Raw genomic sequence first — 461,373 nt, 5'->3', positions numbered from 1 at the left:
TACTGGACCAATAGTGCTTTTGGTGGGATGCCCACCTATCAATTAGGAGCAAGATATCCACACAATTACATCAAAAAACTGGATTCTGCCTTACGGTTTTTGCCAAGGCCTGCAGATTATTTGTTTTTATACCTGTTAAGTTTTTATATACTGCTCTTGGTGTTGAAGGTCGATTTTAAATTGGCGGGGTTGGGGGCGCTGGCTTTTGGGTTTTCCACCTATTTAATAATTATTTTGGGGGTTGGGCACAATAGTAAAGCACATGCGATAGCCTACATGCCTTTGGTACTCAGTGGGATTTTGCTCGTTTTTCAAAAGCGATATATTTGCGGTTTTCTTCTCACAGCTGTTGCCATGGGCTTAGAGTTGGTGGCCAATCATTTTCAAATGACCTATTATTTGTTGCTTTTAGTTATTGTTTTGGGGATTGCCTATTTGATAGATGCCTATCGGAAAAAGGTGTTGCCTCATTATTTCAAATCTATTGGCATCATGGTTTTGGCAGTTGTTTTGGCCATTGGTTTGAATGCTACGAATGTGATGGCCACCCAAGAGTATGTCAAGGAAAGCACGCGTGGGAAAAGCGAATTGACCATTAATCCTGATGGAACGCCTAAAGAAGTGACTGCTGGGCTGGATAAGGATTATATTACGCAATTTAGCTATGGCTTTGCCGAAACGTTTAACCTGTTTATTCCGCGATTTATGGGTGGAGGAAACGCTGAAAATGTTGGCAAGAATTCCCATACATACGAGGCATTTAGAAAGCTAGGCGCTTCCCCAAGTCAAGCTTTGGAACAGGCCGAAAATGCGCCCATGTACTGGGGAGACCAGCCGATTGTGGAGGCACCGGCTTATATTGGGGCAGTAGTGCTGTTCCTTTTTGTATTTGCACTGTTTTTGGTAAAGGGGCGTTTAAAATGGTGGTTGTTGGGAGGTATTATTTTGTCATTATTGCTTTCCTACGGAAAAAATTTAAACTTCCTCACCAACTTTTTTATCGATTATGTGCCGCTCTACAACAAGTTTAGGGCGGTAACTTCCATTCAAGTGATTTTGGAATTATGTGTTCCCGTACTTGCCGTATTTGGAGTAGTAAGATTGTTTAATGATTTCAACAAAGAAGAAGAGAAATTGAAAGCCTTAAAAATGGCCACTGGAATTGCTGGAGGTCTATCACTAATCTTTCTGTTTTTTGGTTCTTCACTGTTTGATTTTGTAGGGCTTAGAGATGGGCAGTATATTCAGGCGTACGGACAAGACTTTATTAGGGCTATAAAGGATGATAGGAAATCTATTTTTAAGGCCGACACGATTCGCACATTGATTTTGGTACTGCTTTCTGCTGGACTTATTTGGGGGTATCTCAAAAATAAAGTGAAAGAGCAGTGGGTCGTTGGTGGCCTACTGCTATTGATTCTTTTTGATTTGGTTGGTGTTGGAAGACGTTATGTGAATGAAGGTGATTTTGTGGCATCCATTAAAATGAGCAAGCCTTTTTCGGCAAATGAAGTGGATAAGGAAATACTGCGGGATAAAGGACATTTTAGGGTTTTTGATTTAGTTTCCGGGCCGTCAAAACCGTCTTATTTTCATAATTCATTAAACGGTTATAATGCCGCCGAATTAAAGCGCTATCGTGAGGTGTTCGATTGGTACATTTCTCAAAATAACATTAATGTGATGAATATGTTAAATACCAGGTATATCATTGCACAAGATGAAAAGGGAGGCTTGTTTTCATATAAAAATGAAGAAGCCAATGACAATGCTTGGTTTGTAAATAAACTTGAAGAAGTGCCATCAGCTAATGAGGAAATTAAGCTACTGGATAGCTTGGACAATAAAACCACGGCAATTTTTAGGAAAGAATTTGTTAAATCTGAAGCATTAGACCTGAATTATGAGGTGGATTCCATTGCTAGTATTCAACTTAAAAAAGCACAACCAAATTATCTAAAATACGAATCCAATAATTCAAATAATGGCTTCGCGGTGTTTTCCGAAATTTATTACCCCCACGGCTGGAAGGCTACCATAGATGGTGATGAAGCGAATTTCATGCGTGTCAACTATATTCTAAGAGGTATGGAAATTCCTGCTGGTACTCATACCATAGAATTCAAGTTTGACCCGGATGTGGTTAAAACAGGGAGTTCTATTTCCTTAGCCAGTTCGGTTGTATTGGGGCTACTGCTTTTGGCTGGATTATTTTACGAGTTTAAGCAAAGAAAGAGTGCGTAAAAAAGTACTCATAATCACGTATTATTGGCCGCCTGCGGGAGGACCCGGTGTGCAACGTTGGCTAAAATTTGTTAAGTATTTACCTGATTTTAAGGTGGATCCAATTGTTTTTGTTCCAGAGAATCCAAATTATCCAATTATGGATAAAAGCCTTGAAACCGAAGTCGCTTCAGATTTGAAGGTTATTAAATTTCCTATCAATGAGCCCTATAAATTCGCCAAATGGTTTTCAAAAGAAAAGTCAAGTACCATTAGTAAGGGCATTATCAGTGAAAACAAAAGGCAAACCATGGTTGAAAAACTGATGCTTTTTATCCGTGGCAATTTTTTTATCCCTGATGCCCGGGTAGGCTGGGTCAATCCTTCAACTGAATTTTTGCTGAAATACATCCCTGAAAACAACATTAAAACTGTTATTACTACAGGGCCACCGCATAGTGTGCATTTAATTGGGTTGAATTTGAGAAGGAAACTTGACATAAAATGGCTGGCCGATTTTAGGGACCCGTGGACTACTATTGGTTACCACAAACAGCTCAAGTTGACCAAAGCCTCACAAAAGAAACATAAAAACCTTGAGAAACAGGTGCTTTCAAACACCGATCAAATCATTGTCACAAGTACGGTCACCAAAAAGGAATTTCAGGGAGGAATTACATGGCAACCTATCGAAGTCATTACTAATGGCTACGACGACGAAGTTTCTGAAAAGGCTGAAATGGATTCAAAATTCACGCTCTCACATATTGGTTCTTTGCTGTCAAAACGAAATCCTGAAATACTATGGAATGTCCTTTCGGAATTGGTTTCGGAAGTGGAAGGGTTCAAAAGCGATTTTCAACTGAATTTGGTCGGTTTTATAAGTGATAATGTACTTCAAACCATTGAAAAATTTGATTTAACTGATTATGTAGATAAGGTAGGTTATATTTCACATAAAGAATCAGTTATGTTTCAGAAAAAGTCTCAATTATTGTTATTAATTGAAATCGATTCCGAAGACACAAAATGCATCATCCCAGGAAAACTATTTGAATATATGGTTTCAAATCGACCTATTATCGCCATTGGGCCAAAAGATTCGGATGTGGAACGGATTATTAAAGAAACCAACACTGGCAACTATTTTGACTACACCGAAAACGATTCTTTAAAAAAAACTATCTTAGAGCATTATAGTGCCTATAAAAGCAATACTTTGAAATCTCACCCCATAGGGTTGCAAAAGTATCACAGAAAGGCATTGACACAATTGTTATCTCAGTTACTGTAATGGGAATTGTAGCGTCGCAGTCGTTTAAAAATGTAATTTCTACCTATGGCGGTTTCGCTATTGGCGCGATAAACACGCTTTTTCTCTACACAGAATTTATGAGTGATGAATATTACGGCATGGTTGGCTATATGCTTTCCTTGGCGTTTGTCGTCATGCCCCTATTGGCTTTCGGGGCGCATAATACCTTGGTGAAATTCTATTCTTCATTTAAAACCCGAATAGCACTGCATAGTTTTTTAACCTTGATGCTCTTTATGCCTCTGTTGTTTATCATCCCATTGGCATCGATCAATTTTATAGCTTATGACACCATAGCATCATTTCTTTCAAAACAGAATGATATCATACAGCATTATTTGTGGCACGCGCTCATCATATCTGGTGCCCTAGCGTATTTTGAAATTTTCTTCTCTTGGGCAAAAGTACAGATGCAAACAGTTTTCGGGAATTTTATGAAAGAGGTGTTTCATCGGGTAGGCACGATGCTCTTGTTGTTTTTGCTGTATTTCAGAGTTATTTCCATTGAGCAATTTATGACGGGGCTGGTGGTAATGTACGTGTTGCGTATGCTTACCATGATGCTTTATGCGTTCAGTATTAAGCTTCCAGTAATTATGTTTAGAAGGGTTATCAGTCTCAGAAAAATATTGAGCTATTCGATTTTGATAATTATAGCAGGTTCCATTGCCACTATACTTTTGGATGTGGATAAGGTAATGCTGGGCTATTATATTCCAATTGAGGAGATTGCATACTATAATGTGGCCATTTTTATCGCCGCTGTTATCTCCGTGCCACAGCGCTCCATGCATCAAATACTATTGCCATTGTCGGCAAAATTTTTAAATGATAGGGATTTTGAGTCGTTAGGGGATTTGTATAAAAAAAGTTCTTTGAACCTTTTTGTGGTCGGGGGAGGCATATTTTTGTTGATTATCCTGAATATTAATCAATTGTATCTCATTATCCCTGAAGAATTTAGTGGTGGCCTGATTGTAGTGCTCGTCATTAGTTTGGCAAAACTTTACGATTCACTTTTGGGGAGCAATAATGCCATATTGTTTAATAGTGACTATTATAGAATGGTACTGCTTTTTGGGGTGGTTTTGGTAGTGGTTATGATTTTATTGAATATGCTATTTATTCCAATATATGGTATTAATGGAGCGGCCTTGGCCACCTTTATCGCTATTTTTTTATATAATTCGATTAAAGTGATTTTTGTCTACAGGAAATTTAAAATACTGCCGTTTTCGGCCAATACGATTAAAGTAGGATTATTGTTGACCATTATCGTTTTGGCGGGCTATTTTTGGGATTTTAGTTTTCATCCTATTTTGAATATTGTTTTGAAATCAATGCTAATAGCTGTGGTTTATTGGGGAGTGGTTTACACGATGAATTTTTCAGAAGACCTCAATACTTTAATAGATAAATTCCTGAGGAAAAAGACATAAAAAAGAAACCCCACGATGTTGCTTTGAGGCATACTTATCGCGGGGCTTCCAACTAACCAACCAAAAATTATAGTCTTCGTCTAGATGAAGTATTAGTGCTTTTGCTTCTGGAGTTGCTTCTGTTTTGTGCAACTCTAGTGCTTGTTTGACTTGACCTTGAGGTTGCCTGCCTGGTAACCTTAGGTTTGCTTTGAGAAGACCTACTTACGGTCTGTCTACTAGAACTTCTGTTTCCATTATATATACGAGAATTGTTTGTCGTTGGTTTTTTTACCGCTGTCCTGTTTCTCGTAATTTGAGTACTTCGGGTTCTATTTTGAACCTGCCTACTATTATTGTTTGTGTTTACCCTAGTACGCTGATTGCTATCATTAATCCTAGTTTTAGTCTGAACTCTTTGGTTCGACATGGTTTCACGCCTTACGTTATTCGAGTTTACTCTTGTTTTGGGCTGAGTATTTCTAATATTATTATTTCGAACGCTTTCTCTTCTGATCACCTCCTTATTGGCATTCGAATTTCGAGTTGTTGCAATGTTATTGTTTCGCCTTACATCAGAATTTCTTTTGAAATTATTGTTATTGCGCAATTGACCTCTATCATTTGAAGACAATCTTCTAGATGATTTAAAATTGTTAACAGCCGTTCTATTTCTTGAGCTTCTATATGCCGTTGCGTAACTTCTGTTTCTGTTTACAGCAAATCCTCTTCGTGTTGCCACAGCCGTTCTGGGCCTATAATTGTTGTAAAACGGTCTTGAATAAACATAACGTACAGGGTTGTAAAAACGTCTGTAAGGCCTGTTGAAAACCACACAAAAATCAATTGGTGGTATCACATAGAAACGGTGCCATGGTCTGAAAATATAGTTTCTGTTGAATACATTTATAAAACCTGTACAGTGCGAAAAACGATTAAACCTATTATAGTGCACATACAGCCCGCCAACACGTGATATGTAACCAAAATTATTGTAATAGATGTTTACATTTCCAACTTGAGCAATACGACCAAAATGATCGTAAAAAATTGGAATATTTTCAATTTGAATAATGGCCCCAAACTCGTCATACTGCACATAAGCATTATAATCAAAACCTGAGTTAAAGCTGATACTGACGTTTGGTGAACCAAACGAAGCGCCAAATCTTGGATTGTTCCTTAAAATATTAAAATCGAATTGCCCATCGGGAAATACCGAGAATTCGATACCGCCTTCAACAAATATGAAAGAGTCTCCATAACCTCTGTAATAGTTTGCCGTAAGGCTAGTTTCGGTAACATCCGGGGTAGCATTGACGGTGAACCCGCTAAGGATTAAACCTGCTAATAAAAAAACTAACTTTTTCATAATTGTATGTTTTAGGTACTGAATTTTTCCAGTATTTAAGTTCATGCTTTATGAATTACAAACAGCGTGCCAAAAAAGGATATCAAAAAAGTTCTGGTGATCAATTAAAAAATTAGGATACTGGATTTTGCGGTTAGACCAAAGGTTGAGACCTTTATTTAAAAAGAGATTTATTTATAATTAAAGCCTTCTGAGCATTGTGGTTGAAGCCTAAAAGAATGCACTTGGTAAAGAGCCGCTACTGGTGTACTAAAACATGTGGTTTTTATACTGCTTTATTTGTACATTTATCTCATGTAAAATAACTCCAAAAACTTTAGAATTTTTATTTTTTTTCAGTAGTGTCAAATTTTGGTAGTTTCAGAATTGGTGCCTAATTACAACTAACTATAAATTTCTGATGGCTGCCTTCCGTAAGGGCAAAGGTTGTTGGTAGTGTATATTTTATTAGCATGAAAAGCAGATAAGTTTTTAATTGGCTAAAAATCATTAAAAAGTACTATATGGCTTCATTTCATTTCGCCTTCAAAGTAAAAGACATTGATTCAACCCGCAGGTTTTACATTGGTGTGTTGGGTTGCGAGGAAGGAAGATCGACAACATCATGGATCGATTTTAATTTTTTCGATAATCAATTATCCGCACATGTAAGCGACAACTTTCCCTCATTGGATTATTGTGGCAGCGTTGATGGGGTTAATGTTCCTATTCCTCACTTCGGCTGTTTGCTTTCCATTGAGCAATTTACAGAAATACAGAAGAAACTGGAAGATGCTAAAGTTGAATTCGTAATTAGGCCACAACAAAGGTATCAGGGTAAAACAGGTGAACAGTTAACCATGTTCGTGTTTGATTATAGTGGCAACCCACTTGAATTTAAGGCATTCACTAATACAAATGAAATTTACAAATAATGAAAGCTTTTATTGAAAAAGAGTTCGGTTTTACTGTTGACAAGATAAAGCATCTAAACGGTTATGATAATGAGAACCACAAGATTTTAGGTAAATCTAGTAACTACGTTTTTAAGACTTATGCATTTTCGGACAGCCTTCACGATATCGTAAAAGCAGAAAATGCAGTGCTTGTATTTTTGGAAGAGAAAATGGATAAAGGTACACCTAGTATCGTTCCATTTAATGATAATATGCACACCAAGGTCCTTGAAGTTGACAACGAAAAGAGAATTTGCAGAATGTTATCCTTTTTAGAAGGGAAATTTATGGGAGATGTAGAGCATACGCCAAAGTTATTTGAATCTTTCGGTTCTTTTTTGGCCAAAATGGATAAACATCTTGCGAATTTTAAAAGTCATACTATTCAAGCAAGGCAATGGGAATGGGATTTACAATATTTTGACTTAAATAAAAAGTTTATCGGTGATATATCCAATCCAAGAGATAGAAGCGTAATTATCTACTTCTTTGAACAATTTGAAGAAGTCGTTAGGCCGCACATGCCCGAGTTAAGAAAGCAAATCATACACAATGATGCTAACGAATGGAATGTATTGGTTCAGGGAGATAAAGTAGCAGGAATAATTGATTTTGGAGATCTTGCACATTCGTTTCTTATCAATGAACTTGCTATTGCAATAACATACGGATCTTACGATAAAGAAGAGCCATTACAATGGGCGACAATTATATTGCAATCGTATAATGCTATTCTTCCATTGAAGCAAGAGGAGGTTAAAGTGCTTTACTACTTAATAGCAGCGCGTTTATGCACGAGCCTCTGCAATTCCGCGCATGCAAAAAAGACCAACCCCGAAAACACTTATGCATCAGTAAGTGAAAAACATGCTTTAAAAATGCTGCATAAGTGGTTGGCTATAAATCCAGTTCATGCTGAAAATGAGTTTAGAAAAGCAATTGGCTTGTCCGGGCTTAAGCCTGTTTCGGTGCAACAGTTAATTGAAAGAAGATTGCAGCACGTTAGTAAAAACTTATCCTTAAGCTACGATCATCCAATACATATGGTGCGTTCTGCATTTCAGTACATGTACGATGCTTCCGGAAACACATTTCTAGATGCTTACAACAATATTCCACATGTAGGCCATGCTCACCCGAAAGTTGTGAAAGCTGGGCAAAATCAAATGGCTAGGTTAAATACAAACACGCGTTATTTGTATGATGAATTAAATAACTATGCCGAGAAGCTTCTTAGCTATTTCCCAAAGTCCTTGAATAAAGTGTTCTTTGTCAACTCCGGGAGCGCAGCAAGTGATTTGGCAATGCGCATGGCACACCATCATACCAAGGCAAAACACATTATGGTAATGGAATCAGGTTACCATGGGAATACACAAACGTCAATGGATATAAGTGATTATAAATTCAACAATCCTAAAGGGGAAGGGCAAAAAGCCCATGTTATAAAGACACCCTTGCCGAATGTTTATAAAGGAAAATATGCTGAAGAACAAGATGCTGGGGTGTTTTACGGGAAAGATGCTGTGCGTCAAATACAGAATAGTGCTGTGCCTATTGCGGCCTTTATAAGCGAGCCAATTGTGGGTTGCGCAGGACAGGTGCCTCTTGCAGATGGCTATTTAAAGCAAGTGTACCCTGCCATAAGAGCCCAAAATGGTGTGTGCATTAGTGATGAAGTTCAAACTGGTTTTGGACGGCTTGGCGAATACTTTTGGGGTTTTGAAGCACAAGATGTGATTCCCGACATGGTTGTTTTGGGAAAACCGATTGCCAACGGACACCCAATGGGTGCTGTAGTATGCACTGATGAAATAGCGTCATCATTTGAACAAGGTGTGGAGTTTTTTAGTTCGTTTGGTGGTAATCCCGTATCGTGTGCAATCGCTTCCGCAGTTTTAGATGTTATTGAGGAAGAAAACCTTCAAGAAAATGCCAGGGAAGTGGGCAATTACTACCAGAGTCTTTTAAAGAAGCTTTCTAAAAAGTATGAATGCATAGGTGATGTTAGGGGAGGAGGGTTATTTATAGGAGTTGAAATTGTAAAAGATGGAACAAAAGACCCTGACACTAAATTGGCACAATTCATTAAAAACGAAATGAAAAATAGTTACATTTTAGTTAGTACGGATGGGCCTTTTGATAATGTTATAAAAACAAAACCTCCTTTGTGTTTTACTAAAAAGAATGTAGAAACGGTAATAAATATATTTGATAAAGTATTGAAAACGTACTACAAAAAGTTTAAATAGCCTTAAATTCGGTTTAGTCAAATCGTTACAATAAATCACAAAAAAAACCTAAAGCTACTAATGCGGCTTTAAGTTTTTTTGTGACTTTTAAGATTATACAAATTACCTCCTATTCTTTTTGTGTTTCTTTACTTTGCCATTTTGTTTGTAGTAATAGTAGTTGTCATCGTTTTGGTAAATACCGTCGTCTTCGTACCTATTGTCATCTCTGTTGTCAAACCAGCGGTCGTCCTCCTCGTACCTATCGTCATCTCTATTGTCAAACCAGCGGTCGTCATCATATTGTCTGTTTCTATTGCCAAATTGGGGCCCTGTTGTGGCGTTACCAAAACCATTAAAATTGCAATAGCCCCTAACTCGGTTTACCTGTCCATGGGTATTGACAATTTCTCCCCATCGGTTGAAGTTTACTCGCAATCCGCCAACTTGAATTAAGGCCGCGTGGGGACGGCCAAAGGCATAATTCATATATACCGATCCTGCACGTTTTATCCTGCCATACCTGTCGTAATTCAAAAACACATTGCCAATACGCCTTACCTTGCCATCCCTATCATGAGCTATAAATACGCCCCTATTTCTTCGGTAGAGTGAATTTGGTGCACCATAAGTGGTGCTGACGCCACGGCGACTGTTCCAATTGGGCCTGTTGTTATAAAAATCGCGATACGTATCGGTGTTAAAATCAAAACTTCCGTCCGGGAAAATCAAAAACTCAACACCGCGCTCAATAAATAGGATAGGTTGTGCGTAGCGGTAAGTCTCGGACACATGTTTTTTATGCTTTGGTTTATGGTGATTAGCCTCAAATGCACTTACGGATGTTAAACTCATCAACATGGCCGTAAAAAATAGTACTGTTGTTCTCATCGTTTTTTGATTTAAATTTTACCTACTCTTTAGCTTTTCGGTTTACGCTATTGGAACTACGATTTTCAATTTGTGTGCCAAAAATGTAACTATTTCAAAAACAATATTTAGCAAAAGGTTTATTTCATAAATCTTTTTTTATTTTTAACTAAACAATGAAGTTCAATGTCAGACACATTAGAAACTTGCAAGAATTGTGAGCAGAAGTTTGCGGGGCATTTTAAATTTTGTCCCCATTGTGGGCAACAGGCTAAGGATGAACTGACCGTAGGGGTACTGTTTTATAATACGATTAGCAACTATTTTTCTTTTGACGCCCGTTTTTTTAAAAGTTTTTTTCCGTTGCTATTTAAGCCTGGTTATTTAGCCAGTAAGTTTATAGAAGGTAAACGCCTATTGTACCTGCACCCGGCGCAGATGTATCTTTTCATTACGGTTGTTTTTTTCTTTCTGTTTTCATTTGTGCAGCGGCAACAGGTGCAAGCAGTTGACAAAAGTTTTGCTAAGGCATTTAAGCCCAATAGGGTTAATGTTGATTCAATTTTGAAAAACCAATCCGTGGATTTGCAGTATCTGCCAAAATCCTACAGTAAGCAAATCGATTCTTTAACTTCAGCAAAAAATTCAAAGAACACCAATGCGTCTGATTTCGGTTTTAGTTCAAAGAAGTTGGATTCCTTAATTGCCATTGATGCGCCAAAAGATGAAATGTATAAGGCTATAGGGATGCCTGATGACGCTGGCGTCTTTACAAAACGGATATATGCTCAAGGATTGAAGTTTTATAAATCTAGAAAAGGGGGTAATATACTACAGGCGTTTTATGATACCATACCCATAGCATTATTTTTTCTTTTGCCGATTTTTGCTTTGATATTAAAACTGTTATACCGAAAAGGCATTTTTTATGCTCATCATTTGGTGTTTAGTTTCTATTACTTTTCTTTTCTTTTTCTGGTTTTCAGCATAATTTTAGCCATCAACTTCATTTTTGATTTGCCGGATTGGATCGATTTTTTGATTATGCTATCCACTTTTGTCTATTTGATTTTAGCATTAAGCAAATTCTATGCGCAGGGAAAGCTGAAAAGTTTCTTGAAAGCCAGTATTATTTCTGTGTTGTTTTTATTAATAGTGGCACCCATAACTGCATTTATTTTGGGTGTTTATGCGTTTATGTTTTTCTAGCAAAGTAGAAAAATCAGCAAATTCTATGAAGTTGAAATTGAAGTTAAAGTTTTTCCTCAAGATACGCTCCGGTAACTGAGGATTTGTTTTTTGCGATATCCTCAGGAGTGCCAAAAGCAACAAGATTGCCGCCCTCTTGTCCACCGGTAGGGCCTAAGTCAATAATATGGTCGGCACATTTGATAAGTTCCAAATTATGCTCCACCACAATAATGGAATGCCCTTTTTCGATCAAAGCATCGAAAGACTTCAATAACTTTTGAATGTCATGAAAATGTAGTCCAGTAGTGGGTTCATCGAAAATAAAAAGGGCTTTGTCTTTTGTGTTGCCCTTTCCTAAAAAAGATGCTAATTTAATCCGTTGCGCCTCACCGCCAGAAAGGGTAGAGGAGCTTTGCCCCAAAGTAACGTAGCCCAATCCAACATCTTGAAGGGGTTGCAGTTTGTTTTTGATTTTGGTTTGTTCCGTGGCCTCAAAAAAAGTAATGGCATCGTCAATCGTCAAACTTAAAATATTGTGGATGTTTTTATCGGCAAAAGTGACTTCCAATACTTCTTTTTTAAAGCGTTTACCTTTGCAGGTCTCACATTCCAAATGCACATCAGCCATAAATTGCATTTCAATGGTTACTTCACCTTCGCCCTTACAAGTCTCACAACGTCCGCCATCTACGTTAAAAGAAAAATGTTTCGCCTGGTAATTTCTAATCTTGCTCAATTTCTGTTTTGAAAACAGTGCGCGAATGTCGTCGTAAGCTTTGATGTAGGTAACGGGATTAGATCGGGAGGATCGTCCAATCGGGTTTTGATCCACAAATTCAATCTGTTTGATATTGCTGAAATTTCCGTCTAAAGCTGAAAATTGACCCGGTTTGTCTCCAAAATCCGTTAGTGCTTTTTGCAACGCTGGAAATAGAATCTTTTTGACCAATGTGCTTTTGCCACTACCGGAAACTCCAGTTACAACGGTCAGCATTCCCAATGGAAAGCTAATATCTATATTTTTTAAGTTGTTTTCACGAGCCCCCTTAATATCCACATGGTATTTTGAGGTTCTTCTGGTTTTTGGCACTTCAATTTTGAGATTTTCATTGAGGTATTTTGCGGTGAGCGATTCCGAAGCCAAAATGTCTTGGTATGTTCCCGTGGCCACAATCTGTCCGCCAAAAGTCCCAGCTTCGGGGCCGATATCGATAATGTGGTCGGCCATTTTCATAATATCCTCATCGTGTTCTACGACGATTACTGTATTGCCTAAATCCCGTAGAGATTCTAATACTGAAATCAATCGTTCGGTGTCCTTTGGGTGCAGACCAATACTTGGTTCATCTAAAATATACATAGAGCCGACCAAGCTACTGCCTAGTGAAGTGGCCAAATTAATCCGTTGACTTTCGCCTCCGGAAAGGGTATTGGACTTTCGGTTTAAGGTTAAATAATCGAGCCCAACATTAGACAAATAGGATAGCCTATTATTGATTTCTTTCAACAGGCGTGTTGCGATATTGGTATCATGGTCGCTCAATTCTAGCTCCTTAAAAAATTGAACCAGTTTCTTTATTGGCATTTCCACGAGATCCGTAACGGTAACCCCGTTTATTTTGACATACTTCGCTTCTGGCCTTAAACGTTTGCCGTTACAGACTTTGCATTTGGTTTTGCCCCGATAGCGCGATAGCATTACCCGGTTTTGAATTTTATACGCCTTAGATTCCAATTCAGCAAAAAAGGAGTTCAGGCCTTCAAAATATTGGTTTCCTGTCCAAATCAGTTCCTTTTGTTCCTCCGTCAATTCAAAATAAGGTTTGTGGATAGGAAAGTCGAATTTATGCGAATTGTTCACCAACTGGTCTTTATACCAGCTCATGCTTTCCCCTCGCCATGGAAATATGGCACTTTCATACACAGACAATCCTGTGTTCGGAATCACTAAATCCTCATCAATCCCGATAATATCGCCGTAGCCCTCACATTTCGGGCAGGCACCATAAGGATTATTGAAGCTGAATAAATGCACGTTCGGTTCCAAAAAACTTATACCGTCCAATTCAAACTTATTGCTGAATTTAACAGCTTTATTGTCATTCAAACTTTCAACAATACATTCCCCTTTGCCTTCAAAAAAAGCCGTTTGTATTGCATCAGCCAACCGATTATAAAAATCTTCCTCGTTTTTCGTGATTACCCTATCAACCACTAATAAAACCGTTTGGTTTTCAAAAATAGCATCGATTTCATCAATCCGTACCACCGCATCTTCAAGCTTCACCCTTGCATAGCCCTGCTGTTGCAAAGTCTTTAGCTTATCTTCCATGGAACGTCCTTCTTCTAGATAAATAGGAGAGAGCAGTAAAAGTTTCTCACCCTCCGAAAAGGATTTAACGTGCTTCAAAACATCACCAACCCTATGTTTTTTCACCTCATTACCAGAAATAGGGGAGTAAGTTTTTCCGATTCGGGCAAACAATAATTTTAGATAATCATAGATTTCAGTAGTCGTCCCAACTGTTGAGCGTGGATTGGTAGAATTTACCTTTTGCTCAATCGCAATGGCTGGAGCAATCCCTTTGATGTAGTCTACCTTGGGCTTGTTCAATCGTCCTAAAAACTGGCGCGCATAGCTGGAAAGGCTTTCTACATAACGTCTTTGGCCTTCGGCGTAAAGCGTATCAAAGGCCAAACTGGACTTCCCTGAGCCCGATAACCCTGTGATAACCACTAATTTATTCCGAGGGATTACCACATCAATATTTTTGAGGTTATGCAATTTCGCACCTTTAATAATGATGTTTTCTTTCGGGTTTACTTCAGAAATGGCAGTGTTCATAGGTGTTTTAAGGGAATAATTTTGCAAAGATACTACAACTAAATGAGCCGAAAAAATGAGGTCAAACTAAACAATTTGTTAAAAAAACTTACGATTTTTTGCATTTTAGGAATGATTGTTGTTATATTTGGACTGTTGCTAACGTATTAAAACACTACTATATAGCGTAAAATTACTTTTAAACTAAAATAACCCCAAGCTACGAAGTACTGCTTCGAGCATTAAAAGTAATTACTATGCAACAACAACTTATCACAGATGCTGTATTGGTCAGCGACTACATCAAGGGACAGGAAAGTGCATTAGAAACTTTAATCACCCGACACAAGCACAAAATTTACAGTTTTATTTATTCAAAAGTATATGATAGAGATATCGCCGAGGATATTTTTCAGGATACTTTTATTAAAGTGATTCGCACTTTAAAACGAGGCGCCTATAATGAAGAAGGCAAATTTTTACCTTGGGTAATGCGCATTGCCCATAATTTGGTCATCGATTATTTTAGAAAGAGTAACCGAATGCCGAAGTTTGACAATGCTGGAGAATTCAGTATTTTTTCGGTGTTGAGTGATAGCTCCCTAAATGCTGAAAAAAGTATTATTAAAGAACAGGTCGAAAACGATGTGCGTCGTTTGGTAGATGAATTGCCGGAGGATCAAAAGGAAGTTTTGATGATGCGCATCTACAACGACATGAGTTTCAAGGAAATATCAGAAAGAACAGGAGTTAGCATTAATACCGCACTCGGCCGAATGCGATACGCGCTGATTAATCTTAGAAAGATTATTGACAAGCATAATATCGTTTTGACGAATTGATACAATAAAGCATACTTGCCTGCGTTATTAATTTGAATTAACCCTTAAATTAGTAAAATGGCAAAACTTTACTCCGAACATTCAATTGAAAAAACAAAAAATTTGAAGCCTAAGGATGAGACGGTTAAGTTTCTACTGGACTATTCAAAAGCTTTAAATGTCATAACTGGTAAAAACGAGAAATACGAAACGTTTCTCAATTAAAATTAAAAATCCTGATGGCGACATCAGGATTTTTTTTGCTTCAAATAGTCGTTTATCACGGATTTTCTGCCAATCGTTTTGGTAATCACATCCTTTTCCAAATCCCAGCCACGAGCAGGGGAGTATTCCCGTCCGTACCAAATAATCTGCAAATGTAAATCGTTCCATAATTCCTTTGGAAATAAACGTTTAGCGTCTTTTTCCGTCTGCACCACATTTTTACCATTGCTTAAATTCCAACGGTACATCAATCTGTGAATATGTGTATCAACAGGAAAGGCGGGAACTCCAAAGGCTTGAGACATCACCACACTTGCTGTTTTATGGCCAACTGCCGGAAGTGCTTCCAAAGCCTCAAAACTTTTGGGGACTTTGCCGTCGTGCTTTTCAATCAAAATTTTTGACAATCCATGAATACCCTTGCTTTTCATAGGTGATAGCCCCACAGGTTTTATAATATCCCGGATTTCCTCAACCGATAGCTTTACCATATCATAAGGGTTGTCGGCCACTTCAAATAGCAAGGGCGTTATTTTATTCACTCGAACGTCCGTACTTTGCGCCGACATTAAGACCGCTATCAACAGGGTGTAAGGGTCTTTATGATCTAAAGGGATTGGGATATGAGGGTAAATCTTGTTTAACGTTTTAATAACAAAGTCAACGCTTTCTTGTTTGGTCATTCGGTCGTATTTTTGCAAAAACGAAGTTAGTAAATTCAAAAACAAAAAAATTGATATGAACACATTAAAAGTAGGGGATAAAGCACCAAATTTTGAAGCCTTTGATGAACAGGGAAACACCATAAAATTAACGGATTATACAGGAAAAAAGTTAGTTGTTTTCTTTTATCCGAAAGCCAATACGCCAACTTGTACGGTTGAAGCTTGCAATTTGCGAGACGAATATGCTGAATTAAAGGAAAAGGGTTATGAGATTTTGGGTGTTAGCGCAGATTCCCAGCGTAAGCAGTCTAACTTTAAGAAGAAGTTTAATTTTCCATACCCGTTATTGGCTGATGTCAATAAAGAAGTTATAGATGCCTTTGGTGTTTGGGGCGAAAAGAAATTCATGGGAAGGGTTTTTGATGGGATTCACCGTGTCACCTTCGTGATTGATGAAAATGGCGTGATATCAAAAGTCATTGATAAGGTAAAAGCGAAAGAACACGCTTCGCAAATCTTGGAAAAGGATTAAAAAAAAGAGCCTTTTGAAGGCTTTTTTTTCTATTTCTTTTTGGCGGCAGCTCTCCTTTTTAGGGTTAAGGGTTTTAAAGGCCTTCTTGTGTATCCAAAAAGCCTGTAATCCTTTATTAAATCGGCTGTGCCTTCAGGAAGCATGGCTTCCCATCCAGGCTCTCCTTTTTCTATCATCCTTAGAGCTTCTCTAGAGAAAATATTCATAATGCTTTCGTCGTAATCCGTGATATCTATCACTTTTCCATTGTACTTGAAGAATTTATATAATTCCTTCATACGAGGATACACTTTAAGGTTTTCACTGTTAATAAGCTCTCCAGTTTTTGGATCTAGCATTGGGTATAGGTAAACTTTTAAGTCCTTAAAGAATAATTTTCCAAAGGCTTCCAAAATGCCCCCGCTTATATGGCGATAATACTTTTCATCAAAAATATCTACTAAATTGCTGACGCCCATGGCAAGACCCATTCTGGCTTTGGTGTAATTTGAAAAGTATTCTACAACCTTATAGTATTCCTGGAAGTTGGATATCATAACAGACTGTCCTAAAGCACATAACAAATCCGCTCTGTCAATAAAATCTTGTTCATCAATTTTTCCTTCTGCACGTAAATTTGATAATGTAATTTCAAAAACAACCTCTGTTTTATTAGGGTCTACCTTATTTTCTTTGACAAACATTTCGTATGATTTCTCATACATAGCCATATTCACTTTGGTTACCGGTCTAAAACTTCCTCGTAAGGCCAAAATGTTTTTCTTATAAAAAACGCGAGCAGGCAGTACGTTGTTGCCATCGGGCCCGAACATCACCGCGTCAGTCATGCCGTTTTTCACCAGTTGCAGACTCATCAGTCTGTTGTCCACATTCTTGAAAACAGGCCCAGAAAAGTTTATCGTGTCAATTTCCAATTGGTCTTTATCCAAATGGTCATAAAGGTACCTCAATAACTTTTTTGGCTCATTATATTTGTAAAATGCCCCATAAATCAAGTTGGTGCCCAGAACCCCCAAAGTTTCCTGCTGCAAACGGGCGTCGGTTTCCTTAAATCGGACGTGTAGGATGATTTCGTTATAACCTCCACCAGCTTCTACTTGGTATTTGATGCCAACCCAACCATGACCTTTAAATTGTTTTGCAAAATCAATAGTGGCTACAGTATTTGCGTAAGTGAAAAATATTTTATTAGGGTTTTTATCTCGGGTAATGCGCTCTTCCATCAGAGCCATTTCGTGAATCAGCATTTTTCGCAATCGAGACTCTGTCACATAACGTCTGTCGTCTTCAATTCCATAAATGGCATCACTAAAATCCTTGTCATAAGCAGACATCGCCTTGGCAATAGTTCCGGAAGCACCTCCAGCCCTGAAAAAATGACGCGCGGTTTCTTGTCCCGCGCCTATTTCGGCAAAAGTGCCATAGATGTTTTCATTGAGGTTTATCTTGAGGGCCTTGGATTTTAATGAAGGAATATCATCAAATTCTCTATCTCCTTGAATGCTGATTTCCATAGGCAATATAGGTTAATAACATTTTTGTGTAAAGATATTAAATAAGGATAGCATACAAAAAAATAACCCTATTTTTGTCAGTAAAAAACTAACATTTTGGAAGTGACTTTTCTTGGCACGGGGACATCCCAAGGGATTCCAATTATTGGGAGCAACCACCCCGTTTGCCTAAGTGAGGATAGCAGGGATAAACGCTTAAGGTCTTCCGTTTTGATTGAGTGGGGCGATTTCAGTTACGTTATCGATTGCGGCCCCGATTTTAGACAACAGATGCTGCGCAGCAATTGCGAAAAAATAGATGGTATTTTATTTACTCATGAACATTCGGACCATGTGTTAGGGTTGGATGATATTCGCCCATTTTATTATAAACAAGGTGCAATTTCCTTGTATGGGCACAAACGGGTTTTGAAATCTCTAAAACAGCGTTTCGATTATATTTTTAAAACCGAAAATAAGTATCCCGGCGCACCATCTGTCGATATTCACAGAATAAAGAACAAAATTTTTAGGTTGGGAAATTTGGATGTGGTCCCGGTGAAGGGGTCGCATTATGAGCTTAATGTTTTTGGTTTTCGCTTTAAGGATTTTGCATATTTGACAGATATGAAAACCGTGGAGGAAAAGGAGGTTGAGAAGATAAAAAACGTAAAGGTATTAGTGGTAAATGCTTTACGGATTGAAACACATATTTCTCATTTTAATCTTGAGGAAGCTTTACAATTTATTGAAAAGGTAAATCCCGAAAGGGCCTATTTAACGCACATTAGCCATATGCTTGGTTTTCACTCCGAAGTGGAAAAACAATTGCCCTCTAACGTTTTTCCGGCTTATGATAACCTAAAAATAACGATATAACATATGAAGCAGAAAATTTTCATGTATCTGTTTGTGTTTTCAATTCTATTGGTTTTATTCCAATATGTGAATTCCAAACGCATTTTTGAGGATCAGAACAATAAATTGGAAAAGGCCAAAGCTAAAGTTGCAATGCTGAAAGATTCTCTAGCAACAATGAATGATTCGTTTTTACGTCAATCCCATTTTAATTTGGAGCGCAATGAAGATGCCATAAGTTATTTTGAGGACGAGGGCCATAATGTTTCTGCACTAGTGCCTTTAATCAAAGATGAATTGTACAGCCTTAACACTGCAAAAGGGCAACATCCTGTTGTGCCCTATGCATCTTCAGATGGCAAAAAAATGCTCATAAATACAGTTAAATTGCTCAATCACAAATGGATTATTGCAGATTTTTCGGATGGGCAGTATTGGGGCGAAGTGTTATTGGCTTACGAAGTTTCCAAAGACGAAAAAGTAACATTCAGTTTGATAGAGTCCTTTTTGTATCCTTTCGATTAATCAATTCTTATAGCGGTTCCCTTTTCGACACGGCGTTTTTCGCCTTCGTTTAGAGAGGCTTTGGCATATTCAAAAGTGTATGAACTGTCGGTTGTGCTCAATATTTTCATATGGATGGGGTCTTTTTCCGAGATGGATTTTGGGTTTATTTTGTGCAATACAAATTCACAATCGTTGATCCATCGTATTTTTGAGCTGTCCACTTTGTTATCGTAATAATTAATGTTTGTTGTTGCGGTCCGCTTAAATTGCGCGGTTTTGGTAACTCCGTCAACCGTGTATTCGAAACGAAACAGGCCTGTTTTAAAATCGGTGCAATTCCGTTCGCTTTGGTAGCACGAGGTCAGAAGGATAGAAGCAGCAATAATAAATAATTTCCTCATTTAACTATTTTCTGGCAAAGCTATAAAACCTGAGGCTATTTTTCGAAATTTTCAAAACTTCCATCGGAATAAAAGATTACGATACGCTCTATTTCTTTGGATTTGTTGTCTTTATTCGAGATTTTTTGAAGAGGAGTCGGCAACGATTTAGATACTGATGATGTTTCTGTAACAGTTTCGGATTTCGGAAATGTCCCTTTTCCATTCAAAAGCCAATACAATTCCACTTCTGGATAGGAGGTGAGTACCTTTAGTACAAAATCCAAACTTGGTTTATTTCTGCCACTCAAAATGTGAGAAATACTAGAGCGTTGCACACCTATTTTTTCGGCAAAAGAAGAGGCGGATTCGCCATAATAATCCATCACTTTTTGTAGGCGATTCGCAAAATCCGTACTGTTTATCATTGTAAAATAGATTTAAGGCAAAAACATGTTACAAAAGTAACAAATCAATCTAAAACTGTGGTGTAGAGTATGGTATTAATTTATAAAAAACTAACTTTATACTTTAAATAAAGTAATTTAAAATACTGAATATTATTCATTTAAATAATTATTATTGGATATGATGATAATTTTTCAATAACATCATTTAAGCAAGGCATTAAATGTTTACAATATTATACAATTCTGAGAAAATAAGGTGTTTACAATTGTAAAATCATAAATGTTTACATTTGTGTCCTAAAGAAAATTCATGGATAACATCGGCATACAATCGATCTATAATTTGAATAAGGAAAAGTCACTTTTTCACCGTTATATTACCAATGAAAAAATTGCACCCCTTCTTAAAAAAGTTAAGAGCAAGGCGGAAGTTAGGGAAATTGGTAAATCTGTTTTAAATGATTCCATTTATGCTATTACTATTGGAAAAGGACCAAAGAGAGTGCTCATGTGGTCTCAAATGCATGGTAACGAATCCACTACCACAAAGGCGATTTTTGATTTTCTCAACACCTGTTTGGCTGAAAACAAGTTGACAGATACCATTTTAGAATCCTGTACGCTTTGTATCATACCAATTTTAAACCCCGATGGAGCCAAGGCGTATACCAGGGTTAACGCCAATGAAATTGACTTGAACAGGGATGCGCAACAGCGCTCTCAACCTGAAAGTGTTGCTCTTAGAAAAGTTTTTGAGACGTTCAAACCTGATTTTTGTTTTAATCTGCATGGGCAACGTACCATATTTAGTGCGGGGAAGGCTAAGAAGTCTGCAATAGTATCTTTTTTGTCTCCTGCACAGGACGAGGCCTGTTCAGTAACGCCCAACAGGAAAATTGCCATGGAAATTATTGCTGAAATGAACAGGAACTTACAGGAAATCATTCCCAATCATGTTGGTGTGTACGATGACGCTTTCAACTTAAACTGTGTGGGGGATACGTTTCAAAGTGAAAACATACCGACCATATTATTTGAAGCGGGCCATTTTCCCGATGATTATGCACGGGAGAAAACCCGTGAATTGATTTATTTATCTTATATGACAGCCTTGCACCACATTGCTACTAATGATTTAAAAGGCGACAATTATGAGGCTTATTTTGATATTCCTGAAAATGAAAAATTGTTTTATGATGTGATTATCCGAAATGCAAAAACATTTGAAAATGAAGAAATTACGGATATTGGCATCCAATTCGAGGAACGATTGATGGTTTCAGAAGTGAAATTTGTTCCAATTGTGAAAAAGGTCGAAAATTTATCTGGATTTCACGGACATAAAGAACTTGATGCTAATGGTGCAGTAGTACTGGGTGAAAATGACGAAATGCTTAAAGTAGGCAACGAAAACGTTTGCGTAAAATTGAATAATGAGGAAATCGCATTTTTTTCAAAATAAAACGCACTAAAAATGCGTAATCTTTAAAGAGAATGTATTAATTTTGCCTTTTATCTAACAAAATTTCATTATGGGGAAAATTAAACTAGACGAAATAGACCATCAAATTCTTGACATGTTGATCGACAACACTAGGATACCATTTACCGACATTGCAAAGAAATTATTGATCTCTGCTGGAACGGTACACGTTCGTGTAAAAAAAATGGAGGAATCAGGAATTATTAGGGGTTCTTCGTTGACTCTAGATTACAAAAAACTTGGTTATTCGTTTATCGCTTACGTAGGTGTTTACCTAAACAACACCTCTCAAACCCAGTTTGTGTTGGAGCGTATTAATGAAATCCCTTTTGTGACTGTTGCGCACATCACCACCGGAAAATTTAATATCTTTTGTAAAATAAGGGGCAGAAACACCGAGCACGCCAAGGAGGTAATTTTTAAATTAGATGAAATTGAAGGTGTTTACCGCACCGAAACTATGATTTCTTTAGAAGAGAGTATTAATGATAAAAAACGTTTAATGCATTCCATTTTTAATGAAATGTAATTTGCTTTCGGCAATATATAGAGAAGAGGCCAATACGGCCTCTTTTTTTTTTTTAAACGTGCTCTTTAAGTCTGTAGAGAGGGAAAAAGTCAGAATCAGTATTTGTGATATTGTTTCGTTTACAAATATTCTTGTAGGCGCCTTTTCTCGTAATAAGCTTCCAAACAAAAAATGGATGGAACTCGTCCGAAAATGAAGATTTGAACTTAAAAAGGGAATTATTTTCATCGGCTCCCAAACCACCACCAAGATTAAAATTAAAATAGCCTTCTTGGTGGGCTTTAATGCGCATTTGATCTATTAGGAACTTGGTGCCATTAAGGTGTAAATGCTCGTTTGAAGAACCCGAAAGATGGTATTGTACGGTCGACTTTGTTTTAATAAACATTGCACCAGCAATGACCTCGCCCGAGGCTTCTTCAGCAGCCAGAAGTATTTCTGTTTTAAAATCTTTTGCCGATCTTAAATTTTTAAAATATTCGTCATCAAAATAGTAAATACTTTTCGCATTTAACCGGTCCATATTTTGATAATATAACGACTTGAATATTTGGTGGTCCTCGTCAGTCTGGGCGTACTTAAGTTTTAGAAGCCTTTTTGCCTTATTCACATAGGTTTTTAGCCTCCTTTGGTAATGTCTCCTTTGTTTCTCCAAACTCAAAGTGAGATTAATGTTTACAACTCGACCTAAATACGATAGGTCACCAAAACCATAAAGAATAATATTTTGAAAAGGCAAAAAGGGGTGAAGCCTTACAAATACACTAATGATGTTATTTTCTATGAAAAAGCGTCTCAATCGCTTTTGAAAATCGATTGGATTAAAATTAAGGGGGATTCTATTTGAAATAGGGCCAGAATAACCATAAACAGAAGTGGCGTCAAAGTATGCCGAACCACTAATTTTTCTTATCAACAATGGCAGTCCAATGAGCACGCCATCTTGCTCGTATTTGATTAAAACAGCCGAATCGGAAGATTCTTTGGCAATTTGATGATAATCATAGGTATGATATACATCGTAATCGTCTACCGAATCCAAGAAGTGATTCCATTCAGGTTTGGACGTAATTATCTCTATGTTTGACTTTGAAATAGCTATTTTTTTTCTTTTTCTCGTTAACTAATTTATAACAATAATATAATTAGTCCAAATAAAATAACCCTATTGGATGTAAGTGTATATTAAGTCTTTTAAAGTTGACGTATTTGCTTTTAGGTAGGAAATTATGTCGTGTAGTAAAGACGAATTATTAATTTTTGTTGCCTTTCCATTCTGGCATTAATACCTCTTTTTCGCCTTCAGAACCGCTATTAATGCCTTCTCTCTGCACCACTTTTTGGACTGTTTTGACAAGTATTTTAGCGTCCAATGAAAACGAAAGGTTTTCAACATAGTATACATCCAATTCAAATTTTTGATCCCAGCTAATAGCATTTCTGCCATTAACTTGTGCCCATCCTGTTACCCCTGGTTTTACATCCAGCCTTTTACGTTGCCTTTCATTATAAAGAGGCACATATTGGGTTAGTAATGGTCTTGGCCCGATAATACTCATGTCTCCCTTTAAAACATTAAACAATTGGGGGATTTCGTCAATGGAGTATTTTCTCAGGAAGCCGCCTACTTTGGTTACCCTGGCCATGTTGTGCAGGTCATCTGATTTGGTAGATTTAATGTCCCGCATGGTTTTGAATTTGACTATTCTAAATGGATTTCCATCTTTTCCGGGTCTTTCCTGAAAGAAAAACGGGGAACCATTATTAACAACAATCAATATCAATATAACGGCTATAAGAACTGGAGAAAATATTATTATTCCGAAAGCGGATAACAATATGTCCAAAATTCTTTTGATTGCGCTTTTGTACATACGAAGTAATTCTAAGTGTTGTTTTTGATTATATCCAGCAAATTCTTATTAATAATATTAACATCAAATCGCTCTTCAGCATACTGCCTACTTTTTACTCCCATTTTGTCAATCATTTCAGGTGATTTGAGGAAAAATTCCATAGCAGAAATGAGTTCACCCAGATTTCTAGGCTCTATTAAAATTCCATTCTCTCCCGTTTTGACGGTTTCTTTACAACCAGGGGTGTTGGTAATAATAATTGGCATTCCAACTGATAATGCCTCCAGGCTGGACCTTGGTATGCCTTCTCTATAATAAGTAGGGAGAACAAAAACATCAGATTTGTACAAAAACTCTTGAAGATTACTAACAGAGCCGTGATGAATGATCGAATTATTTTCTTTGGCCTCATTTAGAATTGATTCCTCTATAGCAGATCCAGAATTTATTGGAATACCCCCGAAAACATGAAACTCGGCATCTGGGTAACGCGTTTTGAGAGTACTGGCAGCCTCTATAAATAATTTAATTCCTTTTTCTTCAATAAGCCTAGCCACAAAAACAAAAACTATTTTTCCGCTGGTATAAGCCTTTCTTCTAAACTTATACTCATCCAAGTTTACCCCAGATCCGCTGACGATTCCATATTTTTGGCTTTTGGTTAATATTTTCTTATCAAGAAATAATTGATGATCGTCTCGGTTCTGAAAAATAACAACTTTGTTTTTTTTCAATGCTATCCGGTACAATGTTCTGGAAAAAAATTGTAGAAAATCTGATCTTAGTGATGTTCCACTAAACGTGTATCCTAAGCCGGTAATTAATGAAAAAGTGGCGATATTCAATGAACGTGCGGCAATAGAACCGTAAATAACAGGTTTAATGGTATATGAAAAAACAATGTTTATTTCATGTTTCTTTATCTTTTTTCTTAAAGACATAATGGATTGAATATCTTTGATTGGATTTAAACCGGTTCTACTAAGTTCGATATCCACAGGAACTGCACCGGTCGATTTTACCATCTCAAAGTTTTTTGGAATGTCCATGTTTGGTGCTGCGCCGTAAACGGCATAACCATTTTTAATTAAATGTTTAATCATATCTCCCCTAAACTGGTTTAAAGAAAAGGCAAGAGAGGCAATTAACATTATTCGGGGCTTTTTATCCATAGCTAGAACATTAATTATTTAGATAAATATAATTATACCATTTTTGAAAACAGAAGTACGCCCAAACCCTAAAGGTGTTGTCCCTTTTACTGCTAAGGTGGTTTTTTACAAGAGGAATAATCTTATCAGGGTTAAAGATGCCTTGTTTCAAAAGAAAATCTTTTTCAATATAGGATTCCAGCTCTTTCTTTAAACTCGATTTTAGCCAGTCCCCCACGGGAGAACCAAACCCACTTTTACTTAACTCCAGAAAATCCTCAGGAAATTGGTCTTTGAAGGCTTCCTTTAGGATATGCTTTTTGTTCCACCCTTTCATTAAGTAACTTTCGGGAAGGGTATTGGTGTAGTCCCATATTTTCTTATTTAGAAAAGGGGCCCTGCATTCCAATGAGTTTTGCATGCTGGTTCTATCTACTTTGGCGAGCATACCACCTTCCAAACTCAGAATTTTGTCAACATGCCTAAAATCCGTTAAAGATTCCACCAATGGCGATTCCAATTTTTCCTTATAATCGTCAAAAAGTCCATGTTCATAAACTTCTGGTAAAAGAATTTCCTCGAGTTCCCTTTCGGTATTGGCCAATGAAATAATGTCCCAATAACTATTACCGCCATAGTCTACCGCCTTGAGCATTTTTTTGATTTTGAAGCGTCTGCCCCTGTTATCGCTCTTTGTGGCCAATAATACTTTTGATGAATTCAAAATGACATTATGAATAGGTTTAGGAACAACGCTGGTATACCGACTGTTCATCTTTCCAACATAGTACTTGTTATAACCACCAAAAACTTCATCACCACCATCGCCGGTAAGCGCTACTTTTACATGATCCTTAGTTTTTTTGGACACAAAATAGGTGGGCAGGGCGGCGGTGTCTGAAAAGGGTTCATCAAAATTCATCAATATTTCATGAATATTGTCCTCTAAATCCTCTTCACCAATTTTAAATAAATGATGATTACTATTAATCAGTTTTGCAACGGTTTCGGCTTTTTCCGATTCATCACTCGATTTTTTAAACCCAATGGAAAAGGTGTCGATTTTTTTACTTGTGGCTTGAGACAGGCACAACGATACAATAGATGAATCTACACCGCCTGATAAAAAAGTGCCTAATGGTACATCGGCAATTGACCTACTGTCCACGCTCTCATAAACTAGTTCCTTTACATCAGCCTTAGCTTTTTCAAAGTCAATCTCTTGTTCTTTGGGAGGCGTCTCTTCACATATCTCATAGGTTTCAAAGGTATGGGTGTTCAAATCATATTCAATATAATGGTTGGCTTCCAGCTTAAACACATTTTTATAAATGGTATATGGGGCAGGTACGTAGGTAAGTCTTAAAAATAGATTTACCCCTTTTTTAGAAAGTTCGGGCTTTACATTAATAACATCCACAATGGATTTTAATTCTGAAGCCCAAATAAATTGAGAATCGTTCTGTGTATAATACAAAGGTTTTTCCCCAAAGAAATCACGCGCTATGTATAGCTTTTCCTTGTTTTTGTCATGAATGCTAAAACCAAACATCCCGTCAAGCCATTTGAAGGATTCCACACCGTAAGCCTCATAAAGTTTTAAAATCACTTCGGTATCACTTGTGGTGTGAAATTTGGTGTTCTTTTCCTTTTCTAATTTGGATCTTAAGATTCTGTAGTTATATATTTCACCATTAAAAACTATAACGATCTTTTTATCATCAGAATAAATGGGCTGTTTTCCTGAGGTAAGGTCGATAATAGATAATCGTCTCATTGCCATACCTAGGGTGTAATTTTCCTCTTGGGCAGCAACAAAACCATCCTCATCTGGTCCACGATGAATAATTAAATTATTCATTTTTGTTAGGGCCGAGGATATCTTTTTCTTGCTGCTCTGTTTTTCTATTATTCCGTTGATTCCGCACATACTTTGGGGTTTACTAGTTCCTAATGAAATGATTTAATTCTTTGTAAACGCTGTTTAAAAGATATTTTTTTGACCGTTGGACGCCAAGTTCACTATATTTCGATCTTTCCTTTGGGTTATTGTGAAAATAGTCAAGGGCATTTTGAAGTGCCACATGGTCATCATTGTTAATTAAAATTCCATAATCTCCTTTAAAAAATTCACCATTATTGATCTCAATTGTCTTATTGTCATGCAGGAGTTCCAAAGGTCCCGAAAGACAATTGGTCGATATGCATGGCAAACCAACTGACATAGCCTCCAATAATGCGTTTGGGAAGCCTTCTGTAAATGATGATAATACGAAAATATGGCTTTTGGCTAGGTGTTCATTTACATTTTTGACCATACCGCTGAATTGAACTTGTTCATTAAGGTTTCTTCTAGAAACCTCATTGTAAAGAAAACTTTTTAAAGGCCCTCCGCCAAGTATATTCAGTTGATAGCTTAGCTTTGATTTTTCAATTGCCCTAATAATCATAATCTGATTTTTTCTGGTATTTAGTGTCCCAGCAGTGATTAATTTAAGAGAATTTATCTCCTTATTTAGAGCCAAAGGATCAACTATGCTTTTAGGAACTTCAATTGGATTGTATATAACTTGCATTGGAATTTTAACTCCAAAATTATTCTTTAGATCAGCATTTATGAAATAAGAATTTGAAAAAAGTTTATCGCATTTATTATAAAGAATTGGATAGAATATTTTTGAAATATAAAATGATGCCTTGCTGGTAGTATTATCTGTTGGGAAACCTCTTTCGCTAATAATTGTTTTAGGTATTTTATTGACAGACGCTATAATGCCATTAATTAAATTAGGAAAGGCTAAAAATGAAATAGAGTAAAGGATGTTATATTTTTTAATGAGCCTGCTATAGCGGACTATAAATTTAAAAAAATCCACGATTTTAAGATAAAGAGGTTTGTTGGGATTGTCATCGCCCAAAATTTCTACATTTACCTCCCGAGGGATATCAAAATGGATATGATTATGAAACAATACCAAATGTACTGTATAATCTTTAATTAGTTCTTTAAGCAAGAGGCTAACAACTTTTTCGGCACCTCCACTGGTTAAACTAATGGTTATTATACTGAGATTGGGCTTTTTCATTACAAAACGCGCGTTATTTAATGGAGAATCCTTTTTGATTAGTTTCAAGCCATTGCTGAAGCACTATGAGCTTCCATAGCGCATGATAATTGTTCCATGACCCATTCATGTGCTGATCAGTAATTTCAGCGACTTTTACAGGGTCTATGCCAGGGATAACGCTAATACTATCTTTGTTCAATTTTTGATATACAAAATCTTTTAACTCATTTCTAAACCATTCTTTGAAAGGCATTGTGAAGCCGGCCTTAGGTCTATTGAAAATATCCTCAGGAAGATATTTGTAAAGAATGTCTTTTAAAATTCTTTTTTGATTTCCTTTTTTAAATTTATAATCCGTAGGTATGGATCTTCCAAACTCTACTACTGTGTAATCCATGAAAGGGGACCTAGATTCAAGGGAATAGGCCATTGATGCTCTATCAACCTTGGTATTGATATCAGAGTTTAAGTATGTTTTTAAATCAAAATCTGATATACGTTCAAAAATATTCTTGGAATCGTGGAATAGATACTTTAATTCGTCGGGCTTGATATCCCTGTCATAAGTATCATCCAAATATGAAGGTTTTCCGCCGAACATAATTGATAAATAAGCATTATTGAGGTCTGAATTATTGATAACGCCTCCCACGATCTTTGCTTTGTAGTAAGGGAATTTTCTTAAGAGATATGCGCCAGTATATCTAATCGGTTTAGGTAAACCATATATCATGGACATATATTTTGCCCAGTTATAGCGATGGTAGCCTATAAAGTTCTCGTCTCCAGCGTCACCAGATAAAGCCACGGTAACGTGTTGCTTAGTATGTTTTGCTAAAAGCATTGAAGGTACTGCCGAAGGGTCAGCAAAAGGCTCATCGTAGTAATAATTAAAATTTTCAATTAAGTTTAGACCTTCTTCATATTGACATTCAATTACATGATGATCTGTGCCTAAATGATCAGCTACTTTTTGGGCATAAACACTCTCATCAAATCCTTTTTCGTTAAACTTTACCGAGAAAGTCTTTACTTTTTCGGAAGAACTTTGGGTAGCCAGGGCTGCAATCAGTGATGAGTCAATCCCCCCTGAAAGAAAAACACCCAGTGGAACATCTGAGATGAGCCTTCTCTTAACCGCTCCTCTTAATAATGTTTCAAGCTTTTCTTGGGCTTCATAGTAGTTGCCCTTAAATTGTTTTTCACCCTTGAAATCAATATCCCAATATTGTTCGAGCTTTATGGAACCAGTAGAAACGTCATAAGTAAAAAAATGACCGGCCTTTAACTTTTTGATTTCGTTGAATATGGATAAAGGCTCATGCACGTAATCCCATGATAAATAATTCTGAATTGCTCGTTTAGAAATTGATAGTTTATTATTGAATAATTGAATAGAAGATATTTGACTGGAAAACTCAAAATCTAATCCATCATGGTAATAATAAAATGGCTTTTGACCCAACCTGTCTCTAGCCCCAAAAAAAATATTTTTATCTAAATCATGGATTACAAAGGCGAACATGCCATTGAACTTTTCTAAACATCCTCTGTCGTAGGCTAAGTAAGCAGCGCATATAACCTCTGTATCGCTAGTTGTTCTAAATTCATAGCCTTTTTTTCGCAAATCTTCTTTTAGCTCCAAGAAATTATAAATCTCTCCGTTAAAAACTATTTTGACTTTATCCTTATAATTGAAGGGTTGATTTGATCTGGGGTCTAAATCGATGATAGATAGTCTATTATGGCCAAAGGTAATCGAAGCGTTGCCTTTTTCATATGTAGAATAATCCGATTGATCGGGGCCCCTAAAAATGGTTCGCTTTAATTTTGCCTTTACTTGGTCATCATTATAACGAATAGTTGTTCCATATATGCCGCACATAATAAATTTGGGTATTTAAATTTTTTAAATTAAAACTAAATCATTCGAGAAAACAAATTCTCATATTTCTTCATAATCTTTTCTTTCTTAAACTTGTCGACAACAGATTTTCTTACTTCGAATCTGTCAAAGCTGTAATTTGAGTCTTTATTTAGCTCTTTTAGAAATTCTTTTTCATTCTCTACAAGTTTTCCGTTAACATTGTTAATAATAATTTCCTTAGTTCCCCCAGGAACATTAAAACCAATAACAGGCGTTCCAACCACGCAGCTTTCCAGGACAGCATTAGGAAAGCCCTCTACATAAGAACCTTGTAAGAAAATATCATGTTGAGACAAATAATTGTTGACTTCTCTGGTAAATGGTATATGCTCTATTTTATCAAAAATGCCAAGCTTTTTAGCTTCTGTAAATAAAACCTCTTTTTGGTCGCCATTTCCAACAATCGTATATTTGTAGTCGAACTTTACCTTAGATAGGATTTTTAATAATCTAATATGTCCTTTTTCTAGTGATAAACGACCTACGGTTATAAATCGTCTAGTGCTTTTACTAGAGGTATACTCAGTATTAATAGGAGGAAGGCTAGAAATAGGATTGTTTATAACCTCAATCTTTTCCTCAGAAAAACCAAAAGTTTTAATCATATCGTTTTTCATGTCGAATGATTGGCATACCAGAAAATCTAATTTTCTATATAAAGCTTTGGTGATTTTTTGAATGACCCATACAATAATAGATTTATTCTCGACAGTTCTATTGTCAGAACTTAATACTGTGGCCTCTCTTCCAATAAACTTAATATTGGGGAAGAATAGCGAGACAAGCCCCATTACAATATTCAAATGTGCCATACAACTGAACACGATATCGGGTTTGAATTTTGAAATAGAAGAAATTAGAGCAAATATGGAGCTAGACACTCTTGGTTTATTAAGAAAAGTAACATTACTACCCAAAGAATCATACACAGAATCTTTTTCAAAACCTATCACTAATAGATGAGATTCAAACTTTTCCTCATTTAGATTTCGGGAAATAAAAGATACAACCCTTTCTGCCCCTCCTGCTACTAGGGATGGGAGTATAAAGAGAATTTTGGTGTTCTTTGGGTTTTTTTTAACCATAGTTATATTCTGAAATTAAATATGTCTTATGATTCTTTTAATATTGATATTCTTTATTTTTTTTGCAGGGTTTCCTGCAAGCATTGTATCGTTTTCGGTAAATGATTTATTTACAACTGCATTTGCGCCAATGGCTATGTTATTTCCAATTTCTATATCGCCGTAAATCTTTGCTCCAGGTGCGATGTAAACGTTATTACCAATTATTGGGGCTTTATTGGTGCCTCCGGAAGCACCAATATTAGTACACGCATGAATCCTACAATTTTTGCCAACTTTTGCATTGCTGTTGATGACTATAGTGCCATAATGTACAATGGATAATCCGGGTCCAAAAACATTAATGGGGATTGAAAACCCGAGTTTCACTGATATCCTTCTAAATCTATACTTTAAATAGTACAAATATAATTTGGTCATACCCTTGTTGTGGCAGTTGCTGTAATATTCCATCTTTCTTAGCCTTTTTTGAAAAGACCAGATCAAATTAGGGAATAAGGTCTCCTTCAGCTTGAACCCAAAATTATTGTTATCCATGCCCAGCGCCACCTTGTCCGCTTTTAAGTAACGATGATATGTTTCTTTGGAATCAATCATATATTTTTTTCCTGTAAATTGTACTATCAAAAAAGGCCAAACAAATTATTAATGTTCTGGTGTACCAAATATTATGGGCTATAAACCCTTCAAATACAATGAGCGCCACAAAAATAGCATAGTAGGCCTGTGGGGTTTCAAAGGCCAGTTTGATGCCATAAACCAAATAAATCAAAAACACAATCAGGGTCAAAATTCCAAAGTTTACGGCCAATGATAAAAAATAATTATGCGTGTTAAGATGGTTAAACCTTTGATCGGCAGTATAACCAGTACCGTAACCTAAAGGATTGTCTTGGAATTCATTCCAGTATTTTACCAATAATAAAGACCTTCCGCCAGCTCTTCCGCCCTCATCAATTGTAACCTTGCTTTTGCCCAAAAACATGTCCATTCTTTCACCGGCCGCTCCTCTTGAAAATTCAGGAAAATTCTCTTTAATCACTTCAGAAAACGATACAAGCGCCATAAAAAGGATTGACATCATCAAAACTAATTTGAGACCACTTACAAAAACTGTTCTGGGCTTGATTTTAAACTCGGAACTCCATTCGTTCATTGTTCCAAATATTAAAATAAGAATCACCGATGCCATGCCGCTTCGTGATAGGGTAAGGAATACGGCAACTAGCATGAAGACGATAACCAAATACCTCCAAGTTTTGTTTTTATTGACCAATACCAGTACACAGAGTGCCAGAAACTTAATTCCGCTAGCTGCCTGGTTCGGGTTTTCCCCAAAACCTCCTTTCCTGACTGCTTCGCTTAATTTTTTGCTGTATTCCGGTAGGCCGATAAAGAAGTCGTACAGTAGGCTTCCTCCTAAAACCAGCAAGGCTCCGCCAACAACGAAAAGCACCTTTTCTTTGCTTTCAACGGTAAAAAAATGAAGGGCAAAGGAGTATAAAATCAACGTAATGATATTTAATACAATTTCCTGAGTAATTATAAACATCTCCGCTCTAGTTAATGCCGAGTAGACAATTGAAATTATTATAATAAAAAGCAGAAATTTGAAGCTGTGGCTTTTAAAGGTGTTTGAAAAGTCCTTAATGGAATAGTTCATTATAAACAGTCCAAAAAATAGAGGGATTAGAAAAGAAGCCGGAGGCACCGGAATGATATGGATACGATGAAGAAAAATATCGGCATATGAAGCAAACAAAATCAGAAGGGTGCCTAAGATATATTTCATTTCATAAAATTTTTTTCGCAGTAATGCTCCTGTTGTTCTAAATTTTTGCTCTTACAAGCGAATATAATCTATTTATCAAATCTTTAAATCCTTTACTGAACAGCCTTAAAACTATAAGATAAATACATAGAAAAGCTGCCCCCAAAATGGACAGTTTTACAATCAACATCAAAATGTTTTCGCTTCTTGAGGTATCAAATAAATGGAATATAAAATAAAACAGGCTACTTGCGAGCACAAAGTAAACCAAATGCAGGCTAAATCCTTTCCAATACACCACGGAGTTCAAATTGAAACCCTTGGCAAAAAGATAGTAAGGCCTCCAAAGCATTACAATTGCAATCTGACTTATTATTGTGCCCATAAAAACACCAATTATACCATATTTCAGCACAAAAATAACGGATAAAAGTAAATTTATGACACTCTGCACCACAGGAGACCAGATATCATCATAAAGTCCGTATGCCTGCTTAAAACTATCAACAGGTTGCCTTACCTGCAAAATAAAAAATATGATTGCCAAAGCTAATAGAATGTTTGGCGATAACAAATACTTTTCGCCCAGCCATAAAATGATAAAATCGTCTAGGCCAACATAAATCAAAAGGGAAGTGGTTCCTGCAAAGAAAAAGCGAAGGGCCATCATTTCCCAGAAAACCTTTAGCATGTTGTTTATATCATTTTCCGCAACCAGATTGCCTACACTGGCATTGGTGCCGCTAAATAACTTGCTGACCAAAATATTGACGTTGCCCATTACCATTTGATAATTGCCTACGTAAGCTACCGTTGCCGGGTTAATCAAAGCGAATATCAAAATATTATCAGTTCCGGTTGACACAAAGCTGCCGAATTTGTGGAAGCTTACTTGTTTTATCTTTCGAAGAATGTATTTATTTCTTGTTTTTACATCATCATCTACCTTGTAATTGAAAGCTAGCCATGGATAAATCTGCTTAATTTTCATCCTCAACACAATTACCTGTAGTACCGCGATTAACAACTCAGTACTAATCCACAGTATGACACTTTCAAAATAGATAAGTACAATACATTGTATTACCAGTTTTAAAATATAGGAGGTAGTCCCAATGGTAACATTAACATATGATTTTTGATCTGCTTCAAGCAGAAACATGTGGTAGGTAAAAAAGTAGTTGATCAAATTCCCGACCAGAAGGGAGAAGAACAGGAATATAATTACTCCAATGTTCATATCAGTATTCTTAAAAAATAGCGGAAAGAAAAGTGCCAATGTTACACCTCCTATTAAAATGAACAGGCCAATTTTCTTGTAAAGGTAACCTAGATAACCAATGATTTCATTTATTTTATCCCTTTCGTTATTGAAAATAGGATTGTAAAGAGCAAACCCAATGGCTGTGCCTATTCCTAGTTCGGATAAATTTAAAAACATCAGCATGCTTTTTAATGTGCCCTCCGAACCGATGAATTCATCACCTAAGTTGTCCAAAAATATGTCTCGGGAAAAAAACTGAACGACAATATAACCCAACTGAAAGACAAGGGCTATCCATCCATTTTTTACTGTTAAGTTTAACCTAGACATTTTTAAGTTTTAAATTTTTTAAAGGACACTCCAAATCGTGAAATTACTTCCATAATTCTGATTGGGAGGATTTTCACCATGGTAGTCCGTAAATTTTTATTGGCACTACTTGATGTTCTGAAAATTTCTTTTTTGATCTTTTTTCGATAGCTAAGATCGGGGTCGACATGTGTATTTCTGCTCAATAGGAAAAAGTGGTCTGTGTAATAATACGTTACGTAATTATTAATTACCTGATTCAATTCAGGTATTTTCGGGGTATTTTTCATGATATACTCTGTAGCCCGAATTCCTGCTTTTATCTTTTCGGTAGTGTACTTGCTTCTGATAACACTTAAGTTGTCCGTATTGTAGAGATAAAGAGGGCTTTTTATATATCCAAGTTTGGAGATGCGGTTTAGGACATCAATTGTATAATACACATCCTGATGTATTATACCAGGAATAAATCGAAGTCCTTCAACCAGTTTTCTTTTGTAAATCCTTCTCCAAACAGAAAACCCAGTCGAAGCAATGATTCTTTTGGTTGCCGAGAGTGTGTCTTCAATCCGACGTTCAATATCATGAGATGAAGGTTTTTCAGTCCTAGGATCGATTTCAACGACATCTAGATCATTTTTTTTCATAAAATGAACCATCTCGTCCAGCATTGAGACGTCAATATGGTCATCGCTATCCACAAAACAGATAATATCTCCTTGAGCTACATCAAGGCCATTATTTCTCGCAATACTGGAACCGCTGTTTTTTTGATTGAGTACAATGATTCTTGAATCCTTTGAAGCATATTGCTCACATATTGATTTGCTGTTGTCAGTGGAACCGTCATTTACTAAAACAATTTCCAGATTCCTGTAAGTTTGGTTCGCCATGGAATCGAGACATCTTCGTAGGTAGGGTTCTACGTTATATACGGGTACAATAATGCTAACTAAAGGTTTCATTTTTTGCGTTTACGGAATTTGGGGAAATAAAAAAAGTACCAGTAGGTTATAGGCGTCCGTGATGGTCCTTTATAATGCCTTTTACATCATAAATAATTCCGTTTGGTTTTATATAATCACTTAAATTCAAATCTAAATATTCCTTATGGGCCACGGTAAGGACTATGGCGTCATATTTTTCAGCCAGGAATTCTTTTACGGTTGTTAGGTTATATTCGCGCATTACTTCCTCTGGATTTGCCCAAGGATCGTAAACAGTTACCTCCGTATCATAACTTTTAAGTTGGTTAATGACATCCACGGCTTTAGTGTTCCTTACGTCCGGACAGTTTTCTTTGAAGGTAATACCCAAGGCCAAAATCTTGGCTCCTTTAATTCTGATATCATTTTTCACCATAAGCTTAATGATCTCGGATGCCACATATTCACCCATTCCGTCGTTAACACGTCTTCCCGCCAAAATAATTTCGGGATGGTAACCTACTTCCTGTGCCTTTTGCGCTAGATAATAAGGGTCAACACCAATACAGTGCCCACCAACTAGCCCCGGCTTAAACGGCAAGAAATTCCATTTTGTACCGGCAGCTTCTAAAACTGAATGGGTGTCAATATCCAACAAATTAAATATTTTGGCCAGTTCATTTACAAAGGCAATATTTATATCCCTTTGCGAATTTTCAATAACTTTTGCCGCTTCTGCAACTTTTATTGTTGGTGCTAAGTGTGTCCCGGCTGTGATGACGCTTGCATAGAGCGCATCTACTTTTTTTCCTATTTCCGGAGTAGACCCAGCGGTTACTTTCAAAATTTTATCAACCGTATGCAATTTGTCTCCCGGGTTAATACGCTCTGGAGAGTAGCCCGCAAAGAAATCTTCGTTAAATTTCAGGCCGCTAACTTTTTCCAGTACGGGGATACATTCATCTTCGGTAACACCAGGATATACAGTAGATTCGTATATTACGATATCTCCCTTTTTGAGCACTTTGCCCACTGTTTCGCTTGATTTATACAAAGGTGTTAAATCTGGCCTGTTATTTTTGTCTATTGGAGTGGGTACGGTAACCACGTAATAGTTGCAATCCTTTATATCGTCAAGGTTTGCAGAGCAGTATAGTCCAATTTTATAATCAGGGGTGTCCTTTAAAACTGATTTTAGAACTGAGGATTCAATCTCAAGAGTAGCGTCCTCTCCTTTCATAAGTTCTGCAACTCTGCTCTTGTTGATATCAAAACCTACAACAGAATATTTTGTTGCAAAAAGCCGGGCTAAAGGCAGGCCAACATATCCTAGGCCTATAACTGCAATTTTATCTTTTTTCATAATAGTATTATTGTCCGATAGAATAGTATTCAAATCCGATTTGATTCATTTTATCTTTATCCAATAAACTCCTGCCGTCAAAAACAAAGGCAGGTTTTTTCATGTTATCATATATTTTTTGCCAGTCGTAATCCTTAAATTCATCCCATTCTGTCATAATGGCTACGGCGTGGGCATCTTCCATGGTTTCATAAGGTGATAAAGTACTGGTGATTCCCGAAGCATTTTCTTCTTCAGTTCTCGTGTTCAAATAGTTAAGGTCGGCAAGAACTTTTTGCTCCGAAACTTGAGGGTCATAAACTGCGATTCGCGCTTGTTCGTTTAGCAAATGATCTGCTACATAAATAGCGGCGGATTCCCTTGTATCATTGGTGTCCTTTTTAAAGGCCCAGCCCAACATTGCAATTTTTTTGCCCGAAACGGTATTATAAAGTGTTTTAATCAGGTTATCAGAAAAGCGTCTTTTTTGGTGGTCGTTCATAATCACCACTTGTTCCCAATAATCGGCAACTTCCTGAAGGCCATAACTTCTGGCGATATATACCAAGTTTAAAATATCCTTTTGAAAGCACGAACCTCCAAATCCAACGGAAGCTTTTAAAAATTTCGGACCAATTCTGGAGTCCATGCCAATGGCTTTTGCAACTTCGTTGACGTTAGCCTCTGTATGTTCACATAGTTCGGAAATGGCATTTATGGAAGACACACGTTGTGCTAAAAAGGCATTGGCCGTTAATTTTGACAACTCTGAAGACCACAGGTTAGTGGTTAATATCTTATCATCCGAAACCCAGCTTCCGTAAACTTTTGACAAGCTGCCAATTGCTGCTTTAGATTCACCACCGATCAATACCCTATCCGGACTTAGCAAGTCCTGCACTGCGGTACCTTCGGCCAAAAATTCAGGATTAGAAAGTATATGAAAATTGATCCCATTTCCTGTATTGTGCAAAATGCTTTTGATGGCTTCGGCAGTTCTTACTGGCAAAGTAGATTTTTCGACTACAATCTTGTCCGTTTTTGCAACTTCGGCAATTTTTCTGGCACACAGTTCCACATATTTTAAATCGGCAGCCATGCCTTTTCCTTTACCGTATGTTTTGGTCGGTGTGTTTACCGAAATGAAAATCATTTCAGAATTATCGATCGCAGCATCGACGTTTGTGGAAAAAAACAGGTTTTTATTCCGGGTTTCCTTAACGATATCGGCCAAACCAGGTTCGTATACCGGTAGTTTGGATAAGTCGGCATTGTTCCAAGCCGCAATTCTTTCTGCGTTAATATCCACAATGGTGACTTTAATGTTTGGGTTTTTCTTTGCGATTACGGCCATAGTAGGCCCGCCGACATAGCCGGCCCCAATGCAACAAATGTTCTTTACAGTCATTTTATAAGTTTATAGGTTGTTCCAATACCAGGAAACAGCTTCTTTCAATCCGCCGCTGATATCGTATTTTGGGTTATAATTAAGTAATGTTTTAGCTTTTTCTAATGATGCCAGGGAATGGGGGATATCCCCAACTCTGTTTTCCCTGTATTTTACTTCAACATCTTTGATTTTAGCATCAAATTCAGAAAGATATTCCTTTAAAAGCGATGTCAGTTCGGTTAACGTGGTACGCTCCCCATAGGCTACATTGTACACAGTGTTTAAAGCCTCTTTATTCTGAGTGGTTAAGGCTTTTATATTCATTTGAACTACATTGTCAATATAGGTGAAATCCCTTGAATACGAGCCATCTCCGTTGATATATGGAGATTCGTGCTTGATATATTGTTGCACGAATTTAGGAATTACCGCGGCATAAGCCCCGTTTGGATCTTGCCTTCTGCCAAAAACATTGAAATAGCGCAATCCGATAGTGTCTAAACCATAGGTTTTGTGGAAAATATCAGCATAAAGCTCATTTACATATTTCGTTATGGCATAAGGAGATAACGGTCTTCCAATTTTATCTTCAACTTTAGGTAAAGATTCCGAATCGCCATAAGTAGAGGAGCTTGCAGCGTAAACAAAACGAGTAACACCTGCATCTCTTGATGCTACCAACATATTTAAAAAGCCGGAGACGTTTACGTCGTTGGTAGTAATGGGATCGTTTATGGAACGAGGTACAGAACCCAATGCAGCCTGGTGCAGCACATAGTCTACTTTTTCGCAAGCCGTGTGGCAATCTTCAAGTTTCCTAATATCTCCTTCAATCAGTTTGAAAAGAGGATTTTTTAAAAAAGGCTCAATGTTTTCGTGCTTTCCGGTAGCAAAGTTGTCTAAGCAAACAGTCTTTATATTATTGGATAAAAGGGTTTCGCAAAGGTTAGATCCTATAAATCCTGCTCCACCAGTAACTAATACGGTTTTGTCGCGCAGTATTTCTATCATTCGATTTGGGTTATTTGTTAATAGGTTGCGCAAAGATGTGAAAAAATATCTAAACAAAGTATATTATTATACTAAGTAATAGTTTTTCACGATAAAAATCACTCAGAGGCAGGTTAAGGTTAATTTTATCGATAAAACTATGTTTTTCAACTATTTAAAATTCATTTATAATAGTTTTGATACCAATCAACAAAAGATTTTACACCGTCACCTATAGATGTATTTGGTCTATAATTGTAATCATCTATTAAATCATCTACGTTGGCCCATGTTCTTTCAACGTCACCGGGCTGTATGGGCATCATTTCCTTTTGGGCTTCTTTTTTAACATTAGCCTCAATTTCCTCAATAAAATCCATGAGCTTAACAGAATTGTTATTGCCTATATTATAGATTTTATAGAATTCATTGTTATTAATTCTTTCAGTCTGCGGTTTTTCGATTATCCTGACCACTCCCTCAACTATATCATCAATGTATGTAAAGTCACGTTCCATCTTCCCATAGTTAAATACTTTAATAGGTTTATGGTTTACTATGGCATCTGTGAACAGGAACATGGCCATATCCGGCCTTCCCCATGGCCCATAAACTGTAAAAAACCTTAGTCCCGTAGTGGGTAACTTGAATAAATGGCTATAAGTGTGTGCCATTAATTCGTTGCCTTTTTTTGTGGCCGCATATAGGCTTATAGGATTGTCTACATTATCAGATGTTGAGAATGGAATCTTTTTATTCAGTCCATAAACACTGGAACTACTGGCGTATACTAGGTGTTTTATGTTATAGTTCCTGCAACATTCTAGAATATTTAAAAACCCGACTAAATTGGAGTCCATATAGGTTTCAGGGTTTTCCAAACTATATCTTACTCCGGCCTGAGCGCCCAAATTACAAACGATATCGAAGCCTTCTGAGTTGAACAATTTAGGAAGTTCCTTGCGGTCTTCAAGATTCATCCTAACAAAGTAAAAATCTTCATAGGTTTGGCTTATGCATTTATTTGCGAAGATTTCTGCTTCATTTCTTGAAATGCCCAGCTCTTTCAACCTGGCATATTTTAGGTTAACATCGTAATAATCATTGATGTTATCTAAACCAACAACTGTGTGGCCATTTTCTAATAGTGCCTTGGAAGTGTGAAAACCAATAAATCCGGCGGCTCCAGTGACTAAAATTTTCATCCGAAAGGTTATTTATATATAAAATCAAACGCCAAAGATGAAAAATGTATTTAAAAATAACTAAAAGTTTGATGAAAATGTTAGCTTTTTTGATATTAAGGGATTTTATAAGTAAATCTTTCTCGCGTTTTTATGTTTCTTTTTAACGTTGAATAGTAGGGTGTTAAACCTCAGAATGTCGGTCAACCCAAAAGACTTTGTTTTCATCTTTTTTTTCTTGTTGGTAGCGATTATATTTATATTTTAGTCGTCGTTTGACCCCTTATTTATCACATAAACGCTATTATGATTTTTAATTCATTAGCCTTTTTAACTTTCTTTCCAATAGTATTTATACTGTACTGGAGCATAAACAAAAAAGCATATAAAACCCAGAATGTTTTATTGCTTATAGCTAGTTATGTATTCTATGGCTGGTGGGACTGGCGATTTCTGTCCCTTATCGCTTTTTCTACCATAATAGATTATACCCTAGGCTTACAAATTGAAAAGAGCCAAACTAGAAAAAAGGCATTTTTAATATTAAGTCTTATTACTAATTTGGGGCTATTGGCCGTATTCAAATATTTTAATTTCTTTATTGATTCTTGGGTAGGCTTGTGGTCCATGTTCGGGTATGAAATGTCCGTATCAACCTTAAATATCATTCTGCCTGTTGGTATTAGTTTTTATACATTTCAAACGATGTCATACTCAATTGATATATACAGAGGAGAACTAAAGCCGACCAAGAATTTTATTGATTTTGCCACATTTGTTAGCTTTTTTCCTCAATTGGTAGCTGGACCAATTGAACGCGCCTCAAATTTGTTACCACAGTTGCAAAGCTCAAGGGATTGGAGCCATACCCGTTTTAAGAACGGCCTTTTTCAAATAGGCGTAGGGTTTTTTAGAAAAGTGGTGGTGGCCGATGCCATTGGCGCTACCATTGATGGCATCTATAATGCCCCGGAAATATATAATGCTTCAAGTATTGTAATGGCGGTGGTTCTGTATTCTTTTCAAATTTATTTTGACTTTAGTGGCTATTCCGATATCGCTATCGGTACGGCAAAACTTTTGGGCTTTGATTTTAAACGAAATTTTAACCTTCCCTATTTCTCGGTTTCGATTACCGAATTTTGGAGGCGGTGGCATATGTCTTTATCTACATGGCTGAGAGACTATCTTTATATTCCTCTAGGAGGCAACCGGAAGGGCATAAAAATGCAGTATAGAAATTTATTTTTAACGATGTTGCTTGGTGGCCTTTGGCATGGCAGTTCCTGGAATTTTGTAGTCTGGGGCGCCATTCACGGCATACTCCTTGGCATTGAAAAGAGGTTTAAGCTTATCCCCGAAAAATATAATTTCGTTAAGAACCTCTTTATTTTCGGTTTGGTAAGCCTTATTTGGATATTTTTCAGGTCACTAAGTTTTAGCGATTCCAAGCTGATGTTTTCAAAACTTGTTACAGGTTCCTACGGCATGCCCTTTATAGGAAACATCAATGCGTTTGCCGCATTACTATATGGCCTGGTTTTGGCTATGATTTTTGACATTACATTATTTAGAAAGAATATCGCGCTGGAAAACTTTGGATCTACTTTAAAGCGGAGCCACTACATCTTGCTGTTCAATTTTATATTGATCAACATCATTTTGTTTTTCTCCAGTGCCAGTAACTTTATTTATTTCCAATTTTAGATGAAAAAGTCATTTAAACTATTTTTAGTACTCTTGTTAGTCTTTATTATTGTTGATAGGCTGATCAGTTTTGGATTGGGTAGCATGGCTAATAAAGTGGTTACCGGACAGGGGGTAGGTAAGGTGAACCAGTTTTTGAAAATTAAAGACTCTGTTAACCTTCTTGTTTTTGGTAGCTCCAGGGCGAACCATCATGTGGAAAACCAAATGCTGGACACTGCTTCATTTAATATGGGGGTAGATGGCACGAAGCTTGGGCAAAGTGCTGGTTTAATTTCCACTTTGAATAAAAAAAACCAAATTATATTGGTTCATATTGACCAAAGTACGGTGTTTGACGAGGCCTATCAAGCATCGGATATACTGAATCTTATCAATATAACCTCGGACTATAAATCAGTAAAGAGTTTAATCTTTGATTTTTTCCCCGAGGAAATTTATGTCACCAACGCTATCAACTCGTATGCCTACAACGGAAAAGTGCTTTCTATATTCAAGAATTATTTTATGCCAGATGGCGGTTACATGAAGCATAGGGGGTACGACCCTCTTGTTCCCTCGGAGGCTCAAAAGGAGATATTCGAGGCTTTAATAAAGAACAATGATTTTGTGAAAGATAAAAGAAGTAAATTTGAAATTAATGGTGCTGTTGACATTTTGGTAGGGTTCATCAAAAATAAAGGGGAAGAGTTGAATTCTAGGGTAATTTTTTTCACATCCCCTTCTCTGAGGCCAATTTCAGGTCAGATGCGCTCGGCTACTGAAAACTATTTCAAATCGAAAGAGGCAGAGTACTATGATTATTCAGATTTTGACGATGGTAGCAATAAGTCGTATTGGAAGGATTTCACTCACATGTCGGCAAAAGGAGCAAGGGCATTTACCAAGGAGATTGAAGTCTTGATAAAAAGAAAATAGGGTCTTGGGTAAAAATATACAAAGCTTCTCCCAAAAAAATAAGTTGAGCAAATTGAATTTTTTTAATAAAAATCGTGAAAAAATAAAAAAATATAGCTCTTAAAATCTATCTTCAAATACTTGTTTATCAAATCTTTATATGTGATTGTTTTTTGGCATTATCATATCCCTATAAATTTAATCGGATTATTAACAAATTCGTAAAGTCCAAATTTCAATCCCATTCGTAACTACTAACAATTGATTGAAACAGTAATTATTTTTATCGTTGAATTATGCGTTTAATCGTTGAAAATGGTAACAGATTATGTATTTCATCGAAAAAATAATACAAAATATATCGCATTTCGTCGAAAAAAAATGTATTTGAACGATATTTATTAATTTATGCCTTAGTTTTGCATCTGTTAATAATGTCCGAATCATTGTTAAACCCAAAATTCTAAAACCTACTACATTGTTATGAAATCTACTTTGCCTACTTTTAAACCCATGGTTATTTTTTCATTTTTAATTATTTTACTTACTTCTTGCAATAAGGAGGAACTTTTTATTCCAAAAGAATTACTTCAAGAGGAAGAGGAAATTACTACCGAGGAAGAAGAAATTGGGGATAATGAGTTCACTGTCATTTTGAATGACGATTTTTATGAGACGTATGAGAACACGGCAATAACAATCGATCCATCCGAAAATGATGGTGAAATCAACTCGGATATTATCTTATCCTATACCGATCCTTCCAATGGTATTTTAATCATAGAAAACGAGTCTATTGTATATACACCAAATGACGGTTTCACTGGAGAAGACTCCTTTATATATGAAGTATGTGATGGCGAAACCGGATTGATTTGTTTTGAGGCCAATGTCAATATAATGGTTAATGTACATGAAAACACAGGTATCGAAGGAGAATTTAAAGCTTTTCCTTCCGCTTATGGAGCCGGAGCTTACATTACTGGAGGAAGAGGAGGTAGAGTTTTGCACATAACTAGACTGGACGATGCCTATGAGCCGGGCACTTTAAGATGGGCTTTAAATCAAAAATACCCTAGGATAATTGTTTTTGACGTTTCTGGGGTGATTAATATAAATACTCAAACAATTCACTTAAATGGTGATGATTACGGAGACGTTTCCATTTTGGGGCAAACAGCACCTAGAGGAGGGATAACAATAACAGGTGGGAGAATTTGGTTTGAGTATACTAGAAACCTAATTATTAGATATATAAAGTTTAGAAATGGTCATACGTCGAACAATGGAGATTGTTTAACGATTGCAAGGTCCACTGACGTTATAGTAGATCATTGTTCATTTTCCTATTCAAAGGATGAGGCTCTGGACGTAGCCGGTTCCTTCGATCCTACGGATGGCAACATTACTTTATCCAATAATCTATTTGGTGAGTGTAAAACAGCTATGATAGTAGGCCATGACAATGTAGGGCCTTATGGGAGTGTTTCGGTACTTCGAAATGCTACAGCAAATGTTGGTTGGAGATTTCCGAAGACGGGAGGTGCATTGGAAATTGATATTATTAATAATGTACATCACAATTGGAAGAATAGGACGATTCGAATGGACGACAATGATTTTACCGTAAATCAAATAAATAACTATTATCAAGCAGGTTCAGAAACGGGTTTTAACGCTTTAGCCAAAATGTGGACCAATCCGAATATGTCACCTAGAATCCATACATCTGGAAATTTTGTTAGCCCGTCAATTAAGCCCGATGGATTTGATGAAGACCAAAGCTTGGGATGGCAGAAATTTCATACTAGTACTGTGGAATTGAAGCCTGAGTGGTTTTCTGATGTCAGATTGCCCATCCAAGGGGCAGCTCTACCTATATTGTCTTCAGAAGAGGCTTTTGATGATGTACTTTCTAGTGTAGGGGCATGTCATTCTTTGAATTCCGATGGCTCTGTTGACTTTTTTAGAGACTCTTTAGACGAAGGCTATGTTGATTTGATACGAAATAAAAGTAATCAAAGAGCTATGGGCTTGGACGCATATGGCGCGATGCCGACATCAATCCCAAGTAATATAAGGCCGGATGATTATGATACAGACGGCGATGGCATGCCTGATGAGTGGGAAAGACTAGTCTTTGGCGATCTTACTAAAGAAGCCAATGGAGACGAAGACGGAGATGGTTATTCAAATCTTGAAGAGTTTTTATACCAAATTTAATAGCTACTCAGGAGTATAAAATAGTAGTTCACTAAAAGCTTACAGTTTAATCTAAACTGTAAGCTTTTAATGTACTTGGTATGTTTAATACAATATTTAATCCATCACTACTCCAAACTCACCATACCACTTACTTAGTACATAAAGCTTCCAAATATTGGCAGTATGGTCATCTTGTCCATTCATGTGCTCATTTAAAAGTCTTTTGAATTTTTGAATGTTTAGATTGGGAACTTTTTCAAGGAATTCATCATTCAAAGCACCAAGGAACTCATCTTTCAACTCATTTCGCATCCATTCGCCAATAGGGACAGCAAACCCTCTTTTAGGCTGATTGAATACTTCTTCAGGGATAAATTCTTTCAGAAGGTCTCTTAAAATCTTTTTTTGCCTCCCCTTTTCATACCTGAAAGACATTGGAAGTGTTCTTGCAAATTCAACCACCCGGTAATCCAAAAAAGGACTTCTAACTTCTACCGAATAGGCCATACTTGCCCGATCAACCTTGACATTGCTGTCATTTTCAAGCCATAATTTGATGTTTAAGTCGGCCGCTTTTTGTAAAAATATGTTGGACCATTTTTTATAGCCTTGATAATGCTTCATATAGTCCTGTCTTTTCTTGTTTAAAAGAAAACCTTTTCTGGAAAAAATGTTCTCTATAAAGTCGTTCTTGGTTTTGGTGTTAAGGGCATTTTTTACCCTGTGTGAATTCATGCCGAATAGTTTTAACAAAAATGGCTGAGAGACCATTTTTCGAATGAAAAATGGAATTTCTATGATAGATTTGTTCCTAACCAGCGAATCAAAATGATTGTAACCAATAAAACTTTCATCTCCACCGTCGCCAGACAGTGCCACTGTGACGTGCTTCTTTGTAACTGAATTCAACAACAAAGAGGGCAGTGCGGAACTGTCGGCAAACGGCTCATCATATACTTCAGTGAGTTTTGGCACCAACTTTAGGATATCATTGGCACTACAAATAGTAGTTTTGTGGTTTGAACCGATAATTTCGGCATACTGTTCGGCAATCTTGCTTTCGTCAAACTTTGGGTTTTCAAAACCGATAGAAAAGGTGTTTATTTTTTCTTTGGAAGCTTCTGCCGCCAAAGCGGAAACCAAAGCAGAGTCTATTCCTCCCGAAAGAAAGGAACCAATCGGAACATCGGACTGCAATCTGATTTTTACGGCGTCCGAAAGTAAATCATGGAGTTCTTTCATTGCATCTTCATAGCTTATGTCTCTAACTTCAACGTCCTTTAAATTCCAATACTCCTGAATCTCCAATTTGCCAGTTTCTAAACTGATTGTCATGAAGTTGCCGGGAGGTAATTTCATGATGTCATCTGCAATGGTATAAGGGCTTGGGATGAACATGCAGTCAAGGTAAATGGAAATAGCCTCTTCATTAATTTTTTTACCCTTGAGCATTGGTCTTATTTGGCTGCATATTTCAATTTTCCCATCTTTAAAACAATAGTAAAACGGCTTTACGCCCAGGCGGTCTCTTGCCGAAAAAATTTCGTTGGTGTCTTCATTATAAATACTAAAAGCAAACATCCCGTTGGTTCTTTCAAGTAAACCTTTGCCCCATTCATAAAATCCAATAAGAAGCACTTCGGTATCACTTTCGGTTTTAAAGGTATAGCCCAAGCCTAAAAGCTCCTCTTTGAGGTCTAAATAGTTATAAATTTCACCATTGAAAACAATATGGAGGTTTTTGTAAACCATGGGCTGGTTTGAACGCGGATCAAGGTCTAAAATGGCCAACCTTAAATGGCCTAAAGTAACATCGTTCACTTTTGAGAGTCCAGTATAATCAGGGCCTCTGAAAGAGATGGAATCGAGTTTTGATTTTACTTCCTTTTCCTCAAAAGGTATATTGGTTAAGTATATGCCGCACATGGTAGTCTCATTTTGCTGTAAAGCACGCACTTATTTTTTATAAATACAATAATAGGCCTCAAAAATCTATGAAACGACCAAAAGTTTAGTTGTTTGATACAGTGCTGCGTTCATCTTGGAATTAGTCTAAAAAAATGGTTCATTTTAAGAGGGTTAATATGACGTAAATTCAGTTCCATCAGAGGTTATTGACATTTCTGTTTTTTTTGAATTTTTAAATATTTGGTTACAAGCATTAGTAGGGTGGATCCTACCCCAAGATATTATTGGTTTACTATGCATTTGATACCTTGATCTTGAATTTTATTTTTCGAGAAAGTGTTTAAAAATATTCTAATATGATAACACTCCTATCGACTATCTACAAAGATTTCCCATGTAAAATGTAAGGGCGTGCATTTAGCCGATTTTAATGAATGTTTTAGCGAAATAAGCAATATCTTTTACTTTCGCTTTAAAACAATTGCTAAATTTACCCCATCAAACACAAAATTAAATTGATTAATAGCAAAATGTTGATTTAATGTGTGAATGTCAAATTATTGAAAATTGCATCCTACTTCCCTCAATAGGTTTTGAATTTTAGGTAGTGACATTAACATTTTTGAATTTTTGAAATTTTGAAATTAATTATTGATTTTGACATCTTCATCTCTTGGGGGAGGTTCAATACAATACTTAATGGAATTTGATTATTATCACAGCCTTTTTTGGCTTTAATTGATAATGGATTTATGTTGACAAAAACTAGAATATATTTATCATCACCTCACATGGGAGGACGAGAACGCGATTTTGTTGCTGAGGCTTTCAGTACAAATTGGATAGCGCCCTTGGGGCCAAATGTTGATGGGTTTGAAAATGACCTGAATGGTTATTTAGGGGGTGATAAGCATGTAGCTGCCTTAAGCTCTGGAACGGCTTCAATACATTTGGCTTTAGAACTGCTTGATGTCTATAAAGGTGATGAGGTACTGTGTCAGAGTTTTACATTTTCAGCTTCGGCAAATCCGATTATATATCAAGGAGCCACTCCTGTTTTTATTGATAGTGAGCCTGATACCTGGAATATGTCTCCAGAACTTTTGGAAATAGCTATAAAGGATAGAATTGAGAAATATAAAAAGCCGAAGGCGATAATTGCGGTACATTTATATGGAATGCCTTACAAAGCAAATGAAATTAATGCAATTGCCGAAAAATATGATATTCCAGTAGTTGAAGATAGTGCAGAAGCACTGGGTAGTAAATATTTTAACCGCCCATGTAGTACCTTGGGAACCTTAGGCATCTTGTCTTTCAACGGTAATAAAATAATTACAACTTCCGGTGGAGGTGCATTAATTGCCTCTAGCGAAGCTCATAAAAAGCGAGCCATTCACCTGTCAACTCAGGCAAGAGATAATGCGCCGCACTACGAACATTCTACAATAGGCTTTAATTATAGGCTGAGCAATGTTTTGGCTGGTATTGGTCGCGGACAGATGCTAGTATTGGATGAAAGAGTAGAGGCCAGAAGAAAGAATTTCGAATTTTATAAGGAAAGATTGTCGGGTCATGGCAGTATAGAGTTTTTGGAAGAGCCTAACGGCCTATTCTGCAATCGCTGGATTACCTGCATTCTTACCAAATCTTATGAAACACGAGAAAGGATACGTCTTGAGTTATTGAAAGATGATATAGAATCTCGACCACTATGGAAGCCAATGCATATCCAGCCTGTATTCAAGGATAGTTTGCATTTTAGCAATGGCATTTCCGAAGATTTATTTGAAAGAGGTCTTTGCCTGCCAAGTGGTTCAAATTTAACAATTAATGAATTAGAAAGAATCGTAAATATTATTTTAAAGACCCCCAACTTATGATAAAGAACTACTTTACTTATTATTCCCAGAAATATGCCTCTAAATGGCTTGTTTTTGGTATTGATTTATCCATTGTATTATTAACGTTTGTTCTTGCGTACTACGTGAGGTTTAATTTTACATTTGGTTTTGACTTAAGCCAACTGAAAATACAAATGCCGTTGTTGCTCATAATTGCGTCGTTTAGTTTTCTAGTGGTAGGGTCCTTTAAAAGTGTTATCCGACATACTGGATTTACGGATGTAATGAATGTGTTCAAGTCGGTGGTGCTTATGTCCATTATATCAATACTTTTTGTATTGGTTAACAGAGTTACCGGTCTTTTAGGTAGTTTTACAATCCCGCTTTCCATTATAGTGGTACATGCATTATTTAGTTTTGTAACATTATCTGGGTGCCGATTGCTTTTCAAACTAGCTTACAAACAGTTGAAAGTGCAACTATTATCTTCAAGAAACATAATTATATATGGAGCAGGAGACTCAGGCATCTTAACCTACAATGCCTTATTGAACAATACAAGCGTAAGCTATAATGTTATTTGCTTTGTGGATGATAATGAGAAAAAACAGGGTAAGCTTATTAATGGGACGCCTATTTATACCCTAGATAAGTTGAGCCATGACTTCGTAAATACTAACGGTATTGAGGAGATAATAATAGCTTCGCAGAGCATAGACTCCAGACGACTGATTTCTTTGGTTGACAACTTCATGAATTTTGATATAGAAATTAAGAAAGTTCCTCCTTTTGAGACTTGGATAGATGGCGAGCTTAATGCAAACCAGATTAAGCAATTTGAAATTGAGGATCTTTTAGGAAGAGCACCAATTGAGATTGACAATCCAAATCTTCTAAATGAGTTTAATGGAGAAGTTATTGTTGTTACTGGTGCAGCAGGTTCTATAGGAAGCGAATTGGTGAAGCAATTAGCAAATTTCCAAGCGCGCAAACTGATATTAATAGATCAGGCAGAATCCGCACTTTACGACTTGCAGCAAGAACTTATAAGAAACGGCAAAAATAATTTTGTGGCCATTGTAGCAGATATCAGGGACGGCGTTAGAATTGATAGCATATTTCAGATGTACAGACCATCCATGGTTTTTCATGCTGCGGCATACAAACACGTGCCCTTAATGGAGAAGTCTCCATATGAAGCTATAAAAATTAACGTAAATGGGACGAAGTTATTGGCTGATACTGCTTCTAGATATAACATAAAAAAGTTTGTTTTTGTTTCAACCGATAAGGCCGTTAACCCAACTAGTGTGATGGGAGCTACCAAACGAATGGCAGAAATGTATATAAGCTGTTTGCAGAAAGAAAGCAAGACCAAGTTTATTACAACACGATTTGGAAACGTTTTGGGGTCTAATGGTTCAGTAATTCCTTTGTTTAAAAAACAAATAGAAAAAGGTGGCCCTTTAACATTGACGCATAAGGAAATTACAAGATATTTCATGACAATCCCCGAAGCCTCTCGTCTGGTTTTAGAGGCTGGTACTATGGGTAAAGGTGGTGAGATTTTTATATTCGATATGGGAGAGTCAGTTAAAATTTATGACTTGGCAAAAAATATGATTAAGCTTTCCGGGTTAAGATATCCTGAAGATATTGATATTGAAATCACTGGATTGCGTCCAGGAGAAAAGCTTTATGAAGAGTTGTTGGCAAACGGAGAAAATACACTCTCTACTTACCATAAAAAGATTATGATAAGTAAAACGAGAGAGCTGGAGCATAATAAGGTTAAATCCGAAATAGAAGAACTTTGTATCACTAATCGTTTTCAGAGCAACAATATCGTTATGAAAATGAAAAGCTTGATCCCAGAGTACAAATCGAACAACTCGGAATATGAGAAATTCGATACAAGAGTTAAAATTTATAAAAAAGCTAAAGGAATTTTAGATACCAATTCAGAAAATCAAGTAGAATATAAATCTATATGATTTTAAGCATATTATGACTACATTTGAAGTTTGAATGTAGTCATAATTATGTTTTTGAATCCTTAAGCTTGCCCCAAATTGAATAATAATGAGTGAATTTTTAAGATTTCGACGAATAGTTGTTTATGTTTCTTTATTAGCGTTATTCGTCACCACTTCATGTAGTTCTAGAAAGAAAGTAGTTTACTTTCAAAACGCAAAAGATTTTGAAACCGTAGTTAATACCGATACATTTACCCCAAGGCTTAAGGTAAATGACATCGTAACTATTTATGTGTCTACTTTTGATCTCGAGGCCGCAAAACCCTTTAATTTGGTCAAAAGCCAAACCACTTCAGCACTCGAACTTGTTGATTATATTATTGATATAGAAGGCAATATTGATTATCCAGTACTTGGTAAGGTAAAACTTCTTGGATTAACAGTGGAAGAAGCCAAAGAATTGTTCAAGAAAAAGTTGGAGGATTACCTTAAAGACCCAATTGTTAATATTAGAATTTTAAACTTTAGAATATCGGTTTTAGGATCGGTAAACAAACCAGGTATTTACGAAGTATCAGGAGAACGGATTACTCTTTTGGAGGCTGTTGCCCTTGCAGGGGACTTGAATATAAAAGCTAAAAGAGATAATGTTATGGTAATCAGGGATTTTAACGGCACCAAAACCTATACTAGAGTAAATTTATTGAACAAGGAGTTGTTCAATTCTCCAGTATATTATTTGACCCAAAATGATATTGTTTATGTTGAGTATAACAGATCAGGTTCATCGGCCTCGGTTCTTGACGGCAGAATTAGTGTTATTCTGGGAGTCGCCTCTATTATAATACCTTCATCAATCATACTACTAACCAGAAATTAGATTTTTAAATGGAAAAAGGGGTTAAAAAGCATAATCAAGATGTTGCTAATTCAAAAGTAGACTTTGATTTAAAAAAACTGGTTTCAAAGTACACCAAGCATTGGAAGTGGTTTGCACTTAGTTGCATCTTTTTCTTGGTACTGGCCTATTTTCACCTTCGCTATGCTGAACCAGAATTTAACGCTTATGCCAAAATAATGCTGGTTCACAATAAGGGAAATATTAACCCTGCCCAAAACTTACTTCAAGATTTAGGCCAAAACACATCAGAAATGGTAGCGATTGAAGATGAGATAGAAGTGCTGAAATCTAGAAAATTGATGACTGGCGTTGTAGAAAAATTAGACCTTAACATTCGCGTCTATGCTAAGGGCAGGTTACACGACACACAGTATTTTCCTAATGACAGGGCTCCTATTACTATTAATTTTATAGAAACCGATTCGGTAATCAGAAAATCAAATTTTGTTTTTAGTTTGATTATTAAAACAGAAACTACTTTTGATTTTATTTACCATCCAGTTGGGGCTGAAGAACCATTGGTGCAGACCAAATCCTTTGGTAATAATATTTCTTCTCCTGTTGGTGATATCGTCCTTACCCCCAACTTTAAAAACCTTTCTTACATCAAGGACCGGCTTATTTATGTTAGAATTACACCGGTGAAAATGTTGGCAGAACAGTATAAAAACAGTATTCTTATTTCACCGGCTGGAGAGTTTTCTAATGTGATTAATTTATCCTTGGACGATACTTCTGCCGATAGGGCGAAGGCTATAATTGACACTTTAATTGAGGAATACAATGATTTGTCCGTTCAGGAAAAGAGTAATATTTCTAACAATACAGCGGAATTTATTGACAAGAGAATTAACTTGATTGCTACTGATCTTTCAAAAGTTGATGATGAAATTGAACGATTTAAAACCGGTAATAAGTTAACAGATATTACATCTGAAGCACAAATATATCTGGATAATAATGCGCTAACAGAACAGGAACTGGCCAAGGCTCGAACGCAGTACAGTACCGTTAATTTTATGAAGGAGCAGGTAAATGATGATAGTTTCCAACGTATTCCGACTAATCTTGGACTTGAAGATGGAGCCATAAATTCATTGGCTTCTAAGTATAACGAATTATTGGATCAGAGGCAGAAGCTATTGCAAAGTTCTAACGAAAAAAACCCAATTATTGTCAACCTAGACGAACAAATCAAGAATATAAAAGACAATTTACGTCAAACTTTGAATAATTCCTCTAGCGCTGTTGATTTGAGAATTAGGAGTTTGCAAAACCAAACATCAAAGTTTAGTCAAAAAATATATGCTTTGCCTGGGCAAGTTAGAAAGTCTAGGGATATAGAAAGAGAACAGAGTATTAAGGAGTCTCTATATCTTTATCTTCTCCAAAAAAGGGAAGAGGCCACTATTTCTTTGATTTCAGCAGCTCCGAACGCCAAGATTGTCGACCAAGCACATTCTGATGGAACTCAGGTTTCTCCGAAGGTCCCCATGGTTTATGCAGCGGCAATAATGCTCGGACTGTGTATACCCTTCGCCTTTTTCTATGTGAAAGATCTTATGGATAATAAAATCCACAACAAAGAAGATTTAGAGAAAGTGATCAACAATATTCCTGTTTTGGGAGAAATCCCTAGGATTTCTGGAAGTGATAAAGATTTAATCCAGCGTAATGATCGCTCCATTTTATCCGAATCTTTCAGGATTATTCGGACCAATCTAGACTATGTAAGAAAACGTGATGATGCTAAGCCCTATAGTAATGTCGTATTTGTTACTTCAACTATTAATGGCGAGGGAAAATCGTTTTTTAGTTTGAACATGGCACTTACAGTGGCCAATACAGGAAAAAGGGTTTTACTGATTGGTGCTGATATTAGGAAACCTAAGACTCAAACTATATTAAAAGGTCAGAAATCTAAAGCCTCGGATATAGGCCTGACTGAATTTCTTGCAGATAAATCTGTAACTATTGGAGATGTTACCAATACGCACGAAGTTAACAGTATTAGTTTGGATTTATTAGTTTCTGGAAAAGTACCACCAAACCCAGCTGAATTATTGATGAGTGATAGGATGAAACAATTGTTTGACAAAGTTTCAAACGACTATGATTATATTATCGTTGACACTGCACCCTCAATGTTGGTGACAGATACTTTATTGTTTAGTCAATATGCAGGTTATACTATTTACATGACCAGAGCTGGTTATACTGAAAAAGAAGTACTGAATTTTGCTAAAGAATTACATGCCGATAAGAAACTAAATGGTATGATGCTCGTGGTTAACGATGTAAATCAGTCTAATTTTGGATATGGTGCGAAATATGGATACTATGGCGCTCCAAAAAAGAAAGGATTGTTTAGATGGAAGAAAGCATCAGCATAACTCTACTATAAAAATAAAACCTTAATCCTCTGATATTTATTATATTAAGAGGATTTTTTATTTAACTTTTATAATATTCAAAAGCATTGGTGATAAGTTGTTCCTCGACCCTGCAATCTATTTTGGTGGTACCGATATCTTCAAGAAGCACAAAATTGATGTTCCCATGTGAGTTCTTCTTATCGTATTTTAGCAGATCAATTATCGGAGCGTAATCATTGGCTTCGATATTTACCACACCATAATACTTGATAAAGATTGATTTTATTAACGCTAACTTATCCTGAGGGAACCCAAGAATTTTGGACGAAATATAAGTTTCTAAGATCATCCCGATGGCTATGGCTTCTCCATGTAATAAATCAGATTTGTTAGGATTGCTCAAAAAATAGGATTCTATCGCGTGACCAAGAGTGTGGCCAAAATTCAGTGTTTTCCGGAGTCCACTCTCAAAGGGGTCTTCGTCCACAACAGCCTTTTTAATGAGCACGGATTCATAAATCAAACTGTCTAAATCTTTAAGTGTCAATTTAGATAAGTCATTGAATTTATTCCAGTAGGATTCGCTAGTTATTAAGCCATGTTTTAGCATTTCTGCCATTCCAGAACGCATTTGGTCGGAAGGCAAAGTGTTTAAATACTGGGTGTCTATCAATACTATATCGGGCGTGCTAATTACTCCTATTTGATTTTTTAGGGTGCCCAGATCTACTCCTGTTTTGCCACCAACCGATGCATCAACCATGGCCAGCAAAGAGGTTGGGACATTAACGTATGCGATACCCCTTTTAAATGTTGAGGCCACGAAACCTCCCAAATCTGTTACTACGCCACCGCCAATATTTATCATCAGACTTTTTCGATCACCATCCAATTCGGAAAGGGTATCCCAAACCCCAACGCAAGTATCTATGGTTTTATGTATTTCCCCGGCTTCAATTTCAATGATTTCAATTGGTATTTCGGTATCCAAATTAGATAAAAATAAAGGCAGACAGTGCTTATGGGTATTACTGTCAACAAGGACAAAAATCTTAGAAAAATTGTGGCTTTTAATGTGATCGTTCAAGGAAGGGTAACACTTGTCATTAAAGTGAATAATACCGTTATTGGCCGTAATGGAATCCATATAGGTTCGATAGATTGATTTGGCTGCGAAATTAAGGAGTTTTTAACTAAAATGGTAGTTTAGCAATAATTATCTTTGTTGGAAATAATTTGAAATGACGAACAGAAATACGTTTGACAATACCGCTATAGCATTTGAGCTGAAGAACGATTCTGAATTGGAACGTGCCTATTTTTTATTCAAAATGATATCGGTTGAACCTCTAGTTAGAATCGGTACGGCGGCTACAAATTTTGCCTTAAAAGCTAATTTGCCCATTGAAGGTCTGATTCGCTCTACAGTATTTGATCATTTTTGTGGAGGCGTAAACGAGGAGGATTGCTTACCTGTAATCGATAAGATGTTTGAAAAAGGCGTGTGTTCCGTTTTGGACTACTCGGTTGAAGGTAAGGAAAGCGAGAAGGAGTTTGATAATGCTCTAGACACAGTATTAAAAATTATTGATTTTGCAACTGAAATTGATGCCATTCCTATTGCAGTGTTCAAACCATCTGGTTTTGGAAGGTTTAAGCTCTTTGAAAAGGTGAATCAAGGGCTGGCCCTTAATGATATTGAAAAACAGGAATGGCAAAAAGTTGAAGACAGGTTTGATCAAGTTTGCAGGAAAGCCAAGGATAGTGATGTTGCGGTTTTGGTGGATGCCGAAGAAAGCTGGTATCAGGATGCTGCGGATGGCTTGGTAACCAGAATGATGCAAAAATATAATATCGAAAAGCCAATTGTGTATAATACACTTCAGATGTATAGACACGACCGAATGGATTTCATGAAGCATCAGCATGATTTGTCCAAATCCGGGAATTATTATTTGGGATTCAAATTGGTCCGCGGAGCTTACATGGAAAAAGAGAACGAAAGGGCAGAGGATAGGGATTACATATCCCCAATATGCCCTAATAAACAGGCAACGGATGAAAATTTCAATGATGCTTTGCGCTATATGATAGATAATTTGGATTGCATGTCGATATTTGCCGGTACTCATAATGAAGAGAGTACTTATTTATTAATGGATTTAATGCAAGAAAAAGGTATTTCAAATAACGACCCAAGAGTTTGGTTTGGACAGCTCTATGGCATGAGTGATCACATTAGCTATAATTTGGCACATTTGGGTTATAATGTTGCAAAGTATATGCCATTTGGGCCTGTTAAGGACGTTATGCCATACTTGACACGAAGGGCGGAGGAGAACACATCAGTAGCAGGCCAAACGGGACGGGAACTAACCCTGCTTAAGAAGGAAAGGCAAAGAAGAAAACTTGCCTAAAATTGACATAGTGTGCTCAAAATAACCTTTATTTTTTGGGCTTCCATAAAAGGGGAAACAGCTTCCAGTTTATTAAGATCAAAAAGGGTTTTAGTTTTTGCTTTTTTATTTAGAATAAGATAGATTTCTTCAGTTTTGCTGGGAATAAGGACTTCATTTTCTGATATCATTTCTTCTACTAGTTTCTCTCCCTCTTGTAGTTGTGTGATTGATATGCCTGGTGAAATATTGCATTTATGGATAGAATTATAATTATCAATTAACAATTTAGCCAAGTCTAAAATTTTAATTGGCTTTCCCATATCAAAGGACACTTTGATATTCTCGGAAGTTTCAAACATCGAAGTCTGCAAAATGAAATCGCAGGCCTTGTCCTTATCGATAAACAATCTCGAAATATTTGAATCCGTCAGGCTTAAGTCTTCTCCTTGTTCAAGTTGTTTTATAAACAAAGGCACCACTGAGCCATTAGATCCAAAAATATTTCCAAAACGGGCTGTAATAAATACAGTGTTATTGGTGTCTACCAGATTAGTTAAATAGTTTTCGGCAATATTCTTGGTCATGCCCATGACTCCCATTGGATTAACCGCTTTGTCGGTTGAGATGAAAATAAATTTTCTCGCATTATACTGGACGGCCAATGTTGCCAAATAAATTGTGGCGTTAATATTTACTTTAACCGCTTCGTAGGGATGTAGCTCCATTAAAGAGACATGTTTGTAGGCGGCTGCATGAAAAATTAGGGTAGGCCTGTATGTTTCAAACAGTGCCTTCATGGCCTTTTTGTCACTTATATCGCCTAAAATAAATTTAATCGAGTGGTGTTGCTTTAAACTAAATTCCTTTTCAAGGTAGTAAAGGGGTGTTTCAGCATTGTCCAAAAGGATAAGTTTTTTGTACTTAGAATTCACCAAGCTTTGTACTAAACCACTTCCAATGGAGCCTGCTGCACCAGTGACCAAAATAGTTTCTTTTGAAAAGTCATAGGATGGATAGCTTTTTTTGGGCTTTGTTCCAAGTAAAAGATCGGAATTATCCAGTAGTTTTTGAATTTGGAGTAAAGAAGCTTTATCCATTATTGAACGATCAGAATTTATAATGCGCTATGAAAAGTATGGACTTTGCAGTGGTATTCCAAATTTACTTTGTAATGACCCGTATAATTGTCAATAAAATCAATTTCAAATCCAAGAAAAAGTTTCGATTTTTGATATACAGCTTATTATATTTCAACTTGTCAGGGATAATGGTATTGATAAAATATGCTTCTGGGTTTTCAGCTTTTTTCAAAAGCTCGACCTCATTGCGATATTTCAATGATGCTAGGCCAGTTATGCCCGGGCGCACCTTAAAAATTTCCAGATCTTCATCCTTGTAATAATTGACATAGTGCCTTAGTTCAGGTCTTGGGCCAACAAAGCTCATGTCGCCTTTGATAATGTTCAAAAGCTGTGGGAATTCGTCAATTTTATATCGCCTAAGAAAATAGCCCACTTTGGTTACCCGTGAGTCGTTGTTTCCAATAGTAAGCAATCCTTTTTTATCGGACTGTGTCCGCATGGTTCGGAATTTGTAGATTTTAAAATCTTTATTTCCTTTTCCGACCCGTCCCTGAACAAAAAGTACCGGTCCGGGAGAATCCAGTTTAATTAAAAGTGCAATCAATATCAGAATAGGGAAGAGTAACACTAAGCCTATGAAAGCAAAAGTAAAATCAAAACCGCGCTTAATCATTGGACTTGGATAAGGCTATAATTTTCACGTTGTTTTCACAATTTTCGACAGATAGTTCTACATTTTCTTCGTTTATCTTGCCTTCTACAATATAAATACCGCATGGTTCGCGACGGGTATCGCTTTTGGAAAAATCTACTTTTCCAGTTTTCAATAATTCCTTTACTAAAGGCGTATCAATTTCAATAGTTGAGTTTTCTATTTGAAATTTCAAAGGCTTTGAATTTATATTTTTCAAAACTCTGGCTTCTGGTCCATAAGCGCACGATGTTTTTTTGCCACTGAAGAAAAACGCCAAAACAATTAAACCAATAGAAAAACCACCTAGGTAATACCCGATTCTTTGTATTAATCTCATTTAAAGGATTTTGCAAATTAGTGGAGGCTATTCTAAAAAATCAGCAGGTTGACATCACTATACTTTAAATCAAACCACTCTCCAACAGATTTGCTTGTTAAAATACCGTGGTAAAAGTACAATCCATTTTTTAAACCTTTATCAAATCTTAAGGAATTTTCTATGCCGCCATCTTCCGCAATTTTCATCAAATACGGCGTAAAAATATTACTAATGGAAACCGAAGCGGTTCTGGAATACCTAGCGGGAATATTGGGAACGCAATAATGGATTACTCCATGTTTAACAAATGTTGGTTGCTTAAGGGAAGTGACTTCACTAGTTTCAAAACATCCTCCCATGTCGATACTAACATCAATTATAACTGCACCTTTCTTCATGTGGTGCACCATGGCTTCAGAGACAACTACTGGAGCACGATTGACGCCCCGAACGGCTCCAATGATAACATCGCAACGTTTTAGAGCCTTTACCAAGTTTTTAGGTTGAATGGTGGAGGTAAACAAAGGCCTGCCCACACTTTTTTGAATTCGCCTTAATTTAGTAATAGAATTGTCAAACACTTTAATCCCCGCACCCAAACCAATTGCGCTTCGAGCAGCATATTCACCCACGGTTCCTGCACCAAGAATTACAACTTCGATAGGAGGGACACCACTGATATTTCCTAACATCAATCCCGTACTGTATTTATCATTAGATAGCAATTCCGCGGCAATTAACACAGAAGCCGTTCCTGCAATTTCGCTTAATGAGCGCACGGCCGGATAAGTGCCGTCCTCGTCTTTGATAAATTCGAAGGCCAGTGCGGTAATTCGCTTTGACGCCAATGCCTCAAAGTATTTTTTGGACTGCGTTTTTAGTTGAAGCGCTGAAATCAGGATAGCTTGAGGATTCAATAATTTTATCTGCTCTAAACTTGGCGGTTCAACCTTCAACACCATCGGACAGGAAAACACCTTAGCCGTATCATTTGAAATTTCGGCTCCAGCTTCACTATAATCCTTATCACTAAATCTGGCCCCTTTACCAGCTCCCGATTCCATTAATACTCTGTGCCCATTGCTTACAAGGGCAGAGACAGCATCTGGTGTTAAACAAATCCGGTTTTCCTGATAGGAAGTCTCTTTGGGAACGCCAATAAATAGTCGTTTCTTGTGCTTTAAAATCTCAAGGGTTTCTTCCTGGGGTAACAATTGTTGCTTGGTAAAGGGCGACAAGGATTTTGACATAGATGGTAAGTTTATTAAGTTTGAAATTACAACTATTTTTTCGGTTTTAAAATGTAGGCTACGATTTTTATTTTGGGGGCGTACCCAAAGAATCAAAAATTTGTAGGCAAAATCTTTTAATTAGATGTGGTCTGACCTCATACTTCTTTAGATTTATTGTTCTAATTTTGTATTTAGAAGACCGTTCATGTTGCTAAAATATATTCTCTTATTTTTTCTCTTCTTTTCACTATCGTTTTACGCTCAAAACTTTACCCTAATTGGTGCCATAAATGACGAGAGCAATATGCCTGTAGCGTTTGCCAATGTGGTATTAAAACCTCAAAAAGCTAACGGTTCGGTATTAGGTACTATTACCGATGACGGCGGAGGTTTTTCCTTTGAAAATTTAGAGAGTGGTCTTTATGCTGTTGAAATAAGTTATCTCGGTTTTGAGACCTATACCAAAGAAGTAAACCTTACGCTGAGTACAAATCTTGGCGTGATAATTTTAAAACAAAAGGCCGAAAGCCTTGATGGAGTTACCGTAACAGCTAAAAGACCAACCGTGAATCGGCTAGTAGATAGATTGGTTTTTAACGTTGAAAACTCCACACTTTCTAACAACAATGCTCTTGATGTTTTAAAGCATACTCCTGGGGTTATTGTCCAAAATGGCAGTATTTCTGTTAAGAACACAACACCAATTGTTTATATTAATGATAGGCGAGTACATCTTTCCATTGAGGAAGTCCAACAGCTTTTGGAAGCCACTCCGGCCAATAATATCAAGCAAATTGAAGTTATCACCAATCCTCCTGCTAAATACGAGGCAGAGGGTGGAGCCGTTCTAAATATTGCCACTAGCAAGAATCTTATTGCGGGCTATAATGGTAGTATTTTCGGTAATTATAAACAGGGACCACAATTTCCAAAATACAGCTTTGGAACCAGCCATTTTTTCAAGGCCAAAAAATTAAGTGCGTATTTGAATTACAATATTAGCCCTCGAAAGGACTATCATCAGAACAGGGAGCTCATCAACTTTTTTGAAAACAATAGCATTACTTCAAACTGGGATACGGACTACAAGAGGACTCGGGAATCTGCAAACCAAAATATCAATGCAAATGTTGACTATAATTTTGATGATTACAATAGTTTGAACTTTTCTGCTAATACCCTTATAGTTCCTCGCGAAAATTCCAAAACGGGCATAAATTCGTTGACCGAAATTTTTAATGTCAATAAGCAATTGGATTCCACCTTTCAAACCTTTAACAATTCCGTTTTAGAAACATTTAATCTGGCCTTCTCATTGGGTTATACCCATAAATTTAAAAGGGAAGGTGAGCAAATCTCGGTTGACCTCCATCATACCAACTATGATTTTTCTGAATTCCAAGATGTGAACACGGGCTATTTTCTGCCCAATGCCAGCAGTTCATTTAGGGACAATAAATTCCAAACTTTTACTAGCCAGGATATTGAATTGATGACAGGCCAAATTGATTACACCTTGCCAATATCGGGTTCTGCTCTCTTTGAATCTGGAATAAAAGCTTCTTTCATTAATTCAGACAATATCTTGAACCAGTTTATTTTTGAAAACGGTGATAGGATGGAAGACCAGCAAAATTCGGATATATTTCTATACGATGAAGCAAATTATGCAGGCTATGTAAGCTTTGAAAAAGAGTGGGGCAAATGGAGCTTAAAATCTGGTTTAAGGCTGGAGATAACAGATATTGAGAGTCAATCGCAATCCACTAATGCCTCAAACAAGAATAGTTACTCCAATTTATTTCCCTCGCTATATATTCTACATAGAATGGATAATGAAGATCAAGTTTATTTCAGTTATAACCGTCGTATTTTTAGACCCAGGTATAGGCGTTTGAATCCTTTTCGATATTTTTTGAATGACAATAAATTTGTTACTGGAGACCCAAATTTACAGCCGGAAATAGATGATAATTTTATTTTGGGCTATACGATCAAGAACACCTATACCATTGAGCTGTACTATCGCTATGAAAGAGACCCTACCCTAGAAATTACCTTTCAAGACAATGACGAAAGGCTGATTAAGCAAACATATACGAATATTGACAATAATATTTCCTATGGCTTGGATTTTACAACTTATAAACAAATCGCAAAGGGTTGGAGTCTTTACGTATTGTCCTCTCTGTTCTATTTTGAAAATAATTTTTTCGCCTTAGAAAGCAATAATGAATTGTTGAAAAATGAGCAGTGGTCCCTATATGCCCGTATGGTAAACTATTTGAATTTTTTAAAAGATAATAGCTTGAACGCCGAAATATCTTTGGATTATATTTCCAAGGTAGTCTACGGCCCGACTAATGTAAGCGAAAGATTGGGTTTTGATATCAATTTGAATAAAACATTCTGGAATAACAGGGCGTCATTAAGTATCGGAGTTCAAGATATATTCAATACTAGAAACTTTACTAACACCACGAGGTATTTAGATCAGGACGTTTTTGTAGACTCAAGAATGGAGAATAGACTTTTTACCGTAGGTTTCAATTATAAGTTTGGAAACTTCAGGCTTAAAGAGTCGAAAAAGGATATCGAAGTTAAGGAAAGGGACAGACTCGAATTTCAATAATTCTTAAAAGTACTGCTTAACTTTATCCCAAAAGTTTTTAGGGCTCATTTTTAACTCGTCTTCTAATTCTTGCATAGACTTTTCGGCTTCATTGATTTTATTGAATATCCTGGCTCTGATCAAGTAAATGGATGGTATTACTATTGCCATTACAGGTATCATATAGATCAATTCAAACTCATCCAGATAAACCTGCTCTGCATTAAAAAGATTGAAAACTTGATATAAGTACATGGCAATGGGCACCAATAAAGTGTGGTACCACCAATGTCTATTGGTGAAGAACCAGATAAATAAAAGTAATAATGGAATTAGTTTTCCAGTAAGTACCCACATTGCTGCATTGGCATTAGCATATAGGTTACTGTGATATGTAAATAAAAAAGTGTTCCAAACTTTTGTGTCAGGAACACTTTCGTGCAAATAAAATAAATAAGGTGTAACAGCTATTATGGTAGCTATTATACTCCCTACAATCAGGTTTTTTTTACCTGGCTGGTGGAGGAGCGATGATTCTTTTGTCGATTTTAACGGTCTGTCCATCTTGGATTGTCGCTGTAGCAGCTTGCGCTGTAAACAACATTCCTCCGAAAATTGCTAATGCAATTACATACTTTTTAGTTTTCATTTTAAAGGGATTTAATTAATTAATTATATCCCAAAAGTAGATAAACAATAGGGCTAAGCTTTTAGATAAATGTTAAAATTATGTTAAAAACATTGTTTTTTCATTTTTCTGCTGTGGCTTTCCCGTAATCCATGTTCAATCGAAGGTAAAACTGTTGCTTGGTGCAGGTTTGGCTACATATTTAATAGGTTAATGTTCATTATTCTAAGCTCAAAATTCTAACATCTTTTGCATCTACATCAAGATATATTTTGTTAAAATTTTCTGGTAAAATGGGTTCTATCAACTCAGGCCATTCAATCAGAATCCAATGATTTGAAAACAAATAATCTTCAATGCCAAAATTATAAGCTTCCTCCAAATCATTTATCCGATATAAATCAAAATGATAAATAAGACCGTTGTCAGCTTCATACTCATTAACTATTGAGAACGTTGGGCTACTAGCCTCATTCGTGCTACCTAAAGCTTTTGTTAAGCTTTTTACCAAGGTTGTTTTTCCAGTACCCATGGTGCCGTATAGCAGTACAATTTTCGAGGACAATTGCTCGAGTAACTTCAGCGCAACATCGTCAACTTCATGTAACTCATACGTAATTTTCAAATCAACTCAATAATTTAGTGCAATTATAAGGATATAATTTTAAAAAAACTAATAAAAAGTGCATTTCGTCGATGTTTTGTGTATTACGTGGAGTTATTTTGGTATAAAAACGGTAAAAGGAATAATCATTTCCTCTAATGAAACTCCGCCGTGTTGATAAGTATTGCGGTAATAGCTAACGTAATGATTGTAGTTGTTTGGATAGGCAAAAAACAGGTCTCCCTTTGCAAAAATAAAGGAACTGCTCATGGTTATAGCCGGAAGATGAATTCGTTTTGGATCCTTGGCTAGGAGTACGTCCTTGTCTTCATAGGTTAGACTTCTGCCTGTTTTGTAACGTAGATTCAAACTAGTATCTCTGTCACCAATAACTTTAGATGGATTCTTCACGTTTATAGTACCATGATCCGTGGTCAAAATCAATTTGAAACCAAGGTGGTGTGCTTGTTGGATCATCTCCAAAAGCGGGGAATTTTTAAACCAGCTTAAAGTTAGCGAACGGTAAGCTTTGTCATTGGATGCGAGTTCTTTTACAACTTCCATTTCAGTTTTGGAATGTGACAGCATATCAACAAAGTTGTAAACTACTACGGACAAATCGTTGCTTTTCAAGGATTTGAAATTCTCGACTAGTTTCTTTCCAGTTTTCAAGTTGGTGATTTTATGATATCCGAACGTTAAATGGTTTAGGCCCAAACGTTTCATCTGTGCTTCTAAAAACTCTGCTTCGTAAAGATTTTTGCCTCCTTCGTCGGTGTCGTTTTTCCAGTATTTTGGATACAATTTTTCCATTTCACTTGGCATCAACCCAGAGAAAATGGCATTTCGGGCATATTGGGTAGCCGTGGGCAGAATGCTAAAAAAGGCTTCTTCCTGTTCTTTTTTGTAATAATTATTGATGATTGGCTCAAAAACTTTCCATTGGTCATAACGCAAGTTATCAACAACTACCAGCAACGTGGGCTGTTCCTTACTCAATTCAGGGACTATTTTTTCCTTAAAAAGGGTATGACTCATCACAGGCGCATTCGCCCCTTGATCAAACCATCCCGAATACCTTTTATCAATAAATTTTCCAAATTGGATGTTGGCCTCTGTCTTTTGGGATTCCAAAATCTCGAACATACCGGCGTCTTCGATATCTTCCAGTTGTATTTCCCAATAAATTAGCTTTTGATATAGGTTTACCCAATCTTCATAGGAATTTACCATCGCCAAATCCATCGCAATCTTCCTAAATTCCTGCTGATAATTTGATGTGGTTTTCTCAGAAACCAATCTTGAATGATCCAAATTCTTTTTAAGACTTAATAAAATCTGATTGGGATTAACGGGCTTAATCAGGTAATCGGCAATTTTGTTTCCAATGGCCTCTTCCATGATATATTCCTCTTCACTTTTGGTGATCATTACCACGGGAAGACTGTCCTTTTTTTCCTTGATTTCGTTAAGGGTTTCCAAACCTGTCAGCCCGGGCATGTTTTCATCCAGAAATACTATGTCAAAATTATTATCCTCAATAATATCGATGGCCTCGGTACCGCTATTACAGGTAGTTACCTGATAATTCTTTTTCTCAAGAAAAAGGATATGTGGCTTCAGCATGTCTATTTCATCGTCAACCCAAAGTATGTTTATCATAATGTATTCAATTTTGAAGGGAATGTCCGCAGTGTGGACTTCTAATAATTATATTTGTAAAAATTTAAAGAAAATTCAAAGTTTGAACAAACTTAAAATCTTAAACGACCCAATTTACGGATTTATTACAATTCCAAATTCGTTAATTTTCGATCTTATTCAGCATAAATACTTTCAGCGTTTGAGAAGAATAACCCAAATGGGGATGTCTTATTTGGTCTACCCTGGTGCACACCATACGCGCTTTCATCATGCTATAGGTTGTGTGCATTTAATGCAGAATGCCGTTAATGTACTTCGTTATAAAGGAGTTACAATTTCGAAAGCAGAGGAAGAGGCATTGTATTCGGCCATTTTGTTACATGACATTGGGCATGGACCATTTTCGCATGCGATGGAGCACAGCATCGTTAATGGAGTGTCGCATGAACAGATTTCACTACTTTTTATGGAGCGGTTAAATGAAGAATTTAACGGAAGTTTAACGCTTGCCATCCAAATTTTTAAAGGTGAATACGAAAGGCCATTTTTATGCCAGCTAATATCAAGTCAATTGGATATTGACAGGGCGGATTATTTGAAGCGGGATAGTTTTTACACCGGTGTGGCAGAAGGTAATGTGAATAGTGAGCGCCTGATTACCATGCTTAATGTAAAGAATGAAGAGTTGGTGGTTGAAGAAAAAGGGATTTACAGCGTTGAAAAGTTCATCATTGCTAGGCGGTTTATGTATTGGCAAGTGTATTTGCACAAAACCGGCTTGGTGGCCGAGCAATTGCTGATAAGAGTTTTGCAAAGAGCCAAGGAATTGACCAAATCTGGTGCGATGTTATCGGGGAGCGAACCATTATTGTTCTTTTTGAAAAACGATATTTCCATTGATGATTTTGAACCTAATACATTAGGTGTTTTCAGTGAGCTAGATGATTATGACATTATATCAGCAATGAAAATATGGAAAAACCACGACGATTTTGTTTTGAGCAATTTGTGTAAAATGATTATCGATCGCGAGCTGTTAAAAGTGAAAATAAAATCTAAAATTATCAAAGAGAAAAGTTTAGAGAAACACAGGGAGGAGTTGAAATCTAAGCATAATATTAGCGATACCGAAGCTGATTATTTTGTGTTCTCTGGCAGTGTGTTCAATCAGGCATATCAGATTAAAAAACAGAATATTAACATTCTTTATAAATCGGGAAAAACTGAAGACATTGCCAAAGCATCTGATCATTTAAATCTAAAGGCACTTTCAAAGCCAGTAACAAAATATTACATCTGCTATCCAAAATGATTCTGAAGCTAACAAAACTTGGTCAAAACAATGCCGATTATTCAATAGCCGACTTTAGCACTTTTTTCCTATTTTTGCTGAAATTAAGTAAAAACTAGACTAAGGCAAACTTTTGTGAAGTTCACAGCACAGCAAATAGCAGAGATTTTAGAGGGAGATGTTGTTGGCGATTCTAATGTTAAGGTTTCAAAACTTTCAAAAATAGAGGAAGGCGTTGAAGAATCCCTTACGTTTCTCGCAAATCCAAAATACACACCGTATATATATAGTACTAAGGCATCCATTACGATTGTTAACAAATCATTTGAACCCGAGGACGCACTGTCCACAACCCTTATAAAGGTAGACGATGCTTACAAATCCTTTTCAAAATTATTAGAGTATTACAACCAGGTAAAGCTAAATAAACTAGGGGTAGAGGAACCGTCTTTTATTGCAGAATCTTCCAGCTATGGCGATAACGTTTACATAGGTGCCTTTTCATACGTAGGCGAAAATGTGATCATAGGGGACAATGTCAAGATATTCCCAAATGCATTCATTGGAGACAATGTAAAAATAGGGGATAACACCGTAGTTTTTGCGGGTTCCAAAATCTACTCCGAATGTGTGATTGGGAAGTATTGCGTGATTAATTCTGGTGCTATCATAGGTGCGGACGGTTTTGGGTTCACGCCCAATGAAAAAGGCGAATACAAAAAAGTCCCGCAAACGGGTAATGTAATTCTAGAAGATTTTGTTGATATAGGTGCTGCCACTACTATTGATAGGGCAACGTTGGGCTCTACAATTATTCGCAGGGGCGTTAAATTGGATAATCAAATCCAAATTGCACACAATGTTGAAATTGGCAAGAACACAGTGATTGCCGCGCAAACAGGTATTGCCGGCTCAACCAAAATTGGTGAAAATTGCCAGATAGGAGGGCAGGTAGGCATTGTAGGGCACATAACCATAGGTAACAATGTACGCATACAAGCGCAATCTGGAATTGGAAGGAATGTTAAGGACAATGAGGTGCTTCAAGGTTCGCCGGCATTGGCTTATGCGGATTACAACAAATCCTATGTACATTTTAAGAACTTACCGAAGATTGTTAATCAAATTAATGATATAGAAAAAAATAATGGCAATAGTTAATACTGAGGATAAACAAAAAACCATAAAAAAAGAGGTGTCCTTAACCGGTGTGGGATTGCATACCGGAAAAAAAGTAACACTTACTTTTAAGCCTGCGGAACCCAATTTTGGTTTGGCATTTAAGCGCGTGGATTTAGAAGGCTCACCTGTAATTGAGGCTGATGCCAACTACGTTACCAACACGCAACGTGGGACTTGTCTTGAAAAAAACGGTGTTAAAATCCAAACCTCGGAGCATGTTTTGGCAGCATTAGTTGGACTTGATATTGATAATGTTGTAATCGAACTTAATGCTTCCGAACCGCCAATAATGGATGGTTCTTCAAAGTTTTTCGTTGAAGCTTTGGAAGAGGCCGAAGTTGTTGAACTGGACGCTTCTAGGGAGGTATTTGAAGTTACCGATGTTATTTCTTATACAGATGAAGAAAGCGGTAGCGAAATTTTGGTAATGCCTTCTAAAGAGTACCAAATTACTACCATGGTAGATTTTGGAACCAAAGTTTTGGGTACCCAAAACGCTACATTAAATCAGGTTTCGGACTTCAAGAAAGATATAGCTAATTCCAGAACTTTTAGTTTTTTACATGAGATTGAAATGCTCTTGGAGCATGGTCTAATAAAAGGAGGGGACTTGAACAATGCTATTGTCTACGTGGACAAACCGCTCTCTCCTGAAACTATGGAAAAACTAAGAGTTGCCTTCAATAAAGATAATATAGCAATTAAACCAAATGGAATTTTGGATAACTTGACTTTGCATCATCCCAACGAAGCGGCTAGGCATAAACTTCTGGATGTCCTTGGGGACCTTGCATTGGTGGGTACTAGAATTAAAGGAAAAGTTATTGCGAACAAGCCGGGCCATTTTGTAAATACCCAGTTTGCGAAAAAACTATCCAAGATAATTAAGAACGACAGGCGCAACAACGTGCCAAATGTTGATTTGAATCAAGAACCTTTAATGGACGTTACCCAAATAATGAAAATGTTGCCGCACAGACAGCCATTTTTATTGTTGGACAAAGTTTATGAATTGACCGATCAATATGTCGTCGGCATGAAAAATGTCACCATGAATGAAGAGTTTTTCCGAGGGCATTTTCCTGGAGCCCCCGTCATGCCAGGTGTTTTGATTGTTGAGGCGATGGCTCAAACTGGTGGGATTTTAGTTTTAAGCACTGTGCCTGACCCTGAAAATTACTTGACGTTTTTTATGAAAATGGACAACGTAAAATTCAAAAGAAAAGTTAGTCCGGGAGACACCTTGATATTCAAGTGTTCGCTGATAACACCTATACGCAGGGGTATTTGCCACATGCAGGGATATGCCTATGCCAATGGCATGTTGGCCGCCGAAGCAGAATTGATGGCCCAGATTTCAAAAGTAAAATAAGAAAATTATAAGATGAATCAACCTTTAGCATACGTTCACCCCGGAGCGAAAATTGCCAAAAATGTGGTAATTGAACCTTTTGCAACCATAAATAATAATGTAGTTATTGGAGAGGGAACGTGGATAGGGAGTAATGTAACCATCATGGAAGGTGCCAGGATTGGCAAGAATTGCAATATCTTTCCTGGTTCCGTTATTTCGGCGGTACCGCAGGACCTTAAGTACAACGATGAGGAAACCACTGTTGAAATTGGAGATAATGTTACCATACGCGAGTGTGTTACAATAAATAGAGGGACGGCTGATAGAATGAAAACAGTAATAGGTAATAATTGCCTCATCATGGCATATTGCCATGTTGCCCACGATTGTATTGTTGGGAACAACTGTATTTTCTCGAATAACAGCACCTTAGCCGGGCACATAACAGTAGGAGACTATGTGGTATTGGCCGGTATGACTGCGGTTCATCAATTTGTTTCAGTGGGCAATCATGCTTTCGTAACAGGGGGTTCTCTTGTTAGAAAAGATGTGCCGCCCTTTGTAAAAGCTGCGCGAGAACCTCTGTCTTATGTGGGTATTAATTCCGTTGGATTAAGAAGAAGGGGCTTCTCTACAGAAAAAATTAGGGAAATTCAGGACATCTATAGGATACTTTATCAAAAATCATATAACAACTCTCAGGCTGCTGATATTATTGAGGCCGAAATGCAAGCCACTCCCGAGCGAGATGAAATACTTCAATTTATCAAGAATTCGCATAGAGGAATTATGAAGGGCTATTTTAAATCAAATTAATTCATATGGTTACAACGAGTGACATCAGAAATGGACTATGTATAAGATATAACAACGATATTTATAAAATCGTTGAGTTTTTGCACGTGAAGCCAGGTAAAGGACCTGCTTTTGTAAGAACAAAATTAAAAAGTGTGACCAACGGAAAAGTTATTGATAACACCTTTTCAGCTGGGCATAAGTTGGACGACGTTCGTGTAGAAACCCATAAATTTCAATATTTATATAATGACAGTGAGTGGTATCACTTTATGAACGAAGCGGACTATACGCAAATTAGATTATTGGAGGCTGCCTTAGATAACCCTGGACTCATGAAAGAAGGGGAAGTTGTTACGGTCTTAATCAATACGGAGGACAATATGCCTCTTTCTGTTGAAATGCCGGCGAGTGTTATTTTGGAAGTTACGCACACCGAACCAGGTGTAAAAGGAAATACAGCTACGAACGCTACAAAACCGGCTACTGTTGAAACTGGTGCTACGGTAAATGTACCTTTATTCATTAACGAAGGTGACAAAATAAAGGTTGAAACTGAAAAAGGGACTTATAAAGAACGAATTAAAGAATAATTTTCATTGAAATTTCCACAAGCTCAAACCCTAAAAAATATTGCACAATTAATTGATTGCAAGTATGTCGGAGATGCTGATTTTCCTGTTTTAGGGATGAACGAAATTCATGTTGTGGAACCGGGAGATATCGTTTTTGTGGATCATCCCAAATACTACGACAAGGCGCTTCAGTCTGATGCAACTATTGTTTTAATTAATAAAGAAGTAGAATGTCCGGAGGGGAAGACACTTTTAATAAGTGATGACCCTTTTAGGGATTTCAATAAGTTGTCTAATCATTTTAGACCATTTCAGCCTTCAAATGCTTCAATTTCTGATTCGGCGATTATTGGGGAGGGAACGGTAATTCAACCAAATTCATTTATCGGAAATAATGTTACTGTTGGTAAAAACTGCGTCATCCATTCCAATGTCAGTATTTATGACGATGCGATAATCGGTGATAACGTAACCATCCATGCAGGAACTGTTCTGGGAGCCAATGCGTTTTATTACAAAAAGAGACCAGAGGGCTTTGATAGGCTTTTATCCTGCGGAAGGGTTGTTATTGAAAATAATGTTGATATCGGTGCATCATGCACCATTGACAAGGGCGTTACAGGAGATACAATTATAAAGGAAGGCACTAAAATTGACAATTTGGTTCAAATTGGTCATGATACTGTTATTGGAGAGAAATGTTTGATCGCCTCTCAAGTTGGGATAGCCGGCTGTGTTGTTATTGAAGATGAAGTTACTGTTTGGGGGCAAGTCGGGATTACAAGTGGTATTACCATAGGTAAAAGAGCCATAATCTCGGCCAAAGCCGGGGTCAGTAAATCTCTTGAAGGCGGCAAGGGGTATTTTGGAATTCCAGCGGATGATTTCCGTTCAAAATACAAGGAAATTGCTTCTATCAAAAAAATCCCTGAAATTCTTGAAATCCTAAAAAAACAAGAGAATAAGTAGTTTATTTTTCAAGCAAAATCAATTACATTTGCTAGAGTTTTTAATAATCAGAAAAAATCTTCTATGAGCGTTTTAGTAAACAAAGATTCAAAAATAATTGTACAAGGCTTTACCGGTAGTGAAGGTACGTTTCACGCCAGTCAAATGATAGAGTATGGTACCAATGTAGTTGGTGGTGTTACCCCAGGTAAAGGAGGACAAACCCATTTGGATAAGCCTGTTTTTAATACAGTTAAAGAGGCTGTTGAAAAAGTTGGTGCCGATACTACCATTATTTTTGTACCACCTGCTTTTGCGGCCGACGCTATTATGGAAGCGGCCGATGCCGGTATCAAAGTTATTATTACAATTACCGAAGGGATTCCAGTTGCAGATATGATTACTGCTTCAAACTATATTAAAGGAAAGGATTGTCGTTTAATTGGCCCTAACTGTCCAGGCGTAATTACCCCTGAAGAAGCCAAAGTAGGCATCATGCCAGGCTTTGTGTTTAAAAAAGGAAAGGTTGGAATTGTTTCAAAATCAGGAACATTAACATATGAAGCGGCTGACCAAGTTGTAAAACAAGGTTTAGGAATTACAACAGCTATAGGAATTGGAGGTGACCCAATTATCGGAACCACGACCAAGGAGGCTGTTGAACTTTTAATTAACGACCCCGAAACCGAAGCAGTCGTGATGATAGGTGAAATTGGTGGACAGTTGGAAGCAGATGCAGCAAACTGGTATAAAGCTAGTGGTAGTAAAAAACCAATTGTAGGTTTTATTGCTGGAGAAACGGCTCCTGCTGGACGAACCATGGGGCATGCTGGGGCAATTGTAGGCGGAAGTGATGACACGGCTCAAGCCAAAAAGAAAATCATGAGAGCTTCTGGTATCCATGTAGTGGATTCACCTGCCGAAATTGGCAAAAAAGTTGCTGAAGTACTCGGCTAAATAGATATTTTAAAATTTTTGAATCCGTTAATCTTTTTAAGGTTAACGGATTTTTTTTGTTCTTTTCTCAAAAAGGAGGTAACAAAATAGGACTTGGGTGTATATAAGGGTGTAACAATCAAAACCTAAAGTCATGAAAACTATAAAAGTATTTCTAACGGCCCTAGTCATCACAATATCACTAAGCAGTTGTTCTAAAGACGACGATGGTATGCCACCTGTTCAGGCCGACCCACAATATCCCATGAAAACATTATTGGAAAATGGTATTATGGATCTTAAAAACACGAAAGTTAACTGGGTAAATACCTACGAACTGGGTTATGAATTTAAGGCCTTCAAAAATGGAAAAATCACCGCTCTTGGTGTACGTATCCCTGATAACGGAGAATTTAGAGTGACTCTATGGAATTCAGATACTGAAGAAATTTTGGTAACACAAAATATTACTTCTACATCTGGTTTAATGTCTTTTGAAGATATAGCGCACGTGCAAATTACCTCCGGAACCCGATATTTCATTGCCGTAAACACCAATAGCTATTATCAATTTAACGATTCCGGGAATATTGTCTTTCCGGCAGAATCGGATGATATTATGGTTCTGGCGTACAAAGGTAGTTTGGGTAACGCACAAGTTTTGCCTCCAAACGATATTAAAACAGCGTATGCCGGAATTGTGGATATAAAATTTGTACCCAATAATTAATCTTAGATCATTTCGAAATAAATGCTTCAACTTATAGAACCTCACGATTTTGTGAGGTTTTTTATTTTGAAACACTCAGTATTTCTTATATTTGATTGAAATTGAAAATCCATAAAGGACTTATAAAACTAACCACAACTATATGAAACTATTAGAAGGTAAAACGGCAATAATTACAGGTGCTAGTCGGGGTATTGGGAGAGGGATTGCTCAGGTTTTTGCAGAGCAAGGCGCTAATGTCGCCTTTACTTACAGTTCTTCCGTTGAAGCGGGAAATGCTTTAGAAAAAGAATTGAAGGATGTTGGCGTAAATGCCAAAGGCTACCAAAGCAATGCAGCAAGTTTTGAAGAAGCACAAAAATTGGCCGATGATGTTGTGAACGATTTTGGAAGCATTGATATACTAGTGAATAATGCTGGAATCACAAAGGACAACCTTTTGATGCGTATTTCTGAGGAAGACTTTGATACCGTTATTGAGGTCAATTTGAAATCTGTATTCAATATGACCAAGGCTGTGCAACGTACTATGTTGAAACAGCGCAAAGGCTCCATCATCAATATGAGCTCTGTGGTTGGCGTAAAGGGGAATGCAGGGCAAACCAATTATGCAGCGTCAAAAGCAGGGATTATTGGCTTTTCAAAGTCCGTAGCATTGGAATTGGGCTCAAGAAATATCCGGAGTAACGTGATTGCTCCTGGATTTATTGAGACTGAAATGACAGCAAAATTGGATGAAGCAACTGTAAAGGGATGGCGTGAAGGAATTCCATTAAAACGCGGTGGTACACCAGAGGATGTGGCTAATGCTTGTGTATTTTTGGCAAGTGATTTGAGCGCATATGTTACTGGGCAAACCTTAAATGTTGATGGCGGTATGTTGACTTAATTTATGAATTTAGATTTTCGATATACTTTTTTCCGAGAATAGTAAATCCAAAATCGTAGGTCTAAAATCTCAATGCAAACAGAGACACTTTTATACATTATATCATCTGGAATATTAGCGCTATTTATAGCGCTTTTTCAGTATAGGTATAAGTCGAAGCATAAATCTAGTTTATCGATTGTTTTTACGTTTTTGAGATTTTTGACGCTTTTCGCATTATTGCTCTTAATAATCAATCCGAAATTTGAGCAAATAAAAGTGTTCACTGAAAAACCAAAATTAGTTTTGGCGGTGGACAATTCAAGTTCGGTCAAACACTTAAAGCAAAGTGAAAAAGCTTTGGATTTTGTCAATGCCATTAAAAACAATGAAGAACTAAAAAACAAGTTTGATCTTGAGGTGTTTACCTTCGATAGGCAATTGATCAATTCGGATTCCATTAGTTTTAGTACTAACGAAACGAATATCAATAGTGCGCTACACCAACTTTCAGAAATCTATAAAAACGAGGTTGCGCCAATGGTGTTGCTTTCCGATGGCAATCAAACGTTTGGTAGCAACTACGGAATTTCAAATCAATATAAGCATCCCGTATATCCCATTATACTTGGAGATACCATCACTTACACCGACTTAAAAATCCAGCAACTCAATGTTAATAAATATGCCTTTTCTAAAAATAGATTTCCTGTTGAGGCTATTTTGGTGTATCAGGGCAACGAAGCTGTTGAGGCTAATTTTTTTATTAAACAAGAGGCCAGCACGGTGTATTCCAAGAGGATTAGTTTTTCTAAAATAGATAATTCAAAAGTGATTAATGCCACTTTACCTGCCAATCGAGTGGGAGTGAATAGTTATAAGGCTATTTTAGAACCTTTGGCAAACGAAAAAAATACAGTAAATAACGCCAAGAATTTTGCTGTTGAAGTTATTGACCAAAAGACAAAAATTGCATTGGTGAGCGATTTTCCGCATCCAGATTTAGGTGCATTCAAAAAGAGCATAGAAAGCAATGAGCAACGTTCTGTCAATATCTTGAGTCCAGTCGAGGCTGTAAGTAAAGTAAATGATTTTCAATTATTTATAATTTATCAACCAAATAATAAGTTTACGCCTTTTTATGAAACTCTAAATAAGGAAAATAAGAACAGGTTTACAATAATTGGAGCCAAATCAAATCTCAGTTTCATAAACAATATTGATAATAATTTCACCCATGAAATTACGGGTCAGGATGAAGACTATCAATCGAAATTAAACCTAAATTTTTCGCCTTTTATGGTGGAGGATATCAATTTTGAATCTTTCCCTCCATTGAAATCTCATTTTGGAGAGGTTTCATTTTCTGTTCCATTTGAAACCATTTTAGAAAAAACAGTGCTTGGAATTTCAAATAACCAGCCTTTGCTGGCCACATTTGAAACTAACGGAAGGAGGGAAGCTGTACTTTTTGGTGAAAACATCTGGCAATGGCGTGCCCAAAGTTATTTGAATGAAAAGTCGTTTCAGCCTTTTGATGATTTCATTAGCAAATTGATGCAATATTTGAGTTCAAACAAGAAAAAAAGTAGGCTCAATGTGGAATACGAATCCTTTTATAACGGTAATGTAAATCTCGTTATTAAGGCTCAGGTTTTTGACAAAAGCTACGTTTTTGATGCCCGTCAGTCTATGGAAATCGTTTTAAGGGATAATGTCTCGGAAAAGGCTCAAACCTTGCCTTTAGTGCTAAAAAACAATAACTATCAAGCAGATTTAAGCGGTTTACCAGCTTCCAATTATAGCTTTTCTGTAAAAACAAAAGATGGTAGTGTTTCTCGATCAGGTACTTTTGAAGTACTGGAATATAATATTGAACAGCAATTTTTGAATGCTGATGTAACAAGCCTCCAACAATTGGCTACTAACACAGACGGGAAGGCGTTTTTTGTTGACGATGCTGGTGGATTATTTTCAGAGCTTTCCAGCGATAATCGTTTTAAACCCATTCAGAAAAGTAGCAAAAATACCATACCTTTGATAGACTGGAAATACCTGTTGGCTATTATCGCTTTTACGCTATCTGCCGAATGGTTTTTGAGAAAATATAACGGATTAATTTAAATAAAAAATAATGGAAAGATTACCAAAAATTGCATTACCTATCATCATTACAGTTGTCATACTTTTTGTTTTACTGGCAAAATCTGCCATAACTATAGGCTCCGGTGAAGCAGGGGTTTTGTATAAAACATTTGGAGGAGGTGTAGTAACAGATGAAGCACCTATGGGAGAAGGGTTCCATATCGTAGCACCTTGGAATAAAGTTTATGTTTATGAGGTGCGTCAGCAGGAACTATTTGAAAAAATGAGAGTGCTATCATCAAATGGTTTGGAAATCCAAATTGATGGTTCGGCTTGGTACCAACCCGTGTATGAAGATTTAGGTAAGTTACACCAAACATTAGGCGAAAATTATTTACAAAGGGTAATACAGCCGGCCATCCGAAGTGCCGCAAGAAGTGTCGTTGGCCGATATACACCAGAACAATTGTATTCTACCAAAAGGGATGCGATTCAGGACGAAATTTTTGTTGAAACAAAGAAAATTTTAGAAAAACAATTTGTGCAATTAAATGAATTTTTAGTGCGGGATGTAACATTGCCACCAACTATTAAGGAAGCAATTGAGCGTAAACTAAAACAAGAGCAGGAGTCTTTGGAGTATGAATTTAGATTGGTGACGGCGGAAAAAGAAGCAGAAAAGCAACGAATTGAGGCCCAGGGTAAGGCAGACGCCAACAAAATTTTGAGTGCTTCTTTAACGGACAAAATTTTACAGGACAAAGGTATTGAAGCAACAATGAAATTATCAGAATCTCCAAACAGTAAGGTGATTGTTATTGGTTCTGGAGATAGTGGATTGCCAATTATTCTAGGAAATCAGTAATCATAAGTTGTATTTAGACTAAAGTTCGGACTGCAAAAGTGTGCCTTCAAACTTAACTCTAGCGATTTGCTAGTAGTTGTGGTAGGTGTAATTTTCCTTAATTTTCTTTGCGTTTAGAAAATACTGACCTTGCCCTAAGTTTTTGTCGTATCCAAAACAAACGTTGACTCAAAGTGGGGTATACAAAGAATACGGTGCCACCGCCTACCCATCTATCCCATGTGGCTTGATCGGTTCCTCCGTATTGTCTAAACTTGAAGTCGCCAGGGATAAAAACACTTAATTGTTTTGGAAAGATATTCTTGATGATTGCAACTTGAGAAGATCTATCACCCTCTATAAAAACGATGCCATTTTTGGAAATATATTGTTTAACAATAGAAAGGCTGTTGTCCGTCCCATCAACAATGATAAGATCGAAAAGTTCATGTTCACCGATTTCGTCAATATCGTACAATAATGTAAAGTTATCTTTTATGTGCGCTAAATTGTGTGCTATTGCTTTTCTACAAAAATCATTCGCTTCTGTGCCAGTATAATTAAGTTGGCCTTCAAAAGACAATACAGTATCAGCAATTGTACCTATACCGACGCCCAATTCTAGAATCTTTTTGGTATTGAATGAGGAAATTAATTGAAGTATGATGTACAGTGCAAATTCACTTGCTATTAATTCACTGCCTTCTTTATGGCAATATAATTCGTACTTTTTCGACGCAAATTCTTGTAGATCCATTATGGCTTTATTAAATTGGGCGCAAAATAACTAAATTAATCTATCGATTGCAGGGTCAATGAAAAAAAAAGGTCTGCTTTTTGAACAGATGCGTCACTAATTATTGAATCCTCAGGTATCATTAACTTGGGTATAATTTTGCACCTAAAAAAGATTAATAATGCAATGCTAAATATTGGATATTTTAAGATTTAGTATTTAATCTTCAATTATTAACAGGATTTGTCATTCTAAACCGTTTAATATCTAAATGTTTTAAAAATTGCCGGTATTATTTGGAATTTTAACTAGATTTTATTGATATTTGCACCAAATAAACGAAATGAACATTACTCAAACACATCATCATTTTTACATTTGCTCTCAAGCGAAGTAAAAATGTATTGAGTAATATCAACATATATTTTAAACCCGTTTGAGACTCATCAAGCGGGTTTTTTAATTTAATTTCAGCTTGGTAGTTTCAAACTCAGAAGAATAACAAAAATGAGTAAATTAAGAATTGCAGTGCAAAAATCGGGTCGTTTAAACGAAGATTCGATGCGGATTTTAAAAGATATAGGTATTTCAATTGACAATGGGAAAGATCAATTAAAGGCCTCGGCCAAAGGATTTCCTGTAGAAGTTTTTTATTTAAGAAATGGAGACATCCCGCAATATTTAAAAGACGGAGTTGTGGATGCCGCCATTATTGGAGAAAATGTATTGATTGAAAAAGGAGAAGGTATTGATGTAGTAGAAAAACTAGGCTTCTCTTCTTGTCGTGTTTGTATTGCTGTGCCTAAATCGGACAATTATTTAAGTATTAAAGATTTGGAAGGAAAGCGTATTGCAACTTCTTACCCAAATACCGTAAAAATGTATTTGGATAAAAATGGCGTGAATGCAAATCTGCACATCATTAATGGTTCTGTTGAAATTGCACCAAATATTGGGTTAGCGGATGCTATTTGCGATATCGTATCAAGTGGAAGTACACTTTTCAAAAATAATCTAAAAGAAGTGGATACTATCTTGAAGTCTGAGGCAGTCTTGGCAGTTTCGCCTAAAATGGATGAAGATCGAAAAGCAATTTTGGAGACCATTCAATTTAGAATTCAATCGGTTTTAAAAGGAAGACAATCTAAGTATATCCTACTCAATGCTCCAAATGACAAAGTACAAGATATCATCAATATTTTACCAGGAATGAAGAGTCCAACTGTATTGCCTTTGGCAGAAAAAGGTTGGAGTTCGATACACTCTGTAATTAGCAAGAATGAGTTCTGGGAAGTCATCGATGAATTAAAGGTAAACGGCGCCCAAGGTATTTTGGTTTGCCCAATTGAAAAAATGGTGTTATAATATAGCTTTTAGCCTTTTGCAATTAGCGATTAGCTAGTAGCCAAAAGCCAAAAGCCAAAAGCCAAAAGCTAATTAAAATGCAAGTCATTAAAAATCCAAATAAAAGTGAATGGTCTGAAATTTTAAAAAGGCCTACCCAAACTGTTGGAGATATTGAGGGGATAGTCAATGCCGTTTTTCAAGATGTTTCAGAAAATGGTGACAGAGCTATTCAGCGATATACAAGCAAGTTTGATGGAGTTTCTTTGGATTCCAGTGTGGTGACTTCTGAAGAAATTGATGAGGCAATTCAGAAAGTGCCTCAAAAATTACAGAATGCCATCAGACAAGCCAAAGAAAATATTGAAGTCTTTCACAAAGCACAAAAAACACCAAAAGTTGAAATTGAAACTACAAACGGTGTTCAATGTTGGCAGGAAAAAAGACCAATTCAAAAGGTTGGGCTTTATATTCCTGGAGGTACGGCTCCTTTGTTTTCAACGGTTTTGATGCTTGCGGTTCCTGCTCAAATAGCGGGTTCTAAGGATATTGTGTTGTGTTCGCCACCAAATAAAGAAGGTAAACTAGCACCAGAAATTTTGTTTACGGCTAAATTATGTGGTGTTACCAAAATTATCAAGGTTGGAGGTATTCAAGCCATAGCAGGATTAACTTTTGGTACGGAAACCATTCCGAAAGTGTATAAAATTTTCGGACCCGGAAATCAATACGTAACGGTTGCAAAACAGTTGGCAACAAAATATGGTGTAGCTATTGATATGCCTGCAGGGCCAAGTGAATTATTGGTGGTAGCAGATGAGTCAGCTAATGCTTCATATATCGCTTCAGATTTATTGAGTCAAGCAGAACATGGAACCGATAGCCAAGTAATTTTGGTTTCAACTTCAGAAAGTATTATCGAAGCAATTGCGGATCAAGTTGAACGGCAATTAGATGTGTTGCCACGTAAAGCTATTGCTGAAAAAGCTATTGCAAATTCTAAACTAATCTATGTTGAAAATGACAATATAGCTTTAGAAATGATTGATGAATATGGGCCAGAGCACTTCATTATTTGTTCCAAAAATGAAGCATTATATGTTGAAGGAATTAGTAATGCAGGTTCAATATTTATCGGAGATTATACTCCTGAAAGCGCGGGAGATTATGCCTCGGGAACCAATCACACGTTGCCAACGAATGGATTTAGTAAAGCGTATTCTGGAGTGAATTTGGACAGTTTTATGAAGAGTATGACCTTTCAAAAAATTTCTAGGGAAGGTATTTTAAATATTGGTGAAACCATTGAGTTGATGGCCGAAGCAGAAGGTTTGCAGGCGCATAAAAATGCGGTAAGTATTCGTTTAAAGGATTTGAAATAATGAATATTCAAGATTTAATAAGACCAACGGTTAAAGCACTTAAGCCGTATTCATCAGCAAGAGATGAATATCAAGGCAATAGTGCTGATATGGTGTTTTTGGATGCGAATGAAAATCCTTTTGAAAATGGTGTAAATCGATACCCAGACCCTCAACAACGTACGGTTAAATCTCTACTTTCAGAAATTAAATCCATACCTCAAAAGAATATCCTATTGGGCAATGGAAGTGACGAAGTTTTGGATTTAATTTATCGCGCGTTTTGCGAACCAAATCAAGATAATATCATTACTCTGCCTCCAACATACGGGATGTACAGTGTTTTAGCCAATATCAATGCTGTCGGGATTAAAAGTGTTCAGTTGGATGTTAGATTTCAACCTAAAGTTGATGAGATCTTAAGTATTGCAGATTTAAATTCAAAGTTGTTGTTTCTGTGCTCACCAAATAATCCAACGGGCAATAGTTTTGAGGCAGTGGCTGTTGAAAAGTTAATCAGATCCTTTAAAGGCATTGTTGTTATTGATGAAGCATATATTGATTTTTCTAATGAGGAAAGTTGGGCGAGTAGATTGAATGAATTTCCAAATTTGATTGTGACACAAACCTTGTCTAAAGCATATGGAATGGCAGGAATCAGACTAGGAATTTGTTATGCATCCGAGGAGATTATTTCGGTTTTAAATCGGATTAAACCGCCATATAATGTCAATGAGTTAACGCAACAAAAAGCTATAGCTCAGTTAGAACAAAATGAACTAACTCAAAACCAAGTTAGAGAAATTTTGGAAGAGCGGGATGTATTGGTAAAGCAATTACAAAACGTTGGCTTTGTATCAAAAATTTATCCAACAGATGCCAACTTTGTTTTAGCTAAAGTTGATGATGCGACAAAGCGTTACAATCAACTTATAGAAAAAGGTATTGTTGTTAGAAATAGAACCACCCAGCCAGGGTGTGAAAATTGTTTACGTTTTACAGTTGGTACGCCTGAAGAGAACAAAATATTATTAGATACTTTAAAATCAATAGGATGAAAAAAGTACTATTTATAGACAGAGACGGCACTCTAGTTTTAGAACCGCCATTAGATTATCAATTGGATAGTCTGGAAAAATTAGAGTTTTATCCCAAGGTGTTTCAATACATGTCAAAAATTGCGAATGAATTGGATTATGAATTGGTTATGGTGACTAATCAAGATGGCTTGGGCACCAATTCCTTTCCGGAAGACACCTTTTGGCCTGCTCAGAATAAAATTATTGACGCATTTAAGAAAGAAGGAGTTGAGTTTTCTGCGATTCATATTGATAAAACCTTTCCGCACGAAAATGCTGAAACCCGAAAACCAAGAACTGGTTTGTTAACCGAATATTTTTCGGAGGATTATGATTTGGAAAACTCTTTTGTTCTGGGTGATAGAATTACCGATATGGAATTAGCTAAAAACCTTGGAGCTAAAGGTATTTATCTGTCGGAAGATCCAAATTTAGGAGCGGATGAAATCGAAGCATCGAAACAAGAAATTCTAGATTGTATAGCCCTGACCAGTACAGATTGGAAAGAAATATATGAGTTTTTAAAATTGAAAGATAGGGTTGCGGAAATTACCCGTAATACTAATGAAACTCAAATATATATCAAGTTGAATCTTGATGGCTCAGGTAAGAATAAAATTGATACAGGATTGTCATTTTTCGATCACATGTTAGATCAAATTGGACGCCATGGTGCAATGGATTTAACCATTAAAGTGGATGGTGATTTAGAAGTTGATGAGCACCACACTATTGAAGATACGATGATTGCCTTAGGCGAATTGTTCAATAAGGCTTTAGGTAACAAACTAGGTATTGAGCGTTACGGATTTTGCCTACCAATGGATGATTGTTTAGCCCAAGTAGCTGTGGATTTTGGCGGAAGAAACTGGCTAGAGTGGGATGCAGAATTTAAACGTGAAAAAATAGGGGATATGCCAACGGAAATGTTTTTCCACCTATTTAAGTCGTTTACTGATGGTGCCAAGTGCAACTTGAATATAAAAGCTGAAGGTAAAAACGAACATCATAAAATAGAAGGCATATTTAAAGCCTTTGCAAAAGCAATGAAAATGGCGGTAAAAAGAGACCCAAATAGGATGTTTTTGCCGAGTACAAAAGGAATGTTGTAGGCCCCACCCAACCTCCCCGTAGGGGAGGAGAAAAAATGAAATTAATGAATAACAATATAAATAAGAGTAAGAGTTCCTCCCCTTCGGGGAGGCTAGGAGGGGCTTCTGTTGTAATTATAGATTACGGCGCAGGAAACATAAAGAGCATCCAATTCGCATTTAAACGTTTAGGATATGATGCGGTACTGTCCAATAATCCTAAGGAGATTGAATCCGCAGATAAAGTAATTTTTCCGGGTGTGGGGGAAGCAAGTTCTGCAATGAGAATGCTCAAGGAAAGCGGGTTGGATAAATTGATTCCTAAGCTTAAACAACCCGTTTTAGGCATCTGCTTAGGGATGCAATTGATGTGTTTGCACACCGAAGAAAATGATACCGAAGGTTTGGGTATTTTTCAAACGAATGTAAAACGCTTTTCAAATGAAGTGAAAGTACCTCAAATGGGCTGGAACGTCATAAAGGATTTGAAATCTAATTTGTTTAAAGGTATTAAAGAGAACGAATACATGTATCTCGTTCATAGCTTTTACGCTGAGCATTGTAATGAAACCATTTCAAAAACAGATTACGGAATTAATTATGCTTCGGCCTTACAACACGAAAATTTTTATGGCACACAATTTCACCCTGAGAAGAGCGGAAATGAAGGTGCCAAAATATTGAAGAACTTTATAAATATGTAGGTGTTGGCCTTTGGCCATTAGCTAAAAGCTAAAGACCAACTGCTAATTGCTAAAAGCTATAAAAATGAGAATAATACCAGCCATAGATATCATAGAAGGCAAATGTGTCCGCCTCACCAAAGGCGACTACGAAACTAAAAAAGTGTACAATGAAAACCCATTGGAGGTTGCCAAAATGTTTGAGGGTGCAGGTATTGAATATTTACACTTGGTGGATTTGGATGGCGCTAAGGCTAAGCACATAGTCAACTATAAAGTTTTAGAGCAAATTGCCTCAAAGACAAAATTAAGAATTGATTTTGGCGGTGGTTTAAAAGCTGATGAAGACCTGCATATTGCCTTTAATTCTGGTGCTAAACAGATTACAGGTGGGAGTATTGCAGTAAAAGACCCTAAGACATTTAATGGTTGGGTCGAAAAATACGGTAATGAAAAAATCATTTTGGGAGCCGATAGCAATGCCGGGAAGATTGCCATTAGTGGTTGGCAGGAAGATAGCAATGAAGATTTGATTCCATTTATTAAGGGTTATCAAAAAAAAGGCATCAAATATGTCATTTGTACCGATATTTCAAAAGACGGGATGTTGGAAGGGCCTGCCGTGGAATTGTACAAAGGCATCATTTCCGAATGCAGTAACAAAAGCGGACAATCCATCAAATTAATCGCTTCAGGAGGAATTTCTGATATTGGAGAATTGCCGATATTGAAGGAAATAGGTTGCGAGGGAGTGATAATTGGAAAGGCTATTTATGAAAATAGAATTAGCCTTTATCAACTGGAAAAATTTTTGTAGAACATGTTGACAAAGCGAATTATTCCATGTTTGGACATTAAAAATGGACGCACCGTTAAGGGTGTCAATTTCGTAGATTTACGAGATGCTGGAGACCCTGTGGAATTGGCAAAGCAGTACGCCGATTATGGTGCGGATGAATTGGTGTTTTTGGATATCACCGCAACACTTGAAGCCCGGGCAACAACTCTTGAAATGGTATTGCATGTGGCCGAACAGGTCAATATTCCATTCACAGTAGGTGGCGGTATTTCTTCTGTGGAGCATGTGGATGCCTTGTTGAAAAATGGAGCGGATAAGGTTTCTATTAATTCCTCAGCCGTAAAGCGACCTGAATTAGTGAATGAATTGGCGGATAAATTCGGGAGCCAGTGTGTTGTGGTTGCTATTGATGCAAAGAAGGTAGATGGCAATTGGAAAGTGCATTTAGCAGGAGGCACCATCCCAACGGAGATTGATTTGTTCGAATGGGCTAAAGAAGTTGAAGAACGCGGTGCTGGCGAGATTTTGTTCACTTCAATGAACCATGATGGTACAAAATCAGGTTTTGCAAATAAAGCTTTAGCCAAACTATCGGATATGCTGAATATTCCAATTATAGCCTCAGGTGGTGCTGGGAACGTACAACATTTTGTAGATACATTTACTGAAGGAAAAGCCGATGCGGCCTTAGCTGCAAGCGTATTTCACTTTGGTGAGATTCCAATTCCGGATTTGAAAAAGGAGTTGAAAGAACATAATATACAAGTGCGACTATAATTTAATGTTCGCATTTGTCATTCCGCACTTGATGCGGAATCCATATCAGAAGAAACAATAAATAGATTCCTGCTTTCACGGGAATGATACGAAAATGGAAATAAAATACGATCAAAACGGTTTAGTCCCCGCTATTATTCAAGACGCCACCACAAAAAATGTGCTAATGCTGGGCTATATGAACGAAGAAGCCTATCTAAAAACTTTGGATACCAAAAAAGTCACCTTTTTCAGTAGAAGCAAACAACGCCTTTGGACCAAAGGTGAGGAAAGCGGTAATTTTTTAAATCTGGTTGACATTAAAAATGATTGCGATAACGATACGCTTTTGGTTAAGGTAAGCCCCGTTGGGCCAACGTGCCACACGGGCACCGATACCTGCTGGAAAGAAGAGAATAGCTCTAATTTTGGTTTCTTTTCTACTTTAGAAAATGTGATTGCAGAACGTGTTGCCAATAAAGATACCGCCAAATCTTATGTGGCCAGTTTATTTTCAAAGGGCATCAATAAAGTCGCTCAAAAAGTAGGAGAAGAGGCTGTGGAAACAGTGATTGAAGCGATGGACAATAACGACGAGTTGTTTTTGTATGAATCGGCAGATTTATTGTTTCACTATTTGATGTTATTACAAGCCAAAGGCTTTACCTTAAAAGATATTGAAGCCGAATTAAAAGGAAGGCATAAGTAAATGCAATTTCAACCCAAAAAGTACTACTACCTTATAAATTTTCAATATTTGGGCTATCGGTTTCATGGGTGGCAAAAACAACCTAATTTAAAGACGTTGCACTTGATGGTGGACCGCACCCTAAATTATATTTTCGAGGGTAAATACTTTAAAACCTTGGTTTCGGGTAGAACCGATGCCATGGTGTCTGCTGAAAATGCCACGTTCGAATTGTTTTTGCAACATGAATTGGAGGACTTAAATGGGTTTTTAGAACTTTTCAATTTCAACCTGCCTCAAGACATTCGAGCTCTTGCCATAAAAGAAGTAGACGAGAAATTCAATATTATAAATCATCCTAAAACCAAGGAATATTTGTATTTGTTTACTTATGGCGAAAAGTGCCACCCATTTTGTGCACCCATCATGACAACCATTTTGGATGACTTGGATATCGATATCATGAAACAAGGCGCAAAACTATTTGAGGGCGAATATTATTTATGGAGTTATTGCTACAAACCCACTGAAAATGGCATTTATACCAGAGAAATTTTACAATGTGAATTGGTTGAAAACAACATCTATACCGCCAATTATTTTCCCAAAAAGTCATACTTGTTAAGGGTAAAAGGCAAAGGCTTTATGCGAAACCAAATCCGATTGATGATGGGCACTTTGATTGATTTGGGAAAGGGAAAATTAACACTTGAAGATATTAAAGATAGCCTTGTTCCAGATAGCAAAATTAAGATGGACTATATTGCACCGGCTTCGGGATTGATTTTAAATTCGGTGGAGTTCGAATAACGAGCCCCTCTTAATCTCCCTAAGAAGGGAGAAACTCTTACTAAATAAAAAATAAGTCTATTCCCTTTATTTGATTAACTTTTTAGGCATGGGTGGCGTTCCTCTCTTTTGGGAGGCTAGGTGGGACCTCGGCGGAGTTGCTCGCGTTAGGGATTGAACGGCATGTTTGAGCTCCTCTCCCGATAGTTATCGGGAGAGAGCGAGTAGTGAAAGCCCGACCTCCCGATAGCTATCGGGAGTGGTAACGCCCAAATTATCTTCAAATATTTTCTTAAAATCCTTTAACATTTTGTTGGCTTATTAACTTAAAATTATGTTAATGCATCTGCTAAATGGTTAAACCCTGTTAAAGCACTTGACAAAACTGCCATTTCCTATAAGTTGTTAGTGAGTTTAATTAATAAAAACAAAAGAAATGAGCTATTTAAACATGAATGATGAAGAGTTAATACCTGTGGTGGTTGAATTAAATGTTTTATTAGCTGACTACCACGTGTATTATCAAAAATTAAGAAGTAAACATTGGAACATTATCGGGAAGAATTTTTTCGATCTTCATGAGCAATTTGAGGACATGTACAATGATGCAAAAGTTAAAATCGACGAAATTGCCGAGCGTATTTTAACATTGCGTTACCACCCGATGAGTAAGTTGGAAGATTACTTAAAAACCTCGAGTATTTTAGAGGATGCGCCGATTAAAACCGATGAGGATATGGTGATTGAAACCCTAAAAGACCATAAGCTATTATTGGCGCAAATGGGGAAAGTGATCGAAAAGGCCGAAGCAATTTCTGATGAAGGTACTATCGATTTGATGGGTGCATACATACGAGAACTTGAAAAGACAAGTTGGATGCTAAATGCCTGGACGAAAAAGACTTCGGGGAGTTTAAAGGAAACTGTTGTTGAGGCTTAATTGCTGTATAGATTGAACCTCAGAAAACAATATTAACCTTTAAAATCGAATGAAAATGAAAGATACAATGTTAACGGCATTTAACAATTTAATTGATAAACTTCAAGGTTGGGTAAGTGCCATCATAGAAAATATACCAAATTTAATTCTGGCCGTTGTGGTCATGGTAACATCCTACTTTGTGGCGAGATATACCCGAACACTAATTTTAAAACTAGTGGAAAAACGAGTGCCCCAGCAATCCATCGCTAAGATTATTGCCAAAATTTCGGCAGTAGTGGTAGTGGTAGCAGGACTGTTTTTGGCACTTGGCATCATGAACCTAAGTAAAATGCTAACCTCCTTATTAGCAGGTGCTGGTGTTGCAGGTTTAGCTATTGGTTTAGCATTGCAAGGTACATTATCTAACACTTTTGCGGGTGTAGTAATTTCGTTTAGAAAGCGTATACAATTAGGCAATTGGGTAGAAACCAACGGGTATTCCGGTGAGGTAATTGATGTAAATCTGAAGGAATTTGTTTTAAAAGAAGCCGACAATAATATTGTTGTGATTCCTAATAAAATGATTCTTGAAAACCCATTGAAGAACTATTCCCTGACCACACGAATGCGAGTGTTTTTAGAATGTGGAGTGGGCTACGAATCTGATTTGGAAGAAGTAGAGCGATTGACGAAAGAGGTGATTGCCAATACTTTCAATCAGGTGGAAAGTACCGACGATGTCGAGTTTTATTATACCGAATTTGGAGATAGTTCCATTAATTATCTATGCAGGTTTTGGATTGATGCCGAAAGTATGCTGGAGAAGTTAAAGGCCAAAACCAAGGCTATCATTGAGATTAAAAAAGCTTACGATAAAGCAGGGATTAACATTCCGTTCCCAATCCGTACATTGGAATTTAACAACAAGTTATCTTTTGATGATGCCGTTATGGAAAACCAATTCTCTAATAACTAGAGTAGATGTATCGATTCCGATAGATCATTAAGTTCAATTATTTAATACCAAAACTATGTTACGCTGGACGATAACATTTGTAATCATTGCATTAATTGCGGGAGTATTAGGTTTTGGTGGTATTGCAGGAGCATCTGCAGACATTGCAAAAATATGTTTCTACATTTTCATCATACTATTTGTATTCTCACTATTAAAAGGATTACTGAAAAAATAGAAAACCATTAATTAACCATTAAAAATTAAAATCATGAAAAAAGTCATATTAGCATTAGCCTTATTATTCACAGTATCAACTGCGTTTACAAGCTGTAGAGAGAAGAAACCTAAAGATAAAATTGAAGAGGCAGTGGAAGAAGTAAAAGATGAAGTTGGCGATGCTGTTGAAGAAGTTGAAGACGAAATTGATGACGCTACACACTAATATTAAGTCAGTCAGTTTAAAGATAAAATAGAAGTTTAACCATTAGAAATGAAAACAATGAAAAATTATATATACATGTTGGCCATATTAATTTGTGGTCCAGCAATGGCTCAAGAAAAGCCAACGGAAATTATGAAAGAAACCACCGTAAAAGAAGTCAAATATAAAGACGGCGATACTACTAAAGAAGGTAAAATAAAAGTGGTTACCAAGGAAACGGCAAGCGTAAAATTGGATGCTGACGATAAGCATAAGTTAAATCAAGACAGGGTGCCTGCCACTAAAAAGGTGCAGACAACAATTATGATTGACAATGATGCAGATACCGCTTACGATGTGTTGACCAAGGAAACTTATTTTATTAGTGAAGACAAAGATTATAAGTTCAGTCCAAATAAATCTGGGTTTATGATAGCCTTGACGGATGATAAAAACGAATTTGTAGAAATAGGAAAAGCGTGGAATACGCATACCCCTGGAAGCTATATTGTAAGGGGTGAAACCTATAACGGCATTGGCTATTTTGAAGGTGATACTTTTGTGGTGGAGTACTACGATGAAACGTCTGAAAGTATTAAAACCATCAAGTATAATAAAAAGCAAGTGGAAATGTAATACATATTTCGTGTTAAGATAATTACAAAGTCTCGAGGGTAACTCGGGACTTTTTGTATTTTAGAAGCTATTTAACTTTAAGATTCAAAAATGAGCGTCACTGTACCAAAATCCGTTTTCCCATTTTTCAAAAAACTAGAAAAGAACAATAACCGTGATTGGTTTAATGAAAACAAGCCAGAGTTTAAGGCCATTGAAGCCGAAGTAAAACAGTTTTACAACGCTATTTTTGAAAACTTAAACAAGCACGATGAGATTGATAAACTCAAGATTTTTAGAATATATCGGGATGTACGTTTTTCAAAAAATAAGTTGCCGTATAAAACCCATTTTGGAGGTTCGTTTCACAGAACAAAACCACGCTTAAGAGGCGGTTATTATTTGCATATTCAGCCGAATAACGAAAGTTTTATAGCTACAGGGTTTTGGGAGCCAGCACCAACGGATTTATTGCGCATCAGAAAAGAATTTGAAATGGATGATGCGGAAATTCGTGAGATATTGGCGGATAAAAAATTCAATTCGGTTTGGGGTGATACCTTTGTGGGGGATGAAGTAAAAACGGCACCAAAAGGTTTTAGTAAAGAACATAAAGCCATAGACTTAATTAAGAAGAAACAATATATCTTCACAAAAAAGTATACTGATAAGGAAGTGTTGGATGATAATTTTTTAGATGAAGTAGATAGGTCCTTTAAAGCCATTCGCCCATTTTTTGATTATATGAGCGATGTGCTAACTACAGATTTGAATGGGGTGTCTTTGATTGATTGATTGATTGAAGGCAATGCTTAACTTTTTTGCAATTTCTTTTAAAAATGAAAGTAAGTACAAGAGATAAAATTAACCAAGAGGCTTATAGGAAAGTGGTCGAATTGCTAGTAGAGTATAATTTGAACAAAAAAAAGCATTTAGAAAATTCCGTAAATAAACCAATTGAAATTATTGCCAGAAATAATGCAGGCGAAATAATTGGTGGTTTGTACGGACGTTCTATTTGGGGTACATTAGAAATAAAGACTTTTGCCGTAAAGTCTGAATACAGAAATGAAGGAATTGGTGAAAAACTTATAAAAGAAGCTGAAATAGAAGCAAAAAAGCGAAATTGTCGCTTTATAAGTTTGGACACATTTTCATTTCAAGCACCAAAATTTTATGAGAAATATGGATTTAAAAAAGTTGGAACCGAAACTGATTTTCCTTTAGGTTTTGAAAAGTATTATTACCAAAAGAAAATCGATTAAATTTAAACCACCGCCAACAATTCAGGTCTTTCAAACAACTGAATATTACTAATCAAGCGTTGCTTTACAATATTCATCATACGTTTATTTAATGCCGAGGAGTTTTGAATGTAAATCTCGTAATCTTCAATCGTAAACAAGCCTATTATCATTCCTTTCATGGAATTACGCAGTTTCATGTCTTTCTGAATCGCATTTTCAATATAATCCATCCGCTTTTCAATAGACAGATCATAAAATACAGACTTGTGTTTTTCGATGTAATTTTTAAACACCGCAATCAGTAAATCGTTTTGAAATTTGATGATTGGGCGCAGTACCATATTCTGAAAGCGCTCATCGGCACTCATGTTTTCAGAGATGGTGGTGCTTAAAATTTCGGGTCTGATACCTTTTAGGTGGAATTGTCTGGAGTCCATGTGAAGTAGATTTGGACTTAAAATTATCGAAATAAAAACTTGGAGTATTAACAATGTTGTCGGAGTTATTAACTGTGTTATTAACAAATGGTTAAAAAGCTTTATGGATAAATTAGGTTAACTTGTAAGCAACTGGAAAATAAACGACGAAACACGAAAATCTAACATTTTATAAAAAATCCAACACGATGAATCGCAACTTAAAATTTTCTTTCGCTATCAGTTTGATAACACTCCTTTTTCTAGGCCATTCAAACATAAATGCACAGGTATATGCTGACGAAAAATCTAAATCCTTAATAGACGCGATGGTCGAAGTCAATGGTGGTTATCAAAAATTGGCAAGCAAAAAGGATATTCAATTCAAATATGTTTATGATAATTATGATGCAGGAAAAGATGTGTCTTTAGAGCGTCATATTATAAATGGCGAACATTCATGGGCGCAGTACGACGTGCACCAAAGAAACGTTTTGCCAAAGCAAAAAGGTGTTGCTCAACAGGCTTTGGTAGATGGAAAGCCAATGCTAACTTTGGATGGAAAGCCAATAACGGATGAAAAGGCTTTGGGCGGTACGGTTTTTCTGAGAAAAGTGAACTTTTATTGGTTTACCATGATGTACAAATTGCAGGATCCCGGCACTAACTATAAATATTTGGGCACCGAAGAGGCCAATGGCATTACGTATGACAAAGTGAGTTTGACCTACGACGCGGATATCACCAAAAAAGAAAAAAATGACGAGTACATTTTGTACTTCAATCCCGAAACCCATTTGGTGGATTGGTTTTATTTTTCTTTACCAGATTGGGGTATTAACGACCCCATTCTTAAAATGACACTACAATATGAGATTGTGGATGGATTGCACATTTCAACAGTTAGAAAATCTTTTGTACCCAACGAAAAAGGAGAGTATCACGATAACGGTACCTATACGTTTAGCGAAATCAAATTTAATAATGGTTTTAAAAAGGAAGGTTTTATTTTGAAATAATCTTTGAACCCTACTAAAATGAAAAGGCTCTTTTTTTAAGAGTCTTTTTTTATGAATTAATATCTTTACATAAAAGAATAAAAATGAAATTCGGAAGCGTTGACAATCCTCAGGATATTGATTTTGCATTACCACAAGATCATCCAAAAACAAAGAAAGTCTTAAACAAAGTGAAGGATGATAAAGTGCCTGAAATTTATGTAGGATGTGCAAAATGGAATAGGGCTGATTTAAAAGGGTTTTATCCGAGAGGCACTAAAGATGAATTAGGGTATTATTCCTCGCAATTCAATTCTATTGAGTTAAACGCCACCTTTTATCGCATTTTTCCAGCAGAACAGTTTTCAACTTGGTATGATAAAACACCCAATGGTTTTAAATTTTTCCCAAAACTGAATCAGGAAATCAGTCATTGGAAAAGGTTGAACGAAACGAATGAGGTTGTAGAACACTATTTATACAACGCTTCAAATTTGAAAGAGAAATTGGGGACGGTCTTTCTTCAAATGCACAACAACTTTGCACCAAAGGATTTTGATAGAGTTGTGAATTTTGTTGAAAGGTGGCCTAAAGAAGTGCCTTTAGCAGTAGAGTTCAGGCATACTAATTGGTATAACGATGAAGCTATTGCAGAGGATTTGTATCAATTGTTAGAAGACAACAATATTTCTAACGTGATTGTGGATACGGCTGGAAGACGGGATTTAATGCACATGCGGTTGACCAATCCTACAGCTTTTGTACGATACGTAGGTGCAAATCATGCAACGGATTATACGAGGTTGGACGATTGGGTGGAACGCTTAAAAATTTGGAAGGAGCAAGGTATTAAGGAAATAGATTTCTTTATTCATCAAAATATTGAAAAAGAGTCACCTCTACTATCCGCTTATTTTATTAAAAAGCTGAATTCAGAATTAGGCTATTCACTTAAAGTTCCTAATGAAGAGGACGCGCAAAACTTACTATTTTAAAACTCAAAAATTATTTAAATGAGATTTCATACACGCAAATGGATTAAACCAGAAGATTTAAACGCAAACGGTACCCTTTTTGGAGGGAGGCTTTTGGAATGGATTGATGAAGAAGCCGCTCTTTACAGCATTGTTCAGTTAGAAAACCAAAAGGTGGTTACAAAATATATTAGCGAAATCGATTTTAAGGCTTCAGCAAAACAAGGGGATGTCATAGAAATTGGGATAAAAGCCGTGAAATTCGGTAAAGCCTCCCTTACTTTGAGCTGTGAGGTGAGAAATATGATGACAAGGGAAACAATAATCACTATTTCCAATATAGTAATGGTAAATGTTGGGCAAGACGGTAAGCCTTTGCCTCATGGCAAAACTGAGGTGGAATTTGTGAAAGATAGATTATAACGGAGCACTTTGATAGTGCATTGAAAATTATAACTTAATTTTCTGTTTTGTTGCATTAAATTCAATTAATATGGACTTACTTGTATTTTTTGTAAAAATAAAATAACAATACGGTCTAAACTTTCGATTAAATGTAATTAAGCATAACTTTGTAGCCTGCTATAACTTTTGGGGCTACATTGTATTCACTTTTTATTGGTTATAGCGTCACAAAACCTTTATTAATTATGAGTAAGACATTGTTTGACAAGGTGTGGGATTCTCACGTTGTTAGAAAAATAGAAGATGGACCGGACGTGTTTTTTATAGACCGTCATTTTATACATGAAGTTACGAGTCCAGTTGCTTTTGTTGGATTAAAAAGTCGTGGAATTGGGGTAATGTATCCGGAGCGTACCTTCGCTACTGCCGACCATAACACTCCGACTTGGAACCAGCATTTGCCTGTTGCAGATCCTTTATCTGCAAACCAGTTGGAAGCATTGGCAAATAACGCGGCTGAATATGGTATTTCTCACTGGGGGTTAGGCCACAGAAATAATGGTATTGTTCATATCGTAGGCCCTGAAAACGGGATTACGTTACCAGGTTCAACTATTGTTTGTGGAGATTCGCATACGTCAACGCATGGTGCTTTTGGTGCTATTGCATTTGGTATCGGTACGTCAGAGGTTGAAATGGTGCTATCTACACAGTGTATCATGCAACCCAAGCCAAAGAAAATGCGTATAAACGTCAACGGGAAATTAGGGTTTGGTGTCACTCCGAAAGATGTGGCATTATATATTATTTCTCAACAAACTACTTCAGGTGCTACAGGCTATTTTGTGGAGTATGCCGGTGAGGTTTTTGAAAATATGTCCATGGAAGGCCGTATGACAGTGTGCAACCTTTCTATTGAAATGGGGGCCCGTGGTGGTATGATAGCTCCGGACGCAAAGACTTTTGAATATATCAAAGGTAGAAAGCATACACCAAAAGGTGCTGATTGGGATAAGGCCATGGAATATTGGAAGACGCTCAAAACGGATGATGGTGCCGTATTTGATTTAGAATTCAATTATGACGCAGCCGATATTGAACCGATGATTACCTATGGTACCAACCCTGGGATGGGCATTGGTGTTACCGAATCGATTCCAATGGCAGAAAACGTACAAGGTGCGGTGGCTACCTACAAAAAGTCATTAGGCTACATGAAGTTTGAAGAGGGTGATGACATGATCGGAAAGCAAGTGGACTATGTATTCTTAGGATCTTGTACTAACGGACGAATTGAGGATTTTAGAGCATTTTGTTCTATTGTTGAAGGGCGCAAAAAGGCAGATAATATCACTGCTTGGTTAGTACCTGGATCTCACAAAGTTGTGGATCAAATCAAGGAAGAAGGTTTGGACAAAATTCTAAATGCTGCTGGATTTGTATTAAGAGAACCAGGTTGTTCTGCATGTTTGGCAATGAACGATGATAAGGTGCCTGCTGGAAAATTGGCAGTATCCACATCAAATCGAAACTTTGAGGGGCGTCAAGGTCCAGGATCAAGAACTTTGTTGGCATCACCGCTTGTGGCTGCCGCTACAGCAGTATCAGGTGTTGTGACAGATCCGAGAACTTTATTAGAAGAAGTTACTGCCTAATTTAAAAATGAAATGAATACTGCCAACTTAACACTGGCAACTGAATACTAGAAAAATATGGCTTACGATAAATTTGAAGTATTAACAAGTACAGCATATCCACTTCCAATTGAAAATGTGGATACCGACCAAATCATTCCTGCTCGTTTCTTAAAAGCAACCGAGCGTAAAGGTTTTGGGGATAACTTTTTCCGTGATTGGAGATATGATTCAGAAGGAAATCCGATTGCTGATTTTCCTTTGAATGATGCTAAATATGAAGGTTCTAAAATATTGGTAGGAGGAAAAAACTTTGGTTCTGGGTCTTCTAGAGAGCACGCGGCCTGGTCCGTTTATGATTTTGGATTACGCTGTGTGATTTCATCTTTCTTTGCAGATATTTTTAGAAATAATTGTTTGAATATTGGCGTATTGCCTGTGCAGGTTTCGGCCGAATTTGCTCAAAAGTTGTTCGATGCTATTGAAGCAGATCCGAAGACGGAAATAAAAGTAGATTTACCTAGTCAGACTGTAACATTATTATCAACTGGTGAATCTGAATCCTTTGATATCAATGGATACAAAAAAGACAATATGTTGAATGGTTTTGATGATATCGATTACCTTCAAAATATGAAGGATGAGGTAAAGGCTTTTGCCGAAACAAGACCATTTTAGTCATAAAAAAATATAAGCATAAAAACCTGAACTAGTTTCAGGTTCTTTTGTTTAAAGTTAATAGATTTGTGAGATTTTGAAATAAGACTTCGGTTGACTTTTCAGAATTGGAGATAATGGATACGATTTAACCTTTTATGGCTACGAAACGAATAGAAATAATGGATACGACATTGCGTGACGGGGAGCAAACCTCTTCTGTGTCGTTTTCTGCTTCTGAAAAATTAACCATTGCCAAACTCTTACTGGAAGAATTAAAGGTGGACCGCATTGAAGTGGCCTCTGCTCGAGTTTCAGAAGGGGAGTTTCAGGCAGTAAAGGATATCACCGAGTGGGCTTCCGAAAATGGCTATTTGGATAAAGTTGAAGTATTGACGTTTGTGGATGAAGGGGTTTCTATTTCATGGATGGAAGAAGCTGGAGCAAAGGCTCAAAACCTATTAACCAAAGGCTCATTAAACCATTTAACCCATCAACTCAAAAAAACACCTAATCAGCACTTTAAAGAGGTCGAGGAGGTTATAAAATTGGCCACTGAAAAAGGGTTTATTACCAATGTATATTTGGAGGACTGGAGCAATGGCATGCGAAATTCAAAGCCCTATGTGTATGAGTTTTTAGAGTTTTTGAGTAAGCAAAAGGTAGAAAGAATTATGTTGCCTGACACCTTGGGTGTGCTTACACCAAAGGAGTCGTTTGATTTTGTAAAGGAGACTAAAGAAAAATATCCGGATTTACATTTTGACTTTCACGCCCATAATGATTATGATCTTGGAGTCGCTAATGCTGTTGAAGGCTTGAAAGCTGGTGCGGATGGTTTGCATCTTACGGTGAATGGGATGGGAGAACGAGCCGGAAATGCGCCAATGTCCAGTACAATAGCTGTTATTAATGACTTTATGCCCGATATTAAAATTGGGGTCAATGAAAAAGTATTGTACACCGTAAGCAAACTCGTTGAAAACTTTTCAGGGGTCATGATTCCGGCTAATAAACCAATTATAGGGGCAAATGTATTCACACAAACTGCAGGAATTCACGCCGATGGTGATAATAAAAAAAACCTGTATTTCAGTGATTTGATGCCCGAGCGTTTTGGAAGAAAACGACAGTATGCTTTAGGGAAGGCCTCTGGTAAGGCGAATATTCAAAAGAACTTGCACCAATTGGGGTTACAATTGAATGACGAGGATCTAAAAAAAGTAACCCAGCGTATTATTGAACTTGGTGATAAAAAGCAGGTGGTGACCAAGGAGGATTTACCATATATCATCTCTGATGTACTGGACAGGACCTATGAAGAAAAGGTTAAGGTAAACTCCTATGTGTTGACGCATTCCAAAGGATTGAAACCTTCTACGACAGTATCGATTACCATTGAAGAAGATACATTTGAAGAAAATGCGCAGGGAGATGGTCAGTTTGATGCCTTTATGAATGCTATACGAACGGTGTTTAAAAAGAAAAAAACAGTATTGCCAGATTTGATCGATTATGCAGTTCGAATTCCGCCAGGTAGCCGTTCTGATGCATTGTGTGAAACGATTATAACATGGAAGTATCCCGAAAAGGAATTTAAAACCCGTGGTCTGGATAGTGACCAAACGGTTTCAGCAATAAAAGCCACCGAAAAAATGTTGAATATTATTATTAACTAAGAATACTAACGAGATATGAAATTAAACATAGCACTTTTAGCGGGAGATGGTATTGGACCAGAAGTTATAGATCAAGCAGTGAAAGTAAGTAATGCTGTTGCTTCAAAATTTGGTCATGAGATTACTTGGAAACCAGCTTTAACAGGAGCGACGGCGATTGATGCCGTTGGAGAACCTTATCCGGATGAAACACATGAAATCTGTAAAAGTTCTGATGCGGTATTGTTTGGGGCGATTGGGCACCCAAAGTTTGATAACGATCCTTCGGCTAAGGTTCGTCCTGAGCAGGGCTTGTTAAAAATGAGAAAGGCCTTGGGTCTATTCGCTAATGTGCGCCCAACATTTACTTTCCCATCACTGTTGGATAAATCGCCTTTAAAAAAGGAACGTATAGAAGGCACGGATTTGGTGTTTTTACGTGAATTGACAGGTGGTATCTATTTTGGAGAAAAGGGAAGAAGAGAAGAAGGGGAAACGGCTTATGATAACTGTGTTTATACGAGGGAAGAAGTGAAGCGACTGGCGAAAAAAGGTTTTGAATTGGCGATGACTCGTGGTAAAAAATTATGCTGTGTGGACAAAGCCAACGTTTTGGAAACTTCAAGACTTTGGAGAGAGACTGTTCAAGCAATGGAGAAAGATTATCCAGAGGTAGAAGTAAGCTATGAATTTGTAGATGCCGTAGCAATGCGTTTGGTGCAATGGCCAAACAGTTATGACGTGTTGATTACCGAAAACCTTTTTGGAGATATTTTGACCGATGAGGCTTCTGTTATTTCGGGATCAATGGGATTGATGCCGTCTGCTTCATTGGGTTCTGATATAGGTTTGTTTGAACCTATTCATGGGTCTTATCCTCAGGCTGCCGGGAAGAATATTGCAAACCCGATGGCTACAGTATTATCTGCCGCAATGATGTTTGAGAATTTTAGTTTACATGCTGAAGGGAAAGCTATCAGAGAGGTTGTGAATAAAGCCCTAAATGAAGGTATGGTAACTGAGGATTTAGCTGATGGAGGTAAATCTTATGGTACCAGTGAAGTTGGAGATTGGTTGGCTTCCAATATTTAGAGGATTGTCGAAAATAGAATATGGCCTGTTGGGTTTAATACCAACAGGCCTTTTTTTTGTTCATAATTTTTTAATGGGTTCTTAAAGGTAAAATGGATAATAATTGTTAACTTTCTGGTAACCTTTAACTTAAAGATTATGAAAACAACTTTACAATTATTTTTAGTGGCCTCATTTTTGGGATTCTCTAATTTATATGGGCAGGTTGGGAGTTTTACTTCGGTTACTCCAGCCGCTCAAACGGACCAATTTATAATTCCTTCGACGCATACTTTTCAAGTATTGGCTGAATCTGGAGATGCCATAACTGGTGGTACTTTGCCCAATACACCTGATTTTACAGCATATGTGCCAATAGGAGGTAGTAGCACTAATGGATACCTTAGCTTGAACCATGAAAAAGTTCCTGGGGCAGTGACCATTTTCGATATTAACTTTAATGGTACAACAAAACTCTGGGAAAAAACCAGTGCGATCCCAATAGATTTCTCACCAGTTTTTGCAACCGCAGCAAATTGTTCAGGAACCGTGACTTCCTGGGGCAATGTTATCAGTTGTGAGGAGACTTCTGTTGCTACAGATTTTAACTTCGACGGATACAACGATGTAGGCTGGAACGTTGAAATTAATCCAGCAACAAGATCAGTAGTTGGCAGTAAACTTTATGCCATGGGGCACTTTAAACACGAAAATGTGGCCATCCATTCTAATGGTAGGACAGTTTACCAAGGAGCAGATGACACAAGTGGGTTTGGTTTCTTGTACAAATTTGTCGCTACTAATGTAAATGATTTAAGTGCAGGAGACCTCTATGTGTTTTCGGGCTCTAAAAGTGGCACAGGGTCTTGGGTTTTAATAAACGACAGTACTAATCCAGCGCATCAATTGGCATCACATCAGAATAACACCAATGCTCTCAGTCAGAGTGCCGGGGCAACCGAGTTTAGAGGGATTGAAGATGTTGAAATTGGGCCGGACGGTATGATTTATTTTGCGGTCAAGAATGCTCCTGACAATAGGGTATATCGTTTTGCGGATTCCGACCCGCTGGAAACAAGCGCCTCAACAGTCACTATGGAAACCTTTGCAGGAAATATGAGTTATGATATTAATGACGGTTCTTCAACTACATCTGTACCTTGGGGAGTAGGGAATGATAACATGGCTTTTGATGGGGACGGCAACTTATGGGTACTTCAGGACAATGATAACCACTACATTTGGGTGGTTAAAAGTGGACATACCCAAGCAAGCCCTGATGTAGAAATTTTTGGAATCACACCTTCTGGAGCTGAACCTACAGGCATAACTTTCACACCTGATTACAAATACGTGTTCATGTCTATTCAGCATCCAAGTGGTACTAATATGGCTGGCCAAGTAGATGTGGCTGGTAACACTTATGATTTTGAATTGGGGACAACTTTGGTCGTGGCGCTTAATTCTGATTTAGGAACATCCTTATCTATTGATGAAATTGGAAATACGAATGAATTTAAATTTTATCCTAACCCCATCAATCTTTCGAAAAAGTTGCATATCGAAGGCAATTCTATTCATAGCGTGGAGCTTTATACTATTCAAGGAAAACAGGTTTTGAATAATAGTTTTAATGGATTATCCAAAGTGGAATTGGACTTGAAAACAATCGCGATTGGCACCTATCTTTTAACAGTAAATCAGAAGGAAGTGGCCAAGTTAGTGGTTGAGTAGGTAACTAATTTTTTGGTACAATGACATGGCTTGTCGGCAGTTCAAATATTTCCAAATCGAAATAGGGGACTGCCGATAGTACATGGTCAAAAATATCTGCCATAATATATTCGTAATTTACCCATCTTTTATCGCTGCTGAACGCATAGATTTCAATTGGCAAACCTTCTGAAGTTGGTGCCAATTGGCGAACCATAATGGTCATGTCCTTATTAATCCCCGAATGTTTTTCTATATAGGTTTGTACATATTTTCTAAATACCCCAACATTGGTAAGGTTTCTTCCGTTTAACAGAAGTGTCTTGTCAGCATTATTGGTAGTGTTGTATTTTTCGATGTCACTTTGTCTCTTATCCAAATAAGGGGCTATCAACTGTATTTTTTTTAGCCTTTCGACATCGGCATCTGTCAAACATTTGATGCTGTCCTGTTTGATGTTTAGGGCACGCTTAATGCGTCTGCCATCTGCATCCATCATACCCCTCCAGTTTTTGAAGGAGTCCGAAATCAACGCATACGTGGGAATGGTGGTGATGGTCTTGTCCCAATTTTGAACTTTTACGGTGGCCAAATTGATTTCAATCACATCTCCATCGGCGCCGTATTTTTCAAAGGTAATCCAATCCCCAATCCTCACCATATCATTTATGGACACCTGTATACTGGCCACGAACCCAAGAATAGTATCCTTAAAGACCAAAATAATAACCGCGGAAATGGCACCCATCCCCGTTAGGAATTTCAAAAAGGGAATGTTGGTAATTATGGCAATTGCAGACATGATACCGCCAAACCAAGCAAAAATCATAAATACCTGAATGTAGCTGTCGATAGGCTTATCCCTGAAGCGCGGTAAGGTTTTTAGAAAGTCCTTTATGGTGTTGAGCAGGCTCCTTGCAATCCATAGGGTGAGAACAATGGCGAATACTTTTAGGCCTTTTTCAATTAGGATTTCGAAATTGTAAAAATCTGCAAAAACATCAGGCACAAATTCCAAGGCAATCAATAATGGAATGATGTGCGCTATGTTTCGGGGTACTTTATTAGAAATCAAAAGGTCGTCAAAATTGGTTTTGGAACGTTTTGCGAATTGGGTAAATGCTCCAATCAATATCCTTCGGATAATGACATCGATAATACCGATAACAATTATTAGCCCTATTAATAAAACCAACATATTTAGGTAGGCTGCAGAGGATTCTGTAACGCCCAGGTCCAACAAATAATCATAAATCCAATGTTTTAAATTGGATACTTGGTCGACAGTAGTTTCAGAAATAGTTTCACTTTGAACCATTATGCAGTTTTTAAATATTTTCTATCAATATAAAAGGTGCCGAAAGGAATGATGGCGGCCAGCAATACTGCCATAAATTGTTTATTGTTCCATTTCATTTCAGACTTCAGCATAAAGGCCATAACGATATAAAGAATAAACAAAATGCCGTGCGGCATCCCTAATAGTTTCACATATTGAGGGTCACCAGCTAAGTATTTTATAGGTGTTGCAATAAATAAAAGCAAAATATAAGAGACGCCTTCTAAAAGCGCCACAACCCTAAAAATATTCACAAAGGAAAACATACGATTTTATTTTGTGCAAAAGTAGAACACAGCCACAATAAAACCGCAGGATTTAAGACTTTTTTATAACACGTTAAAGATGATAAGTCCATAGCCCACAAAGCGCAGCAAGCGCAGGGAACCGTAGAGTGCCACATTTTTAAAAGGGAAACTAATAATACCAGCGGCGATACATGAAATAGAAAAAGGCAGGGGTAACAATGCGCCGGCCATAATCAAAAAACCGCCCCATTTTCTGGAGTTTTTCAATTGTTTCTCCATTTTCGCTTCCAAATAATTATGTACCGATGGCATCTTAGTGATGGAACGCCCCATCCAATAAGATAACAATCCACCACCATAGGACAGTATAGCCAATAAACTTAGATAAAACCATGGGCTATTCATTTTGCCTGCCCAGGCGATAAAAATTTCAGGAGGTATAAGTCCCAATAAAGTTTCGGAAACAAAAAAGAAACTTAATACACCATATGAAGGCCATATTTCGGTTAGCCTGGTTAGGGCGCCGTTGATATCAAAAAAATGATTAATTGCATAAATTGCGATTACTACTGCACCAATATAAGGTAGTGCTTTTTTAACGGCCTTCCATACAAAAGCGTAAAAACCAGTATAGGAATAATATTGATGAAGTAACTGTAAGCGCGACTTGCCGCTCCTCAACTTTGATTTCGGTTTCATAGCAAAATTTAGAATTACAAAAGTAAATACAAAACATTAATTCGAAGCCCCAATGAAGTTAATTAGGGATTATTTAACGTTTATATTTCGGAATATGGGATTTGCTTTAAATTCAATTAGACACTTAGATTTTAATTAATTTTTTAACAAAATAATTTCCTCTATCTAAGTTTGAAATGAAATAGACACCCGATTGTAATGCTGTTAAATCTAATGTCGTATTAGAGGATTTATAATCCATTCTTTTAACGGTGACACCGTGGATATTTTTCAGCAAAAGAGTACCATTGTTGGGTAAATTTGAGATTGTAACATACTCGGCTGAAGGATTGGGGTATATTTTAACATCCCACACTTTGGAAATATCATCTACAGAAAGCGTAGTACAAGTCGATTCACTGTTGTTTAGGTCCTCCGCGGTGTTTTTACTAACATCCGTTCTATAGAGTACCATTTTATCAATAAAAAAGGAGTTAGATCTTGCATCGACAATTACAGAATAGTTTCCTGGAGTATTAAAAGTTGCCCATATAAATCTAAAGGAATCGTGATCGTTTGTATTGGTAACAAAACCCCATCTGTCTTCGATATTGCCTCCAGGATGCCTATTCATAAAAGCCTTAAAAAAGCCACCAACGCTAGATCCTGCAGGACAAGTTCTATCTGGGTTACTATTACAATCAGGTTTTGGCTCTAACGCCCCAGTAGCAGTGTGGCTACTTTGTTTGGTAGCATAAAAATCATCAGCCACAATTTTTAACCATGCATCGTTATGTTCACCACCAGAATTGCCAGCACCAATACGTCCGCGCCAGAAGAATCTGTAGGTGCCTGTGTTATTTATTTTTATGTTATAGGTGATGGCTGCACCAGGTAAAGCACTAAAAGAATCTGCCCCATCCCAATAAATATAATTGATAGTAGAACCTGGTAAATTTGGATCCGGTTCACTTTCCTCTTTCCAATCTGAATTTGCTGGTAAAATACCTGATTCCATTTCAATGGTTAATAATCCGTTTTGCTCCTCAAAAGGCACAGTGCCGTCACAGGGTACCGTTTGGGAGAAAAGGCTTAGGCCTAAAATTAGGGTAAGACAAACTATAGTGTATTTAAGTGTAGTTTTTTTCATAGCATGCTGTTTTGTCTGCAATTTCGAAAAAATAACAACCAAAACCATCATGAGGTATCCTGTATTACTCACTCTTATTTGAAAGCAGAAAATGTTTTAGCTCCTCATAGGCAGAAATTATAGTTGATTCTTTTTCCTTGCCCATAACAGATTGAATTTGTTCGGGCAGCGATTGTTCTTGCCTAATAACTTCTTCAACTACATCCAAAAACTTTGTCGGGTGAGCGGTTTCCAAAAACACGCAATGGGCATTGGGGTTTTTCTTTTGGTAAGATTTGCAACCCAGGTATCCCACAGCGCCATGAGGATCAGCTACATAGTTATAGTTGGTATAGATTTCCAACATTGCCTCCTTGGTTTCTTCATCCGTAAAGCTATAGGAAGAAACGTTGTCCTTTAGGGTTTCAAACGTGTTTTTATAAATTTCCAGAATGCGAATAAAGTTACTCGGAGCCCCAACATCCATGGCATTACTGATAGTTTGTATTGACGGACGGGGTTCGTATAATTGTGATTGTAGATATCTTGTAACAACATTGTTCATATTGTTTGAAGCGATAAAATGTTTTATAGGCAAACCTAATTGTTGAGCCATCATACCCGCGCAAATATTGCCAAAATTGCCACTAGGGATCGAAAATACAATATCTTCATGTTCCTTATGCAATTGCTTATAAGCAAACATAAAATAGAACAACTGAGGTAACCAACGTGCGACATTTATAGAATTAGCCGAAGTTAATTGCATTTTGCTGGTCAGGCTTTCGTCCAAAAATGCCCGTTTTACCATGGCTTGACAATCATCAAACGTACCGTTAACTTCTAATGCCTTAATATTTTGGCCAAGGGTAGTCAATTGTTTTTCCTGGATATCGCTTACCTTTCCGTTAGGATAAAGTATCACCACGTTCACTCCTTTCACACCTAAAAATCCATTGGCAACAGCGCCACCGGTATCGCCAGAAGTGGCTACCAAAACAGTAACTTCCCTGTCATTATCGCAATTAAAATATCCAAGACAACGCGCCATAAATCGGGCGCCAACATCTTTAAACGCCATAGTAGGGCCATGGAACAATTCTAATGTAGATATATCCTCATTCAACTTCACCACTGGAAAGTCAAACGACAATGTTTCTTCCACAATGTTTCTTAAAACATCTTCAGGGATTTCAGGCAACACAAATTGCTTGATGGCTTCAAAAGCTATTTCATCATAAGATAAACTATCGAAGTTATCCCAAAACGATTTTGGTAATGGAGTAATGCTTTCGGGAAAATACAACCCTTTATCTGGTGCCAAACCTTTGATTACCGCATTTTTGAAGGTTGAATCTGGTGCTTTATGGTTGAGTGAATAGTAATTCATTTTTTAATGGACCGATGACAGAAGACGGAAGACCGAAGCTGAAACCGGGTTTTTATTTACTTGGTGAAATTTCTCCCCCGAAACCTTGGGGCCGAAATGACATCGTCTAATTAATTTATGATTTTTATGCCTTTGGTATTTATTTTTGAAACGTGGATATCAAAATCTATATCAGAATCAGCATAAATACTTTGCATTGCTTCTTTAACGATATTTGCCTGCTCTAAACCTTTACTTAAGGTAAAAATTGATGGTCCTGACCCTGAAATTCCAGCACCTAAAGCACCTGCATTCAAAGACGCTTCTTTTACTTCGTTAAATAATGGGATGAGCTTGCTTCTGTGAGGTTCCACAACTACATCTGTCAATGCGCTTTTCATCAAATCGAAATCGCTAGTATGCAAGGCATGAACTAGGCTTCCGAGATTTGCCCATTGGGTAATGGCATCGTTCAACGGGACTTCATTCGGCAGCAAACCTCGGGATTCTGAAGTTTTGATTTCAATTTGAGGATGAATGATTGTTGCACATAAATCACTGGGGGTTGGCAATTCCAGTATCTTTAGAGGCGCTACACTTTTTACCAACGTAAAACCACCAAAAAGAGCAGGGGCAAGGTTATCTGCATGTTCACATTTACTGGCCAAAGCTTCACCTTTGATGGCAAACTCTGTTAATTGTGTATTATTAAATGGGCGTCCGATTAATTCGTTCATACCAAAAACACTCCCCACGGCACTTGCAGCACTACTTCCAATACCACTGCCAGGCTTTATGTTTTTATAGATTTCAATCTCGAATCCAAAATCTACATCAATCGCCTCATACATGGCCAAAGCAGACACTCCCGCAACATTTTTCTCAGCTTCATAAGGTAAATCAAACCCTTCAACATGCGATATATAGATACCTTTTTTTTCAATTTTTCGAATCACCATTTCGTCCCCAACACTGTCCAAGCAAAAGCCCAAAACATCAAAGCCACAGGAAACGTTGGCTACGGTTGCAGGTGAAAATATCTTTATTTCGTTCATTTTATCTATTAAATAGTTCTCGGCCGCACTGGAACAATAGCTGGAACTTCTTTTATGCAATTTCATCTTTTAAGTAGAAATTAGTCGTTAGCTAACCTTATAATATCGGCAAACAATCCGGAAGCCGTAACATCAGCTCCGGCTCCGGCTCCTTTAATAATCATCGGCTGTTTTGGGTAACGCTCTGTGTAAAACATGACAATATTATCGCTACCTTCCAAGTTGTAAAATGGATGTCCTTCAGGAATTTCCTGTAATCCCACACTTGCCTTGCCATTATCAAATTTTGCCACATACTTCAATTGGCAATTATTCGCTTTCGCGGAAGCATATAAAGACTGATAATGGTCTTCATCAGCAATCAACGTATCATAAAACTCATCCACTGAACCACTTTTTAATCCAGCAGGCGAAAGAAAGGATTGATTGTCAATATCTTCCAAGTTCATTTCAACGCCACTTTCCCTAGCTAAAATCAATATTTTCCGGGCTACGTCCACACCGCTTAAATCAATCCTCGGGTCGGGTTCGGTATAACCTTCAGCACCAGCTTGCTTCACCACATCATAAAACTTATTGGTATCGTTGAAGTTGTTGAAGACGAAATTTAAACTTCCAGATAAAACGGCCTGAATGGAATTGACTTTATCGCCCGAAGCCATCAAATTCCCTAATGTGTCAATAATCGGCAAACCTGCACCTACATTGGTTTCAAACAAGAAAGGCGCATTGTACTTTAAAGACAGTCTTTTCAAGTCCTTGTACTTTTCAAAGTCACTGGAACAAGCAATTTTATTACAAGCTACTACCGCAATACTTTCTCTTAAATACTTCTCATATAAATCGGCAACGTCAGCGTTTGCAGTAACATCCACAAAAATGCTATTTCGCAAATTCATGGATTTTGCCTTTTCAAAAAAGCCAAACAAAGAGGCTTCTTCGCCATTGGCCAATTGCTCTTTCCAATTTTTCAAATCAATGCCTCCGTCATCAAATAGCATTTTCCTTGAGTTGGAAAGACCCGCCACCCGCAAGTTGATTTTCAAGTTTTCCTTCAGGTATTTTTTCTGTTGTTTGATTTGTTCTACTAAGCGTTCGCCTACATTTCCAACACCGGTAATAAAAACATTCAATTGCTTTGTAATAGTTTCGAAAAAGGCTTCATGTAAGGTATTCAAAGCTTTCTTTACGTCACTTTCCTCAATAACAATAGAAATATTTTTTTCAGAAGCACCTTGTGCAATGGCCCTCACATTAACATTATTCTTGCCCAATGCACTGAACATTTTACCGCTGATGCCTTGATGGTTTTTCATATTGTCGCCCACCAAAGCCACGATTGCCAAGTCAGTTTCAACTATTAATGGGTCAATTTTATGCAATGCGATTTCATTTTCAAAGGTGATATCGATAGCCGTTTTGGCGATTTCAACATCCTTTTTCTCAATACCCAAACATATAGAGTGTTCCGAAGATGCCTGAGTGATTAAAATAACATTGATTTTTTCATTTGAAAGGGTTTCAAACAAACGTTTAGAAAACCCCGGAATACCCACCATGCCACTGCCTTGAAGCGTCAACAATGCGATATTGGAAATGTTGCTGATACCCTTTACTGGTGATGCTGAACCGTTTGCATTTTTTGAAACTATAGTACCCATATCTTCAGGCTCCATAGTGTTCTTAATATGAATCGGAATTTCCAAATCCAATACGGGTTGCACCGTTGGGGGGTACAATACTTTAGCTCCAAAGTGGGAGAGTTCCATGGCTTCCTGATAGGAAATGGTTTTAATAGGGTAAGCCTGTTTTACCAATTTTGGGTTGGTTGTAAACATCCCGCTCACATCTGTCCAAATTTCCAATTGCTCCACTTTTAAAGCTGCCGCAACGATAGCTGCAGTAAAATCCGAGCCACCGCGACCCAAAGTAGTTTGCTCGCCACTGGCAGAACTTGAAATAAACCCAGGGAGTATGGTAATCTGCTCTTCTGCAGTTTCAAAATATTCGGTAATATTTGTGTTCGTCACTTCAAAATCTACTTCAGCTTTAGTGAAATTAGAATTGGTGATTACCAGTTTTCTGGAGTTTTTCCGCTTTGTGGAAAGCCCTCTAACTTTCATTGTTTCGGCTATTATGAAAGATGACAAAGCTTCCCCAAAACTTACTAACTTATCCGAAGTTTTAGGAGAAAGTTCATTGATGAGGAATATACCTTCCAAAAGGCTTTTTAGTGCCTCCAATTTATCCTCAACATAATTAACAATCGCTTTGTTACCATTAGGATTAAGCTCGTTGACGATACTGAAATGTATGTCCCTTATAATATTGAATGTTTCAAGATATTCCTTGTCCTTGTTTTGTGCCTGTTTTCCGGCTAAAAGCAGTTTGTCGGTAATACCTCCAACCGCGGATACCACGCAAATAACTTTACTGCTTTTTGAATAATCATCTAAAATATCGATGACTTTATTTATATTTTTTGAAGAACCTACAGAAGTCCCTCCGAATTTTAAAACCTTCATGTTTTAATCAATTGATTGAAATAGTAAATACTTAAAAACTTGTAATTTTTGAAATTACAACGACAGACCGAAGTTAATGTAATTAGCAACCCCAAGGGGTTGTAATATTTGTGGTGCACCCAAAAATAAGAGTAGTTCCTCCAAGAATAGAAGACGCAAAAACACCCGTATTTTGACACATTGAATGCATAATGTTGAATAATAAAGCCCAAAAGTATTACATTTAGCCTAATAAAAAAACTAAAATTTATTTTTTGCTGAATTCTCACAAGGAGGCGTTTTTCTTTTGATAAAACAAATGATTTTGAAAAGGCATTAAAAATTTAATAATGAAGATATTTTCTAAGGAACAGATATACAAAGGGGATAAATTGACTGCCGAGAGGCAAAATATTAGTTCTACGGATTTGATGGAGCGTGCGGGCACACAGATTTTTAATTGGATGCACCGGCGCATGCAGGGTGCACAGGTGCCCATTCATATTTTTTGTGGCATTGGCAATAATGGTGGTGATGGATTGGTTTTGGGTCGGCATTTGATTCTGGATGGCTATAAAGTGAACGTCTATGTGGTGAACTGCAGTGATAAAAGGTCAAAAGATTTTTTGGTGAATTACGACCGCATAAAGAATGTCACCAAAAAATGGCCGACGCTATTGGGTTGCAGTGAAGATTTTCCTGAGATTCACCCCAATGATATTATTGTTGATGCCGTTTTTGGCATAGGATTGAATAGACCCGTTGATGATTGGGTAAAGGGACTTTTTATCCATTTTAGAAAAAGCAAGGCATTTACTTTATCCATAGATATACCTTCTGGGTTGTTTGTGGATAAGCCCGTCCCGGATGAAAACGCTGTAGTTTGGGCTGGATTCACCTTAAGTTTTGCTTCGGCTAAATTGGTGTTTTTTCTACCAGAAACCGCAAAGTATACCGTTCAGTGGGAAGTTTTGGATATTGGTTTGAATCCAGAGTATTTAAATACCACAGAAACCGAGGCACAATTAATTAGTAAATATGAAGTGTTGCCCAACTATATCCCAAGGGATAAATATTCTCATAAAGGGCAATTTGGCCATACCTTGATTATAGGCGGTAGTTATGGGAAGATTGGAGCGGTAACATTGGCTTGTCGTGGAGCGCTTTCAGCGGGTTCAGGATTGGTGACGGCCTATGTACCCAAATGTGGATATCTGGCACTTCAAGCTGGATTTCCGGAAGCCATGGTCATCACGGATGCTGATGAGAACAGTATTACTTCCATTAAATATGATATAGAGCCTACTGTGGTTGGCTTTGGGATTGGAGCGGGCACAGATGCCAAAACTATTTCAGCTTTTGAGCAATTTTTGAAAGTAAATAAAGCACCTTTAGTGATTGATGCCGATGGATTGAACATGTTGGCTAAAAAGAAATCGCTTTTAAAATTGTTGCCAGAATTATCCATTTTGACTCCACATCCTAAGGAATTAGAACGTTTAGTTGGAGCGTGGAATGATGATTTTGAAAAACTGGCTAAAGTCAAGGTCTTTTCAAAAAAGCACAATCTTATCGTGGTAGTTAAGGGTGCCAACACCATTACGGTTTTTAATGATAAACTGTACATCAATACGACAGGCAACCCAGGAATGGCCACCGCTGGTAGCGGTGATGTCCTCACTGGAATTATAACCGGATTGATTGCCCAGGGCTACCATCCTTCGGTGGGTGCTATTTTTGGAGTGTATCTGCACGGTAGATCAGCTGATATTGCCGTTGAGGATTTTGGCTATCAAAGCTTGATTGCCAGCCATATTGTGGAGTATTTGGGGGAAGCGTTTATTGACTTGTTCAAACAGCCCGAACAGCCTCAACCTGAGGAGGAAGACACAAAAAAAGCCACTGAATAGTGGCTTTAAATCTTTTGTAATGGGAGGTTTAGATACTCAATCCATTAAAAACCTCCACCAATTTAGGATCAGAAGGTCTCGGCGCATTGGCATCCAAGATATTCCCTTGCGGATCGATTAAAATAAACCTGGGGATACCTTTAATTTCGTATTCCTGAACAAATTGGGATTTCCAGTCGCTATCCGCAAAAAGTTGTGTGCCACCCAATTCCCTGTCCTGTACCATGGTTTTCCATTTTTCAAAATCCTTTTCTTTGTCGATTGAAATACTTACAAATTCGATGTTTTTATCATGGAACTGCTTTTCCACTTTTTTAAGCGATGGAATCTCCCTAACACATGGCCCGCACCATGTTGCCCAAACATCAATATAAACGTATTTACCTTTGAAATCTTCTAACGACGTAGTACTACCATCAAAATTTTTGTAATCCGTAAATTTCGGGGAAGGTTTGCCAATTGCCAATCCAGTTAATTTCTTGTAAACTTTTTCAATTGCTTCATTGTTTTCAGCGTTTGTAGAATTGTCCATGTATAATCGGTAAAACTCCTCCACATCCTTAGAGTATCCCATGCTACTTTCCGCAAAACTGAATAACAATCCATTTTTAATGGTTTCATTTTCGATACCGCTCAACGTTTTTAAATAGGCAATATCATAAGCAATGGTCTCGTCTTCTGATTTTTTCTTGGCCTTTTTGCTGTAATGGTTGGATACTAAATTCTTGTAATCCTGCGAAAACGCAAAATCCTCTTCATTACCATAATCCACATCATCCATTTCGGAAAGAAAATCTTCAGAAACCTTAAAACTTTCGTCTTTTGTAAAGTATTTATAGGCATTTTCATAATTGAAGAGGTAGCCTAAATAGGAGTAATGCAAACTTCTTTTTTCCTTTTCGATAAAGTCCTTTGGAATGCCATCCATGGAAGTCAATAACGAATCTTGAGAATCCCTTATGCCACGGAATTTATTCTTAAAATCCTCTTCGCTCAAAGTGAAAGTTTGCTTTGGGTCACCAAAAATATCTCTCTCATTTTTCCTTTTGGCTATAACATATCTGTTGATTTCGGCACCTTTTCCGGTAACTTTAATCGAATTGTTATAATCGTTCGCATCATACGAAATATTTAAATCGAAACCGGGTTCTACATGAATAAATACAGGGTTTTTACCATCGAAAATAACATATGAATTTCTGTCGGCATTCAACGTATCCGCAAAGGTACCATCAGCATTAAAATTCAAAGGTTCGCTAAACGTTCTGTCCATGCTATTGACGGTTATTACACCGTTCTTGTTCTCGATTTTCCCCGAAATAAGGGCGTAGTCCATAGCACCTTTGGTTTCTTTTTTATCGCACGCAAAAATTGTTACTAATATTAGGGGCAGTAAAATTCTTTTCATGTTGAAATTTTTAATTTTTGCAAAAGTATATAAACGGCAATTAGTCTGAAACTAATTAACAATAGTTTATGTTCGTAGGGTACTACTACAATTTGAAGGTGAGTTCTGAATAGTCCGTAATTTTTGGTATGATGTCCAGGGCCTTTAGTTGCTTTTGTACGTTCATGATTGTGGGCTCGTCTATCAATTCTTGAGACCATTCAGTAATAGTCAACCAGTCTTGCACATCTTCAAGTTGCTGTTTGTAACGATTGGCGATCATCCTATCAATACTTGGAATATACTTAAACTCCGAAGTGGTCGTATTTATAATTTCCAAAATCGTTTGGAGTTCGGCACAATGATTCTCGATAAAATCTTCCCGAACGGCAATCACAAAGCAGGGCCAGGGTGATGGACAATCATCTATACGTCGAAACACACCTTCATCTACCAAAGGCTTGGTGGTATATTTTTCCCAAAGAAAATAGTCTGCTTGGCTGCTGGTCAAACCTTCCACGGCGCCCTCCAGGTTTTTTATCACTTCAAAATCAAGATCTCTATCCATATCCCAACCATTATTTTGAGCATTGATATAGGCCATTAAGTGAGAACCTGAACCATAACGGCTGATAGCGGCTTTTGTGCCTTTGAGGTCACTATTTTTTTTATATTTTGAATGATGCGCAACATGTACTCCCCAAACGAGAGGCGTTTGCACAAAAGTTTGGACAATTTTACTCGGGTTGCCAGCTATGATATCCTTTATGATGCCTTCCGTGAGAATAACTGCGATATCGATTTCCTGATTCCTCAAGCCTTGGCACATTGCACCAGTGCCCCCGGGATAATCTTGCCATCGGAGGTTGATGCCCTTTTCTTTGTATTCGCCATTTTTCAAAGTGAGATACCAAGCCAAATTAAAGTGTTCTGGCACACCACCAATATTTACTTTCATCATTAAATTCTTTCTAGGGTATGTGTAATCAATTTTTCAATGGTTGCTTTAGGGTTTGAACTGAATGTTCCGTTAGGGCGATTGGCAATTATTGCATTTAAGGATATGGCGCGATGTCCCAATAATTTTGCCAGACCATAAATACCCGAAGTTTCCATTTCCAAATTGGTAATTTTGGTATTGCCGAAGCTAAAACTTTCCATGTTTTTATTTAAACTTTCGTTGCTAATCGGCAATCGCAATATACGTCCCTGTGGACCGTAAAAACCAGAGGCCGTTACCGTTAAGCCTTCATGAGTTTGATCGCTCTTAAATTTATCGATTAAGGTTTTAGAGCCTTCAACAACAATAGGTCTTGCACGGTTTTTGCCCCAATTCGTATGTGCTATGAAAGCGTCTTCCAAAGATGAGTTGGAAATGGTTTCAATTTGATAGGCGTGGAGCATTCCGACCAAATCCAACGCGTGGGTACTTATCAAAAATGAATCCAAGGGAATATCCTTTTGTACAGCACCAGTTGTTCCAATCCTAACGATGTTGAGGGATTTGAGTTGCTTTTTTATAGTTCTGGTTCCAAAATCAATATTCACCAAAGCGTCCAATTCATTTAAAACAATGTCTATATTATCGGTGCCAATACCTGTCGAAATTACTGTGATACATTTGCCCTTAAAAAGGCCAGTTTGCGTTTTGAACTCCCGTTTTTGGGTTTCAAAATATATACTATCAAAATGTTTGGTAACCTGAGAAACCCTATCCTGGTCACCCACAAAAATGATGGTGTCGGCAATATCCTTTGGCTTTAAATTGAGATGATAAATACTGCCATCGGGATTTAAAATAAGCTCGGAGGGTTTAATTGGCATTGAAAGCGGATTTAATCAATCTGTTTTCCGATTTACTGAATTGAAAATCCAATTTCTTAACGCCACCGTAAACCATGTCATTTTTGAATTCTCTGGCAAAATTATGCTGTCCAAGCAAGGCTTCATGTCCTGTTCTATTGAGTCGGATTTCTTCATCGGAAATGGTATAAAAGGGACTCAAATCGTTAATCATACGTTCTAACTGTAAGTCCCCATAGCCATAATATCCCTGATAGTTAAGGGCATAACCCAATAAATGATGTTTGGATTTAATATCGTTTTCCTTAATGAGTTTTAAAATATTAGTTTCCAAAATATTCAAACCAGTGATGGAATCCGGAAAACGCTCTAAGTGCGCCTTTAAACAGTTGCTCATATATTTAAAGGAAGAGGGCTGTATGATGTAAGGTTTGAATAAATTGTGGTCTTTACCACAGTAAATTTGCCAAAGGGTGATGGCCAAACTCATGTCTTCTTTGGTAAGTTTTACTTTGTTTTTATAGTGCTTAAGTAATTGTCCGGAATTCAATTCCGTCAACCCTTTTAAAGTGGTGCTACCCGGAATCATCCCGCTACACACCAAAGAAATAGGAAGGTTGATTTTTTTCTCGTGCAATAAGTTCAACACTGCCAGCATGTTGATATGGCAAAACAAATCGTATTCAAACCATAGTACAATTTCGGAGTACCTTTCGTTAGCATTGTCCATTTGGTGCAAGGCAAACTCAACTTTAGTTAAATCCAGCTCTACATTATAAAACTCTTGAAGAAATGCAATACGCAACTCAATAAATTCCTGAGTATGCACTGCTTCCTGGGTGGGGCCTTCGCAGAGCATTTCTTGCCATGTAAGGAGTTCGCCCTCAATTTCTAGTTCTTTCAGATAGCCCGTAAGACTACCGCCGTTAGTGATATGTAAAATTTGCTTCTTCATTATTTATCCTCCAACACGTTTTACTTTAAACCCCTTGTCCTTCAGGATCTGCATGATTTTATCTCGATAGTCGCCTTGTATAATTATTTTGTCGCCTTTAAAACTCCCGCCAACGCTTAAGGTAGTTTTAATGTCTTTTGCTAATTTTTTAAAATCCTCAGTTGCTCCCGTGTAGCCTTCCAAAACCGTAGTAGGTTTTCCTTTTCGTTTTTCATATTTACATATGATGGGGTCGTCCTGCATCCAAATATCTGGTGTTCCCATAGGATTATCAGTGGTTTCCTCAGATACATGGTCTGGAAATAAGTTCTTTAATTGGTCTTGTAAATCCATATTTATCAGTCTTCAGTGTTCAGTATGCAGTAATCAGTATTAGGCTTGACTGCCTACTGAACACTGCCAACTGTCTACTTTTTAATAAGCCCTAATTCAATTAAACGTTCATTTAAAAACTTCCCCGCGGTAATATCCTCAAATTGTTTTGGGTTTTTATCGTCAATACAATTATCCAAAACGTCAAGCTTCATATCACTTACTGGATGCATAAAAAATGGAATAGAGTACCTTGAAGTGCCCCAAAGTTCCTTTGGAGGATTCACAACACGATGGATGGTGGATTTCAATTTATTATTAGTGTGGCGGGATAACATGTCGCCTACATTGATCATCAACTCATCGGGTTGAGCTACGGCATCAATCCATTCGCCCTTGTGATTTTGTACCTGCAGACCTCGGCCTTGCGCACCCATAAGCAATGTAATCAAATTGATATCACCGTGGGCGGCCGCTCGAACCGCTTCTTTGGGCTCTTCCGTAATGGGAGGGTAGTGTATAGGGCGCAAAATAGAGTTGCCGTTATGAATGTATTTGTCAAAATAAGTTTCTTCCAAACCTAAATGTAAAGCTAGAGCCCTTAGTACATATTTAGCAGTTTTTTCAAGCATGCGATACGTTTGCTTTCCTACTTCGTTAAACTCAGGAAGCTCTTCAACCTCCACGTTTTCAGGGTATTCCGATTTTAGCTTTTCATTATCCTCCACATATTGACCAAAATGCCAAAACTCCTTTAAATCCCCTTCTTTTTTGCCTTTGGCACTTTCCTTCCCAAAGGAGACATAGCCTCGCTGACCAGCAATTTCGGGGATTTCATATTTTTGCTTCACATCAACGGGCAAATCGAAAAATCGCTTTACTTCCTGGTATAATTTTTCGACCAAAGCATCGTTCAAAAAATGCCCCTTTAAAGCTACAAACCCAATCTCCTCATAGGCTGTGCCGATAGCGTCTACAAATTTTTGTTTCCGTTCCGCATCTTCTGAAATAAAATCTCTTAAATCTACGCTGGGTATACTTTTCATATAGAATTCAGTACAGGTGTTAGTGGGTAAAAATACAAAAACATTCAATTTATAATTATTGAATTATATGCAATTTATTTATTAATAAAAGTAATTTACAGTATATTTGATAATGAATTAAGTACTTTTTTATGAAAACCTCAAAAATACCGCTTAACATTAGTTTTGATAACGATGGGCTAAACAACGATATCCTTTTGGAAATGTATCAAAATATGCTGCTGCCCAGAATGATTGAGGAAAAAATGTTGGTGTTGCTGCGACAAGGAAAGATTAGCAAGTGGTTTTCTGGTATTGGGCAGGAGGCCATTGCTGTTGGTGTAACGATGGCTATGGATTCTAAGGAATATATTTTACCGATGCACCGAAATCTAGGGGTGTTTACAACGCGACAAATTCCACTTTATAGACTTTTTGCCCAATGGCAAGGCAAAGCTTCGGGGTTTACCAAAGGACGTGACCGTTCGTTTCATTTTGGCACACAGGAATATAAAATTGTTGGGATGATTTCGCATTTGGGGCCGCAACTGGGAGTGGCGGATGGCATTGCACTGGCTTCAAGGTTGAAATCGAAAAACCATGTAACGGCTGTTTTTACAGGTGAAGGCGGTACAAGCGAGGGTGATTTTCATGAGGCACTGAATGTGGCTTCGGTATGGCAGTTGCCAGTTTTATTCTGTATTGAAAATAATGGCTATGGCTTATCTACTCCAACAAATGAGCAGTATAATTGTGAAAATCTAGCGGATAGAGGGCTGGGATACGGTATGGAATCGCATATAATTGATGGCAACAATATTGTTGAAGTATTTTCTAAAGTCGGTGCAATTGCTAAAAGCATTCGTCAAAACCCACGGCCGGTCTTGATTGAATTCAAAACATTTAGAATGCGTGGGCACGAAGAAGCCAGTGGTACAAAATATGTTCCAAAGGAATTGATGGATGCATGGGAGGCTAAAGATCCGATTTTGAATTTTGAATCATTTTTGATGCAGGAAGGGATTTTGGATGAGACTGAAAAGGACGAAATCATTTCAAATATTTCAGATGAAATCAATGTGCATTTAGACAAAGCTTTTTCAGAAGATGATATTGTTTCAAATGAAACAGATGAATTAAATGATGTTTTTAAACCATTTGATTTTAAAGAGGTTAATTCAAATCCAAACTCGAAAGAACTACGGTTTATTGATGCCATTTCCGAAGGGTTAAAACAAAGCATGGAACGCCATGACGATTTGGTCATCATGGGCCAAGACATTGCCGAATACGGAGGCGTTTTTAAAATTACTGAAGGCTTTGTGGAGCAGTTTGGGAATGAGAGAGTAAGAAATACCCCGATTTGTGAATCGGCCATTGTTGAAACAGCTATGGGATTGTCTATAGCCGGGATGAAAAGTGTGGTGGAAATGCAGTTTGCAGATTTTGTGTCTTCTGGTTTTAATCCCATCGTCAATTATTTAGCAAAGTCGCATTACCGTTGGGGGCAAGAAGCAGACGTAGTGATAAGAATGCCATGCGGTGGGGGCGTTGGAGCGGGCCCCTTTCATTCCCAAACCAATGAGGCGTGGTTCACGAAAACCCCAGGGTTAAAGGTGGTTTATCCAGCATTTCCTTTTGATGCTAAGGGTTTATTGGCCACAGCGATAAACGATCCAAATCCAGTGTTGGTTTTTGAGCATAAGGGGTTATATCGCAGTATCCGGCAAGAAGTGCCAATGGATTATTATACATTGCCTTTGGGTAGAGCTTCTATATTAAAAACGGGAGTTGACATCACCATAATTAGCTACGGAGCCGCGGTACATTGGGCTTTGGAAACGTTAGAAAAGCACTTAAATATTTCAGCGGACTTGATTGATTTGCGAACCTTGCAACCGTTGGATTCGGAATCAATTTTTAATTCGGTTAAAAAAACGGGGAAAGTGATCATTCTTCATGAAGATTCTCTTTTTGGGGGTATTGCCAGTGATGTTTCGGCAATGATTATGGAAACGTGTTTTGAATATCTGGATGCTCCCGTAAAACGGGTGGCTAGCCTAGAAACGCCGATTCCCTTTGCCAGCCAATTGGAGCAACAGTATTTACCCAGACACAGATTTGAGGAAGCTCTAGTGGCATTGCATAACTACTAATTTTATGCGTATATTTAGAAAGAATACGTTTTTGTCGTGCGCTATTTTTATTTTGTTTTTATGCTTATTGTGATTGGTTGTAAAAAACCAGAACCTGCTTTTGAGGACAAATACACTTGGCAGTCCAAAGAGGTAACGGCTACGGCTTACAACTCACTGTCTAGTCAAACAGACTCGGACCCAAATATCACGGCCTTTGGAGATCGCCTGAATCCAGGAGATAAATGTATCGCTGTGTCCCGGGATTTGTTGAAGCTGGGTCTAAAGCATAATACCCCAGTAAAAATTAATGGCCTCGAAGGCATTTATTTTGTAAAAGATAAAATGCATTCCCGATGGAAAAATCGAATCGATATTTATATGGGGGAGGACGTAAAGGTGGCTAGGCAATGGGGCAGAAAAAAGGTAAGTATTGAATATGGGATTCCAAAAAATTGAAAAAGTTGTTTGTTGTTTAATTGCGAAGTTGTTTAGTCGAGAAAAGACGCACCGTTCTAAACAACTCCACGATTAAACGACTACACATTCATACTACTTCGTTGACGCTTCTGAAAGTATAAATGGATAAGCGCTTTTCACTTGTTGCAACTCTGCTTTGCTCAGGACATCGATTGATTTTTTCAAAACAGTTTCGCAATAGGTTTTTCGCAACTCAAAATAAGCTTTGGTGAGTTCGTCCTGTACTTGGATAAACTGATTGTAGTTTGCATTTCTATCGGTTTGCAAGGAAATGACAGCTTTCGAGGGATTATCCGAAGATGTTTCAGTTTTAGCGCCATTACAATAGTTGCAACTATCGTCACCGTTGTTGTCAATAAAGGCCATAGCTAAATCCTTTACTTCATCAATGCTTACGATAGCATTATCCATCATAATTTCATTTTTGGAATTGATGGCGATTTTCAAAATGTTTCTTTCGGGAATCGGGGTTGTGCAATCTATTCCCGGAGGGCACACATCCGGTAATCTTCGGTAAATACCCTGGTCCTTGGGGATTGTTGCCGTAACTAGAAAAAAGATCAATAATAAAAATGCGATGTCTGCCATAGACCCCGCATTTACTTCTGGGCTTGATGTTGTTCGTATCATAATATATTATAGTTAAATGTTAATGCTATGAAAAACACAAAAACAATACCATAGATGACGAGTCGTTTTACCTCATATGATGATGAATCCCCTTAAGAACCGGTTGGTGAGGCGCCATGGCCATAATCCGTTTGTTCATTAAAAGATTTTCTTCTGTTAGCCCTTTTAAGTGTTTTGATATTTTAGTAATTGTTCTCATTTTTTGGTTGATGAAAGATTTTTTTGAAAGACGCTACTATCTGTAGCGCCTTTTATTGTTCCATTGATTGGATTTAGTTCCGTTTAAAGTGTCTGTTAATTGGTTGCTGTTTAATGTTCTCATGATTGTTGTTTTTTGATTGATGAAAGATGATTTTTTTTTTAAGACATTATTATCTGTAACGTCTTTTGCTATTCCACTGATTGGTTTTAGTACCTTCTAAAGTGTTTGATAATTGATTGGTGTTTAAAGTTCTCATAATTGTTGTTTTTTAATTGATTATACTAAATAGACGATGACGTTTCAATTTTGTTACAGTACTATGCATAACATAATAGTAAATTAACAAATTTTAACATTTTTAAGAGGAATAGAAGCAGGGAGTATCACTATTGGAATCAAATAGGAACGGTTATTGTTAAACAAATACAAAATAAGCCATGGAATAAGAAATCTTGAAAGAAAAGAAATATCTTTGACCCATTGTAACGTCCCTTTTCAATCTAATACTAAAGGACTTATGAGATTAATATTGATATGTATCGTTTTATTTGCCTTTGCCTCAAAGGCTAATGCGCAGATTGATACCAAAAAGGAATCGAATCGTTCTATTCCTGCCATAATTTCCCCGAAGGACTCTATCGATACAAAAAAAATAGTTCCTGTGAAGCCAGAGGAAAACGATGATTTTAAGGAACTTAACGCCCCCAAAGTGGTTTCAAAATTAGAGTTTCCCGAAAAAGAGTTTTCTATGTTTCCGGACGAGGAATTTGGCAACCCAGGCGAACTACACGAAAAAAAATTGAAGAAATTGAACAAAGAAGTGTTGCCCGAATATTATGGTGAAACTGCTGGACTAAAGGAAGATGCCTTTTGGGGAGATTACAAAACTACAGCTGATTATATAAATATATTAGTTCGGGATTATTCTGCAATTGACGGGGATTTATTGCACATTATGGTAAACGATGATATTATTGCATCCAATATTTATTTACAAAGTGGCTACAAGGGATTGAAGTTGGATTTGGTGGAAGGGCTTAATAGAATTGACTTTATTGCTGTAAATACAGGGGCCTCGGGTCCAAATACTGCAGAATATAAGATTGTAGATGACAAACTCAAAGTGATCTCAAGAAAAGTCTGGGCTCTTGAAAAGGGCATTAAGGTGACGATTATAATTTTGAAGGAATAATCTGCCCCACAATTTTATCAATCAACTGCAATTCCTCACCTGTAAATTTCAAGTTATTTAAAAATTTATGACAATAGGTTAGTCTTAAAGTAGGATTTTTAGTATATTAGTTTCAGAAATAATCTTTAATGAAGCGGTTTGCAGTTTTAATAGTTTGTATCTTTTCTCTTTTCTCTTTTCTCTTTCCTCTTATTCCCAAATTGAGAGAATAGATGAGGGCGAGTGGATTTTGTATAATCTGAATATCAACTCAGCAGATAATCTTAATCCAGTGAATTCAACTGGTTCGCCTGTTACAAGCAATTTTGGATCAGTAAATAGTAATATGCAGCATTTTATTACTTGGATTTGTGATGGTGGAGGAATACAAATAATATATAATTCTGAAAGTTCTTCCTTTACCTCATTTCTAACGGGTTGGACATTAGGAGGGTGTAATTTTTATCCGAATACCCACGCAGGTGAAGCTCAAGATACAGAAGGTAAGTTCTTGCAATTTTTTGGCATAATTAGCGGGTCAGTAGTTTTCAATTATGAAATTCATGAGGAAACTACGGAAGATCCAAAAACCTTGATAATCAGGTCTGCAAATGGTGACTTTGCCGTTTATCATTTCAATATATTATCCTCTGCGGAATTCGACACAAAATTATCATTGTCGATTTACCCCAATCCTGTTAAGGATAACCTTTATATAACGGCTAATTCAAATTTAGAAAATTCAATAGTTCAAATATTTGACATTCAGGGCAAAACACAAATATCGATAGAGCTGAGTACTGATAATTCATTGAATTTACAAAGCCTTTCCAAAGGCATTTACTTTCTAAAGATTAAGGATGTTTTGGGTAATGTTACAACTAAGAAATTTGTGAAATACTGAAAGTTTAACCGACAATTTCATCAATCAACTGCAACTCATCAACTGTAAAACTTAAATTATCCAAAGCCTTTACATTTTCCTTTAATTGTTTTGAAGAACTAGCACCAATTAACACCGAAGCCACTTGTGGTTGCCTTAAAATCCAAGCAATGGCCATTTGGGATAATTTTTGCCCGCGTTTTTGGGCTATATCATTCAGACTTTGAATTTTTTTGATATTGCTTTCTACCGTATTCTTATCCAAATAGGTCATGTTTTTGGCCGCCCTGGAGCCCTCGGGAATCCCATTCAAATATTTATCGGTAAGCATGCCCTGGGCCAATGGTGAAAACGTGATACATCCCACCCCGTTGTTTTCCAGCGTTTCCAATAAGCCGTCTTCTACCCAGCGATCAAACATCGAATATCTTGCTTGGTGCAGAATGAACGGGGTATTCAGGGCCTTCAGAATTTCAGCAGCTTTTTGGGTTTCTTTGGGCTTGTAATTCGAAATGCCAACGTACAATGCTTTTCCTTGCCGCACAATATCTGCCAAGGCGCCCATGGTTTCTTCCAAAGGCGTATCAGGATCTGGGCGATGGTGATAAAATACATCCACGTAGTCCAGCCCCATACGTTTTAAACTTTGGTCCAAACTAGATATCAAATATTTACGGGAGCCCCAGTTTCCGTAGGGTCCAGGCCACATATCAAAACCTGCTTTTGTGGCAACAAATAGTTCATCGCGATAGGATTTAAAATCGGCTTTTAAAATAGTACCAAAATTTTCCTCTGCCGAACCATACGGAGGGCCATAGTTATTGGCCAAATCAAAATGGGTAATCCCCAAATCAAAAGCACATCGCAACACTTCCCTCGCATTTTGAATACTGTCCACAAAACCAAAATTGTGCCATAAACCTAACGAAATTGCAGGCAATAGCACACCGCTTTTGCCTGTTCTTTTGTAAGTCATGGAGTTATAGCGCTCGGCAGATGCCTTATAAGATTCGATTCCGGATTTGTCGTTGATATGCATGGTGTTTCAGTTGTTTCATGCAAATGTAAAAATACTTTGGGAACCGAAGCTAATTTTAAAAATGGCTAGTTTCTTATTTCAGTAAGTTTTGAAGACAATTCATTTTTAATGCTTTCATCGGTATCATTTAAAGGCAATTGATTCGGGTTTAGTAAATTCGGATTTTCAAGTGGATTGCTACCAAGATTATAAAGGGCCTCAGCACCATTATCAAAAACTATGTATTTGTGGGTATTATTACGTATGGTTAAATCCTCTGTTTCAGCATAAGTATAGTCTCGGAAATTCAACAAAGTATTGCTAAATAAAGTTTTAAAGCTTTTGCTGTCATGTACTTCGGTTATTCCTGTTCCGGCAATATCGGCAATGGTTGCAAATAGGTCCGTAGTATTAATCAATGCATTTTCTATGGCATTTATTCGTTCAACCCCTTTGCCCGAAACTATCATGGGCACATTCACGCCGCCTTGATACACACTGCCTTTTACGCGTCTTGAATTATATTCCTGAGCCACTTGGCCTGGTGTGCCGTTATCACCAATAAAAATGATAATGGTATTTTCTTTTTCCTCCTCGGAAAGCGAGTTTATCAAACGCCCCATTTCGGTATCCAAAGCCTCAAGCATGGCGAGGTAGTAGGGTAGTGGGTTGGTATTGATGCTTGTTTCGTCCGCAGGTAAAGCACCTTTACTGTGCAAATTATTTGGGGGCAAGTGAAAAGGCGTGTGAGGAGCATTGTAGGCTAGCCATAAAAACCAGGGCTTTGATTGTTGGTCTACCCAATCAATGGCTAAATCCGTGAATTTAGAAGTGGTATATTCCGTCGAAGTTGTTCTTGTTCCATTTACATTGAGCATCCAATCCGAATATGACGACACTCCACCACCGGTAAAGCCGGCATAATACCCCACACCCATATCATTGGGGTGACTAGCGCTTCGGGACAAGTGCCATTTGCCAATTACGGCATGGGCATAAGCATTGTCTGTGTTCAAATCTAAATACTTTTGAAGTGATGTTTCCGACGTAGATAAAGGATCATCAACAGCCAAAACATTGGTCCTAAACCCATATTTGCCAGTAAGAATTGTTCCTCTCGTTGGAGTGCATGTTGGATTTGACCAAAGGTTATTGAATCGAATGCCAGTATCCATCAATTTTTGAAGATGGGGCATGTTTGGTTTTTCAGTGCCGATGTTGTATCCTGGTGTGGCATCAAGGCCCATGTCGTCTGCAATGACGAGTAAAATATTGGGAAGTTTGTCTGCCTGATTTTCCATTTCCATAGTGTCCTCTTCGCTATTCGTATCGATTTCAGAATTGGAACTACAGGAAAACAATCCAATAAAGGCAAAGGCAAAAACTAACCATTTCATAATTTTAAGATTAATGTGAATGAATTTAGATGCACATATTGGATAAAACTTGCGGCTAAAGGTTTAATCCATCCAAAAAAAAGTTAATATCCTCCTTAATAACTTTCACCTTAAATAAAGCACAAAACGCGATAAAGGTGTTATTTTTGCAACTTATTAAAAGCCATTTATGTCAATTTCTAAAAGCGAACTTAGGGAACGAAAAACCGGCAAGGATCTCTACAATTACCAAAAAAGTGCCATAAACAAGATTTTTAAAAGTTTTGAAGAATCGCCAACAGATTATCATTTGCTGTATCAATTGCCTACCGGTGGAGGGAAAACGGTCATCTTTTCTGAAATCGTAAGACAGTACTTAAAGACTAAAAAGAGAAAAGTACTGGTGATGACGCATAGGATTGAGCTGTGCAAGCAGACCTCAAATATGTTGACCGAGTTTGGAGTTATAAACAAAGTAGTGGATAGCAAGGCTGATTTGAGTGACCAAGCTGAATATAGTTGCTTTGTGGCCATGGTGGAAACCTTGAACAACAGGCTGAACGACGATAAATTGGATATCTCAGATATTGGCTTAGTGATAATTGATGAGGCACATTATAATTCCTTCACAAAATTATTCAAATTCTTTAGCCAATCGTTCATTCTTGGTGTAACTGCAACGCCATTGAGTTCCAGTATGGAATTGCCGATGACGGATAATTACGATGAACTTATCGTTGGTGAATCCATTGAATCTTTAATAGAACATGGGTTTTTGGCCCGTGCCGAAATGTTCAGCTATAATGTTGGTTTGACTTCATTGGTAGTTGGTGCAAATGGTGATTACACTGTAAAATCTTCCGAAGATTTATATACGGACGACAATATGTTGGGCAAGCTTTTGCGATCCTATGAAGAACGATGCAAAGGCAAAAAAACACTGATTTTCAACAACGGTATCAATACCTCCTTACATGTATACGATACCTTCAGAAGAGCGGGTTACCCCATAGCACATTTGGACAATACGAATACGAAGAAAGAGCGGGCAATGATTTTAAAATGGTTTAAAAAGACACCAGATGCTATTTTGACATCGGTAAGTATTTTGACCACAGGTTTCGATGAGCCCACGGTGGAAAGTATTATTTTAAATCGAGCTACAAAATCGTTAACGCTTTATTATCAGATGATAGGGCGTGGCTCTCGTGTTTTGGAAAATAAGGATACATTCTCGGTAATAGATCTTGGAAATAATTTCCACAGATTTGGGCCTTGGGGAGATAATTTGGATTGGCAACGTATTTTCAAATCACCAAATTATTATTTGGATACTTTGTTGAGCGATGAGGAATTGGAGAGCAATTTCAGGTACGAAATGCCAGATGACTTACGTGCCGAATTCAAAAACTCCGAGGATGTCCATTTTGATATCCAAAAAACCTATGTGGATGCCATTAGGGCAGGGGAGTCCACCAAAGTGGTGTTGGAACGTTCCATTGCGCAACATGCAAAAATTTGTATTGAAAATAGTGAGGATGTTTACGATGCACTGGCCTTGGCAAAACGATTGGGAGATGATATCGACTTCAGGATTCAGCGTTATACCAAATGTATCAGCAAAAGTACGCACAACTTTGTGGAGTGGTTAAGGGGAGAATATCGTAAAAAATTAAATTCTTATTTACGTGTGAATTTTGATGAAGTTTTTGAAGAGATTCACGGCTTTGCACCAAAGGAATAGTTTTTGAATTTTGTGGTTAGTTCCCCTTTTTGAACCTTATTTCTTTAAAAAAGATTGGAATTCAATTCATTTTATTGCAATTATTTTATTGATTTTTGAGTATTGCTAGACTATTTGTAAAAGTTAATTCCATTTAAAAAGGGCGTGGCATTTTGCTTTATATTTACCGTTTGTTTTTCTATTCTTTTTAGGATTATGAACGGAGTTCATCTATTCGAAGAAGGTATTTGTTTTCTTAAGAATAGAAATATTAAATTTTAAACCAACAACCAATCAAATGAAAATTGGTATTCTAAAGGAAACCCAAAAAGGGGAAAAGCGGGTTTCATTATCACCAAACATTACAAAACAATTAATTTCCAAAGGATTTGAAGTCATTATAGAAGAGGAGGCAGGAGCAAATTCCTCCTATCTTGATACTGATTTTGAAAATGCCGGCGCACAAATTGAAAAAAGGGGTGTGGTATATAAAGAAGCAGAGATACTTATCAAAATAAACCCCTTTGATGATGAGGATTTGAAATTGGTAGATGCAGGTCAAATTTTAATCAGCCAACTCTATCACAAATCCAATCCAAAGTTGATTGAGGCTATCTCCAAAAAGGGAGCAACGGCATTTTCCATGGACGCCATCCCACGGATTTCTCGGGCACAGGATATGGACGTGTTGAGTTCCCAAAATAATTTGGCGGGCTATAAGTCTGTTATTCTGGGAGCTTACGAAATGACAAAAATCTTTCCTTTGATGATGACTGCCGCAGGTACAATCACACCATCAAAAGTTCTGATTTACGGAGTTGGAGTTGCTGGATTACAGGCTATCGCTACAGCAAAACGCCTGGGTGCGGTTGTTGAAGCTACGGATATTCGTAGCGAAACCAAGGAACAGGCCGAATCCTTAGGTGCAAAATTCATTTCGGTGGACAATGAAGGTGAGGAGTCCGCGGGGGGTTATGCGAAGGAAGCTTCTGAAGACTATAAAAAGAAACAGCAGGAAGCCGTGAACAAATCCCTATTTCAGGCGGATCTGGTGATTACAACAGCCAATGTTCCCGGCAGAAAAGCACCAATTTTGATTACTAAAGAACAAGTGGCTCAAATGAAGAATGGAGCCGTTATTATTGATTTAGCGGCAGCGCAAGGCGGTAATTGTGAATTGAGCAAACTTAATGAAAAAGTAATCGTAAATGGGGTAAAAGTCATAGGTACCAACATCGCCCCTGAAAGTGTTGCTACTAACGCTAGCGAGCTCTACGCCAAAAACATATTTAATTTCTTGGTTCATCTGACGAATGATGAGGCCAAATTCAAATGGGATCTGGAAGAAGAAATCACAGATGAAACTTTAATTGTTAAAAACGGGACCATCCGAAAATCATAGCATTTATGGACAGTATTATTCAATTTATAAGCGACAATCTACAAATGGTCTATATCTTAATTTTAGCCATTTTTGTGGGAATAGAAGTCATAAAAAGCATTCCGGCGGTATTGCATACGCCTTTAATGTCTGGGGCCAACGCCCTTAGTGGTGTGGTGATTGTAGGGGCTATTTTGGTGCTGTTACACTCAAGTCCGGATGATTATTTGGCTTTGGCTCTAGGATTTATCGCGGTTGTACTGGGAATATTGAATGTTGTTGGGGGATTTGCTGTCACCAACAGAATGTTGCAAATGTTTAAAAAGAAAAAGTAATGAGCGTACTATTAAGTGTTATTTATCTGATTGCAACTGTAACGTTTATTGTTGGCCTAAAACGATTGGGGCATCCCGATACCGCTAAAAGTGGCAACATGATTGCAGCCATCGGAATGGGGCTGGCCATCGCAGGCACGATTTTTATTCACGATCTTGAAGTTGCACCAATCATCTATATTTTGATAGGCTCTGCAATTGTAGTTGGGGCCATTATTGGCTATTTAATCGCCATTAAAGTTGAAATGACTAAAATGCCAGAACTGGTATCACTGTTCAACGGTTTTGGTGGTGCAAGTGCCGCCTTGATTGGGCTTGTGGAGTTTAGCAAACAGGTTGATGATTCACTTCAGGCGATAACTATTGTTTCAGGAATTATTATTGGAGCCATTACCTTTTCAGGGAGTTTGGTAGCCTGGGGGAAGTTAAATGGCACTTTTAAAAGTGTGGTGAAACTGCCTCAATACAATTTGATCAACAACCTATTCTTCTTAGGGGTTATTGCCTTTGCGGTCTTTATGATTGCAACTGGTAATCACAATACACTATTCACTTATGGATTGCTTTTGGGTGGCTTGTTATATGGCATCCTATTTGTTCTGCCTATTGGAGGTGCGGATATGCCTGTTGTAATTTCGTTATTGAACTCTTTAACGGGTATTGCGGCTGCTATTACAGGTATTTTATATAACAATATGGTAATGCTGGTTGGCGGCATTTTAGTCGGTTCTGCGGGTATTATTTTAACCGTGGCCATGTGCAAGGCCATGAACCGCACATTAGCCTCTGTAATATTTGGAGCATTTGGAAGTACCGATGCCGTTGAAGGTGGAAGCAAGGAACAAGGCTCTATCAAAAAAACCACGGCCAGTGATGCTGCTATTATGATGAATTATGCAGATAACGTCATTATCGTTCCTGGTTATGGATTGGCCGTAGCACAAGCGCAACATGTTATTCATGAGTTGGAAGAATTGCTCACAAAAAAAGGGGTAAACGTTAAATATGCGGTACACCCTGTTGCCGGAAGAATGCCCGGACACATGAATGTCCTATTGGCTGAATCTAATGTGGATTATGCTCTTTTAGTGGATATGGACGACATCAATCCCCAATTTATAAACGCTGATGTTGTGCTGGTGGTTGGTGCCAATGATGTTGTAAATCCAGCAGCGCATAATGACCCTTCAAGCCCTATTTATGGCATGCCAATTTTGGATGTTGAAAATGCAAAGCACATCGTGGTCAACAAACGAAGTATGAATGCAGGTTACGCCGGAATTCAAAATGAACTGTTTTTCAATTCGAAAACATCAATGCTTTTTGGGGATGCCAAAGCTGCCTTAACGGAATTGGTAAGCGAATTGAAAGGTATGTAAATACAGCATTGGCTATATTTGTCCAATGGGCTTTTTGAATATAATTAACGACATCCGCCATACGGTGATGACTTCAATCACCAGAGGTATTGGCGCATCAAAGTACCAACCAAAATTTGAAGGCGGGGAGATACCCAAAATTGAGAAAATCCTAGTTATTAGGCCGAATCATAAGCTTGGCAACCAATTGTTGTTGACCCCCTTGGTTCAAGAACTTGAAAATATCTTTCCGCATAGTCAGATTGATATTTTTGCAAAAGGGACAGTGGCAAACATTGTATTCAAAAATTACTCTTCTGTAAAAAAAATATACCAATTGCCAAGAAAGCCATTCAATCATCTTCTAAGATACGCTTGGTGCTGGTTTTCCATAAAGGGAAAACGTTACAATTTGGTTATCAATGGCGACAAGAATTCTTCATCTGGAAGACTGTTGACGAAGTTTTCAAGAGGAAGGTTTAAGATTTTTGGGGATGTTCCAGAGGAGGTGCAAACTCGATATTCGGATTATACTCATATTTCAAAATACCCGATTTACAACACCAGATGGTTTTTAAGTCGAATTGGTCATAAGGATTGTATGCCGGATATACCTACTTTAAGTATAAAGCTTAGCAAAGCGGATTTACAAAATGGCCAAACGATTTTAAAGGATTTGGTCAAAAACAATAAAAAGACGATTTGTATTTATACCAACGCTACGGGTAACAAATGTTATTCGGAAGCTTGGTGGGAATCATTATACCAGGAGCTTTTAAAGGTATACAGTAATAAGTACAGTATCATTGAAATGCTACCTGTAGAAAATATTTCAAGAATCAATTTTAAAGCCCCACATTTTTACAGCAAAGATATTCACGAAATGGGGGGAGTTATAGCCAATACATCAATATTCATTACTGCGGACAACGGTGTAATGCACCTTGCCAGTGCTTCACAAACGCCTGTCCTTGGATTTTTTAAAACCACGGATTTGGATATTTATGCACCCTACGGAAATAACAGCATCGCTTTGGATACCAGAGAAACCTCAATGGAGGATTGGATTGCGGAAATTAAAAGGATGCTTTCTGAATAACAAGTGTTGTTATCAGCGCCTACCAGAAAACTCCATGGCCTCGCCCTTGCCAAAACCATAACTAATTCCGAAGGATACAAAGCGTCCGCGCTGGCTGCTGTTCACTAAATAAGAATTAGGCAGGAAGGTAATGCTCTTGTTTATCCTTGAGGCGAACACGTCTCGAATACTTAAATTTAAGATGAGTCGGCCTTTTAATAGCTTCTTTCTTAAACCAAAGTCCATAAATACGTTTTCGGCAATCTCCTGCAGTAAGGTTTCAAATCGAGATCGGTAATCCCCGGTGAATTCCATTTCAATCTCAGCTGGAAGCTTAAATTTTGAGGTTACCCTCGTTGACCAACGGTTGCCATTAAAATCAAACGACCTGCTTTCAAAAGTACCTTTTCTGTTAAAAAAATTGATGTTAAAATCGCCGTTAATTGTAAACCAGTTGGAAGGGGAGTACTTCCCATTTACTTCAAAACCTGTTGTGTTATTGGTGCCTACGTTTTCCGGTAGCGAAATACTGACGTTGTCCTCATCAACCCTTATGATACGTTCAATTACATCTTTGGTATATCGGTTGTAAACGCTAAAGCTCAAAGAAGCTTTATCCAATTTTTGGATACCTGTCAACTCATAGGAATTTGTAAATTCTGGTTGCAGTTTTGGATTTCCGGTAGAAATACTAAAATTATTACGAATACTGGAAAACGGATTTAAGCTTCTTAATCTTGGTCGATTAATCCGCCTGGAATAGCCCAATTGCAATGAAAAATTATCCGTGAGATTATAGGAAGTGTGGGCGCTTGGAAATAAATTGACATAATCTTGGTCATTTTCCTCATTGGTCCTTTCCAGCAAAGTATCGATATCGGTTTGCTCCATGCGCAAGCCTATTTTTAAACCCCAAACATCACCCTCATAGGCCGTTGTGGCATAAAGCCCCAGCACCTTCTGAGAGAAATCAAAAAGGTTGGTAAAGTCTGTAATACTTACCCAAACATCATTTTCAAAATCGCTGACTTCAAAATCATTCCCAACAATATTTATCACATACTGTGCTCCGGTTTCAAGAGTATATTTTTCCAAAAACGGGTGTGTGTAATCCAACTTAAAAGTGAATTCCTCCAATTTGTAGTCTGTTCTGGAGCGTTGCCTCAAGTCGTTACTATCTCCAGCTAAAGTAGTATTTTGAAATTCTGAAGATTGGTCTTTTCTAAAGGAGCTTCCCAGTGCGCTAAACAACAAGGTCTGATCCTTGTGCCGTTTAAAATCTTTTTTGTACTGTAGCTCATAGCGTATTTTTGGATTAGTAGCCTCGGTAGTTTCGTTCCGCCTCCAAATATCTGTATCTGCTTGGGTTTCCTCGGTAAAAAAGGAAGTGACACCTTGGTCCTCTTTTTCAAAAGCATAAGAACCGGAAAGAGTAATAACATTTCTGCTGTTAATATAATAATCAGCCCCAATCAAAATATTATTGAACTTTTCATCAAACGCGCTTTCCCCATTGCTCGATATCGATGTGCCAGTGGTTAAGTTTCTATTAATGGACTCTCTTTCGTTGGGAAAGGTCCTTAGCCCAATGCCCATTTGACTGAAAAAATTAAACTTTTCCGTTCGCCGGTTAAGACTTAGTCCAAAACTGTTGCTGTTGGGAACCCCCATATTCAATGTAGCTGAACCGTTTAAACCTTTTTTGTCGGATTTTTTTATGACAATATTGATAATCCCCGAGGTGCCCTGAGCATCATATTTTGCAGACGGATTGGTGATGACCTCAATTTTTTCAATCATATCGGCAGTAATCGTCCCTAAGGCATTGCCATCGTTGCCTGCAATTACCGAGGGTTTGCCATCAATCAAAACCTGAACGCCCTGATTGCCGCGCAAACTGATTTCGCCTTCAATATTTACATTTACTGAGGGCACATTATTCAATACTTCAAATACGCTCGCTCCCGTGGTGCTCAAATCCCTGCCAACATTAAAGACCCGTTTATCTAGCTTAAATTCCGTTTGTGATTTTTCCGCACGAATAAAAACTTCATTCAAAGTTTCTTGGTTCTCTTCAAGCACTAAGGTCTTTAGGTCAATAGTTTGATTTTCCAAATTAAAATTTGAAAAAGTTTGGGTTGCATATCCCATAAAACTAATTTCAATGTAAAAATCTGAAGCATTGGTGCTAATTGAAAAAGAACCGTCTTCCCTGGTGATGCCTCCCGTAATAGGTTGATTTTCAGATTTACTTAATATCGAAATTGTTGCGTATGCAATCGGTTGATTGCTATTAGCTTCAACCACTTTCCCGACTATCTTGATATCTCTGTTTTGAGCACTCAAAACGCCAAATTGAAATATCAAAGCAATGATGGAAATGAATCGTAAATAAGGTCGAAGCATTAGTGTTCTTATTATATAGAACAAATATAAGCTTATAGTTTTTGTTTGGAAATATGAAACAGCGGTATTAACAAGCGCTTTTGAGCCTATTAATTGATGTCACATTGACATGGTTTTCGAATTCACAAAAGACATTATGTCACTTTATTTAAGGTGTTTGGGATTTGAAGGCCATTTTTGCGCCAAAATTCCCGAAAAATTCGTTTGGCATTTCATTTGTCCATTACGAAAGTGAAAATTAAAATATTAAAGTTTAATCTAAAATTTAAAATACAATGAGTGCACTAATGAATATTCCTAGAAACGGACAGGCGCATAAAAATTCTGGTTTAACTCATAGAGGATGGTCAAACTGGATAGACGATTTATTTAATACAGAAGCCATCCCATCTGTATTCGCTAACGAGTTCAGTACTGGTTTTTCCATGCCAAAAGTGAATATCATGGAGACCAATGATGATTACTTTATAGAGTTGGCGGTACCAGGATTTAAAAAAGACGATTTTAATATCGATTTGGACAACGAAGTATTATCAATTTCGACGGAGCATAAAGAAGAAACAGAAACTTCTGAGGGCAACTATACCCGCAAAGAGTTTGGTTATTCCTCTTTCAAGAGAACATTTTCCTTGCCCGAGTACATTGACGAAAGTAAAATTAAAGCGACTTACGAAGAAGGCATTTTGACCGTGAAACTTCCAAAAAGGGAAGAGGCTAAACCAAAGCCTTCGAGAACAATAGAAATTTCTTAATTATTAGTTTTAAATGTTTTTAGAAAAAGGGGCACACTGTGCCTCTTTTTTTGTTACCTACAAAAGATAAGATTTAAAGGCGTTTTTGAGGTATTACGAAATGGGTCTTGACACTTAAAAATCTTGTTTCTACCTAAAATGCGAATATTTTAAATACACTTTTTTGCCAATAATTTTTTTTAATCTTCTATTGAGCAAAATATAGTAGTAAATCGGTGAGGTGGGGATATACAACAGCCTGTTCTTTTTGTACAGCGATAATTTGGAACGCATGATGTATTTCACCATCTCCTCAGGGGAAATCAAATACTTTTTAATTGTGGGCAGATTATTTTTAAGTCCCTGAAGAATACTCATCTTATAAGAATCCTCCCCAACAGCATTGTTCCCAATATTGGAATAAAAGCCTTCGGAAATAGACTGAACCCATTTCAATTTGCGTTTGGGAATGTGGGTGCCAATTTTTAACGCATACTTTGTTACGATGCTCTGAGCCATTTCCGGCTCGTAGCAAATGGTGTTAGTGCGTTTACAATATTCTTGAAATAAAGCGAACATAACATCCTGGCTTTGCGCTATATATTTGTCGTAAACTGCCTTTTCATGCGGTTCGTGGTATTCAATGGTATATTGGCTGGCATCGTCTTGATAGCCCAGGGTACTGCCATGTGGGGCTTGGGCTAATTGTTCGTACAATTCGGTGTTGGCCATCATAATTTGATCAGCATAGTTTAAATATGGGCTGATTTCAAAATTAAGACCCCAACGAGCGGTATCGGCATTGATGGATGAGCGGAATTCCTTTAGTCCTAAATAGTACCCCTTTACGGGTATGGTTTTATCAAAAAACTTATATAATTCGTCCTGCATGGTGCCTCCCCAGCCAATGTCCACCAAATAAACACCTTCTTTTTCAAAGGCTACCTCAAACGATTTTAGATAATTGGAAAAAGCAGTTTTTTGTTCAATCTGATGTTTTTTGTATACGGCTTTGAACTTAGTATTGGACAGTAGTTCGTCAAAAGCCTTCGAAGCAAAAAAGCCTTCAATTTTGGACTCTGTATCCGAATCTAAACTATGCAGAATATCGTGTTTGTCTTTGTCACTAAATGTAAAATTTTCTATAAAATTTTTAATTGACATATTAGCATAATTCGCTTTCAAATAACTAAATGTCTCCTCTTCAAGGGGCTTTAAACTAATTTGTAAAGACGACTGACGGGACATTTTGAGATAATGCGTATCAACAAATTGTCCACCTTCCAAGGCATTGAGATCTTGGTAATAATCAAAGAGCTTTTTAAAAAACAATCCTTCGCGTGCCAAGAAAAACAAATTTTGGATATTGTTTTTACGGCACTCTGAGTATAATTTTTCAATAAAAAGGCTAAAGAAAATGACATAATCGCTATAAGGCGATACCTTTTTAGAATTGCCTCTTTTGTACAAGTGTCTAATGATACTTTTGTAGTCCTTAAAATCATTGCCAAAACGCAGTTTTTTCTGCTTCTTTATTTGATCGGCATTCGGTATGTGAAAGGCCTTCAAACCTGATTTTTTGGCATTGGACACATCGCTTCGGTGGTTATCACCAATCATCATAACTTCTTCCGCGTTAATACTCAATTTATTGATGAGATAGTTATAAAATGTGGCCTCGTGCTTACTGCAACCATGTTCGGATGAAATAAAAACACCGTCAAATATATCTTCCAAATCATGATGGGAAATTAACCTTTTTATCAATTGCTCAGAGGTATAAAAATCGGATACGCAATACACGCTGAGCCCTTTGCTTTTAAAGTGGCGCAAAGTTTCAACTGTTTCATTATTCAAAAACTGAACATTACTTTCCGCCCTGAACTCGCAAGCTTCGCTAATCTCCAAGAAATCATCCGACGTCCCAGTTAAGTTGTTCTTCAGCTGATTTTTTAAGCGCCTGTAAATTTCCCTAATCAAATGACGATATGGGATTTCGCCAGCATTTACTTTACGTTGTTTCACCAAATAATGGGTAGCCTCATAGCGGGTAAAATACAAATGATCAATTGACAAGGACAGTCCCAATTCCCTAATCATATATTTGGCCCAAAGCCGAAGCACATAATTTGGGTGCACTGTGCGATGCACAATGGTGTCGAAAAAATCGGTGAAAATGTATTTAATTCTGGTATCCTCAAATACCTCTTTTAATAGTGGCTCTCTCATGGTTCAAAATGCGATTGTCTTAGGGAAAATGGTTGTCGCAATTTGATGGGTCTAAATACAAAACGAATGATTTACTAAGTATTGGTTTGGTCAATAATCTTGGTAAAGATGGGTTATGTAATATAGCAACAAATCGATGTTTATCAAAAGTTTACAAATCGGGTATTAATAGCAAAAATAATCGTTTAGAAACGAAATATTCTGTTGAACATATCCTCGTTTTGTTCAGGACAAATGTAGTTAATTCCATAGTTCAAAAATGAAATGAATGGGATTATTTGAAAAATTATTGTTTTCATAAAATTTCGTCGCGTTTTTTTTACAAACCACTAAATTTTAACGCTTTATTGGCAGATCATTTTTGCAATATTTTGTAATTTTTAACGAAAAAACATGATTATGTCAAAGTATCTTGCGGGCCTTATTTTAATGGGAACTATGCTGTGCGTTTCTTGCAAATCATCAAAATCTACAGCCAATCCCGCTGAGATTGAGGCTTTGAGTTTGCTTGTACAATCCAAGGATTTTAATATTGAATCAAACTGGGCCTATCCGCAAACCACCTATGCTATGCAACAGGTACTTAATTCAGGACTTTTGTTTCCTAACAATGGAGGCAGCGCTATTAACTTAATTGGAAACCCGAATTTCTTGAAAATTTCCGGAGATAGCATCACTTCGTTTTTGCCTTACTTTGGGGAACGCCAGATGCAAATTGCTTACAATGGTCAAGACACTGCCATCCAGCTCAATGGGATAATGGAAAACTATGAAATTATTGAAGGTAAAAACAATAGTTATAATATCTCCTTTAGTGCGAACAGTGCTGTAAATAATGAACGCTTTCGTGTATTTATCACCCTCTTTCCCAATTTAAAAAGTAATATAAGAGTTAATAGTACGGGACGATTTTCCATTGGTTATTCTGGAGAAATTGTGGAAGAAACACAGGAGTAAACACTTAGATCTATGTCTGTATCTATATTGATGTTTTAATAGTTGAATGAAAACTGTACTTTTGAAAATCTATTGGAATATAAGCTGACATATTTTGAACAAGTTATCTATTGGATTGATTGGTTACGGTATTTGGGGCAACAAAATACTGCAGGAATTGCTTTGCCTTAATTCGGAAGTTCATGTATTGGAATTGGAAAAGGGTTATAAAAATGAGGCTTTGAAAAATGGAGCGACTACTTTTGAAACCAATATCGATAGTTTTAAAAGGAAAGATTTAGATGGATTAATCATTGCTTCTTCAACCAGTTCGCATTTGGCTTTGCTTAAAGCATTCGCCAATAGCAATATTCCTATTTTTATAGAAAAACCATTGACAAATAAAGGCGCTGATTTACACACTATTCAAGCTTTGAAGCTCTCCAATGTTTTTGTAATGCACATTTGGAAATACCATCCTGGAGTGCAACTGTTGGCAAAATTGGCTTCTGATGGTACTTTAGGCGACATTAAGGGTGCTAAATCTATAAGGGCCAACTGGACAAGCCCGAGGAAGGACACAGACAGTCTTTGGAATTTGGCCATTCACGATCTTTCCATTTGCGAACTGATTTTGGGGGCAATTCCCGAAAAAAAGCAAGCTATAGGTGAAAGGCATGATGGCACTTTACGGGGAGTTACGGCTTTGTTGGGGGATACCCCGAATTACCATTTTGAAGTGTCTAATAGATATCCGGACAAGCAACGGGAAATTAGGGTTTTTGGCTCTGAAGGTGTAGCTGTCTTGAAGGATGAAAAAGTAGATTATGTGGATGTGTATTTAGGAAGTCATTTGAGTGAACCTTCTGAAATAATAACGAAACGCATCCATTTTGACAAAACTCCGCCTCTGCGATTGGAATTACAGGTATTTGTTAATTATTTGCGTGGAGGTGTTGCTCCACCTACCGATTTGGAAGAAGGCATTCGCCTTATACAGCATTTGGTTCAAATTGAAAATCTATTAGAGGCCTGATGACAGTTAAAGCTACAGTTTTAGTACCCACCACAAAAAACAGGGGAGTGTTATTACCCTATTCCATTGGGAGTATCCAAAACCAAACAGTGAAGGAAATAGAAATTTTTGTGATTGGTGATGGGGTTGATGAGGATACTCGGCAGGTTATAAATGCTCTAAAAGCAAAAGATAACCGCATAAAATTTTTTGACCATCCTAAGCATGAAAGGAGAGGGGAAACCTATCGCCATCAAGCATTGATGAATCATGCCAAAGGTGAGATCGTATGCTATTTGCTGGACAGGGATTTAATGTTGCCCCATCATATTGAATGTATGCTAAATCACTTACAGCAAAATAATTTCTGTGTGAATACCAGCATTTTTGTTCGCGAGGATGGATGGCTTTCTTTTGTTAGAAAACGTTTTTTTGGGGAATGCATTAATGATAATTCTGAAAATTATAAGAAGGTTAAAACCGGTGGGTTCCTATTTTCTCAAGTTGGACATACCTTAGAATTTTACAAACAGTTGCCTGAGGGATGGAGGACAACACCCTCCACACACCCTACGGATATTTACATGTGGCTACAGTTTTTTGATCATCCAAACCTGAAATTCTCCTCCACTTTCGATTTTACGATTCTTTATTTTAAAAGAGGCAATTATCCAGGATGGCCGGCCGAAAAGCGTGCGGAGGAATTAAAGAAATATTCTAAACGTTTGCATGAGTACGAATCCCTAAAGCGGGAAGCGCTGTTCAATTCCTTAAATGAAAAAGAGGACTTGTTATTAAGCCCTCTTTTAGTTCGTGGTGCACCACTTTCGATGCTTTCAAAAAGAATTTCTAAGTCATTAAGACAATTTTTTATCAAAAGGCGGTAAATCCTTTAAATCCCCAAAAGTTTGTGCTCTATCGGAAAGAATGGCTTCCTTAAAAGGCCAATCAATACCTAAATCTGGGTCGTCCCATCGGCAGCCATAATTATCCGAATCACCATAATCGGCGTAGGATTCTGAAACCGCTTGGATATGCAAAGATGGCTCTAAATAATACCACCCGTGTAGGATTCCAACGGGAAAAATTAAGGCTTTTAAATCCTCACCGCACAAATAATACAAGGCTGTTTTCATATAAGTGGGCGAATGGACCCGAAAGTCTTTAAGGCCCAAATAGCAACTACCGTTCATGATGCTAAAATATTCATCATGTCGCCTGTGGTAATGCATGCCTCTAAAAACACCTTTGTTTGAGCGTACCATACTCCATTGTACCGGGCTTATGGCAGAGCCCCAATATTCCTGAAAGATTTCGGTAAAGGAACCTCTATAGTCAACATTTTCTTTTAAATCTACTAGCATGGTATCATGTAGGTTCACACCTTGGATTAGTCCGGATTGTTTCGTTGTAACAACACGCATTGCATTTCTCATTTGGGTAAATTTTAAGGTTATTAAAACTGAAATAAAAATTTCAGGCTTTTAAAGATATATGGTTATCAATAGGTTAGGCTAAAAAAATAGTTGTATTCCCATAGATTTTCGATTAATAGTTTATCCGCAGATTTTATGGATAATTGGCATGATTGTCTTCTGAATAGGGCTTTTCAGTTCAATTTTAAAGGCTACATTTGTCTAGAGCAACAGCGTTTTGAAAATGAAAACAAGTTCTAAAATATTTTTGTGCGCTTTCTTCGGAATCCAAATTGTGGGCATTATCATTGGAAGGTTTACTGATGTCAAATATTTCTGTTGGGCTCCTTATGACCAGATCTCGAAATACTCCATTTCCGTTAAAGTAAATGGAGTTCAACTAAGTAGAGATGCTATTGAAGAGCGTTATCACAAACCAGCCTCTAGTTTTGAAAACAGAAACATCAACAATCTTAAGACCATTATTGAGCGTTACGAAAAGACGCATGGCATAGAAGATAGGGCAGAAGTAAAATTGGAATACCAGACCAATAAAGGTGAAAGTCAAATTTGGAACTGGCCAAGAACAAACACAAGAGCTTCGGATGATTAGGGATAATCTTAGAATAGGGGAGAAGGCACTGGTACTATATATTCTTTTGATGTCCAGTTTTTTATGGCGGGAGGCTCTTTTTAATTTACCTTATTTGCCTTTCCTTCCTTTTATGGATGCCATCCCAGGTTGGGTGTATAGCCACCTTTTATTGCCTTCGTTTTTGATAGGGGGTGCATTTGTCTTGTTAGGCTTTAAATTCAGAACGGGACTGATTCTTTTTGGGGGCATCTTGATTTTTTCCATCATATCAAGTATGCCTATTTTTTCTAATTCCCTTTTATTCGCAGGTATTATTGTTTTGTTAGGTGGTTTGTTCCCGGCCCGGCCCTATGTCTTTAATATTCAAATAGCCCTTCTTTATTTTGGCGCGTCTATTAATAAATTGTTTGATACCGATTGGTGGAACGGGCATTTTTTTGATACCCTAGCTACTGTAAGACACCCGATGCCTTTATATAATATGTTGGCTCCATATTTTGGAGATTTAGTTTTAGCTCAGGCTTTAGGCGTCTTTACGATAGGGATGGAACTATTTTTAGCCATTCTTTTCTTGTTTCCGAAGAAAACCAATTTGGCCGTTGGCCTCGGACTCACCTTACATATAGGTATATTGATATTAACCAAAGGTAGTCTGTCTTTAAGCTTTCTGTATATTATGTCTTGTGCCTATCTCACTGCATTGGATCCGATTTCCCAATCATATAAATTTCAATTATCGGCAAGCAATAGTTATGAAATTAAGGGCATTTATATAATTTACCTTTACTTTTTTATCCTACTTAGCACTCTTTTATCTCCAATAATACTAAGTAGACTATAGATTAAGAATTGCACTAAGTTATAAATCAAGCATTTCATCGGTAAAATTTACCGTTTGCATTTTGTCTAATCCGCTTATCGTAAAAATCGGCGCATTCATAAGATTTTTTATTGCGGAGCTTGTTATCAATTTAGTTTTGAGGTAATTATAAATCAAGCCCCATGAAAAAAGTATTTATATTCCTAGTTTGCATTTGTGTTACTTCAAGTTTTATGGCATTGAATGCGCAATCTGTTGCTTCAAAAAAAGATATTGCAGACAATTATAAAAAGCGTCATGCTATTTATGATTACTCTGAAGCCAATCTTAACAATACCGATACGATTCCCGGTTTTGGAACCATTTCGGATAAATTGAAAATTTCTGGAACCATTTACAAAAGCGATGGTGTTACTCCTGCTTCTGGTGTGATATTATATATATGTCAATCAGATGATTATGGTAATTACCATTCTAAGAAAGTAAACGGAAAGCGTGTCCTTAAACATAAGGGGTGGATTAAGACCGACGCTGATGGAAAATATACCTTTTACACATTTGTACCAGGTACATATTGGCCGACAAAAGCTTTAATGGAAATTCACGGTGTAATCAAAGAGCCGAATACTTCCGAAGAATATGCAATCGAGCATTTTATTTTTGATAATGATCCGCATTTGAGAGATTCTTGTAGAAAAAAGATTGAGAAAAAAGGCTTGAATAATATTTTGAAATTAGAAGAAAAGGATGGGATGTTAATAGGAAAGCGTGATATCGTTTTATCCCAAAACCCAAAAAAATATATAAGACTTTTAGATAGTTTAGTTTTTAGTTGTTATTAAAAAATGCCAAATCTGATAAAAGATTTGGCATTTTTCTTTTTAGTCCAAAGACAATAATTACTTCTCAATTACCAACTTTTGGCCAATTCTTAGTACAGAATTTCTGCCAATGGTATTTACTTTGCATAAAGAAGCAATGGCTACATCGTTATTTCTTGAAATCCTAGATAAGGTATCACCAGGTCTCACAATATATACCGAACGTGTTTTAATCAAGCTTGCCAAGGCTTCTTCTTCAGTATGCAAACATTTTATTTTACTTTGCTTTTTTGAATTGTGCAAGATAGGTTGGGTCCATTTCTTTGTCACCCAAAGCTCTTTACCCCGAATTGAATTTTCAGCATTAAATTTGAAAATATATTCAGGGTTAATAGAAACCCCTTTGTAATTGATAACTAAGTGTAAGTGGCTACCGCGAGCATTTCCTGAAACGCCTCCTTTGCCCAAATACGCGCCTTTTGAAACAGTGTCATTTTCTTTTACACCATATTTGGACAGATGTGCGTACACGGTTTCCAATCCATTAAAATGCCTTACCACCACAGTGCGACCATGTCCACGCGTATATCTCGACATCCGCACAACACCATCAAACATGGCAAAAATGCTATCCCCAGTTACTAAATCAATGTCGATGCCTTTATGTGCTCTTCCACGCCGCCAACCATAACGAGAGGTAACCACTTTTGCTTTTCCGATAGGCGAAAAATAAGTAGAATCCTTAAATATTAATTTCAATGGGAATTCTAATTCTGGAGCGTATTTATAGGGGTTATAAACCGTGCTGTCCCAATATTCTGCAGTGATATCTGGAAGGGCTGGACTGTTTGCTTTTTCAACAGTGTTTGAATCCACCAGAGTAAAAAACTTTTCAGGCAAAAGTAAATTTGATTTTTGTGCGTTTGATTGAAAACTCAATAAAATCAATACGGTACAAAATAATACTCTCATGAGGGATTAAAGCCTTAATTTTGGTTGGACAACGGCAAATTTAAGCATTACAACGATATGATTTAATGAATGTTGTGAAGAATTAATAAAACTTAAATGATTCGTTTGAATTATTCAAGAGTATTTAAAATGACCACGTTTTTATTGAAAATTTAGTTGTGCTAAAGTGGCAAAGCAGACTAAGCTTCTGGAATTCAGTACAAATATCCGTATATTTGAGAGTAAGCGATGAAACGGATCAACCAACTATTCCTGATTGTTTTTCTATTGTATGCCTTTGGTTGCAAAGACCAAAGCAAGCGCCAATTGAACATTAATGATTCGGACTACAATCCAATCGTTGCGAATTCTGTGGAAAGGGATTTGGCGGATATCAAAGAAGAAGGCATTCTAAAGGCGCTCGTAGTTTATAGCAGCACGAGCTATTTTCTTTACAAAGGGCAGGCTATGGGTTTTGAATACGAACTGCTGCAATGGCTTGCAAAAGACCTCGATCTTGAACTGGAAGTTGTGGTGTCCAAGGATTTGGATGCTGAATTTGAAGTATTAAATAGAGGTGACGTCGATTTGATTGCACACGGGATGACGGTGACCAATCAGCGCAAATGGGAAGTGGACTTTACAGAATATTTATTCCTGACTAGACAGGTTTTGGTACAAAAGAAGCCCGATAATTACAGAAAGCTGTCATGGAAAAATATTGACAAAGCACTCATTCAAGACCCGATCGAATTGATTGGAGATACAATATCAATTCGAAGAAATTCTGCATATTATGAACGATTACAGAGCTTGTCCAACGAAATTGGCGGGCATATTAATATTGATACCTTGGATTCCAGATTAAGCACGGGAGAAATTATAGATTTGGTGGCTAATGGTAAAATAAAATATACCATTGCCGACGAGAACCTTGCGAAAATCAATGCCTCTGATAAGCCTATTCTTAATATTGAGGTGCCTATTTCCTTGTCCCAACGCATCGCGTGGGTCACCCGCAAGAAATCAAGGGATTTCCGAAACCTAGTGAACGATTGGATACGGGAAAAACGAAAAACCACTCGTTTTCAGGTGATATTCAACAAGTATTTCAAGAATAAAAGGGCCTTTAAACGACGCATAAAAAGCGATTATTACAGTTTGAGCAACAATCAAATAAGCAAGTACGATGGGCTTATTAAAACTTATGCACAAAACATAGGTTGGGACTGGCGTTTGCTGGCTTCTCAAATTTATCAGGAATCGAAGTTTGAGACTGGATCAACATCATGGGCAGGCGCAATGGGACTGATGCAGATTATGCCTGCCACGGCAAAGTCATTGGGGATAACCAATCCTTCTGACCCAAATGAAAGCATAAAAGGTGGCACCAAATACTTGGCACAAATGTACGAGCAGTTTGCCCATATTTCGGATAACACCGAAAGAATCAAATTTGCTTTGGCTTCCTATAATTGTGGACTAGGCCACGTACTTGATGCTCAACGTTTGACCAAAGTCAATGGTTTGAACCCCAATATTTGGGACGCAAATGTGGCATCAATGCTTCTGGCCTTAAGCAAACCTAAGAACTACAATAAGTCTATGATAAAGTATGGCTATGTAAGAGGCTCTGAACCAGTAAATTATGTGACTCAAATCTTTGAGCGCTATCGTCATTATAAAAGGTTTATTGCCATGGAATAATGCAGTTTACGCCAAAAGACTCTCATGTCCTGCATACTTTACGAACAGACAACTGTATTGCATTGAGTTTGGAAATGACGGATAATGTATTCCCGGCTCTACGCATAAACCCAAGTCTGTTTAACTAAAACCGTCCAAGGCTTCAGCTTAAGTCAATAACCTTCTCGGTTCATTTAATAATTCCCAACCGTTTTAGCGCTTGTTGTAGTTTTACTTTGGATTAATACAAATTCTTTTTACTAATGTATTGAAAGTGGCGCATCTGCACTTCTAATGTTAGGCCCATAACAAGATATATTTATCCTACCCTGACAAATCTCATGTTTGGAAGCCTTTTTTGAAAGTAAATTTGCCAACTAAACGGAAAACTAGATTTTTTAAATATGGAAAACGATAATCAGAATTCGTACAATAAAAACCGAAAAAAATCAAGCGAATTTGACAAAAGAGAAGACTACCTAGAACATGAGTTACTAAGCATGAAGTTTAAACGATGGAGAATTCACTTACCGTTTAGGGATTTCCACATTGAATTTGAAGATCTAGTTCCAGCTTTAGCGGCAACCATAGGAAAAGTGGTTATGGTAACTGCTATGGTGGCGGCATTTGCTGTTCAGTTTGGCCTCTCTCCAGAATTTGTTGCAGAAAATGTTAGATATGAATTATTAATTGCCGGTGGTATTTTTGTCCTCATTTTTTCGGCAATTCTAAACCCCAGGGCAAATTTGGCCGGTACCCACGGTCCCATGATACCGTTAATACCTATTATAGCTGCTGCAGGAGGGCATCCATTAGCCTTGGGGATACTGATCGGTGTTTTTGGACTCTTTTTAAGTGTTACAAAAGGAGGTTCAAAGCTGATGGAGCTAACCGGGGTAGGCGTAAGAGGCGGGCTTCTCATATACCTTGGCGCCGTTGGTTTAATTGGGCAAATATCTAAGTTTGAATTATGGGCATCCAATGAAAAAGCAAGTACCGTTTCTTTTGTGGTTATTGGAATTACCGTTTTTGTTTATGCCTATTTGGCAAGGGTTAAAAAAAGATGGCTCGCCATTCCATTATGTTCTGCAATTGCGGGAATCACTGCCTATGTCATGGGGGTTGGTTTTGAGTTTACAACAGCGCCTGGGCTTCCTCATTTTAATCCGCTTTGGTGGTGGGGAGAAGATACGGGATGGCAATTAGGCTGGCCCGATTTTGGGCACTATGTTGCGGTTATTCCATTTGCTATTTTGGCGGTGGCCATGTGGTCCCCTGATTATTTAGGGCATCGTGTTTTTCAAGAAATGAATTATCCTAAAAAGGCAAAGGATGTGTTAATGGACGTAGATGATACAATGACGGTATCTTCGATTAGACAAATGGTTGGTGCTTTCTTGGGAGGTGGTAATATAGCATCATCGTGGGGAACTTATATGATTCCTGCGGCTATAGCAAAAAGACCTATACCGGGTGGCGCTTGGTTAACTGCCATGCTCTGTATTTTAGCTTCTGTGTTTGGTTATCCGATGGATTTAGCCATGTGGGAGCCTGTTTTAAGGGTAGCCCTAATAGTGGGGGTGTTTTTACCATTACTTGAAGCCGGAATGCAAATGGTGAAAGAGCAAAATGATGCACTTAGTGCTGGCACCTGTATTTTTGCTTGTGCTTTTGTTAACCCAGTATTTGGCTGGGCTCTAACTATGTTGCTGGATAATTTAGGGTTGATTGGTGATAGAGAAAGAGCTCAAAAATTAACCCTGAAAGAACGATTGATTATTCCTGGGGTGATGTTTTTAGTATGCGTTGTAGCACTTGCCTTGGTTGGACAGCTTCCTGGTATTCCAGGGATTTTTTAAAAAATGGTTGGCCATGGATAACGAGACTTTTGAAAGTCTAAAGGAAGTTCAATTTAAAGCGCAAAACATGAAGTTAGGAATGGGCTAAACTTATAGTCCTTTAAGCCAAAATGCTCTCATGCCCGGAGTCCTTCACAAAAAGGCAACTGCTATTGGTCTTTTCGGTCATATTGCTAATAAAATTAAAGGGCAGTGTATCTTGCATCCCGAAGATATTCAAATCGGCCGATGGCGCCTTGGTCAAAAAGTCGTTAAATTCACCAATGTAAACCTCTGTTAGGGTTTCCGGTAACCTCGCCAAACTCTTAAGTGACTCCAAGAAATTTTTGGCGTTTTCTTCTTCAGCACGATCATCCACTACCATGATTAATCGAATACGTGCCTTCCAGTTCATTTTTAATTTATAGGCTACCAAAATAGAAAGGTCCAGATTCCCTATGTCCCAACCGCCCAGTTCCCAATTGCCTTGCCGGTTGCTTACCCAAACGTTAATTGTGTTGCGTTGTCCCAACAGTGCGGTGGCATGAAGGTTAAACAATAAAATCCCAATTTCCAGTCGCATGGATTCCTTCATTACGGGCTTGATCTCATTATTATAATCGTCATGGCTTTGCAAATTCAAAAACATGATATTGGGTTTAAAGAATGCCCCTTGCAAGGCCTGACTGCCATAATTGATACCATTGGCAAATTGCTCGGTATGAATGACTGTAGATGAAGAAAACACTCCTTTTTCCCGAAAGGAGGCAGAAATACGCTCCAATTCTAGGGCTAATTTATTATGCTCGTTAAACGGTTCAATGCCCAATAATTTGATGGACCCTTTAGGTCGGGCAATATTTCGAAGAAATTCAAAGTTGCCTTTTAGACCGTTTACATCGCGTACGGGTACCATCAAATTGGCTTTCCAAGCCCGTTGTTGCAAGTGTTTCATACCCCAGGTGTGTTTTGCCGCCCATTCCGCAAAGGACACAAACAATCCAGATCGTACATCTTCAAAAGGGGTTTCAAGATTTTGGCGGGAGAGGTACCAATAGACCACGAATACTATGGCTATGGAAATTAAACTTACCGAAGGATTAATAATAAACATGGCAAAAATGGAGGAAATGAGTCCCAACCACGGCACCCATTTATGAATTTTGAATACGGGTCGGTAACTGATAAGCCCTAAACGCTGTTCAATAATCACTACAATGTTAATCATAGCATAGGTGATGAGGAAAAAGAGGGTCACCAATGGTGCCACGGCGTTGATATTGCGTAGCAACAAAGTGAGGAAAATCAATATGCCTGTAACCATCATGGCATTCCGGGGTTGCCCTGTCGCGCTCGTTCCTGACAATAGAGTAGAGTAGGGCAATACCTTGTGTTCGCCCATTGCAAATAAAATCCGTGACGAACCCACTATAGAGGCTAGGGCAGAGGAGAAGGTCGCCCCCAAAACACCAGCAATAATCAATGGCCCGAAATAGGCCTTATCCACCATCACATAGTAATTGGTGAGCAATTCTTCCTCAGAAGCACTTCGGGAAATCCAAAAGGCGAGGAGCATATAAATCACAAAACTGACTCCAATGGCCCACAGTGTTCCGGTCGGGATACTTTTCTTTGGATTTTTCAATTCCCCAGACATATTGGCCCCGGCCATAATACCAGTAGCCGCAGGAAAAAATACTGCAAATACCACCCAGAAATTACTACCGCTAAATTCATTTTCTATTGAACCTTTATATGTCCCCCAGCTTAACGAGTCACTCAATGGGAGTTCCATTGAGCCATTATAGGCGGCAATAATTATGGAAATAAAGGACAATAAAATAATCCCCATAATGATAAACTGTGTCTTGATGGCCAGATTGGCGCTGATATAGGCAATGGTGAACAATGAAGCAAAGACGATAATATCCACCAAAAAGGCATTATGCCCGGGAAAAATGGCCAACCAGCCTTCCCGAAACCCAAAGATGTACATGGTTACTGCTAATCCTTGAGAAATGTATCGAGGAATCCCCAAACTGCCCCCAACCTCCAGCCCCAATGCCTGGGAGACGATGGCATAAGCACCTCCGGCACCAATACGGATATTGGTGGTAATGGCCGACATGGATAAAGCCGTGCACAATGTAATTAAAAAGGAAATCAGAATGATAAGCCAAGCCCCTAATAATCCCGCGTTGCCAACCACCCAGCCCAGGCGTAAATACATGATTACACCTAAAATGGTAAGGAGCGTGGGTGTAAAAACACCACCAAAAGTGCCAAATTTTTTTAGCTGTTTGGGAGCGTTACCGTTCATATAAAATGCAAAAAGAATGTTGGCATCAATTTACTAATAATCTTCATACATGACGTTGAAATAGCTCTCTTTTTCTTTCAATTTATACAAGATTAATATGCCTTTGCTTACATGACCAATATCATAGAAAATTACATTATGACTTAGTAATTTTAAACCATTCTAAACTAAAGTCATCATGAAAACTTCACACCATTCATTCGTAAAAACCACCCGCTATCTTTTATTTCTTTTAGGATTTTTAGCCTTGTCATCGGGCTGTAACAATAGCGCTTCAAAAGAGAATAAGAATAATGCTGAAAAAGCCACAACAGAAACCTTTAAAGATATTTTTTGGAATGTTAAAGCCATCCGTCCAGACGGGAAAAGCATTGATATTAAAGTCTTTGATAATGCAGGAGATCCTTTCGATATAAAAGCCATTCAAGATTCTGATCAAGATAACCTAATGGATGTAAAAGCTTTTGTTGGTGACGAGATATTGCCTGTAAAAATATTAGTCAGTAGCACGCAGTTTGCCCCAGTGGTGGCCATTAGTAATGCCGGTAGCGCATATAAACTTGAGGCTGTGGACCTTGATGGAACAAGGCACGAAGTGATAGGCGTCGTTAGATTTGGAAATGTGGTCATCATGAAAGCCATTACACAAAAGGGCAAGTTCTACGGCGTAAAAGCCATTTCACCAACTGGGGAGCTTAACGATATCAAAGGCATAAAAATCAATTTTCAGGATAGGGAAATGGGGCTAAGGGGCCATGACATCTACGCTCATGTAAAAGCCATGCACCCTTCCGATAATGAGGATAACTTTAAGATGCCAAAGCAAAATAAGGTTAAAAAGGGTGTCTATCAGAATAATTTTAAAGACGTTATTTGGAATATTAAAGCAGTAACGCCTGATGGCAAAAACCTGGACGTAAAAGCGTTTGACGAACAAGGCAACGCCTTTGATGTCAAAGCTGTTCAAGACTCCAAACAACATAGCTTTATGAATGTTAGGGCATTTGTTGGGGATGTAGATATCCCGGTCAAAATCATGGATAGTGAAGACGAATATGCACCCATCAAAGCCATTGGCGGGGATGGCACGATTTACGACCTAAAAGCCATTACAGCCGACAACGTCAAACTAGATGTAAGAGGTACAAGCCGTTCAGGGAATATTGTAAACGTCAAGGCCATCAATGAAAATGGCGATTTATACGCTGTGAAAGCCTTTGCTCCCGACGGAAAACTGAATGCCGTAAAAGGCATCAAGATTTTTGATAGAAAGGTAGAAATGCGGGTTCAGGGCAATCCTGTGTATGCACATTTAAAGGCGATTAGTCAATAGACCTTAAAGTTTTAAGTGATTCCGGAAGTATATCGGGAATAACATTAAGAATTTGGGCGTTGCCCCGCCACTGGCGGGGCGGGGCTATCCGTTATATCTTTTGCTTTCTGTAACTCCTGCGAAGGCAGGAATCCAATTCAGACAATGGCATTCCTTTCAAAATTTCTACCAAACCCAATCAAAGCAAAAGGATGCCACTTCTATCCCTAACGCGGGTTTAGGAATGACATAATGTTTACGAAATATAATTCCAAATATTCTTATACTTACTCAATTGCCTATAGGTGTTGAGAATGGATGAATTTTCTGGATGCGACAGTGAAGGATCCTTCAGCAAAATGGATTTAGCATGGTGTCGTGCTTGTTGTAAAACAGCCTTGTCTTTAACAATATCCGCAATCCTTAAATTTAAAATGCCACTTTGTTGAGTGCCCATAATATCCCCGGGGCCACGGAGTTTTAAATCTACCTCGGCTATTTCAAAACCATCATTGGTGCTCACCATGGTTTCTAGCCGGGTTTTGCTGTCGTTGCTCAATTTATGGCTGGTCATCAAAATGCAATAGCTCTGCTCTGCACCACGTCCTACGCGACCGCGCAACTGGTGTAACTGGGATAAACCAAAACGCTCTGCGCTTTCAATAATAATTACGGAGGCATTCGGAACGTTTACGCCCACTTCAATCACCGTAGTAGCTACCATAATTTGTGTTTCACCTTTGATAAAGCGTTGCATTTCAAAATCCTTGTCAGCGGGCTTCATCTTACCGTGGACTATGGAAATTTGATAATCCGGTTTTGGAAAATCACGTTCAATACTGGCGTAACCGTCCATTAAATCCTTATAGTCCAATGCCTCACTTTCCTGAATTAGCGGATAAACGATATAGACCTGCCGTCCTTTTTTGATTTCATCTTTAATAAATCGAAAGACTTTTAAGCGATTTGAATCATAACGATGCACCGTTTTAATGGATTTTCGCCCAGGTGGTAATTCATCAATTACAGAAATATCTAAATCGCCGTAAACGGACATGGCCAAGGTTCGAGGAATTGGGGTTGCTGTCATAACTAGTATATTCGGAGGCAAAGTATTTTTTTTCCATAATTTGCTTCGCTGTTTGACTCCAAAACGATGTTGTTCGTCAATTATGGCAAGTCCCAAATTTTTAAATTTCACCTTGTCTTCGATGAGGGCATGGGTGCCAACCAAGATGTTTAATTGCCCATTTTCAAGTGACTCATGAATTTGGTTTCTTTCTGAAGTTTTAGTTGAACCAGTTAATATTGAGATGCTGATTTTCATTTTATTACACCATTCATATAATCCATTATAGTGTTGAACTGACAAAATTTCAGTCGGCACCATTAAACAAGCCTGAAAACCATTGTCAAGTGCCATGAGCATTGACATGAAGGCCACAATGGTCTTTCCGGATCCCACATCGCCCTGCAATAAACGGTTCATTTGGGCATTGCTCCCCAAATCGGCACGGATTTCTTTTAAAACCCGTTTTTGAGCATTGGTCAAATCGAAGGGTAAATGGTCGTTAAAAAAGGTGTTGAAATATTCCCCGACGGTTTCAAATTGAAACCCTTTTATCTTTGATTTATGGATTAGGTTTTTGAGGATCAATTGCAATTGGATATAGAAAAGCTCCTCAAATTTTAATCGAAATTGGGCCTTGGCCAACAATTCCAGGCTTTTTGGAAAATGAATATTGAGCAGTGCTTCACTTTTAGAAATCAATTTCAATTCTGAAAGTAAAGGATCGGATAGGGTTTCAACAAACTTGCCTTTGGTTTCTAAAAACAATTGCTGGACAATTTTACTAACGACGCGATTGCTAATCCCTTTGTTGCTTAATTTTTCTGTAGAAGGGTAGAGGGGTTGTATCCCTGAACTGAGCCCTTTTTTATGTTCATCTACCGTTTCTATATCAGGATGGGGCATGCTAAATTTACCTCCAAATAGCTGAGTCTTTCCGAAAACCACATAAGGCGTGTTCAATTTTAAGCGCTCCCGAATCCATTTCTGGCCCCTGAACCAAACCAATTCCATAGTCCCTGTTTCATCTTGAAAAGTAGCCACAAGGCGTTTCCCCCGCTTTTGCGCCACTTCCTTAAAACCCGTAATTTTTCCAATGATTTGTACCTCGGCGGTATTTTGTTGGAGCTGATTGATTTTGTAAAACCGAGTTCTGTCAATATATCGATTAGGAAATAAATTTAGAACATCCTGATAAGTATAGATATTGAGCTCCTTCCGCAACAAATCCGCCCGGTTGGGACCGACACCTTTTAAATAATCAATTGGGGTTTGGAGGTTGATGCTCATAAAGGCGAATTTAGGGTATTTCAATTAAGATTAAAAGTGCTATTTTGGTCTGATAGTTGTGTTGATTTGGTTATGAAAACATTTGTATCGCTGTTTCTCTTTTTTATTGCTTTTTCGGGTATATCCCAACAAACTGAAACGGTTGATTTTAAAACAGCCAAGGCAAAAATTAACATCAACCCCAATGAAAAAGGTGTTGGTGGTCATATCAGCTACACTTTTGAGATTTTAAAAAATACTGACTCGATCTATTTGGATGTACAAAACTTCAGTCATATTGAAGCCTTATTGGGCGACAAAATAATTCACGATTATGATGGGAAGCATCTAATCATTCGCTATCCATTCAAAAAAGGCGAGATACATCAACTGGATATTGGTTTTGTGACGCAACCCAAAAAAGCCCTCTACTTCATAGATTGGGATTATGAAAATGGCAATCAACAAGTCTGGACCCAAGGCCAAGGGAAATACACCAGCAATTGGTTGCCATCGATAGACGATATGAATGAAAAAATCGAGTTCGATTTGTCCATTACTTTTGACAAGAATTACGAGGTAGTTTCTAATGGTAACCTAACAAATAAACAAATCAACGATTCCACCATCACTTGGCATTACGATATGAAACAGCCCATGCCCAGTTATTTGGTGGCGCTAGCTATTGGGAAATACAAAAAGAAGGTTGAATATTCCAAAAGTGGTATTCCTTTGGAAATGTATTATTATCCACAAGATTCATCAAAGTTTGAACCTACTTATCGCTATACCAAGCAGATGTTTGATTTTCTGGAAGAAGAAATCGGGGTGCCTTATCCATGGCAAAATTATAAGATGGTGCCGGTGAAAGACTTTTTATATGCTGGCATGGAAAACACTACATTAAACATCTATTCCGATAGTTTTGTGGTGGATTCCATTGGATTTGAGGATCGCAATTTTGTCAATATCAATGCCCATGAATTGGCGCATCAGTGGTTTGGGAATTTGGTAACGGCTACTTCTGGAACCCATCATTGGCTTCAGGAAGGATTTGCGACTTACTATGCTCTTTTAGCTGAAAAAGACATTTTTGGCGAGGATTATTACTATTGGCGTCTTTACGAATATGCACAAGAATTATTGGCGCAGGACAAGGCTGGCCAAAGCACTTCTTTACTCAACCCAAAATCCAGCAGCACTACGTTTTATAAAAAAGGCTGTTGGGTATTGCATATGCTTCGCAAAAAAGTGGGCGATGAGGCTTTTAAAACTGGGGTTAAAAACTATCTTTTAAAGCATCAGTTTAAAAATGTGGATACGGACGATTTTATAGGGGAGGTTGAAAAAGCTAGTGGTAAGGATTTGAGTGAATTTTTTAAAGCATGGTTCGATATTTCACATTTTCCGAAGGATGCAATTGTCGAAGGCATTAATAATGATTATACTTCAACAACCATAATGATTGACAGCCATTTAATAGAAACTGCTCCAGAAACATTCTCAGTCATAGATAACGGTGATTTAATTGGCTATTATAACTATAAGGTTATTTCTCTGTTGCAAGAAGTGGATTCTTCATCTTTAAGTACTTATAAAAAAGCACTTAATTCAACATTGAAAACGCGTCAGGCTGTAGCTAAAAATTTGACAGATATCCCACAAGAATTAAAAAAAGACTACGAATCCCTCCTAAACGACAAATCCTATATCACCGTCGAAACCACATTGTTCAATCTATGGAAAAACTTTCCCGAGGATAGAATTAAATATTTAAACCAAACCAAAGACATCATAGGTTTTAATGATAAAAATGTTAGGTTACTGTGGTTGACTTTAGCTTTAATTACTGAAGATTACGAACCTGAAAACAAAGCAAAGTACTTTCAAGAATTGACGGGTTATACCAGTCCGAAGTATGGTTTTGAGGTTCGCCAAAATGCATTTCAATATTTGTATCAAATTAAGGCTTGCAATGAGGCATGCAAAAACAATTTAAAGCAGGCTACAGCCCATCATAATTGGCGGTTTAAGAAGTTTGCTAGGTCCCTTTTGGAGGCAGACTAGTATTTTACCCCTCCGCCTTCGGCACCTCCCCTAAAAGAGGGGAGGAATCTCATATCCTAAGTGATTTGTGCTAATTCGTGAAATTTGCGTCTATTTACGTCGCTCATTATTCGTAGGGCTTCGGCATATCAAACAATCCGCCAAATAGGTGATGGACAGTTCATAAACCCCATCCGTTCGCCCAATGTTTGAAGTATTAAAATCATAGGAAAACCCAAAGCGAAGCCGTTCAAATTCCAAACCAACTAATGCATTTACAGATGTTAGCAAATGGCTGTTGCCACTGTTTTTTGCAGGATTGGTAACGGCCATAGCTCCCAAAAACAACTTGTGAAGCTTTATAGTAGCAGCCAAATCCAAACGGTTGAATTGCCCTTGTTGCATATAGTTTAGGGACAATATCATATCGTTATGGTCGTAATATTCAAATCTATAATTACCATGCACAGTATAAAGAATGTCAAGCGGTACGTTGGCATTGTCTATAAATGAAATATTCGGCTGATTTAAATGCTTCACCGCTGCACCCAACCATAAATCTGTGTTGTTTCTCCTATTTTGCTTATCGAAAACAATTCCGGCCGTAAAATCGAAAAACCCGATTCTGGAATTGGCATTGTTGGCAAAAGGATCGACAGAAGTGGCACTTATGGTACCGGCATTGATATTAATTTGATCCGACAGCAACAGATTTCTAAAGTTAAAGGATTTCATGCCATAACCCACTTCAATGGCTGGCCGGAAGTACCAATCGTTGGCTAGGGAAACGATATAGGCAAAGTTTCCGTTAAACTGAAAATGGTTGTAATTGGTACTGGTTTCATGCTGATTTAAAATACTAAAACCAATGCCCATGCCGTCTCTGGACGATTCTAACCATGTGTTTAAAAAGGCGTATTGGGTATCCACCTGCAAATCCAAATGTGGCCATTGGGTACGGTGCATCACTCCAAAGTAGGTAGCTTGCTCAAACCCGGAAAATCCAGGATTCAAAGTTTCTGGCACCATAAAATATTGGGTGAAAATTGGGTCTTGCGCTTTTGCTTTGAAACAAAAGCAAATCATGAGTGTGATGAGATATAATCTTGCTTTCATTTCAATTATTTAATAAGTGTAACGACACCTTTGCTGGTAATGGTCCTGCCATAAAACGTCTCGCCCGAGAAGGTGTAATAATAATTGCCGTTTTCGGCCTCCGAGTCTTTAATCTTGCCGTCCCAACCTCTTAAACTATTGCCTTCCTCTGAATAAATCATACTGCCCCAAGTATCATAAATTTCAAATCTCATATTGGAAAGGGCTATTTGGGCGGGTGCGAATCGTTCGTTTAAGCTGTCGCTATTGGGTGTAAAGGCATTTGGAACAACCAGGTTGTAGCCTTTTTGTACCACCAGCGTTATGGTTTTGGTATATACGCAATCAAAAGGATAAACTACAGTTTGTGTAACGTTATATGTTCCCTCAGTTTGATAGGTATGCGTTGGGTTTTCATCATTTGCAATACTGCCATCCCCAAAATCCCAAGATACCCCAACAAAGTCCCCATTGCTTGTATTCGTGAATTGAATCGGGTCCTCAATAGAATAAAATCCAAAATTGGTAAATGCAAACGAACTAACTATAAAATCAGGATCGCCCAGCTCTGGAATATCGACATTGTAAGACAATGAAGTAGTGCAACCTAAACTATCCGTAACATCTATGATGACCAGACCGTTAACATCCGTCTGCATATTTTCGTTATTGGGGCCACTCACATTGCCACTGGACCAATTGATTTGATACGGGGGTACGCCACCACTGGGATTGGCCACAAAGGATTGGTCAACCGTTTTGGCGGCACAGTCCACATCGGTAATAATATCGATTTCAATTTCCAGAGGTTCAAACCTATTGATGGTAAAGTTTTTTGAAATAGTACAGTTATTGGCGTCAGTAACATTGAGCGTATAATCCCCGGGAGGAATGTTGCTCAAATCTTCTGTTGTCGCCCCGTTGGTCCATTGATAGGTTAGGGGCAAAGTGCCTCCAGTGACTATAGCATTAATACTACCGGTATTGGCATCATCACAATCTAAAGCATCAGTTTTTGTCCCCGAAATATCCAAAGGCGCGGGTTCCGTTATGACAAATGTTTCGGTTATTGTACAGGGCTTTCCGTCAATAATAGTAACCGTGTAAGTTCCCGGGCCAATGTTGTTGCGCTCTACCCCAGCTGTTGGGTCGTCATCCCAATTTAAATCCACAGGATCGATGCCACCTTCTAAATTCAAGATGATTCGACCGTCATTTGCACCAAAACAGGATATATTTTCAACCTGTGGTGTTATTCTGAAAATTGGAGGCTCAGCAATTATCACGGTGGCTTCTTTTACGCAGTTGGTGGCATCAGTTACGGTAATAACATATGTTCCGGGTGACAAATTGGTCTGAGATAACCCCGAGCCCAAATTGCTCCAAGCCACATCGTATGGGGCATTTCCGCCTGTAATTGAGTTAATTGTAATTGAGGCGTCGTTATCCCCATAGCATTCAATTTCCGTAGCTGAAGTATCAATAATAATTTCATCGGTCTGATCAATGACAACATCAAAAGTTGTCATACAGTTTGATCTATCGGTGACGGTAACATTATATGTACCTGCAATCAGTCCTGTTAAGTTTTGAGTTGAACTCGTAAAACTATTTGGTCCCGTCCAATTATAGGTATATTCAAAAATGCCAGAGGAAATTTCAAAAGGTCTTCCTCCTGTGACATTAATATTTATTTCGCCGGTGGCTTCCCCAAAACAAATCACATCAACCTTGCTGTCAAGGCTAACTTGTAATTCGGGAGGTTCAACTACATCAAAACTTTGCGTAATTGGAGTACAATTATTAGCATCTACCACTGTGATTTCATATAAACCGGGCCCTAGATTGGTCAGGTCTTCATCACTACTGTAGGCCGTTCCGTTTCTTGTCCAATTATAGGTGTAGGGTGTCGTGCCTCCCGAAACTTCAATACTAATTGCGCCATCATTCTCACCAAAACAGGAAATGGTTTCGGTATCAAAATCGATTGAACTAAAAATAAGCTCGTCCGGTTCCGTGATTGTAAACGTTTCTGAAAATGGACAGCCACCATCATCCAAAATCGAGACGGTATAATCACCGGGTGCCAAATTGAAAATATCCTCGTTAGTACTGGTATAGCCCGCAGGACCAGTCCAATTGATTTGATAAGGGTTTCCGGTTGAAAACGGAACACCTCCCGATATGGTGATTTCTAATGAACCTCCATTATCTGAATAACACAAACTATTGTTTTGGATTGAAGTAATGCTGATTGATGGGTTTACCGTGATTTCGACTTCAAAAGTAGCTCCTACACAGGTCCCTAAAGTAGGTGTAACCGTATAAGATACAGTTGCTGGATTAGTGGTATTGTTTACCAATGTTTGGGATATTGAAGTTTGAGGTGTGTTTTCTTGTGATGCGCCGGTAACGGCTCCTGCAGGATTTATATTGGGAGCTGTCCAAGTGTAGGTTGTACCTGCCGGAGCAATGTCCCCACCTGAACTGTTTGGGCTAATATCAAAAGAAGTGCCACTACAAATTACATCTGTTTTATTGCTGATATTTGGCGTTTCATTTACAGTGTTTTCAGCTACTTCTGAAATAATTTGGGTACATCCTCCAGAGGAATAAGTGATAATTACATAGTAATAAACCGTTCCTATAGTACCAGAAGGCGGGGTGTAACTCGTTCCCGTTTCACCACTAATTATTGTGCCAGAAGAGGTGTTATTCACAGTGTTGCTATACCACTGATATGATGGGGTACCTACGCCATTAGCTGTTGAAATAGACAGTGTATTGAAGCTTTCACCAAAACAAATTGTTTCTGAAATAGGTTGATTGGTAATCGTAGGAGCGGGGTTGACAATTACTTCCGAAACAGCACTAGTGACACCACAACCTGGATCCGCTTGCGAGATGACAACATAATAGTACTGAGTGCCAACGGTTCCCGTTGAAGGTGTATAAATTGCATTTGTGGCACCTGAAATCGCAGTGCCCCCGGTATTGTTATTGGTTGTATTGCTGTACCATTGATAGTCATAGGTGCTCCCAATACCTCCAGAAACCGTTACTTCCAAATCCTGAGGCGTTGTACCTTGGCAGATGGTTTGGGTAGTCAAAGGTTGTGCTATAATAATTGGATCATCCACAACAATAACTTCAGCAACTTCACTGGTAACAGGATTACAACCGCTTCCACTGATTGAAACTTCAACATAGTAGTAATAGCTTCCAGCAACTGTAAAGGTTGGAGGCATATAGTTGATATTAGTGGCTCCAGGAATTGAAGTACCTCCCGTGTTCGTATTGGTAGTATTCGAATACCATTGATAGGACACTGTCCCCGTTCCTCCAGAATGTGTCACGGTTAAATCATTATTGATATCTCCACCAACGCAAATACTTTGAGTAGGAAGAGGTTGGCTATCGATTTGAATACCGTCCACTATTTCAATACGGGCAACATTCGAAATAATTTCATCACAGCCCGCTCCGGAGGTAAACCTCGCAATCACATAATAATAAGTCACTCCAACGGGAGTATTTGGAGGAGAATACGTTGCATTTGTTTCACCACCAATAGCGGTTCCTGATGTTGTATTATTCACCGTATTACTATACCATTGATAGGTCGGTGCCCCCGGTCCGTTTACGGTGACCGATAAATCATTGATCGGGCCATTTTCACAAATGATCTCGGATTGAGGCTGACTTGTAAATTCTGGTGCAGGATCAACAGTAATTACTAAATTAACAGGTGCGCCAGCACAAGTGCCGTTAAATGGTGTGATGGTATAGGTAACATCCTCGGAAGTTGTATTTGAATTAAATATGGTTTGTGCCGGAATCGAGCTTGTCGTTCCGTTTGCAATATAACCCGAAACTCCCGCTGGTGCAGTTGCTGTCCAAACATAGGTTGTGCCACTTATGGTTGAATTTAGGGCCGTTTCAACAGTAGACGTCCCAGAGCAAATGGTTTGGGTCAAGTCCGTATTGGTGATTGATGGAATTTCGTTTATTGTAAAATCCTCCGTATCTGTCGTTGTTCCACAACTCGTCATGACGTTTAGGGTCACCGTGTAATTTCCCGGAGTACTGTAGGTAATTGTTCCAGGGTTTAAGGTGTTTGCTGATGAAGGCGTGCCTCCGGGGAAAAGCCATTCATATGTAACGGTTTCAGATGCAGGTGCACAAGTATCAACATTGGCAACTGGATCAATTGAAGCTGAGCCACAAAAATCTGCAATTGGATTTATCGCAACTGTGGGAGGGCGTTTTACTTCTACCGTTTCTGACTTGGAATCAGTCCCACAAGTATTAGTCGTGGTAAGAGTAACAGTAAATGTTCCTGCGCTTATAAATTCAAAAGAAGGCGAAGCTGAGTTTTCATCCGTACCGTTGGTAAAGTTCCATTGCCCAAAAGTTGTCCCGCAAAAGCCCGAAGTATAAGCTACCTCCCATAGATAGGTTACGTCACCACAGCTATCCGTTAAATCGGTGGCATTTGTTGCATCAATACCTAGTGGAGTACAGCCGTTATCAGAACTTAAAGTGAAATCGGCCACCAATTCCGGTTCTATACAGATGGTTTTAATAATTCGCTCTGTTTCACCACAAGAATTTGCAGCATATAATTCTACATCAAAATTCCCTGTAGAAGCGTAAGTATGTATTGGGTTTCTTTGGGTGGAGGTATTGCCATCCCCAAAATCCCAAAAATAGCCATCATTCACGGAGCAATTGTTAGAATATCCATCAAGCGATGTATTATTAAATTGAACTGGCGCATTGACACAGCTATTAGGTGGGTCTTCAAAAGCTACTTGCGGTTTTCTCAGAATAATGATAGGGCCTGCCGTTAAATTCGTTTGCCCACAGGAGGTGAGTATGTTCAAAAAAACAGTATAACTATTGGGGCAACTCGTTTCTGTATAGGTATGAGGTATTGGGAAATCTTCGGAATTCATAGGGTCAGCAGGGTCAAAATATGTTGAGGATTCCAATTCTCCCTGAGTATAAGTTTCTGTCGTGCCATCACCATAATCTATAAAGTAGACGGTGTCTGGAGGATTGGTAGCCCAAGACCCTATGGCAAATTCAATAGCATTAACCGGAAGACATAGATTAACGGTATTTCCAGGGTTTACTATGGCCCCCGTTGGGTTACTTGAGTTTTTGATGAGATATCGCATGGTGTTGTCGCAATTGGTTCCCCTTCCGGTTATATCCATATTGAAAGAACCAAGTTGCGTATAAGTGTGCGATGCAGGGAAAGTGACTCCCGTTTCAATCGGGCTACCATCACCCCAGTCGATATCATAGGAGTTGATACATGAAGATGTATTACTTCCCATACGAACATTAATGGTATAAGATGGATCCAGAGTGTTGTTACCACAATTATTAAATGGATCAAACTGGTTATCAGCATCAAAAAACTCCAGCCTTGGTTTTTGCCTTACATCAATCGTTTTGGTAATCGCCGATACACATCCGTTAGTATCAGTAACCGTAAGTGTTACGTTAAAGGTTTGAGAGGCACAGCCTAATGCGTCAAAAACATGAGTAGGGTTATTATTGTTTGATGAATTGCCGTCACCGAAATTCCAACTATAAGTAAAAGGACTGGCTCCTGTAACATTAGTTGTAAAGTTTACAGGTGTTCCGGAACAGGCATTGTCATTATTAAAAGTAAAATCTACAGTTGGCAAATCGTGAACGGTTACGGTTGCTGTTCCAGATACGTTCGCGGTTTCTGATGTACTATCCTCTACAGAAACCAATTCATGGGTGAAAGTTCCAGCAGTAGCCGAACTAACGGACAAATTTACAGCATTATTATTACCCGTTGTTGAAATGGTTTGTGGCGCACCACCATTTACCGTGTATGTAAATGTGTAAGGAGCCGTTCCGCCACTTCCTGTAAAAGTAATTTCGGGGTCGGGTGTGCTATTGATGCAAACTCCTGTGGTACCCGAAATGGATGCTGTTGGTGGCAATAATAACTTTATATTACTCTTGTAGCTTGAGCTAATTTGATTTCCAAAAGTATTGACAAAATTGTGCTCAATAAGATTTACGGCAAAAAACGATGCAATTATAACTGAGGAAAATAATGCAGTCAGAAATGTTTTTTTTGACATAGTGAGGGTTAGGTTAATAGCTGCAACTAAAATATGTATTCTTTATAAGCTATTGAACTAAATTTCGTGGTAATGTGTATTTTTTCTGTAAAATACCTAGTATTGGGTATAGATTTCAAAATGATGTTTATCATTCATAGGTAAACCCATAATTGTTATATTTATGAACTAAATAGAATTATGAAAGCCCTAGTCATATCAGGAGGAGGAAGTAAAGGTGCCTACGCAGGAGGGGTTGCCCAATACTTGATGGAAGTTGAGGGGCGTGATTACGACATTTTTTTGGGTACTTCCACCGGAAGTTTGTTGGTGCCACATCTTGCTGCAGGCGAAATTGATAAGATTTACCACGCCTATACTAATGTGCAACAGCACGATATTTTTAGTGTTAACCCTTTCGTTTTACGGAAAAAAGGAAAGCGGGAGTTTGTTTCCATCGATTTCTTGAATGTACTTTGGCAGTTTATTAAGTTTAAAAGGACTTTTGGTGAAAGTAAAGCGCTGAAAAAGCATATTAAAAAATATTTTACCCACAAGGAATACGATTTTATAAGAACGACCAAAGACGATGTTGTGGTTACGGTATCCAACCTTTCGAAAAATAGGGTAGAGTATAAGTCTATCAAAGATTACACTTACGAGGAATTCTGCGATTGGATTTGGATTTCGTGCAATTATATTCCCTTTATGTCCTTGGCGAAACGAGATGGTTTTGAATATGCCGATGGTGGTTTAGGTTGCGTAGTTCCTATTCGGGAGGCGATTTTAAGAGGCGCAACGGAAGTAGACGCCATTGTTTTAGAGGCTGAAACCATGGAATACAATAAGGTCTTGGGGAAAAATCCGTTTTCGCTGATGATTAACCTTTTCGGACATCTATCGGACCAGCTAGAACGTAACGATGTCACTATTGGAAAACTTGCCGCTAAAAACAGAAATGTCCAATTAAACCTATATTACACCCCATCCAAACTTACAGAAAACTCATTGATTTTCAATAAAAAACTCATGAGGTCTTGGTGGCAACAAGGCTGGGATTATGCCAAGAATAAGTGCGAACAAGCCGATTCCAATGAGTTGAGATTGGATAAATAGCTTCAGGTTTAGGGTTTATAGTTTGTCGTTGTAAGGCTAACTTGAAACCACAAACCTTGAACCTATCAACTTCCTATCCCCACAATTCCCGAACCTCTTCCTTTAAAATAGAAAGTGCGGCATCGCTAGGCGAAGGGCGTTCCATCATTTCGGTTAAAAGTACTTCACGAAGTTTGTCTGCCGAATCTGTTTTTTCCGAAAGATTGGCCTTTCTAATCAGCTGTACTGTGGCACTTTTAGCCGTGCTAATTACGCTCCAACATTTTTCTGAAACATAAATTTGTTGGGTTAAATTATGTTCCATTTCCTGCTGAATGCTTTGTATCAATAAAGCCTCATAACTATCTTTATCCGAAGATGTTGGAGTAACACGAATCAATAGTTTGTTTGGTGAAATACGCTCTAAAAAGAGTGTCAGCCGTTCGTATGCCTGAAGTCGAAGCGGGAGTGACGTAGCCTGCATATCCTTTTGCAATAAAAATCGTCGGCGACCATCTTCGTTTTGGGTATGTATTCTAAAAAAATGGTAGGCCACCACACCTGTAATTAAAGCAGGAAGGGTGTATAAAAATATTTCGATGATTCTGCTTGGCTCCATAGGTCTATTTTTTTTGAGTGTTACGCATCCCTCCCAAATATACACAATCTTTCAGGTTTTGCATTCCGTGAAATGGCACTTCAACTTTATTATACAAATAGGTTTTGTCCAATTGCTCGGAAAGGTTGTGGTCGTCCAAATTAATTTCTATGTCACTCATTTTAAATTGACAGGGGTGTTCGTAGCCGGCCGCATGGGTAATTTCAATTAATTCTTTTCTAAAAGTTTTAAAATATTGGGCCAAACGAGCAGATTTTAGGGGCACATTGATGCCATTTTGAAGCCATTTATTTTGAGTAGCAACACCGCTGGGGCAAGTGTTGTTATGACAGACCTGCGCCTGAATGCACCCAATACTCATCATAGCCTCGCGAGCCACATTAATACAATCCGCACCCATTGCAAAAGCCATGGCTGCTTTGGCAGGAAAGCCCAATTTGCCGCTACCAATAAAAACAATCCCTTCAGTTAATCCTTTTGCCTTGAATAATTTATAAACATCACTAAACCCGTAAACCCAGGGCAAGGATACATGGTCAGCAAAACTAGGGGGAGCCGCACCCGTGCCGCCTTCGCCACCATCAACCGCAATAAAATCGGGGCCTTTACCCGTTTTTCGCATGATGTCTGCCAATTCCTCCCATTGGTCCAATTTGCCTATGGCGGCTTTAATGCCCACGGGCAACCCGGTATTTTCAGCAATCGACTCAATAAAATCCACCATCTCAGGAACATTCGAAAATGCCTTGTGGTTTGGTGGTGACAGCACATCTTTTCCAATTTCAACACCCCTTATTTTTGCAATTTCCTTGGTGATTTTCTTCCCAGGTAATACGCCACCTTTTCCAGGTTTTGCCCCTTGGGACAATTTTATTTCAATGGCTCGGATAAAGGGATTGTCGTTGACCAACTTTACCATTTTTTCCATTGAAAACCCACCATCCTCACTGCGAACACCAAAATACCCCGTGCCAAAATGAAACACCACATCGCCACCATTACTATGATATGGGGATAAACCACCTTCACCTGTATTGTGATAGGCATCTGCCATGGCCACACCTTTATTCAAGGATTCTATGGCCTTTGCCGATAGCGACCCAAAGCTCATGGCCGAAACATTAATAACAGATGCTGGGCGATAGGGCTTTTTCCGTTTATGGAATTCGCCCATCACTTTCGCACAGGGCAAAAAGGTTTTGTCTGCTTTATTAGGATGGTTTTCAGGCAATTTAAAAGGCATCATGGCATTGTTCACAAAAATGTGATGGTGGGCATAAATATCCCTATCGGTACCAAAGCCTTCGTAATTGTTTTCATTTTTTGAAGAAGCATACACCCAACCGCGTTCGATGCGATTAAAGGGTAATTCCTCTCTATTGTTGGCCACCAAATACTGTCGTAACTCTGGACCAATCCCTTCCAGCCAATACCTTAAGTGGCCCACAATGGGGAAATTATGGCTAATGGTATGCGCTTTTTGGAAAAAAATATCACGAATGGCAACCAAAGCTAAAACGACTAAAACCCATCCCCACCAAGGGATACTCGAAAGGAAATCCAAAATAATATCCATGCTATCCATTTAATTTATGCATAAATATATTTAAAAAAATATAATGCCAATTGTTTATAATTATTGATAATTCAAGCCTAATAAACCGCCAACATTGGTTATTTTCACCTATGGAAAAAGATTGTAGTTTGGAAGCATATTTAGACCAATTAAACAGCGCGCAATTAGAACCCACCATTCAGATTGATGGCCCCATGATAGTTATAGCAGGGGCGGGTTCGGGTAAAACACGCGTGTTGACTTATCGCATAGCCTATATGATGAGCAAGGGGATTGACCCGTTCAACATTTTGGCACTCACATTTACGAATAAGGCGGCCCGTGAAATGAAATCGCGTATTGCTGCCATAGTGGGCGATAGTGAGGCCAAAAACCTTTGGATGGGAACGTTTCACTCTGTTTTTGCTAAAATTCTTCGGATTGAAGCGGATAGATTGGGCTACCCGAGTAATTTCACCATTTATGACACCCAGGATTCCGATAGGTTGATTGCATCCATCATCAAGGAAATGAATCTGGATAAGGATGTTTATAAATACAAACAGATCCGTTCCCGGATTTCATCCTATAAAAACAGTTTGATTACCGTGCGTGCCTATTTTCAAAACCCAGAATTGATTGAAGCAGATACTATGGCGAGAAGACCACGGATGGGAGATATTTACAAGGCTTACGTGGACCGTTGTTTTAAGGCCGGCGCAATGGACTTTGATGATTTGTTGCTAAAAACAAATGAATTGCTGACCCGTTTTCCGGATGCCTTGGCAAAATATCAAAACCGGTTTAAGTATATTTTGGTGGATGAGTATCAAGATACCAACCATTCACAATATTTGATTGTACGGGCGCTGTCCGATAAGTTTCAGAATATCTGCGTAGTAGGTGATGATGCCCAGAGTATCTATGCGTTTCGTGGAGCTAACATCAATAATATTTTGAATTTTCAAAAGGATTATGACGATGTAAAAGTATTCCGTTTGGAACAGAATTACCGTTCCACCAAAAATATCGTGAATGCGGCCAATTCCATTATTGATAAGAATCAGACCAAACTAGATAAAATTGTTTGGACAGCCAATGACGAGGGCGCAAAAATCAAAGTAAACCGTTCTTTAACTGATGGGGATGAAGGGCGTTATGTGGCTAGTACCATTTTTGAAACTAAAATGCAGGAGCATGTACCCAATAGCGATTTTGCCGTATTGTACCGCACCAATGCACAATCCCGTGCCATCGAGGACGCCTTAAGAAAGCGTGACATCAAATACCGTATTTATGGAGGCCTGTCCTTTTATCAACGAAAGGAAATCAAGGATGTGTTATCCTATTTGCGTTTGGTTATCAATCCTGCTGATGAAGAAGCTTTAAAACGAGTCATTAACTTTCCGCCACGTGGCATTGGGCAAACTACAGTTGACAAATTGGTTGTGGCGGCCAACGGATATGATAAAAGTATATTTGATGTGATAAAACACATCGATAAGGTGGATATTAAAATCAATTCCGGCACCAAAGCCAAGCTCGAAAACTTCGCCACATTGATTGAAAGCTATCAGGTGATGAACCAAAATACGGATGTGTTTGAATTGGCTGAGCATGTGACCAAAAGCAGTGGTTTAATTCGGGAATTCAATAAAGATGGTACTCCAGAAGGTGTGGCCCGGATGGAAAATATCGAAGAACTGCTCAATGGAATGAAGGATTTTGTGGAAGGGCAAAAGGAGATTGCAGATGCTACAGGTTCTTTAGCAGAATTCCTTGAAGATGTCGCATTGGCTACGGATTTGGACAATGAAAAGGGGGATAGCGACCATGTTGCGTTGATGACTATCCATTTGGCCAAAGGTTTGGAATTTCCATATGTGTTTATCGTTGGATTGGAGGAAGATTTGTTCCCAAGTGCGATGAGCATGAATACGCGAAGCGAATTGGAGGAGGAACGTCGTTTATTTTATGTAGCCTTGACCCGAGCCGAGAAACAGGCTTATTTAACTTATGCTTTGTCACGCTACCGTTGGGGGAAATTAATTGATGCCGAGCCGAGCCGTTTTATTGAGGAAATTGATGAGCAATATTTGGATATCGTCACTCCGATTGAAGAACGCCGCTACAATCCCATGCTGGATGCCAGCATTTTTGGTGATATTGAACCAAACAAAACTGTATCACTGAATAAAATTCGCTATAAACCTGCTAAACAATTTCAGCCTAAAAAAGGAGCTCCCAAAAAAACACCGGAAAAATTTCAAGCCACCACGCCCAAAAATTTAAAGCCCGTTTCAAAGAGCAGTAATGGGACGGCCAATCTTTTTGATAGCAAATTGGCCGTGGGTAACATTGTGAAACATATACGATTTGGGAAAGGCGAAGTCCTCAAAATAGAAGGAGCCGGAGCTGATACCAAAGCCGAAATAGAGTTTGAAACAGGAGGGAATAAAAAATTACTGTTGCGGTTTGCTAAATTGGAGGTGATTGGATAAATCCGTTTTCGGACAAACGATTGCTTTTTCTGCTCATAACCGCCAGTTTTTTATAAAATAAGCATCAAATACATTAAACCTTTAATTTCAATAACGGCCAAAACCTTTTCATCATATCATTTTTAAGGAATAGCTTATGAAATCTTTTACGCTACTCATCTTTGTGTTTTTGTCAACGGTTTTGTACGCCCAACCTCCAAGTAACGGGATGCAGGGAAGTCGAGGCCAAGGTGGTGGACAAAGAGGAGGCCAGGGTTTTCAGGAGCGTCAAACCCCTGATTTTGATGCTTATAAACAGGCTGGGATTTTTTATTATGATGAAGCCGAGGTTGTGAAGAAGATTAAAATTAAAAAGGATAAAAACTTAGAAATCAAGGTAAAAAAGGCGATCATTAATTATAATTCCAAAATAGAGGAAATCAGATTTGCCAACACCTACAACTTCGATACTTTGAATATTTATATGAATACTGCAAAGAACATAGCCATGGCCCTGCGCATTCAAAATATGATGGATGGTGGTCAAGGTGGAATGTCTCAGCGTAATGAAGACAATCCTATGCGAACTGCCATGTTAGAAAGCCGTAAAAAAATCAGGCCAGTCCGAAAGCAGGTAATACGCGAAGAGGAAGCATTAAATGATCAATTGTCTGGAATACTCAGTGAAAAACAATATGCCAGATGGCTAAAATATCAAAAGCATATTAAGGAAGCTTTGAACCCAAGAATACCCTCGAATAATTTGTCTCAAGGAGGGCCAAACAGAGGCGGAGGTGGTCAATTTGGTAATCGACAGGGAAACAGAATGCGATAAGAAAAGGAAATCATTTTACCATCCTAACTGAATTAACATGCCCATTACCATCATATTCCTTTACGGGATTGTCGGGGTCAACAATCCAATTGCCATCAACAATAAACTTATAGTGGTGTTTGCCTCCTGAAAGGGGAAGCGTGTATTTCCAACCGTATTCTTTTCTTTCCATTTCCAGTTGGTGCTCGTTCCATCCATTAAACGAGCCTGCCAGTATTACTTTTTCAGCGTTTGTGTAGCCTTTCAATTTAAAGGTAGTGTATGCCTTTATGTCTAAAACAGAATTATACTCGTGGAATTCATTCCTAGTTTTATTTGGATTATGAGGGTCTTCCATCCAATGCCCGTCCACTATAAAACGGTATTGATACCTGTCGGGTTTCATTTGAAGGGTCAATTCCCAGCCGTCGTCCGTTTTATTCATTTTAAATAAATGTTCGTTCCATTTGTTAAATGAACCAGCAACAATCACTTTTTTGGCATCTTTATAGCCTTTTAATTTAAAAGTGGCGTTTCCATCCTCATCTGGATAGGCCGTGTACATTTTAAGATTATAAACACCACGCAACCGCTTTCCGTTTTTTAAGGCTTTGGAAGAATTGGGGTCGTACTTGGAAGGTTCCGCCCAATAGGCGTTATTAATCACATATTTAAATTCCCACGAAAATTCATCGTTAAAATCATGGATGCTCTTTTTCAGTTCGTAAACAGAGTCTGAAATCTTTTGCATTTGCCAATGGTCTCGGGACCATAAATTGAAGTCACCGGAAACCGCTACCTTTTCGATATCAAAATCGGCAAATTCCATGGTTTGGCCAGTATGCTCCTTGGTGAATTTTGAATAATCCCTGACATCAAACCTAAAAATCACGGTATCGTTTTCAATCTTATACCCTTTAAAATCCTTGGTTTGTGCCTGAATATTGAAGTTAATAAAAGAGAGTGCTAACAAGAAATATGCAGATAGTCTGTTCATTGCGTGCGTAACGGATAGGCGATAAAATACAATTTTTCTTTTTGATAATTGATAATGGTCCTTTTCTGTGCAAAAAATTCATAGCCTAAAATACCATCCAGTTGCGTGCCAAATGCTTCGTTCAATTGGTTCAGATTGGTAAGTACAGTATACATCGGTCCAAAATAAATACTATCATTTAATTTAACACGATGCAATTTCCCTGCCAAAACATGAATACTTTTATTGGTTGCGCCTTGAAGTTTTAACCTTTTCTTTGGAATAAAGTACCGGCGCGCTTTTCTGTTGATACTTTTGTTAATTTGATTGAATTCGGCCGCGGTATCAATGCCCAATTTCACCTTCTGGTTATTGATAAAGCCGTCCACCACGATAGTATGCTTTTTTAAGTTGAAATCGATGCTGTCCACGATTTTTTCCAAATATACCTTGTCGTTCAGTTTGTTGCCGTTTTTGTCAACTTTGGTCAATGTGATTTGGTTCAAGTACAGGTCGATGAAGATTTCATAATCCTTCAAAATATTGTAACCGATAATGCCCAATACCCTTATTTTTTTGCTCGACTCGATATGTGATAAATCGATAACGTCAGATACCTTGTTATGATACACAAAACCGTTCAGATCAAATTCCCTAATATATCTTCTATAGGAATGGTCTAAGATTTGGTTTACGCCGGAAGTTTCATTGGAATTCCTTTGGAAATCATAAAGTTTCCCAAAATGGACTTTATTCAAAATCATGGCTTCTGAGCCCGTATCGATAATAAAATTGCCTTTTTTATCCAATAGTTCGGCTTCCACAACCATTAAATGATCTACCAATTTAAACGGAATCCTTGTGGTGTTTTCATTCAGGATTTCAGCCTTTGTAAATAGGACCGGAGGGTTGTAGCCCCCATTGGCAAAAGTATTGCAAACGCAAATAAAGAAAAGGGTTAGGGTTAAAATTGGCAGTCTCATATATTATAGACTACCTGAGCTTTAAAATGTTACAAACTTTTACAAATATGTTTCAGTAAAGGCTTTTAGTTTTGTCCAGGTGTCCAAAAGCAAAACCGCATCGGTCCAACCATGTCCGGCATTTGGATAGAGGGTAAATTCATTCGTCACCCCCAGCAATTGCAGTTTGTCTCGTAAATCCGTACCCTGAGTTGTTGGGATTAAAGGATCCTGGCCTCCATAAAACAAAATCGTTGGCGGCGCTGTTGCCGTAGCTTGATGCAAGGGACTGACTTCTTCTAAAAACTCAAGAGAGGTATCCGCAAGATACAAATCCAACAATTCCTCAAGCGCCGGGTCGGAGTTGCTCAAATATGCAGGGTCTTTAAGATTTGTTGGGCCTACGATACTGCAGACCATGTCCACTTTGCTATTGGAGTCAAAGGCATAACTCCATAGCAATGATAAATGCGCCCCAGCACTTGTTCCTGTAAAACCAATGTCTTCTGAAATCGTGTAGTTGACCTTACTTTCTTTTAAGAAGTTGACCAAACTGGTAATGTCTTCAATTTGCATCGGGTAGGGTTTGTTGTTTTCGTCTGCCAATCGATAGTTCATATTTACAAGTGCAAGATTAGGAATGTTTTGTTTAAATAACTCCTTTATGACATTCATGTCGCTTTTGTCCCCCGAGGTCCAGCCACCACCATGAATCAGAATCATGGTCTTGGTGCCTGTATTTCTATTTGCAGGCAAATACAAATCAAATTTCTGGCGTTCATGATCACCATAAGAAACGTCATTTGCTTCGTAAGGCACCGAGGCGTCCAGTACCTCTATTGGTGTGTCAATGACCGTATCAACAAAATTGTCTTCGTTACACCCAACAAAAACAACTAAAAAGATAAAACTTAGTATAAAACGCTTTAAAAAATCCATAAGTTCAAAAATTTATGACCAAGGCATTAAAATAAATACTTAATTTGTAAACACAGGAGCAATATACATATTATGGCCGAATTTGTTAGGATATATGAGGAAAACCCAAATCCACGGGAGATAGATCGCGTTGCTCAGGTGTTAAAAAAAGGCGGTGTCATTATATACCCAACGGACACGGTTTATGGGTTGGGCTGTGATATTACTAATATCAAGGCTCTGGAAAAAGTGGCAAGGATTAAAGGCGTAAGGTTTGAGAAGGCTAACTTTTCGTTTGTGTGCCACGATTTAAGCAATCTCAGCGATTATGTAAAGCAAATAGATACTTCGGTGTTTAAAATTTTGAAAAGGGCATTGCCGGGGCCATACACGTTTATCCTTCCAGGTTCTAAATCATTGCCTAATCCTTTCAAGAAGCGAAAGACAGTAGGTATTCGGGTGCCAAATAACAATATTGCCTTAGATATCGTAAAACAACTTGGTAACCCAATCATATCTACTTCCATTCATGATGAAGATGAAATTTTAGAATATACTACTGACCCAGAATTGATTTTGGAAAAATGGGACAACCTTGTGGATTTGGTGATTGACGGTGGCTACGGAGGCAATGAACCCTCCACGGTTATTGATTTATCCGAGGACGAGCCGGTTGTTCTTAGGGAAGGGAAGGGTAGCTTGGAGATTTTTTAAAACTATAGAACAAAAAAGCCCAACCGAAACGATTGGGCTTTGAACAATTCTTTATTTTATAATTTAGTTACTAACAGCTTCGAGGTTTTTCATTTCCTTTTCAACCAATTCATAAAACTGATCCAATTTTGGAAGCACTACAATTCGCGTGCGTCTGTTGGTGGCTCTGTTTTCAGCAGTATCATTGTCAACAAGAGGTACATAGGAACTGCGTCCAGCAGCTATTAACCTCCCTGGGTTTACTTCAAGTTCCTCTAAAACACGAACAACAGAAGTAGCACGTTTTACGCTCAAATCCCAGTTGTCAAGTAACACACCGCTTTGGTAAGATCTGCTGTCTGTATGTCCTTCAACCATACACTCAAAATCTGGTTTTGCGTTAACAACTTTCGCTACTTTTGCCAACACCTCCTTGGCTCTAGTGGTTACATTGTAACTCCCGCTCTTAAACAGTAATTTATCTGATATAGAGATGAATACAACGCCTTTTTCAACATTTACTTCAATATCTGGATCGTTAATTCCAACCTCGCGCTTAAAGCTTGTTACCAATGCCAAGGTTACACTATCTTTCTTGGTTAAGGCATCTTGTAAACGCGTGATTTTTAAATCTTTCTCTTTTATGCTCTCTAAAGTTTTTTCCACATTGCTTGCACCTTTGGCAGACAAAATCTGTAAGTTATCATTACTCTTGCGCAAATCGGCTACCTGCTCTTCAAGTGCCGTAGCTCTTGCAGTGGCAGAGGCTCTTTCCTCTAAGCAGGAGTTTAATTTTACAGTAGCAGAATTCAATAAATCCTGAGTTTCCTTTTGTTTTTCCTCAAGAGCTAGAAACTCTTTTTTGGATACACAGGAACTCAAAAGCAGTAATGTAGAAAAACTAAGTAATAATACTTTTTTCATAATGTAATGGTTATTTCTGGATTAAAAATTTGCAAATTATTTCGGCAAAAGTATATAAAAAACAGTTGAATTTAAAAGGCTTAACAAAACTTTTACTAACCGAGTTATAAACTTTTGTAAACCCTTTTTCTATTTACGAAATAATCCCACACAATGGATGTGCATTGGTAATATTTTATTTTCTTGGGAACAGCTTTTCTCTGTTTTAGAAGAAGCGGAAGATGACCGTAAAACATTAAGTGAGCCTTTATAATGGCGATTATATGGGCAAACTTAAACTCCAAAAGAAACTTCATGCCAGCAACACCATCCAACAGTAACCTTATAAGCACAAGCATAAAAACATTTCCTTTTGCATTTTTGACCAAGGTATAAAGGCTATTTCGAAAATTAAGGTACGTCTTTTTTGGATTAAGGTTGTTAAGCGTAGCCCCTCCAATATGATACACCGTTGAATTGCCAACGTACTGAATATCATATCCTCTATTCCGTGCACGCCAGCATAAATCGATTTCTTCCATATGGGCAAAAAAGGTTTCATCTAAACCTTTTAGTTCTTCATAAACTGACCTTCGTATAAACAAACATGCGCCTGAAGCCCAAAAGATGGGGATTGTATCATTGTATTGACCTGAGTCCCTTTCAACAGTATTAAAAATTCTACCCCTACAGTACGGATATCCAAATTTATCTATAAAGCCACCTCCTGCACCGGCATATTCAAAATGATCTTTCCGGTTGAAATCTAATATTTTGGGTTGAATTATGGCAACATTCTGACTGCTTCTAAAGGAGTCTTCAATGGGGGAAAGCCAGTTTTCAGTCACTTCAACATCACTATTCAACAAACAGAACACATCTGCTTTTAAATGCCTGAGGGCATCATTATAGCCTTTTGAAAACCCACCATTGGCTTTGTTTTGAATTATTCTGACCGATGGAAAGTTCTTCTCAACAAAAACAATGGAATCATCAGTTGACGCATTATCAGCCACATAAATATCTGCGCCTACTGAGTGGTGTACCACTGATGGCAAAAACTGCTCCAACAGTTTCTTTCCATTCCAATTTAATATGACGACTGCTATTTTCATATTTCGTACTCGGGGATATCCTTTAAAAAAAGATACCTTTCGTTTTCAAAGTCCATTTCGCAATAATAATGATTTAATCCGTTAGTGACCATCAAAACATCTGCTCTGAGTTCTAAGTTATAACGGGCAATTTGGTCAAAAACGTTTTGGTCTATTTCAATATTTGGGGCTTTACATTCTACAACAATTTCAATCTCCCCACTAGGTTTGAACACCACGATATCATACCGCTTTTTTAAACCGTTTACCTTCAATTCCTTTTCAACATTAATCAAGGATTTGGGATAGTTTTTGTCTTCAATTAAAAAATGTACACAGTTTTGGCGCACCCATTCTTCAGGTTGCAAAACCACAAATTTTTTGCGAATGATATCAAAAATGAGAACTTTATTTTCGCTATTTTTGAATCGAAACTGGTATGTGGGGAAATTCAATTTGTGCATCCAACAAATGTATCATTATAATGCCATTTTATTGCTTTTCACAAAAAAATTTATAGAGTTTGGACGAGGTTAAACAATTGGTGACCGATATAAAAAACCGACAACTTAAGCCCATTTATTTCCTGATGGGAGAGGAGCCCTATTATATTGATAAGATTTCGGATTTTATTGAGGACACTATGCTGACCGAGGCCGAAAGAGGTTTTAACCAAATGGTGCTTTACGGACGCGATATTTCGGTAGAGGATATCATAAGCAATGCTAAGCGCTATCCGATGATGGCCGAATATCAGGTGGTAATTGTTAAGGAAGCACAGGATTTATCCCGAACCATTGAAAAATTAGCCCATTATGCTGAAAATCCTCAGCCAACTACGATTTTGGTTGTGAACTATAAATACAAAAAAATTGATAAGCGCAAAGCACTTTATAAAGCACTTAAAAAGACAAGTGTGGTTTATGAAAGTAAAAAACTATACGAAAACCAGGTAGCCGATTGGATTAGACGGGTTTTGTCACCAAAGGGATATACCATTACCCCAAAGGCAGCCCAAATGTTGGTGGAATTCTTGGGTACGGATTTAAGTAAAATCAATAATGAACTTGAAAAGCTTCAGATCATATTTCCGAAGGGCCATCAGATTACACCGGAGGATGTGGAAGAAAACATAGGCATCAGTAAAGACTACAATAATTTTGAGCTCAGGAAAGCAATAGGGGACAGAAATGCTGTTAAGGCATATCAAATTGTAAATTATTTTGCCGAAAACCCGAAGGACAACCCCATGGTTGTCACGGTTTCTTTATTGTTTAATTTCTTTTCCCAATTGTTGCATTTTCATGGATTAAAGGATAAATCACCAAGGAGTGTGGCTTCAGCCTTAAGGATTAATCCCTATTTTGTCAATGAATATGTTACTGCCGCGAGAAACTACCCCATGCGAAAAGTGAGCGCAGTTGTCTCTACTTTAAGGGAATTCGATGTTAAAAGCAAGGGTGTGGGGGCAAATGCTGTTCCCCAAGGAGATTTATTAAAGGAATTATTGGTTAGGATTTTAAACTGATGGATGTAGCCATACACGAGAGTTGGAAAGGGTATTTGCGGGAGGAGTTTGAAAAACCGTATTTTTCAGATTTGGTTGCATTTGTAAAACAGGAGTACGCTTCCCGCCAGTGTTTCCCACCTGGAAAGGAAATATTTAACGCATTTAACCATTGCCATTTTGAAGATGTCAAGGTTGTGATTATCGGACAGGATCCTTATCATGGTCCCGGGCAGGCCAATGGGTTGTGTTTTTCTGTTCAGGATGGTATTACTCATCCGCCTTCACTCATTAATATTTTTAAAGAAATTGAAAATGATTTGGGAGTTCCGTATCCAAAAAGTGGGGATTTGTCCCGATGGGCAAAACAGGGAGTCCTCCTTTTAAATGCGACATTGACCGTTCGGGCCCATCAAGCTGGAAGCCATCAAAAAAAAGGGTGGGAAACTTTTACGGATAACGTTATCAGATGTATTTCTGAAGAAAAGGAAGATGTGATTTTTTTACTTTGGGGAGGCTATGCCAAACAAAAATTAAAACTGATTGACCCTCATAAACATAGAATACTTACATCAGGACATCCGTCACCATTGAGTGCCAATAGGGGCTACTGGTTCGGCAATAAACATTTTTCCAAAGTTAATACCTTACTCAAGTCGTACAACCAAAAAGCTATAAATTGGTAAGTGTTTTAGCTTCCGGTAGGTGCTAAATCCTGGCTTTCCGATTCTACTTCTAACTTGGTGTTTAGCTTAATTGGAGCTTCAGTTGGAGCATTCAACTCTTTAAGTACACGCTTTTTGGCAGACTTAAAATACGAAAAACTGAAGAACAGGACATTAAGGGCTATTAGGGACAAAATTAGCAAAGTAATGTTCAATAACATAGGCTTAGTTCATTGTTTGGTCGATAAAAGTATGTAAATTTACGATGAAATACAAATTTTATCGATTAAACTGTTAAATTCTTCACAAATCTATAAAAAATATCCATAACCACAATACGTACATGTACGTAATAAATTAAAATCAGTTTCATTTTTAAATCCTTCTAGTAGCTGTATCAAATAAAACAATTATTTTTGGTCAAAATATTCAAACGATGGATGAACCTAAATGGGAGATCGCAAAGGAGTACGAAGATATCACCTACTATAAATATAATGGTGTAGCGCGTATTGCTTTTAATAGGCCAAATGTTAGAAATGCTTTTAGGCCAAAAACTACCAGTGAGCTATATGATGCCTTCTATGATGCCAATGAAGATACAAGCATTGGTGCTGTACTTTTATCAGCAGAGGGCCCATCAACCAAAGATGGTGTTTATTCCTTTTGCAGTGGTGGCGATCAAAAGGCTAGGGGACACCAAGGTTATGTTGGTGAGGATGGTTACCATCGCTTAAATATTTTGGAGGTGCAACGCCTCATCAGGTTTATGCCTAAGGCTGTTATTGCTGTAGTGCCAGGCTGGGCAGTTGGCGGTGGCCACAGCTTGCATGTTGTTTGTGATTTAACTTTGGCCAGTAAGGAACATGCCATTTTTAAGCAGACCGATGCCGATGTTACCAGTTTTGACGGAGGATACGGCTCAGCCTACCTTGCTAAAATGGTAGGGCAAAAAAAAGCACGTGAAATATTTTTCCTAGGACGCAATTATTCAGCGCAGGAGGCCTTTGAAATGGGTATGGTAAATGCCGTGGTTCCTCATGGCGAACTGGAACAAACAGCTTATGAATGGGCTCAGGAAATATTGGCAAAGTCACCAACCTCTATAAAAATGCTGAAATTTGCCATGAATCTTACCGATGACGGCATGGTGGGGCAACAAGTGTTTGCCGGTGAAGCAACCCGATTAGCCTACATGACAGATGAAGCAAAGGAAGGCAGGAATGCCTTTTTGGAAAAACGAAAGCCAAACTTTGATAAAAAATGGATACCGTAATGAAACAAGTTTCTGTTTGGGTGTCTGCCATGCGCTTGCGGACACTGCCGCTTTCAGTTTCGGGTATTATTTTAGCTTCCAGTTTTGCCCATTATAACGGGTATTTTAATTGGGTGGTTTTTCTTTTAGCGCTGTTGACTACCTTGAGTCTTCAGATTTTATCCAATTTGGCCAATGACTACGGGGACGGGGTAAAAGGTACCGATAATGAAGAAAGGATTGGGCCAAAACGCGCTATTCAAAGCGGATTGATTTCGCCGGATGCCATGTTCGAGGCCATAAAAATTAATATTTTAGTGACTATCATTTTGGCATTTCTACTTATTTTTTCTTCATTCGGTGCACAACATTTTTTGTTAACATTATTGTTTTTTGCCTTGGGAATTTTATCTATTGTAGCTGCTATGCGCTATACCATTGGTGGTAATGCTTATGGCTATAGAGGCCTGGGGGATGTTTTTGTGTTTATGTTTTTTGGATTGGTCAGCGTCATAGGCTGTTATGTTCTTTATGCCAAAACAATCGACCATGTGGTGTTTTTGCCTGCAATTACCATCGGCTTACTAAGTGCAGCGGTTCTTAATTTAAACAACATGAGGGACATAGATTCGGATAGATCGGCTAGTAAAATGACTTTAGCATTGCGGTTAGGGAAAGAGAAGGCCAAAAAATACCATTTTTTCTTGGTCATAACGGCCATCATCATATCTGGGCTTTTTGGGATTTTGTACTTCACTTCAATATTCAACTTGATTTATGTTATTGTCTATATTCCGTTAATCCTTCATTTGAAAACGGTTAAGGAAAACAAAGACCCAAAATTACTCGACCCCGAGTTGAAAAAAGTGGCTTTATCAACCTTCTTTCTGTCCGTTTTGATGGCCATTGGACATTTGTTGTAATAGCCCTTGGAATGCTAAAAATTCATTATTTTTAGTGTAAAATTTAATTCACATGAAAATTACATTTTATGGCCACGCCAGTTTAGGTATTCAGATTGACGATATTCATCTTATTGTAGATCCATTTATTTCGGGAAACGAAAAGGCTTCAAATATTGATATCAATGCACTTAAAGCGGATTATATTTTGGTAACCCATGCTCATCAAGACCATACGTTAGATGTTGAGGCCATTGCCAAAAGGACCGGTGCCACTATAGTTTCAAACTATGAAATCGTGATGCATTATGATGGCAAGGGGCTTAAGGGACATCCGATGAACCATGGTGGTCAATGGAAGTTTGACTTCGGGACAGTAAAGTATGTCAATGCCATACATACGTCGTCCTTCCCTGATGGAAGCTATGGCGGGCAACCTGGCGGATTTATTATTACTACTAAGGAAAAATGTATTTATATAGCAGGAGATACTGCGTTGACTTATGATATGAAATTAATCGGTAAAAATCACGAACTGGATTTGGCCGTATTGCCTATTGGTGACAATTTCACCATGGGCATGGACGATGCGCTAATTGCTTCTGATTTTCTTAAATGTGATTCTATTTTGGGCTATCATTACGACACTTTCGGTTATATCGAAATTGACGAGGTAAATGCAAAAGCTAAATTTGATGCCGATTTAAAAACTTTAAAACTCCTAAAAATAGGGGAATCCCTATCTGTTTAATAGTTCCATCTTACTACAGTTTATGCGAAAACTACTTTTAAGCCTAGGCATTATTTTAATGTCCAGTACGATAAATGCCCAAGACCAGTCACAAATGGGCGCTTGGTATATGTATTTTTATAAGCACCAATTCAAAAATAGCCAGTTTGGAATTCAAGGTGATTTGCAATACCGCAATTGGGATATTATTGGCGATTTGGAACAATTATTAATTCGCTCGGGATTGACGTTTACCCCTAAAAATGCAGATATATTATTCACTTTGGGATACGGAAATATTACTACTGGACAATTTGGGGACAGCAACGCCACAGTTTCGGAAAGTAGGATTTATCAAGAAGCCTTGTTTTCCCGAAAGATAGGCGGGAGGTTTTATACAGTACATCGGTTTCGCTATGAGCAACGTTTTGTGGAAAATCAGGATTTTAGAACCCGATATCGGTATAATTTGTTTTTGAATATTCCCATAAATCAAAACACTTTGGATGCAAAAGCAATTTACATAGCACTTTATAATGAATTGTTTATCAACGGACAAACGGATATCGGCACGGGTACACCGGTACAGTTATTTGATAGAAACCGTACGTATTTAGGTTTAGGTTATGTACTAAAGCCTAGTATGAAATTTCAATTGGGCTGGATGAACCAGAAAACCGTGAATTGGGGAAAAGGGCAATTGCAATTGAGTTTTCACCATAGTTTTTAGTTCAAATGATGAAAGCCTCGTTCCATCCTTACACTTTACAGTTTAAACAAGCCAGTGGTACTTCCAGAGGTGTTTTAAGGACAAAAGACACGTGGTTTTTAGTCTTGGAAAGTGAAGGTGAAAAAGGAATAGGGGAGTGCGGTATGTTTCGGGGGCTTTCAGTGGATGACAGACCCGATTTTGAGGAAAAACTGCAATGGGTTTGTGAAAACATAAACTTAGGGCTCGATATTTTGGTCAGTGAGCTTGTCGAACTGCCAAGCATTCAATTTGGTTTGGAAATGGCATTTAAATCATTGGAGAGTCCAAACGGGTTTGACCTATTTCATTCGGAATTTACAACGGGAAAAGAAGCTATTCCAATCAATGGCTTGATTTGGATGGGAAGCGAATCCTTTATGAAAAGGCAAATTAAAGACAAAATCGAAGCAGGTTTCACATGCATCAAAATGAAAATTGGAGCCATCGATTTTCAAACGGAAATAAATCTTTTGAAATCCATTAGAAAAGAATTCACTTCAAACGACATTGAATTACGAGTTGATGCTAATGGAGCCTTTTCTCCGCAAGAGGCATTGGAAAAATTAAAAATTCTGTCCGAACTCGATTTGCATTCCATCGAACAGCCCATAAAACAAGGGCAAACCGATGAAATGGCTAAATTATGTTCTGAAACCCCTTTGCCCATTGCTTTGGATGAAGAATTAATCGGCGTTTTTGATGTAACAAAAAAACAGGAGTTGCTACAAACTATCCGACCGCAGTACATTATTTTAAAGCCAACCTTGGTAGGCGGATTTAAAGGCAGTGACGAATGGATTTCAATTGCGGAACAACATAAAATTGGCTGGTGGATCACCAGTGCTTTGGAAAGCAATGTGGGCTTAAATGCTATTGCACAGTACACTTATAAAAAGCAAAATCCTTTACCTCAAGGACTGGGAACGGGCGGTTTATTTACCAATAATTTTGATTCGCCGTTGGTAGTACAGCAAGGAAATTTGTGTTATGATTCAACAAAACAGTGGAAATTTAACTTATAGATTATGTATATAGAACAGGCATACAAAGGCTTAACGGATGCATGGCGCTACATTATTGGAGGCGCGATTATATTTGTGGCATGGCAGGTTATCGGGATGATTCCCTTAGGTATCGCCATTTTCATAAAAGTGGCTGAAGGCGGTAAAATAGCAGCGGATATTCCCGGAATGGTATCACTTCTGGGCGAAAACCTGTTTTTATTTTTGATGTTGATTTCCTTTGCCGTGGGTTTGGTCGGGGTATTTGTCAGTTCAAAATTGTTGCACAAATTGTCCATTAAGGACTTGACCACGACAAGGCCAAAAATCGATTGGAAGCGGTTTTGGTTCATCTTTATTTTATGGGGCATGGTGTCCAGCAGTTTTGTTCTGATAGACTTTTATTTTATTACCCCGGAAGATTATGTTTGGAATTTTGAGATGAAACCTTTTTTGATTCTCTTGGCCATTGGCGTCTGTTTATTGCCGTTGCAGACCAGTTTTGAGGAGTATGCCTTTAGAGGATATGGGATGCACTTTTTGGGTACATTGTTTAAAAATAGATGGTTACCACTTTTGCTTACATCCTTAGCTTTTGGAGGATTGCATATTTTTAATCCAGAAGTAAAGCAACTGGGTTACGTTATTATGGTCTATTATATTGGCACCGGATTGTTCTTGGGCATCATCACTTTAATGGACGATGGGCTGGAATTGGCGCTTGGTTTCCATGCGGCCAACAATTTATTTACCGCGCTACTGGTGACTGCGGATTGGACAGCCCTGCAAACCCACAGTATACTTAAAGACATAAGTGATCCCGCGGAAATGGCACTTACCGAAATATTTGTTCCTGTGTTCATCATCTTTCCAATACTTTTATTTATTTTGTCCAAGAAATATGGGTGGACCAACTGGAAGGACAAATTGTTTGGACCAGTGGTCGAACCACCAAATGAAGATTACAAAATTATTGGAGAAGAATAAATATGATTCCAGATTATACCAAGGTACACAACAGATTTAAGTTAGAAGGTCACCATTACAACTATGAAGATTTAATGGAGGTAGCCTATAGTTTCGTTAAGGAAGGCTATCCCTATCAGCAGCAGCTCGGACTTTTCCTTTTGGATTGGCTAGACAAAAAGGATTATATAAAAGTAAAAACGTCTGGTTCTACAGGAAGACCAAAAACCTTAAAGATTAAAAAACAGGCTATGGTCAATTCAGCCATTATGACCGGTGATTTTTTCAACCTATCCCCAGGCAAAAAGGTGTTGAACTGTTTGCCTTCCAATTTTATCGCTGGAAAAATGATGATGGTCAGGGCAATCATCCTTGGTTTGGAAGTTGATATGGTGGTGCCATCTGCACTTCCCAGAATCGACTACGAAAAGGATTATGATTTTTGCGCTTTCACGCCAATGCAGTTAAAGAATTTTGCAAAATATTTAAAATCCATCAAAACGGCTATTGTTGGTGGTGGTCGTGTATCCAATCATATTAAAGAGTTGATAAGGGACAAGAAGCCACAGGTATATGAAACTTATGGCATGACGGAAACCGTTTCCCATATTGCCGTAAAAAAACTGAATCATTTAAAAGGTGATGACACGGATCGGTATTTCACCACCTTACCAAATATTAGTATTTCGCAGGACGACAGAGGGTGTTTAGTGATTGAGGCGCCCAATTTGGCTGATGATAAAATTATCACGAATGATTTAGTGGAAATTCATTCCGAGAACCAATTTGAATGGATTGGTAGAATCGACAATGTGATTAACACTGGAGGTATCAAAGTATTCCCAGAGCAAATAGAGGAGAAGCTACAGGACAAAATGCAAGGCCGACAATTTTTTATTCACGGTATTGAGGATGACACTTTGGGTTATAAAGTGGTGATGGTTGTACAGGGGCAGGAAGGTGATTTGGACGACACCCTGTTTGACGATTTGGAAAAATATGAGAAACCCAAAGACATTTTATTTACCAGAAAATTTAAGGAGACGGCTTCCGGGAAAATCCATCGGGCGAATACCATAAAAGATATTTTAGGCTAACCAGTTATCATACTCGTCATTGCGAATGCAGTGAAGCAATCTAGTATTAAGTCTTCAAAAAAAATGAGATTACTTCGTCATTCGTGCCCCACTCCTCGTAATGACAGCAAAGGTTTAAAACATTAATCACTCTGCAGTTTCCTCCATAGTGTGGTACACATTCTGTACATCATCATCCTCTTCCAATTTTTCCAAAAGCTTTTCTACATCGGCCATTTGCTCCGCATTTAAAGGTTTGGTCACCTGCGGAATGCGCTCAAATCCTGAAGACAAAATCTCGATATTGTTCTCTTCTAAATAACTTTGAATTTTACCAAAACTTTCAAAAGGCGCATAAATCATTACGCTATTGATTTCATTTCCATCGGCATCTTCATCGGTGTCTTCAAAAATTTCTTCAACGCCAAAATCAATAAGCTCTAATTCCAATTCCTCTAAATCCAGACCTTCGCCTATAATTTTAAAGTTACAAGTGTGGTCAAACATAAAAACTACGGAGCCCGAAGTGCCCAAACTGCCATCACATTTGTTAAAATAACTGCGGACATTGGCCACGGTTCTCGTATTGTTATCCGTAGCAGTTTCTACTAAAACGGCGATGCCATGCGGGGCGTAACCTTCAAAAATGACTTCTTTATAATCGCCTTGATTTTTATCACTGGCCCGTTTGATGGCGCGCTCAATATTGTCCTTGGGCATGTTTACAGACTTCGCATTCTGTATCACAGCCCGCAATCGGGAATTGCTATCCGGGTCAGGGCCACCTTCTTTTACTGCCATTACGATATCCTTGCCAATACGCGTAAAGGCTTTGCTCATGGCCGACCAACGTTTCATTTTTCGTGCTTTCCTAAATTCAAAAGCTCTTCCCATAATTAATAAGTTAAAAGTTGTGAGTATTTAAAGTGCCTAAAGTTTTTCAACCGAGGCAGGCAAATTTAAAAAAATAGTTTGATTACTGTTCACTGAAACTGCTCCCGATAGTTATCGGGGCTGAATACTGATTTACTCCTCCACAGGTTCTACAATCATTTCAATGGCTTCTGCCAATTTGAAATCTTTGTTGGTTACACCTCCGGCGTCATGTGTTGACAACGAAATGGAAAGCACGTTATACACGTTGCTCCAATTCGGGTGGTGGTTTTGGGCTTCACATTCAAAGGCAATGCGGCTCATGGCACTAAAGCAGTCCTTAAAGTTGTCGAATTCAAATTCGGCATGAATGGCATTGTCAAAATATTCCCAATCGGGAAAGCGCAATAGCTTCGCTTCTATTTCTTGTTCTGAAAGTTTACTCATTTTCTAAAATATTTCAATTAGCAATGATTCTAAATTAACCAATTTAGAACACCGCTCAAAATTATAATTTCAATTCCTTCAATAAATCCTGGCTTTGCAACTGCAAATGCTTTGGTAGCTTGTTGAGTTTTGGCAATACCGCCAAATACCTGTCGTCATTTGTGGTATAAACGCGTTTATAGGTGGCTTTCCACGGCAAATCCAATGAATTGATGATGTCCTCAATAAACTCATCATGATGTACTAAATCCGTACTACCCAAATGGAACACACCCCATTTATTGCGATTGATAATGTAATGGATTTGTTGTGTCACTTTTGAATCCGTGGTGACGTTCATAATCAAATTCGGAAATATTTCAACAGGCTCCTTGTCCTTTATCAATTGGGTGATTTCCGTAATCCGTGGCGATTGACTACCGAATACCATAGGCAACCTTAGAATGGCAACTTGGCGTTTTGGCAAGCGCAACAGCATGTTCTCAATCTTTATTTTAAAATGTCCGTAAATACTATTGCTATAGGTTTTATCATCCTCGTAACTTGGAAATTTGGAATAGGCATCAAACACATTGGCAGAGGAGAGGAAAATCAACCGGATTTTATGATTGAACACATATTCCGAAAGGTGCTCGTGCAATAGCCATTGTTTTGAAAAATCACCACGCAAGGCAGAAATAATCACCGTAGGTTTGACGATATCCAAAATTTCATAGATATCGTCTTCCTCAATATCGTATTGAAAATAGTGGTGGTTCTTTTCCAGTTGGGAGTTTGAGGTGCGATATGTACCGAAAGTCCTGAAATAGGAGCAGAGTTCCTTATAGATGGCACCGCCTAAAAAACCGCTGCCTCCTAAAATTAGTATTTTATGTTTGCTTTTGTTCTGCATCATCGTTCTAACCTCAAAAAAGAAACTAAAATATGGAAAGTTGTGTTTTGGTCGTAAATTGTTCCAGTGCCTGCATGCCTAATTTGGAGTTGCCTCTTTTGTTCAAACCTGGTGACCACACCGAAACGACAAAATGGTCGGGGAGGAGTGCCACAATACCACCGCCTACGCCACTTTTGCCCGGCAAACCCACTTCAAAGGCAAATTCCCCGGCCTCGTCATAAAATCCACAAGTGAGCATAATGGCGTTGATACGTTTTACTTTCTGTTCGGTCAATCGTGACTTTTTAAAGAGGCATTTGCCACGGTTGGCAAACATAAAAAACGCATTGGATACCTGAGCGCAAGTCATGCTCAAAGCGCATTGGTGAAAATAGAAATCCAGCACTTCATCCACATCGTTATTGAGGTTTCCAAAGGTTTTTAATAAGTGAGCTGCTGCCATATTTCTATGCCCCGTAGTTTTTTCTGATTGGGCGACAATGGGGTCGTAGTCGATAGATGCATCTCCAGTGATATCCCGCACATAATTCAAAAAATCGGCCTTGGGGTTGTCAAGTTTAGACACCAAAATATCAGCGATGACAATAGCACCTGAATTGATAAATGGATTTCTAGGAATCCCGTGTTCCACCTCCAATAAAGCCAATTGATTAAAAGGGTGTCCCGAAGGTTCTACATCCAGCCTTCTTAAAATATTATTATTTTTGAAGGAGGCGGCCAATGCCAAAGACAGCACTTTCGAAATACTTTGCACCGAAAACGGCACATCATAATCGCCCACACCATAACTTTCGCCAGATTTAAGCTTTAAGTGAAATCCGAAGTGGTTTGCGTTAACCTTTTGCAATTCAGGGATGTAGGATGCCACCGTGCCACGATCTTTCACTAGCATCACTTGTCGGTAAATTTCATTTAAAATAGATTGGTAATCTGTCATTACTTATAAAATGGCAATTTTACAACCGTTGCAGGAATGGCTTTTTTTCGAATTTGAATATTGATTTTACTATCAGGCTCGGCAAAAATAGAAGGGACGTAGCCCAAACCAATACCTTTGCCCAATGAGGGCGCCATGGTACCGGAAGTTACATTGCCAATGGTATTGCCGTTGCCGTCCACAATATCATAACCCTGTCGGGGAATACCACGTTCGTCCAATTCAAAACCGACTAATTTACGCTCCGGACCACGTTCTTTTTCGGCTTTTAAAGCTTCGGAATTAGTGAAGTCTTTAGTGAATTTGGTAATCCAGCCCAAACCAGCTTCAATGGGAGAGGTGCTGTCGTCAATATCATTGCCGTACAAACAATAGCCCATTTCCAAACGCAGGGTATCCCGTGCGGCCAATCCAATAGGTTTGATGCCAAAATCGGCACCAGCTTCCAACACTTTGTCCCAAATTTGTTTTACTTCGGAATTCTTACAATAAATTTCAAAACCACCACTACCGGTATAGCCCGTGGCCGAAATAATCACATAATCAATATCTGCAAAATCGCCCACCACAAAATTGTAAAAATTGATAGCCGATAAATCTTCACTGGTTAAGGACTGCATGGCTTCAACAGCTTTTGGCCCCTGAATGGCGAGTAGGGCATAGTCATCACTTAAATTACGCATCGTAGCACCCACATCATTTTTGGACTGAATCCAGTTCCAATCCTTTTCAATATTGCTGGCATTGACCACCAGCAGATAGGTATCTTCCTTTATGCGATAAATAATTAAATCGTCCACAATACCGCCAGTATCATTTGGCAAACAACTGTATTGTGCTTTGCCAATGGTCAATTTTGAGGCATCGTTACTGGATACTTTTTGAATCAATGCAAGTGCATTTGGCCCTTCAACCAAAAATTCACCCATATGTGACACATCAAACACACCAACAGCATTACGTACCGTTTCATGTTCAATAGTAACACCTTCGTATTGTACGGGCATATTATATCCGGCAAAAGGCACCATTTTAGCACCAAGCGCTTCGTGAGTTTTTGATAAGGCGGTGTGTTTCATTTTTAATTGTTTTATGTCAAAATATAAACGATGAAAAAAACGATAATTAGAATACAAAATCCAACTATAATGGCGTATTTGGCTTTAAATGACTCGATGATATCCAAACAAAAGTTACCGATAAACCTTATAATTCCAATTAAAAAATCTTCCATGTTTGTTGATAACAAATGTATTGAAATTCTATATATAAAAAACCCATCTGTTTAAACAGATGGGTTTATATTCTTTCGAGCGTTTAGAGCTAAATATCTTAAGAAGCTATACAGAATTAATTACTTGAATAACAAGTAAAAGCGGGGATTTCAAACGTGCCTTTAACATTTAATATATCATCACTACCTTCAAGTGCATAGTTAATATCAAGGGTACCGCTCCAATAAGCGCAAGGCTTATCTGCATCATTTGTTAATACCGAAAACGTCCCGTTTTTTGATAAATAGCGATTATCACCAATTCCAAACACTGAAACATTAGGTTTTAAACCCGTGTAATGCTCTGATGGTGTAGTTAATGTTTCGATTGTGGTTGACCTAATTCCTGAATCGGCAACAACAACGGCAAAATAATTATTGAAATCGTCACTTCCGTTAAAGATAGTACCAATACCAATGAAATTTACAGTATCTTTTTTCAGTTCAACACGTTGTTCGCTATAGCCGGCACCATTAAGTACTAGGGAATAATGACCATTTCCAACTGGCATTTTTGGCGTGTCGTTTGCATCATTTGAGGAACATGATGTAGCCAAGGTTAAAACTACAAGACAAAGGCATAATTTTTTCATAATCAAAATGTATTAAAGGGTTTTATGTTTTAATACACATCGCGATTACTGCAATATGTCATCATTGTAAATTTCTAGATGTAAAAAGAATAAATGTAAGAAGGGGTATGGGTTAAAATTCTATTTTACATAATGTAAGTTATAGGGCATTTTAGAATATTAGTTTATCCAGGGGATGAAGTGATATTATAAGAACGATGGAAAGTTAGCAATAAATGCTTTCTATTAAATGAGTAATGTGCGATATTAACATCTCAATACTGATTAGATTTTTGTATCTTATTCAGCCTATTAATCAAAGAACTAATCTTATGAAATTTGATTTTTATAAAAGACTGCTATACATATACATAATTTTTGTAGTCCAGTTTAGTGCACTCGGTCAAATTAGTGAGTATTGTCCTATTGCAGAATTTGATAAAGATTGGTCAAAGGATATTTGTCTAGATTATAAAGGGAAACATGGCTATTTTGAATTTAAAGATAATGATGAAGCCACAAATTATGTAAAGCAATTAATGGCTCTTACTGGATTACCGATGAACTTCATTATTTCAGAATGTTCAGGAATTAAGAATGCATTTGCCTATAATTTTGACGGAGTTCAATATATCTTCTACGGCAATGATTTTCTAGAATCTTTAAATAGTGAGGGAAATAATATTGCCAGTATAACAGTCCTAGCACATGAAATTGGACATCATCTATCTGGTCATGTTATATCAAAAAATTATGTGCGAAAATATTGTAGACTTACAACTTGCATAAATCAATCATCAGATTGTATTAGAGCTTTAGAAAACAAACAAAAGCAAGAACTAGAAGCAGATGCATTCGCTGGGTTTATAATGAAAAAATTTGGCGCAGAGCTCAAAGATGTAAAGCAAACGTTTATAAAGTTAAATAATGATGAGGAAAATGAGGATAATTGCTCCACGCATCCGTCTTTATCGAAAAGGTTAGAGGCAGTAGAAAAAGGATATAAACGAGCAAGCATTAACCATGGATTATCTCAAAACAACGCTATTAGGTATCACATTGAAAGAGCCAAGAATTTCGCTTACACGAAAAATGATATTAATTCTGCATTTGAAGAATTGGACTTAATTAATGAAATAAAAAGAAATAACCAAGATTATTTTGTTCAAAAAGCCAAATTCTACCGAAAACAAGGGAATGTTAGTCAAAGTTTTGAAACTATAGATAAGCTACAGGAACTTTATCCTAATTCTCCAACTCCATATTTATTATATGCCATCTTCTATTTGGATACTAATAACGACCAAAAAATTATTGAAAATTCATTAAATACAATCGAAGTAAATAGATCCAACGAAGCAAATTCAATTCTGGCATATAATCTATTGAGCCGTAGCTATGCTAATCTAAATGAATTTGAAAATGCTAGTAAGTTCTATGACCTTTTGGTGGAACGTCTAGTTGAAGTAATAGAGACAATGGATAGTGATATGGTTTTGAGATCGAGTACAGATTTTTATATAGAGAACCCTGTTCAGTTGTTATTATTATCTACTTTCTATCTAGGACTTAAAAATTATGAAAATGAAAATTATCGTACTGCAATGGAACTTGCAAGAAAAGAAATAGACTACTGTGATTACCTAGATGAAGATTCAAAGGAATATATTTGGCATAAGTCTAATGCTTACAATAGATTAGGAAAAGCATATATGGCAGTAGGATCAGATACCGAAGCATGTTTTTATTTTGAAAAAGCATGTGGAATTTCAGATAGAGCTTGTAATTTTTATAACAACAACTGTAATTAAATTACTTTATTTGACTACTGTTGCCTTTAATTTAATTTTTAGAAGCACCATAAATTGAACTTGCTCCTATTCTATCAGTATTAGTTATTTCCAATTCAATACTTCCCATACCTCCACAAAAATAATGCATTACAGACTTTGGATCATAATTAGTAATATTAAAAGTACCTCTTAAATCTTCATTTGGACAAAGTCTTGGTGCTCCACTTCGTATATGTTCATGCCTAAAACCAAGAACATGTCCTAACTCATGTCTCAAAACGCCAACACGATTAAATCTCGTTTCAAAATAACTTGGGTCAATTAAAACTCGTCTTCGACTTTTGGGGTAATATGGAAAAAAAGCAGAAGCTATAAATTGACCAGAAGTATTGAATCCTAAAATAATAAAGGTCAAATCATCATTAGGTGAAATTAAATTCAAGTTGTCTTTTGATTCGTCATGAGTAAATTCTACATTGCAAGCTTTAGTCCAATCAGCAGTTGCCAATTTCATGTTGGTTTTTACTTGATTATAATGAGCATCGCTAGCAAATGAGTTTTTCATAATACTATATTTAATAATAAAATTTTCAGGCCATTTTACAATTTCATTATTCCGCTTTTCTCCAACTAAACCTTCTTTATAAGAACTTATTGAGTCACCTTGCATACTTAGATTTATACGATATTGATAATATTCAAATTCATTATAAAGCAAGTCACCTTCAACAATATAGTAATTTTCAGAATCTATCTCGATTGTCTCATGCATTATTGAATCTGTATTTTTTTCTTCTTGTACGGCTTGGATATCACCCAAATCAAAAATTGGAGAATCTGTTGAAATAGTGTCAAGTATTTCAAAACTAACATATGATTCTAATGGCTTTTCCATTGGTGCTTTTTCGTGCTTTTTACATCCTAAAAAGGCTATTATTAAAATAATCAATAGGGAATTTTTCATGAGTAAGGATTTAATTAATAATAAAACTCATATGCCTTCAGCATATCATTAAGTTGTTCTGGGGCAAAATAGTCAATAAAAATAGGGAAAACATTTTAAAAACACTCCACTCACATTACACTACTCTCCTATTGTTTAAGCCAAAATTTTATGAGGCTAAGTGAAAGTTATCATAATAATTTATCATTGGGGTTTTGGTATCCAATGAACATAAAATTGCTTATCTGGGTCGAATACAGCCAATCCATTACCTATTCCGGTTACAAACTTTTGACCAGTAACTTTTGATAATTCTAAAGCTATTCCCTTTGCTTTTTCCTTATTCTTTTTAGAATAGTATAAAACAATTGATACATTTGCTAGCCAAGGTTTATTTTCCTTGTAGTTACTGTTTAGGTTTATAGTGTATCCTCTATTTTTGACATATTGAGCAAATATTGAATATTCTTTCTTATCAACATTTAGCCCTTGAATTCCTACTATATACTTACTATTTTCAATTCTTTCTTTTGAAAAATAATCTGCTTTTTTACTAAAAATTTCGTAAGATACTGTATTGGAAGCAACTACAGCTGAATCAGCTTTTTCATATGCTATAGCAATTTCCTCATAAGTTACAGCAATGGATTTCCTACTAGATAAAAAGTCAGATCTGTTTGATGGATAAGTATCATTCATCATTTTCTTATCTAAAGCAGATAATTGAACATTTTTTTCAATGAAACATTCGGGATTTTCTTTTGATTTAAACATCCAGCGAGGCAAACTATAATGCATTATCGATTTTTTATCATATTTTGTCGTTTTATATTCCCTTTTATTAAATTTTCTAAAATTACGATCTACCCATTTTTTATCCTTACGCTTTTGATTCCATAGCACAGTATATATTCTTGGCCAATTAAAATCACATTCTATATCTGATCGTTGGTGCTCATGACGAAATCCGAGTGCATGTCCAAATTCATGCAATACTGTTGTTTTCCAATCAGACGGAAGGCGTCCATTATCAAATCCTTCTAAGTGAAGTGAAACAAATCCACGCGGAATCAATGTCCAATCGACACTGATACTACCAATTAACGACCAATTACCTGTGCCAACAAGATCAAATCCAACTCGAATGTGACTTGAATCGTTCTGTTTCCATTGTCTAAAAGTATTCTTGATTGGATTATATCCAAAATCAAAAGTAATGTCTCCATAATTTGTCCAAATATTTGCAGTTTCTGCAATTTTTCTATGAAGAGTGACATCTCCTCCTTTGAAGCTAACTTTTAGTACACCTTCATTCCAAATATCAGTTTTTTCGAGAATTAAACTTTGAGAAACTAATTTTTCAATTTCTGGTGGTAATTCTGTTTCAAAAGTTTTCTCTCTTTTATAAATGGCTTCTTGAATATCTTCAGGAAATATTTCCAAATCTTTTAAGTCGTCTTGCGTATAAGCAAAGATTGGTATAATTATAAGAAAGCAGATGAAATATTTAATTTTCATGGTAAGAGTTTATTAATCAATGAATTAAACTATTTTTAAAAACATAATATATAAAAAGTATGATTAAGTGTAGCTACTCATATCATCATCTATTAATCATACTTTTTTTTGGCTGTTAAATTATAAGAGATACCAATAAAAAAGCCACTCTTAACCTTTTCATAAGTTGGAACTGCAGTAACAGAAGAATCAACGTAATTCCCTACTTCATCATTACTAACAGAATCCGATAATATTTTCAATTTAACAAAACTTACACCGCTATTAATAGCTAATTGATTTCTTTTGCCAAAAATTGCGCTTAAACCTAATAGGTACCTAGTTTTACCATCTAGAGGAGATAATGAAGCCCCCATACTAATACCTGCCTTAAAATCACTAGAAAACTTATAGGATAAATGCCCAAGTGCACCAAAAGAAATGTCAAAATCCCTTTTAGGTTCATTCAATATGTCATTTTTTAATGAATCTCTTTTCTCTAGATAATATGATTGCTCTACTTCATTTGAATAGAAAAAACCAGATGAAAAATCGAAACTCAATTTTCCTTTTGAATAATAGTCAAAAACCTTTGTGTAAACTGTGTCATTAGTATAGGAGTTAATTAATTTTATATTTATATCCACTCCATCTCTTTTAGATTTAAATGTCTTCGGTTCTAAATTATCCATTGCTTTTATTGATTTGTCAATAAAACTCAAATACTTATTATAATTTTCGTTTTCTGAAAGAGCTTTCCATGAAGATAATTTAGCATACCTTTCTGCTATTCTTTCATCTATTACATACAATTTTTCTAACCAAATTTTAAAAATTTCTTCTGTTTTACCAATATAACTTTTATACAATAAAATTTCGCTTTTCAAATTAGTTGTAGGATCTGTACTTGGTATTCCAAATTGACTTTTCACATCATCGAGAGCATCTATAGAAGCCTCTGAATTACTTTGATTTAAGGTAGCTTTATAAAGCTTATCAGATTGAATCTTAATATTGTTTAGTGCAATAAATTTTCTTTCTGCTTCGGAAAACAACCTATTTAATTTATTATAAATTAATTCTAATTCTGCTAGTTTTAGAGAATCTAAACCAACAAATAAACTTTCATCGAACTGAAGCTGTGAAAAACCAATTACATCTGAATTCTCACTAATGCCTGGGAATATGATTTTAACAGTTTCAGGAGTTTTTGAATTTATTATAAATGACTTTATTTTAATATCTGATTTATATATCGCAGAATTTAAACCACTAATCAAAACCTTATATTCTGAATTATGTTTTAATTCTATCTTAGGAGTTTCTAATTTCTTAGTTATAGAATCATAAGTGAATTTTAATTCTTCTTGAGACAAACTACACATAGAAGATAAAATAAATAAAACTAAAATTATTTTTCGCATAATGTCTATTTGCTTTGAGAAGGTCCATAAATCGATTTAGCACCAATTCTGTCTGTTTCCGTTATATTTAACTTAATGTCTCCCATTCCTCCACAGAAATAATGCATAACAGATTGAGGGTCATAGTTGGTAATATTAAACGTTCCTCCAATATCTTCATTTGGACATACTTTAGGTGCTTGACTTCTAATATGCTCATGTCTAAAACCAATAACGTGCCCTAACTCATGTCTTAAAACCCCTACTTTATCAAATTTGGTTTTAAAATATGTTGGATCGATTAACACTCTTCTACGTTTTTCTGGATAATATGGAAAAAAGGCTGAAGCAATAAATCTTCCATAAGAATTAAAACCTGCAACAACGAAGGTCAATTCATTTGTCGGTGAAATTAAATTTAATACATCTTTAGATTGATCATGATAAAATTTAACATTGCAAGTCTTTGACCATTCAGAACAAGCCTGAGAGATATTCTTTTTGACTTCATTATATTGGCTTTCACTTTCAAAAGAATTTTTAACAACACAATATTTAATTATATAATTTTCAGGCCATTTTACAATAGTATCTCCTCGTCTCTCTCCTACCAAACCAGCTTGATATTGCCATGTTGAATCCTTTTGCATTTCTGTTAGTAATCTATACCGATAATATTCATTTTCATTGTACAATAAATCCCCTTCAACTACATAATAAGTTACTGAATCAATTTCTATTATGTTATGACTGCTAACATTGAAGTCATTAGATTTTAATGAATCTATTTTTTCTTCATTAAATGCTTGATCTTCAATTTTTAAAGTATCTAAATTTTCAAAACTGATAAAATTCTCTTGATATTTTTCACTAATTTTCTTTTCTGATTTTTTACAACAAATAACTAAAAAGAAAAGAAATACTGCATAATAGTTTTTCATTTTTATTTGGTTTGGTTATACTCAAACAAGATTATGGTTTATATTAAAACCAAAGCATACCCAATATTGGGTAATCAACTAATGTTGCTTTAATGTAATTGCTAACTGGGAGAAATAATCACTAAAAATCATGTGATTGAGTTAAATATAAGAAAAATATCCCAAATACCATTCCATACACATTACGCTTCCCTCCTACTTCGTCGCATAATATTTGTTCCATTAACATCGTAAAGAAACTTTTAAGAATAAATTTTTTCAAGAAATTGTAGTGAGTCAAAGCGCCAGCTGGCTCATTCGCAAAAATGGTCTACTAGGCCTTTTCATCAATTGATAACCTGTCTATTTGTTACAGTTCTTAAATTATAAACCTTTTGCGTTACGCAAGATTTTAACAACGCGACTATGTGTTATTTGTAACAAATTCCATTGATAACCTTCAAAATCGGTGGTATTCATAAATTGAATAACAATAGCATCAATATCTTTATGGTATTCTGCCATACATTGGTAACCTGGAGCCAATCCGCCATGATTAAATTCATAAATAGAGGCATAGATTTCCATTTCGTCTTCATTAAGTAATGCCCCATCATTTAAGGCCCTTAAAAAGATGCCAACATCTTCTGCTGTAGCTATCATCATTCCTTCGTTCTGGTTTTTGAAGTCCTTTTCAATGCCAACATAATAACCGCTCATAACATCGTCTAGATTGACCTCATCCAGTGATCCAAAAGTATTTTTCAGTCCAAGAGGCACTAAAATTTCGGTCTTGAAATAGTCTTGACGAGGACCTCCTGTAACTTGTTCAATGACTCTTGAAAGCAATAAATAATTCGTATTTGAATACCCATAATTTTTGTTTGGCTGGAAGTCTGCCGGTAAATCAAGTGCATATTCTAGTACATCTATATTGGTGTTTGGTTGATTTTTCCAAAAATCTGGATTATCCGTGAAATTAGGAATGCCACTTCGGTGTTGCACCATCATTCGCAAAGTGATTTTATTAGCATTTTCAATTCTTCCTATAAGTTCTGGAAAGTAATCAGCTAGTGCTTTATCTAAAGACAAACGATTGTTATGCGCTAACTTAGTGATAGCAACTGCGACATATAACTTGTCGATACTTGCAATTTTGAATAAAGCGTTTGGTTTGGCTGGTATTTTTTCTTCTTTATTATGATAACCTGCAGTATAGAATGCTGGTGGTTTGCCGGCTTCATCTACATATACAATGACACCATCAAAACCATAACTTAATGTTTGGTCAACTTGCTCCTGAACCGAATCTGGTAGAGGTAATATCCATGCTTTTACCAAAATCCAAGGTACAAACCATAAGGAAATGAAAGTTCCTGCAAATAATATGATTCTAAAAATTTGCTTCCCTTTACTGGTTTTTGGTTTGGTACTTTCCATAACTATGCTGGTGTTCTTAAATTATGGCACAAATATATTTTGGATTCGACTATAATTAAATTGTGAATTACTGAACCGTAAGATATTGAAGATGAATTGATTTTTGTGTGCTTAATAGGATATATAGTTCAGAAGCCATGCCGCACACGTTATGCTTCCCTCCTATACTTCGACTTCGCTCAATACAGGCGCCTCATGTAAAAAGTGTTTGCGCATCGCGCCATTTATGCACATATTGAAAAAGCTGAAAGAAATCGCCATGTTTGATATTCGATTCCTTTCAGCTAAAACTACATTGAATAAATTAATGCTTTTAGGCCAAACTTACTTTTATGGCGCTTAGCCCTTTGGCATCTTTTTCAATCTCAAATGTTACTTTATCGTCTTCTTTGATTTGATCTATAAGATTCGTTTTGTGCACAAAGACTTCCTCTCCAGAGTCTTTAACTATAATAAAGCCAAATCCTTTGGCATTATTGAAAAATTTTACGGTTCCTTCTTTCATTTTGTTTGTTGTATTTGTATTAAATATTCTATTTATAAATTCTTTTATCATCAGGTCTGTTTTTTTAATTAATAATTAGGTGACCATCGTGTTTATGTTGGCACCAGTTTGCTTTTTACCCAACCAACGTAGCATCTTGATATGATCTTTTACGGCGTGTAGAAGCGTTTTTTTCACATGATATGGCAAACCAAATTCCCGGGCCGTATCTGCTACAATTTTGGTTATCTTTTTATAATGTACATGGCAAACATCTGGAAGCACATGATGTTCTACTTGATAATTTAACCCCCCTACAAGCCAAAATATAAGCTTGCTATTTGGTGAAAAATTGGTTGTTGTTGCAAATTGATGCCCATACCAATCATCTTTCATCATGCCTTTTTCATTGGGCAATGGGAATTCATTCATAGGCATGATGTGTGCAATCTGAAAAACAATGCTTACTAAAAACCCAGTAACAAAATGCATGCATAAAAACGCCAATAAGATGATTGCCCAGGATTGTGGCACCATAATCATGGGCAATAGCAGTGCGTAACCATAGTATAACGCTTTCCAGACCACCATGCTTGCAAGTTCTTTTTTATATTCATTTTTTTTGTCTAAAAACCCCATGTTTCTATAGCGGTTTAAACGCACAAAATCTTTAGTGGTTATCCAAGACAACGTGGATATGGCATAAAAAAACCATATATAAATATGCTGAAATTGATGCACCCAATAATGCTTTGCGTTTGGTGAAAACCTTAAAAAAAACGGTGCATTCAAATCGTCATCGGCATGATCGATATTAGTATAGGTATGATGTAAAATGTTGTGCTGTATCTTCCAAACAGTAGCATTGGCACCAATAAGGTTGAATGTATAACTTAAAAGGGTATTGATTTTTCTATGTTTTGAATACGAACCATGAATTGCGTCGTGCATCACTCCCATGCCTATGCCCGCCATTCCTAATCCGCTAATGATATATAACAAAAAAAGTAGCCATACCGAAGCAACCAAACCAGTTGCTAATAGTATTAACGGGGCAAAAAATAAAGTAAGCATAATGATGGTCTTAACAACCATGGTGCTGTCGGCATTTCTAGTCGTGTTGCTGATTTTAAAATGCAGGTTCACTCGGCTTCTTAAGGTCTTCGCGAAGTCGTTATTCTTTGTTCTTTGAAATTTAGGGTTTTCGATACTACTAAACATGCTTTTGAAATTGTTATTGTAAAAAAATATACCATATCAATTAAAAGAGCTGTTTATAGTTTTAACCTAAATGATAACGTATTGAAGCTATTGTATATGAAGCCACATTATTAAGGCTGAATTACAACGGTTAAAGAAAGCTAAAGATTAATTAAAGTTGGGAAAAACTAAAAAAAAGAAAGGCAGTCTAAATGTTCAATACGCAAAGGTAGTTTAAATTTAGATAGGTTTACGAAAATGTTGTAAATAATTCAAAATCAATTAAATACTGCCCATGGTATCTTAGGCTTACCTCCTATGGAGCTTTACGATTCATCTTCATTTCTTGAATAATTCCTTAAACAACCCACGGGCTATCAACAGTTTCATAATCTCATTAGTGCCGGCATAAATTCTGGCTACCCTGTTATCAGCATACATACGGGCAATGGGGTAATCCCACATATAGCCGTAGCCTCCAAATAATTGCAGACATTCATCTACTACTGCGTTGTGCATTTCTGTTGCGCTGTATTTTGCTATGGAGGCACTTTCGGCAGTCAATTTGTGGGTTGACATTAGTTGCGTACAGCGGTCTAAAAAGGCTTGGTGTATCTGTAATTGTGTGGCACATTCGGCCAATTTAAATTGTGTATTTTGGAAATTGGCAATGGGTTGCTTAAACGCGGTTCTTGTAGAAGTGTATGCAATGGTTTGTTCAATGGCACCTTCTGCCCCACCAATCGCGTTGAGGGCTACGGTTAGTCGCTCTCTGGCCAATTCGGTCATCATAATTTTGAAGCCTAAGCCTTCTTCCCCTAGCAAATTTTCCTTTGGCACTTTTACATTGTCAAAAAACAATTCGCAGGTATCTTGGGCTTTCATTCCTATTTTTTTGAATGGGATGCCTTTTTCAAAACCTTCAGCAGCGCTTTCCATAATCAATAAGGACACGCCTTCGTTTTTTGTTCCGGGAGTGGTTTTTACAGCTACAATGGACATATTGCTCATATAGCCATTAGTGATAAAGGTTTTTTGTCCGTTTACCACATAATGGTCGCCTTTATCTACTGCGGTGGTTTTAATCGCTTTTAGGTCGCTACCGCAGTTGGGTTCGGTCATCCCGAGGGAAGTAATGAGTTTTCCAGTAGCCATTTCAGGCAGGTACTTTTGCTTTTGTGCTTCGGTACCATATTTCAACAAATATGGCGCAACAATATCCGAATGCAGGGAAAACCCTGGGCCGCTAACCCCTGCCCTTCCCAATTCTTCAATAAACAGCGCACTAAAACTAAAATCCAAACCGCTACCGCCATACTGCTCGGGCATATCGATACACAAGAGGCCTAATTCTCCGGCACGTTCCCAAATGTCTCGACTTACCATCCCATCGTTTTCCCATGTTTCAATGTGGTCCAGAATTTCATTTTTAATAAAATCCCGTATCATCTGTTGCATCATCTTATGTTCTTCGGATGCATATATTTGGCGTTCTATTAAAACATGTTGTAACATCTGGTTTGGTATTTTGCCGGGTTAAAGAAAAAGTGATCTTTTGGAATTCTAAAGGTAGTTATAAATCTTATCCTATTCACCTTACTTTGCTACCTGAGGGTCGAATCAAAGGCGCACCATTAAAAGTAACCCTAAAACACTACTCCGGCCTTTTCACCCCAAGCCCAGCAACTATCAAACCCACTAAAAACACAAAAGCCAAAAGGGCTACATATTTATAATCTCCAAAATAGGTAAAAGAGGCACTAAACATACTTGGGGCAATGGCACTGGCAATCACCAAAAAACTCATGGCCTTGCCAGTTATGGCCCCTAAATGGACCCTACCGTAGTATTTGGGCCAAGTCACCGCATTGAGCACGGCAAAGAGGCCACTCATAATCCCAAGTCCCCCAATCAGGGCATACACCCCGACAGTGTCTCCCAAAAACCAAAGGCCCGATACGGCCAAAAGGCCACCGCAGAGCATCAGGTATATAAAAATTTTATGGGCCACATAATCGCTTAAAATATTGGCCACCGTAGATATGGTAATACCAATAATGGAAATGGGGATAAAAATGGCAATGGCCTCGGCCTTGGTATAGCCTTGGCTTTCGAAGATGGACACGACATGAAAGGTAACACCCGTGATAAAAAAGCTGTTAAATGCTAATGCCAGACCAATAATCCAAAAGGCACGGGTTTGTTTGGCTTCGGTTAAGGTATAGGCTTTTGAGAGTCCTTCTGGTGAGGTATTAACCTTTTTTGGAATGATGTTTTTGCCATCGGGAATAAGGCCGTAGGCTTCCGGTGCATTTTTAAAAAACAGAAGGACCAATAGGCAAAAACAAAAGAGGCTTAGCGCCAAAATCTGCCAACTCCCCTGCCAGCCGTGATTGTCAATTAAATAGTCCATCAGCAAGGGCGAACTGGAAAAACCCAAGGATACCGTAATACTGCTAATGGAATTGATCTTCCCACGGTTTTTATCGAACCAGAGCATCACCATATTTCGGGAGGTCATCGTCAATACCCCTTGGCCACTAAACCGTAGCATGAAGAACAGCAATGTAAGCACCGCAACCGCCACAAGGCTGGTATCTGTATTCAACAGCGATTGGATACCTTCTACAATGCCTTTGGATTGGGACAGCAACAACAAGGTGCCCCCCAAACAAATGGCAGCCAAAAACCCTACAGCCCTCGCCCCTAACCTATCGAACAATATTCCTGCCTTGGTAACAAAAAAGGCGCTGAGCAAGGTGCCCAGCATATAGGCGTTGCTAAATTCATTGCGGCTAAGGTGCAGTGCATCCTTCACGGGATCGGTAAACAAGGAAACGCCTACGGTTTGCCCCGGAATACTGAACAGCACACCGATGCTTCCAAACAGCAAAATAACATAGCCGTAAAAAAACGGAAATGTTTTGGGTTTGATGAGTTCCAATTGCTTTTTCAAGGGGGTGTCGGTTTTGAGCACGAAAGTAAGTCTAAAATTTAGAAATTTGGAATTTATTTCTCTGGAATAAACAATACGATTGGATACAAAAACTCAATAACAAAATAAGCGGAAAGTCCCCTACTAATTGCGTTATGTAATGTCGACAGAGCACAGCGACGAAGAATCTCATCGTGTTGAATTTATAATGAGATTTCTCACTTCGTTCGAAATGACAAAGGCGCTCTAAAAAATGTCAGTTTTTGTTAACCTGTCCCAAAGGCTCACTATAACTCCCGATAGCCATCGGGACGGGATTATTTCAGAATCCCAATACTATTACAGTTGAAAACCTGAAACAACACTTCGACTGCGCTCAGTGTGACAGTTCTGGTTGACAAAATTGATGTTTTAGACGATTACTCAATCTAACTGACAGGAATGACAGCACTACGGATTTGGCAATTACCTTAGCAGGAAAGTGCGTTAGGGATAGAACGGCATGTTTGAAATCCCCGATCCCGATAGCTATCGGGAGAGGGATTGAGTAGTGAAAGCCCGACCCTCCCGATAGCTATCGGGAGTGGGTAACGCCCAACTTCTCGATATAATTTTGAATTCAAAAGAACAATCCTTCATTAATCTTAGTAAGATTGCCACGTCCTTCGTCCTCGCAATGACGCATAAAAAAAGCGACCCAAAGGCCGCTTTTTCAATATCAATAATGGTAAAAAGAAATTACTTCTTAGCTTTCTTTCCGTCCATTTTATCCTTAAGAGCTTGTAAGGCATCATTGGCATCGCCTAAAGTTGGTTTTGCCTCTGCAGCCGCGCTAGCCGCCTTTTTAGCTGCCGCTTTTACGTTAGCTGCTTCTTCAGCTTTGTGGATTGCAGCGTGAGACGCTACAACGCGCTTAAACTCTTTATTGAACTCAATAATCTTGAATTCTGCTTCTTCACCTTTTTTCAACTTGCTTCCATCCTCTTTCTCAAGGTGACGGGTTGGAATAAAGGCAGTGATATCCTCATTAAACTTCACAGTAGCACCTTTGTCGACTATTTCAGTTACAGGAGCAGTATGCGTGGTGTTCAATGCGAATTCGGTTTCGTACTTGTCCCAAGGGTTGTCAGTGGTTTGTTTGTGCCCTAAGCTCAACTTACGACCTTCAACATCCAATTCAAGAACGATAACGTCCAATTTATCACCTACGGCACAGAACTCTGATGGGTGCTTGATTTTCTTGGTCCAAGACAAATCAGAAATGTAAATCAATCCGTCAATACCTTCTTCCAATTCTACGAACACACCAAAGTTGGTAAAGTTACGCACAATACCAGTGTGCTTAGACCCTAATGGGTACTTAGCAGTGATGTCCGTCCATGGGTCTGGAGTCAATTGCTTGATACCCAAAGACATTTTTCTGTCCTCTCTGTCCAGCGTTAGGATTTGAGCTTCGATCTCGTCTCCAACGGAAACAAAATCCTGGGCAGAACGCAAGTGGGTTGACCAAGACATTTCAGAAACGTGGATCAAACCTTCAACACCTTCGGCTACTTCAATAAACGCACCGTAATCAGCGATTACAACAACTTTACCTTTCACCTTATCACCAATCTTCACCTCTTCTCCAAGAGCCTCCCATGGGTGCTTACTCAATTGCTTAAGACCCAATTGGATTCTAGATTTATCCTCATCAAAGTCAAGGATTACCACATTTAATTTTTGATCTAACTCAACAATCTCGTTTGGATGGTTGATTCTAGACCAAGACAAATCCGTAATGTGAACCAATCCGTCAACACCTCCAAGGTCAATAAATACACCGTAAGACGTGATGTTTTTAACCACACCTTCCAATACCTGACCTTTTTCAAGCTGACTGATAATTTCTTTCTTTTGTTCCTCAATATCCGCCTCGATAAGCGCTTTATGAGAAACTACTACGTTTTTAAATTCATGGTTGATTTTCACCACCTTGAATTCCATAGTTTTATTTACGTACTGGTCGTAATCCCTAATAGGCTTAACGTCAATTTGAGAACCTGGCAAGAACGCCTCGATACCGAATACGTCCACAATCATACCACCTTTAGTTCTGCACTTAACGAAACCATTAACGATTTCACCAGTTTCGTGAGCTTTATTAACTCTATCCCATGCCTTGATCACACGGGCTTTTCTGTGAGATAATACCAATTGACCCGTAGCATCTTCGCGTACGTCAATCAATACCTCAACTTTGTCACCAACCTTTAAGTCTGGATTATAACGGAATTCATTAAGGGAAATAACACCCTCAGATTTAGCATTGATGTCAATAATCGCATCCCTGTCGGTGATGTGGATTACAGTACCCTCAACAACTTCATCATCTAAAGTGTCAACAAAATTCTCCGCTACTAATTTTTCAAATTCCTGTAGTTGTTTGTCGTCCACCTCGTCAATACCCTCTTGGTAATTGTGCCAGTTGAACTCTTTCAGGAATTTTTCAGGATTTTTTTGAGCTTCAGAAACCTCTGGAGCTTCAACAGAAGTAGCCTCAACCGCTACTTGGTCTTCAGCTTGTTTTTCGTTTTCAGCCATGTGCTGATAAAAATTTGTATTCCGTATGTCTCGAAAAGTCAACCGCTTAACACACAGAAGTGTTATAAAAATAGTTTTCTAATCCCTCTTTATCCTTTCGATACTGCGCTAAAAAGGAGTGCAAAAATATACATTTTCAAGTAATTAGCCTAATTCTGGATATTTTTTTGGGCGTTACCCTACGGGTCGGGCTTTCACTACTCAATCTTTTTTAAAACGTCATTGCGAAGGAGGTACGACTGTGGCAATCTCCTAAATTCTATTTCATCATAAACTTTAGTCCTAATAGTTTTAAAAAAGGATTTCAAACATGCCGTTCAATCCCTAACGCGGGCCAACCCGCAAAAGCCAGTGCATTACCGTAAATTTTTTTCCATTTGCAAAACCATTTCATCAAAGTGCTTTGGGACTTAGCGCCTTTGCGCGAAAATTATAATAGTGACTTTTTAAGATGCTAAGTGTCCTAACTTCAAAAGAAAACATCTTTAGTAAAACATTAACCCAACGGACGGATTTATTTGTTATATTGTCCTTTCGTTATTAACTTTAAATTAAAACTTAACAACATCATGGTAAAAGCTAAATATCAAGCAGTTTTGGATTTAGGTCAAAAATTGAACATCCAAAACGGAGACGTTAGTGAAGAAAACGGAACACTTAAGGTAAAAGGTACCGCAAACACACAATACGAAAAAGACCTGCTTTGGGACAAAATCAAAGAAATAGGTGGTGAAAATCCTTCGGACATCATGGCCAATATTCAAGTAGCTGACACCAGTGTGTACCATAGACACACGGTGCAAAGCGGTGAAACTCTTGGGAAAATTGCCAAGCAGTATTATGGCAAAGCATCGAAGTACCAAGATATTTTTAAGGCCAATTCAGATATTTTAAAAAATCCGGACTTGATTTATCCAGATCAGGAATTGATTATTCCAAATCCGTAGTGCGAAGGCCAATAAAAGTTAAGGCTACCAATTTGGTAGCCTTTTTTATTCTATTCCTTCCAAAGTCATGTTTACCAAACTTAAAATTTTGGAATACTGCTCTTCCAAGGTTAAGTCAGAATTGTCAATTTCAATGGCATCTTTGGCTTTTACCAAAGGAGAGTCCTCCCGATGCGTGTCGATATAATCCCTTTCCGTAACATTTTTAAGTACTGACTCATAAGTGATATTATCACCCCTTTCCATAAGTTCTTTATAACGTCTTTTAGCCCTTTTTGCAGCAGAAGCGATCATAAATATTTTAAGTTCAGCATTGGGAAACACCACTGTGCCAATATCTCGGCCGTCCATCACTACGCCTTTGTCCTTACCCAATTGCTTTTGAATTTTGACCAGCTTTTCTCGTACTTTGGATACCTCAGCAATTTTGCTCACAAAACTAGAAACCTCTAACGTTCGAATCTGTTTTTCGACATTCTTTCCGTTAAGATAGGTTTCGGCAAAGCCAAGGGCTTCATTAAATTTAAAACTTATATCAATCTGATCCAATCGATAAATAAGGGCTTCTTTATTGAAGTCTTCTTTTGAAATCAGCCCCTCTTCTATCGCATAAAGCGTTATGGCCCGGTACATCGCACCAGAATCTACATATACATATCCTAGGTGTTTCGCTATTTGTTTGGCAACCGTACTTTTTCCTGTTGAGGAATACCCGTCTATGGCTATGGTGATCTTGTTCATCATTCAATTTGAAGTGCCTAAAGTACTTAAAGTGCGCTAAAGTGAAAAACTCAAGACAATTTAATTACCTCTAGAATGTTTTAATTTTAATATAACTGAAAACTACGATGGATTACTGATCACTAATATTATTGCAAATCAATTTGCAGACCAAAAAAATTGGAATTGGCCGCACTCGTATATTTAGCGTGAGTGTAGCTGAAACGCATTCTGTTTAATTTAAGAGAAAACCCTGCTGAAAGTCCCGAAAAATTACGTTGGTCAATAATCCTCAACTCCTCTGCCCGTCTAAAATTGTAACCTATTCGGATATTAAAGCCGCTTTCCGGAAATAGCTCGGCAGCTATTATCGTATGGCGGATTACCTGTCCTAAAAATCCAATTTTTTCTTCACTTTGATTACCGGATAAATCGCTTGTAGTTCTGGCAGGGTTTGGTCTGGCGATGGGCCATTCCTGAAGATTCTCAAAGGTAAGATGCCACCTTAAAGGCACATGCTCCAAGGTTTGGGACATTCCGAAAGCCACTTCAAATGGTAAGGGTTCGTGGGTTCCCGCATAAGTTGTAATCTGCGTGCCAGCATTTCTAACTACCAAGGCGGCCTTAAAATCAATATCTTCATCAATATACAATAACCCCAAATCCACAGCAGCACCAAAGGAATTGTATTGCTCTAATTTTGAAGTAATCAACTTTAAGTTTCCTCCGAAATAAAAATCCGAATAACCAATTTGAAGCGCGTAGCCCACAGATAAAGCCGTTTCACTACCAGTAAATGTACCTGTGGAGATACCATTTTCGTCATAACCGTCAAAAGAACCATAGTTGATGTAAGTAACCCCAGCATGAAAGGTTTGGGTGCGCCTATCCACAGTGTGCGCAAAGGATGCCGTACCATAACTTATGCCTCCTAGATAACTTGAATAATTCAGGGCTAGTTGGTTGTCCATTTCAACATTTATTGTAGCGGGGTTGAATAGGGCTTGGGTAACATCATAATCAACATTGGTAAAGACCTTTCCTCCTAAAGCAGCCTGTCTCGGTGAGGACACTAAATTAAGAAACTGGTATGTAGACTCCCCTCCCACTTGCGCATTAGCAAGCACACCAATCAACATAAAAAAACCAGTGATAATTTTCCTTAGCATATTTACGGCGCAAAGTAAATGAAAAATTTATTTTTGGTTCACACCAACTTAAATTAATTTTTCATTAAGATTCCCTCCCGATATCTATCGGGATTCGCGGGAATGACAACTTCAATTGAAACCTTGAAGTTTACTTCAAGGCGTAATTCTTCGAACTAATCTATCTTAAAACGAATACATGTTTCGTTTATTTTATAGCATGAAAAAACCTCGACAAAAGCCGAGGTTTACTAGTGCTATCTATAGTTATATTTTTTTCGGGTTTTTTACTTTTTGCTTTGTAACGGCGATGTCAATTACTTCGCTCATATCCGTAACATAATGGAACGTCAGCCCTTTTAAATACTCAGGCTTTATTTCCTCAATATCACGACGGTTATCCTCACAAAGAAGAATTTCTTTAATGCGGGCACGCTTGGCCGCCAAAATCTTTTCCTTGATGCCACCTACAGGAAGTACTTTTCCCCTAAGGGTGATCTCCCCTGTCATGGCCAAGCTCTTCTTCACTTTTCGTTGTGTAAACAACGATACCAATGATGTCAACATCGTCACTCCGGCACTCGGCCCATCCTTTGGTGTAGCACCCTCCGGAACGTGAATATGCACATTGTATTTATCAAAGGCCTCTGGGTCGATTCCAAAATTATCCGCATTCGATTTGATAAATTCCATCGCAATGGTAGCAGATTCCTTCATCACTTTCCCTAAATTTCCAGTGATGGAAAGGTTGCCTTTTCCTTTGGACAATATGGATTCTATAAACAAAATATCCCCGCCAACGCTGGTCCAAGCCAAGCCTGTAACCACGCCGGCAACATTATTATTTTCGTATTTGTCGCGCTCCAATTTTGGGCCGCCTAGCACCTCAACAATATTTTCATTGGTCACTTTTATATTGTAGCCCTCTTCCATCGCAATATTTTTGGCCGCATAGCGTACCATTTTTGCGATTTGTTTCTCCAATCCCCGAACACCGGATTCGCGTGTGTAGCCCTCCACAATTTTTTCCAATTGGGGCTTGCCAATTTTAAGGTGCGACGCATCCAATCCATGTTCTTTTAACTGCTTAGGCAATAAATGTCGTTTGGCTATCTCCACTTTTTCTTCAATAGTATAACCCGTTACGTTGATGATCTCCATACGATCGCGTAAGGCTGGCTGAATGGTAGCCAAGCTGTTGGATGTAGCAATAAACATCACTTTTGAAAGGTCGTAGCCCATTTCCAAAAAGTTGTCGTAAAACTCATTGTTTTGTTCAGGGTCCAAGACTTCAAGCATCGCTGAAGATGGGTCTCCCTGATGGGAATTAGACAACTTATCAATTTCATCCAAAACGAAAACAGGATTGGAAGTCCCAGCTTTTTTCAAACTTTGAATAATCCTTCCCGGCATGGCTCCTATATAAGTTTTTCTATGTCCGCGAATCTCGGCTTCATCCCTCAAACCGCCCAAGGACATACGCACATACTCCCTTCCAAGTGCCTCAGCAATTGATTTTCCCAAAGACGTTTTACCAACACCTGGAGGGCCGTACAAACATAAAATTGGGGATTTCATATCATTGCGTAATTTCAGAACGGCCAAATATTCTATGATTCTTCGTTTGACATCATCCAGACCGTAATGGTCTCTGTCCAAAATTTTCTTGGCTCTTTTTAAATCGAAAAGATCAGTGCTGTATTCGTTCCACGGCAAATCCAAAATCAATTCTAAATAATTGCGCTGAATGGAATACTCCGAAACCTGTGGATTCATACGTTGCAGCTTTCCGATTTCCTTTTCAAAATGCTTGGCAACCTTCTCATCCCACAGCTTTTCTTCGGCTTTAGCCTTCATCTCTTCAATTTCTGCATCATGGCTCACACCGCCCAATTCCTCTTGAATGGTCTTCATTTGCTGATGCAAGAAATACTCGCGTTGTTGTTGGCTCATATCCATTTGCACTTTCGTTTGGATATCATTCTTAAGTTCCAACTTTTGAAACTCCACATTCATGTGTTTTAATGTGGCCAAGGCGCGACTTTGCAAATCGTGGTTTTCTAAAAGCCCTTGCTTATCCGCTACGGAAAGATTCATGTTTGAGGACACAAAATTCACTAAAAATGAATTGCTCTCTATGTTCTTTATGGCAAAGGACGCCTCGCTTGGAATATTTGGGTTCTCTTTAATAATCTCAAGAGACAAATCCTTGATAGAGTCAATAATAGCACTGAATTCCTTGTCGTTTGGTTCAGGTCTGGTCTCAGCTAAATCTCGAATGGTAGCATTCATATAAGGGGATTCGGTGATAACTTCTGTTACCTGAAAACGCTTTTTCCCCTGAATGATTACTGTAACATTACCATCGGGCATTTTCAACACCCGAAGAATTCGGGCCACAGTTCCAGTTGTGTAAATATCCTTAACTGAAGGATCCTCAACCGAACCATCTTTCTGTGCCACAACTCCAATGACCTTGCTCCCTTTGTTGGCCTCCTTTATCAGTTTTACGGATTTATCCCTCCCAGCAGTAATTGGAATTACTACCCCCGGGAACAAAACTGTATTCCGCAAAGATAAAATCGGAAGGGTCTCGGGCAATTCCTCATTATTCATCTCTTCCTCATCCTCAGGAGTCATCAATGGAATTAATTCTGAATTTTCATCAAATTCCTGCAATGACAAACTGTCAAATGTGGTAAAATTGGATTTTTTCATATCTGTATTCAGGTCATTCTGTCATTTAAACAGTTTAAACCTTTTTATAAGTTCATTAATAAAAATTTCAAACAGCTAATTATCAAATACTTGACTGTTTATTAGACGCTCAACTAAAGTATTAATTTCAATAGTTGTGCCAATGACTTTAAACGGTTAAGTATATGAAATGTTGCGTGTTTGTACGCAAGGATTTTCCGAAGGAAAATAGAATGCAAGCAAACAAAGCAACTCACATTGGTTAAGCACAAAACAGTAATTTTTCATAGGATACAATGTTGTGGTGCTATTTTCATTTTTTAAGTTTTCAATATCAGATTCAGAAACTTTTTCTTTATCAAATTCTGAGTTTTGTCCTTACCCATAAAACTTTAAATTATTAAAATCAGAGTTATGATTTTCGTGTAATAAGAAATTACTAACTATCCACATCTACAAATAGATTCTGGGTCATCACATGGAATAAGATCGTCATTAGGGTTTTGTATGTTTATTTCGGAACATAATGGTTTGTCATTATTATCATCTGATGAGCAACTGAAAGTCAAAAAGACAATAAACAAAATTTTAAAAAATCTAATCATAAATTTAAAAAGGTTAAATTAAAAGAACCAATGATAAAATCAGTTCTATTCATTATTTTTGGTCAACTGTACAACAGTTAGGATAAGAATGATTAAATCTTCCCCAGCCGCCTCAAAACAAACAGCAATACAATAGGTAGTGCCAAAACCCCAACCATCAAAATATCGGTTTGAAAAAGTGTAGGCACCAAAATCAAAGTAATGATGTACCCTCCAATAGCACCCCCAAAATGCGCATCATGGCCAATGTTACCAATACGCCTTTTCATTCCATAAATAGAGTACAACAAATAGGCAATACCCAAGACAAAGCCGGGAATACCCAAGTCGATATCCCCAATGCGAGGTGGTAAAAACAAGAAATAATAGGGTTGCTGCGGATTTAGCAGAATTGCGGAGTAAAGTACTCCTGTAACAGCACCACTCGCCCCGACTGCGCTGTAATGATATTCATTTTTATGAAAATATAGAGACAACATATTTCCTGCCAACAAACTTCCTATATAAATTATGAAAAAAGAATACTGCCCCACTTCATAAAGCACCTGGTCGGCAAAGAGATAAAGCGCAAACATATTAAAAAAGAGATGCGTGGTATCGGCGTGCAAAAACCCAGAACTGAACATTCGAATCTGTTCCCCCCGCCGAATGGCACCGATATTGAACTTATACTTTTCAAAAAAACCAAAATCGCCGAAGCCCTTGTAAGATATGATTACATTAGCCGCAATTATGACAACAGTGATGATATCTAATTTACCCATAGGTTTAAAACTTCTAAAATCAAATTAATATATCTTTGCGCCTACAAATCTAAAACTTATAAATGCAATTTCTCGCGTATATTCTTGTTTATCCCATTTTATATGTTATTTCTATTCTGCCCTTTAGATTACTGTATGCGGTTTCAGACGTTGTATATGTCCTACTATATTATGTTATAGGGTACAGAAAGAAGGTAGTTTCTGAAAATTTAAGACTTGCATTTCCCAATAAGACAGAATCGGAAATTTATGGTATACGGAAAAAATTCTACCATCACTTATGTGATATGATGATGGAATCCATCAAATCCATCACGATTTCTAAAACCGAAATGCAAAAACGTTATAAGTTTACCAACTTGGATTTAGTGCATCAGTTGGAAAAAGAGAATAGAAGCATCGTACTATTTATGGGGCATTATGGCAGTTGGGAATGGATTTTTATTCTGCAGACACATGTTAATTACAAAGGCTATGCCGTGTATAAGCAACTGAGCAACAAATATTTTGATAGACTTGTAAAACGCATCAGAGCAAAATATGACAGCCATTTAATTACTACAAAAGAAACCTTTCCAACATTAATTAAGGCCAAGAGAAATAATGAGCTGACATTTAATGGATTTGTGTTTGATCAATCCCCAAAATTGCACAAAGCCATACATTGGCAAGAGTTTATGGGGATAAGGGTACCTGTTCATGTGGGGGCAGAGGTTTTGGCTAAACGTCTGGATATGGCCACTTTATTCTTAAAAGTGAAAAAAGTAAAAAGAGGATATTATGAATCCACCTTTTCCATAATCACCAAAAACCCAAAAGAATTCAAGGATTTTGAAATCACCGATATTGCCCTGAAACGAGTGGAAGAACAACTTCATGAAGCTCCAGAATACTACCTATGGACCCATAAGCGATGGAAGCACCGAGGTCAAGAGCCAAAATCGGTTGGCTAGTATTTATATTATTTGTTTTCCTAGCCAATATTTAACTAATTATCCATTCAGACAGAAGAAGACAGCCTAATTCCCGGCAACCTCCCCAATCTCAGCAATAAATTGATCCGCTAAGGCATCCGCCTCATCCTGTGATTTAGCCTCAGTGTAAATTCTAATGATAGGTTCGGTATTACTTTTACGAAGATGCACCCAGCTTTCAGAAAAATCAATTTTTACCCCGTCAATGGTTGTCAATTGTTCGTTTTGGTAACGTTCTTCCATAGTTTTTAAAATACTATCCACATCCAAATCCGGCGTCAACTCTATTTTCTTTTTGCTCATAAAATAGTTGGGGTAGGTTTTGCGCAGTTCGCTTACTTTCATGCCCTTGTCGGCCAACAAACTTAAAAACAAGGCAATTCCCACTAAAGCATCTCGGCCATAATGTAATTCGGGATAAATGATACCGCCGTTGCCTTCACCACCAATAACCACCTTATTCTTTTTCATCAATTTTACCACGTTTACTTCGCCTACGGCTGAAGCTTCGTACATGCCTCCATGTTTTTCGGTAACATCCCTTAGCGCACGTGTAGAACTCATATTGCTTACGGTATTTCCGGGAGTTCTGCTCAACACATAATCGGCACAGGCCACCAAAGTATATTCCTCGCCAAACATTTCCCCGTTTTCGTCCATAAAAGCCAAACGGTCCACATCGGGATCGACTACAATACCGAAATCCGCTTTATGCTTTTTAACGGCATCAGAAAGGTCGGTTAAATGTTCTTTTAAAGGTTCCGGGTTATGTGGGAAATGCCCATTCGGCTCACAGTACAATTTAATCACATCTACACCCAAACGTTCCAGCAACAACGGAATAACAATGCCTCCTGTGGAATTTACCCCATCAACAACTACTTTAAAACGTTCGGCTTCAATAGCTTTTACATTCACCAAAGGCAAATCCAGTACTTCAATAATATGCAAATCAAAATAGGCTTTGTTTTTCGTGATTTTTCCCAAGCTATCCACATCGGCAAATTCGATAGTATTTCCTTCGGCTAATTCTAAGATTTTGGCACCTTCTTCTGCATCTAAAAACTCTCCTTTTTCATTCAATAATTTTAGGGCGTTCCATTGTTTAGGGTTATGACTTGCTGTTAAAATAATTCCTCCGTCGGCATGTTCCATCGGCACTGCTACTTCAACGGTGGGTGTTGTTGAAAGCCCTAAATCAACAACATGAATTCCCTGCCCGACAAGGGTATTCATCACCAAACTTTGAATCATCTTTCCAGAAATACGTGCGTCGCGCCCAACAACAACTTTGTAGTTTTCCTTTACGCGGTTCTGTTTTAACCAAGCCCCATAGGCCGCCGCAAATTTTACCGCATCAATCGGGGTAAGGTTCTCCCCAACTTTGCCGCCAATAGTACCTCGAATTCCTGATATGGATTTTATAAGTGTCATAATTGTATTTTTCAAATTGATGCCCAAATATACAACTAGAAAATCGGATTTCTTGAAGTGGATTTCGTAAATTTCAACAATGAATTACTTAGCGCATATTTATTTGTCCGGGAATAATGATTTGGTGAAGATTGGCAATTTTATGGCGGATAGCATCAAAGGGAAAAATTATAAGAATTATGAAAAGGACGTACAAATTGGCATTCTATTACATAGAAATATCGATACTTTCACCGATGCTCACCCTACAGTGCGACAGAGCACTAAGCGCCTGCATGAAAAATACAGCCACTACTCCAGCGTGATTGTGGATATTCTCTACGACCACTTTTTAGCAAAAAATTGGGGTGACTATTGCGATTTATCCCTCGAAGATTACACTGAAGATTTTTACGCTTCCGTAACAGAGCATTTTGAAATCCTACCGTTAAGAATTCAGAAAATGATGCCATATATGATGACAGATAATTGGCTGTTGAGCTATGCCTCCCTTGATGGTATTGCTCGTGTATTAGAGGGCATGAATAGACGCACCAAACACCGCTCTGGTATGAATAGGGCAATTGACGATTTGGAATTCTTTTACACCGAATTTGAAACAGAATTCACCTCTTTTTTTGACGAACTGATTCAATTTTCAAAAGATAAATTGTTGGAACTTCACGGAAATTTATGAAGACATACTTGATTTATTTTATAGCCTTCATTGGACTATTTTCATCGTGCAAAAATAAGTCCAAATCTCAAAATCAAGAACCAAAGTATGGCCTGATAGCAAAAAATGCTATGGTAGTTTCTGCCAGAAAAGAAGCTTCACAAATTGGCGTGGATATGTTAAAACAGGGAGGCAATGCCTTTGATGCCATGGTAGCAACACATTTGGCACTTGCTGTGGCCTACCCCTATGCAGGTAATTTGGGCGGCGGTGGTTTTATGGTGTATCGAAAGGCCGATGGGGAAATCGGTTCGTTGGATTTTAGGGAAAAGGCACCACTCGGGGCCACAAGGGATATGTATTTGGATGACAATGGTGAGGTAATTCCAAACAAAAGTTGGTTGGGCGCATTGGCCGCGGGTGTACCGGGTTCAGTCGCGGGCATTTTTGAGGTGCACGAAAAATTGGGCTCGTTACCCCTGGAAACTATTTTTGAGCCTATCCTCAATTTAGCCAATAAGGGTGTTGTGGTTACTGAAAAACAGGTCAATACCATAAAGGAATACCAGCCATTATTTCGCGATGTTAACAAAGACTCCATCCCGTTTGATAAAAACTGGAAAGTTGGCGATACCATCAAATATCCTGCTCTGGCTTCAACTTTAGAACGGATTTTATTATTCGGTAAAAACGAGTTTTATAAAGGTGAAACAGCCAAAAAATTAGTGCAGTTTATTCAGGATAATGGAGGTATCCTCACTTTAGAAGATCTGGAAAAATACGAAGCCAAATGGCGAAAACCGATCACTTTCACTTATGACGATTTAAACATTATTTCCATGGGTCCTCCTTCGTCCGGAGGTATTTGCATGGCTCAAATTCTAAAAATGGTCGAACCGTTTCACCTCGATGAATATGGTCATAATTCCCTAAAAACAATACAAACCATTACTGAAGCCGAACGCCGTGCTTATGCGGATAGAAGTTTTTATTTAGGCGATTCGGATTTTGTAAAAATACCTATTCAAACTTTAATAAGTGATGCTTATTTAACGGGCAGAATGGACAATTTTTCTTTTGAAAGGGCAACACCTTCTAGCCAACTTTCACATGGCAACATTGAAGTCATTGAAAGTTATGAAACCACACATTATTCCCTCGTAGACCAATTTGGCAATGCTATTGCCGTAACCACTACACTAAATGGTGCCTACGGCTCAAAATTGTACTGCCCTGAATTGGGATTCTTCCTAAACAACGAAATGGATGATTTTAGTAGCAAGCCTGGTGTACCAAACATGTTCGGATTGGTTGGTGCTGAGGCCAATAGTATAGCGCCAGAAAAACGCATGTTGAGTTCCATGACCCCTACCATTGTGGAAAAAAATGGAGAATTCTACATGACCTTGGGCACTCCCGGAGGTGCTACTATTATTACCTCCGTGTTGCAAACTATTTTAAATGTCCACGAATTTGGTATGACCATGCAGGAGGCTGTGGACGCACCACGTTTTCATCACCAGTGGTTGCCTGATGAAATCGTTATGGAGCCCAATTCATTTGATAAATCCTTAATTGAGCAACTCAAAATACTTGGTTACCAGATTAGAGAGGGTGAATCTATTATTTTGGGAAAAGTGGACGGTATCCTTGTTTTGAGTGACAAATCTTACGAAGGAGGGGCTGATCGTCGAGGTGACGATACGGCTATCGGTTTTTAACGGCTTTTTTTCACCAAACCAATGTTATTTAATACTTTAGCCGACAGACCCCCTCAATCTACATAAACAATGAAGCTGAAAAAGCCCATAAAACTACTTCTTGGTGTAGCGGTATTCGTTACGCTTCCTAGCTTGTTGCTTTTTGGTTTCCTCTATTTTAAACACCATCAACCATTACCTTCAGGGATTGCCGGTGAAGAAGCTGATAATTTGGCCACAAAAATGTTGGTGGCCCTGAATTATGAGGCATTCACTAGCACAGACTGTATAGAATGGACCTTCAAGAATAAACGTCATTATAAATGGGAAAGAACAAAAGGTACTTGTGATGTACTTTGGAAGGAATACAAAATCAAGTTAAACCTAAAGAGCCACGCAGATAGCAAGGCCTATGTGCATGGATTTACCATTGAAGGCGAAATGGGCGATGATTTGGTGGAACAGGCCAAATGCTATTTTGAAACCGATGTTTTTTGGCTGATAGCACCTTTTAAAGTATTTGATCAGGGTGTAGAACGACAGTTGGCTACCTTAGAGAATGGAGAAAAAGGACTTCTAGTAAATTACAATCCAGAGGACACCTATGTTTGGACTTTTGACACTAGTGGTAAGCCAAAAAGCTTCTACATGTGGGATTCCAAAACCCCAATTGACGGCCTTGAAGTATCATGGAGCGACTGGCAAATCGCCGAAACAGGAGTGAAACTACCCACCTTCCACAAATTCATTTTTTTCGGGATGGAGATTTCAGATATTAAGACGTACTAGTATAAAGAAGCACAATTGATTTACTCTTTTTAACGCTTTTATAACACCAACCCCACTTCCTTTTTAAGTCCAAAAGACGTAACTTCGCAACTTTGCCTGACTCAAACGGTCAGATTCATATTGCTATGAGCCATTTCGAAGAACGAATCGAGGTTAAAGGTGCTAGAGTCCATAACCTAAAGAATATTGACGTTTCCATTCCAAGGGAAAAATTGGTAGTGATTACTGGGCTTTCCGGCAGTGGCAAATCTTCTTTGGCTTTTGATACCATTTATGCCGAAGGTCAACGTCGATACATTGAGACCTTTTCAGCTTATGCCAGACAGTTTTTAGGTGGATTGGAACGCCCTGATGTGGACAAGATTGATGGTCTGTCTCCTGTTATCGCCATTGAGCAAAAAACTACGAGCAAATCCCCCCGCTCCACAGTAGGTACCATCACTGAAATTTATGATTTTATGCGCTTATTGTTTGCAAGAGCCAGTGATGCTTACAGTTACAATACGGGTGACAAAATGGTGAGTTACAGCGATGAACAAATAAAGGATTTAATTACAGCTGATTTTAGGGGGAAGCGTATTAATGTTCTAGCACCAATTATACGCTCCAGAAAAGGACATTACAGAGAACTTTTTGAACAGATAGCCAAGCAGGGCTTTGTAAAAGCCCGTACTGATGGGGAAATTAGGGATTTGGTCAAAGGCATGAAGCTCGATCGCTATAAAACCCATGATATTGAAATTGTGATCGATCGTTTGGTGGTTAACGATACTCCCGATACCGATAAAAGACTAACGGAAACCATCAAAACAGCCATGTATCATGGCGATGATGTGTTGATGGTGATTGATCAGGATACCAATAAAGCACGGTATTTTAGTAGAAATTTGATGTGTCCTTCTTCCGGGATTTCCTATCCAAACCCTGAGCCGAACAACTTTTCATTCAACTCCCCTAAGGGAGCTTGCCCCAATTGCAATGGCATAGGACAACTGCATCAAGTTAACGTAAATAAAATTGTACCTGACGAGTCTTTGTCCATATCCAATGGTGCCTTGGCCCCACATGGACCTGAAAAGAAAAGTTGGATTTTTAAACAGTTTGAAACCATAGCGCAACGTTTCGATTTTAAATTGACCGACCCCTACAAATCTATTCCAGAGGAAGCTAAAGAGATGATTCTTTTCGGTGGTAAAGAAAAATTTTCAGTCGAAAGTAAAACTTTGGGCGTCACCCGCAATTATAATATCGACTTTGAAGGCGTAGCGAATTTTATTGAAAATCAATATAAAACTGCCGATTCCACGTCTTTAAAACGCTGGGCAAAGACATATATGGATAAAATTGATTGCCCAGTTTGCGAAGGCTCGCGTTTAAAGAAAGAATCCCTCTACTTCAAAATTAACAACAAAAATATTGCGGAACTAGCGCATACTGATATCGTTGAGTTGGCCGAATGGTTTAACGATCTGCACAACCATCTTTCGGAAACACAATTTAAAATTGCCGAAGAAATCCTAAAGGAAATCAAAGCCCGCTTGCAATTTTTGCTGGATGTTGGCTTGGATTATTTAACCCTTGATCGAAGTTCAAAATCACTTTCTGGAGGCGAGGCACAACGTATTCGCTTGGCAACGCAAATTGGCTCCCAGCTGGTTGGTGTGCTATATATTTTAGACGAACCCAGTATTGGCCTGCATCAGCGCGACAATGAAAAGCTAATCAATTCTTTGGTGTCCTTGCGGGATATTGGCAATTCGGTAATTGTAGTGGAGCATGATAAAGATATGATTGAGCGTGCCGATTACGTTGTGGATATTGGACCAAAAGCGGGAAAACATGGAGGTGAAATAATTAGCATCGGGAATCCAGATGAACTAAAAACACATCATACCCTAACGGCGGATTATCTAAATGGCACTAAGGAAATTGAAATTCCTAAAACACGCAGGGAAGGCAATGGTAAGTGTTTAGAACTCAAAGGCTGTACAGGAAACAACCTTAAAAATGTCTCCGTTAAATTTCCATTGGGCAAAATGATAGGGGTTACAGGCGTTTCGGGAAGCGGTAAATCCACTTTAATCAACGAGACGCTCTACCCTATACTGAATGCGCACTACTTTAATGGCGTTAAAAAGCCAATGCCTTACAAAAGCATTAAAGGCCTGGATCACATCGATAAAGTCATCGATATTAACCAATCCCCAATAGGACGCACGCCACGAAGCAACCCAGTGACTTATACGGGTACTTTTAGTGAAATACGAGCTCTTTTTGCCAAAATTCCCGAGGCTATGATTCGAGGTTATAAGGCGGGCCGATTCAGCTTTAATGTTGCCGGCGGACGTTGTGAAACCTGCAAAGGCGGTGGCTTGCGTGTAATTGAAATGAATTTTTTACCTGATGTGTATGTCGAATGCGAAACTTGTCAGGGCAAACGTTTCAACAGGGAAACTTTAGAAATCCGTTACAAAGGCAAAAATATCAGCGATGTTTTGAATATGACCATCAACGAGGCCGTTGAATTTTTTGAACACATCCCAAAGATTTACAAAAAGCTGAAAACCATTCAAGATGTAGGACTCGGCTATATTACTTTAGGGCAACAAAGCACAACGCTTTCAGGCGGTGAGGCGCAACGCATCAAACTGGCCACAGAATTGAGCAAACGTGATACGGGAAATACCCTTTATATTTTGGACGAGCCCACTACGGGGTTACATTTTGAGGATATCCGTGTCTTGATGTTGGTGCTAAATAAATTAGTAAACAAAGGTAATACGGTACTTATAATCGAACATAATCTGGACGTCATAAAGACCGTAGACCATATTATTGATATTGGCTATGAAGGTGGTAAAGGAGGTGGAGAAATTGTTGCTGAAGGCACACCTGAAGAACTAATAAAACACAAAAAAAGTTACACCGCTAAGTTTTTGAAAAAAGAATTACATTAGTAAAAATTGAATTGAGATGAGAAAAGAACAACGCCATAAGAGTTGGAACGAGATTAAAACCAACGATTCTTGGGCCATTTTTAAGATTATGGGAGAATTCGTTACGGGATTCGAAAGAATGAGCAAAATTGGGCCATGTGTTTCCATTTTTGGCTCTGCTCGCACTAAACCAGGTCATAAATATTATCAGTTAACAGAAAGAGTAGCCAAAAAAATCGTTGAAGCTGGGTACGGTGTCATTACCGGTGGAGGCCCCGGTATTATGGAAGCTGGCAATAAAGGTGCACATTTAGGTGGTGGCACATCGGTTGGTCTTAATATCGACTTGCCCTTTGAACAACACGATAATCCGTATATAGACTCAGACAAGAATCTGGATTTTGACTATTTCTTTGTTAGGAAAGTAATGTTCGTCAAGTATTCCCAAGGTTTTGTGGTGATGCCCGGTGGTTTTGGTACCTTGGATGAGTTATTTGAGGCGATGACACTTATTCAAACCCATAAAATTGAACAATTCCCAATCATTCTTGTAGGAAAGCAATTCTGGGAAGGCCTAATGGGGTGGATAAAATCTACCCTTTTGGAACAATATCAAAATATTAGTCCGAAAGATTTGGATCTCATTCATTTGGTGGACACTGAAGATGAAGTGATTGAGATTCTAGACGCATTCTACAATGGTTCGGCATTGAGCCCAAATTTCTAATTTGAAATACCGCAATTATCTGTCTGTTAAACACGTTTTATTAAAACGGACGCTATATTTCAGTATATTGCGTCGCCTTAAACGAATATGAACCCAAGTAAATAGTAACAAATTTGAAGCTTCGCTATTTAGTTACAATATTAACACTTCTCAATCTGCTCATTGGTTTTGGTCAAAATCGAACGGACGTGAGTGCGTATTTCAATATCGAAAAGAAGCTCATCGCAATTTCGCAAACCATTGAATATTACAATACTTCAGACGATACGCTATCCACTATTTACTTGAACGATTGGAGCAATAGTTTTTCTAATAAAAATACCCCTCTGGCAAAACGTTTAGCCGACGAATACGTCAATAAGTTCCATTTGGCAAAAGATGAAGATAGAGGCTATACGGAAATAGGATACATCAAACAAGACGGAGACAGTTTACACTTTAGCAGACTTCCAAAACAAGTGGATGTTATTGAAGTCCATCTTAAAACACCTTTATCTCCGGGCAGTTCATACGCCATAGATTTAAAATATACTGTGAAACTTCCCAGTGATCAATTTACCAGCTACGGCTTTACAAAAGATGGGGATTTGAATTTGAAGTATTGGTATATTACGCCAGCAGTATACAATACTGAATGGCAATACTATAGCAATAAAAATTTAAATGATTTATTTATACCGAGAGCAGACGTCAATCTAGAGATTTCGTATCCAAAAAACTATCATGTTACATTGGAATTAAATGAAGTGAAATCGGTAGATTTTGGAGAAAGAATCGTAAAAGTTTTTGAAGGCAAAGACCGAAACAACAACAAACTATTTTTGAACAAAACGCCTGAATTCAAATCTATTAAAAGTGAAAAGATTGAGTTGGTGACCAACATGAAGGATTTCGACCTTAAACTTGTTGAAAAGGTTTTAATCACGGATAGGGTCATCAATTTTATGTATGAAAATCTTGGTGAGTACCCTCATGAAAAACTTTTGTTGACGAAAATTGACAATGACAAAGATCCCGTTTATGGTTTAAACTTTTTACCAAACTTTTTGCAACCCTATCCTGATAGTTTTGAATACGAAATGATGCTTCTGAAGGTAGCGTTGCACAACTATCTCAAAAACATTCTTATTGTAAATCCCAGAAAGGACCATTGGATTTTGGATAGTATTCAAATTTATTTCTTGATGAAATATGTTGAAATGAACTACCCAGATATGAAATTTTTTGGGGTGCTATCCAACATTTGGGGCCTACGTGCTTTTCATGCGGCCGATCTCCACTACAACGACAAATACACTTTAGCTTATATGCTAATGGCACGTGCCAATAGGGACCAGCCCGTCGCAATGGCTAAGGATTCCTTGATGAAATTCAACAGTAATATTGCGAGTAAATATAAGGCCGGGGTTGGGTTGAGATACTTAGACGATTTCATTAATAAGGATATCCTAGAAACGACCTTGAAGGATTTCTTAAGGGCATACAAGCTTAAAGCCGTAACCACCGAAGACTTTGAAACTTTATTAAAATCAAGAACCGAAAAGGATATTAACTGGTTTTTTACGGATTATCTTCAAACTCGAAAAAAGATAGACTTTAAAATAAAAGAAGTCTCAAAAACCAATGATTCCATTGCGCTGATTATCAAAAATAAGCGAGACAATAGTATGCCCGTTTCCTTATATACGCTGAAGAACGACAGCATTCTCTCAAAGTATTGGGTTGAGGACATTCAAGACGAAAAAAGAGTTGCAATTCCAAATAATGGGGCCGATAAGTTTATTTTAAACTACAACAATGCCGCCCCTGAGTTTAATTTAAGGGACAATTATAAATCCGACAAAGGCTTCTTTTTCAACAATAAACCCTTTCAATTCAGACTTTTAAAGGACATTGAAGACCCCAACTACAACCAAGTGTTTTTGATGCCAATTGTAGAATTCAATAATATTTATGATGGTTTGAATTTGGGGATTAAACTATATAACGGCACACTTTTACGCCGAAATTTTAAATATAAAATTCAACCGCAATACTCGCTCAATTCTAAGCAACTTACTGGCTCCACTTCTTTATCGATGACCCATAATTTTGAAAACAGGAACCTTTATGCCCTCAACTACGGCATTGGACTCTCGTATAGGTCCTATGCCCAAGATTTGTTTTTTAGAAGAATCTCACCCAGCCTGACCTTTTTATTTCGTGACGACAATGACTTTCGCTCTAATATTAGAAAGGCCTTAAGGTTTAGATTTTTAGACATCCACCGGGATGAAGACCTTCTAAATATTTCTGATAACAACGAACCCAATTATAGTGTGTTTAATGCTCGTTATATCAATTCAAATGATAATTTATTGGTATTTAGCAAGTGGTATGCGGATTTTCAATTAGCCAAAAACTTTAGCAAGGTTGCCTTTAATTATGAATTTCGGAAGTTGTTCCAAAGTAATCGTCAATTGAATTTAAGATTCTTCGCTGGACTGTTTATCGAAAACAATACAGAAACCGATTCGGATTATTTCAGTTTTGCATTAGATCGCCCAACGGATTACTTATTCGATTACAATTACCTTGGAAGATCGGAAGACACTGGTATTTTTAGCCAGCAGTATATCGATGCGGAAGGAGGGTTTAAATCGAAATTGGAAGTGCCTTTCGCCAATCAATGGATGACCACGGCCAATGTTAGCACAAGTATTTGGCGATATATATTGGCCTACGGGGATTTTGGCCTGGTGAAAAATAAGTTTAAAGCACCAAAGTTTGTTTACGACTCGGGTATCCGAATTGATTTGGTTACGGACTATTTTGAAGTGTATTTTCCAATATATTCCAACTTAGGTTGGGAAATTGCCCAACCTGGGTATGACCAAAAAATCAGATTTAAATTCACTGTGGACCCCGAGGTACTTCTTGGACTATTCAGAAGACGTTGGTTTTAAATTATTATATGTTTTATCCTGTTTTTTTTGAATTTTCCATAATATTTTCAAAACAAAACCTAAGTTATTTTAAAATCGCAGGGTTTTAAATCACTTCAGAATTTTGCAATAAAGTTGAAAAAGCCTTAAATTTGCATGCATTTTCAACCACCTAACATGGAACCTACCTCGGACTTAAAAAACAAAATTTCATTCGACGATTTTAAAGCAGAAGTATTAAACGATTATAAAATCGCTGTGCAAAGTCGTGAATGTAGTTTGCTGGGCCGAAGGGAGGTTTTAACTGGAAAAGCCAAGTTTGGCATCTTTGGTGATGGCAAGGAAGTACCACAGTTGGCAATGGCCAAAGCTTTCAAGAAGGGCGATTGGCGATCGGGCTACTATCGAGACCAAACCTTTATGATGGCCATTGGGGAGCTTACTGTGGAACAGTTTTTTGCCGGCCTTTACGCCAATACCGATTTAAAATTGGAGCCTATGTCCGCAGGCCGTCAAATGGGTGGGCATTTTGTAACCCATAGTATTGACGAAAACGGTAATTGGAAGGACCTTACCAAGCAATACAATTCCAGCTCTGATATTTCGCCTACTGCTGGGCAAATGCCACGACTTTTGGGATTGGCTCAGGCTTCCAAAGTTTATAAGGAACTCAAAAACGTCAATGCCAGTAAGTTTTCTGTAAATGGCAATGAAGTGGCTTGGGGAACTATCGGAAATGCGAGTACAAGTGAAGGTTTGTTTTTGGAAACCATTAATGCAGCAGGGGTACTTCAAATCCCCTTGGTGATTAGTATTTGGGACGATGAATACGGAATTTCGGTACATGCAAAGTACCAAACTACAAAGGAGAACATTTCCGAAATACTTAAAGGTTTTCAAAGGGATAAGGATAATAAAGGCTTTGAAATATTGCGCGTAAAAGGTTGGGATTATCCAAATATTATGGAAACCTATCTGGAAGCTGGAGCCATTGCCCGTGAGGAACACGTGCCTATTTTAATCCATGTTACGGAACTAACACAGCCACAAGGCCATTCTACTTCTGGGTCGCATGAGCGCTATAAAAGTGGAGAGCGTTTGCTATGGGAATCAGAATTTGATTGTAACAAGAAAATGCGGGAGTGGATAATAGAAAGTGGGATAGCTACCAATGAAACCCTGACCAATATCGAACGCACCATCAAAAGAGAAGTTAAACAGAGCAAAACAAAAGCTTGGAATACATTTTTGGCACCTATAAAAAAGAACCGAAACGAATTGGTTTCGTTATTGATTGACCTATCTTCTAAAAGTTCAAATGGGGTTTTCATATCTAAACTTAAAGATGCATTGGAATCCATAAACGAGCCAACGCACAAGGATATTTTAACACATGCCAGAAAGGTTTTAAGATATGTTATAGGAGATGCATCCAATGAAAGTATCAAACTCCGAAATTGGATTGACAACTATTTCAAAGAGGTACAGCCGAAATTTAGTTCGCACTTATATTGCGAAACGGATAAATCAGCAAGACATGTCACTGAAGTGCAACCTGTTTACGACGACAATGCAGAATTAGTAGATGGCAGAATTATCATTAGGGATAATTTCGACGCCCTTTTTCAAAAACATCCCGAACTGATGGTTTTTGGTGAAGATACTGGGAATATTGGCGACGTTAACCAAGGTTTGGAAGGACTGCAAGCTAAGTACGGAGAAACCAGAATTGCGGATGCAGGCATTCGAGAGGCAACGATTATTGGCCAAGGCATAGGTTTAGCCCTTAGAGGTTTACGCCCAATTGCCGAAATTCAATATTTGGATTACACATTGTATGCGCTAAATGTTATTAGCGACGACTTAGCATCCTTGCATTATCGCACTAAAGGCATGCAAAAAGCACCTTTGATAATTAGGACACGTGGGCACCGGTTGGAAGGTATCTGGCATTCAGGATCACAGATGGGGGGACTCTTAAATTTAATCAGAGGCGTTTATGTTTTGGTGCCAAGAAACATGACCAAGGCTGCAGGCTTTTACAATACGCTATTGCTGAGTGACGAACCAGCACTAATTGTGGAGTGCTTAAATGGTTATCGATTGAAAGAGCGCCGACCAATGAATATGGGGAATTTTAAAACCCCAGTGGGTGTTGTCGAAACCGTTAAGGAGGGCTCTGACATTACGTTGGTTTCCTATGGCTCTACGCTGCGTCTAGTGGAACAGGCGTCAAAAGAACTTTTAGCTGTTGGGATAGATACCGAAATTATTGACATCCAATCCTTGGTGCCGTTAGACATCCATCATGATATTGTAAAAAGTATTGCAAAAACCAATCGGGTAATGGTCATAGACGAGGATGTTCCGGGAGGTGCATCCGCCTATATTATGGATCATATTTTAAATGAACAAAACGCATTCCAATATCTGGATAGTGCACCAAAAACGTTAACAGCAAAAGCGCATAGGCCGGCTTACGGAAATGACGGGGACTACTTTTCTAAACCCTCGGCAGAAGATATTTTCGAAGCTATTTATGAAGTGATGCACGAATTAAACCCTACCGATTTTCCTAGATTGAGATAAATTTATTAAAAACAACAATATATCAAAAACCATAACTGAAGTTGTGGTTTTTGTTTTTAGAAAAAGCAAAAATGAAAGCTGTAAACCTCGTCGAAATAAAAAAAGAACTTAAGCAACTTTCATCAGCCGAACTGGAAGCACTTTGCCTACGGTTGGCAAGGTTCAAAAAAGAAAACAAGGAATTACTCACCTATTTATTATTTGAAAGCCATGACGAAAGCGGATATGCTGAAAGCGTTAAAACATTTATAGATGAAGAATTTGAAACAATTAACACAGATAGCTTTTATTACATCCGAAAAAGCGTCCGAAAGATTTTACGGAATGTAAAAAAGTTTGTTAGATATTCTCAAAAAAAAGAAACCGAAGTGGAGCTTCTACTCTATTTCTGCGAGAAGTTAAAAGAATTTAAGCCAAGCATAAAACGAAGCACACAATTGCAAAACATGTATCAACGTCAATTGCAGCTGGCCAAAAAGGGCATTGAAAAACTACATGAGGATTTAAGGTATGATTTCAATTTAATGATAGAAGAAATGGGCTTGGAGTAATTTATTTTAAAAGGTTTAAACCCCATGGAGTGCTAAACCAGCAAATCCTCCAAAGCAGGCTTCAGGTGATGAAACTTAAATACAAAGCCCCTACTTTCGATTTTTTTTGAGCTGACCCGCTGACTTTCAAATAGGATAATATGCATTTCGCCCAAAACCAATTTCATAAAAAATTTTGGGATGTTTGGCAAAAATAATGGTCGGTTAAGGACATTAGCTATAGTTTTGGTCATTTCACTATTGGACACTGGATTTGGCCCAACGCCATTGTAAATACCTGAAAGTTTTTCCTCCAACAGGAAAACAAATAGCCTGGACAAATCTTCAATATGTATCCAGGATTGCCACTGCTTACCATTTCCAAAAGCCGCACCAACTCCATATTTGATAGGTTTTGCCATCTCTTTTAATGCGCCTCCTTTTTCGGAAAGCACCAATCCGATTCTCACTTTTGAAATGCCAATATTCAATTGGGAAAACCCATCAACTGCCTTCTCCCAAGCATTTGTAACCTGTCCCAAAAATGAGTCGCTTATTTCTTTGTGTGTCTGATCGTAATAATTCGTCATTGAAGACGGGTATATACCGATAGCACTAGCAGAAACAATCTGTTTAATCTGATGAGATTCCCCTTTTAGAGCATTAATCAGTAGTTGGGTACTATCCACTCGACTATCTAAAACCTTTTTTTTGTAACTGGATGTCCACCGCTTGGAAATTGTCGCACCTGCTAAATGAATGATTGCATCAACACCACCAAAACATGCAGTGTCAAGCTCCCCTGAGTTTGGGTTCCAATAAAATCCACGATAGTTTTCATTATCAGAAACCTTAGATTTTCTGGTGGTTAAATAGTTGATTTGATAACCTTTGGAGTGGCAAAGTTTCACAATCTCTTGGCCAATCATTCCAGTTGCTCCTGTAATTAATATCCGCATATTCTTTTTTATTAAAAATACGAAAAGCTTAATCGTATAGCTAAGGATTTAAGCTTGATTTAACAGAATATTGATGCTTGACAGAGGACCAATGAGCGAAAACCGTAACATAAATCCACCCGCAACTTACTGCCTAATGAATACTTAGCACTACTTACCGCTCCTCAACATTTCGCGTTTCCCAGGAGGGCCAGGCAGTTTTTCAACCTGAAAACCAACAGACTGCATGGCACGCCTCACGCTCCCTTTGGCAGCATACGTAACCAAAACACCGCCCTTTTGAAGCGCATCGTACATTTTTTTGAAAATAGATTCCGTCCATAGCTCAGGTTGCACTCTTGCACCGAAAGCATCAAAATAAATAAGGTGAAACTTATCAAAATCGGCAATCGCATCAAACATTTTATGTTGCTTTTCAATTTTAAAATGACTGCCCAATTGATGCTGAGATTCCCATGATATTTGGTGCATTTCTTCAAAGAGAGTACTTCTATCCTCGATATTCAATTCTGAAGGATAATTTAAAAGTCTGATTTCGTCCAATGCAACTGGGTAGCCCTCAACCCCTACATAATCAATATTGAGATTTAGTTTTTCTGCCTCCAATAAGGTAATAAAGGCATTCAAACCGGTACCGAAACCTATTTCGAGAATTGAAATTTTATTGCCAGAATCAGAAATGATCCCGTCCCGATGGCTATCGGGAGCTTTCGGGACAGAATGACAAAGATGATGTAACCCATGTTTTATAAAAACGTGATACGCCTCTTGAATGGCTCCATGTTTGGAATGATAGCTTTCATCCCAATCTGGTAAATGGATGGTGGTGGAACCATCCGCAGTTTTAATAATTTTACGCTTCAAAATTACTGGGCAATTAGAACACCATCGGCTTCAAATGAATACGTGCGTTTCGACTCTTTAATCAACGAGATATCCTCAGAAGATTTTCCAGCGTCTTCTGCGTAGTGCCTTTGTTCATCAACTGAAACCTCGGTAACATAGGCCAAACCATTCACAATAACTTCCTTGCCGGCGATATCTTTCGGAACAAAAAAACCATAGTCCTTAAACTTTACCATCATTTCCGTATCATTGGGTAACTCTAAGGTCATCCAACAGCCTTTTGCTTGGCAGACATCCTTAACTTTGGCTTTCACCTTTGAAGGCACACTATCCCCAACTTTCATAATCACATAATGTGGATACATTGAATTTGAATCAATGGCATCACTGTCCTTAATGGTCTTTCCAAATGAAGCATATGTAACTTCTTTAGTCATTGCCTCAGAAGCTTCGGTACTTTTATGTTTTTTACAAGACACCAAAGCTGAAAAAGCTATAATTGTCAAAAGGAATCCTCTCATAAGTCAATTGCCAGAATTTTAAAGTATTTATGTAAAGATACCTCATTTTTTGAAAATGAATTTTATAAATTTGTAGGCTAAATTAACGAGATATGAGTACTATAATCAAGGATATCGAGGTTATAAAAACAAAATCCACAAAAATACATGATGTAGATTTTGACGATTTGAAATTCGGAAGCGTATTTTCAGATCATATGCTGGTGTGCGATTATAAGGATGGGAAGTGGCACGCGCCTAAAATTATGCCTTATCAGCCCTTGACTTTAGATCCATCAGCCAAAATTTTCCACTATGGGCAGTCCGTTTTTGAAGGGATGAAAGCCTATAAAGATGATAATGGTTCTGTCTGGTTATTTAGACCTGAGGATAATGCTAGGCGACTGAATATTTCTGCCGAACGATTGGCCATTCCAGAATTACCAGAAGGGTATTTTATGGACGGGCTAAAAGCTTTGTTGGAACTGGATAAAGATTGGATCCCGCAAAAGGATGGAAGCTCTTTGTATATCCGACCATTTATTTTTGCCTCGGGTAATGGATTCCATGCCTCGCCTGCTGACGAATATAAATTCATTATTTGCACGGCACCTTCAGGCTCCTACTTTTCAGGTGAAGTAAAAGTTTTGATTGAAGAGACCTATTCGCGTTCAGCGGATGGCGGTGTTGGTTTTGCAAAAGCAGGTGGTAATTATGCAGGACAGTTTTATCCAACTCAGTTGGCCAAGAAGAAGGGCTATCAGCAAGTGATTTGGACGGACGACCATGAACATGAGTACATAGAAGAAGCTGGTGCGATGAATATTTTTGTACGGATCAATGACACATTGATTACGGGGCCAACAAGTGATAGAATTTTGGACGGTATAACGAGAAAAAGCATCATTCAATTAGCGGAAAGCGAAAACATTACTGTTGAAGTTAGAAAACTAACTGTTACGGAAGTGGTAGAAGCTGCCAAGAATGGTACGTTAAAGGAGATGTTTGGAGCCGGAACTGCGGCCGTAGTTTCTCCAATAGCCGCTTTTGGTTATAAGGGTATAGATTATGATTTGCCGAAAATTGACAATCCATATGCTGATTACCTCAAAAAACGTATTACGGATATTCAAACGAATAAAGCTGAAGACCCCTTTGGATGGCGGTTTAAAGTAATATAACAAAGACACGAATTTCACGAATTAGCACTAATCTTTACTTTCAATTTAATAATTTGTGAAAATTAGTGAAATTCGTGTCCCATATCATTCGCTCAAAATCACCTCAATATTGGGCTTAAAATAATTTGGTCCTTTCAGCACTTTCCCATCCTCTCGGTAAATTGGTTGACCGTCCTCCCCTAGCTTGCTCATATTGGAACGCTGGATTTCATCAAACACCTCTTCTATTTTATGCTGTAGCCCATGTTCAATAATTGTGCCACATAAAATATATAGCATATCTCCCAAAGCATCTGCCACTTCAACTAAATCATTGTTATTGGCCGCGTCCAAATACTCCTCATTTTCTTCGCGCATTAACTTGTAACGCAACTGATTTTTAGCCAGACCCAAGTCTGCTTTTGGCGTTTCCCTATGCCCTATTTTAAACGCGGTATGAAATGCCTTTACTGCATCAATTTTATTCTTCATAAATTTCCAATTTGTCATCCTGTCCCGATACCTATCGGGATTGTTTCAGGATCTCATCTTTATTATTAAATTCGCATAAAAATAACTATATGTTCAGCAAAGGTCAAATCATTTTTGGAATTATCTTTTTTATTGCCTTTGCAATAGTTATTGGCTATACATATCGTAAAGACTTAAAACTACATAAGAAGTTTTACAAAGGCAGTATTTGGATGCTTTTAGCCTTTATCGGGTTTATTCTAATGATTAGTGCTATAAAATTCTTTTTACAGTAATATCTTACCGATTTATTGCATTTTGTCGTTTATTTTACTTTATTTGTCGGTAAAATATACTATTAACCTTAATTATTTTACTTATGAAAACCCTAAAATTATACGTGTATGCGATCATGGCTTTGTCTATTATGACTTACTCATGTTCTTCAGATTCTGATTCTGGAGGCGGTTCCGGTGATGAAGAATTGGCCAATCAGCAAAATCAAACTGAAGAAACCCCAGTTTCAACATCAGCACTTGAAACTGGAGTTGATATCCAAGGTGCTACCAAAAATAATGGTGTCCCACCTTCTCCAAATAGCAATTTAAACCTTACTTTGGATTCAAATGTGGCAGAAGCACAACAGAAATCTGGATTCAACTTGAAATTTTCGACTACCGAAAGCGATGTGGCTGGTGCTTATCTTCAATTTAAGGACTTAGACGGCAACGCGGCAGGTAATTATTTTGATGTGGCCTCTTCAAACTTTGTTGCTGATAAAAAGGCCAATATCAAAGGAAGTGCTACTTCAAAGGGTGGTTTGTTCTCAAAAGGAAGTAGTTTAGAAGATGGGGACTATGAAATTGATGTTGATTTTGGTGATGATATCCCTGCAGGGCAGTTTTGCGCAGATTTATGCATTTACAACAGCCAAGAACAAATAAGCCAAATTGTTACTGTTTGTGTTGAAGTTGAAGCTTGGGGAGGTAATGCATCCCTAGTGGGTGAATGGGAAATTATAGACAGTACAGATGATGATGAGTTGGAAACAATCAATTGTAATAATGGCGAAAACGTTGAAGTGTTTTATTATCAAACTATTTCAGAAAGCAATTCATTAAAAATAGAAAGCGATGGCGATTATATATACTCAGATAACGAAGAATTCAAATTTCTAGACTACCAAGCAACGAGCGATAATTGTAGCCCCACCTATAATGATGAAGTTTTTAATTATAGTATCAAGGAAAGTGGGAAATGGTCTTTTAATGAGTCTGACAACACTTTAACCCTTGTCTTATTTAAATATGAGGATTTAATTACGCCTGCTGACAGTTATGACGAACCCAATGGTGAGTTAATTTTGGAAAAAGCTGCGGTATCTTTTGTCAATGGCAATTTGATAATTACAGAAACATATTCAGATGGGAGCCAAACTTATACTGACGTTTACACCTTAAGAAGAAAATAAAACATATCTTATTTTGAAAATAAAAAAATCCTCAAAAAATGGGGATTTTTTTATTCCCTACTTCAACAAATGGAAGGTATTCCTTCCGAAGTTCCGCACTATGTACTGGGATTTTATAATCTCATAATACAACTTTACTTCGGTTTTTTTTGCCATTGGTCTATAAATTATAATTGCGATTTAATTTCTTTTTACTTTGAAAGAGGAAATATACCCAGTAGCGGGTATTTTTTTAAGCTTATTTTTTAATGAGTTTTACAGCAACTTATAAATCAATAAATTATGCACGAACAGCTTAGAACATCTTTCAAATTAGTTAAAGAAAACCCCGAATGGCAATGTATTACTTCAGACTTTGCGTATGGAACTTTTTATAGTATTTACGCAAAATTTGAATTTGAAGAAAACTCCTTTACTCCTAAAAAATGTGAAATTCGACTTCAAAACTTCCAAGGCAACATAACTATAGGTTTGGTAAGTATACAGGATACTATTGAAATCATTTATGATAAAATTGTCAAGCAATATGTCTGCTATTTAAAAATTAAACTTCGGCCATTATTAGCGAACAGTTATATCAGTCAAAGTATTACTCTCGAAAATAAAACTGATTTTTGGTATGATACAACTCAAACCCCAATAAATCAGCTTAACTCGAAGAACTTGTTATTTGTTGATATAGAATACGCCGATATACATGAAAACGACGACTTGACAAGTATTGAATCAACTAATGAACTTACTTTTATTGATAACGTAAGATATATTCGTGATGGAGAGCAAATTTTTAGGAAAAAATATGAATCTATATTAGGGCTAAAAATCATAGATCACCTAGCGTCCAAAATTGTGGAAGAAGAGGTGGAGGTTGATGGAGTAAAAAAAATCGTGAAATATATAATTAGTGCTGGATGCAGAGGTGTTTACGTTAAGTTATTAGAATGAAAAAACAGGGGTTGCTGATATGGCTACTGTTCATATCCATTTCGATATCATCCCAGAATAAGTCTATTGAGAATTTTTTATTGTTAATTCGTAATAGCGATTTTGACAGGGCTAATGATGTATTAAAAAATACTCAAACAAAAGATACATTATTACTGAACTGTTTGGCCTATTTTTTAAAAGTATCTAAATCAAAAGGAATTTACAATGAAACACTAGAAAAGGTTAAACCAAAGGAGTTTAATAAAAAGAACATGCCAGTATTTTATAAGTCTATTTCTTATTTAAATGCTGGCTTATATCAGTTTTATTATGAAAATAATTCAGATTCTAAGGTTATGACTAATTACTTGCAGGCTCTAGAACTGGCTAAATCAGATGGACCTACCCCTCTTACTAGTATTATATATTGCAATATACTAGAGTATTATTCCTCTATTATTAAAAAGGAGTTTAAATCCTTTAAAACATTTACGTCTGAGTACAAATCTAATTCTTTTGACTCTATCGACTTGGCTATTGCAGATTACTACGACCTATCTATCCCTATTGGCATTTCTGAATATGAAATTTCTAGTGATGAATATGCACAATTGATAGAAGTTGGAGCAAAACTCAAAAACACTTCTTATACAAATGACATAAATATTTTGAAAGGCATCTACCTTGAAAATAATGGTTTTTTGTCAAAAGCTAAACATTTTTATGCCTCTGCCATTCAAAACAATGAGGATTTGAATTCTGGTCATCAAATAATTTCTTACTTAAGAGCAAAATTGAATTTAGGTGTTCTGGAATATAAAAGTCAAAACTATGATAGTGCTTTTAAAATTCTTAAAGATAGTATTGCATATGATGGAAAACCTATTTTCAGTTATAAAATCCGAACGGATTTTTGGCTATCCAGGATTTACTTTAAGAAAAAAAAGTTTGACAGTGCTTATATCTATTTAAACAAAAGCAGATTGAACCATTTTTCACTAAATCAAACTAATTACTTGTCTGCGGTTCGAGATATTCAAGAAAAATACCAGACGGCTGAAAAAGAAAAGCAGTTGCTAATTGAACAACAAAAACGCAAACAAAACAGAAACCTATTAATAGGAGCAATAGCATTCATCCTTTTCGGAAGTATCACCGCCTTCCTCCTCCAAAAAAACACCCGCAAAAAACAAAAACTGGCCGAACAGGAAAAATCTCTAGAAAGCCAAAAATTAGCCACAGTACTTAAAGAACAGGAACTGGTAAGTATTGATGCCATGATCGAGGGCCAAGAAAAAGAACGTCAACGCATCGCCGATGATTTACATGACGACCTGGGCGGCTTAATGGCCACTGTTAAACTTCACTTTAATGCATTAAAAGATAAACAGACGCCTGAATTATTTGATAGGACCACTACTCTTTTGGACGATGCCTATCAAAAAATAAGATCCATTGCGCATGCTAAGAACTCTGGTGTAATCGCCAAACAAGGACTATTGATTGCCGTTCAAAATATGGCGGATAAAATTTCTGCCTCAAACAAAATCACCGTTAAAGTAATTGATCATGGCCTGGACCAACGTCTGGAGAACAGCTTGGAGTTGACCATTTTTAGAGTCATACAGGAGCTTATTACCAATGTGATAAAACATGCTGAAGCCACAGAGTCCACAATACACCTGACTAATCACGATGAAACTTTGAATATCATGGTAGAAGACAATGGTAAGGGTTTTAACCCCAGTCAAGTCACTACCAAAAATAAAGGTATGGGCATCAGCAGTATAGATAAACGTATTGAACACCTTAATGGTTCCATGACCATAGAATCTGATCCCGGGACGGGCACAACTATTATAATTGACATCCCTATATGATACGATTAGCTATTGCAGAAGACCACCAATCCCTAATTGATGGCATTAAATTATTGTTGGACTATGAGGACGGAATTTCCATTGTGGGTACTTCCAATGACGGGGAAGCCCTAATGGAGATCGTAGAAAAAAAACAACCCAATTTGGTACTAATGGATATAAGAATGCCAAAACTGGATGGCATCGAAGCTACCAAACGGATAAAGAAAGCGCACCCAAACATCAAGATTCTGGCTTTTACCATGTTTGACCAAACCGAGGCCATTCAGCAAATGTTGGAAGCCGGAGCTTCTGGTTATATCCTGAAAAATTCATCACTTGAGGAAGTGCATAAAGCAATTATTGCAGTACACAGTGGCGACACTTATTTTGATGCCAATATCAACACCAATAATTTAGAAACCTCTTCTAACAACAAAACCAAGGGTACCCTGACCAAAAGGCAAATTGAGATTTTAGAATTGATTGCCCAAGGCAAAACCTCCAGGCAAATTGCAGATACGCTTTTTATAGGAATTCACACTGTAGATACACACCGTAAAAATATGGCTAGAATATTGGGTTTACAGGGAAAGGGCGAATTGTTGCGCTATGCTTTGGACAGAAAGTATAAGTTTTAAATTACTTTATAAAGTATGGCAAAGCCTAACAAGGACTTCATTAAGGAAACCAATTCAGAACTGAACGGTGCGCCTCATCCTCCAACAGACTTTTCAAGCATCAATAATTTCCCCCTTAATTTGAAGCAATGCCTCTATGTAGTGGATTGGCAAGATGGGAAGATATCATTTTGCAAAAACACAAAGAGGGTTTTGGGCTATAACAATAAGGAATTCAATTTAGAAACCCTGTTAAATATTGCCCACCCCGAGGACTTGGAGCATATAAGGCGGATTACCCAAGCTGTGGTAAATCATCTCACCAAAAGTACCCACCTAGACTTGCAATGCAGCACCTTCAATATTACCTATAGGTTTAGGAAAAAGGACAATACATACGTAAAAATACTACGGCAGTCATCAATATTTGAAAGGACCGAACTTGGCCAGATGAAAAGCAACCTGTCCATTCTAACGGATATTTCTTTTTTTGATAAATCGGATAGCATCAAATGGGAATTGGATATTCCAGGAATGAACCCCGCAGATTTTAAAAAGGAAATCTACAATGAATATTTAGGATTTTTTACTAACCGGGAGATCGAAATTATCAAATTAATTGCTGATGGATTTAACACAAAATCCATGGCAAAACAACTTTTTATTAGCACGCACACGGTATATTCACACAGAAAAAATATTCTTAAAAAAAGTAATTGTCATAACTCCAAAGAACTTATTGAGTTTTGCCTTAAAATTGGAGTGCTTTAGTTTTGGCATCCGTTTTAAGTATTTCAACCATTCATCGATAAACTTTTCGACCAACGCACTAAAAATACCCAATAATAGGTATTCCATTTGTGCCACAGCTATTCATATATTTGACGGCTATTACAACATAAATTCTCATTCTATGAAAAATTTCACCCAACAATTTTTGATTTCGTCTCTTTTGACTATTGTAACCTCCATAGCTTATTCTCAAAGTTATGTAGGTTTAACAGCCGATAATTATGCCGGTGTTCACGGCCTAACGTTTAACCCATCCAATGTTGTGGATTCTCGATATAAAGTGGATGTCAATCTAATATCCGTAAGTGCGTTTGGCGGTAGTGATTATTTTGGTATTAATCTAAATGATATTATCAAAGCGGATGATGGTTTTGACTTTGAAACCGATGTAGAAAAAATGCCAACAAATGCTAATAACTTCTTTGTAAACGCAGATGTTTTGGGACCTTCGTTTATGTTCAACATTTCTCCTAAAAGTAGTATTGGTATAGTGAGTCGCGTAAGGGCCGTGTTCAACATTCACAATATTAGTGGAGAGTTATACGAAAACCTTTCCGATAGTTTTGACACCAATGAAGATTTCAGTTTTGATTCCAAGGATTTAACCGGTACTATTCATGCTTGGGCTGAAATCAGTTTGGTGTACGGACGTATTTTAATGGATACTGAAAAACATTTCCTTAAAGGAGGAGCATCCCTCAAATACTTGCAAGGAGCTGGTGGGGTTTTCGTCAACAGCCCTAGTTTTACTGGAGATTACAACGCTACAAACGAGACCTTGGCTACTACTGGTACACTATCCTATGGTACAAGCCAGGATTTTGATAATGACGATATTGAGTTTGACAATTTGACTTCTGGTTTTGGAGCAGATGTTGGATTCACTTATGAATTTCGTCCTCATAAAATGAGAGACTCACTGACCCAAAGAAGCCAAAATAAGTATAAATTCAAATTTGGGGCGGCAATAACGGATATAGGATCTATAGACTATAAAGAAAGTACCATTACTGCGTATGATTTAAATGCCACTGCGGATGCATCAACTTTTAATGAAGACGAGGACGTTGAGCAATTTTTGGATGACAACTATACCTTTACCGAAAGTATGGCTTCGCAAAAAATCAAGCTACCAACGGCTTTACGACTTTTGATGGATTACCAAATCAAGAACAAATTGTACTTAAGCGTTCAAGGTAACTTATCATTAACTGACAAAAATGCCGTGGGTACAAACAGTATCATCAATACGGTGACCATTTCACCAAGATTGGAAACCAAATGGTTTAGTATTTTCTCCCCAGTAAGCTTTAGGGAATATGGCGATCTGGCTTGGGGTGCAGGCCTTCGCTTAGGCCCATTAATGGTGGGGTCAGGCTCAGTTTTCACCAATTTGATTTCGGACACAGCACAAACCACAGATGTTTTCTTCGGATTGAAAATACCACTTTATCAATAAATCTAAGATTTATAATTATTTGGAATAGTCACTCAGTAATTTAAAAAGGCCGATTACAATTTTGCACATCGGCGTTTTACCATTCATCGACAAACTTTTCGACGAAAAACATAAAAATACCCAGAAATGGGTATTTTTTTTTGTCGCATATTTAACTAGGTTTGAGAAGCTATTAACAATAATTCTTAAAATCCCTCTGGTTATGAAGCGATTATTACTCCTCCCATCCCTTATCTTTTTTCTAAACTCTAGCCTAAATGCACAAGTGCCACAAATTGAGCGCGATGCCTTGGTTGCTTTTTACAATGCAACCTTTGGTGCTAATTGGACTAATAATACTAATTGGAACACCTCTAATCCTGTTTCAACCTGGTTTGGCATTACTGTGGAGAACAACCATGTAACACAAATCAATTTAAGCAACAACAATATTTGGCCTAATTTACCCCCAGAAATAGGAAATTTACAAGAGTTGGTCACTTTGAATATTCCTGACGAAGTTAGCTTCTTTAGTTCAACATCCACTATCCCTGACGAAATTGGGAACCTCAGCAAACTAGAGTACCTCGATTTGCGCAGTTGGGGGTTATCGGGTGAAATTCCAAAGGAATTAGGCAATCTGTCCAACCTTTTATGGCTCGATTTACGTTTTAATAGTTTTTCAGGAAGCATTCCACAAGAACTAACCAATCTTGCTAGCTTGAATGTCCTCGTTTTATCTGGAAACCAATTTAGTGGACCTATTCCAAATTTCACCACCCTACTCCTTTTGAACTATTTTTGGATTGATAATAACAATTTTCAATTTGGCGACTTAGAACCTAACTTTAGTACGTATACAGGAACCTCCGGTCTTGATTTTGTCTATTCCCCCCAAAACAATATAGGCGAACGCTATGATGAGGCCGTAGCGGTGGGAAGTTCCAGGACGTTTAACACGAATGTAAGTGGTTCTCAAAATACTTACGACTGGTATAGAATTAACGCAGACGGAAGTGACGGCGGTTATATTGGAAGCGGCATGAGTATTAACGTTACGGTCAATACGGTAGACGACTTCAAATGGTTTTACTATTACGATGCCACAAGCAGTCTAATCCCCGGACTAACTTTGAGAAGTGAATTTTTCAAGCTAGGAAACCTCCCGTCAAATCATCCCGACTATGATGCCCTATTAGCTGTTTACAATGCCCTTAGTGGTATTAATTGGGATACTACAAAGCCAATATATAGTTGGTCTCCCAACAATGACCTTACTTTTGATCCTGTTTCGGATCGAGTTACCGAATTAAGAATTACTGGCAATAACCCTATAACTGGAGTCATACCTCCAGAAATAGGCGATTTGACAGAATTGACATCACTAGATTTTTTTCTTGAAGACCTTTCTGGTGATATACCTATTGAACTCTGGAACTTAGCAAAGTTAAAAACTCTCTTTTTAGGTGCCCAGGAATCAAACCTTTTAAGATTACCAAATGGTATTCCACCTCAAATTGCTAATCTTCAAGATTTGGAGTGGTTAAACCTTACACAAATACCGCTTACCCAACCTCTTCAACCTGAATTGTTTAATCTGCCCAACCTTCAACGGCTTCGTATTGTGGGTTGTGGTCTTACAGGAACAATTCCAAAAGAACTTGCTTCAATAAGTGATGTTTTGGCCGCTGACAATGAATTTGAAGGGACTATTCCCCAAGAGTTTATAGATGCTACAGGAAATCAAACGCTAAGTATAACTGGGAACTATTTTGATTTTAATGACCTGGAACCAATGGTTCTAAACCACAGCTACCAAAACTTTTTTTACAACCCCCAGCGCACAAAAGATGTGGAGCAAGATTTGGAGTTTCTTCCAGGTAATGATATCACGTTTACTATTGATGACACACGCCACAACAAATTTAAAAACTCCAAAGGTGCTGGAGATGTATACCAATGGTTTAAGGATAACGTAGCGATTAATGGCGCAAACGCTAGCAGTTATACTATTACTAATGCGCAAGCATCAGATAGCGGGGTGTACTACTGCCAGATTACAAATACACTAGTTCCTGATTTGGTGATCAATAGGGCAAACATCACTTTACTTGTTGATGCCAGCTTATCTATAGATGAAAACGACAAAGTACGGTTTGCCGTTTACCCCAATCCGTCATTAAATTTTATTAATGTAAGATTAAATAATATTGACAAAGAAGCAGTGGTTACCATGTTTGACATCAATGGACGAAAAATACAAGAACATCCTTTAAAAACGGAAAATACCATTTTGGATATCAGCAGTTTAAATTCAGGTATATACCTCCTTCAATTGAAAACAACTGAAGGCATACTAACCAAACGTATTATCAAACAATAATCGGTTATTAATTTTTATTGTCTTGAAGGCATTATCCCAGGAAATAATGCCTTCTTTACTGAAAATTAACTCTATTCAAACCCGGTAACGGACTATCTGACGATTTCCTCTCCGGTGATCTTAGATGCACTGACCATTTACAACATTAATGGTAAGAAAATTAGAGAAATAAACAAACCTGAAAATAGAATAAACTTGAATGCTCTGAGCGCAGGTGTTTATTTCTTAAAATTTGAAACAAAAGATACCAGTGTATTGAAGCGAATTGTGAAGTTTTAATTAGTCATCTTTGGTCTAATAAATATTGACCAAAAACCTAAAAAATCCCCTGTATTGGGGATTTTTTCATACCCAGAAACAACTTACATTTATGTTATCATATTCATGTTCTAGATGACTGCATACAAAGAGATTATCCGCACCATAAACGATTTAAAAAAAAACGGTTATTCTCTTTCAAAAAAGGATATCATTATGATCTTAAAAGCTACAAAATCCATAACACCCCATAAAGACACTGTAAATTCACTCATTGTCTTTTTGAGCACTTTGGATTCAACCTATGATATTGACAACCTTACAAAGCGGGAAGAACAGGTTTTAAAACTAATAGGCAATGGTGCATCCTCATTGGATATTGCAAAGAAATTGGAGCTAAGCACTTCAACCGTGGAAACCCATCGTAAAAATATTCGGAAGAAACTAAAACTAGTCGGTAAGGGCAAGCTCATTCAATTCGCCATCCTTTATAATTTGAAGCATCCCAGTGAAAAAAAAGCCAAAAAACAAACTGGGAAAAAATAAATAGTAACTGTTTTATAAAAAAGTAAACTATTTCACGCAACCATTTTAAAAGTGGTGCATCTAATAAATAACTAAACTACACCAATATGAAAATTCTATTGATAATCAGTGTTCTAATTATCATAAACATTTTATTGTTAGTTTTTAGTGTAAACAACAAAACGGAGCCATGAATAACTAGTTTGATGACATATTGATGTTTTTGCGATGTATTTTAAAATACAATTAAGACATCATGGAACTCATCCTAATTATTTCGCTCTTAATTCTAATTAACCTACTTCTGTTATATTTTAGTGTCAATAAAAAGACAGAACCTTAGTTTTAAGATTCTGCCTTAAAAATTTGTTATGTGATTTTCCTAATTTTCTTCGGGAAGATTGCCGTAACGCTTTGCATAATCCAACATTTGCCCGGCAAAGGTTTTGGGTTGGGTTACTTTTATACTTGTAATCTCACCTGCATCATTTTTATCGGCAACCAATACTGGGTTAACAAAACCGTTGTATGGTGCAGACTTAAACTGTTTGTTGCGCTCCAATACTTCTGCATGAATGTCTTGGTCAACTTTAACCCCATAGGTTTCCACTAAAGTCTCCACCGCATTATAATCACCTTCAGATTTGATGCGCTGGGTTTCTCGTAACAACTGTCCAAAAAGTTCTCTAAGTTTAGCGTAATCCTTAATATCAAAATAGGTTTTACCATCTCTGGTTACCTTTTCTATCACATTATCCTTTTGACCTTTTTCGAATACCCAGGCCGAAATCCATTGTCGGTTTCTCATGTGAGCTTCTTCTACATCGTCACCTAAATTTAAACGAATCAATTGTGTCATCAAACCATTCCGGATATAGGAATCATAAGAAGCACGTCCTAAGGCTTCCCAATCGTCGGTCAATCCAAGTTCTTGTAGTTTCGGGTGGTACATATAATACTGTGCTACCAAATCGGCTCTTCCCTCTTCTAAAGTTGATGCGTAATTTTTCAGGGTTTCCTTAGTTTCGCCAACACCTGGATTTAATTGTCCTGAAGCATGGCCAATCACTTCGTGCAATGCCGTATCCAATTTATCGGCCAATTCGCCATACTTTTCATGATTCTTCAATTCTTCTTCATCATGAACAAATTCCTTCAATCTTCCTGTGCTTCCAGCATTGTTGTATGCATGTATGATATTTCCAAGGGATACCGATTTACTACCTACTGCTTTACGAATCCAATTTGCATTTGGTAAATTAACACCTATTGGGGTACTTGGGGACGAATCACCTGCTTCACCGGCCACGGTCACCACCTTATAAGTAACACCTACCACATTTTTCTTTTTATGTTCGTCCATTAATGGAGAATTATCCTCAAACCACTGGGCATTATCGGATAGTACTTTCATTTTTTGAGACATGTCAAAATCCTTGATTTGCACAATATTCTCATAAGAGCCTCGATACCCTAATGGGTCGTTATACACTTCAATAAAACTGTTGATATAATCAATATTTCCTTCGGTTGCCTTGGTCCACGCTACATTATAATCGTCCCAAGTTTGTAAATCACCAGTTTTATAGTACTCAATCAATAAGCCTAGCGCATTACCCTGCTCATCATTTTCGGCAACGCCTTTTGCCAACTCCAACCACTTCACAATTTTATCAATAGCCTGCCCGTACAAACCACCTGATTTATAAACACGCTCTTTTAAAACACCATTTTCCTTAACCAATTGGGAATTTAAACCAAAAGCCAACGGCTTCTCAGGGTTAGGAGATTTCTTTTGTTTGTAAAAACTGGCTACATCAGAGTTGGTCACGTTTGGGCCATAAAAGTTAACGGCTGACAACGCCACATTATCCACACCTTTGGCCTGATTCACTTTTTTAGAATCCTTATCATTGAAAATAACATCAAAAGGTTCACCTTCTAGGGTAGTATTCGTTTCAGTCAGCAAAGTTTTTAGATAATCTGAAGAAAATCCAGGTTTCAATTTATCATTGGAATAATGGTGGTGAATCCCGTTGCTAAACCAAACCCGCTTTAAATACACCTCGAAAGCTTTCCAATCTCCGGAAGTCTTATCTCCGTCGTAGTTTGTATATACATTTTCTAGTGCATTTCTAATCTTCAAATTGTGGCGATAATTTTGGTCCCAAATGATATCACGCCCCTCCAAACCAGCCTGTACCAGATAATACACCAGTTTTTGTTCGTTCAACGAAAGTTGGTCCCAACCCGGGATTTGATACCTTAAAATTTTGAGGTCAGCAAATTGCTCGACATTGTAATCAAACGTTTCGGATGTTTTCGTAGCCATGTCATCCGTCTTCGTTTTTGAGGGTTCATTGCCACATGACATCAGTATAACGCCAAGCAATAGCATGCCCAGTAGTGATTTTAGTTTCATCTGTGTATAGTTTTCTTTTTAATTATAACCTAAAACCGAATTCTGACATCTAAAAACTATTAATTTTTAAGAATAAGTAACATTTAGCTATCAAAAATTTGATTTTAGACCAACAAATGTAATAATTTATTAAGCGAAATTGAAAAATCATTATATTTGATTCATCTAATTTTCAAAATCAAAAAACATGAAAGTCTTAAAGTATATTCTATTCCTATTACTGATCGTTGTGATCGGTTTGGCTATTTATATTGCAGTGCAACCGAATGAATTTGATTTTTCAAGAAGCAGAGTGATTAAAGCGCCTAAATCTTTGGTTTTTAACAAGGTAAATGATTTTAAAAACTGGCCGAGTTTTTCGCCTTGGATTGAGCAAGAACCTTCCGCAACCTTGACGTATGGCGATAAAACTTCTGGAGTTGATGGTAATTATGGCTGGAATGGCGAGATACTTGGTGAAGGCAGTATGACGACAAAAGGGGTTAGAGAAGGCGAAGCTATCGAGCAGCACATACAGTTTATAAAACCTTTTGAATCCGAATCTGATATCAACTGGACCTTCGAGGATACCGATGAAGGCACAAAAGTAACTTGGAACATGAAGGGCGAGCAGGATTTTATGACGAAAATGTTTACTACGTTTGCGGGGTCTATTGAGGATATGACGGGTCCCGATTTTGAAAGAGGTTTGTTTAAACTGGATAGCGTGGTGGTTGCCGATATGAAAAAATATACTGTAAATGTGGATGGTGTGGCACAACACGGAGGCGGATATTATCTCTATAATACAACTTCTTGCAAGATTAGTGAATTGTCCAACAAAATGCAGGAAATGATGCCAAAAGTAGGCCAGTACGCGATGGAAAACAACATCAAAATGGCGGGTGCTCCGTTTACATATTATCACAAATGGGATGAAAAAAACAATTCAACTATGTTTTCCTGTTGCGTGCCTACTACGGAAAAAGTAATAACCTCAGAAGCCGATATTTTAACCGGACAATTAAAACCTTTTAAAGCTGTTAAGACTACCCTCAAAGGCAATTACGATAACTTAAAGGAAGCTTGGGAAACCGGAATGAAATATGTTCAGGATAATGGGATGGAATTTACTGCTGATGGCCCAATGCTAGAAGTGTATCTTACGGACCCTATGTCCCAGCCCAACCCAGCGGAGTGGGTCACTGAAATTTATATGGCCGTAAAATAAATGAAGCAGTTTTTACTGGTGTTTTTAGGCGGTGGTGTTGGCAGTGTATTGCGCTATATCATTGGTAAATATTTAAACAGTGCCGAAAGTGGCATTCCGTACGGGACATTTTTAGCCAATATTTTAGGGAGTTTATTGATTGGAGTTATCCTAGGCTTAGCCTCTAAAAATGATACGCTGACCCAAAGCCAAACCCTATTATTGACCACAGGCTTTTGCGGTGGCTTTACTACCTTTTCTACCTTTGCTTATGAAAACCATGTGTTTTTAAAAGCCGGCGATTTTACCAGTTTTGCGTTGTACACTATAGCTAGTTTTGTAATTGGGTTTTTGGCGGTTTTTGCGGGGATGTTTTTGGTGAGGTAATCCTTGACTTTGCCAGAAAAACATCTAACTTCGTTTAATGTCGGATATAAGCCATTAAAGAACGACGCATATCCGTGGTTACATTGACAATAATTTAGGAAAAATGAATACAGTCGAAATCATAATTAATTTAGTTAGTGCTATTGCCGTTGTACTTTCTGTAGTGTTTCTTGCCTTTCAAATTAAAAAAAACACAGATGCAGTCAAGGCAAATTTTTATGACTCTTTAAATAACTCTAATATTGAATTTCTTAAGCAACTTGTAGAACATGAGCGTTTAGGTAAACTTTTAGAACTTGGAGCAGAATCTTGGAATTCAATGAATAATGACGATAAGCGAACAGCAAATTTTTTATTTATTCAATTATATAGACATTGGGAAAATATGTTCTATCAAAATAAAATGAAAGTTTTTGAGGGTTGGCTTTGGGAAAGTCATAAAAACACAATGATTTCATACTTTCATAAACAAGGGATTAAAGAATGGTGGAGTTTTAGAAAACAATCATTCTCAAAAGAATTTGGTTTATTTCTTGAAAACTCAAAAAAGCCAAATGAAATATATCAAACCGTTGAAGAACTATCTTCAACCGACCAAAATTCTAACTTGGAAAACTAAATGTAAAAATCATGATAAGTTCAACAACAATTCAAGAATTTTCGCAAACCTTAAGTCAAGACCTTGTTCTTCCTTCCAACCCTCAATATGATACTGTTCGTTCTGTTTGGAATGGCATGATAAACAAAAAACCGGCTATGATAGCAATGTGTAATAATGCAAATGATATTATTAATTGTATAAAATTCGCTCATCATCAAAAGATTGAAATTACTGTTAAAGGCGGAGGACATAGTGTTGCTGGAAAATCAGTATGCGATAATGGACTAATGATTAATCTTTCACAAATGAACTCTGTTGAAGTCAATCCAAAAGATAAAACAGTCACTATTCAATCAGGCGCGACTATTGGCGATTTAGACAAAGAAACTCAAAAATTTGGTCTTGCTACACCAGTTGGCATTGTTTCAAAAACTGGAATTGCAGGTTTAACACTCGGTGGAGGATATGGTTATTTGGGTCGTACGTATGGACTAACTTCAGATAATTTAATTTCAGTTGAACTTGTTACTGTCAATGGAGAATTAATTAAGGCAAGTGATTCTGAAAATTCAGATTTGTTTTGGGCATTACGAGGAGGAGGAGGAAATTTTGGTATTATAACATCGTTTAAATTTAAATGTTATGAAGTTGGTCCTGAAATTATGGTGGCAAAAATATTTTATCCTATTGAAGATGCAAAAGATGTATTGAGATTTTACACCTCATTTTCAAAAAATGCACCTGATGAATTGGCGACTTCGGCAATGGTTGTTAGAATACCACCAATAGAACCTTTTCCTGAAGAAATTCAAGGAAAATTATCTGTTTTTATATTGGCTGTTTATTCAAAAGATATTGAATCTGGTAAAAAAGCTATGGAAGGGTTGGAAAACTATGGTAACCCAATGCTTCGAGTAATTGCACCTACACCTTTTTTAGAAGTTCAAACGACCTTTGATGATGGTATGCCAACTGGAATGCGATATTATTGGAAATCTCATTTTTTTGAAACACTCTCAGATGATGCTATAGATGTTTTTGTAAATCACACAAAAAATGTACCAGGAGTTTTTACTATAGCTGGTTTTGACCCATTTGGAGGTGCTATAAATAGAATTAAAAAAAATGAAACCGCATTCCCACAACGCTCTGCATCTTATATTTTAGGAATTTGGGGAGGTTGGATTGAAAAAGATAATGATAAAAACAATATCAATTGGATACGTGAACTTTATGAAAAAATGAAACCTTTTGCATCTGGGGACACTTATAGCAATTTTTTGGATATAGACGATGACAATAAAGTTAAGACATCATTTGGTTCAAATTATGAACGCCTACAAAAAGTAAAAAGAAAATACGACCCAAATAATTTTTTTAGTAATAATCAAAATATTAAACCCAAATCCATTTAAGAAAAGTAAAACTATTGCCTACAAAGTGTATAGTTAATGGCTCAGTTGGTTAAGCAAAAGAAAAATTCCTGCCTTTAAGAAAAAACAATACAGCGGAAAAAAACGCACGTTCTTTTACGAAACTAACCATACACGAAGACGTTAAACGAAATCATTAAATCAATGCTTCCCAAAAAACTTCACCCCCGCCTCTACCCGAGTCTTTAAATAATTCATGCGAGGTACAATGGGGCAAGAATATTTATCATTGTAAGCACAATACGGGTTATAGGCCGAATTAAAATCAATTACCATCATATCACTTTCCGGAATTCTCACATCAATATAGCGCCCACCTCCATAACTTTCCAAGCCGTTGGTTTCGTCCAAAAATGGCAAAAACAGGTAGTTTTCATAGCCTTCTGTTTTAATCAACCCTTGGTTTTGATAGATATTTAGAGTAAAGGTTTCACCTTTTAAATCGAAAGTGAGTTCGCCATATTTTACGTACTCGGGCAGCCTGTCCGTGGTGGTTTTCATTTTAAACGGTTTCTCATTTGGGGTTCGTTTAAAATTGGCGGTTACCACATAAGTGGAATCGAACTTGAAGAAGTCCAATCCATCAAAGTTTTTAAGGTCTTTCTTTTTTAAAGGGGAGGTTGAGGCATCTTTATAAGAGGCATTCAATTCGCGCTGAAATTCGGTTTCACCTTTTATGGGGCGTTTCTTTTGGGCACAGCTTGTGGATGACAACACCACCACAAGTAGTACTGAAATGAGGTGTTTGAACTTGGTTGGCTGGTAGGCCCGCGTTAGGGATTGCAGTGGCATCCTTTTTAAAACTTTGGCAAATTTACCGTCATTACGAGGAGGAACGACGAAGTAATCTGCTTTGGTTAAGGAGATTGCTTCACTATGTTCGCAATGACGTTGGGGGCGTGCTGTTTTAAAAAGATATAACGGAAAGCCCGACCACGCCTTAGCGTGGTAACGCCCAAAATATTTAAAGCTTGATAGTAGCATAGTAAAAAATTATCAGGGTAAAAATACAACTTCAGCAAAATTTCCCTAGCTTTGAGCTATTCAAAATAGAAAACATGCGTCATTACGTCACAATTTGTAAAAAACAATGGACCGCTTCTTTAATGGAAGGGAGTTGGACTTGTGATGTATTGTGATGTTGTAGCAAAAACGTTTACAGATATATTAAAGTCCGACTTCGCCGTCGGACTTTTTTTTGCGCCACAGTTTCCCCTATAAAAAGAGGGGATTAAGGGTGTGTAATTAACAAAAACAAAATATGACATAAAAAATTAACCAACAAAGTTCCTGCCTGCACTTCGACTGCGCTCAGTGTGACACGTAGGAATGACGTAACTATTAGAACCCATGGGAAAACTTTTTAACAATTACCTAAACACATTTAACGGCCTTTCGCGGGAAGTTTGGTGGCTGGCCTTAATCACATTGATTAATCGGGCCGGAACCATGGTTATTCCCTTTTTGTCTTTGTATTTAACCGAAGACTTGGATTTTACGCTAAGTAATGTGGGAACGGTTATGGCCTGTTTTGGGTTGGGTTCGGTTGTCGGTTCATGGTTGGGCGGTAAGCTAACGGATGTTATCGGTTACTACAAAGTGATGGTGAGAAGTTTGATTAGTACGGGTATCTTATTTATCGCTTTGCAGTTTCTGCATACGTTTTATGCGCTGTGCCTTGGGATTTTTTTGGTGATGGTAGTTGCCGATATGTTCCGCCCGGCAATGTTCGTGGCCATGAGTGCCTATAGCAAACCGGAGAATAAAACACGAAGTGTTACGCTCATCCGATTGGCCATTAATTTAGGGTTCTCTGCAGGGCCTGCCGTAGGTGGTCTCATTATTGCCTCCATTGGCTACGGTGGACTGTTTTGGGTGGATGGTATTACTTGTATTTTGGCTACCATTTTGCTTGTGATGGTTTTAAATCCGCGAAAATCAAAAGTTCAGGATGCCATTAAAGTTGAGCATCCCCAATCGGCATATGCAGATAAATCCTTTATGATATTTCTGGTTTCCATGTTTTTGTTCGGCTTTATCTTTTTGCAGTATTTCTCAACAATGCCTTTGTATTACAGGGACAGGCATGTATTGAGCGAGATTGAAATAGGACTGCTTATGGGGATGAACGGATTTGTAATTTTCCTTTTAGAAATGCCTCTCATCAGTTGGCTAGAAAAAACTGGATGGTCGAAAATCACATTGATTTTAATGGGAACTTTTTTAACTGCATTAAGCTTTTTGGTACTTAATTTTACGCATTGGACTGGTATTTTGATTATCGGAATGGCGCTAATGACCATAGGAGAAATGATAGCTTTTCCATTTTCAAATGCTTTTGCTTATGAGCGGGCAAGTAAAGGTAATCAAGGCGAATATATGGCATTGTACACCATTTCATTTTCGCTATCCCACATTTTTAGTCATAAAATAGGAATGGAAATGGTGGCGGACCTGGACTATGACAATACTTGGTACATCATTACCGCAATAGGTGCTATTTGTGTATTTTTATTGTTCTTTTTGAAGAACCACTTAAGAAGTGAAAAGAAATTGTTGAAATGAAAGATGTCATAATTATTGGCGGAGGGCCCATTGGGATTGCTTGCGCGCTTGAATGTAAAAAAAGAAACTGGGAGTATCTGATAATTGAAAAGGGAGCGTTGACCAACTCTCTTTTCAACTATCCGAAGAACATGACCTTCTTTTCCACTTCTGAAAAGCTGGAAATTGATGGCATCCCATTTATTAGCAAAAATCCGAAACCCAATCGTGATGAAGCTTTGGAATATTATCGACGGGTTGCCACTTCAAATAGCATCAACATCAATTTATATGAAACGGTTTTATCCCTTGAAAAGAAAGCGGATTATATTGTCGTAACTACCGATAAATCTTCATATAAAGGGAAGAAGCTCATTTTGGCTACTGGCTTTTATGATATCCCGAATTTATTGAACGTTCCTGGTGAAGATTTACCAAAGGTCACCCATTATTATAAAGAGGCCCATCCTTATGCCATGCAGAATATCGTTGTTGTCGGAGCAAGCAATTCCTCCGTTGATGCCGCTTTGGAAATTTGGCGCAAAGGCGGGAATGTTACTATGATTATTCGGGGTGAAGCAATTGGCGAACGCGTTAAATATTGGGTACGCCCGGATATCATCAACCGCATTGAAGAAGGCAGTATTAAGGCATTTTTTAATGCTCAAATCACAGAAATAAAGGAGGACGAGCTCACATTTAGAATGCCCGAAGGTTTAAAGGCCATCCCCAACGATTATGTTGTGGCACTGACGGGATACAAACCGAATTTTGAACTGCTAAACCAAATAGGAATCACTTTGTCTTCTGATGAAAAGAAGCTTCCAGAATACAACAAAGAGACTATGGAAAGTAATATTGAGGGCGTGTATTTGGCTGGTGTGATTTGCGGTGGCATGGAAACCCATAAATGGTTTATTGAAAATAGCCGAATCCATGCTAAACAAATTACTGAGCACATTGAATCAACATTTGTTAGTTGAGTTATGAATCTAAATCAAATTTCCGTTCCGTCTTTAAATGTTGAAAAAGCCATTCGTTTTTATAAAACCTTAGGCTTAAAATTAATTGTTGAAGCCCTACCAAAGTACGCTCGTTTTGAATGCCCCAATGGCAGTGCAACGTTTTCTATTCATTTGGTAGAGGAACTGCCAAAAGGAACTGGTGTTTCTATCTACTTTGAAGATGAGGATTTAGATGAATTGGTGGCTCAACTTCAGGAAAAAGGCATTGCTTTTGAAAGTCTGCCCGAAGATCAACTTTGGCTTTGGCGGGAAGCCAGTTTGAATGACCCTGATGGGAACCACATTATATTATATTTCGCCGGTGATAACAGAAGGAATCCACCTTGGCGTATTTAAGACATAGTCATGTTATGATGGATAAATTGGAAAAACTACCGATATTTAATAAAGCTAGGGCCATGCAAAAATTGGTTGAACATATCATTGAAAGTGTTGAAAATACGGATATTGATTTTGAGCACAATATCGAGGCCGAAATGCTAAAAAACAATTTGAGCTATATGAGGGAAAACTCCCTAATCATCCCGGCTAAAATTGCTGGTGCGGCCGATGATGATATGCTTTATGATATCAGAATGGAAAATGCGGCCATTATTCGAAAGGCCGCACGTGAATTGATTACCGACGCGCGCGGCATAGAAATGCACGGTTTTAAGGACATTGAATATTTGGATTTGTTGCGACAGGAAGTGGACGAGTTTCGAGTACTATTTGCAGAATGGGTAAAAACTTTTGATTGCTGGAATTATATAATTGACCGCTGGGGATTGTTCAACCCGCCTGGAGTAAACTATGATGATAAGGACCCCGATGATGATATTCCGTTCAACCAGGACGACTTCGAAGGCTTATAAACTATTTTGTAGCCTTTATTGAGTTTTGCTTTACCACACGAGACAGCACAATCTGCGTTTTAGATTCACCATAAATAATGAGGTTATCAATAAAAGCCTCCAAATGCTTTTGATTTTTAAGCACCACTTCCATAACAATATTCTCATCACCAGTTATGCGGTAGCAATTTACTACTTCATCAAAGGTTTTTACCTTTTCTAAAAAAGGTTTTAGTTTCCCCATAAAGGCGCGCAAGGTGATTATGGCCTTGAGTTGATAACCAATTTCAAAGGGGGAAACCAACGCTTTATAGCCCTCTATAATTCCCAAGTCCTCCATTTTTTTGATACGCTCTGATACGGCTGGCGAACTAATGCCCACTTGTCTTCCAATTTCGGCATTGGACTGCCTTGCATTGTCCTGCAAACATTTTAAAATTTTAGAATTAAGTTCGTCGATGTGCATCTTAATATTATTTACTACCAAAAACATAAAAGCTAAAGCAAAAATAAGGAATTACTTTAAATATTAAAGTTGAATCTCATTTCTTGTGGTTAATTTTGGGTAATTGCTAAGAAATTTTGTGTCATGAGCCATAAAACCCCAGTAAATCTATCGGAATTACCGATTTATCAAAAAGCTATCGAGATTTTTACCCTGTCTCAAAGCATCTCTTCGTACTTAAATGAGGACCTATCTTCCTTAAAAGAAGATGGTTCAGAAGACACACATATTTATTTTACTGGAGACATCGTGCAACAGTCTGTATCATTGGCACCTGAAATCGAAAGTGCTGAGCGTGAACGCTATTCAGAACGCAAGCATAGACATGTTGCTTCTTTAAGGCGACTGACCAATACACTTTACAAAAATTCTTATCGACTAGAAAAAAGCAACAGCAACGGTAAAGACTTTTTACCCGTTTTAAGACGAGAATTAAAGAAATTCAAAAAGTTACAGCACAACTGGATGTTGACGCTTTAAGCTAGTCAACTTTCTCGAATTTTTGACCGCAAGGTTCAATACATAAATACCATAAAATCAAATTACCATCCAAAGGCAAGTTAAAAAACACCTTGGCCGAACGTGAACTGCATGTGTTTGGAATAATTTCTCCTTCATATGTTGTATCTGCGGTATTATCACCGGTGATTTCATAAGTCCCCATTTCAGCATCTCCCACCTCACTTGACATAAAACAAAGGACACCGTTAATTTCAACGGTACCATCACTAAAAAACTGTATCATTCTTTCACTTTCAATAGATTGAAACGTACCGCTCCCATCACCAGGATCGACCAATTGCTCTATCAATTTCCATTTTCCAATGAGTTCATTATCTGAATTTGGCCGGCCACCATCTGAGGTGCAGGCCATAGATAACGCGATCAGGAATAAATGCAGAATACTTTTCATTTTTAACCTATTTTGTTTCTTAAAGATGACTTAGCTACGAAAAGGTTGCGTTCAAAATACCAGAATAACCAAGAATTTACATATTCCTCCGATACTGCCCTCCAACCTCGAATAATGCTTTAGTGATTTGGCCAAGAGAGCACACTTTGCAAACCTCCATCAGTGTTTCAAAAATATTTTCATTTTGAACAGCTTTATTTTGAAGGTTTTTGAGCAGTTCCTCAGTATTATTTGCTTTACGAAGATGTTCCAAAGTTTGGATTTGAAGCTGCTTTTCATCCTCGGTGGCCCGAATCACTTCCGCAGGCAAAACTGTTGGTGATCCCTTACTGCTTAAAAAGGTATTGACCCCAACAATTGGAAACTTACCACTGTGTTTCAACGTTTCATAATACAGACTTTCCTCTTGGATTTTTGAACGCTGATACATCGTTTCCATTGCACCTAAAACACCTCCGCGTTCAGTAATTCTATCGAATTCTACCAACACTGCTTCCTCCACTAAATCCGTCAATTCTTCAATGATAAAAGCCCCTTGGATGGGATTCTCATTTTTAGCTAGCCCCAATTCCTTATTAATAATCAATTGAATAGCCATGGCACGGCGAACGGATTCCTCGGTCGGAGTAGTGATCGCCTCATCATAGGCATTGGTGTGAAGGGAATTGCAATTATCATAAATCGCGTACAGCGCCTGAAGCGTAGTTCGGATGTCATTAAAATCAATTTCTTGGGCATGCAAACTCCTTCCCGAGGTTTGAATATGGTACTTCAACATCTGAGCCCTCGGGTTTGATGCATATTTGTCTTTCATTGCCTTTGCCCAAATCCTTCGGGCCACTCTACCAATTACGGCATATTCTGGGTCAATACCATTCGAGAAAAAGAAGGATAGGTTTGGCCCAAATTGATTGATGTCCATCCCCCTACTCAAATAATATTCTACGTAAGTGAAACCATTGGACAAGGTCAACGCCAATTGGGTTATAGGGTTTGCTCCGGCCTCAGCAATATGATACCCTGAAATAGATACCGAGTAAAAATTTCGAATATTGTGGTCAATAAAATACTCCTGAACATCACCCATTAATTTAAGTGCAAATTCCGTAGAAAAAATACAAGTATTTTGAGCTTGGTCTTCTTTTAGAATATCAGCCTGGACCGTCCCCCTTACTTGCGAAACGGTTTTCTTTTTTATGTCCTCATAAACACCATTAGGTAAAACCTGGTCTCCAGTTACACCCAATAACATCAAGCCTAAGCCATCATTACCTTCAGGCAATTCACCATTGTATTTTGGACGTTCCTTGCCTTTGTAAATACTTTCAATTTTAGAAGTAACCTCCTCTTCAAGGCCTTTTTCCTTTATGTAAATTTCACATTGCTGGTCGATAGCCGCATTCATAAAAAACCCGAGTAACATGGGTGCGGGCCCATTGATGGTCATGCTTACAGAAGTCATCGGATCTGCCAAATTAAAACCTGAGTACAGTTTTTTGGCATCATCCAAACAACAAATAGATACCCCTGCGTTACCAATTTTTCCATAAATATCTGGGCGATTGTCTGGGTCGTGGCCGTATAATGTTACGCTATCAAAAGCAGTGGACAAACGTTTGGCCGGCATACTAGCACTTACATAGTGAAAACGCTTATTGGTTCGCTCTGGCCCACCTTCTCCAGCAAACATTCGAGCAGGATCCTCCCCCGTTCTTTTAAATGGATATAATCCAGAAGTATAAGGGAACTCCCCTGGTACATTTTCCTGTAAACTCCATCTTAAAATATCACCCCAAGCTTGGTATTTTGGCAGAGCTACCTTAGGAATTTTTGTATGAGACAAAGATTCCGTATGCGTTTCAATTTTAATTTCTTTATCTCGAACCTTAAAGGTGTACTCAAGGTTTTTATAACGATTGACTTTATCTTCCCACCCCAAAATCATGTCCCAATTGTGAGGGCTTAAATTCATTTTTGCCCTGTCGAATTCTTTTAACAACAGATTTATTAGTCGTTTCTGAGATTCCTCGTCAGTCGTACCTCCTTCTGTCGGAATGACATGCCCTTTGTCATTCAGAGCAAAGCGAAGAATCTCATTTTCATTTAGTCCATTTTTGACTAGAAAAGATCGCTTCGCTTCATTATCTTTAATATTAAGGACGGATTCAATAGTTTTAAAAATTCCATAAAGCCTTTGGGCGATTTCAACCTGCTCTGCAACGTTGTTATCATAGGCCCTGTTACTTTCAGCGATTTCGGACAGATAGCGTGTTCTGGAAGGAGGTATCACGAAAATTTTCTCGCTCATTTCATTGGAAACCTCAAACGAGGATTTTAAATACGCACTTGCCTTTTCAACTAAAGTATCCATCACTGCCCTGTAAAGCGCATTCATCCCTGGGTCATTAAATTGCGATGCGATGGTACCAAAAACCGGCAAATCCTCCTGCGGTGTATCCCACAGGTTATTGTTTCGCATATACTGCTTTTTCACATCTCGCAATGCATCTTTTGCTCCACGTTTATCAAACTTGTTGATAGCTACTAAATCGGCAAAATCCAACATGTCAATTTTTTCCAATTGGGTAGCCGCACCAAATTCTGGTGTCATTACGTAAAGCGATACATCGGAATGCTCAATAATTTCCGTATCACTTTGCCCAATGCCTGATGTTTCCAAAATAATCAAATCAAAATCCGCGTGTTTTAACACTTCTATGGCCTCCCCAACATGTTTCGACAAAGCCAAATTGGATTGGCGCGTGGCCAAACTGCGCATGTACACCCTTTCATTATTGATAGCATTCATTCGAATTCTATCGCCCAACAAAGCTCCACCTGTCTTACGTTTTGAAGGATCAACGGAAATTATACCTAAGGTTTTTTCTGGAAAATCAATCAGAAAACGTCTCACTAGTTCATCCACCAAACTGGATTTTCCGGCGCCACCAGTTCCTGTAATGCCCAAAACCGAAGCCCCTCCTTCCCGATAGCTATCAGGACTCCGCTTAGGGGAGGAATTCTTACTCAAACGGTTAAAAATATCCTTATACTCTTTGTTGTCATTTTCCGCAAGTGAAATTAACCTAGCAATGGTTTTGGAATCCTTTTGACCTAGAGATTCTAGAATATCATTTTTACTATCAATTTCAGGAAGGGGAACATCTGACTTTTCAACTAAGTCATTAATCATTCCCTGAAGCCCCATAGCTCTTCCATCATCAGGGGAATAAATCCTGGCGATTCCATAATCCATTAAATCCTTTATTTCGGATGGTAGAATCACACCACCGCCTCCACCGAAGATTTTGATATGGCCCGCACCTCGTTCATTCAGAAGGTCAAACATATATTTAAAATACTCATTGTGTCCGCCTTGATACGAAGTCATGCAAATGGCGTTTACATCTTCTTGAATGGCGGTATTTACAACTTCCTCAACACTTCTGTCATGGCCCAAATGAATCACCTCCACCCCGGTGGCCTGAATAATCCTGCGCATAATATTAATAGACGCATCGTGCCCATCAAAAAGCGATGCGGCGGTTACCACGCGAATAGGATGCTTTGGGCTATATGAGGATTGTTGAGTCATTCTGAAAATATATTGAAATTATGGCTTGCAATTTACGAATAATTCAAAAAAATATTGAGTTTACATAATATTATCTAAAAGATTTAAGGGTACACTTCCTAAAGATATTTTTAATTTAATTTTGACGGTCAGTTACTTGAATTTCATATGAATAAGATTACCATTTTAATACATTGTAAGGACCGCTCGGGAATTATAGCCAATATTACCAGTTTTATTGCTAAAAAGGATGGCAATATTGTTTATATAGACCAGCACGTGGACCGTGAGCAGAATATCTTTTTTATGCGTCTGGAAAGTGAATTTGATTCCGACGAGTTTTCTACTGAAAGTTTTAAGGAATGTTTTAAAAGGGACTTGGCTGAGAAATTTCGAATGAAATGGCGTATTTATTCTTCGGAAAAGAAACCGAAAATGGCACTGTTCATTTCGAAATATGACCATTGTTTATATGATTTATTAGGACGTTACAATTCGGGTGAGCTGAATTTAGAAATCCCCTTTATTGTGAGTAACCACAAAGATTTAGAGCATATTGCCCATAACTTTGATATTCCGTTTTATCATATTCCTGTGACTAAGGACACCAAAAGCGAGGCTGAAGACCAGCAGTCGGCTTTGCTTCAGGAACATCAAGTAGATTTTATTGTTCTGGCGCGTTATATGCAGATTGTTTCAGAAAAAATCATCAATCAATATCCTAATAAAATCATCAACATCCACCACTCCTTTTTACCGGCTTTCGTTGGAGCGAAACCTTACCATTCAGCCTATAAACGCGGTGTAAAAATCATTGGTGCTACGAGCCACTATGTTACAGAAGAACTGGATGCTGGCCCAATTATCGAACAGGATGTTACAAGGGTAACCCACGCGCATTCTATTTCAGATTTGATTGCAAAAGGACGTGATTTAGAAAAAATCGTTTTGGCCAATGCTGTAAAACTTCACGCCAACAGAAAGGTAATGGTCTACAATAACAAGACGGTTATCTTTACATAAATACCTGAAATTCAAATATTTATTTTCCTTTTTATAAAATAACCAAATGTTAATCGTGACTTTGTAATTTTCTGTGTGTCTCACAAACAGAAGAAAAAATTACCATTAACTAATTTGTAAATTTTATGAAATCAAATTTTATTTTATGCCTAGTTTTTATGTTGGGCATCGGACTTACCCAAGCCCAAAACTTACCTGCTAATCCAGATCCCGGAAAGTGTTATGTGAAATGTATCACTAAAGACGAGTTCAAAACTGTTGAAGAAACTATTGAGGTTTATCCAGCATATTCCAAGCTTGAAGTGGTGCCAGCCACCTATCGTACCGTTGAAGAACGTGTTTTAATCAAGGAGGCTTCTAAAAAATTCGTTTATGTGCCTGCTACTTACGAAACTATTGAAGTGCCTTATGTAAGTAAAGAAGGAAGAACCGATTTGAATATTATTCCTGCGTCTTTCGGTTCGGACTCAAGAACTTTCGAAACCTACCCAAAAACTTCTGGTTGGGAATACAGGGAAACTGCCTGTGATTCTCCAAATAAGGAAGATTGTATGGTGGCCTGTTTTGTGGAGTATCCAGCTCAGTTTAAAGATGTTAGTTTTACGACACTTTCTAGCGATGCCTCAACTAGCAATGTACCTGTACCCGAACGTGGCACTACGTACAAAAAGCGTGTGATTAAAACACCTGCAAGAATGGACGAAATCGAAATTCCCGCTGAGTACAAAACCATCACGCGCCAAGTATTGGCAACTCCCGCAACCACTAAAAGTGTGACCATTCCAGCCCAATCAAAAACTGTTACCAGAACTGTATTAGCCAAAAAAGGTGGATTAACCACTTGGGAAGAAGTGGATTGTGGTCTTTTAAATGCTAATGTTTTACCTATTTTCTATGAATTGGGAAGTGCTCGTATCACTCCAGCTTCTAAGAAAATTATTGATGAAACTTTGTTACCATTATTAAACAGCAAGCCTGTTAGTATTGAATTAATGTCTCATACAGATTCTAGAGGCAATGATGATTTCAACATGTCTTTATCTCAACAACGTGCTAATTCCGTTGTAAATTACTTAGTATCAAAAGGTATTTCTAGGAGTAGATTATCTGCAAAAGGATATGGTGAGTCTAGATTGGTAAACCGTTGTTCCAACGGCGTGGACTGTTCTGAAGGTGAGCACAGAAAAAACAGAAGAACCGAATTTAGAGTAATCCAAAACTAAATCCCTAGGATTAAGTTTTAGTTTGTTGACAGTAAGGCACCTTTTTAAGGTGCCTTCTTTTTTATGGTATATTTTGGATAAGTGGCCACTTGCTTTTTCGCTTCGATACCGTACGTGTCACTTAAACCCGAGGCCATTAACTCGAAATATTTATAGTGAATTTCCCAATCGTGAAGAGCATTGGCAACCGATTGATTTTTGATTAGCACTGGGATCTCCAAAAGATTGGCCAACTGATACCCCACTTGATTCAGGGATACATTATCCGCTTTTAAATCGCTATCCCCAATTAAAAAGTGGGGAGAATCATTACCCCAATCGATTTGATCGACATCCCAAAACCGTGCGTTTTTAATGTTCAAAACCAATGCCTCTCCGTTGGCTAGATCACTGGAATACTCCAACTTTAAGGCTTTTAAAATCCTATCGGATAGATTGCTGGAAACATCTGTTTCATTTTTAAAACGTACACGATAGGAATGATTAAACTTAGACGGTACATCAATTTGTTTTTGATAAGTATGGCTCGAATACGCCAAAATAGCTTGTAAACTGCCTTTTAATTCAAAGAAATCCGTATGTTTTTTTATTTCAAAATATGGTGAGTCTGGTATTTTTATGATTTCAAAATCCTTCTCGAAAACAACTTCTTTTTGGGTGAATGTTTTTGGAGTGTTTTGCAACAAAAACATCTTGTCCAAAGCTATTTTTTGTTTGTTGATACTTAAATAGCCATCCAAATGATAATCCTTAAATTCAGCTGGATGCCCTTCCCACAATCGTTCTCCTTTCGCATTAAAGAGAATCCCGTAGGGCAAACTTGAAATATTATATTTTGAAAAGGTTTCACCTTGAAAATCAATCGCCACTGCAAGTCCCATCCGATGTTTCTTCATAAAACGTTTGACCACATCCGGATTTTCTTGGCTCAAAGACAGAATATAAAAGTTATCAGGATACTGCATTTGTAACGCACTTAAATATTTAGATGCATGAATGCACGGCCCGCACCAAGTGGCCCAAAAATCCACGAAATACAAGGCGTTTTCATTGTTCTTTGCAATTGAGGATGTTTGGATATTTTCGGAAATTTTTATCTGGCCAAATATCACTGTTGGTATCAACAATGCAATAAAGCGTATAAACGATTTTCTAAAATTCATTTTTTTGTTCAATATAAACTCAACCTCTTCATAACAACAATTATGCTAAAATAGTATTTCTCAAATAATAGTTTCAAATTCCACGGGCTTCAAAAAAAAATTAAAAAAATTGTGACCCTTCAAAAAATGCTGTGTCTTATTTATTGGTAAAGCAATCCAATTAATTGAGGGATTAATTAGATTCATGTGATTCATATAGCTAAGACACTCAAATTTTACTTTGGGTGTCTTTTCATTTCTTTGCTTAATCTTATATTTGAAACCAAAAACCCAATACCATGATACGTAAACTTTTTTTAGTCTGCTTTATTTTCAATATAACAGCGTGTGCCGAGCTGCAAGGTGTTATTAACCAATTGCCACAAGAAGGCACTATTTCCAATGCCGATATTGCCTCTGGCCTGCGACAAGCCTTGGATTTTGGTATCGACAAACAGGTCACCAAGCTTACCCAAAAGGATGGGTTCTATCGCAATGAATTGGTAAAAATCCTTTTGCCCGAAGAACTTAAAAAAGTAGACAAAACGTTGCGTGACATCGGCTTGGGCAAATTGGCCGACGAAGGACTTAAAGTACTGAACCGTGCCGCCGAGGACGCAGTAAAAGAAGCTACACCTATTTTTGTAAATGCTGTGAAAGACATCACTTTTGACGATGCAAAACAAATTCTTTTGGGCAATGATGATGCGGCTACCCAATATTTAACGGGAAGAACGCAGACTGCGCTGTATGATAAATTTAATCCCGTGATTAAAAATTCGTTTAGCAAAGTGGGTGCCGATGATATCTGGAGTAATTTGATTACCAAATACAATAATATTCCTTTTACCAAGGATGTGAATCCAGATTTAACGGACTATGTGACCAATGAGGCATTGAACGGTGTGTTTACCATGATAGCCGTCGAAGAAAAGGAAATTAGAAATAAAATAGGCTCAAGAACTACGGATTTATTGAAAAAGGTGTTTGCCCTTCAGGATTAGAGGAGTTGTACTTTTCAAAATTTGAGGTGATTTTCTTTTGAGTTCTCAATAAAAAATGTAATTTTAAGTACTCTCGTTTTTAGCATGTTATGAACAGAATTGAAGCTATAAAAAGTCACCAAATCAAGCTGAATAAAAAGTATAAAAAGCTCATGGAGCGTGCTTATAATTTTAGGCAGACAGACGCCCCTTTGAGCGACTTCGCGGAATACGAGGCGATAAAGCTCCTCGATAAAATCAATAAGCTGAATTATCTTTACAGGGAACAACATCAGCAAGCTTCTTAAAACTTTAGTGTTTTCTTAACAATTCCGTCACGTCCAAAAGACGTTTTTTCTCGTACTTTACTTAAAAACAGAATATTATGAATCCCCATTTTTGCAGAGTTGGCAAAATTAAGGCCATCGTTAATCCGCTAGTGAGCTTAAAAGAAGTAGAAAAAAGAATTGCAAACTTTGTTGACGATGTTACCAAAGTTGAATATTCTAAAGATTGGAACGAAGCGATTTAAAATAATCGAAAGCTTTCACCAATCTAGAGCCATACCAAGAGAAGTATTCCCCATCTACCAATAGAATTTTGGCATTTGGGTAGAATTCTTGTAGTTCTTTTTTATTTACTTCCTTGAAAGGAAACGGCTCACTTGACAATAATACCAAATCCACCTCTTCTTCAATATTTAGTTGGATTTCTGGGTAGCGGTTTTCACTGTCGTAAAAATTTTCGAAACGGTTCAATTGCATCAAATACTCAATAAACGTTGACCCTCCTGCAACCATCCAAGGGTTTTTCCATATGAAATAAATCGTTTTTAGGGATTTATAGTTTTCAATAAAACTTTCAAAACGCGACGCTTCTCCCTGAATTTTATCAATCAGGACTTTTGCTTCATCTTCCTTTATAAACAACTGTCCGTACTGTTTTACAAGTTCTAAGCTATCATCCAAGTCAAAAATATCCGAAACGTGAACAGGGCAAATGGTTCCGCACACTTCAACTATTGCTTTTGTATTCTCTTCCTTATTGCATAAAATGATATCCGGTTTTACTGTTTTGATTTTCTCAAAATTCACCTGTTTTGTGCCACCAATAACTTTTGCCTTGGATTTTATGTGCTTGGGATGAACACAGAACTTTGTAACGCCGACAAGATTATCTTCCAAACCCAAATCACATAACAACTCCGTTTGGCTTGGGACCAAAGACACAATCCTTTTGGGAGTTTCAGAAAGGCAAAGTCGTCTTCCGATTTGGTCAATTAATGCAGTCGCCATGATTTAAACCTGAACGCGTTTCCAATTTCCGTTCTTGAACCAAACTATCGCAATTACTGCTATCAATACTTCCGTCAAAGTAATTGCCCAAAATACACCTGATGGTCCAAAATCGAGGGTAAGTGCCATCAAATAAGCAAAAGGCAATTGCAACAGCCAGAAGCAGACAAAGTTGATATACGTTGGCGTTTTGGTATCACCTGCTCCATTAAAGGCATTGATAACTACCATACCGTAAGCATAAAAAATATAACCTGCGGCCAACACTCTCAAACACTGGCCTCCATATTTTACGACATTTGGCGTCTGGTTAAACAACCCAATAATCTGTGGCGAAAACACCAAATAGATGATAGAAACTACTCCCATAAAAATGGCACAGTACTTTCCGGTTTTCCAAACGGATTGTTCAGCACGATCGGGTTTCTGGGCTCCCAAGTTTTGTCCCACCAATGTAGCCGCCGCATTACTCATGCCCCATGCGGGCATCAATGTAAACATCATCACACGTATAGCTATGGTGTATCCAGCCAAGACTTCACTACCGAATTCACTCATAATTCGCATTAAAAATACCCAGGAGGACGTGCCGATTAAAAACTGACCAATACCGCCAATCGACACTTTTATGAGATTCAGCATAACACCCACCTGTAATGCTAAATCGGGAATACCCACCTTAATTTTACTAAATCCGAAAAACAGCACGGCCAATTGAAATACCACTGCAGTACCCCTGCCAATGGTTGTGGCAATAGCCGCGCCTTCAACCCCAAAGGCAGGTACTGGGCCAAAGCCAAAAATAAAAATAGGGTCGAGAATGATATTTAGCCCGTTGGACAACACTAGTGTCCACATAGCTACAGAAGCATCTCCTGCTCCCCTAAAAATAGCATTGATTAAAAACAGGAGCATGATGGTAACGTTACCACCTAAAAGTACTTTCGTATAACCAAAACCTTCTTCAATTAAATCGGGCTCACCGCCCATTAGCCCCAAAATTTCCTTCGGATAAATTATTCCAATAACACTGATAACTGCTGCCACCGCTATACCTAGAAATATAACCTGAACGGCTGCAGTTGAGGCACCTTTTATATCCTGTTCCCCCACCCTTCTGGCAACAATAGCCGTGGCCGCCATACTTAAACCTATGGCCACTGCATATACTAATGTAATTACAGATTCCGTGAGACCTATAGTAGCTACTGCATTAACGCTAACTTGGGATACATACATGATATCCACAATAGCAAAAATGGACTCCATGAGCATTTCCAAAATCATAGGGATGGACAGCATAAAAACTGCCCTTCGAATACTACCAGAAGTAAATTCTTGCTCCTTGCCGGTTATGGCGATTTTAAGATACTTTAGAAATTGTTTAAAGGTGATTTTATTTGATTTTGATTGCATTTTGAATAGTTTAAAACATATATATTGAACCAAACCGAAAGTGTTCAGTCTTTTGTACTCGAGAGCAATTCTCGAAATAGCTGGAAGTCAACTTATGCAATCATGTAACAAAGATGTTGAATTAATTTCTATTTACAAAATGAATTCTTTAGGTGATGTTTTACAGTTAGGCTATCTTCGCAAAAACTTTTTTGGATGCTAAAAGCTGTTATTTTTGATATGGATGGGGTGATTATCGACAGTGAACCCATGCACCATAAAGCCTATAATGACATGTTTGATGAAGTAGGAATTGACGTTTCAAGAGAACTTTACAATTCCTTTACTGGCCAATCTACTTTAAATATTTGCAAACGTCTGTGCGACCATTTCAGTTTAAAAGAAAGTCCTGAAACCTTAGTGACCATCAAACGCAGGTATTACAAGCAGTTTTTTGATAAAAATTCAGATTTGGATTTAATCGATGGGGTCTTGGATCTAATAAAAAACTATCATGAAAATGGACTAACATTGGTTTTAGGTTCCTCAGCAGCCATGACCAGTATCAACATGATTTTTGAACGTTTTGAATTGAACCCCTACTTTAAGGCGAAATTGAGTGGTGGTGACTTAAAACAATCTAAACCGCATCCTGAAATTTTTGAAAAAGCAGCAGAAGCTTCAGGTTTCAAAAGAGAAGAATGTATCGTAATCGAAGACTCCACAAATGGCATTCAGGCTTCAAAGTCTGCAGGCATCTATTGTGTGGGCTATGATAGTTTTCACTCCAAAAACCAAGACTATTCCAAAGCCGATCAAGTGATTACTGACTTTAAGGATATCTATTTTGATAAAATCAGTAGTGTATTCAATGGAAAAAAGGTGGATTTCTAAAACTAGCTTTTAGACTTCAACAATGCATTTTGCTCCTCCATCAACTTTGTAAGCTTGTCCAATAGTTCGATATCCTTTGGGGTCACCACGGTATCATCAGTTGTATCTTGCGCTTTCTTTTTCAATCGGTTCATAAATTTGACGACGATAAACACCGTGAAACCGATAATGATAAAATCCAAAAAAGCTTCACCTAAAGCCCCGTAACCAATAGCCACTTCCTCAGTGATAACCTTGCCGTCTGCAGCATTAGAGGCTTCCTGCAGAATAATTTTTTTGTTTTGAAAATTCACTCCATTGGTGAGTAAAGATAAAGGGGGTAACATCACCTTTTTCACTAATACGTCTATCACTTTGTTAAATGCCGCACCGATGATAATACCAATGGCCATATCCATCATATTACCTTTTACTGCAAACTCCTTGAATTCTTTAAATAATTGCTTCGCCATAATTTTTTGTTTTGTGCAAAATTATGGGATTCACATCAACAATTAAATTGAATCCAAAGAAAAGTTAATTTGAATGAGGGGACTTATTTTTTATAATATTTCGCATAACCCCGATACGCAAAGAATCCAAGGACAGCAACAAACCCACAAGCTATACCTATGAATTTCAAACTCACGATTTGGTCACCACTGGCGTATGAATGCAATCCTGCCAAATAGAAATTCACCCCAAAATAGGTCATCAAAATACTTGAGAAGGCTACAATCGACATCAAATTAAAAAACCAGCGGCCACGAAGACCAGGTACCAATCGCATATGAATCACAAAGGCATAAATCATAATACTGATAAGTGCCCAAGTTTCCTTGGGATCCCATCCCCAATAGCGCCCCCAACTTTCATTGGCCCACATGCCTCCAAGGAAGTTCCCGATGGTCAACATTACCAATCCAACGGTTAGTGCCATTTCATTGATAATGGTCAACTCCTGAATGTTCAAGGACATTACCTTTTTATTTTTTTCTGTGGTAAACACCATTAACAGCAATGCGACTACACCCAATATCATACCTAATGCAAAAGGCCCATAACTGGCCACGATTACCGCCACGTGAATCATTAGCCAATAACTATTCAGAACCGGTTGTAGGTTGGCAATGGCAGGATCCATCCAATTCCAGTGGGCAATCATTAGAATCATTGCCGTAACAAATGCCGTGGAAGCAATGGTCAAATCGCTTTTTCGTCCAAACGCCAACCCGAAGAACATCGTTGCCCATGCCACATAAATCATGGACTCATAAGCATCACTCCAAGGGGCATGACCCGAAATATACCAACGTACAATCAGACCCGTCGTATGCAATATAAATAGGCCAAAAATAATCCATTTAAAGACGTTGACTGCAATATTTAACCCTTTACTCCGGTCATTAAATATTTGAACAATTAGCAAGACGAAAAGTAAAGTTCCGGCATACATATACCAGCTGAAGAGCTTTTTGAAAATATCATATTTATTGTACAATACTTCGGTTTTAATCTTGTCATCGCTCAACATCACCTCAGAGCCATAGCGTTTCTGGGTTTTCTTAAAAGCTTCCAATAGTTTTGAGGCTTCTGAAAAATCACCTGAGTGTTTTCCTTCATTTACTTTAAACAAATACGCCCGAAACCCATTTTTTATAAAATTGCCATACAAAGAATCTTCAACTTTATAACCGTCCATAAGGTAATCGAAGTTGGATATCCATTTGTTGTTATCATCATTGGGCAACGGAAAGATTTTTAAAGAACGCCCCTGAATCGTATTGTATAGCAAGTTAACTCGTTGGTCGGTCTCCTTAAATTCCTTTTGAAAACCATTGGGTATTTGTGCCTTATAAGCCTCATCCAAAAACGGAGCCAGCTTATAACGGCCTTCATTAGTGAAGAAATCGCCGAGGGTAACATATTTTTCACCTTTCTCAGTTCCAATCAAACTCCTTATGGAGTCGCCCTTTTTCAATTTCAAATAAATGATAGGCACATTGTACCACAATTGCGGACTTTCCTGCATGGAAAGAAATACCTGATTGGCATCAAAATTCTCATAGCTGTCATTCTTGCTCAGCTTACGCAACATCTCCGATGCATAGGTATTCACAGGCATCATTCGCCCACTTAAATCCTGAATGACCAAGTGTCCAAACTCATCCGCATGCGCTTTTGGAGTTATGTTGGCCTTTAAAACCGAATCAATCTGGACCTTTGTCGGCTTTGAGAATTGATGGGCATGATCGTGTCCGTCATCTGGAGAATGTTGTTCCTCAGTTTGAGCAAATCCATTTAAACCAATTAACAGTGATATGGCGCTCAAAAATTTAGCCTTTTTAGCTTTGACGGTTTTTAAGCGTTCTTTCAAATCCCCAAATCGGGAACCCTTGCTGAATAAAATAGCCATCAACCCAAAATAGAGCATGATGTAACCAATATAGGTAATCAAGGTTCCCCAATAATCATGGTTAACCGAGAGAATTGTACCCTTTTCGTCAGGGTCAAAACTGGATTGAAAGAAGCGATAGCCCTTATGGTCCAGAATATTATTCATGAAGATTTTATAATCGTAACTACCGGCTTCCTCATCCAAAACGGTGACTTCACTAGAATAGGCTGAATACCCATTTTCGGTTCCTGGGTAGCGTTCGGCTTCAAAATCATTCAACTTTAAGGAAAATGGCAATTCCAAAACCTTGGAGCCATAACGAAATGCGAATTCTAATCCGCCCACTTCAATTTGTTTATAGTTGCTACTTCTGCCCTGTCCGCCCAAAAGGCCAAGTCGCTTTGTTTCACCGTTTGTAGAAATTTTCAACACCACACCGTCATCATCATTCTTCAACATTTTAGATTTTTGAACGATATCAAAAACACCTTTGGTCACAGGTTTGGGAAACACCATTTGCATATTGCCAATCACATATCTTGAACGCAAATGCAGGGATTGTAAACTATCCTTAACCAGCTTGCCCTGAGCGCGGGTAGCCATTGTCATATATTGGCCCTCAAAAGGAGAATTTATAGTTAAGGAATCTCCAGCAAAAGTGATGTTGATTGCGCCCTGTGTTGGTTTGTTTAGCGCGAATAAAATATTGTGTATGCTGGCAACTTCACCTAGTTTTAAAAAGTGATTGTGTGGGCCGTTGGAGCCTGCCTCCACTATTTTCAAATAGGATTCGCCGTTTTCATTTGGGATGATATCCTCTTCAGCCCCACCGATAAATTTTTCCAGTTCAATGGTAACGGGCTGTTCATTATATTCCGTTTTAATCTTAAAGTCATTGTTCAATTTAGGGGAAAAGTCCACTTCCTCTTCAACCACACGCATTTGGTTAACACCATTTACCTCATAATCGCCATAAATATTACCAGAAATATAGGTTTTCTGCGACAAAAACTGATTTTCCGTAGCCCCTTCACGAATCGCCATCATCCCCTCAAAACTCACATACCGCGTGATGAACGCACCTATCAAAATAAAGAGAAAAGAAATGTGCAAAATAAAAGTAGCCCACTTTTCTTTTTTGTACAGCCTAAACCTGAAAATATTCCCGGCAAAGTTGATGACAAAAAATACCATGATGGCCTCAAACCACCAGGCGTTGTATATTAAATTCCGAGTATAAGGTGTGGGTGATGTTTCCTGCCCCGCGTCCAAAAATGTTCCAGTGGCCATGGCGGCCGCAAAAACGATAAATAAAATAGCAGTAAGTCGGGTAGAAAAAAAGATTTTTGCGAGTTTCTCTTGCATTTTAAGTGCCTATTTTTTGCTCGTGCAAAAATACGGAATTGTGACGATTAAAACCTGTGTTTTAACATGGTTTGATGATAAAAAGAAAACTTGTCATTCAGAACGAAGTGAAGAATCTTTCTACCAGAATGAGATTCATCAGTCGTTCCTCCTTCTGAATGACAACATATGAAGTTGTCACCCCTCAATTACCTCTTTATATTCTAGAAAAAAGTCTTCAAACAAACTCATGGTTTCATTAAAAAATTCCATCACTTCTCGCCACGAGTTCTTATTATGAATGGACACTTTTTGCTCCAAAAGCACATAAACTCTAGAGATTTCCTTTCCGTTTTTCAAAAAATAGGTTTCTTCAAAAATGGCATCGGGCAAATAATCATCCATTAAAATAGACTTTAATGCCACTAGTTTTTCCCAATATTTGATTCGGAATTCTAAATCATCCTCCAGGTCCAAAGCCACCAATGCTTTCTTGATATCAAAATGAAACTTGAAGCTAAGGCCTTTTAATTTGGTATTGTACAAAATCCATTTTCTGGGAAAAGATTTCCCAAAACTGGTCCAAAATTCTTGTCGTAATATGCGAGATTCTTCTTTGCTAAACATAGAGAGGCCCCTTCTTAATCTTCCCCAAAGGGGAAGAAACACTCAAACTTTTAAAAATATTTAAAATTCTCTTTGCGACTTAGCGCCTTTGCGAGAATCAATTCCGCAACAGTTCCCTTTCCCATGGAAAGGGTTAGGGAAAGGCTTCTCTTTATATAAAATAAGCAATCCCAACACCTAAAATAATAGCTACAAACTTCCCGAGGTTAAACTTATGTCCTTCTCCGCTTTCAAACAAAATAGTGGTGGAAATATGGAAAAAGATACCAATAACTATTGCATTAATGCTATGTGACAATTGCAAACTGAAATCAGAAGTATTGGAAATCAGCGTGCCAAAGGGGGTCATTGCAGCAAATATGGTTAAAAACATAACCATTTGGGCAACACTGTATTCCGATCGAAACAAATAAATACTCACAAGTGCCGCAATCGGGATTTTATGTACCAACACCCCATAAACCATATCGTTTTCCTCATGAATTGGAAAGCCCTCCAAAAAACTATGGATACACAGGCTAATAAACAATAACCAAGGAAATGCCTTTGCATCTTTATGAATGTGCACATGTCCATGTTCTGCTCCCTTTGAGAACAGTTCCAGAACAATTTGCAACAGAATACCACTCATAATAAACAACCCTGTCATCTTGGTATCCAAATGGTCATAAACCTCTGGCAACAGCTCAAAAAGTGTTAAGGCCAATAAAAAAGCCCCGCTAAAGGACAGCAATAACTTGGTGTTCCAAGTGCGTTTGTGCTTGGTAAGCCTCGCAATAATAACCCCAGCTATAACAGCGTAAATGGGAAAAAGAAATTTATTCATTTAAAATTTTAGTTCAATCTAGTTTTTGGTTTCGCTCCACAAGAGTGAGATAAATAAATGTCGATTATCGACCTATTTAAAAATCATTACCAAACGCTCCGAAGTGGGCGCATCAAATTTTCGCAATTTATAATCGCCAAAAACATCCAGCAAATATACTCCCGCCGCTTCAAACATCATTTCAAAATCCGCTAAGGTAAACGCTTTTACCCGTTCCTCAAAACTATAGGCTTGTCCGTTGGCCTCAAAATCAATCGTCTTGATAATATAGCCATCCCTCAGGAAACGCTTCAAATTAAAGGTAATACCATCCACAGTTTTAGTGTCCTCCGGTACAAGATTGGCCAGCACAAAATCCGTATTCATAAAATCAATCACCCCAAAACCAGTGGCGTTCAAATCCGCCTTTATGGCCTTAATCGTGTTCAAATTGTCCTCGTCCCTATCAAAATACCCAAAACTGGTAAATAAATTAAACACCGCATCAAACTGTTTAGGATAGGGACTGCACATATCGTGCACCTCAAATTTCAACCTGTGGTTTTCAAACTGCTTGGCGTGCGCAATACTATTCACGCTCAAATCAATCCCCGTTACATCATAGCCTATCTTGTTCAAATACCGTGAGTGCCGCCCTTTGCCACAGGCCAAATCCAGTATGCTCCCACCCTCGGGCAAGTTTAAATACTGCGTCAGGTTATCCATAAACACCTGCGCCTCGGTCGCATCCCTGTCCCGGTATAAAATATGGTAAAACCGCGTATCAAACCACGATTTAAACCAAGTTGTAGTATCTTCCGCCATAAATTATTTTGGGGGTTCCCCTGTCGGGTCGGGCTTTCACTACTCGCTCTCTTCGAGGAGCTCAAACAGGCCGTTTAATCCCTAGCCCACTTATTTGCTGTCGTCATTTAATTGACCGCAAAATTACACTATTTTTGCAATCTTATCCGACTTAAATTCATTGGACGAAAACTATGGCCGAAAATTTCAACATGGTAGCCAAAACATTATTTGGTTTTGAAGAGATACTCGAAAAAGAACTCACCCAGCTCGGGGCAATGCACGTTAAAAAAGGCGTGCGTGTTGTAGAATTTGTGGGCGACAAAGGCTTTATGTACAAAGCCAATTTGGCATTACGCACCGCCATAAAAATTTTAAAACCCATAAAATCCTTTCGAGTACGCAGTGAAAATGACCTGTACGAGCAAATCAAAAACATGCCATGGGAACAGTATCTAAAACCCACCGGTTCTTTGGCAGTGGATGCCACGGTACATTCCGAAATGTTTAAGCATTCCCTGTTTATCGCCCAAAAAACAAAAGACGCCATAGTAGACCGTTTTCGCGAAAACACAGGGCAACGCCCCAATGTGGATTTAAAATTTCCCGATTTAAAAATCAATGTGCGTATCTCCAGACAGGAATGTACCGTGTCTTTAGACACCTCAGGCGAATCCCTGCACAAACGCGGTTACAAATTGGCCACCAATATTGCACCCATTAACGAAGTGCTCGCCGCAGGACTCATTATGTTATCCGGTTGGGACGGCCAATCCGATTTTATGGACCCCATGTGCGGTTCGGGCACCATCGCCATCGAAGCAGCAATGCTCGCCTGCAACATTCCACCAAACCTCCTACGAAAGGAATTTGCCTTTGAGCGTTGGCAGGACTGGGATGTAGATCTATTTGAGAAAATTGAAGAGTCCCTTTTGAAAAAAACACGGGATTTTCACCACCAAATTATAGGCTACGACAAAGCCCCAAGTGCCATCCGAAAAGCCCAAGAGAATGTAAAACATGCCAATCTCGAGGATTTTATCACCATAAAGCACGAGGATTTTTTTAAGACCCAAAAAGGCGGGCAAGACAAACTACATATACTGTTCAATCCACCCTACGGCGAACGCCTGAATTTGGATATGGAGGAATTCTATCAAAATATAGGCAATACCCTAAAACGAAATTATCCCGGCACCGAAGCCTGGTTTATCACCTCAAACCTTGAAGCCCTAAAACACGTAGGCCTGCGCCCCTCCAAAAAAATACAGCTTTATAACGCCAAACTGGAATCCCGTTTGGTAAAATATGTGATGTATGAGGGGAGCAAGAAGGGGAAGTATATGGGGTGATATTACTTCATAAATTTTTGAGTTCTATCAAATAATCATGGAGAGCATCTTCAGAAAGTTTTTTATTTAATAATCTGCTCATATATCTATCATTTAATAAAACCAAATCAATAGTATCTTCCGTTAAGTTCTCCCCAACTAAGTAAGCACATGTTTTTAGTCTTCTATAAGAAAAATCATCGGTATAATTAATTCCCAAAACAAATATCACCTTATCTAATTCATTAGGATTTATGTTAATTTTCAACGAGAACCTTTGATCAATTCCATCGCTATTTGCCATCTTTAATGGTAGAATTTGATCATTTATCCTTTTCATATTTATACTATTGAGTTCGTCTTTTGAAGATCTATAATAGTATATTTTTACTACTGGCTTGATATTTTTGGCATCTCTTTGCCCTTTGTTTTCAAAGGTATATTTAAACTCTAACATTGAGCTATTTATAGTATCTCTAATTAGATATGCCTTTTTACTATTTATTATTAATTTCGCTTCATTCTGTCTAAATTTCACCTCCTCCAATCTAACTAATTCTTTCGACTTTTCTACAGCCCCTTTTAAAATCTCAACTTGATCAGATACACTATCTCTCACCCCTTTCAAAACACTATCGATTTTTGCTAGGCTTTTCCCTGTTTCCTTAACTGATTCAATATTTTTCCTTAAATCCTCTTCAATCAACCTTGTATTAACAGTTAAAGTATCAGACTGCCTAATTATAGTATTTGCCTTTTCAAGCAATTCATCTCCTTCTCTAACCGTGTTAATCACATCAATAATGGAAAAGACAAACAACAAGGCCAAAACAATAATCAAAATAATTTTTTTATTCTTTTTCTTGAATTTTTCCAAAATGCCAAACGATTCATTGACAAGAAGAAGAGAGGATATTACAACTATGATAAATTTGATTAACATTTTTATAGGTTATAATATCAAAATTAACTTAATTCGTAGGAAATTAAATTCGATACTAAAAGAAATTATCAACAATCACATAATTAGTAAAAGTTAGGTACAAGCAAGTCTGTAGAGAGCTTAGTCGAAGTAAAATTATCTCGTTCTTTTTGAAGCTAAACCTAGATTCCTTCGTCGCGCACTCCTCGCAATGACGAGCACAACGTCATTACGAGGAGTGCGCGACGAAGTAATCTCATCCAAATAAAAACGATAAATTCCGTATAACATTACAAAGATTGCTTCACGGTGTTCGCAATGACGATTAACACGTCATTACAAGGGAGGCACGACCGAAGTAATCTCATCCCATAAAACGACACCCTAGATTACTTCGCATTCGCTCGTAATGACGTAAAGAAAGATTGCCACCTCCTTTGCCCTCGCAACGACGAATTAATTTTATATTTGAACATGCACAAATCCTACGTTTATTTCTTAACAAACAAGAACAATACGGTAATCTACATTGGTGTTACTTCAAATTTAGAAAAGCGTATCTATCAACATAAAACCAAGGCATTAAAAGGCTTCACCGCTAAATACAATTGTGATAAACTGGTATATTTTGAAACATTTTCAGATATCAATGATGCCATAGCCAGAGAGAAGCAATTAAAATCCGGAAACCGTAAACGAAAAGAGAATTTAATCAATAAAGACAATCCCGAATGGAATGACTTATCTGATGGATGGTTGTTTTATTTTGATTGAGGTTTAGTCGTGTTTTAATTTAAAGATTGCTTCGCTTTGATCGCAATGACGCGCTCAAAATGAAAACCACAAACGTCATTACGAGGAATGAGGTACGAAAGACGAAGTAATCCTTTTCTTGATATGCCAAATCCGAGATTGCTTCACTACGCTCGCAATGACGAGGATACCGTCATTACGAGGGAGGCACGACCGAAGTAATCTCATCCTTTAAAGACGAACCCTAGATTGCCACGTCCTGCGTCCTTGCAATGAAGAAATCCTCTACTCAATCGGTACAATCACCTTGTCCTTTTTATACAAAGGAAGCCTATAGGTTAAGGTATAGGCATAACCAGAGCCTAATCGAGAGCTGTCATAGGTCTTTTGATACCCCGGAATGTAGATATTTTCAAAATTCTCGGGGATGGTTTCTGAGATCAATGCTTTAAGCTGGACGTTCAGACCCATATAAAGGTTGTTGAACAATTCAGCCTTGATACCAATGACCAATTCAGACCAAATTGCCGAAAGCCCATCTTTTTTGATCTCCCCCTCAGAGGTAAATTGAGGTTCCCAATATTGATTCGTACTATACACATTGAATGAATTTATGGTGTGGTTAAACGTACTGGCACCTACCCTAAACCCAAAATAGACCATATTATCCATGTCCAGCCAGTTTTGGTAAAGATTATAATCAATACCCGCCCTAAGGTAGCTTCCGGTGGTAGTCACATCCAAAAAATCCGTGATATTATCTTTGGTTTCGTTACCCAACTCTCCTGCGATGTACAGTTTTTTTGTGAGGCGGTAATCGGCTACAACCTCAAATCCAGTATATTCATCATCCAAAAAGGTTCGGATCAATTTGCTGGTGTCCACACCAAATCGCAATCCATATTTCTCTTTTACGGTAATGGAGTCGCTTGATGTTTCTTGTTCGGTATCGTCCTGAGCAATGGCAACATCGGTTCCAATCCAAAAAAATAATATGATACTAAAACAAAAGCTTAAAGTGTGTTTCATTTTCATCCTCTACAGATTGGTTTGCATTGATTGCTTGAATTTGAGTAACCCAACCATCACCTGGCGTAACAGTTACATTTTTAAAAATAGTTTTATAGCCACAGGCCCGAGACACGTAAACTTCTTCCGTTTCATATCGAATGGTCACGGTGTCTGTCTCACCTTCGATCTGATTACCATCGTCGTCTACTGCATACTCCTGAATAAAAGTATAGACGGTTTCGTTTTCATCTGTTCTTAAAGGAAGATATATTGTAGAGACATTTCCCGTACCGTCATAAGTAACTTCATTTTCTGTTCCAGGTAAAAAAATGGAAAGTGGGTTATCTTTGCCCTGCCCTACAATACGCAAATCAAAAATATTCTTACTTTCCTCTTGATCGGAAATATCAAAACTTTCAATAATTAATTTAGGAGTGGTTGCCGTGGAATCGGGACAAAGGTCGTCGCGTTCGCAACTATAATTGCCCACTATAAATAGCATTAAAACCAGTACACTTATTTTCTTCATCAATATTAATTATGTTTATTCGTTGATGCGTTTATTTGTTTAGTTGTGCTTTGTGCAGGGTTTAACAAATAAACCTTCTAACGTTTTTGCAATAAAACCACATTTTCTACATGAAAGGTTTGTGGAAACATATCTACAGGTTGTACTTTCACAACATTGTACATATCTTTCATCAATGCCAAATCACGTGCTTGTGTGGCACTATTACAGCTTACATACACAATCTTTTGAGCCCCAATATTAAGCAACTGAGCAACAACATCCTTATGCATCCCGTCGCGTGGGGGGTCTGTAATGACCACATCCGGTTGCCCATATTTAGCAATGAATGCTTCATTAAATACCTGCTTCATATCCCCAACCACAAATTCAACGTTGTCAATCCCATTTAATTGTGCGTTCTCTTTGGCTGCAGAAATGGCATCTGGAACGGACTCGACGCCTACCACTTTCTTTGCTTTTTTTGAAACAAATTGAGCGATAGTTCCAGTTCCGGTATAAAGATCGTAAACCAATTCATTACCTTTTAAATCTGCAAACTCCCTCGTGATTTTATACAATTCATAAGCCTGTTCGGAATTGGTCTGATAAAAGGACTTTGCGTTTATTTTAAACCGTAGCCCTTCCATTTCCTCAAAAATATGATCTTGCCCATGATAGCAAATTACCTCTTGGTCATAAATAGTATCATTGCTTTTGCCGTTAATCACATACAATAGAGATGTAATCTCAGGAAATGTTTCAGTCAAGAAATCCAAAAGCAACTCCCGTTGTGGCACATCTTCTTTAAAAAACTGCAATAAGACCATCACATCTCCAGTACTGGATGTACGAATCATAAGTGTTCGTAAAAATCCAGATTGTTGCCTTGTATTAAAAAATGGCATTCCATTTTCAACGGCAAACCGCTTTACCGCATTCCGAATGGTATTGGATGGATCACGTTGCAAATGGCACTTCTCAATATCTAAAATCTTGTCCCACATGCCCGGAATATGAAACCCGAGGGCATTTCTATCTCCTAAATCTTTATCCGACTGGATTTCCTCCTTCGTGAGCCATCGACTATCGCTAAAGGAAAACTCCATTTTGTTCCGATAGAAATACTGTTCTTTTGAACCTAAAATTGGAGTAATACTTGGCAATTCCAGGTGACCAATTCTAGTGAGGTTGTTCACCACCTCTTTTTGTTTGTAGTATAACTGATGCTCATAGCCCATGTCCTGCCATTTGCAACCGCCACAGGTGCCAAAATAGTCACAAACTGGTTCCACCCTTTTTTCTGAAAACTTGTGAAAATTTGTGGCCTTGCCTTCGTAATACGCCTTTCGCTTTTTAAAAGTTTGAACGTCTACCACATCACCAGGCACGGCATTGGGCAGAAATACCACCTTCCCGTCGGGCGCTTTAGCCACGGTTTTTCCCTTGGCTCCTGCATCAATCACCTCCAGGTTTTCAAATACCAGATGTCGTTTTTTTCTAGGCATGGTGCAAAAATAACAATAGCCATAAATAAATGCTGATTTATTTGGGTTAACTTTAATCTTTTCCATTTTTATATAAAAATGAACCTTTTTCACTTTTATCCGTCTAGCAATTAAAAGGGTAATATTTCAATGGCGAAATACCAAAATGACATAGACCGTGAGCTCATTCTGAAATTTCAATCAGGGGACAAAACAGCATTAAATACATTGGTAAAACGCTGGCACAAAACCTTTTGCGAAAAAGCATACTGGCTAGTAAAAGATGCGGATGTTGCAAAAGATATTGCACAAGAAAGCTGGACTGTCATAATAAACAAAATAAACACTCTAGAAAAACCTGAAAGCTTCGGAAGCTGGGGATTGCGTATCGTTTGCAACAAATCTATGGACTGGTTGAACAAGAAAAAGCGAAGCCAAAAACATATAGAGCAGATGGAACATGAAGAGGAAATTTTAAGTTCGCCAGATGAGGGAGCGGACATAAAAGAGCGACTAAAGGTGAAACTCTTGGAAGCCATCAACCTTTTACCAACGCACCAACAAATAGTCATTAAATTGTTTTATGCTGAAGATTACTCGCTTAAAGAGATAAGCAAAACTTTGAATATATCTGTTGGAACAACAAAATCAAGACTGTTCCACGCACGTGAAACATTAAAACAACTTTTAAAACAATATCGTTATGAAAACTAATATGGAAGACATTGACAAATTGATCAAGGAAACTTTAACAGAGGAAGAGGCCAAATTCTATGATGAATTGGAAGAACAGAATGTTTTGGAAATGGTTTGGGGCCTGTTCCGAGGAAAGAATAAATGGATTATGTACCTAATGAACTTTATGACGCTAGTATTCTTTGCCCTTTTCATTTACTGCGTTGTGCAATTTTTTAATGTAGAAAGTACTTTTGAGCTCATAAAATGGGCAACAGGAAGCCTTGTATTTCTCATTGGGGTAAGCATGCTCAAGGTATTTGCCTGGATGCAAATGGACAAAAATGCCATTTTAAGGGAACTTAAACGGTTGGAATTGCAACTATCCTCCTTAACCGGAAGATTATCCGATTAATTTTTACGGATTACTATTATTTCTTAAATTGCAAACCTATCCAGGGATGATTTCTCTCCCACGCTGCTTTTTCGTCCCGATAACTATCGGGATTTCCGAAAGAATAAAGGTACAGAAGGAATGGTTATTTTATCCGCTTAGCGGCACTTAATTATTATGATGATATTTGAGATATTTCACATAATGAAAAAGTGTAAATATTTTAAATTATCTTAAAATGACTGTTTTAGAACAATTAACTTCAGGTGATGCAATTGCCTTAGAAAACAAGTATGGAGCGCACAACTACCACCCACTGCCAGTGGTACTGACCCGCGGCAAGGGGGTCCATGTCTGGGATGTTGAAGGCAAAAAGTATTATGATTTTTTATCCGCTTATTCAGCAGTTAACCAAGGGCATTGCCATCCAGAAATTGTGAATGCTATGACCGAGCAAGCTCAGGAATTAACTTTGACATCAAGGGCGTTTTACAACGACAAGTTGGGACAATACGAAAAATTTGCCTGTGAGCTATTCGGTTTTGATAAACTATTACCAATGAATACTGGAGCTGAAGCTGTTGAAACTGCCTTGAAAATTACCCGTAAATGGGCTTACGAAGTCAAAGGTATTGATGAAAATGAAGCCGAAATTGTGGTCTGTGAAAATAACTTCCATGGAAGGACTACAACGATTATTTCATTTTCAAACGACGCTACAGCCCGCGAAAACTTTGGACCATATACCAAGGGGTTTATCAAAATTGAATATGACAATATTGAGGCATTAGAAGATGTGCTAAAAAACAATTCAAACATAGCTGGTTTTTTGGTAGAGCCAATTCAAGGTGAAGCAGGAGTTTATGTTCCAAGCGACGGTTATTTGGCCAAAGCCAAAGCTTTGTGCGAGCAATACAATGTTCTATTTATTGCTGATGAAGTTCAAACAGGAATTGCAAGAACTGGACGTTTATTGGCCACTTGCGGCAACTGCTCATGTAAGAATAAAATGTGTAGTGGTACTCCGGACGTTAAACCAGATGTACTAATTCTTGGAAAAGCATTGAGCGGTGGCGCCTATCCCGTAAGTGCCGTATTGGCCAACGATAATATTATGAATGTAATAAGACCCGGTAATCACGGTAGTACATTTGGAGGCAACCCCATAGCGGCAACCGTGGCTATAGCCGCGCTGAAAGTAATACAAGAAGAAAACCTAGCGGAAAACGCTCATAAGTTGGGGGAATTATTCAGGGAAGAATTAAACAAGTACATTGAAAATAGCTCCGTTGTAAAATTGGTAAGAGGAAAGGGGCTTCTTAATGCCATTGTAATTAACGATGATGAGAAATCCAATAAAGCTTGGGATGTCTGCCTTGCACTTAGAGACAACGGTTTATTGGCAAAACCAACGCATGGCAATATCATTCGCTTTGCACCACCATTGGTAATGACAGAAGAACAATTACTAGATTGTGTTTCCATAATCGTTTCAACGCTTAAGGAATTTGAGTAGTAAAGGAATTAAACAAAAAATCCGGAGTTATGAAACTCCGGATTTTTTCAACTTGTGGTGAAGTATTGATTACCCACCCATGGCTTCTACTTTGGCTTTCATCGCCTTATATTTGTCGGTTTCACCCAGTACACTGTAAATATTCATTAAAGTAGTGGCTGCGTTTTCGCTCTTAGGGTTTATTTCCAAAGCCTTTTCCAAGTATGGTATAGCTTCTTTGTATATAGATTGTCGCTTCTCCTTCAGTTCCTCATACTTTCTATCGTCCGCTGCGGAACTTCCCAGGTTGTTCATCTGCTCAATTATTTTGCTTTCTTCACTTAATACCAATACGGCAGAATTGATGTATGCGTTAACGTAATCTGGATTCAGCTCTATAGCTCTTTTGTAGTAAGCCTTAGCCTCTTCCGGATGATCGGACTCGGCAGCGATAACACCTAAATTGTATTGTAATTCGGCATTATCAGGTTCCATTTCCGTTGCCTTTTTTAAAAGCTCCTGAAATTTCTCTGTATTGCCCATTTTATAATGGATATTCGCTTCTGAAATAACAAGGCCTACATCTTCAGGGTTTTCTGTTCTAGCATCTTCCATGGCCTTAATGGCCTTATCATCATCTCCTTGAGAAACATAAATTAAAGCTACATTTTTTACGATTTCTCCTCTTTTGGATTCGCTCATTTCATCAGTAGGGTCCTTGTGCGTTTTAGAGGCAACTGAAGCTTTTCTAATAGCATCGTTTGGAAAACTTTCTTTTTCTCCTGTGGCAACGTTAACAGCATAAAGTTGTTTAGTTATCCCGGTATAGCCCAATTGCTTTAATTTTTCATACAATTTCAAGGCACGGTCATAGTCCGGAATATTTACGGCAGTGGCCGCAGCGTAATAAAGATAAATTGTATCCTTTTTACTTATACCATAAAGCTTTTCAAAATAACTTGAGGCTGGTCCATATTTCTTATTTTCATAGGCCTTATTTCCTTTTTCAAGAATTTTGCTAAGCATATCGTTTTTAACCTCGTTTACCTCTTTTTTATATTCCCCTTCCGATTTTTTAAAGGACGCTAATGCTTTGTCCAAATCTGCGTTATTGGCTGCTCCATTTGAGTATAGTGCCAAACCATTTAAATAATGATACTTGGCCTTTAAGTCATCTTCCATAGAACCCAACATAGGTTCCACCTGTGCCAAAGCTGCTTTTGCCTCAGCAAAATTGTTTTGTTTAATGGCCTTCTCTGCCGTCTTTAGTTCTTTCTTTTGGGCAAAAGAAAATATACCAACTGAAAAAGCTAGGCCTAAAATAATCTGTTTTCTCATTTTAATTTAATTTGTGTTATTCATTGTTGTTGTTGTCTTCACTATCTGAATTATCAATAGTTGTGCCATCGTTGGAAACATCTGTTTCTGTGGTATGGTCTACTTCGTCGTCACCATTTACGTCATCCTCATCATGCATCACCTTAGCCACAGCTGCAATGGAATCTTTGCCTTTAAGATTTATCAATTTCACACCTTGCGTAGCACGTCCCATCACTCGCAAATCCTCAACCGCCATTCTTATAGCAACACCTGATTTATTGATAATCATTAAATCATCGTTATCCGTAACATTTTTGATAGATACTAAATTACCTGTTTTTTCGGTAATCGAAATGGTTTTTACGCCTTTTCCTCCCCTATTGGTAATACGGTAATCGTCTAAACTAGAGCGTTTTCCATATCCGTTTTCTGAAACCACTAAGATATTGCTTTCCATGTCATCTACGGCAATCATTCCTATCACTGCATCATTGTCATTGGCTAGTGTAATACCTCTAACACCTGAGGCGTTTCTACCCATCGGTCTGGTTTTTGCTTCTTCAAAACGGATAGCTTTTCCGGATTTCAATGCCAACATCACCTGGCTTTCACCCGTTGTTAACTTGGCTTCAAGTAGCTCATCATCTTCTCGAATGGTAATCGCATTGATACCGTTGGTCCGTGGTCTGGAATATTGCTCTAAAGACGTTTTCTTAACCTGCCCTTTTTTGGTGGCCATAATGACGTAGTGACTATTGATATAGTCTTCATCCTTTAAGTCCTGAGTACAAATGAATGCCATCACCTTATCATCCTGCTCAATGTTGATTAGGTTTTGAATGGCACGCCCTTTGGATGTTTTTGCACCTTCAGGAATTTCGTATACGCGCATCCAAAAACATTTTCCTTTTTGGGTAAAGAACAACATGTATTGGTGGTTGGTGCCCACGAAAAGGTGCTCTAAAAAGTCCTCGTTTCTCGTGGTAGACGCTTTTTGTCCAACACCTCCTCTATTCTGAGTTTTGTATTCGTTGAGCGAAGTTCGTTTGATATAACCCGCATGCGAAATGGTGATAACCACCTTTTCATTTGGAATCATATCCTCGATACTCAAATCACCACCGGAATATTCAATGTTTGAACGTCTTTCGTCGCCATATTTATCTCGGATAACAATCAATTCTTCCTTGATGATATCCATTCTACGGTCTTTCTTGTCCAAAATATCTTTTAAATCAGCAATCGTTTTGATGATTTCTTCATATTCCGAACGCAATTTATCCTGTTCCAGTCCTGTTAATTGACGCAAACGCATCTCTACTATGGCTCGGGCCTGAATTTCAGAAAGTTTGAAGCGCTCAATTAAATTGTTGCGGGCTTCATCGGCATTTGATGACGCTCTGATGATTTTTATGACCTCGTCTATATTGTCTGAGGCAATAATTAATCCCTCTAAAATGTGGGCGCGTTCCTCAGCTTTTCTCAATTCGTAGGTCGTTCTTCTAACGACAACCTCATGTCTGTGCTCTACAAAATAATGGATTAAATCCTTTAGGTTTAAAAGTTGTGGTCTTCCTTTTACTAGGGCAATGTTATTTACACTAAATGAGGACTGTAGCGCCGTGTACTTATATAATTTATTTAATACAATATTTGGAATGGCATCGCGTTTTAAAACGTAAACGATACGCATCCCTTTCCTGTCGGACTCGTCACGAATGGTGGAAATCCCTTCCAGTTTTTTCTCATTGACAAGGTCGGCAGTTTTCTTAATCATTTCCGCCTTGTTCACCTGATAAGGAATCTCGTCAACAATAATACATTCGCGACCGTTTACCTCTTCAATATTGGCCTTTCCTCTTAAAACAATACGGCCTCTACCTGTTTGAAACGCTTCTTTCACCCCATCATAACCATAAATGGTACCTCCAGTAGGGAAATCAGGAGCTTTTACATGCGTCATCAATTCCTCAACCTCAATATCATTATTTTCAATATAGGCTATGGTACCGTTCACCACCTCTGTTAAATTATGTGGAGGCATATTGGTAGCCATACCCACCGCAATACCGGACGCGCCATTTACCAATAATCCTGGAATTCGAGTAGGCAGAACAGTAGGCTCTTGAAGAGTGTCATCAAAATTTAACTTATGATCCACGGTTTCCTTATCGATATCCGCCAACATTTCTTCAGAAATCTTCTGCATCCTGGCCTCGGTATAACGCATAGCTGCAGGGCTATCCCCATCAATGGAACCAAAGTTACCCTGGCCATCCACGAGCATGTAGCGCAAACTCCAATCTTGGGCCATACGAACCATCGCATCATAAACTGAGGTATCACCATGTGGGTGGTACTTACCTAAAACTTCACCAACGATTCTCGCTGATTTTTTATGTGCCGAATTCGCCCTAACACCTAATTCGTGCATACCAAAAAGTACACGACGGTGAACCGGCTTTAAGCCATCCCTTACGTCCGGTAAGGCACGTGACACAATGACCGACATTGAATAATCAATGTAGGCGGATTTCATTTCATCTTCAATGTTAATAGGTATCAGTTTTTCTCCTTCTGCCATATGAAATTTTATTTAATTTTTATCAAATTTTCAAAACGTGCTAATATACGAATTTCCGTAGTGTTAATAAGCGATTTCCGTTTCGTTTTTGGTACTTTTTATTAACAATTTCACCCTCTTTTTTCGTTAATAAGTTATCCGCGAATATCCTTTGATTTTATGAATATTTTTTCGTCAATTAGCCTGACTTCTACATTTTAGGGTACAGTTTTTGCCGTTAGTAAAATGTTTTAGTATTTTTAATGCAGAAAGGAACTTGACTATGGATGATAATTTTTCCCCAAGAGTAAAAGACGTAATTGCATACAGCAAAGAGGAAGCTTTACGTCTTGGCCATGATTTTATAGGTACCGAACATCTAATGCTTGGGCTGTTACGTGATGGCAACGGCAAGGCTATCGACATATTGAACGCTTTAGATATCGACCTGAACCATTTAAGGCGAAAGGTTGAAATTTTAAGCCCGGCCAACCCAAATATCAGTGTGGCTTCCAATCAAAAGAAGAACCTTCACCTGACCAGGCAGGCGGAGCGTGCTCTAAAAACTACCTTCTTAGAAGCAAAGCTGTTTCAGAGTTCTTCTATTAATACTGCACATTTATTATTATGCATTTTGCGCAACGAAAATGACCCAACTACCAAACTACTGAATAAACTTAAGGTAGACTACGATAATGTTAAAGAGCAATTCAAACAAATGATTACAAACGAAAACGATTATATAGAGCCTAAGGCGGAATCTTTCCAAGATGACGATGCCAATTTAGGAGATGAGTCTTCAAAGGAGAATATTTTTAATACGCCATCTGGCAAGTCCAACAAGAAGTCCAAAACCCCCGTTCTGGATAATTTTGGAAGGGATTTAACGGTTTTGGCTGAGGAAGGCAAGTTAGACCCTGTGGTAGGCCGTGAAGCTGAGATACAGCGCGTCTCTCAAATTTTAAGCCGAAGGAAGAAAAACAACCCGCTCTTGATTGGTGAGCCCGGTGTTGGTAAATCTGCCATTGCCGAAGGTTTGGCGCTTCGAATTGTAAAACGAAAAGTGTCCAGGATTCTTTTTAATAAGAGGGTGGTGACTTTGGATTTGGCGAGTTTGGTTGCCGGAACGAAATACCGTGGCCAGTTTGAAGAGCGCATGAAAGCCGTGATGAACGAACTGGAAAAAAATGACGATGTTATTCTATTTATAGATGAAATACACACCATTGTTGGTGCTGGTGGTGCTACGGGAAGTTTGGATGCTTCCAATATGTTTAAGCCCGCTTTGGCACGTGGTGAAATTCAATGCATCGGAGCGACAACTTTGGATGAATACCGACAGTATATTGAAAAAGATGGTGCTTTAGAGCGTCGTTTCCAAAAGGTGTTGGTACAACCCACTACCGTTGAGGAGACTATAGAAATCCTAAACAATATCAAAGGAAAATATGAGGAGCACCATAATGTTGATTTTACGCCAGAGGCCATTGAAGCCTGTGTAAAATTGACCAATCGCTATATGACGGATAGATTCCTACCGGACAAAGCTATTGATGCTTTGGATGAAGCCGGAAGTAGAGTTCACATTACGAATATTGATGTGCCTCAACAGATTTTGGAACTTGAAAAGAAATTGGAACAGGTTCGGGAAACCAAGAATTCTGTAGTCAAAAAGCAGAAATATGAAGAGGCCGCCAAATTAAGGGATGATGAAAAGCGTTTGGAAAAGGAACTCTCTATAGCCCAAGAAAAATGGGAAGAGGAAACCAAACAGCATCGAGAAATTGTAACAGAGGACAATGTGGCAGATGTGGTATCTATGATGACAGGTATTCCTGTGAATAGAATTGCGCAGACTGAAATCAATAAATTGGCCGAACTGCCAAACCTAATTAAAGGAAAAGTGATTGGTCAGGATGAAGCAGTTGCCAAAGTGGTAAAAGCCATTCAGCGCAACCGCGCTGGGCTGAAAGACCCGAACAAGCCGATTGGTTCTTTTATTTTCCTTGGACAAACTGGTGTTGGAAAAACCCAGTTGGCGAAAGTTCTGTCTCGCGAGTTATTCGATAGTGAGGATTCTTTGATACGTATCGATATGAGTGAATACATGGAGAAATTCGCCATTTCTAGATTGGTAGGTGCCCCTCCAGGATACGTTGGTTATGAGGAAGGCGGACAATTGACGGAAAAAGTACGCCGCAAGCCTTATTCCGTAATTCTATTAGATGAAATTGAAAAAGCGCATCCAGATGTGTTCAATATGTTGCTACAAGTGCTTGATGACGGACATTTGACGGATAGTCTAGGAAGAAAAATCGATTTTAGAAATACAATTATCATCATGACGTCAAACATTGGCGCCAGAAAACTAAAGGATTTTGGCACTGGTATTGGTTTCGGAACGGCTTCACAAAAAGCCCAGGAAGATGCCAATGCGCAGAAAGTCATTGAAAATGCATTGAAAAAATCATTTGCACCAGAATTTTTGAATCGAATTGATGATGTGGTCGTATTCAACCCTCTTGAAAAAGAGGATATCAACAAAATTATTGATATTGAATTGGACAAGCTTTTAGCTAGAATCAAGGACCTTGGCTATGTACTTAAATTGACCAAAAGTGCTAAAGATTACATTGCTGATAAAGGCTTTGATAAGCAATACGGCGCACGTCCTTTAAAGCGAGCTATTCAAAAATATGTTGAGGACGCTTTGGCTGAAGAAATCGTCGCCTCAAATATTGGTGATGGCGATAAAATTATTATCGATTTTGATAAAAAGGAGAATGAGCTAAAAATTGATATCGAAAAAGCCGAAAAGCCCGCCGAGTCCTAATTTTTAGATAATTATAAATATTTAAAACCTGCATCAAATTATGGATTGCAGGTTTTTTTTGTTCCTAACTGTAACAAATTCAATTCAGGTATATCTTTAATAACGAAACCTAGTTTTTTTGACGCCTAACCATCAAAATATTGAAAAACTAATTGCATTGTGCATCGAGGGCAACCAAAGCGCACAGATGGAAGTCTATAATAGATATTACAAGGCCATGTACAACACGTCCATTCGTATTGTAAAAAACAGTTTTGAAGCCGAGGATATTATGCAGGATTCGTTTTTAACAGCTTTTACCAAATTGGGTTCCCTCAAAGACACCAAAACTTTTGGGCCTTGGTTAAAACGAATCGTGGTGAACAACAGTATTTATCATTATAGAAAAAGAATTAAGCATCAAGAAACGGCTTTGGAAGATGTACTCTATAAAATTGAAGATGAAAGCGATGGCATAGAAAGCGAGCAAACCTATCAAAATGCCAAAGCACAACAGGTGTTGACTGCCATGAAAGGACTAAAGGATAATTACAGAATAGCATTGACGCTAAGTTTAATAGAAGGCTACGATAATGAGGAAATAAGTGAAATTATGAAAATAAACCACGGTAATTGCCGCACACTCATATCAAGAGCCAAAGACAGTCTTAGAAAAAGACTAAATGAAGCTTTGGTGAACTAAAACATAAAAGTGATGAACAAGGATAATTTGGACGAACTTTTTGAAAATTTAAAGGAGGAATTTGATGTTGAGACGCCAAGCGTTGACCACGAGCAACGCTTTTTGAACAAACTCCAAACCAATAGCGGGCCACGCTTGGTTGAAGCTCCTAAACAAAGGCGTCGTTTATGGAAGCCATTAATCGGTGTGGCCGCTTCTATCGTATTGCTCATCGCATTGACTTTAGGAGCACCGAAAACAAATGAAATCAGGGATTTAGCCAGTGTATCGCCAGAAATGGCGGAGGCCCAAAACTTCTTCAGCGCAACGATTTCAGAAGAATTAAACAAATTGAATGCGGAATCCGACCCTAACGCACAAGTCTTAATTCAGGACGCTATTAAGAGATTAAATATGCTGGAAAAAGAATACCAAAATTTGAAAATGGATTTGACCGAAAGCGAAGAAGATAAACGTGTCATTTACGCCATGATTTCAAATTTTCAGACCAGAATTGACATATTACAAAGGACTTTGTTGGAAATAGAACATGTAAAACAATTAAAATCATCATCAAATGAAACGAGCAGTACCATTTAAATTAACCCTTATACTTTTTTTAATTCCGCTACTATCTATCGCTACGGACAATTCGGGATTACCCGGTAAATACAAAAAAGAAAAGGTCATTAAAAAAGAATTCAAAGTATCGGCAAATGCCAATCTTACGGTGAACAACAGTTACGGTAATCTTGACATTGTAACTTGGAGCGAAAACCGAATCGTCTTTGAAATTACGATCATGACATCGGGCAACAATGAGGAAAAAGTCCAAGACAAACTGGACGAAATCACTGTGGAATTCAATGCGGACAATAGCAATGTTTCTGCAAGGACAAAATTCGGCCAAGGCAAATCAAGTTCATGGTGGAATTGGGGCGGTAAAAATAATGTCCACATGAAAGTGAACTATATCGTAAAAGTCCCAATCACTAATAGTATCGATTTAAACAACGACTACGGCAACATCAATGTAGGCAAACTAAAAGGTCGCGCAAAAATCAATTGTGATTACGGCAAAATCACGACCAAAGAGTTACTTGCCGATGACAACCAACTTACATTTGATTATACCAGCGGTTGTTATTTCGACTACATTAAAACTGGTAAAATAAACGCAGATTACAGTAGTTACAAGGTTGGTAAAACAAAAGCCTTGGACATCAATGCAGACTACACCCAATCGGAAGTAGATATCGCCGAAGACATTACTTATAACTGTGATTACGGCTCATTAAAAGTACACAATGCCAACACGGTAAGTGGCAATGGCGACTACGTCACAATTCTAATGGGAAATATATATAAAGCCGTTTCTATCAAAGCGAGTTATGGAGCCGTTAAAATTGAAAAATTACACCCAAGTTTTAAAGGATTAAATCTGAAAACCGATTATACGGGTATCAAAATTGGATATGACTCCAGCTTGGACTTTGACTTTGATCTGGATTTGGAATATGCCGATATTAGTGGTGATACGGATTTCAATTTTTTACAGCGCATACGGGAATCACACCGGAAAAAGTACATCGGGTATTACGGCACTCAAAACTCAAGCAATAAGCTTACCATTTCTTCGGACTATGGCGGGGTAACTTTCTACAAACATTAAATCATCAAACTGCCCTGAGCGTAGTCGAAGGGCCAAAAAACGAACAGTTATGAAATCAATCAGAAAAACACAATGTGCATTTACGCTTTTGAGCTTATTATTTGTTTCAACGGCCTTTGCGCAATGGGGAAAGGGCATAAAAGGCAACGGAAAAGTAACCACGATTACCAGGTCAACCAGTGATTATGAAGGCATAAAATGTGCGGGTTCAATGGATTTTGTTCTTGTAAAAGGAGAGGAAGGCAACATTAAAATTGAAGGGGAGGAAAATTTACTGAAGTATATCATTACTGAAGTAAAGGATAGTAAACTCATCGTGAAGACAAAAAAGGGCGCTTATATAAAACCAAGCTGGGGCAAGCCCATTAAAATCACAATTCCTTTTGAAGACATCAGCTCTGTATCATTAAGTGGTTCAGGAGACATCGTAAGCGAGGATATTATTAATACTGAAAATCTATCCGTACACCTTTCGGGCTCAGGTGATATTGCTTTAAATATCAAAACAGAATCTACCGAAAGTGCCATCTCAGGTTCTGGAGACATCACTTTAAAGGGGTTTAACCAAAACCTAAAAACCAAAATTACAGGCTCAGGAGATTTCCACGGATTTGATTTGGACACTAACAATACTGAGGCCTCAACTACCGGTTCCGGTGATATTGAAGTAGTGAGCAACAAATTTTTAAAGGCTAGAGTAACTGGCTCCGGGGATATCGAGTATAGAGGTGATCCTAAATTAGATACAAAGGTTTCAGGTTCGGGAGTATTAGTAATTAATGAAATATTTTCCAAACTTCGAATACCTTAAAAGAATATCTATCAATCCCACTTAAAAATGTATAAGCGGGATTTTCGATTTAAAAAGTATTAATAATTAATCGGGAGGATTTCCCCGGTATAACTTGACTTAAAACAAGGAAAATCATCATCATCAATTCTGGAGTCAAACAAGTCAATTACTGAATCAAAACAGACATTATAAATGCCATCCTCTACTATACTAATGCTCAGTACGCCATTAAAAATTATATTTCGCTCATCACATAAGAACAAACCATCATCGCAACCTTCGTCACCAAAAAAGCCTCCTGCTAAATAAGATTCATTCGAAGGTCTTATTTCAAATAAGCCAGGAATCACCTTTTGATTATCGCTTGTGCCTTTATAATAAATTTCAAATTCCAATAAATAAGTCTGATCAGTAATTGAAACTATTCTATTTTCATTATTAAGAGTAATTATTCCATCAGTGATATACAACAACTTACTGTAATGATCATTCTCTCCATCATTATTAAAATCAACCAGGTATGTTTCACTACCTAGATATACTTTACTTATGTTTAAATCCTTATATATACTATAATCACATGGAATAGGCAACCCGAAAGTATCGAACATCTTTAAATTATCACAGTCATTATTTCCAGAGGAATTATCTACACTACAGTCACCTAAACTTTGTATGATAGCAGACAAGTTTACGTCAGTTCCACAAGCACTAATTTGTTCTTGTAAGGCAACTTTATATGAACTACATAGAGCCGAATAGTTTTGATCGTTGGCATTTTCAAATGCTTGCTTGGCATTAGCTGATTTCTCCTCAGCAACGTCACACACACTTAATTGCTCTTCACAATCGCCCAAAGCATCAAGCAATATCTGAAGTGTTCCGTCCTGATCTCCACAAAGTGCTATTTGATCCTCTAAAGCCTTCTTATAAGCATTACAAAATTCACCATAATTGGAATCAGATATAGAAACCCCTTGAAAAGTTAGGGCCACTTCAGCCGTATTTTGTGTCGCCTCAGAACAATTCGAAGCTATAGGGCCACCACTATTATCGGTTTGTTCAGGAACCTCGCCTTCAAAAGGCTCGATGTTGCAGGAGACAAAAATTAAAGCCAAAATAACAACTCGGGAAAGATATTTCATAAAATTCATTGGGCACTACTTATGTTTAGCACAAACAAACATAGGGATTTATAACAACTAAAAGCTAAACATTCCGATTATCCCATCGACTTTTCTACGAAGTGACTTAGATTAAAGTTGAATGGCAATTCCGACATCAATCTTATCAATCATACTCAAATCAATTAAGATTGTGTCGAATCCAATTTTGGGACTCTAAATAGTAAAATTATCCCGGCAAGGAAGAAGACTACCAAAAACAAAATAGCATTGCGCATACTACCGGTAATTTGGTCAATTGTTCCATAAATGACCATCCCTATAACAATCCCTATTTTTTCAGCAACATCAAAAAAACTAAAATAAGATGTGGTGTCTTCTGTTTGGGGTAAAAATTTCGAGTAAGTAGAACGCGCTAAGGATTGTACGCCACCCATCACAAAACCAACCAGGCTGGCCCCAAAATAAAACTGATATGGGGTCACCATAAAATAGGCATAAACGCACAGTGCCATCCAAATGAAATTAATGCCAATTAAAGTTCTAATGTTGCCATATTTTGAAGACGCCTGTGAAGTTAAAAAAGCCCCTAATATTGCCACGAGCTGAATAATAAGGATACTCCCTATTAATCCAAAGGTTTTACTGTCACTACTGCTCCATGCTATTTCTTCCTCGCCAAAATACACCGCCACCAACATAATCGTCTGCACCGCCATACTAAATACAAAAAAAGCATATAGATACCGTTTTAATCGAAGATTTTCTAATAACTCCCTCCAAACCGCATGCAATTCCCTAAATCCGTTAAAAACAACATCCTTGGTGACTTTGTGCCCTGAGGACACCCCTTTTGGTAACCATTTAAATGAATATTGGCTGAATAAGGCCCACCACAACCCAACCGTAACAAATGAATAGCGCATCATGGCCATTTTTGATTCACCGGACTCCTGAGTCATTACCATTCCTAAATTAACCATCAATAAAAGCACACTTCCCACATAACCCATAGAAAAGCCCTTGGCACTAATGCTATCCTGTTGTTCAGGAAAAGCGATATCTGGCAGATAGGAATTATAATATACCAAGCTGCCCCAGTACCCTATAAGGCCCATAAAATAAAAGAGCAAACTTAGATGGATACGGTCCAAACTAAACCAATATAAACCAATACACCCAGCGCTGCCCAAATAGCAGAAAAACTTCAAAAAGTTTTTCTTGTTACCAACATAATCGGCTATCCCCGAAAGGATCGGTGACATTACCGCCACCATCAAAAAGGTAAATGCTGTAACAAAAGTGATGAGCGCAGTACTCTTAAATTCCGTTCCAAAAGCTTCTACCCTTTTAACTTCTGACAGAAACAATGCGGAGTAAAAAATTGGAAAAATGGATGAAGTAATGGTAAGTGTATAAACCGAATTGGCCCAATCGTAAAATGCCCAGGCATTCAGTAGTTTTTTGCTTCCTTTTTTAAGTTGGTTCATAAAAAAAGTCACGCTTTATTTGCGCGACTTCTAAAGTAATAAAATATTTTATTCCGATCGTTAATTTATACTTCTAAAGGATGAAACCCCAAATTTATTGGCTTCCTTTTTTGCAAGTGGCGCCCATTCTTTTAAATTGGTAATCCTCGTATCATTTGAAGGATGCGTACTTAAAAATTCCGGTGGTGCTTGCCCTCCACTATTAGCTTTCATTCGTTTCCACAATTCAGAAGCCTCGTCAGGGTTATATCCAGCAATGGCCATCAAATAGATTCCTATTTTATCAGCTTCACTTTCGTGGCTTCTACTAAATGGTAACATCACCCCTACGGTAGAGCCAATCCCATAAGCTTGATTAAACATATCTCTTTTCCTTGCGTCTTGAATGGCAATATTTCCTGCAACGGCGCCCAGCTGTTGCAACATGCCTGCACTCATTCGCTGTTGACCGTGATTGGCCAAAGCATGTGCTACTTCATGGCCCATAATCGCGGCTACACCGGTTTCACTTTTTGCAATAGGCAAAATCCCGGTATAAAAAACAATTTTTCCACCCGGCATACACCAAGCATTCACCGTTTTATCATCTACTAAATTATATTCCCATTGATAATCCTCCAAATAACCTTGGTGATTATTCGCGTTTAACCAACGTTCTGCAGCAACCGCAATTCGCTGTCCTACCCTTGTAATCATTTCCGCATCTTTGGTTCCTTTTACTACCTTATTTTCATTCAAAAACTGGTTGTACTGGGCGAAAGCCGTTGGAAACAACTGAGAATTAGGCACTAATGCCAAGGTTTTCTTTTGCGTAAATGGATTTGTTGCACAGGCCACGATAACTGCCAGAACAATAGCTCCTATGATTGTATTTTTTAAATTCATAATTCCTTTAATTTAGAGTTAAATGTACAAAATCGAATCTTAATTTTATGACCCTTTTACTTTTAATTGGTCACTTTTTTATTCGATATTTAATGATTTAATTATTCATAAAATTTAGTTGATTAGCATTTGGTTTTTTGACCTACATAAAATTATTCATTAGATAGCTGTTATGATTTGAATGGAAAACCGACCTATGTAAACAAATTCTATACCATGAATAAATTCTTCACTCTTTTAGTTTTAACGATTTTATTTAACTGCAACTCCACTGCTCAAAAGCTACCTGAAAAAAAATATGAGGTAACTAAAACGGAAGCCGAATGGAAAAGCCAATTGACAGATTTGGAATTCTACGTTTTGCGGAAAGCAGGCACTGAAAGGGCTTTTACAAGCCCTTTAAATAAGAATTATGAGAAAGGCATTTATTTGTGTAAAGGCTGCGACACCCCTCTTTTCAAAAGTGAACATAAATTTGATTCGGGAACGGGTTGGCCCAGTTTTGATCGGGAAATCAAGGGGAATGTGGAATACTCTACCGACTATAATTTGGGCTACGCCCGAACCGAAGAACATTGTGCTACCTGCGGAGGGCATTTGGGGCATGTGTTTAATGACGGCCCAAGAAATACTACAGGAAAAAGACACTGTATCAATGGGGTTTCCTTGAAGTTTGTTCCGAAAAAATAGCATTATATTTATGGAATGGACAGCTATTTAACCAGTGTTATCAAACAGTTTGAATATTATAAATCTTTGGGCGATAAAACCATTAAAGATTTGTCATTTGAAGAATTGCAGAAAGAGTTTGCCCAAAACTCCAATTCCATTACTATTATTGTAAAACATTTAGCAGGTAATATGCTAAGTCGTTGGGCCAATTTTCTAATCGAAGACGGTGAGAAAGTATGGAGACATCGAGATGCCGAATTTGAGGATTCCTTTATATCAAAAAATGAAATGCTTGCCGAATGGAACAAAGGTTGGAAATGCCTTTTTGATGCAATCACGCCTTTAAATGAAAAAGATTTAGAGCGCATAATTTATATCAGAAACCAAGGCCATACGGTTACCGAAGCCATCAATCGCCAGTTGGCACATTACGCGTATCACGTGGGGCAAATTGTATTTTTAGGTAAACTTCTAAAAGGTGAAGATTGGCAATCGCTGTCCATACCTAAAGGCGATTCGAAAAAGTATAACACCGAAAAATTTAGTAAAGAAAAAGGGAGAAGGCATTTTACAGATGACCTATAGTTCAGTTCGCAGTCTCAGTATTCAGTGGACAGTTTTCGGCAAACAAACCAACATTCAATACTTCCCTTGCCAGAGTCAAACCTCTACTTTGTGCTTATTTTTAAACGGCCTGATAATCAATCTTGCCTCCCTATCAAATCGCACGTAATTATAGACCCAGTTTACAAAAACCACCATGCGGTTTCTAAAGCCGATAAGGAAAAACAGGTGGACATACATCCAAACATACCAAGCAAAAACACCCTGAAATTTCCATTTTTTAAGGTCCACCACTGCCTTATTTCGCCCTATGGTGGCCATAGAACCTTTGTCTTTATAAACAAATGGCTTTAGAGGCTTTTCCTCTAAAATTCGCAATAAATTGTCCCCCAATTGTTCTCCCTGTTGAATTGCAGGTTGGGCCATCATTGGCAGTCCATGGGGATGCTCTTCGTTAACCATACAAGCTATATCTCCAATGGCAAAAATATGCTCAAAGCCCTTGATTTGGCTAAATTCGTTCACAATAATACGATTGCTATTGGCAACCAATTCTTGAGCCTCAATGCCTTTTATAGTTGCTCCTTTTACTCCTGCCGCCCAAATCAACGTGGCGGTTTCAAAGGTCAAATCAGTATTTGTAGTAGCTGTTTTACCGTCATAATTCGTAACGCGTACATTCTTCCAAATATTAACTCCCAGTTTTTCTAAAAAATCTTCTGCTTTCTGAGACGCCTGGGCGCTCATTCCTTTAAGGATACAGTCACCTGACTGAACGATATGAATTTGGGCCAGTCTGGTATCCAAATCGGGATAATCCTTTGGAAGAATTCCTTTTTTTATTTCTGCTAAAGCCCCAGCTAACTCAACACCCGTTGGACCTCCCCCAACGATAACAAAATTCATTAGAGCGTTACGCTCATTCAAATCCGATGTTAAAAGGGCATCTTCAAAATTCTCCAAAATCAGGCTTCTCAAATTAAGGGACTGCGGTATGGTTTTCATCGCCATACTATGCTTCTCTATTTCAGAATTGCCAAAATAGTTGGTCTTAGAACCTGTGGCCACCACCAAATAATCGAATTTTAAATTACCAATATTCGTCCTAACCTTATTTTTTTTGGTATCGATTTCTTCAACATTGGCCAATCTGAAATAAAAGTTTGGGAAATCTTTTAAAATCTTTCTTATCGGATATGCAATAGAGTCAGGCTCTAAGCCTCCCGTTGACACTTGATATAAAAGTGGTTGAAACGTGTGGTAATTGTTTTTGTCCATCAAAACCACCTGAACTTCTTGTTTTGCCAGTTTTTTGGCCAGGGCTACACCAGCAAAACCACCGCCGATAATTACCACTCTCGGAAAACTCATTCTAGGAATATTCATAAGACAAAAAGCTGAAGCGCAAAGTTAGCAAAAGCATTTATACTTAGAGTTCTTAAATTTAACATTAGACTGTAATGTTTCGATATAATAACGACTTAAATAGCTCTTATTTTCTTTATCTTTATTCGAAATTTTTTCAGTCTATTTGTTAAAAAAATAATGCCATGAAACCATTTAAATTTGCCCTTATTATCTTGTTATGTTTCGGGATTTCTACTGCCATTGCCCAAACTATTGACGCCAAAAAATCAAAGGTAGAATTTCATATTACCGGAGGAGGTCTTTTTAAAGTTAAAGGGACTTTTACGGGCATGAAAGGTGATTTCAATTTTGACGAAACCAATTTAGAAAACTCCAATTTCAATATTTGTATTGATGCGAGTACTATCAACACCAAAAACAAAAAGCGGGATGCCCATTTAAAAGATCCTGATTTTTTTGATGTGGATAAATATCCCACTGTTTGTTTTGAATCTACTGCTGTTGTTCGTACCGCAAACGGATTCGTCACTAAAGGAAATATGACAATTCTTGAAACGACACGGGCTGTAGAAATCCCATTTACCTTTGAAAACAATACGTTTTTCGGCGAGTTGGTCATTGACCGGTTTGATTATGAACTGGGCAAAGAGTACGGTACCATTCGCGTAGGAAAAGAAGCTACCATTACCATCAAGTGTATCGTACGGAATTAGATTACCAAACTTCAACTGACACTTTATTACTACCAATATTTCATGGGACGAACCCTTGATTCGTTATACTCAGGTGTTTTTTCATATTAATAACGCTCTTAATTTATTTTTCAAATTCGATTTCGTAAATTCGTACCCTAAATTTTAACAAATGAGTAAATACGATATTATTGTTCTTGGAAGTGGCCCTGGTGGATATGTTACTGCAATTCGTGCATCACAATTGGGTTTTAAGACCGCTGTTATTGAAAAGGAAAATCTTGGAGGTGTATGTTTGAATTGGGGCTGTATCCCAACAAAAGCGCTTTTAAAATCGGCCCAGGTGTTTGAATATCTAAAACATGCTGAAGATTATGGCCTAAAGGTGAAGGATGCCGATCATGATTTTGATGCGGTTGTAAAACGTAGTAGAGGTGTTGCCGAAGGGATGAGCAAAGGTGTGCAATTCCTCATGAAGAAGAACAAAATTGATGTTATCGATGGCTTTGGAAAATTGAAACCCGGCAAAAAGGTTGACGTTGATGGCAAAGAATATAGTGCAGACCATATTATCATAGCCACTGGAGCACGTTCTCGGGAGTTGCCGAGTTTGCCCCAAGATGGCGAAAAGGTAATTGGCTATAGAGAAGCCATGTCCCTTAAAAAGCAACCTAAGAAGATGATTGTGGTAGGCTCGGGAGCGATAGGCGTAGAATTTGCCTATTTTTATAATTCTATCGGAACTGAAGTTACTATCGTTGAATATTTACCGAATATTGTGCCTGTTGAGGACGAAGAAGTATCAAAACAATTAGAGCGCTCTTTTAAAAAGAGCGGCATTAATATTATGACTTCGGCAGAAGTTACCAGTGTAGATACTTCCGGAAAAGGTGTTAAAGCCAATGTGAAGACACAAAAAGGTGAAGAAGTTTTAGAGGCGGACATTATTCTTTCAGCTGTGGGAATCAAAACCAATATCGAAAGCATTGGTTTGGAAGATGTGGGTATTGTTGTTGATCGTGATAAAATATTGGTAAACGATTATTACCAAACCAACATTCCGGGATATTACGCCATTGGTGATGTAACCCCAGGACAAGCTTTGGCACATGTCGCTTCTGCAGAAGGCATTTTATGTGTTGAAAAAATTGCGGGTCATCATGTTGAGCCTATTGATTACGGCAATATTCCTGGATGTACTTATTGTTCACCAGAAATTGCTAGTGTTGGACTGACGGAAAAGCAAGCTAAGGAAAAAGGATTTGACATTAAGGTCGGTAAATTCCCATTCTCGGCATCCGGTAAGGCAAGTGCTGGCGGTAACAAAGACGGATTTGTAAAAGTGATTTTTGATGCCAAATATGGCGAATGGTTAGGTTGCCATATGATTGGCGCTGGAGTAACCGATATGATTGCAGAAGCCGTTTTAGGACGCAAATTGGAAACTACTGGACACGAAGTTTTAAAGGCTGTACACCCGCATCCAACGATGAGTGAGGCTGTTATGGAAGCTGTTGCCGCTGCTTATGATGAGGTGATACATATATAAATAAGCACGAAGCCCCTCCTAACCTCCCAGAAGGGGAGGAACTCTTACTCGAGTGAAAAAACAAAAAGACAGGGTTCGAAATTTTTTCGAACCCTGTCTTTTTGTATAAAAACTATTACCATGTGAGTGGCATTCCTCTTCTTCGGGGAGGTTAGCGGGGCTTTCGATCAGAAACTCTGTATTGCCAATTCATAACTCTGTAGTCCGAAGCCTAAAATGACCCCTTTGGCATTTGGTGAAATATAGGATTGATGCCTGAACTCCTCACGACAAAAAGTATTTGAAATATGGACTTCCACTACAGGGGTCTCAATCGCTTTAATAGCATCTCCAATCCCAACCGAGGTATGGGTATAGGCAGCTGCATTAAGAATAATACCATCATAAGTAAAGCCCACTTCATGCAATTTATCGATCAACTCACCCTCTATGTTTGATTGAAAATAGTCAATATGAATATCAGGATATTTGCTTTTTACCTCTTCCAAAAACTCCGTAAAGGTCAAGCTACCGTAAATATTTGGCTCGCGCTTTCCTAATAGATTCAGATTTGGGCCGTTGATGATGATTAGTTTTTTCATAGGCTAAAAATACAAAACTTATGCATAAAAAAACCGAAGCTAACGCCTCGGTTTTTCCATGCTAAATATATATCTTTAGAACGTCCAACTACCGCCTATCTGTAAAACACTATTGTTTATTTTAAAGGTATCGTTGTTTTCATTTATATTACAAAGTCCAAAAACATAGCGAGCATTTGCTCCTAAATGATCTGTAATTTTATACTCCACTCCTACACCGGCACCAATGTCTATTGTCTCAAAATTGTCCTTAGCATCAGTGGTGTCATCATCATCGATGTATTTGGCATCAGCTAAAATACTCAATTGGGGACCAGCTTCAACATAAAGCTTATCAACAATCCTGTATTTGGCAAAAACTGGGACATTAACATACGCCAAGCGGTATTTATCCTTAAAACCGCCTTCTTCCCATCTAGTACCCTGTTTTGACAATGCTACTTCAGCTTGCAATAAAAGGTTTTCCAAAAGCGAAAACACCACAAATCCTCCCACATTAAAGCCCGAAACTGCTTTGTTATCCTCAAAATCCCCTCCAATGGTGGCCAAGTTATAACCAGCTTTCACACCAAATTGAACCCCTTGGTCATTTTCTTGTGCATTAGCACCAATTAATACAAACACAGCTACCGCTGCAGATAAAAGTAATTTTTTCATAATAATAAAGTTTATAGTTTGATTAAACAAATTAAATACTTTTTTGGACAATTATTAACATTTAGGCTCTACTTATTAACATTCTTATCAACACCTAATATTTATTTATCTCTTAACAAGCAATTTACAACAAAAGTTATTAACAATTGGCTGGGTCAAAAGTCGACTATATAAAAAAAGGAAGCACATTAGCTTCCTTTTTACAATAAGAATTTCTTGTTTCTCTAGAACAGCATTCCCAGCGAAACCCCAAGACCTAAAACGCCATCTTCGTAACCTGTGCTGTATGAATAGCCTAATCTTAAACTAGTAAAAAGATGGAAGGGCGCAACATATTGCACTCCGACCTGAGCACCTAAATCAAAATCCGAAAAAGCACCTCCTAAATCATAATAATAAAAATCGTCATATTCATCATAATAATAGTCATCGTAATACTGATCCACATAAATGGAAGTTCCCAATCTCGGACCGGCTTGAATACTAAATCCATGACCAAATGGCTTTATGTCAAACATTATAGGTATCATTAAATATACCGATTCATCAAAATCATCCCTATACTGCACAAGGATTTCAGGTTGCAGTCCAAATTTCTCCGTAAAAGAAATATTAAAAACTGCTCCACCATCAAGCCTAAGCCCATAAAAATCAGTGTAACTATACCCGTCATAAAACTCGAGGCTACTTGAAATGGGAATTTCAGTTCCAAACTTAAAACCAATCCTAAATACTTTGTCCTGTGAAAATACACTGGCAGAAATTACCAATGCCATTAACAATAAAATTTTCCTCATAATTGTAATATTTTATACATAAAACAAATATAGTTAACTTTAGCAGATATAAAATAGAAACGTCCGAATTTTCTAAAAAACTACTTTTATTAACAGTAAAATCACTAGGATGTTCTCTAAAAACAAAATGAATGAAATGGAAAAGCATTCTTAAGGACTATCAATATCATCTAAAAATAGAACGGGGTCTGTCCGGCAATTCGATTGAGAATTACAGTCTGGACATACTCAAACTTGTATCGTTTTTAGAGGATGCAAAAATAGAGGCTACGCCACTTTCCATCTCAACTGAGACAATTCAGCAGTGCATCTACGAAGAAGCAAAACGGCTTAACGAGCGTTCGCAATCCAGGTTGATTTCTGGCCTGCGCAGTTTTTTTGACTATTTAGTATTTGAAGACTACCGTAAGGACAACCCATTAGAATTGATTGAAACTCCTAAAATTGGCAGAAAGCTTCCCGACACCTTAAGTGTTGAAGAAATTAACGATTTAATAGGTGCCATTGACCTTTCAAAGCAATTTAATGGCATAAACATTGGGGAGCGCAATAGGGCAATGCTCGAAACCTTATATGGCTGTGGCCTTCGAGTAAGCGAACTCATTAACCTGAAAATTTCAGATTTGTTTTTTGAAGAGGGTTTTATCAAGGTCACCGGTAAGGGAGATAAACAACGTTTTGTGCCTATTGTTGAAGCCACGATGAAGTACATCAACATTTACAAAGACCAAATCAGGACCCACATCGATGTGAAGGAAGGATTTGAGGATACGTTATTTTTGAACCACAGGGGCAAACAATTAACCCGCGCTATGGTGTTCACCATCATTAAACAATTAGTGGAAAAAATCGGGCTGAAAAAAAATGTATCACCTCACACTTTTAGGCATTCTTTCGCAACGCATCTTTTACAGAATAACGCGGATTTACGAGCCATCCAAATGATGTTGGGCCACGAGAGCATCACCACTACTGAAATCTATGTCCATTTGGATAAAAGCCACTTGACAAAGGTGGTTGAGAAATACCACCCAAGAAAGTAGGTCTGAAAAAAGAAAAGTCCAGTTTAAAAACTGGACTCTATCAAATAACTTTAGGACCGTAAGTAGCTATTTCGCTATATTAACAGCCCGCGTTTCCCTAATTACAGTAACTTTCACCTGCCCAGGGTAGGTCATATCCGTTTGAATCTTTTGAGATATATTAAAGGATAATTCTGCTGATTGTTCGTCACTTACCTTTTCGCTTTCTACAATCACGCGAAGCTCACGCCCAGCCTGAATTGCATAGGCTTTTTTCACGCCTGTAAACCCAAAGGCAATATCTTCCATATCCTTTAATCGCTGGATGTAGCTATCCAAAACCTGACGACGTGCCCCAGGCCTTGCTCCAGAAATAGCATCACACACCTGGACTATTGGCGCCAATAAAGATTTCATTTCAATTTCATCATGATGCGCACCGACAGCATTGCAAACGTCACCTTTTTCACCATATTTTTCCACCCATTGCATTCCTAAAATAGCATGAGGCGTTTCCATATCCGCTTCTGCATCTGGCACTTTACCAATGTCGTGCAATAAGCCTGCTCTTTTTGCCAGTTTTGGATTCAAACCTAATTCAGCCGCCATTACGCCACAAAGCTTTGCCACCTCTCGCGAGTGCTGCAACAAGTTTTGTCCATAAGATGAGCGGTACTTCATCCTGCCGACCATTTTAATCAATTCTGGATGCAAATTGTGGATACCTAAATCTATCACCGTACGCTTACCAACTTCGATAATTTCTTGTTCAATCTGTTTGGTGGTCTTTTTTACTATTTCCTCAATACGTGCAGGATGTATTCTGCCGTCTGTCACCAATTTATGAAGAGACAATCGAGCAATCTCACGACGTACAGCATCAAAACAGGACAGAATAATCGCTTCAGGGGTATCGTCAACGATAATCTCCACGCCCGTTGCTGCTTCAATTGCCCTTATATTTCTACCTTCCCGACCTATTATTCGACCTTTTACGTCATCAGACTCAATATTGAAAACGGATACACAATTATCCACAGCCTCCTCGGTTCCAATACGCTGAATAGTATTTATGATAACTTTTTTGGCCTCCTGCTCTGCAGTTAATTTTGCCTCTTCCAAAGCTCCTTGAATATAAGCCATAGCATCGTTTTTGGCCTCGCCCTTTAGGGATTCCACCAGTTGTTCCTTGGCCTCCTCAGCTGATAAACTAGAAATCACCTCCAATTGTTGCACTTGGCTTTTATGAAGCTTATCCAATTCAGATTGCTTCTTCTCCAAAACATCTAAACGATGGTCGTAATCCTTTATCTTATTTTCAAGATTTCCGTTAAGCTTTTTATTCTTGGCCAGTTCTTGGGATATTTGAGATTCTTTATCCCGGGTACGCTTTTCTGCTTCGGCTATTTTTTTGTCACGAGCCAATATAACCTTCTCGTGTTCGGCCTTCAGCTCAATAAACTTCTCCTTCGCCTGAAGGATTTTGTCCTTTTTTATCGTTTCACCTTCATTTTTCGCTTCCTTTAAGACAGTAGCGGCATTTTTCTTTGCGTTCTTTATAAGTTTTGATGCATTATTTTTCTCTATTGTTTTGGCTATCACAAATCCTATGATGAGCCCCACTATTACTCCTCCGGCAATTAATACAATTGGGTCCATTTTTAATTTAGTTGAATTATATATATAAAAAAAACCTACATCAGTAAAGCATTTTGTATAAACTCCTTAAAAACAAGTTTAGGGCTAACAAGCTGATCAAGGGTCTGCGACAAAGGCAGCATGCTTTTACAACTTAAACTCACCCTTTTTAAAGAATTAATGTTGAGTTTATCAAAAAAAATAACCGATGTAGGTAGTAACTTTTCTACTTATTTTAAAGAACGTTAAGAGCCTAAATGAGTTTCTAATAATTGGTTAAGCGCATCCAATTTGCTCTCAACAACCTCATTGTTTGACTCTTTATCTATTGTTTTTTGCTCCACTTGGGATGCAAATTGTAAAGCACACATGGCCAATACATCCTGCTTATCCCTAACGGAATAACTTTGCTCAAATTGCCTAATCATGGCCTCAATGTTTTTAGCCGCCTTTCGCAATCCCTCTTCCTGTTTTGCATCAATGGTTAAAGGATATACTCTGTTAGCTATGGATAGCTTTATTTTAAGCTTCTCTGACATTGAATCTATCTGGCTCTATTCGGATAACTGCGTTATGCAGTGGTCAATATCGCGAATTAATGCATTTATTTTAAGCTTAGTTTCTCTTTTATTATCGTCACTACCAAGCATTGAATTTGCCATTTTCAGAGTATTATACTTTTCTTCCCATTCGGCATTTTGCCTGTTTTGGTTTTGAATTTCTTGTTTTGCCGCACTCAATTCATCTGATAATCTAGAATTTGAAAGCTTCAAATTCTCTAGTCGGTGCAAAACCTTACTGATTTTATTCTCTAGAGAATCAACAATTCCTTCAATGTTACTCATTTACAAAATTCAATACTTACCTTACAAAGTTAACATACCTCGCCTAAAATTACAATTGTTTTTTCATAAAATTTGGAAATGCCCTAAGAATAAGACTTTCGCCAATAATGGCTTGATTTTTGAATTCGCTTTGCCAATTAGTAGCAAATTAATATTTTAGCCCAATACATGCCTATGCGATCTATTTTTGCCCTATTACTGCTCTTTTCGGCATATGTCAAAGCCCAAAATATATATCCTCAAGACTATTTTTCAAGTCCTTTAGAAATCCCTTTGATACTTTCGGGGACCTTTGCGGAACTGCGCTCCAATCATTTTCATTCAGGGATGGACATAAAAACCCAACAACGCACAGGATTGAAGGTGAAGGCCTGCGCGGATGGCTATGTGAGCCGTATAAAAGTATCGCATTTTGGCTACGGAAAGGCACTTTACATTACGCACCCAAATGGTTACACCACTGTTTACGCCCACCTTAAAAAGTTTGGGCCAGCCATCGAAAGTTATGTCAAAAAACATCAATACAAAAAGGAATCTTATGAAATTCAATTATTTCCAAAAGCTGATGAACTTTTAGTGAAAAAGGACAATTTAGTGGCTTTTAGCGGTAATTCTGGAGGTTCTGGTGGGCCGCATCTTCATTTTGAAATTCGAGACAATGCTGAACGTCCAATTAACCCAATGCTTTTTGGTATAAATATAAAAGACAGTAAGTTACCAACTGTTACTTCAATCTTTGCTTATCCTTTAAATGAAAACTCTCATATAAACAATTCTAACGAAAAACAACAGTTGAGGTTGATCCCATTGAAGAATGGCGATTATACGGTTGAAAATTTTGAGGCTTTTGGCAAAATCGGTTTTGGTATTACTACTTGGGACCGACAAGATTTGGCAGGAAATAAGAATGGGGTGCACAATATCCAAACATTTTTAAATGGACGGAAGAATTTTGAATTGGATTTCAGACGATTTGCTTTTGATGAAACCAAACACATCAATCAACTGATCGATTATGAGCATTACAAAACCAAACGACAACGCGTTCAAAAATTGTTTGTGGACAACAACACATTGAGCCTGTACAAGGATGTTGAGAACGAAGGCGCAATTTCCGTGGAAGACAGCACTTATTTAGTCTATAAGATAAAGGTGAATGATTTTCAGAATAACGCAACCTGGGTTACCCTCTCCATTAAGGGCAAAAAAAGCCAGGCAGTTACTCAGAAATTTCCTGAAGAAACACCTTATTATATACATGCTGACAAGACCACCACATTGAAAGAAGACCCGGTTGAAGTCAATATTTTCCCCAACACCTTCTACAACAATTTCTTTATGGATTACAAAGTCACAAGCGATACGTTAATACTTCACAAGGACGTGGTACCCCTCAAAAAAAGCGTAAAGGTATCTTTTGATATCAGTAAATATGGCAATTCCGAAAAACAAAAACTATACATCGCCAAGCTATCTGGATACAACAAACGCCCATATTATACGTTTACCAAACGTAGCGGAGACACCTTGACCACCTATACAAAAACACTGGGGACCTTTACATTGGCTACGGACAGTATAAAACCCACTATTACGCCAATCAATTTTAAAGATGGGCAGTGGCTAAGCAAATTCAGGTTTTTAAAAATCAAGATTGAAGATAAAGAATCGGGGATTTCAAACTATAGGGCCACGGTAAACGGAAAGTGGATTTTAATGGAGTACGATTATAAAAAGAAGACCCTAACTTATGATTTTAATGACGGCATTGTTACCGACACAAAAAATAATTTAAAAGTAATTGTTACGGATAATGTCGGAAATAATTCTACTTTTGAAACACTGTTTTACAGAAAATAAATTTTGGCAACATTTGAAAACTAACCTTCTCCAAACCCTCATTCTATTTTTTGCTATAATTTCCGTTGGATTTGCCCAGGAAGCAACCATTAAAGGTGTAATTCTGGACGATAATAACAAACCCATTCCTAAAGTTTCAGTTGCCTCTGGAAATTTAGGCACGGAAACCAACGAAAACGGCTTCTATTCTTTGGATGTTCCAGCAAATCAAGATGTCATTTTGGAATTTACGCATCTTTCGTTTAAAAAGGTGGTGGTCACATTCAATTTAAAAAATGGCGTAATTAAAGAGTTTAACCCTGTTATGAATATTTCGGTGGAGCAGATTTCAGAAGTGACCATTTCTGGAACACGTCGAAAAGAAGTCGAAGGCATTGTGACTTTGCAACCCGAAACCATTAGAAAAATCCCTGGAGCTAATGCAGGTGTGGAGAACCTATTGATGACATTACCCGGGGTAAGCAACAATAACGAACTAAGTACACAGTATTCAGTTCGAGGTGGAAACTTTGATGAAAATTTGGTTTACATCAACGGTATTCAGGTTTATCGTCCATTTTTGGTGCGTTCCGGTCAGCAGGAAGGTTTGAGTTTTGTAAATACCTATTTAGTACAGAATGTGGATTTTTCAGCAGGTGGATTTCAGGCTAAATTTGGCGACAGGCTGTCCTCTGTTTTGGATATCACCTACAAAACGCCTTATCAATTTGAGGTGAATGCTGACATAAGCTTGCTCGGTGCAAGTGTGTCCTATGAAAACATCAGTAAGGATTCAAAGTTTACAAGTATTGTTGGGGCACGTTACAGAGATAACAGTCTGCTGGTAAACGCCAAAGAAACAGAAACTAATTTTCAACCGGTATTTGCTGATTTACAGGGGTTTTTCACCTATAAATTCACCAATAAGTTTCATATGAGTTTTTTGGGAAATGCATCTTTGAACACCTATGATTACGAACCGCTTTCTAGGCAAACCAATTTTGGTACGCTATCAGAACCAATTGCACTTTTGGTTGTTTATGATGGGCAGGAAAAAACTAGGTATCAGACACTTTTTGGAGCGCTACAAGGCACATATTTTGCCAATGATAATTTAACTTTAAACTTAACCGCATCGACCTACCATACCACTGAAGAAGAGTATTTTGATATTTTGGCACAGTATAGTTTAGGGGAGGTTAACGGAAATATTGGCGACGAGGATTTAGGTGAAGTAGAATTTAGCGAAGGTATCGGAAGCCAGTTAAGCCATGGAAGAAACGATTTGGATGCCCTAATTACAACTGTCGAGCACAAAGGCGACTACAATATTAACGATAATAGAATTGAGTGGTCCATCAAATACACCAATGAAGATTTCAGGGATCGTTTGGTGGAATGGGAAGTAATCGATTCGGCAGGGTTTTCCATCCGGCCACCCAGAACTATCCCCGGAAACGAACAGCCATATGAACCGTATGAAGGACCGCTAACACCTTTTACGAATGTGCGAGCTACCAACAAAGTCCAAATTAACCGCATACAGGCCTATGCCCAATGGAGCAAACGCTCAACTTTAGGCACTAGCGATGTATGGTACAATGCTGGGCTGCGTGTACATAACTGGGGTGTTAAAGGCGAAGGTGTTTCTTCTTCAAACCAAACGGTTTTTAGCCCAAGGGCGCAATTCGCTATAAAACCCAATTGGAAAAAGGACATGCTGTTCCGGATTGCAGGAGGGCTTTACTACCAACCTCCTTTTTATAGGGAATTACGGGATTCAATGGGAATGGTCCAGCCTAATGTGAAAGCTCAAAAGTCTTTCCATTTGGTCCTGGGGAACGACTTCAGTTTCAAAATGTGGGACAGGCCCTTTAAGCTGACTTCTGAGCTGTTTTACAAAAATCTATCGGACGTAAACCCCTATACACTGGAAAATGTGCGTATTCGTTATCGCGCCAAAAATAATGCTAAAGCATATGCTTACGGGCTAGATATGCGCCTTAACGGGGAGTTCGTACCAGGAACAGAATCCTGGTTTAGTTTCGGATATTTGAAAACTGAGGAAAACATTGAAAATCGGGGCTACATTTCCAGACCGACGGACCAAAGATTGAAATTTGCAGCACTTTTCCAAGACTATGTTCCCAATATCCCTTCGCTAAAAATGTACTTAAATTTAGTCTACAATACTGGTTTGCCAGGTGGCTCGCCAAGCTATGCCGATCCTTACCAATATCAGACGCGCCTGCCGGATTATAAAAGGGCGGATATAGGCTTTCAATTGGTGCTTGTGGACGCAAAGAAACAGTTCAGCAGAGGCTGGAAAAAACCATTCAAGGAACTTGCCTTGGGTTTTGAGATATTCAATGTTTTTGACGTTCAGAACTCCATTACCAACACTTGGGTTCGGGATGTATATTCAAAACGTCAATTTGCCATTCCCAACTTTTTAACGCCAAGTGTGTTTAATGTTAGGACCACGATGAAGTTTTAAGTAGCGCAACTTCATTACGAAGTTAAACTTTTTAATACCCCCACCACATAGTCAATTTCTTGTTTTGTGTTGAATACGCTCAACGAAAATCTTATAGAAGGTTTCTCGAGCTCATCAGCATTAAGAATTTCTTTAAGCACATGGGATTTTTGATTACTCCCACTCTGGCAGGCGCTTCCTTTGGAACAAGCGATACCTTTTAAATCCAATTGAAATAAAAACATAGCCGATTTATTCGGGTCAATTGGCAATCTTAAATTGAGAAGCGTATAAGTACTCTTTTCCAAGTCTTCTGAAAGGCCATTAAATTCTATATCTGGAATAGCCTTCTTTAATTTTGAGACAAAATAGGACTTTAAGTTTTGAACATATTCCACTTCGGATTCTAGATTGTCATATGACATACTCATTGCCTTTTCAAGGCCCGCAATATTATGAACACTTTCGGTACCGGCCCTGAGGCCACGCTCCTGCTCCCCACCAAAAATTAAAGGTTTTAGCCCTGAATTCTTTCTAATAAACGCGAAGCCTACCCCCTTTGGACCATGAAACTTATGCGCACTGGCCGCCAAAAAGTCCACTTGTGATTCTTGAACATCCAAACGATAATGCCCGATAGATTGCACCGCATCGGAATGGAACAACGCCCTATTGGCCTTGCACAAATCGCCAACCCGCTTTATATCTAAAATATTGCCAATTTCATTATTAACGTGCATTAAGCTTACCAAAACATTTTTATGTTTCTTTAAAAGCGATTCGAGTTGGTCAAAATCAATCACCCCATATTCATCCAAGTCCAGATAACTTATTTTAACACCATATTCCCTTTCTAGTTCATTAACAGTATGTAGCACGGCGTGGTGCTCAATTTTTGAAGTGATGATATGCTTTACACCCAAATCCCGAACTGCACTTCTTAATACTAGATTATCAGCTTCCGTACCACTGGAGGTAAAGATAATTTCACCAGGAGAAGCATTCAGAACCTTGGCAATCGTCTTTCTTGAAGTCTCAATTATAGATTTAGACAACCTGCCTAAACTATATGAAGATGAAGCATTTCCATAATTATTTTTCATAACATAGGACATCACCTCAATGACTTCATCCCTCATAGCGGTAGTAGCGGCGTTATCAAAATAAACGGATTTCATTTCCATAAAAAATTATCTCAGCAAAACAGCTTTCGGTCAAATAAATACCATTTTAAAGTCCAAAAATACTTGAAATAAAATTATTGGCAATACCTTACGTTATAAATACAATTCCATTATTTTTGCTTAAAATAAAAACCCCGATGCGAAAATTAGTTGTTGTTTTTTCGATACTTAGCTTGCTACTTCCCATGTCCTGTGATGACGGAGATGTTTTTGAAGTTGAATTGGATTTTGAAAATGAATATGATGCCTGTGGCGAATCGGATTTGGTGCTATACAAGACGAAAGAAGACCCAACGGAAACGTTGTCAGTATTAATCACTAATTACACCATTGCAGATGCTTTTGATGAAGATGCGAATGACACCATCGAAAAAACAGGGACATTTTTTTACAGGACCTATGGCAGGCCCGATCTGCCTTCGGATTTATTCTGCACCAACATCCCTCCTGCAAATCTAAATATAGCTACTAATGAAACTAGTTCGTGTGGCGTAACCCTTATCCGGACTTTAGTTGAAGATGATGATGATGGGATTGACCCAGAATTTGAAGACCTTAACGGCAATGGCAATTTGGAAGATGACGATACTGATGGCGATGGTATACCCAATTACTTGGACGAGGATGACGACGGCGACAATGTATTTACCAAAAACGAAAACCCGGACCCGAATGGTGACGGCGACCCTGCCGATGCTCAAAATACGGATTCCGACAAAGAAACTATCCCCCTCCCAGATTACTTAGACGACGACGATGATGGCGACGGCACTTTAACACGGGACGAAGAAAATGACTCCCAAAACCAAGAACCGGCGGATGATGTTACTTTTCCTGATGTGGGGCCAGATTATTTAAACCCGTCTTTGTCTACAAAAGTAGACGCTACAGCGTATCGAGAACACACTATCAAACAAACCTACACTTTGCGAATGACTGTAACGGAAATTAGCTTGAGTATTCTATTGCAAGACTCCTTGGATTTTGGATTTTTTAGTGGCAGAAGCGGTTTCTCCCTGAATAATGAAAGGACTGTAACACCGGCCTTCCCTTAAACTTTATTTTGAAAAATATAAACCTCCGTAGCGCCCTGGCCGTATTTTTGGTAATTGGCATCGTAAAATTTTAGATTCTCATATCTGTTGAATAGGTATTCCAACTCTAGCTTAAGCACACCCTCCCCTACACCATGTATGAAAACGATGCGCTGAATGCGCTTTTGAAAAGCAAATTCCAATTGACGCCTGGCCGTATCCAATTGTAGCGTTAGCATGTCGTGATTGGTCATTCCTTTTGTAGAATTCACCAACTGATGGATGTGTAAATCCACTTCCATTGGAGATTGAAGTTTTTCGCGACTCCGTTTTTTTTGGGCTTTTCTCTTCTTTGCACCTTCCTTTTCAGAAACGACCTGGTTTACGGTTGCCCCAGAAAACAGGGCTCTATCAATATCTTTATTGGAACGTTCTACGACCAATTCGCTTTGCGAAAAATTCAATAAAAACCCCTCATCAGTTTCAATGGTAATTGTTGTGCCATTAACTTGTTTCACAATACCGAACAAGTCTTCGTCCAAAACAGAAACCCTATCCCCTTTCTTCATTTTCAGTATCATTTTCTCCCTTTTTCTTACTTGGAATGGTTTTTGAAAGTCTGTAAACACCAATCATTAAAACCACTATACCTCCAATTAGGACGAATTGATTTTGATCAGCGCCTGCCTTGGCATAAATGGAGACCGAGGCACCCGATAAAATGAGAATGTAGTTGAAATATTTCATCATTAAAAGACCGTAAACCGCAAATTTACATTAAATAAAATTGAAAATCAGAGTCATTAAAAACGATAAGCTACATTTAAAACCATCGATTAAATGCAAAATTTATCGATGTAATAAAAATTTTTACTATTTTCGCTCTTAAATTGTTTAATTATTATATGATTCTCTCAGCCCCAAAACTACAAAACATCGTTCTTGGTGTTTTAAGATACTGTATTAATAGCCTGCAAACCACATGGGTTTTCCCTGTCGTATTGCTGTGCTGCACCCCACTATTTTCCCAGGATTTATATGTGGATGACAATTCCTATATGTACGCGCGCGATGTTGTGCTTTTTGTAAATGACGATATCCGACTGGAAACAGCAACATCAAACTTGTATCTGAGGGGCGATGCACAACTACTGCAGAATACGGATTCTAAAAATTCGGACGCAGGGGAACTATCTATTTATCAAAACCAGACCACGGGAGTTTTTGAATATAATTATTGGTGCTCACCAGTGGGTGTTTCAGTAAATGGTACTGTGCAGGCCAACGAGGATTTTGACGGGTCTAACATTCACGATCCTGCAGACCATACCGATTTAACCAATGTTACCTCTCCGGCGTATACCTTCACTCCCGCTTATAACGGTACGACCACAGCACTGTCCAATTATTGGATGTACACCTTAAGGGATGGCGAGGGTTACTATAGTTGGAACCAGATTTTTGATACTGGTGCTGTTGGCACTGGCTATGGTTTTACCTTAAAGGGGAGCCCAAATGCAGACAATGTTTTGGACCTTAGGGGACGTCCTAACAATGGAACAATAACCGTAAGTTGTGCTTTTGACGGCACCGATGACCAACCCGGATCAGGAACCCTAAATACGGCAGAAACACTCGCGGGCAATCCTTACCCTTCGGCTTTGGACCTAAAATTGTTTTTTGCAAACTCGGCCGGTAACCAAACTAATTTAAGCGGTGAAATTTTCTTTTGGGAACAGAAAAATATTAATTCTCATTTCTTAAGGGATTATGAGGGAGGTTATAGCATTTACACCCCTGGGCCACTTGGTGATTTAAGCGATAATGGCACCTATGCTACTGCCCCATTTGAAAATTATAATGGAGATGGGAGCGACAACACTACAACAACGGGCAACACGGCGGACTTTAGCGGTAATAATAGCAGACGATATGCGGGGATTGGTCAAGGTTTTATCATTCAAAGTAGTGGCGCCGGTGGTAATGCTACCTTTGATAATTCCATGCGGGTGTATTACCCTGAAGACTCCACAACCGGTGGGGATGGTTCCATTTTTGCAAAACATGGCAATGTAAAAGGTCAAAATAAAGTGGAGAAAAAGAGAGTTATCCCTATGTCGCACAACGGGGTAGATTATAAGTCAATTTTTGAAAACCCAACGATCGTCCCTGAAATTAGAATCCATACACATATAAATGACACCTATTACAAAGAAAATGTTATAGCCCTTAGGGAAAGCACACCCTCCAACAATACTTATAATAAGTTTTTCGATGGGAAGAATATAAATGATCTGGCTTCTGATGCTTACTTGGTTTCTGGCGAAGAGCCTCTTGTCATCAAATCCATAAAATATAATGAAAGTGTCAGAATCCCATTCGTATTGAAAACAGACAAGGACAGGACGGCCTTTGAAGTCAAAACTTTTAAACTCAGGAATACTCCCAACGACCTTCACGTTTATATTTATGACAAATTAGAAAACATTTATACTGATATTCAACACAATGCTTTCAATATTACTTTAAATGAAGGGGTGCATGAGGGCAGGTTCGAGATTACTTTTAGTACAGAGCAACAAAGTTTGGGTGTTGAAGACCTTTCAAGTGAAGATTTCAAAATATTTGAAAACAGAAGGCGTTCCCAAATTGAAATCTACAATCCACAGAAAGTCGAAATAACCAGTATAGCACTTTACGATGTGACTGGAAAACTTGTAAGTAGTAAAAAAGTTTCCTCCTCAAAACGCAAACAAAGCATTAAAACCAGATCACTAAGCCCGGGGATTTACATTGTTTCCTTAAAATTGGTAGATTACAACAAGCTTAATAAAAAAGTTGTTATTTCTGGCAATTAACTACACTGGGGCTCAAAAAATCTATTCGATAAACCAGTAATTACTTTCTCAATTATTATATTAGTGGTTGTATTTTGAGAGACGGCTGTAGCCTTTTTCTTTTGAATCTAACACTGGAGCACATTTATGTCCAATATTGAAAGTTATATGTTGCCATGCCTTAACAAACATTTGTTCGGCGTTGAATGTATGGGTTGCGGGTTGCAACGGAGTTTTTTTCTTTTAATAAAAGGAGACTTTGTCGCCGCTTTTCAGATGTATCCTGCTATTTATGCCTTGGTGCCCTTATTTGTTATTGTAGGCATCAATACGTTTTGGACTATAAAACACTCTCATAAGATTATTACAGCTTTGGCAATACTGAGTGTTGCAACAATTATAGGAAGCTATTTGATTAAAATATTAACTTAATAAAACTATCATTTTATGGAACAACAAAAATTACCTAATGCAAATATTGCCCTTATATTGGGTATCATCTCTTTCATCGCCTGTTGCTGTAGCACAGGTATTGGAGGATTAATATTTTCGGGGATTGCCTTGTATTTAGTAAATAAGGATACCAAACTTTATGCTGAAAACCCTGAGCGGTATAGTAATTTCAGTCAGCTAAAAACAGCTAAAACTATAGCTATTATAGGACTTGTTCTTGCGGCACTAACATTGATCTGGGGTATTTATCAAATTATGGCCGTAGGTGGTATAGAAGCTTACATGGAGCAAAATAAAGAAATATTTGAGCAAATGGGACTCGGGAGTTAACCTTTGTAAAGTTTAGTAAAAACAAAAAGCCTTGAAGATATAAACTTCAAGGCTTTTTTTATTATCCAATCAGAAGGAGTTTTAATACTCTACAAAGTATTAAACTCTTTTCGTTCTAATTATCAGTTTTGGTGTCAGAATTGCAACTGAATTTAAAAAGACACCAATTAATCAGAAACAACGCCAAAATAACAATTACAAAAACCTTCATAAAAATTCTGATGCTTAAAAATTGGTAATAAACCCGCTACTCCTCGTCTTCCCTTAGCCAGAAAGGCGTAGTAGCAAACCACAGGATTGTCCCAATTAACATAATTGTTTTCATATTGGCTGCCTCTATTTTACCTAAGAAAGAAAGTATGCCTACTAGTAGTATCAAAACGCTTATTGATAAGACACTAATCAATTTTAGTATTTTCATGATTTAAGATTTTTGAAGTTTCATAATAAGTACATATAATACACTAGAAGCAATCCAACAAGGTATTACGGCGTAGGCGGGAAACACACCTTTTGCAAATATAAAGTATAAACCTAACGCTACTGGAATGGTCCAAGCTAATAAAACGGCCACATTAAAACTAGACCCCTTTTCATCCGCATAGTCTGCAGTAAAGCCCATTTTTTTTGATAGGTAATGGTTAACAAATATCACCCCACCCATAGGCCCTAAGATGGTGCCATACAAACCTACAAAATCAAGCAATTTACTGGATAGTGTTGGAAAAATACCTGCAACTGTTGCCACAACTCCAGCCAAAATTACGCCTGAATAGGCTTTTGCATTGGGAGAAAACAAACTTTGAAAAGCGAGGCCTGCTCTATATATGGTAGGATTAGCCGTTGTCCAACCAGCAATAATCACGCAGATAATACCTGTCCAACCTACTACACTCCATGCTAAAGCACCTGGATTAGCGGAAATATCTCCTGTTAGTTTAATTTGGGCCGCTAGCATCAATGAGGCACAAATCCATGCCATATAATGCCCTAAAAACATCCCAATGGAAGGTCCCCATCCTGCACGGGTATCTTTGGCAAAACGCATAATACTTAAGTCAGACATTCCAAAATGCATTGCGGCATTACATAACCACGCGAAAATTACAATTTTCCAAAAACCAAAATCTACCTTACCATTTATGGACTGTACCACACTTATTCCTTGATCCCATTCCGTTAGCAGACTTTTCCAAGAATCAACCTCCATTTGGGACAATGCAGATATCCCGCAGGCTGCAAAAACAATAATCATCCATGGCGCCGCAATGTTGGCAAATTTAGAAACCATATTATAGCCTGCCGCGGCTACAATAGCCATCACTATACCAACAATAATAACTATGCCAGAAAAAGCAGGACTGCTCAATCCAAATATATTTTCAGGAACAGAAAAACTTACGCCAAACGGAACCCCAACAGCACTAGCAGAAACCGTAATCATGGCGCCTGCTAAAAAGCAAAAAAGTACCCCATTCACCACATTATACACCTTTACAAGGTGCTTTCCTGCTATTTTTTCCAATTGATAATATAAGGTGAGTTTTCTTGATACTGCTATTGGCGCTACTATGTATCTCCAGGTAAGTATCGCAAGAATGTTACCAATAAATAATCCCAGTATTAAATCTTTTAAACTGGCTCCTGCCGCTAAAAATAATGGGCCGATCATAAATTCAGTACCGGCAGCATGCTCACCGGCATACATCCCCAAAAAAGATTTCCAATTTTTCAGTCTAGACGCAGGTACAGGGGTTCTTTCAAATTCTCCTCCCGTTCCATCGTCCACTGCTGCGTCACTTACTTGATGCTCTGCCATAGTTTGTTTTGTTTAATTGGTTAGTTGTTGTTTTAGCTAGTCTCCTAAATTAGTCATAAAAACGAAAATAGGATGACCATTGTATTTTTCTATCCTGTACTGTATGGTATGCTAAATTTGCCAACTGAATAATCAGCAATTCATTCGTTGAAAAGTTATTGCTACTCCGATAGCGCAAAATAGCAAAAACAACAATTTAAACGCAATTTATCAGGTCAGAACAGGACAGTTTTCATCAAGATATAGGATATTTTTAACTGACTAAAACTTTACTAAACTTAATGAATACAAACTCCATAAAAGTAGGGCTTTTTATCCCCTGCTATATCAATCAATTATATCCGCAAGTCGGCATTGCAACCTTGGAACTACTCGAAAAACTAGGGGTCGATGTGTATTATCCCGAAGGACAAACCTGTTGCGGGCAGCCGTTAGGGAATTCAGGATACGAAGAAGATTCTAAAGGCATTTGTGACCACTTCGTCAAGAATTTTAAAGCCTACGATTTTATTGTAGGCCCATCTGGTAGTTGCATTTACCATATCAAGCATCACTTCGATATTTTAGAACAAACGGAGGACGTAAAGAGGGTAAGAAACAATGCCTACGAGCTTTGTGAATTCATTGTAAAAATACTTGGGAAAACCGATTTGGGTGCATCTTTTCCTCACAAGGTAGGACTTCATAAAAGCTGTCATGGACTAAGAGGCCTTAAATTAGGCAAATGTTCTGAGGTACAAGGCGAACATTATTCTACAGAAGAAGATTTATTAAATAAAGTAAAAGGGCTGGAGCTGATGGCCCTCAATCGCAAAGACGAATGTTGTGGTTTTGGAGGTACTTTTGCCGTTTTTGAAGAAGCCATTTCGGCTAAAATGGGTAATGATCGGGTTAAAGACCATCTTGACAGTGATGTGGAGGTACTCACCGGCGCCGACCATTCCTGTTTGATGCACATGGAAGGTATTGTAAACAGAAACAAACAACCGTTGAAGGTAATGCACATTGCCGAAATTCTAAATAGCACTTTTTAAGTTATGGGACACGCACAAAAAGCTACGGAGTTCAATAAAGATGAAGCAAAAGTAAACTGGCATGATAAAGCCCTTTGGTTTGTTAGGGAAAAGCGTGATAAATCAGCACATAACGTTCAGGGATGGGAATATTTGAGGCAATTGGGCTCAGGTATCAAAGCCCACGTCATGTCAAATTTAGATGAATATCTAATCCAATTTGAAGCTAACGCACAAAAAAAGGGCATTCATGTACACTGGGCCTCAAATGCTGAGGAACACAATAACATTGTTAATGATATATTGAGCAAACATAATGCTAAAAAAGTAGTTAAAAGTAAATCCATGTTAACCGAAGAATGCCACTTGAATCCGTTTTTGGAGGATAGGGGCATCGAAGTAATCGATACGGATTTAGGCGAGCGTATCGTACAATTAGCAGAAGAACCACCAAGCCATATCGTGTTACCCGCTATACATAAAACCAAAGAGGATGTTGATGTACTGTTTCAGAAGCATTTAAACACAAAGCCTAGTGGCGGAAATCCAGATTATTTGGTTGGAGAAGCCAGAAAGCATTTAAGGGATAAATTCCTTAATGCCGATGTGGCCATTACGGGCGTAAACTTTGCCGTGGCAGATACCGGTGGCGTAGTAGTTTGTACGAACGAGGGCAATGCTGATATGGGCGTTCATCTTGCAAAAGCACATATCGCCTGTATGGGTATTGAAAAAATTATCCCTAAGGAAAAGCATCTTGGTGTTTTTTTAAGGCTACTCGCTAGAAGTGCGACAGGCCAACCCATTACAACGTACTCTTCGCATTTCAACAAACCAGAAGATGGTAAGGAAATGCATATTGTTATTGTTGACAATGGTAGAACGGAACAATTAAGTAGGCCGGATTTTAGAGCATCATTACATTGTATCCGTTGCGGAGCTTGTATGAACACCTGCCCTATTTATCGAAGAAGTGGCGGGCATAGTTATGATTATACTATACCTGGACCAATCGGTTCTATTCTTTCACCAGGAAAAGATTTGAAAAAACACAGTTCATTACCTTTTGCATCCACACTTTGCGGTTCATGCTCCAATGTTTGCCCTGTAAAAATTGACATTCATGAACAGCTCTATAAATGGCGACAAATTATTGTAAAGGAGACCCAACAGCCTATTGTTAAAAAATCTATCTTAAAAACGGCAGGTGTAGTGCTATCTAAGCCTAAACTTTATAAAATAGCAGGCAATTCCGCTCGTTTTGCATTAAAACATGCACCGCGATTCATGATTTACAACAGGTTGAATGCTTGGGGAAAAGCCCGAGAGCTTCCCAAAGTTAAGAACGACAGTTTTGATAACTGGTATAAAAAAAGAAAGAAAAATGGGTAGAGAAGCTATATTGAAATCTGTAAAAGCGAACAGGCCAGAAGTACTTCCACTTCCAGAAATTGATGTATCTGCCTTTAAGGAAGACATCAATTTAATTGAACGGTTTAAAAACAATATTACCCTCGTAGGGGGAAATATTATTGAAGCAAATAAAGGGGCTATAGATTCACCGATAAAGGAAAGTTACCCCGATAAAACACGAATTGTTTCAACAACGGATAAATCTAGTTTAGGAACCGTCACTGTTGATAAAAACATGGATCCGCATAATCTTGAAACTGTGGATCTGGCTATTATTGAAGCAGAACTTGGTGTTGCAGAAAATGGTGCGGTTTGGGTTTCTGCTAAAGATAGCATAGTCCGCGTACTGCCCTTTATCACAAACGATCTGGTCATTATTCTGAAAAAGGACAGCATCTGTTTACACATGCTTGAAGCTTATGACAAGATTGCCAAAAGAGACAGGGATTTTGGCGTGTTTATCTCAGGGCCTTCAAAAACGGCAGATATAGAGCAATGCCTGGTAGTCGGTGCTCATGGTGCTATGAGTTTGACGGTTTTATTGGTTTAAAATTTTGTCAATAGAAACTGAATAGCACAACTATTTCAAGATGAAAGTATCGAGAATACTAAACATATTAATTTAAATTTTTAAATAATGAAAAAACTAGTTTACGGTATATTTACTTTCCTTTTGCTGACCAGTTTTCAGCAAGCACCCGATATTGAAAAGACGCTTAAGGATATTAATGACACTTTCAAAAACATGGAAGTAAAGCTTTTAAACTGGCCTGAGGACTTACAACCCAAATTAGGAAACTTAAAAAAGACCGCTTTTATGGCTTTCCCAAAAAAGGAAACGAAAGGCAAACTACCACTTCTTATATCATTACATGGCGGTGGTGGAAAAACATGGAGCATTGAAGAGCAACTTAAACGATCTTCGGAAGTAAAGGGGCTCTCACTTGCCGAATTAACTGGTAAAGATTTAATTCTGTTGGAACCCAACTCTTTTGAAAAATGGGATCCTAATACTTTGAATATTATGCTAGATTATATTCTTGAAAATTACACTCAAATAGACCAAAGCCGAATTTATCTGATAGGACACAGTATGGGAGGACGAGGTATATGGGAATGGATACAGCAATCTCCAGAACGTTTTGCAGCTGCAGGACTAGGAGGATTTAGTGGTGTTTCGGAAAATGATGATTTTGCCAAACTTGCTAATTTCCCTGTATATGGTATGGTGGGTGGTGAAGACGGTAAAAACGTAGCATCAGCAAAAAAAATGACCGATCTTTTAAAGGCCGCAGGTAATAAAAATGTAAAGTATATTGCTTTCCCCGGTGCCAATCATCCACAAGGAAACAAAATGCTGTTTAGCCACGTTGAATGTGTAGATTGGATGCTTAACTTTTCAAATAGAAATTAAGTAACACTAATATTAAAAAACAAAAAAGCTCAGCTAATTTTAATAGCTGAGCTTTTTTTATGTATTACATGATACTTCTAGTAGTATTTAGCGTAAACTACTTTTGTATGTAAATATTCCTCCATACCATATTTACCATCAGCTCCGCCTATACCAGACTTTTTCCATCCGGCATGAAATCCTTGAATAGCTTCAAAATGCTCTCTGTTAACGTAAGTTTCACCAAAATGAAGACCATTTGTAGCTTTCATGATGTTATTGAAGTTTTCAGAAAATATAGATGATGTTAAACCAAATTCCGAGTCATTGGACATTGCAATCGCTTCATCTAAAGTATTAAACTTCATTACTGGCAATACTGGTCCAAAAACTTCTTCTTGAATGATTTGACTATCCTGACGACAACCCGTAATTAAAGTTGGTTCGTAAAAGTAGCCTCTGTCAAATTTATCTGGTTGTCCACCACCAACAAGCACCTCTGCTCCTTCTTTCTTGGCAAACTCAACCATTTCTGTGATTTTATCCAATTGATCTTTAGAAACCAGACTACTCATATCAGCATCAGTTCCCGTTAAGGCCTCTTCAATTTTAACCTCGCTCATTTTCTTAGTGAGCTTATCTACAAATTCATCGTAAATGCTATCCTCTACATATACACGTTCTGCACAGTTACAAACCTGTCCACTAAAAATAACCTTAGAAGATACAACGGAATTTACAGCCAACTCCATATTAGCATCTGCACAAACAATGGCAGGAGCCTTACCTCCTAATTCCAAAGAAACTTTTGTGATATTTTCAGCAGCAGCACTAATTACTTTTTGTCCTGCACCCACGCTACCAGTTAAACTGATAATACCTGTAATGGGACTTCCACACAAAGCATTTCCAACCGTTCTACCTGCGCCGCAAACAAAATTTAAAACACCGGCAGGCAACTTAATCTTTTGAATAAGGTCTGCAAACTCCATAATAGTATTAGGCGCTTCAGAACTTGGTTTAATAACACAAGTGTTTCCCGTGATTAACGATGCCGCAACTTTACGTGCCATCACAAAAAATGGGAAGTTCCAAGGGCAAATACCTACTGCTACCCCGATTGGCACTTTGTGCAAATAGATATGTTCTTTTTCTCTATCACTTTGAATTATTTCACCTTCAATTCTTCTTGCCCAACCAGCGTTATAATCAAAATAATCAGCTGTTACGTCTATTTCAACTTGAGCTAAACCAATAACCTTAGCTTGTTCTCTAGACAGAGTTTCAGCCAAAAACACTCTGTTTTCTCTAATAACATCAGCCATTTTGTGCAAAAATGCAGCCCGCTGTATTGCTGGCAAAGCTTCCCAAGCTGGTTGTGATGCCTGTGCAGCTTCCAAGGCATTATTGGCGTCTTCTATCGTTCCTGTCGATATGGTGCTAATGACTTCTTCTGTGCATGGGTTTAGTATCTCAATCACCGAAGTGGCCTTTGAATCTATAAACTGACCATTAATAAATTGCCTATAATGTTTCATAATATATTGTTTAGTTAGTTAATATTCTTATACCTCTAAAAGATTTAAATCTACTTTATTAAATGATTTGGGAAATCACTAGTGGTCTCACAACACAGTTGATCCATCACTTGTTGCAGTTCTGTTTTCAGCAAAGAAATAGTATGGTTACCTCCTTTTTTACCTAATGCAGAAACGCCATACATAAATGAGCGCCCCATAAATGTAAATTTAGCACCGCTTGCCATGGCTCTTGCTACATCAGGTCCCGAACGAATACCACTATCCATCATTACCTCAATCTTATCTCCATACTTTTCAGCAATAGTTGATAATGGCTTAACCGTTGATTGACCTGCATCTAATTGACGCCCCCCATGATTGGACACAATAATACCATCTAATCCTAATCGGATTGCCTCTTCGGTATCATACTCTGATGCTACACCTTTTAAAACAAGTTTACCTTTCCACATGTCGCGGATAGGCTTTATTTTTTCAGCATTTAGCCTTCCACTAAAGGTTTGGTCCATGAACTTGCCTAATTGCTTTAAATCCAAATTTTTAGGCATATATGGTTTCAGGGTTGCAAAATTAGGGATACCATGTTTTAAAGTTTGCAAACTCCAGTGTGGGTGTGTAAATCCTTCTAAAATATTTGCTAGATTCATTTTAGGTGGCATAGCCAATCCATTTCTTATATCTCTTGGTCTAAAACCAAACGTAGGGACATCGCACAGAATGACTAGAACAGGACAATGCGCTACGGCGGCCCTATTGATAATATCATCCCTTAATGAATCCTCGGCCGGATGGTACAATTGAAACCATGCTTTTCCTTCTGTCAATTCACTGGCTCGCTCTATACTAGTAGTGGTTACCGTGCTTAAAATAAAAGGAATATTATGCTCAAACGCTGCCTTTGCCAATATTTCCGGCGAATTGGGCCACATTAAACCTTGAAGTCCAACCGGTGCAATACCAAACGGCGCATCATATTCAACTCCAAATAATTTAGTCTTTAACGATGAGCCATGGTGTTTTCTTAAGTAGTTTGGCTTAAGCTGAACTTCTCGTAGCTCTGCCGTATTACGAACTAAATTAACATCTTCATTACACCCTCCATCAAGATACTCAAAAGCAAATTTTGGAATCTTTTTTTGAGCTTTAGCTCTTAGGTCATCGATAGATGGATAACGTGTGTCAAAACTTATTGCCATATTTTATGTCAAAAATTTCTTTCTTAAATCTTCTACCTGTTCATCATTTATTGGCACCATTTCTCCAAGGGAATGGCCTAAAACAATAGATTTTGCACTAAATTCCGCAACTTCCAAATAATCAAATGTTTGCAACAATTTATCTCCAGTAACAATTACCGAATCATTTTCTATTATTAATGCAGTTGCACAATCTTCAACCATTTCTGAATTATTGTTTTTTCTGAAATGATCACCGTACTTTAAAAAGTTTATATCCTGCAAGAAAATCCAACTCTCAGGAATGGTTCTTACATTCAAATGAGTACCTGTTACACCAAAAGCCATCAAATAAGGGGATTGGGTCATTATAATAGAATTCACATCAGGGTTTTTATTATAAATTTCCTGATGAATCCAAGTAGCCCTACTAGGTGTTTTACCAGCTTCTCGCTTACCACCCTTTATTTGTACGATATCGTCTAAATCTAAATCCCATCTATTAGCTCCAGTTGGTGTTATTAAAAAATCGTTCTCTTTCCAACGCATAGACACAGTACCATAAGAACTTATCATTAAACCTTGTTCACAAGAGCGTTGGACAATTTTGCATATTTCCAATCGCTTTTCTACTTCATCCGAAGTATAACTAGTGCTTTCCATTTCAGGGAGAACTCCCGTTGCCTGTGATTCAAATTCATCAATTTGGTCATCAGTCAAATATCTAGGGGTTCCAATTTGAGAGCCATATAGAATGGTATTTGCACAAAACTCTAAGGCTTCAAAACGCTCATAGGCATCTGTTAAATCACTTCCTCCTAAAACGGTGCCGTGATTTTCCATAATAACAGCTTTATAACCTTTTTTAAATTCATCTGCAATTACTTCGCCTAAATCTTCACTACCAGGAAGTCTATATTTTGCATATCCAATTGGTCCACAAACATGTTTTGCTTGAGAAATAATATTTGTATTGGGTATTTGACGCACAATACTAAACGACACCAATGCCGGTGGATGCGCGTGGATTACAGATTTAATATCTGGTCTAGCTTCATAAATAGCTTTATGGAACGGGAACTCAGAGGAAGGCTTGTGCTTCCCTATAATGGTACCATCTTTTTTTACACAAATAATATCGGATGCTCTTAAGGATCCTTTATCAATGGCTGAAGGTGTTACCCAGATATCGCCTTCATCGTCTATAATAGAGATATTACCTCCAGAAGTTGTGGTCATGCCCCGTTTATAAACTCGGTCTATTATTTCGGTAATTTGATCTCTTGGATGAACTAATTTTATATTTTTTGACATTTCAATACAATATTGTTGGTTTATTAATTAATTTTTTTCTCGTAACGATGTACGCTGTCAACTATGCATTTACAATAAATGGCACATGTTTTTTAAGCGCATAATTTTTCTTTAAGAATTTGGAATTTAGTTTGTTGTCAGAAATTGAAATGGCGGCTCCCAAAGCTGATCCCAAAGACGCATCGGTTGTGCTCAATTTTTTATCCCTGAAATAATGACATAACAACTTAATATAGATGTCGTTGTTACTAAATCCGCCATCTACATATATTCTTGCAAAATTGTTTCCTCCCAAAGCATCCTTGATGCACTTTATTTGGATTAAAACCAGCTCAACCATAAGTTGATGGTAGGCGTGTTCAAACTCCGTATAGGGCATGTATGTCTGTTCTGGCATATTTTCGCCCTCTATACTCTCCCATTTAAAGCAATTCTTAAAATCCTCTACAATTTCATAATAGGTGTCATAATCAAATTTCACCTTCATATGATAGTCATCGTCTACTCCAAAATGTTTAGTAAGATATGCGACCTGTACTTTGTACTCGTTACCTAAAAACAGCCTTGTTGCACGGACTGGTCTTCCATTGATACGCATGTAATTCAAGGTATCTTTATCATAGGATTGCTCTTCAATTGGAGTTTCAAAATAGGGATTGAAAACAATACTCCACGTTCCTGTTGAAACCAATACAAATTTTTTGTTGATACTCCTTACATAAGGTAAAAGCGCCGCAGAACTATCGTGTATACCTACACCAGCTTTTACACGATGCCCATCGTAGTTCATATTTATGCTAGTTTCAGTAGACACAATCGGTGGCAGAATTTTATCTATTCCTTCACTGTAAACCCAACTATGGTAGTCCTTCTTTGAGTAGTCCCAGAGGGCGGTATGGCAACCAATACTTGTATATTCGCTAACAGGAATACCCGTAAACATAAAGCTCAAATACTGCGGCAAGTGTAATGAGTATTTAATTTTTTTGAACACCTCTGGCTTTTCATACTTTAACCAAAAAAGTTGGAGACCAGAGTTAAGCATACTTAACTCGGTACACCCCGTGTTCTTCAAAAATTCTTCTCTGGGTCCGTACTTTTCAAAAAAAGCATCAACAACTTTTCCGTCTAAAGGCTTAGTATAATTGTAAAGTGGTGTTAGAGGATTGCCCTGTTCGTCAATATGCACAAAACTTGCCCCATACGTAGAAAAGTTGATGGCTTTTACATCATAAGTATCTGATTTCAGAAACTTATCAAATACTTCTTTTACCCACGTCCGTAGTTCCCCAAGATTCTCAGTTGGATGCCCATCCTCATCTTCTATTTCTTCAAACGAAGTGTATTCTGTATAGACCTCATTGAAATTTTTATCAAAGAGGAAAAACTTTTTATTAGTCTTGCCTATATCAAAAACTGCCGTAACTTTTTTCATACTTATAAACCTGTGGCAATAGTGTGCTTTCCTCTTTCTTTGATAAGTCCTCCCCTAACGTCTAAGGAGCGATAGGATTGTATTGGATTTAAAGCCCCTCCAGAGTTCAACCTTGCCTTTTCCAACAATGGCCTAACATCGGTTCTATAGGCTCCTTGTAATATTTCTTGGCACTTCACTACATCATTGTCCATCTGCGCCGCTTTTAGAGCATTTTGGTCAATTAACATTGCTTTTGCATAAGCCTCTTGAATTGCTTCAAGTGATTGAATTAAATCCTCCAAAGGATCTTTTACATTATGACTTGCATCAATCATCCAAGCTAAATCTGGATTTTGTGGATTGTTTTGCATACCATATACCAGTTCATTAAAAATCAAGAACAGAGCATAAGGCTTAATGCTTCCCACCGTCAGATCGTCATCACCATATTTACTATCATTAAAATGGAAACCTCCCAATTTACCCTTTAGTTGAAGTATAGAAACTATCTGTTCGATATTTGAATTGGGTAAATGGTGACCTAAATCCACAAGTGTATAGGCCTTATCACCGCAACCATTAGCCAACATCAATGATGCTCCCCAATCTTGTATTACCGTACTGTAGAAATTAGGCTCATAAGGCTTATATTCTACAAGCATTTTCCAATCATCGGGCAGTCCTTTGTAAATTTCTACTAAGCTATCCTGCGTATTTTGAAATGCGGTTTGAAAATTATTTTGGCCCGGAAAACAAGAACCGTCAGCCAACCAAACTGCTAATGCTTTGGACCCTAATTTATCCCCTATTTTGATCACATCCAAGTTATGTTGGATCGCCTGATCTCTTACAGCTTTACTTGTATTGCTTAAAGAACCATATTTATATGATTCCGAAGCATCTTCCTGATCTTGAAACGTATTGGAATTTACGGCATCAAATTTAATATCCAGGGCATCTGCTTTTTCCTTTATGGCATTGTAGTCCGACGGAATGTCCCACGGAATGTGCAATGAAACGGCTCCTGCTGTTTGTGTAAGACCATGAATTATTCCAATGTCTTCTATTTTTTGCTCTAAGCTTGAAGGCTCACCATAAAACGAGAACCTCCCAAAACGTGTTCCCCCTGCGCCTAAGGCCCAACTTGGTATTGCTACCTGAAAAGCCCCTAATTTAGACACGATCGCATTTACGTCGTGACCCTGCTTTGTTAACTTGTTTGATAAAAAATCGAAGTTTTCATTGTGATTACCTAAACCTGGTTTATTCGACTCTGCTAGTTGTTCTTTATTAATTTTCATAATTGTTTGGACTGGTTATTATAGTTCTAAAAATGAAAAGCACTTCCATGATGAATATCAAACCAATCATGGAAGTAATCTTTCTCACTAAAATAAACTAAATTATTGACTAAATCAATTTCTTGAATGTTATCTTACAAAGGCATTTGCCATACCACCATCTACATTAATAATGTTACCGGTGGACTTATCCAAAATACCTACTAACGAGAATACACCGTTAGCAATATCATCTGGGGTAATGATTTCATGTAATAAATTGCGCTTTGCATAAAATGCTGGTAGCTCTTCTACAGTAATACCGTTGGCTTTTGCTCTACCCTCGGCCCATGCGCCTTCCCAAATTTTGCTTCCAACAATTACGCCATCAGGGTTAACGGTATTAACCCTAACTTTATCTTTTGCCAATTCGGCCGCCAGCAGGCGTACCATGTGCTGTTGGGCTGCCTTTGCCGTACCGTAAGCCACATTGTTTGGCCCCGCAACTAATCCATTTTTACTTGCTATAGCAATGTAATCTCCACCTAAACCTTGCTTGCGCGTAATAGCTGAAAATTGCTTGGCCAAATCAAACTGACCTTTAACAAGAATATTTTGTAAAATATTCCAATCCTTATCGGTAGTATCCTCTAATGGTTTGGAAATTGCCAAACCTGCGCTGTGCACTACGATATCTACACCACCAAACTCCATAACAGCCTTTTTGTAGGCACTTGCTATAGATTCGGTATTGGTTACATCGCAAATGGCATAAGCGGAAACATCCCTTGCATAAGTGCCATTGGCCTCAATAAGTGCTTCTTCATTGATATCGGTCAGCACAACGTTTGCACCTTCCGCAGCCAATTTATCAGCAATAGCTTTACCAATACCACCACCAGCACCTGTAACCAATGCTACTTTACGCGATAGTGGCTTCTCTTTGGGCATACGCTGCAACTTTGCCTCTTCCAATAACCAATACTCAATATTAAATGCTTCTTGCCTTGGCAAAGACGTGTAAGATGTAATAGCCTCCGCACCGCGCATTACGTTTATGGCGTTTATATAAAACTCACTAGCAACACGTGTTGTTTGTTTGTTTTTAGCGAAACTAAACATACCAACCCCCGGATAAATAATGATTACAGGATTTGCATCTCGAATTGCTGGACTATTATCTACTTTACAAGTGTTGTAATAGTCAACATATTCCTGGCGGTATGCCTCAAATGCAGGTTCCAATTTCTTTAAAACAGCTTCCGTATCTGACAGGTCTTCATTTTTATCTAAATCCAATACCAAAGGTTGGATTTTTGTTCTTAAGAAGTGGTCTGGGCAAGATGTACCCATTGGGGCCAATCGCTCCAGGTCATGACTATTGATATATTGCATTACGACATCAGAATCAGAGAAGTGTCCTATCATGCGATTTTCAGAAGAACACAAGCCTCTAAGCAATGGCATTAATTGCGCCGCCTTTTCCACGCGCTCATCTTTAGGAAGGCTTGATACTTTTTCGCCACCAAAAACTGGCCCGCCGGATTCAATTTTCTTCGCAATATAGTCAGAGGCCATTTCAATAACTTCTAAACTGTTCATATAACATTCGTAAGACGTGTCTCCCCAAGTGAATAGACCATGGCTACCTAAAACGATACCTCGTATTCCAGGATTATCGGCCAGGCATTTTTCCAACTGAAGACCTAAATCGAACCCTGGCTTTTGCCATGGTACCCATCCCATAGTATCTCCCCAAATTTCTTTGGTTACTTTCTCACTATCCTTAGCGGCCGCTACAGCAATTAAAGCATCCGGGTGTAAGTGATCTATATGTGCAAATGGCAATAAACCATGTAAAGGCGTATCAATAGATGGCGCTTTACTGTCCAAATCATATATACAGTGGTTAAAAAGCCCCACCATCCTGTCTTCATCATGCAGACCTTGATACACATTTTTAAGGTCTCTCAGCCTTTTGGTATATAATCCAGCGATACCGGATCTTGTTAAAGTCCCAATATCGCCACCAGAACCTTTTACCCACATTACTTCAACCTCTTCGTTTGTCAATGGATCGGTTTCAATTGTCTTGCAACTGGTATTTCCGCCACCATAATTTGTTATTCTTAAATCGGCTCCCAAAATATTTGAGCGGTAGAGAAATAATTCTACTTGATTGTCGCCCAAAGATGCCGCTTTTGCCTCATCCCATAAATAATCGACATATTCGAAGGTTTTTGTAGTGTTTTTCATTTTTTTATTAAAATAAGTTATAAAACCAAAAATACTGTAGGGGACAAACATTCCTATCCTGTACTGTACCGTTTGAGACGCCATTGATATCAAAACTGTATTAGATATAGATTTTTTAACATTGCCTTGCAGAATACTTCGCAGCCCAATTCCTTTAAAAATAAACTGTCCGATTCCGTCATATAAAATGAACACCCTAGAAATATTTGGCTTATGCTAAAGCCATTGTAACAGCAAGCAACGGAATTCGTACCATAAGAACCAACAGTAAATTTAAAGTACAGAAGGACACAATCAACAATTATTTTTGTCGTAAGTTTAACAATCAGTTTCTTTTATATTTTTGCAACTGTAATCATATGAATTATGATAAGCACATATTCTAAATTATTGCTTTCATCATCGATATGCTTGCCTAAATGGCATATCTCCCAAAATGTTGGCATGGCAACTTTGCTTATTAGAAAATTGAGATTAAAATATCAAGGAAATGATGAAGTTTATAAAGATTGACAAAAATTCCAGGGTACCCAAATACCAGCAGATTATTGATTCGATAATCCTTAATATTTCAATGGGAAATCTTAAGATGGACCAAAAGATTCCTTCAATCAATAGTTTTAGTGAAGAATTTTACCTTTCCAGAGATACCGTAGAAAAGGCTTACAGCATACTAAAAGAACGCAATATAATTACCTCGATACAAGGAAAGGGCTTTTATATTTCCCGTACCAAACTGATCAACAAACTAAATATTTTATTTCTCATTAATAAATTGAGTTGGTACAAGATGGAAATATACTATTCCTTTATGAAAAGTATTGGCCCCAACGCTTACGTCGATCTTCACATCTACCATTGTGACGAATCCCTATTTCTGAATTTATTGGAAAAACATAAAAGGACCTACGACCATTACGTTATTATGCCCCACTTTAAAACTGAAGATCAACAACATACGAGTACAACAGTGGATGTAACCCAGGCCATGAGCAAAATTCCCCGGAACAAACTTGTGATTATGGGTAACGCACAAATCCCAATTGAAGATAACCCAATTACGGTTTATGAGGATTATGAACAGGACATTTTCAATGCACTTAACAAGGGGGTAAAAAAGATAGCCCGGTACAAAAAGATAATCCTAATATATCCAAGAAAAGCGGTACATCCGTATCCAAAAAGAATTACTCGAGGCTTCACACGGTTTTGCGTAAAGCATAATTTAGATTTTGATATTTTTGATAAGGTACATGATGATATGATCCTGTTTAAAGGGGATTTGTTTATCACAATTGAAGAAAATGATCTGATAAACTTAATGGGATTACTAAAAGAGAAGAAACTTTCTCTGGGAAAAGATATTGGTATTATATCTTACAACGAAACACCCTTAAAAGCACTTCTGGGTATTTCAACAATATCCACGGACTTTAAGTTAATGGGAGAAGCCGCAGCGCATATGATTCTGGACAATAAAAAAGGTAAAGTTAAAGTTCCTTTCAGGTTTACAAATAGGAATTCAATGTAGGTTGGCAAATCTCTTTACCCCAGAACATACTGCCTTATTCGCATACAAAAACTCCATAAAGAGTTGCTTCTTTATTGAATTTTTTCAAAAAAAAGTTTTACTTTTCAGTAATTAAAATTTTTTGACTCGTAAATCTCCCTCCCTAATGGAAATGATGAAATTCATAACGATTGATGAAAACTCTAGGGTGCCAAAATACCAGCAGATCATAGATTCAATTATCCATAATATTTCAATTGGAAACTTGACGATGGATCAAAAGATCCCATCCATAAATATGTTTAGCGAAGAGTTTTATCTATCTCGTGATACTGTCGAAAAGGCCTATAGCATATTAAAGGAGCGCAATATAATTACCTCAATACGCGGAAAAGGGTTCTACATAACCAGGACCAAATTAATTTCCAAAGTCAACATACTTTTCCTAATAAACAAGCTAAGCACCTATAAATTAAGAGCCTACAATCACTTTATCAACAGTATTGGTGCCAATTCGCATACCGATTTACATGTGTATCATTGTGATGAAACTTTGTTTCTCAATTTATTGGATAAAAATAAAGCGGCATATGACTACTTTGTAATTATGCCTCATTTTAAGGCAGAGGACTTGAAGCATGTTAGCTTTACGGATAAAGTTTTGGAAAAATTACTGTCCTTGCCCCCCGAAAAATTTATTTTGCTCGATAATAGCAAACCCATCTTTAACGGAAAGACAAATGAAATTTATCAAGACTTTGAAAATGACATTTACTTTGCCTTGACGGAGGGCCTTCAAAAAATTAAGCGATACGAAAAGCTTGTATTGATATACCCCGAGAAAGCCGTTTATCCTTATCCTAGGCGTATTTTACATGGTTTCAGGAAGTTTTGTGTGGAGCACAAATTCGAATTCGAGGTATTAGACAAGGTATATGATGATATGATTTTGAAACGTGGCGATTTGTTTATTACTATTGAAGAATCCGATCTGGTAAGCCTTGTTAAGCAATTACGCGAGGATGAGTTCATTCTTGGCAAAGATATTGGCATAATTTCTTATAACGAAACGCCTTTAAAGGAATTACTTGGCATCACTACAATTTCTACAGACTTCAAGGTTATGGGTGAATCAGCGGCCGAGATTATTTTGAATAAGTCCTGCGGAATTAAAGTAAAGGTCCCGTTTAATTTTGTTGAAAGAGAATCGCTGTAGCCAATTTTGCCTCACCTGAAAATTGGAATACCGAAAGCCCTACATTTTAATGTTTTGAAATAATTGTTTTTATATTTATGAATTGATATAACCATTTAAAATTTGTACGAACATGAAATTAGCTTCAGTTGATATCGGGTCGAATGCCATTAGGCTTCAGGTAGTAAGAGTATATGAAGACCAAGATTTGGTAAGTTTTAAAAACCTGCAATTGCTAAGATTTCCCTTGCGCCTGGGCCATGATGTGTTTTCCAAAGGCGAAATTTCTCCAGCCACAAGGGAGAAGTTCATAAAATTAATGAGCACATTTAAGCATTTGATCGATCTGTACGAGGTTGAAGGTTATTACGCAGTTGCTACATCGGCCATGCGGGAGGCCACTAACGGAGACGAAATTCAACAGACCATAAACAATAGCGTAGGTTTAAAAATAGACATTATCCCCGGTAAAAAGGAAGCCAGCATATTAAACAAAGCTATTTTGCACACTTTAAGCGACAAGAAGTACGTTCATATAGATGTAGGGGGAGGTAGTACTGAACTCAACCTGATAGAAAACGGACAGCTTATTGAAAACCAATCTTTTAGAATTGGTTCGGTTCGTCAACTTTCCGCAGATGAAAGAGCGGAAGTTTTTAACTCCATAAGAGAATGGTTGCGCGCCACGCCATTCTACAAATCAAAAAATATAATTGGCATAGGCACTGGCGGTAACATCAACCGCCTGTACAAATTGGCCAATAAAGCATCGAATATGGCAATCTCGTATGCAGAGCTTAAAGCATTGAGGGCTTATGTAAAAGAGTTTAGCTATGAGGAACGCATGTCCATCCTGAAAATGAACCCGGACAGGGCGGACGTAATCATACCTGCATCCGAAATATACCTTAGGGTGATGAAAGAAATGGGTAGCGATCAAATATTGGTACCGAAAGTAGGCTTGAAAGATGGATTGGTTTACGAACTGTACGAGCAAAACACCCAACGCAACTTAAACAAGATTGAATATTTGGGATACCAATAGACTACTTTAAGAGGTTGCCTGCCTATTTCACCATCGCAAATTTCGCTTATTACTCCGAAATTGCATAGGTGAATATCTGAACACTAGACGGCGTTTTCACTTTAATCTCCTTATCTAGTTTTGTTAGTTTTCCTGTTTCGATGTCTCTCCGAAACACAACAACATTATCGGTAAACATGTTTGTAACCAACAAATATTTTCCTGAAGGGTGAATCGCAAAGTTTCTAGGGTGTTGGCCTCCCGTATCCGTTCTTTCTACCAAAGTTAGTTTGCCGTTGTCTTGATTAATTTGAAACACGGTAATAGTATCTTCTTCGGGCCCTCTATTTGAAACATACAAAAACTTGCCATCTGGTGAGGTATGGATATCTGCTGTTCTGTAAATATCTTGTTGTTGACCGTAAGAAAGGTAATCTTCTATAAAAACCAAATCTCCATTTACATATTGATACGCATCAACTTTACCACTCAATTCGTTTGCTAAATATCCAAATTTCCCATTGGGATGAAAGGCAAAATGCCTAGGTCCGCTACCTAGTTTAGCTTTAATATCCATTTCATTTTCTAATAAGCCTTTATCCTTATCGGAAAAGCTAAATCTTCTCATCTTATCTGCTCCTAAATCCTGAGTAAACAAGTACTTATTATCAGGTGAAAAATATGATGAATGAATATGAGACTTATCCTGACGCCCTTTTATAATACTGCTATCCTTAAATTTTAGCACTTGACTTGCCTCATTAAGACTTCCATCTTTATTAATCTTAAATAAGCTTAAACTTCCATCGGAGTAATTTGAATTGGTTAAATAATTTCCTGTGTGGTCAATTTGCAAATGCACAGGGTTCAGCCCGCCACAGTCCTGCATATTTAGTAATTCTATTTTTTGATTTTTAGCATCCACTTTGAACGAAGCTACTTTACCGTGGTGTGGCATTTGACTTTCTACAACAGAATACAAATATTCGCCGTTATCGGATAGCTTTAAAAAAGAGGTGTTTGTTATACTATCCAAAGTAAACTTTAAAACGCTTTCTCCAGTTTCGTTGTTAAACTGGTAAACATGAATGCCTTCACCTGGTTGTTTATCAGTATAACTACCCACAAAAAGCAAGGTTTCGTTAGTACTTGTTTGGCAACCAAAAAGAGTAATCGTTAATAATAAGACGAGTAATTGCTTCATTTTAAATAGTGTTTGTTATTAGAATTATTTAGTGTACTCTTTATAATATGATTTTGATGAATTGGTAGTAATATCCTCATTTTTATAAGAAAGTTTTTCACCTTCTCCAACGTAAATACTTTTTAACGTTTCATCTTCATTTAAGGTGATTATTGCTAAAGTCCCTTCAAAATAAATATCCAATACTTCATTCTGAAAGATATCATTTTTCGACTGCGCAATCACATACTGAATTAAAGTTTCGGAAGGTGTTTTACTCACAACTTTTAAGCCTTTATACAATCCATCCTGCTCAATTTTAGTAACGGATTGAATGGATGGCGTTTCCGTTTCGTTATAGGGTTCAAAAACCACTACAAATGGGTTTTTCCATGCCTCGCCTTCTTTTCTAATGACCAAAGTTGGTGTTGGTAAACTATCATAGGGCTCTGGAGACTCAAAGGTAATTGGCGCCTTTACTTTTGTATAAGTTCTATTTTCAAAACCCGGAATATGCAATTGCATAAAAATATCGCCTTGTTTTAATTTTTCTGTCTGAAATGTGGCTTTTACATCACTTGCATAAGTTTTTGAAGTATTTACATCTTCGAAGAAATGCCATCCTGGATGCCTATAAACTTTGTTACGTTTCCATGGTAAATCTGCATTCGCCATATATCTTTCAGGTGTTTTTTGAAAATCTAAATCCTTATTTTCAAAAGTGAGTTTGTCTCCTATATTATGATACAAATAATCATGATATTCATTCGGTAGTCTGGATTTTGAGCGGAATACATCTACATAATAGCCTGTTGTTGGAGACGTTCTAATCAAAGCCAAGGTGCGTTCTTGTGTGGCTTCGGCCTTATCTCCTTTATCATCTTCAAAACTTGTTAAACTAAAAGAATGATTAGGAGACACTCCTTCCTGCCCAACTTCGGGTTCCATGGAAATCAGTTGAATTTTATTAATTTCCAAATCAACCCATCCACCTTCACCTCGAGAGCTTCCATTTACAATAACAGTGTTGTGCCCTGCAAAAATTCTGGAGTAGTTTTCATGAAGGTCAACCCCATAGCGATTTCTGCCGTTATCTACCCCTAAAACTTGCCCCTCACCGTATAATTCAATATTCATGCCTTCCGCATGCCCATGTACCATGTGCGCACCGCCAACAAAACACATTAAACCATCTTTGGGGTTATTTGTGTTACTTAAATTACGTTGTAAAACAATACCAGCATGATACACTCTATCCGTCCGCGACAACTCTACATTGGTAGATGCATTATCAAAACTACCATCGTACCAAAATAAAGCCTCAGTACCTTTTCTTTTATATTTCCCTTTGCTAATTGCCCTATTAATAAGTGGTGCAAATTTATTTTGAATTTCCGTCAACCCATCCATCTTAGCCACGGCATAGGCATCATCATAAGCTTCATAAGGCACATGCGCATGCCTGTGTCCATCTCCCCAACGTACAATTTCATTGTTAGGATATACAAAATAATCCAGTCGAGGTAGGGCATGCAAAATATTGGAGTGCTTTTCCCCCAATTTTAAAGACGGATCGTATTTATTCAGTACCAACATCAATCTTGCTAAAATGGATGTTGTATGATTTAAATATTGAGAGGTTTCTGGCCAGATATCACCTTCATTTTTATAATTTTTAACCATAACGTTTAGCGCATCTTGGTTTTCGGTACTTTCAGTGAAGAAATAGGACAACCACTTTTCTCGATCCGTTTCATCATCCATCGCCAAGGCATTATACACCAAACTTGGTGCTTCTAAAACACTATGATTTGAACCCGATTGCCCGTAATTTACCGTTATGTTTGCATAGGCCTTAAACACTTCCTGAGCATCTTCAAAAGGAAAATTTACGTTTTTGTCTTTAATAATATCAAAAGCTTTTCCTTCTTCTTTCAGATAAGAATGGATAAAATCATAAATCAACGGTAGTCTATACCCGATGACACGAACTTCTCGAAAGCCATCATACGGAAATAACCAACCGCCCCTACCTCTCCAAGTAGATACCTCAGATTGCTGTACTGATTTTAAAAATGAATATAAAATACTGCTTGCCATGTATGCATATTTCTCATCTTGGGTGATGTAGTACATGGTACCACAATCTAAAGCCACTTGCAAATGTGTAATTAAAAGTTCGGCAGGTTTCCAGTCTTCCTCGGTCGCATTATCCAAATTTTCTTGAACACCATTCCGTATATGTGTTGTTTTAAAAAATGGCGGAAAATGGTTTTGTTGTTTTTTAGACCAATCAAAGGGCAATTGTTTGATATATACTGACGGGTTTTTGTAAAATTTCGCGAACTCAGCGTCGGTTGTTAATTTTAGCGTATCATAAATTTGTTGAGCCCAGGATTGGGTGTCTATTTTTTCTAGGATTTGATTACGCTCACTAGATTTTACTAAGATAAAAGGACGTTCTAATTCTTGACTAAAAATATTTCCACAAAGTGAAATGATTAACAGCGATACTAGGGCTTTTTTGTACTTCATAGTTTTCATACTTATTCTATTTAAAAAATCCTCAACCCTTTTCTAATGACGCAATAGGAAGTTGTCTTAAATTTTACAAGCAAGATTTAGTGACGTTAAACAAATTGCTCCAATTCCTTTAACTGCTCGTCAGAAAGCCCACTAGGTTTAAAACCTGCTGACCAACACATCATTAAAAGCTTAGCGCCCTTATTGGCTACATCCAAAAAGTCCCATGCTTTTTCAACATCTGGTGCAGTAGCCGTAGCACCATGCTTTTCCCATAAAGATACGTTTCTTTTTTTAAAAGCTTCAATAGTTACTTTAGCTAAATCTGCGGTACTGGATAAGGCGTAAGGTGTACAATGAATACCTTTTGGAACAAACACCTTGACTTCAGGACACATCATCCAAACCTGTCTATTCAATTCTTCTTCATCATTAAATAATTCGTGATGACTCAAACATATCAACTCCAAGGGATGCGTATGAACAATAGCTAAGTTCTCTGGTTGATTAATAGAATTAAAAAGATGTATACTTGAATGTGAAATCAATTCACAAGTAGGGCTGAAATTAGCTCGTTTTCCTCCCCAAACGATGGAGTACGCATTGGCTTTTTCATTTATATATAATATACAAGAAACCGCCTCAATTTGATCTACCAAATCCCTCAAATAGCAACCTGTTCCTGTTATATATATTATAAATCCTCCTAGTCCTTTAGGGAAATTAAAAGGCACTTCTTCCCCTATACCCTGAAGGTCTTCATTTTTAAAAAATGATGTTAAATTGATAGATATATTGCCTGCATTTCGTTCTGCCCATTCACGTTGCCACAAATATCCCGCAACTTTAGACACCTTTTTTAATTCATTCTCAACCTTTAAGGGTAGTTTTATAGCATGCATAACTGTTTATCAAAGTTGTTAATTAGTTAAGAAAATCTTTCCCCCATTTAGCTCTTAACTCCACAGCAAGTTGATGTACAGTGTCTTGATACTCTGGTTTTTCAGCTAGATTATCCAATTCTAAAGGGTCTGTTTTATGGTCGAACAGCATACGGGCATAAGCTATACCATCATCTTTAACCCATTCTGTATAAAACAAATCGCCTTTAATTAAGGTAACCATATCTTTAAATTTGGATACTCCCCAATCTTTTTGTGGCGTTTCTCCATTTATAACGGGCACAAAACTTTGCCCTTCAACAGTTTCAGGACTATCCAAACCAACTAACTCAGCTAAACTTGGATAAATATCTATATACTCTATTATGGCATTTGTTTGTTGTCCGCTTGTTTTACCTGGTACTTTTATGATTAGTGGTGTTCTTAGGGCAGTTTCAAACGTGACGTGTTTACACCATAGTTTATGATCGCCTAAATTCCAACCATGGTCGCCCCATAAAATCACAATGGTATCTTCTTCCAGCTCTAAACGTTTCAATTCATCAAGCACCAATCCTATTTGCGCATCAACATAGCTTACGCAAGCATAATATCCATGAATCAATTCTTTAGCTAAATCTTCTGGCAAATCGCCTTTTTTAGGGATATTATGATATTTACGCAGTTCACCAAATTTATGAAAAGCCTGTTTTGGTGTAGAAGCAGGCTGTACGTAACTTTCAGGAAGTTCAATAGTACTTCTATCGTATAAATCCCAATATTTTTTCGGGGCATTAAATGGTAAATGCGGTTTCATAAAACCGAGTGCCAGAAAAAATGGTTGATTTCCTTCTTTTAGTTTTTGTAAGTCTTCTATCCCTTTTTTAGCAATTTTTCCATCAAAATAGGCATCATCTTCTACAGCTACATTTTCAAAAGGTGGTCCATAGCTTGTCACAATAGCTTGTTTTGCACTTTCAGATAATTGATAGTCTCTAACATTTCCTTTAGGAAACCATCTAGAATCCCAAGCATTATTATCATCTTTTCCACTATGATAAATTTTTCCATTTGAAATGGTGGTATATCCATTTTGCTTTAAAAGCAAAGGCAATGATACCGCATCTGGAGCATCTACGTCCTTCTCTGTTCTAGCATCAATAAATCGATGCCGTGCAGGTCTTACACCTGTAAGCAAACTCGCTCTAGAAGCCCCACAAACTGGCACGTTACAATAGGCCCTGTTAAACACCAAGCTTTCGATGGCGAGTTTATCTAAATTGGGAGATTGGATATGATTGGCACCGTAGAAATTTAATTCTGGACGCAAATCGTCAACTGCGATAAATAAAATGTTCATGGGTTTTTGATCTTGGGTCTCAACGGTTTTCTTTTTTTCATTTTTGCATGACATGAAAAGGATTACTAAACCAAATGTGTATGTGAAGAATTTATTCATTTTATGATGTTTTTTTACCAATGTTCAATTACAATATAATCGTCTTTTTTAAGGGTGTTTTTTATAGAATCAGGAATTTTTCGCCTAGGTGTATCTTGGTCTAGTTTGAAACCTTTTTTTCCTTTTGGTGTGATGATTGGCATGTTTCCAACGGAATCATCTAAAAAATCCCCTTGTGCTTTCATCCAACTAAACATGTCTTTTTTTAGTCTTTCTTTTATAGATTGTAATTCTGGATTTTGAGCTAAATTGTTTTGTTCATAAGGGTCATTTTGTAAATCGTATAATTCTTCAAGAGGTTCATTTTTATGGGCATTTGCACCTCTTTTGATAAAATAATCTACATTAGGTTTTCCTGTTAAATTTTGTTCAACGACTTCTAAAGAGTTAAAATTTCGAATGTATTTGTAACGCTTATCCCGAATCATCCTTGACGGAAAAATTTCAGAATTCAATATGTTTTGATTGGTTCTTACCCCATACACATATTTGTTTACTTCAACATCATCGCCCTGCAATAGTGGTAAAAAACTTTTCCCATCCATACCTTCTGTAGATTTACCTCCTGCAATATTCATGAATGTTGGCAAAACATCAGTATAATGAATGAGTTCATTTGAAGTAGTCCCATGCTTAATCACTTTTGGCCAACGTGCTACAAACGGTACTTTTAAACCAATATCTTTAACTGTGAATTTCCCTGAAACACCGTGATCTGCGCTGTAAATAAATAGGGTGTTATCATCTAAATATGTATCAACCAATTCTAAAACTTTTTCTATTTGCGTGTTATCTTCCTCAATACTTCGGTAATAGCCTGCTTTAGATTTTACATATGCGTTATCCGTTTTTTTTTGTGCATTAAATGGATAAAACTTTATATCATCAGAATTTGGGTTTTCAACATCAAAATACTTTCCGTGAGGATACTTTGATGTGATAAACATACAAAACGGTTTTTTGGTCGTTTTGAAATAACCCTCTATACTGTCCAAGGGAATATAATCTCTTGGCACATCTTTTTTGGGAACGGGCTCCCATTCTCTATCCCATTGATACACACTTTCAGGTTTAACATGACTTTTACCTGCCAAAATCACCTCATAACCTAGGTTTTTCATTTGTGTGGTTACACTTTTAACATCAGGTTTTGTGGCTGTATGGTTCGCAAAACAGCCATTCTTTAATGGGTATTTACCTGTGAATAATTGCGACCTACTCGGCGCACAAATAGCTTGGGCCGTAAAGGCATTAGTGAACAGCATGCCTTCTTTTGCTAGCCTATCTACACTCGAGGTATTCACTTTTTCATTACCATAACAACCGTAATCATACACGTCTTGGTCGTCTGCTAAATAGAAAATGATATTAGGTTTTACATTCTCCTTTTGAAGGCTGTCTTCTTTGGAAACCGTTTGATTTTCATTTCCTTTACATGAAATTAAACTTAACACTATTGCCGTGAAAAAAACTAATATTGAAAAGTTTCTATGCATTACTTTGCTGATTTTTTAGCCATTAGTTTTACTGGACCTTCTATACCCACCGGAGTTAGTGGCTCATTTTTGTACCTATTTGTCCATCTATTTACTGAAGGATTGTCTAATGACCGACAATAGTTGGCTAAAACCGTGGTGTAGTGTATTTCAATATCGTTTTCACCGTTTTTTAAAATGTCAGCTATCGGGTAAATCGCTTTCCCGTACCAACGTTTACCTACTTTGTTTCCGTTTATGAATAATTCTGTAATCCCTTCGTTTACTTCACCTAAATCCAAATGCGTAAAATCCTTTTCAACGTTAATTTTCGTTTTATAAATGATTTCTCCTGCGAAGGTATTTTGGGTAGTATCTTTTGATTCACCAAAATCCAGTAAGTCACCCATTTCCCATGTAAAACTTTTGCTGTCAACTCTGTGCCCAATTACGGTCCAGTTAGTTTTTATAGTTTGGGAATCTACCCATTGAACATTGGTATTTTCAATTTTTATTGAAGGTTTTTCATCTTCAAACACTAATAATAAAGATTGAAGGGGTTCTAAATGTATTTCCATTTCGTTTGAAGCCGTTTCAAAATAATAGGGTTTTCGTTCTCCTGTTTCCGGATTCCACTGGTACGGATATTTATTTTGAAAAGGGAACTTTGCCTTAAAATTTGAAGTTTCATAACGATTAATATTCGTGAAGAAATAAATAATTTCTTTTGAGGTTGATTGATGTATTTGAAATACATTTTTACTAGTATTACTAATCTCAACATCAGGCGAAAGCTCCGTCTTCTGCAAAACTTCATTCGTCCAAGGTAATAATTCGTCAATGGATTTTGGTTGCTTCACACTAATTATTGATGATGGATAATTAGCTTGAATGTCATTCATAATATCCGACACGGCAAGGTCATTTTCACGATAATTTTTAAACCCTAAGGACTTACTAGGCAAACCATTAATTACTAAAACTTTTCCCCCGGAAGCCACAAAATCTTTTAGTGTTCTTGCCACAGCAATATCAACCGATTTCAAACTGGCCAAAATCAGCAACTTAAAATCCATATTTCCACACGAAATAACCCCGTCTTTGACTGTCGCAGTAGCCAACACATTTTGGTTAATATAGTCACAAGAATACCCTAATTGACTTATAGGCTCCCATAATCGATATAAATATTCAGGTTCTAAATGAAAAGGTTCCCTTGCCAGCCCTTTATCACCCCACAAATCCGAAGTTGGCCCTAAAATGGCAATGGATTTTTCTGCTTTAGAATTTTGAAATACATAGGACAACCGCGCATTATAATCTACCCAACTGCTTAAATGTTTCCACCAAGGATTCTGCTCACTAAAATAAGCACCGTAGCGGATCCACCCCGGAAACGGCACGTCCTGTGGCGAATAGTTATAACCGTGCAAAACAGAATGGTTAATACCTGTTATAAAATTCATATCGTCATGTTGTTTAACTTCCTCGAGGGTGGTTCTAAAAACACCATTCGTGTTGGTCATAGTTTCACAACTTGTAATTTTTTTACCCGTTAAATGGGCACCGGAAGAGGCGTATAAATTCCAGATCATGTATCCATGGGACTGACGCCAATGCCAAAGAGAATTTTTCATTTCAGCCGAGTAAATCCAATTATTGCTTTCAGGAATATCAGGAATTAAATACCCATCCAGCATACCCATTAAAAATGGGGTGCCATAGGCTTGATAACGACATAGAATGCCATTATCCTCGCAGAACCTTTTATAGGTTCGAGTGAAATTCTCCAAAAAAGTTTCCACCAAAAATGTATTATAATCAAAACGTACACGCTTTATTTGATCTTTGAAATCCTTTGAAAAGTTATCCGCATATTTACTTTGCGAATAATCTTGATGTCCTTGATAAAACACAAAAGTTATCCAAGGTGCTAATTCATATCCGTATGTTTTGAAAAATAATTCTGAAAACCCATCACTCCAATTGGCACCAGACACCTCAATACTATCGCAAAACAGGGCTCGAATTAGATTGCTTAATGGAATACCCGAACGTTCTGAAATTCTCTTCATCCTATTGAGGTACGCCATTGTCATTTCTGATTTGTAATGGTCAATTACCGGACCAGCGCCTCCGGGCGCACCTAAGGTAACGTCTCTAAAATCTTGTTGCAATAATTGATAGGACAGAAAATAATCGCCCTTACCTTGAATGGTGTATTTAATGTTACCATCGTCATTTAAATAATCTTTAAGATTAATAATTTCATTTGGAGAACTGCAGTTTAATGGGATCAGTGAAACTCCTGCAAGACTCAATTTTGTACGGGTGCTATTATGTCTCTCGTTGCGATTATCTTTATATTTCTTTTTGTAAAATGATATTAAATAGTCCTCATCTACCTCTATTACATCACCATTCCTGTAAGAAATCATATCTGTCACCATCCGTTGACAGGTTTCATCCTGGGTTAGAAACTCTCCCCCAAAAGGCCATCCAGTGCCAGCAATCATATCAGCAATCATACCCAGATCTTGTGTTTTTTTGCAGGCATGCACTACAAGGTCAATCCATTCATCGCTCATCCAAACTAAAGATTTATCTTCTGTTGGAGGAGCGATTGGCATTGCAATCGGGTTGATTTCAACACCTCCAAAACCAACACTTTTTAAAGACTCCAATTGTCTATCCAATTCTTCCTTTTTTATTTTGTTTCCATTCCACCACCAACGTACAAAAGGCCTTGCATCTGCAGGCGGATTTTGAAAACCTGAAAATAAATCTTGGGTTGAAGCATTGTTTGTTCGCTCACTTTCAGTCGCTTTGGAATCGCAACAAATACTTAAAAAAAGTAGTAGCACTACTAAAACATATATTTTATTCAAAGTGAGTTTTGGTGATTGCATAGTTAATCTAAAAAGAAAAAGGTAAGTACTATCACTTCACAATGTATGAGTTCAGCACTAAAAAACCATCCTGAACTATCTTGCACCTTTTGTGTAAATCTTGAAATTCTTATAAATCGCAGAACGCGTGTACATGTGGCGTAAACCTATTTTTCCCTCTTTTATCGGTGCTATTTTTGAAATGTCCCATTCAAAATATTCTGCTTTACCTTCAAGCTCCATTTTAAAACTTAATTTTTCCGAAGTTTTAACAGCCGTGATATGATAGGTTTTGCCCGTTTCAAAAAACCCTTGCAAATCATAAGAAGGTTCAACTACAATTGAGTTGAAAGGTTGACCTTTGGCTTTAGGATACCTCCTTGCTCTAACATAGTAAAAACCATCACCTTTATTACCAAAAGCCGAAAAACTGATATGAAACGTATTCATATTTTCAAAATATTCTCTCATGGCAGGAACTTCACGCTTTTTTTTCCATTTTGAGATATCTTTTTCATGAACACCTTCTCCATCTCCAGTTGCTTGAATGTAGAGAATGTTTACAAATCGATTTTCATCGTCTGTTTTGATGTAATCAAATTCAATTTTCACATCTCCACTGTAAGCATCTTTCGTCCATAACACAGCATGATGAGCGTCATTGTAAGCCTCTGAACCAGCTTTAAAATGCATACCATCTTTTGAGTTTTCAACAGTTGCAATTAGACCATCTAACGTCCAGTTTTTTGTCCAGTCTTTGGTACAATCGTCATCAAAAACCAACGTCCAATGTTGGTCTTTATTAATTTTTGTAAAATTTGCAGTCTTGTCTTTTTTACACGAAAACAAAAAACTAGTTACTATTAAAAAGAGCAAAGTAATTTTCATAAAAAAGAACGTTACACCTATTTATTTTTCTGAGCTGGTTCTCGCCTTTTGCTCCACAAAATAGGGTTGAAATGTATATTTAGACGCTTCATCCCATTTTGAATTTACCTTAGGCAAAAGCACTTTCATTTTTTCTATTTGAACCCTGTATTTAAGGTTTTCAGCTTCGTTTGTCCATTCATTTGGGTCGGAAAGATGGTCGTAGAACTCTTCTTTACCATCCTCATATTGAATATACCTATAACCATTCATCTTGATAGCATGGTTATTCATTCCAAAAGTTGTAATAGCCCGTGCTTCGTTAAGACCTTCATCATTTTGCATCATAGCAACCAAACTACTGCCTTCATTTCTCTCATAAGCAGGTAATTCACTCAGCTCTAATAATGTTGGATAAATAGATAACATCTCTACTGGTGCATCTATCTTCTTCCCTTTTGGCAAGTTCGGTCCTGCAAATAGTAATGGCGCTTTTGTAGCGGTTTCCCAAAGGGCATGTTTTGCAAAAGTTCCTTTTTCTCCTAATCGATAACCGTGGTCGGACCATAAAACAATTACAGTATTGTCGGCATATTCACTATTTTCTAAAGCATCAAAAACACGACCTAATTCATAATCTACAAAACTTATACAAGCCAAATATGCCTGTACAATTTTTTTCCACTCCCCACTTTCTTTGGCCCATTCTGTAGATGGCATCATAGGCAAATCGTTAATTTTCATACCTACAGGAGGAATATCATTTAAATCATCAGACTTGTATGGAGGTGTTTCAATAGATTCTAAAGGATATAAATCGAACCATTTTTGAGGTACATATAACGGTACGTGCACACGTAAAAAACCAACCCCTAAAAAGAATGGTTGGTCATAATCTCTTTGTAAACGTTCAATAGCCCAATTTGCAGAAGCATGGTCTGGCATTAATGTATCGTTTTCAGGAAAAGCACCCCAATCTGTACTTGTTTTACCATGAATACCTTTAATACCTTTACCTCTACCATCCCAAACAAAACGTTTTTCTGGCAATGGCCCAAAACCTCTAACACGTCCTCCTGATTCATCAAAAAGGCTGTCTGGAGCATGTATATGAAACAACTTACCTATTCCCATAGTGTGATAGCCGTTATTTTTAAAATACTCTGGAAGAAAGGTAATATCTTTTGTTGCAGGATTGCCATCTCGACGGACTTCATTGTCTGGCGCCATTCCATAAATACCAGTAGTTGATGGGCGCAAACCAGTCATAATTGATGCTCTCGATGGTCCACAAAGTGGCGCTTGAACATGAGCATTGGTAAACGTAACTCCCATGTTGGCCAACCTATCAAAATTTGGTGTTTTTACATTTGAAAAGTTATCGATGGGTCCAATCATATTGTTTAAATCATCAACTGCTATAAATAAAACATTTGGCTTCGACGTTTCATTTACTACTACATTCTTTTTTTTATTATTACACGAAAAAAAGAATGTCAATACTACCAATAATATCAAGTGTGTTTTATTCATAATAAAAGCTTTTTATTCAGCCCTAAACGTGGTAATTTTATCCTGTAAATCTTTTACAATATCTGGGTTTGCTTCTGCAATGTTATTTTTCTCGAATGGATCTTCTTCAATATTAAAGAGTTGTACCACTTCGTCTTTCTTTCTAACAGGGTCTGGAACAATAATTTTATACGGCGGGAAAATCGCCATATTATAAAACATACTATTTTCAATGGTATCAAAATCATGTGCATATACTTCTCCAAAAACACCTTTACGTTCGGTTAATGCTTTTTCATCCAACACACTTACTCCTGGTAAATTATCTGGTTTTTCAATACCTAAAACATCCAGTACTGTTGGCACCATATCGATACTGCTTGTTATTGTATTTTTATCCATTTTAGGTGTAATTTTTCCTTTCCACTTGTACATGATTGGTGTACGTATACCCATGTCATAAGGGGCACGCTTAGAATGTTTTAAATACCCACTTTTTTCAGGATTTTGCGCCCAACCGTTATCACATACATATACAAAAAGTGTGTTTTCTGTTAAGCCTTTTTCTTCAAACATGTCAAATAATTGTCCACAAGTTTCATCAAACCACTCACACATCGCCCAATACTTTGCCAAATGTTCTGAGTGTGTTTTATTTTGATACTTTTCAAATAAGCGTTGCGGAGGATTATGCGGTCTATGTGGTAAAAATGGCGCATACCATAAAAAGAAGGGTTTCTTTTCTTTTAATGCCAAATCCACATAGCTGTTAATCGTATCTAAGCCCTTTCTACCTATTTCCAAGCCATAATCACCATGCCTTCCACCACGTGTTGGATCTCCATGGGTCATACCATAATCGAAACCACCAATTTTGTGGCTACCATGCCACCATTTACCTGTTTGAAAAGACAAATAGCCTTTCTCTTTTAACATATCTGGAAGTGTCGTTTTCTTTTCAAAAGCAGAAATAACAGGCTTATAGGCTTCTGCCCTTTCTTTTCCACGGATATTTCCACGGTCGTAGACCTTATCATTTCCTAAAATGCCATGGTCTTTAGGATATAAGCCTGTGATGATTGTTGCCAAAGAAGGCGAACATAATGGTGTTGGCACATAGGATTGTGTGAAGGTTAAACTTTCTGAAGCAAATTGATCTATACGCGGTGTTTCAATATTTTCATCACCCATAAAACTATAATCTGTCCATGATTGGTCATCAGACAAAATAAATACAATGTTCGGGGTTTCATTTGTCTTATCAGATTCTTGGGTTTTGGCTTCTGATGTTTTGGTTTTGTTTCCACAAGAGAAACATATTACCAATAATACAACATAACCTAGTTTGTTCAATTTGTTCATCGTTGTTACTTTATTGTTTTGTTATTTATTATTCTTTAACTATTTGTGCTGTAACAATCTTCTACTTTATAAAAAAATAATCAAGATTTTTTCATTATAAAATCTTGGTTCTTAGCTCTTTTTTTTCTATTTTTTAATTCCTTAACACAAACTTTTTAGAAACCGTTCCTTTGTTTGTTTTAATAAGGGCTATATACATTCCTTGTGCAAAGCCACTAAGGTTTATGGTAGTTTCTTTTGTACTTGCTATACGACTTCCGTGTATGCTATAAAGCTTTACTGCTTCTATATCCAAAGTGTTGCTGGTGTGTAGGTATAATTTATTAGAAGCAACATATACCCGTATGTTTTTTTCTATAAATGCTGTAGATGTACTCAAAACACAATCCTCATTAACACTTTTAAATCCTGTCCAACTTTTAGCAGTATAATTTGCAGTAGCTCCTAAAGGAATGCATAAATCTATGGCACTATTGTCATCAAAAGCATTAGATGGCAATGTAGCAGGATCCGCGCTAGTAGAATTTACAGCAACCAAACCGATATTATTTTGAAAAGCATTATCTTTAATACTGGTAACTCCTGAACCAATAGTAACCGAGGTTAAGGAATTACCATAAAAAGCATGATCTCCAATACTGGTAACGTTATCTGGAATCGTAACTGAGGTTAAAGAATTATTCCTAAAAGCCCAATTTCCAATACTGGTAACTCCTGAACCAATAGTAACCGAGGTTAAGGAATTAAAATTATAAGCAAAAGCACCGGCTCCAATACTGGTTACACTATTAGGAATAGTAACTGAAGTTAAGGAATTCACACTAAAAGCAAAATTTCCAATACTAATAACGCTATTAGGAATGGTTACCGAGGTTAAGGAATTAGATTCAAAAGCAAACTCTCCAATACTGGTAACTCCTGAACCAATAGCAACCGAGGTTAAGGAATTATTAGCAAATGCAAACTCTCCAATATCGGTAACGCTATTAGGAATTGTTACCGAGGTTAAGGAATTATAAGCAAAAGTATTATCTCCAATACTGGTAACTCCTGAACCAATAGCAACCGAGGTTAGGGAATTATCAGCAAAAGCAAAATTTCCAATACTGGTAACACTACTAGGAATTGTTACCGAGATTAAGGAATTATAAGCAAAAGTATTATCTCCAATACTGGTAACTCCTGAACCAATAGCAACCGAGGTTAAGGAATTCCTAGAAAAAGCACCATCTCCAATACTGGTAACGCTATCAGGAATGGTAACCGTGGTTAAGTCATTAGAATTAAAAGCACCATCTCCAATACTGGTAACGCTATCAGGAATGGTAACGGTGGTTAAGTCATTAGAAGCAAAAGCCAAAACTCCAATATCAGTAACGCTATCAGGAATGGTGACCAAGGTCAAAAAACTAGAACTAAAAGCCCTATATCCAATACTGGTAATACTATACGTAACACTCTCATTATCTACACTCGCAGGAATGTTTACCGTGGTGGCTGTTCCTGGACGGTCATAGTCTGTTATTTCTACCTCCGCGGGGGAAGTGCTGGTAACTTGGTATTCAATGTTGTTGACTGTAAATGTTTGGGAAAAACCTAGGCTTATACTTAATAAGGCAAAGGTTAAAAAAATAGTTTTTTTCATTAAAAATTGTTTAAGTTAATAACCAATAAATATACTTACTATGTTCTATGCAAACAAATATTCTCAGTATGTAAATTGTATAGTTTGTAATTTAATACTTACTACTAAATTATTCCTATTTTGTACGATCAACTTTCTTCTTATTTCGTTTAACAGCCCCACTATCTCCTAAAAGATACATCTTTCTAAAATCGGATCCTTCTTCTTTTTCTGCAACAATAATCCTAGCATCCGGATGTGGATTATCGATAAGAGAAGATATCACAAATCCAGAATGTTTTCGACTTAAAAAAACAGTATTCTTTTTGAACGTTTTTCCACCATCAGAACTATCCCATCTGCTAATTTCCCCTACATCTTCTTGCGCTTTGCTTTCTAAATACAGGCTTACTTCTGAAGCAGATTTTACTTCAATATCTGCATCACCTTTAGGTAAATTATTGGTATTACCTTGTAACCATTCTTGTCCATCCCATCTAAAATGCTGTATGCGCTTAGGCCCACTTCTTTTAGCACCTATATCTGGACCAACCATTACACCAACCTGCGGATTCCCATTGGAATCTATATCCGCTATAGCTTGAAATGTCCAATCATTGGGTATTTGCTTAACCAAAGTTTTTTCGTCTGCCATTTCTTTGGTTAAAGGCATTGCTAAAGGTTCGTTTTTAACATTTTTCCAGACACCTGTTTTTGTATCAAAAAGCATATAATATAAATTATGTCGTTCTGGGATATGACCTCGTGGGTCTTGCGCATTTTTATTGTCTCTACAAATATGGTAATCAAATGCTACAATAATATCGTCTCCATTCCCTTTAGAAAGCCAAGGATACCAAGAATCTTCTGCTTCTATATCAGTTCTTCTTTTATGCTTTAAAAAGGAAATTGGCTCATCAAATGTTTTGCCATTATCAGTTGATTTTTGATACACCCAATTACTCCTATGTGCGCCATGGCGATAAAACAAATAGATATCACCATTATCCATTTTTATAAACTGACTGTAGGTTCCAAATAATGAAATATTATCAAGTGTTTCCCATTCAGAAATATCTAAAGGCTTTTTAGAAACCGCATGTAAATTTTTTCCATAATGATGATTTCCTAATGGGTTTTTACCATCATCGGGTGTTCCTCCATGCCCTCCAAAAGCTATATGAATATAGTCGGCATCATCAATAAGAATAGCTGGTTTCCCATGATTGTCTATTTTCTTTTTACGGTTTGGATCTTTCCCCATTTCACTAACGCCCACTTTAAATGGGCCTTTCCACTCTTTGGTAGTATGATTGTATGAAGCTACATAAGGATCTTCCAAAGTGCCTTGGTAGGCCACGTAAGTAATGCCTTTGTGATACACCCCTGATGGATGTTGCACAATGGCGACGGCATTTCCAAAGCCATTATTGGCAAAATAATCTACCATTTCGCTACCAGCGTCGATTGTCTTTTGTTCTTTGGCTTTATTGGCACAACCCAACAAACAAAAACAAATCATAAAATTTATAACTAAACATTTATTCATTATTACTTTCTAGTTTTACAGTATCAAAAAATATAATTTTTACAGGTCCTAGTAGACCAGACTTTAGCAAATCATCATTCTTGCTATAATGATTCCAACTAGCAAATGTTGTTCTTTTAGATGGTCGTTCTGTATGATTTAGTAACCAATCTGGAAGTGGTTTTGCGCGTTTACCTTGTCTTGGATAATCTAATTTTAGTTTTTCGTCACCAATCAACCGATTAGTCCATAAATTGGTCACCTTAACTTCTAAGGTATTCTTCCCTTCTTTCACAAACTCATCAATGTTTACTCTGAAAGGAGCCTTCCATAAAGTTACAACATTTTTACCGTTAATGATAACTTCCGCAATAACAGATACACTTCCTAAATCTAAGGTTAACCTTTTATTAGGTTGCATCGTCTCTTCGGATAATTCAAAATCTTTTTTGTAAGATGCTGTTCCAGAAAAATGCTGAATCACTTCGTCTTGTGCATCGGTCCACGATATCAAATTAGGAAATGTTTCTTTTTTTGAAGCTTCCGAATTTATCGGAAAAGAAACTTCCCAATTACTTGACAAATCCATTGGTTGCGTAACAGAAGATGTCACTTCTACGGTTTTTGTTTCTCCTGATGGTGTCTTGTAAGTTATCTTTCCTGCATAAGGCGTTGTCCAGCTTATGGCATCATTTTTAAATTCTAATTTTGGTTTTGCTACATCTTTAGATAATTTTAAAAATTGACCTTTTGAAATAAACATAGTTCGTTCTTCTCCATCAGTTTTATAGCTGATTTTTAAAACGGTTTTATCTCCTTCTGGAATTTTATTCTCAATTAATTGATTAGACACCAAAATATCATAAGTTCCAGAATTTACTATATTTTTAATCGTTTTGGTAACATCAAAAGTTTTATAATGCTGAGGAATACCCGTCGTTTCTCCTTTAAATTTTCCAAATACCGCTTTTAAAACTTTTAGAGATTTATCTCCAGCGTCAATATGAATATGCTCGCGTTCTTCCGCATAAATCTGCTTTTTGGTATCACCAATTTGATACTCCATTCTAAACTCTTTTTTATAACCCATTGCAGGATCACAATCGCAAAAAGCCCTACTCATTTTAAAATCTAAAGTACCCTTTTTAATAGCCTTATTTACTTTATCTGTAATATCAATCAAGCCCTCTTGTAAAAACGTACCGTATTCTGCTTTTACAATTTCTAAATTTGAAAGTGGTTCTACTTGTGAAGGTTCTAATTCTGTTGAAACTTCTACTATATGATTAGAATTCACAGGTTTTTTAAAGACAACAGAAACTGATTCTTCCATACCTAAGGATAACGGCACTGTTGTTGTTCCATCTTTATTTTCTTTAAACACTACCGCATCTTTTATAGTACCTTTTTCTGAGTTCCATAGTTCTGGTTGCTTTCCTGAAACTCGAAAACGTGCTGTAATTTCTCTGGCTTCTTTTCTAGCATTCGCAATAAAATAAATATCTGCATCTGCTGTTTTTCTGTGGATAAAACTCAAATCTGAACTATCACTACTTTCAATTTTAAAATCTGGTGTTGTATCGCTTAGGGCTTCTTCAATAGTCATGTCCTTTACCAAATCACTTCCCCATAATGCACCAACATAAGTTGTAACGGCATCATCACAGTTTGGATAATTGGTTAAACTTGGCGATTGCATCGGTTTTTTACCAATTACTTTTGCGCCACCATCAACCAATTCTTTTATTTTTTCTAAAGTTTCAGGTTTTATAAAGCCTGATTCTGGTAAGACTAAAAGCTTATATGTATTGCCAACGGATGAATATATTGTTCCGTTTTTAACGGTTAGATCTTTTAACTTATTTGCTCCAATCAAATCATAATCGAAACCAATAGCTTTAATTTCAGGTTTAATATAGCCTGTATTTGGCGATGATTCTCCGGTAAATACCAAAACATCGGCTACATTTTCACCTTGTTGTAATAAAAACTGTGAGCGTGCCAAATAATCCATATAGCCTTTACTTTGTTTCCACCAAGTGTTTAAACGATTAAAATCAAAACCATGATAACTTAAGGCCAAACCTGGTGCGACATCCCAAGGTTGATGTACATAGGTATGAAAAATAAACCGTGTAATGCCTTCTGCCCAAGCTCTATCGCCAATCGATTTTATGTTTGCTGGGTGTTTGTCCCAACCACCAATGCCTGTAAAAGATTCAGCTCCAACAATAGTACTGCCATTTAAGTGTGCTATGGAGGACACAAATTTAGGCGAATCGAAAAAGGGATAACCGCCACTCCAAAATTCGCACATAACGATATCGCCTTGAGCACCTACCTGCATGTTATCAAAAGGTCCCCAATAAGGTTCTACAGAAAATTTCAAATTATTTTTATGACATAATTCTCCAAAATGCCCATAATAATTCTCTGCGATTAAGTCGCCAATAGTTCTTCTAAAATCCCAAAGAAATCGTTCTGAAACTTCTCCACTTTCCACATAATAGCCTGCTAAAGTTGGTAAATATGCTGTTAAATCATAACCTCTTAAACTTTCAAACTGCATATCGAAACCAGTGGTCCAATTGGTAGTTTCTACTTCATAACTATCTATTAAGCAATTATTAACTGTTGTGCCTACTAAATCGCCCAGTTTATCAATAATCGGTTGCACACCAGCTTCCCAATAGGCATCTAGGGCTGTTTTACTCATTTTATCCACCTCTAAACCTTTAGCTTCTGGTGGTGCTGGCCTGTTGGTTGTGCCAATTGGTGTATGCCCTAATCGTAAAATAACCCAATCGCCTTGAGGTACTTCCCAATTTAATACCCCATCTTCAGATAGTTTTGAAGTTAAATTAATAATGGTTCCTTTTTGAATAATAGCCTCTTTTGAAATTGATTTAGTATCAGGTAATAAATGATTTCGAATGCGCTCTGATAGCATTTTATAGTCTAAACCATCTATCTTTTTGATTTCCTTAGGTTTTGGAAACGCTAAAACCGCGATGTCTTTATAGAAATCGAATTTGGTTTCTGGTCGAGGTAATTTTTGGGTTATTGTTTTTCCTCCTTCAATTGCTAGTTCACTAAACACCACTGTTTGCATCGCATGTTCTTGAGTAACCCAAGGCCCTCCAGAAGACGACCAACCTGCGCTGTTATGAAATGCCATTTCTAAACCTAAACGTTGTGCTTCTTCCGCAGAAAATTTAAATAAGTCCAGCCATTCCTCACTTAAATATTTCACTGGCCCTTGTGGAAAACCCAAATGCACATTAAACAATTGTGCTTCTTGTATACCAACCGCTTTCATCGCTTCTAAATCTCTGGTAATTCCAGATTTAGAAACATTTCCGCTTATCCAATGCCACCAGGTTCTGGCTTTAGCTTGGTTTGGTGGATTTTGAAACCCTGCTTCTAAAGTTATAAATTGCTTCTCTGTTTCTAAAGACTGGTTATTACACCCAAAACATAAAAAGAGTATACCTAAAATGGCTAGTTTTTTCATTCCTTATTTCCTTTTTATAATTTTTGAAGTGGTTATAGTCACTGGACCTAATAAACCTGATGGTAATAATTTATCTGTCGCTTTTTGAAAACCATAAACGCTAAATGTTTTGCGTGGTCCTTCTGGTAATGGTTTATTGTTTCTGTACCACTCTGGCATTTTTTTAAACTTGCCTCTAAATTCTGAATCGCCAAAACCTGGACTTCCTCTTCTAACGTCATAACCCGTTTGATTTGGTAATTTTTCATCACCAATTAAACGATTTGTCCATTGGTTAGTAACTTGTATTTCTAATGCATTCTCACCCTCTTTTAAAACGTCAGTCACATTTAACGTATGAGGCGCTATCCAACTCACACCAATATCTTGTCCGTTTACAAGTACTTTAGCTATCACATTTACTTCTCCTAAATTGAGTTGAAATTGTCTGTCGGATTGCAACATTCCTTTTTCAATATTAAATGTTGTTTTATAAATGGCTGTTCCTGAGTAATGTTTGATTTGTTCTGTATCATGTGTTGACCAATCAAACAATTTATCAGTTTGTATGGTGGCTTTATAAAAGTCTTGTTCCCTAAAATTGATGTCCCAATTGCCTGTAATTTCTAGAGGATTAGGAATATCGTTTACTTCAATATTCCAATTTTCAGAATCATTAACTGAAGCTGAGTAATTTCCATTTTCAAAAACCTCAGCCTGTAAATTATTATCGCCATCTAAACTAAATGCAGGTTTAGATGCATCCTCAGATTGATTATACGTAACTCTTGGTTGCACTGTTTCTGCCTCTTTAAATACAACAAAAACCGATTCTTGCAGATGCATTTCAATGGAAATATTAGTTCTTCCATTTTTGGTAGTGTATTCCACTAATTTGGTAATCTCTCCAGTTTCAGCATTCCATAATTCTGGTACTTTACCTTCTATTAAAAAGCTACAATTTAGGGTTTCTGATTCAGTTAGATTATGATTGTACACGAAATAGATATCCTCTTTTTCAGTACGTCTGTGGTAGAAATTAAAGTCTGGTTGACCTTCTACAATCAAGTCTTTCTGAATATTATTCTCTTTAAAAATTTCTTCCCATTCGCCTGTACTATAAGTTCTTTTACTCGACCAAATTTCATTGACCAATGTATCAAACTCCTTTTGCATTGCTTCAGTTACAACATAACCTCCCAATTTTTGAGGCTTCTTACCAACGACTAAAGCACCTTGTTGTGATAATTTATGAATACCTTTTAAGGTTTCTAGATTGATGATATCGTTTCGTTGCAAAGACAAGGCATTGTATGTAATGCCATTAGGTAATTTCAGTTTCCCATCTTCTACGCTTAAACGATTGATAATCACATCTGAATTTACACAATCATATTTATATGATGCAGGTAATTTAGGACGCATTTGTTTTGCGTGTATCACGTGACTTGGTGCTCTATCCCCAACAAAAACCAATACATCTAACACAGGATTTCCTTGACGTAACATGTATGAACCTCTAGCTAAATAATTGAACCATTCTGGTCCTGCATTGTCCCACCAAGTTTGCGTGCGGTCTATATGAGACCCTACAAAACTCATACTCATTCCTGGTTTTACGTGGGTATTGGATTGATGTGCGAAACGATGAAACATGTATTCGTTAATTCCATTCGTCCATTCGTAATCGCCTTTTTGTTTTGCTAACGCTGGATGGAAACTCCAATTTAATTTGGTACTTGTAAAAGCTTCAGCAGAAATGACATTTTTGCCATAAATATGTGCTGAAGATACTGGTGCCCTTTTGTGATTATTCGGTTTTCCCAACCAGAACTCTCCCATAGGAATGTCAGCACGTCGCCCCGCATCTAAACTGTTAAAAGGCCCCACAAATCCGTAAGGTTCTACATAAGATATTAAACCATCTTGATGACATAATTCTGTAAAATAATCGAAATAATTGGTTACCATTAAATCGCTTACCAACTGTTTCATATCCCAAAAAACAGATTCAATAGTAGCTTCATTTTCTATGTGTTTCCCAGCAAACAATGGTAAAAACGGCACAAAATCATAATTAAAACGTTCTTCAAATAGTTGTTCCATATCGCCAGTCCAATTTTGTGGACCAACTTCGTAGCTATCAATTTCAACATACTGCAAGGCATTTGGTGCATCAATTTTGGCTTGCTTTACAAGTTTCCCAACAAAGGCATCATAATGTATTTTTAATGCTTTTTTGCTGAATTTATCGACTTCAAGCCCTGTGCCTTCATCAGACGCTGGTTCGTTTGTTGACCCTGAAGCTGTAAAACCAAAACGCATAATGGTCCAATTTCCTTTGGGTAGTGTCGCTTTCAGAACACCATTTGCATCCATTTGGTCACTCAACACAATGATGTCTTCTTTTTTGATGTAAGCATTTGCATCTGCTTCAGTAATAGGGCGCCTATTTTTTCTGTATGACGTGTATTCCATCACATTTCCTAACACTGGATTTGCAGAAAGTTGCATTTCATAAATGCCTGCATCCATTTCGGTTTTTATTCTAAAATAACGCGCTGTAATAGGTTTGAAACTTTCATAGAAATAACATTCGTCTTTTCCTATACGTGCTTCCTTAGGCTTGTGCACTACTGTAAAATTAATGCCATCATTTGATTTTAATAAGGTAAACCTCCCTTTTCGTTTGTTGATAAAAACATTTATAGACCTAAGGGTACGCGGTTTTCCGTAATCGTATTGCACCCATTGGTCCGCCTTTAAATCGGCATGGGTATTGGTTTGATGGTCTGTGGCTAAATCTGCATTAAATGCTTCGTCTGAAGATGTGATTATGGGGTTTACACTGTCGTCAATCAATTCTGTTTCTAACGTGGGATACGCCACAACAGCAATATCCTTGTAAAAATTATGTCTTGCTGGTGGTTGTGGTAATTTTAAGTTAACCTGCTTACCTCCTTCTGCAATCACTTGACTATTAACAACAACTTTCATGGCATTTTCCGGAGTAACCCAAGGCCCGCCACTAGAGGTCCAACCATCACAATTATGAACCCCAAAACTCAAACCTAGCTTTTCACATTCTTTGGCCGCATGTGTTAAAATATCTCGATGTTCTTGAGAATTGTATTTTACATCGCCTTCTGGCAAACCCATAGATACGTTAAACACTAAAACCCCACCAATACCTGCCTCTTTTATGGCTTTTAAATCTTTAGTAAATCCTTCTTTTGATGCATTACCACTATTGATATGATACCATGTTCTGGGTTTGGTGTTTTGTGGTGGATTTTTAAAGCCTTTTTCAAGACTGACTTTGTTTTCTGAATTGCTGTTAACGTTCTGATTTTGGCAAGAAGTCAAAATTGAAATCAAACAGAATAATAACACCATCTGTTTTATGCTAAAACTGAAATCAACGTTCATTTATTTACTATTTCTATTACAACTAAACCTAAATAACAGCATATTTAATACCAATAAAACTGCAATTACATATACAAACCCCATATCTATTACTTAAGCTTAATCTATAAACAACTCGTCAATGTAGGGTGCGCTCTCTCCCGTGGTTTCTAATTTGATATTATTAGCTCCAGATTGCAGTACGATAATGGTGGGTACAAACTTCCATTCTTTTTCCCAACCACCTGTGGCCTTGAACTCTATATTCCTAACGTATTCGTCGTTTACATAGAGTTTCATAGGGTGTAATTTCCCTTCATTGTTGTGCATGTATCTAAAGCGAATACTATAATCTCCGGGTTCACCATCATTTTCTTGATACCAAGTAATTGAGCCTTCACCGCCTTTAAAGTCCACAAAGCCACTTCCTTTAAAACGACGTGCGTCTCTGCTTGGTTTTGCTGAACCTGTTAAGATACCTTCTTCTGCAGAAATATTAACACCTCTACCAATCCACATGTCGGCGGAGCGCTCATCACCCCAGAATAAGCCTTCGTTTTTACCGAATGTTTCTTTCATGGTTAAAACAAGAGCTCCATTTTGTTTCACTATAGCCTTTACGGTAGTGCCATCTTCAACTTTAAAAGGTTGGTTGTAAGCTAGACCATCTGTTTCAGGATTTTTGCCATCTAACGTGTAAAGCACCTCAAAATCGTTAGAAGTATCATTTCCAAATAACGATACAGATTGCACATCAATAGTAATTTCATTGGAAACATATAAGGCTTTATCGCCCAAAATAGAACCTACAACTACAGAGGCCTCTTTTGCATTTTGCCCCTCTTCTAAAAATAATCTGGTTTTCCCAAAAAATAAACTTCTGTAATCGGCTTTTGTTCTGCTGGTAGGGTCAATGGGGTTTCCATTTTCCATGGATACTTTGTCCACATCACCAACAATGTTATAATACACCCTATTTTCAGCATAAGGATTTAAATTATCGTCGGCATCCATTCCTTCTGAAGTTAAAATGTAGCTCGCTCTAAAATCTCCTTCTGCGTCCAATTTATTTACTGTATTCTGTAAAGTTGAAGGTTGTTTTGCTGTTAAAAAAGACGTTCTATTCACTTCTTTTCCATCAATGTAGCCAACGGCTTCTATGGTTCCTTCTTCGTAAGGCACTAGCCATTCACATTGCATTTCGTTCCAAACGGTACCTGGTTTGTCTTTTCCTAATGATTTCCCATTTAGGAAAAGCTCCACCTCATCGGTATTGGAATATACCCAAACTGGAATTTTGGTACCTTTTTCCATTCTTGGATGTGTCCAATGTGGTAATATGTGAATCATTGGCTCTTCAGTCCACTGGCTTCTATAAAAATGATATAAATCCTTTTCAAAACCAGCTACATCAATAGCACCGCCCATAAATAAATTAAAAGGCAAACCACCATGTACTAAACCTGCTTCTCCGTAATAATCAAATCCTGTCCACCGGAAATGCCCACTATGCCATGGCGTATCGCGCATCACCTCCCAATATTTTCTTGCTGAAACGCGCACCGTAGCATTATCATAGGATGAGTTAAAGCGTTGTTTTCTATTTCTCCAATCTTTAGGATTTAGGCCTTCGTAGAAGAAAATCTCTTTATCGGTAAGATTAGGCAATTCGTAGGTTCCGGGTAACTCATTATCTCGCCACCATGTTTGCGTACGGTAATAGCCTCTGGTTTGCCATGTATGTGGTGCTTCGGTAGAAATAAATGGTTTGGTCAATTTATTATTCTCAATAAACGATTTAGTTTCAGAACCTCCATTCACACCTTGAATATCCATATCCTCTGGGTTTCCTGCACCTGAAGTAAACAAGCGGGTCGGGTCCAAACCTTTTCCAAATTTCACCATTTCTGGTGCCACATCACTGTGGGTTTCATTCCCCAAACTCCACACAAAAATACTTGGGTGGTTACGGTCTCTGGTAATCCACTCTTCAACATCGCGTTGCCACCATTCGTCAAAGGCTTGTTTTCCATAATCTTGAGGTGCTTTTTTATGCCACCCATCAAAAATCTCATCCATTACCAACAATCCAATTTCGTCACAGATATCGTAAAACATAGGTGGTGTTGGATTGTGTGACGGACGAATGGCGTTAATTCCCATACCTTTTAGCAACTTTAACTTCCAACGTAACATAGGCTTCGTCCAAGCACCTCCAACAGGGCCACCTTCCCAGTGTTCGCAAACACCTTTTAGTTTGACGTTTTCTCCGTTTAACCAAAAGCCTGTTTCGGTTTTCCACTCCACAGTTTTAAATCCGAAAACGGTCGTTTTTTCATCCAGGACTTCTTCACCATTAAGAATTTGAGTCACTGCTTTGTATAAGTTTGGTGATTCTGGACTCCACAACTTAGGAGTTTCAACCTCTAAATTTATTTCTGATTTTGATGCTTCAACGCCACTTTTGGCTGATGTTAAAACCGTACCATCCGACGCTTGAATTGTAATTTTAGTTTCTAAATTGTCAGAGGCATTTACAACATTAAGTTTTACATTTACAGAAGCTTTATCTTCTGCTATACTGGGCGTCGTAATAAAAATACTATTAAGCTCAATGTGAGTTAGATTCTTTTCAATTAAAGAAACACCTGCGTAAATACCACAAGGATGATACCAACGCGCAGAGGGCTCTAAACTATTATCTACACGCACGGCAATAGTATTTTGTCCTGCCTTTAAATATTTTGAAATATCGTATCTAAAGCTAATGTAACCATAAGGCCTTTTACCAAGACGGTTACCATTTACCCAAACTTCGCTATTCATATATACCCCATCAAAATTGATGTACGTTGTTTTGGATAAGCTTTCTTTTGAAACATTGAAGTACTTACGGTACCAACCAATTCCGCCATCATGATAACCACCACCTTGACCTTGGTCGCCTCCTTTACGAACACCTTTTTCAAATGACCAATCATGAGGTAAATCAAGGTTAGTCCATGAACTATCGTCTAGTTCTTCATTTGAAAAATCGGCATTATCTTCATCTAAAATAAAGAGCCAGTTATCGTTAAAATTTGCACTTGAAATTTCCGTTTGTTGGGGAGAACAGGATAGCGAAATGATCAATAAAAGGACACTGACTCGGGTATAAATTTTCGAACACTTTGATACTTTATTCATTTTGAATTGATTGGTTTTCTTGTGATATTCTATAAAAACAAACTTAACATATTAAGGGGTAAATCTAATCCTGAGGTGTCCTGTGGTTTTGGGAAAACCATTCAAATTAAAGAGATTTTATGTAATATAAAAACGTCCCTTGTTTTAATGCTTACAGTTTCTTGCATTTTTCCCCGAGAGCACCTTGTGTTAGTGTTAAAATTACTTGAAAGTTCCAGTAAATTTCTTCGAAAATTCCGATGGCGTCAAGCCAAACTTTTTTTGAAAACGTTGGCTAAAGTATTTGGGCCGTTTAAAACCGACTTCATAAGAAATCTCGGCAATGTTTAATCTGTTCAACTCTAGCAATTTGGCAGCCTGATTCAATCGCACGTCTTGAATGAAGTCGTTTGGTGTTGAATTAGTCCAGGCTTTTATTTTCGTAAAAAGCATTGAACGGCTAACTCCCAGTTCTTCACAGAAATGGGCGATGTTAAAATCCTGGTTTGAGATATTATTTTTTACTACTGCCAGGGCTTTATCAAACAACTGTTGGTCCAAAGATGTTAGGGAGACATCTAGATTTTCAAAGTTTTTATTTGATGAAAATTTACCTTTCAAACGTTCTTTAAACTCCAGCAAATTCTGGATTTTAAGACCAAATTCCTTGAGATTAAAGGGTTTGCTAATGTAGTCATCAGCCCCACTTTCAAGACCTTCAAATTTATAGACTAGAGCAGAACGGGACGTCAATAGGATTACCGGAATATGGCTTGTGGCCAAGGTTGTCTTTATTTTAGAGCAAAGCTCGGTGCCGACCATCTCGGGCATCATAACATCACTAATAATTAAATCTGGGCAATGCTCTATAGCTTTTTGCAAGGCCACCTTTCCGTTTTCAGCCTGAATGACGTTATATTTTGGCTTTAGTATTTCTTTTATAAATGACCTTAGAACAGTGTTGTCCTCGGCAACAAGAATTGTGTATTTCTTCTCCTCAATCATTAAATCTTCAGGGGTATTAGCATTCATTTCTATATCTGAAATACTAATTTGAGTAGCGTACTGGGATACATCATCACTCATTTTAAAACTCTTCAATATTTCGCTTTCAGCCAGATGCACTTTGCCAAGCTTTAATTTTACTGTGAAAACAGCCCCCTGCGGTTTTATATTATTAACTTTTATCTCTCCCTTATGCAATTTGACAATGCCACTGGCAATTGATAGCCCTATGCCCGTACCTTTATTAAAATCCTTGTTCATTTCGTTGGAATTTGGAACTTCAAAAAACCGATCAAAGATCTTATCTAAAAACTCCTCAGGTATTCCTGGTCCAGAATCTTTAACTTCTATAACAACGCCCTCTTCTGTTTTAGAAATACTAACGTTAATACTACCTCCATTCTTTGTGTACTTAAAAGCGTTCGATATTAAATTATAGAATACTCTCTCTAATTTATACCCATCATAAAAAGCTAGAATTTCGTCATGTGATGTATTAAAATTATAGTCATAACTACCATTTTTAGCATATTCTGTAAAAGACAAAAATATTTCTTGTAAAAATTTAACGATATTTCCTTCTGCAGCTTCTAGTTTCAACTGATTACTTTCTAATTTTCTAAAATCCATTAATCTATTAATCAGTCTCAGTAAATGATTGGCGCTACCATCCATTATTTTTAACTTTTTGTAAACAGACTTAGGGCCAGAATAATCATTGAGAATGTTTTGAAGTGGCCCTAAAATTAAAGTTAGTGGTGTTCTAAACTCATGGGAAATATTTGTAAAAAATTGAAGTTTGGCTTTGTTTAATTCGTCGCTATTTCGTTTTGTAATTAACTCTAATTCCAGTTTGTCCTTAAGTCTTGCTTTTGATTGAACAATCCATGAAATACCGAACACTAAACTAGAAAACAAAATAAAGTAAATCGTATAAGCCCACCATGTTAGCCAAGGCGCAGGTTGAATTGTTATATCAAGCTCTGTTATTTTATTATTCCAAACACCATCATAACTGGCAGCTTTGACTTGAAAAGTATAAGTACCTGCATTTTGTAAGGTATAAAATGCTTCGGTTTGTTTTGTATACAACCAATTATCATCTAACCCTTTGAGCCTATATGCGTATTGATTATTATTGGTATTGATGTAATTAGGTAAAGCATAATTTATAGAAAAACTAGCATTATTATGGGGCAAAACAATTTCCTTGGAATAACTTATATTTTTTAATATGCTTTCATTTTTATTTAAAGCACCCGTTTCATTGTTTTTTATTTTAAGGTAAGATAAAATTACCCTTGGCATGTTTTTTAATGTAACAATATTATCGGGTTCAAAAGTTATTACTCCTTGCTTTGCTCCAAAATAAAATTTGTTGTTTTCTTTAAGAGCGGCATTTACTCTAAAATCGTTATCCTGAGCTATGGTTTGTTGATTATAAATTATGCTCTCTTGTTTTAATGGATCATACTTAACAATACCCTTATCTGTACTTAGCCAAAGTAACCCCTTCTTGCTCTCCAAAATTGCATTGACTGTAAAAATTCTATTTTTAGCAGAAACAATTACACTTTCGTATTTCTTATCTTTTGTGAATTTATAAAGCCCTCTTGTTCTAGAACCTACCCAGACCATTCCTGCTTTATCTTTATGTACTGAAACAATATCTAACCTACTGGAGTCTACTATGGTTGGATAATTCAATATTTTAAAACTCCCTTTCTCTTTTGCCTCTAAAAAACTTAAATGATCTGAACCAACAACAATTAAGTTTTTTTTGTCTTTATAAATAACTTTAAAGTAACTACTTTTTAACTGACGTGAATTGAAAACCCGCATTTTTTTCTGTTTGATTTCGTATTTAATCAAACCTCTGCCTATGGTTGCTATCCATACATTATTACCAAATCCTTTTTTAATATCTAAAACAGATACATCTTTTAAAAAATTTCTCAGCTTAGGGGAAAGATAGTTTTTAAGCTCTTTTTTTGATTGCAAATCATAAATCTTAATACCATTTTTCATTGCTCCAATCCAGAGTAAATTTCCATCTCTGTATAAAGTCTTAATAGGATAAACTGTTGTTTTTATTTGATTTTGAACATCAAAAACTTTTGTTACTATACCATTACTATCTATTTTATTTAAATCTCCTCCCTCTGTACCGTAGTAAATATTTTTTTCATTATCCGAAGCTATACAATTGGCAATGTTATTGAAGGTCCTGGAATTTTTAAATCTTTTAAAGTTCTGATTAAATTTGTGCCAAGTCATAACACCAATATCTTGGGTACCTATCCAAATTGAACCATTATTATCTTTATATATTTTTTTAAAATGGTTTTTTACACTTCCAATATCTTCGTAAACACTACTATTAACAGTAATTATTTCTTTTGAAGGTGTTACGATAAAAAGGCCAGTAGTTGTAGCTAACCAAAGATTTTTTTCCTCATCTTTATATAAATCTTTAATTTCTATATTTTTAAAAAAATTCAATTCTTCAGGACAACTGAATTTCTTTGTTTTTTTATCGAATAATAAAAACCCGTGATACTTTGTTGCTAGTGCTAAGACACCTGGTTCTACCTCTAATATTTTGTATATAAAAAACCGCTTTTTCAAATTGTTTAAGCGGTATTCTTGATATTTAAATTTCCCTTCTTTACTCCTATCTACTTGTATAATTCCATTAAAAGTAGCCAACCAAACGGTGTTTTTCTTATCTACATATATGTCTAAAAACAGTGTACGTTTTTTTCTGTTTTTTAGAAACCTTATAAAACTGTCTTGTTTCTTTATATAAATAGAAATACCATCTTCTGTTCCAAACCATATATTTCCATTTTTCATTTCGAAACTGGTAAAAATCCTATCTCCACTTAATGAATTTTTATCAGATGTTTTGAAATATCTTTTAAATTTATCTTTTTGAGGTTCATATTTATTTAAACCGTTGTAAGTCCCTATCCATAAATTTCCTTCTTTATCCTCTAGGATATTATGAACATCGTTGCTGCTTATCGTTGATTTATCTTCTGGAGTATTTCTATAGACAACAAACTCTTCTCCATTAAATTTATTTAGACCATTATTTGTAGCCAACCAGATTTGCCCCAGTTTATCCTGCTTTATATAATTTACAGTACTGCTTGATAAACCATCAGATAAATTAAAATTTTTGAAATTAAAATCACTAACCTGAGATTGTAAAAAACCAATCTGAAATAAAAAAAAACAATAAAATATACTGCGTTTCATTTGTAGCTTATATAACCTAAAGTACAATTTAAAAAATGTTTTAGAGTTCTCGGTAATTTATTCCAAAAATGAATAGACGTAGCATTATATTCTAAAAATACACCCTCCATATTTTCCTTTTAATTATGGCTAAGATTTTATCCCTGTAGTTAAATGGGTTAAACAAGAAAGGGAAGCCAAGAGCTTCCCTTTAGTATGAAAACAACCATGTACTAAGCAGATCCTCTGTCAATAAATCTAAAGGCTACTTTTTCCTTTTCTATTCTACTTTCTAAAATCATTTTGGCAGCCCTGATTCCAATATCCTCAAAATCTGTAGTAATAACCGTAATATTGGACACTTGTTTTAGAGGCGCGTCATTGTATGATATTACTCCAACGTCCGACCCCAACTTAAAACCATTTTTTCTAATTCGAGATATGACTTTTACAAGATCCTCTTCTTCAATTGTGATATAAAGATTTTTTGGAGCTACCTCAAATTCCATTGAAATTTCCTCAAGTATTTCAAAGTGAAGATTATTAAACGAACAGTATTTCCTGAAACCATCCAAAATTTTTGTTGGATAAGGATAGAAGGTTTTCCTCGGGCAAACTAAGTTCAGCTTATCATATTTAGAAATTTTTTCATGACCCGTTTCTAAAGCTGTAAATATATCGTTTTCAAAATCTTGATATACCTCAATAAAATCACCTGGCAGTTGATGATTGTTATTATCCAATAAAACTAACTGCTCCTTTGGGATACCATTAATAGCATTATTCACTTCTTCGGTAAAACCGGTATATGACAAATTTTCTGTCCTAAAATGAGGCAGAATCACAAAGTAATCATAGGCAGATTTGTACTTACCCATTAACTCTACAAATAGTGCTTGGTCACAATGGAAGCTGTGTATATCCACTTGACAGTTGTCACCGATAGCATCCACAAAGGCATTATATACCTTCATTTTATACGGACTCAGCTTGTTTACCAAAAACAATATTTTTTTGTCTCTAACTAAATCGGCTTGAGCTATATAGGTCCCTCTACCACGGACGGAAACCACAACATTTTTTTTCTTTAAAATATTGTAAGCCCGCTCTACGGTATCTCTTGATAGATAAAATTCTTGGCTTAAAGTATTTATGGATGGTATTTTATCTCCAATCTTAATGTTTCCCGAGGATACGTTATCAATTATAGAATTGATAATCTGAATATATTTTGGCACCATTGAGTTGCCATCTATCCGAATGTAGTTTAACATAGCTTAATTAGTTTAGTCAGCCCAAAGTTATTAAAGCCTCTTAAACCAATAATCTAAAATAGGGTAACCAAAAATTTTTTAACACTACTTAGGGGTGTTTAACTGCCTAAAGACTATGCTAAACTATGTTTTGTTCATTTTCAACTAGCTTTTATTTCCTTGGACTATCGTATTGTAGAAATGGAACTCCGCTTCTTGGGAACTGAGATTCCAAAAGTGCTCTCATTCGTTCCTCTACTTCTATATAATTTTTATTTCCTGAAAGATTTTTAAATGATAAAAGGCTGTTTTTATGCTCATATAATTCTGCGCCAAGAATTTCATGAGTTTTAGAATCTCGCCATTCGGTATATCTCCAATTTCCATCTGTGGCAGTACAGCCCATAATATTTTTACCTCTTGCAAAAACGCTTGTAGCAACCTCATCCCATTTTAAATCAGGATTATCTAATACAGGAACTAAACTTTTTCCGTCGGACTTTGGCGTCTCAAAACCACATATTTCGGTTAATGTTGAAAAGATATCTACATTTTCTACCAATGCATTTGATAATTCGCCCGCATTTCTCTTTTTGTAGTTTCCTTCTCTACTTATAATTAAAGGAACCCTCGTGTCTATTTCCATATTAGAATGCTTGCACCACGCTCCATATTCTCCAATTTTATAGCCATGGTCGCTCATAAAAATAATCATAGTGTTTTTGAGTAAATCTAAATCTTCAAGAGTTTGCAATACTTTACCTACTTGGGCATCCATATAACTTACACAAGCGTGATACCCATGAATTAAGGTTCTTGTAATATCATCATTCAAAGGGTCTTCCTTTGGGATTCCATTATAGTTCTTAAGCTCTCCCCATTTACTTAAAGCCAACCTGTACATGTCTTGTGGCTTTTCCTTTAATGGAATTTCAAACTTACTTTTATCATGCAAATCCCAATATTTTTTTGGCGCATTAAAAGGCAAATGCGGTTTCATTAATCCAACAAACATTAAAAATTTGTCATCCTTATATTGATGTAACATTCTAATAGCATCGTTTGCAACAATACCATCTTTGTATCCATCATCTGCTACGTCCGCATCTTCATAAGCAGGACCTTTAGCGCGTTTTCCAGCCATAGCCTCAAGACTCTCTGGTTTTAGGTATATATTGGAAGGCCTTTTTACAAGTTCTGTCCAACTTTCTTTATCATCCACAAAATGATGATATACTTTACCCGTACTAATTGTTTTGTATCCGTTTTGCTTAAACAATTGCGGAAGCGTTACAACATCTTTATGTACTTTACGTAATGGTGTAAAGATGCTATAAATCCCTAATGTTTCAGGTCTTAAACCCGTTAAGGTGCTCATTCTTGAAGGGGCGCAAATGGCTTGTTGGGTGTAGGCTTTGTTAAACATTATACCTTCTGATGCCAACTTATCAATATTCGGAGTAATTGCTGTTTCACTTCCGTAACATCCTAATTCCGCTCGTAAATCATCAATATAAAAGATAAGAATATTAGGTTTTTCACTTTGACAAAGCATATTTGAAATGCAAAACATAAGTGCAATTAGCGCTAAATAATTTTTCATAATTTAATTTTAATTAGAGATTGGTTTTGGTGATTGCACCATTTTTGTAGTTCCTACATTCTTAAGCGCTCCTACTCCTTCATTAAAGCCCCAGTGTGGTATCGCTTTTTTCTTTTCGTCCAATATATAATTATACTTTTTCAAATAGAAGTCACGTGTTCCAAACTCGTCGTTAATCTGAGTTAAGGCTTTATTTAATTTGTTATCTAAATCGATTTGAATATCACTTAATTCAGCTTTTCCTAGTAAATTATTTTGTTGAAAAGGATCCGCAATATTATCATAAAACATACTTGGTCCACTTGGAGTTCTGGCATAAGTATACTGTTTGGTTTTAATAGCTCGATAAGGTTCATCTTTGAAATTAGCGCCAAAAGGTGCTGGATTCATTACTAAAGCTACTCTATCAATATTTGGATTGGGATCTTTTATGAGCTGTTCCAAATTTTCGCCCTCTATATCTTCAGGTATTTCAATATCTGTAAGCCCCAATAAAGATGGTAAAATATCCGGTGTGGTTAGAGGTGCATTTACGGTACTTCCTTTATGCTCCCCAATAGACGGATAACGAATTAAAAAAGGCACTCTAACCGCTTCGTCCCAAGCCAATTGCTTTACAAATGGTTTTACACCGTGCGCCCCCATCATTTCGCCATGGTCGGCTGAAAATACGACAATGGTATTATCTATTAATTCAAGCTCTTTCAGCTTATCCAAAACAGCTCCAATAGCTTCATCTGTTGCCGTAGCATGCGCATAATAGCCTTGTAATTCTTTGCGACACCGTTCCTCAAATTCATTTGGAATATTTGGACTTAATGTTAATGACTCAGGGGGATACATATCCTTATATTTTTTTGGCGCACTATTATGCGGATAATGTGGCGTTGCAATAGAAATAAGAGCTAAAAACGGTTTTCCATCATTTGCATGTTCACTAATATAATTGTTAGCATCCTTTACAATTGCAAATGGCGAATACTCATCCCAATGTTTCAATTCAGGATTATCATTATCATAGTAAGGCATTTTTGTGTAGTTATGCGAACACTCTAAGGCCTTCCAATAATCAAAACCTTGGCGTCTTTCCTTCGGAATATAACTTGAACGCCCATGACCGTCTAAATGCCATTTGCCCCAATAGGCTGTATTGTAACCCGCTTCCTTAAAGATTTCTGCCATACACAATTCTTCACTAGGCAAATACAAATCATTTAAAAACATACCTGTTGTTGTTGGAAACTTACCGGTAAGTAATGATGCTCTATGAGGTGTGCATACGGGTAATACCGAAACGGCATTTGTAAAATTAATAGCTTCTTTAGCAAAAGCATCTAAATTAGGCGTTTTAACATCGGGATTACCTGCATAACCTAAAGCTGAACCTCGCCATTGGTCTGTAAGAATGTAAACGATGTTTGGTTTCTTTTGCTTGGTTTCTACTGAAGTTTTGTCTTCGTTTTGCTTTACTTCTTTTTTACAACTCGATAAAGAAAATACTAGTACTAAAACAACTACTGAAAATAATTTAATTTTCATTTTTATGATTGAATTGTCTGTTTGTTTATTGATTTATCTTTTGCACGCCTTCCGTTGTAGCAACAATCTCTTGTATCGTACCATCTTCATTGTAATACAAATATTCTATACAAGTATTTCTACTAAACTTTGAACCGCCATTCCAATTTTGCCAGTGATAAAAAAAGTAATCTTGCCCTTTGTAGTTTACGATAGAATGATGGTCTTGTCTTTGTTTAGGGTTGATAGCACCTTTGTATTCAAAAGGGCCATAAGGATTGTCTGCCATCCCGTAAAAACCCCCTAAACCAGCATTATAGGAGAAATAATATTTGCCATTACGCTTGTGCATGTAACTTGCTTCAAAGAAGTTATCGCTTTCATATTCAATGGTTCTTGGTGCTTCCGCTAACTCTAAAAGGTTATCTTTTAAGCGTGCTACTTTCGGGACTTTTACGCCCCAGTATAAATACACTTTTCCATCATCATCCTCAAACACACAAGGGTCTAGCCATTGGCCTTCAACGCCTTCAATCCATCCTAAATCTTTAAACGGGCCTTCTGGAACATTACTAACGGCAACCCCACATCGCATATCGTCTTTGGAGCCTTTAACAGAATGTGGATATAATAAATAGTACTTATCATTCTTATAGATAGCCGTTGGCGCCCACATCCATCCACTAGCACCCCAAGGAATAGCTCTGGAATGCAATACTTCGCCATGGTCTATCCAATTTACCATATCTGTTGATGAAAACGCACGATACCCATCCATAGAATCGTAAAATGTAGCGTCCTCCATATCACGAGAGGTGTACATCCACACTTTACCGTCGTTCCAAATGTGTGCGGAAGGGTCTGCGGTGCGAATATGACGAATTACTGGATTATTGCCTTCACTTTGTATAGAAGATTCTACTTCAACTATAGGGTTATTAGCTTGCTGTTCTTTTTTTTCATTTTTACAGCTTATAACAAATAAGCTAAAAATCAAAACACCAGCAACTATTCGAAATCCCTTTTTCATTATAATTTAGACTTAAACGTGTATGTTCCCGGTTGCACTAATAATTCTTCACTACCAGTTTCTGAGCTTATCGCTTTTATGTTATTCGTTTCTTCAATCGATTCGGCAGTTCCAGGTAATATAACTTTTGCTGTTGTATTTGGCGGAATAGTGACATTTATAGTAAAAGTGCCTTCATTAATTTCCCATGAAGAAGCAACTTTCCCATACGGTGTATTTAATTCTGCTGATGCTGAAGTTAATGGACTTTTAGGTTCTGGAGCAATACGAATGACTTTATAACCCGCCTCTAATGGTTCAATGCCTCCTATTCGTTCATACACCCATTCGCCTATCGCTCCGTAAGCATAATGATTTAAGCTATTCATTTTTTGAGGGTTAAAACCCTCTGCCTTACTATAGCTGTTCCAACGTTCCCAAATAGTTGTGGCTCCTTGATTAATAGAATAAAACCACGATGGATAGGTTTCATTAAATAATAGTTTATACATTAAATCTGTATCCCCCATTTCGTCCAAAACTCGTGATAATAGTGGTGTACCTAAAAAGCCTGTTCGTAAGTGATTATCCGCTTCTGCAATTTTTTCTAATAGGTACTTTTTTGCATTGCCTTGTTTACCTTCAGACAATAAATCATAAGCTAATGCTAATAAATATGAGGTTTGTGTTTCTTCAACGCCTTTTACTTTTCCCGTTTCATCAAAAAACTTATTTTCAAAAGCGTTTGCAACAGTTTTAAATAAAGCCTCATATTTAGCTTGCTCTTCTTTTTTACCTAATACCTCAGCAGTTTGCGCTGTTAATTTTGCTGAATGTGCAAAAAATGCTGTTCCAATTAAGCTTTTAGATGTATCCCCTCTATTATCGCCGTTTTTAGGCAGTGGTTGCAACCAGTCTGCAAAAAATCCCATAGAGGAAATATAATCTTTGGTAGTAGCCTGATGGTATGCTACCCAACCCTTCATAGTTTCAAAGTTTTCTTCAAGAATTCTTTTATCCCCAGTTCTGTTGTATATATCCCAAGGAATTATGGCGCAGGCATCTCCCCAACCGGCACTTACTTTGTTATTAAACAAAACATCTGGAACTACCCAAGGTATTCCACCATTTTCATATTGGGATTCACGAACACTTTGCAACCAACTTGCCCAGAATTTATAGACATCGGCATTAAAAATAGAAGTTGGACCAAATACCTGTGCATCAGCAGTCCATCCCATACGCTCATCACGTTGTGGGCAATCGGTTGGAATATCAAAAAAGTTACCTCTTAAGCCCCAAACAATATTACTTTGCAACTGATTTAATTTTTCGTGAGAGGATGCAAATGTTCCATTTTCTTCAAAATCTGAATACTGCACCAACCCTGTCACCCAATCAGTTGATGGTGTTTTTGAGGTATCAAATCCGCTTAACTCTATATACTGAAACCCGTGAAATGTAAATTTTGGCATCCATTCTATCACGCCATCTTTTGATGCCGTGTAATAGTTTGTTGACAAAGCTGTTCTATAGTTTTTTGTATAGAACGAACCATCTGGAGATAACTTTTCTGCAAAACGAATTTTAAGCGTCTCCCCTTTTTTCATTGGTACTTTAAGTAACGGTACTCCAACCATATTTTGTTGAAAATCGAAAATAAAAGCACCATCTTTTTCTACAACTTCCTTAGCTTTTAATTCAATTTTAGATTTTACGGTAGTGTGTCTTTTTGGTTCTAAACGAATAGCATCTGTTACAGGAAATGTATTAACCATTTCCCAATTTCTATCACTAAAATTATTGGTTGTCCAATTGGGCATTTCTAAATTAGCATCGTAAGTTTCGCCATCATAAATTTCTGAAAGTCTTATTGGGCCGTTGGTTGTAGCTTTCCAACTTTCATCAGATACAATCACTTTTTTAGAACCATCTTTCATAGTCAATTCTAACTGACATAATATTTTTGGAGCTTCTGTGTCAACCCACAATTCTTTTCTCCAACCTAATCTACTGGAATGCCAACCTGAAGCTAATTCTACTCCAATAGTATTCTGACCTGATTCAATTAAATCGCCAATATCATAAGTAATGGTTTCTATGCGTTCTTTGTAAGGTGTGTATCCGGGAGGCATTACATCGTCACTTACATCTTCGCCATTAATAGCAACATCAAAAACACCTTTTGCTGTAATATATAATCTTGCAGATTCCACATCGTTAGATAGCTCAAAACCTTTTCTTAAATATTGTGGCCGATGAATAATATTATCTTGACTTCCTAATATTTTTTCTTTTTTAGTATCTAAACCAATCCACTTTGCTTTCCAATCACTATTATTCAGTAATCCTAATTCAAAATGATTTACAGCACTCCACGCTGAAGCATCTTCATCCTGATTCCAATATTTTACCTGCCAACATACTTTTTGGCGAGACTCTAAGGGTTTACCTTCATATTTTACCCAAACAGACTGGTCTGTCATTTGCTTACCAGAATCCCATAAATCGGCATTATCAGGTAACAAATCTTCACTAGATGCTACCACAATTTGGTATGCTGACTGATGTTTTACACCTTCAGCAACTGGTAATTTCCAAGAAAATGTTGGAGTAGCATCATAAAATCCTAACGGATTTTTAAAACCTTCGGAAACCGTTAAATCGTTTGCTTTTTCTATGGTTTTCTTTTCTTCACAAGAAATAAAACTTAAAAAGACAATGCTTAAAAGCGTTAGTAAAAATACCTTTTGTTTGGATTGAATATTCATTAGATTTTAATTTAGCTTCGTTTGAAATTTATAGGTACCTGCACCTACATTTTTTAGTTTTTGAGCCTCGTTTTCAGAAGTATATGGAAGGTAAATTTCAGCTGTTGTGTTAGGAGGAATTATTACCTCTAAATTAAACAGATTGTCCTTTACTTCCCAAGAGGATGATGCTTTGCCGAAAGGTGTAGTTACACTAGCTGATGCCGATGTTAAGAAATCTACATTGGGCACAGGTGCAATTTTTATTTTTTTATAGCCTGGTGCCAGAGGTGCGATACCTGCAATACGCTCGTACATCCATTGCCCAACGGCCCCATACGCGTAATGGTTTAAGCTGTTCATGGGCTGTTTATTATAACCTTCTTCTATACTATAGCTATTCCAACGTTCCCACATGGTGGTAGCGCCTTGATTTATGGAGTAAAACCACGATGGATAGGTTTCCTTAAACAAGATGCCATACATCAAATCAATTTCTCCAATATCATCCAAAACCTTTGGCAAGATTGGCGTTCCTAAAAAACCAGTTCCTAAATGATTGTCTGCTTTTTTAATTTCTTCCAATAAATGTTGTTGCGCTTTTGCTTTGGTTGCTGGTTGAAGCAAATCAAAATATATGGCTAATAAATAGCTAGTTTGGGTTTGTTTTTCATTTATAAATTTTCCGTTTGTATCAAAAAACGTGTTTTCAAAAGCTAGAGCAATTTCTTTATATAAGTCCTTGTATTTTTTTTCATCTTCAGTTTTACCAAGAACACCTGCCATTTTCGAAACTAAGTGCGCCGAATGGGCAAAATATGCTGTATTTACAAATAATCTTGGTGTATCGCCTTTATTACCTTCTTTTCCAGATTTTGATGGGTAAGGCTGTAACCAATCTGTATAGGAGTAAATATTGGGAATAAAATCTTTTGATTTAGATTGATAGTAACCAACCCATTTTTTTCCCATATCATAATTCTCTTCCAAAACTGATGTATCTCCTGTGATATTGTAAATATCCCAAGGAATAATAACACAGGCATCGCCCCACCCAGAACTGGCACTATTTCTTTGCAATATATCAGGGATAACAAATGGCACTAAACCATTATCGTGTTCAGATTGGGTTTCGCGCATACTTTGCAACCATGCCGTCCAAAACGCATGCCCTTTAAAATTAAACATGGCTGTTGGCGAAATCACCTGCGCATCACCAGTCCAACCCAAACGCTCATCACGTTGCGGGCAATCGGTTGGTATATCTAAAAGGTTGTCTCTTAAACCCCAAGTGATGTTTTTTTGCAGTTGATTTAATTTATCATGTGATGATGTAAACGTTCCATTTTTTTCAAAATTAGAATGTTGCACCAATCCTTTTACCCAAGTTGAATTTGGAGTTGCCGAGGTATCAAATCCTGACAATTCTAAATATTGAAATCCGTGAAAGGTGAATTTTGGCGTGTACTCGATAACGCCATCTTTTGATGCGATATAATAATCTGTTGATTTTGCTGAACGATAATTTGTTGTATAAAACGTACCATCAGACAATAACATTTCAGAAAAGCGAATCTTTAACGTATCGCCTTTTTTCATGGGCACTGTTACCTTTGGCACACCTACCATATTTTGTTTCAAATTGAAAATTACGGAAGATGCTGTAGTCGATACAATTTCTGCATCCTCTAAAACTGCCATTGTTTTTACAGTTTCATGACGTTTTGGTTCTAAGGTTACACTATCAGCTATGGGTTCTATTTCTGTATTTTCCCAAGAGGCATCATCAAACGTATTCATTGTCCAATTGGGCATTTCCAAATTGGCATCATACACTTCACCATCGAACAGACCTGCTAATCGTATTGGCCCATTGGTTGTGCCTTTCCAAGTTTCATCAGAAATAATGGTTTTTTTTGAACCATCTTTTAAAGTGATTTCTAACTGACATAACACTTTTGGAGATGCTAAATAGTCATAAATAGCTGTTCCTCTGGTAATTCTTCCTGAATGCCAACCAGATGCTAATTCTACAGAAATTGCGTTTTTTCCTGAAGTTAACATATCGGTTACATCATAGGTTAGTGTTTCAAAACGTTTGTTATAGGGTGTCCAGCCAGGTGTTAACACATCATCACTAACATCTTTTCCGTTCAAATGCACATCAAAAACGCCTTTCGAGGTGATGTATAATCTTGCTGATGCTATATCTGATGGCAAATCGAACCCTTTTCGCAAATATTGAGGTCTATGCATTAAAAAATTACGCACCCCTTTTATGCTATCTTTTGCAGTATCCAAACCAGCCCATTTTGCTTTCCAGTCAGAGTTATTCAGTAAGCCCAATTCAAAGGAATTAATGGCACTCCATGCTGATGGGATACCATCTTGATTCCAAAATCTAACCTGCCAATACACTTTTTGACGGGATTGCAAATCGGCTCCCTCGTACTTTACAAAGCTGGACTGTGAACTTTCTTGTTTTTGAGAATCCCATAAATCTGGATTATTTGGCAGTAATTCTTCCGAAGAAGCGACAACAACTTGATACCCCGATTGAGACACAACATCTGTTGAAACAGGTAATTGCCATGAAAAGGTAGGTTTCGGGTTGTAAAATCCAATAGGGTTTTTAAAGCCTTCAGAGATGGTTAAATTATTAGCCTGATAGATTAGTGCTTCTTCGCAAGATACAGTCACTAAAAAAATAAATAACAACGGAATTTTAAAAAATAGAGACAGACGCTTCATTAATCTTGAATAAATATTAATACTGAATATAATAGAGCAATATCCTATTTTTTTTTTCGAAAACTGTCCTGATGTATCTCCATTTTACAAAAATTCCCAATCAGTTGAACAGGCCGTTGATATATTAATTCAGAAGGAAAACGGAACACAAAGAAATTTCCTTAAAAAATGTTTACAAGTCTATCTTTATTTCAAAAGTCGTTTAATTATACTGAAACTCGCTATCAAGTTTGACGTTTTCAAAGGTTTCATTTTTGGGAAGGTCAAATGCATAACTTGTTTTTTGGTCCCACGGCACCTCTATATCATGTGTAGTCTTAAAATCCATAACATGACCACCCCACTTACGGTCATCAGAAATAAAATGAAAATGGTGACCGAAGGCATTTATATTACCAATATATTCCGGACAATAGAAACCAACTAAAGTGCCACTTATATTTTCAGCTTCAAACACAGGACGTATCGGCAACAATACATCAAGCCCATCTGTAAATGGCTTTTCTACCTTTGGCACTCCACCCAGTTTTATATAATCCAATTTTACAGGTACTCTATAAGCATAAAAGTAATGCTCAGATTCCATTTCGGTATTTAGCCTTTTTTGGAACGATGTATAATCTATTGGTCCTTTTACTTGAAAGCTACCATCCTGATTAAAAAAGGTAGCATCGGAATACACAATTTCGTCATCATCTTGCCCTACTGTTATTTCTCCGTTTTCCCTGATTCGGTAAGGAACGCCATCGAGCATGACTAATTCACCGTCCAGATAATCAAATGAACCTAAACCAATATCACCTTTTGTTTTAAGTTCCGAAACTTTTAAATCACCATCAAAAACCTTGTTTACGAAGGCGAACCATATTGAGTATTGATAAAATATATCTGGCTTTGACTCACTATCTGTATTAGATGTTTGCGCAACTTTTTCCTCATCTACTGATTCAGTGAGCTTAGAATTTTCTTTGCAACTTAAAAGTAATGTTAAAACTAGACCGAAAAGCACTATTCTATTTTTCATAATATCTTAAAGTTTTAATAATTAGTAACTATAATAACCATACGTTTATAATCAACAAGGGGCACAATACTATTATCATCTCGAACCTCTAAAATCACATGCAATTCTTTGGTCGCCACGTTAATTGGAATTTTAAACGAGGTTTTAATGCTGGTATCGTTTTCAATTTTTAAAGCTTTATTGTATGGTTTTTTTCCTGCTTCGTGGTATATCCACCACTTATAACTCAAATTATCCCCGTCTGGGTCTGTGGAACCCGTAGCGTCTAGAACCACCTCTTCATGGTAATTGTATTTTGCCTTTACAATTTGATTTGAACTATCACCATTCAATACCGCAACTGGACGATGATTAGCTTTACTAAAAGGTTGAACACACCAATCCATTCTAGCTTTTAAATCATTCCAAATTGCTTTTCGCCAGCGCCAGGCAGGAGTGTATTCATCTGCGTATATTTTTCCATCTTCGTGATTTGTCCAAGTATCAAGAATTGAACCTCCATCAGCATAGGCCTTATATGGTAAATACGGTTGTTCATCTAATTCAACAATTGAAAAGCCTGAAGGTGGATTAGGCAGTTCTTTAGCTGAATAGCGTCCGCCCCAGCCTCCCCAAGAGGGTTCTGAAATATCGGATAAAGCAGGATTAACAAGCACCAACCAAGGAATAGTGCCTCCCCCACCAATAAAATGATAGGTGTCGCTTACTTTTCTATTTGGATATAAGGCTCCTAGTGCACCATGATTGATTTGCACATTTTCATTAAACCACTGGTGTTGTCCAAATGGTGAATATTCATAAGGTTCCCATACATGGGGCCCAAGATTTGAATTAGACGGACCACCAAAACTTTTGTTTTGATGGGTGGCTCGAATGTAAAATACCTCTGGAAATTCATGACAAATCCAAGCACCACTTTCATCTTGTCCAGAATTATCATAAACTCTCAATTTGGAAAGAAGTGTTTTGAGTTTTTCTTTTGAATGGTTCGCTCTTAGGTTGAACAGAGCCTGTGCAAGCGTATTCATACCGCCATTTGATAATACAAAAATAGGTCTGTCATCGTCTTTGAGAACAGCATCTACAATTAGTTTAGCGCCATCACTGGTTTTGCCTAAACCTACATCCTTCATCCCATTTCCAGACTGACCCGAGGCTACGATACTATGTAGATATTTTGGTGTTTTCCAACCTTTTTCATGTAATTGGAGGTTTGGATATACTTTTTCGTAACCATCAATGTAGTAATGAAATAATTCGGGCATCAAAACTTTAACGGTATCCTTCGGGTTCGGTCTAAAATAACGACCTGTAACTGCTATTAAACCTTCTAAATCAAATGTGTTGGAGTACATCAAAAGGTGCACAAGTTGCTGTTCATCATCAGGGTCATGCCCTATATCAGACATTAAAATGAATCTGTTTTTATTTAAATTCTGACTAGTTTGAAACGCTGATTTGACATCTTCAGATGGAATATTAACATCAGTAGATTGAACTTCAGATTTGTCGTTTCCATCTATGCAAGAGATTAGGAAGATTAAGGAAAAGCAATAAACAATTAACTTTTTCATCATATTTAGTTTGACAATCCTCATAAATTAAACCATTATTCAACCGTTATAACTATCCTTCTATAATCGTGTAATGAAGCAATGCTACTATCATCTTTAATTTCCAGAATAATATGAATCGTTTTTCCTGAAGCATCTTCAGGGATGTTCAATTTTATAATAGACTGAGATGAATTTTTAATGATTTGGGCATTTCCATTGTAAGACCCAGCCTCTTTGTAAATCCACCAATTATAAACGATATTATCACCATCAGGGTCAGAAGAAGCAGAAGCGTCTAATTTGATGCTATCACCAGCATTAGCTTTTACAGAATGAATTTTCTCAGTATTATCACCGTTAATTGAGGCTACTGGATGATGATTGGCATTTTCAAAAGTTGCTACACACCAATCCATTCTGCATTGAAAATCGTTGTAATACGCTTGTCGCCACCTCCAAACCGGCGTGTAAATTGAGTTATAGACTTCATTAGTTTCTGGGTCTGTCCATTCTTCTGAAACTTCGGTATATAAGTAATAATCTCCATAAGTCTCCTCATCCACTCTAACACTTTTATGTCGAGAAGGTACATTCTTTATTGGCTTTTCTGAAAATCTACCACTCCAACCTCCCCAACTGGGTTGACTAATATCTGATAATCCCTGATGTATAAGCCCCAACCAAGGAATGGTTCCACCACCCTCAATAAAAACCAATTTACCGGTAGGCGTTTGCCTAAGTGGAAACAATCTCCCTAAAGCACCATGGTTTTTAATATGTTCCAATGCCCATTGATGTTGTCCTGTGGCATTATAGGCATAAGGCTTCCAAGTATGAGGCCCTTTTTTATCGGGGTCAGGGTCATTTCCCCAGGCCCAAGCTGGCCCACCATAGGCGTAGGTTTGATAGTTACTTCGTGTCCAATGGATTTCTGGATAATTGGCACAAATCCATGCTCCTGCATTGTCTTGCGCTCCATTTTCAAATACCCTTAGTTTTTTGAGCACCTTCTTGAGAGCCTGTACAGAATGGCTCGCCTTAAAATCATTCAAGGCTTGCGCTAATGTATTGGAACCCGCATTTACGACAATGTAAATTAAACGCGGGTCATCTTGTTTAAAAATATCAATTAATAACCGTGACCCTTCTGTACTTTTCCCTTCACCAACATCTCCCATACCATATCCAGGTTGACCTGAAGCCACAATACTCCGCAAATAGGCAGGTTCTGGATAACCCTTGGCGTGTATATTCAAATTTTCAAAAACCTTTTCATAGCCATCGATAAGATTTTCAAACAAATCTGGATAGAGTCTTTGTCTCTCAACCAATCTATGTTTGCTATGTAAATACTTTCCGCTAACGGCTATCAGCCCCTCGAGATCAAATTCATTAGAACACATGAGCATGTGAACCATCTGCTGTTCTTCGTCGGGTTCATTGCCCATATCTGCCAATATAACCAGCCGATGTTTTGAAGATTGACTCAAGGCAGTCTGCCCCAAACAAATAAAAAGACTTAAAGCAATAAGTTTTAAAACATTCATATTACTATTCATTTTTAGCTATATAAATATCCTGTTCTACCCATTTGGTAATTTGATTCCAATCTACAATGCCCACTCTATTAGTCCATAAAGGATTATGATTTTGCAACATGGCTTGGTGTACGTACTGCTTCCAAAAACCTAATGCATTTTCTAAGGCTTTCACTGCCAAATCTTGGTACTCCTTTTTATTAGAATTTCTAAATAATGCTAAATAAGTTGCGCCTTCAATTTTGTAGGCATAATGCTTTCCTAAAAAGGATACAGTTCTAATATCGTTTAATGTGAATTGCAATTCTTTATCGTTGTTTTTTTCAATTCCCTCCAATTCTTTTAAAGCACTTTCTGCGACAGTAATAAGTTTTTCTGAAACTTCCAAAGGTGTTTTTAAAGTAGTGGTGTTCCCTCCGGAAATCATTTCTACATAATCTGGAATGGATTGATTTCCTGATTTAGGATGTACCCCAAGTGAGATAAACCGATTAACATCATGAAACCCGGTTTCATTCTCCGCCTGTTTGGGTCTACTTTTACAACCTTCAATATACCATTGAAAATCGAGACTTCCCCAATGAAAACCTGTAGTCAATGGGTAAACCATAGAGGCATTTTGCCATGCGGAAAATAATTTATCTGCATCGATACCCGAAAAACGACCTGCCAAGATATCTTTAAATCGTTCATTGGATATCGTAGGGTCGTAACTTAACCTGCCCCATAATAGCCACTGATACCAATGTTTTTCTACTTCGATTTGATTGGATTTTATTGGTTCTTTGGTCAAAAAATCGCGTCCCCAAATCCATTGGTCCGAGCCAAAATAAATGCCTTTTGCAACATCGTCATGAGGTAGGTTATTAATAAACTCTCTTGTAAAATCTGGTGCACCCCACCTGAAGTAAAAGGTATCATCATTACGTAATCCCCATAAGGTTTTCATGCCCTCGATCTGTTGTAAATAGTTGGCATCTTCGTGATACGGTTGCTGGGTAGCACTATAAACGTGCGCTTTTGCATACTTAAAACAAAATAAAAACTCCACGTTGTCTGCTTCAACCACAGCTTTAAATTTTTCTGCAATTTCCTTTGCACCTGACTGATGTTGCCTATGAATAAATTTAAACTGTCGCTCAGGCATTTCCTTGGCTGCATCTAAAATACCAAGGCCATAAGTCTTATAAGCCCAATCTTCGCGTTCTTGGTGATTAGCACCTTTCATGTTCTCTCCTGTTGTCAACCCAATACCAGCTAAATCTGGATAAGTAACAAACAGTTGCTTGGTACTTTTTCTAAAATAATCCGTGGTAATTTCATTATCTCTATCGTCTGTGATGCCATATTTCCCTTGTGTACCATAGTCAAAAATGTTCCATGTGATGATATGAAAATCAATGTTCCTGCTCTTTCCGTAGGCCATCACTTTTTTCCAGAATTCTATTTTTTCGTCAATCGTTATTCTTTTTAAAACTTCTACATTTTCCAAAATTTCTGGTGCATCAAAACCAATGGCCATAAGATTATAATTTTCCTCCCATTCTACGGTAGAACGTTGAACATCATCTAACGCAATATCTTCATATCCTGGCACCTTTACCAAAGATGGAAACGGATGCAAGCTCCATAATGAAATGTAGTTATACCGGTAACGTGCCATAGAATCAATATAATCCTTCCAAAAACTAAAATCCCACATGTGCGGTATATTGTGCTGAGCCACATCAGAAACATCGGTATAACTAGGTGTACGTACATCCAATGGTATATTAAATTTAGGCCCACGCATTTCTAAGTAGGGATTACGAACCATTGGTTTTACACCATCAAATCCGTAAAGTTTTAATTGCTCTGCAAGTTCCAAGGTGCCGTACATTAAACCTGCTTCGTCACGCCCAATAACCTCTACTTTATTGTTGGTGACATCGATTTTAAAACCTTCATGTTTTAGGGTGTCAATATCTCTTATGGATAAAACTATATCTGCTTTATCCGTAAGTTTAGTATCAATAACCCTATACAACGAGCCCAAAGCCGATTCAACATCCCTTAAAGCAAATGAAACCTGCGGTGTGTCAGATAAGGTAACAATATTTACTTTGTTTTCCTTTTTGTTACATGCATAAAACAAAAAACAATGAAACAAATAGAGGGCAGCATGGATCCTTAAAGGTCTTTTTCCCATTCGATAATGTAATAAAGTTGAATTTCTTAAATCTAAAGCATAAAAAACACATATTTATCCTGCTCTTTACTGTTTTCTTACTTCAATAAAACAAAAAGCCAAGTAGCTTATAAACTATTTGGCTCTTTCATACTCAGAAGGCATTAATGAATTGGCTTTTTAGTAAATTTCCAAAAGACCGGAACCTACAAACATGTTTTAAATCGTCGACATATCTACTTAATAGTAAAACTCCATATTTGCCCTATGGTTACACCTCCATTACCATCTTTCACTACTATTTTAAAATAGTATGTTGAGGCCGCGCTTAAACCAGTAGCTTCGTATGTAGTTGCTGATTGATTTTCTGATACTTTCGTGCTTGGGTCACTATCAGTATCAAGATATACATCATAACTCAAAGTGTCATTATCCACATCACTTGCGGTCCAACTAAGTGTTGCGCTAGTACCATCTATTTCGGAATTTAATGCCGGTTCTACCAAACTCGGTGCAAACGGAAGGTGGTTCGAAACACCGTCGCCCTCAGTCAGGAAATTGCTAACGGCCGAATAGGCGCTCTCCGCGCCTTTTGTATCGGTTGCCTTTAACCGCCAATAGTACGAATTGCCCTTTTCAAGGCTAATCACCCTCGAGGTGGACGAACTTGGAACGCCGTAAGCCAACGATGAGAAATCACTACTTTCGGACACTTCCACCGTGTAGGTTATGGGGTTGCCCTCGCTGTCCGTAGAGGCGTTCCATTCAAAGACCACGCTGTTATTGATGCACAGCGTATTGCTCAACGGATAGACCTGCACGGGTACAGTGGGCGCTGTGTTTTCCGGATCCGGACCTGGGCCCTCTCCATCACCGTCTCCTCCACTGCTACAGGACATTAAAATACTTGTAAGGACTATTAAATATAAATATGGCTTTTTCATCTTATTTTTTGATTAATTTTATAAATACTGGAGCTTCTAAATTCACTTTAACAAAATAGATTCCGTTTGGTTTATCTTCTATATTCAAATTGATTTTTCCAGAATTTGTATCGTATCTTTTATGGCCTACGAGTTGAGAATGCATGCTATAAATTTCTAAATCAACGGATTTTAAATTATTCGGTACATAAATCTCAAACAAACCACTTGAAGGGTTGGGGTAAGCCTTGACATCCTCAAGAAGGTTAATGGTTTTGGACATTTCCCCTTGACAGGCATCCTTGCTCTTCACCTTCAAGTCGTCCCCGTGATTCACGTCCACATTGAAGCGGGGATGGTAGGTCTCCAAAATTTGATTGCCATTAATATAAACTGTATATGGTGGTGCTCCTGAATCCACAGAAACTTCTACGGACTTCTTATCCAATCTCATCTTTCCCGTCAGGCTCGTGCCACCTTCTATCTCTACCTCGTAGCAGTGGCTGTAATTTTTCCCTACTACATCAATACAGAAATCGTAAGTACCAGGACTTAAATTTTCTATAGTTGTATCTTTATTAAAGTCGTAAACCACTCCATTAATAGTTGTAGTGTAGTTGTGCACTGCCGCACCGCTAATGATAAGTCTTCCGTTGTTTTTGTTCTCACAGGTCTCCCCTATGGCCTGTATTGTAAAATTATTTGGTAAAGTAGGATCTGTAGGCCCTATATCCAAATCTATGATTTGCAGGTATAATGGTTGGGCGCTACCCGATTTATCCTCCATAAGATAGTAATACACTTTACCGCTATGTATATGTATTACGCCATGATCAAATGTTCTGCCCGATGTGGCTTCATAAACTCTTTGAAAATTATTAGTACCTCCTTCGGTTTTATCGACAAAAACTCTTCCGTTTTGTAAACCTACAATAAACACATCGTTGCCAGCTGTATACAACGCTGATCCGCCTGAAAAATCCTCAGAGGTAATAAAATCCGTTGCCCCTGACGGTTTATAAGTATGCAAAAATTTTGTGACATTGTTTTCATTATCTTTAACTCTACTTATAATATGGATATCTTCATTGGCCGTTACCGTCCAATCGAAATTACCAACTATGTGAACTTTGTCTTTTTGAGTGGTTGCCACATAATCTCCTGGCTCCATAACTTTTATAAAATCTGCATCATATAGAGGTACTGTAAAAGCCTCTCCTTTGTGATTTTTCCAACCAGTGGCACCACTTGGATCATCTGAATATGCATAATACACACCGTTTTGGTATTGATACTTATCATTATTGTTAGAAGACCTACGCTGAAAACCAATGCGTATTTTTCCATTTACGTATTTAATATCTCCATATAACCCCCAGTTGTAAGTGATACCAGGCTGACTTTTTGCATTTAAGCTATTAAAATCTGTAAAGTTATTCCAAGTTCCTGTATTTGCATCATACTTGCTAAACTTGTACATGCCATTATTGTTTCCACCTTCTCGCATAAAAAACAGAAGGTCTCCCTGGTCATTTAGAAAAAAGCTAGGATAGGTTAATGCTACAAATTCTGATTGTGCCACGTTTCCAGGTGTACGCAAGTGTTTGTAATCTCCGTCCACTCCATTGTCTTTAACAAATTTATCCAAGGTAAATTCATTGTCCGGTACGGTTGCCGCATTTGCTACCGAATAGGAATACCTAAAATAATCATTGGCCAAACTTCCGTTTGAGGGTCTTGTTGCACTATAAGCATGCATATCGTATAGCAAATGGATGGTTCCGTCCAATGGACTTATGCCAACGGCACAGGTATTGTGTGATTCGCCAATCCAGTACTGATTTTGATATCCTGTGTGTCGATGAGGGAATTCAATCGTAGCAACTACACCTGTTACTTTATTGTAGCGCGAAAGCATCAAATGACGATTTGCCTTTCCTCCTCGGTACCAAGTCATGAAGACATAATCTCCATAAGACTTTACGGCATCGCCATGTGCGGAAATACTACGGCCGAAGAAAAAATCATAAGGCGCATTATCACCTGTGTTTGAGGCTCCACTGCTAACCTTACTACCATCAAAATGCAAACCTAGATCGGTAATCTTTATTTCCTCTTCTAAGACAACCTGGGCACTTGCAATATTAGAAAGTGAAAGAAGCATCAACAATAAAATAGTAAAGCCAATGCCACTTTGAAGCGTGTATTCTTTTTTCATAGTTCGATTTTTTATTCTAGCAAACAATAACCCTGTGAAATTACAAAAAATTAGATTTTATAATATCCTGTAGTATATGGGTGAACATTGGCCAAAGTATTTTTATTTAATCGCTAAACCTTTGATAGTGTTGAATTACTGGAATTTACGTCCGGAATACCGCTTTTAATATTCCAATTTACCGTAAGGTTGTATTGCTCAATCTTTCCAACCACATTTCTTTAAAAAAAAAACCAGAAAAAGCAGTGCTTTTCTGGTTTTATAAAATTTATAGGTACTTAAAACTTTAAATACTCATCTATCTTATTACTAATTTTGTATGGCTTACCCTCTGTAGATCATCAACTACCTTTATCAGGTATAATCCTGGGGCAAAGCGTCCATTGTTTTCAATTTCCAGTCTATCCTTGGTAATGGTTTTTCGATAAACTTCTTTACCTAGCATATCATTTATAACAATACTGGCCTTATTAAACCCATTGAGCAACACCGTAAAACGCTTTGAACTCGGGTTAGGATACACCTTAATCGATGACGACACAAGTTCCTTATCGTCTAAACTAAGAGGTGCATTACTCGCTAATTCGACTTTCCATTTGCTTCGAGTATCCGTAATGTCAGCAGTTTTATTATAAAATACATCAATAGCATCATGATATAAGAAGTTACTACCGTCTTTAACTGCAAACCTATAAACATCTTCATCTTGAATATAATAGGCTGTCCAGACTTTATCAACGTCTGTATTTGGTGATGACCTAGTCGTGCTTATTATGGCATTACCAGCTCCTGCACCAGCGCCTCTTAAAACACCGCGAACTTCACTATCTATATTATAATATTCGGTTCCACTCACTGTTGATTTCACAAAAGTCCAGTTTATAGCGTCATTACCGGAAATATAATCACTACTAAATACATCTCCACTAGTTGTTGACGATTCTAGATATTTTCCTGTTTCAACATTTTTTATTCTATAAACCTGTCCTGTTAAATCTGTCGGATCAAAAGTTTGAGCATTAACCGTTATTTCAGTTGAAGACACCGTTTCATTATTTCCATTGTAAGCTACTGCCTGAAGGGTATAGCTACCGTCAATAGCTGGCGCCCAATCAACAAAATAGGGTTCAGAACTATCTTCACCAAAATACGAACCATCAACCAAAAACTCTACCTTTGAAATACTGCCGTTTTCATCAACTGCATCTGCGGCAATCTGCACAGTTTCACCTGTATAAACAGTTTCTCCGTTACTCGGGTTGGTTAAAGCAACCCTGAACGGTTCTTGCACAATGTCCAAATCGATAATCTGAAGGTATATAGGTTGCGCGCTACCGGATAGATTTTCCATTAAATAATAATAAGCTTTACCGTTAGCTATGTGAACCCTTCCGTGCCTAAAGTGCTTACCTGTTGTTGCTTCATAAACTCTTGTGAAATTGTTAGTTCCCCCTTCTGCTTTTTCTACAAATACACGTCCATTTTTCAATCCGATTAAAAACACACTATTGCCCGAAGTATAAACCGCTTCACCACCTGAAAAATCTTCTGAAGTTATAAAATCCGTAGCTCCTGAAGGTTTATATGTATGTAAATACTTTGTAACGTTATTTTCATTGTCCTTTACTCTGCTGATAATATGCACATCTTCATTAGCAGTTACCGTCCAATCAAAACCACCTACAATATGCACTTTATCTTTAACGGTAGTCTGCACATAATCACCTGGTTCCATTACCTTTATAAAATCGGAATCGTACAGTGGCGTGTTAAAACTTTCGCCTTTATGATTGTTCCATCCACCTACGCCATTTTGATTATCGGAATAGGCATAATACACTCCATTTTGATGGCTAAACTTATCTTGACTATTTCCTAACCTTCTTTGATATGCAATTCTTATTTTTCCATTTTCATATTTAATGGTTCCGTATAGTCCCCAATTATACTGGATACCCGGCTGACGGTTAGCATTTAAACTATTAAAATCCACGAAATTACCCCAATTACCTGTACTAGCATCATACCTTATAAATTTGTACATCCCGTTGGTATGCCCCCCTCTACGCATCCACATAAACAAATCGCCATCATCGTTTAAAAAGAAATGCGGGTAGGTTAATTCAAGAAACTCTGACTGTGGAGCAATACCTGGCATTTTTAAATGCTTGTACATGCCGTTTGAACTTTGCACGAACTTATCGAGGGTGAAATCGGCATCGGGCAATCCTGCAGTATTTGGCAATGAGTAGGAGTACCTAAAATAATCATTTGCCAAACTACCATTAGAAGGCCTGTTAGCACTATACGCATGCATATCATACAATAAGTGTATTGTCCCATCTATCGGGCTTATTCCAATAGCAATAGCATTATGAGCTTCCCCAATCCACCATTGATTTAGATATCCTGTATGCCTATGAGGAAACTCTATAGTTGCCATGGAGCCAGTAACCGTATTGTACCTAGTCAACATAACATGACGGTCTGTTTTACCTCCACGGTACCAAGTCATGAACACGTAATCACCATAAGACTTAATACAATCCCCCTTTGCAGTGATGGTAGAACCAAAGTAACGGTCATACTTATCATCATCACCGTTATCTGGGGCGTTGGCGGCAACCTTATCCCCATTTAAGTGAAGCCCTAAGTCTGATACTTTCACTTCTGCCTCTAGGGTAACTTGAGCCTCGGATATAAAGGAAGCCAAAAGTAAAACAAGCAGTTTTGCAACCATTGTCGCTCTACCTATCTTAAAATAATTCTTTTTCATAATTTTCTTTTTTATAGCAATAACCTTAACAAAAATTATTGCATAAAATTACATCCATATCAAATAAAAAGTGTCCTGCCCTATACTGTTAGTTATAAGCTGGTTATTGGACTTGCGGAACAAGGCTACTCTAAATAAAACAACTCCTCCAAAGGTATTGAAACAGGCGAGTTGTCCGGATTGGTTTCCATGATATCAGCCATAAAATCCCACCACTTTTTAACAATAGGATTATCGGCTAAATCCTGAGACCCTCCCTCTCCGGATACTTTTTGAAACGCAAATAACGTACTGGTTTCTTCATCCAAAAATATAGAGTACTCACTTACGCCATTGTCTTTAAGTAGTTGTTTCAATTCTGGCCATAGCTGGTCATGCCTTTTTTTATAGGCATCCTTTTGCCCTTTGTTCAATTTCATTTTAAATGCTAATCTCTGCATAGTATCATAATATTTAAATCAAAAAAAACATCCTATGCTCAATATCAGCATAGGATGTTTTTAAAAAACTTTATTAAATAAGGTATTGGCCTTACTTACAGCTTTAATACTTTTTTAGTAAAGCTTCCACCATTTCCAGTGAAATTAACTAAGTACATACCGCTAGTAAATGCGCTAACATCCAATTTAAGTGATGTTTCGCCACTTAATTCTCTTGATAAAACCTCTTTACCTACAAGTGAGAATACAGTAACTTTTTCTACATTAGAAGTCAAACCTTCAATACTGATTTCATCATTTACAGGGTTAGACACAAATATTGAACTTGTATCAAACTCATCATTGCTTAATGTAGATACAAGAATGAATCGAAGTGCGCCAATTGCACCCGGACTTTGAAAATTTACTGGGTCACCTGCTGCAGCTGGAGCGTCTCTATATCTTAAGTTTCCTTGTCCTGGAGGTTTTGCGAACAATGCATTGTTTCCAGAGCCAGACCAACCAGTCGCTTTTCTTCTTTGAAACTGGTCATAACCGTAGTTTGGATCAGTGTTATCACCAATCGGTTGACCTGGTACAACAGTAAGCGTAATTTCAGGATCTGATCCGGACCCATCTAAAGTTGATTGATCTACAGCCATGGTAAAGTCTCCAACACCAGGAATTGATGCCCAAATTTCCACATACCCAGAAGAAGCTGGCGTTCTATGGTCTGTTACCGTCCAAACTTGAGTTGGATCATCGCCCGGTAATAATGCAGCCCATTCTAAAGCACCAGAAGAGCTATTAATGGTCATGTAAAGCTCGGTCGCCGCATCAGTAGGAGGAGTAGTTTCAGTACATACTGCAAGCTTATAAGTACCTGGCTCAAGCCATAGTTCAGGACATGGTTGAGCTTGTACTTGAAGCGCAAACATGGCAAATAATAAAAATGCACTAATTCTTAATGTAATTTTTTTCATAATAAATTAAATGTTTATTAGTTAATAATAGTTTTACCCTATAGAAAACTCCTATAGACCGACACAATATAAAATACTTTTGTTTTTTAGCTATCCTGTACAATCATGGTTCAATACAAACATTCGTTATAATTCAAAAAAAATGGATTTATTGCAATTGGAAACCCTTGTGGCTACTAACTATGTGCTCGATATAAAATAGATGATTTTCAGTTGATTAATCTAAAAACACCCCTGTAGTTCTATCAAAAGGGAATAACTTTACCTCGCGAAATTACTCCATTAAGGGTATTCAAACAGAGTGTTCCGAAAGGAAAACGCAACGCTTGTCTTAAGAAGTTTGATATTATATTTAACCTCACACGCTCTTATAAACACAAAAACCAATGCTTTGTCATGTCGACAGAGCGCAGCATAAGCGACGAGACATCTCACTGGTATGTGGTTTCCCCTTGCTCGAAATAACAATATTCATTATTAATAAAGGAGAGGTCCCTGTTTTAAATGTATAATACGTCGAACTCACGTTAATTTAAGTTATAAGTTACTAATTTGAATGATCTCGAAATCAGGTTTACTAAGTTTTTGGCTATCACCTAAAAAAGACTAGGTGATTAAGGCGTCAGAATTATTTTGGGTTGGAGGTTTTTGGTGCAACTAGTTTCTAAGGCTACTTACCTTACAGCTGATACCTTCAATTAATACTGGTTTTGGGGCCGAACACCAATTTGATACCAAAGAAAAGTATGTGCCTCCAGCCCTCACCTCTCAATATGGAAGTAGGGCATGCTGTGTATTTCGTTGTACAGGCCAGGGTAGACTATGACCCCCCCATCAGTATCCAACAGCGTAAAATATAATAGTACATCATAATTTGAATCCAACACTTCCATGGGTATTTTGGCCACATATTTTGTGCCGTCCCATTCCATATTCAGTTCGTTGAATTTACCTTTGGTCATATTTGCTTCTCTGTAGTGTACTTTTGGCTGTTGGAAATCGTCTAATCTCGCTCCAGTAAGCAAAGCAACGGCTAATTTACCTTTGGAGGATACCGCACCAGGAACAGAAGCCCTTAAACTTTTAACAAATTCATCATTTTTCGATTCTAATTCTCTCCAATAGGTCAAGGTGGCTATTCCAGAGGGGTCTTTAATAATGCCCTCTATTTTGTTTATATCCTTATCTATTTCAACCAACCGGCCTTTCCACGAGCCATTGTCATGCAAAAATCGTGGTGATTCAAAATATTGCTGTTCTGTCAAACTGTCAATGATAGCCCAACAACTTTTAGCCTTATACATCTGTTGTAATGATGACTTCAAATATCCCTTATTTTGCGTTTCTTCATAAAATGAAAAGTCCGTAGCGGCTTTGATTTTAAAAGAATGGTACTGTGCTAGGTTTGATAAAATTTTGAGATCAATTTCATTTGTAATAAATTCCTTTTTATGAGCTTCAGGTATATCTGCCAAGCGGATACCATCTAATGAACGCAATACATCTTTGGCCAAAATACTGAAACGTTTTGCCAGTTGCCCAGGAGTAATTTTTGGCCTGACACTATCCTTCAACTGATCTTTTACATAATCCTCTATACTATAAAAAAGCCCCGGATCACCCGGTTCTGATGATTGATAGGTTCTATTTTTCAGAATATAATAGGGATTGGCATTGTGTGCCACGAAAAGCGCACCTCCGCTCTCTATTTCAGCCCAGTTATAATTGCCAGGATGAAATGTAAGGTGTGAGGACGTAATTAAGGGCAATACTTTACTGGCCGATCTGTAAGCGCTCAAAACATTTTTATAGGCTTTGTCGTAACGTGCTTTGAATTCCCGCTCCCAAACCTGAGGTTTTACATTGCTAGAATACCCTAACCTTCCAAATAATACATACCATGCCCAATAGCGCTCATCTTCCCAAGTGAAATATTCCATGGTGTCGTCCTTGAAAAGACGCCAGGTATTTAGCTTTCTCCCCAATGGCGGCGTTACCTGAAATCCTTTGGCATTACCAAAACTAGTGCTTTGTGAAAACCGGCGCGCATAGTCGGGGTCTGCCCAGGTAAACATGCGCATTGTACCAACGCCCCATAACCTATAAATAAAATCGAAATTGCGAGAATGGCTTAAAAAATCTGCGTAACCATAGCGTTGCCGTTTATCAACGTTGTACAACATAGTCAGCTCTCCCTTCCTCATTTCCATGGGATGGTATGGCAACCCAACACCCTCCCAAGTATATTTACTGGTTACACTAAAATCTAATCCAGTTTCAGAAACAAACTCCCTTATGGGCTTTGTAAGGCCTTTTGCCCTTATGTCCAAAAAAACCTTCCTGTTCTGCCCTCTATTGCTGACGGCAATGGCGTCGATGATTTCCTTCCAAAAATGGTCTGCAGTATTCCCAAACCCTCCGACGCCGGACTCATAATTTACACGCAATTGAATGCCATCTATCTCTGGCACTTTCTGCAACAGCGCAAGCATGCCTTTCGAGCAATAAGTAGTATATGCCGTGTCGTCTTCGGGTAAACCAGACACTAATTCATCACTCCTACCATGCCCCCAAATACCGAAAACAAAGTCCAACCCATAATCATGGCATGTTTTGCCTATTTTCCTTAGCTGATTAAGATACTGCGTTGGAGAATTTTTGTATTCCCCAATTAAACTAACCCCTTCAAATCCCTGAACATCAAAAAGGTAAGGATACACAGGAATCATAAATTCCTGATTTTTGCCATCATTGTAGCCCGTAATCAAGGTAAGCCTATTAAAGCGGTTTTTAACAAGCTTGCCACAATAATATTCCCAATAGTCCTCAGAAAAGAACCAAGTATCGTCGTGCTCACTCGCTATAAACTTATCCAGCCCCCGTACTTGGTTGTCGGGATATTCAATAGTATTTTCAATCTCGGTTAAAGCATCGAGCCCTTTGTACTTTATTTGATCTGCAAGCTCATTTAAAGCGTATGCTAGGCCTATGGCGTTTGTACCTCCTGCAACTAATGCCCTTCCCTGCTTTGTATTTCGCCATTGGTAAAAAACCCCCTCCGGCTTATTCAATTTTATCTTGGGTTCATCAGCAACCCATCCACCAATAAGACTGTCACCTAAAGCCCCAATTACTAGGGTTAAGGGTTTTGTATTGGTTAGCGAATTCCGGACTTTATTAATTTTTCCACCTGATGCCTCTATGGCATGAATAAGATTGCGTTTTCCATAGTTAACCGGGCCTAAACTATCTTGAAGTGTAGTTCTGTCAATAAGTGTAATTTCATTATTCTGAATAAAGGTGTTCTTCTCGATAGATTGTGCTACTCCCTGAATTGGTAAAACTACACAGCAAAAAAGCACTAGATTTATCAGAGTAAAACACTTCATAGTATTATTTCAACACCCTTTATTTCACTGTTAATATAGCAGTTTTCAAATCTTTATTCGCAGAGGAAGCCCCAACTGAAATGGTAAAAGTTCCGGGTTCAACCACTTTTTTCATTTCTTGGTTCAAAATATTCAATTCGTCAAAGCCCAAATTAAAGCTTACGGTTTTTGTTTCGCCGGGTTTTAAGGTGATACGTTCGAAGCCTTTTAATAGTTTTAAATAGCGCCCAACCGAGGCATAATCATCACGAACATACATTTGCACCACCTCATCACCTTCTCTATCTCCGGTATTGGTAATGTCCACTGAAATAGTTGTGGAACCATCTACCGGAATTGTCTTGTTTTCAAGTTTTGGGATACCATATTCAAAAGTGGTGTAACTTAAACCATGACCAAATGGAAATAATGGTGATTTATCAGCATCTTTAAATAAGCCTTTGCCCGAACCTATAAAATCTGGACGTTCTAAATACGTTACAGGAACCTGCCCTACAGATCTTGGAAAAGATACTGTAAGCTTACCTCCTGGATTCACATCACCAAAAATTGCATCTGCAATAGCATCTCCAGAACGCATACCTAAATACCATGTTTCTAAAATTGATGGAATATTTTCGGCAACATAGTTGATTGATAGTGGCCTACCATTAATTAACACAGCAACAACAGGTTTACCTGTTTTATGGATTGCTTTTACCAACTCTTGCTGCACACCATATAAGTCCAAATCGGCTCTATCTACACCTTCACCACAAGTTTTTCTAGACCCACCAATTACTAAAACAACTGCATCAGACTTTTTGGCTGCTGCAATTGCCGCTGGAAAACCTTCTTTAGAATTACTTAATAAATCACAACCTTTTGCATAATTAATTTTTACTTTATCTCCAACTTTAGCTTTTATTCCATCTAAAGCAGAAACATAAAATGGTGGTAAACCAGAATACCCTCCTAATAAAGAATACGTTCCTTTTGCAGGTCTTTCTTCATGAGCATTTGGACCAATTACAGCTAACGATTTAATTTTAGAAATATCTAAAGGCAAAACATTATTATCATTCTTTAATAAAATGATTGCTTTTTTGGCCATTTCATAAGAAAACTCTTGATGTTCTTTTCTACCTGCATATACCGTTTTTGTGTCAATCTCTTTTGGTGCTGTATCAAATAAACCCAATTGATATTTTGCGGTTAAAATACGAGATGTTGCTTTGTCAATATACTTTTCCAATTCAGGGTTCTTTGTTATTGTATCCTTCAACACTTTAGTATTATATGCCGCTAACTTCTCAATCTTTCCAATCACTAAGTCCATATCAACTCCGGCTTTTAATCCTAAAATTGCTGACTTAGTTCTGGTTTCAGCAATAAAATGCATGGTTCCTAACCTCGCAATATCGTTATTATCAGAAACAATTAAACCGTCAAAACCTAATTCATCTCTTAAAATATCCTTAAGTAACCACGTGTTCATATGGTTTGGAACTCCATTATAATCTTGATGACCTGGCATGAGAGAGCCAATTTTTGCTTCTTTTATAGCTGCCTCAAAAGGTGGTAAATAAACTTCTCTTAATCTACGTTCAGACATATCACTAAAACCTCCGTTAATTCCACGTCGGTTTTCAGGATATCCAATAAAGTGCTTCGCTGTTGCCAGCACATGATTCTCATCAAATCGCTCCTCACCCATACCTTGTAAACCTTGAATAAATGCAACACCCATTCTAGATACCAAATAAGGGTCTTCGCCATACGATTCTTCAACTCTACCATATCTTGGATCTCCAGAAATAACATCTAAATTAGGTGAATAGCAATGTGTAACACCCAAAGCACGTGCCTCTAATGCTGTTTGAGAAGCCATTTTTTTGACTAACTCAGGTTGCCAGGTAGAAGCCGCAGCAATAGCTTGGGGATACACCGTTGTATTACCATAATAATCAAGAACAAGCCATAATCCATGAAGAGCTTCCCCGTATTTCATATAAGGAATACCAAGCCTTTCATTGGCCGGAGCATCCTGAGTCATTTCTGCAATCTTTTCATCTAAAGTCATTTGACTTAGAAGCTCTTCAACCTTCTTATTTATCGAGTCTTTATCAGATTCTTTTTCTTCTGACTTACAACTAATTAAAAAGGTAAGAATTAAAATTACGGGTAAAAAGCAATGTTTCATTTTTAGTCTAGATTATTTAAGCCACTAATCTAATACAAATTTGGATTAATCATATCCTGAACTCTCATGTGTTTCATAAAAAAGACCGAAAACTTTCGTCTTCGGCCTTTTCAACTAAACAACTAAAAAACTAACTTAATATTAATTTCCTGATCGATATCCATTATTAGTTGGATCTGATTCCAATAGTGCTGGATTGCTTATGATTTCTTGTAAAGGAATCGGCAATTTTACATGCCAAGGTTCTATATTCGCCGCAGGTGTCCAGAAGCGGTATTCTAGATCTTCAACAACATCAAATAAAATACCCCATCTTATCAGGTCATATCTTCTCCAAGCTTCTCCGGCTAACTCCCATTTGCGCTCGTCATAAATAGCTTCTCTGAACTGTTGTTGAGTTAAACCAAGTATTTCTTCGGCTTCTGCAACGGTAGCATAAGCACGCTCTCTAATTGGCCTAATATACTCGAAGGCAGTATCTGGATTTCCACCAGGACGCTCATTCTCACATTCAGCGGCCATCAAATGCACATCAGCCATACGGAACACCAGTCTGTTGTCAGAATGGTTGAAACGTGGTGACGTTGCCAAGTCCAAATTCATAAACTTAGGCATATACGTATGATTCAATTGAATACCTTCGTACATGTCGTTAACATTTAGAGGTCTTCTTAAATCATTCATTGGGAACTTCTCAGCAAAATCTTTTGATGCTATTTGAAGTCCAGTACCATTAAACGACTCTCCATTGGCAGCCAAAGCATCCTTTAAAGGTTCTAAATCTTCAGCATTTTGCGGCTCATCTCTTAAACGTGGATTAAACATACTTGGTCTCCAGTTTCCATTGGAATCTCTTGCAAAATTAGGTAAGTTCCCATCAGCATCTTGAACACCAAGTTCGAACTGCCCTATAATGTCTTTGGCAAAATCTAAAGACCAAATAATTTCAGCGTTGTATTCATTATTAGGGTCAAACACTTCAGCATATGTTGGCAATAAAGAATGTGGCGATTGATTAATAATCTCTAGACATTTATCCAGACCTTCTTGCCATTTTTGCTGTTGCATAAGAATTTTTGCCTCAATCAAGGCAGCTGCCCATTTTGAAGCTCTTCCTGCATCATCACCAGTATAAGAATCTTTAAGGTTTGCTTGTGCAAATTCTAAATCCTCTAAAACACCTTCTATTATTATGGCTTCATCTGTTCTTCCCAAAGAACTAATCTCTTCAAGCGTAAGAACCTCTGTATAATAAGGCGCATCACCCCAAAGATTTGTAATATGCCAATAACATAAAGCTCTAACAAACCTTGCATCCGCAATAAAGTCTGTTCTGGCTTCTTGCAAAATAGCTTCATTATCTGCAATTCTATTAATTAAAATATTTGTATTTAAGATAACCCTGTATAGGTCTTTCCAAGTATCCGACACACTCATTTTTTGAGTAGATACGTCCGCAGATGCTTCCGTCAGAGAATAATTACCCATAGGCTCAAAGAAACCTGCTTGCCTATTAGGTTCTATAATGTCGGCTCCGTTGTCGTAAAATACATCTAATCCAACTTGTCCGTAAATGGAATTATTCTTTAAAATGGCATAGTACCCTGTTCTAAATGCCTCAGCCTCCGTTGCAGATGTTAAAAATGTTTCTGGAGAGATAAGTGCTCTTGGTTCTTCTTCCAAAAATTTCTCACAGGCAAAACATGAGAAAATAATGAAGACGTATAAAAATATGCGTTTTGTTTTCATAATTTATTTTTTTTAAAATGTTAAGTTAAGGCCAAGTGTTAAAACACGTGGGTTTGGATATGACCCATTATGATAACCTTGGGCTATATTACCTATTCCGTCTCTTCCAAATCTACTAGCTTCTGGATCAATCAACCTAAAATCTGAAAATAATAATAAATTATTTCCTGAAAAATAAATAGTGGCATTTTTAATCCCATCTAATCCCCAGTCACTAGTTGGCACATTATAAGCTAATCTTAATGTTTTAAGACGTACATGCGAGCCATCTTCAACGTATTCGGAGTTTGGAGGTGTACCTGTTACAGTATCTTGTCCAGCTCTTGGTATATCAGATGTTTCATTAACACCTTCTATCCATCGGTTTGCTAAATCAGCATATTTAGTAGTTTCACCACGGTTAAAATAATTATTACGCATGGTTAAATTAAATACTTCATTTCCTGTAGTCCCTTGAAAGTAAAAGGATAAATCCCAATTCTTGTAAGAGAAATTATTTTCAAATCCAAAAATTAAATCTGGCGTGGGATCCCCTAACACCACGTAATCATCTTGCGAAATTCTACCATCTGGTACCCCATTCGGCCCGCTTATGTCTTCAAATCTTGCACCTCCTACAATGGCATTATCAAGAAATCCTGAATCATCAATTTCTTGTTGACTTTTCCACGTTCCTAAATATCTAGCACCTGTATATACAGGAACAGGTTGACCAACAATTAAACGTGTATTACCTGACCCTAGAATTTCATCGACTACTACTTCTTGAAATTGTGCCCCACCTAAATCTAATACCTTATTTCTATTAGCAGATAATGTTACCGTAGAGCTCCAGCTAAAGTTTGCGTTACTAACATTAGTAGAATTAACAAGTAATTCCCACCCTTGATTTTCTAAAGAACCAATATTTTGCAATTGACTTGTGAAACCAGTTTGTCTAGGAATCGTTACATCTAACAATAGGTCATCTGTTTGCTTATAGTAATAATTTAGCTCCGTAAACACTTTACCCCCAAAAAAGGATGCTTCTAAGGCAATATCATAAGAACTTGTGGTTTCCCACTTTAAATTAGGGTTGGCTGGTCTACCTACCGTTAAACCTATTAATTCATTACCTCCTAAAGTTGTATTTGCCTCTGTTAGAAGACCAAATGTTCTGTATGCTTCAATGGCTTGGTTTCCCGATTTACCCCAACTTGCTCTTAATTTCAAATCTTGGAACACATTCTGATTTTGCATAAAAGACTCTTCTGAAATTTTCCAAGCACCTGCTATAGAAGGATAAAACTCATATTTGTTACCTGGAGCAAAACGAGAACTACCATCTGACCTGCCTACTAAAGTCAACAGGTATTTATCTTTAAAAGCATAGTTTATCCTTCCGAAGAAAGAGGCGATTTGGAACCCATCATAATCACTTCTGATTACAGACCTAGCGGGATCAGAAAAACCTAAATTGTTAAACCCAGCGGCATCACTAAAAATACCTAATGCTTCCGCAAAAGCTGTCTCCGTCTCTACCTTTTGAAAAGAAGCACCGGCAAGTGCCGTTATACTATGATCTTCATTTACATCGAATTGGTATTGAATCGTATTTTCATTATTCCAACCAATACTAGATATTGTTTCAACACTAGCAAACCCACCATTAAACACATCTATTGCAAGATTACTTGGTGCTTGACTGGAAAAAAATCTATTTTGCTTAGAATTATTGATTTCTGGGCTAAATGTTGAACGGATAATTAAATTTTCTATTGGACTATACTCTAAATAAGCAGTTGCCAACAAATTATTACTCAGTGTTTCATTTGTATTTTGCTCAAGGGCAGCTATCGGATTAGTAAATGGCGCCCCTACAACTTCATTAAATCCATTATAGGTTCCATCGTCATTAAAAATAGGCTGTGTGGGAAGCGTGCCAAAAGCACTTCCAAAGCCAACTACACCATTTTGCCTGTTAATTCTAGAGTAATTTATTCTAAAGCCAGCCTTTATCTTTTCACTTAATGTATAGTCTAAATTAGACCTAAAAATAAACTTTTCAATACCAGAACTTTTAATAATACCTTCTTGATTAAAATAGCTCAAAGAATTGTAGTAATTAAGGTTTTCTGTTGATCCGGAAATAGAGACATCTGCACTATAAATAGGTGCGGTATCCATTAAAAGATCAAACCAATCGTTGTCAGGATAGGTTGATGGATCGTTTGGAAATGGCTCTGTAACCCCTCTAAATCTTGCACTTTCGTTAGTATATGCTATTTGCTCCCTCTGAGAAAGCATATCTGGTAGTTCTGGAACACTTTGTAAACTTGTATAAAGGTTTACTGATACCTCTGGCTTTCCTGTTCCTGCGCCTTTACCATTTTTTGTAGTCACTAACACTACACCATTGGCACCTCTAGACCCATAAATAGCAATAGACGAAGCATCTTTTAAGATTTCAATAGATTTAATGTCATTACTGTTTATATTATTCAGGTTGAAGTTAGTCCCTACTACAATACCATCAATAACCCAAAGTGGCTCGTTACTTCCTGTGATGGAATTACCACCTCTTACTCTAATTACAGTACCCGCACCTGGCGCACCATTAACCTGTGTTACCTGAACACCAGAAGCTCTACCTTGTAGCGCTTGATCCACCCTAGAAACCGGAACTGCAGTAATATCCTCAGCACTCACCGAAGATACAGATCCAGTTAAATCCGACTTTCGTTGCGTACCATAGCCAATTACTACCACTTCATCCAAAGCATTGTCCTGCTCTAGTGTTACGTTAACTACGGTTTGATTACCAACTGGCACCTCCTTTGTAGAATAACCTACATAAGAAAAAACAAGAGTGTTGGATGCTTCGGCATTAATGGTGTAATTACCGTCAAAGTCAGTACTAGTTCCTGTAGTTGTTCCTTTTACCAAAACGGTTGCTCCCGGGAGGGGCTGGCCATCCGCAGAAACAGTTCCGGATACGGTTTGGGCAAAGGACATTGCCGCAAACGCAAAGAACAAAATGATGCTCAACTTAGCCTTTCTAAGATAGAGCGTCTCATTTAGTTTAGTTTTTAATTTCATAAAATTTGAAGTTTAAATTAGTTAATTTTTCGTTTTCTAAAGTATTTCTTAAAATTTTAACACGTATCCTGCACTTCCCGTTCTGGGCTGTGCTGTATCATCATTTAAAACATATTTTACCAGAAACAGGACACCACAGGTCAAAATAATTGACGGTATGGCTTAGTTTTATAACTTATGAAGTGCCAATGCTTTATGGATATCAAAAATATAAATCTTTATATGTTAAAAAATGAATAGGACATCATCATTATTATTACTTTTTATGTTAGTTTCTTTTGGTAGCCCGGTTTGGGGCCAAACTATAAACCCACCCAAAGGAAGAATAGCCGTTGTTGCGGATGGCAATTCTCCGGACCCAGATGATTTGGGAGGTACTGCAGTAACTATTGCCTTATTGCGCGCCAGTGGCTTAGAGGACAGATTGGTACATTATTCGCATAGTTGTGATTTGGTAAGGGATGATCGCATTTCTAAACAGGCCGAAAAAGAACGACACCATTTAATGCAGGTAGCCTGTGATATGATCGCACGACGCTGGGGAGGATTTGGAAATTTAACATTTTATGATGCCATGTGGCAAAAAGAAGCTACCATTGACGATTTGTGTTGGGCCATAAATGCCTCTACTGCCGACGACCCTTTATGGATTATTGAAGCCGGGGAACCAGATATTATTGGTATGGCATTGCAAAAAACGCCAAAGGAAAAACACAAATTTGTTAAAGTAGTGACCCACCATCCTGCTAACGATAACGCAGGCGATTTTTACACTTGGCAACAAATATTGGATTTTGGTATTGAAGAAGTACGTATCCCTGACCAGAATATCAATTTAAAGTTAGACCACGAAAAATGGGATTGGGCAAAAAATCATGCCGACCCGCGCATACGATTAATTTGGACTATCGGGAACCTCGCTGAAGTTGACAATATCGTTAATTTCCAAAAAGGAAAATGGGACTGTTCTGATGCAGGTATGGTATTATATTGGATTTCTGGTGCTAACGTGAACGACGGCTTGGAGGCTGGCGGTATGGAAGTAGTAAAAGCGCTTCTTGAAAGTTACATTGAGCGTCATCCAGAGCCTTCCAAAAAGAAGAAAAAATAATTTCATAAAGATTGAGCTTAGCTCATATTGAATTATTAACAAAAATAAAAAAGGCCATGATTGTATAACGCTATCATGGCCTTTTTTTCTTTTGTATAAGACTAGTTACTAATTGTAAAGCAACTTTTTAATTATTCCTTCATCTGTCCGTAAAATATATATCCCTTTGGAGTATTTTGAGATATCCACGGTATGCCCATTGCCTTGGGCTATTTTTCTTCCTAACAATGAATACACTGTCCATATTTTAGGTTTACTTAAATTAAATCTTCCATCACTGCTGGGTATTGGGTACACTTTGAAGTCGTTATTAAATCCAAATTCGTCAACACTTAAACTTCCCAGTCGGTTTAAAGTGACATAGTCATACCTAGGACCTGCACCACCACTCGGGATTTTTAACTCCAAAACCCAAAGTCCACTTTCCAAATCAAATTCATCCGATGTGTAATCCTGAAAATCACCACCTCCGGTAATTTGTCTAATTCCATCAGCTGTTGAGCCATTTGGGGCAGAAAACAACAATTCCGATGATGACAAATCTTTTGGCAATAGGTAGGCCTGAAAAGGTTTTGAATTACTGGAAAAGGTGGCATAATTTACCAACATTTCGTAGCGTCCGCTTTCTGTGACGTTTATGGTATATCTTGTATATTCGTTACCGCTTACCCCTGTTGTTACAAATCCTGTACCGCCTAATGCAATATCAACGTCATCGCCCGTTTCGGTACGATAGGCACCCCCGGAATTGCCTACGGAAGAATCAAAAAACGCCAATCCTGAACCTCCTAAATCGTAATCCTCAGTTTGAATAACCCCGGGAACTAAATGGGCTGTTCCTGAAAACGGCCTTGTTGGATAATTTGTGCTTGTCACTATAATTGTGCTTTCCTTAGTTCTGCCTCTATCATCTGTCAAAACTAATTTTAAATTATAGGTACCTTCAACAATATTTTCTAGTAGCGAATCATTTTGTCCAGAATATCCCCATGTGAACGGCGCCGAGGCAACACTTCGCACCAAAACGTCATTTACAAAAAGTTCCATACTGGCAATGTTCTCGGGTGCGCTGGTTGTAGAAGCTTCAACCTCAATAGAATTCCCTGGTTCAATATTGTCCAAATCATTCGGCGTTACAAACATTGGTGCTTCTATAATTGGAACCGCCAACACATTGATCTTATCTAAATTAAATCCCCCGTTCTGCACATTGAGTTTCAACTCATGCAAGCCTTTTGTTAATGGGATAGTTAATCTAGTAGCGGTTTGAAAATCGGTAGCACCTGCCGTTTGTGGCAATGAAAAGTTATCGAAAACAACAACATCGTCAATCTCTATACTCACCAAAGCTCCTGCAGTTGCAGAGGCGTAAACAAACTCAAAATCGTAATCATCGGTGTTTAAAACATTGACATCATATTTTAACCATTCGCCATTTTGGGTATCGCCAACGTAAGTGATACCGGTATCCGTCCCCACATCTACTCCATCGGTATCAATGCCTGGACTCAATGTATTGTCGGCAGTTGTATCTGAAAAGCCAACGCCTTCACCTCCGTCTTTATAATCTTCGGCCTCAATTGTACCAGCAATTAAGTGTATGGACTCGTCAAAATAAATTTCTGAAATTTTACTTACCGATAGTGGCGGTAATGTAATTGTACCAGTTCCTTCCTTAACCAATTGCAACGGATCCGTAAAATAATCTATCGGATCTACTTCACCCAAATTATCAAATATCAGTGCCTCGTGCTTAAAAGATCTGGAATACACCACATCATCAAACTTTAATTCAAAAGTGACAGGTTTGTCCGTAAGGTTTACGGCTACCACTTTAGTTTCACCAAATTCATTGGTAGTTGCTCTGGCATTTACTGCATTTACAGAGCCTCGCGAAACCGTTAATTGTGCAGAAGACGTGACGGTACCATTCAACAAGGTAGCATCTCTAAATACATCCTGAATGATTTCATAAGTGGACAGATAGCCTCTTTTTTGTAGTGGGTACACAGGTTCTCTATTGCTCCCAACCACCACCATGGCATTTAAAACCCGATTAAAACTAAACCAGTTGGCGCGTTCATAAATATCTTGGTTTTCAGCCATAAACATAAATACGTCTGCCAATCCAAGGCAAGCCCCCCCATGAACATTGTCACCTGCAGAAACGCCCCACTCGGTTAACCAAACCGGTTTTCCAGGAGCAAAAGTCCGTACCCAATTTACATCCTCGGCCAGTTCTAATTTTGAAGTCAATAAAGCTGAGTAAGCATTGTTACTTTCTCCAGGCACATCAGGATCTGACCCCATATATTTGTGAATGGTAATGGCATCGAAAAAGCTACCGTCGCCTTTTACCGTATTATTATATCCTTCATGAGTTCTTCTCCAACTTAAAGGCAATGATAATTTAATATCAGGAAATTCGGCCTTAAGTGCACCAGAAACCTCTGAAGCGGCCGATAAATACATTTCTGGAGTTTCAGTTCTTAATGAACGTTGTCCCCTCCAAAAATGTTCATTTCCTAATTCTATTGCTTTAACTTCCAAACCTAAACCTATATCTTTTTGAGCCCTGGCCACACTGCTAGCACCATCGTCAAAATTGATGGAGTAAGTCCACATCATATCATAACCCTCTCCTCCTGTTCTATTCTTTTTTTGCGTGTTTAATTCTGCAATACCATCAATATCTCCGGTGATACAGCACACGAAAGTTTGTAATGCTTCCTCATGGTCTCTATTATCGAAGGCATCGTCTTGATAGCCATCGGTTTGCCATTGGTAAAAATTGGCCCAAACCCCATGAGGGAAACGAATAGTTACGGGATCCACAAGGTTTATAAAATCTTTTTGAAGTTGGGTGTCAAACCCTTGAATATTATAGCCTATTATTTTGTTATTGAATGGCTCCGTATCATCCGTATCCACGTTTAAGGAGGCAGTTATATCATTCGGCAGAGTAAACGGATATTCCTGTCCGTAGGATTTTGAACAGCAGGCGAATACAAATATTAAAAGAATTACTCCTCTAAATGATTGTAATCTGCATCTAGTATTCTGAGCCATAGCTATAATTTTTGCTGAAATTAAACCAGAATTCACTAAAAGATATCCTGAACTATACTGCCTTGCAACAAAAATTCGATAAATAGCTCATTTAATCGTTCCGACTAAATTATGGTGGTTTTTCTTCACATAGAAGCCTTATATGTTTCTGACAAACAAGAGCCTATCTTAAAAGTCTAATCCTTCTTGAAGTTTCGAATACCGGGTACGATTCGAAAACTCATATTTTCTTGTGATTCAGGCCATTTTAATATAAATAGCTTTTGCGTTTTTTCATCCCAAATAAAGTTAGAAATATCAAACCGTTCTGGAGCTTTATAAACTTCCAACCCAACATTTTTTATGGGATTATGGTACAACACGACCTCATCGTCGATTAAAACCGAAAAACCATCAGGATAGTGTCTATTGGCTCCAATAAAAATTTTGGAAGCACCCTGTTTATTATTTGGTTTGAAGTTGACATTTAAAGTTCTAGTAGCATGATTGAAAAAGAAGGACCGAATATCACCTGCCACGGTTTGCGGAAATGGCCTTGAGATTACATCTGTTATATATTTGCGCTCAACAGTTCCTGCATCGGTACTATCGCTAAAAATTGCCCAAGTTGAGGGACCTCCTGCCAAAAAATGTTGCATACTTCGGTTACCCAAAAACCATGCTTTAATAGAGCCTACACCCATTCTATCAAAAACCTCGGCAGTTTTGATGTAAAGCTCCCTGTATTCCAATTGCCCTAACCTACCACTTATTAAGGTATCCGTTTTAGCAAATGTTGGAAAACCCCATTCCCCAATGAGAATTGGAGCGTTTAACAGATCGGATTCCCTATCAAAACGATCCATGACGGGTTTTATAAAATCAATTTTACTTTGATAAATATGAGGTGCAAACACAACATTTTTACGGTTTATAGGCGCAGTAATTTCAGCATACTGATTATTATCGATGCCTTCCCCTTTATTCATAAAAATGGATTGAATCAAAATCTTTTTATCGGCATTTATTTTCTGACTTTCATCAATAATTTTTTGATATAGCGGAATTAAGTACTTTTTTGTCAACTGATTGTACGAAATATCCATGGTGAGTTTTCGTGGTTCGTTTACCACATCATATCCTACAACCGCTTTATTATTGGCGTATCGCTCCCAGATGACTTTCCATGCATCAATGTAAGTTTCGTATTCATTTTTTTTGTTAAGCCAAAAATCTTCCCATATAAAGGCATCAACGCCGTACACGGTCATTTTAAATACCGTTTTGATGTCGTGGTGCTTTCCTAAAGCCACGAGGGTGTCCAGTTTTTTTAAATAGTTGGGTTCAAGTTTTCCACCTGGAAATTCGCTTAGCTTTCCAAGTTCTAAACGAATGACTTGATAGTTTGCCCCCATTCTTACCATACGGGCATAGTCGTCGCTATTGAAAAATACCTCGCCTTTATGGTCGTTTGTATTTACTACAAAACCACGTGGAATAACATGTCTGCCCAAATCGTCACGAAGTCCGTGTTTAATTTGGCTAAAAAGGGTTAACGTGCATAAGCTAAAAAACAGAAAAAGAACTACTTTTTCTGTTTGGATTTTTGTTTGTTGCATTTTCAAAAGTTAGTTTGGTTTCTATTCTGGAATGAGTTCTATCAATTTGACACCATGAGCCTCTAAATCAACCTTGAGTATCAAACTTCCATTTCTTTTACCGACAAGAGAATCTGTCATGGTTTGAGGTAATCTTGCCAAATCTGTGTATTTAGATAAATTGGCGTTTAGCACATTTTTCCAACCATCTTCAAACCTATCAGAAGGCCTGTTACCATAAATTCGTCCATCAGTTTTTTCACTTACACCTGCATTTCTTACATCTTTATATAGCTCGCGCATCATAACACCATGGTTTTTGTCCACCGTCCATTCATTCATTTTCCACGTTGTTCCACTGGCAATCACACCACCTTCCAATTTAGGATATATGGTACGTGTTGCTGTACTCGTTCTTGATGGATTGTGGTTGTAAACCAACAAATAAACGATGTCGCCTTTTACTACTGGTATAACCCCAGCGTAACCGTTTAAATTATCTACGGCATCCAGCCTATTACCATCCTCCATTTTTTGCAACATACGCATCACATTTTTTCTGGCTTGAGGCAAATCACTGTCTTCTATCTCCATACCCCAGTCATAAACTTCACTAATTCTGTATTCATTAACCATATCTGCTACGGTTGCATACCAACTGGCGCCAAGTTCGGTTGCATCTGATAAACTTAAGCCTCTTACATTATTATCACCACGAAGCACACCAAACTCTTGAATATCCAATGGAATGTCTGAAAATTTAGGAATACTGTTCAATTTGTCTCTATATTGTCGAATTTTGTCTGGAAGCGATACCGTATTTCGACTTACTCTCTCGTAGTAAGAGATTGAAAAGAAATCCATTTTTGTTCCCATTTCCCCTGTTGCATAGTTTGTTCCTGTTGCACAATGATCAATTAACTCTGTTGTAAATTTTGCTGCACTAGACTCAGTTAGCATATTACCTGGCCCTATAATTGCATCAGGAATTACTTTTAAAACCTCATCAACTGTAATATCATAGTGCTTAAAGTAATCTTCCATGGTTCCATTCCAGTGGTTGGGTGTATAATTGGGTTCCGTACTTACTCTAAACCGCCATGTTTTTACTTCATTTATTCCAAACTCGTTTACAAGTGCAGTTAAGAACGCATTTACGTATTGCCTCCAATGGTCGTAATTATCCGGAGGACTTGTATTTCCGTAAGTATTTACCACTTTGTTTTCAACCATTTCCCAAGGCACTTTACTAAGTACAATTCTTGGTTTAAAACCAGTACTCATAAAATCGCGCATATTAGTAAGTAAATCGCTAAAATCTGTGATAATATTACCCGAGGCATCCACACCCTGATAAAACATATTTCGGTTATCTGTTCTACCCCCCATAGTTCTAACTAGATTATAGCTTTTTACATAATCTTTTATGGGGATTATTGAGTTTCTAAAACCAGAGGCACTAAAACGCGTTTGGTTAATCATGGGGCGTGTTGACCAGAAATTATGAAATGGCGCAACCACAGCACCTGTATTAATTGTTACCAACTGGTTAGGATCAACATCACTTTCATCTATACCTCCAGGTTCTTGTGGGTTTTCAGGTTCTTCGGGCTCTTCAGGGTCAACCGGATCAGGTTTTTCCATAATAACTTCTTGAACATCTTCTGCCTTTGAGCACGAGTAGAATATGGTAAATGCACAAAGAAGTAGAACTATTCCAAACTTTCTTTTTCTCATAGTTTTCATCTTTTTAAAGAATATTTTAAGCAATACATCTCAAAGTTCAATATTTATAGAGCAGAAAACTATTATCTGTCTTGCATTAACTAAATAATTTACGCAAAATTTAAGTGAATTTAGAAAATTGATACCTGTATATGCCTCAAAACCAGTATGTCAATTTTATTTCAAAACCTTCAGCTTTATATCTTTGTATTCAATTTTCATGGGAGGCCCAACATGAACCTGCACACCAATATATCCTTTTAAAGACCTGTTTATTGTATCTAAATCGGTTACTTCGCTCATTAAAACGCCATTCACAAAATGTTGCATTTTATTTCCGTTTACCTTTAGGTGAACCCTATTCCAGTCGTTTGATTTAATGTACGATTTTAATTGTGGTATTGTTTCCAAAGATTCCACAACCTTTCTTGTTTGCCAGCAGTTCTTTTTTACGTTTCTACGAAGGTTAGTTTTAGGAATGCTATCGGGCATCTGCGGAATGTTTACCTTTTCCCCCATATAAGCCAATGTGGTACGCTTTTTTTCTTCGTAATTCTGACCTGTATATTTATTTTTACCATCAATATCGCACTGATAGCCTCTTAAAGCAAAAGGCACACCTTCAATAATTTCGCTTCTGTAATTGACACCGCTGTTTCCAGATTCTGAAACTCTATATTCCAGTTTTAATTCAAAATTTTCAGGTTGCTCTTTTTGGTAAATGATAAATGAATTGCGTTTTAAAATAGTCTCTGGAGTAACTTCGCCTACTAATATGCCATTTTCAACACGCCAGTATGTTGGGTCTCCTTCCCAGCCCTCTAAGTTTTCACCATTAAAAATTGAAATAAATTCATTTTTATTATCGTCTTTCTTTTTGGATTTTGTTCCGCAAGCAACGAGAACACCAACCAATAAAACACTTAAATAAGAAATATAAATACCTTTCATCACTTAAAAATTAATCAACGGTTATCTGACTTCCCCACCAGTTTTTGTTGGGTTTAAAATCTGGAGATAATACTTCCAGCCTTTGTTTTTCTAAATTTGGCAATTTTTCGTTTACAAGCTTTTGCAAACGTATTTTTCGTTTATCTGGATTAAATTCTGCATCCGTGGTTGGATATTGTGCATTTACTTCCTTTAACCAAGTCAGTAATTGATCGCTTAAATTTTTGGCGATTTCTGGGTGTTGAGCAACTACATTCTGATTATCCTTTTCTTTGGATGGGAGTTTAAAAAGTTCCTCACGCCCATCTTCCCAATAATGAATGAGTTTCCAGCCATCTTTTTGAATGATTGAAGAGGGTTCACCTCCTTGATTTCCATAATGTGGATAGTGCCAAAATAATGGCCTGTTTGCATCTATATCTTTGCCTTCAAGCAGGGGTTTTAAGCTCATACCATCAATATGCTGTTCTTGTTTTAGTGGCAGATTTGCTAAATCTAAAAGAGTAGGATATAAATCCGTACTCACCACTGGCACAGCAGAGAACTTTATATTTCTTAACCAAGGCACTTTAATAAAAAACGGTTCTTTTATACCCCCTTCCCATTGATAACCTTTACCTCCCCGCAAAGGTAAATTACTGGTAGCATAATGGTCTCCCGATGCTACCCCTCCATTATCTGAGGTAAATACAACAATGGTATTATCGTCAAGACCGTTGTCTTTTAATGCTTTTAAAACGATGCCCACAGCATCATCCATAGTTTCTACCAAACCACCGTAAATGGGATTATCCTGTACTGTGCGAATGGGCAATACACGTTCCATTTGGTATCCCGTTTTTGCAATACCCAAACTATCGGCTTTGTTTCTGTATTTATCCCATTTGGTTTTTGTAGTTTGAATGGGTGCATGCACCGCATAAAAGGATAAAAAGGCAAAAAATGTAGTGTCTTTATGTTTGGATATAAAATCTGCCGTTTCATTGGCTAAACGCAAGGTTAAATTTTCTCCTTTTTGCTTGTTGGGCAATTTTGGATTGTTCCAAGGTGAAAAAAAACCACCTCTTGGAGAACCGGCATCAATGCCCGCAATATTAATATCGAAGCCATGATCTTCAGGATGCGAACCTATGCCTCCTAAATGCCATTTTCCTGCAAAAAAAGTTTTATAGCCTTGCTCCTTAAAAGCTTCGGCTATGGTAATGTCGTCCTTAGGTAATTGCATCACATAATTGGCTGGTAATAATTCATCATGACGGTTTCTTGAGCGCCACGCCTCTCCCGCTTTTGCACCAATCCAATCGGTAATACCATGGCGTGCGGTAAATTTCCCTGTCATAATGCTTGCTCTTGAAGGACTACAAACCCTGCTAGAGGCGTAACCATTGGTAAACATCACACCTTCGGTTGCCAGTATATCTACGTTGGGCGTTTCGTAAAAGGTACTACCCGTAACGCCTAAATCGTGATAGCCCAAATCGTCAACTAAAATAAATAGGATGTTTGGCTTTTTAGATGGTAAAACTGATCGAGAGTTATCATTTTTACAGCTAAGCCCAATCATAACAACTAGGGATAACAATAGTGATTTTACATATTTCATTCCCTAAAACTAAACTAACTTTTTATATATTCTATTTGATAATTGCCTGAACCCAGGGTTGTAACTCCTTTCGATATTTCAATTGCATTATTTTGTTTAAATGCTGAAATAGTTTTGCCATTTATTTTTAAGCTTTCAAGCTCTGATGGGGTGAGGACAATTTTAGCTTTTGTATTAAATGGCACTTTAAGGTTCATATTAAACATGTTCTCTTTTAACGTCCATTTATTGGCGATAGTTCCGTACGGCGTTGGCACTTCCACCGATGTACTTGTTATTTGAGATGGGAACTGCGGATTTACAATAAACTCTTTAAAACCTGTTTTTTCGGTAGATGTTTGAATTCCACCTAAACTCTCATAAAAATAAGTAGCAAAACCTGTATGCATCGGGTGATTCAAGGAATTGGTTGGACCTTCCATCTCCTCCCATACGAACTGACGTTCTGGCCATGTGGTAAAGCCAGAATTCATAACATAAGCTTGACTTGGAAAATCAGGTGTGGTTAGAATATCATAAGCTAAATCTGCTTTTCCATATTTAGACAATACCGTGTAAATGTATCTGTTTCCATGGATACCCGTAGAGTGATGTCCGCCTTTAACTTCAACAATATTATGCACCAATCCGTTTACCACAGTTTCAATTTCATATTCTGGGACAATTCCAAATTGTAATGCTTGAACAGTAGCAGTCTGACTTTGATACCATTTGTGATTTGTTTCTGGAATGTCAACCAAAAATTCTTTGTTAAATGCGGTTTTTAATGCTTCTTTTTCTTGCTTCATTTTTACTTCATAATCTGCATCATTGTTCATTTTAGCAAATCGCTCCATAATCCCTAACACATCATAAAAATAGGCGTTTGCCGAAATTATGGGGTCGCATTCCATAGCACTTGGATTGAGTCTTCTATCCCAACGTGGCGGACACCAATCGCCCATACCGTCTTGCATAATACCGTTCTCGCCTTTAAAGTTTAAGTAGAAATCCGTTAAACCTTTCATAGCATCATAATATTCTAATACAATGGCATCATCTCCATAAAACTTGTAATTATACCATGGTAAATACATGGTAGCTATTCCCCAATCTATTTTTGCATAAGTAGAAGTACGTTTCCCTGGAGCAATCATGGTAGGCACCGGATATTTTAATTCAGGATTATTATGTCCCTTTGTTGGTCGCATTTGCGTGCGGATATCTTCCATATATTTTTTATAGAAATCGTACATATCGTAGTTATACAATGCATACTCACAAAATGCGTGTGCATCACCTAACCAACCGCATTTTTCCCGATGTGGACAATCTTCTGGGATACCGTGAATGTTATCGACAATCGTCCATTTACTAATGCTATGCATTTTATTAAACAGTTCATCAGATGATGTAAAACTGCCTTTTTCTTGGATATCTGTTGCTACTAAAACCGCCTTTATCATATTGGCGTCTGGCTTTGTTGAAACGCCTTTTACTTTCGCAAACCTAAAACCGTGATAACTAAATTTTGGTTCCCAAGACTCCAAACCATCTCCTTTACAGATGTACTCGTACAATTGAGGCATACCATTAGCGCCACCACCAGTAGAACCTGGGTAAATATCGCTTCCATCGGTTAACAAGGCTTCTGTGGTAATCACTTCAATAAGCTGTCCTTCTTTTTCCTTTACATTTAACTTAATCCAACCCGCAATGTTTTGTCCAAAATCTACAATCCATTCTCCATCAGAACCTTTAAACACCTTTTGAGGTTCAAACTCTTGAAGTTTCTTAATTGGTGGAATTTGACTCACACTTATTTTTTTAACCTTTGGTAAAGCTTCCTTGGCATGTCCCCATTCTGAATCGTTGTAATCCACCGTAGCCCAATCACCAATTTCAAACCGAGCATCATAGGTATCACCACCATAAATATTATTAAATACGATTGGCCCTGTAGCTTCTTTCCAACTTTTGTCTGTATAAAAACCTTTAGTTGAACCATCGGTATATGTTAGTTTTACCAAACAGCGCACTGTTGGTGGTCCAAAAGCCAAATCTCTATCGGACTCGGGGTCATTTTTCCAAGAAATATTTTGCCCATAAAACCCATTTCCTAAGTTGATTCCGAAGGCATTTTTACCTGACTTTAAATCATCTGTAATATCGTAATTTACATAATAGGCTTGCTTATCATAGTTTGATGGTGCAGGGTCCAACACATGGTCGCCCACCTTTTCTCCATTTAAAAATAGTTCGTAATAGCCCAAACCGCAAATGTAAACTTGAGCATTACCAATGTTCTTTTCAACATTAAACTCTTTTCTAAAATAACTTGCAGGAAAACCTGCTACAGGCATTGGTTCATCCATTCGCCCTGTTTTATAATCTCTAAAGCGATGTTCTGAAGTTCTAGTATCTTTGTTTAGTGTAATCCATTTGGCGTCTCCCCAATTACTTTCATTCAATAATCCCATTTTAAAGGTTTGCACATCAGACCAATTGGAAGATGCTTCATTTTCATCCCAAATTTTCACTTTCCAATGGTACTTTTCCAGAGCTTCAAGCGCTTCTCCTTCAAAATTTACATAAGTAGACTGGTTACTTATTACTTTTGAAGAATTCCATATATCGGCGTCATTTTCATTTAGTTTTTCTTCTGAAGAGGCAACCAGAATATGATATGCGGATTGGGATTTATCAAAACCATTACTATTTACAATCCAAGAGAAAGTAGGCTGAAGACTTTCTATCGTTTTTGGATTTTGCTTTGAATTGACTAATAATGTTTCAAAAGACAAAGAAGATTTAGAAGTTGAAACTCGTTGACAAGATATTCCTAAAAATACCAATAAAAGGATAAAAAAAATGGATTGACTTTTTTTCATTTTAACGAAATTGCTTTTACAAATAAATACTGGTGAAAGTAGTGAAGTGTTCTTTAAGAAATATCCTGTACTCTCACGGAAATCACATTTTAATTTAAGAAAGATGATGAGAATTAAATAATTTAGACCTCGATATACCGTTTACAAATGCGCTTTAGTTGCTTTTCATCAAGCTCTAATCCAAAACCCGATTTTGAATCGAGAGTAAAATAGCCATCATTTCTTTTGGTTGTTGCCGATTTTAAAACACATGCTAAATAGTCTTTTGAATCTTCTTCTTTCTCAATAGCCTCAACCCAAGTGGCTCCGGCTCCAATAGCTATTTGTTGCCACGCGGTACATGCAGGTCCTACCAAACTATCATCACCTATCATTACTTTTGCACCAATATCATGTACCTTTTTTGCCAATAAAGATGTATGATGAAAACTTCCCATTGTAGAAGGATGTAAGTTGATAATTCTCCCCATACCTTTTTGGAGTTTATTTACACCATTCCAAGCTGGACGCATGGGCGCATCTGGAATTAAGTCTAAATCTCCTGTCATTTTTTGGAGTGTAATCCATTGGTCTGTGCTTAAAGGTGCAGGGTCTTCTATAGCGTTAAGTCCATTCTCTTTGAAAGTATTCAATATCTCAGCCAGTTCTTCAAGCGATTTCCATTTCTTATACCCTTTATTGACATCAGAAATCACTACTGCATCATCACCTAAAACCTCGCGAATAATTCGCAATAACTTCAAGTCAACCTCAACATCACCATACATTTTAAATTTCATGTGATGCCCAAGATTCTGTTCAAGACTTTTTTCGGCTTCTTCACGCACTTTGTTTTCATCTTTATGCAGAATACAATACAAGCCAGGTACTGCTCCTTTTTCATGTAAATCCAATAATTCTATTGAAGGCTTATTTTGCAAACGACCGGCCAAATCGAGCAAACCCATGTCCATTAATTCTAAATATTTAAAAGATGTTTTTGATCCTTTAACTTGTTGGGATTGCAATAACTTTTGCGCTTCTAAAACACTTAAGCCTTTAAATTGTTTTACATATTGTACCCAAGGACTCAAATCGACGTCGGGATTATTTCTAGAAGCAGGAATTTCGGACCAGCCATAGTAATCGCCTACACTAATTTTCATGAATATATGCTGACGATTTAACCATGTACCAAAGGAAAAATAGCGTGGGATATTGATATTGTATTGGTAAAATTCAATTTTTGTGATTTTCTCAGTCAATACGTCTTTATCACTGATACAAGATGATAATAAAGGATAGGATAAACTGAATAACCCAACACTTGAGATACCTTTTATAAAATTTCGACGGTTTGTTTTCATTTCACTAATTTAGTTTACCAAGGATCATTCATTGAGGTTAATAATTCAGTTAATTCTGTTTCCATCTTATGGTCAAGCTCAGCATTTTCACCCCAAATATTGGTCATTTGATACGGATCTTCGGCATCATGATAGAGATAATGAAACTTATCACCATTTTCATGTTTAACCACAGCATAGGTATAATCTTTGGTTCTAAAACCTCTGGCATCGCCTTTTGACGCAAAACTTTTACCAGCAAAATACAACTGTTTTTCTGGACGAATGACTTCTTTATCGAAGAAAACATCAGAATAATCCACACCTTCAACAGCTTTAGGAATTTCAGTCTTTAAATCCATTAACCCTAAAAGTGTTGGCATATAATCTGGAACCGAAATCAACAAATCTTCTGTTTTGGGTTTTAATTTCTTCGGATAATGCACAATAAAAGGAATATCATACGCCTCTTTAAACCATACGTTTTTATGCATTAAGCCTTGGCTCCCTAACATTTCTCCATGGTCTGCCGAAAACACAATAATAGTATTTTCATAAAGCCCTTTCTCTTTTAATTTTTTAATAACACGACCTATTTGGTCATCTACACCATTTACAGATGCAAAATAATCTTTAGCTTGATTCAAACGTTTTTCAACACCATGGTCTCCTCTTTTTAACTCATAATTATCTTTAAACTGAACATTGGGTCTGTTTAACACTTCCTTATAATCCATTCCTTCATAGCGTTTTTTGTAACGTTCTGGCACTTGTGTAAACGGTGTATGTGGAGGATTGATAGACCAAAATAAGGCAAATGGTTCTTTACTTTTTCGCTGATTCTCAGTAATATCTAAATAATCTATAATAACATCAGCCTCATGTTCTGCTGACCATTTTTTGATGTATGTTTTTTCATCTTCTTTAGCATTTGTAGTCCAATAATAAGGCGCATTATGCCTGTTATGTGTTCCATAAGCATACCAAAACGAGAACCCATGTCTTCTATCTGGAGGACACCACGTATCCCAAACCCGTTTTACATCTGGTGGTGTAGGTTCTGGACCATCTAAATGCCACTTACCTACATATCCCGCACTATAGCCATTGGCCACTAAAACATCTGAAATACAAACTTCACTCTTCTTTAAATAGTTCCCAAATTCTGTTCTTTGGGAGTTACAATTTTCTACGACTCCAGTGGATAGTGAATATCGCCCCGTCATCAACATGGCTCTATACGGACTACATAATGGGTTGTTTGACACGGCTTCACTAAAAAAAACGCCTTCTTTTGCAAGCTTATCTAAGTTTGGAGTGTACACAGGGTCTTCATTTAAAAAACCTAATGAGGCCTGTCTGTATTGGTCTGCAAAAATAAAGAGTAGGTTGGGTTTTTGGACTACAATCTTTTCCTCACTTGTTTTGCTTCTACATGAGAATAAACACACTACTACGAAAAATAATATGCACTGCTTTTTTATTTGTTCCATGATAAATTAAAATCACGTTTTAATTATTTAAAATATACTATAAATCAATAAGTTAAACCTCCATATTTAAATTTAAAGTTATAACGAATTGCCTATTCCAACCAATACTACGGATAATAGAATTACTGTGATACCAGCAGTAATTGTCCATTTGGTTTTACTAGCCACTCCATGCCATTCCTTACGGTAAATACCCCAAAAATTAGCGGTTAAAATAATAGTGGACATGTGTAATATCCAAGAACTAGCACCACTTCCAAGTTTGCTCTCGCCCATACCGTAAAAGAAAAATTGTAAAAACCAGATGGTTCCGGCCAAAGCTGAAAACAGTAAATTGTTTTTTATAGGGGTATTGGTATTCATAAAATCCCTATATGATTTGTTTTTAAGACTTAGTATAGTTGTCCAAACCAAATTAGTAACAAGTCCACCCCAAAGTATGACCACAAAAGTTACATTATTAGCGTATAAATGGTCATATCCCGCAACCACAGCGGCATCAGCCAACGGTTTCCCTGCTTCAATTCCAAAACTAAAAAAAGCACTTAAAATTCCTGATAGCGTGGCAACAATAAGCCCTTTTACCAAATTAAACTCACTCACAGTTTTCTTTTTTTCTTCCTCTGACAGCTCGCCCTCTTTCATCATACCAGCTTTACCCGAAATAACTATACCCAGCAAACAAACCAAAACGCCTACAAAAACTATTCTTCCTCCCGAGGAAGAAAGCATTTCCGTAAACGATGTTTTGCCATCCGTAGGAACGAAATTATAATAAACAGAAGGCACTAATGCCCCAAAAGCCGCACAAAACCCAAGCACAACAGAGTTCCCTAAAGACATGCCCAAATAACGAATGCCTAAACCATAAGATAAACCACCAACGCCCCAAAGAAGCCCCATTAAAAAGGTAAAACCTATAATGGTTCCTGAACTGGATGCTATGATTTCAGCAAATCCGGGCACGGTTAAATACGCTGCTATTGGAGGTACAATTAACCAAGACATAACCCCACCTACCATCCAGTAGGATTCCCAGGCCCATCCCTTTACTTTATTGTAAGGCATATAAAAACTGCCTGCCGCTACACCTCCTAATGAATGAAATAATACTCCTAATATTGCTTGCATAATTTTTATCGATTTATCATGATTAAAATCTAATTTTCAGAAATAAATTCAGGATTTAACTCCGTTCGAATCGGCGCATCGGTTTCCTTCCACCTGTTTTTTAACTCACCTAACAATTCCTACTTTTTTGCTGGATTTAAAGATGCCAAATTATTTTGTTCTATAATATCTTTAGCCGAAGCGTTTTTTCTACAAGAAGCCATTAAAACAGTTAAAAAAGTAAAGAGGAATAGAATTTGTTTTTTGATCATTGGGATGATATTATTAGAAATACATTTAAAACTCGGGCTAAAACATAAAAATATTAGGCTCTGTTAAAAAGTTTATCCTGTACTCTCGGGATATCGAAAAGAAAATAAATTTACCTTTTACTTTTAATCTAAAATTACTTTCCCGATCTGTTGATACTCAATTTTTATACGTTATAGGCGTCTTATTTCTATTCGGATATCAAGTCCTTACTCGTACTTTATTCGCATTCTGCTACTAACGAACAAATGCCATTACTTCTATTAGTGGGTTTCGGAATTAATTGAATATTTTTTCTTTTTGCTTACCTTTTTTAATACAGTAATTTGATAAAAGAATTATTGACTTTTAAGATATACATTCCTCTGGCAAAAGAGGAAATGTCAATAACACGCCCTTTTCCTTCAGATATTTTTTTTCCAGTAATAGCATATACTTTCCAACTTTGAGGTGTTTGACTTTTTAATTGAAACACACCATTATCACTAGGATTCGGAAATACAATAAATTTTTGTGTATTATTCTTATCAACAGATAATTGATCATTCGAAAATACTGCTTTGATATTCATATCTGACGTTACTGTTATTGCTAATGGATTATCTGTACTGATAATATCGCCTTCCCAACCTTCAAATTTCCAACCTTCATTTGCAATAGCATTTAAACTAAATTCTTGCCCATTAAGTGCAGTACCACTACTATAGTTTAAAAGTCCTTGCCCTTCTTTACTAAGTGTTATGGTGTGGGTAGTAGGATTTTTAGGTATAAACTCAATACTATCAAAAACAATACTTCCTGAACTAAAGTTGTTATAAAATTCAAATTCATTGATAGTGCCTGTCCATAATCTCCAATTAATTAAATCAAAATCTAAGGTATGCCATTGGTTGTCATTGGGTACAGTTTCTTTTTTTCTACCTGTCTTAGAACTTGCCCCTGAGGCATTCGGAAACATTTGAAGATCAGGTTTATCGGTATTATTCTTAACCACAATTCTTAAAGTACCATAAAGGCTGGCATCTAAATTCAGATTATTTATTGCTATCGTAGGCCAAGAAGATTCCGAAGAAAAAGCAACATTTAATTTATCATTATCTGTATTTATGGTCATCCCTCCTTTAACGGCGAACCAAGCTGAAAAGTCTTCCGTAGAAGTCCAAACATAGTTTGCTGGAGTTATTGCCTTAACAAAAGCTGATTCCAGTCTGAATTCGAATTTCTCAAAAGCAAAAGACCCAATTTCAGTTGACATTTTAACTTCAGATCCAGATTTACCATCATTTCGTTCTTTAGTAGTAAGGCTTTTCCATTCTGTAAATTGATGAGGGTTTGGGTTTTCATAATTTTGATACGCTGTGTAACCTTCTTCTGTTAAAGTACGATCCGGAGCTCCTTTCTCATCAAAACCACTCATTACGTGGTTCGAATTATTGATTAAAAAATTCTGAAGCTTGTTATTCTCTTTCCCATAAGGTTTGCTTCTGCAGTATAATGTTGTTCCAACGGGTAAATCTGTAAAAAAAGAAACATCTACATTTTCATTATCTCTATAACTAAGTGCGCTACTGTTATAATTATATATCAAAACATCAAACTCACTTTCGGATTCTTTTTTGGCAAAGATAGCATCCAACTCATTTGTTGATGTATTGGGATTCCCAGATATGCTAGTTTCATAACGAACTAGATCAATCATCTTATTTAATTCTTTTATAGCATCAGGGTCTTCACTACCTGTTCTATTGCCCCATCTGTAAATATGTTCTAGACCTTTGTCTTTATTTTTATAAAAAGTATTCGCAAAAATCAATTCTACAATTTCTCTATGCGTGGTTTCACAACCAATTGTTCCTTTCCCATCTGCACCATTCATAGTGGTTACAGTTTTGTACTCCATAATATCTATTGACGTTTCGGGATTCCATTTAGGATTATTGATAAGAGGTGCAAAATTTTTGGTGTATTTGCCATTCATGTCTCTTAAATTACTATTACCTATAACAATGTAATCTGATAATCCCCAAAAATCACACTTTATATTATTAGCGTGATTGTAATCAATTAGCCCTTCAATGAAAGAAGCATAAGGTTCTCCTTTATAGTTTAAAATGGTACCATTTTTATATAAGAAACCTGGATTTCTTGTATGTAATCCAACTTTTGCATTTGGTAAAATAGATCGTACTGCACTTTCAGTATTTGCAAAGTGTTCTATAAAGTCTTGTTTGGTACCATACCAGTGATCTGGAGTTTCAATTTCCGAACCAACTCTAAAACGCCATGATAAAACCTTTTCCTCACCATAGGTTTCCACCAATTTGGTCATTAATGCTTTTATAAAATCGTGATAGGCATCTTTATTAGCAGGTGGCAAAGAATTGCCATAAACGGATATTCTTTCATTTTCTCTGAAATTTACATTATCTCTTGTACCTTCCTGAATAAAAGTATAACCATGCTGAAAAGCCCATGGTGGTTGATCTAAAGCAATTTGCAAAATTTCGGTTTGCGAGTTAACTACTTTATTAAGTCTATCTATTAGAGGATCCCATCTATAAACATATTTATTCTTAATAGAGTCATATATGCATGGGTCATAATCCAAATCTTTTTGCGCCACGCCATTTACAACTTTATTGATTCCCCCAATCATTCTCACAATATTCATTTTAAGACCTGTTCGAATATTTGATCCATTTCGTGGACTTATTCTGTTAGCTGTATTCCATACATTATGAATTGGGAGCCTTTTATCACTTTCACTTGTAAAATCAGTCGATAATTTTACTTGACTTTGCATGAAAGTAACCCAAGTAAAACTCAATAAAATAAAAACATATTTCTTTATGAAGTTCAGAATATTTATCATTTAATACCGATTTTACTTTCTCAAAGTTAATTCTTTTTGATAGAATTAACATCCTGTAATATCCTGTGAATTAATGTTTTCAATATTATTGAAACTTAGTTTTCGAATTCGGGATTTTTAGTTTTAGGTATAGGCGCTTTCGTTTCTGCCCACCATTTTTTTAAATCGTTAAGTAACTCTTCTTTCTTTTTTGGATTTGTTTCTGAAAGATTATTTTGTTCTCCAATATCTTCAGATAAATTGTACAATTCTACCCCGTCATCTTCAAAATAATAGTGCAATTTCCAATCGCCTTTTCGTATTACAGAACCTGGTCGTGTTCTAAATAAAGAGTCTCTATTTTCATTGTCATTTACATTATAGGCTTGTAAGTAAATTGGAAAATGCCAAAATAAAGGACGTTCAAAAACTTCTACTTCTTTTTCTAAAACGGGTGCTAAATTATTACCATCCAATTGAAGCGAGCTAGCATCAATACCTGCATATAACAATACTGTTGGAAAAACATCTAAATTCGTTATGGGGACTTCACTCTTTATATTCGGCTGAATCTTACCATTCAACACAAAGAAAAAAGGCTCTCTAATACCACCTTCATAATAGCTCCCTTTTCCTGCTCTTAATGGTTTTTGTTTCGTAATTCCATACAAACCGCCATTGTCTGAAGTAAAAACAATGAGTGTATTCTCAAAAAGATTTCTTTCTTTCAACTTATTGATGAGTAACCCAATATTCCTATCTAGATTATCTATCATTGAAGCATACTCAGGATTACCTTGACCTTGCCAAGGTGATTTTTTTTCATATTTAGGTACAATACTGTCTACTGCCATAATAGGCACATGAACTGCATAAGGCGAATAGTTCAAATAAAATGGTTTCTGAACGGTATCTACAAACTTTAAAGCATTTTCCATTACCAAATCTGTCAAATATTGGCTATTGCCTTTTTCTATCTTCACATTTTTATATGGTGGATAATAGCTTCTGGGTAGTCCCGCATGACTTCCGCCAATATTCACATCAAAACCATATTCTAGAGGGTTATCACTTAAATGCCACTTCCCTGCATGACAGGTAAGGTATCCGTTTGCTCGTAAAATCTGAGGTAATATTTTGTGTTTTGGTGATAAAGTATGAGTATTTTTTATAGGAATTAGTTTTCTATCTTCAGACTTACCCCGTGTTGAAGGGCTAACCGTATAAATACCGTGACGTGGCGCCCATTGCCCTGTCATTAAATTAGCTCTACTTGGCGCACAATTAGAGGCAGATGCATAGCCGTTAGTAAACACCATTCCTAAACTAGACAGGTAATCTATATTGGGAGTTTCGTAGTATTCACTTCCCATAAAACCAACATCTCTCCACCCCATATCGTCCACATTTATGATAACGATATTGAGTTTGGTATTTTGCTTTCGACTGGATTGGCTATTACAAGAGCTAATCGAGGTAATCAAAAAAGTGAATAATATTAGATGTATTCTCATATTTCAGTGATGTCAATGATTATTTTTTAAACGTCTTTTTTATCAAAGGAAACTCCGGATGTTCTGTTCTAGAATTGTTGATAAAATGTAATAGCTCATTTGCCTTTTCCGGATGCTGTTCTGCAATATTATTTTGCTCGCCTATATCATTACTTAAATCATATAATTCAACAGGTTTTTTATCGAATTTTACAGCTTTCCAATTGTCCTTTCTAACCGCTTGAATAGGCCCTTGTCTTTCATTAAACTCCCAATACAAATAACTGTGTTTTTGTTGCTGATTATCATTTCCTAAAAGTGTAGGTGCATAAGAAACACCATCAATTTTATCAGAAGGTTGTATACCAGCCAGCTCGCAAGCTGTGGGTAAAAAATCCCAAAAAGCAGAAATATGATTGGTTGTTGAACCTGCTTTAATTGTATTTGGCCAATAAGCTACAAAAGGGGTGCGAATACCACCTTCATACAAATCGCGCTTATGTCCTTGAAAATCGCCATTACTATTAAAAAACTCATTTTTTAAATCGTCATATTCGTGTCCGTTATCACTAGTAAAAACAATTAAGGTATTATCAGCTACACCTAACTTTTCTAGTTGTTTTAATAGATTTCCAATATCTCTATCCATAGTAGATACCATTGCTGCATAGGTAATGTGGCCATCTTCATCATGACGATAATGCCCTGGTGTCATTTTTCGCTTTGGCCACCCCAAGTTTTTGTATTGTTCTTTTTCTTCCTCTGGAATAGTTAGCTCAAAATGCGGGATGGTATATGACACATAGAGAAAGAAAGGTACTTCATGATTTCTATTAACAAATTCCGTTGCCTTTTCTGAAATTAAATAATGGATGTGCTGTCCCTTTTTATTTTGAGGGTCGTTTCCATCTAAGGTTAACTCGGTTTCATTTTCAAAAATAGTATTGGGGTAATAATGATGCGCAGGAGAGTGTTGGTTAAATCCGTAGAAATAATCAAAACCTTGTTTATTAGGCACACCATCGGTTAAGTTTTCTGCAAGCCCCCATTTGCCGACAATTCCTGTGGTATAACCTGCGCGTTTCAATTCTTCTGCAACAGTAACGTCTTTATCATCCAAATCTACTGGAGTACCACTTGCTGTCCATCTCGGATTTCCTCTTACAGTGCTATGACCTGTATGTTTACCTGTCATCAAAACAGCTCTAGAAGGCCCACAAACAGAAGACCCTGTGTAATGATTAGTAAAAATCATACCATTTTCAGCTAGCCTATCAATGTTTGGGGTATTTATTTTGTCCTGTCCATTAAAGCCTACATCGCCATAGCCCAAATCGTCTGCTAGAATAAAAATGATGTTTGGTTTTGTGGCTACTTGTAGATTTTCAATCGCCTCTTTATTTTCTACCACTTGTTTTTTCTTGCAACCTACAATGATAGATATTAAGGTAATCAAAAGGATACTAAAAGTTGCTATTTTGGGTTTCATGAATAGTTTCTAATTTATTTTCAAATCAATACTGAATAGACTCAATAACCACAGGCCCTAGCAATCCTGATTCCTGTAATTTTGAGTTTGGTTTAATATCATCAATAACCAACCAAGTATATTTTTCTTCTTTTGGTTTTTGTTTGTCTTTTATCAATTGATTTCTCCATAGATTTACTACTTCTATTTCTAGTTTGTTTTCCCCTTTTTTGATAGCTTCTGAAATGTTTAATCGGTAAGGAGCCATCCATACACCTCCAACATCTTTTCCATTTAATTTCACTTTCGCCATCACTGATACTTTTCCTAAATTGATGTACATTTCTTGATTCTCAGGAAGTTCTTCAATTGTAAAATTTTTGGTATATGTTGCTGTACCTGAATAGAATTTTATTTGTTCATTTTCTGAAGTTGACCAATCTTGTAGCTTGTTAAACACAAGGGTTTCTTTTGGTCCAATCTCTTTATTTTGAAAATCGACTTTAAAATCTTTATCTAATATTACTAAAGGTTTGTATTCTGGAAAATTAAGACCTTTATCGGTTTTAGCTTCTTCACTAAAAACAATAAACCAACTTTGAGCTCCTTTAAATTGCAATGGCACTTTAATTCCAGTTGGAGTTATTTCATACTCAGGTAAAGCTCTCATTTCTCCAGTTAAGGCATTCCACAGTTGTGGTTTTAAACTTTTATCTGTTCTAAAAATTGGAGCAACATCTAATGTCTCATCACTTTGGTTTGATATGAAATAAACATCCATACCTGGCATATTTCTATGTATCCAAAGTACTGGTGCATCCTCTGAAACATCAACATCTTTAGCTAAGTTTAGTTCGGTAAAAACTTCAGATAATTCGTATCCATCCCAAATTTTTCCTTTTCCATAAATTGCTTTCATTTTACCATCTACATAATTGGCATTCCACATTTTATTTGCCAAATCTTTCACAATCTTATCACTTGCTGGATAGTTTTCTAAACTTGGCGATTTTTCTGGTTTTTGTCCTAAAATTACTCCTCCTTGTGCAACTAATTGTTCCAATTTGGTTAATAATTCTGGACGCATGGTTTTAAAAGGTGGCAATACCATCACTTTATAACTCATGCCATCTGGCAATACAAAACGACCATCCTTAACTGTAAGTCTATTCAAAATTACCTCTGCGTTAATATAATCATAAGAATAGCCTTTTGGAATTTCTGGTATTCTACCTCCAGTCATAATAGGTGCATCTTCCCCAATAAAATAACAGACATCTGCCACATACTTTCCTTGTTGTAATAAGTATTGACAACGACGCAAATAATCAAAGTAAGTGTCTGCCTGACTAAACCAAGTATTGTGACGATTGAATTCCGTACCAAACCAAGCATTCATTCCTGGTTTTCTATTATCATCTGGTTGCTGAATGTACAAATGCAAAACAAAGTGATTGATACCTTCTGTTAACGACCAATCGCCTCGTTTTTTAAGCATTGCAGGATGTCTTAAATATGCTCTTCTTGATGAAGTAAATGCTTCCGCAGAAGTGATTGGTTTTCCGTACGTATGTGCTGTAGAAGAAGATGCTTTACATTCGATATTACCCAATGTTCCTTCATTCCAAAACTCCCCAGCAATTAAATCAGATTGGCCACCATACATCATAAATTCACTAGGAAACCCCCAATGTCCGTAATTCTCTAACCAGGTTTTCAAGTTGTGTTTGTTACTTGCTTTTTTAAGACCTCCAACATATTCGTAAGCCACATCATCGGCGATAGAACGACGTAAATCCCAGAGAAAACGCTCAGAAAGTTCAACACTTCCTACAATTCTACCAGAAAGCACTGGTAAAAATGGTACAGGGTCATATCCGTACTTTTCTTTGAACTTTACTTCATAACCATCTGTCCAGTTTTGAGAGCCTTGTTCGTAGCTATCTGCCACAACATATTTAAAGGCAGATTTGCTTTCTTCAGGAATACGTTTTAAAAATTCACCTACAAAGTTATCGAAATGATATTGTGCCAAACCACTATTCATTTTATCGATTTCATAACCTACACCCTGAGGGGCAGCAGGCGCATTTTTTGTACCTGTTGGTGTCATTCCCATTCGCATAATCGTCCAATTCCCCTCTGGTGCATCCCAATTAAGAACGCCATTTTCGTCTAATTTATCACTCAAATCGATAACCTCATCTGGGTTAACTGTAAAACTCTTGTCTTTCAGTGCTTCTTGTCTTCCAAAAATGTAGGTGTCCCAATCAGGTTTTGGTGTAGAATGCATTTTACCTAATTGTTTCTCTATGTATTTATCCAGTACAGGAGCTTCAGAAATGTTTATTTCAGCGAATCCATAACCCGTACCTTTAGTTCCAAAACTGGTGCATTTTAAAATAAATTTACCGGCCTTCGTTTCTGGTAAAACCGTTGCGAAATCACCTGTTTCAATAGATGCTACGTTTGGTGTAATGCGAAAACGGTCAAACTGAAATTCTTTTACCAATTTCTCTTTACCATCAACCACAGCAATTAAAGACATGTTGCACTTAAAAGCCTTACTTGGTATGATAGTTATAGAACGTGCTGTAATCGGTTCAGCAAGGTCAAAACTAATTTCTAAAGGCTCTCCTTTTTTTGGTTTAAAGCTGGTGTCTGCCTCCTTGTTGCCATCAGACAGAACACTTACATCAACATCGTTCCAGTTAGCAGTAATTTTTGTAGGAATAGATTGTGTGTTTCGTTTTGCAACATCTGAAGATTTGAACGCAAAGGTATGTGTGTCTTGAAACTTTTCTTTTGGTTTTTTTAATGATAATGTTAACGCTTTACCTCCCTCAACTTTTGTTTCACTAAAAGTTAAATAACGCATAGCCTTGGTATAATCTACCCAAGGGCCACCACTCTGGCTCCAACCAGGACAATTGAAAATACCAATATCTACACCAATACGTTTGCCTTCTTCTACAGCATGTACCATGTGATTCCACCAATCTTCGCTCAACATCGGCACTTTTCCATCTTTATGAGCCGGGTTAATATTACCGATTAAAGCACCACCAATTCCTGCTTTTTTCATCGCCTCTAAATCTTTGGTAATGCCGTCTTTAGAAATATCATCATTAATCCAATACCAATAGCACCAAAGGTTATTGTCTTCTGTTGGGTTGATGAAATTAGATTTAATAATCTCATAATTTTCAGAGTTACTACATCCAGTTAAAAACAGAAATAAACAAATAAGTGCTATTAATTTCTTCATAATTATGTTATTAAATTATTGATAAGAAGCAGTTAACTGCCATGTACCTGGTTTAATCTGAAAAACTAAAAACTCATCATTTTCACTCTTAAAATCAAATCCTTCTAATTGTTTTTTTAACTTATTTTTTCTCCAAACATTTTTACCATTTACTAAAATCTTTACTATTTCTTTCCCCTCTTTAGGAATATAAACAGTAGCTGTGGTTTTTTCTGGAGAGATTAAATTTAATTTGTAGTTGTTTTCTGTTTTATCAACTTCTACAGTAATGCCTCCTTTTACAGAAGGTACAATCTGTTTTACAGAAGTCATATGTGCTAAATTTGGTTTTACTTCATAAGTAGCCCAAGCCACATCTGTTGCTTTTATACCTGCAATGTATCTTGAAAGGACATAGTTTGGCGCATTCCAAGCATGGTTGTAGGTACCTCGTAATTTTGGTAAAAACTTTTCATACAAAGTACTTAGCCACTCCTTATTTACTTGCTCTTGATAACGGTCTTTCATACGCTGTAATCCTTTATCGTATTGCCCTGTAATCATAATCGCTTCTTCAGCTATCCATTCCATGTGTGGACTTGACTTTTTTACAGGAACTAAAACGCTATCTACTAAAATAGTATAGTGTTCTTTTTTAGCTAATCCACTAATAATAGCTAAGGCACTTACGCGTTCTTCTATAACTTTATTTTTAGACCCATAACGATTCCCTTGCCAATATTCTTTTTCAAAATTAGCTTTGATACTTGTAATACGTGCATCATACCAAGTAATATCTTTCGTTTTTCCTAATGCTACTGCCACTTTTTTAGCGGATTGTAACGCCATAAAATACAACACCACATTTGTTGCTACAGGATCTGTATCTATCCCCCAATCTACCCAGTTTGCATACCCTTTTCTATGCTTTGGCAAACCATTTTCTTGCATATCCCACAACTTTAAATAATTGAAAACGGCTGGATATGCATTTTCAAGCGTGGCTTTATCTCCTGTGTTGTAATAGTATTGCCAAATACCTTGATCTATGTATTGTAAACTTTGCCCTGTTAGTTCACTACTTTTTCCACGATACGCACCAAAACCAGGTGCTAACCCTTGAATTGTATCTCCTGCCCTGTAAGCAATGGTATTATCAATTCCTTTTTTCAATAATAAACGCCCTGGTTCATCCAATGTATAAAAAACAGCCCCTGTTTGGTCTGCAACATCACCAATCCATAAACCACGTTCTCTATCTGGACAGTCCATATAATTATTTCTAGCACAGACATATAACGTATTTCGAGCCATCCACCATAAGCGTGTAAAATAAGGATCACTAGTTTCAAATGTTCCAGTCATTTCACCAACACCTGTCCATCTGTATTTTAGTTCTAACACTTCTACTCCTGCAGGAATTGTGTAGTCTACAAAATGACCATTAATCCAAGAATAACTTTCAAATTCCTGTACACCATCTTTTGTTATGTAAGTACCCTTTAGCATATTAAATGGATTATCCATGTCTGCTACAATGGTTTTTCCTGCCTTACTATTTACTTTTAAATATGGCGTTATTTGCTGGTTGAAAGGTAATTTAGCACGAATTACAAGTGAAGAATCTGTTGTATTGGTAAATGGTAGATTAATCTTCTCCTTATTAGATTCTAGTGTAAGAGATGTATAGTTTACCAAACCTCTATCATTCCATTGAGGAATTGCTCTTTTTACTAAAGCTCCCCAAGGTTTACCATTGGCATTACCTTTTACAATTGGTTTGTACCAATTTTTATCATCGTAATTACTAGTGTACCAAGCATTATCTGACCAATCACCTAAACTTTTTTGGGCGTCAAATTTTACATTGTAAGCATTGACTCGATTGGCACTACCTCCACCACCACCGCTTTTTGAGTCGTAAGCTTGATGAACTTTCATTTTCCAATCTGCATTAGAAACGAGTCGTTGTTTTCCTAGATTAGCATGAAATAAAAGCCCTCCTTTACCACTGTCATCATGCACTTTTCGGGTTCTACCCCAATACCAAACCAAAATAGCAATGGTATTTTTTCCTTCTTTTAAATACGACTTTAAATTAACTTCATCGTAATAGTTTGTGTTTGGTGCAGCTCCTCTTGCCAAACCACCTTCAAACAAAACCATTTTACCATTAACCCAGAGCCAATATTTGGTATCTACAGCAATATTTGCGAAAGCTTGCTCTGGTATTTCGTTAAGATTGAATGATTTTCGAAACGCCACCCAAGTATTTGCTGGTCCGTCTTTTTCTTGCCATATCCATTTTGCATCTTGCCAATTAGGCTTACTAGCAAACACCGAAGCTGAAGACACAATAGCCATTAATAATAGAAATATAACTTTGTGGTATTTAAATTTTATTCTCATTCTTGTTTTATATTCTTGATTATGGTACTAATTCAACCTATTTCGTAACCACGTCCCAGACTTTAGAGCGTATGGACTTACCGTCTTTATTTTCAACCGTGAGTACAACCGTCCAGTGCCCCGAAGTACTGTATTGATGTACAGGGTTTTGTCCATTAGAGGTTGTTCCATCCCCAAAATCCCAAGTCCACTTTTCAATATCACCCACAGATTCATCTTTAAAAGCAAAAACACGCCTATCTCTATCAACCTCAACAAAAGACCAATTTGCTTGTATTTCTGGTTTTAACGCCTTTGATAAAGGCATTAACCTGAAATGATTCATAAAATCGCCATCATGAATCATTTTAATATTATGTGCTAGGTTTATAAAATCCTTTCTTTCCTTGTTATCGTCATCATAGTCGAGAACGCTCCAAGACATAGCAATAATTTCATTCTCTTTCAAGGTTGAAACTGCAGAACTATTAATACCCTCAACAGCGGCATAATCAAATGGTGTTATCCAAAATTCCATTTTAAGTGTACCAGGTTCACCTTGTTTTAAATCATGTTTATAAGATGCATTGGCATACGGAAAGTCTTTAATCCAAGGGGTATTTCCCCAAATCATAGCCCAGTCTTTATTCACTGCAGGTATAAAAATGTGGTAGTTTTGCGCATGTGCCCCATGCCCTCTAAAGTGCAATTCTTCAATAGGTATCCTTTTTTTATTTGCGTTCCACTTTTTTATAAAATTACCTCCGGAAACATCTGCATCTATAACCAATTCAAAAATGTCTTGCTTAATATCGAGTCGTTCAAATTCCCAGAAATCATCAAAAACCTCTAAAAAAAAGTACAATCGATTCAGGTCTTTTACCCAACCTACTTTAACCGAGATATCCAAATCGGTAGCATCTAGATTAAAACCTATACCATTAATAGATTCTTTCATTTGGTCTAAGCCTATGGCGAAATTCCCTGGAACTAGATTCCAATCTGAAAAGTCCCCATCTATTCGAGGCATTTTGTGTTGTGGAAATTGAAAGATTGGGTAAATGGTATCACGATTGGATTGGGCATGTGATTGTTGAGCATCAAAACCAAAAGCCATAACCACCAGAAAACAAAACTGTAAACGCATATTATTCTATTTGATATTCAATTTAAGTCTTGTTGATATTAAAAAACATTGGGGTAAAACTACTTTTTGATTCATTGGAGTTGTTAAAATTAACTCTAATATGCTTTTTAATCATCCCGTAATGTCATGGAAAATAAAATTAGAATACATAAACATAAACAGTTTTTTAATCAAGAGGTCATACCTTCTTGTACTGCAGCTAGACACCCATCTTTTACAAGCCTAAACAAAAAGACTTATTGCATCATTATGACTTAGCTAAAGTAAGTCCTTTTGCGAAACTTATAACCGACCTGACATCTTAGCCAAAATGGTTGATTTAATTAAAATTAACAAACCCTAACCACTCTTAAATTCAATAAACTCCCTAATTTGTCAATTTTATTGGCAATATGCCCAACGCCAATAGCACAATGATGTGATGGCCCTTGTTTAGACCATTCGTTCATAAAAGCTCTGGCACCAATAGAAAAACGGTAACGGCTATTGGTATTACCAATATGCAATACAGGACCTTCTACAGATTCACCCTCTGCGACTAACAAAAACACATCGTCTTTACCTTCTACAACTGACAATAAAGTCACTGGGCCATGTTGCACCGTCATTTGGATAGACAAGCCTTTTCCTGGTTTACCATGATATACCGGAAGTGGGACCAACTGTACTTTTCCTTCGGCAATAGCAAAATGTGCTGGACCATCGTGTCCAAGCATCACGATATCATCATTAAAATCCATTGCATAAAATTCTGAGAACGACCCACCAACGCCAAAGGCATCCATGATTTTCATAGCTTGAGCGTTTTTAACTTCATACTCACCAGCCACAGGGATATTTTTCCCTGTTAGAAGCGTGTTACCTGCGATGACAGAAGTAACTATATTTTCGTATTCGTTGGCCGTTTCGCCTTCATAGTAATAAGCCATGGAACCCAGATTATGGTTTTCAACCAATTTATCTAGAGCTATGGAGGTTTTTGCGGCACGCACTAGTTCAGATTGCCCACAGGCATCAATAACTTCGAAAGTACTTCGGAATTCAGCTATTTTTTCTTCCGTCTCTGACTCGGTTACAGCATCTCGATATTTTTTGACCTCGCACATTTCTAAAATTTCAATATGTGTACCAAAAGCCGCCGACTGCTTGGTTAAATCGGCATATACATCCAGCATACCGCAATAGTAATTCCCCAGAACCCCTAAACGATTACTGTTCATAATTTTAGCCACTTTGGCCGCGTCAATCCAATCTTGGATGTCATCCCAAACGGCTGGCTCGTCTAAATAACCGGTTACAAATTCATAATCTATCCCCGAACGGTTAAAGACATTAGCCAATTCCGGTACGGAACAGGCTTGACAATGGGCCAACCACTCACCGGTCATAGTACCCCGGTCTCCGAGTTTATTAAAACTTTCATAATCTATCGCCGCAACTGGCTGAATGTTTAAGATAATGGTTGGGCATTTGAGTTTTTGAACTACCGGCAAGACCGTAGATGACAGTGCATAAGTAGATACATATAAAAACAGCACATTGACGTCTTCCGTCTTTAACACTTTTGCCTTTTCCCTAGCTACCTCTGGAGAGTCTACCAAACCTACATTAACTACTTCGGCACCAAAGCCTTCCATTTTATCCGCTATTTGTTGTTGATAGCCTTCTAATCGTTCTAACAGGCCTTCAAACTGAGGCCAATAGGTATCTAATCCGATACCAAATAATCCTACTTTCATCTACTAATATTTATTTAAAAATTTTAATTTCTTTAATCGATGGAGCTTCATCAGCTTCTTCAATGAATATCCTACACTTATTAGAAGTTACCGCCTCAAAAAAATGTTCTTTGTTAGCACCACGTTTTGTACCATTGGCCAAAATAACCCATTCATCATTTTCAAAATATTCAATGGTATATTTTGAAATATTCTGTCCTTGTTCATCAATAACCACTTTGCTAAAGGTTTGGGGTTTCACCCATTCTACTTCTAAATATTGATTTTTGGTGCCATTGGCAAGCCATCTAGTTTCTTCGTTTTCATCATTTGCCTTAAACGCTTCGAAACCAGGAAGTTTTTCTGTTTCGATAAACATGGAAGAAGCATTCATCCTGCCCATGGTTGCTAGATTTTCAGAAGTGTTTATCGGGTCCGGTATTTGTGTTTTTGGAAGTTCGCTTACCTTAAAATCATACATTCCTGACGTAACATTGTAAATGATGTTATTACCTACCGCTTCACTTTTTTCGCTACCTATGTACCTGATACCCTCTGAACCTTCAGCTAATTGTCCTCCCTCGCTTATGTCATCTTTACTATTTGCAGGTAAATATACTTTTGCGGTAGTGTTCACAGGAATTTCTAAATGAAATACCGCACCGCCATCCTCTTTTTTCCAATTCACAACTACATTACCGTACATAGATTGGTAAGATGTATTGGTATACTCTAAATCTTTTACTGGAGTTGGTTTAATAACCATGTGTTGCATGCCCAATTGTTCTGGATTAGGGCGAATGCCACCAAAACCTTTAATAAAATATCCCCCAATACCCGTGTAACACGTGTGTATTTGACTATTCCCTATGGCTGACCAGCGCTCTGGCCATACCGTTTTACCTTGCTCTAAAAAGTAACCATAGCTTGGGTGGTGTTTGTCTTTTAGTAATTCGTGAATTAAATCCATACGCTCCGCGTATTCGGTAAAATATCTGGTGTACAGTGCTTGTCCAGAGCTTCCTGTATCGTAATATGGAAATTTATATAATACGTTATCTGTTAAGTTCGCTTCTACTCTTTTCTTTTCAGATTCTGGTGTAACACCTGCTAACAGTGCAAAGGCTTGATCTACCTGTTGCCCATTACCATAAGTACCTGTTTCTGGATTATAGGACAGTTTGTGTGCTGCTTTGCGTTGTACTTTTAAACGCTGTGCATATTGTTTTGCATCTTCTGTTTTGCCCAGTACTGTGGCAATATTTTGCGCGTTTTCTAACATAAAGGCATATAAGCAATTGTTAAAATGAAGTGCTTCTGGCGAGTTACTGCTCGTCCAAAAATTACCTCGTGGTGTACACCAATCGCCTAAACCTGGAAATTGTCTTTGCCCTTGCTCTCCCGCTTTTAGTGCTCCTCCTGTTTCGTAATTAGAATTGTTATACAGCCATGTCATCCATTTTGTCATAGACTCATAATTATCCTCCAATACTTTTTTATCGCCCAACATTCTATAGGTTTCCCATACGGTCAATGGGCTATTGGCCTTCCACATTAAAAACGGACGGTCTTCTTCATTAATAACCGCGCGTATTTTTCCATCCTCAAATTGCGCATCCCTTGTATATTGTAAATATTGGTCCATGTAGGCGCCACTTTCATAATTAGGCAGGGCATCCCCGTACATTGCCGCAACAGTTACTTCTCCCCAGCCACGCCTTTCCCGGTGTGGGCAATCTACCAAAATACCATCCATGGTATTGGCCAAGTATGTATCGAGGTTTACTTTGTAAATCCTATTAAGTAACATATCAGAAGATTCAAATTGGCTTATTTGTTTTCTATTGTTGGTTACTACATAGCCTTTTGCATCGTAAATCCTTAGTTCAGTTTTTAAACCATAAACGGTTATATACCTTCCACCGGCAACATTAAAACGGTTGGTAAATTTACCCTTTCCAGATTTCCCGAAAATGTATTTGCTCTTTTGATTCCAATTCATTACCACCTCTTTTTGGTCGCTTATTTCAAAAAGAACAGAATCGCCTTCAACGCCGTTTTTAAGATCTATCTCAAAAAATCCAGTATAATTTCTCCCCATATCTATGCGATAGGTGCCATCTTTGTTATTTCTAACAGCTACAGGTTTTATTTCTTCAAATTTAACCTGGGGTTCAACCATTTGCGCACTTAATTGGGCCGTTATTGGCCCATATAATGCCCGCACCTCCCTGTCTTTATTGCTATTTAGTGCAAAACTTATATTATTGCCCTCGGGTATTTTTTTGTTTAATTCTTCATGATTGTAAACGGTGGCATTTGTCCAATCTGTATCGTCGTACTCGGCAGTGTTCCAATCGTCCTCCCTTTTTCTATCGTCAATAGTTTCGCCACCAAATCGTAGAATGTCCCAGTCTCCATAATATTCGGAATGGCTTTTTTTGGTTTTCCAAGAGGTATCCGTTTTTAAAGTGATATTCTCGTCTCCAACAACAATTTCGGCCTGCGCTTTAAACACAAAAGGAATGTTTCGGTATTCCCTTATGCGTCGCCATCTTGACCAACCTGCAGCATGCCATATCGCAATGACGTTATCGCCTTTTTTCAATTTATCCGATACATCATAAGTGAGATATGGAATCCGTTTTTTCATGTATGAAGACACAGGGTTCAACACATTATCCGTAATTTTTTCACCATTTACATACAATTCGTGATAACCGAAAGAACCTACAAATACAAATGCTGAGGAAGGATTTTCTTTTAATTCGAAATTCTTTCTGTACCAGTTATGGTCTGTCTTTTTCTGGTCTGGTTTCATAATCCAATCGCCTTTCCAGTCAGATTGGTTTAACAAGCCCATAGAAAATGAAGCAGGATCACTCCAATTTGAAACAGCACCACCTTTATCCCAAATTTTTACTTTCCAGTAATATTGTTTTGCAGAGGCTAAAGGTGCTCCTTGATAGGTATTATTTACCGATTGATTAGATTTTACTTTACCAGAATCCCAGAGGTCTCCGGTGTTATTGTTTAGATTATCCAAATTACTGGCCACAAGTATTTGATAAGCGGTCTGCTTTTGTCCTCTAGTTGCCGTTTCATCCACCAATTTCCAACTTAATCTTGGACTTGCATTTTCAATACCTAATGGATCTGTGCGATACTCACAACGCAAATCAGTAAGTTTTACCGATGAAGGTTTACAACTACTTAAAGTGATTATCACTAATGCTAAACTCAGAAAAATTGAAATGCCTCTTTTCATTTTTTACTATTCTGTTATTTTCAAATTATCAAAAAGATTTTCATCGTAAGAACTTGCAAGCATCACATACCCTTCATGCTTTGCGTTCGATAGCTTAGTAATTGATTTTCCATCAACAAAAGCTTCTAAGATATTATCCTGAAATGTAAGCTGAAGGTTATGCCATGTATCTCCATTAAATTTTTTCATCCTACCACTTTCTAGTTCCTTTTTATGAAACATTAGTTTCCATTCGCCATTTTTAGACAGTTGAAAACGATAGCCCTTCAAATAACTGGTTGTTACTCGACCTCCTAATTCCACGTTACCACCTTTAATAAACACATCAGCACTACAGGTATAGTTTTTCCAATTCACATCACCAATTAGAGTATTTGGTTTGATGTTCGAACGTCTATAAACGCGCATCCAGTCATAGCCCTGTTCTGGAACAATCTGTTTTAAACATTGTGAACCATCTTCTTTTGAAGCTATTTCAAAACTTCCTGTTTGATCGGAGTGATACTTAGGAAGATCTCCTGCTTTACGATCTTCATAATCTTCGAAATAAGGAAAAGGAAATGCCTGTTCTTCTGGAATGTTATAAGTTCCTTTTTGTTGTCCCGTGGTCGTGGTCAATGAGTAAATACATTTAGAATCCAATGACAATTTTAACACTCCATTTTCAGGCGTTATGGATTCTTGTTGCACAAACTGTTCGTTTTCATCAGATTTCCAAATATTGACAGTACCCAATGACAGGCCATCTGCAATTTTAATCTCAATATCCTCTTTGGTTTCCGTACAAATAACTATACTCCAATTGGAACCATCTTTCTCCTTTAACGCGACGCAACTACCTTTATAGGTGGCACCATCAAAAAGTCCGCAAGCACTGTTTAAGTACTTCCACGTATGAGGTTCTGCAAACTGTGTAGTGTGGGCTGTTGCCCAAATAGTTGGCCACACCTCATAGTAACCGCTCCAAGGGCTGTTGGCTTTCATAGCACCAGCCTTGTCCCAGGTTACCGATTTATAAATAGATCCTATTGGTGCCCAAATTAAAGATTTTGTAATCCTATCACGGATATAAAATTTATTGTAAATACGAGCCAAATTTAATGCGCCGGCACCACCCCAATCTTTTCCCGTCCAGCTCCAATCCTCACTTGCCCATAAGGGTTTACCTGTCTTTTTAGCTTTTTCCGTAGTGGGCCGTCCTCGACCATCAACCATATTGTCATTGAATTCCCGCCCCGTAACATAATGATAGCCTACGGCTTCAACAACATCATCAAAGGCCTTATCATTTTCAAATTCGTTGAATATTTTCCAATCGCCACTATTATCATCTGGCCCTTGAATTTTTACATTTTTGTAGCCCCTGGAATCCAACAATGGACGTACATGGTTAACAAGCCAATCCCTATCGGTATAATTTTCGTTTTCGGCCGCCGCCACCCAATCAATATCCATATCCCATTGTTTTTTAGCAACATCGAGAAAAGAGACAAAGTATTCAGCAGATTCTGCCGTAAAAATATTGGGCTTTAAATAGTATGGAAAACTCCACGGTAAATATTCCAGGATAACTTTAGGGTTTCGATTTCGGGCTTCTTTCATTAACCAAAATTCATACCCTCGAGATACAGGATTCTTCAACTCATTACGCGTAATGGCATGCGAAGGCTCCGATCCACAAGTGGAGTTTTCGCCACCGCCCATTTCTACTTTTAAGTGTTGAAACCCAGCACCAAATTTGGGCTTAAACAAAATATCGAGTATTTGACCGCGAATAGGGTCTTCATAATCATACAACAAATCTGTAGAAGCCCCCGCGCTCACTCCACCAATACCTTCAAAAGTACGTCCGTTGTCATTCCCATCTAACAGTATTTGTACAACGCCGTCTTTTTTAGAAAAGACATGAGGCTGAAAGGACGTTTCAGGATTTTCAATATTGCCCATTTCAAACCATGCCGGTTCACTGTGGGTTACGCCTCTGTTATTTCCCCAAGCAGTTACCTTCCAATACACGCGCTGACCTGGTTTAAGAGGTTCTCCACAATATTTGAATGGACCAGTTTCTGAAGTGCTCGTTGGTCCTGTATCCCAAATATCTGGATATTTTAGTTTCTCAATTGAGGTTGCCATCATAATACGATAGCCACCCTGTTTCGGGCTATTGGCATCGCCAACAAACGTCCAGCTAAACTCTGGTCTTGCTTCAATAATACCCGTTGGATTTATCTGTCCGTTACATTGTAAATTGATGACTTCCGTTGCCCAAGTTGTTGTAGTTAAAACTAAGCAGATAAGCAGATAAATACTGTGGTTTGATTTTAAATACTTCACAAACATTTTACAGTCATTAAAAAATTATAATTCAATTAAAGCAATATTCTACTAAAAATTAATAGTTACTACATGTTTTCCTGATTTCAATTTGAATGTATTGTTTGTAACACTTTCATTGTTTAATAAAATCTGTTTCGCTTTAAAATGAGGCAATTGCACCATGGCTGTTGACGTTTGTGGAACAGAAACCAACCATTCAATTTGGCCATTATTTTTTCTCCAAGAACTTTCAATTTTACCTCTGGGCGATTTATGAGCAACTTCACACCATTGCAAGCCCGATAAAAAAGTTGGCCTTAAAATAAATCGCTCAAATCCCGGAAAATCTTCGTCAGGTCTTATACCGCCTAAACTTTCGTGTAATGAAGCGGCGAACCCACTTTGCATAGGGTGATTAAACGAATGTCTATAATACCGCTCATTTTTATCCCAATTGCTAACACCCTCTGGCCATACGGTTAAATCGTGTTCCTCGGTCATAAATCCTAAACTCGGATAATCGGTAATACTCCATAAGTGCTTTGTCACAGCATCATGCCCGTAATCATTTAATATGGTGTATAACGGGCGATGCCCAAAAATGCCCGTACTGTAATGCCCGTTTTTATCCTTCATAATAAGATTTGCCAAATTATCGGCAACCAACTGCCCTAAACCTTCAGGAACCAAACCTGAATACAAGGCAAAGGCATTACCTGTTTGAGAACCATATGACTTCGCTTCTACATTAAAAAAAGTTTGATTAAAAGCCTTTTTGAGCAATTTCGCTTTTTCAGCATAACTATTGGCAACTTCTTTCTTATCCAACACCAATGCCATTTTTCCCATAGATACTAAAGACTGATAATACAATGCAGTTGACGTTAATGCGGGTGGTGTATCCATTTCTGGATTACCTCCTGGAGGACACCAATCACCAAATCCGCCATTAATAATCCCATCTTCTTGTACCTTTTCATCCAGATAAGCCATCCAACCTTCCATCATATCCCAAGCGCCTTCAATAATAGTCTTATCGCCATAATACACATACGAAAACCATGGTACCATAATAGTCGCAGCTCCCCAATCCGGTCGCGCTTGTAAACAGAGCCGTTTTCCAACGGAAATATTAGATGGCGCGCGCGAATCATAAGGAAAAGGGTCTTTAAAATGTGCTTTAGAAACCCCTAAAACTGTTTGCATATCTGAAGATGTTTTTTGCCACAAGCGTTTTAAATCAAAATTAAAACTAGCTGCTTCAGCCACCACATAAGCATCACCCATCCAAGCACAACGCTCGCGGTGCGGACAATCACTCAACAACCCTTGAATATTATCTTCGATAGTCCACATTGACACGTCGTAAAACTTGTTTATTAGTGGGTCTGAAGATTTAAAAGTTCCTATACGTTCTGCATCTGTTCGTACCAGCCAACCCGTAAATTGACTTAAATCTGGCGTTCCACTTAACCCTTCAATTTGAACATATCGAAAGGCATGATAGGTAAAACGAGGTTCCCAGGTTTCAACCCCATCACCTTTACAGATATACACATCGGTTTGCGTATTTCCAGTCACGTGAATTCCAGTAGATGCGGGGTCTATATTTTGTTTATCGGGCATGAGATGTTCAGCAAAACGCATTTTTACAACAGTACCTTCTTTTTCTTTTACAGAAATGGCCAACCAACCTGTCATGTTTTGACCCATATCTAATATCCAACCCTTTTCTGCTTTCCATACAGCTATAGGTTTAACTGCTCTAATCTTTCGCATGGGTTCTAAATCCTGCTCCACTAAATTTTGTGTTGGTGCTTTCATGATTTCTGCGGTTTCCCATGAGGTATCATCAAACTTAAAGGTACTCCAATCGCTCAACTCAGCTCGTGCATCATAAGTTTCACCTAAGTAAATATTATCAAAAAGAATAGGGCTACTATGTGCCTTCCAGCTTTCATCGGTTACAATTTGTTCTTTAGTCCCGTCTTTATAGAGGATATTTAGTACCAAAATTGCTCTGGGTTTTCCATAAGCAAGTCCTGGCCAAAATGCCATATTTTGCCCATAAAACCCATTGCCCAACATTAATCCCAAACTATTGTTTTTACCAATCGCTTCTGTAATATCATGACGCACATAAAAAGCCCGCTTGTCGTATGAGGTTTGAGCTGGGTCAAGTACACGGTCTCCCACTTTTTTACCGTTTAAATACAGCTCATAAAGCCCTAGTCCACAAACAGCAATTTGCGCCGATGCAATCTCTTTAGAAATTGAAAAAGATTTTCTTAAAAGCACGGATGGATGCGTTTTCCGTCGGATTACTTTCAAGTCTTCCTCAGTTGGCTCCCAAGTATTAATATTAATAGGTGGCTGGTTGCGCACCAAATCTCTCGCCGCCCATTCCTCCGGCCGATTGTCTTTGGTGTAGCCAATCCACTTTGCATTTTCCCAATTGATTAAAACTTTGACGTCTTCATGCTTTTTGTCAATTTCACCAACGATCTGGGATGCAATTAAAGCACCTGTTCCCTGAGCAAATAATAAATATATTGCCCCAAAGACAAATAATAGAATTGAATACACGTTAATGTTTTTCATATCAAGGTATTAACACTTTCAATTTCATTTTGAATGAAAGATTTTAAATTCTGAAATGGCTGGCTTATCCTTAGAGCTGTTTATATATATTCTACATTTTGTAGAAGTTACAGCATCAAATTCATGACTCTTATTTGAGCCTAAACTAGAATTACTAGCTACATCCTTCCAATTACCATTTTCTAAATATTGAATTTTGTAACTCAAAATATTGTCACCTTCTTCCTGAATAACTATATTATTAAAAGTCTGCTGTTTAAACCATTCTATTTCTAGCCATTCTTTAAATTTTGTGTTTGCTTTCCAGTGCGTCTCTAGGTTTTTATCGTTTGCCCTAAAGGCCTCAAAAAGCGGTAATTTCTCAGAATCGATAGTCATTGAAGACGCATTCATTCGACCTATTAATGCTAAATTATCAGGTATATTCAAAGGCTCTGGATAGGTTACTTTTGGTAATTCAGAAACTTCAAAATTATACACACCTGATGCAACTTCAAAAATGATATAATTACCAACTGCATCGCTTTTCTCAGAATTAATATATCTTATACCATCGGACTTTTCAGCATGAATTTCACCTTCAAAAACAGATTCTTTTTCATTTGCTGGAATATAAATCTTAGCAGAAGTGTTTACAGGAATTTCAATATGAAACGTTGCTGTTTCATCAGTAATTTTCCAATTTGAAACAACCTCACCGTAAGGCGATTGATAACTTGCATTTACATAGGTTAAATCACCAACAGGAGCAGGTTTCACTACAAATTGTTGCATCCCCGGATGTTCCGGGTCTGGTCTGACACCTGCAAAACCTTTAATAAAATACCCGCCAATGCCAGTATAGCAAGTGTGTATTTGACTGTTCCCGATTGCTGACCAACGTTCTGGCCACACGGTTTTTCCTTGCTCTAAAAAATACCCATAACTCGGGTGGCGTTTATCTTTTAACAATTCATAAATTAAATCCATACGCTCCCCATGCTCTATAAAATAACGCGTGTAAAGTGCCTGCCCAGAACTACCTGTATCGTAGTAAGGAAATTTATATAGCACTTGATCTACCAAGTTATCATAAACCTTTTGTTTTTCAGATTCGGGAGTTACGCCAGAGAGCAACGCAAATGCTTGATTAACCTGGTGTCCTTCGCCATATTTACCAGTTTGCTCATCATATATCTTTTTATGCGTAGCGTTTCGTTGTACTTCTAAACGGTCTGAAAACAGTTTTACATCGTCCTCCTTATTGAGGGTTTTTGCAATTTCCAAAGCCGATTCTAACATAAAAGCATAGACACAATTATTGAAATGTTCCGATTCTGGAGAATTACTCGACGTCCAAAAATTACCTCTTGGGGTACACCAATCACCTAAACCAGGGAATTCCAACGTACCGCGTTCACCTATTTTCAAGGCATCTTGGGTATCATAATTAGAATGTTCATACAACCACTGCATCCATTTTTTTAATGTTGGATAATGATTTTCCAATAGTTGCTTGTCGCCCAACATTCGGTAGGTTTCCCAAATAGTAATTGGGCTGTTGGCCATCCACATTAAAAACTCAAAATCGTCACCATTAATAACGGCACGCATTTTACCATCATCTGCCTGAGCATCTTGCATAAATTGTGCATATTGCATCATGTAAGCGCCACTTTCAAAATTAGGTAGTGCGTCTCCGTACATAGCCGCTACCGTAACTTCTCCCCAACCACGGCGTTCACGATGAGGGCAATCTACCAAAATACCATCTATGGTATTGGCGATATAGGTATTTAGATTTACTTGATAAATCTTGTTTAACAACTCACTTGAACTTTCAAATTGACTAATTTGTTTACGATTGTTGGTAATAACATAACCTTTAATATCTTTTAATTCGGGTTTATAATTAATACCATAAACGGTTACATAACGCCCTCCTGCAAGATTAAATCTATTGGTAAAATGACCCATTCCGGTTTCATCATAAATATATTTACTGCGCTGTTCCCAAGATGTAGAAACCTCTTTATGATCAGCAATTTCAAAGGTAACGGTATCACCTGCTTTACCATTAAACAGGTTCATTTCGAAATAGCCAGTGTAATTTTCACCCATATCAATCACATAATGGCCTTCCTCGTTTTTGGTAACATCAATAGGTGTTACTTCTTTAAATTTTACTTGGGGCTCTACCATTTGCGAACTTAAGGTCGCTGTAATTTTACTTGTGGGCGGATTAGCGTCAGTACTTGGTGCTCTAATTGCTCCTTTTGGACCTAAATTAATATCGGCCACATCAACATCCTGCATTTCTGCCTCATCAAAAACAACAGCATTTGCCCAATTACTGTCATCATACTCAGCGGTATTCCAATCGTCTTCACGTAAACGTTCGTCAATAATTTCACCACCAAAATCCAATATATCCCAAGAACTATGATAAGAACTGTAGCTTTTTTTACATTTCCATGAAGCGTCTGAAACTAATGTAATAGTGCCTTCACCCATATCAATATTAGCCTGAGCTTTAAATACAAAAGGCGGATCGAAATAATCTTTTACGCGTCCCCATCTTGCCCAGCCGGCGGCGTGCCAAATGCCTATTACATTATCCCCATCTTCTAAATAGTCTTTTATATCATAGGTTAGATATGGTAAGCGCTTTTTGAAAAAGGAATTTACGGGATTCATAACGCCATCAACAACTTTGTTACCATTCACGTACAATTCATGATACCCAAAAGATGCCACATGAATATAGGCTGATTGCGGTGCTTCATCTAACGACACATTTTTTCTATACCAATTGTGGTCTTTTTTATTTTGATCTTCTTTATAAATCCATTCTCCTTTCCAATCTTCTGGGTTCAATAAGCCCATTGAAAAATTGGCCACCTCGCTCCAACGGGATTCCAAACCAGAAGTGTCCCAAATTTTCACCTTCCAGAAATAGTGTTTTGAAGATTCTAAAGATTTTCCTTGGTAACGATTATTTATCGATTGGTTTGACTTTATTTTACCAGAATCCCACACGTCTCCTACATCAGTATTTAATTGCTCTAAACTACTAGCGACTAAAACTTGGTAAGCGGTTTGCTTTTGCCCTCGGGATTTCTCAGCGTCAACCATAATCCAACTAAATCTAGGATTCAAATTATCAATTCCTAAAGGATTAGTAAGGTATTCGCACTTCAATTCTTCAATAGTAATTGGAGAAGGCTTGCACGACACCAATGAAAAAAATGCAATAATTATTACAAGTGATGAAAACCTAGTGGTGATAGGTGTAATTTTCATTTTTTAGGAAGTTTAGTTTTGTTAGTGTGATCTATAAATTAGAAAAAAACTTTTACAAATGCATCATGCTGAAACCTGTATGCCTACAATTATTCTAATCTAGATGATGTAAATTTCTTTTATTTTCTTATCAAAAACAATTAACAAATTGATATATTAGTTGCACAAAATGATATGAAAAATAGATACCGAAAATATCAAATAGTTACTGATAATGATAAAAGTTGGGGATTTTACATCAATAATTTAGGACGAAATGTTATTGAAAAACACTCGGAATACCCCTCAAAAGATCATCCAGATCAATACATTTTTACTTGGGACAAGGGTCGCGTTTTAAATGAATTTCACGTGGTACTCATTACCAAGGGCGAAGGCGTTTTTGAAAGTAAATCTACTGGAAAGATTAAGGTAAGCGACGGTGATGTGTTTTTGTTGTTCCCAGGGGTATGGCATCGCTATAAGCCTAAAAAAAGTGTGGGTTGGACAGAAAGATGGGTCGGCTTTTCTGGACAGGTCGCGTCTCAGCTTCTATCAAATGGCTTTTTTAATTCGAGTGCACCTGTTATCTCCAAATGCAACAAGCCTTTTATTTTAAATCATTTTAATTCGCTTTTCAAACTATTTGATGAGGAGGCTTATGGGTATCAACGGGTAGCTTCTGGTATCTGCATGCAGCTCATGGCAGGTTTATACAACATTAAAAGCGGAGGCAATAATATTGAAAGCGTTAACTCCATGGTGTCCAAAGCCAAAAGCATAATGTACAATAATATGAATCATACTATTGATTTGACAAAAATAGCTGTTAGCTTGGGAGTTAGCTATTCCAAATTCAGAATCGACTTTAAGAAGCAAACAGGGCTTTCCCCGTTGCAGTACCATCTTCTTTTAAAAATTGAGAAATCTAAGGAACTGCTTTTAAATACCACCAAATCCCAAAAGGAAATCGCCTTTGAACTTGGTTTTGAGTCGGATTATTATTTCAACAGGCTCTTTAAGCGCAAAACAGGCATCTCTCCGGGAAAATTCAGAAAGTCAGTATATTAAGTTAACTTACTAATAGTGTTATTTCTAACTCATTTGTTTCTTCAAAAAAGATTTCAAACGGTAAAGCCTCTACCCCCGGGACCATATTAAAGGTTCTTTCACCTTCAATTTCTTTCATTTTAATTGGTGCGTTGGCTTTAATTGTTACTAATCCTTCAGGCTTTTGAATCGTAATTTCAGTTTCGCTGATATGGGTTACCGCTTCATTGTTTGGAGAAACTATGGGCAAAACAAATGCTGTTGGTGCTGTAATTTTCTCATCTGTTTTTACAAGGATATTTGTTTGATCTGCATTACTTTTATAAATAATATCAAAGTTTGAAGCAGTCCCTTCAACTGTCTTTCTATCACCGTTTTTAAGTTTTACATCTGCCATCAACTCTATAGTTCCGTTTTCATCTTTTGAAGTCACAGTTGCAGGTAAATCGTATAAGTTAGTGAACCAGACATCATCCTTAAACGTTTCAATACGGGGTGTTAAACAAATATCCTTACCCGGTTGCGGTTGCTGATTGTTTTTCTCTACTAAATAATATTGCGCCATACTGGCGGCACATAACAAACCAACTCTATTATGATATAAAACGCCTATAGCGGCACCTGAAGCTTGACGATAGTCATCTTTATAATGGTATTCTGCATCATAAGCACTTACAGTTCCTCTCCAATCTCCTCTTGCAAACAAAAACACATCTAAATCTTTAAAATGTTTTACACCGTCTGCTGTTGTTCTGGGTAATGCCGAATTTTTATTAATTTCTGGCAAATGATCCCAATGGTCTAACAATGCGGCCAAAGGTTTAGCATGTGTAAACGTATGGTGTACGCAGGGAGGAATTTCAGCTTCGATAAAACCAGGGCCTCCATGAATTAAACCGTCTGCTGTACATCGTTGCAATAATTCTGTATTTTTTACGGCCGCTGTTCCAAATGCAGGATTTATATGTGCCATCATTCCAAATGCTGGTTGGCTCCCATCACAAGTTCTACTTCCCCAATAACTCCACTTGTACATGCGGTTACCCCAACTGTTATCCCAAGCACCGTCTGGTAACATAAATTCTAAATGACTATTTAAAGATTTAGTTAAGATTTGTAAAAGTTCATCATCCTTTTCCTTAAGCGCATACATGACCAAGCTATTTAAGGTTTCCTCTACATTATATCCTAAATCTACGCCATGCAACCCTTTTTCGCTTAATTTGCTGGAACTTTTTTTGCACTCTCCAAATAACAAGCCTTCGTTTGGTGTAAAATAGGCTTTTACTTGAGAAGCTAATGTTTTACCCTTGGCTTTAAAATCATCTCTATTTAAAACATTGCCTATCAAATTAAGCCCGTAAACTGCTGTTCCTGGATAGTTAATATTAGTAAAGTCTATTGTAAATGTATCATAAATGTATTGTCCAGCTTTATCTAATCGTTCTGTCCACGCCTTACGTGTTGCTTCGTCTAAAACATGACCATGGTAATGCAGAGCTTCTGCTAACGCGATGGCTCCAAACACGGTAATGCCTTTCCATGATTTTGGATTTTTGATAACGGTCCATGAGCCATCTTCCTGCGAGACATTATTTTCTGCCCAAAGCATTACCAATTTAGCACCTTCTATATACTTTTCATCGCCAGTTTTGTCCGCCATAAACAGAAAAGGATAAACAGCATCCATACATCGCCCGTGAATATGGGAACACGAAGGGCAACCTAAAGCACCATGTTCCTCTAAATTTGACGGATTGTTAATTTGTACTTTTAACATGCCATCACTCCAATCTTTTAACAAACTTGTGATTAGGTTTTTAAATTCTAAAGAGTGTTCTGGATGGCTTTCACAGGCATTTAGTAATCCTGCCATTGGCAATGATAAACCAGCACCTGCTAGTGTAGATAACTGTATAAAGTTGCGTCGTTTCATTTAGTATATTTTTATGCTTCATGAAATTTAAAAAGATACCCTTTATAAACCATCCTGTTTTGTCCTGTTTACAAAATAAAAAAAGCCAGAAACAAATTTGTTTCTGGCTTTTCTATAACTTCTTATAGCTCTAATTTTATTCTATTCAATAACCAGTTTTGTATGATACACTTTATTATCATCTGCCAGAGCTTTTACTAAGTAAACACCTGCTTTAAAATTAGCGCTTTCAACCACCAAATCACTTCCATTGAACTCATTTTGATAAACGCGTTTTCCTAAAATGCTATAAATTTCTACACCCTCAATATTGCTTATGTTTTTAAATGCAATTGTAAACCTGTCGTTCGCTGGATTAGGGTATATTTTTATTGAAGAGGTTTTTAATTCTGGACCAGAACTACTTAAAGTTGTAGATTCTAAAATCCATTTACTTCTGTCATCTGTATTGGTGGAAATTACCATAGAATTGTCTACATCATGGTATAACAATCTTCCATTCTTAGCAATGGCTTCAAAACTATAGCTCCCATCTCCGTTAAGAATAACATCCCACAACTTATCATTAGTACCATTTGGTGCTGAAATATTGGTGCCAACCAACTGAAAAGCACCTGTATGTCTTATAATTTTTCTGGGGCCCTGGCTATCAATATTATAATAACTAGTACCTGGAACCGCTACAAATTGCCATTCTTTGTCTGAACCCACACCAGAATCACTTGCTATAATTGAACCATCACCTGCATCCCTTAAATACTTGCCTGTAGCTAGATTTTTGAATCTATAAATACCATCCGGAGCATTTCCTGAATCCACAACTTCTACCTTCTGGTACGTTGTATTGGCCCATCTCGTTTGTGCTCTACCACCTCTAACTCTATATACGCCGTATCTAATACCGGATTCTAGTCCTGCTTCAGGGTTTGGAATATTCCAATTTTCTTCGATTCCATTAAATGAAGCATTACAATAGTGGATTTTCTTGGTAGGATCGGTTGGATCTTCTGCGAAACCTACATCTAATACAAAGTCAATTTCCTCATCTTTATCTACAGTAACTATGAATTCTTCTTCCCTATCAGGGCCTTCTCCACCACGTACTGTGATACGCTCGGCATAAATATCAAATGCCACTTGTTTACCAGCGTTTATTCCTGTGCCCATAACAGGCTTAGCCAAAAACAAACAAATTGCCGGATCTGGAGATCCCCCCGGTTCAAGATTTAAATCATGCTTTCCTTTGGCTTGCGCTATATAGGTACCTTCTGTATTAGAATTACCTGTTTCACCTACTTCTAAAATCCTAAATGTTCCTGTAAACCTTGCGTAACTCCCAACACCTGTTTCTTGGGATCTAGGTAAGGAACGTTCTATTCTAGGCTGCAAACCATTTGTATCCAAATGATTTGAACCATCTGTAATATTATAAACGCCCCAAGTTTTTCCATAAAGATCAAATTCTGAGTAATCTGCATAACAAGTACGATCATCAATAGTGCCTACATTAACTGGGTTTAGTAAATCTGATGATGTTCTTGTAGCATTTCTAAATTCATCTGAGGATGGACAGGATAAATCTGGATTTGTATCTTCATCTGGAGCTGGCTCTACCTCATCTTGTACATAAGGAACGAGTTCCCAATTGCTTCTGTCGTCTGTTGCAGCAACTGGAATATGGGTTACGGTTCCATCTAGCTCGTGATACATGTATCTACTACTTGTGCCAGATTGAAATCTATAAGTATCATCGGTTGCGTTATGTTCTATCGTCCATATTTTATCGCCAGAACTTGTTGTTGTACCAGTACTTAAAACTACATAAGGCCCACCTGGACCACCCATTCCTGGAGCACGCAATATCCCAGCACTGCCATCCTTATTATCTATATTATAAAATGCCCCACTTTCTATAAACGTCCAATGGGTACTTATATCGTCTTCATCTAAATTCGTCATGGTAACAGGTTGTGCGCTCGCACCTGCATCGGTTAAAAATAACCCTGTTTCCACATTTCTCAATCTGAAAGTGTCACTAGAAGGGAGTACGCCTTGCGCTGTTATACTCATTGAGCATAACGCTAAAACTAAAAATAAGATGGATTTAAAAGTAATTTTTTTCATAGCAGTATTAATATTTAATTTGCTGATTTTTAATTAAATAGCATGTAAATTTATTAAATATAGCGCAATAGACTATCCTGCGCTGTCCTGAACTGTCATGAATTTGCTGTACCCGTCGGATTTTCATCAAAATCATCGAGTTACAACAACCAAACGTTAGCTAATGATAAAAAGTTATTTTACAATCAACTTGGAATGAAACACACGGTTGTCTTCAGAAAAGGTTTTCACTAAGTAAACACCTGATTCAAAATCGTTATCAACTTCAAGCTTGTCGTAGTTCTTAGTGAATTTCTCATATACTACCTTACCCAAAATATTGTAAATAGCAACTTTTGCAACATTTATGTTTTTAAATGCTATTGTAAATTTATCTTGCGCTGGGTTTGGATACACCTTTAAAGAAGGAATTTTTAATTCGTTATTTTTTGCACTTAGCAATGGCCCGCCAGTACCCACAACTTGCCACTGGCTTCTCTCATCGGTTTCGTCAACAATATAGTTATAACAATTACCATCAGTATCATGATATAAAAACCTGCCGTTGCTTTTGGCCTCAAACCTATAAGTGTCTTCAAACTCATCGTAATGTATGGTCCATATTTTATCGGTATGTCCAGTGGTTGCAGGTGGCTCTTTAGTTGTACTTACTACGAGATAAGCACCAGCGGTAAAGTTTTGACCTGTAGCACGTAATATACCATTCTGCTGACTATCAATATTATAATAGTCGGCCCCCTCAAAGTTTACTTTAACAAAAGTCCATTTTCTGTCCGTCGTTTCCCCGGTATCATGCATAATTACAGGTCCTGCAGAATTTCCACCGGCACCCAGATATTTTCCGGTTGCAACATTTACTAGTTTGTAAACACCTTCATCATCACCTCCACCACCGCCACCAGGCCCTCCCGAGATTTTCATTTTGTCGTAATTGAAACCACCTACCTCTCCTACAACCTTAATATTCTGCACCCCTTTTTGAAGCATAACATTCACTTTAGTCCCTTTAAAGTTTGTTAAATTAGGGGTTTTGGTAAGTGACACAGAGGCTAGTTGTGTTGCCCCATTCATTATCTTAAGTTTTTTAGTGCTCCCAGGGGATGCCGCAAAGACCTCAATCTCGTAGGTACCATCTTCAGGCACGTTTATAGTGTATTCTGCAAAATCATTGACATTCCACGAATTCAGATAAAATACTGTATTACTCCATCTAGTTACATTTACACCACTTTTTGAAGTGTAATACTCAGCCTCAATTGTTGAAGGTATTTGATGAGTTTTAGGATTAACGGTTATTGTTCGAGAAGCTTGTGCAGACGTAAAATAATCATTTCCTGTATCAGAAACTGTTATTGTAGCAGTACCCGCTCCTAAAATCTGCCGTACTTGGTCATCCCAAACCACAGCTACCTGATTATTTGGGCAAAGAAATCTGAGGTTTGCATCTGGGTTATTACTTGTTGCATCTAAATTAAAAGCCGGATCTCCTGAGGTAACCGCGGTAATGGCCTCAAAATTAATAACCTGTTGGCGTATTGGCACTGTATATTCATGACCAACAATAGGTGCCGCATTATAGGTAGGATCGCCAGGCTGTAACGCGTTTATGGTTGTTGTTCCTGAACGCTTTACTTGTATTTTTCCATCTACAATAATGGCAACATCTGTATTTGTACTTTCATATTGCACCGGCAAACCAGAACTTACTGTGGCGTTCAACTCTTGGTCTGGGTTTCCCCAAGTATATGTATTTGGATTTAAACTGAACGTAATAATTTGATTTGACTTTGAAGCATTGGCATTTACCACTAAAGTTTGAGACACCTCTGCAGCCTCATCATAAGTACCGTTGCCTTTTTGACTTGCAACAATATCGCACGAGCCCGCACCCATAATTTGTACTTCGTTTCCATTCACAATACGGGCAATACTGGTATCTGAAGACCTGTAAGATACTGGTAACCCAGAACTTGCAGTTGCACTTAATGCAAAATTTGCATCACCCTCGGTCTTATCTGAAATGGGATCAAAACTTATGGTTTGCGATGTATATTCCTCTTTGGTCAATTGAAACACAAAGCAGTGAATTGGTACGGTAGCACTATTTACGGCTTCACTAAATACCACGGCAATAGTCCCATCATCCATAATGGTTATACTCTTTCTATCATTTATTCCAACGCTCGTTCTGTAATCCTCGCGCCAATCATAAGTTCCCGCCAACGCACTCGTGATGACAAAATTACCTCCGGATAGATTAAATTTATACATACGATTACCATAAAACACCCCTAAAGATCCTTTGTTTCTATCCTCAGTAAATTCTGTTTCGTTTTGTTTTCTGAGGTAATTATAAGCATTTGTGCCTTTAGGTTTTTGATACAGATATATATCATTTTTAGGGGAAATGGCTAGTTGCGGTCCTCCTGCCCAACCTGCATTATCCGGCACGCTACGGGGATCAGCGATAATAAAGGGCGCATGGTCTATAATGGGCAATGGGTAACTTTTTCCATCTAAAGTAGTCGCCTGACTGTCCATACGCGAACCCAACTCCATCACATAAACACCCTCGTTCAATCTTGTTGGCGATTCCGCCCATCTTGGTGAATAGGTATAGTAAAACTTCCCATTTAGAAAATAAGCACTCCCATAGCAAAAATTACGCTCTCCCTGGGTTACTTCAGCCCCTCTTCCCTGGATAATTTTGACTTCATTAGACCAAGTGTCGCCATTATAATAAGTCATTATGATATCACCTCCAACGGCAGACCCCAATCGTCTTTCAAAATACATTTCTCCTAGGTCGTTATTAAACAGATCCGGGTAGGTAACACCAGTTACTTTTTTCCCTGGGATTAGGTAATCTTGCTGGGGAAGAAAGTTGGCCGCCGTAAAATCACTATCAGGACCGTATGCTATATTCTTTTTGGACCTGATATAGTTTAAATCTTCGTTATGATGGTCGAACATTAAATGCACAGTCCCATCAATAGGACAAATTCCAATGTTTGTGGTTAAATGGGTATCTCCTTTGCCCCCTACCAAACTCATTTTAGCAGGTAATGCGACGTGAACCCAGTTCCCCTCGCCTATTTTCTTTCGAGACACCATTAACGTACGGTCTGCCCACCCACCTCGGTACCAAGTATAAAACACATAACCATTGGATACTTTCATACAATTTCCATGAGGGTTTATACTTGCCCCATAATGGTAAGGTTTTGGATCATCGGCTTTCCAGAAGTATAAGGCTTCGTTGGTAACGACTGTATTTTCTATAAAAGTAACTTGTGCAGTTACATTTATTGAGCTTATAATAATCAACAAGCCAAAAACTTTCCATCCATTTATCATATAGGATAATTTTGAAACCGTATTCATAATTTATTTTATCTATTTAACAACGAGCTTCTTATTTACAATTGCCCCATTAAGCCCCTTCACTTGAACAATGTACAGTCCTGAAGAAAAGCCTTCTGTTTTAGACAACTCTATTCGGTCTTTTTCAGTAATCTTTGAATAAATTACTTTACCTAAAATATTACTAATAGTTACGGTAGCTCTATTTAAACCCTCAAATACAATCGTAAATTTATCTTGTGCAGGATTGGGGAATATTTTGACAGAAGAGGTTTGTAAATCATTTTCATCAACACTTAAAGTAGTGGACTCCGCCATCCATTTGCTTCTATCATCTGTTTTAGTAGAATGCATTACTGTACCGTCCGCCTCATGATATAAATACCTATTAAGATTTTTTGTCTCAAAACTAAAACTACCATCACCGTTAACAATAATAGTCCATATTTTATCTACCGCTTGATTAGGGGCTCCAAAATTGGTGCTTACCAATTCACCTGCCGACCCTCCTTTAAACCTTATAGTTCCTTTTACTTCGCTATCTATGTTATAATAATCGAACCCCGCAACTTCAGCCTTTACAAATTGCCATTCTTTGTCTGAGCCTTCTCCGGAATCACTTGTTATGATACTTGAACCTGAAGATGTTAAATATTTACCAGTAGCCAAATTTTTAATTCTATAAATATCACCTGATAAATCATTAGCATTTCGTCTAAAAACTTCTATATTAATTTCTTGAGATGAAACTGATGCATTATTTTCATCATAAGCAATTGCTTTTATAGTATATGTTCCTTCTGTTTCTGGTGTGTAATTTATGGTATATGGACTTGTTGAATCTTCTTCAATCACTTGATTATTAATAAGAAATTCCACTTTAGAAATGCTGCCATTATCATTAAATGCTTCAGCTGAAATTTCTAACGGTTTATCTACTTCATAACTCTCATCATTTACAGGAGATATTAAAGATACTTGAAATGGACTATTGTCTATACCTAAATCTATGATATGCAAATACAATGGCCTTTGATCTCCAGTAGATTGTTCCATCATATAATAATAGAGCTTACCATTACTTACATAAGCTCTACCATGACTAAATTGTTTCCCTGAAGTTGCTTCATAAACTTTTCTAAAGTTATTAGTACCTCCCAAAGATTGTTCTATATAAATTCTACCTGAATTTAATCTAATCATATAAATATTGTTTCCAGAGGTAAATAAACGATTCCCTCCTATAAAGTCGGTAGAGGTAGTAAATTCTGTATCTCCAGCTTTTTTAAAAGTATGCACATTTTTAGTAATATTATTTTCATCATCTCTTACTCTACCTATAATATGTACATCACCTCTGTCTGTAATTGTCCAGTCAAAACTACCAACCATGTATACTTGATTTTTTTTGGTAGTTGTTACTAAATCTCCAGGTTCATAGACTAAAATTTTATCTGCATCACGAAGTGGTGTTGTAAAGCTTTCTCCTTGATAGTTTTTCCATCCAGTTTGTCCACTTTGGTCATCAGAATATGCAAAATAAAACCCATTTTGATACAAGTATCTATCGTTGGTATTTGATGACCTTTTCTGAAAACCAATACCTATTTTCCCTCCAACAAATTGTAATCTACCATACATTCCCCAATTGTATGGTTCACCAAAATTTTTTGCATTTTTATCTGCAAATTTTATAAAATTTGACCAAGTAGATGTATTAGCATCATATTTAGCAAAATGATAACCTCCATTAGGACTTGATCCTTTTCTCATAGAAAAAAACAAATCTCCTTGAGTATTTAAAAAAAACTGAGGATATGTAAATTCTGAAAACGCACCATGATTTTCTACACCGTTTAAACTAAGATGCGTGTAATCGTCATTGCTGTCTTTTATAAATTGATCCAGCGTAAATTCATTATCAGGAACTTCAGCTGCATTTTTTTTTGAATATGAATACCTGAAATAATCATCACTCAAACTTCCATCAGAAGGTCTAGTTCTAGTATAGGCATGCATATCAAAAAGTAAATGAATGGTCCCATCCAAAGGACTAACTCCTATACCAATTGTGTTATGAGATTCCCCAATATACCAAACATTACGCCAACCAGTATGCCTGTGGGGGAACTCAATAGTTTTCATACTTCCTGTTTCCGTATTGTAACGTGTTAGCATCATGTTCCTGTTAGCCTTACCGCCTTTATACCAAGTCATAAAAACAAAATGCTTATAAGTAAATATGCAATCTCCATGAGCTGATATTTGAGGGCCAAAAGCGTAATCGTAACCTGAAGTTGAGTTTGGAGCATCCTCTGAGGTCACTTTTACACCATCAAAATGTAGGGCTATGTCTGTAATTTTAACTTCTTTTTCAAATACTACCTGAGCATTTGAGATTACAGGTAATATTGTCAAAATCAGTAATAAAATCTCTCTTAATTTCATAATGTTTTGTTGATGTCTATTTTATGACAAGTTTAGTATAGTATTCTTTATTAATATCTGAAAAAGCCTTAACGATGTAAACTCCAGCAGTAAAACCAGAACTTTCAATTTCTAGTTTACTTTTTGATATTGCGTTTTGATAAACACGCTTTCCTAAAATATTGTAAATCTCCACACGCTCAATAGTGTTAATATTTTGAAAAGCTATGGTAAATTTATCCCGCGCAGGATTTGGGTATATTTTTATAGAAGGCGAGCGCAACACTTCATCAGCTATACTTAAAGACTCACTTGTTGAGATAGCCTCCCATTTCGTTCTATTTAATTCATCTGCATTGGTTTCATCAACTGAAATATTAGATACATGTCCATTGGCATCATGGTATAAATATCTATCATTATCCTTAGATTCAAAACGAAACGTATCATCCGATTCATTATAGTGAATCGTCCAAATTTTATCATTAGCAATATCACCTGTGGGTCTCCCTGTGCTTAAAACATAATAGGGCTTAGGGTTTCCTTCAGAATCCTCATAATTAGGCCCCGTAGCACGTAATATTCCATTGGTTTCGCTCTTAATATTGAAAAAATCGATACCATTTACATTAACTTTTTCAAATGACCAATGTCTATTTTGGGTTTCTCCATCATCGTTCATTGAAACTGGAACGGCACTTCCACCTTCGTCACCTAGAAATTTACCAGTAGCTACATTACGCATGCGATAAACATCATTTGTTAGATCACTTTTGTCAATCTCTAGAACTTCTATGGTTACTTCAGAAGATGTTATATTCGCCCCTCCTGTTTTAAAGGCAACTGCTTTTATAGTATATGAGCCAATTGCACTTGGTGTCCAATCAAATAAGTAAGGTTTAGTGGTATCTTCGCTTACAATTGCACCATTAACCAAAAACTCAACCTTCGTGATTTCCCCTGTATCTGCGGTGGCGGTTGCGTATAGTTGCACATTTTCACCTTCTTGAAAAGATTGATTATCTGTAGGTGTTAGTAAATTTACTGCAAAAGGTTTTAGCCCTTCCTGCACATCCAGATCAATAACTTGCAAATATGTAGGTTGGGTCTCATCGCTATCTGCGGTATTATTCTCTAAGAGATAGTAGTATAATTTACCATCTGAAATATGAACCTTACCTTTTCTAAATCGTTTCCCCGAGGTTTGTTCGTAAACTCTCGTGAATGAATTAGTTCCTCCTTCTGCTCTATCGATAAAGGGACGCCCAGATGAGTTCAACCCAATAACGAAAACATCATCTCCAGAAGTATATAAGGCTTCTGCACCACCAAAATCTTCAGAAATTATGAATTCGCTAACCCCATTAGGCTTGTAACTGTGGATATATTTAGTAACGTTATTTTCATTGTCCTTCACCCTACTTATAATATGAACATCACCATTATCAGTAACCGTCCAGTCAAAGTTTCCTACGATATGGACTTTGTTCTGCTGGGTTGTTTCAACATAATCCCCTGGTTCATAAACCAATACTTCTTCTGCTTTTACTAAAGGAAGGGTCATATTTTCACCTTTATGATTTTTCCATTGTGATGCTCCCGTTGGGTCGTCAGAATAAGCATAATATACACCGTTCTGGTACTGGTACTTGTCTGCACCAGTATTCAATCTACGCTGGAAACCTATTCTAATCTTTCCATCTACATATTTAATATTACCATAAATACTCCAGTTATGCGTTTCGCCTTTACTACCAGCTCCAAGTGCATTAAAATATTTAAAACGCCCCCATTTTTCAGTAGTTGAGTTGTACTTTATGAATGCTTGTGCGCCATCATGAGAGGTGCCATCTCTTGCCGTTAAAAACAGTTCGTCTTGGTCATTTAAGAAAAAATTAGGGTAGGTAAATCGGTCATAATGCGCCGGGTCACGAACACCATCCATGGTACAGTGCCTATAATCATTATCTATGGGGTCCTTAACAAACTTATCCAAAGTAAAATCTTCATCAGGAAGTTCAGCCGCGCCACTAACAGAATAGGTGTACCTAAAATAATCATTTACGAAAGCTCCGCTGTTCGTATAGGCGTGCATGTCAAAAACCATGTGTATGGTTCCGTTAATAGGGCTAATACCAATTGCAATGGTATTATGTGTCTCACCGATCCACCACTTACCTTTAAATCCGGTATGTTGATGCGGAAACTCAATGGTTTTCATAGTTCCTGTATCCGTATTATAACGGGTTAGCATCATGTGCCTATCTAATTTACCTCCTCTATACCAAGTCATGAACACATATTGCTTATAGGTTTTTATACAATCGCCATGAGGAGATAGGGCACGACCGTAGGCGTAATCATAAGGTTCTGTTTCGCTTTGCCTTGTACTATTTTGGTCTTTTATGCCAGTAAAATACATGGCAAGATCCGTAATATGGGTTTCAGATTCCAGTGTAACCTGTGCCTCTGCAACAAATACGGTAAATAGTATTATCGAGAAAACAAATCGAACGAATGTAATTTTTTTCATAGCTACACTAAATTAAAGTTCCTAAGCAATATTGTAAAGTCCTTAAAGTTCTTAAAAACTATAAGGATTCGTATCCCGAACTATCCTGAGTTTAGGGTAAACGGACAATTAATCCGTTAAAGAACAAGTATTTGACAGAGAAAGCTCCAAATAAGAAAAACCTGCTACTGGATGAATTTTAAAACAACCGGACCTATCAACCCTGAATGTTCCAAAGTGGTTTCATTCTTCTTAGGTGGATTGGTGGTCCATGTTTTCTTTTGGGCTTTTGTCCTGGAGTTATCGAAAATGAGTTGATTGTGCCATGTATTGGTTACTTTTACCTCAAGAGTATTCTCGCCTTTTTGGGCATAGTCAGTATTCAAAAGGTGATGCCCATTTTACACCTACTTTTTTGCCATTGCACCACAATTTTTGCGATATTGACTACATCACCTAATTTTAAAAGGGTATGATTTCCAATCTCATCTTAGTTTATGGTTTTTGTTAAGTGTTTTCTTCGTTAACAAAAGAATATGTTCAAGAAATTGAAGCTGTAAATTTGTTATTTATACAATTCAGCTTAGGATAAATGTCGTTTTTATGAAAATTATAGTATCCTATCCCTGTATCTTGAATAAGGGTTTCACCCAACAAGACTTTAGAGGCACAATGCTTCTTTTCTTTTTTGAAGACACTTTTTTATGACTACTAGAGCCTGTTTATTGTTCCTTAGTTAATAACTAATTTAGAATAAAATACTTTACTATTGTCTAAAAAAGCCTTAACCAAATAAACTCCCGTTTGAAACCTTGAGCTATCGACTTCTAAAACATTACCTGATGGTGTATTTTGATACACACGCTTACCCAATATGTTATAAATTTGAACCTGCTTAACATTATTAATGTTTTGAAGGTTTATTGTGAATTTATCCTTTGCAGGATTAGGGTATATTTTTATTGAAGTTGTGTTTAACCCTATATTATCAGTGCTTAAAACTGTACTTTCCAAAATCCATTTGCTTCCAGCATCTAAATTTGGAAGGTAAGTGATTATATCATTATTTTCGTCGATATAGTGGTATAAAAATCTACCCATGAAACGAGCCTCAAAACTAAAGGTTCCGTCTCCATTCTTATGAACTGTCCATATCTTATCAACTGCTGTATTTGGTGGAGAAAAATTTGTACTAGTTAATAAGGGGGCTGATGAAGTGCCATGAAATCTAATTACGCCTCTTACCTTGCTGTCAATATTATAATAATTTCCAGCCCCTGTGTTGACTTCTACAAATCGCCATTCATTACTCTCTCCTTCTCCTGAATCACTCGGCACTAACGTAGAGCCATCTGTCATTAAATATTTGCCTGTGGCCAAATTTATTAATCTGAAATAGTTATCTGAGTTCTCATGACTTCCATCATCTATAACTTCGGCTTTTTCGTAAGTAGTATCTGCCCATCTTATCTGCGCTCTGCCACCTTTTACTCTATATGCACCATATCTGATACCAGACTCCAAACCTCGCTCTGGACTGGGAATGTTCCATTTAAAGGTTTCTCCACCAATTACAACATCGCAGTAATGCACTTTTTTTGTACCAAAAAATGACGCTTCTATTCTGAAGCCTACCTCTAACTCAAAACTAGTTTCAACATTTTTGTCAACATTTTTTAAAAAAACGACTTCCCTTCCACCACCTGATCCGCCGCGTTCTAAAATGCGTTCGGCATAAATATCAAAAGACACTTGCTTATTCGCATCGGCCCCCGTACCATAAACAGGTTTAGCTAAATACAAGCAGATAGCAGGATCTGGAGGACCTCCTTCTCCTGTGTGTTTTCCTTTAGCCTGTGCAATATAGCTACCATCATCAAAAGGATTACTATTATTGGTAAAACCCACTTCCAAAATTCTAAATGTTCCTGTAAATCTTGCATAGCTCCCTACACCAGTTTCCTTAGATCTGCTTAAAGAGCGCTCAATTCTAGGTTGCAAACCATTGGTATCTACCCTATTCGAGTTATGTGTTATATTATATACGCCCCAAGCTTTACCATTAACACTAGATTTTGTGTAATCTGCATAACAACTTCGGTCATCGATGCTACCAACATTTTCAGGATTTGGTATATCTACGAATTGTCCGCCTTGCCCCCCTGGAGTACATTCAACAATAGGCCCGGTATCTTCATCTGGCGCAGTTTGGGCGTTAATTAATAGCGTAAAAAGGGCAAAACAGTAAAACAAAATCTGTTTAAGAGTATTTTTTTTCATAGTTATTGTAGTTATAGCTTATTTTATATTCTAAAGTTGTATTGAAATTTATTCATTTTCATACTAACTTTCGTGAAATAACGGCTAAGCGTAGTTTTTTTCGTTAAAAAATCCACAGATTAGGAAAAACCTAGTATCATACTAGATATTTAAAAACCATAAGGTATAATCAATCCAAATACTTTAAAACCACAGGCCCAATTAAACCTGCATCCTCCAATTCGCTTTCATGCCTCTTAGGCGGATTGGTAGTCCAAGTTTTCTTCTGATCTTTAGGCCTGGAATTATCAAATATCAATTGGTTACGCCATGTATTAGTAACTGTAATCTCAAGAGTATTTTCACCATTTTTGACATAATCACTTATGTCGAACACAAAAGGTGGCGCCCATTTTACGCCAACTTTTTTACCATTGCACCAAAGTTCTGCTATATTGGATACCTTGCCCAAATCTAAAATAGTATGCGTACCAATCTCTTCAAGGTTGATTATTTTTGAATATGTAATGGTTCCTGAATGATGTTTAACGGCATCGTTTTCAAATTCCGTTATTGATTTTAATTTTGAAACTTCAGTGGTTTTCGGCGTATCCCAACCTTCCTCAAAAGTTAAACTCCAATCATTTTGAAGTGATTTTTCTCTGATAGTAACGATCTTTTTGGTTGTGCTTTCATTTTGATACAACACATATTCGCCTGAAGTTGAAGCGATAACATCTTCTACCTTAAATGAGAGTCGAGCCCCCCCTTTTTCTTCGTCTACCCTATACCAGCCGGTTTCTGTATCTAGAATTACCGTATCTCCTTTAGTAACTTTTGAGGCCAAGGGCTTTTTGTCTTTTTTAGAAAATACGATAATGGTACTTCCATTTGGTGGTAGTGACAATGCAATATTAGTACGGTTTTCTGCGGATTTCCAAATTTTGGCATCTTGTTGATTTCCAGTAAGGGCATCCCAAATTTGAGGCGTTCTATCTGACACTCTAAAACTTAAAGCGACATCCACAGGATTGTCCTCTTTTGAGGCCACAAAATAAATATCAGCGTCATTAGTTTCACGATGTATCCAGTTGATATTGAGACCATCTGGAACAATAACATCTTTAGCAATTTTTTCTTCTTGTAAAACATCATCTAAGGTTAACCCCCAATACACACGCCCTTTGCCTACTTGTTTTACACCGCTCTTAGCTTTCCCCCATAATTTATCCGAAATGGATTTAAGCTGCTTTACATCGTCTTCATCATCCATTAAACTTGGTGAATCCAACGGTTTATCACCTAAAATTACCGCACCTGCCTTTACTAGTTCTTCCAATTTCTTAATAGTGGAGAGCAACATTTCCTCTGAATCCCTTAACATGATAACACGATAATCCCCAGCATATTCAACATGTATCTTGCCATTTTTCATACTTAATTTATCGTGTAAGATTTCCGCATTCAAATAATCAAAGCGATAGCCTTTCGGAAATTCATCCAAATCAAATGGTGGCCGCTCAAAATGATCGCCATAATACCAAAGTACATCGGCTACGTACTCGCCCTGTTGTAATACATATTGGTTTCTGCTTAAATAATCAGTCCAATCTTTCATATACTTCCACCAAGTTTGCTCCCGAACCAATGGAAAGCCTATATTTCCGCCAAAACTAGAGCCGGGGTACACATCGGTTTGGGGCGTATGAGAAAATGTATGGAATACCAAATGATTAACCCCTTTGGCAAAATTATAATCGATTAAATATTTTACGCTAAACGGATGTTCATTCCATTTTACACCTACTTGAGTGCAGGCTTCGGCGGCCAAAACAGGCTTATTGTACAAATGCGTTGCCGAAGCGGCATTGTAAATGGGTTTTGCGTATTCATTTTGAGCTGATGGCGCAGAGGGGTACCAAAACTCGGTCATAGGAATATCACTTACGCCATAGTAACGCATGGGGTCTATGGGCAACACTTCGCCACCGGCACCTTCGGTATATACTTCTGCGCCCATATCATGTGCTACGGTTGCAAAATGTTTAAAGAAATTGTCAATAAACACCTCATCCATGGTATGGCGCAAATCCCTTAAAAATTTGGTAGTTATAGCCGGACTATCTACAATATATCCCATTGTTGCAGGAAGGTACTCTTTCATACTATAACCGCGCCTGATTTGAAATTCATTAAAAAAATCTTCTGAATTGATAGTCCATGTAGGCACATGGCTTTCCCAACTATCAATCAACAATCCGTGCAATTCACCATCGCCAATTGGTCCTCCATCTTTAATTAAATTGCCTATCATGCCATTTCGTAAATGATTTTCAATGGCCACTTTATCTAATTTACTAGACTCCCAACCTGTTGCCTCTGGCACAGCAGGTTTATTGGTTAATCGCATGTTGATATGACCAAAACGTACTATCGTCCAATTGCCTTCTGGAGCTTGCCACTTTAATTTACCCCCAGCAGTCATTTTATCTGTGAGGTTGATAATTTCGCCCGTTTTAATGATTGTATTTTCAGCATAATTATATTGAACGTCTTTTTCCAAACGCCTCAGTACTTTCGCTGCTTTTGCTTCGTGGTTATGTAATCGTGGTTTTGAACTTAAACGAATAAATTCTGGCGCAATACTATGACTACCTTCAAAGGTAAATACAAATTCGTTTGAGGTAGTTTCCGGTACTGTGAGTGTCAAGTGTTTGCGTCTGTCGTTCCAATTGGCATCTGGTAAATTTAGAGTTGCAATTTCCGATAATTTGTTGTCGATACGTGCTTCAACCTTAATTGCCACATCTACAACCGGGTACTGCGTATTCATAATTATATGTCGCAACTGCGGAAAGACAATTGTCCGCATAGTGATGGGCGCATCAAAACTTGTTTTCACCCAGGTATTTTCATTATTTACTTTTGAAATACCTTCAGAACGATAAGTTTTTAAAGGCTTATCTAACTGTGTGGATTTTCGATCAACAATGATTTTGGAGTATGGATTAAAAATATCCTTCCATGGTACAATGGCATTATTCGTTTCAATTTTGGATGGATTGAAAGCCTCAGAATCATCACCTTCAGGTGTTGGAAACGCCAATACTTGAATGTCCTTATAATCATAATCTGGGGTGCGGTACAGGGCATCTAATTTTAGTATCTCATCAAAGGTTTTGTTTCCGGAAATGTGATATGTAGTTTCAACAATTTCACGTTGCGCTTCTTCAACGGGCACCCAAGGTCCACCCGTCATAGACCAACCCGGACAATTCTGCATGGTGAATTTAAGGCCCAAGCGTTTACATTCGTCCGCTGTATGCCGAATCATATCCTCCCATTCGGGTGATAAAATTTTGATTGGTTTTACATTAGGATAAGGCCTTCCCGCTTTATTAAATAGATGAATGCCTTGAAGACCAGCTTCTTTTATGGCTTCCAAATCAAGAGTTAAGCCTTTTTTAGAAATGTTATTTCCGTTAAGGTGAAACCAAGTTTCGGGGCGGTATTGTAATGCCGGCGATTTAAAGTTTTCAGATAATTCATTTAAGCTTGGAGCATCATAGTTTTTTAATAATACCTCGTTAGTTGAAGAATCTCCACAACTAAAAACCAAAAACGTCAACAAAAAGACATTTAAAACGAAAACTAAAAACCTCATAAAACAATGATTAACAAAAGTTTTATAAGGTATTTATTGTTTCCAAGATATGTATCCTGCAATGCCCTGTATGTTAAATGGTCAATTGACCTTTCTTAGTTTAATTCCACTCAATCGGGTTTCTCCTTTTTCGGTGTTAAAGTCAACAGTTAAACCCTTATCGTCCTCAACAGTAATTAAAAAACGTTTAGAAACACTCCGATCGTCCCCAAACTGTTCTTTCACATTCAAATCCTTCCAAATTGGCTTTCCATTCACAGAAATATCCATAATGTTTTCTCCTTTAGATTTGAGCTCAGCTAACAGTAGTGACAACTCATAAGTCCCATCAGGCACGTCAAATTTATAGGCTTCAATGCCGATACGCTGGGTTTGATAAATCGGGTCATTCTCAGTGCCCTTAACACTCACATTGGTACCGATATTATTCCTTCGTTTACTTTTGAACCTTAAAAAATCGCCTCCAACATAACCAAATCCACCTTCTTCATAAGGTTTATCGGGCATCCATAAATAATCTACATTATCGGTTTCAATAAAATAGCAGTATGATCCAACGTTGATTGCTATTTCTTGGAATGGATTGGTTTCACTTTTCAAATTTTTTGGCTGAAGTGTAAAATCTATAACAGCAAAGTCTTTAAGCGCTTTTCCATCCTTTTCTGAAACTACCTCAATTAAATTTTGCCCATGTTGAAATGGTACATTAAAAGTTGTGGTTGCAAAATCAAATGCTTGCTTACCAAGTGATATACCATTTATAAATAGTTCTGCCTCCGTTCCATTCCCAACAATGGTGATGGGTTGGGTAGCTACATTACCACCATCATTATCCTCAACACCCGAACGTTTATTCCATCCTTTAGATGCGATTGCTAAAAATGGTGTTTTCTTTAGTAATGCTTGATATAAATAGTAGGCGTCTTTCTTTTCCCTTGAGGCCGACACAATACCTTTATTATTGATATGGGGCACAGCATCTATTCTATGTTCTACCTGAAAATCGGCGTAATTCCAGACATTTGCCCCAACAATTTCAGGAATATCTAAAATAGCCTTCATATAGGCCTTATGCAACAAGAATTGGTATTCAACACTAAAATCAAACCTAGTAGGATTATAGGTTCTCAACCTTGGGTCTGCACCTCCACCGTATTCACTTAAAATAAAGGGTTTATCCGGATTTAAAGCCAGTGTTCGTTTCACTAAATCACGTAGGTTTTCGTCTATCTGCGCCAGTTCATCCCGATACCAACCATAGTATTTATTATAACCCACCAACTCCGTTACGCGAATACCTAGTTTATCCTGATACGCCGGTTCCCTGAAGAACACCGTGTATGAATAGCGTGTTTTATCTTCTTCTTTAATCGTTTTAGCTAAAGCTTTATGCGTCTCTATAAAATGTTTTGTGTAATCTTCCCCTAACTTATCTGGTGCTTTCATGGTGGTTTCGTTTCCTAAATTCCAAGCCACAATGGCCGGGTGATTATAATTGAAACGAATAGCTTCTTTAAGCATTTTAATACTATTTTGTTTTCCAGCTTCATTGGCCGCCGCCTTATCCACAAAAGGGATTTCTAGTGTTGCGACAAAACCCATTTTATTACACATTTCTAAAATAGCCGGGTCCTGAGGGTAATGCGCAATACGTAAAAAATTAGAGCCCATGTCCTTTAACAGTTTCATATCGTTACGGTGAATTTCATCACTTACCGCATTTGCCTTTCCTAAGAAATCCTGATGGCGACAAGTCCCTATCAATTTGGTTTGCTTACCGTTAATAAAAAAGCCTTTGTTAGCATCGAAACTAAACCATCTGAAGCCCACTGGGTTTTCGATTCTATCGTAAATATTTCCTTTTTTATCCACAATTTCTGAAACCAATTTGTACAGATACGGATTTTCAGGCGACCATAAATTCGGATTTGAAATTGAAAATTCACTGAATGCATCTTTCCCGTACGAAGACTTGGTTTTTACCTGCTTTACGAAACTACCATTCGCATCGTATAAAGACTGCTTAACGTAATAGGTTCCTTTATTAGGCCGAACCAACTTAGATTGTATCGTAATTTTTGCTGATGCTTCTGAAACCTCTGGTGTTCTTATAAAAACGGGGTTCGCTCCTAAATTGGCCACTTCAAAATGTACAGGTTTTGTAATGATTAAATGAACATCGCGATATATTCCTCCATAAAATGAAAAGTCAGCCGATTGTGGTATAATTTCGTCGTTATGGGCATTATCTACCTTTACGGTAATTTCATTTTTACCCGCTTTTAGTGATGCAGTAATATCTCTCGCAAATGTGGTATAGCCCCCAATATGATCTTCACCCACGGCTTTACCATTTATGTAAAGCGACGTAACTTGATTGACCGCTTCAAAAAGTAAAAAGACCTGCTGATTTTCGTAAACCTGCGGAATATTTAGAGTCCTTTTATACCAACCCTGGCCACGATAATAACCATCTTCGTCATCCAAAATATCTTCGGTATTCCATGAATGCGGGATAGTTACATTTTCCCAAACAATAGTCTCGTCGGTATTAAATGGTTGCTCTAAACTTCCTTTATAAAAATGCCAAGCTTCATTTATGGTTTCTATGTGCCTTACTTGTAGCGCATAATTCCACAAAGAAGATAGCAATAATAGCAGTGATAGTAGTTTTTTCATTTAGTTTAGTCTATTTCTTAAATATTATCTTAGTTAAACTCAACAACATCGCTAGGAACAAAACCTATACGATGTGCCTGAACCATTAATTTAGATCCTTCGGGTAGCTGAATTGGTTCCTGATACACTTCCCACGATTGTGGTGTGTTGCCGTCCTGACCTATAATTTTATAGCCAATAGAAGCACCTTCGGTTTCACAAGATACTTGCACTAAGCCATCCTTGGCGGTAATAGTGGGTTGCTTTGTTGCGGGCTTTGTGTCCTTACCAGACCATAGTTTTTCAACTAATTTAGCCTCGTCCAGATTTGGTTCGTCCCCAATTTCAATCAACCATCGATCCATTTCGGAGCTTAATTCTTGAAGTTTGTCTTTGTATTCGGGATTGTTAGCTAAGTTATTCAATTCGAAAGGATCGTTTTCGCAATCAAATAATTCTTCTTTTGGCTTTTGCCCCCTAAACCATTGCATCTGAATGTCGTTTAATTTACCTTCTCCCTTCAGTCTTAATAACTCCTGCATGGTTGGTATTTTTTCCCGGTACTCCACTGGCAAATAATAGCCTTGTTCAGGTCTGTAATTACGGATATACTTGTAGCGTCCGTCCCTTACTGCTCTTATGGCATCGGTAAACCCATCAAATCTATCGGCAGCGGCGTGAATGTATTTTCGTTCTGCGGCTTTATGTTTTCCTAAAAATGCTTGACCTTGCATATATTGTTTGGGTGCTTCCCGTATAATTGACAATAAGGTGGGCGCAAAATCTATAAAACTGATTAATTGGTCATCCTTTGTACCTGCTTTCATTTTATTCGGAAAACGAATGATCATCGGGGTATTTAAACCAGAATCATAGATTAAACGTTTTTCCCTGGGCAACGGCCCTCCGTGGTCTCCGTAGAAGCAAATAATTGTGTTTTCCAACAATCCATCTTCCTCCAACTGCTTCAGTATGGCACCTACTTGGCTATCCATTTCAGCTATATTATTATAGAGCTTCCACATATCGCGTTTTACCACATCCGTATCTGGTAGATATGGCGGTATGTTAAATTCGGTATCTTTTGGCAAATGCTGCTTTGTTGCATCTTCACCTGTACGGTTTTTGGCGTGATTCGCCCCTTTGTTTTTCCAGCTGTAACTTCTATCTCCAGAATGGTAATGTCTGGTTTCTATCTGCCTAAAGCCATAAGGTTCAAATAAGCCGGACTCGTGGGTTTCCGTAAAATTAAAAACTGCAAAAAAGGGTTGATCATCTTCTCTATTCCGCCAATGCGCATAAGGGCTACTTTCATCCCAGGCCGTAACAGGCTCTTTAAACTGATAATCGGTTTTGTAATTGTTGGTACAATAGTACCCAGCCTGTCTTAACCACTCACTTATCATTTTAACTTCCGGAGGAGGTACAGCTTCATATTTGGGCAAACCTGTCACTTCTGTATAAGAGTTTGTGCGCATGTGATTGGCACCAATACTTGATGGGTACATCCCCGTTGCAATAGCGGCCCTGCTTGGTGCGCAAACGCCTGAGGTGGAATATAAATTGGGATAAATCACACCTTCAGAAGCTAATTTGCTTAAGTTGGGAGTGGCTACTGTGTTATCGCCAAATGGCGGGATATAAGCACCCATATCTTCTGTAACTAGCCACAGAATGTTAGGACGTTCTGGAAGTTTTGATGCTACAACATTTTCTTCAATTTCACTTTTATTTTCTTTTTTTGTTTGGCAGCTTACTAAACATAAGTAAAACAGTAATAGTATATTGAATAATTTCATTTACTTTATTTATTTTAATGAATAAAATTAGTTTTTTAAAGGTTAAATAGTGTCCTGTAATACCCTGAAATTGCTAAACAAAAAACCCATTTTTCAACCTTAGGTTAAAGAATGGGTTTTAAATATTTAAAGGGTGTTTTACTTAAGAGATACTTTATTAATCTAGCTTCAAAATCTCACTTCCTGCCATTAAAAAGGCGCCTGTGCCAAAATTTTGCCAAGAA

At 37.5% G+C, this 461,373-nt stretch carries 351 protein-coding genes, 1 other RNA gene and 1 pseudogene (2 of these 353 only partly in view); 157 read left to right on the top strand and 196 right to left on the bottom strand.

Translation table 11 applies throughout. The features are described from left to right. The 3 genes in view from H7U19_RS11390 to H7U19_RS11380 are tightly spaced (each overlapping or abutting the next) and all read left to right on the top strand, a layout consistent with a single transcriptional unit that may run on beyond the window. Nucleotides 1-2,244 carry the 3' portion of a YfhO family protein gene (locus H7U19_RS11390; RefSeq protein ID WP_186562427.1) on the top strand. Its footprint begins 183 nt before the window's first position, so the window shows 2,244 of its 2,427 coding nt (coding positions 184-2,427); its start codon lies off the left edge, out of view; its stop codon occupies nucleotides 2,242-2,244. Then, nucleotides 2,237-3,517, top strand: a complete 1,281-nt coding sequence (locus H7U19_RS11385; protein ID WP_186562425.1) for a glycosyltransferase — start codon at nucleotides 2,237-2,239, stop codon at nucleotides 3,515-3,517. The genes H7U19_RS11390 and H7U19_RS11385 overlap by 8 nt, the downstream gene beginning before the upstream one ends. Beyond that, on the top strand, nucleotides 3,517-4,977 hold the full coding sequence (locus H7U19_RS11380; RefSeq protein ID WP_186562423.1) for an oligosaccharide flippase family protein: 1,461 nt from the start codon (nucleotides 3,517-3,519) through the stop codon (nucleotides 4,975-4,977). Before H7U19_RS11385 ends, H7U19_RS11380 begins: the two co-directional genes overlap by 1 nt. A gap of 67 nt (nucleotides 4,978-5,044) precedes the next feature. On the opposite strand, the gene H7U19_RS11375 is transcribed toward H7U19_RS11380, so the two are convergent. Further along, nucleotides 5,045-6,328: a hypothetical protein gene (locus H7U19_RS11375; protein ID WP_186562421.1), complete on the bottom strand. Its 1,284-nt coding sequence runs from the start codon at nucleotides 6,326-6,328 to the stop codon at nucleotides 5,045-5,047. 503 nt (nucleotides 6,329-6,831) lie between these two features. Between H7U19_RS11375 and H7U19_RS11370 the strand changes: the two genes are divergently transcribed. Together H7U19_RS11370 and H7U19_RS11365 are read left to right on the top strand one after the other, a co-directional pair. Then, the gene (locus H7U19_RS11370; RefSeq protein ID WP_186562419.1) at nucleotides 6,832-7,242 is read left to right on the top strand and encodes a VOC family protein; all 411 of its coding nucleotides are present in this window, start codon (nucleotides 6,832-6,834) and stop codon (nucleotides 7,240-7,242) included. Next, entirely contained in the window at nucleotides 7,242-9,515 is a 2,274-nt protein-coding gene (locus tag H7U19_RS11365) for an aminotransferase class III-fold pyridoxal phosphate-dependent enzyme (RefSeq protein ID WP_186562417.1), read from the top strand. The genes H7U19_RS11370 and H7U19_RS11365 overlap by 1 nt, the downstream gene beginning before the upstream one ends. A gap of 102 nt (nucleotides 9,516-9,617) precedes the next feature. Here the strand turns inward: H7U19_RS11365 and H7U19_RS11360 are convergent, their stop codons facing one another. After that, nucleotides 9,618-10,385, bottom strand: coding sequence for a hypothetical protein (locus tag H7U19_RS11360; protein ID WP_186562415.1), 768 nt, complete (start codon nucleotides 10,383-10,385; stop codon nucleotides 9,618-9,620). Between the two features lie 165 nt (nucleotides 10,386-10,550). On the opposite strand from H7U19_RS11360, the gene H7U19_RS11355 reads away from it, so the two are divergent. Next, nucleotides 10,551-11,573 (top strand): DUF3667 domain-containing protein, encoded by a 1,023-nt coding sequence (locus H7U19_RS11355; protein WP_186562413.1) that lies wholly within the window; start codon nucleotides 10,551-10,553, stop codon nucleotides 11,571-11,573. A gap of 43 nt (nucleotides 11,574-11,616) precedes the next feature. Here the strand turns inward: H7U19_RS11355 and uvrA (H7U19_RS11350) are convergent, their stop codons facing one another. Beyond that, nucleotides 11,617-14,400, bottom strand: coding sequence for an excinuclease ABC subunit UvrA (gene uvrA, locus H7U19_RS11350; protein WP_186562411.1), 2,784 nt, complete (start codon nucleotides 14,398-14,400; stop codon nucleotides 11,617-11,619). 236 nt (nucleotides 14,401-14,636) lie between these two features. Here uvrA (H7U19_RS11350) and H7U19_RS11345 point away from each other — a divergent pair, with 236 nt between their 5' ends. Continuing rightward, nucleotides 14,637-15,221 carry an RNA polymerase sigma factor gene (locus H7U19_RS11345; protein WP_186562409.1) on the top strand — a complete coding sequence of 195 codons (585 nt, stop codon included), beginning with the start codon at nucleotides 14,637-14,639 and terminating at the stop codon, nucleotides 15,219-15,221. Nucleotides 15,222-15,448: 227 nt separating this feature from the next. Here H7U19_RS11345 and H7U19_RS11340 read toward each other — a convergent pair whose 3' ends face one another. Then, nucleotides 15,449-16,108: an endonuclease III domain-containing protein gene (locus tag H7U19_RS11340; RefSeq protein ID WP_186562407.1), complete on the bottom strand. Its 660-nt coding sequence runs from the start codon at nucleotides 16,106-16,108 to the stop codon at nucleotides 15,449-15,451. 55 nt (nucleotides 16,109-16,163) lie between these two features. On the opposite strand from H7U19_RS11340, the gene bcp reads away from it, so the two are divergent. Beyond that, nucleotides 16,164-16,622 (top strand): thioredoxin-dependent thiol peroxidase, encoded by a 459-nt coding sequence (bcp, locus tag H7U19_RS11335; protein WP_186562405.1) that lies wholly within the window; start codon nucleotides 16,164-16,166, stop codon nucleotides 16,620-16,622. A 29-nt stretch (nucleotides 16,623-16,651) separates the two neighbouring features. Here the strand turns inward: bcp and H7U19_RS11330 are convergent, their stop codons facing one another. After that, nucleotides 16,652-18,136 (bottom strand): TonB-dependent receptor, encoded by a 1,485-nt coding sequence (locus tag H7U19_RS11330; RefSeq protein WP_186562403.1) that lies wholly within the window; start codon nucleotides 18,134-18,136, stop codon nucleotides 16,652-16,654. A gap of 96 nt (nucleotides 18,137-18,232) precedes the next feature. Between H7U19_RS11330 and H7U19_RS11325 the strand changes: the two genes are divergently transcribed. Next, nucleotides 18,233-18,994 carry an MBL fold metallo-hydrolase gene (locus tag H7U19_RS11325; RefSeq protein ID WP_186562402.1) on the top strand — a complete coding sequence of 254 codons (762 nt, stop codon included), beginning with the start codon at nucleotides 18,233-18,235 and terminating at the stop codon, nucleotides 18,992-18,994. A 3-nt stretch (nucleotides 18,995-18,997) separates the two neighbouring features. Then, entirely contained in the window at nucleotides 18,998-19,498 is a 501-nt protein-coding gene (locus H7U19_RS11320; protein WP_186562400.1) for a hydrolase, read from the top strand. On the opposite strand, the gene H7U19_RS11315 is transcribed toward H7U19_RS11320, so the two are convergent. Beyond that, nucleotides 19,495-19,881 (bottom strand): hypothetical protein, encoded by a 387-nt coding sequence (locus tag H7U19_RS11315; protein WP_186562398.1) that lies wholly within the window; start codon nucleotides 19,879-19,881, stop codon nucleotides 19,495-19,497. The two genes, H7U19_RS11320 and H7U19_RS11315, sit on opposite strands and share 4 nt — an antisense overlap. Nucleotides 19,882-19,916: 35 nt before the next feature. After that, the gene (locus H7U19_RS11310) at nucleotides 19,917-20,288 is read right to left on the bottom strand and encodes a helix-turn-helix domain-containing protein (protein ID WP_186562396.1); all 372 of its coding nucleotides are present in this window, start codon (nucleotides 20,286-20,288) and stop codon (nucleotides 19,917-19,919) included. A 292-nt stretch (nucleotides 20,289-20,580) separates the two neighbouring features. Here H7U19_RS11310 and H7U19_RS11305 point away from each other — a divergent pair, with 292 nt between their 5' ends. Together H7U19_RS11305 and H7U19_RS11300 are read left to right on the top strand one after the other, a co-directional pair. Further along, a complete protein-coding gene (locus tag H7U19_RS11305) occupies nucleotides 20,581-21,732 on the top strand; it encodes a M14 family metallopeptidase (protein ID WP_186562394.1) in 1,152 nt (383 codons plus the stop codon). Between the two features lie 70 nt (nucleotides 21,733-21,802). Beyond that, a complete protein-coding gene (locus H7U19_RS11300) occupies nucleotides 21,803-22,282 on the top strand; it encodes an Lrp/AsnC family transcriptional regulator (protein ID WP_186562392.1) in 480 nt (159 codons plus the stop codon). A gap of 52 nt (nucleotides 22,283-22,334) precedes the next feature. Here H7U19_RS11300 and H7U19_RS11295 read toward each other — a convergent pair whose 3' ends face one another. From H7U19_RS11295 to H7U19_RS11225, 15 genes are all read right to left on the bottom strand, one after another. Then, entirely contained in the window at nucleotides 22,335-23,324 is a 990-nt protein-coding gene (locus H7U19_RS11295; RefSeq protein WP_186562390.1) for a peptidoglycan bridge formation glycyltransferase FemA/FemB family protein, read from the bottom strand. Nucleotides 23,325-23,535: 211 nt separating this feature from the next. Then, on the bottom strand, nucleotides 23,536-24,156 hold the full coding sequence (locus tag H7U19_RS11290) for a sugar transferase (RefSeq protein WP_186562388.1): 621 nt from the start codon (nucleotides 24,154-24,156) through the stop codon (nucleotides 23,536-23,538). 11 nt (nucleotides 24,157-24,167) lie between these two features. Next, nucleotides 24,168-25,310, bottom strand: a complete 1,143-nt coding sequence (locus H7U19_RS11285; RefSeq protein WP_186562386.1) for a glycosyltransferase family 4 protein — start codon at nucleotides 25,308-25,310, stop codon at nucleotides 24,168-24,170. A gap of 10 nt (nucleotides 25,311-25,320) precedes the next feature. Further along, nucleotides 25,321-27,219, bottom strand: a complete 1,899-nt coding sequence (gene asnB / locus H7U19_RS11280) for an asparagine synthase (glutamine-hydrolyzing) (RefSeq protein ID WP_186562384.1) — start codon at nucleotides 27,217-27,219, stop codon at nucleotides 25,321-25,323. A 13-nt stretch (nucleotides 27,220-27,232) separates the two neighbouring features. Then, nucleotides 27,233-28,375: a glycosyltransferase gene (locus H7U19_RS11275; protein WP_186562382.1), complete on the bottom strand. Its 1,143-nt coding sequence runs from the start codon at nucleotides 28,373-28,375 to the stop codon at nucleotides 27,233-27,235. A 13-nt stretch (nucleotides 28,376-28,388) separates the two neighbouring features. Further along, complete coding sequence (gene asnB, locus H7U19_RS11270) at nucleotides 28,389-30,242, bottom strand: asparagine synthase (glutamine-hydrolyzing) (protein WP_186562380.1); 1,854 nt, start codon at nucleotides 30,240-30,242, stop codon at nucleotides 28,389-28,391. Between the two features lie 35 nt (nucleotides 30,243-30,277). After that, on the bottom strand, nucleotides 30,278-31,369 hold the full coding sequence (locus H7U19_RS11265; protein ID WP_186562378.1) for a glycosyltransferase: 1,092 nt from the start codon (nucleotides 31,367-31,369) through the stop codon (nucleotides 30,278-30,280). Between the two features lie 15 nt (nucleotides 31,370-31,384). Continuing rightward, on the bottom strand, nucleotides 31,385-31,966 hold the full coding sequence (locus H7U19_RS11260; protein WP_186562377.1) for a serine O-acetyltransferase: 582 nt from the start codon (nucleotides 31,964-31,966) through the stop codon (nucleotides 31,385-31,387). Further along, entirely contained in the window at nucleotides 31,959-33,161 is a 1,203-nt protein-coding gene (locus tag H7U19_RS11255; protein WP_186562375.1) for an O-antigen ligase family protein, read from the bottom strand. Before H7U19_RS11255 ends, H7U19_RS11260 begins: the two co-directional genes overlap by 8 nt. Before the next feature lie 37 nt (nucleotides 33,162-33,198). After that, complete coding sequence (locus H7U19_RS11250; protein ID WP_186562373.1) at nucleotides 33,199-34,734, bottom strand: MATE family efflux transporter; 1,536 nt, start codon at nucleotides 34,732-34,734, stop codon at nucleotides 33,199-33,201. A gap of 2 nt (nucleotides 34,735-34,736) precedes the next feature. Further along, nucleotides 34,737-35,678, bottom strand: coding sequence for a glycosyltransferase (locus tag H7U19_RS11245; RefSeq protein ID WP_186562371.1), 942 nt, complete (start codon nucleotides 35,676-35,678; stop codon nucleotides 34,737-34,739). Between the two features lie 46 nt (nucleotides 35,679-35,724). Further along, nucleotides 35,725-37,002, bottom strand: a complete 1,278-nt coding sequence (locus H7U19_RS11240) for a nucleotide sugar dehydrogenase (protein ID WP_186562369.1) — start codon at nucleotides 37,000-37,002, stop codon at nucleotides 35,725-35,727. A gap of 7 nt (nucleotides 37,003-37,009) precedes the next feature. After that, entirely contained in the window at nucleotides 37,010-38,389 is a 1,380-nt protein-coding gene (locus tag H7U19_RS11235; protein WP_186562367.1) for a nucleotide sugar dehydrogenase, read from the bottom strand. Nucleotides 38,390-38,398: 9 nt separating this feature from the next. Beyond that, nucleotides 38,399-39,382, bottom strand: coding sequence for an SDR family oxidoreductase (locus H7U19_RS11230; protein ID WP_186562366.1), 984 nt, complete (start codon nucleotides 39,380-39,382; stop codon nucleotides 38,399-38,401). A gap of 161 nt (nucleotides 39,383-39,543) precedes the next feature. Next, the gene (locus H7U19_RS11225; RefSeq protein WP_186562365.1) at nucleotides 39,544-40,566 is read right to left on the bottom strand and encodes an NAD-dependent epimerase; all 1,023 of its coding nucleotides are present in this window, start codon (nucleotides 40,564-40,566) and stop codon (nucleotides 39,544-39,546) included. 285 nt (nucleotides 40,567-40,851) lie between these two features. Here H7U19_RS11225 and H7U19_RS11220 point away from each other — a divergent pair, with 285 nt between their 5' ends. The 3 genes from H7U19_RS11220 (at nucleotide 40,852) to H7U19_RS11210 (ending at nucleotide 45,372) form a co-directional block, all read left to right on the top strand. Beyond that, nucleotides 40,852-42,252: an MBOAT family O-acyltransferase gene (locus tag H7U19_RS11220; RefSeq protein ID WP_186562363.1), complete on the top strand. Its 1,401-nt coding sequence runs from the start codon at nucleotides 40,852-40,854 to the stop codon at nucleotides 42,250-42,252. After that, nucleotides 42,253-43,170 (top strand): hypothetical protein, encoded by a 918-nt coding sequence (locus tag H7U19_RS11215; RefSeq protein ID WP_186562361.1) that lies wholly within the window; start codon nucleotides 42,253-42,255, stop codon nucleotides 43,168-43,170. A gap of 462 nt (nucleotides 43,171-43,632) precedes the next feature. Beyond that, nucleotides 43,633-45,372, top strand: coding sequence for an Ig-like domain-containing protein (locus H7U19_RS11210; protein WP_186562359.1), 1,740 nt, complete (start codon nucleotides 43,633-43,635; stop codon nucleotides 45,370-45,372). Between the two features lie 96 nt (nucleotides 45,373-45,468). On the opposite strand, the gene asnB (H7U19_RS11205) is transcribed toward H7U19_RS11210, so the two are convergent. Then, the gene (asnB, locus tag H7U19_RS11205) at nucleotides 45,469-47,280 is read right to left on the bottom strand and encodes an asparagine synthase (glutamine-hydrolyzing) (RefSeq protein ID WP_186562357.1); all 1,812 of its coding nucleotides are present in this window, start codon (nucleotides 47,278-47,280) and stop codon (nucleotides 45,469-45,471) included. Nucleotides 47,281-48,014: 734 nt separating this feature from the next. Between asnB (H7U19_RS11205) and H7U19_RS11200 the strand changes: the two genes are divergently transcribed. The 4 genes from H7U19_RS11200 (at nucleotide 48,015) to H7U19_RS11185 (ending at nucleotide 54,376) form a co-directional block, all read left to right on the top strand. Further along, nucleotides 48,015-49,145, top strand: a complete 1,131-nt coding sequence (locus tag H7U19_RS11200; RefSeq protein WP_186562355.1) for a DegT/DnrJ/EryC1/StrS family aminotransferase — start codon at nucleotides 48,015-48,017, stop codon at nucleotides 49,143-49,145. Next, entirely contained in the window at nucleotides 49,142-51,100 is a 1,959-nt protein-coding gene (locus H7U19_RS11195; protein ID WP_186562353.1) for a polysaccharide biosynthesis protein, read from the top strand. The genes H7U19_RS11200 and H7U19_RS11195 overlap by 4 nt, the downstream gene beginning before the upstream one ends. Nucleotides 51,101-51,188: 88 nt before the next feature. Then, nucleotides 51,189-51,962 (top strand): polysaccharide biosynthesis/export family protein, encoded by a 774-nt coding sequence (locus tag H7U19_RS11190; RefSeq protein ID WP_186562351.1) that lies wholly within the window; start codon nucleotides 51,189-51,191, stop codon nucleotides 51,960-51,962. Nucleotides 51,963-51,970: 8 nt separating this feature from the next. Beyond that, the gene (locus H7U19_RS11185) at nucleotides 51,971-54,376 is read left to right on the top strand and encodes a GumC family protein (protein WP_186562349.1); all 2,406 of its coding nucleotides are present in this window, start codon (nucleotides 51,971-51,973) and stop codon (nucleotides 54,374-54,376) included. A 61-nt stretch (nucleotides 54,377-54,437) separates the two neighbouring features. Here H7U19_RS11185 and aroB read toward each other — a convergent pair whose 3' ends face one another. Then, on the bottom strand, nucleotides 54,438-55,505 hold the full coding sequence (aroB, locus tag H7U19_RS11180) for a 3-dehydroquinate synthase (protein WP_186562347.1): 1,068 nt from the start codon (nucleotides 55,503-55,505) through the stop codon (nucleotides 54,438-54,440). Nucleotides 55,506-55,599: 94 nt separating this feature from the next. Here aroB and H7U19_RS11175 point away from each other — a divergent pair, with 94 nt between their 5' ends. Continuing rightward, nucleotides 55,600-56,775, top strand: a complete 1,176-nt coding sequence (locus H7U19_RS11175; protein WP_186562345.1) for a proline dehydrogenase family protein — start codon at nucleotides 55,600-55,602, stop codon at nucleotides 56,773-56,775. On the opposite strand, the gene H7U19_RS11170 is transcribed toward H7U19_RS11175, so the two are convergent. From H7U19_RS11170 to H7U19_RS11155, 4 genes are all read right to left on the bottom strand, one after another. Beyond that, a complete protein-coding gene (locus H7U19_RS11170) occupies nucleotides 56,772-57,854 on the bottom strand; it encodes an SDR family NAD(P)-dependent oxidoreductase (protein WP_186562343.1) in 1,083 nt (360 codons plus the stop codon). The two genes, H7U19_RS11175 and H7U19_RS11170, sit on opposite strands and share 4 nt — an antisense overlap. Before the next feature lie 64 nt (nucleotides 57,855-57,918). Beyond that, nucleotides 57,919-58,512: a sugar transferase gene (locus tag H7U19_RS11165; protein ID WP_186562342.1), complete on the bottom strand. Its 594-nt coding sequence runs from the start codon at nucleotides 58,510-58,512 to the stop codon at nucleotides 57,919-57,921. After that, a complete protein-coding gene (locus tag H7U19_RS11160; protein ID WP_186562340.1) occupies nucleotides 58,505-58,870 on the bottom strand; it encodes a DUF4258 domain-containing protein in 366 nt (121 codons plus the stop codon). Before H7U19_RS11160 ends, H7U19_RS11165 begins: the two co-directional genes overlap by 8 nt. A 32-nt stretch (nucleotides 58,871-58,902) precedes the next feature. Continuing rightward, nucleotides 58,903-60,102: an alanine dehydrogenase gene (locus H7U19_RS11155; RefSeq protein WP_186562338.1), complete on the bottom strand. Its 1,200-nt coding sequence runs from the start codon at nucleotides 60,100-60,102 to the stop codon at nucleotides 58,903-58,905. A gap of 187 nt (nucleotides 60,103-60,289) precedes the next feature. Between H7U19_RS11155 and H7U19_RS11150 the strand changes: the two genes are divergently transcribed. Continuing rightward, nucleotides 60,290-62,716, top strand: coding sequence for an outer membrane beta-barrel protein (locus H7U19_RS11150; protein ID WP_186562336.1), 2,427 nt, complete (start codon nucleotides 60,290-60,292; stop codon nucleotides 62,714-62,716). A 3-nt stretch (nucleotides 62,717-62,719) separates the two neighbouring features. On the opposite strand, the gene H7U19_RS11145 is transcribed toward H7U19_RS11150, so the two are convergent. The 3 genes from H7U19_RS11145 to porX form a co-directional block, all read right to left on the bottom strand. Then, entirely contained in the window at nucleotides 62,720-63,259 is a 540-nt protein-coding gene (locus H7U19_RS11145) for a hypothetical protein (protein ID WP_246454773.1), read from the bottom strand. A gap of 284 nt (nucleotides 63,260-63,543) precedes the next feature. Then, on the bottom strand, nucleotides 63,544-63,948 hold the full coding sequence (tsaE, locus tag H7U19_RS11140; RefSeq protein ID WP_186562334.1) for a tRNA (adenosine(37)-N6)-threonylcarbamoyltransferase complex ATPase subunit type 1 TsaE: 405 nt from the start codon (nucleotides 63,946-63,948) through the stop codon (nucleotides 63,544-63,546). A 93-nt stretch (nucleotides 63,949-64,041) separates the two neighbouring features. Continuing rightward, a complete protein-coding gene (porX, locus tag H7U19_RS11135) occupies nucleotides 64,042-65,589 on the bottom strand; it encodes a T9SS response regulator signal transducer PorX (RefSeq protein WP_186562332.1) in 1,548 nt (515 codons plus the stop codon). Between the two features lie 73 nt (nucleotides 65,590-65,662). On the opposite strand from porX, the gene H7U19_RS11130 reads away from it, so the two are divergent. The 11 genes from H7U19_RS11130 to H7U19_RS11080 all read left to right on the top strand — a co-directional run bounded on the left by H7U19_RS11130 (nucleotide 65,663) and on the right by H7U19_RS11080 (nucleotide 77,200). Then, the gene (locus H7U19_RS11130) at nucleotides 65,663-66,883 is read left to right on the top strand and encodes an HD domain-containing protein (RefSeq protein ID WP_186562635.1); all 1,221 of its coding nucleotides are present in this window, start codon (nucleotides 65,663-65,665) and stop codon (nucleotides 66,881-66,883) included. A 114-nt stretch (nucleotides 66,884-66,997) separates the two neighbouring features. Then, complete coding sequence (gene lpxD, locus H7U19_RS11125; RefSeq protein WP_186562330.1) at nucleotides 66,998-68,023, top strand: UDP-3-O-(3-hydroxymyristoyl)glucosamine N-acyltransferase; 1,026 nt, start codon at nucleotides 66,998-67,000, stop codon at nucleotides 68,021-68,023. Continuing rightward, entirely contained in the window at nucleotides 68,010-69,416 is a 1,407-nt protein-coding gene (locus H7U19_RS11120) for a bifunctional UDP-3-O-[3-hydroxymyristoyl] N-acetylglucosamine deacetylase/3-hydroxyacyl-ACP dehydratase (RefSeq protein WP_186562328.1), read from the top strand. The genes lpxD (H7U19_RS11125) and H7U19_RS11120 overlap by 14 nt, the downstream gene beginning before the upstream one ends. 12 nt (nucleotides 69,417-69,428) lie before the next feature. Continuing rightward, nucleotides 69,429-70,214, top strand: a complete 786-nt coding sequence (gene lpxA, locus H7U19_RS11115; protein WP_186562326.1) for an acyl-ACP--UDP-N-acetylglucosamine O-acyltransferase — start codon at nucleotides 69,429-69,431, stop codon at nucleotides 70,212-70,214. Between the two features lie 5 nt (nucleotides 70,215-70,219). Continuing rightward, nucleotides 70,220-70,786, top strand: coding sequence for an elongation factor P (gene efp / locus H7U19_RS11110; RefSeq protein ID WP_186562324.1), 567 nt, complete (start codon nucleotides 70,220-70,222; stop codon nucleotides 70,784-70,786). Nucleotides 70,787-70,792: 6 nt separating this feature from the next. Next, nucleotides 70,793-71,737: a UDP-3-O-(3-hydroxymyristoyl)glucosamine N-acyltransferase gene (lpxD, locus tag H7U19_RS11105; protein WP_186562322.1), complete on the top strand. Its 945-nt coding sequence runs from the start codon at nucleotides 70,793-70,795 to the stop codon at nucleotides 71,735-71,737. Between the two features lie 63 nt (nucleotides 71,738-71,800). Beyond that, entirely contained in the window at nucleotides 71,801-72,673 is an 873-nt protein-coding gene (gene sucD, locus H7U19_RS11100; RefSeq protein ID WP_186562320.1) for a succinate--CoA ligase subunit alpha, read from the top strand. 133 nt (nucleotides 72,674-72,806) lie between these two features. Beyond that, nucleotides 72,807-73,382: a DUF4082 domain-containing protein gene (locus tag H7U19_RS11095; protein ID WP_186562318.1), complete on the top strand. Its 576-nt coding sequence runs from the start codon at nucleotides 72,807-72,809 to the stop codon at nucleotides 73,380-73,382. A gap of 142 nt (nucleotides 73,383-73,524) precedes the next feature. Further along, nucleotides 73,525-74,271 carry a 3-oxoacyl-[acyl-carrier-protein] reductase gene (gene fabG, locus H7U19_RS11090; protein ID WP_186562317.1) on the top strand — a complete coding sequence of 249 codons (747 nt, stop codon included), beginning with the start codon at nucleotides 73,525-73,527 and terminating at the stop codon, nucleotides 74,269-74,271. Nucleotides 74,272-74,529: 258 nt separating this feature from the next. After that, nucleotides 74,530-76,374, top strand: a complete 1,845-nt coding sequence (locus H7U19_RS11085; protein ID WP_343069097.1) for a VWA domain-containing protein — start codon at nucleotides 74,530-74,532, stop codon at nucleotides 76,372-76,374. Nucleotides 76,375-76,384: 10 nt separating this feature from the next. After that, entirely contained in the window at nucleotides 76,385-77,200 is an 816-nt protein-coding gene (locus tag H7U19_RS11080; RefSeq protein WP_186562313.1) for a prohibitin family protein, read from the top strand. 97 nt (nucleotides 77,201-77,297) lie between these two features. Here the strand turns inward: H7U19_RS11080 and H7U19_RS11075 are convergent, their stop codons facing one another. Further along, a complete protein-coding gene (locus H7U19_RS11075; protein WP_186562311.1) occupies nucleotides 77,298-77,936 on the bottom strand; it encodes a class I SAM-dependent methyltransferase in 639 nt (212 codons plus the stop codon). Nucleotides 77,937-78,422: 486 nt separating this feature from the next. On the opposite strand from H7U19_RS11075, the gene hisG reads away from it, so the two are divergent. The 16 genes from hisG to H7U19_RS10995 all read left to right on the top strand — a co-directional run bounded on the left by hisG (nucleotide 78,423) and on the right by H7U19_RS10995 (nucleotide 90,686). Continuing rightward, nucleotides 78,423-79,280 carry an ATP phosphoribosyltransferase gene (hisG, locus tag H7U19_RS11070; protein ID WP_186562309.1) on the top strand — a complete coding sequence of 286 codons (858 nt, stop codon included), beginning with the start codon at nucleotides 78,423-78,425 and terminating at the stop codon, nucleotides 79,278-79,280. A gap of 77 nt (nucleotides 79,281-79,357) precedes the next feature. Further along, nucleotides 79,358-80,641, top strand: a complete 1,284-nt coding sequence (gene hisD / locus H7U19_RS11065) for a histidinol dehydrogenase (protein ID WP_186562307.1) — start codon at nucleotides 79,358-79,360, stop codon at nucleotides 80,639-80,641. Continuing rightward, complete coding sequence (hisC, locus tag H7U19_RS11060; RefSeq protein ID WP_186562305.1) at nucleotides 80,641-81,678, top strand: histidinol-phosphate transaminase; 1,038 nt, start codon at nucleotides 80,641-80,643, stop codon at nucleotides 81,676-81,678. The genes hisD and hisC overlap by 1 nt, the downstream gene beginning before the upstream one ends. Beyond that, on the top strand, nucleotides 81,675-82,811 hold the full coding sequence (gene hisB, locus H7U19_RS11055; protein ID WP_186562303.1) for a bifunctional histidinol-phosphatase/imidazoleglycerol-phosphate dehydratase HisB: 1,137 nt from the start codon (nucleotides 81,675-81,677) through the stop codon (nucleotides 82,809-82,811). Before hisC ends, hisB begins: the two co-directional genes overlap by 4 nt. Nucleotides 82,812-82,855: 44 nt before the next feature. Beyond that, the gene (gene hisH, locus H7U19_RS11050; RefSeq protein WP_186562301.1) at nucleotides 82,856-83,494 is read left to right on the top strand and encodes an imidazole glycerol phosphate synthase subunit HisH; all 639 of its coding nucleotides are present in this window, start codon (nucleotides 82,856-82,858) and stop codon (nucleotides 83,492-83,494) included. Between the two features lie 64 nt (nucleotides 83,495-83,558). Continuing rightward, nucleotides 83,559-84,290 carry a 1-(5-phosphoribosyl)-5-[(5-phosphoribosylamino)methylideneamino]imidazole-4-carboxamide isomerase gene (hisA, locus tag H7U19_RS11045; RefSeq protein WP_186562299.1) on the top strand — a complete coding sequence of 244 codons (732 nt, stop codon included), beginning with the start codon at nucleotides 83,559-83,561 and terminating at the stop codon, nucleotides 84,288-84,290. Between the two features lie 3 nt (nucleotides 84,291-84,293). After that, nucleotides 84,294-85,049 (top strand): imidazole glycerol phosphate synthase subunit HisF, encoded by a 756-nt coding sequence (hisF, locus tag H7U19_RS11040; protein WP_186562297.1) that lies wholly within the window; start codon nucleotides 84,294-84,296, stop codon nucleotides 85,047-85,049. A 94-nt stretch (nucleotides 85,050-85,143) separates the two neighbouring features. Continuing rightward, nucleotides 85,144-85,737, top strand: coding sequence for a bifunctional phosphoribosyl-AMP cyclohydrolase/phosphoribosyl-ATP diphosphatase HisIE (gene hisIE / locus H7U19_RS11035; protein ID WP_186562295.1), 594 nt, complete (start codon nucleotides 85,144-85,146; stop codon nucleotides 85,735-85,737). After that, nucleotides 85,738-86,526 carry a tRNA pseudouridine synthase A gene (locus H7U19_RS11030; protein ID WP_186562293.1) on the top strand — a complete coding sequence of 263 codons (789 nt, stop codon included), beginning with the start codon at nucleotides 85,738-85,740 and terminating at the stop codon, nucleotides 86,524-86,526. It abuts the gene before it with no gap. A 415-nt stretch (nucleotides 86,527-86,941) separates the two neighbouring features. Next, on the top strand, nucleotides 86,942-87,445 hold the full coding sequence (locus tag H7U19_RS11025) for a Dps family protein (protein ID WP_186562291.1): 504 nt from the start codon (nucleotides 86,942-86,944) through the stop codon (nucleotides 87,443-87,445). A 55-nt stretch (nucleotides 87,446-87,500) separates the two neighbouring features. Then, nucleotides 87,501-88,403, top strand: coding sequence for a mechanosensitive ion channel family protein (locus H7U19_RS11020; RefSeq protein ID WP_186562289.1), 903 nt, complete (start codon nucleotides 87,501-87,503; stop codon nucleotides 88,401-88,403). Between the two features lie 55 nt (nucleotides 88,404-88,458). Continuing rightward, nucleotides 88,459-88,620 carry a DUF1328 domain-containing protein gene (locus H7U19_RS11015; protein WP_186562287.1) on the top strand — a complete coding sequence of 54 codons (162 nt, stop codon included), beginning with the start codon at nucleotides 88,459-88,461 and terminating at the stop codon, nucleotides 88,618-88,620. 33 nt (nucleotides 88,621-88,653) lie between these two features. After that, nucleotides 88,654-88,827 (top strand): hypothetical protein, encoded by a 174-nt coding sequence (locus H7U19_RS11010; protein WP_186562285.1) that lies wholly within the window; start codon nucleotides 88,654-88,656, stop codon nucleotides 88,825-88,827. A 57-nt stretch (nucleotides 88,828-88,884) separates the two neighbouring features. After that, a complete protein-coding gene (locus tag H7U19_RS11005) occupies nucleotides 88,885-89,442 on the top strand; it encodes a hypothetical protein (protein WP_222597420.1) in 558 nt (185 codons plus the stop codon). A 90-nt stretch (nucleotides 89,443-89,532) separates the two neighbouring features. Further along, nucleotides 89,533-90,216, top strand: a complete 684-nt coding sequence (locus H7U19_RS11000) for a DUF2461 domain-containing protein (RefSeq protein WP_186562281.1) — start codon at nucleotides 89,533-89,535, stop codon at nucleotides 90,214-90,216. Between the two features lie 44 nt (nucleotides 90,217-90,260). Further along, complete coding sequence (locus H7U19_RS10995; protein ID WP_186562279.1) at nucleotides 90,261-90,686, top strand: GNAT family N-acetyltransferase; 426 nt, start codon at nucleotides 90,261-90,263, stop codon at nucleotides 90,684-90,686. A 2-nt stretch (nucleotides 90,687-90,688) separates the two neighbouring features. Here H7U19_RS10995 and H7U19_RS10990 read toward each other — a convergent pair whose 3' ends face one another. Next, on the bottom strand, nucleotides 90,689-91,105 hold the full coding sequence (locus H7U19_RS10990; protein WP_186562277.1) for a glyoxalase: 417 nt from the start codon (nucleotides 91,103-91,105) through the stop codon (nucleotides 90,689-90,691). Nucleotides 91,106-91,293: 188 nt separating this feature from the next. On the opposite strand from H7U19_RS10990, the gene H7U19_RS10985 reads away from it, so the two are divergent. The 8 genes from H7U19_RS10985 to H7U19_RS10950 all read left to right on the top strand — a co-directional run bounded on the left by H7U19_RS10985 (nucleotide 91,294) and on the right by H7U19_RS10950 (nucleotide 100,215). Beyond that, nucleotides 91,294-92,103, top strand: coding sequence for a hypothetical protein (locus H7U19_RS10985; protein WP_186562275.1), 810 nt, complete (start codon nucleotides 91,294-91,296; stop codon nucleotides 92,101-92,103). An 83-nt stretch (nucleotides 92,104-92,186) separates the two neighbouring features. Continuing rightward, a complete protein-coding gene (locus tag H7U19_RS10980) occupies nucleotides 92,187-93,077 on the top strand; it encodes a DUF72 domain-containing protein (RefSeq protein WP_186562274.1) in 891 nt (296 codons plus the stop codon). 18 nt (nucleotides 93,078-93,095) lie between these two features. Next, nucleotides 93,096-93,479 carry an acyl-CoA thioesterase gene (locus tag H7U19_RS10975; protein ID WP_186562272.1) on the top strand — a complete coding sequence of 128 codons (384 nt, stop codon included), beginning with the start codon at nucleotides 93,096-93,098 and terminating at the stop codon, nucleotides 93,477-93,479. A gap of 227 nt (nucleotides 93,480-93,706) precedes the next feature. Continuing rightward, complete coding sequence (gene leuC / locus H7U19_RS10970) at nucleotides 93,707-95,116, top strand: 3-isopropylmalate dehydratase large subunit (protein ID WP_186562270.1); 1,410 nt, start codon at nucleotides 93,707-93,709, stop codon at nucleotides 95,114-95,116. 57 nt (nucleotides 95,117-95,173) lie between these two features. Beyond that, nucleotides 95,174-95,773, top strand: a complete 600-nt coding sequence (gene leuD / locus H7U19_RS10965; protein ID WP_186562268.1) for a 3-isopropylmalate dehydratase small subunit — start codon at nucleotides 95,174-95,176, stop codon at nucleotides 95,771-95,773. A 137-nt stretch (nucleotides 95,774-95,910) separates the two neighbouring features. Then, entirely contained in the window at nucleotides 95,911-97,431 is a 1,521-nt protein-coding gene (locus H7U19_RS10960; RefSeq protein ID WP_186562266.1) for an alpha-isopropylmalate synthase regulatory domain-containing protein, read from the top strand. 15 nt (nucleotides 97,432-97,446) lie between these two features. After that, nucleotides 97,447-98,502 carry a 3-isopropylmalate dehydrogenase gene (gene leuB, locus H7U19_RS10955; RefSeq protein WP_186562264.1) on the top strand — a complete coding sequence of 352 codons (1,056 nt, stop codon included), beginning with the start codon at nucleotides 97,447-97,449 and terminating at the stop codon, nucleotides 98,500-98,502. A gap of 138 nt (nucleotides 98,503-98,640) precedes the next feature. After that, complete coding sequence (locus tag H7U19_RS10950) at nucleotides 98,641-100,215, top strand: alkaline phosphatase PhoX (RefSeq protein ID WP_186562262.1); 1,575 nt, start codon at nucleotides 98,641-98,643, stop codon at nucleotides 100,213-100,215. Between the two features lie 4 nt (nucleotides 100,216-100,219). Here H7U19_RS10950 and H7U19_RS10945 read toward each other — a convergent pair whose 3' ends face one another. The 7 genes from H7U19_RS10945 to thrA form a co-directional block, all read right to left on the bottom strand. Next, nucleotides 100,220-101,512 (bottom strand): mechanosensitive ion channel family protein, encoded by a 1,293-nt coding sequence (locus tag H7U19_RS10945; protein ID WP_186562261.1) that lies wholly within the window; start codon nucleotides 101,510-101,512, stop codon nucleotides 100,220-100,222. Then, entirely contained in the window at nucleotides 101,512-101,799 is a 288-nt protein-coding gene (locus H7U19_RS10940; protein WP_186562259.1) for a DUF3817 domain-containing protein, read from the bottom strand. The genes H7U19_RS10945 and H7U19_RS10940 overlap by 1 nt, the downstream gene beginning before the upstream one ends. Before the next feature lie 63 nt (nucleotides 101,800-101,862). Beyond that, nucleotides 101,863-102,480, bottom strand: coding sequence for a YqaA family protein (locus H7U19_RS10935; RefSeq protein ID WP_186562257.1), 618 nt, complete (start codon nucleotides 102,478-102,480; stop codon nucleotides 101,863-101,865). Nucleotides 102,481-102,604: 124 nt separating this feature from the next. Next, nucleotides 102,605-103,609 (bottom strand): T9SS type A sorting domain-containing protein, encoded by a 1,005-nt coding sequence (locus H7U19_RS10930; protein WP_186562255.1) that lies wholly within the window; start codon nucleotides 103,607-103,609, stop codon nucleotides 102,605-102,607. A 64-nt stretch (nucleotides 103,610-103,673) separates the two neighbouring features. Then, the gene (gene thrC, locus H7U19_RS10925; protein WP_186562253.1) at nucleotides 103,674-104,978 is read right to left on the bottom strand and encodes a threonine synthase; all 1,305 of its coding nucleotides are present in this window, start codon (nucleotides 104,976-104,978) and stop codon (nucleotides 103,674-103,676) included. A 110-nt stretch (nucleotides 104,979-105,088) separates the two neighbouring features. After that, nucleotides 105,089-106,012 carry a homoserine kinase gene (locus H7U19_RS10920; protein WP_186562633.1) on the bottom strand — a complete coding sequence of 308 codons (924 nt, stop codon included), beginning with the start codon at nucleotides 106,010-106,012 and terminating at the stop codon, nucleotides 105,089-105,091. An 80-nt stretch (nucleotides 106,013-106,092) separates the two neighbouring features. Further along, a complete protein-coding gene (gene thrA, locus H7U19_RS10915; RefSeq protein WP_186562252.1) occupies nucleotides 106,093-108,537 on the bottom strand; it encodes a bifunctional aspartate kinase/homoserine dehydrogenase I in 2,445 nt (814 codons plus the stop codon). Between the two features lie 329 nt (nucleotides 108,538-108,866). Between thrA and H7U19_RS10910 the strand changes: the two genes are divergently transcribed. Beyond that, nucleotides 108,867-110,426 carry an NAD(P)H-hydrate dehydratase gene (locus H7U19_RS10910; protein ID WP_186562250.1) on the top strand — a complete coding sequence of 520 codons (1,560 nt, stop codon included), beginning with the start codon at nucleotides 108,867-108,869 and terminating at the stop codon, nucleotides 110,424-110,426. Between the two features lie 28 nt (nucleotides 110,427-110,454). Here the strand turns inward: H7U19_RS10910 and H7U19_RS10905 are convergent, their stop codons facing one another. The 6 genes from H7U19_RS10905 to H7U19_RS10880 form a co-directional block, all read right to left on the bottom strand. Beyond that, on the bottom strand, nucleotides 110,455-111,834 hold the full coding sequence (locus H7U19_RS10905) for a TlpA family protein disulfide reductase (RefSeq protein WP_186562248.1): 1,380 nt from the start codon (nucleotides 111,832-111,834) through the stop codon (nucleotides 110,455-110,457). Between the two features lie 85 nt (nucleotides 111,835-111,919). After that, on the bottom strand, nucleotides 111,920-112,774 hold the full coding sequence (locus H7U19_RS10900; protein WP_186562246.1) for a substrate-binding domain-containing protein: 855 nt from the start codon (nucleotides 112,772-112,774) through the stop codon (nucleotides 111,920-111,922). Continuing rightward, complete coding sequence (locus H7U19_RS10895) at nucleotides 112,774-113,637, bottom strand: nucleoside phosphorylase (RefSeq protein ID WP_186562244.1); 864 nt, start codon at nucleotides 113,635-113,637, stop codon at nucleotides 112,774-112,776. Before H7U19_RS10895 ends, H7U19_RS10900 begins: the two co-directional genes overlap by 1 nt. Then, nucleotides 113,627-114,571, bottom strand: a complete 945-nt coding sequence (locus tag H7U19_RS10890) for a DUF1835 domain-containing protein (protein ID WP_186562242.1) — start codon at nucleotides 114,569-114,571, stop codon at nucleotides 113,627-113,629. Before H7U19_RS10890 ends, H7U19_RS10895 begins: the two co-directional genes overlap by 11 nt. Nucleotides 114,572-114,574: 3 nt before the next feature. Continuing rightward, nucleotides 114,575-114,904: a translation initiation factor gene (locus H7U19_RS10885; protein ID WP_186562240.1), complete on the bottom strand. Its 330-nt coding sequence runs from the start codon at nucleotides 114,902-114,904 to the stop codon at nucleotides 114,575-114,577. 74 nt (nucleotides 114,905-114,978) lie between these two features. Further along, nucleotides 114,979-115,929 (bottom strand): isopenicillin N synthase family dioxygenase, encoded by a 951-nt coding sequence (locus H7U19_RS10880; protein WP_186562238.1) that lies wholly within the window; start codon nucleotides 115,927-115,929, stop codon nucleotides 114,979-114,981. 203 nt (nucleotides 115,930-116,132) lie between these two features. Between H7U19_RS10880 and H7U19_RS10875 the strand changes: the two genes are divergently transcribed. Both H7U19_RS10875 and H7U19_RS10870 read left to right on the top strand, forming a co-directional pair. Further along, nucleotides 116,133-118,064, top strand: a complete 1,932-nt coding sequence (locus H7U19_RS10875; protein ID WP_425489557.1) for an alpha-ketoacid dehydrogenase subunit alpha/beta — start codon at nucleotides 116,133-116,135, stop codon at nucleotides 118,062-118,064. 60 nt (nucleotides 118,065-118,124) lie between these two features. Further along, nucleotides 118,125-118,502, top strand: a complete 378-nt coding sequence (locus tag H7U19_RS10870) for a 3D domain-containing protein (protein WP_186562236.1) — start codon at nucleotides 118,125-118,127, stop codon at nucleotides 118,500-118,502. Nucleotides 118,503-118,595: 93 nt separating this feature from the next. Here the strand turns inward: H7U19_RS10870 and H7U19_RS10865 are convergent, their stop codons facing one another. Further along, entirely contained in the window at nucleotides 118,596-119,153 is a 558-nt protein-coding gene (locus H7U19_RS10865; RefSeq protein ID WP_186562234.1) for an ExbD/TolR family protein, read from the bottom strand. A gap of 719 nt (nucleotides 119,154-119,872) precedes the next feature. On the opposite strand from H7U19_RS10865, the gene H7U19_RS10860 reads away from it, so the two are divergent. Together H7U19_RS10860 and H7U19_RS10855 are read left to right on the top strand one after the other, a co-directional pair. Further along, nucleotides 119,873-120,547: a hypothetical protein gene (locus tag H7U19_RS10860; protein ID WP_186562232.1), complete on the top strand. Its 675-nt coding sequence runs from the start codon at nucleotides 119,873-119,875 to the stop codon at nucleotides 120,545-120,547. A 325-nt stretch (nucleotides 120,548-120,872) separates the two neighbouring features. Next, nucleotides 120,873-121,430 (top strand): T9SS type A sorting domain-containing protein, encoded by a 558-nt coding sequence (locus H7U19_RS10855; RefSeq protein ID WP_186562230.1) that lies wholly within the window; start codon nucleotides 120,873-120,875, stop codon nucleotides 121,428-121,430. 4 nt (nucleotides 121,431-121,434) lie between these two features. Here H7U19_RS10855 and mgrA read toward each other — a convergent pair whose 3' ends face one another. Together mgrA and H7U19_RS10845 are read right to left on the bottom strand one after the other, a co-directional pair. Further along, nucleotides 121,435-122,448: an L-glyceraldehyde 3-phosphate reductase gene (gene mgrA / locus H7U19_RS10850; RefSeq protein WP_186562229.1), complete on the bottom strand. Its 1,014-nt coding sequence runs from the start codon at nucleotides 122,446-122,448 to the stop codon at nucleotides 121,435-121,437. Nucleotides 122,449-122,513: 65 nt separating this feature from the next. After that, nucleotides 122,514-123,824, bottom strand: coding sequence for a sulfatase-like hydrolase/transferase (locus tag H7U19_RS10845; protein WP_186562227.1), 1,311 nt, complete (start codon nucleotides 123,822-123,824; stop codon nucleotides 122,514-122,516). Between the two features lie 169 nt (nucleotides 123,825-123,993). Here H7U19_RS10845 and H7U19_RS10840 point away from each other — a divergent pair, with 169 nt between their 5' ends. From H7U19_RS10840 to H7U19_RS10820, 5 genes are all read left to right on the top strand, one after another. After that, the gene (locus H7U19_RS10840; RefSeq protein ID WP_186562225.1) at nucleotides 123,994-125,547 is read left to right on the top strand and encodes a DEAD/DEAH box helicase; all 1,554 of its coding nucleotides are present in this window, start codon (nucleotides 123,994-123,996) and stop codon (nucleotides 125,545-125,547) included. Between the two features lie 277 nt (nucleotides 125,548-125,824). Beyond that, the gene (locus tag H7U19_RS10835; RefSeq protein WP_186562223.1) at nucleotides 125,825-126,928 is read left to right on the top strand and encodes a Re/Si-specific NAD(P)(+) transhydrogenase subunit alpha; all 1,104 of its coding nucleotides are present in this window, start codon (nucleotides 125,825-125,827) and stop codon (nucleotides 126,926-126,928) included. Nucleotides 126,929-126,933: 5 nt separating this feature from the next. Beyond that, nucleotides 126,934-127,242, top strand: coding sequence for an NAD(P) transhydrogenase subunit alpha part 2 (locus H7U19_RS10830; RefSeq protein WP_186562221.1), 309 nt, complete (start codon nucleotides 126,934-126,936; stop codon nucleotides 127,240-127,242). Continuing rightward, complete coding sequence (locus H7U19_RS10825) at nucleotides 127,242-128,621, top strand: NAD(P)(+) transhydrogenase (Re/Si-specific) subunit beta (RefSeq protein WP_186562219.1); 1,380 nt, start codon at nucleotides 127,242-127,244, stop codon at nucleotides 128,619-128,621. Before H7U19_RS10830 ends, H7U19_RS10825 begins: the two co-directional genes overlap by 1 nt. Nucleotides 128,622-128,646: 25 nt before the next feature. Continuing rightward, nucleotides 128,647-129,699, top strand: coding sequence for a glycosyltransferase family 9 protein (locus H7U19_RS10820; RefSeq protein ID WP_186562217.1), 1,053 nt, complete (start codon nucleotides 128,647-128,649; stop codon nucleotides 129,697-129,699). Between the two features lie 12 nt (nucleotides 129,700-129,711). Here the strand turns inward: H7U19_RS10820 and H7U19_RS10815 are convergent, their stop codons facing one another. Continuing rightward, the gene (locus tag H7U19_RS10815; RefSeq protein WP_186562215.1) at nucleotides 129,712-132,084 is read right to left on the bottom strand and encodes a TonB-dependent receptor; all 2,373 of its coding nucleotides are present in this window, start codon (nucleotides 132,082-132,084) and stop codon (nucleotides 129,712-129,714) included. A gap of 275 nt (nucleotides 132,085-132,359) precedes the next feature. Here H7U19_RS10815 and H7U19_RS10810 point away from each other — a divergent pair, with 275 nt between their 5' ends. Then, nucleotides 132,360-132,836, top strand: coding sequence for an Hsp20/alpha crystallin family protein (locus H7U19_RS10810; protein ID WP_186562213.1), 477 nt, complete (start codon nucleotides 132,360-132,362; stop codon nucleotides 132,834-132,836). Between the two features lie 129 nt (nucleotides 132,837-132,965). Here H7U19_RS10810 and H7U19_RS10805 read toward each other — a convergent pair whose 3' ends face one another. Continuing rightward, nucleotides 132,966-135,044 carry an HAD family hydrolase gene (locus tag H7U19_RS10805; protein ID WP_186562211.1) on the bottom strand — a complete coding sequence of 693 codons (2,079 nt, stop codon included), beginning with the start codon at nucleotides 135,042-135,044 and terminating at the stop codon, nucleotides 132,966-132,968. Between the two features lie 399 nt (nucleotides 135,045-135,443). On the opposite strand from H7U19_RS10805, the gene H7U19_RS10800 reads away from it, so the two are divergent. The 3 genes from H7U19_RS10800 to H7U19_RS10790 all read left to right on the top strand — a co-directional run bounded on the left by H7U19_RS10800 (nucleotide 135,444) and on the right by H7U19_RS10790 (nucleotide 137,882). Further along, nucleotides 135,444-136,001, top strand: coding sequence for a DUF4251 domain-containing protein (locus H7U19_RS10800; protein ID WP_186562209.1), 558 nt, complete (start codon nucleotides 135,444-135,446; stop codon nucleotides 135,999-136,001). A gap of 94 nt (nucleotides 136,002-136,095) precedes the next feature. Beyond that, complete coding sequence (locus tag H7U19_RS10795; protein ID WP_186562207.1) at nucleotides 136,096-137,016, top strand: Gfo/Idh/MocA family protein; 921 nt, start codon at nucleotides 136,096-136,098, stop codon at nucleotides 137,014-137,016. Further along, on the top strand, nucleotides 137,016-137,882 hold the full coding sequence (locus H7U19_RS10790; RefSeq protein WP_186562205.1) for a glycosyltransferase family 2 protein: 867 nt from the start codon (nucleotides 137,016-137,018) through the stop codon (nucleotides 137,880-137,882). The genes H7U19_RS10795 and H7U19_RS10790 overlap by 1 nt, the downstream gene beginning before the upstream one ends. Here H7U19_RS10790 and H7U19_RS10785 read toward each other — a convergent pair. Next, nucleotides 137,853-138,431, bottom strand: a complete 579-nt coding sequence (locus H7U19_RS10785) for a dTDP-4-dehydrorhamnose 3,5-epimerase family protein (protein WP_186562203.1) — start codon at nucleotides 138,429-138,431, stop codon at nucleotides 137,853-137,855. The two genes, H7U19_RS10790 and H7U19_RS10785, sit on opposite strands and share 30 nt — an antisense overlap. 223 nt (nucleotides 138,432-138,654) lie before the next feature. On the opposite strand from H7U19_RS10785, the gene H7U19_RS10780 reads away from it, so the two are divergent. The 3 genes from H7U19_RS10780 to H7U19_RS10770 all read left to right on the top strand — a co-directional run bounded on the left by H7U19_RS10780 (nucleotide 138,655) and on the right by H7U19_RS10770 (nucleotide 140,667). Continuing rightward, a complete protein-coding gene (locus H7U19_RS10780; protein WP_186562201.1) occupies nucleotides 138,655-139,023 on the top strand; it encodes a hypothetical protein in 369 nt (122 codons plus the stop codon). Next, complete coding sequence (locus H7U19_RS10775; RefSeq protein ID WP_186562199.1) at nucleotides 138,968-139,846, top strand: hypothetical protein; 879 nt, start codon at nucleotides 138,968-138,970, stop codon at nucleotides 139,844-139,846. The genes H7U19_RS10780 and H7U19_RS10775 overlap by 56 nt, the downstream gene beginning before the upstream one ends. Before the next feature lie 161 nt (nucleotides 139,847-140,007). Further along, the gene (locus tag H7U19_RS10770) at nucleotides 140,008-140,667 is read left to right on the top strand and encodes a dioxygenase family protein (protein WP_186562197.1); all 660 of its coding nucleotides are present in this window, start codon (nucleotides 140,008-140,010) and stop codon (nucleotides 140,665-140,667) included. Nucleotides 140,668-140,724: 57 nt separating this feature from the next. Here the strand turns inward: H7U19_RS10770 and H7U19_RS10765 are convergent, their stop codons facing one another. Further along, nucleotides 140,725-141,618 (bottom strand): M23 family metallopeptidase, encoded by an 894-nt coding sequence (locus tag H7U19_RS10765; RefSeq protein WP_186562195.1) that lies wholly within the window; start codon nucleotides 141,616-141,618, stop codon nucleotides 140,725-140,727. 228 nt (nucleotides 141,619-141,846) lie between these two features. Here H7U19_RS10765 and H7U19_RS10760 point away from each other — a divergent pair, with 228 nt between their 5' ends. After that, a complete protein-coding gene (locus H7U19_RS10760; protein WP_186562193.1) occupies nucleotides 141,847-143,304 on the top strand; it encodes an MltF family protein in 1,458 nt (485 codons plus the stop codon). A 383-nt stretch (nucleotides 143,305-143,687) separates the two neighbouring features. After that, entirely contained in the window at nucleotides 143,688-145,142 is a 1,455-nt protein-coding gene (locus H7U19_RS10755; protein WP_186562191.1) for a DUF3360 family protein, read from the top strand. A 100-nt stretch (nucleotides 145,143-145,242) separates the two neighbouring features. Here H7U19_RS10755 and H7U19_RS10750 read toward each other — a convergent pair whose 3' ends face one another. Further along, nucleotides 145,243-147,441 (bottom strand): amino acid permease, encoded by a 2,199-nt coding sequence (locus H7U19_RS10750; RefSeq protein ID WP_186562190.1) that lies wholly within the window; start codon nucleotides 147,439-147,441, stop codon nucleotides 145,243-145,245. A gap of 178 nt (nucleotides 147,442-147,619) precedes the next feature. Here H7U19_RS10750 and H7U19_RS10745 point away from each other — a divergent pair, with 178 nt between their 5' ends. Next, nucleotides 147,620-148,774, top strand: a complete 1,155-nt coding sequence (locus tag H7U19_RS10745) for a DUF7486 family protein (protein WP_186562188.1) — start codon at nucleotides 147,620-147,622, stop codon at nucleotides 148,772-148,774. A 235-nt stretch (nucleotides 148,775-149,009) separates the two neighbouring features. Here the strand turns inward: H7U19_RS10745 and recG are convergent, their stop codons facing one another. After that, a complete protein-coding gene (recG, locus tag H7U19_RS10740) occupies nucleotides 149,010-151,112 on the bottom strand; it encodes an ATP-dependent DNA helicase RecG (RefSeq protein ID WP_186562186.1) in 2,103 nt (700 codons plus the stop codon). A 72-nt stretch (nucleotides 151,113-151,184) separates the two neighbouring features. Here recG and H7U19_RS10735 point away from each other — a divergent pair, with 72 nt between their 5' ends. After that, complete coding sequence (locus H7U19_RS10735) at nucleotides 151,185-153,158, top strand: M1 family metallopeptidase (protein ID WP_186562184.1); 1,974 nt, start codon at nucleotides 151,185-151,187, stop codon at nucleotides 153,156-153,158. 90 nt (nucleotides 153,159-153,248) lie between these two features. On the opposite strand, the gene H7U19_RS10730 is transcribed toward H7U19_RS10735, so the two are convergent. Continuing rightward, nucleotides 153,249-154,253 (bottom strand): PorP/SprF family type IX secretion system membrane protein, encoded by a 1,005-nt coding sequence (locus H7U19_RS10730; protein ID WP_186562182.1) that lies wholly within the window; start codon nucleotides 154,251-154,253, stop codon nucleotides 153,249-153,251. Between the two features lie 5 nt (nucleotides 154,254-154,258). Next, nucleotides 154,259-160,366, bottom strand: a complete 6,108-nt coding sequence (locus H7U19_RS10725) for a PKD domain-containing protein (protein WP_186562180.1) — start codon at nucleotides 160,364-160,366, stop codon at nucleotides 154,259-154,261. A gap of 180 nt (nucleotides 160,367-160,546) precedes the next feature. Between H7U19_RS10725 and H7U19_RS10720 the strand changes: the two genes are divergently transcribed. After that, a complete protein-coding gene (locus H7U19_RS10720; RefSeq protein WP_186562178.1) occupies nucleotides 160,547-161,461 on the top strand; it encodes a patatin-like phospholipase family protein in 915 nt (304 codons plus the stop codon). 73 nt (nucleotides 161,462-161,534) lie between these two features. On the opposite strand, the gene H7U19_RS10715 is transcribed toward H7U19_RS10720, so the two are convergent. Together H7U19_RS10715 and H7U19_RS10710 are read right to left on the bottom strand one after the other, a co-directional pair. Beyond that, nucleotides 161,535-162,059 carry a DUF7935 family protein gene (locus tag H7U19_RS10715; RefSeq protein WP_186562176.1) on the bottom strand — a complete coding sequence of 175 codons (525 nt, stop codon included), beginning with the start codon at nucleotides 162,057-162,059 and terminating at the stop codon, nucleotides 161,535-161,537. A 4-nt stretch (nucleotides 162,060-162,063) separates the two neighbouring features. Continuing rightward, a complete protein-coding gene (locus tag H7U19_RS10710; protein WP_186562174.1) occupies nucleotides 162,064-163,635 on the bottom strand; it encodes an FMN-binding glutamate synthase family protein in 1,572 nt (523 codons plus the stop codon). A gap of 128 nt (nucleotides 163,636-163,763) precedes the next feature. On the opposite strand from H7U19_RS10710, the gene H7U19_RS10705 reads away from it, so the two are divergent. Together H7U19_RS10705 and H7U19_RS10700 are read left to right on the top strand one after the other, a co-directional pair. Further along, complete coding sequence (locus tag H7U19_RS10705) at nucleotides 163,764-166,115, top strand: ATP-dependent helicase (RefSeq protein ID WP_186562629.1); 2,352 nt, start codon at nucleotides 163,764-163,766, stop codon at nucleotides 166,113-166,115. A gap of 136 nt (nucleotides 166,116-166,251) precedes the next feature. Beyond that, entirely contained in the window at nucleotides 166,252-166,929 is a 678-nt protein-coding gene (locus H7U19_RS10700; RefSeq protein ID WP_186562172.1) for a hypothetical protein, read from the top strand. Nucleotides 166,930-166,939: 10 nt separating this feature from the next. On the opposite strand, the gene H7U19_RS10695 is transcribed toward H7U19_RS10700, so the two are convergent. The 3 genes from H7U19_RS10695 to H7U19_RS10685 are packed head-to-tail and all read right to left on the bottom strand — an operon-like array spanning nucleotide 166,940 to nucleotide 169,785. Continuing rightward, nucleotides 166,940-167,905 carry an early set domain-containing protein gene (locus tag H7U19_RS10695; protein WP_186562170.1) on the bottom strand — a complete coding sequence of 322 codons (966 nt, stop codon included), beginning with the start codon at nucleotides 167,903-167,905 and terminating at the stop codon, nucleotides 166,940-166,942. Continuing rightward, nucleotides 167,902-168,867, bottom strand: coding sequence for a hypothetical protein (locus H7U19_RS10690; protein WP_186562168.1), 966 nt, complete (start codon nucleotides 168,865-168,867; stop codon nucleotides 167,902-167,904). Before H7U19_RS10690 ends, H7U19_RS10695 begins: the two co-directional genes overlap by 4 nt. Nucleotides 168,868-168,906: 39 nt before the next feature. Then, nucleotides 168,907-169,785, bottom strand: a complete 879-nt coding sequence (locus H7U19_RS10685; RefSeq protein ID WP_186562166.1) for an alpha/beta hydrolase — start codon at nucleotides 169,783-169,785, stop codon at nucleotides 168,907-168,909. Between the two features lie 72 nt (nucleotides 169,786-169,857). Between H7U19_RS10685 and H7U19_RS10680 the strand changes: the two genes are divergently transcribed. Beyond that, nucleotides 169,858-170,478 (top strand): L-threonylcarbamoyladenylate synthase, encoded by a 621-nt coding sequence (locus H7U19_RS10680; protein ID WP_186562164.1) that lies wholly within the window; start codon nucleotides 169,858-169,860, stop codon nucleotides 170,476-170,478. Nucleotides 170,479-170,541: 63 nt separating this feature from the next. Here H7U19_RS10680 and H7U19_RS10675 read toward each other — a convergent pair whose 3' ends face one another. From H7U19_RS10675 to H7U19_RS10665, 3 genes are all read right to left on the bottom strand, one after another. Next, nucleotides 170,542-171,381, bottom strand: coding sequence for an OmpA/MotB family protein (locus tag H7U19_RS10675; RefSeq protein ID WP_186562162.1), 840 nt, complete (start codon nucleotides 171,379-171,381; stop codon nucleotides 170,542-170,544). Nucleotides 171,382-171,485: 104 nt separating this feature from the next. Beyond that, on the bottom strand, nucleotides 171,486-172,475 hold the full coding sequence (locus H7U19_RS10670) for a glycosyltransferase family 2 protein (RefSeq protein WP_186562160.1): 990 nt from the start codon (nucleotides 172,473-172,475) through the stop codon (nucleotides 171,486-171,488). Further along, a complete protein-coding gene (locus H7U19_RS10665) occupies nucleotides 172,472-172,918 on the bottom strand; it encodes a type I restriction enzyme HsdR N-terminal domain-containing protein (protein WP_186562158.1) in 447 nt (148 codons plus the stop codon). Before H7U19_RS10665 ends, H7U19_RS10670 begins: the two co-directional genes overlap by 4 nt. A gap of 59 nt (nucleotides 172,919-172,977) precedes the next feature. Between H7U19_RS10665 and holA the strand changes: the two genes are divergently transcribed. Both holA and ung read left to right on the top strand, forming a co-directional pair. Next, a complete protein-coding gene (gene holA, locus H7U19_RS10660) occupies nucleotides 172,978-173,982 on the top strand; it encodes a DNA polymerase III subunit delta (RefSeq protein WP_186562156.1) in 1,005 nt (334 codons plus the stop codon). Beyond that, entirely contained in the window at nucleotides 173,982-174,647 is a 666-nt protein-coding gene (gene ung / locus H7U19_RS10655) for a uracil-DNA glycosylase (protein ID WP_186562154.1), read from the top strand. Before holA ends, ung begins: the two co-directional genes overlap by 1 nt. Nucleotides 174,648-174,652: 5 nt before the next feature. Here the strand turns inward: ung and H7U19_RS10650 are convergent, their stop codons facing one another. Then, a complete protein-coding gene (locus tag H7U19_RS10650) occupies nucleotides 174,653-174,847 on the bottom strand; it encodes a hypothetical protein (protein ID WP_186562152.1) in 195 nt (64 codons plus the stop codon). Between the two features lie 215 nt (nucleotides 174,848-175,062). Between H7U19_RS10650 and H7U19_RS10645 the strand changes: the two genes are divergently transcribed. The 7 genes from H7U19_RS10645 to H7U19_RS10615 are packed head-to-tail and all read left to right on the top strand — an operon-like array spanning nucleotide 175,063 to nucleotide 181,328. Continuing rightward, complete coding sequence (locus H7U19_RS10645) at nucleotides 175,063-175,902, top strand: 1,4-dihydroxy-2-naphthoyl-CoA synthase (RefSeq protein ID WP_186562150.1); 840 nt, start codon at nucleotides 175,063-175,065, stop codon at nucleotides 175,900-175,902. Further along, nucleotides 175,902-176,804 carry a 1,4-dihydroxy-2-naphthoate octaprenyltransferase gene (gene menA / locus H7U19_RS10640; protein ID WP_186562148.1) on the top strand — a complete coding sequence of 301 codons (903 nt, stop codon included), beginning with the start codon at nucleotides 175,902-175,904 and terminating at the stop codon, nucleotides 176,802-176,804. Before H7U19_RS10645 ends, menA begins: the two co-directional genes overlap by 1 nt. Nucleotides 176,805-176,856: 52 nt before the next feature. Further along, nucleotides 176,857-177,534 (top strand): metal-dependent hydrolase, encoded by a 678-nt coding sequence (locus tag H7U19_RS10635; protein WP_186562146.1) that lies wholly within the window; start codon nucleotides 176,857-176,859, stop codon nucleotides 177,532-177,534. Between the two features lie 22 nt (nucleotides 177,535-177,556). Then, the gene (locus tag H7U19_RS10630; RefSeq protein ID WP_186562144.1) at nucleotides 177,557-178,243 is read left to right on the top strand and encodes a DUF2490 domain-containing protein; all 687 of its coding nucleotides are present in this window, start codon (nucleotides 177,557-177,559) and stop codon (nucleotides 178,241-178,243) included. Between the two features lie 8 nt (nucleotides 178,244-178,251). Next, entirely contained in the window at nucleotides 178,252-179,286 is a 1,035-nt protein-coding gene (locus H7U19_RS10625) for an o-succinylbenzoate synthase (RefSeq protein WP_186562627.1), read from the top strand. Between the two features lie 3 nt (nucleotides 179,287-179,289). Next, on the top strand, nucleotides 179,290-180,252 hold the full coding sequence (locus tag H7U19_RS10620; protein WP_186562142.1) for a CPBP family intramembrane glutamic endopeptidase: 963 nt from the start codon (nucleotides 179,290-179,292) through the stop codon (nucleotides 180,250-180,252). 2 nt (nucleotides 180,253-180,254) lie between these two features. Beyond that, on the top strand, nucleotides 180,255-181,328 hold the full coding sequence (locus tag H7U19_RS10615) for an AMP-binding protein (protein ID WP_186562140.1): 1,074 nt from the start codon (nucleotides 180,255-180,257) through the stop codon (nucleotides 181,326-181,328). 126 nt (nucleotides 181,329-181,454) lie between these two features. Here H7U19_RS10615 and H7U19_RS10610 read toward each other — a convergent pair whose 3' ends face one another. From H7U19_RS10610 to H7U19_RS10585, 6 genes are all read right to left on the bottom strand, one after another. Next, nucleotides 181,455-182,201, bottom strand: a complete 747-nt coding sequence (locus H7U19_RS10610) for a YebC/PmpR family DNA-binding transcriptional regulator (protein WP_186562138.1) — start codon at nucleotides 182,199-182,201, stop codon at nucleotides 181,455-181,457. Between the two features lie 132 nt (nucleotides 182,202-182,333). After that, nucleotides 182,334-182,627: a 4a-hydroxytetrahydrobiopterin dehydratase gene (locus H7U19_RS10605; protein ID WP_186562136.1), complete on the bottom strand. Its 294-nt coding sequence runs from the start codon at nucleotides 182,625-182,627 to the stop codon at nucleotides 182,334-182,336. Between the two features lie 61 nt (nucleotides 182,628-182,688). Further along, nucleotides 182,689-183,522 carry a sugar nucleotide-binding protein gene (locus H7U19_RS10600; protein WP_186562134.1) on the bottom strand — a complete coding sequence of 278 codons (834 nt, stop codon included), beginning with the start codon at nucleotides 183,520-183,522 and terminating at the stop codon, nucleotides 182,689-182,691. Between the two features lie 22 nt (nucleotides 183,523-183,544). Next, complete coding sequence (locus H7U19_RS10595; protein ID WP_186562132.1) at nucleotides 183,545-184,459, bottom strand: glutaminase; 915 nt, start codon at nucleotides 184,457-184,459, stop codon at nucleotides 183,545-183,547. After that, nucleotides 184,459-185,538, bottom strand: coding sequence for a glycine cleavage system aminomethyltransferase GcvT (gene gcvT / locus H7U19_RS10590; RefSeq protein WP_186562130.1), 1,080 nt, complete (start codon nucleotides 185,536-185,538; stop codon nucleotides 184,459-184,461). Before gcvT ends, H7U19_RS10595 begins: the two co-directional genes overlap by 1 nt. Before the next feature lie 271 nt (nucleotides 185,539-185,809). Then, nucleotides 185,810-186,325, bottom strand: a complete 516-nt coding sequence (locus tag H7U19_RS10585) for a hypothetical protein (protein ID WP_186562128.1) — start codon at nucleotides 186,323-186,325, stop codon at nucleotides 185,810-185,812. 311 nt (nucleotides 186,326-186,636) lie between these two features. On the opposite strand from H7U19_RS10585, the gene H7U19_RS10580 reads away from it, so the two are divergent. Further along, nucleotides 186,637-188,115 (top strand): M48 family metalloprotease, encoded by a 1,479-nt coding sequence (locus H7U19_RS10580; protein ID WP_186562126.1) that lies wholly within the window; start codon nucleotides 186,637-186,639, stop codon nucleotides 188,113-188,115. Nucleotides 188,116-188,146: 31 nt separating this feature from the next. On the opposite strand, the gene H7U19_RS10575 is transcribed toward H7U19_RS10580, so the two are convergent. The 10 genes from H7U19_RS10575 to rpsA all read right to left on the bottom strand — a co-directional run bounded on the left by H7U19_RS10575 (nucleotide 188,147) and on the right by rpsA (nucleotide 201,502). Continuing rightward, nucleotides 188,147-189,061 (bottom strand): matrixin family metalloprotease, encoded by a 915-nt coding sequence (locus tag H7U19_RS10575; protein WP_186562124.1) that lies wholly within the window; start codon nucleotides 189,059-189,061, stop codon nucleotides 188,147-188,149. 183 nt (nucleotides 189,062-189,244) lie between these two features. Continuing rightward, nucleotides 189,245-190,558 (bottom strand): M12 family metallopeptidase, encoded by a 1,314-nt coding sequence (locus tag H7U19_RS10570; protein WP_186562122.1) that lies wholly within the window; start codon nucleotides 190,556-190,558, stop codon nucleotides 189,245-189,247. Nucleotides 190,559-190,650: 92 nt separating this feature from the next. Next, nucleotides 190,651-191,961, bottom strand: a complete 1,311-nt coding sequence (locus H7U19_RS10565) for a hypothetical protein (RefSeq protein WP_186562120.1) — start codon at nucleotides 191,959-191,961, stop codon at nucleotides 190,651-190,653. Between the two features lie 5 nt (nucleotides 191,962-191,966). Beyond that, nucleotides 191,967-192,881 (bottom strand): matrixin family metalloprotease, encoded by a 915-nt coding sequence (locus H7U19_RS10560; protein ID WP_186562118.1) that lies wholly within the window; start codon nucleotides 192,879-192,881, stop codon nucleotides 191,967-191,969. Between the two features lie 363 nt (nucleotides 192,882-193,244). Next, nucleotides 193,245-194,300, bottom strand: coding sequence for a serine hydrolase domain-containing protein (locus H7U19_RS10555; RefSeq protein ID WP_186562116.1), 1,056 nt, complete (start codon nucleotides 194,298-194,300; stop codon nucleotides 193,245-193,247). A gap of 313 nt (nucleotides 194,301-194,613) precedes the next feature. Next, nucleotides 194,614-194,856, bottom strand: a complete 243-nt coding sequence (locus H7U19_RS10550; protein WP_343069096.1) for a cold-shock protein — start codon at nucleotides 194,854-194,856, stop codon at nucleotides 194,614-194,616. A gap of 24 nt (nucleotides 194,857-194,880) precedes the next feature. Beyond that, the gene (locus tag H7U19_RS10545; protein ID WP_186562114.1) at nucleotides 194,881-196,005 is read right to left on the bottom strand and encodes a fatty acid desaturase family protein; all 1,125 of its coding nucleotides are present in this window, start codon (nucleotides 196,003-196,005) and stop codon (nucleotides 194,881-194,883) included. Between the two features lie 318 nt (nucleotides 196,006-196,323). Continuing rightward, a complete protein-coding gene (locus H7U19_RS10540) occupies nucleotides 196,324-197,499 on the bottom strand; it encodes an acyl-CoA dehydrogenase family protein (RefSeq protein WP_186562112.1) in 1,176 nt (391 codons plus the stop codon). 139 nt (nucleotides 197,500-197,638) lie between these two features. Further along, nucleotides 197,639-198,940, bottom strand: a complete 1,302-nt coding sequence (locus H7U19_RS10535) for an MFS transporter (protein ID WP_186562110.1) — start codon at nucleotides 198,938-198,940, stop codon at nucleotides 197,639-197,641. Nucleotides 198,941-199,657: 717 nt separating this feature from the next. After that, nucleotides 199,658-201,502 carry a 30S ribosomal protein S1 gene (gene rpsA / locus H7U19_RS10530; protein ID WP_186562108.1) on the bottom strand — a complete coding sequence of 615 codons (1,845 nt, stop codon included), beginning with the start codon at nucleotides 201,500-201,502 and terminating at the stop codon, nucleotides 199,658-199,660. A 569-nt stretch (nucleotides 201,503-202,071) separates the two neighbouring features. Between rpsA and H7U19_RS10525 the strand changes: the two genes are divergently transcribed. Then, nucleotides 202,072-202,449, top strand: a complete 378-nt coding sequence (locus H7U19_RS10525; RefSeq protein WP_186562107.1) for a LysM peptidoglycan-binding domain-containing protein — start codon at nucleotides 202,072-202,074, stop codon at nucleotides 202,447-202,449. Between the two features lie 45 nt (nucleotides 202,450-202,494). Here the strand turns inward: H7U19_RS10525 and cmk are convergent, their stop codons facing one another. From cmk to H7U19_RS10505, 4 genes are all read right to left on the bottom strand, one after another. Continuing rightward, on the bottom strand, nucleotides 202,495-203,190 hold the full coding sequence (gene cmk / locus H7U19_RS10520; RefSeq protein WP_186562623.1) for a (d)CMP kinase: 696 nt from the start codon (nucleotides 203,188-203,190) through the stop codon (nucleotides 202,495-202,497). 128 nt (nucleotides 203,191-203,318) lie between these two features. Further along, nucleotides 203,319-204,338: a type IX secretion system protein PorQ gene (gene porQ, locus H7U19_RS10515; protein WP_186562105.1), complete on the bottom strand. Its 1,020-nt coding sequence runs from the start codon at nucleotides 204,336-204,338 to the stop codon at nucleotides 203,319-203,321. Nucleotides 204,339-204,584: 246 nt separating this feature from the next. Continuing rightward, nucleotides 204,585-207,035 carry an endopeptidase La gene (gene lon / locus H7U19_RS10510; protein WP_186562103.1) on the bottom strand — a complete coding sequence of 817 codons (2,451 nt, stop codon included), beginning with the start codon at nucleotides 207,033-207,035 and terminating at the stop codon, nucleotides 204,585-204,587. Between the two features lie 676 nt (nucleotides 207,036-207,711). Beyond that, nucleotides 207,712-208,383, bottom strand: a complete 672-nt coding sequence (locus H7U19_RS10505; RefSeq protein WP_186562101.1) for a rhomboid family intramembrane serine protease — start codon at nucleotides 208,381-208,383, stop codon at nucleotides 207,712-207,714. A gap of 62 nt (nucleotides 208,384-208,445) precedes the next feature. Between H7U19_RS10505 and H7U19_RS10500 the strand changes: the two genes are divergently transcribed. After that, nucleotides 208,446-209,336 (top strand): lysophospholipid acyltransferase family protein, encoded by an 891-nt coding sequence (locus tag H7U19_RS10500; protein ID WP_186562099.1) that lies wholly within the window; start codon nucleotides 208,446-208,448, stop codon nucleotides 209,334-209,336. Between the two features lie 66 nt (nucleotides 209,337-209,402). Here the strand turns inward: H7U19_RS10500 and glmM are convergent, their stop codons facing one another. Then, nucleotides 209,403-210,791, bottom strand: coding sequence for a phosphoglucosamine mutase (gene glmM, locus H7U19_RS10495; protein WP_186562097.1), 1,389 nt, complete (start codon nucleotides 210,789-210,791; stop codon nucleotides 209,403-209,405). 79 nt (nucleotides 210,792-210,870) lie between these two features. Here glmM and H7U19_RS10490 point away from each other — a divergent pair, with 79 nt between their 5' ends. The 8 genes from H7U19_RS10490 to H7U19_RS10455 all read left to right on the top strand — a co-directional run bounded on the left by H7U19_RS10490 (nucleotide 210,871) and on the right by H7U19_RS10455 (nucleotide 223,662). Beyond that, a complete protein-coding gene (locus H7U19_RS10490; RefSeq protein WP_186562095.1) occupies nucleotides 210,871-211,467 on the top strand; it encodes an acyl carrier protein phosphodiesterase in 597 nt (198 codons plus the stop codon). After that, nucleotides 211,464-213,167, top strand: a complete 1,704-nt coding sequence (gene ggt, locus H7U19_RS10485; RefSeq protein ID WP_186562093.1) for a gamma-glutamyltransferase — start codon at nucleotides 211,464-211,466, stop codon at nucleotides 213,165-213,167. Before H7U19_RS10490 ends, ggt begins: the two co-directional genes overlap by 4 nt. 69 nt (nucleotides 213,168-213,236) lie before the next feature. Continuing rightward, nucleotides 213,237-213,935 carry a hypothetical protein gene (locus H7U19_RS10480; RefSeq protein WP_186562091.1) on the top strand — a complete coding sequence of 233 codons (699 nt, stop codon included), beginning with the start codon at nucleotides 213,237-213,239 and terminating at the stop codon, nucleotides 213,933-213,935. A 125-nt stretch (nucleotides 213,936-214,060) separates the two neighbouring features. Next, on the top strand, nucleotides 214,061-216,892 hold the full coding sequence (gene uvrA, locus H7U19_RS10475) for an excinuclease ABC subunit UvrA (RefSeq protein WP_186562089.1): 2,832 nt from the start codon (nucleotides 214,061-214,063) through the stop codon (nucleotides 216,890-216,892). A 16-nt stretch (nucleotides 216,893-216,908) separates the two neighbouring features. Next, on the top strand, nucleotides 216,909-217,598 hold the full coding sequence (locus H7U19_RS10470) for an LOG family protein (RefSeq protein ID WP_186562087.1): 690 nt from the start codon (nucleotides 216,909-216,911) through the stop codon (nucleotides 217,596-217,598). 113 nt (nucleotides 217,599-217,711) lie between these two features. Continuing rightward, a complete protein-coding gene (locus tag H7U19_RS10465; protein WP_186562085.1) occupies nucleotides 217,712-220,543 on the top strand; it encodes a gluzincin family metallopeptidase in 2,832 nt (943 codons plus the stop codon). A 156-nt stretch (nucleotides 220,544-220,699) separates the two neighbouring features. Beyond that, nucleotides 220,700-223,111 carry an alpha-ketoacid dehydrogenase subunit alpha/beta gene (locus H7U19_RS10460; RefSeq protein WP_186562083.1) on the top strand — a complete coding sequence of 804 codons (2,412 nt, stop codon included), beginning with the start codon at nucleotides 220,700-220,702 and terminating at the stop codon, nucleotides 223,109-223,111. Between the two features lie 71 nt (nucleotides 223,112-223,182). After that, nucleotides 223,183-223,662 (top strand): hypothetical protein, encoded by a 480-nt coding sequence (locus tag H7U19_RS10455; protein WP_186562081.1) that lies wholly within the window; start codon nucleotides 223,183-223,185, stop codon nucleotides 223,660-223,662. Nucleotides 223,663-223,694: 32 nt separating this feature from the next. Here H7U19_RS10455 and H7U19_RS10450 read toward each other — a convergent pair whose 3' ends face one another. The 3 genes from H7U19_RS10450 to H7U19_RS10440 form a co-directional block, all read right to left on the bottom strand. Then, nucleotides 223,695-224,600 (bottom strand): TIGR01777 family oxidoreductase, encoded by a 906-nt coding sequence (locus tag H7U19_RS10450; protein ID WP_186562079.1) that lies wholly within the window; start codon nucleotides 224,598-224,600, stop codon nucleotides 223,695-223,697. Between the two features lie 150 nt (nucleotides 224,601-224,750). Next, entirely contained in the window at nucleotides 224,751-225,464 is a 714-nt protein-coding gene (gene mnmC2 / locus H7U19_RS10445) for a tRNA (5-methylaminomethyl-2-thiouridine)(34)-methyltransferase MnmC2 (protein ID WP_186562077.1), read from the bottom strand. 2 nt (nucleotides 225,465-225,466) lie between these two features. Further along, on the bottom strand, nucleotides 225,467-225,967 hold the full coding sequence (locus H7U19_RS10440; protein ID WP_186562076.1) for a DUF4920 domain-containing protein: 501 nt from the start codon (nucleotides 225,965-225,967) through the stop codon (nucleotides 225,467-225,469). Nucleotides 225,968-226,059: 92 nt separating this feature from the next. On the opposite strand from H7U19_RS10440, the gene H7U19_RS10435 reads away from it, so the two are divergent. After that, nucleotides 226,060-227,127, top strand: coding sequence for a branched-chain amino acid aminotransferase (locus H7U19_RS10435; RefSeq protein ID WP_186562074.1), 1,068 nt, complete (start codon nucleotides 226,060-226,062; stop codon nucleotides 227,125-227,127). Nucleotides 227,128-227,211: 84 nt separating this feature from the next. Here H7U19_RS10435 and H7U19_RS10430 read toward each other — a convergent pair whose 3' ends face one another. Then, nucleotides 227,212-227,598, bottom strand: coding sequence for a pyrophosphohydrolase domain-containing protein (locus H7U19_RS10430; RefSeq protein WP_186562072.1), 387 nt, complete (start codon nucleotides 227,596-227,598; stop codon nucleotides 227,212-227,214). 89 nt (nucleotides 227,599-227,687) lie between these two features. Here H7U19_RS10430 and H7U19_RS10425 point away from each other — a divergent pair, with 89 nt between their 5' ends. The 10 genes and pseudogenes from H7U19_RS10425 (at nucleotide 227,688) to H7U19_RS10380 (ending at nucleotide 237,871) form a co-directional block, all read left to right on the top strand. Continuing rightward, nucleotides 227,688-227,873, top strand: a complete 186-nt coding sequence (locus H7U19_RS10425) for a hypothetical protein (protein WP_186562070.1) — start codon at nucleotides 227,688-227,690, stop codon at nucleotides 227,871-227,873. 83 nt (nucleotides 227,874-227,956) lie between these two features. After that, nucleotides 227,957-229,048 (top strand): hypothetical protein, encoded by a 1,092-nt coding sequence (locus H7U19_RS10420; RefSeq protein WP_186562068.1) that lies wholly within the window; start codon nucleotides 227,957-227,959, stop codon nucleotides 229,046-229,048. A 282-nt stretch (nucleotides 229,049-229,330) separates the two neighbouring features. Further along, a complete protein-coding gene (locus tag H7U19_RS10415; RefSeq protein WP_186562066.1) occupies nucleotides 229,331-229,993 on the top strand; it encodes a hypothetical protein in 663 nt (220 codons plus the stop codon). Beyond that, on the top strand, nucleotides 229,990-231,855 hold the full coding sequence (locus tag H7U19_RS10410) for an ATP-binding protein (protein ID WP_186562064.1): 1,866 nt from the start codon (nucleotides 229,990-229,992) through the stop codon (nucleotides 231,853-231,855). Before H7U19_RS10415 ends, H7U19_RS10410 begins: the two co-directional genes overlap by 4 nt. Beyond that, nucleotides 231,852-232,475: a response regulator transcription factor gene (locus H7U19_RS10405; protein ID WP_186562062.1), complete on the top strand. Its 624-nt coding sequence runs from the start codon at nucleotides 231,852-231,854 to the stop codon at nucleotides 232,473-232,475. Before H7U19_RS10410 ends, H7U19_RS10405 begins: the two co-directional genes overlap by 4 nt. Before the next feature lie 15 nt (nucleotides 232,476-232,490). After that, the gene (locus H7U19_RS10400) at nucleotides 232,491-233,225 is read left to right on the top strand and encodes a LuxR C-terminal-related transcriptional regulator (RefSeq protein ID WP_186562060.1); all 735 of its coding nucleotides are present in this window, start codon (nucleotides 232,491-232,493) and stop codon (nucleotides 233,223-233,225) included. A gap of 142 nt (nucleotides 233,226-233,367) precedes the next feature. Further along, nucleotides 233,368-234,705 (top strand): DUF5723 family protein, encoded by a 1,338-nt coding sequence (locus tag H7U19_RS10395; RefSeq protein WP_186562059.1) that lies wholly within the window; start codon nucleotides 233,368-233,370, stop codon nucleotides 234,703-234,705. A 202-nt stretch (nucleotides 234,706-234,907) separates the two neighbouring features. Then, complete coding sequence (locus H7U19_RS10390; protein WP_186562057.1) at nucleotides 234,908-237,067, top strand: T9SS type A sorting domain-containing protein; 2,160 nt, start codon at nucleotides 234,908-234,910, stop codon at nucleotides 237,065-237,067. A gap of 81 nt (nucleotides 237,068-237,148) precedes the next feature. Further along, nucleotides 237,149-237,346: pseudogene (locus H7U19_RS17070) on the top strand (T9SS type A sorting domain-containing protein); the annotation flags it as partial. A 114-nt stretch (nucleotides 237,347-237,460) separates the two neighbouring features. Further along, complete coding sequence (locus H7U19_RS10380; RefSeq protein WP_186562055.1) at nucleotides 237,461-237,871, top strand: response regulator transcription factor; 411 nt, start codon at nucleotides 237,461-237,463, stop codon at nucleotides 237,869-237,871. A gap of 361 nt (nucleotides 237,872-238,232) precedes the next feature. On the opposite strand, the gene H7U19_RS10375 is transcribed toward H7U19_RS10380, so the two are convergent. Beyond that, a complete protein-coding gene (locus H7U19_RS10375; protein ID WP_186562053.1) occupies nucleotides 238,233-240,272 on the bottom strand; it encodes a dipeptidyl-peptidase 3 family protein in 2,040 nt (679 codons plus the stop codon). Nucleotides 240,273-240,459: 187 nt separating this feature from the next. On the opposite strand from H7U19_RS10375, the gene H7U19_RS10370 reads away from it, so the two are divergent. The 4 genes from H7U19_RS10370 (at nucleotide 240,460) to H7U19_RS10355 (ending at nucleotide 243,864) form a co-directional block, all read left to right on the top strand. Then, a complete protein-coding gene (locus H7U19_RS10370) occupies nucleotides 240,460-241,482 on the top strand; it encodes an SRPBCC family protein (protein WP_186562051.1) in 1,023 nt (340 codons plus the stop codon). After that, nucleotides 241,483-241,848 (top strand): fluoride efflux transporter CrcB, encoded by a 366-nt coding sequence (gene crcB, locus H7U19_RS10365; protein ID WP_186562049.1) that lies wholly within the window; start codon nucleotides 241,483-241,485, stop codon nucleotides 241,846-241,848. It begins immediately after the preceding gene. A gap of 103 nt (nucleotides 241,849-241,951) precedes the next feature. Beyond that, complete coding sequence (locus tag H7U19_RS10360) at nucleotides 241,952-242,467, top strand: hypothetical protein (RefSeq protein ID WP_186562047.1); 516 nt, start codon at nucleotides 241,952-241,954, stop codon at nucleotides 242,465-242,467. 11 nt (nucleotides 242,468-242,478) lie between these two features. Further along, nucleotides 242,479-243,864: an FAD-binding oxidoreductase gene (locus tag H7U19_RS10355; RefSeq protein ID WP_186562045.1), complete on the top strand. Its 1,386-nt coding sequence runs from the start codon at nucleotides 242,479-242,481 to the stop codon at nucleotides 243,862-243,864. Nucleotides 243,865-244,023: 159 nt separating this feature from the next. Here the strand turns inward: H7U19_RS10355 and H7U19_RS10350 are convergent, their stop codons facing one another. Next, nucleotides 244,024-244,866 carry a DUF1684 domain-containing protein gene (locus H7U19_RS10350; RefSeq protein WP_343069092.1) on the bottom strand — a complete coding sequence of 281 codons (843 nt, stop codon included), beginning with the start codon at nucleotides 244,864-244,866 and terminating at the stop codon, nucleotides 244,024-244,026. A 366-nt stretch (nucleotides 244,867-245,232) separates the two neighbouring features. Here H7U19_RS10350 and H7U19_RS10345 point away from each other — a divergent pair, with 366 nt between their 5' ends. Genes H7U19_RS10345 through H7U19_RS10330 form a run of 4 tightly spaced genes read left to right on the top strand, consistent with a single transcriptional unit; the run spans nucleotide 245,233 to nucleotide 248,305 of the window. Continuing rightward, nucleotides 245,233-246,447: an MDR family MFS transporter gene (locus H7U19_RS10345; protein ID WP_186562043.1), complete on the top strand. Its 1,215-nt coding sequence runs from the start codon at nucleotides 245,233-245,235 to the stop codon at nucleotides 246,445-246,447. Beyond that, complete coding sequence (locus H7U19_RS10340; protein WP_186562041.1) at nucleotides 246,444-247,409, top strand: YpdA family putative bacillithiol disulfide reductase; 966 nt, start codon at nucleotides 246,444-246,446, stop codon at nucleotides 247,407-247,409. Before H7U19_RS10345 ends, H7U19_RS10340 begins: the two co-directional genes overlap by 4 nt. 3 nt (nucleotides 247,410-247,412) lie before the next feature. Next, a complete protein-coding gene (locus H7U19_RS10335; RefSeq protein WP_186562039.1) occupies nucleotides 247,413-247,787 on the top strand; it encodes a VOC family protein in 375 nt (124 codons plus the stop codon). Nucleotides 247,788-247,801: 14 nt separating this feature from the next. Continuing rightward, nucleotides 247,802-248,305 (top strand): hypothetical protein, encoded by a 504-nt coding sequence (locus H7U19_RS10330; protein ID WP_186562037.1) that lies wholly within the window; start codon nucleotides 247,802-247,804, stop codon nucleotides 248,303-248,305. Between the two features lies 1 nt (nucleotide 248,306). Here H7U19_RS10330 and H7U19_RS10325 read toward each other — a convergent pair whose 3' ends face one another. After that, nucleotides 248,307-248,750: an Lrp/AsnC family transcriptional regulator gene (locus H7U19_RS10325; RefSeq protein WP_186562035.1), complete on the bottom strand. Its 444-nt coding sequence runs from the start codon at nucleotides 248,748-248,750 to the stop codon at nucleotides 248,307-248,309. Between the two features lie 123 nt (nucleotides 248,751-248,873). Between H7U19_RS10325 and H7U19_RS10320 the strand changes: the two genes are divergently transcribed. After that, complete coding sequence (locus tag H7U19_RS10320) at nucleotides 248,874-249,269, top strand: hypothetical protein (protein ID WP_186562033.1); 396 nt, start codon at nucleotides 248,874-248,876, stop codon at nucleotides 249,267-249,269. Between the two features lies 1 nt (nucleotide 249,270). Here the strand turns inward: H7U19_RS10320 and H7U19_RS10315 are convergent, their stop codons facing one another. After that, entirely contained in the window at nucleotides 249,271-249,702 is a 432-nt protein-coding gene (locus H7U19_RS10315; RefSeq protein WP_186562031.1) for a hypothetical protein, read from the bottom strand. A 76-nt stretch (nucleotides 249,703-249,778) separates the two neighbouring features. Then, nucleotides 249,779-253,297 carry a methylmalonyl-CoA mutase family protein gene (locus H7U19_RS10310; protein ID WP_186562029.1) on the bottom strand — a complete coding sequence of 1,173 codons (3,519 nt, stop codon included), beginning with the start codon at nucleotides 253,295-253,297 and terminating at the stop codon, nucleotides 249,779-249,781. 147 nt (nucleotides 253,298-253,444) lie between these two features. Here H7U19_RS10310 and purU point away from each other — a divergent pair, with 147 nt between their 5' ends. Both purU and H7U19_RS10300 read left to right on the top strand, forming a co-directional pair. Further along, on the top strand, nucleotides 253,445-254,299 hold the full coding sequence (gene purU, locus H7U19_RS10305) for a formyltetrahydrofolate deformylase (RefSeq protein ID WP_186562027.1): 855 nt from the start codon (nucleotides 253,445-253,447) through the stop codon (nucleotides 254,297-254,299). 125 nt (nucleotides 254,300-254,424) lie between these two features. Further along, complete coding sequence (locus H7U19_RS10300) at nucleotides 254,425-255,522, top strand: OmpA family protein (RefSeq protein WP_186562025.1); 1,098 nt, start codon at nucleotides 254,425-254,427, stop codon at nucleotides 255,520-255,522. Between the two features lie 44 nt (nucleotides 255,523-255,566). Here the strand turns inward: H7U19_RS10300 and H7U19_RS10295 are convergent, their stop codons facing one another. Further along, the gene (locus H7U19_RS10295) at nucleotides 255,567-256,685 is read right to left on the bottom strand and encodes a TlpA family protein disulfide reductase (protein WP_186562023.1); all 1,119 of its coding nucleotides are present in this window, start codon (nucleotides 256,683-256,685) and stop codon (nucleotides 255,567-255,569) included. Nucleotides 256,686-256,963: 278 nt separating this feature from the next. Between H7U19_RS10295 and H7U19_RS10290 the strand changes: the two genes are divergently transcribed. The 3 genes from H7U19_RS10290 (at nucleotide 256,964) to H7U19_RS10280 (ending at nucleotide 258,179) form a co-directional block, all read left to right on the top strand. Then, complete coding sequence (locus H7U19_RS10290; protein WP_186562021.1) at nucleotides 256,964-257,668, top strand: DUF4197 domain-containing protein; 705 nt, start codon at nucleotides 256,964-256,966, stop codon at nucleotides 257,666-257,668. 89 nt (nucleotides 257,669-257,757) lie between these two features. Continuing rightward, complete coding sequence (locus H7U19_RS10285; protein WP_186562019.1) at nucleotides 257,758-257,955, top strand: Lacal_2735 family protein; 198 nt, start codon at nucleotides 257,758-257,760, stop codon at nucleotides 257,953-257,955. Between the two features lie 77 nt (nucleotides 257,956-258,032). Next, a complete protein-coding gene (locus tag H7U19_RS10280) occupies nucleotides 258,033-258,179 on the top strand; it encodes a hypothetical protein (protein ID WP_186562017.1) in 147 nt (48 codons plus the stop codon). Here the strand turns inward: H7U19_RS10280 and H7U19_RS10275 are convergent. Beyond that, nucleotides 258,154-258,942: an ABC transporter substrate-binding protein gene (locus tag H7U19_RS10275; RefSeq protein WP_186562015.1), complete on the bottom strand. Its 789-nt coding sequence runs from the start codon at nucleotides 258,940-258,942 to the stop codon at nucleotides 258,154-258,156. The two genes, H7U19_RS10280 and H7U19_RS10275, sit on opposite strands and share 26 nt — an antisense overlap. A 3-nt stretch (nucleotides 258,943-258,945) precedes the next feature. Then, on the bottom strand, nucleotides 258,946-260,358 hold the full coding sequence (locus tag H7U19_RS10270; protein WP_186562013.1) for an MATE family efflux transporter: 1,413 nt from the start codon (nucleotides 260,356-260,358) through the stop codon (nucleotides 258,946-258,948). 195 nt (nucleotides 260,359-260,553) lie between these two features. Between H7U19_RS10270 and H7U19_RS10265 the strand changes: the two genes are divergently transcribed. Next, nucleotides 260,554-261,231: an HAD family hydrolase gene (locus H7U19_RS10265; protein ID WP_186562011.1), complete on the top strand. Its 678-nt coding sequence runs from the start codon at nucleotides 260,554-260,556 to the stop codon at nucleotides 261,229-261,231. Nucleotides 261,232-261,233: 2 nt separating this feature from the next. On the opposite strand, the gene mscL is transcribed toward H7U19_RS10265, so the two are convergent. The 5 genes from mscL to H7U19_RS10240 form a co-directional block, all read right to left on the bottom strand. After that, the gene (gene mscL / locus H7U19_RS10260) at nucleotides 261,234-261,683 is read right to left on the bottom strand and encodes a large conductance mechanosensitive channel protein MscL (RefSeq protein WP_186562009.1); all 450 of its coding nucleotides are present in this window, start codon (nucleotides 261,681-261,683) and stop codon (nucleotides 261,234-261,236) included. Between the two features lie 83 nt (nucleotides 261,684-261,766). Continuing rightward, on the bottom strand, nucleotides 261,767-264,973 hold the full coding sequence (locus tag H7U19_RS10255) for a cytochrome c biogenesis protein CcsA (RefSeq protein ID WP_186562007.1): 3,207 nt from the start codon (nucleotides 264,971-264,973) through the stop codon (nucleotides 261,767-261,769). A 177-nt stretch (nucleotides 264,974-265,150) separates the two neighbouring features. After that, nucleotides 265,151-265,579, bottom strand: coding sequence for a DUF4268 domain-containing protein (locus tag H7U19_RS10250; protein WP_186562006.1), 429 nt, complete (start codon nucleotides 265,577-265,579; stop codon nucleotides 265,151-265,153). 151 nt (nucleotides 265,580-265,730) lie between these two features. Continuing rightward, complete coding sequence (locus H7U19_RS10245) at nucleotides 265,731-266,405, bottom strand: ZIP family metal transporter (protein WP_186562004.1); 675 nt, start codon at nucleotides 266,403-266,405, stop codon at nucleotides 265,731-265,733. A 72-nt stretch (nucleotides 266,406-266,477) separates the two neighbouring features. Beyond that, entirely contained in the window at nucleotides 266,478-267,209 is a 732-nt protein-coding gene (locus tag H7U19_RS10240) for a class I SAM-dependent methyltransferase (protein ID WP_186562002.1), read from the bottom strand. 173 nt (nucleotides 267,210-267,382) lie between these two features. Between H7U19_RS10240 and H7U19_RS10235 the strand changes: the two genes are divergently transcribed. After that, on the top strand, nucleotides 267,383-268,540 hold the full coding sequence (locus H7U19_RS10235; RefSeq protein ID WP_186562000.1) for a THUMP domain-containing class I SAM-dependent RNA methyltransferase: 1,158 nt from the start codon (nucleotides 267,383-267,385) through the stop codon (nucleotides 268,538-268,540). A 7-nt stretch (nucleotides 268,541-268,547) separates the two neighbouring features. On the opposite strand, the gene H7U19_RS10230 is transcribed toward H7U19_RS10235, so the two are convergent. Continuing rightward, the gene (locus H7U19_RS10230; protein WP_186561998.1) at nucleotides 268,548-269,462 is read right to left on the bottom strand and encodes a hypothetical protein; all 915 of its coding nucleotides are present in this window, start codon (nucleotides 269,460-269,462) and stop codon (nucleotides 268,548-268,550) included. A 453-nt stretch (nucleotides 269,463-269,915) separates the two neighbouring features. On the opposite strand from H7U19_RS10230, the gene H7U19_RS10225 reads away from it, so the two are divergent. Next, nucleotides 269,916-270,215 carry a GIY-YIG nuclease family protein gene (locus H7U19_RS10225; protein WP_186561996.1) on the top strand — a complete coding sequence of 100 codons (300 nt, stop codon included), beginning with the start codon at nucleotides 269,916-269,918 and terminating at the stop codon, nucleotides 270,213-270,215. Nucleotides 270,216-270,479: 264 nt separating this feature from the next. Here the strand turns inward: H7U19_RS10225 and H7U19_RS10220 are convergent, their stop codons facing one another. From H7U19_RS10220 to rlmD, 3 genes are all read right to left on the bottom strand, one after another. Beyond that, a complete protein-coding gene (locus tag H7U19_RS10220) occupies nucleotides 270,480-271,223 on the bottom strand; it encodes a DUF6048 family protein (RefSeq protein ID WP_246454767.1) in 744 nt (247 codons plus the stop codon). Next, nucleotides 271,195-271,734: a DUF6452 family protein gene (locus H7U19_RS10215; RefSeq protein WP_186561992.1), complete on the bottom strand. Its 540-nt coding sequence runs from the start codon at nucleotides 271,732-271,734 to the stop codon at nucleotides 271,195-271,197. Before H7U19_RS10215 ends, H7U19_RS10220 begins: the two co-directional genes overlap by 29 nt. A gap of 77 nt (nucleotides 271,735-271,811) precedes the next feature. Then, nucleotides 271,812-273,221: a 23S rRNA (uracil(1939)-C(5))-methyltransferase RlmD gene (gene rlmD / locus H7U19_RS10210; protein ID WP_186562617.1), complete on the bottom strand. Its 1,410-nt coding sequence runs from the start codon at nucleotides 273,219-273,221 to the stop codon at nucleotides 271,812-271,814. A gap of 129 nt (nucleotides 273,222-273,350) precedes the next feature. Between rlmD and H7U19_RS10205 the strand changes: the two genes are divergently transcribed. The 3 genes from H7U19_RS10205 to rocD all read left to right on the top strand — a co-directional run bounded on the left by H7U19_RS10205 (nucleotide 273,351) and on the right by rocD (nucleotide 275,785). Beyond that, entirely contained in the window at nucleotides 273,351-273,914 is a 564-nt protein-coding gene (locus H7U19_RS10205; protein WP_186561991.1) for an RNA polymerase sigma factor, read from the top strand. Beyond that, a complete protein-coding gene (locus tag H7U19_RS10200) occupies nucleotides 273,904-274,290 on the top strand; it encodes a DUF6768 family protein (protein ID WP_186561989.1) in 387 nt (128 codons plus the stop codon). Before H7U19_RS10205 ends, H7U19_RS10200 begins: the two co-directional genes overlap by 11 nt. A 217-nt stretch (nucleotides 274,291-274,507) precedes the next feature. Continuing rightward, nucleotides 274,508-275,785: an ornithine--oxo-acid transaminase gene (gene rocD / locus H7U19_RS10195; protein WP_186561987.1), complete on the top strand. Its 1,278-nt coding sequence runs from the start codon at nucleotides 274,508-274,510 to the stop codon at nucleotides 275,783-275,785. A gap of 69 nt (nucleotides 275,786-275,854) precedes the next feature. Here rocD and H7U19_RS10190 read toward each other — a convergent pair whose 3' ends face one another. Further along, complete coding sequence (locus tag H7U19_RS10190) at nucleotides 275,855-277,102, bottom strand: tetratricopeptide repeat protein (protein ID WP_186561985.1); 1,248 nt, start codon at nucleotides 277,100-277,102, stop codon at nucleotides 275,855-275,857. Between the two features lie 16 nt (nucleotides 277,103-277,118). After that, the gene (gyrA, locus tag H7U19_RS10185) at nucleotides 277,119-279,668 is read right to left on the bottom strand and encodes a DNA gyrase subunit A (protein WP_186561983.1); all 2,550 of its coding nucleotides are present in this window, start codon (nucleotides 279,666-279,668) and stop codon (nucleotides 277,119-277,121) included. 262 nt (nucleotides 279,669-279,930) lie between these two features. Between gyrA and H7U19_RS10180 the strand changes: the two genes are divergently transcribed. The 5 genes from H7U19_RS10180 to H7U19_RS10160 all read left to right on the top strand — a co-directional run bounded on the left by H7U19_RS10180 (nucleotide 279,931) and on the right by H7U19_RS10160 (nucleotide 285,624). Next, nucleotides 279,931-282,480 (top strand): ATP-dependent Clp protease ATP-binding subunit, encoded by a 2,550-nt coding sequence (locus H7U19_RS10180; protein ID WP_186561981.1) that lies wholly within the window; start codon nucleotides 279,931-279,933, stop codon nucleotides 282,478-282,480. Nucleotides 282,481-282,598: 118 nt separating this feature from the next. Further along, complete coding sequence (locus tag H7U19_RS10175; protein WP_186561979.1) at nucleotides 282,599-283,162, top strand: RNA polymerase sigma factor; 564 nt, start codon at nucleotides 282,599-282,601, stop codon at nucleotides 283,160-283,162. Between the two features lie 12 nt (nucleotides 283,163-283,174). Next, complete coding sequence (locus H7U19_RS10170) at nucleotides 283,175-283,741, top strand: hypothetical protein (protein WP_186561977.1); 567 nt, start codon at nucleotides 283,175-283,177, stop codon at nucleotides 283,739-283,741. Next, entirely contained in the window at nucleotides 283,719-284,813 is a 1,095-nt protein-coding gene (locus tag H7U19_RS10165; RefSeq protein ID WP_186561975.1) for a hypothetical protein, read from the top strand. The genes H7U19_RS10170 and H7U19_RS10165 overlap by 23 nt, the downstream gene beginning before the upstream one ends. Before the next feature lie 49 nt (nucleotides 284,814-284,862). Continuing rightward, nucleotides 284,863-285,624, top strand: a complete 762-nt coding sequence (locus H7U19_RS10160; protein WP_186561973.1) for a head GIN domain-containing protein — start codon at nucleotides 284,863-284,865, stop codon at nucleotides 285,622-285,624. 59 nt (nucleotides 285,625-285,683) lie between these two features. On the opposite strand, the gene H7U19_RS10155 is transcribed toward H7U19_RS10160, so the two are convergent. The 3 genes from H7U19_RS10155 to H7U19_RS10145 all read right to left on the bottom strand — a co-directional run bounded on the left by H7U19_RS10155 (nucleotide 285,684) and on the right by H7U19_RS10145 (nucleotide 289,105). Then, nucleotides 285,684-286,760 (bottom strand): hypothetical protein, encoded by a 1,077-nt coding sequence (locus H7U19_RS10155; protein ID WP_186561972.1) that lies wholly within the window; start codon nucleotides 286,758-286,760, stop codon nucleotides 285,684-285,686. A 155-nt stretch (nucleotides 286,761-286,915) separates the two neighbouring features. Beyond that, nucleotides 286,916-288,220 carry an MFS transporter gene (locus tag H7U19_RS10150; RefSeq protein ID WP_186561970.1) on the bottom strand — a complete coding sequence of 435 codons (1,305 nt, stop codon included), beginning with the start codon at nucleotides 288,218-288,220 and terminating at the stop codon, nucleotides 286,916-286,918. Between the two features lie 60 nt (nucleotides 288,221-288,280). Beyond that, nucleotides 288,281-289,105, bottom strand: coding sequence for a M48 family metallopeptidase (locus H7U19_RS10145; RefSeq protein WP_186561968.1), 825 nt, complete (start codon nucleotides 289,103-289,105; stop codon nucleotides 288,281-288,283). A 216-nt stretch (nucleotides 289,106-289,321) separates the two neighbouring features. Between H7U19_RS10145 and msrB the strand changes: the two genes are divergently transcribed. Both msrB and H7U19_RS10135 read left to right on the top strand, forming a co-directional pair. Then, a complete protein-coding gene (gene msrB, locus H7U19_RS10140; protein WP_186561966.1) occupies nucleotides 289,322-289,795 on the top strand; it encodes a peptide-methionine (R)-S-oxide reductase MsrB in 474 nt (157 codons plus the stop codon). A 15-nt stretch (nucleotides 289,796-289,810) separates the two neighbouring features. Beyond that, nucleotides 289,811-290,362: a DUF1572 family protein gene (locus H7U19_RS10135; protein WP_186561964.1), complete on the top strand. Its 552-nt coding sequence runs from the start codon at nucleotides 289,811-289,813 to the stop codon at nucleotides 290,360-290,362. Nucleotides 290,363-290,437: 75 nt separating this feature from the next. On the opposite strand, the gene H7U19_RS10130 is transcribed toward H7U19_RS10135, so the two are convergent. Next, nucleotides 290,438-291,727, bottom strand: a complete 1,290-nt coding sequence (locus tag H7U19_RS10130) for an NAD(P)/FAD-dependent oxidoreductase (protein ID WP_186561962.1) — start codon at nucleotides 291,725-291,727, stop codon at nucleotides 290,438-290,440. Nucleotides 291,728-291,891: 164 nt separating this feature from the next. On the opposite strand from H7U19_RS10130, the gene H7U19_RS10125 reads away from it, so the two are divergent. Both H7U19_RS10125 and lpdA read left to right on the top strand, forming a co-directional pair. Beyond that, on the top strand, nucleotides 291,892-292,422 hold the full coding sequence (locus H7U19_RS10125) for a YceI family protein (RefSeq protein WP_186561960.1): 531 nt from the start codon (nucleotides 291,892-291,894) through the stop codon (nucleotides 292,420-292,422). Nucleotides 292,423-292,573: 151 nt separating this feature from the next. After that, entirely contained in the window at nucleotides 292,574-293,950 is a 1,377-nt protein-coding gene (lpdA, locus tag H7U19_RS10120) for a dihydrolipoyl dehydrogenase (RefSeq protein ID WP_186561958.1), read from the top strand. A gap of 167 nt (nucleotides 293,951-294,117) precedes the next feature. Here the strand turns inward: lpdA and aroQ are convergent, their stop codons facing one another. From aroQ to H7U19_RS10105, 3 genes are all read right to left on the bottom strand, one after another. Further along, nucleotides 294,118-294,531 (bottom strand): type II 3-dehydroquinate dehydratase, encoded by a 414-nt coding sequence (gene aroQ / locus H7U19_RS10115; protein WP_186561956.1) that lies wholly within the window; start codon nucleotides 294,529-294,531, stop codon nucleotides 294,118-294,120. Between the two features lie 75 nt (nucleotides 294,532-294,606). Further along, a complete protein-coding gene (locus tag H7U19_RS10110; protein WP_186561954.1) occupies nucleotides 294,607-295,188 on the bottom strand; it encodes a porin family protein in 582 nt (193 codons plus the stop codon). Between the two features lie 224 nt (nucleotides 295,189-295,412). Next, nucleotides 295,413-295,985, bottom strand: a complete 573-nt coding sequence (locus H7U19_RS10105) for an outer membrane beta-barrel protein (RefSeq protein ID WP_186561952.1) — start codon at nucleotides 295,983-295,985, stop codon at nucleotides 295,413-295,415. A gap of 131 nt (nucleotides 295,986-296,116) precedes the next feature. On the opposite strand from H7U19_RS10105, the gene H7U19_RS10100 reads away from it, so the two are divergent. Then, on the top strand, nucleotides 296,117-297,028 hold the full coding sequence (locus H7U19_RS10100) for a site-specific tyrosine recombinase (RefSeq protein WP_186561950.1): 912 nt from the start codon (nucleotides 296,117-296,119) through the stop codon (nucleotides 297,026-297,028). 66 nt (nucleotides 297,029-297,094) lie between these two features. Here the strand turns inward: H7U19_RS10100 and rny are convergent, their stop codons facing one another. From rny to H7U19_RS10080, 4 genes are all read right to left on the bottom strand, one after another. Further along, complete coding sequence (gene rny / locus H7U19_RS10095; RefSeq protein ID WP_186561948.1) at nucleotides 297,095-298,666, bottom strand: ribonuclease Y; 1,572 nt, start codon at nucleotides 298,664-298,666, stop codon at nucleotides 297,095-297,097. Between the two features lie 59 nt (nucleotides 298,667-298,725). Continuing rightward, nucleotides 298,726-298,834: non-coding RNA, 6S RNA (gene ssrS / locus H7U19_RS10090), on the bottom strand. 56 nt (nucleotides 298,835-298,890) lie between these two features. Next, nucleotides 298,891-299,184 carry a cell division protein ZapA gene (locus H7U19_RS10085; protein ID WP_186561946.1) on the bottom strand — a complete coding sequence of 98 codons (294 nt, stop codon included), beginning with the start codon at nucleotides 299,182-299,184 and terminating at the stop codon, nucleotides 298,891-298,893. A gap of 15 nt (nucleotides 299,185-299,199) precedes the next feature. Next, a complete protein-coding gene (locus H7U19_RS10080; RefSeq protein WP_186561944.1) occupies nucleotides 299,200-299,490 on the bottom strand; it encodes a hypothetical protein in 291 nt (96 codons plus the stop codon). A 174-nt stretch (nucleotides 299,491-299,664) separates the two neighbouring features. Here H7U19_RS10080 and H7U19_RS10075 point away from each other — a divergent pair, with 174 nt between their 5' ends. Both H7U19_RS10075 and H7U19_RS10070 read left to right on the top strand, forming a co-directional pair. Next, the gene (locus tag H7U19_RS10075; RefSeq protein ID WP_186561942.1) at nucleotides 299,665-301,350 is read left to right on the top strand and encodes a M23 family metallopeptidase; all 1,686 of its coding nucleotides are present in this window, start codon (nucleotides 299,665-299,667) and stop codon (nucleotides 301,348-301,350) included. Further along, nucleotides 301,304-303,826 (top strand): TonB-dependent receptor, encoded by a 2,523-nt coding sequence (locus H7U19_RS10070; protein ID WP_186561940.1) that lies wholly within the window; start codon nucleotides 301,304-301,306, stop codon nucleotides 303,824-303,826. The genes H7U19_RS10075 and H7U19_RS10070 overlap by 47 nt, the downstream gene beginning before the upstream one ends. A 14-nt stretch (nucleotides 303,827-303,840) precedes the next feature. Here H7U19_RS10070 and H7U19_RS10065 read toward each other — a convergent pair whose 3' ends face one another. After that, nucleotides 303,841-304,983, bottom strand: coding sequence for a cysteine desulfurase family protein (locus H7U19_RS10065; protein WP_186561938.1), 1,143 nt, complete (start codon nucleotides 304,981-304,983; stop codon nucleotides 303,841-303,843). Nucleotides 304,984-305,126: 143 nt separating this feature from the next. On the opposite strand from H7U19_RS10065, the gene H7U19_RS10060 reads away from it, so the two are divergent. Then, nucleotides 305,127-306,044 (top strand): hypothetical protein, encoded by a 918-nt coding sequence (locus H7U19_RS10060; protein WP_186561936.1) that lies wholly within the window; start codon nucleotides 305,127-305,129, stop codon nucleotides 306,042-306,044. Here H7U19_RS10060 and H7U19_RS10055 read toward each other — a convergent pair. After that, complete coding sequence (locus H7U19_RS10055; protein WP_246454761.1) at nucleotides 306,041-306,592, bottom strand: Smr/MutS family protein; 552 nt, start codon at nucleotides 306,590-306,592, stop codon at nucleotides 306,041-306,043. The genes H7U19_RS10060 and H7U19_RS10055 overlap by 4 nt on opposite strands. Then, complete coding sequence (locus tag H7U19_RS10050; RefSeq protein WP_246454759.1) at nucleotides 306,576-306,773, bottom strand: hypothetical protein; 198 nt, start codon at nucleotides 306,771-306,773, stop codon at nucleotides 306,576-306,578. Before H7U19_RS10050 ends, H7U19_RS10055 begins: the two co-directional genes overlap by 17 nt. Before the next feature lie 155 nt (nucleotides 306,774-306,928). On the opposite strand from H7U19_RS10050, the gene H7U19_RS10045 reads away from it, so the two are divergent. From H7U19_RS10045 to H7U19_RS10035, 3 genes are all read left to right on the top strand, one after another. Next, on the top strand, nucleotides 306,929-308,881 hold the full coding sequence (locus H7U19_RS10045) for a T9SS type A sorting domain-containing protein (protein ID WP_186561934.1): 1,953 nt from the start codon (nucleotides 306,929-306,931) through the stop codon (nucleotides 308,879-308,881). A gap of 126 nt (nucleotides 308,882-309,007) precedes the next feature. Continuing rightward, on the top strand, nucleotides 309,008-309,292 hold the full coding sequence (locus tag H7U19_RS10040; protein WP_246454757.1) for a DUF2752 domain-containing protein: 285 nt from the start codon (nucleotides 309,008-309,010) through the stop codon (nucleotides 309,290-309,292). A 15-nt stretch (nucleotides 309,293-309,307) separates the two neighbouring features. Continuing rightward, nucleotides 309,308-309,643, top strand: a complete 336-nt coding sequence (locus tag H7U19_RS10035; RefSeq protein ID WP_186561932.1) for a CCC motif membrane protein — start codon at nucleotides 309,308-309,310, stop codon at nucleotides 309,641-309,643. A gap of 424 nt (nucleotides 309,644-310,067) precedes the next feature. Here H7U19_RS10035 and H7U19_RS10030 read toward each other — a convergent pair whose 3' ends face one another. After that, nucleotides 310,068-311,462, bottom strand: coding sequence for a purine-cytosine permease family protein (locus tag H7U19_RS10030; protein WP_186561930.1), 1,395 nt, complete (start codon nucleotides 311,460-311,462; stop codon nucleotides 310,068-310,070). A 281-nt stretch (nucleotides 311,463-311,743) separates the two neighbouring features. Here H7U19_RS10030 and H7U19_RS10025 point away from each other — a divergent pair, with 281 nt between their 5' ends. The 4 genes from H7U19_RS10025 (at nucleotide 311,744) to H7U19_RS10010 (ending at nucleotide 315,302) form a co-directional block, all read left to right on the top strand. Beyond that, entirely contained in the window at nucleotides 311,744-312,496 is a 753-nt protein-coding gene (locus tag H7U19_RS10025; protein ID WP_222597419.1) for a (Fe-S)-binding protein, read from the top strand. A 3-nt stretch (nucleotides 312,497-312,499) separates the two neighbouring features. After that, a complete protein-coding gene (locus H7U19_RS10020; RefSeq protein WP_186561928.1) occupies nucleotides 312,500-313,867 on the top strand; it encodes a lactate utilization protein B in 1,368 nt (455 codons plus the stop codon). Beyond that, nucleotides 313,860-314,438 (top strand): LutC/YkgG family protein, encoded by a 579-nt coding sequence (locus tag H7U19_RS10015; protein ID WP_186561926.1) that lies wholly within the window; start codon nucleotides 313,860-313,862, stop codon nucleotides 314,436-314,438. The genes H7U19_RS10020 and H7U19_RS10015 overlap by 8 nt, the downstream gene beginning before the upstream one ends. A gap of 87 nt (nucleotides 314,439-314,525) precedes the next feature. Then, on the top strand, nucleotides 314,526-315,302 hold the full coding sequence (locus H7U19_RS10010) for a carboxylesterase family protein (protein ID WP_186561924.1): 777 nt from the start codon (nucleotides 314,526-314,528) through the stop codon (nucleotides 315,300-315,302). Nucleotides 315,303-315,379: 77 nt separating this feature from the next. Here the strand turns inward: H7U19_RS10010 and aldA are convergent, their stop codons facing one another. From aldA to H7U19_RS09980, 6 genes are all read right to left on the bottom strand, one after another. Then, on the bottom strand, nucleotides 315,380-316,819 hold the full coding sequence (gene aldA / locus H7U19_RS10005; RefSeq protein WP_186561922.1) for an aldehyde dehydrogenase: 1,440 nt from the start codon (nucleotides 316,817-316,819) through the stop codon (nucleotides 315,380-315,382). A gap of 50 nt (nucleotides 316,820-316,869) precedes the next feature. Beyond that, nucleotides 316,870-318,018 (bottom strand): alpha-hydroxy acid oxidase, encoded by a 1,149-nt coding sequence (locus tag H7U19_RS10000; protein WP_186561920.1) that lies wholly within the window; start codon nucleotides 318,016-318,018, stop codon nucleotides 316,870-316,872. 3 nt (nucleotides 318,019-318,021) lie between these two features. After that, nucleotides 318,022-319,311, bottom strand: a complete 1,290-nt coding sequence (locus H7U19_RS09995) for a class II aldolase/adducin family protein (RefSeq protein ID WP_186561918.1) — start codon at nucleotides 319,309-319,311, stop codon at nucleotides 318,022-318,024. 61 nt (nucleotides 319,312-319,372) lie between these two features. Continuing rightward, nucleotides 319,373-320,746, bottom strand: a complete 1,374-nt coding sequence (locus H7U19_RS09990) for an FGGY-family carbohydrate kinase (RefSeq protein ID WP_186561917.1) — start codon at nucleotides 320,744-320,746, stop codon at nucleotides 319,373-319,375. 2 nt (nucleotides 320,747-320,748) lie between these two features. Then, complete coding sequence (locus tag H7U19_RS09985) at nucleotides 320,749-322,029, bottom strand: sugar isomerase (protein WP_186561915.1); 1,281 nt, start codon at nucleotides 322,027-322,029, stop codon at nucleotides 320,749-320,751. Nucleotides 322,030-322,158: 129 nt separating this feature from the next. Then, on the bottom strand, nucleotides 322,159-324,264 hold the full coding sequence (locus tag H7U19_RS09980; protein ID WP_186561913.1) for a bifunctional aldolase/short-chain dehydrogenase: 2,106 nt from the start codon (nucleotides 324,262-324,264) through the stop codon (nucleotides 322,159-322,161). Between the two features lie 490 nt (nucleotides 324,265-324,754). Here H7U19_RS09980 and H7U19_RS09975 point away from each other — a divergent pair, with 490 nt between their 5' ends. The 3 genes from H7U19_RS09975 to H7U19_RS09965 all read left to right on the top strand — a co-directional run bounded on the left by H7U19_RS09975 (nucleotide 324,755) and on the right by H7U19_RS09965 (nucleotide 328,014). Beyond that, the gene (locus H7U19_RS09975; protein ID WP_186561911.1) at nucleotides 324,755-325,795 is read left to right on the top strand and encodes a GntR family transcriptional regulator; all 1,041 of its coding nucleotides are present in this window, start codon (nucleotides 324,755-324,757) and stop codon (nucleotides 325,793-325,795) included. Nucleotides 325,796-325,946: 151 nt separating this feature from the next. Further along, a complete protein-coding gene (locus tag H7U19_RS09970) occupies nucleotides 325,947-326,990 on the top strand; it encodes a GntR family transcriptional regulator (RefSeq protein ID WP_186561909.1) in 1,044 nt (347 codons plus the stop codon). 112 nt (nucleotides 326,991-327,102) lie between these two features. Then, the gene (locus H7U19_RS09965) at nucleotides 327,103-328,014 is read left to right on the top strand and encodes a Ppx/GppA phosphatase family protein (RefSeq protein WP_186561907.1); all 912 of its coding nucleotides are present in this window, start codon (nucleotides 327,103-327,105) and stop codon (nucleotides 328,012-328,014) included. Between the two features lie 49 nt (nucleotides 328,015-328,063). Here H7U19_RS09965 and H7U19_RS09960 read toward each other — a convergent pair whose 3' ends face one another. The 34 genes from H7U19_RS09960 to H7U19_RS09795 all read right to left on the bottom strand — a co-directional run bounded on the left by H7U19_RS09960 (nucleotide 328,064) and on the right by H7U19_RS09795 (nucleotide 394,495). Beyond that, nucleotides 328,064-329,197 (bottom strand): lactonase family protein, encoded by a 1,134-nt coding sequence (locus H7U19_RS09960; protein WP_186561905.1) that lies wholly within the window; start codon nucleotides 329,195-329,197, stop codon nucleotides 328,064-328,066. A 24-nt stretch (nucleotides 329,198-329,221) separates the two neighbouring features. Then, entirely contained in the window at nucleotides 329,222-331,720 is a 2,499-nt protein-coding gene (locus H7U19_RS09955) for an endo-acting ulvan lysase-like protein (protein WP_222597418.1), read from the bottom strand. An 86-nt stretch (nucleotides 331,721-331,806) separates the two neighbouring features. After that, complete coding sequence (gene rhaD, locus H7U19_RS09950; protein ID WP_186561901.1) at nucleotides 331,807-332,601, bottom strand: rhamnulose-1-phosphate aldolase; 795 nt, start codon at nucleotides 332,599-332,601, stop codon at nucleotides 331,807-331,809. A 22-nt stretch (nucleotides 332,602-332,623) separates the two neighbouring features. Continuing rightward, nucleotides 332,624-334,039, bottom strand: coding sequence for a sulfatase (locus H7U19_RS09945; protein ID WP_246454756.1), 1,416 nt, complete (start codon nucleotides 334,037-334,039; stop codon nucleotides 332,624-332,626). A gap of 14 nt (nucleotides 334,040-334,053) precedes the next feature. Further along, complete coding sequence (locus tag H7U19_RS09940) at nucleotides 334,054-335,535, bottom strand: sulfatase family protein (RefSeq protein ID WP_186561900.1); 1,482 nt, start codon at nucleotides 335,533-335,535, stop codon at nucleotides 334,054-334,056. Then, nucleotides 335,535-338,423: a glycosyl hydrolase gene (locus tag H7U19_RS09935; RefSeq protein ID WP_186561898.1), complete on the bottom strand. Its 2,889-nt coding sequence runs from the start codon at nucleotides 338,421-338,423 to the stop codon at nucleotides 335,535-335,537. The genes H7U19_RS09940 and H7U19_RS09935 overlap by 1 nt, the downstream gene beginning before the upstream one ends. A gap of 75 nt (nucleotides 338,424-338,498) precedes the next feature. Further along, the gene (locus tag H7U19_RS09930) at nucleotides 338,499-339,290 is read right to left on the bottom strand and encodes a DUF1961 family protein (RefSeq protein WP_186561896.1); all 792 of its coding nucleotides are present in this window, start codon (nucleotides 339,288-339,290) and stop codon (nucleotides 338,499-338,501) included. Between the two features lie 21 nt (nucleotides 339,291-339,311). Further along, nucleotides 339,312-340,802, bottom strand: a complete 1,491-nt coding sequence (locus H7U19_RS09925) for a sulfatase (RefSeq protein ID WP_186561894.1) — start codon at nucleotides 340,800-340,802, stop codon at nucleotides 339,312-339,314. A 12-nt stretch (nucleotides 340,803-340,814) separates the two neighbouring features. Further along, entirely contained in the window at nucleotides 340,815-342,143 is a 1,329-nt protein-coding gene (locus tag H7U19_RS09920; RefSeq protein ID WP_186561892.1) for a sulfatase-like hydrolase/transferase, read from the bottom strand. A gap of 133 nt (nucleotides 342,144-342,276) precedes the next feature. Beyond that, nucleotides 342,277-343,788 carry a leucine-rich repeat protein gene (locus H7U19_RS09915; RefSeq protein WP_186561890.1) on the bottom strand — a complete coding sequence of 504 codons (1,512 nt, stop codon included), beginning with the start codon at nucleotides 343,786-343,788 and terminating at the stop codon, nucleotides 342,277-342,279. Between the two features lie 115 nt (nucleotides 343,789-343,903). Then, on the bottom strand, nucleotides 343,904-345,289 hold the full coding sequence (locus tag H7U19_RS09910) for a BNR-4 repeat-containing protein (RefSeq protein WP_222597417.1): 1,386 nt from the start codon (nucleotides 345,287-345,289) through the stop codon (nucleotides 343,904-343,906). 19 nt (nucleotides 345,290-345,308) lie between these two features. Further along, on the bottom strand, nucleotides 345,309-348,809 hold the full coding sequence (locus H7U19_RS09905; RefSeq protein ID WP_186561886.1) for a glycosyl hydrolase: 3,501 nt from the start codon (nucleotides 348,807-348,809) through the stop codon (nucleotides 345,309-345,311). A gap of 3 nt (nucleotides 348,810-348,812) precedes the next feature. Continuing rightward, nucleotides 348,813-352,217 carry a glycosyl hydrolase gene (locus H7U19_RS09900; RefSeq protein WP_186561884.1) on the bottom strand — a complete coding sequence of 1,135 codons (3,405 nt, stop codon included), beginning with the start codon at nucleotides 352,215-352,217 and terminating at the stop codon, nucleotides 348,813-348,815. A gap of 99 nt (nucleotides 352,218-352,316) precedes the next feature. Continuing rightward, complete coding sequence (locus H7U19_RS09895) at nucleotides 352,317-355,382, bottom strand: glycoside hydrolase family 2 TIM barrel-domain containing protein (RefSeq protein ID WP_186561882.1); 3,066 nt, start codon at nucleotides 355,380-355,382, stop codon at nucleotides 352,317-352,319. 201 nt (nucleotides 355,383-355,583) lie between these two features. Then, nucleotides 355,584-359,630, bottom strand: a complete 4,047-nt coding sequence (locus H7U19_RS09890; protein ID WP_186561880.1) for a two-component regulator propeller domain-containing protein — start codon at nucleotides 359,628-359,630, stop codon at nucleotides 355,584-355,586. 212 nt (nucleotides 359,631-359,842) lie between these two features. After that, nucleotides 359,843-360,883, bottom strand: coding sequence for a GntR family transcriptional regulator (locus H7U19_RS09885; RefSeq protein WP_186561878.1), 1,041 nt, complete (start codon nucleotides 360,881-360,883; stop codon nucleotides 359,843-359,845). Between the two features lie 151 nt (nucleotides 360,884-361,034). Continuing rightward, complete coding sequence (locus tag H7U19_RS09880; protein WP_186561876.1) at nucleotides 361,035-362,465, bottom strand: sulfatase; 1,431 nt, start codon at nucleotides 362,463-362,465, stop codon at nucleotides 361,035-361,037. Between the two features lie 9 nt (nucleotides 362,466-362,474). Next, nucleotides 362,475-364,004 carry a sulfatase family protein gene (locus tag H7U19_RS09875; protein WP_186561874.1) on the bottom strand — a complete coding sequence of 510 codons (1,530 nt, stop codon included), beginning with the start codon at nucleotides 364,002-364,004 and terminating at the stop codon, nucleotides 362,475-362,477. A gap of 25 nt (nucleotides 364,005-364,029) precedes the next feature. After that, a complete protein-coding gene (locus H7U19_RS09870) occupies nucleotides 364,030-365,013 on the bottom strand; it encodes a family 43 glycosylhydrolase (protein ID WP_186561872.1) in 984 nt (327 codons plus the stop codon). Next, complete coding sequence (locus H7U19_RS09865; RefSeq protein WP_186561870.1) at nucleotides 365,013-367,763, bottom strand: family 78 glycoside hydrolase catalytic domain; 2,751 nt, start codon at nucleotides 367,761-367,763, stop codon at nucleotides 365,013-365,015. The genes H7U19_RS09870 and H7U19_RS09865 overlap by 1 nt, the downstream gene beginning before the upstream one ends. Before the next feature lie 6 nt (nucleotides 367,764-367,769). Beyond that, complete coding sequence (locus H7U19_RS09860) at nucleotides 367,770-370,442, bottom strand: family 78 glycoside hydrolase catalytic domain (RefSeq protein ID WP_343069091.1); 2,673 nt, start codon at nucleotides 370,440-370,442, stop codon at nucleotides 367,770-367,772. Between the two features lie 253 nt (nucleotides 370,443-370,695). After that, on the bottom strand, nucleotides 370,696-371,517 hold the full coding sequence (locus H7U19_RS09855; RefSeq protein WP_186561866.1) for an acetolactate decarboxylase: 822 nt from the start codon (nucleotides 371,515-371,517) through the stop codon (nucleotides 370,696-370,698). A gap of 14 nt (nucleotides 371,518-371,531) precedes the next feature. Then, nucleotides 371,532-373,094 (bottom strand): nucleoside hydrolase-like domain-containing protein, encoded by a 1,563-nt coding sequence (locus H7U19_RS09850; RefSeq protein WP_186561865.1) that lies wholly within the window; start codon nucleotides 373,092-373,094, stop codon nucleotides 371,532-371,534. A gap of 32 nt (nucleotides 373,095-373,126) precedes the next feature. Further along, nucleotides 373,127-374,632 carry a nucleoside hydrolase-like domain-containing protein gene (locus H7U19_RS09845; RefSeq protein WP_222597416.1) on the bottom strand — a complete coding sequence of 502 codons (1,506 nt, stop codon included), beginning with the start codon at nucleotides 374,630-374,632 and terminating at the stop codon, nucleotides 373,127-373,129. Continuing rightward, nucleotides 374,625-376,799 (bottom strand): glycoside hydrolase family 20 zincin-like fold domain-containing protein, encoded by a 2,175-nt coding sequence (locus H7U19_RS09840; protein WP_186561863.1) that lies wholly within the window; start codon nucleotides 376,797-376,799, stop codon nucleotides 374,625-374,627. The genes H7U19_RS09845 and H7U19_RS09840 overlap by 8 nt, the downstream gene beginning before the upstream one ends. A 215-nt stretch (nucleotides 376,800-377,014) precedes the next feature. Then, complete coding sequence (locus tag H7U19_RS09835) at nucleotides 377,015-377,722, bottom strand: fibronectin type III domain-containing protein (RefSeq protein ID WP_186561861.1); 708 nt, start codon at nucleotides 377,720-377,722, stop codon at nucleotides 377,015-377,017. 1 nt (nucleotide 377,723) lies between these two features. Next, nucleotides 377,724-379,919: a T9SS type A sorting domain-containing protein gene (locus H7U19_RS09830; RefSeq protein ID WP_186561858.1), complete on the bottom strand. Its 2,196-nt coding sequence runs from the start codon at nucleotides 379,917-379,919 to the stop codon at nucleotides 377,724-377,726. 298 nt (nucleotides 379,920-380,217) lie between these two features. Next, nucleotides 380,218-382,695: a BNR-4 repeat-containing protein gene (locus H7U19_RS09825; protein WP_186561857.1), complete on the bottom strand. Its 2,478-nt coding sequence runs from the start codon at nucleotides 382,693-382,695 to the stop codon at nucleotides 380,218-380,220. 125 nt (nucleotides 382,696-382,820) lie between these two features. After that, nucleotides 382,821-383,135 (bottom strand): L-rhamnose mutarotase, encoded by a 315-nt coding sequence (rhaM, locus tag H7U19_RS09820; RefSeq protein ID WP_186561855.1) that lies wholly within the window; start codon nucleotides 383,133-383,135, stop codon nucleotides 382,821-382,823. A gap of 95 nt (nucleotides 383,136-383,230) precedes the next feature. Then, nucleotides 383,231-384,097 carry a T9SS type A sorting domain-containing protein gene (locus H7U19_RS09815; protein WP_186561853.1) on the bottom strand — a complete coding sequence of 289 codons (867 nt, stop codon included), beginning with the start codon at nucleotides 384,095-384,097 and terminating at the stop codon, nucleotides 383,231-383,233. Between the two features lie 761 nt (nucleotides 384,098-384,858). Continuing rightward, the gene (locus tag H7U19_RS09810) at nucleotides 384,859-387,486 is read right to left on the bottom strand and encodes a hypothetical protein (RefSeq protein WP_186561851.1); all 2,628 of its coding nucleotides are present in this window, start codon (nucleotides 387,484-387,486) and stop codon (nucleotides 384,859-384,861) included. A 19-nt stretch (nucleotides 387,487-387,505) separates the two neighbouring features. Continuing rightward, nucleotides 387,506-389,668: a beta-xylosidase gene (locus H7U19_RS09805; protein ID WP_186561849.1), complete on the bottom strand. Its 2,163-nt coding sequence runs from the start codon at nucleotides 389,666-389,668 to the stop codon at nucleotides 387,506-387,508. 141 nt (nucleotides 389,669-389,809) lie between these two features. Then, nucleotides 389,810-391,417 (bottom strand): RagB/SusD family nutrient uptake outer membrane protein, encoded by a 1,608-nt coding sequence (locus tag H7U19_RS09800; RefSeq protein ID WP_186561847.1) that lies wholly within the window; start codon nucleotides 391,415-391,417, stop codon nucleotides 389,810-389,812. A gap of 12 nt (nucleotides 391,418-391,429) precedes the next feature. Continuing rightward, on the bottom strand, nucleotides 391,430-394,495 hold the full coding sequence (locus tag H7U19_RS09795) for a SusC/RagA family TonB-linked outer membrane protein (RefSeq protein WP_186561845.1): 3,066 nt from the start codon (nucleotides 394,493-394,495) through the stop codon (nucleotides 391,430-391,432). A 232-nt stretch (nucleotides 394,496-394,727) separates the two neighbouring features. Between H7U19_RS09795 and H7U19_RS09790 the strand changes: the two genes are divergently transcribed. Further along, nucleotides 394,728-395,606: a hypothetical protein gene (locus H7U19_RS09790; RefSeq protein ID WP_186561843.1), complete on the top strand. Its 879-nt coding sequence runs from the start codon at nucleotides 394,728-394,730 to the stop codon at nucleotides 395,604-395,606. 108 nt (nucleotides 395,607-395,714) lie between these two features. Here H7U19_RS09790 and H7U19_RS09785 read toward each other — a convergent pair whose 3' ends face one another. The 20 genes from H7U19_RS09785 to H7U19_RS09690 form a co-directional block, all read right to left on the bottom strand. Further along, nucleotides 395,715-398,675 (bottom strand): carbohydrate-binding protein, encoded by a 2,961-nt coding sequence (locus H7U19_RS09785; protein ID WP_186561841.1) that lies wholly within the window; start codon nucleotides 398,673-398,675, stop codon nucleotides 395,715-395,717. A 176-nt stretch (nucleotides 398,676-398,851) separates the two neighbouring features. Beyond that, on the bottom strand, nucleotides 398,852-400,273 hold the full coding sequence (locus tag H7U19_RS09780) for a cellulase family glycosylhydrolase (protein WP_186561839.1): 1,422 nt from the start codon (nucleotides 400,271-400,273) through the stop codon (nucleotides 398,852-398,854). Between the two features lie 21 nt (nucleotides 400,274-400,294). Then, nucleotides 400,295-401,989, bottom strand: coding sequence for a GH39 family glycosyl hydrolase (locus H7U19_RS09775; RefSeq protein WP_246454754.1), 1,695 nt, complete (start codon nucleotides 401,987-401,989; stop codon nucleotides 400,295-400,297). Between the two features lie 165 nt (nucleotides 401,990-402,154). Further along, nucleotides 402,155-402,928, bottom strand: coding sequence for a 3-keto-disaccharide hydrolase (locus H7U19_RS09770; RefSeq protein WP_186561835.1), 774 nt, complete (start codon nucleotides 402,926-402,928; stop codon nucleotides 402,155-402,157). Between the two features lie 10 nt (nucleotides 402,929-402,938). Then, nucleotides 402,939-404,531 (bottom strand): sulfatase, encoded by a 1,593-nt coding sequence (locus H7U19_RS09765; protein WP_186561833.1) that lies wholly within the window; start codon nucleotides 404,529-404,531, stop codon nucleotides 402,939-402,941. Between the two features lie 14 nt (nucleotides 404,532-404,545). Next, on the bottom strand, nucleotides 404,546-407,401 hold the full coding sequence (locus H7U19_RS09760) for an alpha-L-rhamnosidase (protein WP_186561831.1): 2,856 nt from the start codon (nucleotides 407,399-407,401) through the stop codon (nucleotides 404,546-404,548). A 122-nt stretch (nucleotides 407,402-407,523) separates the two neighbouring features. Beyond that, the gene (locus H7U19_RS09755; protein ID WP_186561829.1) at nucleotides 407,524-408,747 is read right to left on the bottom strand and encodes a mandelate racemase/muconate lactonizing enzyme family protein; all 1,224 of its coding nucleotides are present in this window, start codon (nucleotides 408,745-408,747) and stop codon (nucleotides 407,524-407,526) included. A gap of 14 nt (nucleotides 408,748-408,761) precedes the next feature. Next, nucleotides 408,762-410,219, bottom strand: coding sequence for a sulfatase family protein (locus H7U19_RS09750; protein WP_186561827.1), 1,458 nt, complete (start codon nucleotides 410,217-410,219; stop codon nucleotides 408,762-408,764). 78 nt (nucleotides 410,220-410,297) lie between these two features. Beyond that, nucleotides 410,298-411,350: an L-rhamnose/proton symporter RhaT gene (gene rhaT, locus H7U19_RS09745; protein ID WP_186561825.1), complete on the bottom strand. Its 1,053-nt coding sequence runs from the start codon at nucleotides 411,348-411,350 to the stop codon at nucleotides 410,298-410,300. A 562-nt stretch (nucleotides 411,351-411,912) separates the two neighbouring features. Continuing rightward, complete coding sequence (locus tag H7U19_RS09740) at nucleotides 411,913-414,471, bottom strand: InlB B-repeat-containing protein (RefSeq protein WP_186561823.1); 2,559 nt, start codon at nucleotides 414,469-414,471, stop codon at nucleotides 411,913-411,915. Between the two features lie 95 nt (nucleotides 414,472-414,566). Then, nucleotides 414,567-415,964 carry a sulfatase gene (locus H7U19_RS09735; protein ID WP_186561821.1) on the bottom strand — a complete coding sequence of 466 codons (1,398 nt, stop codon included), beginning with the start codon at nucleotides 415,962-415,964 and terminating at the stop codon, nucleotides 414,567-414,569. Nucleotides 415,965-415,983: 19 nt separating this feature from the next. Then, the gene (locus H7U19_RS09730; RefSeq protein WP_186561819.1) at nucleotides 415,984-417,432 is read right to left on the bottom strand and encodes an arylsulfatase; all 1,449 of its coding nucleotides are present in this window, start codon (nucleotides 417,430-417,432) and stop codon (nucleotides 415,984-415,986) included. A 25-nt stretch (nucleotides 417,433-417,457) separates the two neighbouring features. Beyond that, entirely contained in the window at nucleotides 417,458-420,679 is a 3,222-nt protein-coding gene (locus H7U19_RS09725; RefSeq protein ID WP_186561817.1) for a glycosyl hydrolase, read from the bottom strand. Between the two features lie 15 nt (nucleotides 420,680-420,694). After that, a complete protein-coding gene (locus H7U19_RS09720) occupies nucleotides 420,695-423,067 on the bottom strand; it encodes an alpha-L-rhamnosidase-related protein (RefSeq protein ID WP_186561815.1) in 2,373 nt (790 codons plus the stop codon). Between the two features lie 37 nt (nucleotides 423,068-423,104). Next, entirely contained in the window at nucleotides 423,105-424,193 is a 1,089-nt protein-coding gene (locus H7U19_RS09715) for a PKD domain-containing protein (protein WP_222597415.1), read from the bottom strand. Between the two features lie 329 nt (nucleotides 424,194-424,522). Continuing rightward, nucleotides 424,523-425,932, bottom strand: a complete 1,410-nt coding sequence (locus tag H7U19_RS09710; protein ID WP_186561813.1) for an L-fucose/L-arabinose isomerase family protein — start codon at nucleotides 425,930-425,932, stop codon at nucleotides 424,523-424,525. Nucleotides 425,933-425,942: 10 nt separating this feature from the next. Beyond that, on the bottom strand, nucleotides 425,943-429,179 hold the full coding sequence (locus H7U19_RS09705) for a family 78 glycoside hydrolase catalytic domain (RefSeq protein ID WP_186561811.1): 3,237 nt from the start codon (nucleotides 429,177-429,179) through the stop codon (nucleotides 425,943-425,945). 6 nt (nucleotides 429,180-429,185) lie between these two features. After that, complete coding sequence (locus H7U19_RS09700; protein WP_186561809.1) at nucleotides 429,186-431,513, bottom strand: glycoside hydrolase family 78 protein; 2,328 nt, start codon at nucleotides 431,511-431,513, stop codon at nucleotides 429,186-429,188. A 51-nt stretch (nucleotides 431,514-431,564) separates the two neighbouring features. Then, nucleotides 431,565-434,096 carry a family 78 glycoside hydrolase catalytic domain gene (locus H7U19_RS09695; RefSeq protein WP_186561807.1) on the bottom strand — a complete coding sequence of 844 codons (2,532 nt, stop codon included), beginning with the start codon at nucleotides 434,094-434,096 and terminating at the stop codon, nucleotides 431,565-431,567. A 24-nt stretch (nucleotides 434,097-434,120) separates the two neighbouring features. Beyond that, complete coding sequence (locus H7U19_RS09690) at nucleotides 434,121-437,378, bottom strand: family 78 glycoside hydrolase catalytic domain (RefSeq protein WP_186561805.1); 3,258 nt, start codon at nucleotides 437,376-437,378, stop codon at nucleotides 434,121-434,123. A 174-nt stretch (nucleotides 437,379-437,552) separates the two neighbouring features. Here H7U19_RS09690 and H7U19_RS09685 point away from each other — a divergent pair, with 174 nt between their 5' ends. Beyond that, entirely contained in the window at nucleotides 437,553-438,428 is an 876-nt protein-coding gene (locus H7U19_RS09685) for an AraC family transcriptional regulator (RefSeq protein WP_186561803.1), read from the top strand. Between the two features lies 1 nt (nucleotide 438,429). Here the strand turns inward: H7U19_RS09685 and H7U19_RS09680 are convergent, their stop codons facing one another. From H7U19_RS09680 to H7U19_RS09630, 11 genes are all read right to left on the bottom strand, one after another. Continuing rightward, entirely contained in the window at nucleotides 438,430-440,343 is a 1,914-nt protein-coding gene (locus H7U19_RS09680) for an ulvan lysase-like protein (RefSeq protein WP_186561801.1), read from the bottom strand. Between the two features lie 141 nt (nucleotides 440,344-440,484). Further along, a complete protein-coding gene (locus H7U19_RS09675; protein ID WP_186561800.1) occupies nucleotides 440,485-442,413 on the bottom strand; it encodes a T9SS type A sorting domain-containing protein in 1,929 nt (642 codons plus the stop codon). Nucleotides 442,414-442,641: 228 nt separating this feature from the next. Then, the gene (locus H7U19_RS09670) at nucleotides 442,642-445,851 is read right to left on the bottom strand and encodes a BNR-4 repeat-containing protein (RefSeq protein WP_186561799.1); all 3,210 of its coding nucleotides are present in this window, start codon (nucleotides 445,849-445,851) and stop codon (nucleotides 442,642-442,644) included. 12 nt (nucleotides 445,852-445,863) lie between these two features. After that, a complete protein-coding gene (locus tag H7U19_RS09665) occupies nucleotides 445,864-448,278 on the bottom strand; it encodes a T9SS type A sorting domain-containing protein (RefSeq protein WP_186561798.1) in 2,415 nt (804 codons plus the stop codon). Between the two features lie 16 nt (nucleotides 448,279-448,294). Further along, nucleotides 448,295-450,790, bottom strand: coding sequence for a BNR-4 repeat-containing protein (locus H7U19_RS09660; protein WP_186561797.1), 2,496 nt, complete (start codon nucleotides 450,788-450,790; stop codon nucleotides 448,295-448,297). A gap of 164 nt (nucleotides 450,791-450,954) precedes the next feature. After that, nucleotides 450,955-451,155, bottom strand: coding sequence for a hypothetical protein (locus H7U19_RS09655; protein WP_186561796.1), 201 nt, complete (start codon nucleotides 451,153-451,155; stop codon nucleotides 450,955-450,957). A gap of 346 nt (nucleotides 451,156-451,501) precedes the next feature. Continuing rightward, nucleotides 451,502-453,049, bottom strand: coding sequence for a T9SS type A sorting domain-containing protein (locus H7U19_RS09650; protein ID WP_186561795.1), 1,548 nt, complete (start codon nucleotides 453,047-453,049; stop codon nucleotides 451,502-451,504). Nucleotides 453,050-453,218: 169 nt separating this feature from the next. Further along, nucleotides 453,219-456,692: a glycosyl hydrolase gene (locus tag H7U19_RS09645; RefSeq protein ID WP_186561794.1), complete on the bottom strand. Its 3,474-nt coding sequence runs from the start codon at nucleotides 456,690-456,692 to the stop codon at nucleotides 453,219-453,221. Nucleotides 456,693-456,773: 81 nt separating this feature from the next. Continuing rightward, a complete protein-coding gene (locus H7U19_RS09640; RefSeq protein ID WP_186561793.1) occupies nucleotides 456,774-459,371 on the bottom strand; it encodes a glycoside hydrolase family 2 TIM barrel-domain containing protein in 2,598 nt (865 codons plus the stop codon). 29 nt (nucleotides 459,372-459,400) lie between these two features. Next, entirely contained in the window at nucleotides 459,401-461,149 is a 1,749-nt protein-coding gene (locus tag H7U19_RS09635; RefSeq protein WP_186561791.1) for a sulfatase family protein, read from the bottom strand. A 157-nt stretch (nucleotides 461,150-461,306) separates the two neighbouring features. Beyond that, nucleotides 461,307-461,373, bottom strand: the 3' end of a protein-coding gene (locus H7U19_RS09630; protein WP_186561789.1) for a glycoside hydrolase family 88/105 protein. The gene runs 1,061 nt beyond the window's last position; the window shows 67 of its 1,128 coding nt (coding positions 1,062-1,128); the start codon falls outside the window, past its right edge; it ends in the stop codon at nucleotides 461,307-461,309.

This window comes from Hyunsoonleella aquatilis, assembly GCF_014270105.1.
Classification (GTDB): domain Bacteria; phylum Bacteroidota; class Bacteroidia; order Flavobacteriales; family Flavobacteriaceae; genus Jejuia; species Jejuia aquatilis.
The sequence above is the reverse complement of the archived record's forward strand: the minus strand, read 5'-3'. Positions and strand labels throughout refer to the sequence as shown.

Bases quoted from the DNA above. Each gene is read 5' to 3' on its own strand.
- H7U19_RS09945 (WP_246454756.1), bottom strand. From the start codon at position 334,039: ATGAATAAATTCTTCACATACACATTTGGTTTAGTAATCCTTTTCATG.
- H7U19_RS10760 (WP_186562193.1), top strand. From the start codon at position 141,847: ATGAAACGGATCAACCAACTATTCCTGATTGTTTTTCTATTGTATGCC.
- H7U19_RS10540 (WP_186562112.1), bottom strand. From the start codon at position 197,499: ATGTTACAACATGTTTTAATAGAACGCCAAATATATGCATCCGAAGAA.
- aroB (WP_186562347.1), bottom strand. From the start codon at position 55,505: ATGGATTCCATTACGGCCAATAACGGTATTATTCACTTTAATGACAAG.
- H7U19_RS10325 (WP_186562035.1), bottom strand. From the start codon at position 248,750: ATGCACATCGACGAACTTAATTCTAAAATTTTAAAATGTTTGCAGGAC.
- asnB (WP_186562380.1), bottom strand. From the start codon at position 30,242: ATGTGCGGCATATATGGAACAACTATTCGTTATAATGATGACCAAGTA.
- H7U19_RS09710 (WP_186561813.1), bottom strand. From the start codon at position 425,932: ATGAAAGTAGGATTATTTGGTATCGGATTAGATACCTATTGGCCTCAG.
- H7U19_RS10225 (WP_186561996.1), top strand. From the start codon at position 269,916: ATGCACAAATCCTACGTTTATTTCTTAACAAACAAGAACAATACGGTA.
- H7U19_RS11200 (WP_186562355.1), top strand. From the start codon at position 48,015: ATGTTGACAAAAACTAGAATATATTTATCATCACCTCACATGGGAGGA.
- lpxA (WP_186562326.1), top strand. From the start codon at position 69,429: ATGAATCAACCTTTAGCATACGTTCACCCCGGAGCGAAAATTGCCAAA.
- H7U19_RS09895 (WP_186561882.1), bottom strand. From the start codon at position 355,382: ATGAATAAAGTATCAAAGTGTTCGAAAATTTATACCCGAGTCAGTGTC.
- H7U19_RS10155 (WP_186561972.1), bottom strand. From the start codon at position 286,760: ATGAATTTTATGAAATATCTTTCCCGAGTTGTTATTTTGGCTTTAATT.
- H7U19_RS10025 (WP_222597419.1), top strand. From the start codon at position 311,744: ATGAATACAAACTCCATAAAAGTAGGGCTTTTTATCCCCTGCTATATC.
- H7U19_RS11340 (WP_186562407.1), bottom strand. From the start codon at position 16,108: ATGACCAAACAAGAAAGCGTTGACTTTGTTATTAAAACGTTAAACAAG.
- H7U19_RS10830 (WP_186562221.1), top strand. From the start codon at position 126,934: ATGGACAGTATTATTCAATTTATAAGCGACAATCTACAAATGGTCTAT.
- H7U19_RS11315 (WP_186562398.1), bottom strand. From the start codon at position 19,881: ATGAGGAAATTATTTATTATTGCTGCTTCTATCCTTCTGACCTCGTGC.
- H7U19_RS11320 (WP_186562400.1), top strand. From the start codon at position 18,998: ATGAAGCAGAAAATTTTCATGTATCTGTTTGTGTTTTCAATTCTATTG.
- H7U19_RS09755 (WP_186561829.1), bottom strand. From the start codon at position 408,747: ATGAAAACAAACCGTCGAAATTTTATAAAAGGTATCTCAAGTGTTGGG.
- H7U19_RS10130 (WP_186561962.1), bottom strand. From the start codon at position 291,727: ATGAATATTCCTAGAATGAGTTTTCCGAGAGTGGTAATTATCGGCGGT.
- H7U19_RS11265 (WP_186562378.1), bottom strand. From the start codon at position 31,369: ATGGTTAAAAAAAACCCAAAGAACACCAAAATTCTCTTTATACTCCCA.
- H7U19_RS09730 (WP_186561819.1), bottom strand. From the start codon at position 417,432: ATGAAACCCAAAATAGCAACTTTTAGTATCCTTTTGATTACCTTAATA.
- H7U19_RS10860 (WP_186562232.1), top strand. From the start codon at position 119,873: ATGAGATTAATATTGATATGTATCGTTTTATTTGCCTTTGCCTCAAAG.
- H7U19_RS10885 (WP_186562240.1), bottom strand. From the start codon at position 114,904: ATGGATTTACAAGACCAATTAAAGAACTTATTTCCAGACCATGTATCT.
- H7U19_RS09940 (WP_186561900.1), bottom strand. From the start codon at position 335,535: ATGCATAGAAACTTTTCAATATTAGTTTTTTTCACGGCAATAGTGTTA.
- H7U19_RS10450 (WP_186562079.1), bottom strand. From the start codon at position 224,600: ATGCGGATATTAATTACAGGAGCAACTGGAATGATTGGCCAAGAGATT.
- H7U19_RS09665 (WP_186561798.1), bottom strand. From the start codon at position 448,278: ATGAAATTAAGAGAGATTTTATTACTGATTTTGACAATATTACCTGTA.
- H7U19_RS10750 (WP_186562190.1), bottom strand. From the start codon at position 147,441: ATGAACGGTAACGCTCCCAAACAGCTAAAAAAATTTGGCACTTTTGGT.
- thrA (WP_186562252.1), bottom strand. From the start codon at position 108,537: ATGAAGGTTTTAAAATTCGGAGGGACTTCTGTAGGTTCTTCAAAAAAT.
- H7U19_RS11285 (WP_186562386.1), bottom strand. From the start codon at position 25,310: ATGGATAAAAAGCCCCGAATAATGTTAATTGCCTCTCTTGCCTTTTCT.
- H7U19_RS11260 (WP_186562377.1), bottom strand. From the start codon at position 31,966: ATGATTGATTCCAAAGAAACATATCATCGTTACTTAAAAGCGGACAAG.
- H7U19_RS09970 (WP_186561909.1), top strand. From the start codon at position 325,947: ATGATGAAATTCATAACGATTGATGAAAACTCTAGGGTGCCAAAATAC.
- H7U19_RS10150 (WP_186561970.1), bottom strand. From the start codon at position 288,220: ATGAACCAACTTAAAAAAGGAAGCAAAAAACTACTGAATGCCTGGGCA.
- H7U19_RS10650 (WP_186562152.1), bottom strand. From the start codon at position 174,847: ATGTTATTGAACATTACTTTGCTAATTTTGTCCCTAATAGCCCTTAAT.
- bcp (WP_186562405.1), top strand. From the start codon at position 16,164: ATGAACACATTAAAAGTAGGGGATAAAGCACCAAATTTTGAAGCCTTT.
- menA (WP_186562148.1), top strand. From the start codon at position 175,902: ATGAAACAAGTTTCTGTTTGGGTGTCTGCCATGCGCTTGCGGACACTG.
- rpsA (WP_186562108.1), bottom strand. From the start codon at position 201,502: ATGGCTGAAAACGAAAAACAAGCTGAAGACCAAGTAGCGGTTGAGGCT.
- H7U19_RS10100 (WP_186561950.1), top strand. From the start codon at position 296,117: ATGAAATGGAAAAGCATTCTTAAGGACTATCAATATCATCTAAAAATA.
- H7U19_RS10585 (WP_186562128.1), bottom strand. From the start codon at position 186,325: ATGAAAAAATTATGCCTTTGTCTTGTAGTTTTAACCTTGGCTACATCA.
- efp (WP_186562324.1), top strand. From the start codon at position 70,220: ATGGTTACAACGAGTGACATCAGAAATGGACTATGTATAAGATATAAC.
- H7U19_RS09805 (WP_186561849.1), bottom strand. From the start codon at position 389,668: ATGAAACATTGCTTTTTACCCGTAATTTTAATTCTTACCTTTTTAATT.
- porQ (WP_186562105.1), bottom strand. From the start codon at position 204,338: ATGCTAAGGAAAATTATCACTGGTTTTTTTATGTTGATTGGTGTGCTT.
- H7U19_RS10230 (WP_186561998.1), bottom strand. From the start codon at position 269,462: ATGTTAATCAAATTTATCATAGTTGTAATATCCTCTCTTCTTCTTGTC.
- H7U19_RS10370 (WP_186562051.1), top strand. From the start codon at position 240,460: ATGAAAGTCTTAAAGTATATTCTATTCCTATTACTGATCGTTGTGATC.
- H7U19_RS10550 (WP_343069096.1), bottom strand. From the start codon at position 194,856: ATGATAAAAGAATTTATAAATAGAATATTTAATACAAATACAACAAAC.
- H7U19_RS11380 (WP_186562423.1), top strand. From the start codon at position 3,517: ATGGGAATTGTAGCGTCGCAGTCGTTTAAAAATGTAATTTCTACCTAT.
- H7U19_RS10580 (WP_186562126.1), top strand. From the start codon at position 186,637: ATGAAATTTGATTTTTATAAAAGACTGCTATACATATACATAATTTTT.
- H7U19_RS09915 (WP_186561890.1), bottom strand. From the start codon at position 343,788: ATGAAAAAAACTATTTTTTTAACCTTTGCCTTATTAAGTATAAGCCTA.
- H7U19_RS10470 (WP_186562087.1), top strand. From the start codon at position 216,909: ATGAGAAAAGAACAACGCCATAAGAGTTGGAACGAGATTAAAACCAAC.
- H7U19_RS10035 (WP_186561932.1), top strand. From the start codon at position 309,308: ATGGAACAACAAAAATTACCTAATGCAAATATTGCCCTTATATTGGGT.
- H7U19_RS10785 (WP_186562203.1), bottom strand. From the start codon at position 138,431: ATGAGAAATGCAATGCGTGTTGTTACAACGAAACAATCCGGACTAATC.
- glmM (WP_186562097.1), bottom strand. From the start codon at position 210,791: ATGACACTTATAAAATCCATATCAGGAATTCGAGGTACTATTGGCGGC.
- H7U19_RS10600 (WP_186562134.1), bottom strand. From the start codon at position 183,522: ATGATGCAGAACAAAAGCAAACATAAAATACTAATTTTAGGAGGCAGC.
- H7U19_RS11310 (WP_186562396.1), bottom strand. From the start codon at position 20,288: ATGATAAACAGTACGGATTTTGCGAATCGCCTACAAAAAGTGATGGAT.
- hisD (WP_186562307.1), top strand. From the start codon at position 79,358: ATGCAAGTCATTAAAAATCCAAATAAAAGTGAATGGTCTGAAATTTTA.
- H7U19_RS10070 (WP_186561940.1), top strand. From the start codon at position 301,304: ATGTCGGAAATAATTCTACTTTTGAAACACTGTTTTACAGAAAATAAA.
- H7U19_RS10875 (WP_425489557.1), top strand. From the start codon at position 116,133: ATGTATCAAAATATGCTGCTGCCCAGAATGATTGAGGAAAAAATGTTG.
- H7U19_RS10425 (WP_186562070.1), top strand. From the start codon at position 227,688: ATGTTCAGCAAAGGTCAAATCATTTTTGGAATTATCTTTTTTATTGCC.
- H7U19_RS10435 (WP_186562074.1), top strand. From the start codon at position 226,060: ATGAGTACTATAATCAAGGATATCGAGGTTATAAAAACAAAATCCACA.
- H7U19_RS11120 (WP_186562328.1), top strand. From the start codon at position 68,010: ATGGCAATAGTTAATACTGAGGATAAACAAAAAACCATAAAAAAAGAG.
- H7U19_RS10960 (WP_186562266.1), top strand. From the start codon at position 95,911: ATGGCTACGAAACGAATAGAAATAATGGATACGACATTGCGTGACGGG.
- H7U19_RS09735 (WP_186561821.1), bottom strand. From the start codon at position 415,964: ATGAGAATACATCTAATATTATTCACTTTTTTGATTACCTCGATTAGC.
- leuC (WP_186562270.1), top strand. From the start codon at position 93,707: ATGAGTAAGACATTGTTTGACAAGGTGTGGGATTCTCACGTTGTTAGA.
- H7U19_RS10180 (WP_186561981.1), top strand. From the start codon at position 279,931: ATGGATGATAATTTTTCCCCAAGAGTAAAAGACGTAATTGCATACAGC.
- H7U19_RS11370 (WP_186562419.1), top strand. From the start codon at position 6,832: ATGGCTTCATTTCATTTCGCCTTCAAAGTAAAAGACATTGATTCAACC.
- H7U19_RS09850 (WP_186561865.1), bottom strand. From the start codon at position 373,094: ATGATGAAAAAGTTAATTGTTTATTGCTTTTCCTTAATCTTCCTAATC.
- H7U19_RS09645 (WP_186561794.1), bottom strand. From the start codon at position 456,692: ATGAGGTTTTTAGTTTTCGTTTTAAATGTCTTTTTGTTGACGTTTTTG.
- H7U19_RS11190 (WP_186562351.1), top strand. From the start codon at position 51,189: ATGAGTGAATTTTTAAGATTTCGACGAATAGTTGTTTATGTTTCTTTA.
- H7U19_RS10720 (WP_186562178.1), top strand. From the start codon at position 160,547: ATGAAAGCCCTAGTCATATCAGGAGGAGGAAGTAAAGGTGCCTACGCA.
- H7U19_RS09770 (WP_186561835.1), bottom strand. From the start codon at position 402,928: ATGAAAGGTATTTATATTTCTTATTTAAGTGTTTTATTGGTTGGTGTT.
- H7U19_RS10455 (WP_186562081.1), top strand. From the start codon at position 223,183: ATGAAAGCTGTAAACCTCGTCGAAATAAAAAAAGAACTTAAGCAACTT.
- H7U19_RS10080 (WP_186561944.1), bottom strand. From the start codon at position 299,490: ATGAGTAACATTGAAGGAATTGTTGATTCTCTAGAGAATAAAATCAGT.
- H7U19_RS10405 (WP_186562062.1), top strand. From the start codon at position 231,852: ATGATACGATTAGCTATTGCAGAAGACCACCAATCCCTAATTGATGGC.
- H7U19_RS09920 (WP_186561892.1), bottom strand. From the start codon at position 342,143: ATGAACAAATTGAACAAACTAGGTTATGTTGTATTATTGGTAATATGT.
- H7U19_RS09715 (WP_222597415.1), bottom strand. From the start codon at position 424,193: ATGCGTTTACAGTTTTGTTTTCTGGTGGTTATGGCTTTTGGTTTTGAT.
- H7U19_RS10145 (WP_186561968.1), bottom strand. From the start codon at position 289,105: ATGAATTTAAAAAATACAATCATAGGAGCTATTGTTCTGGCAGTTATC.
- H7U19_RS10980 (WP_186562274.1), top strand. From the start codon at position 92,187: ATGAAATTCGGAAGCGTTGACAATCCTCAGGATATTGATTTTGCATTA.
- rny (WP_186561948.1), bottom strand. From the start codon at position 298,666: ATGGACCCAATTGTATTAATTGCCGGAGGAGTAATAGTGGGGCTCATC.
- H7U19_RS11345 (WP_186562409.1), top strand. From the start codon at position 14,637: ATGCAACAACAACTTATCACAGATGCTGTATTGGTCAGCGACTACATC.
- H7U19_RS10735 (WP_186562184.1), top strand. From the start codon at position 151,185: ATGAAAACATTTGTATCGCTGTTTCTCTTTTTTATTGCTTTTTCGGGT.
- H7U19_RS09960 (WP_186561905.1), bottom strand. From the start codon at position 329,197: ATGAAGCAATTACTCGTCTTATTATTAACGATTACTCTTTTTGGTTGC.
- H7U19_RS11215 (WP_186562361.1), top strand. From the start codon at position 42,253: ATGAAAAAGTCATTTAAACTATTTTTAGTACTCTTGTTAGTCTTTATT.
- hisIE (WP_186562295.1), top strand. From the start codon at position 85,144: ATGGAAATAAAATACGATCAAAACGGTTTAGTCCCCGCTATTATTCAA.
- H7U19_RS11255 (WP_186562375.1), bottom strand. From the start codon at position 33,161: ATGAAATATATCTTAGGCACCCTTCTGATTTTGTTTGCTTCATATGCC.
- H7U19_RS10895 (WP_186562244.1), bottom strand. From the start codon at position 113,637: ATGCCAATTAAACCCTCCGAGCTTATTTTAAATCCCGATGGCAGTATT.
- H7U19_RS10275 (WP_186562015.1), bottom strand. From the start codon at position 258,942: ATGGCGACTGCATTAATTGACCAAATCGGAAGACGACTTTGCCTTTCT.
- H7U19_RS10605 (WP_186562136.1), bottom strand. From the start codon at position 182,627: ATGAGTAAACTTTCAGAACAAGAAATAGAAGCGAAGCTATTGCGCTTT.
- H7U19_RS10680 (WP_186562164.1), top strand. From the start codon at position 169,858: ATGGCCGAATTTGTTAGGATATATGAGGAAAACCCAAATCCACGGGAG.
- H7U19_RS10935 (WP_186562257.1), bottom strand. From the start codon at position 102,480: ATGAAACCGAAATCAAAGTTGAGGAGCGGCAAGTCGCGCTTACAGTTA.
- H7U19_RS09835 (WP_186561861.1), bottom strand. From the start codon at position 377,722: ATGAAAAAGCCATATTTATATTTAATAGTCCTTACAAGTATTTTAATG.
- H7U19_RS10570 (WP_186562122.1), bottom strand. From the start codon at position 190,558: ATGAAAATTAAATATTTCATCTGCTTTCTTATAATTATACCAATCTTT.
- H7U19_RS10865 (WP_186562234.1), bottom strand. From the start codon at position 119,153: ATGATACGAACAACATCAAGCCCAGAAGTAAATGCGGGGTCTATGGCA.
- H7U19_RS11235 (WP_186562367.1), bottom strand. From the start codon at position 38,389: ATGACTGTAAAGAACATTTGTTGCATTGGGGCCGGCTATGTCGGCGGG.
- H7U19_RS11010 (WP_186562285.1), top strand. From the start codon at position 88,654: ATGAAAAAAGTCATATTAGCATTAGCCTTATTATTCACAGTATCAACT.
- H7U19_RS10345 (WP_186562043.1), top strand. From the start codon at position 245,233: ATGGGAAAACTTTTTAACAATTACCTAAACACATTTAACGGCCTTTCG.
- H7U19_RS11220 (WP_186562363.1), top strand. From the start codon at position 40,852: ATGATTTTTAATTCATTAGCCTTTTTAACTTTCTTTCCAATAGTATTT.
- H7U19_RS09675 (WP_186561800.1), bottom strand. From the start codon at position 442,413: ATGAGTATAACAGCGCAAGGCGTACTCCCTTCTAGTGACACTTTCAGA.
- H7U19_RS10555 (WP_186562116.1), bottom strand. From the start codon at position 194,300: ATGGAAAGTACCAAACCAAAAACCAGTAAAGGGAAGCAAATTTTTAGA.
- H7U19_RS09685 (WP_186561803.1), top strand. From the start codon at position 437,553: ATGAAAAATAGATACCGAAAATATCAAATAGTTACTGATAATGATAAA.
- H7U19_RS10800 (WP_186562209.1), top strand. From the start codon at position 135,444: ATGTCAAAGTATCTTGCGGGCCTTATTTTAATGGGAACTATGCTGTGC.
- H7U19_RS09925 (WP_186561894.1), bottom strand. From the start codon at position 340,802: ATGAATAAAACACACTTGATATTATTGGTAGTATTGACATTCTTTTTT.
- H7U19_RS10490 (WP_186562095.1), top strand. From the start codon at position 210,871: ATGAATTACTTAGCGCATATTTATTTGTCCGGGAATAATGATTTGGTG.
- H7U19_RS10840 (WP_186562225.1), top strand. From the start codon at position 123,994: ATGTCAATTTCTAAAAGCGAACTTAGGGAACGAAAAACCGGCAAGGAT.
- H7U19_RS09725 (WP_186561817.1), bottom strand. From the start codon at position 420,679: ATGAAGAAATTAATAGCACTTATTTGTTTATTTCTGTTTTTAACTGGA.
- H7U19_RS11330 (WP_186562403.1), bottom strand. From the start codon at position 18,136: ATGGAAATCAGCATTCAAGGAGATAGAGAATTTGATGATATTCCTTCA.
- H7U19_RS11160 (WP_186562340.1), bottom strand. From the start codon at position 58,870: ATGAGATTAATACAAAGAATCGGGTATTACCTAGGTGGTTTTTCTATT.
- hisA (WP_186562299.1), top strand. From the start codon at position 83,559: ATGAGAATAATACCAGCCATAGATATCATAGAAGGCAAATGTGTCCGC.
- H7U19_RS10375 (WP_186562053.1), bottom strand. From the start codon at position 240,272: ATGAAACTAAAATCACTACTGGGCATGCTATTGCTTGGCGTTATACTG.
- H7U19_RS09785 (WP_186561841.1), bottom strand. From the start codon at position 398,675: ATGGCTCAGAATACTAGATGCAGATTACAATCATTTAGAGGAGTAATT.
- H7U19_RS10060 (WP_186561936.1), top strand. From the start codon at position 305,127: ATGCGAAAATTAGTTGTTGTTTTTTCGATACTTAGCTTGCTACTTCCC.
- H7U19_RS11210 (WP_186562359.1), top strand. From the start codon at position 43,633: ATGAAATCTACTTTGCCTACTTTTAAACCCATGGTTATTTTTTCATTT.
- H7U19_RS10765 (WP_186562195.1), bottom strand. From the start codon at position 141,618: ATGAGAGTATTATTTTGTACCGTATTGATTTTATTGAGTTTTCAATCA.
- H7U19_RS10625 (WP_186562627.1), top strand. From the start codon at position 178,252: ATGAAAGCCTCGTTCCATCCTTACACTTTACAGTTTAAACAAGCCAGT.
- crcB (WP_186562049.1), top strand. From the start codon at position 241,483: ATGAAGCAGTTTTTACTGGTGTTTTTAGGCGGTGGTGTTGGCAGTGTA.
- msrB (WP_186561966.1), top strand. From the start codon at position 289,322: ATGAATAAATTCTTCACTCTTTTAGTTTTAACGATTTTATTTAACTGC.
- H7U19_RS10165 (WP_186561975.1), top strand. From the start codon at position 283,719: ATGAAACGAGCAGTACCATTTAAATTAACCCTTATACTTTTTTTAATT.
- H7U19_RS10805 (WP_186562211.1), bottom strand. From the start codon at position 135,044: ATGAGAGAGCCACTATTAAAAGAGGTATTTGAGGATACCAGAATTAAA.
- H7U19_RS10670 (WP_186562160.1), bottom strand. From the start codon at position 172,475: ATGAAAATAGCAGTCGTCATATTAAATTGGAATGGAAAGAAACTGTTG.
- H7U19_RS11275 (WP_186562382.1), bottom strand. From the start codon at position 28,375: ATGAAAAAGCCCAATCTCAGTATAATAACCATTAGTTTAACCAGTGGA.
- uvrA (WP_186562089.1), top strand. From the start codon at position 214,061: ATGAGCCATTTCGAAGAACGAATCGAGGTTAAAGGTGCTAGAGTCCAT.
- H7U19_RS10975 (WP_186562272.1), top strand. From the start codon at position 93,096: ATGAGATTTCATACACGCAAATGGATTAAACCAGAAGATTTAAACGCA.
- H7U19_RS10360 (WP_186562047.1), top strand. From the start codon at position 241,952: ATGAATACAGTCGAAATCATAATTAATTTAGTTAGTGCTATTGCCGTT.
- H7U19_RS10990 (WP_186562277.1), bottom strand. From the start codon at position 91,105: ATGGACTCCAGACAATTCCACCTAAAAGGTATCAGACCCGAAATTTTA.
- H7U19_RS10135 (WP_186561964.1), top strand. From the start codon at position 289,811: ATGGACAGCTATTTAACCAGTGTTATCAAACAGTTTGAATATTATAAA.
- H7U19_RS10190 (WP_186561985.1), bottom strand. From the start codon at position 277,102: ATGAGAAAACAGATTATTTTAGGCCTAGCTTTTTCAGTTGGTATATTT.
- H7U19_RS11030 (WP_186562293.1), top strand. From the start codon at position 85,738: ATGCAATTTCAACCCAAAAAGTACTACTACCTTATAAATTTTCAATAT.
- H7U19_RS10085 (WP_186561946.1), bottom strand. From the start codon at position 299,184: ATGTCAGAGAAGCTTAAAATAAAGCTATCCATAGCTAACAGAGTATAT.
- H7U19_RS10390 (WP_186562057.1), top strand. From the start codon at position 234,908: ATGAAGCGATTATTACTCCTCCCATCCCTTATCTTTTTTCTAAACTCT.
- H7U19_RS10265 (WP_186562011.1), top strand. From the start codon at position 260,554: ATGCTAAAAGCTGTTATTTTTGATATGGATGGGGTGATTATCGACAGT.
- H7U19_RS09825 (WP_186561857.1), bottom strand. From the start codon at position 382,695: ATGAAAAAGAATTATTTTAAGATAGGTAGAGCGACAATGGTTGCAAAA.
- H7U19_RS11240 (WP_186562369.1), bottom strand. From the start codon at position 37,002: ATGAAAAAAGATAAAATTGCAGTTATAGGCCTAGGATATGTTGGCCTG.
- H7U19_RS09640 (WP_186561793.1), bottom strand. From the start codon at position 459,371: ATGAAAAAACTACTATCACTGCTATTATTGCTATCTTCTTTGTGGAAT.
- H7U19_RS10075 (WP_186561942.1), top strand. From the start codon at position 299,665: ATGCGATCTATTTTTGCCCTATTACTGCTCTTTTCGGCATATGTCAAA.
- H7U19_RS10620 (WP_186562142.1), top strand. From the start codon at position 179,290: ATGTATATAGAACAGGCATACAAAGGCTTAACGGATGCATGGCGCTAC.
- recG (WP_186562186.1), bottom strand. From the start codon at position 151,112: ATGAGCATCAACCTCCAAACCCCAATTGATTATTTAAAAGGTGTCGGT.
- H7U19_RS11000 (WP_186562281.1), top strand. From the start codon at position 89,533: ATGAGCGTCACTGTACCAAAATCCGTTTTCCCATTTTTCAAAAAACTA.
- H7U19_RS10310 (WP_186562029.1), bottom strand. From the start codon at position 253,297: ATGACTCAACAATCCTCATATAGCCCAAAGCATCCTATTCGCGTGGTA.
- H7U19_RS10900 (WP_186562246.1), bottom strand. From the start codon at position 112,774: ATGATGAAAGTAAATATTGGTGGTGTGCCAGAACACTTTAATTTGGCT.
- H7U19_RS11195 (WP_186562353.1), top strand. From the start codon at position 49,142: ATGATAAAGAACTACTTTACTTATTATTCCCAGAAATATGCCTCTAAA.
- H7U19_RS10045 (WP_186561934.1), top strand. From the start codon at position 306,929: ATGATTCTCTCAGCCCCAAAACTACAAAACATCGTTCTTGGTGTTTTA.
- H7U19_RS09990 (WP_186561917.1), bottom strand. From the start codon at position 320,746: ATGAAAAAAGTTACGGCAGTTTTTGATATAGGCAAGACTAATAAAAAG.
- H7U19_RS10420 (WP_186562068.1), top strand. From the start codon at position 227,957: ATGAAAACCCTAAAATTATACGTGTATGCGATCATGGCTTTGTCTATT.
- H7U19_RS10890 (WP_186562242.1), bottom strand. From the start codon at position 114,571: ATGAAGAAGCAAATTTTACATATCACTAACGGCGGTAGTCTTACGGGC.
- H7U19_RS09870 (WP_186561872.1), bottom strand. From the start codon at position 365,013: ATGAAAAAGGGATTTCGAATAGTTGCTGGTGTTTTGATTTTTAGCTTA.
- H7U19_RS09875 (WP_186561874.1), bottom strand. From the start codon at position 364,004: ATGAAAATTAAATTATTTTCAGTAGTTGTTTTAGTACTAGTATTTTCT.
- H7U19_RS10285 (WP_186562019.1), top strand. From the start codon at position 257,758: ATGAACAGAATTGAAGCTATAAAAAGTCACCAAATCAAGCTGAATAAA.
- H7U19_RS10055 (WP_246454761.1), bottom strand. From the start codon at position 306,592: ATGAAGAAAGGGGATAGGGTTTCTGTTTTGGACGAAGACTTGTTCGGT.
- H7U19_RS10505 (WP_186562101.1), bottom strand. From the start codon at position 208,383: ATGGGTAAATTAGATATCATCACTGTTGTCATAATTGCGGCTAATGTA.
- H7U19_RS11145 (WP_246454773.1), bottom strand. From the start codon at position 63,259: ATGGACAGACCGTTAAAATCGACAAAAGAATCATCGCTCCTCCACCAG.
- hisH (WP_186562301.1), top strand. From the start codon at position 82,856: ATGAATAACAATATAAATAAGAGTAAGAGTTCCTCCCCTTCGGGGAGG.
- H7U19_RS11300 (WP_186562392.1), top strand. From the start codon at position 21,803: ATGGGGAAAATTAAACTAGACGAAATAGACCATCAAATTCTTGACATG.
- H7U19_RS09690 (WP_186561805.1), bottom strand. From the start codon at position 437,378: ATGAAAATTACACCTATCACCACTAGGTTTTCATCACTTGTAATAATT.
- H7U19_RS10320 (WP_186562033.1), top strand. From the start codon at position 248,874: ATGAGCCATAAAACCCCAGTAAATCTATCGGAATTACCGATTTATCAA.
- H7U19_RS10000 (WP_186561920.1), bottom strand. From the start codon at position 318,018: ATGGCAATAAGTTTTGACACACGTTATCCATCTATCGATGACCTAAGA.
- H7U19_RS10665 (WP_186562158.1), bottom strand. From the start codon at position 172,918: ATGCACAAATTGAATTTCCCCACATACCAGTTTCGATTCAAAAATAGC.
- H7U19_RS10855 (WP_186562230.1), top strand. From the start codon at position 120,873: ATGCAGCATTTTATTACTTGGATTTGTGATGGTGGAGGAATACAAATA.
- H7U19_RS10770 (WP_186562197.1), top strand. From the start codon at position 140,008: ATGAAAAAAGTATTTATATTCCTAGTTTGCATTTGTGTTACTTCAAGT.
- H7U19_RS10245 (WP_186562004.1), bottom strand. From the start codon at position 266,405: ATGAATAAATTTCTTTTTCCCATTTACGCTGTTATAGCTGGGGTTATT.
- H7U19_RS10645 (WP_186562150.1), top strand. From the start codon at position 175,063: ATGGATGAACCTAAATGGGAGATCGCAAAGGAGTACGAAGATATCACC.
- H7U19_RS09670 (WP_186561799.1), bottom strand. From the start codon at position 445,851: ATGAATACGGTTTCAAAATTATCCTATATGATAAATGGATGGAAAGTT.
- rlmD (WP_186562617.1), bottom strand. From the start codon at position 273,221: ATGCCTAGAAAAAAACGACATCTGGTATTTGAAAACCTGGAGGTGATT.
- H7U19_RS11025 (WP_186562291.1), top strand. From the start codon at position 86,942: ATGAGCTATTTAAACATGAATGATGAAGAGTTAATACCTGTGGTGGTT.
- H7U19_RS10685 (WP_186562166.1), bottom strand. From the start codon at position 169,785: ATGGATTTTTTAAAGCGTTTTATACTAAGTTTTATCTTTTTAGTTGTT.
- H7U19_RS10205 (WP_186561991.1), top strand. From the start codon at position 273,351: ATGGCGAAATACCAAAATGACATAGACCGTGAGCTCATTCTGAAATTT.
- H7U19_RS10825 (WP_186562219.1), top strand. From the start codon at position 127,242: ATGAGCGTACTATTAAGTGTTATTTATCTGATTGCAACTGTAACGTTT.
- gcvT (WP_186562130.1), bottom strand. From the start codon at position 185,538: ATGAAACACACCGCCTTATCAAAAACTCACGAAGCGCTTGGTGCTAAA.
- H7U19_RS10995 (WP_186562279.1), top strand. From the start codon at position 90,261: ATGAAAGTAAGTACAAGAGATAAAATTAACCAAGAGGCTTATAGGAAA.
- fabG (WP_186562317.1), top strand. From the start codon at position 73,525: ATGAAACTATTAGAAGGTAAAACGGCAATAATTACAGGTGCTAGTCGG.
- H7U19_RS10290 (WP_186562021.1), top strand. From the start codon at position 256,964: ATGATACGTAAACTTTTTTTAGTCTGCTTTATTTTCAATATAACAGCG.
- H7U19_RS10160 (WP_186561973.1), top strand. From the start codon at position 284,863: ATGAAATCAATCAGAAAAACACAATGTGCATTTACGCTTTTGAGCTTA.
- hisC (WP_186562305.1), top strand. From the start codon at position 80,641: ATGAATATTCAAGATTTAATAAGACCAACGGTTAAAGCACTTAAGCCG.
- H7U19_RS09780 (WP_186561839.1), bottom strand. From the start codon at position 400,273: ATGCAACAAACAAAAATCCAAACAGAAAAAGTAGTTCTTTTTCTGTTT.
- H7U19_RS09845 (WP_222597416.1), bottom strand. From the start codon at position 374,632: ATGAATAGTAATATGAATGTTTTAAAACTTATTGCTTTAAGTCTTTTT.
- H7U19_RS10280 (WP_186562017.1), top strand. From the start codon at position 258,033: ATGAATCCCCATTTTTGCAGAGTTGGCAAAATTAAGGCCATCGTTAAT.
- H7U19_RS09750 (WP_186561827.1), bottom strand. From the start codon at position 410,219: ATGGAACAAATAAAAAAGCAGTGCATATTATTTTTCGTAGTAGTGTGT.
- H7U19_RS10125 (WP_186561960.1), top strand. From the start codon at position 291,892: ATGAAACCATTTAAATTTGCCCTTATTATCTTGTTATGTTTCGGGATT.
- H7U19_RS09790 (WP_186561843.1), top strand. From the start codon at position 394,728: ATGAATAGGACATCATCATTATTATTACTTTTTATGTTAGTTTCTTTT.
- H7U19_RS10710 (WP_186562174.1), bottom strand. From the start codon at position 163,635: ATGGATATTATTTTGGATTTCCTTTCGAGTATCCCTTGGTGGGGATGG.
- H7U19_RS11075 (WP_186562311.1), bottom strand. From the start codon at position 77,936: ATGGATCTACAAGAATTTGCGTCGAAAAAGTACGAATTATATTGCCAT.
- H7U19_RS11360 (WP_186562415.1), bottom strand. From the start codon at position 10,385: ATGAGAACAACAGTACTATTTTTTACGGCCATGTTGATGAGTTTAACA.
- H7U19_RS10050 (WP_246454759.1), bottom strand. From the start codon at position 306,773: ATGATGAAATATTTCAACTACATTCTCATTTTATCGGGTGCCTCGGTC.
- H7U19_RS10820 (WP_186562217.1), top strand. From the start codon at position 128,647: ATGGGCTTTTTGAATATAATTAACGACATCCGCCATACGGTGATGACT.
- H7U19_RS09965 (WP_186561907.1), top strand. From the start codon at position 327,103: ATGAAATTAGCTTCAGTTGATATCGGGTCGAATGCCATTAGGCTTCAG.
- H7U19_RS10630 (WP_186562144.1), top strand. From the start codon at position 177,557: ATGCGAAAACTACTTTTAAGCCTAGGCATTATTTTAATGTCCAGTACG.
- H7U19_RS09800 (WP_186561847.1), bottom strand. From the start codon at position 391,417: ATGAAAACAAAACGCATATTTTTATACGTCTTCATTATTTTCTCATGT.
- H7U19_RS10725 (WP_186562180.1), bottom strand. From the start codon at position 160,366: ATGTCAAAAAAAACATTTCTGACTGCATTATTTTCCTCAGTTATAATT.
- H7U19_RS09975 (WP_186561911.1), top strand. From the start codon at position 324,755: ATGATGAAGTTTATAAAGATTGACAAAAATTCCAGGGTACCCAAATAC.
- H7U19_RS09760 (WP_186561831.1), bottom strand. From the start codon at position 407,401: ATGAAAAAAAGTCAATCCATTTTTTTTATCCTTTTATTGGTATTTTTA.
- H7U19_RS10300 (WP_186562025.1), top strand. From the start codon at position 254,425: ATGAAATCAAATTTTATTTTATGCCTAGTTTTTATGTTGGGCATCGGA.
- H7U19_RS11170 (WP_186562343.1), bottom strand. From the start codon at position 57,854: ATGGATAAAGCTTCTTTACTCCAAATTCAAAAACTACTGGATAATTCC.
- H7U19_RS10905 (WP_186562248.1), bottom strand. From the start codon at position 111,834: ATGAAAAGAATTTTACTGCCCCTAATATTAGTAACAATTTTTGCGTGC.
- H7U19_RS09910 (WP_222597417.1), bottom strand. From the start codon at position 345,289: ATGATTTGTTTTTGTTTGTTGGGTTGTGCCAATAAAGCCAAAGAACAA.
- H7U19_RS10400 (WP_186562060.1), top strand. From the start codon at position 232,491: ATGGCAAAGCCTAACAAGGACTTCATTAAGGAAACCAATTCAGAACTG.
- H7U19_RS10255 (WP_186562007.1), bottom strand. From the start codon at position 264,973: ATGCAAGAGAAACTCGCAAAAATCTTTTTTTCTACCCGACTTACTGCT.
- leuB (WP_186562264.1), top strand. From the start codon at position 97,447: ATGAAATTAAACATAGCACTTTTAGCGGGAGATGGTATTGGACCAGAA.
- H7U19_RS10380 (WP_186562055.1), top strand. From the start codon at position 237,461: ATGACTGCATACAAAGAGATTATCCGCACCATAAACGATTTAAAAAAA.
- H7U19_RS09810 (WP_186561851.1), bottom strand. From the start codon at position 387,486: ATGAAGTGTTTTACTCTGATAAATCTAGTGCTTTTTTGCTGTGTAGTT.
- H7U19_RS10235 (WP_186562000.1), top strand. From the start codon at position 267,383: ATGGCCGAAAATTTCAACATGGTAGCCAAAACATTATTTGGTTTTGAA.
- H7U19_RS10315 (WP_186562031.1), bottom strand. From the start codon at position 249,702: ATGAAAAGTATTCTGCATTTATTCCTGATCGCGTTATCTATGGCCTGC.
- H7U19_RS10500 (WP_186562099.1), top strand. From the start codon at position 208,446: ATGCAATTTCTCGCGTATATTCTTGTTTATCCCATTTTATATGTTATT.
- rhaT (WP_186561825.1), bottom strand. From the start codon at position 411,350: ATGCAAGCAATATTAGGAGTATTATTTCATTCATTAGGAGGTGTAGCG.
- H7U19_RS10030 (WP_186561930.1), bottom strand. From the start codon at position 311,462: ATGGCAGAGCATCAAGTAAGTGACGCAGCAGTGGACGATGGAACGGGA.
- H7U19_RS11365 (WP_186562417.1), top strand. From the start codon at position 7,242: ATGAAAGCTTTTATTGAAAAAGAGTTCGGTTTTACTGTTGACAAGATA.
- H7U19_RS11355 (WP_186562413.1), top strand. From the start codon at position 10,551: ATGTCAGACACATTAGAAACTTGCAAGAATTGTGAGCAGAAGTTTGCG.
- H7U19_RS11375 (WP_186562421.1), bottom strand. From the start codon at position 6,328: ATGAAAAAGTTAGTTTTTTTATTAGCAGGTTTAATCCTTAGCGGGTTC.
- hisG (WP_186562309.1), top strand. From the start codon at position 78,423: ATGAGTAAATTAAGAATTGCAGTGCAAAAATCGGGTCGTTTAAACGAA.
- H7U19_RS10755 (WP_186562191.1), top strand. From the start codon at position 143,688: ATGGAAAACGATAATCAGAATTCGTACAATAAAAACCGAAAAAAATCA.
- H7U19_RS09660 (WP_186561797.1), bottom strand. From the start codon at position 450,790: ATGAAAAAAATTACATTCGTTCGATTTGTTTTCTCGATAATACTATTT.
- H7U19_RS11020 (WP_186562289.1), top strand. From the start codon at position 87,501: ATGAAAGATACAATGTTAACGGCATTTAACAATTTAATTGATAAACTT.
- H7U19_RS09855 (WP_186561866.1), bottom strand. From the start codon at position 371,517: ATGAAAAATAGAATAGTGCTTTTCGGTCTAGTTTTAACATTACTTTTA.
- H7U19_RS10560 (WP_186562118.1), bottom strand. From the start codon at position 192,881: ATGAAAAACTATTATGCAGTATTTCTTTTCTTTTTAGTTATTTGTTGT.
- H7U19_RS10430 (WP_186562072.1), bottom strand. From the start codon at position 227,598: ATGAAGAATAAAATTGATGCAGTAAAGGCATTTCATACCGCGTTTAAA.
- H7U19_RS11080 (WP_186562313.1), top strand. From the start codon at position 76,385: ATGGAAAGATTACCAAAAATTGCATTACCTATCATCATTACAGTTGTC.
- rocD (WP_186561987.1), top strand. From the start codon at position 274,508: ATGACTGTTTTAGAACAATTAACTTCAGGTGATGCAATTGCCTTAGAA.
- leuD (WP_186562268.1), top strand. From the start codon at position 95,174: ATGGCTTACGATAAATTTGAAGTATTAACAAGTACAGCATATCCACTT.
- H7U19_RS09905 (WP_186561886.1), bottom strand. From the start codon at position 348,809: ATGAAAAAACTAGCCATTTTAGGTATACTCTTTTTATGTTTTGGGTGT.
- H7U19_RS10745 (WP_186562188.1), top strand. From the start codon at position 147,620: ATGAAAACTTCACACCATTCATTCGTAAAAACCACCCGCTATCTTTTA.
- H7U19_RS10715 (WP_186562176.1), bottom strand. From the start codon at position 162,059: ATGGAGCCAAGCAGAATCATCGAAATATTTTTATACACCCTTCCTGCT.
- H7U19_RS10340 (WP_186562041.1), top strand. From the start codon at position 246,444: ATGAAAGATGTCATAATTATTGGCGGAGGGCCCATTGGGATTGCTTGC.
- H7U19_RS10575 (WP_186562124.1), bottom strand. From the start codon at position 189,061: ATGAAAAATTCCCTATTGATTATTTTAATAATAGCCTTTTTAGGATGT.
- H7U19_RS11245 (WP_186562371.1), bottom strand. From the start codon at position 35,678: ATGAAACCTTTAGTTAGCATTATTGTACCCGTATATAACGTAGAACCC.
- H7U19_RS09680 (WP_186561801.1), bottom strand. From the start codon at position 440,343: ATGAAACGACGCAACTTTATACAGTTATCTACACTAGCAGGTGCTGGT.
- H7U19_RS10440 (WP_186562076.1), bottom strand. From the start codon at position 225,967: ATGAGAGGATTCCTTTTGACAATTATAGCTTTTTCAGCTTTGGTGTCT.
- H7U19_RS10595 (WP_186562132.1), bottom strand. From the start codon at position 184,459: ATGACAGATTACCAATCTATTTTAAATGAAATTTACCGACAAGTGATG.
- lon (WP_186562103.1), bottom strand. From the start codon at position 207,035: ATGAAAAAATCCAATTTTACCACATTTGACAGTTTGTCATTGCAGGAA.
- H7U19_RS10845 (WP_186562227.1), bottom strand. From the start codon at position 123,824: ATGAAATGGTTAGTTTTTGCCTTTGCCTTTATTGGATTGTTTTCCTGT.
- H7U19_RS09720 (WP_186561815.1), bottom strand. From the start codon at position 423,067: ATGAGAATAAAATTTAAATACCACAAAGTTATATTTCTATTATTAATG.
- H7U19_RS10920 (WP_186562633.1), bottom strand. From the start codon at position 106,012: ATGAACGAAATAAAGATATTTTCACCTGCAACCGTAGCCAACGTTTCC.
- H7U19_RS10105 (WP_186561952.1), bottom strand. From the start codon at position 295,985: ATGAGGAAAATTTTATTGTTAATGGCATTGGTAATTTCTGCCAGTGTA.
- H7U19_RS09995 (WP_186561918.1), bottom strand. From the start codon at position 319,311: ATGTCAAAAAATATAAAATTAGTTCATCCAAGAGATCAAATTACCGAA.
- H7U19_RS09980 (WP_186561913.1), bottom strand. From the start codon at position 324,264: ATGAAAAACACTACAAAAACCTTCGAATATGTCGATTATTTATGGGAT.
- H7U19_RS09765 (WP_186561833.1), bottom strand. From the start codon at position 404,531: ATGAAATATGTAAAATCACTATTGTTATCCCTAGTTGTTATGATTGGG.
- H7U19_RS10880 (WP_186562238.1), bottom strand. From the start codon at position 115,929: ATGAAAAGTATACCCAGCGTAGATTTAAGAGATTTTATTTCAGAAGAT.
- H7U19_RS10700 (WP_186562172.1), top strand. From the start codon at position 166,252: ATGAAATCTTTTACGCTACTCATCTTTGTGTTTTTGTCAACGGTTTTG.
- H7U19_RS10950 (WP_186562262.1), top strand. From the start codon at position 98,641: ATGAAAACAACTTTACAATTATTTTTAGTGGCCTCATTTTTGGGATTC.
- H7U19_RS11165 (WP_186562342.1), bottom strand. From the start codon at position 58,512: ATGATTAAGCGCGGTTTTGATTTTACTTTTGCTTTCATAGGCTTAGTG.
- aroQ (WP_186561956.1), bottom strand. From the start codon at position 294,531: ATGAAAAAACTAATCATCATCAACGGCCCAAATCTGAATCTATTAGGA.
- H7U19_RS09955 (WP_222597418.1), bottom strand. From the start codon at position 331,720: ATGAAAACTATGAAGTACAAAAAAGCCCTAGTATCGCTGTTAATCATT.
- H7U19_RS09815 (WP_186561853.1), bottom strand. From the start codon at position 384,097: ATGAAAAAAATTACATTAAGAATTAGTGCATTTTTATTATTTGCCATG.
- H7U19_RS10220 (WP_246454767.1), bottom strand. From the start codon at position 271,223: ATGAAACACACTTTAAGCTTTTGTTTTAGTATCATATTATTTTTTTGG.
- H7U19_RS09900 (WP_186561884.1), bottom strand. From the start codon at position 352,217: ATGAACGTTGATTTCAGTTTTAGCATAAAACAGATGGTGTTATTATTC.
- H7U19_RS10200 (WP_186561989.1), top strand. From the start codon at position 273,904: ATGAAAACTAATATGGAAGACATTGACAAATTGATCAAGGAAACTTTA.
- H7U19_RS11155 (WP_186562338.1), bottom strand. From the start codon at position 60,102: ATGTCAAAATCCTTGTCGCCCTTTACCAAGCAACAATTGTTACCCCAG.
- rhaD (WP_186561901.1), bottom strand. From the start codon at position 332,601: ATGCATGCTATAAAACTACCCTTAAAGGTTGAGAATGAATTAAAAAAG.
- H7U19_RS10110 (WP_186561954.1), bottom strand. From the start codon at position 295,188: ATGAAAAAATTACTTTTATCTGCAGCGGTAGCTGTGTTTGTATTAATT.
- H7U19_RS09740 (WP_186561823.1), bottom strand. From the start codon at position 414,471: ATGATAAATATTCTGAACTTCATAAAGAAATATGTTTTTATTTTATTG.
- H7U19_RS10525 (WP_186562107.1), top strand. From the start codon at position 202,072: ATGGTAAAAGCTAAATATCAAGCAGTTTTGGATTTAGGTCAAAAATTG.
- H7U19_RS10780 (WP_186562201.1), top strand. From the start codon at position 138,655: ATGAAAACAAGTTCTAAAATATTTTTGTGCGCTTTCTTCGGAATCCAA.
- H7U19_RS10635 (WP_186562146.1), top strand. From the start codon at position 176,857: ATGAAAATTACATTTTATGGCCACGCCAGTTTAGGTATTCAGATTGAC.
- H7U19_RS10695 (WP_186562170.1), bottom strand. From the start codon at position 167,905: ATGAACAGACTATCTGCATATTTCTTGTTAGCACTCTCTTTTATTAAC.
- H7U19_RS09890 (WP_186561880.1), bottom strand. From the start codon at position 359,630: ATGAAACGCAGTATATTTTATTGTTTTTTTTTATTTCAGATTGGTTTT.
- H7U19_RS11095 (WP_186562318.1), top strand. From the start codon at position 72,807: ATGAAAACTATAAAAGTATTTCTAACGGCCCTAGTCATCACAATATCA.
- H7U19_RS10020 (WP_186561928.1), top strand. From the start codon at position 312,500: ATGGGACACGCACAAAAAGCTACGGAGTTCAATAAAGATGAAGCAAAA.
- H7U19_RS10690 (WP_186562168.1), bottom strand. From the start codon at position 168,867: ATGAGACTGCCAATTTTAACCCTAACCCTTTTCTTTATTTGCGTTTGC.
- H7U19_RS10350 (WP_343069092.1), bottom strand. From the start codon at position 244,866: ATGCTACTATCAAGCTTTAAATATTTTGGGCGTTACCACGCTAAGGCG.
- lpdA (WP_186561958.1), top strand. From the start codon at position 292,574: ATGAGTAAATACGATATTATTGTTCTTGGAAGTGGCCCTGGTGGATAT.
- H7U19_RS11015 (WP_186562287.1), top strand. From the start codon at position 88,459: ATGTTACGCTGGACGATAACATTTGTAATCATTGCATTAATTGCGGGA.
- H7U19_RS10010 (WP_186561924.1), top strand. From the start codon at position 314,526: ATGAAAAAACTAGTTTACGGTATATTTACTTTCCTTTTGCTGACCAGT.
- H7U19_RS10545 (WP_186562114.1), bottom strand. From the start codon at position 196,005: ATGTTTAGTAGTATCGAAAACCCTAAATTTCAAAGAACAAAGAATAAC.
- H7U19_RS10615 (WP_186562140.1), top strand. From the start codon at position 180,255: ATGATTCCAGATTATACCAAGGTACACAACAGATTTAAGTTAGAAGGT.
- mgrA (WP_186562229.1), bottom strand. From the start codon at position 122,448: ATGCATATCAACGACAAATCCGGAATCGAATCTTATAAGGCATCTGCC.
- H7U19_RS10815 (WP_186562215.1), bottom strand. From the start codon at position 132,084: ATGCTTCGACCTTATTTACGATTCATTTCCATCATTGCTTTGATATTT.
- mscL (WP_186562009.1), bottom strand. From the start codon at position 261,683: ATGGCGAAGCAATTATTTAAAGAATTCAAGGAGTTTGCAGTAAAAGGT.
- H7U19_RS10870 (WP_186562236.1), top strand. From the start codon at position 118,125: ATGCTTATTGTGATTGGTTGTAAAAAACCAGAACCTGCTTTTGAGGAC.
- sucD (WP_186562320.1), top strand. From the start codon at position 71,801: ATGAGCGTTTTAGTAAACAAAGATTCAAAAATAATTGTACAAGGCTTT.
- H7U19_RS10565 (WP_186562120.1), bottom strand. From the start codon at position 191,961: ATGCGAAAAATAATTTTAGTTTTATTTATTTTATCTTCTATGTGTAGT.
- H7U19_RS10460 (WP_186562083.1), top strand. From the start codon at position 220,700: ATGGAACCTACCTCGGACTTAAAAAACAAAATTTCATTCGACGATTTT.
- uvrA (WP_186562411.1), bottom strand. From the start codon at position 14,400: ATGAACACTGCCATTTCTGAAGTAAACCCGAAAGAAAACATCATTATT.
- H7U19_RS09930 (WP_186561896.1), bottom strand. From the start codon at position 339,290: ATGAAAATTACTTTGCTCTTTTTAATAGTAACTAGTTTTTTGTTTTCG.
- H7U19_RS10065 (WP_186561938.1), bottom strand. From the start codon at position 304,983: ATGAAATCCGTTTATTTTGATAACGCCGCTACTACCGCTATGAGGGAT.
- H7U19_RS10610 (WP_186562138.1), bottom strand. From the start codon at position 182,201: ATGGGAAGAGCTTTTGAATTTAGGAAAGCACGAAAAATGAAACGTTGG.
- H7U19_RS10330 (WP_186562037.1), top strand. From the start codon at position 247,802: ATGATGGATAAATTGGAAAAACTACCGATATTTAATAAAGCTAGGGCC.
- H7U19_RS10335 (WP_186562039.1), top strand. From the start codon at position 247,413: ATGAATCTAAATCAAATTTCCGTTCCGTCTTTAAATGTTGAAAAAGCC.
- H7U19_RS11290 (WP_186562388.1), bottom strand. From the start codon at position 24,156: ATGTACAAAAGCGCAATCAAAAGAATTTTGGACATATTGTTATCCGCT.
- H7U19_RS10790 (WP_186562205.1), top strand. From the start codon at position 137,016: ATGACAGTTAAAGCTACAGTTTTAGTACCCACCACAAAAAACAGGGGA.
- H7U19_RS09775 (WP_246454754.1), bottom strand. From the start codon at position 401,989: ATGAGAAAAAGAAAGTTTGGAATAGTTCTACTTCTTTGTGCATTTACC.
- H7U19_RS09635 (WP_186561791.1), bottom strand. From the start codon at position 461,149: ATGAAATTATTCAATATACTATTACTGTTTTACTTATGTTTAGTAAGC.
- H7U19_RS09830 (WP_186561858.1), bottom strand. From the start codon at position 379,919: ATGAAAAAAGAATACACGCTTCAAAGTGGCATTGGCTTTACTATTTTA.
- H7U19_RS10395 (WP_186562059.1), top strand. From the start codon at position 233,368: ATGAAAAATTTCACCCAACAATTTTTGATTTCGTCTCTTTTGACTATT.
- ggt (WP_186562093.1), top strand. From the start codon at position 211,464: ATGAAGACATACTTGATTTATTTTATAGCCTTCATTGGACTATTTTCA.
- H7U19_RS10810 (WP_186562213.1), top strand. From the start codon at position 132,360: ATGAGTGCACTAATGAATATTCCTAGAAACGGACAGGCGCATAAAAAT.
- cmk (WP_186562623.1), bottom strand. From the start codon at position 203,190: ATGAACAAGATCACCATAGCCATAGACGGGTATTCCTCAACAGGAAAA.
- H7U19_RS10015 (WP_186561926.1), top strand. From the start codon at position 313,860: ATGGGTAGAGAAGCTATATTGAAATCTGTAAAAGCGAACAGGCCAGAA.
- H7U19_RS10930 (WP_186562255.1), bottom strand. From the start codon at position 103,609: ATGAAAAAAACTACACTTAAATACACTATAGTTTGTCTTACCCTAATT.
- asnB (WP_186562357.1), bottom strand. From the start codon at position 47,280: ATGTGCGGCATATACTTAACCAATATACCTTTTGAGGAAAAGGAAGTA.
- asnB (WP_186562384.1), bottom strand. From the start codon at position 27,219: ATGTGCGGAATCAACGGAATAATAGAAAAACAGAGCAGCAAGAAAAAG.
- H7U19_RS09885 (WP_186561878.1), bottom strand. From the start codon at position 360,883: ATGTTAAACTACATTCGGATAGATGGCAACTCAATGGTGCCAAAATAT.
- ung (WP_186562154.1), top strand. From the start codon at position 173,982: ATGGATGTAGCCATACACGAGAGTTGGAAAGGGTATTTGCGGGAGGAG.
- H7U19_RS09935 (WP_186561898.1), bottom strand. From the start codon at position 338,423: ATGCAATCACCAAAACTCACTTTGAATAAAATATATGTTTTAGTAGTG.
- H7U19_RS09840 (WP_186561863.1), bottom strand. From the start codon at position 376,799: ATGGGAAAAAGACCTTTAAGGATCCATGCTGCCCTCTATTTGTTTCAT.
- H7U19_RS11185 (WP_186562349.1), top strand. From the start codon at position 51,971: ATGGAAAAAGGGGTTAAAAAGCATAATCAAGATGTTGCTAATTCAAAA.
- H7U19_RS11175 (WP_186562345.1), top strand. From the start codon at position 55,600: ATGACGAACAGAAATACGTTTGACAATACCGCTATAGCATTTGAGCTG.
- H7U19_RS10270 (WP_186562013.1), bottom strand. From the start codon at position 260,358: ATGCAATCAAAATCAAATAAAATCACCTTTAAACAATTTCTAAAGTAT.
- porX (WP_186562332.1), bottom strand. From the start codon at position 65,589: ATGATAAACATACTTTGGGTTGACGATGAAATAGACATGCTGAAGCCA.
- H7U19_RS09650 (WP_186561795.1), bottom strand. From the start codon at position 453,049: ATGAAAAAAAATACTCTTAAACAGATTTTGTTTTACTGTTTTGCCCTT.
- H7U19_RS09880 (WP_186561876.1), bottom strand. From the start codon at position 362,465: ATGAAAAATTATTTAGCGCTAATTGCACTTATGTTTTGCATTTCAAAT.
- H7U19_RS10675 (WP_186562162.1), bottom strand. From the start codon at position 171,381: ATGAAAAAAGTATTATTACTTAGTTTTTCTACATTACTGCTTTTGAGT.
- H7U19_RS10945 (WP_186562261.1), bottom strand. From the start codon at position 101,512: ATGGTTCAAAGTGAAACTATTTCTGAAACTACTGTCGACCAAGTATCC.
- H7U19_RS10415 (WP_186562066.1), top strand. From the start codon at position 229,331: ATGCACGAACAGCTTAGAACATCTTTCAAATTAGTTAAAGAAAACCCC.
- H7U19_RS10910 (WP_186562250.1), top strand. From the start codon at position 108,867: ATGAAGATATTTTCTAAGGAACAGATATACAAAGGGGATAAATTGACT.
- H7U19_RS10835 (WP_186562223.1), top strand. From the start codon at position 125,825: ATGAAAATTGGTATTCTAAAGGAAACCCAAAAAGGGGAAAAGCGGGTT.
- H7U19_RS10295 (WP_186562023.1), bottom strand. From the start codon at position 256,685: ATGAATTTTAGAAAATCGTTTATACGCTTTATTGCATTGTTGATACCA.
- H7U19_RS09795 (WP_186561845.1), bottom strand. From the start codon at position 394,495: ATGAAATTAAAAACTAAACTAAATGAGACGCTCTATCTTAGAAAGGCT.
- rhaM (WP_186561855.1), bottom strand. From the start codon at position 383,135: ATGCAGAGATTAGCATTTAAAATGAAATTGAACAAAGGGCAAAAGGAT.
- H7U19_RS10985 (WP_186562275.1), top strand. From the start codon at position 91,294: ATGAATCGCAACTTAAAATTTTCTTTCGCTATCAGTTTGATAACACTC.
- H7U19_RS11005 (WP_222597420.1), top strand. From the start codon at position 88,885: ATGAAAAATTATATATACATGTTGGCCATATTAATTTGTGGTCCAGCA.
- aldA (WP_186561922.1), bottom strand. From the start codon at position 316,819: ATGAAACATTATAGGCAATTTATTAATGGTCAGTTTATAGATTCAAAG.
- H7U19_RS10240 (WP_186562002.1), bottom strand. From the start codon at position 267,209: ATGGCGGAAGATACTACAACTTGGTTTAAATCGTGGTTTGATACGCGG.
- H7U19_RS09705 (WP_186561811.1), bottom strand. From the start codon at position 429,179: ATGAAAAGAGGCATTTCAATTTTTCTGAGTTTAGCATTAGTGATAATC.
- H7U19_RS11230 (WP_186562366.1), bottom strand. From the start codon at position 39,382: ATGATAGAAATACTGCGCGACAAAACCGTATTAGTTACTGGTGGAGCA.
- purU (WP_186562027.1), top strand. From the start codon at position 253,445: ATGAATAAGATTACCATTTTAATACATTGTAAGGACCGCTCGGGAATT.
- H7U19_RS10215 (WP_186561992.1), bottom strand. From the start codon at position 271,734: ATGAAGAAAATAAGTGTACTGGTTTTAATGCTATTTATAGTGGGCAAT.
- H7U19_RS10355 (WP_186562045.1), top strand. From the start codon at position 242,479: ATGATAAGTTCAACAACAATTCAAGAATTTTCGCAAACCTTAAGTCAA.
- H7U19_RS11250 (WP_186562373.1), bottom strand. From the start codon at position 34,734: ATGTCTAGGTTAAACTTAACAGTAAAAAATGGATGGATAGCCCTTGTC.
- gyrA (WP_186561983.1), bottom strand. From the start codon at position 279,668: ATGGCAGAAGGAGAAAAACTGATACCTATTAACATTGAAGATGAAATG.
- H7U19_RS11305 (WP_186562394.1), top strand. From the start codon at position 20,581: ATGGATAACATCGGCATACAATCGATCTATAATTTGAATAAGGAAAAG.
- H7U19_RS11150 (WP_186562336.1), top strand. From the start codon at position 60,290: ATGTTGCTAAAATATATTCTCTTATTTTTTCTCTTCTTTTCACTATCG.
- H7U19_RS10940 (WP_186562259.1), bottom strand. From the start codon at position 101,799: ATGTTTTCCTTTGTGAATATTTTTAGGGTTGTGGCGCTTTTAGAAGGC.
- H7U19_RS10730 (WP_186562182.1), bottom strand. From the start codon at position 154,253: ATGAAAGCAAGATTATATCTCATCACACTCATGATTTGCTTTTGTTTC.
- H7U19_RS09865 (WP_186561870.1), bottom strand. From the start codon at position 367,763: ATGAATATTCAATCCAAACAAAAGGTATTTTTACTAACGCTTTTAAGC.
- H7U19_RS10250 (WP_186562006.1), bottom strand. From the start codon at position 265,579: ATGTTTAGCAAAGAAGAATCTCGCATATTACGACAAGAATTTTGGACC.
- H7U19_RS10040 (WP_246454757.1), top strand. From the start codon at position 309,008: ATGTCCAATATTGAAAGTTATATGTTGCCATGCCTTAACAAACATTTG.
- H7U19_RS11225 (WP_186562365.1), bottom strand. From the start codon at position 40,566: ATGAAAATTTTAGTCACTGGAGCCGCCGGATTTATTGGTTTTCACACT.
- hisB (WP_186562303.1), top strand. From the start codon at position 81,675: ATGAAAAAAGTACTATTTATAGACAGAGACGGCACTCTAGTTTTAGAA.
- H7U19_RS09695 (WP_186561807.1), bottom strand. From the start codon at position 434,096: ATGAAAAACATTAACGTGTATTCAATTCTATTATTTGTCTTTGGGGCA.
- H7U19_RS10410 (WP_186562064.1), top strand. From the start codon at position 229,990: ATGAAAAAACAGGGGTTGCTGATATGGCTACTGTTCATATCCATTTCG.
- H7U19_RS09985 (WP_186561915.1), bottom strand. From the start codon at position 322,029: ATGAAAATTAATAAAGAACAACTAGCAGAGTCGAATAAACCAGGTTTA.
- hisF (WP_186562297.1), top strand. From the start codon at position 84,294: ATGTTGACAAAGCGAATTATTCCATGTTTGGACATTAAAAATGGACGC.
- thrC (WP_186562253.1), bottom strand. From the start codon at position 104,978: ATGAATTACTATTCACTCAACCATAAAGCACCAGATTCAACCTTCAAA.
- H7U19_RS10170 (WP_186561977.1), top strand. From the start codon at position 283,175: ATGAACAAGGATAATTTGGACGAACTTTTTGAAAATTTAAAGGAGGAA.
- H7U19_RS10480 (WP_186562091.1), top strand. From the start codon at position 213,237: ATGAAGCTGAAAAAGCCCATAAAACTACTTCTTGGTGTAGCGGTATTC.